A 456,553-nucleotide genomic window follows, 5' to 3' on the forward strand; every position below is an offset into this window, starting at 1 on the left:
AGCATCTGAGGGTCGACCAGCTTGGGGTGCTCGCCGGTCGCAGCGGCGCCCACCTGCTCCAGGGCGGCTACCGACTCCTCGTTCAGTGTGCTGCCCGGATGGGTGCCTGCGGAGAACGCATGCACAGCGTCTCCATAGCCGTGGCGCATCAGTGCGGCGGCCATCTGCGACTTGCCAGCATTCTTGATGCAGACGAACAGGACTGTGGGGGTATCAGTCACGGTGAGCCTTTCGGGTGAGGGCGCTGGGCCCTGGCGGACGCTCTCCATGCACGGCATCGTGACACACATCGTCGCTGAGTCGCCGAACGGTGTCGTGCCGTCGCGATGGTGGCGAAGGCCGGGGGCGACGGGCAGCGAGCGGGTCATATTGACAGATGTCTATTGGTTCGTGATGATGTTCGTATTGAAACGCGCCTATGGATCCCACTGTTCGTGAGTCGGAGTTCCGAGGTCCCAGCTCGAAAGTGCGCGAACGCTTCCCACCCCAGGAGATGCTGATGTCCGTCGGCGACCAGGCAGTCCGATCCACCCGAGCTGAGATCCCGGGACACGTGGTGCAGGGAGTGGTGGAGGATCTCGCCTACTCCCTGGGCGAGGCGTTCGCACATCAGGAGGTCGAGGCCGCTGTGCGCACCGCCTTCAGTGAGCTCACCGCCGTCTCCACAGTGAAAACCTATGTGCCGGTGCTGGCAGCCCGGCTTGCGAAGGAGCGGCTGATCGCGGGCGCGCAGGCTGATGGCCGTGTGGTCAAGACGGTGCCCGAGCTGCTCTTCGTCTGCGTCCACAACGCTGGGCGTTCACAGATGGCGGCTGCTCTTGCTGCCCACCTGGCCCCCGGAAGGGTTCATGTGCGATCGGCTGGCTCGCGTCCCACCGGTGAGCTCAATCCGCAGGTGGTGCAGGCTCTTGCCGAGCGGGGCGTCAGCCTGCCCGAGGCCTACCCCAAGCCGCTGTCCATGGATGTGGTGCGTGCTGCGGACGTGGTGATCACGATGGGGTGCGGTGATGCCTGTCCCGTGTTGCCCGGGAAGCGCTATGAGGACTGGGTGGTGGCCGACCCGGATGGCCATTCGTTGTCGGTGGTGCGCGACATCCGCGATGATGTGCAGCGGCGGGTCACTGCGCTTCTGCGTGACCTTGACCTGTGAGTAGTCCCGATCTCCGAGAGGTGCTGTCGTGAGCGCGAAGCCCACCGTCCTGTTTGTCTGCGTGCACAATGCTGGCCGCTCCCAGATGGCCGCCGGCTACCTGCAGCATCTGTCGGCCGGGCAGGTAGAGGTTCTCTCTGCCGGTTCCGAGCCGGCGGAGCAGGTGAATCCTGCGGCCGTGGCGGCCATGGCCGAGGAAGGCATCGACATCGCTGCTGCGCAACCCAAGGTGCTGACCGACGGTGCCGTCCGCGCCTCGGACGTGGTGATCACGATGGGGTGCGGGGACACCTGCCCGACCTACCCGGGCAAACGTTACGAGGACTGGGTTCTGGAGGACCCGGCCGGGCAGGGGATCGACGGTGTCCGCCCGATCCGGGACGAGATTAGGCAGCGGGTCAGCGAGCTGATCCGATCGCTCGACGTCCAGGTTGCCGCAGGCTGAGCCGGGCGACCGGTTGCCCAGGGCTCCATCGCGACGCTGCACTCAGCAGCGGTTGTCCTGACCCCTGCGTGCGGGCAGCGCCAGGAACCCGCGCACCCTCTCCAGGGCCTCGGGTAGGACCGTGTAGTGCACCCATCGACCGCGCCGGTCCCGCTCGACCAATCCTGCCTCGTGCAGTTTGCGCATGTGGAAGGACAGGGTGGGCTGGGTGACTCCCAGCGCGGCCGGAAGGTGGCAGGCGCACGCCGTCCCGGACTCCGACTCGGCGAGGTACTGCAGCAGTCGGACTCTGGTCGGGTCGGCCAGGGCCTTGAAGACGTGCGCCAGGTCTTCGGCCGGCTCCCGGGGCAACATCTCGCAGTCCGCACCGGCGCAGCACTCCTCGGCACCTGCAAGGGTCTGCGTCGTGTGCTCGGTGACCTGGGGCATCACCCCAGGTTACCCTCATATCGAGGAGCGTCCATGCGCGTTCTTCCGCCGTGGTTCTTCCGTCCGCCGGTCGGAGTGGGTGGATGGGCGCGTTGCCGTGCTGGTAAAGGCGCCTGGCCACGAATCGCGCGTCTCGACCGGCGCCGCGCAGCGTGGCCGAGCCGAAGCTGCGCTGCCACTCCAAACCCACGAAGCCGAGACCGGGGACAGTTGTGAACAGGCCCGCCCGGTGGAGCGGACTGCCGTCCTGGTCGAGGGCGCCCAGGGTCCTGAGGTAATCCACCGCCGGTCGGTAGCCGGTGGCCAGGATGAGCGTGTCGAGCTCTTCAGTGCTGCCCCCGCCCAGGTGCCGGCCCGTCCGTGGATGGCCGTGAGCAGGTCGCGACGGTCGGGCTCACGGACCTCGAAGGCTCGGCGGTAGTGTCCCGGATCGGACACGGGAGCAGTCGGTATGGCGCGTAGGGACGGGCCGGGGGGAGTCGGTCCGGGCCGGTGCGCACGAACCACCAGTGCAGATCCCGGCCGAGCAGGTTCGCTGACCCGCGAACAGGGCGGGGTGGTGTAGGTGCCGGCGTGCAGGAGGGTGCCCGTGAAGGTGTCGAGCCCGGGCAGGCGTGGCTGTAGGCGCGCCCGAAGCCTCGGGTGGCTGCGATCACGTGCTGCGCCACGATCGGCTCACGGCTAGCGGTGTGGACAGTGAAGGTGTCTTCCTCTCGGGTGAACGACTCGACCCGGTGGTCGGTGCGAATGTTGATTGACTCCAGCGTCTCGGCGTAGCGGCGTAGGTACTCGGTGACCTCGTCTCGTGGGTGGCCGAGCGTGACGGTGCTGTCGTCGGCTGGGCTGCGCTGAGTACGGCCTCTGAGCGCGAGTGCTTTGCCGGGGTGGCCGATACCACCGTGTATGTCGCAACCTCAGGGGCGCGCCGAGGGCGTCGGCAAGGCGCTCCTGTGGCGCCAGGTCAACGAGGCAGGCGGTGCCGGCCCGTGGACGCTGCAGGCCTCGATCTTCACGGAGAACCGCGCCAGCCTGGCCCTGCACCACGCCGCCCGGCTACCGAACCCAGGCGATCCGCCGCCGCATTGCGCGACTGGACGGCATCTGGCGCGACACGGTGCTGCCCGAGCGCCGCTCTGGCGTGAACTGCGGCGGTCAAGGTTCGCCCACCGACCCCTCCAATCCTTGGTTCGGTGGCTCGCTCGCGCGCCGATTCCCAGGGTATCCATAGATGGCCACCTATGGGATAGTCGTGCGTACCTTGCTCGTCACCTTCTGTTCATATAGGCAGACTTCTATGAGTCTGCTGGTGCACGACCAGCGACGGCGGGTCCTGCTCGCCGCACCCCTGATCGAAAGGAACGGCACATGTCTGTGCGACGCATGAGCATGGCACGCGCGTCCGTGGCGGCACTGGTGGCGATCACCCTTGCTGCCTGCGGCAGCGACGACGACGGTGACAACGGGACCGAGGACCAGCCTGCGGCTGCCGAGGACGATGGCCAGGCTGCCGGTGGCGAGTCCGAGGAAGGTGGATCCGAGGGTGGCGAGCTGTCTGGCGATATCGCGGTTGACGGCTCCTCGACCGTGACCCCGCTCACCGAGGCAGCGGCCGAGCTGTTCATGAACGAGAACCCAGACGTCCGTATCGCTGTGGGCACATCTGGCACCGGTGGTGGCTTCGACAAGTTCTGCAACGGCGAGACTGACGTCTCGATGGCCTCTCGAGAGGTCAAGCAGGAAGAGATTGACCTCTGTGCCGCCAACGGGGTGGAGTTCGAGGAGCTCGGCGTGGCCAACGACGGGCTGGCCATCGTCGTCAACCCAGCGAACGACTGGACGACCTGCATAACCGTTGAGGAGATCAACGCAGCGTGGAAGGACGGGTCCACCGCCACGACCTGGGCCGACATCAACTCCGACTACCCGGACGAGGCGCTCGAGCTCTACGGCCCAGGCACCGATTCCGGCACGTTCGACTACTTCACCGAGGCCATCAACGGTGAGGAGGGGAACATCACCCAGAACTACAACGACATCGGCGAGGACGACAACGCGGCCGTCATCGGTGTGTCCGGCAGTACCGGCGCGATGGCTTTCATCCCCCTGTCCTACGTCACTGCGGCCGGTGACCAGGTCAAAGCCATCGAGGTCGAGAACGAGGCCGGCGAGTGTGTCGCGCCGTCCGAGGAGACCGTGCAGGCCGGGGACTACAACCCCCTGGGGCGTCAGCTCTTCATCTACCCCTCGGCTGAGGCACTCAAGAAGCCCGAGGTCCTTGCCTTTGTCGAGTTCCACGTGGAGAACTCGGGCCCGGCAGCTGAGGCCGCCGGCTTCATCGGCCTGACCGAGGAGCAGGCCCAGGAAGCGCTCGACAAGGTGGCCAGCCTCACCGGCGGTCGCTGACCGCTGACCACAAACCCGGCATGCCAGGACCGAGGAGGCCGCCATGAGCACTGCAACGCACACCCAGTCCCCACCCGACGGAGGCCGGCAGGAGCCGGTTAGTCTGACCGCCAGCTCGCCGCGCTACGGGGAGAAGGCCGTCGTGGGGTGGCTCTTCCTGTGCGCGGCCTTCTCGGTCCTGGTCACAGCGGGGATCGTCGTGTCCCTGCTGACCCCGACCATCGAGTTCTTCAACCGGGTTGCGCCCGGCAACTTCTTCTCCGCCGAGGCATGGGCACCCTTCAACTCGAGTAACCCCGGCTATGGCGTCCTGCGACTCGTCGTCGGCACCCTGAACGTGACCCTGTGGGCTCTCCTGATCGCGATCCCCGCCGGACTCGGCGCCGCGATCTACCTCAGCGAGTACGCAAGCCGACGTGCCCGCAAAGTGCTCAAGCCGATCCTGGAGGTGCTGGAGGGCGTCCCGACGGTCGCCTACGGTGTCTTCGCACTGACTTTCGTCACCCCGCTGCTGCGGGAGTTTTGGCCCACCTTCCTGCCCGGCAAACTCGGGGAGCCGCCCGGAGTCTTCTCCGCAGCATCGGCCGGCATCGTCATGGGCGTGATGATCATCCCGACCGTCGCCTCCATTTCGCAGGACGCCATGTCCGCGGTCCCTTCAGGCCTGCGACAGGCCGCCTACGGCTTGGGGAGCACGAGAATGCAGGTCGCCACCAAGGTGGTGGTCCCGGCCGCACTGTCGGGCATCGTGGCCGGCTTCATCCTGGGCATCTCCCGCGCGATCGGAGAGACCATGATCGTCCTGCTTGCTGCGGGCGCGGCCGCAAACCTGTCGCTATGGCCGAATGACTCGGTCCTGACGATGACCACATTCATCGCGCGAACCTCAACTGGCGACATAGGCCACGGCACGACCACCTACTACACGATCTTCGCGGTCGGTGCCCTGCTCTTCGCCATGACCTTCATCATGAACATGATCAGCATCGCCCTGGTCCGTCGCTTCCGGGAGACGTACGAATGAACAGCGTGACCCGAACAGCCACGGCAAGTGCCCGCCGGACCACCGAGCTAAACCTGGAGGACGGAGCCCGCCGAGGCAAGTGGAAGGGCGAGGTCTTCCGCGCTCTGCTGATCCTCTGCCTCGTCATCGCGTTCGTGACCCTGCTCGCGGTGATCGTCCAGGCGGCGGTCAAGGGCTGGTCCCGGTTGGACTGGAACCTGATCACCCAGATGCCCTCGACGCTGGACCGTGAGACCTCGGGCATGAAGTCGGCCATCTTCGGGACGATCTACCTCATGGGGGGGTTGGTTCTCACGGTGGTCCCGATCGGTGTCTCCGCGGCGATCTTCATGGAGGAGTTCGCCGACCAGAGCAAGTGGTGGGTCCGCTTCATCGATCTCAACATCCAGAACCTCGCGGCGGTGCCCTCGATCGTCTTCGGTATCCTCGGTCTGGCGCTCATCGTGCGTGGCCCGCTGAGCCTGGGGACAGTGGCGTATGCCGGGTCCCTCACGCTGGCCATGCTCGTGCTGCCCACCATCATCCTCGCCTCCCGTGAGGCGATCCGGTCCGTGCCGGTCACCCTGCGCAACGGCTCGTTGGGGCTGGGCGCGACGAAGTGGCAGACCATCTGGCACCACGTGCTCCCGTCCGCGGTTCCCGGCATGGTCACCGGCACGATCCTGGCGCTGTCGCGGGCCATCGGTGAGACCGCACCGCTGCTGCTGGTCGGGGCGACGGTGTTCGTTACCTACACCCCGGACGGTTTCTTCGACGGCGCCTACACGGCTTTGCCGGTCCAGATCTACCAGTGGGCGAGTCGCCCTCAGGAGGAGTTCCGCATCCTGGCATCGGCGGGGGTCATCGTGCTCCTGGCCGTGCTGCTCGCGATGAACTCCGTCGCGATCTGGATCCGCAACAAGTTCACCCGTGACCTCTGATGAACAGCAACTCTCCCAAGGAGCACCCCGTGAGCAACGCCACCACCGAAACCCATAGGCCCACTGTCCGCAACCCGGGACAGGACCTTCCAAACCAGCCGTGGCCCGTCATGGAGACGCGGGCGCTCAACGTCTTCTACGGCGGTTTCCATGCCGTGCACGACGTCGACCTCGTCTTCGGCCGCAACGAGATCACTGCCCTCATCGGCCCGTCCGGTTGCGGCAAGTCAACGGTTCTGCGCTGCTTGAACCGGATGAACGACCTCGTGCCCAGTGCGCGGGTCGAGGGCACTGTGCTCTATCACGACATCGATGTCTACGGCCCCAAGGTCGACCCGATCGAGGTTCGACGACACATCGGGATGGTCTTTCAGAAGGCCAACCCATTCCCTAAGTCGATCTATGACAACGTCGCCTACGGTCCACGGGTGATCGGCATGAAGGTCGAGAGCATGGACGACCACGTGGAGCAGTGCCTGCGCTCGGCTGCACTGTGGGACGAGGTCAAGGACAAGCTCAAGGAGTCCGGGTACAGCCTCTCCGGTGGGCAGCAGCAGCGCCTGTGCATCGCCCGCGCGATCGCCACGCAACCTGATGTGATCCTGATGGACGAGCCGTGCTCCGCCCTCGACCCGATCGCCACTGGCGCGGTCGAAGACCTCATGATCACGCTCCGCGAGGACTACACGATCATTATCGTGACCCACAATATGCAGCAGGCCGCGCGGGTGTCGGATCGGACTGCGTTCTTCACTGCCCGACCGGACGAGACGACCGGCAACCGGACCGGGCTGCTCGTGGAGTTCGACAAGACCTCCAATATCTTTGGGACCCCGTCGGACAAGCGCACCGAGGACTACATCAGTGGCCGTTTCGGGTGATGGAGCTCGCGAGAGTGTCGCTGACGTCCTGGCCGCCGCGCGTCGTGGTGATCCAGTCCCCGTCGCTGCCGGCGGGCGCGATCACCGGCGATCAGGCATCCCTGTCCCTGGACTACGTCGCGGACCCGGTCACCGCGCTGCTCGAACTCGACCGCCTCGCACCCGACGCCCTGATCGTGCCCACCGATGTCGTCGGGGTGTCAGTCCCCGACCTGGTCAGCGGGGTGTGCCAGTGGTCCGAAGTGCCGGTGCTAGTCGCTCTGGGCCATGATGCCGCTGCTGCCACCGTTGCTGCTGAGGCGGTCGCCGCAGGGTGTCACGGTCTGCTGAGTGTCCCTCTGACGACAGTGGGGGTCGCGGCACGGGTCGGCGAAGTCTTGGGGCGACAGGTGCAGAGCCGTGCTCGGGGTGTGCTGGCCGTCCCCGGACTCAAGGTTGACCTCGACGGCATGCGGGTGCTCTCCCCTACGGGGCGCGAGGTCACCTTGTCCTCCTTGCAGTTTGCCTGCCTGGTGCGCCTGCTCCGGACTGCTCCGGCGTTCATGGCCACTGAGGAGTTGGCCGACGAGCTGGGCCTGCTGGGCACGAACGCAGCCGAGCGAACGCGCCAGGTCGTGCACCGGCTGCGCAGACGGCTCATCGAGGCTGGTTGCGCCACTGACCTCCTGGAGACGGTCAGGGGCCAGGGATACCGCCTGCGGGCCTAGTGACCTCCCCGAGCCCAAGCTCGACGAGCAGGTGATCCACCCTGCCCCGGATGTCTTCAGCGATCTCCCGTACCGCCTCCAGCGGCTGCCCGCCTGGGTCAGGGACGTCCCAGTCGAAGTACCTTCTACCCGGGATGACTGGACAGGCATCCCCGCATCCCATGGTCACAATCACGTCCGCAGCTCTGACCAGGTCCTGGGTGAGGACCCTGGGGTTCTGGCGAGGGATTTCCAGCCGCGCCTCCTCCAGATAGGCCAGGACGGTCGGATGAACGGCAGCTGCGGGGGTCGATCCGGCCGACTCCACCGTGATCAGATCTCCGGCGAGGTGCCGCGCCCACGCCATCGCCATCTGCGACCGGCCGGCATTGTGCACGCAGACGAACAAGATCGAGGGCACCGGCTGAAGCACGATGCCGCGTGCCGCGGCGACGCCGGCCAGACGTTCGGTGGCCAACCGGTTGGTGAGCATGGGGATGTGGCGGCTCACCTGCGAACGAGAGGACAGCTCGTCGTAGCTCTCCGCGACGTAGCGATGCACCGTGTTACGCGAGAAGGTGGTCCGGAAACGTTGCGCCAACTGATCGGCGATCCTCCTGACCACTACTGGATAGCCGGTCCAGTCAGTCTCTCGGGCCATCGGGAATCCCTGCGGAAGTCCCTCGGAGCCAGTCGACCTGGGGGCGATGATGGCGCGGAAATGCTGCCAGGAGTCCATGGTGAGGGTCACGACCTCGTCAAGCAACGCGACCAACCCGCTGTCGACCAGGACCACCAGGTGCGCCTCCAGGTCTGTAGGCGTCAGATGCAACTGGGCCGCCAGGTTTGATTTGCTGAGAGCGTGGTCCGGCTCCTGGGCCAGGAAAGAGAGCGCGAGTAGGCGCACCGGCTCAGTCAGGGCCTCGAGTTGGGTCGCGCGGTGGCGCAGCACCTCGCTGGGCCCCGGTGAACCAGTGCCCGGAGGCGTTTCCCGTGTCATCTACGTCACGAGGTCGGTGACCGTGTCGATCAGGTCAGGGTGAATCGAGTACCAAACTTCCCGACCGATGGGCTCGCGCTCCACGACCCCGGACTCGAACATCAGATGCAGGTGCTGAGAGACGGTCGGCTGCCGCAGCTCCACGGCGTCCGTCAGGGTACGCACCGTTGCCCGACCATCTGCGGTGCCCAGGATGACGCTGAGCAACTGGAGTCGGGTGGCGTTGGCCAGGACCCGAAGAGATCGGGCCACCAAAGCAGCGTGCTCCCGCTGCAGTCCCCTCGGGGCTTCGTTCGGCGCTGAGGACTCGGGCTGCCGCTGGGCATTCATAGTCATAGCCTACCGCCTATATCTGAACGGTTCTCCGGCCGAGGACCCTCCTCGACGACGACGGTCATGCGTCGCCGAGGCGCCGGTCATGGGCCGAGGATGGTGAGCCAGAGAGCCAGGGCCAGCAACGTCACGGCGAGCACGGGGATGGTCAGGACGATCCCCACCTTGAAGTAGGTGCCCCACCCAATATGCATGCCCTTGCGATCCAGTACCGACAGCCACAGCAAGGTCGCTAGGGAGCCGATCGGTGTGATCTTGGGGCCCAGGTCGGCACCGATCACTGCGGCGTAGGCCATCATCTGCCCCGTCAGCCCGGTGGTGCCCGAGGCCTCGATGCCAAGCGCGGCGATCAGCGTCGTCGGCATGTTGTTCATGACCGAGGACATCCCCGCCACGAGGAACCCGGTGCCCGTCGCGGTGGCCAGATCTCCGTGCTGGGCCAGGTTCGCGAGTAGCTGGCCCAGGTGGTCGGTCAGACCCTCGTTGCGGAGGCCGTACACGACCAGATACATGCCTAGGCTGAACACTACGATCTGCCACGGCGCAGATGTCACCACCGACCGCACGGCAATCTGAGGCTGAGCAGCAGGGATTACGGTCGTCCTGGAAGGAACTGCCTCCCCGATCAGCGGAGTGCCTCCGGTCGCCGAGGTCGCAACGAGACTCTCGCTCATGTCCGTAGCGCGCTCGACGCCGGATAGGCGGCGAAAGAGTGCCTGCGGCGGGCGCGCGGCGATGAGGGCGAGGACCAGCGCGCACAGCATGGCGACAGCGGCTACGGGCACCCCGATGGCGTCCGTCGCGAAGTAGCCGACGAGCAGGACAGCCAGAACGACCACGCCGGCGCGGAAGGTCATCGGGTCCGTCACCGCCGCCTTGGGGCGCGGCAAAGCTGACACGTCATACGAGCCCGGGATGGACTTGCGGAAGAAGAGCCGCAGCACAGCCAGACTCGCTGCCAGAGAAACCAGTGCAACGGGCACCATGACCAACGCGTAACGCGCGAAACCGATGTCGAAGAAGTCAGCGACCACGATGTTGACCAGGTTAGAAACGACGAACGGCAAGCTCGCGGTGTCGGCGATGAACCCCGTGGCGATGACAAGACCGAAGGCGACCTTCGGTTCGAACTTCAACGCCACGATCATCCCGAACACGATGGGCGTCAGGGTCAGGGCGGCGCCGTCATTGGCGAAGAGCGCGGCGATTGCGGCTCCGAGAACCACGATCAGGTTGAACAGGGCACTGCCGTTGCCTCGCGCCCACCGCGCGACGTGAAGCGCTGCCCATTCAAAGAAGCCGGCCTCGTCGAGGATGGAGCAGATGATGATGACCGCCACGAAGGTGAGAGTGGCGTTCCACACGATGTCCCACACGACGGGGATGTCTGCGAGGTGAACCACCCCGGCAAGCAGAGCGACAGTCGCGCCACCCAGGGCGCTCCATCCAATGCCCAGCCCCTTGGGCTGCCAGATCACCAGCACGAGGGTGGCAAGGAAGATGGCGACGGCGAGCAGCATCCCTCAGTCCCTCCTCGTCGCCGTGAGCATCGAGGGGTACGCAGGGCTCGTGGTGCGCAGCGAGGTGCTCGACGCCCTCCAGGATCCCGCCGTGGGGAGACAGGGTGCGCCGGTGGGACAGACACGAAGTGCCAGGGCTGTCATCAGGGAGGGCTCCAGTTCTGAAGGGTTTGAGGGCTTGGGCGCCACGACGCCCGCCAGGCATAGTGGCGGGCGAGAGTGGCTGGTGCAGCCGAGCGAGGGCGTGCCTACGCCCGCGAGTTTGCTACCGCGTAGCGGAAGCGGCGGCCATTTTGTGCGGGCGCGAGACGACCGCGGTCCTCTGTGACGCGCCGATAGCGGCATCTGAGCACGTCGCACAGGTGATCTCTCGCTCGTTGCGTAGCAGCCGTGACGGGGACCCGACTGCGTTCTGTTGGTACCGCTCCGTCTCGCGAACCGCGGCGTGCTCCAAACAGACGCCCGCGCCGCAGTGCACGCACACCGCCACAGCCCTCACCGACGTCTGGCCACCCAACTCGTGATCCCAGCAGTTCATGCAACTTCCCCTCATATCGACAGTTATCAATGCAACGTTAGCATGGCTGTATCAGGGTCGAAGTTGGACGTGCCTGCGGTAGGAGCTCGGAGGTCCTCGCAGTAGCTGGACCTTGGCGCCGGGCGCTGTCCAGTGGAGTCTCAACTACGCATGGGGGGAGCGAGCGAAACGTTGCTGTTGCAACAGTTTGTGCGCCGATGCGGGCATAACGGGTGAGTGCTTGTGGGGTGTTCTGCCGACTCGTGTCACGTCCTGAGATGCCGAGATTATGCCCAGAAATCCTGTTTCACGCGGCTGTGACCTGCGTTTCCGCAGGTCAGAGCCGGTTTCCTGATGGTCGGGGTGACAGGATTTGAACCTGCGACCTCTTCGTCCCGAACGAAGCGCGCTACCAAGCTGCGCCACACCCCGTGGCCCGTGCGGTGAAGCACGCAGCGTCGGCAATGTTAACCCAGGCCGAGCCACCGCACCGAATCGCCCTCAGACGAGGGTCAGCAAGGTGGCCTCCGGCCGGCACGCGAGGCGGAACGGGGAGTATGGCGAGGCGCCGAGTCCGGCGGACACCTCCAGCCAGCTGGCTCCGGCCGGGGCCTGGGCCGAGGGCGCGTTGTCGGCACCGGGCCACCATCGGGACAGGCCCTTGACCCGGTCCGTCCCGAGGTCGCAGTTGGTGACGAGCGCACCATAGAACGGCACGCAGACCTGGCCCCCGTGTGTGTGACCGGCCAGGACGAGCCCAGCGTCATCGGCCGTCATGGCATCCAGGACGCGCAGGTAGGGCGCGTGCGTGACGCCCACAAACAGGTCGGTCCCCGGCGAGGCCGGGCCGGCCACCTCGTCATAGCGGTCAAGACCCAGGTGCGGGTCGTCCACGCCGACGAACTCCAGCGACAGCCCGGCCACATCGAGCCGCCCACGGGCGTTGGTCAGATCCAGCCACCCGGCGGAGCGGAAGCCAGCGACCAGCTCGGCGGTCGGCAGCTCGTAGCGCACGGTCCCCGAACCGGTGCCGTGGCTGTCGCCAAAGTAGCGGAACGGGTTCTTCGGGAACGGTGCGTAGTAGTCGTTGCTCCCGAGCACGAAGACGCCCGGGATCTCGAGCAGGTCGCGGTAGGCGTCGAGGACAGCTGGCACCGCGTCCTGGTGCGCCAGGTTGTCACCAGTGGTGACGACAAGGTCCGGCTCCAGGGCCGCCAGCGAACGGACCCAGTCCGCCTTGGCGCGCTGCCCCGGCACCAGGTGCAGGTCGCTGAGGTGCAGCACCCGCAGCGGGGTGGCACCGCTTGGCAGCACCGGCACCTCGAACTCGCGCAGGGCGAAAGCCCGGGGCTCCACCACGGTGCTCCAGGCGAGCACGCCGGCCCCGAGACCGACCAGACCGGCTGCTCCACGCCATACGGTGTCCATCCCCCGATCATCGCAAACTCGAGCGACGTGGTCGCTGCCCGGTGAGAGACTGGGCCCATGACCGAGCTGAGCGACCTGAAGTCCACCCTCCGCAACGACCTGCAGGACGCGATCCGCGCCCAGGACAAGGTGCGCTCGGCGACGCTGCGCATGGTGCTGACCGCCGTCTCCAACGAGGAGGTCTCCGGCAAGGAGGCACGGGTGCTCAGCGACGAGGACGTGCTCAAGGTGGTGACCAAGGAGGCCAAGAAGCGGCGGGAGGCCGCCGAGGCCTACACCGGCGCGGGGCGCCACGAGCTGGCCGACGTCGAGCTGGCGGAGCTCGCCGTGCTCGAGGGTTATCTGCCTCGTCAGCTCGACGACGCGGCACTGGACGAGCTGGCCGCAGCAGCCGTGGCCGAGACCGGCGCGAGCAGTATGACGCAGATGGGCCAGGTCATGAAGGTGCTGCAGCCGAAGGTGGCCGGGCAGGCCGAGGGAGGCCGGGTCGCTGCCGCGGTGCGGCGGGCGCTCGGCGCCTGACTGCTAGTCCTCGTCCCCCGGCGGACCGGGGATGCCCGGGTTGCCCCTGCCGGGACCGCCCTCCTCCGGCGGGTCGGTGGGGCCCGGGTCAGCCGGTGGCTGGTCGCCCTCGTCAGGCGGGTCGGTCTCCGGCGGGTCGTCGGCCGGGGGATCGTTCGCCGGCGGCGGCGGGGCCGGCGGCGGCGGGGCCGGCGTGTTGACCGGCGGCGGCGCGACCGGGGGCGGAGGCGCCACATAGGCGGTCGAGGTGTAGACGTAGACGGTCTTGCCAGCCTTCATCATCGTGCCCGCGCCGGGTGAGGTGTAGAGCACGGTGCCCTCGGGCAGGCTCGAGCTGGTCCGCACCTCCTCGCCGATGAAGCCGGACTCGCCGAGGGTGCGGATCGCCTCTTCGAGCGTGATCCCCTTGACGTCCGGGACCGGCCGGTCCTCGCCATACAGCACCGCGTTGCTCGGCTCGTCGAACTGCTCGATCGGCTCGTCCTCCAGCGCCGTGTCCATGAGCTCCTTCCACAGCACCGCTGCGAGCTTGGAGCCGTAGAACCACCCGTCGACACGGTTGTCCCCGATCGTGAAGTCCTTGAGGTCGCCCTCGTACTTCGCTCCTGGGCTGCCGATCCAGACCGCGGTCGACAGCTTCGGGGTGAACCCGGCAAACCAGGTGTGCTTGCTCTCGTCGGCGGTCCCTGTCTTGCCGGCAGCCGGCCGGTCGCCCGCCGGGACGGCGCGGAAGCCGGAGCCCGGCAGGCTGACGACCTCCTGCATCAGCTCGGCCGTGCCGGCCGCGACGTCTGGGTCGATAACCTGCTCGCAGCCCGGCAGGTCCAGCTTGATCTCCTTGCCGGCCGAGTCGACGATCTTGGTGACCGGGACCGGGGGGCAGTAGAGGCCGCCGGCCGCGATGGTCGCAAAGGAGGTGGCGACCGTCAGCGGGCTGGCGTTGTCGGCACCCAGCACGAAGGTCGGTGCCACGCTGTAGGGGCCGGAGCCGTAGGGCTCGCCGCTGGCCGCGTGCAGCCCCATCGCGGTCATCGTGTCGCGGATGTTGCAGGTGCCGACCTGGGAGGCGAGCGTGGCGAACGCGGTGTTGACCGAGGACATCGTCGCCTTGCGCAACGTGATGACGGACTCGTGGTTGGCCCCCTCGGCGTTGCGCACCGCCCACTCTGCCTCGCCGATGCTGCAGCCCTCCTGGAAGTCCTCAGGCTCAAAGATCACCGCCGGCTGCGTGTCGCCCTCGGGGCGCGAGCCGGGCACCTCGGGGTTGGCCCAGTTGTTGTTCTCGTCGACCTGGACCGCGTCACGGATGCTCAGCGACGCCTCGATCGGGACGCCGGTGTCCAGGGCGGTCACGATCGTGAAGGCCTTGGCCACCGAGCCGATCTGGAAGCCGTTGCTGCCGCCGAATCGGTTGTCGACACTCCAGTTGACCGAGGTCTGGCTGAAGCGGTCGCGCGACTCCTGGATGTTGTATTTCGAGCTCTGGTTGAACGCCAGGACGTGACCGGTGCCGGGCTCGACCATTGCGGCGGCCGAGGCCAGCTTGTACTCGTTCTCGCGGGGGGCGAACTCCCGGGTCTTCTCCGCGATCAGCTTGGACAGGTCGGTGTCGAGCGTCGTCGTGATCGTCAGGCCCCCGGTCGTCAGGAGGGTGTCGCGCTCCTGGCGGGTGGCACCGAGGGCAGGGTTCTGCAGGAGCCACTCGGTGACGTAGTCACAGAAGTAGGGGTGTGCCGAGTTCATGCAGGAGCGCTGGCTGTCGGTCACCTCGAGGTTGATCTCGGAGTCGCGCGCCTTCTGCCACTCCGCCTCGGTGATCATGCCCTGCTCATACATCTTGTCGAGCACCACGTTGCGCCGGGCCAGGGACGCGTCGTAGTAGTTCACCGGGTCGGTGCGACCGGGGGCACGGACCACTCCCGCAAGGGTCGCCGCCTCAGCCAGGTTGAGGTCCTTGGACTTCACCCCGAAGTAGTGACGGGCTGCCGCCTCCACGCCATAGACCCGGTCGCCGTAGTAGGCGAGGTTGAGATAGCCCTCCAGGATCTGGTCCTTGGTGAGGCGCTGCTCGAGCGTCACGGCATATTTGAGCTCGCGCAGCTTGCGGACGTAGCCCTCCGTGCCGCTGCGCGCCGCCAGGGCCTTGAGCGCCTCGCTGTCCCCCTTGCGCCGGGCCTCCTCCTGAAGCATCAGCTTGACGTATTGCTGGGTCAGCGTGGAGCCACCCTGGGTCGACTCGGAGGTCGCGTTGCTCACCAGGGCCCGGGAGAGGGCGCGCAGGTCGAGGCCGCCGTGGTCATAGAAGCGCTCGTCCTCGATGGCGACCTGCGCCTGCTTCATGAAGGGGGAGATCTCGTCGAGTCCCACGATGATGCGGTTCTCCTGGGCGGGCGTGGCGATCAGGCTGCCGTTGGCGGCGACGATCCGCGACTGCTGCGCCAGCGGGTTGGACTCCAGGTCGCCGGGCAGCTCCTCGAACAGGCCGACGCCCTCGCGCGCCGCCGTGCCGCTGGCACCGACGACGGGCAGCAGGAGTCCGGCACCGATGAGGCCCATCAGCACCGAGATCGCCAGGAAAGCACCCAGCAATGAGGTGACACGGGCGAGGGAGGTGGCACGCATGGGCCTCAGAATACCTGCTAAGGCTGGGAATTAAGGGGTCGTGAGCGCCTCCGCCACGGCGCGCAGGGCAGGCAGGTCGGCGATGTCGGCGCCCGCAAGGGGCACCTGGACGGTGGCCAGTCGAGGGTTGGCGGCGGCCACGTCCCGGATCAGCCGGCGGTGCCGGGCGGCGGTCTCGGCCTGGTCGGCGTGCACCCTGAGGACGGCAGCTGTATGCCGGTCGCCGGACTCCTCGAGGGCCTCCGCGGCGTCCCTGGCCCGGTCTGCGGAGATGCGGGCGCGGCTCACGGCGACCCGGTTGAGCACCAGTCCGGCGAGGGGCATCCTGTCCCGCTCCAGGCGGTGCACGAAGAAGCCTGCCTCGCGCAGGGCGTCCCGCTCCGGGGCGGCAACCACGACGAACCTGGTGCCGGGGTCCTGCAGCAACCGGTAGGTCTCGTCGGCCCGTGCCCGGAACCCGCCGAAGACCGTGTCCATCGCAGCGACGAAGGTGCTGAGGTCGAGCAGGAACTGCTGGCCGAGCAGCTTGCCGAGGGTGGCGCCGGCGATGGACATGCCCACCCCGACCGCCCGCATCCCGAGCTTGCCCCCTGCCCGGGCCGGTGCCGTGAGGAGCCGGATGAAGCGCCCGTCGAGGAAGGAGCCGAGCCGTTGAGGGGCGTCCAGGAAGTCCAGCGCCGAACGGGACGGTGGGGTGTCCACGACGATCAGGTCCCAGGAACCTTCGGCGACCGCCTCGGTGCGCAGCTGCCCGAGCCGTTCCATCGCCATGTATTCCTGCGTGCCCGCGAACGAGGACGACACGGCCTGATAGATGGAGTTGTCGAGGATCTGCTGGGCGGTCTCCGGGTCGGCGTGCGTGAGCACGACCTCGTCGAAGGTCCGCTTCATGTCGAGCATCATCGCGTCGAGCGAGCCGCCCGCCGCAGTGTCGACCCCGACGACCGGGCGAGGGGTGTTGTCCAGCTCGGTCAGGCCGAGGGCCTGGGCGAGGCGGCGTGCCGGGTCGATGGTCAGCACCACCACGCGCCGTCCCCGCTCGGCCGCGTGGAGCGCGAGGGCGGCGGCAGTGGTCGTCTTGCCGACGCCGCCAGCGCCGGTGCACACGATCACACCGGTGGACCGGTCGTCCAGCAGGGCACCCAGGTCGAGGTCGGTCATCCTGCCCCTCCTGTGGCCTGGTCGGGCGTGACGCCCTGGGCGGCGAGCTCGGCGGCCAGGCGGCGCACCGCGTCGGACCCCACGCCCTCGGGTAGGTGGGGCAGCGTCAGGATCGGACGCCCGGACGCGACGACGGCCTCTTCGAGGGATAGCTCGAGATCGCGGCGCTCCACTGCGTCGGCGGCCGTCTGCACCAGCCCGTCGACCATCGAGGCGGACGTGCGGATGCCGACCGACTCCAGCTGACCGGCGAGGAGTTCCCGGTCGGGGTCCGTGGCGGCGACCAGGTCGACCGCCTCCCGCGCCGCGGCGTCGCGACGCTGGTTGACGACCAGCGCGCCGACCTGCAGCCCGTCGGCGCTCAGCTCGGCGACCGCGTCGAGGGTCTCCTGGACCGGCAGCTGCTCCAGGAGGGTGACCAGGTGCACCACGGTGGTCGGGGAGTGCAGCAGCGCGGAGACCGCATCGGCCTGGTTGCGGATCGGACCGACCCTGGCCAGGTCGGCCAGCTGGCCCGTGACGTCCAGGAACCGGCCGATGCGTCCGGTCGGCGGCGCGTCCACCACCACCGCGTCGTAGGCCGGGTGGTCGTCCTTGCCGCGCCGGCGCCGGGAGCCGGCGGTCTGGCCGGCGGTGCGGCGGACCGCCTCATAGATGCGGCCCCCGATCAGCACGTCGCGCACCCCCGGAGCGATCGTGGTGGCGAACTCGATGGCGCCCATCCTGTGGAGCAGGTCCCCGGCCCGCCCGAGGCGATAGAAGAGGCGCAGGTATTCCACGAGCGCGGTCCCGGCCTCGACCGACAGGCCGAGCACGTCCCCCCCGTCCAGCCCGCTGGCGACGTCGACCTCCTCGGTGCCCAGGGGTGCGACGTCGAGCACCTGACTGATGCCCTGACGTTCCTCGGTCTCGACCAGCAGCACCCGCGAGCCCTCGACGGCCAGCGCGGTCGCCAGGGCCGCGGCCACGGTCGTCTTGCCGGTGCCGCCCTTGCCCGTGACGATGTGCAGCCGCGGCTGCCCGCTCGTGCCGTGCCAGGTCACGTCGTCACCCGGGAGGTTAGGGCCGAGACCTGCTCCAGCACCGTGAGCCAGGCCTCGGAGTCGGGGTCGATGAGGTCGAAGTGGTCGGCCTCCTCCAGGACGGTCAGCTGGTCACGTCCGGCGGTGCCGCACCGGGTCAGCCACGAGGTGGACACGGCCAGCGGCACCAGCTCGTCGTGCCGCCCGTGGACCAGCCGGACCGGGACCGGAACCGGCCCGAGGTCGCACGGGTCGGCCCCGACGCTGGGTGTGTCCAGCCAGTCGGTGCCGCCCATCAGGGCGTGCGCCGCGCCGTCGTCGAGACCGAGCCGCCCCACCATCCGCAGGTCGAGGCAGCCGGCCAGGCTCACCGCGCCCAGGACCCCGCTCGCCTCCGGCCGGTGCAGCAGCCACACGGCCAGGTGTCCGCCGGCCGAGTGCCCGACCAGCAGCACGTCGCCGGGCAGGTCATCGTCCTCCCGCACCGCCGCCAGCGCGCGGGCGACGTCGTCCCCGGGGGCGGGCCAGGTCCCTCCGGGCATCCCGGTGCGGTGATACTCGGGCAGCGCCACGGCCAACCCGGCGTCGGCCAGGGCGGCGGCCATCGGGCGCAGGTGCTGGCGGTCCCACTCGGCCCGCCAGAAGCCCCCGTGGACGAGGACCACGGTGACCGTGGCTCCGGCCGGTGACCACACGTCATACGCCTGCAGCGGCGCGGGCCCGTAGCGCTGTGTGCGATCGGGCTCGCGGGCCGTTGGGCTCAGGACTGCGCGGGACACAGGGACAGTGTGACTCACGGCGCTGACCGGTTCCTGCCGGGGCGGGGGGAGTTGGTACGGTCCGTCCATGGCAACGTCGCCGCACCACGGGCATGCTCCCGAACACGTCATCATCGTCGGAGCCGGCATGGTGGGGCTGTCCACCGCCTGGTTCCTCCAGCAGCGGGGGGTGCAGGTCACCGTCCTGGAGAGATCGACGGTCGCCGCTGGCTCCTCGTGGGGCAACGCCGGGTGGATCACACCCGCGATGGCGATCCCGCTCGCCGAGCCCGCGGTGCTGCGTTATGGCCTCAAGTCGCTGCTCGATCCGTCGGCACCGCTGCATGTGCCGGTGCGGGTCGACCCTCAGCTCTGGAAGTTCCTGCTCGGCTTCACCGCGCGCTGCACGGGCGGGATGTGGCGCAAGACGATGGCCGGTCTGGTGCCGCTCAACGTGCAGGCGCTGGATGCCTACGACGAGCTCGAGTCGGACGAGGGGCTGTCCACGCGACTGGCCTCGGGACCGATCCTGGCGGCCTTCCGGGAGGACGAGCACGCCGACGGCTTGCTGCGTGAGTTTGAGCAGATCCGTGAGGCCGGCCTGGAGCTGGAGTTCAGCGACGTGGGGGCCGCGGAGATCCACGAGCTGGCCCCCGTCGTGGCGCCGAGCGTCAGCCGTGGCATCCGCATCGACGGCCAGAAGTTCATGAACCCGGGGCAGTATGTCGAGGCGCTGGCCGAGGCGGTCCGCGCCCGTGGCGGAGAGGTCCGGGAGGGCGCCGAGGTGCAGCTGCTGCGGCACGGGCAGGGAGGCATCTCGGTCGAGGTGGTCGGGTCGGCGCCGGTGCAGGGTGACGCCGTGGTGCTCTCGACCGGTGCCTGGCTGCCCGACCTAGCCAAGCCCTATGGCGTGCGCACCAGCCTGCGTGCGGGCCGGGGCTACTCCTTCTCGGTCGACCAGCCGGCCGAGGGGATGCGGGTCGCCAACCCGGTCTACTTCCCCTACGAGCGCATCGTGTGCACCCCGCTGGAGGGCACCAACCAGATCCGGATGGGCGGGACGATGGAGTTCCGGCGCGCCGACGAGCCGCTCGACGTCAAGCGCATCGAGTCGATCGCCACCAACGCGGCGCCGCTGGTGCAGGGGCTGGACCTGGCCGACCGCCATGACGAGTGGGTCGGTGGCCGACCGGTCACCGTCGATGGCTTGCCCCTGGTCGGCCCGACCGACGCACCGGGGGTGTGGGTGCACGGCGGGCACGGCATGTGGGGCATGTGCCAGGGCCCCGCGACCGCGCGGTTGCTCGCCGAGGAGATGACCACCGGCGTCGTGCCCGCGGCCCTCCGCCCATTGCGCCCCACGCGCTGAGGATTAGAGTTCGGGGCATGGCTAACTGGGAATACGCAACCGTGCCGCTCATCGTGCACGCCACCAAGCAGATCCTCGACCAGTGGGGCGAGGACGGCTGGGAGCTCGTCCAGGTCGTGCCCGGCCCCGACGGGACCAACCTGGTCGCCTATCTGAAGCGGGAGAAGTCGTGAGCGCCGTCGAGGACCGGCTGACCGCTCTCGGCCACACCGTGCCCGAGGTCGTCCCGCCGGTCGCCGCCTATGTCCCTGCCGTCCAGCAAGGTGAGCTGGTCTACACCTCCGGGCAGCTGCCCATGGTGGACGGCACGCTGCAGGCCGCTGGCAAGGTCGGTGAGGGCGAGGGTCTGGTCGACCCCGCGGAGGCCAAGCGCATGGCCGAGATCTGTGCCCTCAACGCCATCGCCGCCGTCAAGTCGGTCGTCGGTGACCTGGACCGGGTCACCCGCGTCGTCAAGGTCGTCGGCTTCGTCGCCAGCGACCCGGCCTTCACCGGTCAGCCCGGCGTCGTCAACGGCGCCAGCGAGCTGCTCGGCGCGGCCTTCGGCGATGCAGGGGTGCACGCGCGCTCAGCCGTCGGCGTGGCCACGCTGCCGCTGGACACCCCCGTCGAGGTGGAGATCACCGTCGCCGTCTCGAGCTGAGACCGGTGAGTGAGCCTCTCGTGGCGTCGTCGCACCGCGACTTCCCCATGCCGGAGCGGCTTGTGCCGCACGCGCGCGAGTGGCTCGAGGCCGCGCCCGCTCATCCCGCCCCGTCGACCGCAAAGCTGTCGGCCACCGTCATGCTGCTGCGCCCGGGAAGGGGCGGGCCTGAGGTCTTCGTGCTGCGCAGGGCCAGCACGATGGCGTTCGCCCCGGACATGCTGGCTTTCCCCGGTGGCGGGGTCGATCTGCGCGACGCCGACCCCGACGTGCCGTGGGCCGGTCCGTCACCGCAGGAGTGGGCCGACCGGCTGCGCACCACCGTCGATCGCACCCGGGAGCTGGTCATCGCTGGCGCTCGCGAGGTCTTCGAGGAGTGCGGAGTGCTGCTGGCCGGCCCCGACGCCGACTCCGTCGTGGCGGACCTGACCGCCCCCGAGTGGGACGACGAACGGGACGCGCTGCTGGCCCGGGAGCAGTCCTTCGCCGAACTGCTCATCCGACGCGGCCTGGTGCTGCGCACCGACCTGCTGGCGCTACGGGCGCACTGGATCACCCCGGAGTGCGAGCCCAAGCGCTATGACACGCGCTTCTTCGTGGCCCGCCTGCCCGAGGGCCAGGTCGCCGACGACCGCTCGTCCGAGGCCGCTCTCGTCCGGTGGGCCACGCCCGCGACGCTGATCGCTGAGCACGAGCGGGGCGAGCTGACCATGCTGCCGCCGACCCGCGTGATGTTCGAGCAGCTGTCGCGCGCCGCGGACCTGACGTCCGCGCTCACGGCCAACGGCGCGGTGTGGCCGGTCATGCCGGAGCCTGTCGAGCACTCCGGTGCGCTGTGGATGCGCAGCCCGGTCGACGAGTTCGGCAACGGGGTCCCTTCGGTGACTGAGGGGTCGCGATGACGCCCTGGCGCGGTGGGCCGATCCACGAAACCGTGACGTGTCGCCTCTGCCCCAACCCGGGCCCGATGACGCTTGAGGGGACCAACACCTGGATCATCAGCGCTCCCGGCGCCGACGAGGCCGTCGTCATCGACCCCGGCCCCCTCGACGAGGAGCACCTGCAGCGCGTCCTGGGAGACGTGGCCGCGCGCGGCGCCCGCGTCGGCCTCGTGCTGGTCACCCACGGCCACTGGGACCACGCCGAGTCCCTGGAGCGCTTCGCCGAGCTGACGGGTGCACCGGTGCGCGGCAACTGCCCCGGTGCCGAGCCGGTCGCCGACGGTGAGGCCTTCGACGTCGGTGGGGTGCGCATCACCTGCGTGCTGACCCCGGGTCACACGATGGACTCGGTCTGCTTCCTGCTGGAGCAGGACCGCATCCTGTTCACCGGCGACACGATCCTGGGCCGGGGCACCACGGTGGTGGCTCACCCCGATGGCCAGCTGGCGGCATACCTCTCGTCGTTGGAGACCCTCGCCGGGCTGGCCAGCGGGGGAGCGGTGACCACGCTGGCCCCTGGGCACGGACCGGTGCTCACCGATGCCAGCGGCACGGTCGAGGACTATGTCGCGCACCGCCGGGAGCGGCTCGTCCAGGTGCAGGAGGCCGCACGGGGCAGCGAGAACCTTCCGCGGACCGAGCTGGCCGACGCCGTCGTCGCGAGCGTGTATGCCGACGTGCCGCGTGAGGTGTGGCCCGCGGCCCGGCAGAGCGTGCTGGCCCAGCTGGACTACCTCGAGCTGGGGGTCTAGCCCCGATCCAGCCACAGCTCTGGGTCTTGGTGAGCGTCGCTCAGCGTGAGCGGCGGCGCAGGCGGTCGAGGTCGATCAAGGTCACCGACTTGGCTCCCAGGACGAGCCAGCCGCGGGTGGCGAAGTCGGCCAGGGCCTTGTTGACCGTCTCGCGGGAGGCACCGACCAGCTGGGCGAGCTCCTCCTGGGTGAGGTCGTGGGCCACCTTGATGCCGGTGTCGGTGCGCTTGCCGAAGCGGACGGACAGGTCCAGCAGTGCCTTGGCCACGCGGCCCGGCACGTCCGTGAAGACCAGGTCAGACATGTCCTCGTTGGTGCGGCGCAGGCGGCGCGCGAGACCGGCCAGCATCATCATGGCGACGGCGGGGTGCATTTCGAGGAAGGCCCGCAGGTCGGCGTTGCCCAGGCCCAGCAGCTCTGCCTCGGCGACGGCGCGAGCGCTCGTCAGCCGGGGGCCGGGGTCAAACAGGCTCAGCTCGCCGAACATCTCGCCGGGGCCGAGCACCGAAAGCAGACTCTCTCGACCGTCACCGCTGGTGCGGGCCAGCTTCATCTTGCCGTTGACGATCACATAGAGCGAGTCACCCGCATCTCCCTCCTCAAAGACCGATTCGCCGCGCGCCAGGCGAATTGGCTCCATCGAGTCGGCGAGCCGCATCGCGGTCTCGTCGTCCAGGGCCGCAAACAGCGGTGTCTTCTTCACGACTTGACGGTCCACGTGGGTCATCCTGCCACTAAGGGCTCCAGTTGTGTCGAGTGTCGGCCCGGATGTCTAAGGTTGACAGTGTGACCGAGCCTGCGCAGACGCCCACTGGTGAGACCCCGCTCGCGCTCACCCGCCGGGCCCGCAAGATGCACCGCCTGCTGGCCCAGCGCTACCCCGATGCCCGCGCCGAGCTCGACTTCACCAACCCCTTCGAGCTGCTGGTCGCCACCGTCCTGTCCGCGCAGACGACGGACGTGCGGGTCAACCTGGTCACCCCCGAGCTCTTCCGCCGCTATCCCGATGCCCAGGCCCTCGCGGGCGCTGACCGCATCGACGTGGAGACGATCGTCGCCTCCACGGGCTTCTTCCGCGCCAAGACCGACTCGCTGCTGCGCCTGGGGGCCGCTCTCGTCGAGGACCACGGCGGGCAGGTGCCGCACCGGATGGCGGACCTGGTCAAGCTCCCGGGCGTGGGGCGCAAGACGGCCAACGTCGTGCTGGGCAACGCGTTCGGCGTGCCCGGCATCACGGTGGACACCCACTTCGGCCGGTTGGTCCGCCGCTTCGGTTGGACGGCGCTGGAGGACCCGGTCAAGGTCGAGCACGCGGTCGGCGCCCTCATCCCGCGCCAGGAGTGGACGCAGCTGTCGCACGTGCTGATCTTCCACGGGCGGCGCACCTGTCATGCCAAGCGGCCCGCGTGCGGCGCGTGCCCCGTGGCCAGGCTCTGTCCCTCCTATGGCTTGGGGGAGACCGACCCTGTCAAGGCAGCGGCGCTGGTGCGGACGGAGCCACCGCGATGAGCTCTCCGCTGTGGCTGGGCCGGATGGCGGGGGAGGCCGCTGGCATCGTGATCGGTGAGGGCGACCGGCTGCGGCCCCCGGTGGGACAGCCCGGTGCCCGACGCTCGGCGGTGCTGCTGCTCCTTTCCGACGTGCAGAGCGGTGCGCAGGACGCCCCTGGCAGCGGGGCTTCGGCCGGGGTGATGTCCGGGGACGATGCCCCTGCCGCCTCCGCCATCTCGATCCTGCTCACCGAGCGGGCCCACCACCTGCGCTCGCACCCGGGGCAGGTGTCGTTCCCCGGAGGGCGCAAGGAGGCGAGCGACCCGGACCTGGTCGCAACCGCCCTGCGGGAGACGCACGAGGAGGTCGGCGTCGATCCGGACAGCGTGGAGGTCGCCGGCATGCTGCCACCGCTGCACCTGGAGGTGAGCTCGCATGACGTCTCACCGGTCCTGGGCTGGTGGCGCCACCCCGGGGCGGCGTGGGCGCGGGACCCAGGAGAGGTCGCCCGCGTGCTGCAGGTGCCGGTGGCCGACCTGGTCGACCCGACCAACAGGTTCAGCGCGAGTCACCCGAGTGGCTGGGTGGGGCCTGCCTTCCAGGCGCAGGGGCTGGTGGTGTGGGGCTTCACCGCGATCCTGCTGGACGGCGTGCTGCGGCTGGGCGGCTGGGAGCTCCCGTGGGACAGGGCTGACGTGCGTCCTGCCCCGATCACCGGGCCGCGCGCACGTTGAGTTTCTGCTGAGCTCGCGCCGCGACTACAGGTAGAGCGTTGCGAACCACGCCAGCCCAAGGGCGACGAGCGCAGTGCCCGCGATGAACACGCTCACACCACCCCGGGCAAGGAACCAGGCCAGCAGCGCGATGACGACAAGCGAGGACACGACGGCAACCTGCCCGATCGCGGTCCCAAAACCGTCATCGTCCGCCGGCTTGGTCTCCAGGAGCAGGGAGACCCCGAACCAGAGCGGGATGAGCGCGATGGCGGCGCCCACGACAGCGACCACGGTGGCCCATGGGGGAGACCACCCGCGCCGCCGATCAGGCGGTGCGGTGGTGCCGACAAGGTCCGCAGGTGGGGACATGGTGCCTATGCTCGTCGCGCGCTGCAGGCTGCGCAAGCGGCAGGAACAAGGCCGCCCCGGACCGATGGTCACGTCGGGTGTCCGGCGTGCCAGGACCGGCTGCGGTCGCTCGAGCGGCGCGTCTTAGGACTGGGGCGTCTCCGCGCCCGCCGCGGGCTTGAGGGAGGCCTTCAGGGTGTTGACGGTGGTCTGGGCGTCGTTGATCGCCTGGACCGGCTTGGGCTGGACCTGCTTGAGGGCCTTGATGCCGATCAGCGCGAGGATGGCGATGATCAACAGGAGCACGCCGGAGACGATGAGCAGGCCGGCCCACAGCGGCAGCCCGGCCGCCTCGATGCCCCACGCGGCCGCAAACAGCAGCAGGCCGAGCATATAGAGGGCGAGCACCCCGGCGACGGCGAGCATGGCCCCGCCCTTGCCGGCGCGGCTGACGCTGGTGGTGACCTCGGACTTGGCGAGTTCGATCTCGCCGCGGACGATCGAGGACAGATCGTTGGTCGCGTCGGAGACGAGTTGTCCGATGGTCCGCTCAGGGGTCTGGTTGCCGGTCGTCATAGGCAGAACACTAACGGGTGAGCTGCTGCGGCACAGGTCGGTGCGGTGGGGAACACGTCGGCGACGGGCAGGACCAGGGCGGGACTCACCAGCCCAGGCGGTGCCGGACATGGGGGTGCCCACCCGACACCCCCTGTTCGTGTCGGGTGGGCACCCATTCGACTCCGGTCCCGTGACAGCCGGTGCGCCGCGCTCCGAGGGAAGTGGACTGCGGCCGCGTGTCGATGGCTCCAGTCTGCCGGGGGAAGTCTCTTTAGCGGCCCCCAGAACGGTAAGTTCTTGGCAAAGGTTTCCGGGGTTCAGCGCATCAGCCCTCAGAACCGCCCGTGCCGGCAGGGTCCAGGCCGGTCTTGATCAGGTCCATGACCGAGCTGTCGGCCAGTGTGGTCACGTCGCCGACCTCGCGCTTTTCTGCGACATCACGCAGCAGTCGGCGCATGATCTTGCCCGACCTGGTCTTGGGCAGCTCAGCGACCACGAGGATCTGGCGCGGCTTGGCGATCGGCCCGATCTCCTTGGCCACGTGGTTGCGCAGCTCGGCCACCAGCTCGGCACCCTCGCCTTTCTCGTCGGCCTCCGAGACGGCCTCTGAGCGGAGGATGACGAAGGCGACCACGGCCTGACCGGTCATCGCGTCGGTCGCGCCGACGACGGCGGCTTCGGCGACCTTCGGGTGGCTCACCAGCGCCGACTCGATCTCGGTGGTGGAGAGCCGGTGCCCCGAGACGTTCATGACGTCGTCGACCCGGCCCAGCACCCACAGGTTGCCGTCGGTGTCCTTCTTGGCTCCGTCACCGGCGAAGTAGAGCCCCGGGAAGCGGGCCCAGTAGGTCTCCTTGTAGCGCTCCAGGTCGCCCCAGATGCCGCGCAACATGGCCGGCCACGGCTTGCGGATGACGAGGTAGCCACCGGAGCCGTCGGGCACCGACTTGCCCGTCTCGTCCACCACGTCGAGTTCGACGCCAGGGATCGCCAGCTGGGTCGAGCCCGGGCGCGCCGCGGTCACACCGGGCAGCGGGCTGGCCATGATGGCGCCGGTCTCGGTCTGCCACCAGGTGTCCACGATCGGGGTGCGGTCGCCACCGATGACGCGGCGGTACCACATCCACGCCTCAGGGTTGATCGGTTCGCCGACCGAGCCGAGCAGGCGCAACGAGGACAGGTCGTGGGCGTTGGGGAACTCCTCGCCCCACTTCATGCAGGCGCGGATGGCGGTGGGGGCGGTGTAGAAGACGCTGACCTTCTTGTCCGCGATGATCTCCCACCAACGACCCTTGTGGGGGGTGTCGGGCGTGCCCTCATACATCACCTGGGTGGCGCCCAGGGCCATCGGCCCATAGACGATGTAGCTGTGCCCGGTGACCCAGCCGATGTCGGCCGTGCACCAGTAGACGTCGGTCTCCGGGTGCACGTCATGGACCACGTGCGAGGTATAGGCGCACTGGGTCAGGTAGCCACCGGTGGTGTGCAGGATGCCCTTGGGCTTCCCGGTGGTGCCCGAGGTGTAGAGGATGAACAGCGGGTGCTCGGAGTCGAAGGACTCGGCCTCATGCGTGGGCTCGGCCGCCTCCAGCGCTTCGTGCCACCAGTGGTCGCGCCCCTCGGTCCAGTCGACCTCCGACCCGGTCCGGCGGATGACCAGAACGTGCTCGATGGTGGTCTCACCGGAGATCGCGTCGTCGACAGCGGGCTTGAGTGCGGACGGCTTGCCGCGGCGGTAGCCGCCGTCGGCGGTCACCACGACCTTGGCCTCCCCGTCGGCGATGCGACTGCGCAGCGCGTCGGCCGAGAAGCCGCCGAAGACGACCGAGTGCGGGGCCCCCAGCCGGGCACACGCGAGCATCGCGACCACGGCCTCCGGGATCATTGGCAGATAGATCGCCACCCGGTCGCCCGTCTGGACACCCAGCTCGACCAGCACGTTGGCCGCGCGCTGCACCTGGTCGTGCAGCTCGGCATACGTGATGTCACGGGTGTCTCCGGGCTCGCCGATGAAGTGCAGCGCGACCCGGTCGCCGTTGCCGGCCTCGACGTGCCGGTCCACGCAGTTGACCGCGGCGTTGAGTCTGCCGCCGATGAACCACTTGGCCACCGGCGCCTCAGACCAGTCGAGCACCTCACCGAAGTCCGTGTCCCAGGTCAGGTACTTGCGCGCCTGGTCGGCCCAGAAGGCATCGCTGTCGGCGGCCTGGTCGTAGAGCTCCTGGGTGCCGTTGGCCGCAGCAGCGAACTCGTCGGCGGGTGGGAACGTCCGGTCCTCCTGCAGCAAGTTGGACAGTGTCTCTTCGGCCACGGGTCTCTCCTTCGCAGTGTGGTGCTTTGTCCTGACAGCCAACACGCTCCCCGCCTGACAGGCAACAGGGTCCGCCACGCACGGCGGCGACCGGTAGCCATCTAGGGGCCAACGGTCGCCGCGTCGGGTGGGCAGGGCGGTCTCGTGATCGCTATCCGCCGATCTGGTTCACCACCTGTGGCCGACGTCGACCACGAGCCGGGCTCCGTCACCGGGACCGTCCAGCACAAGGACTCGGTAGGGCAGGCGGGCCCGCACCCCCAGCCCGAAGGTCGTCTGGCCCTCGAAGCTGCCGGCCATGGCCACCTGGCGGAACGTGCTCCAGCCGCTGACACCCACCAGGCGCTTGGAGTTCGACGGCGTGTAGGTCGCGTTGCCCGCGTCGTCATAGGCCGGCGCCCGCAGCACGATCTGCAGGGCGGCACCCCCGTCGAGCGCGATCTTCGCACCGGAGCCGGGCGCCCGGAGCACATCGACGTAGCGGACGTCGTAGGTCAGCGACGCGGGCACCTCGTCCACATCGATCACCATGCGGTCGAAGCAGGCGTGCCGACCGGCACGGACGTTGTCCACGGTGCCGGAGGTGCCGGCGGTGCCGTTGGTCCGGGGCAGCGAGCCCCAGTAGATCCCGCAGTAGGGAGCGCTCTGGAGCCCGACGCTGACGCCGACGCCGGCGAGCTGGGTGTGGCTGACGCTCGGACCAGAAGCGAGGGCCGGGGCGCCCAGCCCGAGGGCCAGGACTGCGGCCAGGGCTGCGCCGGTGCGCCGTGCTGCGTGTCGTGTGGTGTGCATGACGATCCTCCTTGTGGGTGTCGGGTCGTGGGCCCCTTGCGTGCTGGTCCGTGCCCGTTGTCTGCCTGTATGACGCCGGTGCGGGGGCGTCGGTTGGTGCACCTACGCTGAGTGCGTGAGTCAGAGCACGGGTGTCGCTGGTCAGGTGCAGTCACTGCTGGGGCTGCCCGGCGTCACAGAGGCGGTGGAGGAGGCTCGCGAGGCCTGCACCCAGCTGCGCTGGCACCAGGCGCTGCGCCGGCGGATCCCGGAGGCAGCTGCGGAGTCGCGGGTGCGCGGGTCGGCCGCCACCGCGCTGCTTGAGGGCTCCGAGCCGGCGGGCTCCCAGGGCACGGTGGTGCTGGTGCGCGACCTCGTCCGCGGCGCGGCGTCGTGGCCCAAGGAGCCGGACCCGGTGGAGCGAGTGTTGAAGGCCGCCGTCCAGGTGACCGCGGCGACCGAGTCGGCCGGGCCGTCGTCGCTGGCGAGCCCGGCCCAGCTGCTGGCCCGGCTGCACGTCGCTGCCTCGGCGGACCTGCTGCCACCGGCCCAGGTGGGCAGGCCACGGGGCCGCGGTGAGGCGTGCCCAGAGTTCGCCGACCTGGGGCCAGCCCCTGCTGCGGAGGAGCTGCCGGAACGGCTCGACGCGCTGTATGACCTGCTCCGGTCGGTGCAGGCAGGCACGTCTGCCCTTGCGGTCGCGGCGCTGGCGCACGCGGAACTGGTCACCGTGCGCCCGTTCGTGACGGGCAACGGCCTGGTGGCTCGGGCACTCGAGCGGGTCGTGCACCGGGTGGGCGGCCTGGACCCGACGGGTGTCGCCGTCCCCGAGCTGGGCCACAGCCAGAAGGTGGGCGCGGACTACCGAGGTGCCCTCACGGCATACTCCGAAGGTGGCCTTGAGGGAGTCAGGCTGTGGCTGCTGCACTGCGCCGAAGCCGCCGTGACCGGCGCCGGAGCCGGCACGGTCATCGCGGACGCCGTCCTCGCGGGTCGGCTGGCGCCAGGGTCTTCCCAAACCACCTGATCGGCGGGCACAATAGACCTAGCAGAGGCCTTGGGTCGCTGCCGGCGGTGACTATCCGGGCACCCACGCGCGGGCAGTCCACTGATGGACCGTTCGAGGCCCGGCTTGCCGGTCCCGACAACACGATGCACGCACTGTTCACCGGATGGCCACCGCTGCGGACGACGCCCCCATGGGGCGTCGTCCCATCTCGGGCCCTCGCCGCGCGGCGAATCGGCGAATCAAACGTTATGGCTTTGGTAAAGGGCCGGTTTAGCGAAGGTAAGTCAGTGGTGAGGCGGAAGGAATCCTGTGCCGTGGGCCAGGGGCCGCTGTAGCGCCCCTGTTCCATACGCTGGCAGGTTGCTCCTGCGGCGGCGCGTAGTGCATACTTGTCAGTACAGCGCTCCCCGCAAGGGTTGCAGCGCGGGCGTCGCTGGGTCATCCCCCCCTGACCTGCGACGTCGACGGCCCCCGCTCCCCCCGCGGGGGCCGTCCCCTTTCCCGGCAAGCGCGTTGCCGATGAATTCTGGCAAGCGCATTGCGGGGACTCGCCCCATCTGTCGGATATCTCGGCGCTTTCCACAGCCCACCGCGACACCGCCACCCAGTCCACAGCCCGAGCTCAGGTGCTGTCGCTGCCCTGGCCTGGTTGCCAGGGTGGACTGATGGGGAGAAGGCAGAGGGGACACCGGAGCGGGACACGACCTGCGGATCAGGCTGAGGGCGGTCTGGTGCTGGGCGTCCTGGGCGGTTGCGGGGGCGTGGGAGCGAGCGCTCTGGCCACAGCATGCGCGGTGCGTGCTGCGGCGGCCGGTCTGGACGTGGTCCTGGTGGATGGCAACCCGTGGGGCGGCGGTCTCGACATCATGGCAGGACTGGACGTGGAGCCGGGCCTGCGCTGGGCCGACCTGGGCGGGGTGCTCGGTGACGTCGACCCCGGGCGCTTGGTCGACGCCCTGCCGGTGGGCCCGGAGCGGGTGCGGTGCCTGTCGTGGGGAGCAGATCCCCCGGACTCCGCCTCGTCCGACCCAGAACCGGTGCTGTCCGCGCTGCGCCGTGCGGCGGGGCTGGTCGTGCTGGACCTTCCGGGTCCGGCTCCCGGCCTGGCTCATCAGCAGTGGTGGGGGTCGTGCGACGAGCTTGTCCTCGTCGTCGAGGCCTCCGTCGTGGGTATCGGTTCGGCAACGGCGATCGCCGCAGAGGCGCATCAGCTCACCGGGGTCGTCCTGCGCTCACCGTCGGTGCTTGAGGACGCCGAGCTGCAGACCGCGGTCGGGGCTGCGGTGCTGTCGAGGCTCGGTGACGACAGCACGGTCCATCGGTGCCTGGAGCGCGGCGACCCGGTCGGTGCGCAGCCGGGGCCGTTGTCCGATGCAGCTGACGAGGTGCTCGTGGCGGTCCTGCCGGGCCTGCGAGCCGCATGAGTGCTGTGGACCAGCCGCGCTCAACAGCGGCCAACGACCTGGTGTGGCAACACATCCGAGGCGGCCGACCGCCGTCAGAGGACGCCGTCACAAGCATCGCCGAGCAGGATGCTGTCCGCCTGGGCAGCGCAGGCGTGGACTCGCTGCGCCGAGAGCTGCGCGGCGAGGTGCTGGGCGCAGGTCCGCTCGAGCCGCTGCTGGCCGACCCCTCCGTCACCGACGTCCTGGTCAACGGTGTGGACGGAGTGTGGGTGGATCGCGGTGAGGGGCTGCAGCAGGAGACGGTCCGTTTCAGCGACGCCGCCAGCGTCAGGCGGCTGGCAGTGCGCCTTGCGGCGGTGGCCGGGGCCCGGCTTGACGATGCTTGCCCGTGGGTGGACGGACTGTTGCCAGGGGGAGTGCGGCTGCACGGCATCCTCCCTCCACTCGTGGCTGACGGCGCCCATCTGAGCCTGCGGATCCCGCGGCGGGTCAGCCCGGACCTGACCGCGCTCCAGGGCCTCGGCATGTTTGACGATGATCTCGCCGCGGTGCTGCGTCGTGTCGTCCAGCGACGCGTGTCGTTCGTGATCACCGGAGGCACCGGGTCGGGCAAGACCACCCTGCTCGGCGCCATGCTCCAGGCGGTGACCCCCACCGAGCGCATAGTCCTGGTCGAGGACGTGCGCGAGCTGTCGGTGGAGCACCCCCACGTGGTCCGGTTGCAGGGTCGCACGGCCAACGTGGAGGGCCGCGGCGAGGTGACCCTCACGACCCTGGTCCGTCAGTCGCTGCGGATGCGCCCCGACCGGTTGGTGGTGGGAGAAGTCCGGGGAGCAGAAGTCAGGGAGATGATGAGCGCTCTCAACACCGGGCATGAGGGCGGCGCAAGCACATTGCACGCCAACGCGATCGCTGATGTGCCGAGCCGTTTTGAGGCCCTGGGAGCCCTGGCCGGCCTGCCCGCCGAGGCCGTGCACGCGCAGTTGGCGAGCGCGATCAGCGTCGTGATCCACCTGGCCCGGCACGAGGGGCGCCGGGCCGTCCGCGAGATCGGTGTCATCAGGCGCGCACCAGCAGGCCGGTTGGCCGAGGTCGTCCCCGCGCTCGTGGCTGGTGTCCGCCTCCCCGGCTGGACCGATCTGTCCACCCTCCTTGAGCTCGAGGTCGATCCATGACGACGCTCGGCGCGTTGCTCCTGGCGCTGGCCGTGGTGGTGTGGCCGGCGCGCCCGAGCGCACGGGCGGTCCGGTCGCGACTTCGTGGGCCTGCCTTCCTTGGTGACAAGCACACTCCCCGCCTGGGAGAACGGGCGAGGCGGTTCGGCCGGCGCCTGGGCCTGCTCGGATCCCGTAGTGCAGGAGACACCGGCCAGTGGCTGAGCGTGCTTGATGAGCTCTCCGCCTCTCTGCGTGCCGGGCTGCCAGCGGGTGAGGCGCTCGCGATGTCAGTGACGACCAGCCCACCGACAGTGCGCACCGTCCTGCTTCCGGTGCTGGAGGCAGTCCAGGATGGGCGACCTGGTGCCGTCGCGTGGCTGCGGGCCGCCCGGTCCGCCACGGGCGGAGAGCTCGAGCTCGTGGCTCGGTCCTGGGCGATCAGCGAACAGCTCGGGGCGCCTTTGGCCGATGCGGTGGAGAGCGCCGCCCGCGGACTGCGCGACGAGCGGGCGCTGCGCGGACGTCTCGACGCGGCCACCGCCGGGGCCCGGACCACGGCCAACATCTTGACGCTGCTGCCGGTGGCTGGGGTGGGCATCGCGCTGCTCATGGGGATCGGGCCTGCCGAGCTCTATGGCTCGGTCCCCGCCCTGGTGAGCCTTGCTGCCGGAGGGCTGCTGATCGCCGTCGGGCGGGTCGTGGTCACCCGGATGATCCACTGGGTCACGGCGGCGCCGTGACACTTGCTGCCCCCTCCTCCCTCGCTGCCGCCGTCCTCGTCGGGCTCGCGGTCCTGGTCTGGCCGGGCCGGGGTCGCTCACGCGGTTTCGTGGCAGCAGCGCGTGGGCAGCAGAGCGCCCGACGCGCCTTGCGCACGCTGTGGTCCCGTCGCCGTGAGCATCCCGTCGAGCTGACCCTCCCGGACGTCCTGGACCTGGTGGCGCTTGCTCTCGATGCCGGGACGAGCACCGTCGGCGCCCTTCGCGCGGCGGGCGACCGGCTGCCTGGGCAAGGTGGCATGGAGCTGCGCACGGTGGCTGCCGCGCTGGAGTGGGGTCTGCCGGACGAGGCCGCGTGGGGATCCGCGCCGCCGCGGTGGGAGCCCGCCGGTCGCGCACTGCGCCTCGCAGCCCGCGCCGGGGTGCCGCCGGCGGGCCTGCTGCGCCGTGCTGCCGACGACCTCAGGCGAGAACGGCTCGGGCAGGTCGACACCGCGACGGCCCGGCTCGGCGTGCGGCTGGTCCTGCCGCTCGGTCTGGCCTTCCTGCCCGGCTTCCTTCTGACGACAGTCGTCCCGGTGGTGCTGGCCCTGGCAGGAGCACTCCTCGCGGGAGGGCCGATCCTGGCGCGCTAGTGGTGGTGCGGTCCCGACCGCCTGGGAAGGACCTGGGCTCTAGAGGATCACGCCGGGGTTGAGGAGGCCATCCGGGTCGAGGGCTGCCTTGATCGCAGCGGTCATCTGCATCACGTCGGCCCCGACCTGGTCGGGGAGCCAGCCCTTCTTGAGGCGGCCGACGCCGTGCTCGCCCGTGATGGTGCCGTCCAGCGCGATCGCCAGGTCCATGACCTGCCCGAAGGCCAACTGGGCCCGTTGAGTCTGATCGGCGTCGGCGGGATCGAAGACGATGAGTGGGTGGGTGTTCCCGTCGCCGGCATGGGCCACCACAGCGATCGTCACGCGCTGGGTGTCCGAGATGGCGGCGACGCCCTCGATCAGCGCCGGCAGGGCTGGCAGCGGGACGCCGACGTCCTCCAGGAGCAGCGACCCGAGTTTTTCTACGGCTGGAATGGCCGCCCTTCGTGCGGCGGCGAAGGCCTCTCCCTCAGCAGGGTCGTCGGTGGCGAAGACCTCGGTGGCTCCGTGGGACTCGAAGACCTGCTGCATCAGCGCCACCTCTGCCTGCCCCGCTGCGCCCGACGCATCGGACTGGCCGATCAGCAGCGCCGCCGCGTCGCGGGGCAGTCCCATGTGCAACAGGTCCTCGACCGCGTTGAGGGAGACCGCGTCCATGAACTCCAGCATGGCCGGACGGATCTGTTCGGTGACCGCCAGGACGGCGGCGCTGGCCGCAGAGACGCTAGGGAAGATGCCGACCACGGTGCAGGCGGACGGTTGAGGGGGGAGCAGTCGCAGGGTCACCTCGGTCACGACGCCCAGCACACCCTCGCTGCCGACGAACAGCCGGGTCAGGGACAGACCGGCCGAGTCCTTGATCTGCTTGCCACCGAGCCGGACCGCCCGTCCGTCGGCGAGCACCACCTCGAGGCCGAGGACGTAGTCGGCTGTGACGCCATACTTCACGCAGCACAGGCCACCGGCATTGGTCGCGACGTTGCCGCCGATCGAGCAGATCTCAAACGACGACGGATCTGGCGGATACCACAGGCCGTGCTCGGCAGCGGCCGCCTTGACTTCGGCGTTCAGCAGACCCGGCTGCACGGTGGCCGTGCGGGTCGCCGAGTCGATGCTGAGCCCACGCATCCGCTCGGTAGAGAGCACCAGCGCGCCGTCGACAGCCGTGGAGCCGCCGGACAGGCTGGTCCCGGCGCCCCGGGTGACCAGCGGCACGGCGTGGGCCGCGCACCAGCGCAGGGTCGTCTGCACCTCAGCCGTCGTGGTCGGCCGGACCAGGGCAGCCGGGGTGCCGGCGGCGGGGTCCTGGGCGCGGTCCTGACGATAGCCGGCCAGGATGTCAGCATCGGTGACGACCATGCCCGTCGGCAGCGCGGCGACGAGGTCAGGCAGCGAGGCGCTCAGGGACATGCGCCTCACCCTACTGACGTGCCGACGGGGTTCTCACCCACGAAGCCCGCCCGTGACGTGGCGACCAGCCCGCGGGGGGGCGCTCGGTCCACCGAGCCCGTCGCAGTTGGGCCGCGGTCCACAGTCTGGCGTGACCCCCTCGTCCTGGAGCTCGCTGTCGCGCAGTGTCGAACCAGACGGATCGTCAGGTCCGTGCCCGCCGGAGAGGGGCTCCGGGGGAGGAAGGAGTTCGTCATGAGGATCCAGCGGTTCAGGTCAGCGGTTCGCAGGTGGCGCCGGCTGCCGGAGGCAGGCATGACCACGGCGGAGTATGCCGTGGGGACGATTGCCGCGTGCGCGTTCGCCGCGGTGTTGCTGGCCATCGTCCAGTCTGGCGGCATCGAGTCCCTGGTGGTCAAGGTCATCAAGGCGGCGTTGTCGGTCTCCCTGTAGGCAGCCGGTGCGCACCACCCCGACCGAGTCGGCGGGACCTGAACGGGCCCCCGTCACTCGGTCTGGGTGGTGTCCGTCTGCGCGTCTGGGGCTGCCTACCCGTGAGCAGGCGGTCGATCCGGCCCAGATCCCCTCCTGACGACAGGTGCCCATGCGTAGGATCAGGGATATTCACGATAGTTGTCGTTGGAAAGAAGGCATGCCATGGACGAGGCCACCCTGACCGACGCGCTGGAGCGCGAGCACCACGAGATCGATGCTGGGCTGGAGGCGTTCGTGGTCGGCATCGAAGCGGGTCAGAACGTCACCGCAGATCTCACTCGGGCGACCAGCGCCCTGCGACGTCACATCTATCTGGAGGAGGAGTTCCTCTTCCCACCGCTGCGGTCGTCGGGACTGCTGGCGCCGGTGCTGGTGATGCTGCGCGAGCACGGCGAGATCTGGCGCACCATGGACGCCCTCGAGCAGGAAGTGGCCGACCAGGACGGCCGGGGCGCCACGGAGCGCTGCCGTGAGCTCCTGTCGCTCCTGGAGGCCCACAACGCCAAGGAGGAGCCGATCATCTATCCCGAGGGTGACGCCAGGCTCAGCGGCGAGGTCAAGGAAGAGTTGCACGCCTTCATCCAGCGCGGGACCATGCCGGACGGCTGGGTCTGCGCCATGGCCGCGCCGCGATAAGGCCCCTGGCGTCGGGGCTGAGGTGTCCCGTCTGCAGCGAGCGCGTCCTGCCTGCAGCGAGCGCGTCCCGCCTGCAGGGACCGCATCCCATTCCGATGACGTTCAGGTAGCCCACGATCTGCCGCCTGCAGCGACCGCGTGTGCAGCCGCTGGTCGTGTCGACCCATCCACAGGGTGAAGGGACAGCGCAGCGCGGTCCACAAGATCGTCCGCAGGCTGGAGGCCAAGGACTGGTGCGCGGATGGTGGGGGGACCAGGGTGCGTCGCGGAGGGCGGCGTCACTCGCGACGGGAGGGGCCGGACGATGGAGGATGATGACGCCGGGATGGTGACGGCTGAGCTGGCGATCGCCATCCCGACACTCGTGGCAGTGCTCGTCCTGTGTCTGAGCGGACTGGGACTCGCGCTGGACCAGATCCGGTGCGTGGATGCTGCGCGGATCTCGGTGCGGGCAGCGGCTCGAGGGGAGCCGGTCGAGGTCGTGACCGACCTGGCCAGGACGGTTGCCCCCGCGGGGGCGGAGGTCTCGGTCCAGCGGGACGGTGACCGGGTCACTGTCACCGTGACGGCAGCCCCGCGCACCCGCTATCTCTCGGCGCTACCTCGGGCCAGTGCCACCGTGGAGGCACTTCTCGAGCCAGCCGCCAGGATGGGGTCACCGTGAGGGGCGCGGCCGAGGCCCGGAGGGCGCTGGCACCACGAGGCCGTGCACCACGAGACCGTGGCTCGGCGACGGTGCTGGCGGTGGGCGCGGTCCTCCTGCTGGTCTCCGTGCTGGTGGCTTTCCTGCTGGTCGGTGCGGCTGCCCAGGGGAGTCTGCGCGCCCGCGCTGCGGCGGACGCGGCGGCACTGGCTGGAGCCGGAGTGCTCCTGGAGGGCGGCTCCATGGACGCCGCATGCGCTGCTGCGGTGGACCTAGCCGCAGCGAACGGTGCACGCGTGCTCAGCTGCGACGCCCGTCAGGTCGCCAGCTCAGGACCAGCGCTGCGCGTCGCGGTGGTCGTCGCAGTGCCGGCCCTGAGCGGGGCCGAGGCTCACGCCGTGGCGCACGCCGGGCTCGTGACCAAAGCCGGTGGCTGAGGGTCAGCGCCGGGTGCCGTCACCGCCCGACGTCGGCCCGTCCGGGTGGCTCCGCTGGTGGTCGCTCGGGAGCGCGATCTCGGGGTCGTGCGTCGGAGCCGCCTGGGAGTCGCTCGGGACCTGTCGCTGATGGCCCGCACCGTCGTGGTGGACCTCGCGCTCATAGGGCGCCGGGTCGTTGGCCATCGACTGGTCAGTGCGCGACTGGTCAGTGCGCGAGTGGTCCGCGCGGGTCTCGTCAACCGGTGCAGGCATGGCCTCCCTGTCGCCGGAGTGGCGTCCGTCCGTGCCACCGTCACGCACCGCCTTGCGCAGCTCCTTGACCTCGTGACGGCGACGACGCGAGGCGCGCAAACCAGCAGCGAGAGCCACGAGGCCGAGTGCCAGCACGACCAGCGTGGCGGCGCCCAGCAGATACAGGTGCAGCGGGGTCAGCTGGACCGTGAAGACGCCGAGGTCGATGTCCAGCGGCTCGAGGTCGCTGGTGCCAAAGAACATATAGCCGAACACGACGGCGGCAACGACAATCAGCAGAAGTCCGAGGATGAGCATGGGCACGCACCTCACGTGTCGATGGAGTCTTCCAGTTCGCCACGACATTAATGGCAGGCGTCGCTATCCGCCTATCGAGGGCGCCCCTGCTCCGCAAGCAGGTGCTGCAGCGCCCGGACCGCACCGACCTTGCTGAGTGGCGAGTTGCCGTTGCCACACTTTGGCGACTGCACACAGGATGGACAACCCACAGCGCACTCACAGGCCTGGACGGTCTCCACGGTCGCCGCGAGCCATCGTCGGGCCTGGCGGAAACCCTGCTCGGCGAACCCGGCTCCACCGGGATGCCCGTCATAGACCAGGACGGTCGGCAGACCGGTGTCGGCGTGCAGCGCGGTGGAGACGCCGCCGATGTCCCACCGGTCACACGTCGCCACCAGCGGCAACAGTCCGATTGACGCGTGCTCGGCAGCGTGCAGAGCGCCCGGGATCTCGGGCTCGCCGACCCCAGCCAGGGCCAGCTCGTCCTCGGGCAGGGTCCACCACACGGCCATCGTCGACAGGGTGCGCACCGGGAGGTCGAGCGGGTGCTCACCGATCACCTCGCCGGTCGGCAGCCGTCGCAGGAACGAGGTGACCTGGCTGGTCACCTCGACCGCTCCGAAGCTGAGGGTGGCCGCCCCCCACTGGTGCTGGCGGTCTGCCCGCAGGATCCGGAACTCGCTGGTCGACCGCGCCTGGGTGCTCCACCCGGGATCGCCGGCGACCACCTGCGCGGAAGCGTCGATCAGGTCGAGCTCGCTGACGACATACGGGTGCCCCTGGTGCAGATAGACCGCACCGGTGTGCACGGCCGAGTGCGCCCGCGCCTCATCGACCGTGCCCAGCACGCGGCCGGTGCGGCTCTCCACGATCCGGACCGTCTGGCCGATGCCGCGCAGTTCCACGTGGTCGCTGGGTCGGTCGGACCTGGCCCAGAACCAGCCGGCGGGCCGCCGCCGCAGCACGCCGCCGGCGACCAACGCGTCCGCGAGGCGGGCCACCGTCGGGCCGAACCACTGCGTGTCCGCCTCCGTCAGCGGCAGTTCCGCCGCCGCTGCAGCCAGGTGAGGCGTGAGGACGTGCGGATTCTCCGGGTCAAAGACGCTCGCCTCGACAGGAGCCTCGAAGATGGCCTCAGGGTGGTGCACCAGATACGTGTCCAGCGGGTCGTCGGCAGCCACGAGCAGCGCCAGGGACTCGGTGCCGGTCCTGCCGGCCCGCCCCGCCTGCTGCCACAGTGACGCCCTGGTCCCCGGCCACCCGGCGATCACCACGGCATCCAGCCCGGCAATGTCGATGCCCAGCTCAAGGGCACTGGTGGCCGCCAGGCCGAGCAGCTGCCGCTCCCGCAGAGCGCGCTCCAGCTCACGACGCTCCTCGGGCAGGTAGCCGCCGCGATAGGCCGCCACCCGGGACACCAGCGTCGGGTCGACTTCCGACAGGTCGCGCCGGGTCGAGGACGCGACCACCTCGACGCCGACCCGCGACCGGGCGAACGCCACCGTCTGCACGTCCTGCAGCACCAGGTCGGCCAGCAGCGAGGCCGACTCCGAGACGGCGCTACGACGCGTGTCGGCACTGGTCATCGGCGGCTCCCACAGTGCAAAGGTGGTGGCCTCACGCGGCGAGCCGTCGTGGGTGACCGCGACGACGTCCTGACCGATCAGGGCCCGCGCCAGCCGGGCCGGCTCCGCGACCGTCGCAGAGGCAAGGAGCACGGTCGGTCGCGAGCCATAGCGGGCAGCCACCCGCAGCAGCCGGCGCAGCACCGCAGAGGTGTGCGCACCGAAGACGCCGCGATAGACGTGGCACTCGTCGACCACGACAAACTTCAGGACTCGCAGGAACGGCGCCCAGTGCTGGTGCCCGGGCAGCAACGAGTGGTGCAGCAGGTCGGGGTTGGACAGCACATAGTGCGCGTGGTCGCGGATCCACCGCCGCTCGTCGGTCGGGGTGTCACCGTCATAGACGGCAGCACGCACGTCCGGCACCGCCATCGCCTCGAGCCGAGCCATCTGGTCAGCGGCCAGCGCCTTGGTCGGAGCCAGATAGAGGGCGGTCGCCCCGCGACCCGTGGGGGCGTGCGAGCCCTCGGCGAGCGCCGTCAGCACCGGCACCAGGAAGCCCAGCGACTTGCCCGAGGCCGTCCCCGTCGCACAGACCGTATGCCGACCGGTCCGCGCCAGGTCAGCCATCTCCCGCTGGTGCGACCACAGGTGGGTGACCCCGGCCCCCGACCACGCGGCATACACGCCAGGATCGACCCAGGTGGGCCACGGGACGAGTTCGGCCTCGCGCCGCGGCAGTTGCCGGACGTGGACCAGACGCTCGCCGCGAGTACCCCGGGCCAAGTGGTCCAGGGTTGCGCGCGGGTCGAAGGTCTGACGAGACATCAGCGCCACCGTATGCCGTGTGCGACGCCCAACGGGAAGCCGCGTGTGGGGGATGTCACAGGGGTCGCGTACCGTGACCCCCGTTACAGTGGCGCAGAACCCACCACCAGTTGAAACGGCGTGCCCGGTCGATGACGACCGGCGTCTCCCAGGAGGATAAATGCTGAACCCTTCGCACGGTCCCGAGGTGCTGTCATGAATGCAGGTGACATCGAACTCGGCTCCGGTGAGATCTCCATCGTCATCGTCGTCGCCCTCATCGCGCTGGCGGCCCTCGCGATGGGCTTCAAGTTCCGTGCCGAGGTGCTGGCCACCTCGCCGGGCACCCCCAAGATGCAGGAGATCGGCCAGGCTGTCCAGGAGGGCGCGCAGGCCTATCTGCAGCGCCAGTTCAAGACGCTCGCCATCTTTGTGGTGATCGCCTTCCTGCTGCTCTTCGCCCTGCCCGCCGACGACACCGCGGTGCGGATCGGTCGGTCCGTCTTCTTCGTCCTGGGCGCCGCCTTCTCGGCCGGCATCGGCTATCTGGGCATGAACCTGGCCACCGCAGCCAACATGCGCGTGGCCGAGGCCGCCCGCAACCTGGACCGCGACAAGGGCATGCAGATCGCGTTCCGCACCGGCGGCACCGTCGGCATGGCCACGGTCGGCCTGGGTCTGCTGGGCGCCGCGCTCGTCGTCCTCTTCTATCAGGGCGATGCCGCGAAGGTGCTAGAAGGCTTCGGTTTCGGCGCCGCGCTCCTGGCGATGTTCATGCGAGTCGGCGGCGGCATCTTCACCAAGGCCGCCGACGTCGGCGCCGACCTGGTCGGCAAGGTCGAGGCCGGCATCCCCGAGGACGACCCGCGCAACGCTGCGACCATCGCTGACAACGTCGGCGACAACGTCGGTGACTGTGCCGGCATGGCAGCCGACCTCTTTGAGTCGTATGCCGTCACGCTGGTTGCGGCCCTCATCCTGGGTTCGGCAGCACTGGGCATGGACGGGCTGATCTTCCCGCTCATCATCCCGGCCCTGGGTGCGCTCACCGCGATTGCTGGTGTCTATCTGACCAAGGCCCGGGCCGGGGAGAGCGCTCTGGTCACGATCAACCGGGGCTTCTACATCTCGGCCCTGGTCGCCGCGGGCGTCTCGGCAGTCGCCGCGCTCATCTTCCTGCCGAGCGAGCTGCCGGAGCTGGGCCTCGACCCGAGCATCCGGGTCGCCGCTGCCGTCATCATCGGCATCATCCTGGCCGCGTTCATCCTCTGGCTGACCGGCTACTTCACCGGCACCGAGTCCAAGCCCACCAACAACGTCGCCAAGACCTCACTGACCGGACCGGCCACCGTGATCCTCTCCGGCATCGGGGTCGGTTTTGAGTCTGCGGTCTACACCGCGGCGACCATCGCAGGCGCCGTCTACATCCTGTTCACCCTCGGCGGTGGCGGGCTGATCTTCGCGCTCTTCCTGGTGGCGATGGCTGGCTGCGGCCTGCTGACCACCGTCGGGATGATCGTGGCGATGGACACCTTCGGTCCCGTCTCGGACAACGCTCAGGGCATCGCTGAGATGTCGGGTGACGTGGACGGCGAGGGCGCCCAGATCCTGACCGAGCTGGACGCAGTGGGCAACACGACCAAGGCGGTCACCAAGGGCATCGCGATCGCCACGGCGGTGCTCGCGGCCACGGCGCTCTTCGGGTCCTACTACGACGCGATCCAGGTGGCCATCGGCGACCTCACCGGCGGCAGCGCCGATGACGGTGTCGACATCTTCCAGTCCCTGCTGGTCTTCGACCCGCGCGCGCTGGTCGGCATCATCCTCGGTGGTTCCGTGGTCTTCATGTTCTCCGGCCTGCTGATCGACGCGGTCACCCGCGCGGCCGGTGCCATCGTCTACGAAGTGCGCCGTCAGTTCCGGGAGAAGCCCGGCATCATGAACTACTCGGAGAAGCCCGACTACGCCCGCGTCGTCGACATCTGCACCAGGGACTCGCTGCGCGAGCTTGCGACGCCTGGCGTGTTGGCGATCCTGGCCCCGATCGCCGTCGGTTTCGGCCTGGGTGTGGGAGCCCTGGCCGGCTACCTCGCAGGTGCGATTGGCACCGGCGTGCTGATGGCTGTCTTCCTGGCCAACTCTGGTGGTTCCTGGGACAACGCCAAGAAGATCGTCGAGGACGGTCACCACGGCGGCAAGGGCTCCGAGGCGCATGCAGCAGTGGTCATCGGTGACACGGTCGGCGACCCGTTCAAGGACACGGCCGGCCCGGCCCTCAACCCGCTGATCAAGGTGATGAACCTGGTCGCGCTGCTCATCGCACCGGCCATCGTCGCGCTGTCCTATGGTGACTCCGCCAATGACCTGGCGCGCTGGGGCATCGCGGTGGTGGCCATCGCGATTATCGTCGGGTCCGTCTGGGTCACCAAGCGGCGCAGCACCGTCATCGGCGATGACGACCTCGTGGAGGCTAAGACCCTCTAGAGATCCGAGCAGCTAGAGGCACAGAGCACCTAGTAGCTGAGGCTCATGATCAACAGCGCACAGTCGTCCGGCCCGGCGGAGCAGCTCCGTCGGGCCGGACGCACTGCTGACCTGCTGCGAGCGCTGCTGACCGAGCAACCGGGCTATCGCCGCCATTGGCGCGCCCACGTGGTCCGGTCCGGTGAGTCCGAACCACACCAGGGTGCGGTGGCGCGCGTCATCGCACACCACCTCTGGGACACCGGCGAGGTCGACGAGTCCACGGAAGACCTGCCACGCAAGCTCAAGGACATCGTCGCCCGCGGACTGTCCGGGCGCGGCATCTCGCACCAGTCTCTGCAGTGGTTCATCCGGTCCTTCGAGATGACCGAGCCGCATGAGACCACGCTGTGGGGGGCCCTCCAGGAGGACCTCGCCGAACAGGCCGACTCCCCACGGCAGGTCAGTGCCGTCCCGCCGCTCCCGGCGGTCTCCCAGGCGGAGTCCGACCTGCGGGCCAACTACCGGACCCAGTCACTCATCGAGACCTACTCGGTCGGGCCGGATCGGTGCCGCCGGGAGCATCGTCTGGTGCACGTCCTCCAGGCTGTGCGCGACCTCGACCACGTCAGCTACCGGTTCGACACCAGCGAAGTGCAGGTAGTTGTGCTGCGTGGTGGCAGCGCCGGAGCGCCGGTGCCCGACCGCACACCCGGCCGCTACGTCCTGGACATCCAGCTCGTCGAACCGGTCCGTGCCGGCGGCCTGACCGCGCTCGAGACTCAGGCGACCTACCCGGCCGGCGGGCCGAGAGCCACTCACTTCGTCAGGAGCCTGCGGGCCAGTTCGGGCGGTGTCTCCCTCCGGGTGCAGTTCGACCCGGCGGCGACACCGACGTCGGTGCGCTGGCGGCACCGTGGCCGGCACGAGGTGGTGACCACGGTCGTCGAGCTCGATGACGAGCAGGCCGTCCACCATTTCCTGACACCGACCGAGGACTGTGTCGTCGGCTTTGAGTGGGACTGGTGACCTCGCGCAGTGAGCACGCTGCACCCGCGGGGACGGCGGAGCAGCTCGAAGACCTCAGAGCCGACCTGGCCCAGGCCCGCTTCACAACGGGTCACCTCGGCGAGCTGCTCGGTGCCGTGGCATCAGCGGCACTCCACCGTGACCAGCCACTTCCGGCGCTGCGGGCTCTCGAGCGCAGCGACGACCCGGCGGCGTCCCTCGTCCGGCTGCTCGTGCTTGGTCTCGTCGAGCCTGAGGCTCACCTTGAGGCCGCGCTGCCCCGCACGGGCGCCAGCGGCCTGGTCGATCTGGGGATCGCCCGGTCTGCGGCCCCGACCGCATCGGCGTCTTCGGCGCCGTCGTTGAGGGCTATCTGCGACCTGCGGCCCTATGGCGATGAGCGGCACGACTGGTGGCTCGCGTCCGACCTGTCCGAGACCGTCCTGGGGCACGCGCTGCCGACCGATCACGTCCTGGGCATTGGCGGCGCCTCGACGACGCTCGCCTCGTGGACCCCGCGTCCGCGAGTCGCCCGCGCCCTCGACCTGGGGACGGGGTGCGGGGTGCAGGCGTTGCACCTCTCTGGTCACGTCGACCGCATCGTGGCGACTGACCTGTCCTCGCGCGCCCTGGGTTATGCCCGGTTCAATGCGGGCCTGAACGGCGTCGACCTCGACCTGCGGCAGGGGTCGCTGCTGGAGCCGGTCTCAGGGGAGACGTTTGACCTGGTCGTGTCCAACCCACCGTTCGTGATCACCCCGCGGCGTCCTGACGTGCCGCTGTTCGACTATCGCGACGGAGGCGCCGCCGGTGACACCATCGTTGCCGGTCTGGTCCGAGATCTCGCGAGCGTCCTCGCGCCCGGAGGCATCGCACAGCTGCTCGGCAACTGGGAGCTGGGCTCGGGCGAGGAATGGTCCGACCGGGTCGGCGGCTGGCTCGACGGGACCGGCCTGGACGCCTGGGTGATCCAGCGGGAGACCCAGGACACCGCCGAGTATGCCGAGACCTGGGCCCGCGACGGAGGTCACCGACCCGGCACGGCTGAGTTTGACGACCTGTATGCCGCCTGGCTGGACGACTTCGCGGCTCGCGGGATCGATCGCATCGGGTTCGGCATCATCACGTTGCAGCGCCCCGTGACCGACCGTGAGCCGTTCCTGGCCCTGAAGGACTGGGCCACGCCGGTCGCCCACCCGAGCGGACCGGCCGTGCTCGCAGGCCTGGCTGCCCGGACCTGGCTTGCGGAGCACACCGACGACGAGCTCCTGGAGACACCCTGGTCGGTCCCGGACGACGTGACCGAGGAGCGGATCGGCCGCCCGGGTGACCCGGACCCCATGGTCATTCAGCTGCGACAGGGCGCCGGTTTGCGTCGCACGGTGCGACTCGACACCATTGCCGCTGGCCTCGTGGGCGCGAGCGATGGTGACCTCACCGCGCGACAGATCCTGAGCGGCATCGCGGTCCTGACCGACCAGCCCGTGGCTGACCTGACCGCTGGGGTGCTGCCGCTGCTGCGCGAGCTGGTGGCCGACGGATTCCTGCGCTGATCGAGGGGAGTTGCCTAGGGCGTGTCTCCCTATGGTCCTGACGGTGGTCCCGACGTTGCGTGTGGCGGTGTAGTGCCGTCGGATGACGGGCCATCGGGAGTAAGCAAACCCATGGTGATGTATGTCAACGCTCCCAGAGTCAGCCCGACGCCGATCCAGATCGCCCAGGATGCCCATCCGCGGCGCAGGCGTTGCCCGACAAGGCCAGCGATAAAGACTAAGGGACCGACGCACCAGCCGAAGAACCCGAAGATGGAGAGGCCGAGGCCGACAGGGATGGCGAGCACAGCTACCAGCGCTATACCAACAGTGAACTGCGAGTCACCTACACGCGGCTGAACGGTGCTGGGCCCTGTCATGCCTGACCACCTCCACGGTCTCCGGATGCTCGCGGCCCCAGTTACCTCAATGCCATCTACCGTAGCGCGCGGAGCCAGATCGTGATGGCACGGAGGACGACTCCACCCCGGTAGGTCAGGGCGAGCTTGTCGTAGCGGGTGCCAGGGCGCGCCACTGCTTGAAGATGTTGAAGGAGCGCTCGACGACGTTGCGCCGCTTGTAGGCCTCGGTGTCGTAGCTGACCGGTCGCCCGCCCTTGGACCCGCGGCGTTGACGGTTGGCGATCTGATCTGAGCGTTCGGGGATCACAGCCTGGATGCCGCGCTGGCGCAGGAACTGGCGGTTGGCCGCGAGGAGTAAGCCTTATCGCCCAGCGCCCGCACCGGCGTGATCCGCGGCCGACCAGGGCAGACGCGGGGCACGCTCAGCGACTTCATGACGTGCTCGAACATCGGGGAGTCCCCGCCCTGGCCCCAAGAGCATCACCAGCGGACGCATGTTCCCGTCGCACAGGTGATGGATCCTCGTCGAGAGCCCGCCGCGGGAGCGTCCGACAGCGTGATCAGGCGGCTCCTCGCGCAAATTCGTGTAGTTCGACAGATCCCCCTGTATCCCGGGGCAGGTTCGTAGCGTGCTGGTGAGCCCGGTTGACCGTGGAGTCGACCGAGACCTCCCAGTCGATCAACCCGGCCGCGTCGGCCTCGGCGAGCAGCAGCGTCAAGATGGCGTCCCACGTGCCGTCGCCGCTGAAACGGCGGTGGGGGTTCGATACCGTCTGCCACGGCCCGAAGCGCTCGGGCAAGTCACGCCAGGCGATCCCGGCCTGGTAGCGGTAGGGCCGACCTCTCCGCCCGTCCGAGCGCGGCACCAACGGCTCGATCAACTCCCACTGGTCGTCGCTTAGCAATGTAGTTCGTGACGCACCCGCAGCGTCCCAACCTTTGGGAGACACGCCCTAGCCGATGTAGCTCCTGAGGGCCGTGCGGACCGCCTCCGAGATCGTCTCGTCGCCGCCTAGGACGATGATCTGCGCCGGGTTCAGTCGCTCGAGCTCGGCGATGGTTGCCGTCGGCAGCGACGCCTGCCGGGTCAGCAGGATCGGACTGTCCAGCGCGGCGATGAGCGGCGCACCGGCCAGCGCGTCGGCATACTCCGCACCGGAAGCGATGAACACCGCCGCCACCCCTGGGGCATGGGCGCCCGCGATGGCTGCGGCGGTGCCGTAGCGGTCCGGTCCGGCGACCCGGGTGACCGTGCCGTCCGTGAAGTCACCGAGTGCGGTCAGCACTGTGTCGGAGACCGCGCCCGGTCCGCCGAGGACCACGATGTTGGCCGGGTTCAGGTGGGTCAGCGCTGCGGCGGTGCTTGCGGGCAGGTCCCCTGGACGGGTCAACAGCACCGGGGCGTCGAGAGCTCCGGCGCGGGAGGCACCCGCTATGGCGTCCGGGAAGTCGGTGCCCGCAGCGACAAAGGCGACCTGGACCCCGGTCGGGTAGGTCATCGCGGCGGCGGCAGCGGTGGCGTAGCGGTCGGGTCCGGCCAGCCGCGTGACCTCGTCGGCTGTGTCCGCCTGGGCGTAGCCCCTCAGTTCCTCGATCAGTGGTTCCGTCACCGCCGCCGGACCACCCAGCACCACGATCCGTTGCGGTGCCAGCCGGGTCAGCTCGGCCTTCGTCGCATCGGGCAAGCTGTCCGGTCGGGTGAGCAGCACCGGGCTGTCGTGAAGCCCGCCCAGGGCACCGGCCGGCATCGCGTCGGGGTAGGTCAGCCCGCTGGTCAGGTAGACCACGTCGACACCGGGCGCCCATGCGGCAGAGATCGCTGCAGCCGTGCCAAACCGGTCGATGCCGAAGATCCGCTCCGCCTCCTCGGCGGCGCCCTGATCGTTATCGGTGATGGTCAGTGTCGCGCTGGCTGGCGTGCCGAGGGTCGCACCGACCGGGTTGGTGAGGCTGAGGAGGACGGTCTCGTCGGGTTCGTCGTCGGTGTCGTCGGTGATCGGCACGGTGAACGACGCGCTTGTGTCACCGGCCGCGAAGGTAAGGGTGCCTGTGGCCGCGGTGTAGTCGCTGCCCGCAGTGGCCGTGCCATCGGTGGTGGCGTAGTCCACCGTCACGGCAGCTGACCCGGTGGCACTCAGGGTCGCGGTGATGGTGGCCGTGGGGCCGGCCTCGCTGACGGCGTAGGTCGCGCTGCTGAACGCGACGGCCGGAGGCGGAGGAGCCGCGGTCCAGGTGAAGGTGACGTCGTCGAGTGCCGCGCAGGGTCCGTCCGTGCTGGGGCGCACGCAGGCTCTGATCGTGTCGGTCCCCACGGTAGCCCCGGTGTAGGTGAGCGTGGCCGTCCCGTCAACGTCGGTCGTGTCAGTGGCAGTGCTGGCATTGGCGCCGGTGACGGTGAACTCCACGGGGGTCCCCACTGCGGTGGGAGCGCCTGCGGCGTCGGTCACGGTGGCCGTCACCGTGTGCTCGGCGCCGACCTGCGAGGTGCCGCTGTCGGGCGACAGGTCCAGGGCGTGGGTGACGGCCCGGGCACCCGCGGAGCAGTCCGCGGCTGGGTTTGCGACCTGAGCCAGCCGCAGGTTGTCCAGGAAGACGACCGAATCGTCGGCGACGGTGTCAAAGATGGAAAAATGGACGGTGTGCTCGCCCGCCGTGATCGGTGTCTGGACCACCAGCAAGTCCGTGGCAACACCGAAATTGGCGCTCGTGACCGACCCTCCATCGAATGCTGTTCCTGCCCCGTTCGCTGCGCTCCAGCCGAGCTCGATCCATCTTCCGGGCATGATCGGATTGCCGGCGTTGGGCAGCCCGTCGGGCGCGTCCGCGAAGTTGTTCGGGGCAGTGACCAGCGGCAGGAAGGGCGGCGTATCCATCAGAGACGTGGTCCAGGTCGAGGTGTCCAGCTCGGCGATGAACGCATCCTGGCTCCCGTACGTGATCCAGTGGTCCTCGGTGAGGAACCTGGCGTCGAATGCCAGGCAGTTGCTCCCGGTGGGGACGTCGAGGTCGACCTCGAGGATGGTCACGTCGAACTCGACTCCACGGACAGGTGGACCACCGAGGTCCGTGCCCGCATAAGTGCCCGGCAAGGGGATGTCGGCGACGTCGCCGTTGGACAGGATGGCGAACGTGCTGCCGTCGGTGGGGAAGCCGGTCAGCGCGGTGTCGCCGACGCCCGCCGTGACAGGGTCGGCCTGAGTCTGGAAGCGGGCACCGGTCACGGTGACCGAGGGGCTGGCCATCGCCGCCGCCAGCTCAGCGGCAGTGCCGGTGCTGACGGCCACCGGGGCGTAGCCGGTGGTCGGGGCATGGTCGATGGCCATCGCGCTGGAGGAGGCGATCGCCAGGCCGAGCAACGGTGCGACGCTGCCGACGGCCAGTCCGGCTCGCAGCCGGGACCTGTGGTGGGTGTTCACAACTGTTCTCCTTCGATCGAGACCGCGTCGGCCTATGGCGAAGGGCGCTCGTGTCGCGGAGTCCGAACCAGTCGGGGGGGCTGAGCCTTCGAGAAGGGGTCATTCAGAGCAGTCACGGGTGCCCAGTGCAGGCATCTCTATCGCCACTGTGTCGCAGTTGTGTCGCACATCACAGCTGCCGGAGACAGGGGGTCGGCTCAGTGCGACTGGTAACCCTCGCGAGCCAGCTGGAAGCCGCGTCCCGTCGTGAGGTCGGTGCAGTCCACCCCGGCCCGGTCGCTCAGGCAGGAGATGTCGCCCAGCCGCAGGGTGGTGCCATAGGGCAACACGGCCACGGTCTGGTCGCCGAACTCGTCGGTCGCGCCAAGACCAGGTCCGGCCCAGGCCCCTCCGGCCGTCACGTCAGCCGCCGACCGGATGTCGTAGGGCAGGCACACCCAGGTCGGGTCGGTCCCCTCCCCGACCGACATCGCGTCCGCTGTCTCCGGGGTGCACCCCTCAAAAGTCTCCGGGTTGATATCACCCTGCTTCGCGGCATACTGCTTGCCGTCGATCTGGCACACCACGCTGTCCGGTCGGATCACGCACGCCACGTTGCCCGATGGCATCAGGAACGAGGCCTGGCTGCCTTCCACCAGGACGCTCCCGTCCGCCTGCAGCTGCGCGGTGATCTCCTGCGGCCCGGCCGGCGCGGTATCGCCGGACTGGTCGGCGGCGCTCGACCCCGCAGTTCCTGACTCAGCCGTGTCCGGCTCGGCGGTCGCCAGCTCGTCGGGGGAGTCGTCCTGCGTGCTCGACTCACCGTCCGAGACACCTGGGGAGTCGGCGGTCTCGGGTGCGCTCGAGCAGGCGACGAGGACGCCGAGCAGCGTGAGACCGAGGACGGGGCGGAGTCGCTGAGTGGGCAGCATGAGGTCTCCTGGCGGGGACAGGGCAACCTCACGAGGCTAACCGGTGCGGCTTGCAGCCGAGAAACCATTTGTGAGTGAGTGCTCACTCCACCTAAGATCCTCGGCATGTCTCCTCGCGCGCCGGCGCTGCCCCCCGACCAGCGCCGCGCGGTCATTGTGACGGCGGCTCTCGGCATCCTTCGGGTCAAGGGTCCGTCGGCCACCACGCGGGAGATCGCCGACGCCGCCGGAATTGCGGAGGGCACGTTGTTCCGCGCCTTCGCCACCAAGGAGGACCTGATTGGTGCGGCGCTGGAGCAGGCGTTCGAGCCGACGCCGTTGATCGAGGCACTGGCGGCGATCGAGCCCGACCAGCTGCTGCGCGAGCGGCTGGTCGCCGCCGTGACGATCATCCAGACGCGCTATCTCGAGGTGTTCGAGCTGCTGCACGCCATGGGTCTGGTGCACCCGCCCGACCACGACAGGCGCAGCCACGACACACACAAGCACGACCGGGGCTCTGGGTGGCAGCAGCAGGTCATCGACCAGCTGGTGGCGCTCGTCGCCCCGGACGCGGAGCAGCTGCGCGTGCCCCCGGCCCAGCTCATCGAGGTCGTCCGGTTGCTCACCTTCGCCGGCAGCCACCCCATCCTGACCCGGGGGAGCGTGCTCGCCCCGGACATCATCGTCGACGTGCTGCTGGACGGCACCCGGAAGGCCCGCTGATGCTGATCAGACTCCTGCGCGCTCATCTCGCGCCCTACCGATGGCCCATCGTGGTGCTGCTGGTGCTGCAGCTGGTCAGCACGATCGCCTCGCTCTTCCTGCCCAGCCTCAACGGCCGGATCATCGACGAGGGCGTGGCGATCGGCCAGACCCGTCCGATCCTGGAGCTGGGCGCGATCATGCTCGGCGTCTCGCTGCTGCAGGTCGCCGTCACCATCGTGGCGACCTATCTCGCCTCCCGCACGGCCGCCTCCGTGGGCCGGGACGTGCGCGGCTCGATCTTTGACCGGGTCGCCTCATTCAGCGCGCAGGAGGTCGGCCACTTCGGTGCGCCCACCCTGATCTCGCGGTCCACCAACGACGTCACCCAGGTGCAGACCGTCCTGTTCATGGGCCTGACCCTGATGGTGGGCGTGCCGATCATGATGATCGGCGGCATCGTGATGGCGCTGCGCGAGGACGTCGGTCTCTCCTGGTTGATCGCGGTCGCCGTGCCGCTGCTCGCTCTCGTCGTCGGCCTGATCATCCGCCAGATGGTCCCGCAGTTCACCCTGATGCAGAAGTCGATCGACTGGGTCAACAGGGTCCTGCGCGAGCAGATTACCGGCATCCGCGTCGTCCGCGCCTTCGTGCGCGAGGACCACGAGCGGGCCCGCTTCGCCGAGGCCAACACGCAATACACCGGCACCGCGCTCGCAGTGGGCAAGCTGATGGCCTTCGTCTTCCCCATCGTGATGCTCATCTTCAACGCCTCGACGATCGCGGTGCTCTGGTTCGGCGCCTATCGCGTCGACGCCGGTCAGATGCAGATCGGCTCCCTCACCGCCTTCATGGCCTACCTGATGTTCGTGCTCATGTCGGTGATGATGGCGACCTTCATGTCGACGATGATCCCGCGAGCCGCGGTCTCCGCCGGTCGCATCGTCGAGGTGCTCGACACCACCAGCACCGTGGTCGAGACGGATGAGCCGGTCGCCATCCCCGAGGGGCCTGTCGCCGTCGAGTTCCGCGACGTGCAGTTCCACTACCCCGGTGCCGAGGTCCCGGTCCTGCGCGGGGTGACCTTCACCGCACGGCCCGGCGAGACCACCGCGATCATCGGCTCGACCGGTGCCGGCAAGTCCACCCTGCTCTCCCTCATCCCGCGACTGTATGACGTGACCGGCGGGGCGGTCCTGATCGGCGGGGTCGACGTGCGGGACTCCCGACTCGACGGCGTCTGGCGACGGATCGGACTGGTGCCGCAGAAGCCCTATCTGTTCACCGGGTCGGTGGCCGACAACCTGCGCTACGGCGACGGCGAGGCGACCGAGGAGCAGCTGTGGGAGGCGCTGCGGATCGCGCAGGGCCACGACTTCGTGCGGGCCATGCCCGAGGGCCTGGACTCGGCGGTCGCCCAGGGCGGCGGCAATGTCTCTGGTGGGCAGCGACAGCGCCTGGCGATCGCCCGGGCGCTCGTGCGCAGGCCTGACATCTATCTGTTTGACGACTCGTTCTCGGCCCTCGACCTGACGACCGACCGCAGGTTGCGCGCGGCGCTCGAGCCAGAGACCGCCCAGGCCACCGTCATCGTGGTGGCCCAGCGGATCTCCACGATCCTGGGTGCCGACCAGATCGTGGTCCTCGAGGACGGCGTGGTGGTCGGCGTGGGGACGCACGACGAGCTCCTGCTGGACTGCACGACATACCAGGAGATCGTCAGCTCCCAGGCCGTGGCGGAGGTAGCGTGATGACCGAGGGGATCAAGTCGGACGAGGAGAAGGCCGCCGAGGCCCGCCGCGGACCGCGGGGGAGCCACCACGGACCCGGGGGCGGCATCGGCGTTCCCACCGAGAAGGCCGCAAACTTCGGCACCAGCGCCAAGCGGCTCATCGGGCTGCTGCGGCCAGACCGGGTCGCCGTCACCGCGGTGGTCGTGCTGACGTCGATCGCGGTGGTGCTCAACGCGATCGGCCCCTACATCCTGGCCCGGGCGACGGACCTGATCTTTGCCGGCTTCTTCGGCAGGCAGCTGCCTGCGGGAGTCACCCAGGAGCAGGCGGTCGGGGGGCTGCGTGCCCAGGGGGAGGACACGCTGGCCGACATGGTCGCCGCGATGGACTACCTGGTGCCGGGACAGGGCGTCGACTTCGCGGCGCTCGCCCAGGTCCTGCTGCTCGTGCTCGGCATCTATCTGGTCGCCTCCGCGTTCTCCTGGATCCAGGCCCGCCTGCTGGTGGTCGTCGTCAACCGCACCATCTTCAACCTGCGCCGCGACGTCGAGGACAAGCTCAACCGGTTGCCGCTGCCCTACTTTGACAAGCAGCCGCGCGGGGAGCTGCTCAGTCGCGTCACCAACGACATCGACAACGTCTCGCAGAGTCTGCAGCAGACGCTGAGCCAGCTGTTGAACTCGCTGCTCACCGTCGTCGCGATGGTGGTGATGATGTTTGTGCTGTCGCCAACGCTGGCGCTGGTCGCGCTCATCACCATCCCCGTGTCGGTGGTCGTCACCGCAGTCATCGGCAGCCGTGCGCAAAAGCAGTTCAAGCGCCAGTGGAAGCACACCGGTGAGGTCAACTCGATCGTGGAGGAGACCTTCACCGGGCACGAGCTGATCAAGGTGTTTGGTCGCCAGGACGCGAGTCGGCGCACCTTCGACAAGTCCAACAACGACCTGTTCGAGGCCGGCTTCGGCGCCCAGTTCGTCTCCGGCATCATCATGCCGACGATGATGTTTGTCGGGAACCTGAACTATGTCGTCATCGCCGTCCTCGGCGGCCTGCGCGTCGCCTCCGGCACGATGAGCCTCGGGGAGGTGCAGGCGTTCATCCAGTACTCCCGCCAGTTCACCCAACCGCTGACCCAGGTCGCCTCGATGGCCAACCTGATGCAGTCCGGTGTCGCCTCGGCCGAGCGTGTCTTCGAGGTGCTCGATGCTCCCGAGCAGCAGCGGGAGTCAGCCCGCCCGGTCGCTCTTGACAACCCGCACGGTCAGGTCGCGTTTGAGGACGTCTCGTTCTCCTACGATCCCCAGCGGCCGTTGATCCACGACCTCGATCTCAGCGTCGAGCCCGGGCAGACGGTGGCGATCGTGGGGCCGACCGGCGCCGGCAAGACGACGCTGGTCAACCTGCTGATGCGCTTCTATGAGCTGGACGGTGGACGGATCACCCTCGACGGGCTGGACATCACCGACCTGACCCGTCGGGGCCTGCGCTCGCGGATCGGCATGGTGCTCCAGGACACCTGGCTGTTCCAGGGCACCATCCGGGAGAACATCGCCTACGGCCGCCCGGACGCGACTGAGGCCGAGATCGTGCAGGCCGCCGAAGCGACCTACGTCGACCGCTTCGTGCGCACCCTGCCCGACGGCTATGACACCGTCCTGGACGCCGAGGGCGGCAACGTCAGCGCGGGTGAGAAGCAGCTGATCACCATCGCCCGGGCCTTCCTGTCCGATCCGGCGCTGCTGATCCTGGACGAGGCGACGTCGTCGGTGGACACCAGGACCGAGCTCTTGCTGCAGCACGCGATGGCCGCGCTGCGCAGCGACCGCACCAGCTTCGTCATCGCCCACCGGCTCTCGACGATCCGGGACGCGGACCTGATCCTGGTGATGGAGGACGGCGGGATCGTGGAGCAGGGCACCCACGCGGAGCTGCTGGCCGCCGGCGGTGCCTATGCGCGGCTCTATCAGTCGCAGTTCGCCGGGTCGGTCGTGGATGTCGACGAGGAGCTGACGACCACAACCTGACGCGACACACGGCAGTGGCCCCGACCGTGCTGGTCGGGGCCACTGCTGTCGCGGACGCCGTCCCGTCTTACAGCCTGCTCCGTATCTTCGAGCCGGTTGTAGCACGCTGCCAGATACACGAGCGGCTGTAAGACGTCGGTGGGTCCGCTGTCGTGCGGCGGGGTGAGTCGACGAAACCGCTATCAAAAGGCGGGGGTGGCCGACGAAACCCCTATGAAATTGGGGGTCAGACGGTGAAGAGCGGCTCGGTGATCGTCAGGCCCAGGTCGGGCACGAGGACGAAGAGCGCGAACAGGGCGAGCGCGCCGCCGACCAGCGAGAGGGTCTTGTTGAACTGGACCTGCTCGTTGGCCTTGGCCTCACCCTCCTCGTTCCAGTAGCGGTGCATCAAGAAGGGGATCGGCGCGATGGCGACCAGGAGCAGCAGCGAGCCCAGGTCGCCCCAGACGCCCAGGAGCACCGAGAGGGCGCCGACGACCATCAGCACACCGGACACGATGGTGCTGAGCTTGGGTGCGGGCACGTTCTTGAACTGGGCATAGCCGGCCATGGCCTCGGTGGCCTTGAGGTGGCCGATGCCTGAGGCGAGGAAGATGACAACGAAAAGGACGCGGGCAATGAGGACGACTACGTCCATGGGGAACCTCCGTGATTAGTTGAACGATTAACTAACTGTTCAAGGCAAGAGGCCGGCTGGTTTCTTCCCCGGCGGTTGGTGATGCTCGCCACACAGCCGGCGAGGGCTGGGTAGCCTAGTGCGATGAGCCAGGTCCTCCGCCTCTGGGAGAAGCTCGACGGTATGCCGATGGGCAGCAGGGCGTTCTCCCTCCTGTTCGGTCTCAAGGCGCCCTACTTTGCGACCGTGCGTCCCCACTTCACGGTGCTGGCGCCCCACCGGGTCGAGCTGACGATCCGCAAGCGCTGGGGCGTGCAGAACCACATCGGGACCATGCACGTGATTGCCATCTGCAACGGGCTCGAGGCCGCGATGGGCGCGCTCGCGGAGGCGACGGTCCCGGCGGACAAGCGGTGGATCCCCAAGGGGATGGAGGTGGCCTATCCGGCGAAGGCGGACTCTGACGTCACCTGCATCGCCGAGACCGACCCCGAGCAGTGGACCGGTGACGATCCGGAGGTCCCTGTCCGGGTGCGTGCTGAGCGGGCCGACGGCACCGTCGTCGTGGAGGGTGTCATCCACCTGTGGGTCACGCCGCGTCCGGAGCGGGCCGGCCCGGCGACGGTCGCAGCCTCCTCCACGTCGTGAGCCCCCGCCCGCGCCCCGAGGTCACGATCGATCTCGACCTGGTCCGGCGCCTGCTCGCCGACCAGCATCCCGACCTGGCGCGGCGACCCCTCAGTCCGCTCGGGGAGGGCTGGGACAACGCCCTGTTCCGGCTCGGTCAGCACTTCCTGGTGCGGCTCCCGCGACGGGAGCTGGCGGCCCGCCTCGTGGCCCACGAACACCGGTGGCTCCCCGAGATCTCCCGTCTGGTCGACCTGCCGCTCCCGGTGCCGGTGCGCCACGGCCGGCCCACGGCATACTTCCCCTGGTCCTGGTCGATCGTGCGGTGGGTCGAGGGTCGGCCCGCGGCCGGCAGCGCTGTCGCCGGGCGGGGCCGCTGGGCGGGCACGCTCGCACGCTTCGCCGCCCAGCTGCACCAGCCCGCGCCACCCGGCGCTCCGCACAATCCGGTGCGCGCAGTCCCGCTCGCCGAGCGGGACGAGGTCACGCGGGAACGGTTGGCGGCCTGTGGCGACCCTCGGGCCGACCAGCTGACGGCGCTGTGGGGCCGGCTGCTGAACACCCCGGTCCACCAGGGGCCCCCTAGCTGGGTGCACGGGGACCTGCACCCGTTGAACCAGGTCGTGCACCGGGGCAACCTCGCGGCGGTGATCGACTTCGGTGACCTGAGCGCCGGTGACCCCGCCTGCGACCTCGCCACCGCCTGGCAGACCTTTGACTGGGAAGGGCGGGCTGCTTTCGTGGTGCGCTATGCCGAGCTCGCCGGACGCGACGAGGCGCTGTGGCAACGGGCCCGGGCGTGGGCGGTGTGTCACGCCGCGGTCTCGCTGGCGCTGTCGGCCGATGACCCCGTCTTCGCCGAGATCGCCGAGCACACTGTCACCCAGCTCCTCGATGCCCCCGACGCTCGCCTGCCGCACGCTTCCCAGGCTCGCTGAGCTGCCGGAGCAGGCGGCCGTGGATCGCCGGACCAGTCGTGGCCCGGTCGGGGCACTGCTTCCGGTGGTGGACGCGAAATGGGCTACCGTGACGCCCGAGTCCCCGTGTCGAGGTCGCGACGAATCCGCGGCACACGGGAACCGTGAGAAGGAGATCCCGTGGCAGGTGGACGCAAACTGGTGATCGTCGAGTCGCCAGGCAAGGTCAAGAGCATTGGTGAGTATCTCGGGCCGGACTACACGGTCGACGCGAGCATCGGGCACATCCGTGACCTGCCCAACCCCAGCGAGCTGCCCCCGGAGATGAAGAAGGGGCCGTTCGGCAAGTTCGCGATCAACGTCGAGGACGACTTCGAGCCCTACTACGTCGTCGACGCGGACAAGAAGAAGAAGGTCGCTCAGCTCAAGCGCGAGCTGAAGGAGGCCGACGAGCTCTACCTGGCCACGGACGAGGACCGCGAGGGTGAGGCCATCGCCTGGCACCTGCTGCAGGCGCTGCAGCCCAAGGTCCCGGTCAAGCGGATGGTCTTCCACGAGATCACGCGAGAGGCGATCCAGCGGGCCGTCCACAACACCCGTGACATCGACATCGACCTCGTCGACGCCCAGGAGACCCGCCGGGTCCTGGACCGTCTCTATGGCTATGAGGTCAGCCCCGTGCTGTGGCGCAAGGTCCGGCAGGGGCTGTCGGCCGGCCGCGTCCAGTCGGTCGCGACCCGCATGGTGGTCGAGCGCGAACGTGAGCGGATGGCCTTCCGGTCCGCGTCATACTGGGATGTCGAGGGGCAGTTCGCCCCGCTCAACACCGGTCAGTCGTTCCTGGCCCGGCTCACCGGCGTCGACGGCAACAAGGTGGCCACAGGGCGCGACTTTGATGACCGCGGCCAGCTCAAGAGCTCCGGCCTGGCGCACCTGGACGCCGCCCTCGCCACCAGCATTGCCGAGGGCACCCGCGAGGCAGACGTCGTCGTCACCGAGGTCTCGGAGAAGCCCTACACGCGGCGGCCGTCCGCGCCGTTCACCACCTCGACGCTGCAGCAGGAGTCGAGCCGCAAGCTGCGGATGAACGCGCAGTCGACCATGCGGACGGCCCAGCGGCTCTATGAGAACGGCTACATCACCTACATGCGCACCGACTCGACCACGCTGTCGGAGTCGGCGGTCAGCGCAGCCCGGGCGCAGGCTCGTGACCTCTATGGCTCGGACTTCGTCTCGGATGCACCGCGGCGCTATGGCAAAAAGAGCAAGAACGCCCAGGAGGCGCACGAGGCGATCCGTCCTGCCGGCGACTCGTTCCGCACGCCGGCGCAGGTGGCCGGCGAGCTGCGCGGGCAGGAGTTCGCGCTCTATGAGCTGATCTGGAAGCGCACCGTCGCCTCGCAGATGGCCGACGCCAAGGGTTCCACGGCGTCGGTGAAGCTGGTGGCGACCCTGCCCACCGGGCACGGCGCCGAAACGGCCCAGTTCAGCGCGTCCGGCACCGTCATCACCTTCCGCGGCTTCCTGGCGGCCTATGAGGAGGGGCGTGACGAGGACCGCTTCGGCGCCCCGTCGGAGGAGCAGGAGCGTCGGCTGCCCAAGCTCAGCGAGGGTGTCGGTCTGGACGTCATCAGCGCCGAGGCACAGGGTCACCAGACCTCGCCGCCCGCGCGCTACACCGAGGCGACGCTGGTCAAGGCGCTGGAGGAGAAGGGCATCGGGCGCCCGTCCACCTATGCGGCGACGGTGGGGACCATCCAGGACCGCGGCTATGTCCGCACCCGTGGCTCGGCGCTCATCCCGACCTGGCTTGCGTTCGCGGTCACCCGGTTGCTCGAGGAGCACTTCTCGCGGCTGGTGGACTATGACTTCACGGCCGCGATGGAGGAGGACCTGGACCGCATCGCGCGCGGTGACGAGCAGCGGGTGGACTGGCTCAAGCGGTTCTATTTTGGGGACGAGGCCTCGAGTGCCGAGGGTCTGCGTGACCTGGTCACCGACCTCGGCGAGATCGACGCGCGCGCGGTGTCGACGATCGAGATCGGTGACGGCATCGTGGTGCGGGTCGGCCGCTACGGGCCCTATGTCGAGGACACCGCGAGCACCGACGACCCGCCGCGACGGGCCACGATCTCCGATGAGATCGCCCCGGATGAGATGACGCCCGAGAAGGGGCGCGAGCTGCTCGAGGCCTCGGCCGACGACGGCCGCGTGCTGGGGCAGGACCCGGTCACCGGGCACGACATCGTCGCCAAGGCCGGGCGCTACGGGCCCTATGTCACCGAGGTCCTGCCCGAGGACCCCGAGCCCGGTGCTGCCACCGCTGGTGCAGACGGCCCGGACGGCGGGTCGCCGGCCCCGGCCAAGCCTGCCAAGAAGGCGGCCAAGAAGACGGCCAAGAAGGCGAAGGTCAAGCCGCGCACGGCGAGCCTGTTCAAGGACATGGAGCTGGCCAGCATCGACCTGGAGACGGCGCTCAAGCTGCTCAGCCTGCCCCGCGTGGTGGGCGCCGACGCAGAGGGCGAGGAGATCACCGCGCAGAACGGTCGCTACGGTCCCTATCTGAAGAAGGGCACGGACTCGCGCTCCCTGACCACCGAGGCCCAGCTGTTTGAGATCACGCTGGAGGAGGCCCTGGCGATCTATGCCCAGCCCAAGCAGCGGGGCCGAGCCGCAGCAGCTCCTCCGTTGAAGGAGCTGGGCGAGGACCCGGTCAGCGGCAAGCCGGTCGTGGTCAAGGAGGGGCGCTTCGGCCCCTATGTCACTGACGGCGAGACCAACGCCACCCTGCGCAAGGATGACGACCCGGCGACGGTGACCCCGGAGCGAGGCTTCGAGCTGCTCGCCGACAAGCGGGCCAAGGGCCCCACGACGCGCAAGCGCACGGCCAAGAAGGCGACCACCAGGAAGAGCACTGCCAAGAAGAGCACTGCCAAGAAGGCGACGGCCAAGAAGTCCTCAAGCTGAGCAGTTCGGTGGAGCCCGACAAGGTGACCCCAACCCGAGAAGGTGACCTCCAACCCGACAAGGTGACCCCCAACCCGACGAACTAAGTCGGGCTAGGGATCACCTTCTCGGGTCGAGCATCGCGCGCTGGCCGCGCTGGGTCGAGCATCGCGAGCCGCGTTGACTAAGCGGTGTGCTCAGCTGTGGTCGACCAGCTCGCGGAGGTGCCGACTGGAGGCGCCGTGGCTGTCCTGGCCCGCCTGGCTGCCCTGACCCGCCGGACCGTCCTGCGCCGTCGCGGCAGCGAACGCCTGGCGCAGGTCGGCGACGATGTCGGCCGGGTCCTCGAGCCCGACCGAGAGCCGCAGCACAGAGGCGGCGGGGCGGGCCTCCGGCGCGACCGGACGGTGGGTCAACGAGGCGGGGTGCTGGATCAGGCTGTCCACCCCACCCAGGGAGACCGCGTGGGTGATCAGCCGGCACGACTGGGCGACCGCCGCCGCCACGGCATACGACTCCACCGCGAAGGCCAGGACCGAGCCCGCACCACTCATCTGGGTGCCCACCAGACCTTGCGGGTCGCACCCCTCGATGCTGGGGTGGAAGACCTGGGAGACCGCGTCCTGCTTGGTGAGCCAGTGCGCCACCACCTGGGCGTTGTCCTGCTGGGCTCGCACCCGCACGGGTAGCGTCTGCAGCCCGCGGTGCACCTGATAGGCCGCCATCGGGTGGAGCAGCCCACCGGTCAGTGCGCGAATCGACCGGATGCGCCCTGCCCACTCGGCGTTGGTGGCGACCAGGCCGGCCATGATGTCGCCGTGGCCACCGAGGAACTTGGTGGCCGAGTGGAGCACGATCGTGACGCCGAGCTCAAGGGGCCGTTGCAGCACCGGGGTGGCAAAGGTGTTGTCCACCACCACGGGCACGTCGCCGGCCTGGCGCACCAGCGCGGTGAGGTCGACCAGGTCAAGGGTGGGGTTGGCCGGGGTCTCCACCACGACCAGGCCCGTGTCGGGCTCGATCGCCGCCGCGACACCATCGGCCTCGACCCAGGTCACCCGCGTGCCGAGCAGGCCCGTCGCCAGGATGTGGTCCGTGCCGCCATAGAGCGGCCGCACGGCGACGACGTGCGGCTTTCCGGCTGCGACGGCGGCGAGCAGGGTCGCGGACAGGGCGGCCATGCCGGAGCCGAAGGCCACCGCCTGCTCGGCGCCCTCGAGCCGGGCCAGAGCCTCCTCGAGGCGCCCGACCGTGGGGTTCCAGAGACGTTGGTAGACCAGTGAGTCGCCCGCCGCAGGGGTGCCTCCGGTCGCTAGGTTCTCGTATGACGCGCCGCCGGTCTCGACGTTGCCGACCGGATAGGTCGTGGACAGGTCGATCGGGGGCACGTGCGCGCCCAGTGCGGTCAGGTCCTCGCGTGCGGCGTGCACGGCGTCGGTGTCGAATGACATGGCTGCTCCTTGATCAAGCGGTGGGCCCCGTTGCCCGTGCTTCTATGATGGATGATCTGCGGTGAGAATGGCAACATGCCTCAACTCCTGCGATGAGGTCGGTGAATGACTACTGATTCTGCGACATACGCACGGTAGGATGGCGGCATGGCGAAGATGGTTCACCCCGAGTCCAACGTCCCGCTTGACCGCACCGACCGGCGCCTGGTGGAGCTGCTCCAGAAGGACGGTCGGATGCCCAACGCGACGCTCGCCCGCGAGGTGGGTGTGGCCGAGTCCACCTGCCTGGTGCGGGTGCGCTCCCTGCGTGAGCGTGGTGTGATCCGCGGCATCCACGCCGACATCGACCCCGCCATGGTGGGCCGTCCGGTGCAGGCCATGATCGCCGTCCGGTTCGGTGGTCACCGGCGCAGCCACTTCGAGCAGTTCCGTGAGGAGGTGCCCCGTCTCCCCGGTGTCCTGAGCGCCTACCACGTCAGCGGCGCGACCGACTATTTTGTGCACGTCGCCTGTGAGTCGGCGGACGCCCTGCGCGACTTCGTCCTCGACCACCTGACCAACCGGCCCGGCGTCCTGCACGCCGAGACGGCGCTGATCTTCGACATGCTCAAGGGCGAGGGCAACCTCACCGAGCCGCTGGACTGAGTCGCCTCGCACGGTGCCTGTGGGTGGCGGCGGATCCTGTCAGCCCGGTCACCTAGGCTCTGCGTGTGCCGATCACCCCGCCCCCGTCGACGCCGCAGCACGCTGGCCTCTTCGTCTCCTTCGAGGGAGGCGACGGCGCCGGCAAGTCCACCCAGCTGCGGCTGCTCGGCGCTGCGCTCGAGGAGCTGGGGCGTGAGGTGGTGCTCACCCGCGAGCCGGGCGGCACCGACCTGGGGGCGGCGATCCGCCAAGTGCTGTTGCACGGTGACCACGTCGCCCCGCGGGCAGAGGCGCTGCTCTTTGCGGCCGACCGCGCGCACCACGTCGCCACAGTGATCCAGCCGGCGCTCGACCGCGGCGCCGACGTGCTCACCGACCGCTACCTCGACTCCTCGATCGCCTATCAGGGGGTGGCCAGGGCGTTGCACCATGACGACGTGCGCGACCTGTCGCTGTGGGCGACGCAGGGGCTGCTCCCGGATCTGACCGTGCTGCTCGACGTGACGGCCGCGCAGGGGCGCGCCCGCCGTGGGGGAGTGCACGACAGGCTGGAGCGCGAGGACGACACCTTCCACGAGGCGGTGCGCCAGGGCTTCCTCCGGCTGGCCGCGCAGGACACCGACCGCTATCTCGTCCTCGATGCGGCGGCCGACCCGGCCCAGCTGCACGAGGCCGTGTGCCGTGAGCTGGGGGCCCGTCGCCCCGACCTTGCCAGGCTGGCCCTGCGATGAGTGTCTTCGACGACCTCGTCGGCCAGGAGCCCCTCGTGGAGCAGCTGCAGCACTCTGCCGCCAACCCCGCTGCGATGACCCACGCCTGGCTCTTCACCGGACCGCCAGGGTCTGGACGGTCCAAGGCCGCTCGGGCCTTCGCCGCCGCGCTGCAGTGCGAGGGCGGCGGGGTCCCGGGGTGCGGTGAGTGCCAGGCCTGTCGGACCGTGCTGGCGGGCAGCCACGCCGACCTGATCGTCGAGGCGACCTCCGAGACGTTCATCCGGGTCGGACGCGCCCGGGACCTCGCGCTGGCTGCTGGGTCCCGGCCGACGGTGGGCCGGTGGCGAGTGCTGATCATCGAGGACGCCGACCGCCTCAACGACCAGGCTGCCGACGCGTTGCTCAAGAGCCTGGAGGAGCCGCCCCCACGCACCGTCTGGATGCTGTGCGCCCCCTCGCTGGAAGACATTCTGGTGACGATCCGGTCCCGCTGCCGCCACATGCGCCTGCGCACCCCGCCGGTGGACGCTGTCGCCGAGCTCCTGGTGCGCCGGGACGGGATCGACGCCGCGATGGCGCACTATGCTGCGCGCGCTGCCCAGTCGCACATCGGCATCGCCCGACGGCTGGCTCTCGACGAAGGTGCCCGGACCAGGCGCCACCGGGTCACCTCGATCCCGCTGAGCCTGACCAGCCTGGGCGCCGCGCTCAGCGCCGCGGACGAGCTGAGCACTGCTGCCACAGAGGGCGCCACGGGCAGCGCCGCCGACGAGGCGGACGAGGCTCGCGCGGTGCTGCTCAGGCAGCTCGGGGCCGACCCGTCCGCGCGCACCCAGCCCCCCGCCATACGCACGCACCTGAAGGAGTTTGACGAGCGTCAGAAGCGGTTGAGCCGGCGCCGTCAGCACGACACGATCGACGCGGCACTGACCGACCTGAGCTCGGTCTATCGCGACGCGCTGGTGCTCGGGACCGGCGCCGGGATCGAGGCGATCAACTCCACCGAGGTCCCGGTGCTGCGCGAGCTCGCCAGGGCCTTCAGCCCCGACCAGCTGTTGCAGGCGCTCGACACCATCGGGCTCGCCCGACAGCGGCTCATCGCCAACGGTTCGCCGTTGCTGGTGCTAGAGGCGATGATGGTCGGGTTGATCCTGCCCACGGCGAGGCAGGGCGCGTGATCAGACGGGTGGGGCGCATCATCAAGGAAGAGGACCAGACCGTGCAGGTGACGATGAGTGCGCGCAGGACAGGACCGGATCGCAGGGTTGGTTGGTGGAGCAGGCTCACCGTCGGAGGGGCTCTGATCGGTCTGCTCGCCGCCGGGTGCACCGGAGCTCCGACCAGCGCGCCGCCAGAGGGTGGGACGCCCGAGGGCGGATCTTCGTCCGAGGCTCCAGGCGGGGGCGGGAACGGTGCTCCCACCGAGGGCGGGTCTGCCGGCCCTGCCGGCGAGGTCCCCGCGGGGCTCGAGACCTTCTATGAGCAAGAGCTGGCCTGGCAGGAGTGTGAGGGTGGCGAGTGCGCGACGCTGAGCGTCCCGATCGACTACGAGGAGCCGGACGGCGCGACGATCGAGCTCGCCCTGCTGCGCGTGGCTGCAGCAGGAGACCGCCAGGGTTCGCTCGTGGTCAACCCCGGTGGCCCCGGCGTGTCCGGTGTGGACTACGCGCAGCAGGCCGGACTCGTCGTTTCCGGTGAGGTGCAAGAGCAGTTCGACATCGTCGGCTTCGACCCTCGCGGCGTGGCGCGCTCGGCACCGATCGAGTGCTTCGACGACGCCCAGATGGATGACTACATCGGGTCCGACCCCAGCCCGGACGACGCTGCCGAGGAGGCCGCCAGCGAAGAGCTGGTGAAGGAGTTCGTCGCGGCGTGCGAGGCCAATGCGGGGGAGCTGCTCTGGCACGTGTCGACCGTTGAGGTCGCCCGCGACATGGACGTGCTGCGTGCGGCCCTCGACGAGGACCAGCTCGACTACCTGGGCGCTTCCTACGGCACCTTCATAGGAGCGACCTACGCCCAGCTGTTCCCGGCCAACGTCGGGCGCTTCGTCCTGGACGGCGCCGTCGACCCGACCATGTCGAGGCTGGACAGGGGGCTCGGTCAGGCGGCGGGGTTCGAGCAGGCGACCCGAGAGTATGTCCAGAGCTGCGTCGATAGCGGTGACTGTCCCTTGGGCGACGACGTCGACTCGGGCATGGCGGGCCTGCGGGCGTTCCTGGCTGACCTCGATGCCAACCCGATCCCGCTCGAGGGAGACGCAGCCGGTGAGCTGACCGAGGGATGGGGGGTGTACGGCGTCATCGTGGCGATGTATGACGAGGGCGCCTGGCCGATCTTGACCACCGCCCTGCGCAGCGCACAGGAGGGAGACGCCACCATGCTGATGTTCCTGGCCAACATCTATGTCGGCCGCACGGCGGACGGCATCTACGAGAGCAACAAGATGCAGGCCATCACCGCGGTGAACTGTCTCGACCGCGCCGCCGAGCCCGACCCCGATGAGGACGAGGTGCTGCGTCAGTTCGAGGAGGTTGCGCCGACGTTCGGCAAGTACCTCGCCGGCGAGGGCGCCTGTGCCTACTGGCCCGAGACCGCCCAGACGGTGTTGGACGACTACAGCGCCGAGGGTGCCGCCCCGATCGTGGTGATCGGGACGACGCGCGACCCGGCGACGCCCTATGCGTGGGCCGAGGCGCTGGCCGACACGCTGTCCTCAGGGGTCCTGCTCACCTACGACGGTGACGGTCACACGGCCTACGGGCGGTCGAACGACTGCATCGACGATGCCGTCGACGCCTACCTGCTCGAGGGGACGGTGCCGCAGGACGGGCTGTCCTGCTGATCCGTCGCCAGGTGCCCGGGCCAGGGGCGACGCTGACTCGCTCCGCGCGTGCCAGGTGCCGGGCACCGACGCTGATTCGCTCCGCCCGTCCTCGATCGGTTATCCTCCCTGGGCACCCTGTGAGCGGTGCGCGCCGCCTTAGCTCAGTCGGCTAGAGCGATTCACTCGTAATGAATAGGTCGCCGGTTCGATTCCGGCAGGCGGCTCCAGACTCAAAGGGCCCACCCCGAGCAACTCGGGGTGGGCCCTTTGGCGTCGCGCCTGGTTCAGGCTGCGGTGCTGCTCACTCGTCGGCCACGAAGCGCAGCGTGAAAGTGCCGTTGCCGTCGTCACCCAGCGTGGCGCTGAAGCCGACCGCGGCGAGCTGCTCGAGCGACTCGCGTGCCTGTGCGTCGGCGACCTCGGCGAGGTAGAGGTCCTCGATGGCGTTGATGTTGAGATAGAACACCGAGTCGGCGTCCTCAGCATTGGGCACTGCGTCCTGGAACGTTGTGTGGTTGCCCAGCGCGCCACCCTCAGCGACCGCGTCGACATACGGACGGCTGACACCGACCGTGAAGACCCCGTCGTCGGAGCGCCGCAGCGCGATCCGCTCGGCCTCCGGCTCACCCGTGAGCTCGAAGGCGCGCATGAGCAGGTCCTCGGCCTTCGCGGTGTCGGTCTCGGTGCGGTAGGCGATCGCCCAGTTGTCGAAGTCCTCCAGGTCGTCCTGCAGATCCAGGATGCCTGGCCCGACGGACAGCACGAGGCTGGAGCCGAGCAGGGTCTGGATGTCGTCCGGCAGGGTGAAGCCGGCCTCGGCGGCCTGCGCCTCGGCGTCGGCCATCTCGGTCGGCAGCTGCTCCTTGAACGCGGCATAGGCCCTGGCCAGGAGCTGGTCGCCGTGCTCCTGGCTGATCGCTGCGACGGTGTCCTCCGGCAGGTCGAGGACCAGGTGCCCGCTGTCGCCACCCTCGATGCCAGCGGCGTCGATCCCGCGGGTCACGCCGTGCACCTCGATGTTGCCCTCAGCGAAACGGAGCGCGGCGGCATAGCGGCCGGTGGCAGCGTCCTGGGCGAGGTCCGACTGACCGGTCAGGCTGCCGAGCAGGCCGTAGGCCGACGGCGACAGGCTCGCGGCATCGTCCATCGACTGCTGCGCCAGGGGGCTGTCGGCTAGTGCGGCCAGTGGTTCGACATCGACCCAGCCGGACAGCACGCCCTGGTCGCCGAGCGCGTCCATGTCGCTGCGGAACGTTTCCTTGTCCGCGAGCGTCCCGGCCTCCACGAGGTCCTGCATCCCACCGACGGCGGCCGTCGTGGTCAGCACGGCGTAGTCACCGTGGAAGTACCAGTCGAGACCATCCTCACCCTCACTGGCGTTGGTCGCCTCCTGCAACTTGGTCAGCCCCGCGTCAGCGCCCTCCTCGTCCTTGACCTGCAGGGCGATGCCGAAGTAGGGCTCCTCGCCGCCGTTGGGCACGATGCCCAGAGCCATCCGGTCACCGAGCCAGGGCTCGATGTCCTCCCGGTAGTCGATCGCGGCGAACGCCTCGTCCTCCTCGGCCATCCAGTCGAAGGCCTTCTCCCGGATGTCACCGTCCCGGAGGGTCTCAAGGACATCCTCGTCCAGTCCCTGGAAGAAGCGGACGGCCGCGATCTTCTCTCCGACACTGGGGTTGATGTCCAGGCTGACGTAGGCGGCCGTCTCGGCGGGCAGCGCACTCGAGGGCTGGTCGCCGCCCCCACCGAGCATGCGGGTTGCCGCCCAGGCACCTCCGCCGATCACCAGCGCGGCTAGGACGGCTAGCGCGATGAGCAGGAAGGACCTGCTCCGGGGAGGTGTCGGTTCGGCATACGCATGGCTCTGTGGCCGGTCAAAGGTTCCGGCGGGTGGTGCGGTCATAACTCCCCCTGGGGTCGTGTAGGTGGATCGGAACGGCCGCGGAGTCCGGTCCGCGGCGGTTCTGGGACGTGCCCTATGCGCCCCACGATACCGCCTGCCGGACTTCGTGATCAGATCGTTATCTGGTGATCGAAAGAACCCTGCGGCGCTCTCGTGACGTAGTGACCTGCTGAAAAACAAGCATGTGATTTCGCACAGTCGGCACAACGGGGCTCGAGTGACCACTGATAGGGCTGTGACCTGCGCAAATGTGTGGGGCTGGAGTTTCTATTGTGGCGCCTAGGGCTTAGCGTCAGGGCGGTTGCACCCCTTTGCCCCGTGCAATCACCTGACGATGGAAGTGAGTGGTTGTGGCCCGCCCCGGACGCCCGACGAGGTATGGCGCGCTCGTCACGAGTGCCTTCCTCCTGATCTCTGCAGCACCCGCGACCGCAGAGGAGCACATCCCCTCGCAGGACGAGGTGCGAGCGGCCAGGACGTTGGTCACCGACACCGAGGGCAGGGTCGGCGAGCTCGACGCGCTCATGCAGACCTACACGGCAGAGCTGCGCAGCGCTCAGCAGGTGGCCCAGATCGCCAGCGAGGAGTCGGCCGTCGCTCGCTACGAGGCGGACGAGGCTGCTGCAGAGTCCGAGCGACTGGCCGAGGAGGCACAGGCCGCCAGGCAGGAGGCCGACGATGCCACCCAGGTCCTCGGCAGACATGCGGCGGAGGCCTACAAGTCCGGTGGCCTGTCGACCCTTGAGCTCTTGTTGTCGGCCGGTCCTGAGGACCTGATGGAGCGGGCTGGCTCGCTCGAGGTGGTCAGCCGCATCCGGTCACGTGACGCCGACGATGCTGCTCTGGCCTCCGGCACGGCCCAGGCGCTGGAGCGGGAGGCGGCCCTCGCGGCGGCTCAGGCCCAGGCCGCTGCCATCCGGGCCGATGAGGCCGAGTCCGCGGCGTCGTCCGCGGTCGAGGCGGCGCAGGCCAAGAGTCATCAGCTGGGCACCGAGCGGGAGGCGACTCTGCTGGAGCTCGCGCGACTGCGACAGGTGTCGGTGGACACGGAGCGCACCCGCCAGGAAGCGCTCCAGGCGCAGGCGGACCAGCGTGCCGCTGAGGCTGAGCAGCGCCGGGTCGAGGCGCAGCTGGCCCAGGAACAGCTCGCCGCGGCCCAGCTGGCGAAGCAGGACCAAGCGGCACCGGCACCCACCGCCGATGCCGGTGGACAGCTGCCCGAGAACCCGCCGCCCAGCGTGCTGCCGCAGCCCTCGCCGGCGCCGAGCCCCGCCCCGACGCCCCCTCCGGCGCCGAGCCCGACACCGCCGGCGCCGAGCCCGACTCCTCCGCCCGCACCCAGCCCGACGCACCCTCCGGCGCCCGCTCCCAGCCCGGCGCCGACTCCTCCGCCCCCCGCGCCGACGCCGACGCCTCCGCCCCCCGCACCGGCGCCGACGCCTCCGCCCCCCGCACCGGCGCCGACACCTCCGCCCCCCGCGCCGACGCCGACACCTCCGCCGGCCCCGACTCCTCCGCCTGCCCCCGCCCCGCCGCCCCCACCGCCGGCTCCGGCTCCGGGTGCGGAGACCGCGATCGGCTGGGCCCACCAACAGCTCGGCAAGCCCTACATCTGGGGTGGTGAGGGACCGGACGGCTTCGACTGCTCAGGACTGACCAAGGTGGCCTGGGCGCAGGCCGGTGTGCAGCTGACCCACTCGAGCCGGATCCAGTATCAGCAGACGGCGAAGGTGCCCGTGAGTCAGGCCCAGCGTGGCGACCTGCTGTTCTATAGCTATGACGGCACGAGCGCCGGGATCTTCCACGTCGCCATCTATCTCGGTGACGGCCAGGTCATCCACTCGCTGCGTGACTGGTCGAGCTGGAGCGGCACCAAGGTGACCGGGATGTATTACGCCACTGGGCTGTTGCCTCAGGCTGGCCGCCCCTGACCCGTGGGTCGGGACAGACTGGGAGCACCCGCAATGCGGAGAAGGGGCCCGTTGGCGCTGTGCGTCACCGGGCCCCTTCTCGAACTTTTCGGGGTGCTTCTCGAATTCTGCGGGGCTGTGCTGGGGTCCTCCGAGCCGGAGTCAGTGCCCCTGGTTGCCTGGACCTGCCCAGCGAGCTGTGCTCAGTCCCGCATCCTTGGCCCGCTGCACGGCCTCGTGGTAGGTCTGCTCGGACTCGGCGCGACCGGCCCAGTGGGCACCCTCGACCGACTTGCCGGGCTCCAGGTCCTTGTAGACCTCGAAGAAGTGCTGGATCTCCAGGCGGGTGTGGTCACCGATGTGCTCGAGTTCGCGGATGTGTGCCTTGCGGGGGTCGTCTGCGGGCACGCAGATGATCTTGTCGTCACCACCGGCCTCGTCACGCATGTGGAACATGCCGATGGGGCGCGCCGCGACGAGGCAGCCGGGCCAGGTCGGCTCGTCCAGCAGCACCAGCGCGTCCAGCGGGTCCCCGTCCTCTCCGAGGGTGTCCTCGATGTATCCGTAGTCGGCCGGATAGCGGGTGGCCGTGAACAGCATCCGATCAAGACGGATCCGGCCGGTGGCGTGGTCCACCTCGTATTTGTTGCGGCTCCCCTGCGGGATCTCGATGGTCACATCGAAGTTCATGAGGTCAACCCTTCGTGGTCGGGGCGTCGTGTCGGTGCCAGTGGTTATTCTGTGGAGCCAGTTTCACTCACTCAGGCCGTTCGAGAAAGCAGGCGCCATGCAGGGACGTCGCCGGGCGAGCGCAGCCGTGCTGTCACTGTGTCTCGTCGTGCCAGTCACCGCAGCCTATGCCGGATCGGGCGACCTCGACGGCTCGGCCCAGGTTGCCGCTCCCTCCGCCAGCCCCGTGATCGGGGTGGCAGCGGCACAGGTTGCCGTGCGCCCGCACATCGCGCCGCAGCCGCCGCCGGTGCTTGTGCCCGTGAGCCGGGGTCGACCGGTCGACCCAGCGGTCCTGGGCTCGTTGATCCAGGACGAGCTGAGCAGCGAGTGGCTTGGGGACCCGGCCCACGTCGCCGTCACCGTGCGTGATGTGGACACCGGTGAGCACCTCTTCGACCAGAACGCCGACCGAGCACTGACCCCGGCGTCCACCACCAAGCTGCTCGCGGCCGCGGCGATCGTCACGTCCCTGCCGATGGACGAACCGTTCCGGACCACGGTGGTGACGGGGGAGGAGCCTCACAAGATCATCCTCGTCGCCGGTGGCGACATGCTGATCGCGCGTGGGGCGGGGGACCCCACTCAGGTTGAGGGCAGGGCGGGACTGGCCGATCTAGCGGACCAGACCGCGGCCGAGCTCACCTCCCGCGGGCTGGGAGCCGAGGACACGCCGGTGCGCGTCGAGCTCGACACCAGTTATGCCCAGGGACCGGACCGCGCGCCCGGGTGGACTGACTACTGGCTGACCGAGGGCTACACCGGACGGATCACCATGTTGGCCCTGGTCGAGGACCGTGCCATCCCCTTCCATCCCGCACCGGCCGACCCCGCCCAGGCCACGAGCCTTGCGTTCAAGGATGCTCTCCGCGAGCGCGGGATCGCGCTTACCGGTGGCCCCAGGACCACGGCGGCCGAGGTGGTCGCACCGGAGGGGGCCGAGCTGTTGGCAGAGGTCGAGTCGGCCCCCGCTCGTGACGTGCTCTCGGAGGCCCTCGCCAGCAGCGACAACGCCATGGTCGAGCAGCTGGCACGACAGGCGGCGGTCGCCGACGGCGTCGGAGCCGATCCGGACTCCGTGAAGGCCTGGGTGCTCGAGCAGGTCGCCGGCTACGGCGTGGATGTGGCCGGCGTCCAGCTGGCGGACGTCTCCGGGCTCTCGGACGGCACAAGCATCCCCGCCCGAGTGCTCGGGGACCTCCTGGTGGTCGGAGCCGACGGGGATGATCCCGGCCTGCAGAGCGTCTTGGGTGAGCTGCCCATCGCGGGCTTCTCGGGCACTCTGTGGGACCGGTTCCACCTGGACCGACACGCGCCAGCCGTGGGTGTGGCGCGCGCCAAGACGGGCGCCCTGCCCGGCGTCACGACACTGGCTGGTCTCGTCGTGACCCAGGACGGGCGGATGCTCGCCTTCGCCGTGCTCGCCGATGACGTCGGACGAGACGGCGCGGGGCTGGAGGCACGCTCGGTCGTCGACAGCATCGTCGCCGAGCTGGCCGTCTGCGGTTGCTGAGAGCGGCTCAGAGCGTGCTCGGCGGCAGATGCCCTGCCTCGATAGCCGTCGCCACGTCCCGGATCGCCTGACGGCTCTCGACCCAGTCCCCGGCCGACTCCTCCCAGCTGGGCTGCCATCCCCGTCGGGCCTCGATCGTCCAGTGCGCCCCAAACAGGACCCGGCCCAGGATCGCGAAGGGCAGCACCAGCAGCAGGAGCAGGAGCTCGAGGCCCGCGACGAGAACCAGCAGCAGGAACGGCAGCATCAGGATTAAGGCGATGCCCCCGATGACCAGGCTGATCGGATCGTCTCCCAGTGCGGGAGTGTCTGGCATGGCCTCCAGTGCGCCTCTCACGCGGCGACGCCACGGCACCCACCGTCGGCTCACCCGCCACGTCTGCCCCGTCGGATCCTTGACCTTCACGCAGGGAAGGGTAGTGCCGGATCCGGCCCGACGAGAATCTGTGTCCACAACCCCCCGCGGCACCCTCATGTGCAGTCCGGCCGCAACCCCGTCGGCACTCTCGTGTGCGGTCCGACCGCAGCCCCGCGGCACCCTGGCCCGCGCCTCAGGGCTGCACTCGTGCGCAGCCCTCGTCGGAGCTTCCCATTAGGTTGGGACGTATGACGGACGATCTGGTGAACGACCCGAGCCCCGCCACCGCACCGGGCGCCGACGAGCCTGCAACGGGGGAGGGCGCAGGCGCTGACTACGTGGACTGGGAGTTCGCCGCGTCGGCAGGGCGCCGCTTGGCGCCGGCCGGGCCGAGCGTGTCCCGGGACGAGATCGACCAGCTGGTCGCCGAGCTGCGGGAGGCCACCAGGACGGCGGTCGCACCGGTGGCCGACACCAGCGGGCTGCACGCACCGCAAGATGCCCCGAGTCCCCTCGTCGTCGACCGGGGCGGGTGGATCGAGGCCAACGCGGTCTCGATGAAGGGCATGCTCGCGCCGGTGCTCGACCACGTGGTCGCAGCCCGGGCCAGGGGGCGCCAGCCGGCAGAGGGGATGCGCAAGGTCGGGGGCCGGGTGACCGGTGCCGAGGTCGGGAGCATGCTCGCCTGGGTGAGCACCAAGGTGCTGGGGCAATATGACCTGGCGCCGGAGAGCACCCCGCGGCTGCTCCTGGTCGCGCCCAACATCATGACCGCCGAGCGCGACCTGGGCGTGGTCCCGAGCGACTTCCGACTCTGGGTCTGTCTGCACGAGGAGACCCACAGGGTCCAGTTCACCGCCGTGCCGTGGCTGCGTCAGCACATCCTCGACGCCGCTCGTGACATCGGCACCAAGCTGGTCCCGGAGCCGGACCAGACGAGCCAGCGACTGCAGCAGATCGTCACGGCTCTGCCGGGCGTCATCCGCGGGGACACCGACATCACCCAGGTGCTGGCCACCCCCGAGCAACGGGAGAAGCTGGCCGAGATCACCGCCGTCATGTCCCTGCTGGAGGGGCACGCCGACGTCATCATGGATGACGTCGGTCCGTCGGTCATCCCCACCGTGGCCACCATCCGGGCGAAGTTCCAGCAACGCCGCAAGGGCTCGGGCTCGGTGGACAAGATCCTGCGCAGACTGCTCGGCATGGACGCCAAGATGGCGCAGTACCGCGACGGCGCCGTCTTCGTGCGCGCCGTCACCGACCAGATCGGCCGCGAGGGCTTCAACCGGGTGTGGGAGTCACCTGAGACGCTGCCGCGACCCACTGAGATCGCCGACCCCGCCGCCTGGGTGCGCCGGGTCCACGGCTGAGCCCGGTGGCCGGTCCGCCTCCCGCCGTTGCGGCCACGAGGGTGGCGGTGCGGCGGACGCTGACGACGCTGGGCCTGCGCGGACAACCGGTCCTGGTGGCGTGCTCCGGTGGCGCTGACTCGCTGGCGCTCGCGGCAGCTGCTGCGTTCGTGGTGCCGCGGGAGGGCGGGACGCTCGGCGCGCTCGTCGTCGATCACGGACTGCAGGCCGACTCGGCCGACATCGCGCGGGCCGCTGCGGAGCAGTGCCGTGGCCTCGGCGTCACCGACGTCGAGGTCCTGCAGGTCACGGTGACCGATCGCGGGGATGGGCCGGAGTCCGCGGCCCGGGACGCGCGCCTGGCCGTCCTCACCGACGCGGCCGAGCGCGGGGCCGCGGCCGCCGTCCTGCTGGGCCACACGCGTGACGACCAGGCCGAGCAGGTGCTCCTGGGCCTGGCCCGGGGCTCGGGAGCCCGGTCGCTTGCAGGCATCCCACCCGCCCGCCTGGCGCGGCCCGGGTCGCCGGTCCTGCTGGTGCGCCCCTTCCTGTCGGTCCCGCGCAGCACGACCGAGGCCACCTGCCGAGACCTCGGTCTGTCCCCCTGGGCTGACCCGCACAACGACGACGAAGCGTTCATGAGAGTGCGCGCCCGCCGGGTCCTGCCGGTCCTGGAGCGGGAGCTGGGCCCCGGCATCGTGGCCGCCCTTGCCCGCAGCGCAGACCTACTCCGGGACGATGCCGACGCGCTCGACGAGGCCGCACGCACGGCATACCTCCGCCTTGGTGAGCCACCGTGGCCGGTCAGTGGCCTGACCGACCTGTCCGGCGCCGTGCGTCGCAGGGTATGGCGCGAGCTGGCGCTGCGGTCCGGTGCCCCGTCGGGGGCGCTCACCGCAGAACACCTGCGGACCGTGGACCAGCTGGTGACCCACTGGCGGGGGCAGGGACCCGTGGACCTTCCGGGCGGGCTGCGGGTGCATCGCCGGGGCGAGCTGATTTCGCTCGCCAACAGCGCCTAAGGTTGGAGCGCCACCCCGCCGAGCACAGGAGATGACGTGGACGCCGAGCACATGGGTGCAGACCTGGAGAAGGTCCTGCTCACCGAGGAGCAGATCCAACAGCGTCTGCAGGAGCTGGCCGAACAGATCTGGGGCGACTACCGGGACAAGGACGTGCTGCTGGTGGGGGTGCTCAGAGGCGCGGTCGTGGTCATGGCCGACCTGATGAGAGCGCTGCCCGGGACCGCCGAGATGGACTGGATGGCGGTGTCGTCCTACGGCTCGGGCACCAAGTCCTCTGGTGTGGTGCGGATCCTCAAGGACCTCGACACCGACATCACCAACCGGCACGTCCTGATCGTCGAGGACATCATCGACTCCGGCCTGACGCTGAGCTGGATCCGCTCCAACCTCGACTCCCGCAGCCCGGCATCCGTGGAGATCTGCACGCTGCTGCGCAAGCCCGAGGCGGCCAAGGTGGAGATCAACGTGCGCTATGTCGGGTTCGACATCCCCAACGACTTCGTGGTCGGCTACGGGCTGGACTACGCCGAGAAGTACCGCAACCTGAGGGTCGTCGGCACCCTCGCCCCGCACGTGTACTCGTAGGCTTCACGACGCCGCAGCGCGCATGGGAGGACGTGTGCGTCGGTGACGTCTGGAACACTAGGACGCTCTGGCACGTTGTCGGCACCAGACCAGGCTTTCTTCGGCAGGAGGACCGGGGCCCATCCGCCCCGACAGTAAATGAACAAACAGCGCACGCGTGGCCCCTGGATGTGGATCGTGATGGTCCTCGGACTGGGCATTCTGTGGTACTCCCTCATGATGCCCAGCGCCTACGAGCGCATCGACACGTCCGAGGCCCTGGACCTGATCAGGACCGACAAGGTCGCTGAGGCGGTCCTGACCCCCGACCGCATCGACCTGGTGCTCACCGACGGCGAGACCTTCAGCAACGACGAGGTCACCGACGCCGACCGGGTGCAGGCGTTCTATGTCCCGTCGCGCGGCGAGATGCTCGTCGACGAGTTTGAGGCGCACCCGCCGACGGAGGCGTTCACCGACGACCCGGCACAGCCCAACTGGTTCGCCTCGTTGCTGATGACCGTGATCCCGCTGTTGCTGATCCTGGGTCTGTTCCTCTTCCTGATGACCCGCATGCAGGGAGGCGGCCGCGGCGTCATGCAGTTCGGCAAGTCCAAGGCCAAACTGGCCTCCAAGGACATGCCGAAGGTCACCTTCGCCGACGTGGCCGGAGCGGACGAGGCCGTCGAGGAGCTGCACGAGATCAAGGAGTTCCTCGCCGAGCCCCGCAAGTTCCTCGAGGTTGGTGCCAAGATCCCCAAGGGTGTCCTGCTCTATGGCCCGCCCGGAACCGGCAAGACCCTGCTGGCTCGCGCGGTGGCCGGGGAGGCCGGAGTGCCGTTCTACACCATCTCGGGTTCGGACTTCGTCGAGATGTTCGTCGGTGTCGGTGCCTCCCGAGTGCGCGACCTGTTCAAGGAAGCCAAGGAGAACGCTCCCGCGATCATCTTTGTCGATGAGATCGACGCCGTCGGTCGACACCGCGGCGCGGGCATGGGCGGCGGTCATGACGAGCGCGAGCAGACTCTCAACCAGCTGCTGGTCGAGATGGACGGCTTCGACGCCCACGCCAACGTGATCCTCATCGCGGCCACCAACCGTCCCGACATCCTGGACCCTGCACTGCTGCGCCCGGGCCGCTTCGACCGCCAGATCGCTGTGGAGGCGCCCGACATGCTCGGCCGTCTGCACATCCTCCAGGTGCATTCCAAGGGCAAGCCGATGGGTGCCGACCTGGACCTGATGACGGTCGCGCGCCGCACCCCGGGCTTCTCCGGTGCTGACCTTGCCAACGTGCTCAACGAGGCAGCACTGCTGACCGCCCGTCGCAACGAGACCGTCATCGAGGACCACCATCTCGACGAGGCGATCGATCGCGTCATGGCTGGGCCGCAGAAGCGCAGTCGCATGATGAGCGCGAAGGAAAAAAAGATCACCGCCTATCACGAGGGCGGTCACGCGCTGGTCGCCGCCGCGATGCACAACACCGACCCCGTGAGCAAGGTGACGATCCTGCCGCGTGGCCGGGCCCTGGGTTACACGATGGTGCTGCCGGCTGATGACAAGTACTCCACCACGCGCAACGAGCTGCTCGACCAGTTGGCCTACGCACTGGGCGGTCGTGTCGCCGAGGAGATGGTCTTTCACGACCCCACGACCGGTGCCTCCAACGACATCGAGAAGGCCACCGGATTGGCCCGCAAGATGGTCACCGAGTTCGGCATGAGCGAGCGAGTGGGTGCGATCAAGCTCGGTGCGGGCAGCGGCGAGGTCTTCATGGGCCGCGACATGGGCCACGGGCGTGACTACTCCGAGGACCTGGCCGGGGTCGTCGACCAGGAGGTGCGTCGCCTGATCGAGGCCGCCCACGACGAGGCCTGGCACGCACTGAACGACAACCGCCACGTGCTGGACCGGTTGGTCCTTGAGCTCCTCGAGAAGGAGACGCTCAACGCTCCCGCCCTGGCTGAGCTCTTCGAGGACATCGTCAAGCGCTCCGAGCGTCCCGTCTGGCTCAGCAGCGACCACCGCACGGTCCACACCGCCGGCCCCGTGCTGACCGAGGCTGAGCAACGCGCGATGGCCAACGGCCACCACCCGCCCTCGGACGGTCAGGAGCACCCACCCGCCAAGATCATCGAGGTTCCGGACGGCGGCCACGTCGGCAGCGGTGAGCACTGAGATGGACCTGCCCCGGATCGAGGCAGCGGTGCGCGAGATCCTGTTCGCCGTCGGTGAGGATCCGGACCGGGAGGGACTGCGGGACACCCCCGCACGGGTAGCCCGCGCCTACACCGAGACGTTTGCCGGGTTGGCGCAGGACCCGGAGACCGCACTGTCCGCGACGTTCGACGTCGCGCACGAGGAGCTGATCCTGGTGCGTGACATCGCTCTCTACAGCACGTGCGAGCACCACCTGGTGCCGTTCCACGGGGCAGCCCACGTGGGCTACATCCCGGGACAGGACGGTCGGGTGGCCGGACTGTCCAAGTTGGCCCGTCTGGTCGAGGTGTATGCGCGCCGGCCCCAGGTCCAGGAGCGGTTGACCACGGAGATCGCCGAGGCGCTGGTGGCGCAGCTGGACCCGCGCGGCGTGATCGTGGTCATCGAGGCGGAGCACCTGTGCATGTCGATGCGAGGTGTCCACAAGCCGGGGGCCACGACCATCACCTCGGCGGTGCGGGGTCAGCTGACCGACCCAGCCACGCGCGCGGAGGCCATGAGCCTGATCCTGGCCGACCGGGGCCGGTGAGCCAGCGGTGTCATCCGCAACACCGGGTCCAGACGTCCCGAACGGTGTGACTGGTCGGCCTGGATCCGACCACGACGAACCAGCCCACCGGCCTTTCCCGCTGATCATGGGGGTGGTCAACGTGACCCCCGACTCCTTCAGCGACGGAGGCCGCTGGTTCGAGCCTGCGGCAGCGGTCGAGCACGGGCTGGCACTGCTCGGGCAGGGCGCAGACCTGCTCGACGTCGGTGGCGAGTCCACCCGCCCAGGTGCGGAGCGTCCGACCGAGCGTGAGGAGCTGGACCGGGTCATCCCCGTGGTCGCGGCCCTGGCCGCTCAGGGCGCGCGGATCTCCATCGACACGATGCGCTCCCGGGTCGCCGCGGAGTCCCTCGACGCCGGTGCCACGCTGATCAACGATGTCTCCGGTGGCCTGGCAGACCCGCAGATGGCAACCATGGCAGCACGCAGCGGGCTCCCCTTCGTGGCGATGCACTGGCGGGCCCACTCGGCACACATGCACCGCGAGGCTCGCTATGCCGATGTCGTCACCGAGGTTGTCGCAGAGCTGCTCGAGCGCGTCGAGGCACTGGTGGAGGCTGGCGTGGCCCGCGAGGCGATCATCCTCGACCCCGGCTTCGGCTTCAGCAAGGACGCCGGCCACAACTGGGAGCTCCTGGCTGGCCTCGACCAGGTCACGGCCCTGCCTCATCCCGTTCTGGTAGGCACCTCCCGCAAACGGTTCCTGGGGCGTCTCGGTGCGGCTGTGGGGTCCACCGTCGGACCCGCCCCGTCGGGTGAGCCCACCCCGTCGGGTGCCCTGTCGCCCCCGACGCCGCCCGCCGAGCGCGATGCCGCCACGGCGGCGACCAGCCTGCTCGCGGCCCAGGCCGGCGCGTGGGCCGTCCGGGTGCACGATGTGCCTGGCACCCGGGACGCGCTCGCCGTCTGGGCCCATGTGCACGCGGCAGGGGGACGCGCGTGACTGATCGGATCACGCTGTCCGGCGTGACGGCATACGGCTATCACGGGGTCCTGGCGAGCGAGAAGGCGGAAGGGCAGGAGTTCTCCGTCGACCTCGTGCTGGAGGTTGACCTGACCCGAGCGGCCGCGACCGACGACCTCCGTCACACAGTGAACTATGCCGAGGTGGCCGCCGACGTCGTCGCGATCCTCGAGGCACCCGCGCAGGACCTGATCGAGACCGTGGCGGGGCAGATCGTCGACTCCGTGCTCACCCGGCCCCTGGTCGAGGCCGTGACGGTGACGCTGCACAAGCCGCACGCGCCTGTGGGGGTGCCGTTCGGGGACGTGACTGTCGAGCTGCGCCGAGAGCGGGACGTCCCGGTCGTGATCGCACTGGGAGCCAACCTGGGCAGCGACCCCGCAGACACGATCGATCGTGCTGCCGTGCGGCTGGCCCAGGTCCCGGGACTGTCGCAGGTGGTCCTCTCACCGTTGTTCGAGACCGATCCGGTCGGCGGTCCGGAGCAGCCGACCTACACCAATGCCGTGGCGCTGGCCCGGACCTCCCTCGCGCCCGGACGGTTGCTGTCGGTCCTGCACGAGATCGAGGCCGATTTCGGGCGCACGCGGGAGATCCGTTGGGGGGCAAGGAGCCTGGACCTGGATCTCATCCAGGTCGGTCAGCCCGGTCAGCCCACCGAGTCGCAAAGTGACGACCCGGCGCTGACCCTGCCGCACCCCCGCGCGCACGAGCGAGCCTTTGTGCTGGCTCCATGGCACGCCGTGGACGAGGCTGCGCAGCTGCGCGTCGGTGACCTGGTCGTGCCGGTGGCGGAGCTGCTCGACGCCGTTGCTGACCAGGGGGTTCGCGCACGTGAGTGACATCGCCGGCGTGCGTGCCTCGGCCGTGGCGATGGTGGCCGTGGCCTCCACCGCTGGCTGTGTGCTGCTCTTGCGTGGCTGGCGGGCGCTGGGCAAAAACCTGCCGGACGTGCCGTGGATCGGCATCGGGCCTCTGCTGCTCCTGATCCTCGTCGTGCTGGTCGCGGGCTGGCAGGTGCGGCGCTATGCCCGGTATCGCACGCAGGAGGGTGCGTCGAGGCGGGCGCCCCAGCGCGTCACCCCCCAGCGCGCCCGGGGCACTCTGGTCGCGGGTCAGTCGGCCGCGCTCGGCGGTGGTGCCCTAGTCGGCTGGTATCTCGCCATCGCCCTCGTCCACCTGCCCAACGTCGACGTGGTCTCAGTGCGGCAGATGGTGGTGCGGGCCGCGATCAGCGCCCTCGTGGCGCTCGCACTGGCAGGCGCCGGGCTGCTGACTCAGCACTGGTGCCGGCTGCCGCCAGGCGAGAACGATGACGACGAGGACGAGCCGCCGCGCGGCGTCAGCTACGTCTCCTAGCGGTCGCTCGCAAAGCGCCCTACCTCGGCGTTTACGCAGGTCAGGGCTTTGTCGGTGGTGTGTGGTTGAGTGTTTGGTATGGCGATCACGGGGACTGGGGTGGGAGTCGGGGAAGCGTTCTCCGGCTCGGGTTCCCTGACGCCGGAGATGGTCGAGTTGATGTTCGCGCAGTGGGAGCGGGAGCAGGCCAGCGATGACTGGGAGGCCGCGCGGGACGCGGCTCAGTGGCGCGCGATAGATGAGGCCCTGGCCCAGGAGCAGGTGTCAGGGTGGGCGGCTGAGGAGCTGGCGGGAGGGTTGGTTGCTGCGGGGCGGGGCCTGGACCGGGCGGGGGTCGACGCGGATGAGCTGGTGCGGGTCTTTGACGCCTCGATGAGCGATGGTCTTGAGGCGGTGGGGCAGTTGCGGGCGAGGTTGGACGGGATTGCTTTCTCGTTGGCGTTCGAGGCCGCGTCGCGGGGGTTGCACACCGCGGTGGGGCTCTCGTTGGTGGACTGGTTGCGGGTGCGGTGTCCGATGCTCTCGAAGCAGGAGGCGTGCCAGGTCCAGGACGTGGTCCGCGCCGCGGGACACCATTGGGGTGCGCCGTTGGCTGAGGCGGTCCGCACGGGGACCGGGGCGGTGCACCGGGTGGCGAAAGTCGCTAGGACGATGCGCCGGCTGGCGGGTTCGTTGGATGTGGATCAGCAGCAGGACTACGCGAAGATCGCCACCGGCGCGGCGACTAACCCGGGCATCAGTGACCAGGACCTGGATGTGGTGTGCCAGAAGTTGTTGATCGACCTGTTGGATGAGAAGCCGCGTGAGGAGGCCAAGGCCACCGCCCAGGAACTGCGGCGGGTCACCTCGCGGCCGCTGGGTCGGGGGATGACCCGGTTCACCGTCGATGCCCCGGAAGGGGATGCGGGGCTCATCGACGGGGTGCTGTGCGGTCCGTTGGCCGCGCCGACACCGGCTGAGGACGGGACACCGGATGGGCGGATGCCGGGGCAGCGGAAGTATGACGCGTTCTGGTTGACGTTCAACCGTGGCACGTCCAACCCTGGTGCCCCGCCCTCGTCGGCGCGGGCGTCGGTGATCGTGACGGTCAAGGCGGACCCGGCGACCGGGCGGCCTGAGGGGGCGGCGGTCAGCAGCACCGGTGCGGTGATGGACGCGGCCCAGGCGGGACGGTTGGCGTGTGTGGGGGATGTGACCCCGATCGTCCTGGGTGAGCACGGCGAACCCCTCGCGCTGGGGCGCACGGTGCGGTTGGCGACACCGGGGCAGTTCAAGGCGCTGATGGTCCGTGACGGGCAGTGCACCTATCCGGGGTGTTCGGTGCCCGGGACGTGGTGCGATTCGCATCACCTGATCTGGTGGTGTCGTGGTGGCGGCACCGACCTCGAACTCTTGGTCTTACTCTGCCCTCGGCATCACACGTTGGTCCACGACCAAGACCTGATGGCCACCATCACCGGCTCCGTCGTGACCTGGCACGTGTGAACACCACGCCCCACAGCCCGGCCCCACGGCCGGGCCTTCAAGCATGTCCGGCCTCGGTCCAGGGCGCGCTTTCGGGCGCCGTCGTGGTCCAGGTTGGCCTTTGGCACAGTCGCGGTCCAGGCCTGGCATCCGGGCGTGGGCCGGGCAGTCGACCGCCGAGAGCTACTTGTCGATGTCGCCGACGACGAAGAACGTGGACCCGAGGATCGCCACCATGTCGCCGATCAGGGCTCCGGGCAGCAACTCGGACAGCACCTGGACGTTGTTGAAGGACGCCGACCGCAGCTTCAGCCGCCACGGCACCTTGTCGCCGCGGCTGACCAGGAAGTAGCCGTTGAGCCCGAGCGGGTTCTCCGTCGCCTGGTAGTGCTCGCCCTCCGGCACCTTGAGCACCTTGGGCAGCTTTACGTCAATCGGGCCGTCCGGCAGTCCGCGCAGCACCTCCGTGCACCGCTCCGCCAGGTCGAGACTCACCTCCACCTGCTCCAGCAGCACCTCGAGCCGGGCATAGCAGTCGCCGGCGGTGCGGGTGACCACGCGCCCGGGGCCATCTGGGCCGAAGAGCTCGGCATAGGCGAGGTAGGGCTCGTCGCGCCGCAGGTCGATGTCGAGCCCGGAGGCCCGCGCGATCGGTCCGGACACGCCATACTGCCGCGCCTGTTCGGTGGTCAGCACACCGACGCCCACGGTGCGCCCACGCAGGATCGGGTTGTCGATCAGCATTGCCGCCACGTCTGGCAGCCGCCGTCGCACTGCCGACACAGCCATGTCGACTCGGTCCAGCCAGCCCTCGGGGATGTCCTCGCGCAGCCCGCCGACCTGCGCGATCATGTAGTGCATCCGGCCGCCCGAGATCTCCTCCATCACGGCCTGCAGCTCCTCGCGCTCCCGGAACGCATAGAAGATCGGCGTGATCGCGCCCAGCTCGAGCGGGTAGGACCCCAGGAACATCAGGTGGTTCAGCGCGCGGTTGAGCTCGGCCAGCAAGGTGCGCGCCCAAGTCGCTCGTTCGGGCACCTCCATGCCCAGCATCGACTCCACGGCCAGAGCGACGCCGATCTCGTTGCTGAACGCCGACAGCCAGTCGTGCCGGTTGGCCAGCACCATGATCTGTCGATAGTCGCGCACCTCGAAAAGCTTCTCCGCCCCACGGTGCATGTAGCCCACGATCGGCTCGGCGGCCACGATCCGCTCACCGTCGGCGGTGATGCGCAGACGCAGGACGCCATGGGTTGCCGGGTGCTGTGGGCCGATGTTGAGCACCATCACGGTGGTGGTCAGCCCAGCAGTCCCCAGCCCGATGTCCAGTTCCCTGTGCGGCACCCGACCCACGCTAGCCGAGGTCGCCCGATCGGCGGAGCGTCGTGGCCCACCAGAAGGCGCCGAGTCCCGTCGGTGCGGTCAGCGTCGCCAGTGCGTTGGCACGCTGCAGCTCCAGCAGATAGGCACTCGGATCGGCCCGGGCCAGGTCCTGGTCCGGCAGCGGCCGGCGACCCAGCAGGTCGTGCAGGATGTCGCGCTGGCGGACCAGGCGGTCGGCGCCGAGCGCGTCGACCGCGACGTGTGCCGTCAGGTCGCAGGAACCGTCGGGCACCGGTGGCACGCTCACGCCGTCGCGGTATCCGATGAGCGTTCCCTCCACCGGCCGGTCATCGCGGGTGTGTCCGTAGTCCACGGCGACCACCAGTCCGCTCAGCACCCGCGAGCAGAGGTCGGCGTATGCCGTGTCCCGGGGGCGGCCGATCTCGGCCCGGCGCACGTGGTCCGGGACATGGGTGTCGAGCCAGTCCAGGTCGGCTCCCGACACCAGCTCGTCCGCTCGCTCGTCGCCCGTCGCAGGGTCGACCGTGACATAGCGCCACGGACCGTCAGGGGAGCGCAGAACCACCGGGCAGGGGACGACGTCGAGCCACTCGTGAGCGATGACCAGCACGTCGTCCAGTCCAGCGAGCTCCGCAGGGAGGCCGAGGCCACCGGGGGAGCGCAGCCAGTCGACACCGTCAGGCAGGTTGCTCGGACGGTCCACCACGTCGACGCCCCGCAGCGTCCGAGTGCGGTCAATGCTGTGCAACTCTCGCAGGAGCTCGCCGCGGCCCGCACCGATCTCCACGATGGTGCTCAGCCCATGTCGATCGGCCAGCGCCACGACTGCCTGGGCAAGGACCTGCCCGGTCCCTGGGATCCCCTGGGCAGAGGTCGAGAAGTGTCCGGCTGGTCCCTCGGCACGCCGATAGAAGCCTTCAACGCCATAGAGCGCCTCCTGCCAGGCGGCCTGCCACGAGGTCCACGTCACGACCCCTAGTCTCGCGCGTCCCCTAGTCTCGCGCGTCGGGAGAGTGACGCTGCGCTGGGCCGGGGCAGGAGGCATGGTGGACCTGTGCGCGAACACTTACAGGTGGGAGTCTCACCTGCCACCGACCCATCAGGAGACAACCGCATGAGCGCTCCAGTGACAGGTGGGAGCGCCCACAGCACGACCGAGAGCCCGATTGGCACCCTCACGCTCGTGACGGACGGGGATGCGCTGACCGGCCTCTACATGGAGAGCCACCGGCACGCGCCCGACCCGCAGTCGTGGGGGCCGTCGCGGGCCCCCGCTGAGTCGGCGCCGGTGGTCCGCGCTGCGATCAGCCAGCTGTCGGCATACTTCAGGGGCGAGCTCACGCACTTCGACCTCGCGCTGGCACCCAGCGGGACGCTATTCCAGAAGCAGGTCTGGGAGCAGCTGCTGCGGATCCCCTATGGCGAGACCGCCAGTTATGGAGAGCTGGCCGCGCTGCTCGGCAACCCGGGTGCCTCACGTGCGGTCGGGCTGGCCAACGGGCGCAACCCGATCTCGATCATCGTGCCGTGCCACCGCGTCGTCGGCGCGGCGGGTCAGCTGACGGGGTATGGCGGGGGCCTGGAGCGCAAGCAGGTCCTGTTGGCGCTGGAGCAGCGGGTCGCGGGCCACTCGCTGTGGTGAGCTCGCGGGCGTCAGTCGCGTGAGTCCCTTGAGTCGGCGGTGGCCGCGACGGCTGTCCCTGTGTCCTCCGGCGAGCCGGCTTTGGGGGATGGCGTGTGCCGCTGGGTAGTCTGGGGCAGTGACTCAGAGCCCTGCCACCGATCCCGACGCCACGCCGGCTACCGACGTCCCCGAGCAGGTCCGGGTGCGCACCGCCAAGCGGGCACAGTTGCTGGAGGCAGGGATCGAGCCCTACCCCGTGCAGGTTCCGGTCACCCACACCATCGCCGAGGTCCGCGAGCGCTGGGGGCACCTGGAGACGGGCGAGGAGACGACCGACGAGGTCGGGGTCGCCGGCCGGGTGGTCTTCGTCCGCAACACCGGCAAGCTCTGCTTCGCGAGCATCCAGTCTGGTGACGGCACCCGCCTGCAGGTCATGCTCAGCCTGGCAGTGGTCGGTGAGGAGTCCCTCGCGTCGTGGAAGTCGCTCGTCGACCTGGGCGACCACGTCTTTGTGCACGGCCGGGTCATCTCCAGCCGACGCGGTGAGCTGTCGGTGATGGCCACGTCGTGGCAGATGGCGAGCAAGTCGCTGCGACCGCTGCCGGTGCTGCACAAGGAGCTCTCCGAGGAGCAGCGGGTGCGGCGCAGGTATGTCGACCTGATCGTGCGTGACGAGGCTCGCCAGATGGTGCTGGACCGGGCCGCCGTCATCCGCGCGATCCGTCGGACTCTCGAGGACGACGGCTTCATCGAGATCGAGACGCCGGTGCTGCAGTCGGTCCACGGGGGGGCCACGGCACGCCCGTTCCACACCCACCTGAATGCCTTCGACCTGCCGGTGACAATGCGCATTGCGCTTGAGCTGCACCTCAAGAGGGCGGTCGTCGGTGGCATTGAGCGGGTCTATGAGATTGGGCGGGTCTTCCGCAACGAAGGGATTGACTCCTCCCACAGCCCGGAGTTCACGATGCTGGAGGCCTATCAGGCCTACGGTGATCAGACGACGATGGCAGATCTCACTCAGCGGATGATCTTGGCCGCTGCCGACGCTATGGGTGGTCGACAGATCGACACTCCCGAAGGTGTCGTCGATCTTGATGGTGAGTGGCGATGGTTGCCCTTCTATGAGGCCTTGTCCGCCGAGCTCGGGATGCAAATTGACATTTCAACAAAGGCCGATGAGCTGACCCGCCTTGCCGCCGAGCGAGAGGTGCCTGTTGACCCCTCGTGGGACGAGCAGAAGATTGCGCTGGAACTCTTTGGCGAACTCGTGGAGCCCCACATCATCCAGCCGACCTTCGTCTGCGACTTCCCCGCAGCCGCGCAGCCATTGGCGCGACCGCACCGGTCTGAGCCCGGCGTGATCGAGGCCTGGGACCTGATTATCGGCGGCACGGAGCGGGGCACGGCCTTTTCGGAGCTGATCGACCCCGTGATCCAGCGGGAGCGGCTCATGGAGCAGTCCCGACGTGCTGCGCAGGGCGATGACGAAGCCATGGAGCTGGACGAGGACTTCTTGCGTGCCCTAGAGCATGCGGCGCCACCCATGGGCGGTCTCGGGATCGGCATCGACCGGGTGCTCATGCTCCTGGCTGGCGTGGGAATCCGGGAAACCATCCTCTTCCCCTTTGTGAAGCCGGAGGCCTGAGATGGGCTGGTGGGACACCCTGTGGCCCATTGTCGCAGCGCTGCTGCCATCGGCGGGCCTGCTCTTCCTCTTCTATGTGATAATGCGCCGCATCATAGAGGCGGATAGACGTGAACGTGCCGCCGAACGGCGTTGGCAGGCCGAGCGGGATGCGGCGAGGAGCAACTCCGAGACCGATCGTTCCTGAACGCGTTGTGGATTAAGCCATCGACTTGTCCCATTCCTTGTGGGACAGTATCTTTAGACTTATCGTTTTAGCGATCATGACCCAATCATTCGAAGGAGACCACATGGCCCAGCGCGTGCAAGTGATTTTGGTGGACGACCTCAACGGCGGAGAAGCGACGGAAACTGTCGAGTTCGCACTGGACGGCGTCACCTACGAGCTCGACCTGTCGGACGAGAACGCGACGAAGCTCCGCGACGACTTTGCCCAGTGGATCGGCGTGGCCCGACGTTCCGGCGGGCGTCGCCAGGTCCGCCGCGGCGCAGGTGGCTCCGGCGCGTCCCGCGAAGAACTTGCCCGGATCCGCGACTGGGGTCGCGCCAACGGCTTCAAGGTCAGTGACCGCGGTCGGGTGTCGCGCGAGCTGCAGGACGCCTACGCCGCGGCCAACTGAGCCAGCGCAGCACTCAGCACGCGACAGGCCGGGGCGGACCGACATGGTCCGCCCCGGCCTGAGCTCTGTCACACGAACGCGTCGAAACGGACCTGGGTCAGCGCCGCTGTGCCGTCGGCGGCCGTCGTGATCTCGTCCCAGCTCCGCGGTGTCGCGACCTGGGGACGGTCCCGGCCCCGCATCGACCAGGGGCAGATCGTTGTCTTGGCCGCGTTGTTCTGCGACCAGTCGAGGAACACCTTGCCGGCCCGCCGGGCCTTGGTCATCTGCCACAGGACCAGGTCGGGGTGCTGCTCGGTGAGTTGTTGAGCCAGGGCCTTGGTCACGGCGCTGACCTCGTCGGAGGTCCGCTCACCGTCGAGCGCGGCATACAGCTGCATGCCCTTGCTGCCGCTGGTGACCGGCTCGCACTCCAGGCCGACGTCGGCCAGGCGGTTGCTGACGAGCACGGCCACCCGGGCGCACTCGGTCAGGCCCGCGCCCGGGCCCGGGTCCAGGTCGATGACCAGACGATCTGGCGGCTGGGGCACCCCGTCCTTGTCGACCCGCCACTGCGGCACGTGCAGCTCGAGTGATCCGAGGTTGACCAGATAGACCAGGCCAGCCAGGTCCTCCACCAAGGGATAGGTCACCGTGGTCCCACCGGAGCGCGACCCGTGCCCGGACAGGGTGACCCGGGGCAGCCAGTCCGGCACCCCGCTGGGGACGTTCTTCTCAAAGAAGCTCTCGCGCGCGACGCCGTGTGGCCACCGCACCCGCGTCACCGGACGCCCCGCCAGTCGGGGCAGTAGCCGGTCCGCGATCTGCACGTAGTAGTTGAGCACCTCGCCCTTGGTCGTCCCCGTCTCGGGATAGAGGACCTTGTCGAGGCTGCTGACCCTCAGCGTCCGCCCCGCCACGTGCACGCTCTGCGACTCTCCAGCAGCCATCAGCGATCCTCTCCGACCAGGTCATCCGGCGTCAGGTCACCGCGCCAGCTCTTGAAGGCGGGCTGGCGCAACCGACCTGCCGAGGTGGTGCCCAGCGCCGCGATGTCGACGACCAGCTCCGGGGCGAGCCACGTCGCGCCGGCCCGGTCCACCCGCGGGACCTCGTCGGCGAAGGGGCACTCACCCTCGGGCACCTTCGCGATCAGCTCAGCCAGACGACTGCCCGCCCGACCCGCCAGCCCGCTGCCGACGCGACCGCGATAGCTCAAACCTTCTGCCGTTGGCACTCCGACCAGGAGCGACCCCAACTTGGCCCGGCCGGTCTCCGGACGCCACCCGCCCACGACGAAGCTCTCGGTGCCGCGGTGCGGGAACTTCAGCCAGTCCTGACTGCGCACCCCGGGCTGATAGGTGCTGGACACCCGCTTGCTGACGATGCCCTCGAGTCCCTGCTCAGCGGTGGCACGCCACAGGCCCGTCCCATCGGCATACTGCGGTGAGACCTGCCACCGGGCGCGCTCCGGCACGATCTGCTCCAGGGCCTCCCTGCGAGCCGACCACGGGAGCGGTGCGAGATCAAGTCCGTCGACGCCGACCAGGTCAAAGATCACGTATGTCGTGGGGCGGGTGGATGCCAGCAGTCGCCCCTTGGCTGCGGAGGTGGTGTGGACCCGTTCGACCAGCTGGCTGAAGGAGGGGGCGCCGTCGACGAAGGTCACGGCCTCCCCGTCGAGGAGCAGGTCATGACCGAGGTCGGCCAGACCCTCCAGCTCAGGGAAGGCCACCGTCACATCGCGCTCGCTGCGGGTGGTCAGTCGCAGCACGCCATCTTGGACGTGGGCCAGCAGTCGGATGCCGTCCCACTTGAGCTCGTGCGCCCAGCCGTCACCCTCGGGAATCCCGGGGCCGTGCCCTGTGGGCCGGCCCGGAGTGGCGAGCATGGGTCTCATGGGTCCATCCTGTAACAGTGAGAGCGATTTGGAAGGGCGCGGTGTCGTTCGGGCTGGTCAATGTCCCGGTGCGGCTCTACTCGGCCACGGAGAACCACGACCTGAGCTTCCACCAGGTGCGCAGGTCCGACGGCAGCCGCATCCGTTACAAGCGGGTCGCGCAGACGGACGGGGAGGAAGTTCCCTACAAGGAGATCGCCAAGGCTTATCAGACCGAGGACGGCAAGTCCGTCATCCTCACCGACGAGGACTTCGAGTCCCTTCCCAACCGCTCCAGCAAGGAGATCGCGGTCGAGAAGTTCGTGCCGATCGAACAGATCGACCCGATCCTCTACGACAAGCCCTACTACATCGAGCCGGACGGCATGGGCGCCAAGGCCTACGGGCTGCTCCGGGAGGCGCTGCGCGAGAGCGAGCGCGTGGCGGTCGTCACCGTGTCGGTGCGGACCCGGATGACGATGGCTGTGCTCCGGGTCATCGATGACGTGATCGTCCTGCAGACCCTCCTGTGGCCCGATGAGGTGCGCGACTCGGGGGCGCTCAACAACCTCGACGAGGTCTCCAACCCCAAGGACTCAGAGGTCGCGATGGCCCGGATGCTCATCGACTCGATGGCTGGTGACTTTGAGCTCGAGGAGCACGAGGACGACTACCAGATCGCGGTCGAGGCGCTCGTGAAGTCCAAGATCGAGGGCGGCGACGTCACCGAGTCCCCGGACCAGGCCGACGAGGAGGAGTCCGGCGAGGTCGTCGACCTGCTCGCAGCCCTGCAGCGCAGCGTCGACCGGGCCAAGGCCTCACGCGGGGAGGACCCCGAGGAGACGACAAGCTCCGCGCCGCGCACATCGGCAGCCAAGAAGTCGACCTCCAAGAAGTCGGCGACCCAGAAGTCGACCGCGCAGAAGTCTGCAGGCACCAAGAGCGCCGCCAAGAAGAGCGCGGACACCAAGAGCGCCACCAAGAAGACCACGGCCAAGAAGACGACGGCCAAGAACACCACCGCTAAGAAGTCGTCGAGCGGGAGCAGCGACAAGAAGGCTGGGTGAGCGCAGGCGGCCTCGTTCCCGCCTACCGGTGGCGCGCTGGGTCCGCAGGATGGTCAGGCGGCAGGTTCCAGTCCACGGTCAGGCGGCGGATTCCAGTCCACGGGTCAGGGAGCGGTGGTGTCAGCCGAGTCGCCGTTCTCGTGGATCTTGCTGGGGCTGCAGCCGACGCTCTGGTCCATCTCACGCACCATGCGGGTCAGCGACTGGTCCAGCAGCGCGGTCGCGGCGCCCTCGGCGTCCAGCGGTGCGCGCACGGTGAAGACGATGGGCACCGGCGGGGAGTCCTCGGGCGCACCGGGGCCTGCCTTGCAGGGGACGACGGACACCGCGAGTGTGTCTGCGACGTAGGAGACGCCGAGGTGCTCAGGGCCCGGTTGGGCACCCTCGATCGCCTGGACCTCGGCGAGCCGCGCATCAGCCTCCCCGGGCACGTTGCGGTGCATCGCCAGGCTCATCGCGACCTCCGTGCCACCGTCGTCGGTGGGCAGCAGGACGTCGCACTGATAGATGTCCTCCTCGCTGATGGCGTCGACCTCCGTGGCCTCTGCGGAGCGGCCATCGGTCGCCGCGTCGAGGGCATCCTTGCGGATCAACCGGCAGAACCAGCGGTCGTCTGTCGCCTGGCCAGCATCGACCGTCGCAGTGGTGGGCGTCGTCTCGTCCTCCGAGTCGCCGGAGGTGCAGCCGGACAGGATGGTGCCAGCCAGCAGGGCCAGAGACAGGGCTGCGGTGGTGGTGCGACGCTTCATGTGGGGGACTCCTCGTGGACCGGTTGGCCTAGCGGCCGGTGCGGCGGTGATTATCGCCCACGTTCCTGAGCGCGGGCCGAGAGCTGTGCCGGCCGCCGCGCGTGGGGATCGTCGGCTACGCCGAGGGCGAACACAGGGGTTCTGGCCGCCAGGGTATGGAACAGTGCTCCGCACGACGGCGTTGGGCTGAGCAGACGCAAGTAGCATCAGGGTGAGGGAGTGTGTCCCGGCGGTTGCCGGCAGGCCCCGAGCCCGGATCGATTGTCAGGAGTGACGATGTTCGAACGGTTTACCGACCGCGCCCGCCGAGTGGTGGTGCTCGCGCAGGAAGAAGCGCGGATGCTCAACCACAACTACATCGGCACTGAGCACATCCTGCTCGGGCTCATCCACGAGGGCGAAGGGGTGGCAGCCAAGGCGCTGGAGACCCTTGACATCTCGTTGGACGCCGTCCGCGAGCAGGTCCAGGAGATCATCGGCCAGGGGCAGCAGTCCCCGACCGGTCACATCCCCTTCACGCCCCGTGCCAAGAAGGTCCTCGAGCTCAGCCTGCGTGAGGGGCTGCAGCTGGGCCACAACTACATCGGCACCGAGCACATCCTGCTCGGGCTGATCCGCGAGGGCGAAGGGGTCGCGGCCCAGGTGCTGATCAAGCTCGGCGCCGACCTCAACCGGGTGCGCCAGCAGGTCATCCAGCTGCTCTCCGGCTACCAGGGCAAGGAGGCCGCGACCGCAGGCGTCGGTGCCGGGGCCCAGGAGGGCACGCCGGCGGGCTCACTGGTCCTGGACCAGTTCGGCCGGAACCTGACCCAGGCCGCCCGCGAGGGCAAGCTGGACCCGGTGATCGGTCGTGAGAAGGAGATCGAGCGGGTCATGCAGGTGCTGTCCCGGCGCACCAAGAACAACCCGGTGCTGATCGGTGAGCCCGGCGTCGGCAAGACCGCCGTCGTCGAGGGCCTGGCCACCGACATCGTGCGCGGTGAGGTGCCGGAGACACTGAAGGACAAGCAGCTTTACACGCTGGATCTCGGGTCGCTGGTCGCGGGATCCCGCTATCGCGGTGACTTCGAGGAGCGCCTCAAGAAGGTGCTCAAGGAGATCCGCACCCGCGGCGACATCATCTTGTTCATCGACGAGATCCACACCCTGGTCGGTGCCGGCGCTGCCGAGGGGGCGATCGACGCCGCCAGCATCCTGAAGCCGATGCTGGCCCGCGGTGAGCTGCAGACCATCGGTGCCACGACGTTGGACGAGTACCGCAAGCACATCGAGAAGGACGCCGCCCTGGAGCGACGCTTCCAGCCGATCCAGGTCAACGAGCCGACGCTCAGCCACGCGATCGAGATCCTCAAGGGTCTGCGCGACCGCTACGAGGCGCACCACCGGGTCTCGATCACCGACGGCGCGCTCGTGGCTGCGGCCACCATGGCCGACCGCTACGTCAACGACCGCTACCTGCCGGACAAGGCGATCGACCTGATCGACGAGGCCGGGGCACGGTTGCGGATCCGCAGGATGACCGCTCCGCCGGACCTGCGTGAGTTCGACGAGAAGATCTCGCACACCAAGCGCGAGAAGGAGTCGGCCATCGACGCCCAGGACTTCGAGAAGGCGGCGCGGCTGCGGGACGAGGAGCACAAGCTCACCCAGGCCCGCGTCGAGCGCGAGAAGGAGTGGAAGTCCGGCGACATGGACGTCGTGGCGGAGGTCGACGAGGAGCTCATCGCTGAGGTCCTGGCCGCGGCCACCGGCATCCCGGTCATCAAGCTCAGCGAGGAGGAGTCCAGCCGCCTGCTCAACATGGAGGACGAGCTCCACAAGCGCATCATCGGCATGGACGACGCGATCGGTGCCCTGTCGCAGGCGATCCGGCGCACCCGCGCCGGGCTGAAGGACCCCCGTCGCCCCGGCGGCTCGTTCATCTTCGCCGGGCCCACCGGTGTCGGCAAGACCGAGCTGGCCAAGACGCTCGCCGAGTTCCTGTTCGGCGATGAGGACGCCCTCATCACGCTCGACATGTCTGAGTACTCCGAGAAGCACACCGTCTCGCGGATGTTCGGCTCGCCCCCCGGCTATGTCGGCTACGAGGAGGGTGGGCAGCTGACCGAGAAGGTGCGGCGCAAGCCGTTCTCGGTGGTCCTCTTCGACGAGGTCGAGAAGGCCCACCCAGACATCTTCAACAGCCTGTTGCAGATTCTGGAGGACGGTCGCCTGACCGATGCCCAGGGCCGGGTGGTGGACTTCAAGAACACCGTGATCATCATGACGACCAACCTGGGCACCCGCGACATCGCCAAGGGCATCTCGCTCGGCTTCTCCGGCGGCAACGACGGCAGCAGCGACTACGAGCGCATGAAGAACCGCGTCACGGACGAGCTCAAGCAGCACTTCCGCCCCGAGTTCCTCAACCGCGTGGACGACACCATCGTCTTCCCGATGCTCTCGCAGTCCGAGATCGTCCAGATCGTCGATCTCATGATCGCCAGCCTGGACGAGCGGCTCAAGGACAAGGACATGGGCATCGAGCTGACGCCCACGGCCAAGAAGCTGCTCGCGCACAAGGGCTACGACCCCGTGCTGGGCGCCCGTCCCCTGCGCCGCGCGATCCAGCGTGAGATCGAGGACGCCCTCTCCGAGAAGATCCTCTATGGCGAGCTGGTCCCGGGACAGATCGTCCTGGTCGACGCCACGGCCGAGGACCGGACCGGTGAGTTCACCTTCTCCGGTGCGGAGAAGTCGCCGACTCCTGACACGGTGCCGGTCGAGGAGGCCCAGCCGGGCGCCTGACCAGGAGCGCTCCAGCGCAACACCACTCGCGTGACACACGCAGGACATGGTCCGGATTCTCTGGGAATCCGGGCCATGTCCTACGTTGGGTGGGTGCGCCTTCACCTGAATGAGATCCACGACCCCCGCGCCTACAACGAGGTCGTGGCGGCGATGCCCCTGAGCAGTCCTCTCCAGGGCTGGGCCTACGGTGAGGGTCGCCGGGTGCTGGGTTACCACCCCATGCGCTTCCTGATCACCGACGACCGGGGCAGCACGGTCGGCGCGATGCAGCTGCTGCGCCAGCAACTGGTGCCGGGGGTCAACGTGCTGTATGCCGCACGAGGTCCGGCACTGGAGTCGCTGGACCTCCTGCCGCACCTGGCAGCGCCCCTGCGCAAGGTGGCGCGGCCCACCGACATGTATGTGAAGGTGGAGCCGCCGAACCCGATCGAGGTCGGGCGTCCCGAGGACCTGAGCACCGTGGACCTCGCGGCCGACCAGGCCACGATCCCGGCGCGGGTCGGCCCGTTCCTTCGCTCCGAGACCGAGCAGCCTGAGCACACGATCCTCGCCGACCTGAGCGCCTCCGAGGACGAGCTCTTTGCGGGCCTGCACAAGATGGCGCGGCGCAATGTGCGCACCGCCGAGCGGATGGGTGTCCAGGCCGGCCGCGACGATGACTTCGAGGCGTTCTGGGACATCTTCCAGGCGACCAATGCGCGAGCCAAGTTGGGTGCGTTCCCGCGCGCCTACTACGAGGCGATGCTGGCCAACGGCAATGACTATGGCGGCGAGGCCTACACGGTGCTGTCGCGGCACGAGGGCAAGGCGTTGGCCGGTGGGTTCTTCCTCGCCCTGGGGGACACCACGGCCTACCTGTATGGCGGCAGCATCCGGGACGAGCGGCCCCCCACCGAGGGGGACAAGCGCAAGGACGCCAAGGCGCCGGACGCGTTCTACTGGCACTCCATGCTCGATGCCAAGGAGCATGGCTACTCCACCTATGACTTCTGGGGAATCCCCCGGGTGCTCGACGAGTCCAAGCACTCCTTCGGCGTGTTCAAGATGAAGCTCAAGTTCAGCACCCACCGGGTCTGGTTCCCCGCCTACGACCTCAGGCTCTCCCCCCTGGCGCAGCCGTTGACCAAGGCGCTGCGCGTCCGCCGCAACTACCTCAACAAGCGCAGTCGCGGCACCACCGACGACATCCTCTGAGCCCGTGGTCGCGGCCGACGGTCAAGGACCGGCAAATCTTGCGCAAACGTTGCCCCAATGTCCTTGCATCGCCGGTCGCGCTGCCCCCTAATGGGAGGCGGTGGCCAACTGGGGGAGGACGTCCACGCCCGGACAGTGCTGTGACATAAGGAGTTCAGTGGTGGAGGCAGCGCAGCGCGGCGCGGCGCGAACGCCACCTTTGCGCGGGCCCAGCCCGTCTCCTCAGGGCGGACTCGTCATCATCATCGCTGGCACCCACGAGGAACGCCTGAAGCTTGCCCGGGTGCTCCCAGCGGGTGCCACGGCGCTCCTCGCCGCGGACATCCAGCAGGCAGGACGGGTGGTCGCCCAGCTCCCGCAGGCCGCGGACGACCCCGCGCGCGCGTCGGCGACGCAGTCACCCACGCAGTCACCGTCGCCAGCGCAGTCGCCGTCACCGGGTCTACCCCGGGTGCACGCCCAGTCCCAGGCGCCGGCCCTGCTTCAGCTGCAGCACCTGCGTCAACGGCAGAACCGCCCCCAGCACCCGCAGTCCCAGCCGCAGCTCCGGCTTCGTGCAGACAGGCTGTCCCTGTCGTTCGGGGCGCGCGAGGTCCCGCTCACCAAGCTCGAGCTGGACCTGCTGGCCCATCTGCTCCCGCGCGTCGGGCAGACCGCCACCTTTGAGCAGCTGTCGCACGTGGCCTGGCACACCGACTACCTCGGCAACGGGGCGCACATGCACGCGGCCGTGGGAAGACTCCGCGCCAAGCTCGCCGAGCTCGGAGCGCCGGTGACGCTGCAGGCGGTCCGGGGACTCGGATTCCGGCTCGTGAGCCACAGCGGGGAGGGCTCGCTCCGCGAGGCAGTCGGGAGCTGAGGCACCGTCGTCCGCACCGCCCGACCGGGGCGGCGCTTCCTGGCGCCCACCCGGATTCCGTTGTCCAGCAGTTGTCTACGTTGCCCACGTGTTGCCCATCTGATGTCGTTGTCCGACTCCCAGGTTCTTCCTAGGTTCGACTGGTAGCCGGGGGCAATCCTCGGTGTCACCGCCGTATGTAGGAGGATTCGTGGCCGTACACGGACACCGTGCGCGTCGATGGTTGGCTGCAGTAGCCGGCGCATCGATGGTCGCATCGGGGTTGGGGATGGCAGGCGCCAGCGCCCAGCCCCCGCTGCCCCAGGCAGAAGTCGGAGCAGGCAAGATCGACCGAGAGGTCAGTGCCCAGATCGAGGAGAAGGGCGCGACCGACTTCTGGGTGCGCTTTGAGGCGCGCCCAGACATGGGGTCGTTCAAGTCCATCAAGGACCTCGACGAGCGCCGCATCGCCCTTTATGAGGCCCTGACGAGCGCTGCGGAGAGCAGCCAGAAGCAGATGCGCGCCGACCTGGATGACAAGGACGTCGACTACCAGGCGTTCTGGGCCACCAACTCCATCCGGGTCAGCGGTGGCGACGAGTCCCTGGTGACCTCGCTCGCGGCCCAGAGCGGCGTGGAGGGCATCTATCCCACGTTTGAGGTCGAGGCGCCCGACCCCGAGGAGGGCCAGCCCGAGATGGCTCCCTCCGTGGTGGAGTGGGGGATCGCCGACATCAACGCCGACGACGTGTGGAACGACTACGGCGTCACCGGCGAAGGCATCGTCATCGCCAACATCGACACCGGCGTCCAGTACGACCACCCGGCACTGGTCAACCAGTACCGCGGCAACAACGGTGACGGCACCTTCACCCACGACTACAACTGGTTTGACGCAGCCGGCACCTCTCCGGAGGTCCCCGCGGACACCAACGGCCACGGCACCCACACGATGGGCACCATGGTGGGCGACGACGGCGGAGCCAACCAGATCGGTGTCGCACCTGGTGCGACCTGGATCGCGGCCAACGGTTGTTGCCCGACGGACCAGGCGCTGATCGACTCCGGTGAGTGGCTGCTCGCCCCCACCAAGCTGGACGGCAGCGCACCGGACGCGACCAAGGCACCGCACATCATCAACAACTCCTGGGGCACCGAGCTGCCGTCCAACGAGCCGTTTATGGAGGACGTGATCGAGGCCTGGGACGCCGCGGGCATCTTCAGCATGTGGGCCAACGGCAACAGCGGCCCGGCCTGTGAGACCTCTGGCTCCCCGGGCAGCCGGATCATCGCCTACTCGGTCGGCAACTACAACTCCAGCCACACCATCTCGGGCAGCTCGAGCAAGGGTGCTGGCCAGGACGGCGAGATCAAGCCCAACATCTCCGCTCCGGGCAGCAACGTGCGCTCGGCCGTCCCGGGCAGCGCTTATGCCAACTACTCCGGCACCTCGATGGCGTCGCCGCACGCGGCCGGCGCAGTGGCGCTGGCGTGGTCGGCCGCACCGGCTCTGGTCGGTGACATCGAGGGCACCCGTGCCCTGCTGGACAGTTCCGCGATCGACACTGAGAACCTGATGTGCGGCGGCACCGTCGAGGACAACAACGTCTTCGGTGAGGGCCGCCTGGACGCGCTCGCCCTCGTGTCGGCGGCGCCGATCGGTGACACCGGCAGCATCAACGGTGTGGTGACCGACGCAGACTCCGGCGAGACCATGAGCGGTGTCGCCATCTCGATCGAGGGCCCGATCAGCCGCAACGCGGTGACCAACGACGCAGGTGCCTACGACGTGCTCGTGAGCACTGGCGACTACACGGTGGAGGCCAGCTCGTTCGGTTACGAGACGCAGTCGCAGGACGTCACCGTCACTGCCGGTGCAGAGGTCACTGCTGACTTCGAGCTGCAGGCGGTGCCCAGTGCGACCATCTCCGGCACCGTGACCGACGGCTCTGGCCACGGCTGGCCGCTCTACGCCAAGGTGAGTGTGGCAGGCACGGACCTGCACACCTACACCGACCCGGGGACCGGTGAGTACTCGCTGGACCTGCCGACCGGCACGACCCACACCCTGGAGTTCCAGGCGCAGTACCCGGGTTACGTGACCGCCACGCAGGAGGTCACCGTCGAGGGCGCGGCCACCGTGGACGAGCAGATCGTGGTCAACGCCGAGACCTGCAACGCCCCCGGCTATGCCTTCAACAGTGCGGGCGTGGTCGAGAACTTCGACGGCACGACGCAGCCCGACGGCTGGACCGTCACCGATGAGGCTGGCAGCGGTCAGGTGTGGGTCTTCGACGACCCCCGGAACCGCGGCAACCTCACCGGCGGCACGGGCGGCTACGCCATCGTCGACAGCGACGACTACGGCAACGGCGGCGTCCAGGACACCTCCCTGGTCTCCCCGTCGGTCGACATGAGCTCGCTGGCCGAGCCGGTCGTCGGTTTCAAGCACGACTACAACGCCTTCCTGGGCGCCGATGAGTCTGGTGCCGTCGACGTGAGTGTCGATGGTGGCGAGACCTGGGAGAACCTGGCGACCTACACCGCGGACAGCAACGGCGAGGTGGTGCTGCCGATGCCCACCGCGGCGAACGCGACCGACGTCCAGGTGCGCTTCCACTACAGCGCATCCTGGGACTACTGGTGGCAGGTCGACGACGTGTTCGTCGGCAACCGCAGCTGTGACGCCTCCATCGACGGCGGTCTCGTCGTCGGCACGGTGACTGGCGCGGACAACGACGAAGGCGTCGTCGGCGCGACGGTGACCAGCGTCGACGCTCCGGAGGAGTCCGGGACCACCGTGGCCACTCCGGACGACGAGAACCTCGCGGACGGCTTCTACTGGCTGTTCTCGACGCTGACCGGTGCGCACGACTTCGAGGCCGCCGCACGCAACTTCGAGTCCCAGGTCCAGAGTGTCGACGTCGCCGCCGATGACGCGGTGCGCGCCGACTTCACCCTGGGCTCTGGCTTCGTGACGGTCGCTCCCGACTCCATCACCACAGACGTGGTGCTGGGCGATAGCGCCACCGAGGACCTCACCATCACCAACACCGGCTCGGGGACCGCAGAGGTCACCCTGAGCGAGGTCGCGGGTGACTTCGAGATCCAGCGTGCCGACGGCACCACGGCGCTCATGAGCGAGATGCACGATGCCGAGGGTGCGCCGCTGCAGACGATCGAGACCGAGGTCTCCTTCGCTCAGCACGCGAGCGACGCATCAGCGACGGCTGACCCTGCCTCACGCGGGGTTGCGGCCGACCCGTGGACCGACCTGGCGCAGCTGGGCGCGGTCAACATGGACGGCCGCGCTGTCAACCTGGACGGGACCTGGTACGTGATCGGCGGCGGCTCCGGCTCGGTGTCCTACGACACCGTGCAGCGCTACGACGAGGCCGACATGGCCTGGACCCCGGTGGCGCCACTGCCCAGCCCGCGCAACGCGGTGACGGCGGGTGTCGTCAACGGTCAGATCGTCGTCTCCGGCGGTTGGGTCGCAGCTGGCACCACGTCGGAGACACTGGTCTACGACGCGGGTGCCGACAGCTGGACGGCAGTCGCTGACAACCCGGTGGCGGTTTCGGCTGCCGGCCAGGCAGTGGTCGACGGCAAGCTCTACTCCGTGGGTGGCTGCAGCACTGCTGAGTGCACGCCGATGTCGAACGCCGTCACGGCATACGACCTGGCGAGTGACAGCTGGGAGACCCTGGCCAACTACCCCGCTGGGGTGGCGTTCGCCTCCTGCGCCGGAGTCGGCGGCGAGGTCTTCTGCACCGGTGGCAACAGCGGTGCTGCCGCCACTGCTGCCAGCTACGTCTACAGCCCGGACTCGGACACCTGGACGGCGATCGCCGACGCCCCGGTCGACACCTGGGCGAGCCAGTATGCCGGCGCGAACGGCATGCTGATCGTCAACGGTGGCGTGCAGGGTGGCGACATCACCAACGCCACGATCGCGTATGACGTGACCGCTGGTGAGTGGGTCGACCTGCCCAACTCCAACACCGCGGTCTACCGCGGTGCGGCGGCGTGCGGGTTCGGCAAGTTCGGTGGATCGACGGGCAACTTCGACGCGATCGCCGGCACCGAGTACCTGCCCGGCTTCGACGACTGTGGCGCTGCTGGCGCCGATGTCGACTGGCTGTCGCTGAGCGGCACCGAGTTCGAGATCCCTGCCGGGGAGAGCGTGACCGTCGAGGTCACGACCGACGGCGCCGTCCCCCAGCCGGGTGTCTACACGGCCGGGATCAGCGTGCGGACCAACACCCCGCAGTCCATCGACACCATCCCGGTGACGATGAATGTCAGCGCTCCGAGCTTCTGGGGCAAGCTGATGGGCACCGTCTCCGGGGAGTCGTGTGAGGCGGCTACCGCGCCGCTCGCCGGTGCCTCGGTCGACATCCGTCCGACGGAGGTCGACGCGCCGAGGTGGATCCTGTCCACCGACGCTGAGGGTGCCTACGCACGCTGGATCGACTCGAGGGTCGGAGTCGTGGACGTCACGGCGTCCAAGGACGGCTACTACCCGGAGTCGGCCGAGACCGACGTTCCTCGCGGCGAGGTCACCACGCAGGACTTCACCCTGCTGGATGCGGCCTGCGAGGTCCCCGGGCCGGTCCACCCGACCGTGGTGCGCCACGCCGGTGATGACCGGTTCGCCACAGCGGTCGAGGTCTCTGGTGCCTATGCCCCAGGGGTGTCGGTGGCCTTCGTGGCCAGCGGCCGGGACTACCCCGACGCGCTCACCGGTGCCGCACTGGCCGGGAGCCTCGAGGGTCCGGTGCTGCTGACCAACCCGGGTTCGCTGCCGGACGTGACGGCCACTGAGCTGAGCCGTCTGCAGCCGCAGCGGGTCGTCATCCTCGGTGGGCCCAACTCGGTGTCTCAGCCGGTCATGGATCTCGTCGGCACCGTCACCGGTGATGCATCGGTGGAGCGGATCGCTGGCGACGACCGTTATGAGACTGCCGCGAAGGTTGCTCAGGAGTTCACCTCGGCCGACGTGGTTTATGTCGCGACTGGGGAGAACTACCCCGACAGCCTGGCCGCCGCTGCCTTCGCCGGCAGCGCCGACGCACCGCTGCTGCTGGTCCACCACGGCAGCATCCCGGCGGCGATCGTGGGCGAGCTGGACCGGCTCGACCCGGCCCAGATCGTGCTGCTGGGTGGCACCGCGTCGGTGAGCGGGGCGGTCAGTGACCTGCTGGCCGACTGGGCGCCTGTCGAGCGCATCGCTGGTGAGAACCGCTTCGAGACGGCAGCCCTGCTGTCGGCCGGGCTGGACACCGCCGACGAGGCGTTTGTCGCGAGCGGCTACGCATGGCCGGACGCGTTGACCGGTTCGGCGCTGGCCGGTGCGCTTGACGCGCCGCAGCTGCTGACCCGGGCCACCACGATTCCCGCGGTGACGTGGGATGAGCTGGAGCGTCTGAAGCCGGGCACCATCCACCTGACCGGTGGTGTCGACACCATCAGCCAGGAGGTTGAGGACCTGCTCAACACCCTGGAGTAGCACCTCCCGGGAGGCGTGTGAGAAGCGCACCCACCAAGGAGACCCGTCTGGAGCAATCCAGGCGGGTCTCCTGTGTGTGCACTGCGGAACCGCGCGCCGCATCACATGCACGTCACGGTTGGTTCAAGGCTTCGTCAAGAACATTGCCTTACCCTTCCGGATGCGGCACGGTAGGAGACGCGGGGATCGGCGGCGAGGGAGATGACGAGTGGGGCACAGCGCGACCATCGAGGGACCAACCATCGAAGGACCGGCTGGAGAGGTGTCGCCCCCGCAGGCGACCCCCGCACCAGAGTCCGCACGCCCCGCACCAGAATCCGCACCCCCTGCACCTCAGTCGTCGTTGGTGGTGCTGGTGGCCTCCACTCCTGACGAACGGGCCCGACTGCTCACCCAGCTGGACCCGTCCGTGCCCGTCCTGGTGCTCCCGTCGGTGGCCGCCGCGCAGCAGTGGCTGTCCGCCCAAGGCGCCGGCCAGGGCCAGCAACCGGGACCGGGTGCCGTGGCCGCGCAGGAGGCGGCGCAAGGCGCTGCGCCCAGGCAGCAGCCGACCGAACCGGGGGTGCGGCTTCACCAGGACCGCCAGGCACTGGGATTCGGGTCTGTCGAGGTCACCCTGACGGCTCTGGAGTTCGCGCTGCTGCGCCTGCTCATCCGCGAACCCGGCCGGGTCTGGCGGTTCGACGAGCTGGTGCACCAGGTGTGGGGCACCGACCACGTGGGCGACACCAGCCAGGTGCACGCCCTCGTCAAGCGGCTGCGCGCCAAGCTCGCGCGCGAGCGCGCCCCCATGGCCATCGAGGCCGTCCGGGGCGTCGGCTTCCGCGCGGTGCGTCCGCGGCGCCGCCCGGCACACTGACTCAGGCTCACCCCGGCAGCTGCACACGCCCCTGCCCCACCCGCTCCGCGAGGCCGTCGGCGACCAGACCGTCCAGAGCCCGCGCGCACTGCTCCGCATCGGGCCAGAGCGCGGTCAACGCGCTGAGGTCGACCGCGTCGGGGGCCTCCCGCAACGCCGCCATGATCAGGCCGCGGCACTGCCGGTCGGTCCCGTGCCACGCCTGACCGCGTCGGGGCGGTCCGTCGTAGGCGGGATAGCCGCCTGCCCGCCACGCGCAGCTCTGCTGGATCGGGCAGCGCCCGCAGGCGGGGGAGCGGGCCGTGCACACCAGGGCACCCAGCTCCATCACCGCGACGCTCCACCGAGCCGCAGTCCCTGGGTCCACGGGCAGCAGCCGCTGCGCCAGCGCGGTCTCCGCGACCGTCAGCGAGGGTGCGGGGAGGGCCTCGCCCGTGACAGCCCGCGCCTGGACCCGCCGCACGTTGGTGTCGACGACGGTCGCCCGGATCCCGAAGGCGAAGGCCGCGACCGCAGCAGCGGTGTAGGACCCGATGCCCGGCAGGGAGCGCAGCGCACCGAGGTCAGCCGGCACCAGCCCGCCGTGCTCCTCGGTCAGCTGCACCGCGCACGCGTGCAGCCGCAGGGCGCGCCGCGGATAGCCCAACCTGCCCCACGCCCGCAGCGCCTCACCCGTCGGCTCGGCTGCAAGGTCACCCGGTTCCGGCCAGCGGGCCAGCCACTCGTGCCAGATCGGCTCCACCCGGGCGACCGGAGTCTGCTGCAGCATCACCTCGGAGACCAGGACCCCCCAGGGGGAGCAGTCCTCCTGCCGCCAGGGGAGGTCCCGGGCGTGTGCGGCATACCAGTCGAGCAGCGGGGGGAGTATGCCGGACGGGTCGGCTGACGTGGCCACCCGCCGGTCTGCAGGGGTGGTCGAGGGCCGCCGGGCTGGTCTGGTCGAGGACCGGTCGGCAGGGTTGGTCCTAGACGGGTTGGAGGAGGTGGTCACACGTAGCGTTCGAGGATGCTCGCCTCGGCCAGGCGGGACAGCCCCTCGCGCACGGCGCGGGCGCGGCCCTCACCGACGCCCTCCACCGTCATCAGCTCCTCCAGGCTCGCCGAGAGCAGCGCCTGCAGGGTGCTGAACTGCTCGACCAAGCGATCGATGACGACCGACGGCAGGCGTGGGATGCGGTGGAGCAGCCGGTAGCCGCGGGGGGAGATGCTGGCGTCCAGGCCGTCACCGACCACGCTGAAGCCCAGACAGCGGGCAGCCGAGGACATGTCGAGCAGGTCGGTGCCGCTGATCGAGGACAGGCAGTCGAGCACCTCGCCGACCGAGAGGTCGTCGTCGGTGAACTCGGCGTAGTCCCGGATGACGAGCTCGCGGTCGTTGCCGAGACCACCGGTGAGCTCCTCCAGCTGCAGGCTCATCAAGCGCCCGTCGGTGCCCAGCTCGAGGGCGTACTGCGTGATCTCGTCGCTGATGCGGCGCACCATCTCCAACCGCTGCAGCACCGCGGTCACGTCGCGGATGGTGACCAGGTCCTCGATCTCGAGGGCCGACAGGTTGCTGCTCACCTCGTCGAGGCGCGACTTGTAGCGCTCCAGCGTCTGCAGGGCCTGGTTGGCGCGGGACAGGATCGCCGTGGAGGCCTCCAGCACATGGCGCTCCTCGCCGACATAGATCGCCACGATCGCCATCGACTGGCTGACGGAGACCACGGGGTGGCCGGTCTGCTTGGCCACCCGCTCCGCCGTGCGGTGCCTGGTGCCGCTCTCGCGAGTCTCGATCGAGGGGTCTGGCACGAGCTGGGTGGCCGCCCGCACGATCCGGGTGCCGTCCCGGTCCAGGACGATGGCACCGTCCATCTTGGCCAGCTCACGCAACCGCGTGGCGGAGAACTCGACATCCAGCTCAAAACCGCCCGAACAGAGCGCCTCGATCGACTTGTCGTAGCCCAGCACGACCAGCGCCCCGGTGCGGCCGCGCAGGACCCGCTCGAGGCCGTCGCGCAGGTCCGTCCCGGGCGCGACGGCAGCCAGCGTTGACCGCAAGGTCCCGTCGTTGCTGCGCTCCACGTCCGTCCTCCCGAATCCTGGCCTGACGTGCGGAGTCTAGCCTCGGGGAAGGGTCTTTCCAGGAGGTTGCTGGCGTTCTTTACCGAAGCGAGATGAAGGCCCGGTCCAGGGTCAGGCACCCCACCCCAGAGCGAGCGTGACCGCCTCTGCGATCGACCCGACCTCACGCACCTGCATGCCGGGGGGCGGAGGGCCCTCGGTGAGCGATCCGGTGGGCACGACGGCGCGGGTGAACCCGATGCGCGCAGCCTCGTTCAGACGCCGGGGCAGTCCCGTCACCGGCCGGATGTCGCCGGCCAGCCCGACCTCGCCGATGGCCACCAGACCCTGGGGCAGTGGGGCGTTGCGGTGGGCGCCGGCGACGGCCAGTGCCAGGGCGAGGTCGGCCGACGGTTCGCCGAGCCGGACCCCGCCGACGGTGGAGGCGTAGCAGTCGTGCGAGGTCACGCCCACGCCCGCGCGGCGGGTCAGCACCGCGAGCACCATCGCCAGCCGCGAGGAGTCCAGCCCGCTCGTGGTGCGCCGCGGCGACCCGCCCGAGCTCTCCGTCACCAGCGCCTGCACCTCGGTGACCAGCGGTCGTCGACCCTCCAACGTCACCGTGACGCAGGTGCCCGCCACCGGTCGGTCCCGGCTGGTCAGGAACAGGCCGCTGGGGTCGGGCAGGCCGACGATGCCGGAGTCGCCCAGGTCGAAGCAGCCGACCTCGTCGGTGGGACCGAACCTGTTCTTCACCGCCCGCACCAGCCGCAGCCGTGAGTGCCGCTCGCCCTCGAACTGGACCACGACGTCGACCAGGTGCTCCAGGACCCGCGGCCCGGCGATCGCCCCGTCCTTGGTGACGTGCCCGATCAGGATGGCCGCGATGTTGGCGGACTTGGCCGCCTGGATCAGGGCCGAGGCCACCTCACGCACCTGGCCTACGTTGCCCGGCGCCCCGTCGATCTCGGAGCTGGCGATGGTCTGGACCGAGTCGACCACGACGAGTGAGGGCGCGGTCGCCTCCAGGTGCCCGAGCACGGTGGACAGGTCCGTCTCGGAGGCGAGGAAGAGCGTGTCGGCCAGCGCTCCGATGCGCTGCCCACGCAACCGCACCTGGGCCGCGGACTCCTCACCGGAGACATAGAGCACGCGCCGACCCCCGCGGGCGGCCCGCGCGGCCACGTCCAGGGCCAGCGTCGACTTGCCGATGCCGGGCTCGCCGGCCATCAGCACGACAGACCCGGGGACGAGCCCGCCGCCCAGCACCCGGTCGAACTCGCCGACGCCGGTGCTGCCGGTCTGCGCGAGCGTGGCGTCGACGTCAGCGATCGGGACCGCAGCCCGGGTCGGCGCTGCCGCACCTGTCCGGATCGCGGTCTGCCCGGCCTCGGTGACGGTGCCCCAGGCCTGGCACTCACCGCACCGGCCGACCCACTTGATCGTGCTCCAGCCGCACTCGGTGCACCGATAGCTCGGGGCCCGGCTCTTGGTCGCCTTGCTGTTGGTCGCCACGGCACAGGACTCTAGGCGCCGCCCCCGACACTGCCTCGCGACAGTGCCCTAATGTCCCCCGGCACGTCCCATCCCGCTGCGCAAGATGCCGGGCCTGGGGACGATCTCCCTGGTGCGGATCGACCCAGCGCAGCCTCAGGTGCCGGCGGCCAGGGTCGCCGGGTGGACCAGGAGCGGCAACAGCCGGCGACCGCCCGGGGCGTCGCGCAGACTGGCCACGGTGGCCAGGTGAGCCTCGCAGAAGGCCGCCAGCTCGGCATACGCCTGCGGCCCGAGCAGCTCGGTGAGCTCGGCCGACAGGCCCACATAGACCGGCTCGGGCGCAGTGTGTGCGGCCGGGCGACCGGAGCAGTACCAGTCGAGGTCGTGCCCCCCGGGACCCCAGCCACGCCGGTCATACTCGGCGATGGTGACCTCCAGGTATGACGACTCGTCCGGCAGCTCCACGGTCCGGTAGGTGCGGCGGATCGGCAGCTGCCAGCACACGTCCGGCTTGGCGAGGTGGGGAGGGGTCTGTCCCAGCACCGCGTGCTGGTGCAGGGCGCACCCGGCGCCGGCGGGGTGCCCGGGTCGGTTCAGGAAGATGCAGGCTCCCTCGACCCGGCGGGTGGTGATGGTTGTGCCGTCCTCGTCGACGTCCTGCCAGCCGGGGCGCTCGCCGTCCTTGGTGTGTCCGAGGTCGTGGAACTGCCACTCGTCCGGCCCCAGCTCCGCGGCGACCGCGGCGACGCGCGCCACGTCGTCGGCGTCCGTGAAGTGGGCACCGAGCGTGCAGCAGCCGTCGTCCGGACGGTCGGCATAGATGCCCGCGCAGCCGGACCCGAAGATGCAGTGCCACGAGGAGGTGAGCCAGGTCAGGTCGGCCCGGACCCGCTGCGCGGGCTCGGCCGGATCGGTGAACTCCGCCCAGACGCGGGGGGCGTCCAGCGGTGTCTCCTCGCCGGTGTCGCCCGGGGTCCGTCGTCGGCTGCTCACCCGAGCACTCTACGAGGCGCCGCGTGGCGCGGGAACGAGGAGGGACTAGCCTGACGGCATGCGACTCGGTGTGATCGACGTCGGTTCCAACACCGTCCACCTGCTTGTCGTTGATGCGCACCCTGGTGCCCACCCGCTCCCGGACTACTCGCACAAGGTCGATCTGCGACTGGCTGAACAGCTGACCCCGGACGGGACGATCTCACCGGAGGGCGCGGCCCGGCTGTCCACCTTTGTGCGGGACTGCACCGAGGTCGCCGAGAGTCGCGGGGTCTCCGAGCTGATGGGGTTTGCCACCAGCGCCATCCGCGAGGCCAACAACACCGACGAGGTGCTCGAGCAGGTCCGCAGGGACTCCGGCGTGCGACTGCAGGTGCTCAGCGGCGACAACGAGGCCCGGCTGACCTTCCTCGCGGCCCGTCGGTGGTTCGGCTGGTCCTCCGGCCGCCTCTTCCTGATCGACATCGGTGGCGGCTCGCTCGAACTCGGCGCCGGGATCGACGAGGACGCCGATGCGGTCGCCAGCCTGCCGCTGGGGGCGGGTCGCCTGACGCAGGAGCTGCAGCAGTTCGGGGACAACCCCTCCGACGCGGACCTGAAGGAGCTGCGCAAGCGGATCCGCTCCGAGATCGCGTCCGTGCACCGGCCGATCGTCAAGGTCGGCGCACCGGACCGCGTGGTCGGGACGAGCAAGACGATCCGCTCGCTCGGGCGGCTCTGTGGTGCGGCCCCGCAGGCGGACGGTCCCTATGTCCCGCGCACCCTCGCCCGGGCGGACCTGACTGAGTGGGTGCCGAAGCTGGCGGCGATGACGCCGGTGGAGCGGGCCAACCTGCCGGGCATCTCCACCTCGCGGGCTCCGCAGATGCTGGCGGGGGCGATGGTGATCGAGGCGGTCATGGAGCTGTTCGACGTCGACCAGCTCGACATCTGTCCGTGGGCCCTGCGCGAGGGCTTCATCCTGCGCCGACTCGACGGGTTGGACTACTAGATGTCAGACAGTCCCGTGCCGAGCATCCCGGTGCTCCTGTCGACCTCCTCGGTCTATCCGGAGAACTGCGCCTACGCCTTTGACCTCGCTGAGCGACTGGGCTTCGACGGCATCGAGATCATGGTCTGGACCGACCCGATGACCCAGGAGCCCGGAGCCCTGCAGGCGCTGTCCGACCTGCACGCCCTGCCGATCCGGGCGGTCCATGCACCGACCCTGCTGCTCGCCCAGCGACTCTGGGGCTGGGAGCCCTGGGGCAAGATCGACCGCTCGGTGCAGCTGGCGCAGGAGGTGGGCGCCGACGTCGTGGTGATCCACCCGCCGTTCCGCTGGCAGCGGGAGTATGCCGAGGGTTTCGTCGAGGGGATCGCCGACCGCCAGGGCGGGACCGAGGTCAAGCTCGCCGTCGAGAACATGTTCCCGTGGCGGGCCCGCAACTCCGAGATGCAGGTCTACCGGCCGCACTGGGACCCGGTGGAGCAGACCTATCAGCACGTCACGCTGGACAGCTCGCACGCCGCCACGAGCTCGTCGGACTCGGTGGACCTGCTGCACAGGTTGGGCGACCGGGTCAGCCACGTCCACCTGGGAGACGGGTCCGGGTCATTCAAGGACGAGCACCTGGTTCCCGGCCGGGGCACCCAGCCCCTGGACACACTCCTGCACACGCTGGTGGAGCGGGGCTACCAGGGGGCGGTGAGTCTGGAGGTGGGCACCCGGACCCGGTCGGTGGAACAACGGGAGGCCGACCTGGCGGAGGCACTGGACTTTGCCCGAACCCACCTGGGCCAGAGGCCGTCTGCGGTCTAGCCTGGACCTGCGGCCGGGCCGACCCGGACCGCCCTTTGCCCGGAGCAACGAGGAGATAGAGATGGACGCTGCAGACCTGGACCCCAGCGTGTGGATGAAGCAGGGGCTGCTCCTGCTGAGTCGCAACACGGCGCTGCGCGACCTCCTGGAGAAGGCCCCGGTGAGCCGCTCCGTCGTCACGCGGTTCGTGGCGGGGGACTCGACCGAGCGGGCCGTGGAGGTCGTCAGTGAGCTGGTCGCCTCGGGGCGGCTCGCCACGATCGACTTCCTGGGCGAGGACACGCTCGACCCCGCCCAGGCGACCTACACCAGGGACGCCTACCTCACCCTCCTCAGCGCCCTGTCCGACGGAGGGCTGACCCACGGTGGTCAGGTCGAGGTCAGCCTCAAGCTCAGCGCCCTCGGTCAGGCTCTCGGGGCCGACGGCGAGAAGATGGCACTGGACCACGCGCGGGAGATCTGTCAGGCAGCGGCCAACGCCGACACCACGGTGACCCTCGACATGGAGGACCACACCACCACCGACTCGACCCTCGGCATACTGCGTGAGCTGCGGCAGGACTGGCCGTGGGTGGGTGCCGTGCTGCAGTCCTACCTCTATCGCACCGAGCAGGACTGTCGCGACCTGGCCCACGAGGGCAGCCGGGTCCGGCTGTGCAAGGGCACCTACAAGGAGCCGGAGTCGGTGGCCTACCAGGACAAGGCCGAGGTCGACAAGAGCTTTGTGCGCTGTCTGAAGGTCCTGATGGCCGGGGACGGCTACCCGATGGTCGCCAGCCACGACCCACGCCTGGTCGAGATCGCCGGTGTCCTGGCCGCCGCCAACGGCCGTGCGCCGGGCAGCTACGAATACCAGATGCTGCTCGGCATCCGGCCCGACGAGCAGAAGCGGCTGGCGGCCCAGGCCGAGCGGATGCGCGTCTATGTGCCCTACGGCGACGAGTGGTACGGCTATCTCATGCGCCGGATGGCCGAGCGACCCGCCAACCTGCTCTTCTTCCTCCGCTCGCTCGCGACCAGGGGGTGATCGCCCTGAACCGCATCGCGATCCTCGGCGCCGGCGTCATGGGTGGCTCGCTGCTCTCGGCCTTGCTGCGCTCGGGACACCCACCGGCCGATCTCGTGCTGAGCGACCGGATGGTGCTGGCCACCCGCACCCTGGCGGAGGAGTATGCCGTGGGCGTGGCTCCCGCGACCGAGGCCGCCGCAGGGGCCTCGGTCGTCGTGCTGGCTGTCAAGCCCCAGGACATGTCGGGCCTGCTCGCCGAGATCCACGAGAGCATCGGGCCCGAGACACTGGTCATCTCCATCGCCGCGGGCATCAGCACGGAGTATCTGGAGAACCGTCTCCCGGCCAACACCGGCGTCGTGCGCGTGATGCCGAACACCCCGGCCCAGGTCGACGAGGCCATGTCCGTGCTGAGCGCGGGGCGGCACTGCACGGCCGAGCACCTTGCGCAGGCGGAGCGGCTGCTGAGCGCCTTCGGGCAGGTCATCATCCTCGACGAGAAGCACCAGGACGCCGCGACGGCGATCAGTGGCAGCGGCCCGGCCTACATCTTCTATGTCACCGAGGCCATGATCGAGGCGGGGGTGCTGCTGGGCCTGCCGCGCTCGACCGCCACCGAGATGGTGGTCCAGACGCTTTATGGCGCGGCCACGATGATCCGCGAGACCGGGGAGCACCCGAGCATCCTGCGCGAGCAGGTCTCGAGCCCGGGCGGCACGAGTGTCGCGGCCCTGCGCGCCCTGGAGGACCACAAGGTCAGGGCCGCTTTCCTGACCGCCATCGAGGCTGCCGCCCGGCGCTCGCACGAGCTCTCGGCGGGTGAGTAACGTGCCCCGCGCCAGCTGTTCGCCGGTGCCCCCATGGAGTGTTGACGCCGGCTTGTGCCACAGTTGTGCCCATGAGTGAGATCAGCGTGCGTCTGCTTGACGAGGAAAACTGGTCCGAGTACCGCGATGTCCGGTTGCGTGCGCTGCGGGAATCCCCGGAGGCCTTCGTCGCCTCCGCGGAGGAGGAGGACGACTACCCGGAGGAGCGGTGGCGCGACCGGATGCGTCGCTCCCGCCGCCTTGTGGCGGAGGCGGACGGCTCTGCCAAGGGTGTCGCGAGCCTGGGCAGTTATGCCGCTGACCCGGCCATGGGCGAGCTGTTCGGTCTGTGGGTCGAGCCGGCCAGTCGCGGCGCTGGCGTCGCCCGCAAGCTCTTGGAGGCCGCCGCCGCCCAGGCCCGAGCGGACGAGCGCAAGCACCTGGTCTACTGGGTCGGCACCGACAACGGACGTGCGGTCGCCTTTGCCAGCAGCTTCGGCTTCCGGCCCACGGACAGCCGCCGGCCGATGAGGATCCACGGCGTCGATGACGCGGAGGACGCCGAGGAGCTGGCCATGGTGCTCCCGCTCGGCAACACCTCCGGGTTGCCCACCTCGCTCTGAGGTGTTGCTGACGCCGCTTCGTGGTGTTGCAGGCCTGGCTCTGAGGCGTTAGGGCCGCGAGGCGAGCTGCTCGATCAGCTTGCTCGGACCGGAGACGATCATGATGTGGTGCCGTCCGACCTTGGTCTCCGGCACGGCGTGCGTGAAGTCCTCACCGGGTGCCTTCACGCCGACGACCGTCACGCCATACTTCTTGCGGATGTCGGTCTCGGCCAGCGTGAAGCCGATCATCTCCTGCGGCGGAGACATCTTGACGATGGCGTAGCCGTCCTCGAACTCGATGTAGCCCATCATCCGGTCGTTCACCAGGTGCGCCACCCGGTTGCCGGACTCGGCCTCCGGGAAGATCACGTGGTGGACGCCGATCCGCTCGAGCAGGCGGGCGTGCTCGGCGGAGACCGCCTTGGCCCAGATTGAGGGGACGCCGGCATCCACCAGGTTGCCGGCGGTCAGCAGCGAGCTCTCGATCGAGGTCCCGATGCCGACCACCGCGACGCGGAAGTCCTGCGGCTTGGCCTGTGCGAGCTGGCTCGGGTCAGCCGCGTCCGCGGCCAGCACCCGGGTCAGCCTCCGGGAGAACTTCTCGGCCTGGGCCCCGTCGCCCTCGATCGCGTGCACCCGGTAGCCGAGCCGATCCATCTCGATGGCTGCGGCTGCGCCGAACCGACCGAGGCCGATGACGAGGATGTCCTCGTCGAACAACCGGTGCCTGGCCATGCTGACCTCCGTGAAGCGTCGTGGTCTAGCGTTGCCCCATGATCGGGGCACGCGTCGTGTGGGACCAGCGTTTCATGTCCTACGACTTCGGACCGGGACATCCGATGCATCCGTCCCGCCTGGAGCTCACCCACCGCCTGTGCGACGAGCTCGGGCTGCTGGACCTGCCCGGCGTGCAGGTTGCCCCCGCCGTCGCCGCCACCGACGAGCAGATCGCCACCGTCCACACCCCAGCGCTGATCGCCGCGGTCCAGAGGGTCTCGGCCGACCCGTCCGCGCGCGTCGACGGACACGGACTGGGCGGCTCAGACACGCCGAACTTCCGGGGCATGCACTCGGCCACCGCGCTCGCCGTGGGAGCCACGGTCGAGGCCGCTCACGCGGTCTGGGACGGTCAGGTCCAGCACGCCGTCAACATCGCCGGCGGGTTGCACCACGGCATGCCCAACGAGGTGGCCGGGTTCTGCGTCTACAACGATGCCGGCGTGGCGATCCGGTCGCTGCTCGACGCCGGGGTGGCGCGGGTGGCCTATGTCGACGTCGACGTCCACCACGGCGACGGCGTCGAACGCATCTTCTGGGACGACCCGCGGGTGCTGACCGTCTCTGTGCACGAGACCGGGGCCGCGCTGTTCCCGGGGACCGGCTTCCCCGGCGACACCGGGGGCCCGCAGGCTCCGGACAGCGCGGTCAACGTCGCCCTGCCCCCGGGCACCGGCGACGCCGGGTGGTTGCGGGCCATCCACTCGGTCGTGCCCCACGTGCTGCGTGCCTTCCGTCCGCAGATCATGGTGACCCAGCAAGGGTGCGACGCGCACTTTGCCGACCCCCTCAGCCACCTGGCCGTGTCCATCGACGCCATGCACGCGGCATACTCCCTGCTGCACGACCTGTCCCATGAGCTCTGCGAAGGCAGGTGGGTGGCGCTCGGGGGCGGGGGCTATGAGCTGATCGAGGTCGTGCCGCGAGCCTGGACCCACCTGGTGGCGATCGCTGCACACCAGCCGCTGTCCCTCACCCTGGACATCCCCGAGGCCTGGCGCGAGCACGTGGCCCGCCTCTATGGACAGGTCGCACCGCGGCGCATGGGGGACCGGGGCGGGGAGCCCATCACCTATGGCACCTGGGGCGCGGGTTATGAGCCGGAGAGTCCCGTGGACACAGCGATCCTGGCGACCCGACGGGCGGTCTTCCCCGGCTGGGGACTGGACCCGTGGTTTGACTGAACGAGCTCGGCTGGACGGCCCCTTTGCCGAGACAGGGCAGCCAGAGCGATTAGGTCACATTTTGGTCACAACGGCGTGTCCACTGGACTTTATCGCTGTCGCGCCTTTCGCAACTGCCTCATGTGCCCCTATGGTTCTCCTGAGGACAGGACGCCACCGGAGACCCGTTGGCCACTGTCAGTACTGACAGATGGGATGACGTCGATGGCTGAAGAGCGCCGACTCGGTGAGATGAGCTTTATGACCGTGGCCGAGGTCGCGGCAGTCATGCGCGTGTCCAAGATGACCGTCTACCGCCTGGTGCACTCTGGGGAGCTCCCCTCGGTGCGCGTGGGTCGGTCCTTCCGGGTGCCCGAGCAGGCCGTGACCGACTATCTCCAGGACTCCTACCACGGGACTGCGTGAACGCAGCCGCTGACATCCGTCCGGGTTCGCGCGGGCGGGATGCGGCGCAGCCCGTTTGGGAGCGACCGACGACGGACGGTAGGCTGACCCGACTGCCCGGTGGCCACCGCGTGTGCGCTGCCGTCCGGTAGACCAGACAGCCAAGAGACGAAGGACACGGTTTAGCCAATGGGCTCTGTGATCAAGAAGCGCCGCAAGCGTATGGCGAAGAAGAAGCACCGCAAACTGCTGCGCAAGACGCGCCACCAGCGTCGCAACAAGAAGTGACCTGAGCGCGTCGGCGTCGGCTCCCCCGGTGAAGTTCAGCCGTGGAGTTCGGCGCCGATGCGTCATTCTGGGAGGGTGGAACCCGTGGGCGGTGCAGCGCATCCCAGGGTCGTCATGGTCACCGGTGTGGCCCGCGACCTGGCTGGTCGGGTCGTGCGGCGGCTCGCCGACGACCCGACGATCGAGCGTGTCATCGGCGTGGACCTGGTGCCGCCCCGGCACCCCATGGGGCGGGGCGAATATGTCCGCGCCGACGTGCGCAGTCCTCTGCTGGCCCGCCTGCTGACCCAGGCGCAGGTCGACACGGTCGTCCACATGGGCGTCATCGCGACGCCGCGCGATGCCGGTGGCCGCGTCGTCCAGAAGGACATCAACGTCCTGGGGACGATGCAGCTGATGGCTGCCTGCCAGAAGTCGCCCAGCGTGCAGCGGGTCATCGTCAAGTCGACCGCAGGGGTCTATGGGTCCTCCCCGCAGGATCCTGCGGTCTTCACCGAGGAGATGACGGCGCGCAAGCTGCCCCGCTCCGGCTTCCCGCACGACTCGATGGAGGCCGAGAGCTATGTGCGCGGGCTGTCCCGCCGGCGCCCTGACATCGGCATCACCATGCTGCGGATGGCCAACGTGATCGGGCCGAGCATCCGCACGGTCCTGACCGACTACTTCCGCATGCCGGTGGTCCCGGTCCCGTTCGGGCAGCAGGGTCGGTTGCAGTTCCTGCACGAGGATGACGCCGTGGCCGTCACCGTCCAGGCCGCCACCGGACCCATCGTCGGCACCGTCAACGTCGCTGGCGACGGTGTCCTGTCGCTGGGCCAGGCGATCGTGCTGAGCCGCCGCCCCTGGGCGCCGGTCGTGCCCGGCACCGGTCGGCTCGCGCTCTGGGCCAGCAGGCGGGTCGGCTGGGCCGCGCTGCCGTCGGACCACCTGGAGTTCCTGTCCTACGGTCGCGTCATCGACACCCGGCGGATGCGCAAGGAGCTGGGTTTCTCGCCCGCCTACACGACCCGGGGCGCCTTCGAGTCGTTCCTGTCCGCGCGCCGCGCCGGCGACCGTCCCGAGCAGCACGTCGAGGAGGCCCAGTGAGCGAGCAGGAGGCGCCGCCCCGTCCGCCGATCAGCGAGACCGAGCTGGAGCACGCAGTCATGCTGCTGGTCAGGGGCCTGCGGGCCGCCGGGGAGACCATCGGGCTCACTGGCGATGAGCTGGACGACGCGGTCGCGGCCACCCTGGCCTTCCTGCGTCGCCGCTTCACGGGCGACTACTCCGTCGACGAGTTCGGTTTTGACGCTGACTTCACCGAGAGCCTCGCGCTGCCGCTGCTGCGTCCTCTCTATCGCAAGTGGTTCCGGGTGGAGGTCCGCGGGGTCGAGAACATCCCCCTCGAGGGCGGTGCCCTGCTCGTGGCCAACCACTCCGGGTCCATCGCCATCGACTCGGTGATGACCCAGGTGGCGGTGCACGAGGAGACTGTTGGGCGCCGCAACCTGCGGATGCTGGGGGCAGACCTGGTGTTCGCCAGCCCCGTCGTGGGTCCGGTGGCGCGCAAGACGGGCAGCACGCTGGCCACCAGCGCGGATGCGCAGCGGCTGCTGGACGAGGGCCACCTGGTCGGAGTGTGGCCCGAGGGGTTCAAGGGCGTCGGCAAGCTCTACAAGGACCGCTACCGTCTGCAGCGCTTTGGCCGCGGCGGGTTTGTGGCTGCCGCGCTGCGAGCCGGCGTGCCGATCATCCCCTGCTCGATCGTGGGGGCCGAGGAGAGCTATCCGATGCTGGGCAACGCCACCCCCGTGGCCCGGCTGCTCGGCCTGCCCTACTTCCCCCTCACGCCGACCTTCCCGTGGTTGGGGCCGCTTGGGATGATCCCGCTGCCCAGCAAGTGGATCATCGAGTTCGGCAGCCCGATCCCCACCGATGACCGCGGCGAGGGAGCGGCCGAGGACCCGGCCGTGGTCTTTGAGATCTCCGACCGGGTGCGCGAGACGATCCAGCACACGCTCTACTCGCTGCTCCGCGACCGTCGCTCCGTCTTCTTCTAGGATGCGCTGGCTGCGGCGTGGCGCCGGGAAAACGGAACCGCGCGTCACGTTGGTGGACCGGGTCGGCTGCCACCTGTGTGACGAGGCGGCCGCCGTCCTCGACCAGGTCCGTGCCACCGAGCGTGGCGCGGACTGGGTGCGGGTGGACGTCGACTCCTCCCCGCACCTGCTTGAGGCGTATGACGACCTCGTGCCGGTCGTCCTGGTCGACGGCGAGCCGATCGCACAGTGGACGGTGACGCAGGCCCAGGTGCGCGCAGCGCTGCGGCGCCGCCGCCGTCGGCCTACGCGCCGGTAGCCACGGGCCCCCGACAGGCAACCCCCGACAGGCAACTTTGTGCAACCGTTCACAAGGTCTTAGAGTGAGGGGGTCCCTGAACATCCTTGCCGGGTTGCTGATATAAGCCTGCGTGGTCGAGAGGAGCTTGTGTCGACGTGGTGACTGCCCCCGTCCGTCGAGCTGGCGTCCCAGAGGCCACTGTCGGGCGACTTCCGCTCTATCTGCGAGCGTTGACCGCACTGCTCGACCAGGGCATCACCAGCATCTCCTCCGAGGAGCTCGCGACGCTGGCCGGGGTCCGCTCTGCCCAGGTGCGCAAGGACCTGTCACACCTCGGCTCCTATGGCGTGCGCGGTGTGGGCTATGACAGCGAGCAGCTGTCGGCCCAGATCTCCCAGGAGCTGGGCCTGACCCAGGAGTGGCCCGTCGCGATCGTCGGCATGGGCAACCTGGGCCGCGCACTGGCGGCCTATGGCGGCTTCACCGGCCGTGGCTTCCGCATCGTCGCGCTCGTCGATGACGATCCCGAGGTGGTCGGCACGGTGGTCGAGGGGCTGACGGTCACGACGTTGACCGCTTTGGGCACTTCCGGCACGGCCGTCGCGATCGGGGTGATCACCACGCCGGCGCCGGCGGCGCAGACCGTGGCTGAGCAGCTGGTGCTGCTGGGCGTGCGCTCGATCCTCAACTTCGCCCCCGGGCACCTCGTGCTGCCCGACGGGGTGGACGTGCGTGGCGTGGACCTGGCCACCGAGCTGCAGATCCTGGCCTTCCACGAGCAGCGGCGGCTGCTCGCGATCTCCACCCACGACCCCCTCGTCGCGGACGTCGACGCCGGACCGGACTGCGACCTGGGGCGAGGTGCTCTGGGATGAGTCTCCTGGTCGTCGGCATCTCGCACCGCAGCGCACCGCTCGAGCTGCTCGAGCAGGTCTCCCTCGACGGCGCGCGCTCAAGCGCCCTGGCGACCGGTGTGGCCGGCCTTGAGGATGTCAACGAGGCGCTTGTCCTGACGACCTGCAACCGCACCGAGGTGTATGCCGACGTGCTGGGCTTCCACGGCGCCGTCGCCCAGGTGGGACGCGCGATCGCCACGAGCTCCGGTGTGCCGCTCGACGTGCTGACGGATCACCTCTATGTGCACTACGAGGACCGGGCGGTCGACCACCTCTTCTCCCTGGCCTGCGGGCTGGAGTCGATGGCGCTCGGCGAGAGCGAGATCCTCGGGCAGCTGCGGGAAGCCCTGCGCACGGGCCAGGAGCACGCTCAGCTCGGGGCACAGCTCAACCCGTTGTTCCAGCAGGCGCTGCGGGTCGGCAAGCGGGCGCACACGGAGACCGGCCTGGACCAGGTGGCGCGCTCGCTGGTGGGGATGGGCCTTGATCGGGCGCGCGCACTGCTGGGTCCCCTCGAGGAGGTGCGGGCGCTGGTCATCGGGGCTGGAGCGATGTCCGGCCTTGCTGCCGCGTCCATGGTCCGCGCCGGTGTGCGGGGGGTGCATGTCCTCAACCGCACCCCCGGCCGGGCCGCGCGGCTGGCCCGGACCCACGGCGGTCAAGCCCACGACTGGAGCGCCCTGCCGGAGCAGCTGTCCCGGGCCGACCTGGTGATCACCTGCACCGGAGCGACGGACCACGTGATCACCCACGACGTCCTCGCCCGCGCGGGGCGGGCCGACGCAGGCAACCGTCCGCTCGTCGTGGTCGACCTGGCCATGCCACGCGATGTGGCCCCTGAGGTCGCCGACAGCCCGGGCGTGTCGGTGTGGAGCCTGGCCGAGCTGCACGGTGAGCAGGCTCAGGCGGACGACTCCCCGGAGACCACCACGGTGCTGGCCACCGTCCGGGAGCTGGTCACCGGCGAGGTGGCGGCCTATCTCGCGACCCGCCGGACGGCGCAGGTGGCGCCCACGCTGGCGGTCATGCGCTCGCGCGCCGCTGCCGTGGCCGACGCCGAGCTTGCTCGGCTGGACGAGAAGCTGCCCGATCTCTCCGAGGCTGAGCGTGCCCAGGTGCACCAGAGCGTCCGACGGATCGTGGGCAAGCTTTTGCACACCCCCACGGTGCGGGCCAAGGAGCGGGCGGCGCAGGACGCCGACGGCAGCTATGTCGAGATGCTGCGCGAGCTCTTCGACCTGGACCCCAGGGCCACCGCGGCCGTGGACCGCGTGCCCCGCGTGAGTCGGTTGCCATGAGTGAGCCGGTTGCCATGAACCAAACCAGTCAGCACGCGGCTGTGCTCCGCCTCGGGACCCGGGCCAGTGAGCTCGCGACCTCCCAGTCCGGGTGGGTCGCCGACCATCTGCGCTCCCTCGGTCACGAGGTCGAGCTCGTGCTCGTGCAGACCGAGGGGGACCGCAACCGCGCGCCGCTGACCCAGATCGGGGGCACCGGTGTCTTCGTCTCCGCGCTGCGTGAGGCGTTGCTGGCCGGCGAGATCGACTGTGCCGTGCACTCTCTGAAGGACATCCCGGTCGCTGCGGCCCCTGGCCTCGTCACGGCAGCCGTGCCGGAGCGCGAGGACCCCCGCGACGTGCTGGTGTCCCGGGACGGGATGAGCCTGACCGAGCTCCCGGAGGGCGCCGTGATCGGCACCGGCTCGCCGCGACGCGCCGTGCAGCTCGCGGCCGCGGCACCGCACGTCACGGTGACCCAGATCCGGGGCAACGTGGGCAGTCGGATCAACCGCGTCACCTCCGGTGAGCTCGATGCGATCGTGCTCGCCGCCGCTGGGCTGCGCCGCCTCGGCCGCCTCGGCGAGGCGAGTCAGGTGCTGGAGCTGACGACCATGCTGCCGGCCCCGGGACAGGGCGCCCTGGCCGTCGAGTGCCGCGCCGAGGACGCCGCCGTGGTGCAGGCTCTCGCACACCTGGAGCACGCGCCCACGCGGATCTGCGTGACAGCCGAGCGTGCTCTGCTGGGTGCCCTTGAGGCTGGGTGCAGCGCACCCGTCGGGGCACTGGCCCGCTGGGACGGGGAGGACGTGGTGCTGGAGGCCGTCGTGGGCCCCACCGACTCACTGGCGTCGGGAGACGCTGCTCCCACGCCCCGGGCCGCAGACAGCGGACTGCTCGTCGCCGCGCGCGGCCAGTCCCGCGCGGTGCCCGCAGACGGTGGCCTGCTGGCGGGCGCCGGCGGCCAGTCCCGCGCGGTGCCCGCAGACCATGGCCTGCTCCGGCACCGGGTGCGGGGCAGGGACCCCGTCGAACTCGGCCGCGAGATGGCCGCCTACTTCCTCGACCACCTCGTTGCCACCGGCGACCTGACCCCTCCGAAGGCCGGCAGTCACCTGGTTGCGACCGGCGACCGGTTCCCCACCGACCCCCGCAGCACGATCCCTGGAGCGTGATCACGTGAGCACCACCAGCACAGCACCCACCACACCGCCGCTGACCCCGGCACGAGTGGCGTTTGTCGGCGCCGGTCCCGGCGACCCGGGCCTGCTGACCGTGCGCGCCCGCGACTATCTCGCGGCGGCCGATGTGGTCGTGCTGGACGACCCTGAGACGGCCGAGCGTCTCGCCGGGCTCTTCCGCGCAGATGTCCAGATCGTGGAGACCGGAGCATTCGGCGGCGGTCAACGGCGCTCGCCGGCGGCGCGGGCCAAGCTGCTCGTGCGCACCACCCGTGCCCTGAAGCAGCACGACTCCCTCGTCGTGCGGGTCCTGGCCGGGGACCCTGCAGCCTTCACCACGCTGACCCCCGAGGCGCTGGCCTGTCGCGATGCGGGCATCCTCTTCGAGGTGGTCCCCGGTGTCTCGACCGCCTGGTCGGTGCCGACCTATGCCGGTGTGCCGCTCACCTCCGGAGGGAAGGGCGGCGCCGTGCACATCATCGACGCAGCGGACGCGCAGACGGACTGGGCAACCTCGATCGCGGCGGAGGTCACCGTCGTGCTGCTCGGGACCCCCGACACGCTGCGGCGGGCCCTGGGTGGCCTGCGCAGGGCCGGTCGTGACCCGCAGACCCCAGTCTCGTTGACCGAGCACGGCACGACGGTGGCGCAGCAGACGTCCGTCTCGGTGCTGGAGCACACCGAGGCGCTCCTGCAGGAGAGCACCTTCGGCGAGGGCGTGGTCGTGGTCGGCCAGTCCGTCGACCTGCGCCACGAGCTCAGCTGGTTCGAGACCAAACCGCTCTTCGGCTGGAACGTCCTGGTCCCGCGCACCAAGGACCAGGCCGGTGCCATGACCGCCCGGATCGCCATGCACGGCGCCACCTCCATGGTGGTGCCCACCATCAGTGTCGAGCCGCCGCGCACCCCGCAGCAGATGGACCGCGCCATCCGCGGTCTGGTGACCGGTCGCTATGAGTGGGTCGGCTTCACCTCCGTCAACGCCGTGCGTGCCGTGCGCGAGAAGTTCACCGAGCTGGGGTTGGACGCCCGGGCCTTCGCCGGCCTCAAGGTGGCCGCCGTCGGTGGGGTGACCGCGGACGCGCTGCGGCAGTGGGGCATCGAGCCGGACCTGATCCCCACAACCGAGCAGTCGGCCAAGGGCCTGCTGACCGACTGGCCCGACTATGACGACGTGCTCGACCCGATCAACCGGGTCCTCCTGCCGCGGGCCGACATCGCCACCGACACCCTGGTGGCCGGGTTGATCGAGATGGGCTGGGAGGTCGACGACGTCACCGCCTACCGCACCGTGCGGGCGGCGCCCCCGGCGGCGCCGGTGCGCGACGCGATCAAGGGCGGTGCCTTCGACGCGGTCTGCTTCACCTCGTCCTCGACGGTGCGCAACCTGGTCGGCATCGCCGGCAAGCCGCACCCGAACACCGTCGTGGCCTGCATCGGCCCGGCGACCGCCAGGACCGCGGAGGAGCACGGTCTGCGGGTCGACGTCGTTGCGCCCGAGCCCAACGCTGTCGTGCTGGTCGACGCGCTCGCCGAGCGTGCCGCCGAGATGGCCCTGGCGGCGCAGGCTGCCGGCGAGCCGGTCCGGCCCAGCCAGCGGCGCACGACCGGCCGACGTGGTGCGGCGCGGGCCCGCGCGTGAGCGCAGCCCAGTCCGGGAGAGCTGTCGTCACTCCGGTCGAGCGACCCCGGCGGCTGCGCACGACTCCGGCGCTGCGGCGCCTCGTCGCCCAGACCCGGGTCTGCCCGGCCGACCTGGTGCTGCCCGTCTTTGTCCGTGAGGGCATCGATGCGCCCACCCCGATCGCCTCGATGCCCGGGGTCGTGCAGCACACCCGCGACTCCCTGCGCCAGGCGGCCCACGAGGCTACCGAGGCAGGCGTGGGGGGACTGATGCTCTTTGGTGTCCCCACCCCCGAGCACAAGGATGCTGAGGGGTCGTGGGGGACCCGGGCGGACGGCATACTGAACCTCGCGCTGGAGGACCTGCGGGCAGACCTGGGTGATGCCACGGTCCTGATGTCCGACCTGTGCCTGGACGAGTTCACCGACCACGGGCACTGCGGGGTGCTCGATGACCAGGGCAGAGTCGACAACGACGCCACCCTGCAGCGGTATGCCGACATGGCCGTCGTGCAGGCCCGCGCCGGGGCCCACGTGGTCGGCCCCTCGGGGATGATGGACGGCCAGGTCGCCGTGGTGCGTGCGGCACTCGACGGGGCCGGGTTCCAGGACGTGGGGGTGCTGGCCTACACCGCAAAATACGCCTCGGCGTACTACGGACCGTTCCGGGAGGCGGTCGGCTCGAGCCTGCAGGGGGACCGCAAGACCTATCAGCAGGACCCGGCCAACGCGACCGAGTCACTGCGCGAGCTGCGCCTCGACCTGGCGGAGGGGGCCGACCTGGTGATGGTCAAGCCCGCGCTGCCCTATCTCGACGTGCTGCGCCAGGTGGCCGACCTCGCGGACGTGCCCGTGGCGGCCTACCAGGTGTCGGGGGAGTATGCCCAGATCGAGGCCGCCGCTGCCCAGGGATGGCTGGAGCGGGACCGCACCGTGCTGGAGTCGCTGACCGCGATCCGCCGGGCCGGGGCACAGGTCGTGCTGACCTACTACGCCGTGCACGCCGCACGGCTGCTCGGACGCTGAGCATGCGAGAACCCCCGCGCCGGACGGCACGGGGGTTCTGCTGAAGTCAGGGTCAGCCGTGGCTCAGGCCTGGGCGGCCTCGTCGGCCGGCACGACGAGCTCGACGTCCAGGTGCAGCTTGATCTTCTCGGAAACCAGCACGCCGCCGCCCTCGACAGCGACGTTCCAGACCAGGTCCCAGTCCTTGCGGTGGACATCGGCGTTGGCCTCGAAGCCGGCGCGGGTGCCGCCCCACGGGTCGGGGGAGACGCCGACGAACTCCAGGTCGAAGGTGACCGGGCGGGTGATGCCCTTGATGGTCAGGTCGCCGGTCATCGAGTCCTCGGTGATCTCGGTCGAGCGGAAGGTCATCGTGGGGTGGTTCTCGATGTCGAAGAAGTCGGAGGTGCGCAGGTGGTTGTCGCGGTCCTCGTTGCGCGTGTCGACCGAGTTCAGCTGGACCTCGACATTGACCGAGGAGTCGGCCAGGGTCTGCCCGACGACGACGTCAGCGGTGTATTCGGGAAAGCTGCCGCGCACCTTGGCCACCATCATGTGACGGGCGGTGAAGCCGATCTCGGTGTGCGTGGGGTCGACGGCGTAGGTGCCGGGCTGAAGGACGTTGAAGACGGTCATGAGAAACTCCTCGAAGATCGGGGACGAGCGGTGGGTGTCACCAGCATCAACTATTGAATATTCAACCATATTCCCAGTGGGTACGATCCTTGTGCACCCAGCCCCAGCCCAACACATCACGGCGCGTGCAGCCAGTTCAGGAAGGTCCCCCATGGATGAAGCCCGGTGGCTCAGCCCGGACGAGCAGGTGTCCTGGCGTGCCTACCTGCGGGGTTCGCGTCTCATCACCGTCGCCATGGACGAGGGGTTGGCCAAGCACGGGGTGCGGCTGACCGAGTACGAGATCCTCTCGATGCTGTCCGAGTCCCCGGGCGGGCGGCTCCGGATGTCGGCGCTGGCTCATCAGGTCGTTCAGTCACGCAGCCGGTTGACCCACACCGCGACCCGGTTGGAGCGGCTGGGCTGGGTGCGCCGAGACACGGTGCGAGAGGACCGGCGCGGGGTGGAGCTGACGCTCACGGACGAGGGTCGGACCGTCGTCGAGGCCCTGTCCAGGGTGCACGTCGCCGATGTCCACGAGGTCCTGCTCGACCGGCTGACCCCCGAGGAGTTCGCCGTGCTGGGATCCGTCATGACCAAGGTCGTGGACGGGATCGACCGTCCTGAAGGAGAGTGCTTGCCATGACCTATCCCGATCAGGCCCCCGCCTCGGCCGCGCTGCTGGAGCGGGCCCGTGCCGTCATCCCCTCCGGGGTCAACTCCCCGGTCCGGGCGTTCCGGTCGGTCGGCGGCACACCCCGCTTCATGCGATCGGCGAGCGGGCCGTGGCTCACCGACGTCGACGGACGTCGTTATGTCGACCTGGTCGGCAGCTGGGGTCCGATGATCCTGGGGCACGCGCACCCGCAGGTGCTGGAGGCGGTGCGGGAGGCCGCCGCCGACGGCTTCAGCTTCGGCACCCCGAGCGAGCGTGAGGTCGCGCTGGCGGAGGAGATCGTCACCCGCGTCGCCCCGGTCGAGTCGGTGCGTCTGGTCAACTCCGGCACCGAGGCGAGCATGAGTGCGATCCGGCTGGCGCGCGGCTTCACCGGGCGCAGCGTGGTGGTCAAGTTTGCCGGGTGCTACCACGGCCACGTCGACTCCCTCCTGGCGGCGGCGGGCTCGGGGCTGGCCACCTTCGCCCTGCCGGACTCGGCGGGAGTGCCGGCCAGCGCGGCCGCCGAGACGATCGTGCTGCCCTACAACGACGTCCCCGCCCTGGAGGTGGCGTTCGCCGAGCGTGGTGAGCAGATCGCCGCGGTGATCACCGAGGCGTGCCCGGGCAACATGGGCGTGGTCCCGCCGCTGCCTGGGTTCACCGACGCGCTGCGCCGGGTCACCGCCGAGCACGGCGCGCTGCTGATCTCCGACGAGGTGATGACCGGCTTCCGGTGCAGCGCGTCAGGGTGGTTCGGGCTCGAGGGACCCCCCGCTGGCGGGGCACCCGACCTGTTCACCTTCGGCAAGGTGATGGGTGGGGGGTTCCCGGCCGCCGCGTTCGGGGGCCGCGCCGACGTCATGGCCCTCCTGGCGCCCGAGGGGCCGGTCTATCAGGCAGGCACACTGTCCGGCAACCCGGTGGCCAGCGCTGCCGGGCTGGCCACGCTGCGGCTCTGCACGCCCGAGGTCTATGCGCGTCTGGACGAGGTCGCGCACACCATCGCCGATGCGGTGGCCGCCGAGCTCGACCGTGCGGGAGTGGCCCACCGGATCCAGTGGGCTGGTTCGATGTTCAGCGTCTTCCACCGCGCGGGCCAGGTGCGCGACTACGCCGATGCGCAGGACCAGGACACCGCCGCCTTCGGCCGGTTCTTCCACGGCATGCTGCGCCGTGGCGTGCACCTGCCCCCGAGCGCCTTCGAGACCTGGTTCGTGTCGGCGGCCCTGGACGACGAAGCCATCTCGAAGATCCTGGCCGCGCTGCCGGGAGCCGTGGCCGACAGCCTCTAGCGCGGCGCTGTCCCGCCTTCGGTCCGACGGTCCCAGCATGGGACAATCGGAGCCATGACTGCAGGCATCCGCACCCTTGTGCACGTGGTCCGTCACGGTGAGGTCCACAACCCGGGGCGGGTCCTGTATGGCCGCCTGCCCGGCTACGGCCTCTCCGACCTCGGCGAGCAGATGGCACAGCGGGTGGCCGACGCGCTGGGGGACCGCGACATCGTGCACCTGGTGGCCTCCCCGCTGGAGCGGGCGCAGCAGACCGCCGCCCCGCTGGGCGCCGCGCTCGGGCTCGAGGTCGGCTCTGACGAGCGGCTGCTCGAGGCCGGCAACAGCTTCGAGGGCTCGACCGTCGGCTCCGACCCGCGCCAGCTCCTGCGCTGGGAGCACCTGCGCAGGCTCGGCAACCCGACCCGGCCCTCGTGGGGTGAGGCCTATTCCGAGATCGAGGCGCGGATGCTCGCGGCCGTCCACGACGCCAGTCGCGCCGCCCGCGGCCACGAGGCGGTCCTGGTCAGTCACCAGCTGCCGATCGAGACCCTGCGCCGCTCCATCGAAGGACGGCGGCTGTGGCACAACCCGCGGCAGCGCCAGTGCACCCTGGCCTCGGTCACCACGATCACCCTCCTCGATGACGAGCCCGTGCAGCTGGAGTATGCCGAGCCGGCCCGTGACCTCCTGGCCGTCGCGGCGCCCGGGGCCGGCACGTGAGCAGGAGGACACGTCGCAGTGCGCTGACGGCGGCACTGCTTGGCCTCGCCCTGACGGTCGCCGGGTGCAGCGACGGCGGCAACACCATCAGCGACCAGGCGCGCGACGGCAACCAGGAGGGCTATGTCTCCGGCGACGGCACCGTCGAGCAGCTGGCCCCCGAGGAGCGCACCCTGACGATCGAGCTGTCGGGGCAGACCCTGGAGGGCGAGCCATGGAGCTCGTCGGACGCCCTCGGTGAGGTGCTGGTCATCAACGTGTGGGGTTCCTGGTGCCCGCCCTGCGTCGCGGAGGTGCCCGACCTCAGGGCGGCCTACGCCCACTTCGAGGAGAGCGGTGACCCCGTCCAGTTCATCGGGGTCAACGACCGTGACTCGGCCTCGGCCGCGCTGGCCTTCGAGGAGCGCTACGAGGTGCCCTACACCTCCCTGGTCGACGACGGTGGCGAGACGATCCTGCAGCTGCAGGGCATGGCCAACCCCCGACCGTCGACGCTGATCCTGGACCGCGAGGGGCGCCTGGCAGCGCGGGTCGCCGGGCAGGTCAGCGAGTCCACCCTGCGCGGGCTCGTCGAGGACGTGCTCGAGCAGTGAGTGAGCTCGTCGTGAGCGGCCCCCTCCTGGCAGCGCTGGCAGTTGCGGCGCTCGCCGGGCTGATCAGCTTTGCCTCCCCGTGCGTGCTGCCACTGGTCCCCGGGTTCCTTGGCTACCTCGGCGGCATGACGCCGGGGGTGGCCGAGCGGGGTGGTCGCGGCCGGCTGCTGACCGGGGCGGCACTGTTCGTCGCCGGCTTCAGCGCGGTCTTCATCGTCATGAGCGTGGTGATCTCCGGTCTGGCGCTGACGCTGCAGGAGCACCAGGGCCTGCTGCTGCGGATCGGCGGCGCGATCGTGATCCTGCTGGGCCTGGTGATGATCCTCAACCCCAGCACCAGCTTCGGCCCGCGCTGGCGCCCGGCGGCGGGTCTGGCTGGGGCCCCGCTGCTCGGCGTGGTCTTCGGGCTCGGCTTCACCGCGTGCACGGGGCCGGCGCTCGCGGCCATCCAGACGCTGGGGAGCTCGTTGTCCCCCGACAACGCGACGATAGCCCGGGGCACCGTGCTAGCGATCGCCTACTGCATCGGCCTGGGCCTTCCGTTCCTGCTCGTCGCTGCCGGGATGGCCTGGGTCGACCGGTTGTCCCGCTGGCTCCGGGACCGGCACCGGACCATCTCCGCTGTGGGAGGAACCCTCTTGGTGCTCCTCGGCATACTCATGGTCACCGGGGTGTGGGACGGGCTGACCGCCTGGACCCAGACCCGGCTGGTCGACGGCTTCGTGACGGTCCTGTGATGACGAGGACAACAGCGCAACCAACGTCGCCGCGGCGCACCAAGACGCCGCCGACCACCCAGCCCAGGCTCGGGCTGGTCGGGTGGCTGCGCTGGACCTGGCGTCAGCTGACCAGCATGCGCACCGCGCTCATGCTGCTCATGCTGCTCGCGGTCGCGGCCGTCCCCGGCTCGATCTGGCCGCAGCGCAGCGTGGACCCGCCACGGGTGGCTGAATACCTCCGTGAGAACCCGACGACAGGTCAGTGGCTGGACCGGTTCGGCTTCTTCGACGTCTACTCCTCACCGTGGTTCGCCGCGATCTATCTGCTGCTGATGGTCTCGCTGGTGGGCTGCATCCTGCCGCGGGCGGCGCAGCACTGGAAGGCGATGCGCTCCCAGCCCCCGCGGGCCCCGCGCAACCTGACCCGTCTCGAGGCGCACGCGCGGGCCGAGCTCGCCGCCGAGCCCGAGCAGGTGCTCGAGGCCGCGCGCACCGTCCTGCGTCGCCGGCGGCTTCGGATCCGCCCGGTCGAGGAGGGGCGCGAGCTCGAGCTCGCCAGCGAGGGCGGCTTCCTGCGTGAGACCGGCAACCTGGTCTTCCACATCTCGCTGCTGGCGGTGATCGTCTCGGTCGCCGTCGGCCACCTGTGGGGATGGCGCGCGGAGGTGATCCTGCCCGAGGGGGAGTCGTTCACCAGCCAGGCGGCACGCTATGACACGCTCCAGGCCGGCCCCTGGGTCGACGAGAACACCATCGAGCCGTTCTCCTTGCGCATCGACCGGCTGGACGTGGAGTTCGAGACCGAGGCCGGCGGCACCCAGTTCGGCGCACCACGACGCTTCGACGCGACGGTGACGACCACCGAGTCACCCGGCGCGCCCGAGCAGCAGCAGCTGCTCGGCGTCAACAACCCCCTGCACTTCGGCTCCACCTCGGTCTTCCTGCTCGGCAACGGCTATGCGACGGTCACGACCATCACGGACGGGTCCGGCAGCTCGCTCGGCACGTTCACCACCCCGTTCCTCCCGCAGGACGACAACTACGGTTCGACCGGCGCGATCAAGGTGACTGCTGCCGACCCGCAGCTCGGCTTCTATGGCGCTTTCCTGCCGACGCTGCGCTTCGACGAGGAGTTCGGTCCGGTCTCCGACTTCCCCGGACTGGTCGAGCCCGGGCTGGTGCTCGGGGTCTGGGAGGGCACGCTCTTCCCCGGCGGCGTGCCCCAGTCGGTCTACACCCTGGACACCGCGCAGATGGAGCAGGTCACGACCGCCGACGGTGACCTGTCGCGGCTCCTCGTGCGCCCGGGGGAGTCGATCGCGCTGCCCGGCGACCGCGGCACGTTCAGCTTTGACGAGGTGGTCCGCTGGGGCGGTCTCGCCGTGCGCCACGATCCGGGCCGCATTCCGGTCCTGATCAGCTCGATCGTGCTGCTCGGTGCGCTGATCACGATGCTGACCGTCCGGCGCCGCCGGATCTTCGTCCGGGTCACGCACCCGGGTGAGGATCACGCGGAGCCGGACGCGCGGCATACTAGGTTGATCGTCGCGGGCCTGGCCAAGGGCTCCGACCCCAACCTGCAGGGCTATCTCGACGACCTGCTCGAGCAGATCACTGCAGCAGCACAGACGAAGGACGACGCATGACGGATCAGTCCCTGGCCCAGGCCTCTGACATCGCGGTGTGGGTGACCATGGTGCTGCTCACCGTGGCGATGCTCGCCTTTGCGGCGCACCTGGCCATCACCGGTTCCCGCAGGGACGCGGAGGCGCGTGCGGCCAGCGAGGGTATACCGCGCGCCGGGTCGGGCGGCACCGTCGACTCGACCCTGGCCCAGGTCCGCGACGGTGCCCCCGGCGCGGGTGACCCGGGCTCGGGTGGCTCCGGCTCGGGCGTGGCCGTCCTCGACCGGGCGGAGTCGTCCCCGCCGCCGACCCGGCGCTGGGGCGTGATCGGGCTGCAGGTCACCTGGCTGGCGACCTTTGCGCTCATGGCTGCCGTGGCGCTGCGCGGCCTGGCGGTCGAGCGGGCACCGCTGGGCAATATGTATGAGTTCGCGCTGGTCGCCGCCATGTTCACACTCATCGTCTTCTCGCTGTGGAGCCTGCGGCGGGACCGGTTGTGGCTGGGCCTGTTCGTCACCCTGCCGGTGCTGCTGATCCTGGGGCTGGCGAAAATCTCGTGGTACACCGAGGCGTCCGACCTCATGCCCTCCCTGAACTCGATCTGGCTGTGGATCCACGTCAGCGTGGCGACGTTGTCGGTCGCGCTGTTCACGATCGGTGCGGTGCTGGCGCTGCTCTATCTGGCCAAGGACCGTGCGCAGGCCAAGGGCGAGGTCACCGGCTGGCTCGCGGCCCTGCCGAGCGTGCCGTCGCTGGAGCGGATCACCTATGGCATCCACATCATCGCCTTCCCACTGTGGACCTTCACCCTGATCGCCGGGGCGATCTGGGCCGAGCAGGCCTGGGGCCGCTACTGGGGGTGGGACCCCAAGGAGGTGTGGACCTTCGTGATCTGGGTGGTCTACGCCGCCTACCTGCACGCCCGGGCCACCGCGGGCTGGACGGTGCGCAAGGCGACCTGGCTGGCGGTCGCCGGCTTCGTCTGCATCATGATCAACTACGGCGTGGTCAACCTGTTCTTCGTCGGCTGGCACTCCTACTCGGGGGTCTGAGGGTCGTGTTCAAATACACCGTCTATCGGCTGGGGCTCTTCCTGGTCGCGCTTCTCGTCCTGTTGCTGGTGAACCTGCAGCCGTTGTGGGCGGTCGTGATCGCCGGACTGTTCTCCATGGTGACCTCGCTCTTCCTGCTGCGCGGTCCGCGGGAGGAGGCGGCCCGCAACATCGAGGAGCGCGTGGCCGCGTCCCGCGCCCGCCGGGCCGAGAAGGTCGCCTCGGAGCGGACGGACGAGGACGACGAGGACGCGGAGATCGACCAGCGCTGACCGGCTACAGGACCAGGCCGAGGGTCAGCAGCGCCGCGAAAGCGAGCTGGTAGAGGCCGGTGCGGCCGATCACCGGCACCAGGTCGCGGCCGAGAGCCCCACCACGGACCGGTTGCACGGCGAACGCCGCGAGGGGAGCGGCGCCGAGCGCCAGGAGCGACCAGGGGTGCACGAGCGCGGCGATGACCGTGGTGAGGAGCGGGATGGCCAGCAGCGCGGCATACAGCCACCGGGTGCGGGCGTCGCCGAGACGCACGGCCAGGGTGCGCTTGCCGGAGGTGGTGTCCCCGGGGATGTCGCGCAGGTTGTTGACCACGAGGATCGCGCAGGCGATGGCCCCCACCCCGACCGCGCCGGCCCACGACGCCAGGTCCAGGGCCTTGGCCTGTGTCCAGGTCGTGCCCAGCACGGCGACCAGCCCGAAGAAGATGAAGACCATGATCTCGCCGAGCCCGCGGTAGCCGTAGGGGTGCTCGCCCCCGGTGTAGCGCCAGGCGGCCACGATGGCGGCAGCGCCGACCAGCAGCAGGATCCAGGCGTTGGACAGCGCGACCAGGGTCAGGCCGCAGAGGGCGGCGACGCCAAACCACAGGAACGCCATGAGCTTGACGTTGGCGGGGTCGGCCAGGCGCTGCCCGACCAGGCGCACCGGACCGACGCGCACCGTGCCGCTATCCGTGCCCCGCACGCCGTCGGAGTAGTCGTTGGCGTAGTTGACGCCGATCTGCAGACTCAGGGAGACCAGCAGCGCCAGCAGGGCCAGGCCAAGGTCAGAGTGGCCCAGGGCCTGGGCCGACCCGGTGCCGACAGCCACGGGGGCGACGGCAGCAGGCAGGGTCCGGGGCCGCGCACCGGCGACCCACTGGGGAAGTGACGCCACGACCTAGATGCCGCGCAGGAAGTCGGTGTCGTCGTCTGGGCCGCGCGGACCCTGAGGGCGCGGCCGCGGACGGGGCTGGAGGATGCCTCGGGGCCGGCCGGCAATCAGCCAGCTGATCCCACCGGCCAGGGGCACCAGGAGAGTGACGACGAGCCAGATCATCTTGGGCAGCCCTCGCACCCGGTCCTCCTCCGACTGCACCACGTCGACGACGCAGTAGACGGTGAAGGCCAGCAGGGCCACAAAAAGAACCACCCGGGGCACGGATCTCCTCCCAGACTCAAGTCACTCCGCAGAACTGCGGCGACTCCCCATTGTGCCACCTCCACCAGCACACCTGTGCCGTAGCGCCGCCAGGTCGGGCTTGCCGGAGCGCAGCAGAGGCAGCCGGTCCAACCACAGCACCTGGCGTGGCAACGAGTGCGGCGAGAGCTCGGCACGCAGTGTCTCGCGCAGCTCCTGCAGGGAGACCTGCGCGCCCACGAGGACCGCGGCGACCCGCTGTCCCCACTCCGGGTCGGGGACGGCGATCACGACCGCCTCGCGCACCCCGGGCAGCCGGAGCAGAGCCTCCTCCACGGGTCGAGGCGCCACCTTGAACCCGCCGGTGTTGATGACGTCGTCGACCCGGCCGAGCAGGCGGAGCCGGCCGTCCACGAGCTCGCCCAGGTCGTCCGTGCGGAACCACCGCTGACCGGCGTCGTCCGTGGTGAACCGTGCGGCGGTCAGGTCCGGGTCGTGCAGATAGCGACTGGCCAGCACCGGCCCGCCGAGCAGCACCCGCCCCTCGTCGAGCTGGACGGTGACCTCGGTCAGGGGCGTGCCGTCATACACACACCCACCGGAGGTCTCGGTCATCCCGTAGGTCCGGTGGATCCGGACACCGGCCGCCTCGGCACGTGCCAGCAGGGATGCCGGCAGCGCTGCCCCGCCGACCAGGACGGCGTCGAAGTCGGTGAGGGCAGCCAGGCCGGAGGGGTCCTCGACGAGCCGCAGCAGCTGGGTGGGGACCAGGGAGACGAACCGCGGCCCGGTGAGGTGCGCGGCCGCTGACGTGAAGGTCTCGACGGTGAACGATCCCTCGAGCCGGACGGGCGCGGTCCCCGCCAGGGCGGAGCGCACCACCACCTGCCAGCCGGCCACATGGTCGGTCGGCAGGGTCAGGAGCCACTGGCCGTGCCCGCCGACCCGCTCGGCTGTGGCTGCCGCGGAGGACTGCAGAGCCGCCGCGGACAGCTCGACCTGTTTGGGCTCGCCGGTGGATCCCGACGTGGTCAGGACGACCCCGTCGCCGCCCAGCGCCTGCTCGGCGGTGCGCAGCAGGTCGATGACGGGGACGGGTCCGGTCGGGGGAGTCACGGGCACCGGCCCAGCCTACGGACTGGTCGTATCGGTGCCGCCGCGTCCCGGCCGGCCCGCGGCGTCAGCCGTTGAAGCTCTCCTGCATGTCGACGAACCACTCGTCGTCGACCTTCTGGAGGGTGATGACGTTGGCGCCCATGCCCTCGGCGAACAGCGGGGAGAAGTTGTCCTTGTCGACGACCGCGGTGGTGCCGTCGACGTCGGCACCGTTGATCTCCATCGACTCGATGATGCCGGCCATCTCCGCATCGAACAGCTCGGAGGCCATGTCCGGGAAGATGCCGAGGCAGATCTCGTGGTCGGCCTCCTTGTCCTTCATCGGGCCCTCGGAGGAGAGGTCCATCATGAGGTCGCAGACCTGGTCCTCGCCATTGACGAAGGCAACCAGCCATTCCTTGGTGCGCTCGGCGGCGGCCTGACCCTCGGCGCCACCGGCGTCATCCTCGTCGGAGGGACCCTCGGTGGTCGCGGCCGCGTCGTCGGTGGGCTCGTCGGTGGTGGCTGCCGCGTCGCCGGTGGTGGTGGGCGCCTCGGTCGTCGCCGCAGCGTCGTCCGTGGTGGGCTCCTCAGTGGTCTCCGCCGCGTCGTCGGTGGTGGTCTCGTCCGCGGCGGTCGGTGTCTCCACGACCTCCGGGGTGTCATCGCTGCAGGCGGAGAGCAGCAGGAGCGGCGCTGCCAGAGCAGCCGCGAGTGTGCGTCGCATCGTTGGGTTCCTCCCCTTAGACATCACAAAGTCCAACTCATCATTCTCCCATGATGCCGCTGGTTCACTAAACCGACCGCTCGACGACGATGCCCCAGCTCAGGCAGACGCTTCAGAAATACCATGGGAACGGTCCCCAGTCGGGGTCGCGCCGCTCCAGGAAGGAGTCGCGGCCCTCGACCGCCTCATCAGTCATGTAGGCCAGGCGGGTGGCCTCGCCGGCGAAGACCTGCTGGCCCATCAGCCCGTCATCGACCTGGTTGAAGGCGAACTTCAGCATCCGCTGGGCGGTGGGCGACTTGCCCATGATCTCGCCGGCGACGACGAGGGCCTCGCGCTCCAGGTCGGCGTGGTCGACGACCAGGTTGACGGCGCCCATGTCGTGCATCTGCTGCGCGTCATAGGTGCGGCCGAGGAAGAAGATCTCCCGGGCGAACTTCTGCCCCACCATGCGCGCGAGGTAGGCCGAGCCGTAGCCCGCATCGAAGCTGCCCACGTCGGCGTCGGTCTGCTTGAACCGGGCGTGCTCACGCGAGGCGATCGTCAGGTCGCAGACGACGTGCAGGGAGTGGCCCCCACCGGCGGCCCAGCCGTTGACGAGGGCCACGACCACCTTGGGCATGGTCCGGATCAGCCGCTGCACCTCCAGGATGTGCAGCCGACCCCCCGCCGCCTTGACCCGCGCCTCGTCGACGGTGTCCGCGGTCTCGCCCCCGGCATACTGGTAGCCCGAGCGGCCTCGGATCCGCTGGTCGCCGCCGGAGCAGAACGCATGGCCACCGTCCTTGGGGCTCGGTCCGTTGCCGGTGAGCAGCACCACGCCTACGTCGGGCGTCATCCGCGCGTGGTCCAGCGCGCGATAGAGCTCGTCGACGGTGTGCGGGCGGAAGGCGTTGCGCACCTCGGGGCGGTCGAACGCGATCCGCACCGCCCCTACATCACGGGCCCGGTGGTAGGTGATGTCGCTGAACTCGAAGCCGTCGACGACCTCCCACTGGGTGGGGTCGAACGCGTTGGCTGTCTGGCTGGTGTGGTCGTTCACGCCGCTCAGGGTAGCCAGGACGGGCGGCGAGGTGGTGACCTGGCTCGGAGCATCACTGACTCACGCGCTCACTGGTCCCGGCTGGACAGCACGCAGAACTCGTTGCCCTCAGGGTCAGCGAGGACCGTCCAGGTGACCTCGTCCTGGTCCTGGCCGACATCGACCCGGGAGGCGCCCATCTCGAGCAGGCGCTGGATCTCGGCGTCGCGGTCCTGGCTCGCGTAGGGCGCCAGGTCGAGGTGGAGGCGGTTCTTGACCTGCTTGCCCTCCGGGACCGGGACGAAGACCAGGCCCTGGCCGCGGCGCATCCAGGTCTCCAGGTCGGGGGCCCTGGCCGCCTGCTCGAGCGCGTGCCGTGGCACGAGGACGACCTCGTCCGGTGCCTCGTAGGCCACGGTCCAGTCCAGCACCTCGGCCCACCAACGTGCCTGCGCGTGCGCGTCAAGGCAGTCGATCACGACGGTGTACCACTTCAGAGCCATGAGACCACAGTGCCGCAAGCCACTGACAGTGTCGCGACAAGCGGGGGTCCTTGCGGTCCTACGCTGGTCGGGTGATCCCCGACCTGGCTGAGCTCCTGGCTGCCGCGACCCCGGTGGCACTGCCGATGCGGGTGCGCTTCCGCGGCGTCGAGGTGCGCGAGACAGTGCTGCTCCACGGCCCGTCGGGGTGGGGGGAGTTCGGCCCGTTCGTCGAGTATGCGGACGAGGAAGCCGCACGTTGGCTCACCGCAGGCCTCGAGGCGGCGTGGGGACGCTGGCCCGAACCCGTGCGGGACCACCTGGAGGTCAACGCCACCGTGCCGGCCGTCAGGCCCGAGCAGGTGGCCGGGGTGCTCGCCCGGTTCGACGGGTGCCGGACAGTCAAGGTCAAGGTTGCTGAGCGTGGGCAGACGCTGGACAATGACGTGGCTCGCGTGGCGGAGGTCCGCGCCCTGGTCGGTCCGACTGTGAGCGTCCGGGTCGATGCCAACGCTGCCTGGACGGTGGACCAGGCGAGGGAGGCGCTGACCCGGCTCTCGGCATACGACCTGCAGTATGCCGAGCAGCCCTGCCCGGAGGTGGCGGACCTGGCGCGACTGCGCGTGCTGCTGGCTCGCGACGGCGTGGACGTGCCGATCGCCGCAGATGAGTCGGTGCGGCGAGCCGAGGACCCTCTGCGCGTGGCGCGCGAGGGAGCGGCGGACCTGATCGTGGTCAAGGTCGCGCCGCTCGGGGGAGTGGCCGCGGCGCTGGAGATCGTGGCGGGGGCCGGGCTGCCGGCGGTGGTCTCGAGCGCCCTGGACACCTCGGTCGGGATCGCCGCGGGGGTCGCGCTCGGTGCGGCGCTGCCCGGCCTGGACCTGGCGTGCGGCTTGGGCACGGTGGGGCTGCTGGCAGCTGACGTCGCGGCACGCCCGCTCGTGCCCACGGCAGGGGTGCTGACGGTCGCCGACGCCCACGCGGTGGTGTCGGCCGCCGACCAGCCAGGCCTGGCCGGTCACGAGCTGTCCGGGTCACGGCGGGACTGGTGGTTGGAGCGCCTGGCTCGCTGCCACGAGGTGCTCTGACCCCGGACCGGGTGCGCGGTGTGGTGAGGCGTTCACACGACTGAAACGCACGACATACGCCGGCAACACGCTCGCTGCCTCCGTGAAACGCAAGCGTCGTTGACTGCCTCCATCGGTGCTGCTGTCAGCCGCACCCCGGAACAGCAGGAGGCACGTGATGGAACTGACTGCGACAGACGTCTGGGTCATGGTGTCGGCGGCCCTGGTGCTGCTGATGACGCCCGGACTGGCGTTCTTCTATGGCGGACTGGCCCGCGCCAAGGCAGCCCTCAACATGGTGATGATGAGCTTCGTGTCGATCGGACTCGTTGGTGTGGTGTGGGTGCTGTGGGGCTACGGCATGACTTCGTCGCCCGGCATCCTGGGCGGGCTCGTGGGTGACCCCACCGCCGACCTCGGCCTGTCGGAGCACGTGGGCACCGCAGACCTGATCGGGATCGGGTATGCCGCCACGTTCGCGATCATCACGGTCGCCCTGATCTCGGGCGCAGTGGCGGACCGCACCCGGTTCAGTGCCTGGTGTGTGTTCGTCCCGGTCTGGGTGACCCTGGTCTACTGCCCCCTGGCCTTCATGGTGTGGGGCGGTGGGTTGCTCTCCGCAGATGGTGCGATCGGGCGGGTCTTCGGTGAGGCGGTCGACTTCGCCGGCGGCACCGTGGTGCACATCAACGCCGGCGTCGCCGCGCTGGTGCTGGTCCTCGTGCTCGGTCGCCGGACGGGCTGGGGAAAGGGCTTCCACCGTCCGCACAACGTGCCGGTGGTGATGATTGGTGCAGCGCTGCTGTGGTTCGGCTGGTTCGGGTTCAACGGCGGGGCCGCCGGTTCGGTCGAGGAGGCCGGGCTGATCTGGGTCAACACGCTCGCGGCGCCGGCGGCAGCGATGCTGGGCTGGCTGCTCGTGGAGTCGATCCGGGACGGGCGCCCCACCTCTGTCGGGGCTGCCTCGGGTGTCGTCGCCGGGCTGGTGGCCATCACGCCGGCGTGCGCGGCGCTGAGCCCGGTGGGTTCGCTGGTGCTGGGCGCGGTGGCCGGCGTCGGTGCCGCTCTCGCGATCGGGCTGAAGTTCCGGGTCGGGTTTGACGACGCGCTCGATGTCGTCGGTGTGCACCTCGTCGCCGGGCTGATCGGCACCGTGGGCATCGGCTTCCTGATGCTGCCCGTCGACGGTGCGGGAGGCGGGTTGTTCTATGGCGGAGGGGTCGACCAGTTGGTCGCCCAGGTGGTGGCGGCGGTGTTCACGATGGTGTTCACCGGAGTGCTGACGGCGGTCATCGCCCTCGCGATCGCCAGGACGGTCGGCTTCCGGGTCTCGCCGGAGGACGAGGAGCGTGGGGTCGACCTGTCCGAGCACGCGGAGTTCGCCTATGAGTTCGGCACGTTGGGCAGCGTGGCCCCGGACCACGAGGCAGTCGTGTCGCAGGAGGTCAGCGCCTGACCGCCTCGAGCAGCGTGAGCAGGGAGGTGCGCAACTGGGCGCGGTCCGCCTCGCTGAGCTCCTCCAGGAGTGTCTCGGTCTGGGCCTTGCGGGCGGTCCGGATCTCCCTGGCCATCTCGCGGCCCTGGTCGGTCAGACCGACGAACACGGCCCGCCGGTCGTCGGGGTCGGCGGTGCGGGCCACCAGACCCTGCTCCTCGAGCGCGTCGACGACCTCGGTCGCCGAGCGCGGTGTGACTTGGAGCCAGCCGGCCAGGCCGCCCATCCGCAGCCCACGGGAGACGCCGTCCTCGGCATCGGGGCTGCGGCGTCGACCGCGGCGCCCCTCGCTGCGAGCGATGGCGCCCAGGGCGCGAGCCTGGTGGGGGGACAGGCCCCAGGGGGCCGTCTCGATGGCCGACCCGCGACGCAGGTGACGCGCCAGGTGCTGGATCAGCTCGATCTCGGAGGCCTCGCTGGGGTCGAACTCGTGGTGGTGGTCGCGGTTGTCGTTGATGGGGTGGTGATGCATGCGTGCATCCCTTCTGCGGGTCCGGTGTCGAACGCTCTGATGCTTGCGTGCGGACCGTCGCAGTGCGGACTCTAACAGATTTGTAGAGCAAACACACAATGTGGTAACCTCACTATCGTCACGAACACCCTGCCAGCACCGACGACTGGCCGCACAACCTGAGAGGAGGGGTGCCCATGGATGGCTCTTTTGCTTCCGCGCCCCGCTCCGGGGGAGGTCGCCGCGACGGCGGCGCTCGCCCCGACCCCAAGGACAAGGCCCAGCTGGCCGCCCACCCGGTGAGTGCGCCCCGCGTGCTCGCCCTGTTCCGTCCCCACACACTCACCCTGCTGGTCGTGCTCGGCATCATCGTGACCAGCTCCGCTCTCGGACTGGCCACCCCATTCCTGGCCAAGAGCCTGGTCGACGACGCGATCCCGCACCAGGACGTGCGGCTGCTGCTGATCCTGGCCGGCGCCATGGTCCTGATCGCTGCGGTCAACGCCGTGCTCGGTGTCGTCCAGACCTGGCTGTCCACCGGCGTCGGTCAGCGCATCATGCACTCGCTGCGCACCGACCTGTTCACCAGCGTGCAGCGTCAGCCGCTCGACTTCTTCACCCGCACCCGCGGAGGCGAGGTCCAGTCGCGCCTGACCCACGACATCTCCGGCCTGCAGGGAGTGGTCACCTCGACGGCGACCAGCCTGGCCGGCAACATCGCCACCGTCATCGGCACGCTCATCGCCATGGTGGCCCTGAGCTGGCAGTTGGCACTGCTCTCGCTCATCGTGATCCCGCCGGCGGTCCTGATCAGTCGTTCGGTCGCCCGGCTGCGGCGCGAGGCCACCGACCAGCGGCAGAAGGCGCTCGCCGGCATGCACGCACAGGTCGAGGAGTCGCTGTCCGTCAGCGGCGCCCGGCTGAGCAAGACCCTCGGCGCCGGCCCGGCGCTCGCCGAGCGGTTCTATGCCACCTCCGACAACCTGCTCGCCCTCGAGGTCGCGGCGCAGATCGCGGGCCGGTGGCGCACGGCCACGATGAACGTGGTCTTCGCCGTCATCCCGGCGCTGATCTATCTGACCGCCGGCCTCCCGGTCACCTCCGACGGGATCACGATCGGCACCCTGGTGGCGTTCATCGCGCTGCAGTCCGGCATCTTCCGCCCAGTGATGGGCCTGCTCACCATCGGCGTGCAGGTGACGGCCTCGATGGCGCTGTTCAGCCGGATCTTCGAATACCTCGACCTGCCTGTGGGTGTCGCCGAGCCGCAGCAGCCGGCCGACTTCAACCCAGCGTATGCCCAGGGTCGGGTGGCCCTCGAGCGCGTCACCTTCCGCCACACGGGTGGAGACCGGGACGCACTCAGCGACATCGACCTCGTGGTTCCCGCGGGGTCGCACGTGGCGATCGTCGGCCCGACGGGTTCGGGCAAGAGCACGTTGGCCGCGTTGGTCAGTCGTCTCTATGACCCGGTCGACGGCCGGGTCACCCTCGACGGCGTCGACCTGCGCGACCTCACCTCCCAGCAGCGCACCGCCGTCATCGGCGTGGTCTCGCAGGAGACCTACCTGCTGCACGACACGGTGCGTGCCAACCTCCGCTTCGCCCAACCGGACGCGACCGATGAGCAGATCGAGGCCGCATCCCGCGCGGCCCAGATCCACGACGCGATCATGACGCTGCCGCAGGGCTATGACACGGTCGTTGGAGCCCGCGGCCACCGCTTCTCCGGCGGTGAGCAGCAGCGCCTCGCCCTGGCCCGGACCCTCCTGCGCAAGCCGCTGGTGCTGGTCCTCGACGAGGCGACCAGCGCCCTGGACACCCGCACCGAACGTGCCGTCCAGCGCGCCCTCGATGAGCTGGGGGAGGGGCGGACCGTCATCACGATCGCGCATCGGCTCTCGACGGTGCGGCACGCCGACCAGATCGTCGTCCTCGACGGTGGCCGCATCCAGGAGCGCGGCAGCCACGACCAGCTCCTGGCGGCAGGTGGGGCCTATGCCGCCCTGGTGCAGGCCTCCGCGGGGATCGACCGGGTGCAGGACGACGCGCTCCTCGAGGCGCTGGCCGCCTGACCCGCACCGCCCAATCCTCACCACTCCTCACCGTGAACGATCCATGCACGTGCATGGATCGTTCACGACATTTCGCGGCGAATTCAAGGGGTCTGCGCAACGGTGAGTAGTTCGGCGAGTCTAGCGGCGGGAGTCGCGAAGCCGAGTGTTTTGCGGGGTCGGGTGTTCAGGAGGTCCTGGGCGTCACGGACTTCTTCGTCGGTGACCTTGGCGAAGTCGGTGCCTTTGGGGAAGAAGTCACGGATCAGGCCGTTGGTGTTCTCGTTGGTGCCGCGTTGCCAGGGTGAGTGCGGGTCACAGAAGTAGACCTGGCAGTCACTGGCCAGTGTGAAATCAGCGTGCTCAGCCAGCTCAGATCCTTGGTCCCAGGTGATGGTTCGGCGCAGGTCGCCCGGGAGGTCGGCGACCATCTGGATCAGGGCCTGGGTCACGGTCGGGGCGTCGTGGCGGTCCGGGAGTCGGTAGATCAGCACGTTGCGGGTGGCCCGCTCGGCCAGGGTGATCAACGCGGTGGCGCCCTTGGCACCGATGACGAGGTCTCCTTCCCAGTGGCCGGGCACGGCCCGGTCGGCCACCTCGGCAGGTCGGGCGCTGATGTGGTTGTCCTCATCGATCCAGGACCGGCTGCTGGCCTTGGGCGGCAGCTTGGAGCGGGGCTTGCGGCTCGTGCGGCCGGTGCGGGTGGCCTTGGCCACCTTCACCTCGTGACGCAGGGAGCCTTTGCCCTGGACGTACAGCGCTTGGTAGATCGTCTCGTGGGACACCCACATATCTTCCTCGTCCGGGTAGCTGAGACGCAGGTCAGCAGCGACCTGCTCGGGCGACCACCTCTTGTTCAGCCGCTCGATCACCGCGGCTCGCAACCGCGGGCAGGACAACCGGCGGGCCTGCGGACGGGCCGCCGCGGCAGTGGCAAGGTCCTGCGCGGCCCGAGCGCGGTAGCCGGCTCGGTCAGCGAACCGGGCCAGCTCCCGACCGATCGTGGAGCGGTGCACGCCCAGCACCCTGGCGATATGGGCGTTGGTCGCGGTGGTGCCAGCCAGGTGCTGGAGCACCCCGCGCCCGGCCTGGGTCAACCGGCCCCGCTCATCGCGGTAGTCCTCATCCATAGGTACAGCAGGTACCAGGCTCGCGCGAGCCGCCGCCCGCGACGCGCCGTCCAACCCCCCGATCCCACCGGGTTGCCCGGACCACCCCTGCGCGACGATCCACCGGTACAGGGTCGACTCGTTGATGCCGAGCGTGCGGGCGACCGCTGTCAGGCTCTTTCCCTCGGCAAGCATTCCGAACGCTTCGGCGCGACGCTGTGCACTGCTCGGCTGGCCCACCTGACCGGCCACCCGCACCGGAGCGATCAACTCCTCCCCGGCCGGGGTCAGCAAGCCCCGGGCATCGACATAACCGCCCTCAAGGAAGCCAGCCGGCAACAGCTCCGGTCGCAAGACGAGCTGGTCGGCGGCCACACCCGTGGCCCGCACCCAACGAAGCACCGACGACCGGTCCCGGGCCAAGACCCTGCCCACCTCCTCCAGAGCCATCCCAGCAGCCACCAAACCCAGACCATACGAACGCAGCACCATGCCTCCCGGCAGATTGGTGTTGCGCTGACCCCTGAACCCAAGCGCAATCTGGCGAGAATCTTTCATGCACGTGCACCCCTCCCCGGTCGGTTTGCGGCAGTCGCAAGGCACGCGCGCCCACTAGCGTGATGGGACACGCACTCAAAGGAGCACCATCATGGCCAAGGCCGAGGAGGGCACCACGCTCTCAGCCCAGGAGAAGGCGGCAGTCAAGGAGCGCACGCGCGAGTTGAAAGCCGCCAAGAAGGGAGCCGAGGCAGAGCAGGCCGTGCTCGATGCCATCTCCGCACTCTCTGCGGACGAGCGCCCCCTCGCAGAGCGGGTCCACGCGCTGATCAGGCAGGCGGCGCCGGAGCTGGCTCCGAGGACCTGGTACGGCATGCCCGCCTATGCCAAGGACGGCAAGGTGATCTGCTTCTTCAAGGCTGCCTCGAAGTTCGACGTGCGCTATGCCGAGCTGGGCTTCAACGAGCCCGCCAACCTCGACGACGGCAACATGTGGCCGACGGCGTATGCCATCACGAAGGTGACGGCCGCCGAGGAGAAGAAGATCCGCGACCTCGTCAAGACAGCCGCGAGCTGAGATCGAGGCGGTCGTTTGGCGCCCGAGACGTTAACCTGGGAGCCCAACACTTCCCCTGCAACATCATCAAGAGGTGCACAGTGCCCACGGGCAAGGTCAGGTTTTATGACGAGGAGAAGGGCTTCGGCTTCCTCTCCAGCGACGAGGGTGAGGACGTCTATGTCCACTCCAGCGTCCTCCCCGCCGGGGTCACCACCCTCGCGCGCGGTGCCCGGGTCGAGTTCGACATCGCCCAGGGCCGTCGCGGCGACCAGGCGCTCGGTGTCCGCCTCCTCGAACCCGCGCCGTCGGTCAGCAAGTCGATGGCGATCCGCGACCGCAAGCCGGCCGAGGAGATGGCCGTGCTGATCGAGGACCTCATCAAGTTGCTCGATGACTCGTCCAACAGCCTGCGTCGTGGCCACTACCCCGACAAGCGCCTCTCCGGTGCGCTCGCCAAGAGCCTGCGTGCGGTGGCGGACCAGTTCGAGGCGGGAGCCTGAGCATGGCCAAGCCCAAGCGGGACGCCGTCCTGGCGGCTGCCGAGGAGCTCGCGCGCGAGGCTGCCGTCGCGATCGCCGAGGCGGGCACGGTGGGAGAGCACGTCGCCTTCCTGATGGACGAGGACCGCGTGGGCACGCACTACTTCGACTGCACAGCCGCGGCCTATCCGGGGTGGCGCTGGGCCATCACGGTGACCCGTCCGCCTCGCGGCCGGGCGGCCCTGGTCAGCGAGACGCACCTGATCGCCGGGGAGGACGCCCTCCTGTCCCCGGTCTGGGTGCCGTATGCCGATCGGCTCGCGCCGGGCGATGTCGGCCCGGGCGACGTCACGCCCATGGTCGACGACGACCCCTTGCTCGAGGCAGGCTTCGAGGCGACCGGGGAGGAGGACGTCGACCAGGTCGGCTTCTTCGAGCTCGGCCTGGGCCGCCCCCGCGTCCTGTCCGCCGAGGGGCGAGACGTCGCAGCCAGCCGTTGGTATGACGGCGAGCACGGTCCGTCCTCAGAGACCGCCAAGAAGGCCCCGGCGCACTGTTCGACCTGCGGCTTCTTCGTGCCGATGGCCGGGGCGCTGCGCACCGTCTTCGGGGTGTGCGCCAACGAGTGGTCGCCCAGTGACGGCAAGGTCGTCAGCCTGGACCACGGCTGCGGCGCCCACAGCGAGGTCGACATCGACCGGCCGGCCCCCGAGGTCATCGAGCCGCCGGTGCTGGACGACAACGTGCTGGAGATCGTCGAGCGCTGACGCGCCCCGAGCTCCCGCTCGTCAGGCGTCGGCGGCGTTGCCGCGGCCGCGCGCCAGATAGACGTGTCCGACCACGCCCAGACCGATGCCGGCGACCGGGACCCAGACCCACCACGAGCGGTCCCCCTCCCGCAGCGACGGCAGCACCAGGACGAGGACCAGGGCCACCGCCCAGGCCAGGATGCCCCAGTGCACGACGCGCAGCGTGCGCAGGGTCGCCACCGGCGGCACGATCTCGGGCGGCGCGGACTCCGGCCGGTGGGGACCCTCGGTCCCGGGAGGCTGCGACATGCCTCTAATCTAGGCGCCATGTCGACCACCGCCGAACGGGCGTCCAGAGATTCCGCTGTCCACCGCTACTTCCGCATCGGCGAGCGCGGCTCGACGGTCGGCCGCGAGGTCCGGGGCGGGTTGGCCACGTTCTTCACGATGGCCTACATCGTGGTGCTCAACCCGCTGATCCTGACCAGCGTGCCCGACAGCACGGGGGAGTATCTCGCGGGCGGCGACGTCGCCATGATCGCGGCAGCCACGGCGCTGGTCGCGGGGTTGATGACCGTCCTGATGGGCGTGGTCGCCAACTATCCGCTCGGGCTGGCGGCGGGTCTCGGCCTCAACGCCATCGTCACCTTCAGCATCGCTGGTCTGCCAGGAATGACCTGGGCCGATGCCATGGGCCTGGTCGTGCTCGAGGGCCTGATCATCCTGGTCCTGGTCCTGACCGGCTTCCGCGAGGCGGTCTTCTATGCCGTGCCCGCCCAGCTCAAGATCGCGATCAGCGTCGGCATCGGTCTGTTCATCACGATCGTCGGTCTCTTCGACGCCGGCGTCGTGCGCAAGCCGGGCGGCCCCACCCCGGTCGAGCTCGGGGTGGGCGGCTTCCTGGCCGGCTGGCCGACCCTGGTCTTCGTGCTGGGGCTCGTCACGATCGTGGTGCTCTATGCCCGCCAGATCCAGGGCGCCATCCTCTATGGCATCGTCGGTGCGACGGCGCTGGCGGTCATCCTGGAGTCGGTCCTGGACCTGGGCGGCCAGACCAACGCGCAGGGTGAGGTCGTCAACCCGACCGGGTGGGGCCTAAACGTGCCGGAGCTGCCCAGCCAGCTGGCGACCACCCCGAACTTCGGGCTGCTGGGCGAGTTCAACCTGTTTGGCTCGATCGAGCGCATCGGCATCGTCACCGTGGTCCTGCTGGTCTTCAGCCTGATGCTGGCCGACTTCTTCGACACCATGGGCACGATGGTCGCGGTGGGCGCCGAGGGCGACCTGCTCGACGAGGACGGCAACCCGCCCAACACCCGCCGCATCCTGATCGTCGACTCGATCGCCGCCGCCGCCGGTGGGGCCGCGAGCGTCAGCAGCAACACGTCATACATCGAGTCGGCCGCCGGCGTGGGTGAGGGCGCTCGCACGGGGCTGGCCTCCGTCGTCACCGGAGTGCTCTTCCTGCTCGCGACGTTCCTGTCGCCGCTGGTCGCCATGGTGCCCTACGAGGCGGCCACCCCCGCGCTGGTCGTGGTGGGCTTCCTGATGATGCAGCAGGTCTCGGGCATCGACTGGAAGGACATGGAGATCGCCTTCCCGGCCTTCCTGACGATCGTGCTGATGCCGTTCACCTACTCCATCACCGCCGGGATCGGTGCCGGTTTCCTCGCCTACTGCCTGCTCAAGCTGGTCCGCGGCCGGGCCGGGGCGGTGCACCCGCTGATGTGGTTCATCGCCGGCATGTTCCTGATCTATTTCACGCTCGACCCGATCCGGGACCTGCTCGGGGTCTGATCCTTCGCGGGCCGCACCCGGGCGCTTGACGCGGCTGCGCCGGCCAGGAATACTTAGCAGACGTAATAAGTTTGGTTAAGTATTGCCCTAGCCCCTGCCTGACCTGCGACATCAAGGACCACCGTGCCCGACCCCACCCCCGTCACCCCGCCCAGCACCGACCTCCGGGGACCGGAGCCCGGCGGGGATCCCGGCCAGGGCGGCACCGGCACCGACAGTCCCCAGGAGATCGCCCGACTCGCCCACGACCTGCGCATCGCCTGCATGCGCGTGTCGCGACGCGTGCGGTTCGAGACCACAAGCACGATCGCACCGCACCAGCTGAGCGTCATCGTGCGGCTGGCCGAGTCGTCATACTCCTCCGGTGAGCTCGCCTCCATCGAGCGGGTGAGCGCTCCCAGCATGAGCCGCACCGTCACCGCGCTCGTCGAGCTCGGCATGGTGGAGCGCGCGACCGACAGCGACGACGCCCGGGTCGTGCGCCTGTCACTCACCCCCGCCGGTCGTCGTGAGCTGGACGTGCACAGGGCGCGCCGTGACGCCTGGATGACCGAGCGTCTCGACGGTCTGACGAGTGAGGAGCGTCAGCTGCTGGCCGGCGCCAGCCACCTGCTGAACAGGGTGTTTGATCAGTGAGCGCGATGTTCAGCTCACTCGCCATCCGGAACTATCGCATCTATGCCGCCGGTGGCGTCGTGTCCAACACCGGCACCTGGATGGGGCGCGTGGCCCAGGACTGGCTGGTGCTGGTCGAGCTGACCGACAACTCCGCCGAGGCACTCGGCATCGTCACCGGCCTGCAGTTCCTGCCGATGCTGCTGCTGGCCCCGATCGCGGGTGCTGTCAGCGACCGGTTCGCCAAGCGCCGCGTGATGGTGGTGACCCAGTCGCTGATGGGTCTGACGGCGCTGGCCATGGGCCTGCTCGTGGTCACCGGCGTGGTGCAGCTGTGGCATATCTTCCTGCTCGCCTTCCTGCAGGGCTGCGCCGCGGCGGTCGACGGCCCGGCCCGTCAGGCGTTCGTCTCCGAGATGGTGCCGCCCACCCAGATCACCAACGCAGTGGGTCTGAACAGTGCGTCGTTCCACAGCGGTCGGCTCATGGGGCCGGCGGTGGCCGGTCTGTTGATCGCGTGGTTCGGCACCGGCCCGACCCTGCTGATCAACGCGGCCTCGTTCGGCGCGGTCATCGTTGCCCTCATGATCATGAACGGTCGGGACCTCACGCCCGCGCCCCGCAGCCGGGGCAAGGGCAGGATCCGTGAGGGTCTGGCCTATGTGCGCCACCGCCCCGACATCATCCTGATCATGGCGCTGGTCTTCATCCACGGCACCTTCGGGATGAACTTCCAGCTGACCAACGCCCTGATGTCCACCGAGGCGTTCGGCAAGGGCGTCGAGGAGTTCGGCATCGTCGGCTCGGTCATGGCCGTCGGCTCCCTCGGGGGTGCGCTGCTGGCGGCCCGTCGCGAGAAACCGCGGCTGCGTTATCTGCTGGGTTCGATGGGCACCTTCTCGCTGTGCACGCTCTTCCTCGGGCTGGCGCCGAGCTTCACGTTCTACACCCTGATGCTGATCCCGACCGGCCTGAGCGCGCTGACCGTCATGGTGACCGCCAACTCGATGATCCAGCTCAGCGTCGCCCCCGAGGTCAGGGGCCGGGTGATGGCGCTCTATATGGCCGTGTTCATGGGCGGCACCCCGCTCGGCGCGCCGTTCATCGGCTGGATCGGCGAGACCTTCGGTCCCCGCTGGACGATCCTCATCGCGACCCTGATGTGCGGGATCGCCGTGGTTGTTGCGACGATCTATGTCATGCGCACCCACGACATCCGCATCCGCCTGCAGCGGCAGAGGGGCGACATGCTCCACGTGCAGTACGGCCCGACCGAGCCCCTGCCCGAGAAGGTCATCTGATGACGCCGCGCTCGCGCCGGGTGATCGTCCTGGTGACCTTGGCACTGTTCTTCGTGGCCGCCGTCCTGGCCAGTGTGGTGGGCTGAGCGACATGGACTTCACCACCCGTCCCACCCTCACGGGCACGTTCGGCATGGTCTCCGGCACCCACTGGATCGCCGCGCAGACCTCCATGGCGATGCTCGAGCAGGGCGGCAACGCCTTCGACGCGGCCGTGGCCGGAGGTTTCGTGCTCCACCTCGTGGAGCCGCACCTCAACGGCCCCGGCGGGGACCTGACCGCCATCGTCGCGACGGCGTCCGACCCCTCGCCCACCGTCCTGTGCGGCCAGGGTCCGGCGCCCGCCGGAGCGACACCCGAGCACTTCCGGTCGCGTGGCATGGACCGCGTGCCCGGAGCCGGGCCGTTGGCCACGGCGGTGCCGGGAGCGGTGGACGCCTGGCTGTTGATGCTGCGGGACCACGGGAGCATGACGCCCGCCCAGGTTCTCGCACCGGCGCAGCACTATGCCCGGCACGGTCACCCCCTGGTCGCCCGGGTGGGCCAGACCGTGGCCCTCGTGCAGGACCTCTTTGAGTCCGACTGGACCACGTCGGCCGACCTCTGGCTCAGGGGTGGCCGTCCGCCCGCTCCGGGCGAGCTGTTCCGCAACCTCCCGTGGGCCGACACGTTGGACCGCCTGGTGGCCTCCGCCGAGGGGGCGGGCAGCCGCGAGGCCCAGGTCGACGCGGTCCGGTCGGCCTGGTCGCACGGCTTCGTCGCCGACGCCGTCGACCGGTTCGCCCGGCGCCCGTTCCGCCACTCGGACGGCTCCGTGGCCCCGGGGGTGATCACCGGCCAGGACCTCGCCGACCTCAGCGCCACCTGGGAGCCCGCGGTGGTCCGGGAGTGGCAGGGACACACGATCGCCAAGACCGGGACCTGGGGTCAGGGCCCCGCCCTGCTGCAGATGCTGGGCATGCTCGACGCGCTGGGTGACGCACCCGACCCCGACACCGCTGAGGGCGTGCACGCCATCGTCGAGGCGTGGAAGCTGGCGATGGCCGACCGGGAGGCCTGGTTGGGGGACTCCGGTGACGAGCCGCCGCCGCTGGACGACCTGCTGGACCCGGCCTACCTGAGCCAGCGAGCCGCGCTGATCGGCGACCGGGCGAGCCTGACGGTGCGTCCGGGTGAGCCGGGCGGACGCACCCCACGGATGGCTGCGCTGGCCGGGCAGACTGAGGCGCCGGAGGGGACCGACCCGGCTCTCGGGGAGCCGACCGTCACCCGCGAGGCGCCGGTGTCGACACGCCCGATGTCGACACGCCCGGCGTCGTCCGCCCCGATGCGCGAGGTCGATCCCACGGGGGAGGCCACGGTCACTCCGGACGGCGAGACCCGCGGCGACACGTGCCACCTGGACGTCGTCGACCGCTGGGGCAACATGGTCTCGGCCACGCCCAGCGGTGGGTGGCTGCAGTCCTCGCCGGTGATCCCCGAGCTCGGCTTCCCGCTCGGCAGCCGCCTGCAGATGATGTGGCTGGAGCAGGGGCTGCCCTCGTCGCTGCGACCGGGCCGGCGTCCGCGCACGACGCTGACCCCGACCCTGGTGCTGCGCGACGGCATCCCGGTGCTGGCCTGCGGCTCACCCGGCGGGGACCAGCAGGACCAGTGGCAGTCGCTCTTCCTGATCCGGCACCTGGCGCACGGCGCCACGCTGCAGGAGGCGATCGACGCCCCCGCCTTCCACACCACGAGCTTCCCCGGGTCCTTCCACCCGCGCACGACCGAGCCCGGTGGGCTCGTCGCCGAGGACCGTCTCGACGCAGGAGTGCTGGCGCAGCTGCGCGATCGAGGACACGACGTGATCGAGCAGGGGCCATGGACGCTGGGGCGGATGTGCGCCGTCGGACGTGACCCCCAGGGCGGACTGCTGAGCGCCGCGGCCAACCCGCGCGGCATGCAGGGGTATGCCGTCGGTCGCTGAGTCGTGACAGGTCGGGTCGTCGTGGTGCCGGGCCGCCCGGCGCGTGATCCTGCCCGACGGATCAGTCGGCCGGCAGCTCAGCCAGGAAGCCCAGCAGCTCCCGGGCAAACACCGAGTTGTCGTCCCCGGCGATCATGTGGCCGGCCTTGGCCACCGCAGCCTGGCGGGAGCCGGGGATCAGGTCCAGCAACTCCGTCGCCCCCGCATCGCTGACGACGTCTGACTCCCCACCTCGCATCACGAGGGTCGGGACCCGCACGCGGCCCGCAGCCCGGGCCAGCCGCTCCTCGCCCTGGGCCCGGCTCGGCTCGTCCCCGAAGTTGAGGAACTCCGGGTCCCAGTGCCAGTGCCACCGGCCGTCCGCACGACGGCGCACGTTCTTCTTCAGTCCCTCGAGGTTGGCGGGCCTGGGGCGGTGCGGGTTGTAGGACGCCACCGCGTCGGCGACCTCCTCCAGCGAGGCGAACCCGTCCGGGTGCGACCGCATGAACGTCATGATCCGGTCGACACCCGCCTGCTCGAGGCGCGGCACCACGTCGACCAGCACCATGGCCCGTGCCTGCACGCGACCCTCACCCACCGCGATCATCGAGGCGAGACCGCCGAGCGATGCCCCGATCAGCACCGGCGTGACGCCCAGCGCGTCGACCAACGTGCTGACGTCACCCACGAACGCGTCCATCGAGTAGTCCCCGTCCGCGGCCCACGCCGAGTCCCCGTGCCCGCGTGCGTCCAGGGTGACCGACGTCCAGCCGTGGGTGCTCAGCACCCTGGCGGTGCTCCGCCAGGAGTGCCGGGTCTGCCCGCCGCCGTGCAGCAGCAGCGCGACACCCACCTCATCCTCGGCCGCGAACCGGTCGCCGCGGATCCGCACCCCGGCGCTGATGAACTCCAACGGTTCGGCAGCTGCTGCAGGCACGTGGTCCTCCTCGACGCTCGACAAAGAGAACCTGATCGGTCTCCGAGCGACAGGCTAATGAGCGCAGCGCGGGCGTGGGCCGTCGGGGCGTCATGGCAGGCTGAGCCCGTGACCGACGCCGCCCGCCGGGCAACCCACCCGGCCCGCTATGCCGTCGGCATGTTCGGCACCTCGATCCCGATCAACCTGATCAAGGGATCGATGATCCTGTTCTATGTCGACCTGCTCGGCCTGGACGTGCGGATCTACGGCATCGTGATGGTCGCCTACGCGATCATCGACGCGATCGACAACCCGCTGCTCGGCTTCCTGTCCGACCGCACCCGCACCCGCTGGGGCCGGCGCCGTCCGTGGCTGCTCGTCGGCGCCCCCGTGCTGGCCGTCGGCACGATCGCCCTGTTCGCGGTGCCGGACTCGCTCGACGGGGCCGGACTGGTGATCTGGTTCGCCACCTTCGTGATCATCTGCGAGGCCAGCGACTCGATGCTCAACGCCAACTACGGCGCGCTGTTGCCCGAGCTCTTCCCACGGGAGAAAGAGAGGTCGGTGGCCAACTCGTTGCGGCAGGGCTTCCAGCTGCTGGCCCTGGTCGTCTCGCTGGCCCTGACCCCGTGGCTGACGACATCGGTGTTTGGCACGGAGCAGACTACCGGCGGTTTCACCATCACAGCCGTCCTCTACAGCGTGCTCGCCCTGGCGGTGATCCTCTATATGACCCTCGGGATCCGCGAGGACCCGCAGGTCGAGGACGAGGCGCGGCCACCGCTCCTGGGCACCATCAAGGTCATCCTGACCAACCCGAGGTTCTGGCAGATCGGGGCGGCCAGCGCCTGCTATCTCAGCGCCATGGGCCTGGTGCTCACCGGGGTCCAGCTCTATGTCCGCTACTCCCTGGGTCTGCAGGTGGCCTATGCGATGTATCTGCAGGGCGTGGTCATCCTCGCCACGGTCGGGTTCCTCGCACTGTGGACCAGGGTGGTCCGCACCAGGGGAGCACCGTTCACCTGGCGGCTGGCCTTCGTGCTTCTGGCGCTGGGCTTCATCCCGCTCTATCTGGCTCACGACCTGCTGACCGCGATCCTCGCCGGGCTCTTCCTCGGGGTCGGCTACTCCGGGATGCTCGCCAGCAACGACCTGGTCATCGCCCGGGTGCTCGACGAGGACGCTGCCGTCAACGGCGTTCGTCGGGAGGGGATCTTCCTGGCCGCCTTCGGCTTCTTCGGACGGCTCGGCGGTGCGGTCGTGGGTGGTGCGCTGGCCTCGCTCGGTCTCTTCTTCGGCTACTACAGCGGAGACGATCCCGGCACGCAGGCAGACGCAGCCTGGCGGGTCTATGTCTGCGTCTATCCGATGGGACTGGCTGCGCTCGGGGCCGTCATCGCCTTCCTCACCCCGGTGCCGGACAATGTCCGCGAGCGGGTCAGCTCGAGTGCCCCTCGGGTGTCTCCGGCTCCTGGGCGCGACTGACCTCGCCGCGCACGACCTGGCCCTTCCCGGGGGCCACGGGCGAGCTCCCGGTGTGGGTGCCCGGGCCCGGCTCCTCGCGCGGGGACCAAGCGGTCGCCCCGCCGCTGGCCGACTGCCGGCGGCGTGGCTTCGGCACGCGGATCGTGACGGCGTGCTCGCGCGGCCGCACCCGGTTGGCCAGGTCGGCGCGGTCCAGGAGCTCGTCAAAAGACGCGGTGGTCGGTGGGTGCACAGCGATCGGGTCGTCACCGGAGAAGACCACCCAGTGCGCGGTGTTGGCATGGAAGACCTGCAGCACCGAGCCGTCGATCACCGTGGAGGCGTGGGCCAGCGCCTTCTTGCGCTGGTTGCCCCTGGCGACCTTGGACTGCACGAACTTCTCGGCCGGCTCGCGCTGGTTCTTCACCTGCTCCCAGACGACCGGGCCGAACTTCTGCGCTGCCGCAGCCGCGATCGGTCCGTACTTGATGAGCTTGCCGGCTGCGCTGCCCTTGCCTGCCATCGTGCACCTCCTGAAGGTCAGTTGCCTCTCCAGCCTAAGCGCGCGGCATACTCATGGCGTGACCAAAGGCGACCACCACGAGACCGGACGGCTCGAGTATGTCGGGGAGGGACTGAGCGAGGGTGAGCTCGCCCCCACCCCGTTCCAGCAGGTCAGCCGGTGGGTCGAGGAGGCGCGCGCCCGCCAGCGGGAGGTGGGGGACGTCCCCGAGCCGGACGCGTTGTCGGTCGCCACGGTCGACGATGACGGGCCGGACGTGCGGACCGTGCTGATGCGCTTCCTGGACCCGCGCGGTCCAGGCTTCGTGACCAACCTGACCTCGACGAAGGGGCGGCAGATCACGGCGCGCCCGCAACTCGCGGCGAGCCTGACCTGGCCCACGATGTTCCGTGCCATTAGGTTCCGCGGCACCGCCGAGCTGCTGGGCCGCGCGGAGGTGGAGGACTACTTCAGCGCCCGGCCGTGGGGGGCGCGGATCAGCGCGTGGGCCTCGCACCAGTCACAGCCGGTGGCCGGCCGGGCCCAGCTCGAGGCGGCCTACCGGGAGTATGCCGTCCGCTTCCCGGACCGAGGGCGCCCAGATGACGTCCCGGTGCCGGAGCAGTGGGGCGGGGTCCGGCTGCGCCCGCACCGGGTGGAGCTCTGGGGTGGGCGGATCAACCGGCTGCATGACCGGCTGGTCTTCACCCGCACGGGCGACGGCGACCTGGACGACGCCTCGTCGTGGTCACTCAGCCGACTGCAGCCGTGAGCTGAGCAGCCCCCGGGCCCCACGGCATACGCGTCAGTGGTCGGCGTCCTCGCCTGACTCCTCGAGGGTCTGTGCATCACGGGCGTGCAGCATGTCGGTCATCAGCGCGATCTCGGCCTCCTGGCCGTTGACCATGGCTGCGGACAGCCGTTGGACCTCATCCTCCACGCCGGCATCGAGCGCGGCCTGGGCCATGTCGATGCCAGCGATGTGGTGTGTGGTCATCAGCTGCAGATAGAGGATGTCTGCCGCCTCGCCCTCCAGCGAGCGCAGCTCCTCCATCTGGGCCGGGGTCGCCATGCCGGGCATCATGGCCCCCGTCGCGTGGTGCTCGGCCATGGAGTGGTCGTCATAGCCCTCGACGTCAGCCATCCAGGCCATGCGCTCGCCGCTCGCGGCCATCGGCAGGTCCCAGGTGCGGATCCAGCCCTCCATCTGGCCCATCTGGTTGCCCTGGGTGGACGCGATGTCCGTGGCCAGGGTGCGGATGTCCTGGTCGTCGGTGGTGTGGATCACCTGCAGCGACATCTCGACCGCCTGGGCGTGGTGCTCGGTCATGTCGCGGGCGAAGCCCGCCTCGACGCTGTCGTCCCCCGGGGTGGAGTCGGCAAAGACGAGCCACCCCAGGAGCGTGCCCACGAGCAGGGCCAGGATCGCGGTGCCCGCGATGAGCGTGACGCTGCGGGTGGCCTCACCGCTGGTGTCGCTGGGTGTGGTGTCGGTGGGGCGGCTTGTCACGTCAGCCCCCGACCAGGTCGACGCTGGTGCCGCCGGTGCAGACGGCACCCGGCTCCGGCGTCTGCGGGCCCTGCCGCCAGTCGCGGATGAACTGCACGAGCCGCGTGTCGTCACCGGACTCCACGCCCAGCTGACGGCCCCATGCCGTCGCCATGACGGGGTGCTCCTGACCTTCGTTCGGGGACAGGATCACGAAGGGCTGCGAAGCCAGGTCACGCAGCTCGGACAGGTCGCCCTCGGAGACGCCCGGCTGGTAGGTCAGCCAGATGGCACCGTGCTCCAACGAGTGGACGGCGTGGTGGTTGGGCACCGGCTCCTCATAGATGCCGCAGTTGAGCCAGGCCTTGTTGTGGTCGCCGCCGACGGGGGGATTCTGCTGGTACTCCACCCTGGTCTCGACGTGGTTGCGACCCAGGTCGTCGGATGGGTCGTCCAGCTCGTCATAGGTCACGACCGCGCCCATGCCCGGGCGGTTGTTGTTCTGGTCGATGACCGCCCAAGTGACCATGCCGACGATGAGCACGAGCACGAGGCCGAGCCCGATCCAGATCGCCGAGAGGCTGCGGCGTTCGCTCGACTTGGCCTGCTTCTGGATCTGGGCTACCCGGGCCTGCCGGTCGTTGGCGTTGCCCTTGTTGCCCTGGGCCTTCTTGCCGCGCTGGGACGTGTTCTTGGGTTTGGTCTGGTCAGGCCGGGCCATGGTTCTCCTGGGAAGTCGTCGAGTTCCCGACCCATGGTAGGTGCTGGACCCTGGGAAGACGCTGGGCGAGCCGGGATGAGGCGCCTCAGTAGGATCAGGTGAGACCTTGAGCCGCGACGGAGGCCCCCCATGAGCGATCTGATCGACACCACCGAGATGTATCTGAAGTCCATCCTCGAGCTGGAGGAGGACGGGGTGGTGGCCCTGCGGGCCCGCATCGCCGAGCGGCTGGACCACTCCGGCCCGACCGTCTCGCAGACGGTGGCCCGGATGGAGCGCGACGGGCTCGTAGTCCTGCACGACGACCGGACCCTGGAGTTCACCGCGCATGGTCGGCGCACGGCGGTGCGTGTCATGCGCAAGCACCGCCTGGCCGAGCGGCTCCTGGTGGACGTGATCGGCCTTGACCTGCCGCACGTCCATGAGGAGGCTTGCCGCTGGGAGCACGTCATGAGTGACCAGGTCGAGCAGCGCATCCTGGCGATCATCGACGACCCCCGCGTCTCGCCATACGGCAACCCGATCCCGGGCCTGGCCGAGCTGGACCCGTCGTTCGGCACCACCGGTCGAGCAGCCGGTGAGCACATGGTCGACGCCCTGGTGGGTGCCCAGGAGCTGGAGCTGGTGGTGGTCCGCATCGGGGAGCCGGCTCAGGTGGAGCCTGAGGTGCTCGCGCTGCTGGGTGAGGCGGGCGTGGCACCCGGACAGACCGTCTCGGCCCGGGTCGAGGGGGAGCGGGTCGTGGTCGTCGGGGCCGGGGAGGGTGACGCAGCGGTCTCCCTGCCTCGCGCGGTGGCCGCTCACATCTTCGTCGAGACGGTCTAGCAGCCGGGCTCGAATCCGGCCCTCCGAGTGCCTGTTGATAGACGTGCCGGGACCCGCCGAGGTTGCACAGCGACGCTTGTGAAGTCCCTCACAAGAACCCTGGGAGTCTGGCAAAGCCCGCTGGCGTTGCCGCAGGTCATCGGCGATTGGCCTCCGTCGGCCGACCGAGGTTGTCCACAGGCTCTTTACCAAATTGTGACAATTGCTAGATCCTGTGTGTACTGTTTACCTCGCTGCCTCTCCCCGGAGGCGCTCCTGCCGCAGAAGCTGAGTCCTGTCACTGCGGTTGGGATCTCAGAGAACTACCGCTGGCAGGAGCGGGGGACCCAACACTGGGGCTTCACCGCCCCTTGGGGCTAAGAGATGCTGGCTCGCCAGCGCCTCCGGGCAACTCCAGCCCGAGCCCGACAGCTCACCCCGTAGGCCATGGAGAGGTACACCGTGACCATTCGCCCCACCGGTCGCCACCGCGCGCCCAGCCGGCTCACCGCCGCCGGCACCACGATCACCCGCTCGGCCAAGACGACCGCTGTTGTTGCGACCTCTGGCGGCCTCCTGGCCGCCGCTGTGGCGCCCGCCAGCGCGGCCAGCCCGCAGGGCTTCGTCGAGGAGGTCGCTGCCGTCGTGACTGCCAAGGCTGCCAGCGAGGGACTCCTCAGCGCCGACCAGTCGCCGCTGAGCGCAGTTGACCTGCTCGCGACCGCCATGCCCGTCATGGCCGAGCCCACCGACCTTCCGGCCGTCGCGATCGCCGCACCCAAGGAGGTCGAGACCAGCTTCGGCGACCTCGGCTTCACCGGCGTGACCCCGGTCGTCGAAGAGCCCGAGCCCGTGGTTGAGGCCGCTCCGGCCGCCCCCGCTGAGGAGGCGACGCAGTCCACCTCCAGCACGACCTCGGAGCGGACCGAGTCCAGCGCCAGCCGCACCAACGAGCGCGCGGCCGCCCCGGCACCCGCTGCCGCTCCGGCGCCTGCTGCGGCTGCCGCTCCGGCGCCGGCGCCGGCCCCGGTGTCCAACAGCGGTGGCGTGCTGGGCGTCGCGGCGGCCTACACCGGCATCATGTACTCCTACGGCGGGACCAGCCCGAGCACCGGCTTCGACTGCTCTGGCTACACCTCCTTCGTCTTCGCGCAGGTCGGGATCAACCTCCCCCGCAGCGCGGCTGGCCAGCAGTCCTATGCCACCCCGGTGAGCAACCCGCAGCCCGGCGACCTGGTGTTCTGGGGCTACCCGGCCTACCACGTCGGCATCTACGCCGGCAACGGCATGGTCTATGACTCGGGCCGTCCGGGCATCCCGACCCAGCTGCGCGCCGTCTTCAGCGGTGTGAGCGGCTACGGTCGCGTCTGAGCCACACGTTCTAGCACGCATCACAAAGGCCCCCGCCTCGGCGGGGGCCTTTCGTGACCATCGGGTCCCCCCGCCACTACCGTAGGACCATGATTCGACGCCTTGCGGCTCGCGCCTTCTGGTCGCTCAGCCGCTGGAAACTGTCCACCGCGCCCGCACCGGACCGGCCCACGGTGCTCGTCGGTGCACCCCACACCTCCAACTGGGACTTCATCCTGATGCTGGGCATCACCTGGCGCCTGGACATGGACATCCGGTGGCTGGGCAAGCACACCCTCTTCACCGGCTGGCGTGGTCCGCTGATGCGAGCCCTCGGTGGCATTCCCGTCGACCGGTCGAACGCGGGGCGTGTCGTCGACGAGGTGGTCGAGCTAGTGGGCGCGGGCGAGGTCTTCGGACTCGTGGTCACTCCCGACGGAACCCGTGGGGGACACACGCGTTGGAAGTCCGGTTTCTACCGCATCGCCCGCGAGAGCGGGATGCCGGTGACGCTCGGCTATGTCGACCGCACCACGATGACGACAGGTCTGGGTCCGACCCTGGAGATGACTGGAGATGTCACGGCTGACATGGACCGCATCCGAGCGTTCTATGTCGACAAGGCAGGTTTCCGTCCGGACCTGCGCGTCGAGCCCCGGCTGCGAGAGGAGACTCGACGGGTCTGACGGACTCGCCCGGCCGGCGGGCCTGGGTCGTGCGGGCTGGCAGGCCTGCTGCCCATCTCGACGTCTGCCTCGCGTCAGCCGACAGCGGGCTGCGTGCGCTGCTCCCCGAGACGGTCCGGTTCTGCGTGCTGACCCGCGTCCGGCTCATCCGTCTCGTCATCGAACTCGCCCAGGATCTGTTCCAGCAGGTCCTCGAGCGAGATCAGCCCCACGACCTCACCATGCGAACCACTCACCAGGGCCAGCTGAGCGCGCTGCTCGCGCATCTGGTGGACCGCGTCGATGAGCGGCAGGGTGGATGGCAAAGTGGCGCAGTCCTGCAAGAGGTCCGTGACGGCATACTCCACCTCGCCCGAGGCGGTCGCGCGGACCGCATCGCGCACGTGGACCAGACCAGTGATCACCCCGGCTAAGTCGGTGACGAACAGCCGGGAACGTCCGGTCTCCCGGCAGGTTGACTCGACGTCAGCCGCCGTGCCTGTGTCGGGCACGGTGATCGCCAGCTCCAGCGGGAACATGACCTCAGCGATCGTCTCCGCCTCCAGCTTGAGGGCCCCGGTGAGCATCGCGTGCTCCTCGTCCGGCAGCACTCCGTGGTGGTGGGACTGGGCCAGGAGCAGCTGCAGCTCGCCAGGTCCGTGCTGGGCACTGACAGTGTCGACCGGCTGCACGTGGATGACGCGAAGGCCGAGGTTCGCCAGCTCGTTGAGGACCCAGAGGAGTGGTCGGCTGACCCAGGTGAAGGCACGGAAGGGGATCGCCAGCAGGACTGCCGACGTCTCCGGGTGGGAGATCGCCCAGGACTTCGGAGCCATCTCGCCGACGACCATGTGGAGGAAGACCACGAGTGAGACGGCGATGATCACGGCGACCAGGTGAGTGAACGCCTCTGGGATCCCGATCTGGTGGAACAAGGGCTCGAGCAAGCTCGCGACGGCGGGCTCGGCGAGCGCGCCCAGACCCAGGGTGCACAAGGTGATGCCGAGCTGAGCCCCTGCCAGCATCAGGGAGAGTTCCTTGGTCGCATTGACAGCGGACCGGGCAGCCTTGCTGCCGCCCTCGGCGCGCTCCTCCAGGCGATGACGCTTGGCGGCCACCACGGCGAACTCGGCGGCGACGAAGAAGGCGTTGAGCACCAGGAGGATGATGCTGATGAGCAGTGCGGTCCCGGTGCTCACGGCGCCACCTCGTCAACGGCGGCTGCCATCTCGTCGGCGAGCGACCCGGGCTGGATGGCTGGTGCATGGAGTCGGACGAGGTCGGGGACGAAGCGCTGCACCGTCACCACATCAAGCTGGATGCGGTGAACGGCCGGGTCACCCTCCTCGTCGCGGTCTTCCCAGACGACCTCGAGGCTCTCGCCGGCCTCGGCGGTGCGGCCGAGCCGATCCATGATCAGGCCGGAGACGGTGTCATAGTCCTCGTGCTCCGGCAGCCCCACGCCGGTCATCGCACGGACCTCGTCCAGGCGCAACCGTGCGGGGATCTCCCAGGTGCCGTCCGGGTGCTCCTCGATGAGCTCCTCCTCGACGTCACCCTCGTCCCAGATCTCACCGACGACCTCCTCGGCCACGTCCTCGAAGGTGATGACTCCGGCGAAGCCGCCGTATTCGTCGACCACGACGGCGATCTGGCGGTGTGACTGGCGCATCTGCTCCAGGACGCGAGGCAGGGGCAGACTCTCGGGGATGATCAGCGCCTCGCTGGCCCACTCGCGCACGCTGGCGCTAGCCCGCTCGTGGGCCGGGACCTCGAGCAGCTCGTGCAGACCGATGACGCCCACGATGTCGTCGATGTCGCGGCCGATGACCGGGAAGCGGGAGTGACCCGTCTCGAGCAGCTCCAACACCCGCCCGGTGGTCTCATCGGCCTGAACCGTCTCGACGTCGATCCGCGGCGTCATGACCTCCTCAGCCACGTGCTTGCGGAAAGCGAGACCGCGACCGAGCAGGCGGGACAGGTCCTCGTCCAGCAGACCGCCGGTGTGGGCCTCGCTGATGATGCGGTGCAGCTCCTCCGGGGTGGCTCCCTGCGGCAGCTCCTCCAGCGGTTCGATCCCGACAGCGCGAAGGAGGCGGTTGGAGGCCTTGTCGAACAGGTTGATGATGGGGCCGGCGATGGCCAGATAGATCAGGGTGGAGCGGGAGAGGCTCCGCGCCAGGCGGACCGGCTGGGCGATCGCCCAGTTCTTGGGACCGAGCTCGCCGAGCACCATCTGCACGCCCGTCGCGAAGATGAGGGTGATGGCGATCGACAGTGAGGTCGTCGCCGCGGGGGACAGGTTGGTGAATCCCATCCAGTTGGCGAGCCCCCGACCGAGCAACGGCTCGCCGGCGAAGCCGACCATGAGCGCAGTCAGCGTGATGCCGAACTGGGCGCCGGAGAGGGTGAAAGACAGTCGGGAGGTGACCTTGAGCGCGCGCTGGGCAGCGTGGTCGCCCTCGTCGGCGAGCTTCTGCAGCTGGCCACGGTCGACGGCGACGTAGGCGAACTCCTGCGCGACGAAATAGCCGGTCGCGACGGTCAGGACAAGGATGACGAGCAGGCCGCTGGCGATCAGCACGTAGCGGTCACCTGCTGGGCAGAGATGGCGGAGCGCCGGGCCTGGCCCGGCTGGGTACTACTGGGTTCCGCGGGTTCTTCGGTGGTGTCTGCCGTTTTGTGCATGCCTACCAGGATACAAGGAGTGACGCACTCAGCCCCATTTCTGTGCACAGGGCCGCGTGATCTGGCGGAGTGCGGTGGGGCAGTCAGGCATTGTCAGTGGTCTCTCATACGGTGAGGGCACCACATCGGGAGGAGGAGACATGACCCGGTTCTTGCACACCGCCGACTGGCAGATCGGCATGACCCGCCACTTCCTGCAGGGGGAGGCGCAGGCACGGTTCGCGGTCGCGCGCATCGACGCGATCATCCGCCTCGGCGCTGTGGCGCGCGAGCAGGGCTGCGAGTTCGTCGTGGTCTGTGGAGACGTCTTCGAGACAAACCAGCCGTCCCGGCAGACGGTCGGGCGCACGCTGGAGGCACTCGCCACGATCCCGGTGCCGGTCTACCTGCTGCCGGGCAACCATGACCCGCTCGGCCCCGTGACGGTCTATCGCAGCCCCCAGTTCCTTAAGGACTGCCCGGAGCACGTGCACGTCCTGTCCAGCTCGGACCCGGTGGCGGTGGCCGAGGGCGTCGAGCTGATCCCTGCCCCCTGGTCAGGCAAGCACCCGGATCATGACCTCGTGGGCGCGGCTGTCGCCGCCGCGCTCGACGGCCCTGATGCCCGTGACACCGTGCGGATTGTCGTGGGGCACGGTGCTGTCGACGCGTTGGATCCGGATCGGGCCAACCGCGCTGCCATCGCGCTCGCCCCGCTGGAGCGGGAGCTCGCAGCCGGTCGCATCCACTACGTCGCGCTGGGTGACCGGCACTCGCGCACGAGCGTCGGTGACAGCGGTGCGGTCTGGTTCAGCGGGGCCGTCGAGGTGACGGCTCACCGTGAGACGTCACCGGGTGACGTGCTCGTGGTGGACGTCGAGCAGGGGCAGGCACCGTTGGTCACGCCCCACCACGTGGGCACCTGGGCATTTCGGACCCTGCACCGCGAGCTGTCGACTGGCTCCGACGTGGCGTCCCTGGCCCGGGAGCTGGCTGCCCTTCCCGACAAGGACCGCACTGTGGTGCGGTTGGCGCTGCGTGGCCAGCTCGGGGTCGCTGACCACGCGGACCTGACCGACCTGTTTGCTGACCAGGGCGAGGTCTTCGCCAGCCTCTACCTCTGGGAGAGGCACACGACGCTGTCCTGCACCGCCGACGGGGCAGAGCTGGGAGCGCTCGGGCTCGGCGGCTTCCTCAGCGCGGCGGCGGAGGAGATGCGTTCCCTGGCCCTGGCTCCCGTCCCTGCTACCGCTCAGGCTGACTGCGGACAGGACGGCTCTGAGCAGCGAGCTGCTGAGGCCGTCGGTGGTCTTGTCAGTGCGGTTGACGCGGCGTTCGCGACCGACGATCACGCAGGCGGCGACTCAGGACTCGACGACGATGCCGAGGCAGCTGGTGACGCGACCGACCTGCTCACCTGGGAGTTCGTGCCCCAGGACCAACCAGACAGTCGCAGCGCGACCGAGGCCCTCGAGCTGCTCTACCGACTGTCTGGCGAGGTGACGCGGTGAGGCTGCACGAGCTCCGCCTGCGCGACGTCAAGGGTGTCGCCGACCGGACCGTCACGTTCCCCGACAGCGGCATCGTCGTGATCGAAGGACCCAACGAGGTCGGCAAGAGCACCCTGCTCGAGGCCTTCGACGTGCTTCTCGACCCGCGGGCCAAGGCGACGTCCCAGTCCAAGGCGGTCAAGGCACTGCAGCCCGTGGGTCGGGACGTCGGGCCACGGGTGGAGGCCGAGTTCACCCTCGGGCGCTACCGCGTGCGCTTCGCCAAGCAGTGGCTGCGCGGCGCGACGACGGAGTTGCAGATCCTTGCTCCCGTGCCCGAGCAGCTTAGTGGTGAGGCTGCCCAGCACCGGATCGACCAGCTGCTCAGCGAGGCCCTGGACCGTCCTTTGTGGGACGCTCTGCGGTTCACCCAGGCCGGGGAGCTGGGGCAGATGGCACTGACCGACAGCGCCGTGTTGACCAAGGCTCTGGACGGCGCGAGCGGAGCCGACCTGCACTCCGCCGACGGTGCGCCGCTGCTGGAGCGCGTCAGGGCTGAGTTCCTGCGCTACTACACGCCAACGGGCCGTGTTGGCGGAGAGCTCAAGAGTGCAGCCCTCGCCGCGTCCGCAGCGCGTGACGACGCGGCCCTGGCACACGGCGAGCTGCTCGAGACACAGACGCTGGTCGATGAGCACGACCGGCTGCGGAGTCAGGCTGCCGAGCTCGAGGCCGCGACCGACGGTCTCACCACGCGGCTCGAGCGGGCACTCGAGCTGGACGCGGACGTCACCGCGATCGCCGCGGCCCACGAGGAGTCCACAGCGGCGCTCGCCCGCGCCCGGGACGACTCGATGCGGGCCGGCGCGGACCTGAAGCGTCGCGAGCAGCAGCTCCAGGACCTGGTGGAGGCCCAGGAGGGGCTCAGCGCCGCAGAGCAGGCCGCGGAGGCTGACCGCGAAGCCCTGGCCGCAGCGCGGGAGGAACTCTTCGACTTGGCGCAGTCGCGTGACAGTGCCCGTGACGGCCGCGACCGCGCTCGTGAGGTGGCCGACGTGGCGACCGCAGATGCCGCACACCTAGAGTCGCTCGTGGGCGCCAGCCGGTTGACCGAGCGGCTGACTCGCCTTGCTGGTCTTCGGGTCGACGAGGCGTCGGCGGGCGAGGATTTGACGGCCGCGCCGGAGATCGGGACGCCCGCGCTCCGTGCCCTCGAAGAGGCGGAGCACACCGTGGTCCAGCTGCGCGCTCGTCAGGAGGCCCGCAGCGCGCGAGTCACCCTGGAGGCCGTCGCCGGAGCTCGTGCCGTGATCATCAACGGTGAGGCCGTGGAACTGTGCGAGGGCCAGGTTCGCGAGGTGCCGTTGCGAGGTGGGGCCGCCATCGAGCTGCCGGGCGAGCTCCGCCTGAGTGTGCTGCCCGAGGACGACGCGGCCGAGTTGGCCGCCGATCTCGCGCGGGCCGAGGAGAACCTGGCCGGGTTGCTCGAGAAGTCGGGGGTCTCAGACCTCGCCGGCGCACGAGCAGCCGCCTCGGTGCGTGCTGCGGCAGAGGCGGCGCTGCGCGCAGTCGGGGAGCGCATCCTCGACGTGCTCGCTGGGCAGACCGAGTCAGACCTTGCGGCCGAGCTGGAGTCTGTCGAGCGCCAGGCATCCGAGCACCTCGCTGCCCGCCCGGCGGACTACCCGCTGCCCGAGGACAACGGGGCCGCCCGGGCGGTGGCTCGTGCCGCTCTCGCGGCGCGCCGCGAGAGCGACCAGGATTTCGAGCAGGCCGAGCGGGCGCTGCGCGAACGTGAGCGTCGCGTCAACCAGTTGGAGGTCAGGGTCGGACAGGCTCAGGGCTCCCTGGAGACGAGGCGTCAGCAGCTTGACCAGGACGGTGCGCGTCTGCTGCAGGCGCAGGAGGCGCGATCCGACGAAACGCTGCGGCAGGCTGTGAGGGAGGCGGTTGCTGCCTATGCCAGGGTCGAGGCGCGTGCCGCAGTCACCGGGCGTGAACTGGAAGAAGCTGACGTCGACGGCGTGCGTGACCGCCTGGCCCAGGCGCAGCGAGCCAGCGTCGAGCAGGCGGCGAAGTTGCGGACGGTGCAGCAGGCTCAGGCTCAGTTGCAGGGCAAGGTGGAGCTGGTCAGCGGTGAGGGTCGTCAGGAGATGTATGACGTCGCGATGGCCAAGTTCCTCCAACTCCGGCAGGAGCTCGACACCGTGCATCGCCGGGCTCGCGCCGCGCGTCAGCTGTGGGAGACCCTCAGTCGGCACCGTGAGGCGGCCCACAGTGCTTATGTGCGCCCCTACGAGGAGGAGATCCGGCGGCTTGGTCAGGCCGTCTATGGCGCGAGCTTCGACGTCGAGGTCGACCAAGACCTCACGATCCGCAAGCGGACACTGGACGGCACCAGCGTCGCCTTCGATCAGCTGTCCGGCGGGGCGAAGGAGCAGTTGGGGATCCTCTCCCGTCTGGCCGTCGCCAGTCTGGTCTCGGCAGGTGACGGGGTGCCGGTGATCATCGATGACGCCCTCGGCTACACCGACCCGCAGCGGCTGCAGCGGATGAGCAGCATCTTTGACGCTCCGGGAGAGCGAACCCAGGTGGTCCTGCTCACGTGCACCCCGCAGCGTTACCAGCAGATCGAGGGAACCACGACGATCAGCCTGACCGCCTGACGGTTGCTCTGGGCGCTGGTTCTCACCTCACAGACGCATTCCCTGGCACACCTCGATCCGGAGACCCCGCCCTGCTGCCTGGTGCTGGACTGGCCTCGCGCCACCGCCGGCGGCGACGGTGTGGAATCAACTGATGGGTGAAGGTCCGCAGTGCAGACGGACGGGCCCTTCTTCCTACCGTCGAGGGCCTTACTCTTCAGCCGATCTCAGTGCAGAGGCCCACAACTGACTCACCACAAGACTGACCGCTTGGGGATGCGTGTGCATCACGGCGTGGGCCCCGCGGGGGATCTCGACGAGCTGAGCGACTGGGGCCGACTGGGCCAGTTGCTCGCACCAGCGGCGGCTGGCGATCGGGTCCCGGGCGCCGCGCACGATGAGAAGCGGCACCTGCAGGCGCCGGACGGACTCCTCTGTCCGGTAGGCGAGCATGAGCGGCATCGTCGCCAAGAACCACCGTGGGCCGGTGCGCACGTAATCCTGGAGCACTGCCCAGTTCGCCGAGGGCGTCTCACGCAGGAAGTCCAGTAGGAGTCGAAGTCCCTGCTGAACCGCAGTGGGTGCCCGAGGGTCGACGACGCAACCCACACCCACAACAGCGAGCACACGGTCCGGCTCCTGCAGCGCCGCCTCCACGACGACCTGCGATCCCATCGAGTGCCCGACCAGCACCGGCCGGTCCAGGCCGGCGGATCGGACATAGGCGTTCACCACGGCCGCGAGTTCCTCCACCGACAACGGGGCCGATGGCTTGGGCGCGCCCCCGAAGCCGGGGAGCTCGAGGACGTGCACACCTGCCGACTTAGCCAGGACGGTCGCCAGCCGGCGGAAGTACGTCGAGGCGACGCCGATACCGTGCACCAGGACGATCTGGGGACCGCTCGTCGTGCCCAGCCGCCGGGCCAGATAAGTCTGGCCTTCATGCTGGCCCCTCGACCACGGGTGAGGTCCTGGGATCTCTTGCTGTGGCACGCGAGCAGCGCGGCGGCGCCCGTCGGGCAAGCCGCCGGACGCATCCGCTCGTTTTGGGAGGATCAACTGGTTCCGGATCCCTGTCGCAGAGGGTCCTTGGCCTGCTGGCTCGACAACTGAACTTCGTCGTTGGCCTGCGGGCCAGAGGCCCGCTGGACTTCTTCCTTCGCCTGATCCATCAGCAACTTGACCTTCTTGTGGAGTGCCTGGGCAGCCTCACGCTCCTTGTCGGAGGCGGGAAGCAGCGACCCGACGCCGGTATCTTGCTTCCCGAGGGGGCCCCTGCGCTTGAGCGCGGGCGGCACCGACTTCGGTTCGTTCCCTGCGCGCTGGCTTGAGGCATTGCCAACTTTTGCATGGGGATCGTGCCGTGTCCTGCCAGACTGCATGGAGGCGCGCGACGCGCCCGGTCAGCGATCGCCGCGACGAGGCTGGCGGCAGCCATGCTTGTTAAGCGGGCCCTTGTTCTGGATCAGTTCCCTTGGTGTCTGAGCTGGAGGGGATCTTGCGGGTGGCGACCAGTTGGCTGGCGACGCGGTGCAGTTTGATGTTCTGGTGCGTGGAGAACCGGATGAGGACCTGGAACGCCTCGTCGGCGGACAGGTCGAAGCGCTCCATGAGGATGCCCTGCGCCTGCCCGATCACGGTCCGGCTCGCCAGCGCGACGTGGAGTCGCTGGTCGTTCTGCTCCTCGGCGACCGCGACGGCGACGTGTGCGGCGAGGGCGAGTCCGTTGTCGATGTCCTCTGTGGTGAAGGCGTGGGGGGTGCGTGAGAACAGGTTGAGTGCGCCCAACGTGTCGCTGGTGGTGAACAGTCGGTAGCTCACGACGCTGCGCACACCCAGTTCCTGGACCACCCGGGGTCCCCACCGGGGCCACCGCTGGTCGGTGCTCAGGTCGGGGCAGTAGACGGTCTCGTGATCGCGTAGCGTCTGGACGTCGGGGCCCTCTCCTAACTGGTACTGCAGTTCGTGCATCGCCAGCACGGCGTCGTCAGTGGCGGCGCGGGTGCGCACTTCGTCGCGGCGGGCGATGGAGACCCCGGCCAGGTCGCAGGCGTCGATGATGCGAGTGGCTGCCGAGACCACCAGTTCCAGCGTCCCCTGGGTGCCCTGCTCATGTTCCAAAGACCTGGCCATCTCGGCCAGCTGGTCTAAGAACCCTTGCGTTTCTGGCATGGCGAGATAATCACACGTGACGACCTCTTGGTACAACCTTTTGACCGATCCTGCCATCCGCACGACCGGTGCCCTCTGAGAGAGACCGCGCATCACCTAGGGCGTACCGTCAGTAAGAGGCCGACCTCCCGTGGGCCCAGGGCAGTCAGCTCAGGTCTGCTGAGTCCAGAACAGGGCTCAGCAGACCGCCCGCGTCCGCTCCGATCGTACGCAAAATGGGGACCTCCTTGACGTCGGACCCGTGCCTAGGCCGGCCGCAGTCAGGGTCGGCACTGGGCACGTTGGTCAAGGAAGCCCAAAGAGTGCGGTAACCTTGGTATGTGAACCGAACGTGGTTGACGTTCTAGTCCCACGAGTTCTCGAACTCCTCGGTTTTACATCTCGTCCGTCAAACAAGTGCGGGCATCTCTTTCTTTACACTTTCAGAAGGACCTCTCATGTCCAACAACACTGTCCGCAGCACTTCGACCCACGAGGGCCGTCGCATCGCTACCGAGACCAAGGCGTCCACCAAGACGACCGAGTTCTTCGTCTACATCGCCGTCGTCCTGGCCATCATCGTGACGGCTTTCGTCGTCGGTGACGGCACCGAGGGTGGCGAGGGTGACCCCTTCGGCGCCGAGCACGCGATGCGCTACATCACCTTCGTCACCATCGGCTACATGATCGCCCGCGGTCTGGCCAAGTCCGGCAGCCGCGCGCACGACGACGCTCACGAGAGCAACTGAGCTAAGTCAGCCACCGTCCCCCCCAGGACGGCCGGCACAACATGAGGGGCCGGCAGCGCACTAGCGCTGCTGGCCCCTCGTGATGTGGCGCGTTGGCAGGGAAGCCGCGTACGAAGGCTGTGACGGCCTACTGACGGCCTACGGCCCAAGGCCCACACCGGCCACAAACCTTGGGTGCCGTCGACGGCAGGGCGATGTCGATCAAGCAGCGCGCACCTTCCGTTGTACGCCGTTGCTCACCCAATGGCTACATTGGCATGGGAAGCGTTCGTCGGTTGTCCCCGCAGCGACATTGGTCGGGACGGACGCTGGAGCGGACGCTGAGGTGGGCCACATCATGCGCGGCTGTTCATCACCTAGCACTGCGCTGATGAGTAGTTGGGCACGCAGGGACGGTCCCCGTACTCTTCGGGCATGCCGGATTCTGCTCGAGTTCTTCGGTCAACTGATCCTGCGCGTGAGGAGTTGCTCGCGAAAGGCTGGTCGGTCGACTCCATCTCGTGGGGAGCCCGCTTACGACTGGATAGTGGCGCGATCGAGAAGCTGAGGAAACTCGTGGGTGCACACCGCGAGCACGGGGTGGACGTCGAGGAGCTAACCGTCGCAGACGCTCCCCAGGTGGCTGCCCTGGAGAGCGTGACCTTCAGTGACTATCCCCAGACTCAGGCCACCTACCGTGAGCCGCTCACCGAGGCTGGCGCAGCGGGGCTCTTCGCCGACGGTCGCGTCTTCGGCATACGGCGCAACGGGCAACTCATCGCCGTGACCGCGACCAGCGCACAGGGCGATCTGACCGAGACCCACTTCACCTCGGTCCACCCTGACCATCGCCGGCAGGGCTTGGCCACGGTGGTCAAGGCGGCGTCGATCCTGGCCAACGCGGATGCGGGGCATACCTGGTTCGGGACCGGCGGGGCAGGGACCAATGCGGGGAGCATTGGCATGAACGAGGCAGTCGGCTACGAGATCACGGAGACTTGGCACACCCTCGTGCCGCCGCGGAGCGACGACCGACTGCCTTCATGACGCCAGCGCCCCTCGCGGCAAAGTAGTGCGTCTCAGGTGCTCTCCTGGTCAAGTCTGTCGAGAATCCAGGTGCGTATCAGGGTGGGGACGGGGATGTGGTTGGCGTGGGCCACGCTCTGGATCTTGTCTTGCTCTGCGGCACTCAACCGCACCGGGAGCACCGTCGGGGGGTCGAGTGGGTCGGTCCGGACTTGATCGGGGGCGGCGTCATTCGTGTTCAGTTTGGTCTCAACGCGCGGCCCAGTGCGCAGCTGGGGGTCAGCCGCCTTCGTCATGGTCAAGTCCTTCTGGGGAAGCGGTTGGCTACCCAGGAGCAATCCGGTCCAGTGATCCTGGCCCAGGTCCTCCCTAGAGGTGATTCCCAGCAAGTTCTCCATCGCTGCGGCGAACAGTCCCTCGACGTCGGGCCAGTCGTCCTCCTCGGTCGCCAACGAGGGGTCGGGTGTGAGGTTGGCGTTCTCTAGGTCGATGTGGGCCAGACCTTCCTTATCTACGAAGGATCCTGGTAGGTGATGGGCCTGTTCGCTGGCTCGTTGGGTCGGCTTCAACCCCCTCCAGAAGACACGTCCGTCCCGTACCTCGCACGTGCCCAGGTCGGCGTCGTACTCCCGTGGAAGTCCGCCACCGGCGACTCCGCGCGCGCCTCCTTTGAGTACGAAGAGCTTGGTCAGGTCAACCTGTTCCGCTTCGGTGGCCAGCGTGAGCGGGGCAGGCGAGCCTTCGAACTCTCCCCCTTGGGGTTGTCGTCCATCCCAGAACGGTGCTTCCCACGCGAACGGGTCTCCGTAAATCACCCACGGCGTCTCAGCGTTGATCCGGATGATCCGTCGGGGACGTCCCCCTTCCCAGGACTCGATCCGCAGCTGGTCGATCACCTCTGCGTATTGGATGCGCACCCACCACCTCGGATGCTGTCGCGACCAGATCCACGGGATCAGGTCGAACGCGAACGGCAACGTAAGGGTGTGCGCGACCCACGAACGCCGGAACCGCTCGGTATCCCCGGACAGCACCTGATCCTCGGAATGGTCCTCATCGTCTAGGTAGTCAGCGAGGGTGATGTCGTCCTCGGACCGCAGTCGAAAGTTCGGCCAAGAGTCGCTGACGTGGTCGAGCCCCCGAGAGAAGGCGTACCCGGGCTCCTCGTAGTTCGACCAGGCCACCACATCGATCGACCGCACCGGGTTCATGACCGCACTCCTCGCTGGTCTGCGCCGCGCCGTGGGGTACCCGCTGACCTGGGCCGAATGATCATTCTCTTGACCTTCCTCACTGCGGTCGCCACATCGGTTCACACGGCCTCATCACGAGGTCTTCCCTGGAATCAGCCCTCGAAATCGTGCAGGCTGACGATGTACGTTACAGAAGCCATGCCTCAGCGCGTCACCCGTTCCACCGGCACCCGAGCGAGGCGCACCGGCCAACTCGGGCGGAGACAGCTTCCGACCCCGGGGGCTGCGTCCTTCGGACAGGCCACGCCCCGCAGCACACCCCGGCCATTGCGACAGCACAACAGCCGGTCGGCGGCAGAAGCGAGCACAGTCCGCCCCCACCCGGGATACAGTCCAGCCGTGCGCCACTCCGCCCCAAGCCGTTACGCGGCCATGACACTTCTCGCAGCCGCTGTTCTGCTTGCTGGCTGCTCGAGTGACCGGGAGGACGGTTCCACTCTCAAGGCAGATCCGGATCTTCCGTTCGCGTCATTCGAGCGGCCCGCGGATGGCAGCACCCTGAAGTATCGCGGCGAGGCGATGGCGCCGGATTGGTCTTTCCAGGGGACGGTCGCTTTTCGAGGCGGGTGCTTAGGGGTTGTTTCCACCGATGACTCGGGGGACCCCGCGTTCGTGACGCTAGGGCTACCCATGCCTGTCTCTTGGGATGCAGGATCTCAGACCGTGAGTGGGACTGGTTACGAGTTCGCTGTGGGGGATGTGCTCGATCTGTCCGGAATGCTCATTGAGGATGACACCGCGCTACCCGCGGCCTGCCAGGAGGAGACTCGCAGGATCCTTGTCAGCAATGACGCCTGGATCAGCTCGGCCAGATGAATCGAAGGCCGGCAAGCTCCTAGTCTCCGGGGCCAGCCTGGCAAGTTGTTTCAGACCCGCGACGTCATGTCCGCACATCGGCGTCTGAGTGAGCTCCCAAGTACGGCGAGTCCAAGTTCCGGTAGCAATTCCCCTGCGGATCGCGGCGCAATGACGTGCCAACGACCCGTCGCTGATCGCGCCCTCGTGGCCGATGCGGGCGTTCTGGCAGTCACCCGCCGTGGCCCCTTTGCCTGCTACGGCGCCGGGGACACGGGCGGTGACTCGGCTCGAGCCCTGGACACGATCTCCTCGACGATGGCGCTCTTGGCGTCCGCGTAATCCTGGAGGTGGTCCCACCGCTGCGCGGCCAGCTCAGCCTTTGCGGTTGCGTACAGGCCGCGATCGGCAGAGTCTGACCGCAGTCGGTCGCGGAACGCGAGCATGCGCTCGATCTCCGGGCACCTCGCGCTGAACACGTGCAGGTTGACGTCGTCCACGCCGCCCTTGAGCATGCGGTGCTCGTGCCAGTTGGGCTCGCGGACACGGAGGGCGAAACCCTGTGACTCCAGCGGCGGCACGTACCCGGGCTCGGCGGCAGAGTCGTCCACGGCCAGCACAATGTCGACGACCGGCTTGGCCACGAGGCCCGGAACCGAGGTGGAGCCGACGTGCTCGAGCAGCATGATCGCATCGCCGAGCGCCTCACGGACCAGCCACGCCTGCGCGCGGTACCGCTTGGGCCAGGCCGCGTCGTACTCGACCAGCGTCACCTGCCCGTGCTTCGAATCACGCTGATCGCCCGCCAAGCCAGTCTGGCACGACGCTACGTGGAGGCTCTCCCGCTACCGGATACTTGACCTCAAGCGCGAAATGGCGCGCGTTGGAATGTTCGCCCGGTCGACGGGAGCGCGGATGACTCAGGGCAGCAGTTCCCAGAACTGCTTTCGGGCGGGCATCGCGTGGATCACTATCTCCTCGCCGCTCTTGAACACCAGGACGACGGTCTCGAGCAGGCGCCTGAGTATCGAAGCCGAGCCGCAGCTCTCGGTGTGGCCACTCACCATCCTTGAGCGCGCTGCGGTGTACTTTCACGCGGCGTGGTCGGCCAGCGCCCGCCGGATAGCTTCGGAGCGGCTCACGTGTTCCCGCTGGGCGTAGGCATCCAGCGCGGCGATCTCCTCGGTCGTGAGTCGCACGGCGATGACCTGCATGGGCTCGGCCCCGCGCCCCGGACGGCCTCGCCCGCGACGCTTCAACTTCTCGACGTCGTAGCCAGCCTCGGCTTCGTCCGCCCACTTCTGGATCTGCTCGTCACTCACCTGCTCGTCAGTCGCCATGAACAAATCGTATAACGAAAACCTGATGGAGGGTAGGGGGACGTCGGCACGTGGACCCGCCAGCTACCCCATCTCGCCAATCGCCGCCCCCTCGCGACGCTGGGGGTGCGTCGCCCTGGTCGCGGCTATGACGCGCCTTCGGAGCTCCCTGCGCGGCGTGTGAGGGGGCTGGACTGCTGGCCTCTAGGTCGCTCACTCCCGACGGTGGAGGGAGGTGAGCCAGCGGTGAGCTGACGACGCGGCTCTTGCGTGGTCCGGGTCTAGGGTGGCGAGCCGGCCCAGGATGACATGGGTGTCGACGAGGTCGGCACGGACAAGAGCGGCAACGAAGTTGCGGTCCTTCTCGCGCAGGGCGCAGAGCTTGGCCACACACAGATCTTCCTTGTCCAGGCACCATCCCGTGAACTGCGGATCGCCCCCTGGGGCCGCGGTGTTCGCATTGGTGACGGGCACCAGGCGGTCACGCCATCCGGACGGGAGAACCGATGTCTGCAGGTAGACTCCGTCGATGCTGAATCCGTGCAGATCCTCGAAGGGTGAGAACTCTCCTGCTACGCCCTCGATGAGATCGGCCAGGCGAGCGGTCTCGTCGTTGTCTGCGGCGATGGGCAATATGTCGACCTCCATTGACATGGTCGCTGCCGCTGGGAGTTCCTCCTCCACGATTGAACCCAGGATCGCCTGCGAGCCGACGACGATGATGTCCGGGTGACCGATGATCTGACATGCGTCCGGATGGCGTGTTCGAGTTGATCCCGGCGCATCAACCCACCTGTGCTAGCACCTCGGAGCGCTCTTGCTCTGAGAGCAGTCCACGCATGGGAGAGACCTCACGCATCTCAATGGAGTCCCGATCGAGACCCGTCGACACGCGCTTGAGGCCGGGGAGGTCCCTAGTGTCGACCAGGACCTGCCAGCGATGCAGGTTCCGCTCATGCGGCTCCCCGGTTACTCCCCTGTGCAAGCGCGACAGATTGCCCTGGATAACCGGCTCCAACACCTCCAGGGTCTCGCGCGTCAGACGCGAGGAGATCCTCCGGTGCAGCAGCCACGACCGGCGCTCCGAGCGAGTTAGCTCAGGCCGGACAACGCTGCGGACAACCTCCAACCGTCGCCCCATGCAGGACAGCAGCCGATCAAGCTGCTCGTCGCTCAGATCGACACGTCCGGACAGGAACTGACTGATGCTCGGCTGATGAACCCCACTCAACCTGGACAACTCGCTCTGGCTGGTGCCCGTCTCACGCATCACCAGCTCCAACACGTTCCCGCGGTCACCCATGTCACTACTATAGCACTAGCTGCTATGGAGCAGAGTGCAACGAATGGTCAAGCGGTTCAGGACTTACGCCGTGGGTCCAGAAACGCCCGACTCCGGCAGCCCGAACTGGATGGAACTGACGTCATGGAAGGGGTTCCTAAACGCCGGCGACGTAGGCGGTGAGGAAGTGGACGCCGTGGCGGTCGAGGTTGCCCCGGGCTCGGTCGTAGTGCTCGGTGGTTCTGGGGTCGGCGTGCCGAGCGAGGATCTGCGCATCCCGCAGGGGGACGCCTGCGTCCAGGGCGTTGGTGATGGCGGCGTGCCGCAACGAGTGCGGGCTGATATGCCTGGGGATCTGGGCTGTCCGCGCGATGCGCTGTACCATCCGGTACACGTCGCGCCGGTCGATCGGCCTGCCCGAGAGCGGGCGCAGCACCAAGGGGCCGGTGGTGCGCTCACCTCGGCAGGCCTCCAGGACCCGAAGAACGGGCACCGTCAGCGGCATCGTGGCGGGCTTGTTGCCCTTGCCGACCAGGTGCAGAACCCGGTGTCCACGCAGGACGTCCGCGTAGTCTTCTATCCGCACCGCCGCGGCCTCCGAGGCCCGCAGTGCGTTGATCCCCAGTAGGAAGGCTAACGCGCCGTGGTGGACGGTGATGGTCTGAGCGACCTGGAGAAAGCGGATCAACTCCAGCCGGTCCAGGCCCTGGGTACGGGACTCGTCCCGGTGGACTTTCGGGAGCCGCGCGTACACGGCCGGATCAGCCGGGATGGTGCCGTCGATGTGCGCGAAGCGGAAGTAGCCCCGGACGGCGTGCATCGTCGTGTTGACTGAGGAGTCCATGAGGCCGGCTTCTCCGAGATCGCGGATGTAGAGCTCGACGTGTGCTCGTTGGATCCCGACCAGTGGGTCCAGGCCGTTGGTCTCGCACCACGCGAACCAGCGCCCCAGTTGTGCCCGATACAGAGCGTGGGTCGCTCCGGAGTAGCGAGCCAAGAACGAGACCGCCGCGAGCTGCGCGGTGCTCATCGAGGACGGCTGGAATGGCAGCACCTTCGTCGAACTGTTTGTCGTGGACATGATCGCCTCCTGCGGCGACCTTGGTTACCAGCCCCGGTCGATGCCCGCCGCAAGCGCGACGGGGCTCTGAAACCTACGACGCTACGCCGACTCAACACCGCGTTCGGTCGCGGCGGAAGGACGTACTCTTCGCGGCCTCAGGCGTGGAGTTGAGCCGGCGTGGAGTCGTCACCCAATTGCGAGGCTTCGGACTACGTTGCGTGCAAGGGGTTGTCGGCTCGGGCAGGGAGGGAGGTGGCGGATGTCGGTCGGTGTGCATTGCAGGCCACGGATGGCGTCGTGGTCTTTGCCGACGGACCGGTCACTTCGTCGACGGCCAGACGCAATCTCACACGACGGCGAAGTTGGTTCCGGCTCCGCATGACCTACCGTTCGTTGTGGCGCCGCTCGGCCGGGCTTCAGTGAACGGTGTGAGCGCCGTGAACTTGGTGGTTCTCGAATCCTGACTGAGTTCCCTTACGAGGAGGCGCGCGCGATGGACCTCCGCACCGTCACGACGCACTTGGTGTCCGGGCTGTTGGGTGCTGACGCGGTCTGGCCGCAGGAGGGGTTCAGTGAGAACGACGAACCTCTGCGGTCAGGCTTCTCAGTACTGGTGGCCGGATATGGATCGGCGACGGTCGGTTCGGCGGAGGTGTGGACGGCCGCCGTCGCGACGGGTGGGTTGCCGCCGGAACTGTCGGTCGACTTGGTGACTGTCTGCGGGCCGGGCATGGAGTCTGACCGCATCGACCGGAACCTGTTCGACAGTTCTGAGGAGGACCTGGACTCGGAGACGCTCAGCGACGGCCCGGCCACGTACAAGCTGTGAGGGCACTCGATGACGCAGGTGCGGCACTGCGCGGAGGAGCGCCTTCGAGGCGCTGCGGAGTCGAACCTGCTTGGCTTGTACGCCGGAGGCGTGGGCGGCTGGAGGTTGCTGGCGCAGGTGGGGTCGGACGGGCCCGTGGAGGTCGTCGGCGGACATAGACACGATGGTTATCTTGAGAAGCGGGTCCAGGCCTTCTCACGATTCAAGCGCCCACCCTTGGCGACGCTCGACCGCGAACCGGGTTAGAGGCCCGCTCGGCCGGGAATGTGTTCGGCGACCCAAGTGGCTGGGTCGTGGGTGGCGCTGTGTCCGAGCAGGTTCCATCCGAGGGTGACCTCGGTCAGATTCTTCGCGGGAGCGAGGCGCTGGGGTGTGCCTGCGATGAACAGGACGAGGTCCCCCTTCATGCGGATGTCTACTATCCGGCCCACTGAGGTGGCCGCGTCGTTGACGTACTGGGTGCCGGGGGCGCTGAGAAGGATGAGCTCGTGAGTCCTCGCTCCGGTCGTGGCCGCGATGGCGGCGACCTCGCCGCCGTAGGAGTGAGCGAACACTGACTGCATCCCATTGGGAGCGACGTCGCCTGCCCAGTCGACGAGGTCTTCTGCGGCCTGGATGCGTTGACTCTGGCTGTAGGCACCGCTCCAGCTGAACCGTGCACCACGGTTGTACAGGTTATTGCGAAGATGAGTGCCGACGTAATGGTGAAATGCGCCCTTGGGTCGCCACCAGTTGCCTTTCCAGCCGAACGTGCCGTGCACCATCGTCGAGACGACCAGGGCGCCGGGCGGCGTCGGGTAAAGGCTGCTCGTCAATGCGCGGCCATCGCCTCCAAAGTCATCTGCCTGAGCCTGGCGGACTGCCTCGACCATGGACAGGACTACTGGGTCGTTCGAGTAGGCGGCGACACGGAGTCGCACGCCTATAAGGCCGCGAAGTGCTACGACCTGGTCATCTGCCGTCTGCCGTCCGGTTCGTTCGACGAAGTCCTCGAACGCCTCCGTCCACCACTCCGTGTTGAGATCGACCCGCGGCGGGTCGGGCCACGCCGGTGTGGTGACGTCAGTTGCCAGCCATGCGATTGGGCCGTCGCGGTAGGTAACGACTCGGGCTAGCGCAGCTGCGCCGGCAACGGACTCTCGTTCGGAGTTGCTCCCGAGGAGCGCGAAAAGGAATTGAATGGCCGCCGTTGGGTCGGCGTTCTGGTTGAGCGCGGTCCATGTGCGCAACCGTTCCTCAGGGCTCGACCGGTCGATGAAGTCCGGGCCGTACCAAGCACTACCGAAGGCTTCGACCAGGCGGGTTTCGCCCGCCAAGCCCGCGATCGCGTCGCCAGAGAAGCCGAGTTCCTCGAGCGGGCCTGTGAGACCCTGCAATAGCCTTTGTGCGTCAGGGCGCAGCAGCGTTGCGAGTGCTGCGCCGCGGGTGACGTTGGTTGGCTCGGACTGGAGGCCGCCCGCGGACGAGGGAATGCCCGAGTCGGGCTCGAACCCGTACTCACTCTCTACGCCACCCTGCTCGCTCATGGTCGAACAGTAGTGAAGCCTGTGCCGGGAGTGCCGGGTCGGACGCTGAGGACCACGCTCCGTTGCCACGAGCTCTTCCCACTGCCCCACGGGCCGGTGAGCCCGAAGACGATCGAGTCCTCCCACGAGTGGCTGTCCGCAATCAGCCGGGCGGCATGGACGGCGTAGCCAGCCCGACCGAGCTCGTCCTCGCTCCTGGCCGTGATCGGCGCGTCTGTCCAGGGCGTGGGCACGTGGCAAGTCTCTACCAGAACGTCGGCTCTGGTCGACAGCACGCCGGACGAACCCTGCACACGGGCGGCGGATAGACGCACATGTCGTCAACAGATCCGTCGTTGGCATTCCGCCAACGTTCGCCACTCGGAGACGGATTCAGACGTGCGGATCAGGGTGTCTCGTCGGTCGCCGTCGCGGTCTCTTGGTGGAGGGCAGCGAGCGACTCAAGTAGCGGCACGATCTGTTCGGCGGGGAGAAGTTGCGCGATCTCGTTCGCGGCGGCTGCGGCGGCATTCTTGTACGACGTATCGGTGAGCAGGCTCCGGACGGCATTTGGGAGGGCGCGCATGGCTTCGCCATTGGGCTCCAGGCTGAGGCCCGCCCCGATGGCGACTACTCGTTCGGCGTTGAGACCCTGGTCCAAGGAGAACATGGGGAGAACTATTTGAGGCACGCCAGCTGCGAGTGAGCACATGGTGGTGCCGAAACCGCCGTGCCCGACAACGGCAGCCGCGTGGGGCATGACATCTGCTTGTGGCCACCATTGCTCGACCTTGGTGTTGGCTGGTACGGCGCCGAGGTCTGCTGGGTTTAAGCCGTGGCCTGTGGTGAGGAGCACGCGGATGGGCTGGTCGGCCAGCGCGGCGAGGATCGACCGGTAGATGTCTTTGAAGCTCGCCAACGAGCCGGCAACCGAGCCAAGGCTGACGTAGACCAACGGGTGCTTCTGATTGCCCCAAGCGAGGGGAAGATGTCCTGTCGCGTTGGCTGGTTGGTCCCGGTACCTCACTGGTGAGGGACTCGACGGCGGCCCGTCGAGCAGCTGGGGAACTGTGCTGAAGATCGGTGCCGTCCTCATCGCGATGTGGCAGCTGCCGTGAGGTATTTCCATCAGTTCGTCGAGTTCGCGCAGGGGTGCGGCGACGATGTCGGTAACAGCGTCGGTCATCGCGCGTACGCCGATGGCAACCGTGGCGTGCGCGATGCCGCGGTGGCGGGCCACGGCCAACGACGCGAACTCGCAAGGCTCGCGCAGAATGAGGTCGGGGCACCAATCCTTCGCGATGTCGCGCATTCCGGGCAGCGCTGCCTGCGCGTCGAGGCGCCCGAAAATCTCACCGATGACGACGCGGTTTGCCTCGTCTTGCGACAGTGAAGGTAGTCGACCAAATATCGACCCCATGATCTCGGTCGGCACGTCGTCGAAGGGTGCGTGCTCGAAGCCCGACGAGGTGACTGTGTAGCTGAAGGATGTCGGCGCCGCCACCCGCACTTGGTGCCCGGCGGTCACGCACGCCCACGCCAACGGTAGGAGCGGCGAGAAGTGTCCAGCCCCTGCGGTGGAACAGACCAGCACCCGCATGGGGTGCTTCCCTGACGTGCTCATGGAGCCACCCTCTCCGCATCAGATCTCAGACGGCTGCGTTCTCGACGATGCCGGCGATGTTGCCACCGAAGACGGCCACGATCACGAGGACGGCAACGACGATGCCGGCGATGCCGAACCCACGTGCAGCGCCGGTCACGGGTTGACCGCCCTTGGCGAGCCCGGCTCGGACGGCGGCGACCGTGCCGAAGGCCGCAGGGGCGCCGGAGAAGAACGCGGGCAGGGTCAGGATCGACAGGGCTCCGAGCACGATGGCGCCCCGTGGGGCCTTCTCTCCGGTGAACATGTTGCCCAGCACGAGTGCGACGGCGAGCCCGAGGATGCCTACCCCGGCGATGACGGGGAGCTGTTCGGCTCGCGAATAGCCACCCGCTCCGAAGTCTTCTTGGAGGTCCCAGACCGCGGAAGCGGCGTTGAACAGGAAGTTGGCCACCGTCGTCAGGAGGAACACGCCGCCGATGAGAAGGGCGGGTGCCACGCCGCCATTGTGGGTCGATGCCGACTCGGTGCTTGTCATGGCGTCCTCCTTGCCGCCGCGGGCTCTCCCGGGGCTCTGCCAGAAGACTTGCCGATGGTGCATCCCGGATGCAAGGCCGCGCGTTCCCGCGCGTTCCCGGGCCTTCCCGCACGTCTCCCCAACTCACGCGGTGTGCGAGACGATGATCGACGTGGCGAGCACACCGCCCGCGTCCGGCGGGATCCCCATCGCGGTCGTTGCCGCGGCAGTGGCGACGGGAGTTGGGTTCCTGCCCGGGATCAACGCCTTCGACGGCCCGGTGACTGCTGTTGAGCTCCAGTCGCTTGCCTGGCCACCGTTGGGCATGGTTGCTGCCCTGGTGCTGGATCGCGACCCCAGGTCGCGCCTCGGATGGGTGCTGACTTGCCTCGCTGTTCTGCCCTTTGTCGTAGCGCTGATTGCGTTCCTGGCCCCCCTAAGTGGCGCCTTCGTCGAGCGCGTGGAGGTCGTCTGGGAGGTCATGGGAGTAGTGCCGCTTCTGGCTGCTGTCGCAGTCATCTCTTGGGCACTGGGCCTTGCATCTGATCGGCTCTCGCGGCGTCGGATGACGTGGTTCCTCGGTTGGGCTGGCGTCGTCGTCGCTGTCGTCGTCGTCTCCACCCAGGTCGGTGACCTGCAGGCTGCGGCCGTTGCCACCATGCTGGGCCTGTGGTGGCTCGCGTCGACGCTTGCCTTGCTTGCGACAGCGAACGAGCTGCGGCCGATCGACGAACCGGTGGTGGAAGCCGCGTGTGTGGGTGCTGCACTCGTTGTCGGCGGAGCTGTCGGTGTGCTGATGCGGTGGAGTGCCCAGCAGGGCAATGTTCCTGCGCCCGAGGTGGCAGGCGCGATCGTCGCGGCGATCGTGTGTGCGCTCGTGATGCCGGTCTCGTGGTGGGCGCGCAACCGCCATCTCCAAGCTCGCTACGGCAAGGGATCCCTCTCTCGCGAAGATGTTGCCGCAATCACCGCTGACCTTCGCTCGCAGGCAGATCCCCGCGTGCTGTTGAGCAAGGCTGCCGCGATGGTCGCGGCGGCCAGCGGGCACCGTGACGCGATCGTCCTGCTCGGCGACGACGAAGGCGAACATGCTGCGCACTGGGTTGTCTACCCGTTGGTGGTGGCCGGTGAGCGGGTGGGCACCGTTGCCGTCGACCCGCTCCATCCCGAGGGTCCGGAGCCGCGACAGACGCGCATCGTGGACCAGATGGCCCCGACCCTGGCGCTCGTGGCCCGTGGGGTCGCTCTCGCCGTCCAGGCAGAGCATGCGCGCCAGGACGTGCTGCACGAACGCGACGACGAACGCAGCCGTGTGCTTGGCGACCTGCACGACGGACTCGGACCTCTTCTCGCCGGTCTCGGCATGCGTGTGCAGGCGCGTGCTCGCTCCGAGCCCTCAGACTGGCTGAGTGACCTGTCAGCAGACTTGGCCGATGTGCGCGGAGAGCTTCGTCGAGTCGTGTCGGGCCTGACACCGTCTGCACTCGACGATGGCGACCTGACGGATGCGCTCCAGCAGCTTGTCGCATCGTTCCGGGCCGGTGGAGCGGACGTGCACCTGAGTCTGGGTCTTACGATGGCGCCGCCCCACGACGCCTCGGTTGCCGTCTATCGGTTCGTCGCCGAAGGCGTCACCAACGCGATTCGTCACGCGGGAGCCGCGCAGATCACCGCGATTGTTCGGGATCGAACAGGCGCGATCGAAGCCGAAGTCATCGATGATGGCGTCGGAGGCGTGTTTCCCCTCGGGGTCGGGCTCACGTCGCTACGCCGTCGCGCCGAAGGCCTCGGAGGCGCGTTGCGGATCGAGGGCGCCGTTCCCCGAGGTACGCGACTGTGCCTCACGCTTCCGACGGGGGAGGCGCCATGACCCGCGTCCTCGTCGTCGACGACCACCCTGTCGTGCTGCGGGGACTGGCCTCGCTGATCGCGTCGGACGACGGCCTCACCCTCGTGGGCGCTGCTGGCAGCGCTGGCGAGGCTCTCGCGCTTGTCGAGGAGCCTGATGTCGCGGTCCTCGACCTCCACCTTCCCGACGGAGACGGAATCGATCTCGGGCGCATGCTGAAGTCCCGCTGGCCACGGCTGCGTGTCCTGATCCTGACGATGAATGCCGACAGCAACTCTGTCGTACGCAGTCTGGGCGCCGGCCTGGACGGGTACGTCCTCAAGGACGCCGATCCGGAGGAGCTCCTCTCGGCCATACACTCGGCAGCCACCGGATCCCTCGTGCTCGGCAGCGGCGCCAGCGAGGCAGTCGTACGGGCGACGGCATCGGCGCCGAGAACTGACCTGCTGAGTGTCTTGGATGCCCGAGAGATGGAGATCCTCGCCCTGCTCGTCGACGGGCTCTCCACCTCACAGGTTGCATCGCGCCTCTACCTGGCGCGCAAGACCATCCTCAACCGGGTCTCCGACATCGTCGGCAAGCTCGCAGTCGACAACCGAGCTGAAGCCATCGCGCTCGGCAAAGCTGCAGGCCTTCAGCCAAGTGAATGATTAGTGGCGCGCCACTCTCACAATGCTGCGCTCAGAGCTGTCGCTCAGCATCCCGCCCTGCCGGAGATGTCGGACGTACAGCCGACCGCAACTCGGCGGATGTGCGCGTCCCCGACAGGCGGCGGTTTGATGTGCGTGCGGACTAATGGGACGACGCGACGTGAGGATCGGCGGCTGGCGAGACGCTTCGTGGATTGCCAAGTTCATCTCTGGAGTGACGCTCCGTGCCCGCCCGGCCGGTGCACGGGGCACGCTTGTGGAAGCCAGACACGCAACCGCTGAGAGCTGTTCGTCGGACCCAGAGGACCCTGACTCCTTGGCTAGGGTGTTCTCTAGATCCGCCCGGCGTGGCGGTCGATCTGATGGAGGGGGTCAGACCCGATGGACTTCTTCTGGTTGGGCATGGCGTTCGTGGTCGCATTGCTGATTCGCTTGGACGCCAAGTTCACGGGGCCCTACTTTGCATTCTCGGACGCGGTCTTCGCCTTCTCGAGGGTGGCTGGCAGTTCGGGTGGCAGGAACGTGTGGCTGGCACTGGTCCGTCGAGCCGCGTACCCCTTCGTTGGCGGACTGGCGATCCGCCTGGTCTCCCATGACCTGACGAACGCCGTCGTCTCAGGTCTGCTCGCAATGGCGCTGCTCATCTGGCCAGCTGTGTTCAACGGCCTGCCTCAAGCCCTGTCGACGGCGCAGGCACTGATGCTCTACGGCGGGCTGCTGCTCCTCGGCGGGGGTCTTGCGGCGACGGGATGGTACGTCGCGGATGGATTTGGCTCACTCGAGGCCATGCTCAACTACCTGTCTGACCACATGGCGGGCATAATCTTTGGAGTGGTCGTCACGGCCTTCGGCGTCGGGGCCGTTGGCGTGGCCAAGAAAGACAGAGGCACTTCAGGATGACCATTCCGCCTGCTTGCACATCCACGTTCCTGACGCAGTATCGAGGCCGCCTTGCACGCAGCGCGCGGTCCCGCGTGTTCGTGCGCGTCCATCGCGTGGCCCTAGAGCAAGCCGCCGATGACCCCAGACTCCAGGAGTGCGTACCGTGGCTGCTGCGGGTCGCCCTTGTCGAGATGACTGAGAGGCCGGCACCGTTCCGACTGGCCGAGTGGTGCGCCCACGCGGTTGCAGGACGTTGGCGCCCGTTCACGTGCGGACCCATGCAGATGCGCTCTGCCAAGTTCAAACTAAGCGAACAGGTCGGCACTGCATTGCTGGCTCTGTCTCAGGTCCCCGGTGAAGACAGGACCACGGCTGGTGTGGCCACCCACTGGCACGGGGCAGCCGTGCGTCAGCCGGGCGCCGCATTCAGCTATCCGCAGGCACTCGACGCCGCTGGCGAGATCTTGACTCTCACGGCGGTGGGGTCCGACGCCACGGAGAGCGCCTCACGGGGGTGACGCACCTGGCCGCCATCACCGGCCCTTCAGAAGGAGCTGATCCCACCCTGGTCTGGGCGCGCCGTCGCCGGTCTGACGCCTCACCCGGATCGCGGCGCTATGACGCACCTGCGGAACGAGCGACCCGCAGCAGAAGCGCGCGTTCACACGTCAAGGGCGCATGACTGGCCCAGCCCGCAAGGCGGCGGTACGTTCACCTCATGGACCCAGTGATGATTGCCGTCGTGGCTTTCTTGTTCCCAGTGGCTGGGCTGGTCCTGGTCGTGCTTTGGTGGCGTCGTCAGGACGCTCGACGTATGGGGCCGGACACTGAGCCCACCAGCCCTGCCTCGTTGAGTGACCCCGCTCAGAACCGCCGTCGTAGGGACAGCCGCCAACGGGGACTCATGGGCTGAGCGATTCGAGTGCGGGGGCACAGCACAGTCGGGTTTCGGCAAATGAGTGCGTCGCATGCGGCCAAATGACGCAACACTCACCGCCCCGGTCTTCTGAGGCACCACCCCCGAGGCGGTTGTAGAACTCCGTCAACCCTGGCCGCGCTGGGCACCTTCCAGCACGGCTGGACCAGGCCGGGTGCGAAGGGGCCACCGAACGCAACTCGCCGGCTATTCCGAGTTGCAACGCGCCACGACCGGGTTGACGATTCGCAACCTCTTATGAGGTACTGTTTCGTCAAGCACCGCACCGTCGTAAGGGGTTCAAGCCATGACCATAGTCGCGATTGACCATGTCGCAGAGGGCCGCTTCCAGCAGCTCGGTCTCAGCGCAGACCTGCTCGTCCGGGCGTTGCTACGCGCCGATGCTGAGGCCAAGCTGACCACCGGCCTCGAGCCGCCTACGGCGGAGGGAACGACCCGGTATGGGAAGACCGTGCGCTACGTCCGCGAGGAGCTCATTCCCCTGGGCTGGAAGTCAGACAACTACAGGAACTTCTGCCGGACGATCCACCCGAGCGGCTCCTTCTCGATCGCGACCAGCTCTGGCGACGAGTTCACCGGCGTCGACGTCCCGGGGATGAAGCCGTCGACTAAGTACCCCAAGGGCGACCTGACCGCCCTGGCGGTCAAGCAGAACGCTAACCAGGGCGTGCTCGACCTCGGTGACGACTACGCGGTCGGCGCAGTCGACCTGGCAGTCCTAGCGAATATCTGGATCCTTCTCCAGCGGGTGACCGACGAGACCATCTACGCCGAGCTGTCGCTGCCCACGGGGATCGAGAACGGGGTCATAGTCGACTGGGAGGAGCGAATCCTTCTCCCGCAGATCTCGCGCCAGAACCCGCCTCCGGCCGTGGCGGTCGAGGAGCCCCCGTCGGGCGACGGCGACGCGTACAACGTCGAAGTCGCGCTGCGCTAGGCGAACAGGTGACGGAAGCCATGCTGAACCCAACGCGACTGTCGGCTGCTCGAAAGCGCCGCGGTTGGACCCTGACGAAACTGGCCAGCGAGACGGGCTTGAGCCGAGTGAGCCTTTCGGCCTACGAGAACCAGCACCAGGATCCAAGCCCGCAGACCCTGGCCACGCTGGCCGGAGCCCTTGGGGTCGAGGAGGCGTTCCTGACGGCCGACGATCTTGACGAGATCCCGGTCGAGTCAGTCAGCTTCCGAGCCCTGAGCAAGATGACGGCACGCACCCGCGATCGCGGACTGAGCTCCGGACGCATCGCCATTCTCATCAACGAGTGGATCGAGCAGAGGTTCGCGCTCCCAGACCCCGACGTGCCGACCTTGACCGGGCGCAACCCAGAACTGGCTGCGCAAGAGGTTCGGGCTCGCTGGGGGCTGGGTGAGCACCCCATCGGCAACATGGTCCACCTTCTCGAGGCCCACGGCATCCGAATCTTCTCGCTGACTGACGACACGAAGGAACTCGATGCCTATTGCCTGAACTGGCACGGCCAGCCGTTCATCCTGCTCAGTCGGGAGAAGTCGGGGGAGCGGCGTCGGTTCAACGCCGCTCACGAGTTGGGGCATCTGGTCCTTCACGGCGAAGACAAGATTCCCAACGGGCCCGATGCGGAGGCCGAGGCGAACCAGTTCGCCGCGGCGTTCCTGATGCCGAGGGCTGGTGTGCTGGCGCAGGGACTGACCAACGCCTCAGTGCACCAGGTCCTCGAAGCCAAGAAGCGTTGGAGCGTCGCCGCGATGGCTATGGCGCACCGCGCGAACGAGCTCGGGCTGATGACGGAGTGGGCATATCGCACTGTTTGCATCGACCTGTCGCGCCTCGGCTACCGCCGCGGTGAGCCGCGCGGCATTCCCCAAGAGTCGTCAATGCTGCTCACAAAGGTCATGCAGCAGCTGCGCGCAGATCAAAGCGGTTTGGCAGCGATCGCAGCTGATCTGGGTCTGAACGCTGCCGAAGTTCAGGCCTACATGATGGGCCTTACGCCGCTTGTGGTCGGCGGCCCGTCGGGAAGTCGCACCACGGGCCGCGAAGGCCACCTTCGAGTGATCGAGAACCGATGAAGAAGCTGGCCTTGACCTCGCCGAGGTAATCACGTTCCTCATTCAACAGCGCGACGACCCGTTTGAGGGACCGACTCGGCCTCGTTGGATGGTCGCCAGTGCGAAGCGGAGCGGAGCGGCATCTGCAGGCGATCTGTCGGTCAGCAAAGACAAGCGCTTCGACAATGAGCATGAGCGGCGCTGTGACGCGCTGCAGGGCACCGTCGCTGATCGCGACTCGCGGCAACTCCGGACGCTCCTCGAAGCAGGGTCCTACGTCGAAACGGGTGCCCAGTTCTCGACGGCTCGTTGTTCGGCCGCCTCGATCACCGAGCGACTGGTTCGGGCCATCAGATAGGCGCCCAGAAGCACCGGGACGCCCAGCACCAGAATGTAGGGCGTCGGAGTGAGCGAGTCCTCAACCAGGAACGACACAGCGAAGCTGACCGCCAGTCCAATGGTTGCGGTCGTCAACAGCGCCGTCCACCACGCTCGCTTACGGTCGCGACTCCCGCCGACGGTCACGGATGTGGCAAGCCCGGCAGCCAACCCGATGAGGGCGCCGGGCAGCACGCCATAGACCGCGCCCAGGAAGGGCGCTAGCACCAGTGCCATGGCCCCGGAGAAACCACCGAAGTCCTGCCCGAGGGCACCGATGACCGCAAGGACGGCGAAGATCGCCCCCGTCAGAATTCCAACTGCGATGCCCCAACCGAATCCGGCTGCCGTGTAGCGCCAGTCGAAACGCCACGTGCCCACAAGTACTCCTCACCGTGAGTGCTCCCGGAACACCCGGGGTTGCCATGCGAAGATTACCTTGACGCCGAGCCGAGCAAGCCCATCGACGGGTACGTCTGACGTTCGATACGGCCGCCCGACTCGCGGCGAAGTGACGCGCTCATGGCACCTGTGGGCGTTGCCGCCCTCTCGATCAACCAGAGGTTCCGATCGGCGTACTACATGTATCGCCCATGGTGCCAGATCCGGTTGTGCCAGTGCCGAGGTGGACGGTCGGAGTATCGCTGACGGCAGCGTCCTAGCGCGATGTGAGAGGTGGGTCGAGAACGGCGGCGTCTGGCGACCTGGCAGGCACGCGAAGAATCGATCGAACCCGACGACCAGTGGGCAGATTGAAGGGCGTCAGCGTTCGCTGCCATGCTGCAACTGATGGGGACAGCGCCCCTCCCCGAGAAAGGAAGCAACATGGACGTGATGGACAAGCACGAATCGTGGGTCAAGAACACCAGAGCGATGCTGACGGACAGGGCGACTGGCCCGGGTAGGCATGTCTGGGACCGGCTCGCGCGGCTGCTGCAATACGCGGAAGTGAAGTGGGTGGACGGCGAACTTCTTGACGCGTCTATGCGTCTGAACGGGACCCTGCTGGTTTTCACCGATCTGATCGTCGCCATCGTTGAACTCAAAGACGAAGAGCGTCGGCACGACCACGGCTTGGCGAGAGAGGAAGGGGTCACGAATGTCCAGTTAGTCCCTCGCTCAGGGCTGGAGAAGATTGATGTTCTTGCAAGCGAGACGGACCGCTACACCAATGCCAAGTGGCGTTGGCTGCGCCTGGGCGAGCACGGCACTTTGCACGACGACTGGCCAATGGTCGCGCCCATCACCTTGCGCTATCGCGGTGGCGTCACCCTCACTGTCAACGGTCCCCTGCGGGACCTTGGCGGTGCGGATATGTCCGACTTCATGGAGACATTGCTCCGCGACCTAGCAGCCTGAGGGGCGAGAGAGTCGTCCGCAAGCACGGTGGGGTGGTTCTCCGCTAGTGCCCCCAACGGGTGTATCGGCGCCGCCGCAGGTGGGGACTTCGGGGTCGCTAAGCAGGAGTAAGCAGGTACGAAGGCACACGCGCAGCAATGTCAACGTCCCATGACACTGGTGAGGCGGGTGGCCAACACGCTGGCGACTTCGGCGGCTCCGCTGGTAAACACGGCGTCCGAGACGGACTCATCAGGTGTGATCCGGATAGGCCGATCGTTGCCAAAACCGAAGGACGTCGCTGAGTTAGGGCTGACACTCACCATCATCGACCCGCCTAGCCCGACGCTGATGGCGAACCTGCCCCCAGTCAGCACGTTCAGTGAGCCAGCCAATCGCAGCTGTTCGGTAATGATGGACACGAGGATGTCACGGCTAACTTGCGCGCCGATCTGGGCTCGCGGCAGTGTCGTCCACACCGATACCTGACCGGACCTGGCGACACGCACGCCACAGAGCTGAGCTGGTGCATCGTGACGATGGGATGGCTGCGCTCGTTCCGGCACCGTTATGATGACGTGTTCGTCGGTGGCGACGGGTTCTACGCCAAGAGCCATTGGGACCGCGCCGAAAGTGCGCAGCGTCCCGATGAGCGCATCGGGAAGCTGGTGGATCTGACGGACTGTCCAGCGGTTCCCCTCCAGAGGGACGACGTGCAGCTCGACGTACGTGTGCTCTTGACCGTGTCCCCACCCCCCGGACGGGTTATCCCACTCGTCCTTCCAAATCACCACCGGTGGGGCGCTGAGCGGCTCGTATGTCAGCGGCGAGGGTGCGCTCTCAAGCCGCCGGATCGTCGATGCCACCTTGGTAAGCAGGTCGGGAACGTCAGCGTAGTCACTCCAAAAGGCGCCACGGGCGTAGTCACCCACCTGGCCGATGAAGGCGTCCTGCGCCGGCTCAGGCTCAGCGCCCTCTTTGCGAAACACGACAGTATCGATGCCTCTGCGACGGGCTTCGACCAGTTCGTCGTGGGTGGCGGACTGGCCAGTTTCCGGGAAACGGTAGCCATAGTGGGGTCCGAGTAGCAAAAGGTACAGGTCACTGTTGGCGACGCCGTCAAGGCACGCCTCGCGTGATGGGTCGAGCTGAGCGCCGAAGTCCTCGAACATGATCGGCACGTGCCCCAGCGCACGGATGAGACCGGGGAGGGCGCGTCGCTCGTCCTCGAGGCCACTCTTGACACTGCTGATGAACACGCGCATGGAGTCAGCATGCCAGCCCGGATCGTGACTGGCGGCTCGAGGGAGACCGGAGCGCCTCCGCCGGCCAGCCCGTCACATGACGTCAAGGGGCGGGGGGTCGCACGCGTCGACCAGCCGCGTAGTCGTTAGTCGCCTGTGGAACGTCGCTTCACTTCCGAGTGGTGAGATCGGCTGCACCTTCAGCAGATTCTGGCGACCGGGACGGCTGCGCCCAAGACAGGACATTGACCTAGTGCCCGTCGAAGACGAACCAGTCCTGCGCTGCCTTGGTCACCGACGAGGTGGGGAGCGTGATCAGCGTTAGGGTTAGCAGGGTGTTGGACAACGAAATAATCGATCAGAGTTGCGACCGCCATGGAACCGAGCGGCATATGTACATCCACGAGGCCGGCCATGCTGTGGCCGCCTTGGACAACGGCATCCCGTTTCGCGCGGTGATCGTCTATGCCGATGGTGACGGACCGAAGCTGAACGGAGTACTGCGAGAGGCATGGGCAGAGGTAGACACCGGACCTGACCCGAGCGTGTGGGTCGAAGTTGACCGGGTGAAGGCATTTCGTTTTGTCTGTGCAGGCGCCGCAGCCGAGACCGCCCTGCTCGAGCACGCCATTGAGGGCGGGTTCGATGAAGACTTTAAAGTGTGGCGCGTAGGTGCTGGTGCGACTCAACCAATGAACGAGGCGCAGGTCGATGAAGCAATCGGAGCCCACCATCAAGACATCGTCGACGAGACAGATGAGTGGGCAGGTCAGAACGCTGGGCGAATCATCACCCTAGCAGACCACCTCGGCGCCCTATCACCAACAGCCGAAGTTCTTTACGACGAGGTCGTCCGGCTGATGTCCTAATCAGCGTCTGCGGCTGTCACATTCGGCACGAAGGTAATGGCGAGGGGGAGGTGCGGAAGTTGGCCGGGCTCATACCGCAGCTAGGAACGCGTTCGCCCTAGTTGTATTGGGCGGTTGCGCGCGCGCGGTCACGCCCCTTCCGAACCCCACAGCGTGCCGTGCGACTCTGGACGATCGGTCGGCCGCGTCATTCTGGGCGGATCGACGCTGCCCCCAGCGAGCGGAGTGGATGATGCGCAACTCAACGGGGGGTGGCCTACGGGGTGGCTAACTAGACGCGGGGTCCTAGCTAGCTAGACGCGCGCGGCGCGCTTGGAGGGCAGAGTAGAGGCGGGGGAGCGTCGGCTCGATGATGTCGAGGTCGTCGTGGTTCAGCCGGTTGGTTTGCCGAGCCCAGTCGAGTTTGTCAAGTAGGTAGAGCCACTCTCGTGCTGACCTTGGGGCGCTCTGGTCCGGCACTCTGACAACGCGCTCTTCAACGACCGTGCGTAGGACCTCGACCGGGCGAGGCCATGGCCGAGAGCGACGGCTTGCAGTCAATCCAGCTCATGGCGTCCGGTTGCCAAGCCTCGTGGCCCAGTGGGGCGACCACGTCCTGACTGTCGACCAGGTCGAGGAGCTAGCAGCCTGCGTGCGACACCACGCCACGCTCGTCCGTGTCGCCGCCTACTGCGGGCTGCGGTGGGGAGAGGTGGCAGCGTTACAGGTCGGCGATGTCGACCTCAGTGCCAGACGGATCATGGTCGAGCGAGCACAGGTCGCGATCTCAGGCCGTGTCGAGGTCAAGGCTCCCAAGTCCAGGCACGGTCGGCGCCGTGTGCCCATTCCGGGACGTCTGGTGGAGGAGCTGCGCGAGCAGATGGGCGGACGCCCTACGACGGCGTTGCTGTTTGTCTCGTCGGAGGGGGAGAGGCTGCGGGCATCGAACTGGAAACGGTGGTCGGATGGACCGAAGCGGTGATGGCCGTGGGTGGCGGCATCCGGTTCCACGACCTGCGCCACACCCGTGCCAGTCTGCTGATCCAGGCCGGCGCCACGCCTGTGGAGGTCGCTCCTGCGAGGCAGACGCTGAGGCGGCCGAAATGCCTCTGACCAGCAACGATACGACAGTGGGCCCCGTGGGACTCGAACCCACAACCTACGGATTAAAAGTCCGCAGCTCTAACCATTGAGCTAGAGGCCCTGGGCCCGGCGGGACGTGTCGCGAGACGTCACCCGGGCCGGACGCAGTCTACGTGCTCCTTGCCGCGAACGCTGGCTCACCATCGGGTCAGTGGCTGGGTGAGAAACGGTCCGATCCGCTCCACAAAGGCGCGCGAAGCGGTCCGATCCTCCTCAGGAAATGGAGTAAAGGGAGAATTACAGAATTGTGGTTATCCAGTAACTCTTGCCACATCAGTCACTTCTGCACCATATTGGGGGAGCCCCGACTACTTCAGGAGTCCATGTGCGACCCACCCTCGCCGCCTCGCTGGCCCTGGCGTTGACCGCCACGCTGCTGCCTGCTGTCGCCTCCGCGACGACCGAGCCGACGTCTCCGCCGGCCGCCCACGACACCGAGCAGGTGGCGGAGGCGATCCCCGACGAGCACCTTGACCTCGAGTACGGCCTGGTCACCACCGACCCCGAGGACGTCGCGCTGTCCGAGCCCACCGTCGTCACCGACCTCACCCAGCTGCCGGCGGCCGAGCCGAACGCCGAGTCCTATCCGATGCCGTCGTCCGGCTACTACACGGTGACCGGCGGTGGCTGGGGGCACCGGATCGGGATGTCGCAGTATGGCGCGCACGGCGCGGGCCTCCAGGGGCTGGACCACGCACAGATCCTCGACTTCTATTATCCGGGCACCAACCTGGAGACGTGGGCCAGCGGCATGATCCGCATCGGCATCACCATCGACAACGACGGCGTCACGCGGGTCGACCACCGTCCCGGACTTGCCGTGAGCCACGGGACGAGCGGCGCCACCTACACCCTGCCGGAGCGCGAGCAGTGGCGCGTGCGGGCCAGCACCACCAGCGCGAGCAGCTGCGTGCTGGAGGGTTACAACGGATCGACCTGGTCGGCATACTGGCCGTCCGGGATGGCCACCGGCTGCCCGGTCACCTTCTCCTCGCCCACCGAGGGGACGGTCGACCTCTATCTGCCCAGCGGCTCGCGCCGGATCTATCGCGGTCAGCTGACCGCCACCCACCACGGCTCGGCAAACCTGGCCACCGTCAACCGGTTGCCGATGCAGCACTACCTGCGCTCGGTCGTCTCGATCGAGATGTCGTCGTTCTTCCACACGCAGGCGCTGCGGGCCCAGGCCGTCGCGGCGCGCACCTACGCACAACGCGGGGTCAACGGCACCGGCTACTACGACACGTGTGACACGACCTACTGCCAGGCCTACCGCGGTCGGGGTGCGCGACAGACCGCCGGCGGCATCACCAGCTACGAGTATCCCGAGAACACGGCCGCGGTGGACGCCACCGATGGGCAGGTGCTCACCTACAACTTCCCGAGCGGGAAGGCGCTGGCCACCACCATGTATGCCGCCTCGACCGGTGGGTGGACCATCCCCGGTGGGGCGGGGCACCCCTATCTGTCGGCCCAGGCCGACCCCTATGACAACACCGCGATCAACACCCGGCACCGGTGGACCGCCCAGCTGACCGCGACCTCGCTCGAGTCGCGCTACGGCATCTATGACGTGACCCGGGTGCAGGTCCTGACCCGCGACGGCCACGGGCAGTGGGGTGGGCGCATCCTGTCGGCCAAGGTCGAGGGCTACACCGCCGGCGGCGCCTACACCTACGCCAACGCCAGCGGGACAGGCCTCTACCTCGCGCGCCCCTGGCCGACCTGGAACACCGGGCTGTCCACGGACTACTTCACGTTCGGCGATCCGGGCGAGGCGCCGCCGCCGACTGCTCCGGGTGAGGTGACCCGCCTCGCGGGCGCCAACCGCTACGCGACGGCTGCCGAGGTGTCGGAAGCGTGGGCGGCAGGAGTGAGTGTCGTCTATGTCGTGTCGGGGGAGGACTATGCCGACGCCTTGGCTGCTGCCGCCCGCTCCGGCATCTATGACGCGCCCGTGCTGCTGACCAAGAAGAACAGCCTGCCGCCGGAGACCCGGAGCGCGCTGACCAGGCTCAAGCCGGGGCGGCTCGTCATCGTCGGGGGCACCGGTTCGGTCGGCGCGGGGGTCGAGGCCACGTTGCGCGGCTACACCACCGGGGGCCTGGAACGGGTCCAGGGGGCAGACCGCTATGCGACGGCGGCGGCCCTCGCGTCCTACTACGGCGCCGGCCAGTCCCGGGTCTTCCTCGCCAGCGGCGAGAACTTCCCGGACGCCCTGACCGCCGCCGCACTGGCCGGCAAGCAGCACACCCCGCTGCTGCTGACCCGCAGCGACCGGCTGGACGCGGCGACCCTGCAGCAGCTGGACCGCCTCAACCCTGGCGAGATCATCGTCCTCGGTGGGACGGCCGGCGTCTCGGCGCCGGTGGCCCAGCAGGCGGCGAGCTATGCCACCAGCGGCACCTTCCGCCGGCTCGCCGGCGCGAACCGCTATGAGACTGCCGAGCAGGTGGCGCTCGAGTATCCGAGCGCGATCAGCTCCACGATGGTCGCGTCCGGCCAGGAGTTTCCGGACGCGCTCGTCGGCGCGGCACTGGCTGGCCGCCGTGGTGTCCCCGTGCTCCTGACTATGGTCAACGGAGTCCACCCGGCCGCCGGTGACGCGCTAGAGCACCTCGCGCCCAAGGACATCTTCGTGCTGGGCGGGGAGACCATAGTGTCGAATGCCACTGTCGAGGAGCTGGCCGACTACCTGCGCTGAGCACCGCGAGGTGGGAGAATCCGCCTCATGACTGACATGCACACCGTTGTGCCCGGGACGCCGGCACCGACCCGCAGGCTCGTCGAGCTCAACGGGATCGACATCATCAAGGAGTCAGAGCGCACCGCCAAGCCGTCCGACCTCTTCTGGCCATGGTTTGCCGCGAACGTGTCGGTCTTCGGCATGAGCTATGCAGCGTTCGTGTATGGCTTCGGCGTCAGCTTCTGGCAGGGCGTGCTGGTCGCGGTGGTGGGCGTGACCATCTCGTTCCTGCTGTGCGGCATCATCGCGATCGCCGGCAAGCGCGGCTCGGTGCCGACCATGGTGCTGTCCAGGTCCGCGTTCGGGGTCACTGGGCAGCGCGTGCCCGGCATCTTCTCGTGGTTGATCTCGATCGGGTGGGAGACGTTCCTGGCGATCATGGCCACGCTGGCCACGGCGACCGTCTTCGCCGAGCTCGGCTGGAGCAGCGGCACCGCGACCAAGGTGATCGCCTGCGCCGTGATCGCGACCCTGATCGTGCTCGCCTCCGTCGCCGGTTATCACACAATCATCCGCATGCAGTCGGTGCTGACCTGGGTCACCGGCCTGGTCACGCTGGGCTACATCGCGATCACCTTCTCCGAGATCGACCTCGGTGCCGCGACTGCGCTCCCGGCGGCCTCCAACCAGGCGCTCATCGGTGCGCTGGTCATGGTGATGACCGGCTTCGGCCTGGGGTGGATCAACATCGCCGCTGACTGGTCGCGCTATCAGAAGCGGGACGCCTCGGGTGGCGCCATCGTCTTCTGGAACACATTCGGCGGCGCGATCGCCCCGGTGTTGCTGGTCTGCTACGGCTTGGCGCTAGCCGGCTCCAACCCGGAGCTGACCGATGCCATCGCCAACGACCCGATCGGCACGCTGGCCACGATCCTGCCCACCTGGTTCCTCATCCCGTTCTGGATCGCCGCAGTGCTCGCCCTGGTCAGTGGCGCCGTGCTCGGCATCTACTCCTCCGGCTTGACCCTGCTCAGCCTGGGCATCGACATCCCGCGCCCGGCGGCCGCGCTCATCGACGGGGTCATCCTGACTCTCGGCACGATCTATGTCGTGTTCTTCGCCGAGTCGTTCCTGGCGCCGTTCCAGAGCTTCCTGATCACACTCGGCGTGCCGATCGCAGCCTGGGCGGGCATCCTCATCGCCGACATCATGCTGCGCCGTCGCAACTATGACGAGGCAGCCCTGTTTGACGGTCGCGGTCGCTATGGCAACTGGAACTGGACCTCGATCGGCATCATGGCGGTCGCCTCCATCGTCGGCTGGGGGTTGGTCATCAACAACTTTGCGGACGCCGCCGCCTGGAACAACTGGCAGGGCTATCTGCTCGGCCCGCTGGGCCTGGGCGGTCGCGAGGGTGACTGGGCCTGGGCCAACCTCGGCGTGCTCTTCTCCCTGGTGATCGGATTTGTGGGGTATGCCGTGCTGCAGGCCGGTGCTGTCCGTCGCCAGGAGGCCGAGCCAGTCGCCCCGGCCCGCGACCAGTCGATGGTGGACGGTCCGGTCGCATGAGCAGCGCTAGCGTGGCCACGGAGGAGCAGGAGGGTCGGCCCAAGTCCGGCCCCGCGGAGGTCGAGGCCTCGGCCGGCGCCGACCGGTGGCTGGTCGTCGTCGACCCCCAGGTGATCTTTGCCGACCCGGAGTCGAAGTGGGCAGCGCCGCGCTTCCAAAAGATCGTGGAGCCGGTGCGCCAGCTGGCCGCGGCGTTCGGCGACCGGGTGGTCATCACCCGCTGGGTGCCGCCGGAGCAGAAGGTGGGCTCATGGGTGCCCTACTTCGAGCAGTTCGCCTTCGCCGACCAGCCACCCGACCACCATCTCTTCGACCTGGTGCCGCAGGCGGCCGACCTGGGCGCACGGCATACGGTCAGCGAGCCGACGTTCGGCAAGTGGGGCGAGCAGCTGCAGGCGATCACCGGACCCACCCCGCACCTGGTGCTGGCCGGCGTGGCGACGGACTGCTGCGTCATCTCCACCGCGCTCCCGGCGATCGACGCGGGGGCGCAGGTGACCGTGGCCTCCGATGCCTGCGCCGGTTCGGACGACGAGAACCACCAACGCGCCCTGGACGCGATGGGGCTCTATGCGCCCCAGCTCTTCGTGGTGACCACGGCAGAGGTCCTGGCGCTGGGCGAGCCACGAGAGGCCTGATGACCGAACCCGGCGGAGACCGGGCGCCGACCGCCGCTTCGGTGCGCCTGCTCTAGTCCACGGGCTCGATGGACAGACCGAGCTCGGCGAACTGCTCTGCCGGGCGGTGATAGCCGCGCACCAGGTGACGGATCCCGCCGATGCGCGAGGGGCCGTCGGCGATGGCGGCCGCGATGACCGATGAGAAGCCGGCTCGCACATCAGGGACCTCGACGTGGGCCCCGCGCAGCTTGGACACGCCCTTGACGACGGCGGAGTGGACGGCGTTCGTGTCGTGGAAGCGGCACGACTCACCACCCAGGCAGGTCGCGAACAACTCGATCTCGGCGCCCATCTGCTGCAGCGCGGGCACATAGACCAACCGGTCCTCATAGACCGTCTCGTGCAGGACCGACATGCCGTCGGCCTGGGTGAACAGGACGACGAGGGGTGTCTGCCAGTCGGTCATGAACCCCGGGTGGGTGTCGGTCTGCACGGCGGCCGGTCGCAGCCCCTCGGGAGCAGTGGCGCGGATGTATTCATCGGTGATGTCGAACTGCGCACCCATGGAGTGCAGGGTCGTGATGGCCGTGACGAGCCGGTCCTGGGCACAGCCGTGGACCCGGACCTCGCCGCCGGTGACCAGTCCGGCCACCAGATAGCTGAACGCCTCGTTGCGGTCGCCCTCGAGATGCACCTGGGCACCCCGCAGCCGGTCGACGCCGTCGATGGTCCACTTGCGGCCGGGAGACAGGACGATCCGGGCCCCCATGCGCTGCAGGAACAGCGCCAGCTCGATGACCTCCGGCTCGGTGGCGGCGTTGCGCAGCACCGTGCGGCCCTCGGCCAGGGCGGCGGTCAGCAGCACGGTCTCGGTCGCGCCGACGCTGGGATAGGGCAGCTCGAGGCGGGTGCCGCGCAGGCGGGTGGCGCGGGCGGCGATGCCGTCCTCACGGTGCTCGATCTCGGCACCGAAGGCCGTCAGCGCCTCGATGTGAAAGTCCACGGGGCGACGGCCGATGGGATCGCCACCCACCAGGGGGACGAAGGCCTCACCGGTCAGGTGCAGGAGTGGGCCGAGCAGCAGGATCGGGATGCGGTTGAGGCCGCTGAACGAGAGCGGGACGTCGGCCGTCACCTGGTCGTGGGGCTCCACGGTGATGACGCCGTGGTCCTGGTCATAGTCCACGCCCACGCCCAGGGAGCGCAGGATGTCGGTCGTGATCGCCACGTCACCGACCTGCGGCACGTTGCTGATCCTGCTCGGGCCGTCGCCCAGGATGGCCGCCACCATGTGTTTGGTGGCTGCGTTCTTGGAGCCGCGCACGTGCACGTCGCCGCGCAGGGGGCCGGCGGGTGTCACTGACCACGCTGTTGCTGCCATAGCCACAGGCTACGCAGACCCAGCCGTCAGCGCACGACTCAGCACGGCTCGCCTCGGGCGGCGGCGGCACGGAGGCCGGTGTCGGTGGGCACTGACAGGCTGGGCCGATGAACGCACCGGATCAGAAGGAGACCCTGCACCGCTATCTCAAGAACGCCCGCGAGGCGCTGTTGTGGAAGCTGGACGGGTTGGATGACTATGACGTGCGCCGGCCGATGACGCCGACCGGCACCAACCTGCTGGGCCTGGTCAAGCACGTGGCTAGCGTCGGGGTCGGCTATCTCGGTGACGTGTTTGACCGACCGTCCGGGATCGACCTGCCGTGGTTCGCCGACGACGCCGAGCCCAACGCCGACCTGTGGGTGCCGGCGCAGGAGTCGCGGGAGCAGGTTATCGACCTGCACCACCGTGCCTGGGCCCACGCCGACGCCACGGTGGAGGCGCTCGACCTGGACGCTGAGGGCGCGGTGCCCTGGTGGGGCGAGCGAGGGCAGGTGACGCTGCACCAGATCCTCGTGCACATCACGACGGAGACACACCGGCACGCCGGTCACGCCGACATCATCCGGGAGCTGATCGACGGTGCCGTCGGGGTCCGTGAGGGGATGGACAACATGTGGACCGGTGATGCCGACGACTACTGGCCGCAGCACCGCGGGCGCATCGAGGAGGCGGCCCGTGCAGCCCGTCAGCACGCGACAGGCAGCGACGGCGCAACATAACAAACGGATAACGCCACCGCTCCAGAGACGCGAACTGCCCTAGCCTGCAAGGAGGTCCGCCCCAGACGCCCCCGACGACGGAGCCCCAGATGTCCGACCAGACCTTCCAGCTCATCGCGATCGGCATCTATTTTGCCGCCATGCTCGGCATCGGTTTTTATGCCTATCGGCAGACGAGTGACCTGGACGACTACATGCTTGCGGGGCGCAACCTGCCTCCGGGTGTTGCCGCACTGTCCGCCGGAGCCTCGGACATGTCGGGCTGGCTGCTGATGGGACTACCTGGAGCGATCTATGCCACCGGCCTGGTGGAGGCCTGGATCGCGATCGGGCTCACGATCGGTGCCTACCTGAACTGGAAGTTCGTTGCACCGAGGCTGCGCTCCTACACCGAGGTGTCCAACAACTCGATCACCGTCCCCAGCTTCCTGGAGAACAGGTTCAAGGACCACAGCCACGCACTGCGGCTCACGGCCGGCATCATCATCCTGGTCTTCTTCACCTTCTACGTCTCCTCCGGCATGGTTGCCGGTGGTGTCTTCTTCGAGTCCTCCTTCAACAGCAGCTACCTCACAGGCATGTTGCTCGTGGCGGGGGTCACCCTCGTCTACACCCTCTTCGGCGGGTTCCTCGGAGCGTCGCTGACCGATGTGGCCCAGGGCCTGCTGATGCTCGCGGCGCTGGTGCTCGTGCCCATCGTCACGATCGTCTCGATGGGCGGTCTGGGCGAGGTCCTCTCCAGCATCGACGCAGCCGACGCGGCGTTCAACGCCACGGTCAGCGACCCCGCCGACGAGCTCGACCGCACCTCCCTGCTGTTTGGCGGCACGCTGCTGGGCATCATCTCGGCTGCAGCGTGGGGGCTGGGCTACTTCGGCCAACCGCACATCATCGTGCGGTTCATGGCGTTGCGCTCGGCGGCCGACGCAAAGGCCGGGCGCCGCATCGGCATCAGCTGGATGGTGCTGGTCGCAGGTGGTGCCATCGTCACCGGCCTGATCGGCGTCGGCTACTTCCACGAGGCGACCGAGGTGCTGGACAACCCCGAGACCGTCTTCCTGCGCCTGTCCCAGATCATGTTCCACCCGATCATTGCCGGCTTCGTGCTGGCGGCCGTGCTGGCCGCCATCATGTCGACCCTCTCCTCGCAGCTGATCGTCTGCTCCTCCGCGCTGGTCGAGGACATCTGGAAGATCTTCGGCAAGGAGGCCACCGCTGGCCAGCAGGTCATGCTGGGTCGGGCCGGGGTCCTCGTGGTCGCCCTCATCGCCGGTCTGCTCGCGATCGACCCGCAGTCCAACATCCTGGGCCTCGTCGGGTTTGCGTGGGCCGGCTTCGGCGCCGCGTTCGGGCCGATCATCATCCTGTCCTTGTTCTGGCGCCGGCTCACGGCGATGGGCGCTCTCAGCGGCATGATCTCCGGCGCCGTCGTGGTCGGCATCTGGGGCAATGTCGATGCCCTCAGCAGCTTCCTCTATGAGATCGTGCCCGGCTTCGTCGTCTGTCTGGTGGTCGCCTACGTCGTCTCCCTGATGGGCCCCCGCCCCACGGAGGACGAGGCCATCCAGGCCGAGTTCGACGAGATGTCCCACTGGGCCGAGAAGCTGAAGGTCTGATCGTCCGCACGTTCCCCACCCCACGTCCCACTACACGTCCCCGAACGCGGGCCACCAGCTGACTGGCGCTGGCGGCCCGCGGTGGGCGGACGGCATACGGGATGATGGAGGGGATGGCCACTTCCAGCACGCTCACTGACCTGCTCCCGCGCGAGGGCACCAACGCCGACCCTGATCAGCTCTTCGAGAGCTTCGCCGACTGGGCGCAGGAGCGCGGGACCGCGCTCTATCCGCACCAGGAGGAGGCGGTCATCGAGCTGCTCAGCGGCTCGAACGTCATCCTGGCCACGCCCACCGGCTCGGGCAAGAGCCTGGTCGCCACGGCGGCGCACTTCCAGGCGCTCGCGGAGGACCGCGTGAGCTTCTACACCGCCCCCATCAAGGCCCTGGTCAGCGAGAAGTTCTTTGCCCTGTGCCAGATCTTCGGTGCCGACAACGTGGGCATGCTCACCGGGGACGCCGCGGTCAACGCCGATGCGCCGATCATCTGCTGCACCGCCGAGATCCTGGCCAACATCGCGCTGCGTGAGGGCAGCCAGGCCGACGTCGGGCTGGTCATCATGGACGAGTTCCACTTCTATGCCGAACCAGACCGCGGCTGGGCCTGGCAGGTGCCGCTGCTGGAGCTGCCCGATGCCCAGTTCCTGCTGATGTCGGCCACGCTCGGTGACGTCACCCGCTTCGTCGGCGACATCTCGCGGCGGACCGGTCGGGCCACCGCCGTCGTCGCCGGTGCCGAGCGGCCGGTGCCGCTGAGCTTCACCTGGGCGATCACCCCGATCACCGAGACGATCACCGAGCTGCTGGAGACCCACCAGGCACCGGTCTATATCGTCCACTTCACCCAGAAGGACGCCCTCGACCGCGCCCAGTCCCTGATGTCCCTCAAGATCGCCAGCCGCGAGGACAAGGACGCCATCGCCGAGCGCATCGGTGCCTTCCGGTTCACCGCCGGCTTCGGGCGGACCCTGTCCAAGCTGGTGCGCAACGGCATCGGGGTGCACCATGCGGGGATGCTGCCGCGCTATCGCCGCCTCGTCGAGCAGCTCGCCCAGGACGGCCTGCTCAAGGTCATCTGCGGCACGGACACGCTCGGGGTCGGCATCAACGTGCCGATCCGCACGGTCCTGTTCACCGGGCTGACGAAGTATGACGGGACGCGCCAACGCGTCCTGCGTGCCCGGGAGTTCCACCAGATCGCCGGGCGGGCCGGACGCGCAGGTTATGACACCAGCGGCTATGTCGTGGTGCAGGCGCCCGAGCACCACATCGACAACCTCCGTGCGGTCGCCAAGGCCGGCGACGACCCCAAGAAGCTGCGCAAGGTCCAGCGCAAGAAGCCTCCGGAGGGCTTCGTCAGCTGGACCGAAGAGACCTACGACAAGCTGGTCGGCGGCGAGCCGGAGCCGCTGGTGTCCCGGATGCGGGTCGACCACTCGATCATCCTCAACGTCGTGGCACGGCAGGGTGACCCGTTCGTCAACCTGCGCAAGCTGCTGCGGGACAACCACGAGGACCCCCGCAACCAGGCCCGACTCTCGCGCAAGGCGATCGTGCTGGCCAGGAGCCTGCTCGACAGCGGTGTGCTGGAGCGGCTGCCCGCACCACAGGACTCGGGCCGTGCGGTGATCCTCTCTGCCGGCGTGCAGGAGAACTTCGCCCTCAACCAACCCCTGGCTCCCTTTGCCGTCGCGGCCCTGGAGGTGCTGGACAAGGAGGATCCGGCATACGCCCTGGATGTGGTCTCGGTGGTCGAGGCGGTCCTGGACGACCCCCGCCAGGTGCTCTATGCCCAGCAGTCCAAGGCCAAGGGCGAGGCGGTCGGGCAGATGAAGGCGGACGGGATCGAGTATGACCAGCGCATGGAGCTGCTCGAGGACGTCACGTGGCCGATGCCGCTGGCCGAGCTGCTCGAGGGCACGCTGGAGATCTATCGCCAGGCGCACCCGTGGGTCAGTGAGGACGCGCTGAGCCCCAAGTCTGTCGTGCGGGACATGTATGAGCGGGCGATGAGCTTCACCGAGTTCGTCGGGTTCTATCAGCTCACCCGGTCCGAGGGCATCGTGCTGCGCTACCTGACCGATGCCTACCGCACGCTGCGCAACACGGTGCCCGACAGCGCCAAGACCGAGGAGCTGGACGACCTGATCCACTGGCTCGGGGAGACCATCCGGCAGACCGACTCCTCACTCCTCGACGAGTGGGAGGCGCTGACCGACCCCAACGCCGTGGCGGCCGCCGCGGCTCGAGCGGCCGAGGGTGTTCCGCTCGCGCCGAGTCGCCCGATCACCGGCAACGAGCGGGCGTTCCGGGTGATGGTGCGCAACGCGGTCTTCCGCCGGGTCGAGCTGGCCGCTCGTGATGTCTATCGCGACCTGGCCCAGCTGGAGCAGTCGGTCGCTGAGCTGACCGACCCGCCGCGCCAGCCGCTGATGGGCGTGGACGACTGGGACGGAGCGCTGGACGGCTACTGGGCCGAGCACGACGAGATCGGGCTCGGTCCGGACGCGCGTGGTCCGTCGATGCTGGAGATCAAGGCGGTGACCGGGCCACAGCCCGGCGTGCGCGAGGTCCCGGGCGTGGCCTCGAGCGGGCCGGTCGATGTGCGGCTGTGGCTTGTGCGGCAGACCCTGGCCGACCCGGCGGGCGACAACGACTGGGTGATCGAGGCGGTGGTGGACCTGGACGCCTCCGACGAGGTGGGGGAGCCGGTGTTGCTGGCCAGCGCCATGCGGAGGTTGTGAGGAATGGATGCGGTGCTGATTGATGGGGCGACGGGGCTGGACGTCCGCAAGAACACCCCCGACCGTGGCGCTGCGGTCGCCACCTGACCCGTGCTGGCACGGCATCGCTTGGGTAGGTCGCGCATGACTTGGCCGCTCGTGACGTTGCGTGGGCTTCGGTCCCCCTGAGGACGCAAATCCCACGCAATGGCTGACCCGCGGGCGGTGATCCCGGCCCCCACCGGGCGTATGACGCGGCCCTGGTGTCTCGGCATACTCGCCTCCGGGGGCGGTGCCCAAGAGCACCGGTAACCTGACCTCCATGAGTGCCGACGCAGTCACTTCTGTCCCGCACGGTGCGGGTCGGGCTCGCCAGAACGCCATCTATCGCCCCGGCGCGCTGGGGATCGAGCCTGTGGTGCCCACGGGCACGGCCGAACTGGAGAGCCGTGCGCGGCGCGCGATGAGCCGTCGGGCGTGGGCCTACGTGGCCGGGGGCGCGGGCGACGGTGCGACGATGCGGGCCAACCGGGAGGCGTTCGACCGGTGGCGGGTAGTCCCGCGCGTGCTCCACGGCACGACCGAGCGGGACCTGCGCACCACCGTCCTCGGCACCGATCTGGCGGCCCCGCTGCTGCTGGCGCCCGTGGGCGCCGCCGGTCTGATCACTGACGACGCAGACCTGAAGATCGCCGATGGGGCGCACGCCAGCGGCATCCCCTACATCTTTTCCTGCCAGGGGTCCTCACCGATGGAGCAGACGGCCGCGGCGATGAGCGGCACGCCGTTCTGGTTCCAGCTGTACTGGTCGACCGATGAGGAGTTGGTCGACTCGATGATCGGCCGGGCTGAGGCAGCCGGGGCGCAGGCGCTGGTCGTCACGTTGGACACGACGATGCTCGGGTGGCGCACGCAGGACCTCGATCTCGGGTCGCTGCCGTTTGCCCGGGGGATCGGGATCGCGCAGTACACCTCCGACCCGAGGTTCATGGCGCTGGTGCGGGAGCGGGTGGCGGCTGCCGAGAGCGCGGCGGGCGGAGCGGGCCTGGGGATCGACCCGCGCAAACCGCTCGAGGCAGCAAGGGCGGCGCGGTCCGGCGTCGGCACTCTGCTGTCGATGGCGCGGGCCCATCCCGGCGCGACCCGTGACAACCTGCGCTCTCCCGAGCCGCGGGCGGCCGTCGAGGCCTTCCTCGACATCTACTCCAACCCAGGTCTGTCCTGGGGGCACGTCTCCACCCTGAGAGAGCGCACCTCGCTACCGGTGCTGCTCAAGGGAGTGCTGCACCCGGACGACGCTCGTCGTGCCCTTGACTCCGGGGTGGACGGTCTCATCGTGTCCAACCATGGCGGCCGTCAGGTGGACCGGTCGGTCGCCGCGCTGGACGCTCTTGTCCGGGTGCGGGAGGCCGTCGGGCCGGAGCCCACGGTCCTGATGGACAGCGGGATCCGCTCCGGGGCCGACCTCCTGGTGGCGCTGGCGCTCGGTGCCGACGCCTGCCTGCTTGGTCGTCCGCACGTCTACGGACTGGCGCTCGACGGGGCGGAAGGCGTGAGTGCCGTCATCGACAACGTCGTCGCTGAGCTCGATCTGACGATGGGGCTCGTGGGTGCCGGGTCCGTGGATGCCATCACCCGCGACCTGCTGGAGGGTGCGGCCCGTTAGGGCCCGTGCTCGGCCAGGCTGTCCAGGACAGCCGTCCAGCCGTGGGTGGGGTTGGTGGTGTCGGCCTGCGGGATGGCGAACTCGTGCACCAGCGTCACGAGGGTGCTCGCGCCTCCATCGTCCCGGTCCCTGAAGGTGACGGTCACCAGGTCCTGCGGGGCGGGCGGGCCCGGAGACTCCCACGACCACGTCATGACGAGGCGCTCGCCCTCAACCAGTTCCACGTAGGTCCCGGTCGCGCCCAGCCCGGTCTGCGCGGATCGGATCGCGAACTGTCCTCCCCGCCGCGCGTCGATCTCATAGGTCGTGTCCTGCCCCGGCCACCACCACTGCGCCAGCCGCTTCGGCTCCAGCCATGCGGCAAAGGTGTCGGCTCGTGTGGCGGGCACCACCTGGGTGAGGGTGATCGCCGGCTGCAGGTCGGCGGCGGCCGGGCGCGCGACGCCAGCAGGCGTGCCGGATGGGAGTGCCCCGTCCTGTGGCAGACGGGCCAGATTGCCGAGCACGTGCTCCCACCCCTGTCGATAGGACTCGACGCCGTCGCCGGTGGCGACATGGTGCGTGACGGTGACGAGTGTGCCTCCGTCCTGGGGGCTGAGCTCGATCCGCACGTGCTCCTTCGGCCCGGTGAGGGCACCCTCGAGCCAGATCCAGGTCAGCTCAATCAGGCTCGGCTCCTCAAGCCTGGTGAAAGTGCCCCGCACGCCGATACCGGCACCGACGGACTCGACCAGGTAGTCTCCGCCGACCCGGCCGTCCACGGCATACTGCGTGTCGCCGATGGAGACCCACCACCACCTGGACATGCCCTCAGGAGTCAGCCACGCGGCATACACCTGGTGTGGCGGGGCGGGGACGTGCTGGGTGATCACGAGGTCGCGGGTCATCGCTGCTCCTGGGCGCTCGGGTCGAAGGACTGGGCTAGGTTGCCGAGTTGGGTGGTCCAGAAGGTGCGGGTGCGGTGCAGCCAGTCCTCGGCTGCTCCGAGGCGGTCACGCTCAAGGCTGACGGTGACCGTGCGGCCCGACTTGGTGCGGGTGACCAGGCCGGCCGACTCCAGGACGGTCAGGTGCTTGAGGGTGCCCGGCAGCGAGATGGGCAGGTGGTCGGCCAACTCCGAGACGGTGCGGTCGCGCTGCGCCAGCAGGTCGACCAACAGGGCCCGCCGGGGGTCGCCGAGCGCCGCGAAGACCAGCGCCTCATCACGATGGTTAACCATAAGGTTAACGGTATGTCCCGAGGGTAGTTAGTGCAAGAGCGCACGGCGCCCTTCCGGTGGCTGCGATCACACGCGTCCCGCCTGCCCGTGTCGACCACGGGGTCCTGAGCCTGGACTAGGAGTAAGTTCTTGCGTCATGCCGAACCTCTCTGCGCTGCTCGAGGACTCCGCCGCCACCTATCCGACCCGTGATGCGCTGGTGATGGGGGACAGCCGTCTCAGGTATGCCCAGGTCAACGGGGCCGCCAACCAGGTCGCAAACCTGCTCGCCGAGCGCGGGGTCGGCCCCGGCGACAAGGTCGCGCTGACCTGCCCGAACCTGCCCTACTTCACGATCGTCTATTTCGGGATCCTCAAGACCGGTGCGACTGTGGTGCCGCTCAACGTGCTGCTGAAGGCGCGCGAGGTCGCCTATCACCTGGACGACTCCGACGCCGTGGCCTACTTCTGTTTCGAGGGCACGCCCGAGCTGCCGATGGCCCAGGAGGGTGCGGCGGCGTTCGAGCAGACCCCGGGCTGTGAGCACTTCATCGTGATCACCGGCGACCCGACGGCCGACTCACCGATCGAGGGGACGACCACTCTCGGGGCGGCCATGGCCGGGCAGGCGCCGACCTTCGAGACGCACGACGTCGCTGACGACGACACGGCCGTCATCCTCTACACCTCCGGCACGACGGGCCAGCCCAAGGGCGCCGAGCTCACGCACGCCAACATGATCTCTAACGCGGTCGTGGGCCGTGACCTCTTCGAGGGGAGCGCGGAGCGGCCGGACACCTACCTGTCCGTGCTCCCGCTGTTCCACTCCTTCGGGCAGACCGTCATCCAGAACGGCGCGTTCGCCCTCGGCGGGACCGTGGTGATGCTGCCGCGCTTTGAGGCCAAGGCTGCGTTGGGTCTCTTCCTCAAGGAGGAGATCACCTTCTTTGCGGGCGTCCCGACGATGTACTGGGCCCTGCTGGGGGCTCTTGACGAGTCGGTCGACGTCGCCAGCATCGCCGCGCACCTGCGGGTCGCCGCCTCGGGTGGCTCGGCCCTGCCGGGCGAGGTGCACAAGGGATTCAGGCAGCGCTTCGGGGTGACGATCCTGGAGGGTTATGGCCTGTCCGAGACCTCGCCGGTCGCCTCCTTCTCGGTCTTCGGGGAGGAGCCCCGAGTCGGGTCGATCGGTGTGCCGATCCCGCAGGTGGAGATGAAACTGATCGAGTCCGACTGGTCGGACGTGGACCGCTCGAGCGATCCCGACACGGTGGGTGAGATCGCAATCAAGGGGCCCAACATCATGAAGGGCTACTACGACCGGCCAGACGCCACCGCCGAGGCGATCCGCGACGGCTGGTTCCGCAGTGGGGACCTGGGGCGTCAGGACGAGGACGGCTACTTCTACATCGTGGACCGGGCCAAGGACATGATCATCCGCGGCGGCTTCAACGTCTATCCGCGGGAGATCGAGGAGGTGTTGATGACGCACCCGGCCGTCTCGCTGGCGGCCGTGATCGGCGTGCCGCACGAGGCCCACGGTGAGGAGATCAAGGCTTATGTGATCCCTGAGCCCGGCACCGAGGTCACGGCGGAGGAGCTGGTCGCCTGGAGCAGGGAGCAGTTCGCCGCCTACAAGTATCCGCGCCAGGTCGAGATCATCGGCAACCTGCCGATGACCGCGACCGGCAAGATCCTCAAGCGCGAGCTGGGCTGACGGCGCTGGATCGCACGGTGGATCGGGACCTGCGAAACCACTATCAAAATGCGGGTGCGACCGACGAAACCGCTATCAAAATGGGTTAGATGAAGGCCGCGAGGATCCAGTAGGTGACCGCGGCGACCAGGCCGGCGCCGGGGAAGGTCAGGATCCAGGCGCCGACGATGTTGCCGGCCACGCCCCACCGCACGGCGGAGAGGCGGCGGGTCGCGCCCACGCCCATGATGGCCGAGGTGATCGTGTGGGTCGTCGAGATCGGTGCGTGGAAGACCAGGCCCGCGATGTAGAGCACGGAGGCCGCCACGCTCTCGGCGGCGAAGCCCTGAGGTGGGTCGAGGTCGATGATCCTGCGGCCGAGGGTGCGCATGATCCGCCAGCCACCGGCATACGTCCCGGCAGAGATGACCAGTGCTGAGCTGACCGTCACCCACAGCGGGATGCTGTCGCCCTCGTGATAGCCGCCCACGACCAGCGCCAGGACCACGATGCCCATCGTCTTGGCGGCGTCCTGCAGGCCGTGGCCCAGGGCCATCGCGGCGGCTGACACAGTCTGGGCGTGCCGGAAGTTGCGCGAGAGCTTGCCCGGGTGCCCGTTGCGGAAGATCCACAGGATCGCGGTCATGGCGAGGAAACCCAGGAGCATGCCGACCACGGGGGAGACCAACATCGGGATGACGATCTTGAAGAGGATGCCGTCCCACAGCACCGAGGTGCCGGCCGCCAGCGAGCCACCGGCCATGCCACCGATCAGGGCGTGGGAGGAGGAGGAGGGCAGGCCGTACCACCAGGTCAGCATGTTCCAGCCGATCGCTCCGACCAGTGCTGCGGCGACGATCGCCAGTCCCGTCATGCCCTCGGGTGGGTCGATGATCCCCGAGCCCACCGTCTTGGCGACGCCGGTGCCGAGGAAGGCGCCGACCAGGTTGAAGAAGGCCGCCATGGCGAGCGCGACCCGAGGGGTGAGCGCGCGGGTCGACACCGAGGTGGCGATCGCGTTTGCTGCGTCATGGAACCCGTTGGTGTAGTTGAAGCCCATCGCCAGGATGACGACAAGGACAACGGGGAGCAGTCCCTCCACCGGCTCAGGACTCCTTGGCTGCGATGCTCTCGACCGTGTTGGCCACGGTCTCGAAGGAGTCGGCCGCGGCCTCGAGCTCGTCGAAGAGCTCCTTGAACTTGATGATGTCCACCGCGTCCCGGTCGCCGTCGAACAGCGCGGCGATCATCTGTCGGTAGTTGCGGTCAGCGTCGTTTTCCAGGCTGTTGACCGCGATCCAGAACTCGCGCAGGTTGTGCATCTTCTCGAGCCCGGGCATCGCTTCCAGGGTCAGGTCGGCCATCTGGGTCAGGACCCGGGCCTGCTCGGCCACCGCAGCGGGGAGCTCGCCCACCCGATAGAGCACCATGATCTCCACGCTGGCCTCGATGTGGTCCAGGCAGTCGTCCAGGCGCGCGGCCAGGCGATAGATGTCGTCGCGGTCGAACGGCGTGATGAACGAGCTGTTCACCGCCGACAGGATCGCGTGCGTGGCCTCGTCCCCCTGGTGTTCGAGCTCCTTGAGCCGCCGGGCCGCGCTCTCCCACTCACCGGGCGGTCCCTCCACGGTCGCCTGCAACAGGTGGGCCGCGTCTCTGATGTGGGTGGCCAGGGTGGCGAACTGGCCATAAAAGCTCGTGTTCTGGGGAGTCAGCTTGAAGCGCACGGCCCTGATGCTACGCGACACCGCGCGGTTGCCTGTCCGTCGCTCATCGTTCACCCGAGGTTCAGGATCGCTCGCTGCGCGGCATACGCCTCAGGCGATCCTTCGGGGTAGCGCACCGGGAGGTAGTCCTGCCAGGCTGGCGGTGATCCGTCCTCGAGCAGGGAGTCATCACGATGAGTGCCGCAGCCAAGTCCGCCGACCAACCCCTGAGCGCCCAGGATCTGACGTCGATCGATGCGTGGTGGCGCGCCTCGAACTACCTCGCGGTGGGGCAGATCTATCTGATGGACAACGCGTTGCTGCGTCGGCCGCTGGCTGCAGAGGACGTCAAGCCGCGCCTCCTCGGCCACTGGGGGACCTCCCCGGGGCAGAACTTCCTCTACGCCCATCTCAACCACCAGATCATCAACCGCGACCTGGACATGATCTATCTGTCCGGACCTGGGCACGGGGGCCCGTCGCTGGTGGCCGCCGGCTGGCTCGAGGGCACCTACTCACAGGTGTATTCGCACGTCGGGACGGACGAACGCGGACTGAACGTGCTGTTCCGGCAGTTCTCCTTCCCCGGAGGGATCCCCAGCCACGTGGCGCCGGAGACCCCGGGCTCGATCCATGAGGGCGGCGAGCTCGGCTACGTCCTGTCGCATGCCTATGGTGCTGCGTTCGACAACCCTGACCTCGTCGTCGCGGCGGTCATCGGTGACGGCGAGGCCGAGACCGGGCCACTGGCCACCGCCTGGCACAGCAACAAGTTTCTGAATCCCCGGCTCGATGGCACTGTGCTGCCGATCCTGCACCTCAACGGTTACAAGATCGCCAACCCCACTGTCCTGGACCGGATCCCGCGTCAGGAGCTCGAGGCGCTGATGGTCGGCTACGGTCACCGGCCCTACTTCTTCGAAGCGGGCTTCGACGACGAGGAGCCGGCCCAGTTCCACCAGCGTTTCGCCGCGCTCCTGTCGGAGGTGCTCGATGAGATCGCGAGGATCAGGACCGAGGCGACTGACGGCATACTCACCGGTCGTCCGCGGTGGCCGATGATCGTCTTCCGGACGCCGAAGGGCTGGACCGGCCCCGAGGAGGTCGACGGGTTGCCGGTCGAGGGCACGTGGCGCAGCCATCAGGTGCCGATGGCGGCGGTGCGCGGCAACGAGGACTACACGCGGCTGCTCGAGGAGTGGATGCGCAGCTATCGTCCCGAGGACCTCTTTGATGAGGACGGCCGCATCGTCGAGCAGATCGCCCGCAACAACCCTGTCGGCACCCGGCGGATGAGCGCGAACCCGCACGCCAACGGGGGCATGCTCACCCGGGACCTGGACCTGCCGGACTGGCAGGAGTATGCCGTGGACGTCCCCTCCCCCGGTGGCGCGAACGCGGAAGCCACCCGGGTGCTGGGGACGTGGGTGGCGGACGTGATCGAGCGCAACCGCGAGACGTTCCGCGTGTTCGGGCCGGACGAGACGCACTCCAACCGGCTCGGTGCCGCCGTCGAGACGGGCGGCAAGACCTGGGTGGCCGAGGTGGTCGACACGGATGTGGACCTCTCGCCCACGGGTCGCGTCATGGAGGTGCTGTCCGAGCACCAGTGCCAGGGGTGGCTGGAGGGCTATCTGCTCACCGGGCGGCACGGACTCCTCAACAGCTATGAGGCGTTCGTGCACATCGTCGACTCGATGTTCAACCAGCACGCCAAGTGGCTCGACGCGACCCGCGACATTCCGTGGCGGGTGCCGGTCCCGTCGCTGAACTACCTGTTGTCCTCGCACGTGTGGCGCCAGGACCACAACGGCTTCTCGCACCAGGACCCCGGCTTCCTGGACGTCGTGATGAACAAGACGGCAGACGTGATCAGGATCTATCTGCCGCCGGACGCCAACACCCTGCTGTCGACCTATGACCACTGCCTGCGGAGCAAGAACTATGTCAACGTGGTCGTCTCCGGCAAGCAGCCGGGTCCGCAGTGGCTCTCGGCGCAGGACGCCGCCCTGCACTGTGCCAGGGGCATCGGGATCTGGGACTGGGCCGGGTCCGAGGTGGCGGGGGAGAAGCCCGATGTGGTGCTGGGGTGTGCCGGTGACGTGCCGACGGTGGAGGCCATCGCGGCTGCGAGGTTGCTGGCCGAGCACCTGCCCGAGCTGCGGGTGCGCGTCATCAACGTCGTGGACCTGATGCGGCTCCAGGACGAGCGTGAGCACCCGCACGGGCTGAGCCACCGGGACTTCGACTCGTTCTTCACCACCGACCGTCCGGTGATCTTCGCCTTCCACGGCTATCCGTCGCTGGTGCACCGGCTGACCTACCGGCGGACCAACCACAGCAACATCCACGTGCGTGGCTTCAAGGAGCAGGGCACCACCACCACGCCGTTCGACATGTTGATGATGAATGACCTGGACCGCTATCGGCTGGTCGCCGATGTCATCGACCGGGTGCCCGGTCTCGCGGAGCGCGCGGCCGGCCTGCGTCAGGCGATGCTCGACATGCGGGTGAGGGCGCGCAACTACACGCGCGAGCACGGCGAGGACCTCCCCGAGGTGGCGCAGTGGGTGTTCAACGACGAGGACAACACGCAGGGTTCGGGGGCGCCCGGCGCCGACACGGGCGGTGACAACGACTGAGGGTGCTCACCAGAGCATGACCTCGGTCGTGTCAGGAGTGCCCCGCGCAAGTCGTGCGTCCCGGGCTCCTCGATCCCGAGTGCCGTGACGTCGTCCTCGATGCCCCCTCGACCTCAAGCTTGCCGACCAGCGTCTTGATAGCGATCTCTGCGGCACACAGGGCCAAGAGGTGTGAGCAGCTGACCGTGCAACTTGGAGCAGATCCGGTGTCTTAGAGCCGGTTGTAGCAGGCTCTAAGACACGGCAGCGGCTCTCAGACGCGCGTGCGCAGGTGGCGTGGCGCGGGCACGGGCTGAGTGGGTCCGAACCTTGCCACAAGTGCGTGTGGCGCGGGCACGGGCTGAGTGGGTCCGAACCTTGCCACAACTGCGTGTGGCGCGGTCCGAACCTTGCCACAAGCGCGTGTGGCGCGGTCCGAACCTCCCTCAAGTCTGGTAGCCCAGGTTAGGTGCCAGCCAGCGCTCGGCCTCCTCAAGGGTCCAGCCCTTGCGGGCGGCGTAGTCCTCGACCTGGTCGCGGGCGACCTTGCCGACGGCGAAGTAGACCGACTCGGGGTGGCCGAGGTAGAGGCCGGAGACCGCTGAGGTCGGCGTCATCGCGCAGTGCTCGGTCAGCTCCAGACCGATCTCCGCAGCACCGAGCAACCGGAAGAGCGTGCGCTTCTCGGTGTGGTCGGGCTGGGCGGGATAGCCAGGTGCCGGCCGGATGCCGTCGTAGTGCTCCCGGACCAGGTCGGCGACCTCGAGCCGCTCGTCGGGCGCGTAGCCCCACAGCTCGGTGCGCACCGTGCGGTGCACCCACTCGGCGCAGGCCTCGGCCAGTCGGTCGGACAGCGCCTGCGCCAGGATCGCGGAGTAGTCGTCCAGCTCCTCCTTGAACGCCATCGCCAGCTCGTGGGCGCCGTGGATCCCGACGGCGAAGCCGCCCAGGTGGTCGCCCTCAGGGGCGACGAAGTCGGCGAGGGCGGCATAGCGGTTGCTCCGCTGCTTCTGCTGACGCAGGGTGTGGAAGACCGTGGTGCTCCCGTCGGCCTCGGTGATCTCGATGTCGTCCTGACCCAGGCGGCGCGCCGGCCACAGCGCGACCACGCCCTGGGGCTTCAACAGCTCATCGTCGATGATCGTCCGCAGCAGGGCCTGCCCGTCCGCGAACAGCTCGCGCGCCTGCTGCCCCTGACGTGGGTCGTCCAGCAGCTTGGGATAGGTGCCGCGCAGCTCCCAGGCGCTGAAGAACGGGGTCCAGTCGATGACCTCGGCCAGCTCCTCCAGGCTCGGCTCGAGCAGGTGCCGCCCCAGCTGGAGCGGGGCCGACTGCCCCGGGGAGGAGACGGCCCGGGTGTCGGACCGGGCCGTGGCCAGGTCGACCAGCGTCACCTGCTTGGCGCCGTGCCGCTCGCGCAGCTCGGAGAACTGCTTCGCGACCCGCTCGGCCAGCTCGTCCTCCCGGTTGATGGCGTCCCCTGCGACCCCGACGGCCCGGCTGGCGTCGATGACATAGGCGACGGTGCCCGAGTAGGCCGGGTCGATCTTGACCGCCGTGTGGGCGGCGCTCGTCGTGGCCCCACCGATCAGCAGCGGCGTGGTCAACCCGCGCCGGCTCATCTCCGTGGCCACCCCGACCATCTCGTCCAGGCTCGGCGTGATCAGCCCGCTGACCCCGACCAGGTCCGCGCCCCACTCAGCGGCGGTGTCCAGCAACGTCTCGGCCGGCACCATGACGCCGAGGTCACGCACGTCATAACCGTTGCAGGACAGCACGACCCCGACGATGTTCTTGCCGATGTCATGCACGTCCCCCTTGACCGTCGCCAGCAGGATCCTGCCCTTGGTGTGGCCACCCGTCTGCGCCGACGCGGCCTCCAGATAGGGCGTCAGATGTGCCACCGCGCGCTTCATCACCCGGGCTGACTTCACCACCTGTGGCAGGAACATCTGACCGCTGCCGAACAGGTCACCGACGACGTCCATGCCGTCCATCAGCGGACCCTCGATGACCGACAGGGCCGAGCCCAGCTGCTGATAGGCCTCCTCGGCGTCCTCGACGGCGTAGTCCGAGATCCCGTGCACCAGGCCGTGCCGCAGGCGCTCCGCGACCGGAGCCTCACGCCAGGCGAGCTTGGCCGCGGGGCTGCTCGACCCCGTGGACTCGCCGCGATAGCGCTCGGCCAGCTCGAGCAGCCGGTCGGCCGCGTCCGGGCGGCGGGCCAGGATGACGTCCTCGACGGCCTCGCGCAGCTCCGGCTCGATCTCTTCATAGATGCCGAGCATGCCCGCGTTGACGATGCCCATGTCCAGGCCGGCGTCGATGGCGTGGAACAGGAAGACCGCGTGCATCGCCTCGCGCACCACGTTGTTGCCGCGGAAACTGAACGAGACGTTGCTGATGCCGCCGCTGACCAGCGCCCCGGGCAGATTGGCCTTGATCCAGCGCGTCGCCTCGATGAAGTCGCGGGCATAGAGGTCGTGCTCGCTCATGCCGGTGGCGACCGTGAGCACGTTGGGGTCGAAGATGATGTCGTGCGGCGCGAAGCCGGCCTGCTCGGTCAGCAGCCGGTAGGCGCGGCTGCACACCTCCTGGCGCCGCCGCAGGCTGTCGGCCTGGCCGGTCTCGTCGAAGGCCATCACCACGACAGCCGCGCCATAACGCCGCACGATCGCCGCCCGGCGCAGGAACTCCTCCTCGCCGTCCTTGAGCGAGATGCTGTTGACGACCCCGCGCCCCTGCAGGCACTGCAGTCCGGCCTCCAGCACCTCCCAGCGTGAGGAGTCGATCATCACCGGGATCCGGGAGATGTCCGGCTCTCCCGCAAGGAGATTCAGGAAGTGCGTCATGGCGGCGACACCGTCGAGCATGCCCTCGTCGAGGTTGACGTCGACCAGCTGCGCGCCGGCCTCCACCTGTTGCCGGGCGATCTGCACTCCGGCGTCCCAGTCGCCCTCTGCGACAGCCTTCTTGAAGCGGGGGGAGCCGGTGATGTTGGTCCGCTCGCCGACATTGACGAAGTTGATCTCCGGGGTGACCGTGAAGGGTTCGAGACCGGACAGACGCAGGTATGCCGCGGGCTGGGCGGGGCGACGGGGGCGCACGCCCTGCACCGCGGCAGCGATCGCCTCGATGTGCGCAGGGGTTGTGCCGCAGCACCCGCCGACGATGTTGACCATCCCCTCGCGGGCGTAGTCCGCGAGCACCTGCGCCATCTGCCCGGGCGTCTCGTCGTAGCCACCGAAGGCGTTGGGCAGCCCGGCGTTGGGGTGGACCGAGACCAGCCGGGGGCTGGAGCCGGCGACGTCTCGCAGGTGCGGGCGGAGCGCGGCCGGCCCGAGCGCGCAGTTCAGCCCGACCGAGACCAGGTCGAGGTGCTCGGTCTCCAGGTCGGTGGAGATGACGAAGGCCTCGGGGGTCTGCCCCGACAGGGTGCGGCCCGAGGCGTCGGTGATCGTGCCGGAGAGCATGACCGGGACCGCGCGCCCCAGCTCGCGACCCACCGTGTCGGCGGCGCGCAGCGCAGCCTTGGCGTTGAGGGTGTCAAAGACTGTCTCGATCAGCAGCAGGTCGGCCCCGCCCTCGAGGAGCGCCCGGGCCTGCTCGGCATACGCCTCGTGCAGCTGGGCATAGGTGACCGCACGGAACTCGGGCGCCTCGACGTCGGGGGACAGGGATGCCGTGCGGTTCGTGGGCCCCATCGCCCCGGCGACCCAACGGGGTCGACCGTCATGCGCGGTGGCCTCATCGGCCGCCTCGCGTGCCAGCCGGGCAGCGGCGCGGTTGAGCTGGCTCACCAGCGCCTCGGTGCCGTAGTCCGCCTGCGCGATCGACGTCGCGGTGAAGGTGTTGGTGGTCGTGATGTCGGCGCCGACCGCAAAGTACTGGCGGTGCACGTCCAGGACGACGTCCGGACGGGTCAGCGACAGCAGGTCGAAGTTGCCCTTGTAGCTGCGCGCGTCGTCCGCCCCGTCGAAGCGGAAGTCGTCCTCGGTGAGCTCGAGCTGCTGGAACATCGAGCCCCAGGCCCCATCGAGGACCAGGATGCGCTCGCGCGCGGTGGTGCGCAGGTCTGCGCTGCTCATCTGTCACCTCTCGTGCCACGGCTGTGGACTTGCCGACCGGAGTCGGGCCTGGGGGACGGCACAGTCGAGGATAGTGGAGTCGGCCCGGTGCACTTCTGCGCCCCTCGGCAGCGTCATGAGGGAGGTGAAGAACGCGACTGACAGACTGGGTGGGGTGCACCCTCACGACGTCACCTCGACCTATCGGCTGCAGCTGCATGCCGACTTCACCTTTGAGCACGCCCGGGCGGTGGTGCCCTATCTGCGCGACCTGGGCGTCTCTCACGTCTATCTCTCGCCGGTGCTCACCGCCGTGCCCGGGTCCGAGCACGGCTATGACGTGCTCGACCACACGCAGATCAACCCGGAGCTGGGCGGCCGGGACGGGCTCGAGCAGCTGGCTGCCGACTGCCACCAAGCCGGGCTGGGGGTCGTGGTCGACGTCGTGCCCAACCACATGGCGCTCACCGCGCCCGAGTGGGCCAGCAGCCCGGTCTGGCAGGTGCTGCACGACGGGCCCCGCTCCGCCCGCGCCCACTGGTTCGACGTGGACTGGGAGGCCCTCGACGGACGGATCGGCCTGCCGGTGCTGGGCGCGTCCCTGGCCGACGTGCTGGCGGCCGGCGAGCTGACCCTCGACACCGGCCGACCCGGCGAGGGACCTGCTGAGGGGCAGCCGGTGGTCCGCTACTACGAGCACGTGTTCCCGGTGGCGGAGGGGACAGCAGGCGGTGACGTCGCCGAGGTGCTGGCGCGGCAGCACTACCTGCTCGCGGACTGGCGCGAGGCCGAGGCCACGCTGAACTACCGCCGCTTCTTTGAGGTCGACTCGCTGATCGGCGTGCGCGTCGAGGAGGTCGACGTCTTTGAGGACACGCACCGGCTCCTGCTCGACCTCAACCACGCCGGGGTCATCGACGCGTTCCGGATCGACCACCCCGACGGACTGGCTGACCCGCAGGACTATCTGCGGCGGCTGAGCCACGGGGCGGCACCTGGCACCCCTGTCTGGGTGGAGAAGATCCTGGAGGGCGACGAGCGCCTGCCGGAGACCTGGGAGTGCTCTGGCACCACGGGGTATGACGCGAACGCAGCCCTGCAGAGCGCCCTCACCCTGAGCGCAACGGCCGGGACGGTCGATGGCGCGTGGCGCCAGGTCGGTGGCAACCCGTCGCTGGCGGAGGTGGTCACGGCGGCCAAGCGCGAGGCGGTCGACCTGCTGCTCACCCCGGAGACGGCACGGCTGCTGCGGCTGGCGCTGCGGGTCCTGCCCGACCGGGAGCCGGACGCCCTGAGCGAGGCGCTGCGCGACCTGCTCGTGGAGGTCGACGTCTATCGCGCCTATGTCCGGCCGGGTCACGACACCGACCCGGCCTCCGCGGGTCGACTCGAGGACGCGATCGGGCGGGCAGCCCGGACCTCGGCGCACCCGCACACCGTGCGCGCCGTCGGTGCAGTGCTGCTGGCGCCCGACGCCTCCCACGACCCCGTGACCGCGCGCGACCTGGCGGTCCGCTTCCAGCAGGTCACCGGCCCGGTGATGGCCAAAGGCATCGAGGACACCGCCTTCTATCGCTGGCACCGGCTGGTCGCTCTCAACGAGGTTGGCGCGGACCCGGCCGCCGACGCCGGGACGGGCCCGCTCCTGGCGTGGGCGCAGCACCAGGTCGAGCACTGGCCCCTGGGCATGACGACCCTGTCGACCCACGACACCAAGCGCAGCGAGGACGTGCGGGCGCGGCTGCTGGCGGTCGCCGCGGATGCTGGCGCCTGGCAGGCCTGCACGGACACGTTCGCCACCGCCGCCGAACAGCACGGCGTGGACGGGCCGACCGCCCACCTCATCTGGCAGACGGTCGTCGGCGCGGGTGGTGCCGACGCCAGCGGGCGGGAGCTGGACGAGGCCCGGCTCAGCACCTATCTGACCAAGGCGCTGCGCGAGGCCAAGCAACACACCACCTGGATCGCCGTGGACGAGGCCTACGAGTCGCACGTCGCCGACCTGGCGAGCGCCGCGCTCGCCGAGGGCCCGTTGCGCGAGGTGACCGACGCTGCACTCGCCGCCAACCTGGGTCGGGTGCGTGCCGTCATACTCGCCCAGAAGCTGTTGCAGCTCACGCTGCCGGGCGTGCCGGACACCTATCAGGGGTGCGAGCTGGTCGACCTGTCCCTGGTCGACCCCGACAACCGCAGGCCGGTCGACTTCGCGGACCGCGCGGCACGGCTGGCCAGGCTCGATGCCGACGCGCCGCCGCAGGACCTCTCTGACGAAAAGCTCCTGGTCACTGCCTCGGCGCTGCGACTGCGCCAGGAGCGCCCGGCCAGTTTCGCCGGCGGCCTCACCGCGCTGCCGGTGGGGGAGCAGCTGCTGGCCTATCTGCGCGGCGACGATGTGCTGGTCCTCGCGGTGCGCCAGCCCGACGCGCACGGCGCTGCCCCGGAGGCCGCGCTGGACCTGCCCGTCGGCACCTGGACCGACCGTCTCACCGGCGCGCAGCACGAGGGTTCGGTCAGCACGGTTGACCTGCTCACCCGCCTGCCCGTCGCGCTGCTCGTGCGGGCCAGCGGCTGAGTGTGGCGCCCGAGGCTCCCTCGCGGGACCATGGTGGGAGACACCAGGAGGCGGCCATGGCCGGAGCAGATGACTTCGCGGCATATCTGAAGCAGGTGCGCGCCCACCGTGCCGAGCTGCGCGATGCGGTCCGCCGGGTCGACGACGCGCTCGAGGCACCGATCGCCCGGGGAGGCGCCTGGCGCACCAGCGTCGCGGTCGCCCTCAGCGAGCTGTCCCGCGACTTCGAGGACCACATCCACCTGACGGAGCGCCCGGGGGGTCTGTATGACAGCGCCACCGCGACCAACCCGCGCCTGGCGGCCCGCGCCGAGCAGCTCGTCGGCGAGCATGTGGGGCTGAGGGCGGCGATCAAGGCCTGCGTCGTGTCCTATGCGGAGGCTCCGGACGACGCGGACCTGGCCGACCTGCGCGAGAGCGCGACGACCCTGGTCGGTGAGCTCGTGCGCCACCGACAGCGCGGTGGAGACCTGGTCTATGAGGCCTACGCCGTCGACATCGGTGGTGAGGGCTGATTCTGGCATCATCGGCGCCGGAGCCGATCGAGGAGGAGCCGATGACGTATGCCGTGTGGGCACCCGACGCGGAGACGGTGCACGTGGCCGTCGGTGCGGACGGGGCGACCCGACGCCAGATGGTCCCCGCCGAGCGATCCGGGTGGTGGACGGCGCCGGTCGAAGAGGGCGACGACGGGCGTTACGCCTTCGTGCTGGACGGCGGCGACCCCAGGCCCGACCCGCGATCCCTGTCCCAGCCCGAGGGGGTCCATGCGGCGTCCGCCCTCGTGGACCTCGCGGCATACCAGTGGGGTGACGGGCAGTGGAGCGGCACGGCTCTGGACGGAGCCGTGCTCTATGAGCTGCACATCGGCACCTTCACTCCAGAGGGCACGCTCGCCGCGGCGACCGCGCACCTGGACCACCTGGTCGACCTCGGCGTGACGATGGTCTCGCTGATGCCGGTGGCAGCCTTCCCCGGGCGCCACGGCTGGGGCTATGACGGGGTCGCGCTCTATGCGGTGCATGAGCCGTATGGTGGGGCGCGGGCGCTGCAGGAGTTTGTCGACGCCGCTCACCAGCGCGGCCTCGGCGTCTGCCTCGACGTCGTCTACAACCACCTGGGCCCCAGCGGCAACTACCTCTCGCAGTTCGGGCCCTACTTCACCGACCGGCACCACACGCCCTGGGGCGACGCGGTCAACCTGGACGGGCCGGGCAGTGACGAGGTGCGGTCCTTTGTCCTGGACAACGCCCGGCTGTGGTTCGAGCAGTTCCACCTGGACGCGCTGCGCCTGGACGCCGTGCACGCGCTGCACGACGAGCGGGCCGAGCACATCCTGGAGGCGCTGGCGAGCCTCGCGGACGGGGTCGCCGAGCGCACGGGTCGACCGCGCACCCTGATCGCCGAGTCTGACCGCAACGACCCGGCCACGGTCAGCCCGCGACGGCCCGGGGGCGCTGGCGGGCTCGGGCTGGCCGGGCAGTGGGCCGACGACATCCACCACGCCCTGCATGTGGCGCTGACGGGGGAGACGGCCGGCTACTACGCCGACTTCGCCGAGCCGGGGGCGTTGACCAAGGTGTTGACCTCGACCCCGTTCTTCCACGACGGCACGTTCTCCACCTTCCGGGAGCGCGCGCACGGCCGGCCGGTCGACCTGGTCACCACGCCACCGTGGCGGTTCGTGGCCTCGCTCCAGACGCACGACCAGATCGGCAACCGGGCCGCGGGAGACCGACTGTGCCACAACGTGACTCCAGGACAGGCCGCGATCGGTGCGGCCCTGCTGCTGACGGCCCCCTACACCCCGATGCTCTTCATGGGGGAGGAGTGGGGCGCCAGCACAACGTGGCAGTTCTTCACCGACCACTCCGAGCCCGAGCTGGTCGAGTCGATCCGCACCGGCCGGGCCCGGGAGTTCGCCGCGCACGGGTGGGCCGCGGCCGTGCCCGACCCGCAGGACGAGGGCACCGTGACGGCGTCGCGGCTGGACTGGTCCGAGCTCGAGACACCGCCGCACGCCTCGCTCCTGGAGTGGCACCGCACGCTCCTGCGCCTGCGTCGCGAGCTGCCCGACCTGCGCGCCGCGGCGCTGGACGAAGCCCGTCTGACCCGCGACGGGGACGTGCTGGAGCTCACCCGTGGCGCGGTCCGCGTCCTGGCCAACCTGGGGGAGCAGGCGCGGACCGTGACGGTGCCGGCCGAGCCGGGCGCACGGCATACGACCGAGGCGTATGGCGGGGCCCGGCTGGACGGGGACAGCGCCACCCTGCCGGGGCACTCGGTGATCGTGCTGGGTCCGCGTACGGTGGAACGGTGAGGTTCCACAAGCCGATCCCGGTCCCCCCGGAGTCGATCGAGAGCGTCGCGGGTCCCGACCAGCTGGAGCTGGCCGAGATGGCCCACCGCAGTGCTGCCGCGCTGGTGGACCGGGGGCGCAGCAACGAGGACCCGGAGGTGCGGGCCAAGCTGATCGACCTGCCGCAGACCGTCGGCCTGACCACGCTGGCCGAGGTGTGGTCGGCCCGTCCAGCGCGCACACTGCCCGGCGCCCTGTGGCGGCTCTATGTGCTGCGCGAGTGGGTGCAGCGCTCGCCCGAGCTGGTCGCCGACGCGTTCAGTGCCGGCGCGGCGCACGCCGACGTCTATCGCGTCATCTCCGGTGTCGTCGAACCGCCCCGGCCGGAGGACCTGCACGAGCTGACCCATCAGATCCTGCACGGCGTCTTCGAGGGCGACCTGGACGTCGCGCTGGAGCGGGCGGCGGCCTTCTGTCACGTCACCGCGACGGGTCTGGCGGTGCAGCACGGGGAGGGGCCCCCCAGCGGGCCTGGCGCCGACAACCCCCCGGAGGTGCCCGCGGGCGGAGAGCAGGAGGAGGCCGATCCAGCTGGCGCCGAGCGCTCCGAAGCGCTGCGGCGTGCGGCGCGGCTGCAGGACACGGCCGCCGACCTGCAGGCCTGTGCCCGGCTCTGGCTGCGCGGCGAGTTGCACTGAGACCTCAGCCGGGCTGTGCGGGCGTGTCAACTCCCTGGTCGTCCACAGGTGGGAAGAGATCTGACGCATGAGCGGTTAACCTGGTCGTGTGCCGGGCCGCGGCAGCCCCGGGCTCCAACATTCGCCGCTACGAGCGGCCACACGCCGAGAGGCGCTCCCGGTCCGGCACACCTACTTCTTCTGAGCCACACGTTCTGAGCCACACGGCCGGTGGCCCGCGCCCCTCCCGCCTGCCGTCATCCAGGATTCGCCTTCGCGCCACCCGTGCGTAACATTCAGTCTGCGACGGGTTGTCGTCGCACCGGCCCACCCAAGCGAGCAGACCAGTGCGCATCCGGATGACTCCTCGAACGGCATCGTTCGCGACCGCCTTCGCCGGACTTGCGGACCAGGTGCGGCTGGGGGCCCTCGCGGTGCAGGACTCGCTCGGCCCGGCCAGCCACACGCGGCGCACCGACCTGGACCGCCTTCAGCAGATCGAGCGGGAGGGCCAGCGGGCCCGCGACCAGATCGTCGAGCTGGCCCGTGACTCGTTCGTGACCCCTTTCGACCGGGGTGACATCCACCTCTTGGCTGTGCGGCTGACCGAGTGCCTCTCGCACATGGAGCAGGCGGTGGACGCCGGCGTCCGGCACCGCATCGACGAGTTCCCAGAGGGCACCGCCGCCCTTGTGGACGCCCTCGTGCGGATGGCCGAGCTGACCGCGCGAGCGCTGCCCACGCTCTATAGCCCCGACGGGGCAGCCGACTACCCGGGGGAGATCCGCCGGATCGCCTCCCGTGCCGAGCCCATCCGGCGCGACCTGGCGACGCAGAACCTCGCCGGCTCCGACCCGCTCGGGGCGATGCGCACCGCCGCGGCGCTCGACGGTCTGGCGCTGACACTGCGCTCCTTCGAGCAGGTCGCCACCGTCGTCGAGGGCATCGTCGTCAAGGAGTCCTGAGCGGTGGACTGGCTCCCCGTCGGCGTGGTCATTGCGCTCGCCCTCATCTTTGCCTTCACCAATGGCTTCCATGACGCGTCCAACTCCGTCGCGACCGCGATCGCGACGCGGGCCCTGAGCCCGCGCATCGCGGTGGCCATGGCGGCCGTCCTCAACCTGGCCGGGGCGTTCCTCGGGGAGGGGATTGCTCGGGTCATTGGGGAGAGCATCATCAGGCCGCCGGATGGCCGCGAAGGTCTGGTCATCCTCGGCTCGGCGCTGGTCGGTGCCATTGCCTGGAACCTGCTGACCTGGTGGCGGGGGATGCCGTCGTCGTCCTCCCACGCGCTGATCGGGGGCCTGGCCGGCGCCTCGCTCGCCGCGGGAGCCACGGTCCTGTGGGGCGGCATCTGGTGGGACGTCGCCCTCCCCATGCTGATCTCGCCGCTCGCAGGGCTCGTGGTCGCCTATCTGGTGATGCGCCTGCTGATCAGCCGTCTCGGTCACCTGTCCCGCCGTCGGGCCGACCGGGACCTGCGCTATGCCCAGGTCGCCTCCGCGGGGGCCATGGCACTGGGGCACGGGCTGCAGGATGCGGCCAAGACGATGGGAGTGGTCGTCCTCGCCCTGACCGTCAGCGGCCACAGCTCGGGCGACGACGTGCCCTGGGAGGTCATGCTGGGGGCCGCACTCGCCCTGGCTGCCGGGACGTATGCCGGGGGGTGGCGGATCATGCGGACTCTCGGACGGCGGATCATCACTCCGGCACCCGAACCGGCACAGGGCATGGTGGCAGAGGCCTCGTCGGCCGCGATCCTTTATCTAGCGGGTGCGCTGCACGCCCCGGTGTCCACCACCCACACGATCACGGCCTCGATCGTCGGCGCAGGGCTGATTGGCCGCCGGTCGGCCATCCGATGGGGCACGGTCGGTCGCATCCTGCGGGTCTGGCTCGTCACCTTCCCGGCCGCAGCAGCCGTCAGCGCGCTCCTCTGCTGGGTGGCGCTCAGCCTCTGACCCGTCCCGTGGTGAGGCACGGCACATCCGATAGTTGCAGATTCAGTCGCAGTTCACGCCGCGTTCACCCAGCGCCCCCGATCGGGTCACATCCCCTCCTTAACGTGCGGGAAGGTTGGCAACGTCGCCAGCGCGCCGGACTGCGAGAACTTCCGCAGATCACGGGCACCCTCCAACTTCAGCTTGAGAGAGGCAACATCTTGAAGCTTCACCGCTTTGGCCCCACCGTCGCGATCGCGATGGCGGCCTCCTTGGTCCTGACCGCGTGCGGCGACGACAACCCTGCTGCCGACAACGAGACCACCCCGGATAGCAACGCTGCCGAGGAGAGTGACACCGACACCGACACCGAGTCTGCGGACACAGACGCCGCCGCCGGGGGCGAGCTGTCCGGCACTCTGGCCGGCGCGGGTGCCTCGTCCCAGGACTCTGCCATGGCGGCCTGGGTCGCGGGCTACAACGCCGACGTCGAGCCGGGCGTGACCGTGAACTATGACGGCGTGGGCTCCGGTGCCGGTCGCGAGCAGTTCATCGCCGGCGCGGTGCAGTTCGCCGGCTCCGACGCTGCCCTCGACGACGAGGAGCGCGCGGCGGTCACCAGCGTGTGTGGCGACGGCGGCGCGATGAACCTGCCGGTCTACATCTCCCCGGTGGCCATCCCGTTCAACCTCGACGGTGTCACCGAGCTCAACCTGAGCCCGACCGTGCTGGCCCAGATCTTCGACCAGCAGATCACTAACTGGAACGACGAGGCCATCGCGGCCGACAACCCCGACGTCGAGCTGCCCGACCAGGCCATCACCGTCGTGAACCGCTCCGACGACTCCGGCACGACCGAGAACTTCATGGAGTACCTCTCGGCCGCGGCTCCCGACGCCTGGTCCTACGAGGCGGACAAGGCCTGGCCGGTCTCCGGTGGCGAGGCTGCCGCGCAGACCTCCGGCGTCATCCAGGTCGTCGGCGCCACCCCGGGCTCGATCGGCTACTCCGACGCCTCGGCGGTCGGCCAGCTGAGCACTGCAAAGGTCGGCGTGGGTGAGGAGTTCGTCGCGTTCTCTCCCGAGGCCGCTGCCAAGGTCGTGGACGCGTCCGAGCCGATCGACACCGGCGTCGAGGGCGACCTCGCGCTGGAGCTGGCGCGCGACACCACGGAGTCCGGTGCCTACCCCATCGTCCTGGTCTCCTACCACCTCGTGTGCAAGGACTACGCGGACGCTGCCCAGGCCGACCTGGTCAAGAGCTTCGTGGGTTACGTCATCTCCGAGGAGGGTCAGGCTGCCTCTGCCGACGCGGCCGGCTCCGCCCCGATCTCGGCCGACCTGCGCGCCATGGCTGAGGAGTCCCTGGCGTCGATCAACGCTGGCGAGTGATCTGATTCGACTAGGTCAAGCCACCGTTGCGACGGCTTCCGCCCAGGTGCGGTAGCCGTCGCAGCGGCGCGTCGAACGTGAGAACAACCCGTGACTGTTGAGGACTGAGATGAGCACAACGACCACCCGCGTCCCGCGCAAGGTCATCCGCCGACCCGGGGACCTGATCTTCGGCGGCGCCTCGGTGGGTTCTGCCCTGCTGATCCTGGTGATCCTGGCCGGTGTGGCGATCTTCCTGACCGTCGAGGCGATCCCCGCCTTCACCGCAGACCCCGCTGAGGTCACCGACGGAGAGGGCTTCCTCTCCTACGTGTGGCCGCTGGTGGCCGGCACGGTGATCGCCTCCGTCATCGCCATGGTCGTGGCAACCCCGATCGCGGTCGGCATCGCGTTGTTCATCTCGCACTACGCCGCCCGGCGGATCGGCAGCGTCCTCGGCTTCATCATCGACCTGCTCGCCGCAGTGCCCAGCGTGGTCTTCGGCATGTGGGGCATGCAGGTCTTCGCCGTGAAGCTGGCGCCGTTCTATCAGTGGCTCGAGGAGCACCTCGGTTTCATCCCGTTCTTCGCCAGCGGCTCCGCGACCGGGCGCACCCTGCTGACCGCCTCGCTCGTCCTGGCCGTGATGATCCTGCCGATCATCACCTCGGTCTCCCGCGAGGTCTTCCTGCAGACGCCGCGGCTGCATGAGGAGGCCGCCCTCGCTCTCGGCGCTACCCGCTGGGAGATGATCCGCACCGCGGTCCTCCCGTTCGGCATGCCAGGAGTCATCGGTGGGACGATGCTCGGCCTCGGTCGGGCGCTCGGTGAGACGATGGCCGTGGCGATCATCCTCTCGCCAGGGGTGTTCTCGTGGAACCTGATCGGGACCGGCAACAAGACGATCCCCTCCGAGATCGCCCTGAACTTCCCCGAGGCCGCGGGTCTGCGCCTGTCCGAGCTGATCGCCGCGGGCCTGGTCCTATTTGTGATCACCCTCGCGGTCAACCTGTTTGCGCGGTGGATCGTCGACCGCCGTTCCGAGTTCTCAGGAGCCAACTGATGAGCACCCAGACCGAGCGACCTGAGACCACATCGGCGACGAGTCACGAGCTGGACCAGCTCAGTGGTGTCGTGCCCTCGCCGGTCCGCCCCGCGTCACCGCGGCTGGCCTGGGTCGCGCTCACCGGGGGAGTCCTCGTGGGGCTGGCCCTGTGGCTGTTCCTCGACCTGCCCGTCGCCGTCGCTGCGGTCCTGGGCTACCTGGTCTATCTGGTCGCGGTCCACGTCACCTATCGCATTGTCGGTGGCGCCCGGGTCGCCACCGACCAGACGATGCGGGCCCTGGTCTACGGCGCGTTCGTGCTCGCGATCATCCCGCTGATCTCCCTGCTCTGGACGGTGGTCGAGAACGGAGCCCTGCGGGCGCTGCAGCCCGACTACCTCATGCAGTCGATGAACGGCGTGACGGGCGTGCACGACCGGGAGTATGCCGAGGGCAACGCTCCGATGATCGGTGGCGCCTACCACGCGGTCATCGGCACCCTCATCATCACCGGCATCGCCACGGTCATCTCCGTCCCGATCGGACTGTTCACCGCGATCTACCTGGTGGAGTACGGCGGCAAGAGCCGGCTCGCCAAGGTCATCAGGTTCCTGGTCGACGTGATGACCGGCATCCCCTCGATCGTGGCGGGGCTGTTTGCCTTCGCGCTGTTTGCCGTGCTCTTCGGCATCGGCACCAAGAACGGCATGGCCGGTGCGGTCGCGCTGTCGGTGCTGATGATCCCCACCGTCGTGCGCAACAGTGAGGAGATGCTGCGCATCGTTCCCCACGAGCTGCGCGAGGCGGCGCTGGCGCTCGGGGTGCCCAAGTGGCTGACCATCGCCAAGGTCGTGCTTCCCACGGCCGCGTCGGGACTGGCCTCCGGCATCACCCTGGCCATCGCCCGCGTCATCGGTGAGACCGCACCGCTGCTCGTGGCTGTCGGGTTCACCCGCGCGGTCAACGTGGACCCGACCGAGGGCCCGATGAGCAACCTGGCGCTGTTCGCCTACTACATGTTCACCCGTCCGTTGAACCCCGGCTACCGCGACCCCAGCCTCGAGCGGGCGTGGGCTGCTGCCGTCCTGCTGGTGGTCATCGTGATCGCCCTCAACCTCCTGGCCCGAGCCATCGCGAAGTTCTTCGCGCCGAAGACCCGCTGACACGCAGACCCGAAAGAGAAGCTATCCACATGTCCAAGCGCATCGACGTCAACGACCTCAACATCTTCTATGGCAACTTCCACGCCGTGAAGGATGTCAGCATGGTCATCGAACCCAAGACGGTGACCGCCTTCATCGGCCCGTCCGGCTGCGGCAAGTCGACCTTCCTGCGCACCCTGAACCGGATGCACGAGGTGATTCCCGGCGCCCGCGTCGAGGGTGAGGTCAGCATCGACGGCAAGAACCTCTATGCCCGCGGAGTCGACCCGGTCGACGTCCGCCGCGAGGTCGGGATGGTCTTCCAGCGCCCGAACCCGTTCCCGACCATGTCGATCCGGGACAACGTCCTGGCCGGGGTGAAGCTGAACAGCAAGCGGATGTCGAAGACGGCCGGTGACGAGCTCGCGGAGCGCTCACTGCGCGGTGCGAACCTCTGGAACGAGGTCAAGGACCGGCTCGACAAGCCCGGCTCGGGCCTGTCCGGTGGCCAGCAGCAGCGCCTGTGTATCGCCCGCGCGATCGCGGTCCAGCCGCAGGTCCTGCTCATGGATGAGCCGTGCTCGGCCCTCGACCCGATCTCGACGCTGGCGATCGAGGACCTGATCAACGACCTGAAGTCCGAGTTCACCGTGGTCATCGTCACGCACAACATGCAGCAGGCGGCCCGCGTCTCCGACCGCACCGGCTTCTTCAACATCGAGGCCACCGGCCAGCCGGGGCAGCTGGTCGAGTTCGACGACACGCAACAGATCTTCAACAACCCGGCACAGAAGGCCACGGAGGACTACATCTCCGGCCGCTTCGGCTGACCCCGCCACACCTGGGCACGCTTCCTCGGCTGACCCCGCCCCACACCTGGGCACGGTTCCTCGGCCGGGGGGCGGGATATACCTAGTGCACAGGCGCGACAACCGTGCCCAGGTTGGTCTGGCGACAACCGTGCCCAGGTTGGTATGGCGGCACGTGCCCGGGTCGGTATGGCGGCACGTGCGTGCCCCGGTCGGGTGCGGGGTCAGCTCGGGGGGCGGTGTCGTTCGAGGTGCAGGACGGTGGCCTTGGCTCCGGTGCCGGCCAGGTGCACGGCGAGGACCTCGCCCTTGTCCAGGTTGCTCTTGGCCAGGCGGCTCAGCATCGATGACTCCCGACCCTTCGGCGTGTGCCGGGCCAGGGCCGTCAGGATCTCGGGCAGCACCGGACCGTGGGTGCAGAGCGCTGTCCCCTCACCGCGCCCAAGCACCTTGGCCAGTCGAGCGGCCAGTTTGGTCGGTCCCTCGGCATAACCCTCCTCGGACAGCCCTCGACGGTCCACCAGCTTCCGGCCGCTGGCAGCGGCATAGGGAGCCAGGGTGTCGGCGCACCGCACGGACGGTGAGGTCACCAGGTGCGCGGGGTCATAGGCGTCGAACAGCTCGACCAGGCGATCAGCGCGACGCTGGCCGACCGGTGTCAGCGGACGCTGCGGGTCGGCACCCTTCCAGGCCTTGCGGCCGACCGCGTGGGCGTGCCGGACCACGAGGAGCGTCCAGGTGTCGAGCTGGTCGGCGGCATGGGCGTCGACCGCCGCGTCGAGCTGCTCGCGGTCGCGGCGATAGGTGAGCCGAGACCGCGCCTTCGCCGCCGGCAACCACTCGACCTGGTCGATCTCGTGCTCGAGGTCGCCGGACCCACCCGTGACGGTCCCGGCCCAGTAGCGCACCTGCTTGAGCTGCGGGCGGCCATCGCGCTCGCCCAGGCCATACCAGGACGTCGGCAACGGCAGCCCGAGACGCACGCGCAGCCCCGTCTCCTCCAGTGTCTCCCGGGCCGCCGCCACGGCCCACTCCTCGCCCCGCTCGAGCTTGCCCTTGGGCCAGGACCAGTCGTCATACCTGGGCCGGTGGACGACGGCGAACTGGAGCTTGCCGCCGCGGATCCGCCAGGGAAGCATCCCGGAGGCGCGCACGAGCAGCGCAGGTTCGGTCTGGGTCGCCACAGTCAGCTGCTCCGCGCCGTCAGCGGCGTCGGCCCGGCCGGCGGCGCGCGCCGTAGGACGCGATGAACTCGGACTGCAGGTCGGCCAACGGCTCACCCTCGGCATCCAGGTGGTGGCGCAGCCACTGGCCCTCCGCATCCAGGTGCCAGCTCGCGATCTTGTCAGACATGCCGCGGTCGATCAGGTTGACCATGGCCTTGACCTGGTCCCGGTCCGCGATCGGCACCAGCGCCTCGACGCGGCGGTCCAGGTTGCGGTGCATCATGTCGGCCGAGCCGAGATAGACGGTGGCGTTCTTGCCGTTGCCGAACGCAAAGATGCGGGAGTGCTCCAGGAAGCGACCCAGGATGGATCGCACCCGCATGGTCTCGGACAGCCCGGGGACCCCTGGACGGAGGGCACAGATGCCGCGGACGAGCACATCGACCGACGCGCCCGCCATGGACGCCCGATAGAGCGCGTCACAGACCGCCTCGTCGACGATCGAGTTGACCTTGATCCGGATCGCGCCCGCCGAACCCTTGTCAGCCTCGGCCTTGATGAGCTCGAGCAGGCCGGAGCGCACCGACCGCGGCGCGACCAGCAACCGCTTGAACTTGCTCTTGGGGGCCATCCCGGACAGCTGGTTGAACAGTCGCGTCAGGTCCTCCCCGATGGCCTCGTCGCAGGTGAGCAGCCCCAGGTCCTCATAGAGCCGCGCGGTCTTGGGGTTGTAGTTGCCGGTCCCGACGTGGCAGTAGCGGCGCAGCCCACCGGCCTCCTGGCGGACGACGAGGCAGAGCTTGGCGTGGGTCTTGAGCCCGACCATGCCATAGACGACGTGCACGCCGGCGTGCTCCAGCTTGCGGGCCCACGAGATGTTGTTCTCCTCGTCGAAGCGGGCCTTGATCTCGACCACCGCCAGCACCTGCTTGCCGGAGGCCGCCGCATCGATCAGGGCGTCGATGATGGGGCTGTCGCCGCTGGTGCGATAGAGGGTCTGCTTGATCGCCAGCACCTGGGGGTCGTTGGCCGCCTGCCCGATAAAGGCCTGCACCGAGGTGGAGAACGAGTCATAGGGGTGGTGCAGCAGGACGTCCTCGGAGCGCACCGCCGCGAGAATGTCCGCGGCGGCGGAGCGCTCCACCGGCGCCAGCGCCGGATGCGTCGTGGGCAGGAAGGTCGGATAGCTGAGCTCGGTGCGGTCCAGGTCGGCCACGATGTTGAGCGCGGTCAGGTCCAGGGGGGACGGCAGTCGGTAGACCTCGGCGGGGTGCACCCGCAGCTCACGGGTGAGCAGGTCCAGGACGTGGTCGTCCATCTCCTGCTCGACCTCCAGCCGGACGGGGGGCCCGAACCGACGGCGGGTCAGCTCCTTCTCCAGCGCGGTCAGCAGGTTCTCCGCATCGTCCTCCTCGACCTCGAGGTCCTCGTTGCGGGTGACCCGGAAGGTGAAGGTCTCGTGGACCTCCATGCCTGGGAAGAGGACGTCGAGGTGCGCGGCGATGACCTCCTCGAGCAGCACGAGACGAGTGGTGTAGAGACCGTCCTCGCTGGGCAGCTCGATGAAGCGCGGCAGCAGGGGCGGCACCTTGACGCGCGCGAAGTGCTCGCGGCCGGTCTGCGGGCTGATCAGGATGACGGCCAGGTTGAGCGAGAGTCCGCTGATGTAGGGGAAGGGGTGCGCCGGGTCGACCGCCAGCGGGGTCAGGACCGGATAGACCGTGCTGCGGAACATCTCGCCCAGCGTCGACTGCTCCTTGTCGGTGAGCTCCTCCCAGCGCACCAGCGTGATGCCCTCCCCGTCGAGGGCTGGGCCCACGACGTCGCGGAACAGGGCTGCGTGACGCTCCATGAGCCGGTGGGCGCCGAGCGAGATCTCGTCGAGCACCTCGCGAGGCTCCAGACCGGAGGCCGATCGGGTGGCGATCCCGGTGGCGATGCGCCGTTTGAGGCCCGCGACCCGGACCATGAAGAACTCGTCCAGGTTGCTGGCAAAGATGGCCAGGAACCTGGTCCGCTCCAGCAGTGGCACGGCGGGGTCAGCGGCCAGCTGCAGCACCCGCTCGTTGAACTGCAGCCACGAGATCTCGCGGTCCAGGAACCGGTCGCTCGGCAGCGCCTCGGCCGGGTCATAGACCGCGCTCGTGGCACCCGCCCGGATGAACCTGCCGTTCGCCGCCCGCGAGCGGCCCCGGATCGTCGGCAGTGGGACGACCGAGGCGGACTCGACGATGTCCGGCGTGGGCGCAGGGTGCAGCGACATGGCACCAGTCTGCCACTAGGAGTCCGGGCGGCACACCGCTTCCCGCAGGGTCCCTCAGGTCCGGGACGGCCCCTCGGCATACATCACATCGATGGCGGAGCGCTCGAACCCGAGCCGGTGGTAGGTCGCGATGGCGGGCGTGTTGTCACCGTCCACATAGAGCGTGGCACTGCCCAGGCCACGGTTGCGCAGGTGGTGCAGACCGACCAGGGTGACGGCCTTGCCCAGGCCACGTCCCTGGTATGCCGGGTCGACCCCGACGACGTAGACCTCGCCTGCGGTGGGGACGCTGTGACCCGGCTCCGCCGGCTCGACCTTGGTCCAGTGGAAGGCCGCCAGGTCGTCGCCGTGCTCGATCAGGAGGAAGCCGTGCGGGTCGAACCACGGCTCGCTCGTGCGCTCCTGCAGGTCGGCGAGGGTCATCCGCCCCTGCTCAGGGTGGTCGGCGAAGGCGCGGGCGTTGACCGCGAGCCAGGACTCCTCGTCCCGGCCGAGCTCGAAGGAGCGCATGGTGAAGCCCTCCGGCAGTGTCACGTCCGGCAGCTCGGACCACTCGCCCCGCAGCGGCCGGGTCATCTGCCACAGGTCGCGCACCGCTGTCAGGCCCAGGCTGCCGAACAGGGCCTTCGCCGCCGGGAGGTCCCCGTGCGCCCAGAACCTGGTGTCCGGCCACCGCTCCAGCACGGTGGTGGCCAGCGTGCGCCCGTGACCCGCGTGCCGGTGCTCAGGGTCGACCACGATCTCGGCCGACGGCGGCTCGGTCCGTTCGACGTGGGCATAGGCGATGACTCCGGGGCGGGGAGCGTCCGGGTCCTGCTCGATGACCAGGTGGGTGGTCGCGCTCTCATCGGCAGGGGCCCCCGGCAGGCGCCGCACGTCGATCACGGTCTGCTCGGACAGCGGTCGCACGCCGTCGTGGGTCGTGGCCCGCACGGCCAGCGCCAGGACGTCGGCAGACATGGCCGGCTCCAGGTTTGTGTCAGTCGCGGTCGGCTGCATCCCGCTATTTCACCATGTCACCGGAGCTGCCCGGCCGGGACGTCACCGAAGTCGTCCGGTCGGGACGGTCCCGCGAAGCGGTAGCCGACGTTGCGGATGGTGCTGATCAGCGACTCCCGCTCGGGCCCGAGCTTGGCGCGGAGCCGGCGGATGTGGACATCGACCGTCCTGGTGCCGCCGTAGTAGTCGGTGCCCCACACCTCGTGCAGCAGCCGGTCCCTGGTCAGCACCCTGCCCGGGTTGCTGACCAGGAACTTGAGCAGCTCGAACTCCTTGAAGGTCAGGTCGAGCGGTGATCCACCGGCCCGGACCGTCCAGCTCGCCTCGTCGACCACGACGTCCGCGACCCGGATCGGGGTGGCGTCGCCGGTCTCTGTCGAGGGTGCGCCGGCGACTCTCGTGCTCATCGAGCGTCGCAGGCGCGCCGCGACCTCGGCCGGACCCGACGTGGACAGCAGGAAGTCGGTGATCGGCCACTGGTCGTCGAGAGCCGCCAGGCCGCCCTCGGTGAAGACCGCGACGACGGGAGCCTCGAGCTGCATGGCCGCCAGCGTGCGGGCCAGGGTGCGGGCCTGCCCGAGAGCCGTGGTGGCATCGACGAGGACGAGGTGGGGCAGAGGGCTGCTGAGCAGGGGTGAGGGGTCCAACCCCAGCACATGGACCCGGTGCGGCAGCAGCTCCAGCGCGGGCAGCACGAGCAGTGGCGCGTCCGGGGCGCCACCAGGGGTGAGCAGTGCCAACTCGGCCACCGGGCAAGGATAGTCGAGCAGGTCAGACATCACGACGGACCGCGGGTTGCTGGTCCGGTTGCGCGCGCGGATGGCACGATTGCGGTGTGTCCGCTGCCCGCAGAGCCCTGGTCCCGCCCTCGGTCGAGGTCGCGGCTCTGGTGTCGTGCGCAGCACTGGTGGTGGCCCTCACCGCCCTGGCCCGGCCCACCGTGCTCGCCGTGGCCCTGTGGATCGGCGCCCTGGTCGTGGCCTGGGGTTGGGCCGGCATGCTCGCGCTGCCGAGCCCCCGCGGCACCGCGGTGGTCCTGGTCACCGGGTCGCTGGCGCTGGTCCTGAGCGCGGCGCTGGACCGACAGGCACCGTGGCTGGACTGGGTGCCCGGGGCCCTGGCGCTCTCGGTGATCGCTGCCTTCCTGCACCAGCTTCTCCGGGTGGACGGACGGCCCCGGATCGTGGAGTCGGTGAGTGCCGTCATCCTGGCCCTGGGCCTGGTGACCTGCGGCGTGCTGATGGTGCCGCTGACGCACAGCGACCAGGGCGCTGCCCTGGTGGCAGCCACCCTCGCCGGTGCGGCGGCCAGCTCGGTGAGCGACACGCTGGGCCGGTGGCCCGCGATCCGGGCGTGGCTGGTGCCAGCGGCCCTGGTCACGGGTGGCGCGGCGAGCGCGCTGGTGGCGGTCCTGCTCGACCAGCCTTGGAGCATCTTCCTGCTCTCCGGTGTGCTCGCCGGCGCGGTCAGCCACGCGGTGCGCAGCGTCCTGCGTGACCTGCCGACCATGGCGCACGCCCGGCCACGCCTGGTCATGGCGGTCTCGTCCGTGCTGGTGACCGGACCGGTGGCGTATGCCGTGGCGCTGGCCCTGCTGCCCGAAGTGGTGCTGCGGTGAGTCCCGACAGGAGGGACCGGCCGGTCCGCGAGGCGCGCACCACGAGCGGCCGCGCCGTCAATCCGTCTGGGCTGACCCCGGGCTACTTCGCCGGGGTCATGGCCACCGGCATCGTCTCCGTGGGCGCAGAGCTGAAGGGGTTCACCCAGCTGGCCCAGGGGCTGTTCTGGCTGAGCGTGGCTTTCTATGTCGTGCTCGTCGTGCTCAACGTGTGGCGCTTCATCGCCTATCGCCACCACCTGGAGGACGACTTCCGGGACCCGGCCCGCGCCTTCGGCTTCTTCACCTTCATCGCCGCGACCAACGTGCTGGGCGCAGCGCTGGTCGGCACCGGCTACTACGGCATCGCCTCGGTCCTGCTGACCGTCTCGGTGATCACCTGGCTGGTCCTGGGCTACATCATCCCGTGGACCGCCGTGCTGGGGAGCGAGCGTCGCCCGATGCTGGACACGGCCAACGGCACCTGGTTCATCTGGGTGGTCGCCAGCCAGTCGATCGCCGTCGTGGCGGCCGGCCTCGAGCCGGTCTATGAGAGCCTGCGCCAACAGCTGGCGATCCTGGCGGTCTTCGCCTGGTCGGTGGGGGTGATCCTGTATGCCGCGTGCGCGGTCTTCGTGGCGCTGCGGGTGATGCTCTATCCACTCGAGCCCAAGCACCTCGACCCGCCCTACTGGGTGGCCATGGGAGCGGTGGCGATCACGGTGGTGGCCGGGGCGCGCATCGTGGAGATGAAGGATGCCCCGATGATCGACGTGACCCGCGACCTGGTCGCTGGCATGTCGGTCGTCTTCTGGGCCTTCGCGACCTGGCTGATCCCGGTACTCGTCGCTGCAGGGATCTGGCGCCACTGGCTGCGGCGGATCCCGCTCGTCTATCAGCCGACCCTGTGGAGCATGGTCTTCCCGCTGGGGATGTACTCCGTCGCCGGCATCTATCTCGGTGCGGCCAACCGGCTGCCGCTCGTGGAGACGGTCGGGGCCACCTGGTTCTGGGTCGCGCTGCTCGCCTGGGCGCTGGTGGGCCTCGGCATGGTGCGCGACCTGGCCCGCAAGCTCGGCCGCAGCACCGCCGGCTGACGCACCCCCACCCGGGTCCGACCCCGAGCCGCCCCGACTCGCCGGCCCACGCCATACGATGGGCTGTGTGGCCTTTGAACTTGACCCGAACCTGCCCACCGAGCTCGCGCCCCTGGCGTGGTTGATCGGCCGTTGGGAGGGCGCCGGCGTGGTCGGCTACCCGACCATCGACTCGCACAACTTCGGGCAGGAGGTCGTCGTCAGTCATGACGGCCGTCCGTTCCTGCGCTGGGAGTCGCAGTCCTGGATCCTGGACGAGGACGGCAACAAGGTGCGTCCCGGAGCGACCGAGCTCGGCTTCTGGCGGCCGCTGCCGAACGGCGAGGTGGAGTTCCTGCTCACCCACCCGACCGGCATCGTGGAGATGTATTTCGGCAGCACCAGCCCGGCCAAGATCGAGGTGCGCACCGACAGCGTCGTGCGCAGCCCGCACGCCAAGGAGTACACCGCCGCGCACCGGCTCTATGGCCTGGTCAACTCCAACCTGATGTGGGTGATGGACATGGCCGCCATGGGCCAGCCGCTGACCAGCCACATCTCGGCTGAGCTCAAGCGCGTCGGCTGAGCAGGCTCAGCCCCCGAAGCCGCTGCGCGGGGAGACCTCGTCGCTGTAGTCCTCCATCGTGTCCGACTGGAGGTGCTCACGCAGGGTGTCCAGCTGAGCGTTGTGCGGGATGACGATCGACCCGGCCAGGTCGTCGCTGCCGATGCCGCTCCACGGCGCGGTCACGAAGTGGATGTCGTCCCCGCGCAGGTTGCGCAGGGCCCAGCCCAGGTCTCGCATGTCGCTGACCTTGAGGGCGTCGTCGACGGTGAGGTTGGCGGTGGCCGCATCGACCACGTTGGCCAGCCGGGCCGGGTTGGTGAAGGTCTCCCGGGTCAGCACGTTGAGCATGACGGCCTTGATGAACTCCTGCTGACGCTGGCCACGTGAGATGTCTCCCTGGCTCAGGTTGTAACGCTCACGGACGAAGCGCAGTCCGGTCTCGCCGTCCATGTGGGTCATGCCGACCTCGAAGCCCGGGCTGGCCTCGCGGACGTTGACGTCCACGCCGCCGACCGAGTCGGTCAACGCCTGGAAGCTCTCGAAGTCGGTGACCGCCACGTGGTCGACCGGCACCCCGATCAGTGGCTGCAGAGTCTCCACCAGCAGGGGAGCCCCGCCGAAGGCGTAGGAGGCGTTGAGCTTGTTCTTGCGCTCCGAGCCGGGAATCTGCACGAAGTAGTCGCGCGGGAAGTGGATCAGGTCGACCCTGTCGCGCTCGTCGGAGATGTGCATCAGCACCATCACGTCGGAGCGGCCCCGGTCGCTGGAGGTGTCCCGGCTGTCGCTGCCGATGACCAGGATGTTCATGGCGTCGCCGGCCGACACGGGGCGCTCAGGCGCGCTAGGAGTCACCTCGCTGTCCTCGCCGCGGATCGGCGAGTCCGGCAGCAGCTGGGCGTGGGTGACGTTGTTGCTGACCTTCCAGTTGAGGAAAGCCACATAGCCGGCCACGACACCGACCCCCAGGAGAGCCACGGTGACCAGGGACACGATCGCGATGCGCAGCCCACGCCGCTTGCGGCGAGCCGGAGGGGTCACCTCCTCCTCGGCATACCCATCATCAGCACCGGCGCCACCGAAGAAGTCGTCGTCCTCGGTCGACCCCGGCGGCTCTCCCTCATAGCGCCCTGGCATGGGGCGATAGTACGTGCTCAGGCTGGGGGGATACCGTGCCAAGGGTGACTCACGTGACCAGCACACCCGACAGCAGCACACCGGACCGCCCGGCCCGGGTGCCCAGCCCGCTCCTAGGGCGCCCCGGAGCCGTCGAGGGCTCTGGCGCCGACGCCGGCGTGGCCGCACACTACGGCGACCCGCACCGCGAGCAGCGTCTCCTGGCTGAGGGGCTGGCGGTCGTGGACCTCTCGCACCTGGCAGTGCTGACCGTCACCGGCCCGGACCGGCTCAGCTGGCTGCACTCCCTGACCAGCCAGGCCCTGACCAACCTGGCTCCTCGCACCTCCACGGAGTCCTTGATCCTCTCGCCGAAGGGCCATATCGAGCACGCCCTCGAGGTGGTCGACGACGGTGCCACGACCTGGTTGGTGACCGAGCGCGACACTGCTCCCGCTGCGCAGGCCTGGCTCGAGTCGATGCGCTTCATGCTGCGGGTCGAGGTCGCGGACCGCACCGACGACTTCGCCGTCGTGGGCGAGTCGGTCGCCAGGGAGGGCGCCGAGGGTGAGCCGATCGCCTGGGTCGACCACTGGCCGGGACCGATCGGCGACACCGCGCTCTATGGCCCGGCAGAGGGCCACCCGGGCGCCAACCGTCCGTGGCGCCACGTCCTGGTCCCTCGCGAGGAGCTGGTGGACTATGTGGGGGAGCAGTCCCTGTCAGGCACCTGGGCGGCCGAGGCGCTGCGGGTCGCGGCCTGGCGCCCCAGGGTCGGTGCCGAGACCGACCACCGCACGATCGCGCACGAGCTGGACCTGCTGCGCACCGGGGTGCACCTGCACAAGGGCTGCTATCGGGGGCAGGAGACCATCGCCCGCGTGCACAACCTCGGCCGACCCCCACGGCGCCTGGTCTTCCTGCACCTCGACGGCTCGGGGCACGTCCTGCCCGAGCCCGGTGACGAGCTGCGCCTGGGCGACAAGGTCGTGGGCCGGCTGACCACGGTGGCCCGGCACTACGAGGACGGCCCGATCGCGCTCGCGGTGGTCAAACGCAACACCGACCCCGCGGCCGTGCTCACCTCCGGCCCGACCAGCGCGGCACAGACGGTGGTCGTCGCTCCCTGACGGTTCTCGACCACGGCCTCCCGGGGCAGGTGGGGCCGTGGTCACCTGAAAGGATGCGGGCATGGCCGCAACGACGCTGATCACGGTCGCGCCCACCGGTGCCGAGACCGCCAAGTCCGACTTCCCGCAGCTGCCGACCACGCTCGAGGAGCTCGTCGAGACCGCTCTGGCGTGTCAGGAGGTCGGGGCCGGGCTGATCCACGTGCACGTGCGCGGCGCCGACCACAGGCCGACGCTCGACGCGGTCCGCCTCAGGGACACCGTCCAGGCGCTGCGGGAACAGACCGACCTGGTCGTCCAGCTCTCCACCGGTGGGTCGGTGCACGATCCGCTGGAGCAACGGCTGACGGTCCTCGAGGCGGAGCCCGACTCCTGCAGCCTGACCTGCGGCACGACCAACTTCGGTGACGACGTCTTCCTCAACCCCTATCCCTTCATGAGCCAGCTCTACACCCAGGCGCAGGAGCGCGAGGTCGTCCCGGAGTTCGAGCTGTTCGACCTGGGGCACGTGCACGCGCTGCGGCGGCTGATCGATGAGCACGGGCTGCCCTACGGCGGCAAGGTCCACGTCGACTTCGTCACCAACGTGCCCGGCGGCATGCCCGGCACGGTCGCGGCGCTGACCGCGGGGTTGCAGGCGCTGCCGGAGGAGGTCACCAGCTGGTCGGCCACCGGCATCGGGCGGGCCCACCTGCCGATCGCCGCAGCAGCGCTGGCCGCGGGAGGCCACCTGCGCGTCGGCATGGAGGACAACCTGATGATGGCCCGCGGCCAGCAGGTCCAGCACAACCGCGAGCTGGTCGCGCGCGTCGCTGAGCTGGCCACCCTGATGCAGCGGCCACCGATGTCCACCGACGACGCCCGAGCCCTGCTCGGCGTGAAGGAGCGACGCCGACGCTGACGAGCAGGCACTGCCCGGGCGGGCCGCACCGGTGCGCCAAGTGCTGGTGTGACGAAGGACTCACCGCTAAGCGCTAGCTCAGTTTGCATTCTGCTTGCAATTGCAAGCACAATAGAGGCATGAGTCGCCTACCCGTCCCTGACCTGGGGTCCTACCTGCGTGAGCAGCGTGAGGCCGCCCAGATGTCAGTGCGTCAGGTGGCCAAGGCGGCAGGCATCAGCAACCCCTACCTCAGCCAGATCGAGCGGGGTCTGCGCAAGCCGAGCGCAGAGATCCTGCAGCAGCTCGCCAAGGGCCTGCGGATCTCGGCGGAGCAGCTCTATGTCCGCGCCGGGATCCTGGACGATCGCGCAGCGGGCGAGCGGGCCCAGGTGCCCCAGGACGTGACTGTCGCGATCCTGGCTGACGCGCGGCTCAACGACCGTCAGCGTCGGGTGCTGCTCGATGTCTATCGCTCGTTCGTCGGCGACGCTGCCGACGAGTCCGACGATCAGCCGGCGCCGCTGGCAGCTAACTGATCACGCCTATGACTACCGGCGCCGACCGCGACCGGAACTGACCACAACACACGAGGAGTTCACATGAACGCCATCCAGAAGATCCAGAGGGACGCCGTCAAGGCCGCCGGCTCCGTGACCGGCGAGGCCGCCAAGCGCGTCGACGAGGTGACCGTCGAGGTCTCCAAGCAGTCCGCGGCTGCCCGCGCAGAGGCCACCCGCGTCGTCACCGACGCGACCCCGCTCTATGCCGCCGTCGGCCTGACCGACACGGTCGTCGAGCGCGCTCGCGAGACCGTCAACGAGACCGTCGCCAGGGCTGGCAAGGTCGGCAAGGCGCTGACCCCCAAGGCGATCAGCAAGGCCGTCACCAAGCGGGCCAACGAGGTCACCAAGAAGGCCGAGGCGCTCCCGGGCGATGCCCGCAGCAACGTCACCGATGGCCTGGGCAAGGTCCAGGACGGCTATCAGGAGCTGGCCGAGCGTGGCCACGACCTGGTCGAGCGCGTCAAGGGCCAGAAGGCCACCAAGGACCTGACCAAGCAGGTCACCACCGTTGTCGAGCAGGGCCGTCAGTTCCTGGGCACCGCGTCCAAGGGCGTCACCAACACCCGCAGCACAGCCAAGGCCACCGTAACCCAGAGCCGTCGTCAGGCGGCCGGTGTCGTGGCCGACGTCGTGGCCGGTGAGGACGTCACCGTCGCCAAGAAGCCGGCGGCTCGCAAGGCCGTCACCAAGCCCGCAGCGAAGAAGTCCGTGAGCAAGGCTGCCGCGACCACGGGCGCCACCACCAAGAGCGCCAAGGCTGCCAGCAAGAGCAAGGCCACCAAGTCCGCCCCGAAGGCGACGGCCACCAAGGCTGCTCCGAAGGCGACGGCCACGAAGGCCAAGAGCACCACCAAGGCTGCTCCCAAGTCGACCTCCAGCACCAAGAGCACCACCACGGCTGCTCCCAAGTCGACGTCCAGCACCAAGAGCACCACCACGGCTGCTCCGAAGTCGACCTCCAGCACCAAGAGCACCACCACGGCTGCTCCGAAGTCGACCTCCAGCACCAAGAGCACCACCACGGCTGCTCCGAAGTCGACCTCCAGCACCAAGAGCACCACCGCGGCTGCTCCGAAGTCGACCTCCAGCACCAAGAGCACCACCGCGGCTGCTCCGAAGTCGACCTCCAGCACCAAGAGCACCACCGCGGCTGCTCCGAAGTCGACCTCCAGCACCAAGAGCACCACCACGGCTGCTCCGAAGTCGACGTCCAGCACCACCGACCCCGTGGCCCCGGCTGCCAAGCGCACGGTCACGACCGCACGCAACGCGACGGCCAACACCGTCGACGCGGCCCAGGACGTCGTCACCGAGACCGCCAAGGCGGCCGACAAGGCCGTCGACGCGGCCCAGGCGACCGCCAACAAGGTCGGCGACTGACCAACAGCACCACCTGAGGCCGGGCTACACCGGCCTGGCGACCACTGCGGTGGGGGAACTAGGCTGCACGCCGTGACCCCACCGCAGTTGTCGTCTGAGCACCCCCTCCACGCTGCTCCCGTTGTGGCGCACCTGGAACGATCCGGCTTCGTCGAGTCCGTCCATCACGGGGTCGTCGCGGCCACCGGCACCGAGGGCGAGCTGGAGGTGTCGCTGGGACCGGTCGGTGTCCCGATCTTCCCGCGCTCGTCCAACAAGCCGGTGCAGACGGCCGCCATGGTCCGCCAGGGGCTCGACCTGCCCGGCCCGCTTCTCGCGCTGGTGAGCGCGAGCCACAACGGGGAGAGCTTCCATCGTGACGGCGTCCGCGAGATACTCGCCTCGGCCGGGTTGACCGAGGCCGCGCTGCAGAACACGCCGGACCGGCCGATCTATCAGCCCGAGCGGGAGCGCTGGATCGCCGAGGGCCTGGCCCCCACCCCCATCGGTCAGAACTGCTCCGGCAAGCATGCTGGGATGCTGGCGACCTGCGTGATCAACGGCTGGGACACCGACAGCTACCGCGACCCCTCGCACCCACTCCAGGTCGCGATCGCCGAGACGTTGGCAGAACTGTCCGGCGAGAGCATCGCGGCGACCGGGGTCGACGGCTGCGGAGCCCCCGTGATGGCCATCAGCACCGTCGGTCTCGCCCGGGCCTTCGGCCGGCTCGCCTCGTCGCCCGGCGACAGCCCGGAGGGGCGGGTCGCCGCCAGCATCCGGGAGCACCCCGAATACCTCGGTGGGACCGATCGGGACGTCACCGCACTGATCGAGGGGGTGCCTGGCCTGGTCGCCAAGGACGGCGCCGAGGCGGTGTATGCCGTGGGGCTGGCTGACGGCCGCGGCGTCGCCGTCAAGATCACCGACGGCAACCAACGGGCCCGCACCGTAGTCACCCGCGCCGCCCTCGTGGCCCTCGGCGTCACCGCGGACCTGTCGATGTTGGACGCGGACCCCGTCCTCGGGCACGGCGACCCAGTCGGCTCGGTCACGGCCGTCGGCTTCGACGCCTGACCCGTGCGTGCCGTCCTGCAGCGCGTCGCCCGGGCCAGCGTCTCGGTGGACGGACGCGTCATCGGTGCCATCGAGCGACCTGGCCTCCTGGCGTTAGTGGCCGCCACCCACGACGACGGTCCCGAGGACGTCGAGCGGATGGCCCGCAAGATCGCCGAGCTGCGGATCCTCCCGGACGAGTCGTCGGTGGTCGACAGCCAGGCCGCCGTCCTGGTTGTCAGCCAGTTCACGCTCTACGGCGACACGCGCAAGGGCCGACGCCCGGGCTGGTCGCAGGCGGCCCCCGGCCCGGTGGCCGAGCCGCTCGTCGAGGCGGTCGTCCAGGCCCTGCGCACACGGGGGCTCGAGGTCGCCACGGGGCAGTTCGGTGCCTACATGCAGGTCGAGCTGGTCAACGACGGCCCGTTCACCGTCCTGGTCGACACCTAAGTGGCGGGCCCTGGCGATTACGCTGGGACCATGCCGACCTTCCTCGACGTCCAGCAGTGGGTCGGCCTGGCGCTCGGCGCCCTCGCCCTCGGCATCCAGGTCTGGGCGCTGGTCGATGCGCTGCTGACCCGGGCCGATGCCTTCGTCGCTGCCAGCAAGCGGACCAAAGGCTTCTGGGTGGCGGTCACCGGTGTCGCCAGCGCCATCGGCTTCTTCCACCTCCAGCAGCCGTTCGGGCTGTTCAACCTGATCGCGATCGTCGCGGCGGGGGTCTATCTGACCGACGTGCGCCCCGCCGTCGCGCAGCTGCGTCGCGGTGGGGGACGCAGCAGCTCCTCACGCGGGCCCTACGGTCCTTGGTGACCCCTCCGCATACCGCCCTGGTGGGTGGCGCTCGCCGAGGTCCTTCCCGGGGCAGTTCTGCAGGTGCTGCCCCGGGTGGCATTATGTGGGAGCATCGAGCCCACGTCCGTGACCTGGTGGGCCACTTCCTGACACACGCGCACCCGTGATCGATCGAGCGCACCGGCCCACCTCGGGGGAGACCTGATGAGCGAGCAGCACACGACCCACCACGTCGACACCCCTGAGCAGCTGGCCAAGGCAGCCAGCGCACAGGTGACCGAGCCCTCACCGCAGGCCTATCGCGACCGCACCCAGGACGTCTTCGTCATCGAGCGGCCCTGGGGCGAGTTCCAGCAGTTCGCCACCAACGAGACCGTGACCGTCAAGACGGTGACCATCAGGCCGGGACAGCGCCTGTCGCTGCAGCATCACGCCGAGCGCAACGAGATGTGGCAGGTCCTGGACCACCCGATCGACGTCACCCTGGGGGAGCGGACCTGGGCGGCGCAACCGGGCGAGCTGATCTGGGTGCCGGTCGGCACGCTGCACCGGATGGGCAACTCCGGCGACCAGCCCGCGCGCATCCTCGAGCTCGCCTTCGGCGACTTTGACGAGGGCGACATCACCAGGGTCGAGGACGACTACCGGCGCGACTAGTCCCTGGGGGCGACCGCGTCCCAGGCGATCTCGAGCTCTCCCAGCCGCCAGCGGTGCCGCGTGCCGAGCACCGGCCAGCCGAGGGTTCGCAGGTCTGCGACCGCAGCCAGGAAGCGCTGCCGGGCACCGTATGCCGCGTGGCCGGCCGCCCTGGCCCACGCACCGTCCAGGTCGGTCATGAGGGTGTGGACCCGCTCGCCGGGGACGTTGCGGTGGATCAGCACCTTGGGCAGGCGCTCAGCCACCACCGACGGCTCGGCCACGTCTCGCAGCCGCCAGGACAGCGTCAGGGACCGTGGCTGCGGGCCGCCGTCCGGTCCGCGACGCACATCGACCCACGCGCCGAGACGGCCCAGCTCGTTGCACGTGCCCTCCATGAGTGCCCCGTGTGGTGCCAGCCGGTCGACCATCCTGGACCAGGCCGGCAGGACCTGCTCCTCGTCATACTGCCGCAGGACGTTGAACGCCCGGACGAGCAGCGGTGACCGCCCACCGGGCAGCGGCACCTCGAAGCCGCCGAGGGCAAAGCTGAGCCCGGGCGGGTCCGCGTGCGGAGCAGCCGCCCGGACCCGTTCCTGGTCGATCTCCAACCCCAGGACCTGCACGTCCCGACGCACGACTGCCACCCGGGCCGCCAGCTCCACGGTTGTCACGGGGTGCGCGCCATAACCGAGGTCGACCACGACGGGCGAGGGCGGGGCCGCCCGCAGCAGCGGACCATAGGTGTGCACCAGCCAGCGGTCAGCGCGCCGCAACCGGTTGGGGTTGGTCGTGCCGCGCGTCAGGGTCCCGACGGGGCGGCTCGGCCTGGGTGCACCTCTCACGGCACCAACCTAGACGTCGTGCAAGACTCGACAGGCAATGACCGCGCAGTCCAGGAGGGCAGTTCGTGAGTGAGAGCGACCGGATCGGTCGGGTGGCCATGCTGAGCGTGCACACCTCGCCGCTCGACCCCCCGGGCACGGGTGATGCCGGCGGCCTGAACGTCTATGTCGTCGAGACCGCGCGCCGGCTGGCGGCGCGCGGCACCGAGGTCGAGATCTTCACGCGGGCGACCGACGGCTCACTGCCCGAGACGGTGCGGCTGGGTCCCGGGATCCTGGTGCACCACGTGATGGCCGGGCCCTACGAGGGGCTCGCCAAGGACGACCTGCCCGGGCAGCTCTGCGCCTTCGCCGCAGGGGTCATGCGGACCGCGGCGGGCCGACCCGAGCGCTGGTATGACGTGGTCCACTCGCACTACTGGCTCTCCGGCCAGGTGGGTTGGCTGGCGGCCGACCGGTGGAACGTGCCGCTGGTGCACACGATGCACACGATGGCCCGGGTCAAGAACGCCCTGCTCGCCGACGGCGACCGGGCCGAGCCCCCCGGGCGGGAGATCGGTGAGGCACAGGTCGTCGAGGCGGCCAGTGTGCTGGTGGCCAACACCGCCCAGGAGGCGGGCGATCTGGTGAGTCTGTATGACGCGGACCCGGCCAAGGTGCAGGTCGTCCCGCCCGGGGTCGACCTGGACCTCTTCCGTCCCGGTGACCAGGCCAGCTCGCGCCGGGCCGTGGGGCTGCCCGAGGGCGCGCTGGTCGTGGTCTTCGTGGGTCGCATCCAGCCGCTGAAGGCGCCCGACGTCCTGATCCGGGCGGCGTCCGAGATGATCCGGCGCGACCCGACGCTGCGGGAGCGGTTGGTGATCGGGGTGCTCGGCGGACCCTCCGGCTCCGGGCTGGAACGGCCCAGGGCGTTGCAGGAGCTGACCGCCGAGCTCGGGCTGACCGACGTGGTGCGCTTCGTGCCGCCGGTGGCCCGCACCGAGCTCGCCGACTGGTATCGCGCTGCCGATGTCGTGGCCGTGCCGAGCTACAACGAGTCGTTCGGGCTCGTCGCGGTGGAGGCGCTGGCCAGCGGCACCCCGGTGGTGGCTGCCGCGGTCGGTGGCCTGCCGGTGGCGGTCGGCGACGGCGGGGTCCTGGTCGACGGCCACGACCCGGAGCGCTGGGCCGACGAGATTGGCGCACTGCTCGCCGATGACGACCGGCGCCACGCCCTGGGCCGGGCGGCCGTGCAGCACGCGTCCGGATTCGGCTGGGACCGCACGGTCGACCTGCTCGAGCAGGTCTATCGCCAGGCTCGCGCCGACCAGGTGCGCGCCGGGCTGGACGGCCTGCAGGTGGTGCCGGGAGGCTCGCCCGTGCTGGTGTCGCCATGACCGCCGACGAGACGGGGTTGGCCCGGCTTCGGTCGGCGCTGGACGAGCTGGGCGTGGAGCATGCCGAGGGCACCCGGGAGGGCGAGCTCGTCGTGACCCTGCCGGGGGAGCGCAAGCTGCGAACCGTCTGCTCGCTCGTGGTGGGTGCCGAGGCCGTGTCGGTGCAGGCGTTCGTCATCCGCAACCCGGACGAGAACCACGAGCGGTTTTATCGCTTCCTGCTGCGGCGCAACCTGCGGATGCCCGGGATGGCCTATGCGATCGACGGCACGGGGGACGTCTATCTCGGCGGCCGGTTGCCGGTCGGGGCCATCAGCGTCGAGAGCGTCGACCAGTTGCTGGGCACGGTGCTCACCGCCTGCGACGAACCGTTCAACGACCTGCTCGTGCTCGGCTTCCTGACCTCCATGAAGGCTGAGTGGCGCTGGCGGATCTCGCGCGGCGAGTCGACCCGGAACCTCGAGGCGTTCCGCCACCTGCTGGAGGGATCGGAGGAGGTGCCTGAGACGTCAGACCACCCGCCCGCGACTGACCACGACCATGCCCATGGCGGGTCCCACGATGCGGCGAGCTACTTCGACGAGCAGGCGGCGACCTGGGACGACGACCCGACCAAGGTGGAGCGTGCCGGGGTGGTCGCCGACCTGATCTGTGAGGTCGTCGAGCCCGGCCCGAGCTCGCGAGTGCTGGACTACGGGGCGGGCACCGGGCTGCTGGCGCAGGCCCTGGCCCCGCACGTCGGCCCGCTCACGGTCGCTGACCCGTCGGCCGGGATGCGGGAGGTCCTGACGCAGAAGGTCGGTTCGGGGGCCCTGCCTCGGGGCAGCCGCGTCTGGGAGCTCGACCTCGCCGTCGAGGAACCGCCTGAGGAGAGCTTCGACCTGATCGTGAGCCTCCTCGTGCTGCACCACGTCCCGGACGTCGCGGCAGCCCTGCGCGGGTTCGCCGCCATGCTGGCGCCGGGCGGGCGGGTCGCGGTGTGCGACCTGGAGACCGAGGACGGGTCGTTCCATGACTCATCACGGCTCGACGTGCACCACGGTTTCGACGCCGATGCCCTGTCGAGGCTGCTGACCGACGCCGGGTTCGGCGACGTGGAGGTCAGGCCGGCGCACACGCTGACCAAGGAGGGGCGCGACTACCCGCTGTTCCTGGCGACCGCCACGAGGCTGGGCCGGTAGTTCTCCGGCACCGGCAGATCAAGCAGCGTCAGCAGGGTCGCTGCCAGGTTGCTCAGGCCCGCTGCGTCGACGCCGTCCACTGCCGCCCACTCCTGGTCCGAGTAGTCGACGATGTAGAGCGGCACCGGGTTGGTCGAGTGAGCCGTCTTCCACAACGGCTGCCCACCCTCGGAGGCCCGGGGCTGCCCCTGCTTGTCCCGCTCGACCATGTCCTCGGCGTTGCCGTGGTCGGCGGTCACGACCAGACAGCCTCCGGCGGCCTCCACCGCCGCCGCGATCGCTCCGACGGCGGCGTCGACCGCCTCGACGGCCAGAACCGTGGAGTCGAAGTTGCCGGTGTGCCCGACCATGTCCCCGCCGGCCAGGTTGGAGCGCAGGAAGTCGTAGCCGCCCTCCTGCAGCGCCCTGACGATGTAGTCGGCTGTCTCTGCGGCCTTCATCTGCGGCGCTTTGTCGAACTCGATCTGGTCGGAGGGTATGTCGATGTAGGTCTCGGTCTGCGCGTTGAACGGGTCGGACCGGTTGCCGTTCCAGAAGTAGGTCATGTGGCCGAACTTCTGCGTCTCTGACGCGGCCAGCTGGCGCAGCCCGGCCCGGGCGATGAGCTCACTGACCGTGTCGGTGATCGTGGGCGGCTGCACGAGCCGCACCGGTGGCATGTTCGTGTCACCGTCATAGAGCGTCATGCCGGCGAAGAACACGTCCGGCACCGTGCCCCGGTCGAAGCCAGTGAAGCCGGAACCCTCCACGAACGCGCGGGTCAGCTCGATCGCCCGGTCGCCGCGGAAGTTGAAGATCACCACCGCGTCACCGTCGTGCACCCGCCCGACCGGTGCACCCTCCTGGTCGACGATGGTGAACGCCTCGAGCAGCTGGTCACTGATGCCAGGGGTCTCCTCGCGGAGCACGCGGATCGCCTCGCCGACCGAGGTGAACGGTCGGGCCGTGCCCTGCACATGAGCACGCCAACCTGCCTCCACGACACTCCAGTTGGCCTCGTAGCGGTCCATCGTGGTGACCATGCGGCCACCGCCGGAAGCGATCGCCCAGTCCAGACCGGTGCCCTCGGTGCGGGTGGCCAACGCATCCTCGAGGCGCTCGGCATACTGGTCGGCCGTCCGGTCCTCGACGTCGCGGCCGTCAAAGAGGGTGTGCAGCCGGACCCGCTGCACACCGTCAGCCTTGACATGGTCCAGCAACAGCAGCAGGTGCTCCCACGAGGAGTGCACGTTGCCGTCGCTGAGCAGCCCGATCAGGTGCAGCGTCCCGTCCCCGGTCGTGGCCCGGGTGACGACGTCACGCCAGGCGCCCTCCCAGATCTCGCCGCCCAGGACCGCGTCGTCCACCCGCTTGGCGCCCTGCGCGATGATCCGCCCGGCCCCCATCGTGTTGTGCCCGACCTCGGAGTTGCCCATGTCGCTGTCGCTGGAGAGACCGACATGGGTGCCGGACGCAAAGATCTCCTGATAGACGCCTGCACCGCGAAGCCGGTCGAAGGTGGGGGTGTCGGCGGTGGCGACGGCGTCGTAGCGGTCGCCGGGACCGACACCGACCCCGTCCATCACCACTAGGACGAGCGGACGGGTGTTCACGGCGTCTCGAACTTGTAGCCGAGGCCGCGCACCGTCACGATGTGGCGCGGGCTCCCGGGATCGGGCTCGATCTTGGCGCGAAGCCGCTTGACGTGCACGTCCAGCGTCTTGGTGTCACCGATGTAGTCGCTGCCCCAGATGCGGTCGATGAGCTGACCCCTGGTGAGCACCCGCCCGGCGTTGCGCAGCAGCATCTCCAACAGCTCAAACTCCTTGAGGGGCATGGTGACCGGCTCGCCACGCACGGTCACGGTGTGGCGTTCGACGTCCAGCCGCACCGGGCCGGACTCGACGGTGGCGGGCACCAGTTCCTCCGGCTCGGACTGGCGACGCAGGACGGCCTTGATCCGTGCCAGCAGCTCCCGGCCGGAGTAGGGCTTGGTGACGTAGTCGTCGGCGCCGATCTCCAGTCCTACGACCTTGTCCACCTCGCTGTCCTTGGCGGTCAGCATGATCACCGGGACGGAGGACTTGGCCCGCAGCGACCGGCAGACATCCACGCCCGAGAGACCAGGGAGCATCAGGTCCAGCAGCACGAGGTCGGCGCCGTTGCGGTCGAACTCGGTCAGTGCCTCAGGGCCGGTCTCGGCCACGGCCACGTCATACCCCTCCTTCTCCAACATGTAGGAGAGCGGGTCGGAGAACGATGCCTCGTCCTCCACCACCAGGATCCGGGTCATGAGCTTCACTCCTCCTGCGGCGTGCCGCGACGATCAGGTGCTGTCTGGGCAGGGATGACAGGCGCTGTGCCTGAGGCTACCTCTGGGTCAGGTCCGGCGGCCGACAGGGCAGCCGCATCGGTGGACTGCTCGGTGCGGGGCAGGTCGATCGCCGGGAGCCTGATGGTGAAGGTCGCCCCCTGGCCGACCTCGCTCCACACGATCACGTCTCCACCCAGGTTCTCGCAGATGTGCTTGACGATGGACAGGCCGAGACCCGTGCCTCCGGTGGCCCGGGAGCGTGCTGCGTCGACACGGTAGAACCGCTCAAAGATGCGTTCCTGGTCCTCGGGGGAGATGCCCTGGCCCTGGTCGGTGACCGAGACCTCCACGAGGTCGTCGCGGCGACGGGTCACCACAGCGATGTGACTGCCGCGACCGGAGTAGTTGATGGCGTTGGTGACCAGGTTGCGGATCGCCGTCGCGATGAGCTCGGGATCGCCGGCGACCATGACCCGCTCGGCCGGCGCGGTCGCCGAGACGGTGATGCGGTGCTCGCCGGCCACCACCAGGGTGTGCTCGACAGCCTCCTCCGCGCACGTGGCGACATTCACCGGCATCAGCGGGTCGGACAGGTCGGCCGTCTGCAGCCTGGACAGGTCGACGATCTCGGTGACCAGGCGGGTCAGCCGCGTCGACTCGGTCTTCATCCGCTTCGCAAAGCGCTGGACGGCGACCGGGTCGTCGGCGGCGTGCTCGACAGCCTCTGCGAGCAGGGCGAGGCCACCCACCGGGGTCTTCAGCTCATGGCTCACGTTGACCACGAAGTCGCGGCGCACCTCCTCGACGCGCCTGGCCTTGGTGCGGTCGTCCACCAGCGCCAGGACCAGGTCACGTCCGATCGGGGCGATGCGCACGCCGACCAGCATCCGGCTCTGGCCCAGCGGCCCGCGCGCCAGCTCGAGCTCGACCTCCCGGATGGTCCCGTGCTGGTGCACCTCCAGCGCCAGCGAGCGCAGCTCCTGGTGGGACAGGGTGTTGCCGCGCACGAGACCGTAGGCCACTGCTGTGGCACTGGTCTTGACGACCCTTCCGCTGACGTCGATGACGATCGCCCCATCCCGCAGGACGGCGAGGACGTCGACGACACCGTCCGGCACCTGCGACGCGGGCGGGGTCTCGGGGTCGGTGGGGCGCTCGCCACGCTCGCTGAGCCGCACCAGCACCAGGGCGATGACGGCCAGGGCGAGCCCGACCAGCACCCCCAGTGTCCCGGCGGTCAACGTGTCCACGCGCCCTAGCCTAGGTGGCGCACCGGCATTTCCGGACCCGCTGGCTCTGCCGTGGCACAGGTCTGTCAGCGTCGACGGCTAGGGTCACCTACCTGGTCTTATGTCGTTCACCTCCAGTCAGGAATGCGTTCATCTGGGCCTGAGAAGGTCCCACAGAAACTGATGAGGGCACCGAGAAGGAAAGAGAGGCGGCCCTATATGCGAAGGGCATTCACCGAGGAGCTGCAGTTCATCTCCGACCAGCTGGTCGAGATGACGAGGCTGACCTCGACGGCGCTGGACCGCGCCACCACGGCGCTGCTGACGGCTGATCTGGAGCTGGCCGAGGCCGTGATCTCGGCCGACGACACGATCGACCTGGTGCGGCGCGACCTCGACAGCCGGGCCGTGGACGTGCTGGCGCGCCAGCAACCGGTTGCGACCGACCTGCGCCAGCTCGTGATGGCGATGCGGATGAGCTCTGACCTGGAGCGCATGGGTGACCTCGCTCGGCACGTGGCCAAACTGACCCGCCTGCGCTATCCCCACAAGGTCCTGCGCGGCCCGCTGGAGCCGATGTTCACCCGGATGGCCGAGGTGGCCGAGGACCTGGTCGCGGAAGCCGGGCGCATCATCGCGAACAACGACGTCGAGGCGGTGCCGCAGTTGCTGGTCACCGACGACGAGATGGACGAGCTGCACCGCGAGGTCTTCCGCACCCTGCTCGCCGACGACTGGGGTCACGGTGTCGAGGCGGCGATCGACGCCACACTGCTCAGTCGCTACTACGAGCGCTTCGGCGACCACGCCGTCTCGATCGCCCAGCGGGTGGTCTACCTCGTGACGGGCGAGTGGCCCGAGGAGGACCTCCACATCGAGGAGCGGATGGACGTGTCGCGGGTCGAGCCGCTGGGCTGAACGCGCAGCTCATCTCGTGGGCGACAGCCCTCTCGTCTCGCCCGGCAACACGTCTCGCCCGACAACACGTCTCGCCCGACAACACGTCTCGCCCGACAACACGTCTCGCCCGACAACACGGGGCAGCCCACACCGCAGGGGGTGTGGGCCGCTCTGGGCGTTGGTGGCGCCTGGTGAGGGGAGCGCGCTCAGCTGCTGACGTCAGCGGTGCTGGAGACCAGGTCGCTGTAGTAGCCCTCCGGGAGCAGGACCGGAGTCAGTGCGCTGTCGGCCTGACCGTCACTGGTCTGGACCAGGATCTCCACGTTGCCGCCGGGAGCTGCCGCGACGGCGGGGATGCTCACGGCCTCGGTCGGGCTGTCGGCCTGCTGGCCATCCAGGCGCACGCTCTGGCCAGCTGGGACGGACACGGTCGGGGAGAGCGGGGTGGCCTGGCCGTCCGCACTGATCACGAGAGTGACCTCGGCCGGCTCTGCGGAGTTGTTCACGACGAGACCGCTGACGACACCGGGGGCCCCGTCCCCCTCACTGACGATGAGCAGGTCACGCACGGCGACGTCGCCGACGTCCACCGAGACACCGTCGGCAGGGTCATAGATCATGTCGGTGGTGACCGGCGAGGTCATCTGGCACGCGCCGAGGCCCAGCGCGGCCGTCAGCGCGAACCCGGCGAGCGCCAGGCGGCGGGAACGAGGGGCGGTGTGCGGTGCAGCGGTCCGGAAGATCACGACGACACTCTAGCGGCCCCGCGACTCCGGCGGTGGAGGCCTGCCCCACCAGCGGATCTCGTGTCGGCGGCGAGGTCGTCAGCAGACCCATGAAACGGCCTCCTGAGACTCTGACCAGCACAAATATCACGATTGTCATTACGTGATCTGCGCCACGCATGTTATCCTTGAAGTCCGCGAAAGGGGCTAACTGAAGATGACGTTCAAGGTCGGCGAGACAGTCGTGTACCCGCACCACGGGGCCGCACTGATCGAAGAAATGAAGAAGCGCACCATCAAGGGCGAGGAGAAGCTCTACCTCAAGCTCAAGGTCGCACAAGGCGATCTGACCATCGAGGTTCCCGCAGAAAACTGTGATCTGGTCGGTGTTCGCGACGTCGTCGGCAAGGAGGGTCTGGACAAGGTCTTCGAGGTGCTCCGCGCGGAGCACACGGAAGAGCCGACCAACTGGTCCCGCCGTTACAAGGCCAACCTCGAGAAGCTCGCCTCCGGTGACGTGATCCGCGTGGCTGAGGTCGTGCGCGACCTGTGGCGTCGCGATAAGGACCGCGGCCTGTCCACGGGTGAGAAGCGCCTGCTCAACAAGGCCCGCCAGATCCTGGTCTCCGAGCTCGCGCTCGCGGAGAAGACCAACGAGGACACGGCCGGTGCCACCCTGGACGAGGTCCTGGCCTCCTGACCGAACAGCACCGGGTCGGGGTCATCCTCGTGGCCGCCGGCCGCGGCACCCGACTCGGAGCAGATCTGCCGAAGGCCCTGGTGCCACTCGGTGCAGTCCCGATCGTGACGCACGCCCTCCGGGGCGTGTTGTCATGTCCGGGCCTGACCGATGTCGTCGTGGTGGCCCCGCCAGATCGTATGCCGGAGCTCACCGAGGCCGTGCGGCTCGCGCCACCAGCGGCACCAGTTGAGGTCCAGGTGGTGGCGGGGGGCGCTGAGCGCACCGACTCGGTCGCCGCAGGGCTTGCGGCCATGCCCGGTGGGGTCGGCATCGTGTTGGTGCACGACGCAGCCCGGGCACTCACGCCGGCGAACGTCTTCGAGCGGGTCGTGGCCGCTGTCCGGCACGGGCACCCGGCGGTGACGCCGGCGCTGCCCGTCACCGACACGATCAAGATCGTTGACGCCCGGGGGCATGTTGTCTCCACCCCCGACCGCGCGGCGCTCCGTGCCGTGCAGACACCTCAGGGTTTCCTGCGCGAGACGCTGGAGCTGGCGCACCGGGAGGCCCGCGGCGCGGTCACCGACGACGCTGGCCTGGTGGAGACACTGGGCCGGGCTGTCTTTGTGGTGGAGGGTGACCCGCGGGCGCTGAAGGTCACCGGCCCCCAGGATCTGGCCATCGCAGACGGGTGGGTCGCTGACGTGACGCGGCACGACGGTCAGCCGCCGGTGCCGCCCGTGCTGCTGGTGCTCGGGGGCCGGCCCGGGACCGGCAAGACCACGCTCGCCCGCGCGTGGGCGGCAGCCCGCGGAGCCGCGCATGCACGCGTGGACACCATCGAGCAGGCACTGCTTCGGGCCGGTGACGCACCGGATCGGTCACCCGGTCCGGAGGGCTACGCAGCGGCCTACGCCGTGGCCGCCGACCAGCTGACGCTCGGACTCGACGTGGTGGCCGACTCGGTGAACCCGCTGGCGGTGACCCGGCAGGCCTGGCAGGAGGTCGCCCGCCGGGCAGGGGCACGAGTGCTCCAGGTCGAGCTGACTTGTGCCGGGGCAGAGCACCGTCGACGGGTCGACACCCGCACGGCAGATATCCCCGGCCACCTGGTGCCCCGGTGGGAAGAGGTGCTGACCAGCGGCTACGAGCCCTGGCCCGAGGCCGATCTCTCGCTGGACACCACCGGTCAACCGGTGGTGGAGCTGGTCGCAGCGGTCGAGACGGCGCTGGTCAAGGCAGCGGTGGTCGACGCGGCCGCCCCATCGCGTGGGAATTAGCCCCCCGGGGGGAACAAACCACACGCAAGCCCCCGGCCGACAGGATCACGCGACCTGAGGCATGACGTCCGCGGCGATCAGCTCGAGGTGACTCACGACGTCGTCGGACAGGTCCAGCACCTGCAGATAGGCCCGGTCGATGCCGGTCTGCTCGGCCCACGTGCCGATGCGGTCGACGACCTCGCCCGGCGTCCCCGCGAGGCCGTGGGCGCGCAGCTCCTCCGGCTCCCGGCCGATCGCCTCGGCCCGCTGCCGGAACTCTGCCTCGTCCCGGCCGACCACGGCGACCAGGGCGGCCGAGCGCAGCAGGCTGTCCGGCTGCCGACCGGCCTCACCGCAGGCGACGGCGACCCGCTCGAACTGCACCTGCGCGTCCGCCAGTGACGCGAACGCCACGTTGAACTCGGCGGCATAGCGAGCCGCCAGGGCCGGGGTGCGGCGCCTGCCCATGCCGCCGACGATCACCGGCGGCCCGCCGGAGACCGGGTCGTGCTGCACCGGTGTGGGCAGAGCAGGTGAGTCGGTGACGGTCACGGTGGGTCCGGCATACGAGAAGGACTCTCCCTCCGCCGTGCCCCACAGCCCGGTGATCACGGCGAGTGAGTCCTCCAGGACGTCGAAGCGCCGCCCGACCGACGGGAACGGGATGCCGTAGGCCGTGTGCTCGGTCTCGAACCACCCGGCACCGAGGCCGAACTCCACCCGGCCGCAGCTCATCGCGTCGACCTGCGCGACCGTGATGGCCGTCGGTCCGGGCAGTCGGAAGGTCGCGGAGCTGACCAGGGTGCCGAGCCGGATCGTCGAGGTCTCCCGGGCCAGCGCTGCCAGCGTGACCCAGGCGTCGGTCGGCCCCGGCAACCCGTCGCCTCCCATCGCGAGGTAGTGGTCGGAGCGGAAGAAGGCGCCATAGCCGCAGGCCTCGGCGGTCCGGGCGACCTGCAGCTGGTCGTCATAGCTGGCGCCCTGCTGGGGCTCGGTGAAGATGCGAAGTTCCACGCTCCTCAGTGTGGTCGATGCGCGCCGCGCTGTCGCGACCGCCCTAGTGTGGGCGTATGACGACCGGTCCCGCCCAGCCCTCCGTCCGCGTCGGCACTGGCATCGACGTCCACCGGTATGCCGAGGACGACCGGCCTCTGCGCCTCGCCTGCCTGGAGTGGCCGGGAGAGCGCGGGATCGAGGGGCACTCCGACGGGGACGTCGCCGCCCACGCAGCCTGTGACGCCCTGCTGAGCGCGGCCGGGCTCGGAGACCTCGGTCTGGTCTTCGGCACCGACCGCCCGGAGCTGGCCGGTGCCTCCGGTGCGGCGATGCTCGGCGAGGTGCTCAGGTTGCTGACCCAGCAAGGCTGGGGCGTGGGCAACGTCTCCGTCCAGGTGATCGGCAACAGTCCCAAGGTCGGGCCACGGCGCGCGGAGGCGGCCGCGGCGATGTCGGCGGCACTGGGCGGGGCGCCGGTGTCGGTGTCAGCGACCACGACCGACGGGCTCGGGCTGACCGGTCGGGGGGAGGGGACCGCGGCCATCGCCACCGCCCTGATCCACCCGCAGGGGTGACGGTGGCGGGCGGACCGCCTAGATTGGTCCGGACCATCAGCAGCCGAGTCAAAGGGGTCACTCAATGCCCAGCACCGTCAAGGGAGTCATCGCCCGGAGCAAGGGAGCCGACGTCGAGGTGGTCGATGTGCTCGTCCCCGACCCCGGGCCCGGTGAGGTGGTGGTCACCGTCGAGGCCTGCGGCGTGTGCCACACCGACCTGCACTACCGCCAGGGTGGCATCAACGACGAGTTCCCATTCCTGCTGGGCCATGAGGCGGCCGGCACCGTCGAGGCGGTGGGCGAGGGTGTGACCGAGGTCGCGCCGGGCGACTTCGTGATCCTCAACTGGCGGGCCGTCTGCGGTCAGTGCCGCGCGTGCGCCAAGGGTGAGCCCTGGTATTGCTTCAACACCGCCAACGCCACGCAGAAGATGACCCTGACCGACGGCACCGAGCTCTCACCGGCGCTCGGCATCGGCGCCTTCATCGAGAAGACCCTGGTCGCCGCCGGTCAGTGCACCAAGGTCGACCGGGAGGCCTCGGCCGCAGCCGCCGGCCTCCTGGGCTGCGGCATCATGGCCGGCTTCGGCGCCGCGGTCAACACCGGCGGGGTGCGCCGTGGTGACTCCGTGGCGGTGATCGGCTGCGGTGGCGTCGGCTGTGCCGCCATCGCGGGTGCCGCGCTCGCCGGAGCGACGACGATCATCGCGGTCGACCTGGATGAGCGGAAGCTGGAGTCCGCCAAGGGCTTCGGGGCCACGCACACCGTCAACAGCTCCGGGCGGGACCCGATCGTGGCCATCCAGGAGTTGACGGGAGGGTTCGGCGCCGACCTGGTGGTCGACGCCGTGGGCCGTCCGGAGACCTATGAGCAGGCGTTCTATGCCCGCGACCTGGCCGGCACGGTCGTCCTGGTGGGCGTCCCCACGCCGGACATGAAGATCGAGCTGCCGCTCCTGGACGTCTTTGGCCGCGGCGGTTCGCTGAAGTCCAGCTGGTATGGCGACTGCCTGCCCTCCCGTGACTTCCCGATGCTGATCGATCTGTATCGACAGGGGCGCTTCGACCTTGACGGGTTCGTCAGCGAGACGATCGCCCTGGACGAGATCGAGGGGGCGTTCAGCAAGATGGAACGCGGCGAGGTGCTGCGCTCGGTGGTGGTCCTGTGAACGCCGTGAGCTCTCCCCGCATCGACCGGGCGGTCACCTCTGGCACGTTCAGCCTCGACGGCGGGACGTGGGAGGTCGACAACAACGTGTGGGTCCTCGGTGACGACCGCGAGTGCGTGGTCATCGATGCACCGCACGACGTCGACGCGATCCTGGAGGTCGTGGCCGGCCGGACCGTCACCGCGATCCTGCTGACGCACGCCCACGACGACCACATCGACGCCGCGCTCGCGCTGGCCGAGGCCACCGGGGCACCGACCCACCTGCATGCCGAGGACCGCATGCTGTGGGACCGGGTGCACGCCGAGCCGCCGACCGACGAGCTCGAGGACGGCGACACGGTCGAGGTGGCCGGCACCGTCCTGCAGGTGCTGCACACCCCTGGCCACTCACCGGGAGCGTGCTGCTTCCACGCCCCGGCCCTCGGTGTCGTCTTCAGCGGCGACACCCTGTTCCAGGGCGGCCCTGGCGCGACCGGACGGTCCTTCAGCGACTTCGACACCATCATCGACTCGATCACCCGCAAGCTGCTCACCCTGCCGCTGGACACGGTCGTCCACACCGGCCACGGCGACTCCACGAGCATCGGTGCCGAGGCGCCCCACCGTCAGGAGTGGATCGACCGCGGTCACTGAGGCATCGAGCTGACGGTGCCTGCCCGTATCCTTGGGGCCATGCACCCGACCGACCGCCGCCGCTCCCTGCTCGGGATGCTGCTGAGCGCGGTCCTGGTCGGGGCCCTGGCGATGACGACCGCCGACACCGCCACCCTGGCAGTGGGGCTAGGCGTGCTGCTCCTGGTCAGCCTGACGGTGACCACCAACGCCGTCACGCTGGTGGTGGCCACGACCGGGACTGTCATCCCGGGGGCCGACCGGCTGCGCCGCCAGTGGGGTCGGGCCCCGATGCCACTGCTCGCGCCGGACCTGCCCGGCAACCCGCAACCGAGGGCCCCGGGGCGCGTCGCCGCGGAGGTCCTCCTGCGGCCCGCCGGCTGAGCCAACCGCTCCAGCGGCGCCGACTGCCGCGGGCACCTCCGAGACGACCCCTCGTCCCAACCTTCCTCGGAGGAACCGTGTTGTCCTGGATCGACCCCTTCCTGCTCCCCCTGCACCACCTGATCGACGCCACCGCCGCGTGGCTGCCGATGTCCGTCGTCATCGTCCTGCTCACCGTCCTGGTCCGGCTGCTGATGCACCCACTCAACCGGGCGACATACCGTGCCACCCTGCACCGACAGCGCATCGCACCGATGGTCGCGCAGGTGCGCACCCAGCACGGCAAGAACCCCGAACGGCTGCAGCGCGAGCTGCTCGAGCTGCACCAGCGAGAGGGAGTCTCCCCGGTCGCCGGTTGCCTGCCGGCGCTGGTGCAGCTGCCGGTCTTCGGCATCGTCTATCGGCTCTTCGCCGCCCCGCAGATCGCCGGCACCGCCAACGCCCTGCTCCACCACACGCTGATGGGCGTCCCCATGACCGCACACGCCGCGAGCGCCGGTGCGGGACTGCCAGTCTTCCTCGCACTGATCGCGGTCTCCCTCCTCGTGGCCTACCTGACCATGCGCCAGACGAGGGCCCACCTGATCGCTCCGGCGGAGGGAGTCGAGCCGCGCCAGGTCGAGATCGTCCAGACGATGAACAAGGTCGTGCCGTGGATGTCGTTCGGCTCGGTGTTCGCCGTCGTGGTGATGCCTTTGGGCACCGGGCTCTATCTGGTCACCAGTGCCCTGTGGACCCTGCTGGAGCGGTATGCCGTGCGCCGCACCGTGACAGTGTGACTCGCTCTCTAGCGGTGGGGCCCGACTGGGAGCAGACTTGACCTGACCCGACCGGAAGGAGTGTGCCGATGGCCGAGACAGGGCGCCGCCGCGAGCGGGACACCGGGCCGATCGTGGCAACCCACCAGGTCGACGTCGACCCGGTGCACGCCTTTGAGGTGTTCACCGAGCGCCTCGGCGACTGGTGGGACCCGCGCCTGACCCCTGACCCACGGACCTATGAGGGGGCAGACATCGAGGAGGTGGAAGGTGGTGTGGTGGCCCTGCACCACGACGGTGAGGACTACCCGATCGGGCAGGTGCTGGAGTGGGAGATCGGTGAGCGGTTCGTGATGACCTTCCACCTGGCGCTGCCCCGGGACCATCCCACCGAGCTGACCGTCGACTTCAGCCCGGTCGACGGCGGCACCCTTGTCACCCTCACGCACAGTGGTTGGGAGGCGGACAACCTCGCCAGCCGCGCGAAGTTCACCGAGTGGCCGCACCTGCTCGAGCGGTTTGCGGCCACGGCTCTCAGCGACTGACCGCGCGCGCCGGGCTCGTGGGTCCGCCCGGCCGCCGTGCGTCAGACCCAGCCGTGATCCTCGGCGAGGGCGTGCGCCTCGAACCGGTTGCGCGCGCCGGTCTTGCCGATGGCTGAGGAGAGATAGTTGCGCACGGTCTGTTCCGACAGGAACAGGCGTCTGGCGATGTCAGCCACCGGCGTGCCGTCCCGTGACGCCTGCAAGACCTCCTGCTCGCGGTCGGTGAGTGGGTTGCTAGGTGCCCGGAGGGCGGCCAGAGCCAGGTCAGGTTGCACCACGACCTCCCCGGCCAGCACCTGCCGGATCGAGGCGGCAAGCAGGGCCACGGGGTCGTCCTTGACCAGGAATCCCCGGGCGCCGGCGGCCATCGCCCGACGCAGGTAACCCGCGCGGGCAAAGGTGGTCACGATGATGACCGCGCACTCGGGGTGTGCGGCGGTCAGTTCCGGCAGCACGTCAAGACCGCTGCCGCCGGGAAGGTCGATGTCGACCAGGGCCACGTCTGGGTGGTGCTCCGCGACCGCGGGCACGATCTCGTCACCGCGCCCGACCTGCGCCACGACGTGCAGGTCGGGCTCGATGTTCAGCAGTGAGGCCATGGCAGAGCGGAGCATGCCCTGGTCCTCGGCGAGCAGGACGCGGGTCGTCAACGGTGCTCCTGCAGTGCTGGCACGGCTGCGTCAGCGCTGGCGGCCGGAACCTCAGCCGTGAGCATGAAGCCCTCGGCTGAGTGCTCCACGGTCAGGTTGCCGCCGCGTTGCGCCAGCCGCTCCCGCAGACCGACGAGGCCGGTGCCACCCGAGGTGCTGCCAGGGCCCCCGTGCCCGTCGTCGCCGACGGTCAGCCGGATCCACCCGCCGTTGCGGGTCACCCGGACCTGACATGTGCTGGCGGTGGAGTGTCGCAAGACGTTGGTGGTGGCCTCCCGGACCACCCAGGCCAACTGTTGCTCGGCACCCGGGTCGAGGCCGGGCGGGATGTGTCCGATGTCCGGTTCGACCCCACCGGCCCGCATCGCTGCGGCGGCACGCGAGGTCTCCTCCTCCAGGCTGCCCTCCCGGTAGTTCGCGACGGCCTGCCGCACCTCGGTGAGCGCGGACCGCCCCAGGGTCTCGATCTCGGCGCCGTGTCGGGCCGACGCGGCCGGGTCAGCCGCGGCCAGCCGGTGCACCGCCTCGGCCTTGACGACGATCACGGACAGCGTGTGCCCGAGCAGGTCGTGCAGGTCGCGCGAGAAGCGCATCCGCTCAGCGCTCACCGCGGCCTCAGCCAGTTGCTGCCGGGTCTGGTGCAGCTCCGCGTTGGTGGCTGCGAGGCGGTGCACGACATGGGTGCCGATGCCGCTGAGTGCCGTGACGATGCTCAGCCAGCTCGCGACGCCCCATCCCCATCCAGCGATGAGCGCACCCACCCCGCTCGCCAGGCCGATCAGGATGACCACGCCGGGCACGACCCGGGGAGGGAGCACCACGGCTGCCGCGATGGCCAGCAAGGAGATCGTCATGAACGACAGCTCTGACGTCTCGGCGATCCGCACGGTGACCAGTGTGATGCCGACGAGGGCTGACAGCAGGATGAGTGAGAGCCAGGCCGGCACGGTGCGGCCGAGTGCCGAGCTCGGACGGTGGAAGGTGATGACGGTCACCAGGAAGACTGCGCCGGTCACCAGCAGCAGCACCCCGTCGCGCCACTGCTGGTCCTGGACGGCCGCGATGACATAGGCGCCCAGCAGCAGTGGCGCCCAGATCAGGACGAGCCACCTGCCGTGCCGGGTCAGCGAGCCATGCGACACGGGCATCACCGGAGCCGAGCGTGTGCCGGGCCGCTCTTGTTGTTCGCTCATCGAGGGCCTCCGGTCAACACTACGCCCGGTCCGCGAGGCACGGCATGGTCAGGCACACCCAGACCGGGCGATCACCTGGTTGCTCCGGCCCTGCGGGTGCCCGGGAGAGCCAGGATGAGCACGCTGGCAACCGCCACGTGGAGCAGGGTGAGGACCACGGTCGCGCCCGTGTTCTGGGCGAGCGAGAGCGGCGCGAGCAGCGAGACGAGCGCTACGGCCGCGGTGACCCAGCGCCATACGGTCACTCCCTGCGTGGCCTTCCGCTCCAGGACGGCCAGCAGGGCCCAGCTCAGCAGGCCCGCGATGATGGCTGAGGAGACGATGGATCCGGCGGAGACCAGCCTCGTGGTGGTCCCGCCGGGAGCCTCCAGCACCTTGAGGTCGATGCTCAGGACGGGGTCGGCCACGAGCCAGGTCAGCATCGCGGCGACAGCAGCAGCCGCGACGACGAGAGATCGTCGCTCCGTCGAGCCGGTGCGCGGTGCGGCCGCCCCGGGCCGGCCGGTGTTGGCGAGGGTCGTCGTGGTGTCTTCAGGGATCTGGTTTCTCATGCGTCTCACGCTAGAGACGACGTCTGGCACAGGGTAGGCACCGATGTCACGGGTGCCGAAGTACATCTGTCCTGTGCCGGGCCGCAGCGCAGGTAGCCTTGCGCAGGTGAGTCTGCACCTGTTCGACACCGCCACCCGTGAGCTGCGGGCCTTCGAGCCCCTCGAGCCCGGCCGGGTGGGCATCTACATCTGCGGTCTCACCACCCAGGGGACCCCCCACATCGGCCACGTCCGCTTCGCGGTGGCCTTCGACATACTGCGTCGTTGGCTGGTCCGCGGCCACGGGTTCGACGTGACCCTGGTGCGCAACGTGACGGACATCGACGACAAGATCCTCCACAAGTCCGCCGAGCACGACCGCCCGTGGTGGGCGTGGAGCTATCTCCACGAGCGGGAGACGACGCGCGCCCTGGAGACCCTCGGGGTGCTGGCGCCGACCTATGAGCCGCGGGCCACCGGTCACATCACCGAGATGATCGAGCTGATCGACGCACTGGTGGAGCGCGGCCACGCCTACCCCGCGGCCGACGACAGTGGCGACGTCTATTTCGACGTGCGCTCCTGGCCGGCCTACGGCGAGCTGACCCACCAGAAGATCGAGGACATGGAGCCCGCCGCCGACGCCGACCCGCGCGGCAAACGGGACCCGCGCGACTTCGCGCTGTGGAAGGGGGCCAAGGAGCACGAGCCGGCCACGGCGAGCTGGCCCACGGCATACGGTCGCGGTCGTCCGGGGTGGCACCTGGAGTGCTCCGCGATGGCGCGCAAATACCTCGGCGACACCTTCGACATCCACGGCGGCGGCGTCGACCTGCGCTTCCCGCACCACGAGAACGAGCAGGCGCAGTCGCGCGCGGCCGGCCTCGGCTTCGCCCGCTACTGGCTGCACAACGCCTGGCTGACGCTCAGCGGCGAAAAGATGAGCAAGTCACTGGGCAACACCCTGACGGTCAGTGAGCTGACCAAACAGGTGCGTCCGCTGGTGCTGCGCTACTACATCGGCTCCGCGCACTACCGCTCCACCATCGAGTATGGCGAGCGCTCCCTGGAGGAGGCACAGGCTGCGGTCGAGCGGATCGAGGGTTATCTCCAGCGGGCCCTCGAAGCACTCGGCGAGCCGGCGGACGGGCTGGCCGCCGAGGCGGCGACGTTGGCGGTGCCGCGGGAGTTCGCGGCTGCGCTGGATGACGACCTCAACGTCCCCGAGGCGCTCGCCGTGCTCTTTGGCGCGGTGCGTGAGGGCAACCGCGCCCTCGACCAGGCGGACGGCACGGACCGTGCTGCTGTCCGGACGAACCTGCTCGAGCTCGTCGCGATGACCGACGTGCTCGGGATCAACCCCCTCGACCCGGTCTGGGGTGCCTCTGGCGCCTCCGGGACGGCCGACTCCGTGCTCGACGACCTGGTGCAGCAGCAGCTGGCGGCGCGGGCGGCGGCGCGGGCCGAGCGCGACTTCGCCACGGCCGACGCGATCCGCGACCAGCTCGCTGCGGTCGGCGTGGTCATCGAGGACACCCCAGCCGGCGCCCGTTGGGCGCTGGCTCGCGAGACAAGGACTGAGGCAGATCACGATGGCGGGTAACTCCCAGCGCAAGGGCGCGGTCCGCAAGACCGCCAAGAAGGGCCCGCAGGTCGGCAGCGGCGGGCAGCGACGTCGCGGTCTGGACGGGAAGGGCCCCACCCCCAAGGCCGTCGAGCGCACCGGTCACCCTGCGGCGCGGCGCTCCAACCGCGCCCCGACGGGTTCGAGCGGCCGACCGCAGCGTGGGGGATCGCAGCGGGGCGGTCCGAAGGCGTCCACCGAGATGGTCGCGGGACGCAACTCCGTCCTTGAGGCGCTGCGCACCTATGTGCCGGCGAACACCCTGTTTGTCGCGTCCCGGATCGACTCCGACGACCGGGTGCGGGAGGCGATCAAGCTCGCCACCGAGCAGGAGGTCGCGATCCTCGAGGCGCCGCGCACGGAGCTCGACCGGCTCACCGACGGCTCCGTGCACCAGGGGCTGGCGCTGCAGGTCCCGCCCTATGACTACGCGCACCCCGACGACCTGCTCTCGGTCGAGCTGCCCGGCACGCCGTTGATCGTAGCCCTCGACGGGATCACCGACCCGCGCAACCTCGGCGCCATCATCCGGTCCGTCGGGGCGTTCGGCGGACACGGCGTCGTGGTGCCGGCCCGGCGCTCGGCCGGGGTGACCGCGGCGGCCTGGAAGACGTCTGCCGGCGCCGCGTCACGCGTGCGGGTGGCCCAGGCGACGAACCTGACGCGGGCGTTGGAGGCCTATCGCAAGGCCGGCTTCTTCGTGATCGGCCTGGACTCCGACGGCGACGTCGAGCTGCCCGGCCTCGAGCTGGCGGACCAACCGCTGGTGATCGTCGTCGGCTCCGAGGGCAAGGGGCTGTCGAGATTGGTGCGCGAGACCTGCGACCAGATCGTCTCGATCCCGATGGCCGGCATCACCGAGTCCCTCAACGCCGGCATCGCCACGGCTGTCACGCTCTATGAGATCGCACGGCAGCGCTCCCGTTGACGTGACGCCCTGACAGGAGCTTTCAGATGTCCACTGTCCGTGCCGCCACCCGAGGTCTCGTCGTCGCTGACGACCAGCTGCTCGTGACGGTGCTGCACGGCCGGACGGGTGAGTACTGGCTGACGCCCGGTGGCGGCCAGCACTTCGGGGAGTCGAAGGTGGAGAACGCGGCCCGGGAGGTCCTGGAGGAGACGGGCTATCACGTCCGGGTGGGGGACCTGGCCTGCGGTCGTGACTACATCGGGGCCCGGCACTTTCCGGAGTGGGACACCAGGTTCCAGCAGACCGAGCTCTTCTTCTGGTGCCACCTGCTCGACCGGGAGCGGGACCTGTCGGTCCTCGACCCGGACAGCAGCCAGGTCGGGGTGCGCTGGGTGCCCCTCGCGGAGCTGATCGGCTCACCGCTGTTTCCGCGGCGGCTGGCGCACTGGCTCCACGAGGACCCCTCAACCCGGCCCGTCTGGCTCGGCGACATCAACTAGGCGCTGCTGACCCGGGGAGGCTGCTGTCCGGAGATGGAGTGAGCGCCGGCCGCGTCCGTGAGGCTTGATCGTCTCAGGCGCGATCGTGTGGTCATTCGCGATCGTGTCAGGCGCGATCGTGTTAGGCGATGGCGAGGGCTGTGTGGTCGATGGGTTTGGTGATGAACTCTTCGCCGTAGGGGCTGGTCCAGATGACGGTGCCGTCGGCGTGCAGGACTGGTCGCCATCGGGTGCTGTGCTTGAGGCGGTGGTGGTGCTTGCACAGGCAGAGCAGGTTGGTCACGACGGTCGGCCCGGCGGGCCAGGGGGTGATGTGGTCGATCTCGCAGCGTTCGGCCCGGCGGGCGCAGTTGGGGAAGCGGCAGGTGCCGTCGCGCAGACGCACGTGTCTGGCGATCGCGGCGGTGGGCCGGTAGGTGGGGGCTGAGGTCTCGATCGTGGTGCCGGTCCTGGCGTCGACCAGCATCCGGGTGACCGGGCACCGAGGGTGCCGGCCAGGGCCAGGGCCAGTGGGGCGGGGATGACTCCGATGCCGGGGATCTCGACACCGGTGCCGGTCGGGGTGTGCGGGGACAGGACCGCCCAGAGCTGCTCGAGCGTGCCCGGCTCCAGCTCACCAGTGGCCTCAGCCTCACCACTGGGCTCAGTCTCACCAGTGGGCTCAGCCTCGTCGCGCCCGTCTTCCTGGTCGCAGCCGTCTTCCTGGTCGTCGCTGTCTCCGTGGTCGGTGATGCCGAACGCGGCGCCCGTCCCGCTGGCTCCAGGCACGTCGCCTGCTCCAGCCGTGTCGGTCGTGTCGGCGGAGGGGGTCTGGGGGGTGATGGGGATGGCGATGGTGACGTGGGCTTCGATGGTCGCGTTGCCCAGGATCAGGTCGGTCAGGGCGTCGGCGCGGTGCTGGTCCAGGGTCTTGGTCGGGTCGTCGTTGAGCTTTTGGTGGGCCAGCGTATCGATCGCGGCCCAGGCCTTGGCGGAGTCCTCGGCCGGGAGCTGGGCATACCACTGGGTCAGCCCGGGCAGGTGCGAGGCGCGGGTGGACACGAACCGGTCCAGCTTGGCCCGGGCCGCCCGCTCACGCACCAGGTCGGGGTCGATCTTGGCCAGGGCGGTCCGGACCCGGTTGCGGGCTTTCATCGGGGTGTCACCGGTGATCTGGGGGTGGACCAGCTGTTCCACGAGCGCACACACGTCGTGGTCGGCGTCGGCCAGCTCCTCAGCGATGCACTGGGCCCGGAACAGGTCCAGCTCTCCGGTCGCGAGCGCGGCCAGGGTCAGGGGCAGGTCCGCTGCCAGCTTCGCGGCCCGCACGACCTTGGTGCTGGCGGCGCCGTGGGACATGCCCAGCAGCGGGGCCAGGGTGTCGGAGGCGAACTCGTCGACGAACCCGACACCGCGATCGACCTGCTCACAGCCGGTGGTGTCGTTCTCGACCAGGGTCAGCGCGGCGAACCGGGCGATCCACGCGGTCTGTGCCGCGTGCAGCGCGCCGAGGGCCTCCTGGGCGGCCTTGACCAGGTCGACCTGGTCCTGCGCACTGGCCCAGGGCCCGCCCGGGGCCAGTGCACTGTCGACCATCGCCTGACCCACCTGCGCGATCCCCGCCAACAGCTCGAGCGCCTCGCCCGGCGCCCCGGCCTGGGCGACACCGACGAGGTCGAGAACCTCATGCTCCAACTCCATGGAACAAACGTACTAGACACCACCGACAGTGCCCCACCTTGTCCACAACCCCCGCCCACCACCAGCCCGCGAGCACCCGCCATATCTACGCCGAGCCAGAGTAGGGCCAGCTCCTCAGATAGAGGGGTTAGCCCTTGGTCCGGATCGGGATCGCCTGGGTGTCCACGCCGAGGATCGCCACCTCGTCCGGCTTGGTGGGCAGCACGGTGGCCACATAGTCGCGCACCGCCTCCTCGAGGGGCACGTCGTAGTCGGCGCGCTCGGACAGATACCACCGGTGCTCGAGGAGCTCGTGGAAGAGCTCGGCGGGCTCGAGCTTGCTGCGCAGCTCCAGCGGGACGGTGCGGGTCACGGGCTCGTAGATGCTCGACAGCCAGTCGTGGGCGACCATCTCCTCGTCGTCGTTCTGACGGTCCTGCGAGGCGCGGAAGGCGTCGAGGTCGTTGAGGAGGCGGCGGGCCTGGTTCTCCTCGACATCCAGGCCGGTGAGCCGCAGGAGGCGTCGGCTGTGGTGCCCGGCGTCGACGACCTTGGGCTCGATCTGGATCTGCGTGCCGTCCAGGTCGGTGCTCATCGCGAGCTCGCCGACATCGAAGCCCAGGTTGTTGAGGCGCCGGATGCGCTCGTCCACCCGCCAGCGGTCACCCTGCTCGAACCGCTCGGACGCGGTGAGCTCGCGCCACAGCAGCTCATAGCGGTGCATCAGCCGGTCGGCGATCTCCAGGGCGTCGGCGTCCTCGTCGAGCAGCTCACCGGCCGCCAGGTCCATCAGCTCACCGGCGATGTTGCCGTGGGCGATGAAGAGGTCATGTCGTCGCTGCCCGTCGCTGAGCGTGTTGTGCACCTCGGCCGTCTCCGCATCGACGAGGTATGCCGCGAACTCGCCGGCGTCCCGTCGGAACAGGGTGTTGGACAAGGAGACATCGCCCCAGTAGACCCCGCCCAGGTGCAGCCGCACCAGGAGCACCGCCAGGGCGTCGAGCACCCGGCGGGCCGTGTCCGGACGCAGCCGTTGGCTGAAGATCGCGCGATAGGGCAGCGAGAACTTTAGGTGCCGGGTGACCAGACAGGCGTCCAGCTCCTGGCCCTCGGCGTCGGTGCGTCCCGCGATGACGGCCAGCGGCTCGACCGCCGGCTGGTCGAGCCGGCGCAGGAGCTGGAGGGTGCGGTACTCGCGTTGCGCCAGCTCCGCCTTGATCTCCTTGACCGCGATGACACCGCCCGACAGTCGCACGAAGCGCACGACGTGCCGGGAGATGCCGCGGGGGAGGACCGCCAGGTGGTGCTCCGGCCACTCCTCGAGCGGGACCTGCCAGGGCAGGTCGAGGATGGCCGGGTCGGGCCTGGCGGCGGTGATCTGCAGAGGCATAGGTCTCCTCAGTCGCCGAGGCGCTCCCCGGTCTCGGCGTGGAAGACGTGGAGGTGGTCGGACTTGGGGACCAGGTGAACCGTCTCGCCCTTGGCCGGGGGCGTGCGACCGTCCACCCGAGCGATGAACGGCCTGATCTCGCCGTCGACGGGTTCCTGACCGGGCACGCGACCATAGATGTAGGCGTCGGCGCCCAGCTCCTCCACGACGTCGACCTCGACGGCCAGCCCGGCGCCGTCCGTGGACATCGTCAGGTCCTCGGGGCGGACCCCGACGACCACCTGGGGGCCGGCAGCAGCCAGCGCCTCGCGGGCGATCGGCAGGTCGCTGTCGCCGAACCGCACCCCGCCGTCGGTCACCGGGGCGTGCATCAGGTTCATCGCGGGGGAGCCGATGAAGCCGGCGACGAAGACATTGTCGGGGTGGTCATACATCCGGCGCGGTGCGTCGCACTGCTGCAGGATGCCGTCCTTGAGGACCGCCACGCGGTCGCCCATCGTCATGGCCTCGACCTGGTCGTGGGTCACATAGACGGTGGTGACGCCGAGGCGGCGCTGCAGGGAGGCGATCTGGGTGCGGGTCTGCACACGCAGCTTGGCGTCCAGGTTGGACAGCGGCTCATCCATCAGGAACACCTGCGGCTGCCGCACGATGGCGCGGCCCATGGCCACCCGCTGGCGCTGACCACCGGAGAGGGCCTTGGGCTTGCGGTCCAGGTAGGGCTCCAGGTCGAGAATCTTGGCAGCCTCCTCGACGCGCTGGCGGATCTCGGCCTTGGGCTTGCCGGCGATGCGCAGTGCGAAGCCCATGTTGTCGGCCACCGACATGTGCGGATAGAGCGCATAGTTCTGGAAGACCATCGCCACGTCGCGGTCCTTGGGCGGCAGGTCGGTGACGTCGCGGTCCCCGATCAGGATGCGGCCGTTGTCCACCTCCTCGAGCCCGGCGAGCATGCGCAGGCTCGTGGACTTGCCGCAGCCGGACGGTCCGACCAGGACGAGGAACTCACCGTCGGCGATCTCGATGTCTAGGGCATCGACGGCCGGCGTCTCCGAACCGGGATAGACGCGGGTGGCCTGGTCGAATGTCACTGTTGCCATGCTGGGACTTCTCCTCCACCGGCAGGAACGTGCCGGACGATCCGTTGTAAAGGACGTGCCCACCGACGGGTGCCGGCAGGAGCTCCTCAGGAGCGGACGCCCTGGAAGTCCCCGACGCACAGGCGTGTCGGTCACCGGCGGCGCTGCCCGTGAAGATGTTGTTACCGTACTGCAATCTGCAAAATCTTGCAGAACTTGTAAGGTATGAGCCATGCTAGCGGACGTCCCGGTTGGGACCATCCCTGGCCCGGCCAGGCCGCGCGGAGTCGCGGACCACCGTTCAAAGGAGAACTCATGAAGCGCACGACCGGCGCGATCGCGATGGTGGGCATCACGGCCCTCCTGCTGACCGCCTGCGGTGGAGACACCGAGTCCGACGACCCCACGACCCCCGACGCCCCCGCGGCTGAGGCCCCGGCCGACGACGAGACCGCCAGCGAGGACGCCGGCGAGGAGACCGAGGCGCCTCCGGCCGAGGAGGACGCCGAGTCCACCGAGCCGCCCGTGCGCGACCAGAACGCTGAGCTGGTGATCTGGTCGGACGACGTGCGCGCTCCGATCCTGACCGAGTTCGCCGACCAGTTCGGCGAGGAGTTCGGCATCACGGTCCAGGTGCAGGTCTCCACGGATGTGCGCCAGCAGTTCAAGGACGCCACCAACGTCGACCAGGGACCGGACATCATCGTCGGGGCCCACGACTGGCTCGGCGAGCTCGTCCAGAACGGCACCGTCGCCCCGATCCAGATGTCTGAGGACGTCCAGGCGCAGTTTGTGCCCGAGGCCCTCGAGGCGACCAAGTTCGACGGCCAGATCTATGGCGTCCCCTACGCCACCGAGTCCCTCGGCCTGATCCGCAACACCGCACTCGCTCCCGAGGTCCCGGCCTCGATGGAGGAGCTCGTGGCCAACGGGTCGTCGATGATCGAGGCCGGCGACGCCGACCAGGTCATGGTCCAGGCCATGGGCCAGCAGGGCGACGCCTACAACGCCTTCCCGTGGCTGTCCGCCTACGGCGGCGGCATCTTCGGCGTGAACTCCGACGGTGGTTGGGACGCGCAGAACGTCATCATCGACTCGCCCGAGAGCATCAAGGGCGGCGAGAAGATCGCCTGGCTGGGCGAGGAGGGTGCGCTGAACGTCAACGTCGGCGGCACCGAGATGGAGGCCCTGTTCGCCGAGGGCAAGACCCCCTACATGGTCTCCGGTCCGTGGGCCATCGCCAACGTCAAGGGCGCCGGCATCGACTACGCGATCGACCCGATCCCCGCCTTCGAGGACGGCGGCGAGCCGACCCCGTTCCTGGGTGTCCAGATGTTCTATGTCTCGGCCAAGGCCAAGAACGGGGCCATCGCCCAGGAGTTCGTCAACCAGTACGTCCCCAGCCTCGATCTGCAGCTCGCGCTGTTCGAGGCCGGCGACCGCCCGCCGGCACTGCAGGAGGCGCTGGACCAGGTCGCAGCGGACAACGAGGACATCGCCGCGTGGTCGGCAGCAGGGCAGGGCGCCCCGCCGATGCCGAACATCCCCGCGATGAACGCCGTCTGGGGCCCGCTCGGCCAGGCCGCTGCTGACATCGTCAGCGGTGACGACCCGGCTGACCGCCTCACGGCAGCTCAGGAAGAGGTCGTCGCAGCCATCGGCTGACGCCTCACCCGTGAGACCGGTCCCGGCTGGACCTCGCCTACGCAGGTCCAGCCGGGACCACCCCACCGTTCCGGCTCGGGGCGCCCCCAGCGTGAGCGGGTGGTGACCCAGACTTCCTCGCACACAGACTTCCTCGCACACAGACTTCCTCGGCAGCACGGAGACATCGATGTCCCAGCAGGTCAGCAGTCCCGGCGACGCGCCCACCGTCCTCGACGGCACGCCGGAGCACCTCGACTACGCGACGAAGCCACCTTTGTGGCTGACGGTCGTGAAGTGGGTGCTGATCGCCCTTGCCGTCGCGGTCCTGCTGTATGCCGCCCAGCAGCTGGTCGAGGCCGGCCAGATGCTGATGGTCATCCTGGTCGCGTTCGTCGCCATGTGCATTCTGGCGGTCTACTCCACCCGTCGGGCCATCCCGCTGAAATACCTGCTGCCCGGTCTGCTGCTCACCCTCGCGCTGCAGATCTGGCCCCTGATCTACACGGTCAGCCTCTCCTTCACCAACTACGGCGACGGCCACCTGGTCTCCAAGGAGGAGGCGGTTTCGGCGATCGAGGCCAGCTCGGTGCGCCAGGTCGAGGGGTCCGAACGCTACTCGCTCAACATCGCGGTGCCGGACGGCCAGGACGCCGCCACCGGCGACCTGCTCTATCTGCTGACTGACCCGGAGGGCAACTACCTGGTCGGCAGCGCAGAGGGCGTCGAGCCGCTGGACCCGGAGACCGTGGAGGCGGGCCCGACCGGGCGCATCATCAGCGCCGAGGGGTTCATCACCCTGTCTGCGACCGAGGTCAACGCTCGCTCGGCCGACCTGGCCGAGTTCGCGGTGCCGACCGAGACCGGTGGCATCAAGCAGATCGGCCTGTCCGAGGCGTTCATCGGCGAGCCCACCAAGGTCTATGACGAGGCCAACGACACCATCACCGACACCCTGAGCGGCAAGATCTATGTCCCGGAGGAGGCCAACTTCGTCCCGCAGGACGGGGTGGGGCCCGCGCTGCCACAGGGCTGGCTGGAGAACGTCGGGCTGAGCAACTACACCGAGGCCCTGACGAACCCGCAGCTGCGCAGCGGGTTCGTCAAGGTCCTGGTCTGGAACTTCGCCTTCGCCGCGATCACCGTGATCTCGACGTTCCTGCTGGGCATGGCCCTCGCGCTGCTCTTCAACGACGACCGGCTCAAGTTCCGCGGGATCTATCGGTCGCTGCTCATCCTGCCCTACGCCCTGCCGATCTATGTCACGGCGCTGGTGTGGTCCTCGATGTTCAACCAGGACTTCGGGTTGATCAACAGTCTCACCGGCCTGGACATCAACTGGCTGGGTGATCCATGGGCGGCGCGAGGTGCGCTGCTCTTCACCAACCTGTGGCTCGGGTTCCCCTACATGTTCATCGTGTGCACCGGTGCCCTGCAGTCGATCCCGGGCGAGGTGAGGGAGGCGGCCGCCATCGACGGCGCCGGCCCGTTCCGCACCGTGCGCTCGGTGATCATGCCGCTGCTGCTGGTCGCAGTCGGTCCGCTGCTGATCGCCTCGTTCGCGTTCAACTTCAACAACTTCGGTCTGGTCTTCCTCTTCAACGAGGGCGGACCGTTCACCGGCGGGCAGAGCCAGATCGGCTCGACCGACCTGCTGATCTCGTGGGCCTACCGGCTCGCCCTCGGTGGCACCCAGCCGAACTTCGGTCTGGCCTCGGCCATCGCGGTCTTCATCTTCTTCATCGTGGCGATCATCAGCTATCAGGGCTTCCGCTCCACCAAGGCACTTGAGGACGTGAACTGACATGACTGCAGGCACTCCCGCCGACGGCGACCTGGCCGCCATCAGCACGGACACCTCGCAGGTGCGCCAGGCCACCACCCCGGTCACCCGCAACAAGAAGGGGCGCAGCAACTGGTGGCGGCATGCCCTTGCGCTGCTGGCCCTGGCCTTCGCGATCCTGCCCATCCTGTTCATCGTGTCCTCGGCGTTCAACAACGCCGGCACGTTGTCCACGTCTGGTCTGCTGCCGACCCAGTTCGGGATCGACAACTTCAAGGACCTGTTCAGCGACCCGGCCCGTCCCTACTGGACCTGGTTCAAGAACTCGATGATCATCTCGGTGGTCGCCACCGTCGCCACGCTCTTCCTCGGCGCGAGCGCTGCCTTTGCGTTCTCCCGTCTGCGCTGGACCGGCCGACGTCCGGGCCTGCTGATCATCCTGCTGCTGCAGATGTTCCCCGCCGTGCTGGCCTTCGGCGCGCTCTACATCACCTTCGCCAACATCGGCGAGATCATGCCGGCGATCGGTCTGAACACTCTCGCCGGGCTGATCCTGGTCTATCTCGGCGGCGCCATGGGCTCGAACATCTGGCTGCTCAAGGGCTACTTCGACACCGTGCCCAAGGAGCTGGACGAGGCCGCCTACATCGACGGGGCCTCGCACGCCCGGATCTTCTTCACCGTCACGCTGCGCCTGGTCACCCCGATCCTGGCGACGGTCGCCATGCTGGCCTTCGTCGGGTTGTGGGGCGAGTTCCTGCTGGCCTCGATCTTCCTGACCGACGTCAACGAGCAGACCCTGGCGGTCGGCCTGTGGCAGACCCGCAACGCCGACGTCAACCGCTACTTCGGCCAGTTCGTCGCCGGCGCGGTCATCGCCTCGATCCCGGTGGTCCTGGTGTATCTGTCCCTGCAGAAGCAGCTGATCGGCGGACTGACGCAGGGCTCGGTCAAGTAGCCCGATGCTGACCCCCCATCACGACGGCTCACCGCTCTACGTCTCGCAGGCTGCCCCCAGTGCAGGCGACACCGTGTCGGTGCGGGTCCGCATCCCGCACGGCTCTCGGGTCGGCGCGGTCCACGTGCGCACGGCACCCGACGGTGAGCAGGAGTTCGTCACGGCCACCCGCACGCACCGCGACGACGTCGAGTCCTGGTGGCAGGCCGAGCTGGTCCTGCACAACCCGGTGACGCACTACCGCTTCCTGCTGGAGGGTGGCCCGGACGGGGCGCAGACTTATCGTTGGCTCAACGGCACCGGGCTGCACCCGCGGGACGTCCCCGACGCCGCGGACTTCCGGATCGTCACCTATCCGGGCCCGCCGACCTGGGCCACGGGTGCCGTGGTCTACCAGGTCTTTCCCGACCGCTTTGCCAGGGACTCCTCCGTGGAGCCCGTCGGCGACCCGGGCGGGCCGCGCACGGATCTGCCGGACTGGGCCACGCCGGCACGGTGGGACGACCCGGTCGAGGAGACGATGGCCGGCTCACAACAGGTCTTCGGTGGCACCCTGGACGGCATCGGCGAACACCTGGACCACCTGGTCGACCTCGGCGTCACGGTCCTGTATCTGACCCCGTTCTTCCCGGCCCGCTCCAACCACCGCTACGACGCCGCCACCTTTGACGCCATCGACCCGATCCTCGGCGACCCGGAGTCGCTGGCCCGTCTCCAGGAGGCGGCCCACGCACGCGGGCTGAAGGTGATGGGCGACATCACCACCAACCACACCGGTGACGCGCACGAGTGGTTCACGGCGGCGCTGGCCGACCCGAGCGGCCCGTATGCCGACTGGTATGTCCGCAACCCTGGTGCGGTCCCCGGGGCGACCCGGGAGTGGATCACCTGGCTGGGCGTGGACAGCCTGCCCAAGCTGGACCACACCAACCCCGCCGTCCGCGACGCCCTGGTGAGCGGTCCGACGTCGGTGATCCAGCGCTGGCTCCAGCCGGGTGCCGGCCTGGACGCCTGGCGGGTGGACGTGGCCAACATGACCGGCCGCTACGCGGGCACCGATGTCAACCACGAGGTCGCCCGGTCGGTGCGGGACGCGGTGGACGCCGTCGCCGCCGAGCACGGGACCGAGCCGCTCCTGGTGGCCGAGCACGTGCACGACCACAGTGCCGACGCGACGGGGGCCGGCTGGCACGGCGTGATGAACTACTCGGGCTTCACCAAGCCGCTGTGGACCTGGCTGCGGCACGAGGGGTTCGCGCCGAAGTTCCTCGGGTCACCGGTGCGCGTCCCACGGCTGGGCGGCGAGCTGGTCGCCGAGACGATGCAGGAGTTCTCCGCCATCGTGCCGTGGCGCTCGCTGAGCCACTCCTTCACGCTGACCGGGTCGCACGACACCACCAGGGTCGCCACCCTCGTGGGGGGCGAACGGGAGCAGATCGTGGTCGCGGCGGGACTGCTGCTGACGGCGCCCGGCATCCCGATGATCTGTTATGGCGACGAGATCGGGATGCCCGGCAACTTCGGCGAGGCAGGGCGCCGGCCGATGCCCTGGGCGGCCGCGCCTGCGGCTCCCGGCGGGGAGCCGGTCGACCCGAACCTGTGGGACGAGGAGCTGCGCACGGCCTATCGCGACCTGGTCCACGCCCGGCGCAACCATCCCGCCCTGGCGGCCGGAGGGATGCGCTGGCTGCACGCCGAGGGCGATGCGCTGATCTTCCTGCGAGAGCACCCTGAGGAGACCGCACTGGTGCACCTCGCGCGCGCCGCCCACCCACCGATCACCCTGCCCGCGGCCGACCTGCCAGGGGCGAGCGCCGGCGCCTCGGCATACGGCCCGGTGGTGCGGACCGACGACGAAGGCGACCTCGCCCTCGCGGCCGACCGGCCTCAGGTGCGGATCTGGACCTGGCGGACCACCGCCCCGACGTGGGAGATGATCGCGTGAGCCGTCTGGCCGACCTGGCTCAGCACGCCGGTGTGAGTGAGGCCACCGTGAGCCGGGTCCTCAACGACCGACCGGGGGTCGCCGCCGGCACGCGGCAGGCGGTGCTCACGGCGCTGGACGTGCTGGGCTATGAGCGTCCGAGCAAGCTGCGCCGCAGCAGCGCCGGACTGGTGGGGCTGGTCGTCCCGGAGCTGACCAACCCGATCTTCCCGGCCTTCGCGCAGGCGGTGGAGACCCACCTGGCAGCCGCCAACTACACCCCGGTGCTGTGCACGCAGGTGCCCGGCGGCATCCACGAGGACGACTACGTCCCGATGCTGCTCGACCGCGGCGTGGCCAGCATCATCTTCATCAGCGGGCTGCACGCGGACAGCAAGGCAGGCGTGGAGCGTTACACGACGCTGCGTGAGCGGGGGCTGCCGATCACCATGATCAACGGTTACCGCGAGGGCGTTGAGGCGACGTTCATCTCCAGCGACGACGTGGCCGGCATGCATCTGGCCGTCCGCCACCTGCGCGAGCTGGGACACACCCGGATCGGACTCGCCACCGGCCCCTCGCGCTATGTCCCGGTGCAGCGCAAGATCGCGGGTTACGCCGAGGCGATGGATGAGCTCCTGCCAGGGCGGGAGCACTTCACGGAGACGACACTCTTCACCGTCGAGGGCGGGGTCGCCGCCGGCCGCAAGCTGCTGGAGCAGGGCGTGACGGCTGTCGTGTGCGGCTCGGACCTGATGGCCCTCGGGGTCATCCGGGCGGTGCGCATGGCGGGCCTGCGCGTGCCGGAGGACGTCTCGGTCATCGGCTCGGACGACTCGCAGCTGGTCGGCTTCACCGACCCTCCGCTGACGACGGTGCGGCAGGACGTCGAGTCGATGAGCGAGGCCGCGGTGACGGCCATCCTGGAGGAGATCCACGGCGAGGAGGTCGTGCACCGGGAGTATCTGTTTGCCCCCGAGCTCATCCTGCGTCGTTCGACCGGTGCCGCGCCCGGTCGTCGCTGACGGCACGATCGGCACCAGCGGCGCGCCGCAGCTCGAGCAGCTCGCGCAGCAGGACCAGCACCTGGCTCTCGTCGTGCAGCCGGTGCTGGGCGAGCGTGGCACCCTCGCCGACCTTGACGCTCACGTCGTGGGGTCCCAGCACCTCGAAGGCGTGCTCGTCGGTGACGTCGTCACCGAGATAGATGGTGGCGTCCACGCCGTGGGCCGCGGCCAGCTCCCGCAGCGCGCTGCCCTTGCCCACGTGCTGGGTCGCCAGCTCCAGGACGCCCTTGCCGGGGGTGACCACCAGGGCAGGATGCCCGGCGGCGACCGCGTGGCCCGCACGCAGCGCCGCCGCCTCGTCAGCCGGTGGCATCCCCCGGGTGTGCAGCACCAGAGAGTGCGGTTTGCGCTCGATCCGAGCGCCGGGGTGCTGCTCGAGCAGAGAGATGAGGTCTGTGTCGAGGGCGCGATAGGTGCTGCGCTCCTCCTCATCCATCACGGGTCCGACCTCGGCATAGGACGTCTCCACCCCGTGACTGCCGATGAGCAGCAGCGGCTGGGCCGCCCCGGAAAGGGTGGTCAGCGTCCCCAGCGCGCGGCCGGACACGATCGCCACAAGGGTGCCGGGGAGGGCGGCGAGCTCACCCAGCGCCTCGATGCTTCCGGGCAGTGGTCGCGCGGCCAGCGGCTCGTCGACCAGAGGCGAGAGGGTCCCGTCGAAATCGACCGCGACCAACAGCGACGGGAGCGCGGCCAGGCGTCGCAGGGCAGCAGACAGGGCGGGCTCTGACGTGGCTGCCCCCGCGCCGCTCATGACGCCCCCGGCTTCGCGGGGGCGGCCTCGAGCGCCGCGAGATATTTGCGTGCCCAGGCGAAGACGTCGTTGGAGCGGACCCGGCGTCGCAGGGCCAACATCCGCTTGCGCTTGGCTGCAGGGTGCTCGTGCATGGCCTCCAGGATGGTCCGCTTGAGCCCGGCGATGTCGTGCGGGTTGCACAGGAACGCCGAGCTGAGCTCGTGGGCCGCCCCGGTGAACTCGCTGAGGACCAGGGCACCGCCACCGTCCCAGCGGCTGGCGACATACTCCTTGGCCACCAGGTTCATCCCGTCCCGCAGCGGAGTGACCAGCAGCACGTCCGCGGCCAGGAAGAGCGCGGCCATCTCCTCCTTGGGGTAGGAGTGGTGCAGGTATTCGACCGCGGCCGCGCCGATCACCGAGTGGTCGCCGTTGATCCGACCCACCTGGGCGTCGATCTGGGCCCGGAGCTCGCGATAGGCGCTGACCCGCTCCCGGCTCGGCGTGGCGATCTGCAGCAGGGTCGCCTGGGTGGGGGTGACGTCGCCGTCGGCGAGCAGCTCGGAGTAGGCGCGCAGCCGGTGCCGGATCCCCTTGGTGTAGTCGAGCCGGTCGATGCCGAGCAGCACCGTCTCGGGGTTGCCCAGCGAGGCGCGGATCTCGCGGGCACGCTCCCGGACCGCGGAGGTGCGGGCGAGCTGGTCGAGGCTGGTGAAGTCGATCGAGATGGGCACGGCGGCGACCCGCACCCGTCGGGGCACGCCGGACCGGTCGTCGTCGGCACCGTCCCACGAGACCACGTCACCGGTGCGGGTCGCCCCCAGGAGCTGGTGGCAGGCCCGGGCAAAGTTGCCGGCATCGGTGGCCCGCTGGAAGCCGAGGAAGTCGGCACCGAGCAGGCCGCGCAGGACCGACGCGCGCCACGGCAGCTGGCCGAAGAGCTCGACGGAGGGGAACGGGATGTGGTTGAACCACCCGATGCGCAGGTCGGGACGCAGGTCACGCAGGAGGGCGGGGACCAGCTGGAGCTGGTAGTCGTGGACCCAGACGGTGGCACCGTGCGCGGCCACCTCCACGATCGCCTCGGCAAAGCGCTGGTTGATCCGCCGGTAGGCCGCCCACCAGCTGCGCCGGTAGTGCGGCTGGACGATCACGTCGTGGTAGAGCGGCCACAGGGTGCCGTTGCAGAACCCCTCGTAGTAGTCGCGAATCTCGTCGGCGGACAGGGCGAGCGGCTGCAGTCGCACACCGTCCCGGGCGAACGGTTCGATGCTCTCCCCGGGGTCGCCGGCCCACCCCACCCAAGCGGCCTCCCGGCCCTCCATCACCGAGTCCATCGCGGTGACCAGGCCACCGGGACTGGTCTGCCAGGTGGACGTGCCGTCGTCGTCGACCACGCGGTCGACAGGCAGCCGGTTGGCCGCTACAACGAGGTCGAACGTGCTCCGGTCGTCAACGGTGCTCTGCGGGGAAACCAAAACCACTCCTGTGCCGTCACAGGCTCGCGAGATGACCGCCCAGGACCGGTTGTCGGGCACGTCGTGGAAACCATCTCGGCAGCCTGATCGTTGCCGTCCTGAGCCTAGTCCGCGGCGAAGTGGGTCGCGATCCGGCAGCGCGGCCGTCGCCTGTGCGGGCGAGCCAAGTCCGAGCCGAAGTCGTCGAGTTGCACGGTTGTCACGAAGGGAACGCAATACGGTGGTAGCCATGAGTGCCGAGTCCACGTCAGTCGAGGGAGCCTCGCCGGCCCCGCGGCGGTTGGGGCGCTACACCCTCGGCACCCGTGTCGGCGAGGGCGGCATGGGCGTGGTCTATCGCGCGCGTCCCGACGGCGCACCGAGCGACGGCAGCGGGGATGTCGCGATGAAGGTGCTGCGACCGCACATCGCGCACGACCCGGACGCGCGCCTGCGGCTGGCCCGGGAGGTGACCACGCTGTCCCGGGTGAGCAGCCCGCGGATCGCGGCCGTCCTCGACGCGGACACGGAGGGGCCGGCCCCCTACATCGTCACCGAGTTCGTCCCCGGCCCACCGCTGGACCAGGTCGTCGCAGACCGTGGCCCCGTCTCCGGTGAGGCGCTGGTGCGGCTGGGACGTGGTCTGTCCGAGGCGCTCAACGCGATCCACCGCGCCGGGATCGTGCACCGTGACCTCAAGCCGGGCAACGTGCTGATGGTCGGCTCCGACCCGGTCGTGATCGACTTCGGCATCGCCCAGGTCGCCGACGACGTGCGCCTGACGATGACCGGCCTGGTGATGGGCACGCCCGGCTATCTCTCGCCCGAGGTGGTCGAGGGCGGGGCAGTCACCGAGGCGACCGACTGGTGGGGCTGGGCGGCCACGCTCGCGTTCGCGGCCAGCGGGCAGCCGCCCTTCGGCCGCGGGCCCATGGCCGTGGTGCTCGACCGGGTGATCCGCGGGCGCACCCAGCTGGAGGAGGTCGACCCGGCGCTGCGGCCCCTGCTCGCGGCGGCACTGGACCCCGAGCCGGACCGGCGGCCGCACAGTGATGAGGTGATGCGTGCCCTGGAGCTGTATGCCGCGCACCGGCCCGTCACCGAGGCGCTGACCATGCACGCGCCCCGGCCCAGAACCGAGCAGGCCGCTCCCCAGACGAGCCTCACCCCGCAGGCGCAGCAGACCAGGGTGCAGCCCGTGCCGCCCACACCACAGACTCGCGTGGCCCCCCAGCAGGTTCCGCTCACGGCTCCTGCCCTGTCTCCTGATGCCGCATCCGGGCCGGCGCCCTACGGCGCCCCGCAGGCTCCCTACGGCGGCCCGGGACAGGATCCATACGCCAACCCGTCGCCATACGACACCCCGGACCGCTTCGGTCAGCCGATGCGCCGGCCGGACCCTCGCATCGGCCGTCCGATGCGCAGCGGCACGCTCGCCACGGCACTGGTCGCGGTCGTGGGTCTCGCGGCTTTGGTGCCTCTGCTGGCGTGGGGCCTGCTGGCGATCTGGTCGGTGCTGGCGCGCACCGTCGACCACTCGGTGACGTCCCTGGTGCTGCGCCGGCACGAGGCGGGGCGCCGGCGCTCCGACGTGCCGCTGGCGGTGATCGCCAGCCCGTGGCACCTCTTCGTGGCGGTGCTGTCGACCGGCCTGGCGATGCTGCTCCCGATCGCCTTCGCGCTCGCCGCGACGGTCATCACCGCCGGCGGACTCACGGCCATGGGAGTGGCCTCGCTCGGGGTCGAGCACCCGGTGCCGGTCGCGGTCGGCACGGCGCTGGGCACCCTGATGGCGTGGTGGGGGCCCGGCGGACTGGCGCTTCGTCGCGGCTCGCGCACGCTGGTGCGCGCCGTGCTGCCCTCTCAGATCGCCTCGCAGATCGTGGCGACGTTGCTGCTCGTCGGTGGTGTCGCGCTGCTGGCGTGGATGGTGCTCGACGGCGGCGAGGTCTCCTGGTGGCCGACCACCTGGACCGACGCGCCCTTCAGCGATCTCATCCCGCAGACGCTGCGCCCCTGACGCTGCGCCCCTGACGCTGCGCCCCTGACGCTGCGCCCCTGACGTGCGACGACGGGGTCTGTCCACAGCAGGCCTAGCCACGATCTGCCGATCTCGGTAGCCTGTCACCCGGTCCACCCGGACCCACAAGTGCATGCCAGCAGCACGCGACGCGTGTGTCCCCCTCAGTGCCTCACCTCGTCACCAGGGGACCCTCTCCGGACGGTCCGGGCGCGTGACGAGGGCGGGGAACCCAGATCGACGTCCCCCGACGTCTTGGGGTGAAGCCGCCACGGCGGCCGGGCACCTGACAGCCCGAACCCGACAGCTAACCCCGCAGGCACACGTCAGGAAGGTAGATCTGTCCATGGCACCTGCCAAGCACCGCAAGCCGCGCACGCCCCTCGCGTGCGCCCCGATCGCGCGCCGCGCGGGCGGCTTCACGGTGGCCGCTGCTGCGGCCGCCGCAGGCATCGGCCTGACCGCGCCTGCCGCGAGCGCCGACTCGGTCTGGGACCGGGTCGCGATGTGCGAGTCCAGCGGCAACTGGTCCATCAACACCGGCAACGGCTTCTATGGCGGGCTGCAGTTCTATCACCCCACCTGGGTCGGTTTCGGCGGCCAGCAGTACGCCAGCTATGCCCACCAGGCGTCCAAGGCCCAGCAGATCGCCGTCGCGCAGAAGGTGCTGGCAGTGCAGGGCCCCGGCGCGTGGCCGGTCTGCTCTGTGCGCGCCGGGCTGACCCGCGACAACGGTGGCGCCAGCACCACCGCCCCGGCCCCGCCGCGTGAGACCACCGCTCCCTCGCGCAGCGCCAGCGCGCAGGTGATGGCACCGCTGGTGCGCGACGGGATCCGCGGCCCGCTGACCACCAAGGCGATCCAGCGCTGGGTCGGCACCACCCAGGACGGCATCTTCGGGCCGATCACGACCAGGGCGCTGCAGACCAAGGTCGGCACTTATCCCGACGGCATCTGGGGCCCGAACTCGCAGGCGGCGCTGCAGGACTACCTCGGCATCTCCCGCGACGGTTCGACCTTCATGAACTACCGCACGGTCCTCGCCCTGCAGAAGCACCTGAACGCCAACGTCATCGGCTGAGTCGCCGGGCAGCTCCAGCTCCAGCCAAGGCGGTGGGTATGCCGACAGGCAGGTAGCATCGTCGTCGTTGCCGGCCGCGGTGGTCGGCTCCTGCGTCGCTGCTCTGCAGCGGCACGCCCCTGTAGCTCAGTTGGTAGAGCATCCGCCTTGTAAGCGGACGGTCGCGGGTTCGACTCCTGTCGGGGGCTCCACGGGCCAGTCTCGAGGAGAGAGATGACGGACACGTCCACCTATGCGGTGATCGGCGCGGGCCCCTCCGGGCTGGCCGCGGCCCGCAACCTGCAGCGGTTCGGCCTGCCGTGGACCGGCTACGAGCTGGCCGACGGTGTCGGCGGGCTGTGGGACATCGAGGCCCCTCGCAGCACGGTGTATGCCTCTGCCCATCTCATCTCGAGCCGGACGACGACCGAGTTCACCGAGCACCCCATGCCGGCGGGCACGCCCGACTACCCCTCGCACCGGCACCTGCTGGACTACTTCGCCTCCTTCGCCGACCGGTTCGACCTGCGCGCGGGCTACCGCTTCGGGACCGAGGTCGCCGAGGTCGTGCCCGACGGCGATCGGTGGGTGGTCCGCAGCACCGGGCCTGGCGGCATACCCCAGGAGCAGACCCACGCCGGGGTGATCATCGCCAACGGCACGCTGTCCGAGCCGAACGTGCCCGACCTGCCCGGCCACTTCGACGGCGAGCTGTTCCACACCGCGGCCTACAAGCACGGCGAGGTCTTCGCCGGCAAGCGGGTCCTCGTCGTCGGTGGCGGCAACTCGGGGTGCGACATCGCCGTCGACGCGGTCCACCACGCCGCCAGCGTCGACATCAGCATGCGCCGCGGCTATCACTTCGTCCCCAAATACGTCTTCGGTCGCCCCGCCGACACGCTCAACGGGGGCCGTCCGCTGCCGGCGCGGATCAAGCAGGCCGTCGACACCCGGCTGCTGCGGATGTTCACCGGCGACCCGACCCGCTTCGGCTTCCCCGAGCCCGACCACAAGCTCTATGAGTCGCACCCGGTTGTCAACAGCCTGATCCTGCACCACGCGGGACACGGGGACGTCACGGTCCGCCCCGACCTGGAGCGTCTCGACGGTGACGGCGTCGTCTTCCGCGACGGGTCCCGGCAGGCCTATGACGTGGTGGTCCTCGCCACCGGCTACCGCCTGCACTACCCGTTCGTGGAGCGCTCGCTGCTCTCCTGGCCGGAGGGCTCCGGGGCACCCTCGCTCTATCTGCAGGTCGCCAGCCCGGCGGTGGACAACCTCTTCGTGGTCGGCATGGTGGAGGCCGCGGGCATCGGCTGGCAGGGCCGTTACGAGCAGGCCGAGCTGGTCGCCGCCTATCTGGCGGCACAACGCAGCGCCCCGGAGCGGGCCGCCACGATGCGGGCCCGGGCGTCGGACCGCTCGAGCTGGCCAGACCTGACCGGAGGCTACGACTACCTGGGTGTGGAGCGGATGGCCTACTACGTCAACAAGGATGCCTACCGCCGCGCGGTCCGCGCGCAGACCGCCGAGCTGGGAGTGACGCCGTGACCGATGTTGACGCGATCCGGATCGCCTTCGACGAGGGGTCGATCACCACCCTGCGGATCGTGCTGGCGCTCATCCTGCTCGGCGTGGCACTGGACACCCGGGTCTCCGACTTCGCCCGGGCGGTGCGCCACCCGTGGGCCATCATCGTGGTCGTCGTCGCCCAGTTCCTCCTGCTGCCGGCCATCACCTTTGCGCTGACGCTCGCGCTGGACCTGCGCGGCTCCATCGCCCTGGGCCTGATCCTCGTGGCGTGCTGCCCACCGGGCAATGTCTCCAACATCCTGACCCACCGGGCGGGCGGCGACGTGGCCCTGTCGGTGTCGATGACGGCCGTCGGCAATGTGCTGTCGATCTTCCTGATGCCGGTGAACCTGGCCTTCTGGGGGTCGCTGCACCCCTCCGGCCGTGACCTGTTGCGCGACATCTCGCTCAACCCGTTCGACATGCTCCTGGAGATCCTGCTCGTCATCGGCCTGCCGTTCGTCGTCGGCATCTTCATCGCCCACCGGTTCCCAGGGTTTGCGGCACGGGCCCGCAGGGTGGTCGGTCCGGTCGCCTTCCTCGGGCTGGCCGGGATCATCGGTGTCGGCATCGCCTCGAACTGGGCGATCTTCACGGCCTACATCGGGCTGGTCGTCGTGGCGGTCTTCGCCCACGACGCCCTGGCGCTCGCGCTCGGATATGTCATCGGCCGGGGCGCGCGGCTGTCGCAGGCGTCGGTCAAGGCCTCCACCTTCGAGGTCGGCATCCGCAACGCGGGGCTGGGTCTGCTGCTGGTCTTCAGCTTCTTCGACGGGCTGGGTGGCATGGCCCTGGTCGCCGCCTGGTGGGGCATCTGGGACATCATCGCGGGCCTGGCCGTGGCGGCCGTATGGCGGGCGCGCACCGGCGTCAGCCCATCGGCCGACGAGCCGGTGGTCGCCGTGGAGAGTGCCCGGTGAAGGTCCTGGTCACCGGGGCGTCGGGCTTCCTGGGCTCCTCCGTGGTGCCGGGCCTGGTCGCCGACGGTCACGCGGTCATCGCCACCGATGTCCGCGACCCCGCGGACCCGACCCCGGGGGTGGTGCACGAGCGGCTCGACGTGCGCGACCGGCATACGGTCTCTGAGGTGGTGGGTCGTCACCGACCCGAGGTCATCGTCCACCTGGCCAGCATCGTGACTCCCGGCAAGGACTCGGACCGGGCCCGCGAGCGGGAGGTCGACGTCGACGGGACCCGCCACGTGCTGGACGCCTGCCGGGAGCACGGCGTGCGGCGCATCGTGGTCTCCTCCAGCGGCGCGGCCTATGGCTACCACGCCGACAACCCGGTGCCGCTGACCGAGACGCACCGGCTGCGCGGCAACGAGGAGTTCGCCTACTCGCACCACAAACGTCTCGTCGAGGAGATGCTGGCGGCCGAGCGGGAGCGCACCCCGGCGCTGGAGCAGGTCATCCTGCGGATCGGGACGATCCTGGGGGAGGCGGTCGACAACCAGATCACCCGGTTGTGGCAGGGGCGGGCGATCCTGGCGATCCGGGGGGCGGACTCGCCGTTCGTGCTGGTGTGGGACCAGGACGTGGTCTCGGTCGTGCGCGCCGCCGTGAGCTCCCCGGCGACGGGCGCGTTCAACGTCGCTGGGGAGGGCTCGGTCACCGTGGCGGAGATCGCCGCGACCCTGGGCAAGCGCACGATCACCGTGCCCGAACCCCTCCTGCGTGGCGTGCTCGCCGTCGGCAAGCGGCTGGGTCTGACTCCGTATGGCCCGGAACAGACGATCTTCCTGGCCCACCGGCCGGTGCTCGACGCGAGCCGGCTGTCGGCGCTGGGGGTGCAGGTGACGCCGACGCGCCAGGTGCTCCGGAGGTACGCCGAGCAGCGGCGCCCCCGCTGACCAGTCAGCCTCGCCGCCACCGCTGTCGAGCCTGCACACCCCACCGGAGCTCCCACTGTCTCGAGAAGGATCCGCCATGGAACGCAAGACCATCGTCATTACCGGAGCCAGCGACGGCATCGGCGCGGCCGCGGCTCGCAAGCTCAAGGCCGACGGGGCGGACGTGGTGCTCGTGGGGCGCAGTCACGACAAGACCCGTGCGGTGGCCGCGGAGCTCGACGCACCCTTTTATCTGGCCGACTACGCCCACCTGGACCAGGTCCGTGCCCTGGCCGCACGCCTCACCGCGGAGCACCCCCGCATCGACGTCCTGGCCAACAATGCTGGCGGCATCATGGGCGAGCGCACGGTGACGCCCGATGGGTTTGAGACGACCTTCCAGGTGAACCACCTCGCAGGCTTCCTCCTGACGCACCTGTTGATGCCCACGCTCATGGCCAGCAACGCCACCGTCATCCAGACTGCGTCGCAGGCCGCCAAGGTGTTTGCCTCGTTTGACATCGACGACCTGCAGAACGAGAAGAACTATGGGGCGCACCGCGCCTATGGCAACGGCAAGTTGGCCAACATCCTGTTCACCCGCGAGCTCCACCGACGGTTTGCCGACCAGGGTCTCTCGGCCGCAGCGTTCCACCCAGGCATCGTGGCCAGCAACTTCGCCCGCGACACCACTCATGTCCTGCGACTCATTTATCACACCCCTGTCATCAGCCGGATCTTCACCAGCTCGCCAAAAAGGGGTGCAGGCACGCTGGTGTGGCTGGCCCAAGGTGTCCCAGGCGAGGACTGGGCAAGCGGGGAGTACTACGAGAAGAAGAAGCCCGCTCGGTCCCGTCCTGAGGCACACCATGACGACCTGGCGCGCCGACTGTGGGAGGCATCCGAGCGCCTGCTCAAGATCCGCGGGTAACCCCGGAGCGCGGCCTGTGCGCTGTCAACCCAGCTGTGGCCGGCGTCCGACTAGGGCACGCACAGTGCGGATCTCCTGGTGGTCCGGGATGTCCTGGAGCGCCAGACGTGCGGCCAGCTCGCGGGCCGGCTCGACGGCGGCGACCACCCGCTCCAGCGGCTCGTCGGCGGGGGTCTGGGCAGCGGTGGCGATCACGGTGAAGCCGAGCCAGGCGGTGGCCTCGCGCACCGGCACCAGGTCCTCGACGCGGTGCGGCTCGTCGCGGATCGCCCGACCTGCGACAGCCGACAGCTCCTGCAGGTCCAGGGAGAGCTCGCGCTGGGCGACCAGCCCCGGACGGTCACCGTGCCGGCCGACGGCCAGCAGCGCGATGGCGTCCGCGCTGGAGCTCAGCACCCGCGACAGGTGCTTCGCGAGCATCTTGCGCCCGGCCCGCCAACCCACGAACCACGGCACGGCCACGCCGCACAGCACGCCGATCGCCGTGTCCACGAGGCGCTCCTGGGCGATCTCCAGAGCCGGCAGCCCCGAGCCGGCGGTGCCGATCGTCAGCGCCAGCGGCGTCATGAACACGACAGCCAGGGTGTAGTTGCGCACCACCAGGAGCTCGACCAGCCCCTGCAGCAGCACGACGGTCGCGACCACCGTCCACGGGCCGCTGCCCGAGAAGCCGCCCAGCAGGAACAGGAGTATGCCGAGGGCCGTGCCCGCGAGCCGTTCCACGGAGCGCACGGCGGTGGACCGTCGGTCCAGGCCGGTGTGCAGGACCAGTGCGGCTGCGGCCATCGCCCAATACATGTGGCTGGTGTCCAGCAGCACCCCGGAGACGATGCCGGCAGCCGCGATGCCAGTGGCGACTCGCAGCGCTGCCTGCAGCGCGGTCGTCGGCCACCGCGTTGCGCGACGGATCAGGTGACGCAGTGAGGGACGCCCGAGCGAGGCGGTCATCGACTCCCTGGCCAGGTCCGGGTTGCCCTGCACCTGGGGCAGCAGCCGTTCGGAGTAGCGCTGCTGGACCACCAGCAGCTCGGTGACCAGCTCCTCCAGGTCGTCCACGGCCTCGTCGTCGGCTAGCGCGCCAAGGTCGCCACGGCCGTCCAGGTGGTCCTCCCTGACCGGGTCCCCTCCGTCCCACAGCGTCGTCCACGCGTCGTGGATCGCGTTGGTGGCCGCGGTGCTCTTGTCCTCCGCGTCCGCGTCACCCGGTGAGGTGTTGATGAACGCCTGGACCGCCCGACCCGCGGCCGCGACGGCCGCGCGCTCCGGCCCGCGCCGGTCGAGCAGCAGGTCGAACAGGGCGATTGGCACCGCGATGGACGCGCCCAGCGCCGTCGCCCCGACCATCGACCACGGGTCGAGGCCGCGCGAGGGCAGATAGCCGCCGATCCCGACGAGCAGCACAAAGAAGAAGGCGCCCGGTGGCCCGAGGCGCAGGGCGTGCGCCAGGAAGGTCGCCACAGCGCCCACGAGCGCGGTGACCAGGACGGACAACAGTGCGTTGCCCGAGGCGAGCGTGCCCAGCGCCATGCACCCGATCAGACCGACGGCGACCAGCAGCAGGACCCGCGCCCGACTGCGCAACGGGCGCCCCGCGCCATACAGCACCGTGAACACTCCCGTGCCGCACAGCAGACCCCATGTGTGGTGCCCGGTCAGGGTGGTGATCGTCAGCGGGATCGCCACGGCCAACGAGGCCCGGGCGGCGATCGGCCAGCGTGTCGGCGGCCGCACCTCCCAGCGCAACCCGCGGAAGGGGGTGGTGGCGGCCACGGCGAGGTGCTCGGCGCCCCGGACCGCGCGTCGGCGGGCTCCGCGCACCGCGCGGCGGGAGAAGCTCATGCCCGCCCCTCACGGGCGGGGCCGGACCCGGGCGCCATCAGGACGTCAGCGCGGAGGCATCCGAAGGGCGCCGTCGAGGCGGATGACCTCACCGTTGAGCAGCGGGTTGTCGACGATGTGAGTGACCAGCGCGGCATACTCCTCCGGCTTGCCCAGGCGGGCCGGGTGCGGCACCAGGGCCTCGAGGGAGGCGCGCACCTCGTCACCCAGGCCGGCCATCATCGGGGTCTCGAAGATGCCCGGCGCGATGGTCATCACGCGGATCCCCTTGTCTGCCAGGTCGCGCGCGGCGGTGATGGTCAACCCCACGATGCCGCCCTTGGAGGAGGCATAGGCAGCCTGCCCGATCTGCCCGTCATAGGCAGCCACGGAGGCAGTCATGAGCACCACGCCGCGGTCGCCGTCGACGGGCTCGTTGGCCGCCATCGCCTCGGCGGCCAGGCGCAGCACGTTGAAGGTGCCGATCAGGTTGATCTCGATGACGGCGCGGTAGGTCTCCAGGTCAAGCGTCCCCTTGCGGGACAGGATGCGGCCCGGTGTGGCGATGCCGGCGCAGTTGACGACGATCCGCAGGGTGCCCAGCTCGGCGGCGGTCGCCACGGCCGCCCGGACGGCGTCCTCGTCCCGCACGTCGGCAGGGGCGAAGCGCACCCGCTCGCCGAGCTCGGCCGCGAGGCCCTCACCCCGCCCGCCTGGCAGGTCGACGAGGACCACGCTCGCGCCCTCCTCCAGCAGCCGGCGGGCGGTGGCCTCGCCGAGACCGCTGGCCCCTCCGGTGATCAGTGCGACGGTGTCCTGGGTGATCTGCATGGCGACCTCTCGTGGTGGGGAACTGCGGGGAGTATGCCGTGGGCTGGCTCAGCGCAGCAGCTGGCGGGAGATCACCAGCCGCTGGATCTGGTTGGTGCCCTCGAAGATCTGGGTGACCTTGGCCTCGCGCATGAACCGCTCGACCGGGAAGTCCTTGGTGTAGCCGTAGCCGCCCAGCACCTGGACGGCGTCGGTGGTGACCTTCATGGCGGCGTCGGTGGCGACCAGCTTGGCGACCGAGGCCTCCTGCGTGTGCGGCAGGTCGGCGTCCTTGAGCCGCGCGGCGTGCAGATAGCAGGCGCGGGCGGCGCCGACGGCTGCCGCCATGTCGGCCAGCAGGAACGCCAGGCCCTGGTTGTCGGCGATCGGCCGGCCGAACTGCTCGCGCTCCTTGGCATAGGCCACCGCCTCGTCGAGAGCGCGCTGGGCCAGGCCGGTCGCGGCGGCAGCGATGCCGAGCCGGCCGGAGTCGAGCGCGGCCAGGGCGATGCCCATGCCCTGCCCGGGCCGGCCGACCAGCCGGTCGTCCTCGACGAAGACCTTGTCGAGCAGGACCTCGCGCACGGTGTCGCAGTCCAGTCCCATCTTGCGCTCAGGCTCGGCGAACGTCAGGCCCTCGGCCCCGGCCGGGACCAGGAAGCAGCTGAGACCGCGCCCGCCGTCGTCGGAGGTGCGGGCAAAGGTGGTGTAGAAGTCGGCGTGCCCGGCGTGGCTGATCCAGGCCTTGCCGCCGGTGAGCTCCCAGCCGCCGTCGACCTTGACCGCGCGGGTGCGGATCGCGGCCACGTCGGAGCCGGCCTGTGGCTCGGACAGGCAGTACGCGCCCAGTTGGTCGCCGGAGAGCATGCCGGTGAGGAACTTCTCCTGCTGCTCGGCCGTGCCGAAGTGGGCCAGCGGCGCGCAGGTCAGGCTGTGCACCGAGACGCCGACCGCGACCGACATCCAGGCGTGGGCGATCTCCTCGACAGCCTGCAGATAGACCTCGTAGGGTTGGCCGCCACCACCCAGCTCCTCGGCATACGGCAAGGAGAGCAGGCCTGCCTGGCCGAGGGTGGCAAACACCTCGCGGGGGAAGCGGGCCGCGGCCTCCGCCTCGTCGACGTGCGGGAGCAGGGCCTCCTTGGCGATGTCGCGGACGAGATCGATCAGGTCGGCGGACTCCTCGGTCGGCATGACGCGCTGCACAGGCATGGCGCGCACTTTACCGCTCAGCAAGGACGGCGTTGATTGCGCCGCAGATGCGGCGATATCATGACGGGTATGCCGCAACTCAGGATCAGTGAGGCCGCCGCTCTGCTCGGGGTCAGTGACGACACGGTGCGCCGCTGGGCCGACCAGGGGCGGCTGCAGGTGGAGCGTTCGGAGACAGGTCGGATGCAGGTGGAGGGCCGCGACCTGGCGGCGCTGGCCCAGGAGCTGGCTGCGGACCAGGGGTCCGGGCTGCACACCTCGGCGCGCAACCAGCTGCGAGGCATCGTCACCAAGGTCACCCGGGACGTCGTGATGGCCCAGGTCGAGCTGCAGTGCGGGCCGTTCCGGGTGGTGTCGCTGATGAGTGCCGAGGCGGTCGACGAGCTCGGTCTCGAGCCGGGTGTGGTCGCCATCGCGTCCATCAAGGCGACCCAGGTGGTCGTCGCCATCCCGGCCGAGAGCTGAGGCCTTGGCCCATGTCGTCCCACAGCCGACCGTCCCCCCGCGGCCTGCCCGCGGTCGCGGGTCTGGTCATCCTCGCCGGTGCTCTGGGTGGCTGCGGGGGTGCCGAGGGCGTCGAAGGTGCCGACGTCCGGGTGTTCGCGGCCGCGTCGCTGACCGACGTCTTCACCGAGTTGGGGCAGCAGTTCGAGTCGGAGCGCGGGACGACGGTGGAGTTCAACTTCGCGGGCAGCTCGGGGCTGGCCCAGCAGATCGTCGAGGGCGCGCCGGCGGATGTGCTCGCGGCAGCGTCGCCCGCGGCGATGGCGCAGGTGACCGACGAGGGCAGGGGCAGTGGCGCGCCGACGACCTTCGCCCGCAACCGGCTGATGATCGCCGTGCCGGCCGGCAACCCGGCCGGGGTGAGCGGGCTGGAGGACCTCACCGATGAGGACCTCACGATCGCGTTGTGTGCCCAGGAGGTGCCCTGCGGTGCGGCCTCGGCCAGGGTCTTCGAGGCGGCCGGGCTGGTGCCCGCGCCGGACACCTTTGAGCGGGATGTGCGCGCGGCGCTGACCAAGGTCGAGCTCGGCGAGGTCGACGCCGCGCTGGTCTATCACACCGACGTCCTGGCAGCGGGGGACGTGGTGGAGGGCATAGGCCTCCCCGAGCCGTCGGAGGGCGTGAACGACTACCCGATCGTGCTGCTGGCCGGCGCCTTCAACCCCGGCGGTGCCCAGGAGTTCATCGACTTCGTCCTCAGCGACACCGGGCGAGCGACCCTGGCGGAGGCCGGCTTTGACCTCCCCTGAGGCGGCTGTGACCCGCACCAGCCGGGGCAGCGGCATCCCGCCCGTGCTGCTGGTCCCGGCCGCAGTCGGGCTGCTCTTCCTGCTGCTGCCCCTCGTCGGTCTCCTGGCCCGCGCGCCCTGGGCCGACCTGGGCGAGCACCTGTCCGACCCCGCTGTGCTCGAGGCGCTGCGGCTGTCCCTGTTCTCGGCCTTCCTGGCCACCCTCGTGTGTCTGGTGCTGGGCGTGCCCCTCGCCTGGGTGCTGGCCCGCGCGGAGTTCCGGGGCCTGCGGCTGGTCCGTGCGCTGATCACCCTGCCCCTAGTGCTGCCACCCGTCGTCGGGGGCGTCGCCCTTCTTCTGCTCCTGGGGCGCCGGGGCCTGATCGGACAGCACCTCTATGACTGGTTCGGCATCAGCCTGCCGTTCACGACGGCGGCGGTCGTGATCGCTGAAGCGTTCGTGGCGATGCCGTTCCTCGTGATCGCCGTGGAAGGGGCCCTGCGCGGTGCCGACCGGCGCTATGAGGACGCGGCCGCCACGCTCGGGGCGGGACGCTGGCTGATCTTCCGCCGGGTCACTCTGCCGCTGGTGGCCCCCGGCATCTCAGCCGGAGCGGTGCTCTGCTTCGCCCGGGCGCTGGGCGAATTCGGCGCCACCATCACCTTCGCCGGCAACTTCCCGGGCGTCACGCGCACCATGCCGCTGGCCGTCTATCTGAGCATGGAGACCAACCCCGAGGCAGCGATCGTGCTCGCGCTGGTCCTGCTGTTCGTCTCGGTCGTGGTCCTGGTCAGCCTGCGCGGCCGGTGGATCTCGGGAGCGTCCTCGTGACCACCCGACGCGGCGGCGAGGCGACTGAGGGCAACCGAGAGGCAACGGCGGCCGGCGGCCTCGCGGCATACCTCGCGGTCCGCCGTGGCACCTTCGAGCTGGACGTGGGGCTGGTGGTCCCGCGAGGCCAGGTCGTGGCCCTGCTCGGCCCCAACGGAGCGGGCAAGACCACGGTGCTGCACGCGCTCGCCGGGCTGCTGCGACTGACCGACGGGTCCGTCACGCTCCGTGGCCGCGTGCTCGACGACCCCGGGCGCGGGACGTTCGTGCCGCCTGAGGGCCGCGATCTGGGGATGGTCTTCCAGGACTACCTGCTCTTCCCGCACCTGTCCGCCCTTGACAACGTGGCCTTCGGGTTGCGCGCCCGCGGGGTCGGTCGCGGTGCTGCGCGGCAGACCGCGCAGGTGTGGCTGGAGCGAGTCGGGGTGCTCGAGCACGCCGGGTCGCGGCCGGGGCAGCTCTCGGGCGGGCAGGCGCAGCGGGTGGCGCTGGCTCGCGCCCTGGCGACGGACCCGGGTCTGGTCCTGCTCGACGAGCCACTCGCGGCGCTGGACGCCTCGACCCGGCTGGAGGTGCGCGGTGAGCTCGGGCGGCACCTGCGCGAGTTCGGCGGCAGCGCGCTGATGGTCACCCATGACCCGCTCGACGCGATGGTCGTGGCGGACCGCCTCGTGGTCCTCGAGGGTGGCGAGGTGGTGCAGGACGGCTCTCCGACGGAGGTCGCTCGGGCACCCCGGACGGAGTATGTCGCGCGCCTGGTCGGCCTCAACCTGCACCGCGGGCGGGGCAAGGGGAGCGTCGTGCGGCTCGAGGCGGGCGGACAGCTGCACGTCGCAGATACCCTCGAGGGGGAGGTGCTGGTGGCCTATCCGCCGACGTCCGTGACGCTGCACCGCCAGCACCCGGAGGGGTCCGCCCGCAACGTGTGGCAGGGCAGGGTGGCCGGCCTCGAGCAGCACGCCCACACCGTGCGGGCGCAGGTGAGCGCGCCCGACCGCCCGCACGTGCTGGCCGACGTCACGCCCGCCGCTGTCGCCGAGCTGGACCTGCGTCTCGGGGCTGCGGTGTGGCTGTCGTTCAAGGCGACGGACACGCACGTCTATCCAGGCTGACACCATTATGGTGTTGACACGACACCATAGTGGTGTCATAGTCGACGTCATGGAACTCACCACATACGTCGAGCGGTTGCGCAGCGAGGTTGCGGCCGCGACCGAGCTGGGTGGCCCGGAAATCACGGCCGCGGCACAGCGCGTGCTGCTGGCCGTGGACCCGGCGATCCGTCTGGTCCTGCTGGAGGCACTCACCGATGCCGCCGCGGAGATCACCACCGAGCTGCCCTCCGGGAGCGTCGAGACCCGCCTGCGCGGCCGGTCGCTCGAGTTCGTCCTGGACGGCGTCGGTTCTCATGAGGGTCCCGCAGAGGCCCACCCGCAGGACCCCGAGGTCGAGCCGATCGACGAGAGCGGCGATCAGATTCGCATCACGCTGCGCCTGCCCGAGGGGCTGAAACAGCGCGCGGAGGAGCTCGCCGTCGAGGTCGGCCAGTCGTTGAACAGCTGGCTGGTCGACGCGGTCCGGGACGCCGCGTCAGGTGGCCTGCGGATCAACCTGCGCGGACACGGCGTCCGGTTCGACTACCCGTCCGCACCCGGCGCCCCGAAGCCGCCGCGTGCTCCAGGCAGCCGGATGTCCGGCTGGTCCTGATCAGCACCCACCAGCGACGACTACGAGCAAGGACACACCATGGACTACACATTTGAGACTCCCCACCCCCCAGAGCTGACCGTCGAGATCGGCAGCGGACGGGTCGAGATCACGGCCGGCGAGACGAACGGCCGCACCCTGGTCACCGTCACCGGCAAGGGTTCGCAGGAGGCCACGGTCGAGCAGCGGGGCAGCACCGTCGCCGTCATCGGACCGCGTTCTCGGGACGGCTGGTTCAGCTTCGGCGGCAGTGCCCACCTGGACGTGCGGATCAGCGCCCCTCGCGGGAGTGCCGTCACCACCAAGCTCGGCTCGGCCGACCTCATCGCCTCCGGCGTGCTGGGAGCCTGCTCGCTGCGGTCCGGATCGGGCGACAACCAGCTCAAGGACGTCGGCAGCCTGGACGCCACCTCAGGCTCTGGGAATCTCGATGTCACCGTCGTCAACGGGGAGGCGGTGGTGCGCAGCGGTTCGGGCGACATCCGGATCGGCACCGTCACCGGCGATGTCCAGTCCGTCACCGGCAGCGGTGACCTCATCCTGGGCTCCGCGCACGGTGCGGTGACGGCCAAGAGTGGCTCCGGCGACGTGCGCATCGACGACTCCGGACGCGGGGCCGGAGTCACCACTGCCAGCGGTGATGTCACGGTCGGTCGCCTGGCCGGCGGCGGCGTCGAGGCCCGCACCGCGTCCGGCGACGTCAGCGTGCAGGTCAGGGCCGGCCTGCCGGTCTGGACCGACATCCACAGTCTCTCCGGAGACGTGCGTTCCGGGCTCCAGTCCCTGGGCCAGCCCGCCGAGGGCGACCCCTATGTCGAGCTGCGCCTGCGCACCGTCAGCGGTGACATCGCCGTCGCCCACCTGGTCGAGGCGCCTGAGCACGACCCCGCCAGCCAGCACCAGAGCAGCTGAGAGGAGGAATCATCATGTGCTATCCGATGGACGTCGACCTGGCCATGGATGCCCACCGCGAGCGCGAACACAGCCTCGAGGTCGCCAACCGACTCGCACTGAGCGACAGCAACCGACCCTCTGCCTTGCTGCAGATCCGTCACCGCTGACCGCTCCGCGGTCCCCACGCACCCCGTCCACACCAGAGGCGGGCGAGACCGATCCGGTCCCGCCCGCCTCAGCGTGTCTGGTGTGTCGTTCCAAGTGTGTCGTCCCAGGTGGAGTGGTGCTCTCAGAGCTCCATGCCGAGCCGACGTGCCGAGCGCGACTTCTGCCGCTGGGCGCGCATCCGACGCAGGCGCTTGACCAGCATCGGGTCGTGCTCGAGCGCCGCCTGGGAGTCGATCAGCTGGTTCAACAGCTGGTAGTAGCGCGTGGAGCTCATGTCGAACAGGTCCTTGATCGCCTGCTCCTTCGCGCCGGCATACTTCCACCACTGGCGCTCAAAGTCGATGATCTGGCGGTCGCGCTCGCTCAGCCCGGCAGCAGACTCGTCGCCAACGATCCTCGGTGCGGCTCCCATGCTGTCCCTTCCGTGCTCGTCCGCCGGGCGCCCCACCCGGCTCTGGCCCACACTCTACGACGCAAATGACAGGCTTGTCATTATGACGGGCCGCTGCATCGTCGAACTGTCAACCCCATTGATCCCGTCAGCATCACCAGCGCCGTGAGCACCACGGGCACAGTCGCACCGCGCTGCCACCCAGGCATACTGTGACGTCGTGAGCAGTCCGCCCACCGCCCCGCTGGCAGAGCTCGTGCACCCGTCCTGGGCTCGTGCGCTGGCCCCGGCGACCGACACGGTCCGCGAGCTCGGAGCCTTCCTGCGTGCCGAGGTCGAGGCCGGTCGCGGCTACCTGCCCCCCGGCGAGCACGTCCTGCGGGTCTTCTCGCAGCCACTGGACCAGGTGCGCGTGCTGATCGTCGGCCAGGACCCCTATCCCACCCCCGGTCACGCGGTGGGGCTGTCCTTCTCGGTCGCACCCGACGTGCGTCCGGTGCCCCGCAGCCTGCAGAACATCTATGCCGAGCTGGGCACCGACCTCGGGCTGCCGCTCCCGAGCACGGGTGACCTGTCACCGTGGGCCGAGCGCGGTGTGCTGCTGCTCAACCGGGTGCTCACCGTGCGTCCCGGAGCGCCCGCCAGCCACCGCAGCAAGGGCTGGGAGCAGGTGACGGACCTGGCGATCTCCGCGCTCGTCGGACGCGGCGGGCCGCTCGTCGCGATCCTGTGGGGTCGCGACGCACGCTCCCTGGCGGGGGACCTGGGCGATGTCCCCACGATCCAGAGCGCCCACCCCTCACCGCTGTCGGCGCGGGGCGGGTTCTTTGGGTCCCGGCCGTTCAGTCGGGCCAACGACCTGCTCACCGCACAGGGCGGAGAACCAGTGGACTGGTCCCTGCCCTGACACTCCCTGCTGGGCTGTCGTGACGGGCGATCCGGCACCATAGGAGCATGGCAGGCAGTGCAGACACCGGCAGCATCCGGCCGCGACCTCATGAGTGGAACCGCTATGTCGCGCTCGGCGACTCGATGACCGAGGGGCTGGGTGACCCCGGCCCGGACGGCGGGCTGATCGGCTGGGCGGACCGGCTGGCCGCGCTGCTGTCGGCCCACTCGCCGGACTTCACCTATGCCAACCTGGCGGTGCGGGGCCGGAAGCTGGCGGACATCGCCGGTCCGCAGATCGAGGCCGGGCTCGAGCTGCAGCCGGACCTGGTCAGCATCATCGGCGGCGGCAACGACATCCTCCGGCCCGGCGCTGATCCGGACGCGCTGGCTGCTGAGCTCGAGGAGGCGATCGCCACGATCCGGGCCTCCGGCGCCGACGTGCTGATGGCCACCCCCGCGGACCCGGCCGGTGCCCCCATCGTGGAGCGCACGCGCGGTCGCGCCGCGATCTATCTCGGGCACCTGTGGTCGATCGCCGAGCGGCAGGGCGCCTACCTGATGAACCAGTGGTCCTTCAGCTTCCTGCGCGACTGGCGGATGTGGGAGCCGGACCGGATCCACATGAGTGCCGAGGGGCACCGGCGGGTCGCCCTGGCGGCCTACGAGACCCTCGGTCACACCGCGGAGGAGGCAGACTGGCGGGTGCCCCTGCCACCTCAGCCCGCGCCGGGTCGGCTGGAGGCGCTGCGCGAGAACGCCGTGTGGGCCAAGGAGTATGCCGCCCCCTGGGTGAGCAGGCGCCTGCAGGGGAAGTCCTCGGGCGACACCATCGTGCCGAAGCGTCCGGAGCTCGGACCGCCGAGCACCCCCGACCGCCTCTGACGTCGTTCGCCTTCGTGTCGCGGCCCGCTCGGGTTCCTGGGCACCGTTGCGCGGCGTGCGGGAGTGAAATTTCACTATCGCAGCGTCATCAACCGTGCCCAGGTGAGACGGGGCGGATGCGCCCGACGTATGTGCCATGTCACACAACCACTTGGGACAGGTGCCCGCCCTCGCCTACGGTGAGCCCATGTCTGTGGCGACGATGCACGAGCTCGCGCCCGGGATCTTTGTGCGTCGGCACTCCGAGCTGGACCTCAACTGTGGTCTGGTGATCGGCTCCAAGCGGGTCCTGGTCATCGACACCCGCAGCACGGCAGACCGGGGGACCCAGCTGGCGGCGGCGGTGCGCGAGCTCACTCCGCTCGAGCAGGTGGTCGTCAACACGCACGCCCACTACGACCACTGTTTCGGCAACGTCGCCTTCCGTGACTCGCAGATCTATGGGCACGTCCTGGCGGCTGAGAGCCTGCAGCGGACGGCCGAGCACCAGCGCAGCCAGGTCGTCGAGCACCTGACCCGCACCGACCGCCCCGAGCTGGCGCAGACCTACCTGGACACCGAGGTGGTGCTGCCCTTCTATCTCGTCGAGGAGGACACCCCGATCGACCTCGGTGACCGCACGGCATACCTGCTGTTCGGAGGCAGGGCACACACCGACCACGACCTGGTCGTCGCGGTCCCGGATGCCGGTGTCGTCTTCTGGGGTGACCTGATCGAGCAGGGGGCGGACCCGGCGATGGAGGACTCCTTCCCGTTCGAGTGGGGTTCGACGGTTGCAACCCTGAGCGAGCACCCGCTGGTCAGGGACGCCTCGGTGCACGTGCCGGGCCACGGCGAGGCGGTCGACGCCGCCTTCGTGCAGCAGCAGCAGCAGGCCCTCTCAGCCCTCGCGACCGAGCTCGAGGCGGCTCTGGCCACCGGGGTGCAGGGCGTGGACGGCCTCATCGGCAAGACCCGCGGGCTCGGGTTCCAGGACGAGACGCTGCGAGAGGCTGCCGTGCGTGCGCTAGAAACCCGCCCTGGCGCGACCGGGAGCCAGCCAGCAATATAGGGCCATGAGCCAGGACGCCGGGACCGACAGCGGGAGTGACGACACGACCGGGGCCGCGGGTGACTACCGGGCGCTGGTCCGCAGCAGCCTCGATGATCCGGAGGGGTTCTGGGGCGCTGCAGCGCAGGAGCTGACCTGGATCCACCCGCCGAAGACGGTGCTCAAGGACCGAGCGCCGTTCTACGACTGGTTCCCGGACGGCGTGCTCAACGTCTGTTACAACGCGCTTGACCGTCATGTCATCGACGGCCGCGCCGACCAGCTGGCGCTGATCTATGACAGCCCGGTCACCGGCACGCAGCGCAGCTACACCTATGCCGAGCTGCTCGACGAGGTCGCCAGGTTCGCCGGCGTGCTGCGCGACCTCGGGGTCAGCAAGGGCGACCGCGTTGTGGTCTATCTGCCGATGATCCCCGAGGCCGTCATCACCATGCTCGCGTGTGCGCGCATCGGTGCGGTCCACTCGGTCGTCTTCGGTGGTTTCGCGCCGGCCGAGCTGGCCGCCCGCATCGAGGACGCCGAGCCCGTGGTCGTCGTCTCGGCCTCCTGCGGTGTCGAACCGACCCGGGTGGTGGAGTACAAGCCGATGCTCGACGAGGCGCTGCGCCGCTCGAGCCACCAGCCACAGCACTGCGTCATCGTCCAGCGCGAGCAGGCGCTGGCCGAGCTGGGGGAGACGGACCTGGAGTGGAGCCAGCTCATGCGCCCCGGCGCCATCGCGCCGGCCGAGTGCGTCAAAATCCTCGCGACCGACCCGCTCTATGTCCTCTACACCTCCGGCACGACCGGCAAGCCCAAGGGGATCGTGCGGGACAGTGGCGGTTATGCCGTGGCCCTGCGCTGGTCGATGAGCAACCTGTATGACGTGCAGCCGGGGGAGACCTGGTTCTGCGGCTCCGACGTCGGCTGGGTGGTGGGCCACTCCTACATCGTCTATGCCCCGCTGCTCACCGGCGCGACCACGATCCTCTATGAGGGCAAGCCGGTGGGGACGCCGGATGCGGGTGCCTACTGGCGGCTGATCCAGGACTACGGCGCCGTCGCCGCGTTCACCGCCCCGACCGCGATCCGCGCGATCAAGAAGGTCGACCCGGACGCGGCGCTGCTGGCCGGCTATGACACCTCCTCACTGCGGACCCTCTTCCTGGCCGGGGAGCGCCTGGACCCGGACACCTGGGAGTGGGCCACGCAGGCGCTGGGTGTCCCGGTGGTCGACAACTGGTGGCAGACCGAGACCGGCTGGCCGATCACGATCAACCCGGTCGGCATCACCCTGCTGCCGATCAAGCCTGGGTCGTCCGGGCCGGCGACCGTCGGCTACGACGTGCAGGTGCTCGATCCGTCGGGTCAGCCGACGGAGCCGGGGGTCGAGGGCGCGATCTGCATCCGGCAGCCGCTGCCACCGGGGACGCTGCCGACGCTGTGGCGCGACGACGAGCGCTATGTCAGCTCCTACCTGTCCGCCTTCCCGGGTTACTACCTCACCGGGGACGGGGGGTATGTCGATGAGGACGGCTATGTCTTCGTCATGGGGCGCACCGACGACGTGCTCAACGTCGCCGGGCACCGGTTGTCGACCGGTTCGCTGGAGGAGGCCCTGGCCGGGCACCCGTCGGTGGCCGAGTGCGCGGTGATCGGCATCCGGGACGCGCTCAAGGGCCAGGTGCCGCGGGCCCTGGTCGTGCTCAAAGCCGGGATCCAGCTCGACGAGGCCGGGACCGCCGCGCTGCAGGCCGAGCTGGTGGACCGGGTCCGCGCCGAGGTCGGCGCCGTGGCGGCGCTGCGCCAGGTCGACGTCGTCGACGGGCTGCCCAAGACCCGCTCCGGCAAGATCCTGCGCAAGACGATGCGCCAGATCGCCGACGGCGACGAGGCGGTCGTGCCGTCCACGATCGAGGACGTCTCGGTCCTGGACGGCCTGCGCGGGGTGCTGTCAGGCCCCGATCGCTCGAGCTGACCACGCTGAACCCTCGCTGCAGGGACGGTCCGGGAGGCTCGCGTGACGGCATACGGCTGGCTGTTTCGTGCGTGGAACACCCCTGGCATTTGCACTCGGACCCCCCGAGTGCTAATCATGGACTTAGCACTCTGACCATGAGAGTGACAGAAATGACCGACTGAGTGAGGGTCGGCCAAGCCGGTGCGACGTGAGCCTGGTGCGGCTGGTCCGTCCGTCGCGGGCACGAGGTCGGTCGCCAACCCCGTTCAGCGTGTGGGAGGAACCACCCGAATGGCCAAGACCATTGCTTTTGACGAGGAGGCCCGTCGCGGGCTCGAAAAGGGCATGAACACCCTTGCCGACGCCGTGAAGGTCACCCTGGGCCCCAAGGGACGCAACGTCGTCCTGGAGAAGAAGTGGGGCGCGCCCACCATCACCAACGATGGTGTGAGCATCGCCAAGGAGATTGAGCTCGAGGACCCCTACGAGAAGATCGGCGCCGAGCTGGTCAAGGAGGTCGCCAAGAAGACCGACGACGTCGCCGGTGACGGCACGACGACGGCGACCGTCCTGGCTCAGGCCATGGTCCGTGAGGGCCTGCGCAACGTCGCGGCCGGCGCGAACCCGATGGCCCTCAAGCGCGGCATCGAGAAGGCCGTCGACGCCGTCTCGACCGAGCTGCTCTCGATGGCCAAGGATGTCGAGACCAAGGAGCAGATCGCGCAGTCCGCGTCCATCTCCGCGGCCGACGACGAGATCGGCAACATGATTGCCGAGGCCATGGACAAGGTCGGCAACGAGGGCGTCATCACCGTCGAGGAGTCCAACACCTTCGGCCTGGAGCTCGAGCTCACCGAGGGCATGCGCTTCGACAAGGGCTACATCAGCCCCTACTTCGTCACCGACACCGAGCGCATGGAGACGGTCCTGGAGGACCCCTACATCCTCGTGCTCAACTCCAAGATCAGCGCGATCAAGGACATGCTGCCCGTCCTGGAGAAGGTCATGCAGTCCGGCAAGCCGCTGGCGATCATCGCCGAGGACGTCGAGGGCGAGGCCCTGGCGACCCTGGTGGTCAACAAGATCCGTGGCAACTTCAAGTCCGTGGCCGTCAAGGCTCCGGGCTTCGGTGACCGCCGCAAGGCCATGCTGGCTGACATCGCCATCCTCACCGGTGGCCAGGTCATCTCCGAGGAGGTCGGCCTGAAGCTGGAGACGGCCGAGCTCGACCTGCTGGGCCACGCCCGCAAGGTCGTCGTCTCCAAGGACGAGACCACGATCGTCGAGGGTGCCGGCGACGCCGACGCCATCGCCGGTCGGGTCAAGCAGATCCGTGCCGAGATCGAGAACTCGGACAGCGACTACGACCGCGAGAAGCTGCAGGAGCGCCTGGCCAAGCTGGCCGGCGGTGTTGCGGTGATCAAGGCCGGCGCTGCCACCGAGGTCGAGCTCAAGGAGCGCAAGCACCGCATCGAGGACGCCGTCCGCAACGCGAAGGCTGCCGTCGAGGAGGGCATCGTCGCCGGCGGTGGCGTGGCGCTCATCCAGGCCGCGACCGCCTTCGACAACCTCTCCCTGGAGGGCGACGAGGCCACTGGCGCCAACATCGTCCGGGTCGCCATCGAGGCCCCGCTCAAGCAGATCGCCATCAACGGCGGTCTTGAGGGTGGCGTCGTGGCGGAGAAGGTGCGCAACCTGCCCGCGGGTCACGGCCTCAACGCCGCGACCGGGGAGTATGGCGACATGCTGGGCTTCGGTGTCGCCGACCCGGTGAAGGTGACCCGTTCTGCCCTGCAGAACGCCGCCTCCATCGCAGCCCTGTTCCTGACCACCGAGGTCGTCATCGCGGACAAGCCGGAGCCGGCCGCCGCGATGCCCGCCGGTGACGGTGGCATGGGCGACATGGGCGGCATGGGTTTCTGACCCACGCCGACTGAAGTTCCCGCGTTCCTCGCGGTCAACCAGCAACGGGGCGGTCTCCTCACGGAGGCCGCCCCGTTGTTTTGTTGACAAACGGACGGGATTCACCGACCATACTGTGATGACCGACGATACGACACTTCCCGACCGGGACGCCTCGGATGGACCGGAGCCGGGTGCGGCGGTCCCGGACTACGAGCTGCTCGATGCCCTGACGCTGGAGGACCCGGCGCAGTACCGCGCGCTGTTCGAGGAGACTCGCCAGGCGATCGTCGCCCTGCTGCGCGAGCGGGCCGCGACCATCTCGGAGCTGGCCGCCGTCCTCGACAAGCCCAAGGGAACGCTCGGTCACCACATGCAGGTGCTCGCCGACGCGGGCCTGGTGCACGTGGTCCGCACCAAGAAGGTGCGCGCGTTGGAGGCGAAGTACTGGGGCCGGACCGCGCGGATCTTCTTCTATGAGCACCTGGACACCGGACATGGGCAGCGGGTGCTGGCACGGGCTGCCGCTGAGGTGGGCCAGGCCGAGGCGGAGGCCGAAGCAGCGGGCCTGGACGTGGCCAGGGTGCTGGACGTGAACCGACGTGATGTCCGGATCCGGGCCGAGCGGACCCGTGAGTTCCGGCACCGATTGGGAGAGCTGCTGACCGACTTTGCCGACGAGCCCCGCTCCGGGGATCAGACCTATGCCCTCGTCTATGGGATCTTCCCGAGCGCGACGCCGTCGTTGCCCACCGCTGAGGACGAGGCGTGAGCACCCGCGTCGCCTCGCGACCCGGCCTGGGCCGCAACTACTGGAAGCTGTTCAGCGCCTCGGTGATGACCAACCTGGGGGACGGTCTGATGTCCGTCGCGCTGGTGTGGCTGGCCTCGGCGATCACCCGCGACGCGCTGCTGATCGCGCTGGTCGGCCTCGCCTCGAGGCTGCCGTGGCTGATCTTCTCGCTGCCGGCCGGAGTGATCACCGACCGCTTCGACCGACGACACCTGGTCGCCTGGATGGACGTCGCCCGGGTGGCCGTGATCGCCGGCTTCGCGGTGGTGGTCCTGCTCCACCAAGACGGGCTGCCGACTCCTGAGCAGCTGGCCTCCGGGGAGGTGCCGGCCTCGGACAGCTCAGGTCTCCTGCTGGCCATCCTCTGCCTGGTCTCGCTGCTCCTCGGCTGCGCCGAGGTGGTGCGCGACAACGCGGCCCAGACCCTGATGGCCTCGGTCGTCGACAAGTCTCAGCTGGAGCGGGCCAACGGTCGGTTGTGGGGCGCCGAGACGGCGATGAACAACTTCGTCGGGCCACCGCTGGGTGGGCTGATCGTCGCCGTGGCCCTCGCCCTGCCGTTCTTCTTCAACGCCGGGCTGCTGGCGGTCGGGGCCGCCCTCATCTTTGCCCTCAGCGGCTCCTTCATGCCCAAGGGACAGACCACCACGGGCAAGATCCAGTGGCGCGCCGAGATGGGCGAGGGGTTTCGGTGGCTGTGGAACAACAAGGTGCTGCGCACGCTGGCGATCCTGCTCGGCGGGATGAACATGCTCTCGGCTCTGTCCTTCGTGATCCTGGTGCTCTTTGTCCAGGAGGTCCTGGGCCTGTTTGAGGGGTGGCAGTTCGGGGTCGTGATCACCGGCATGGCGGTCGGGGCGGTGCTCGGATCGCTGGTCGCTGAGCGGATCAGTGCGCGGCTGACCCAGGGCACCAGCCTGTTCCTGGCGATCATCGGGTCTGGGCTGTCCTTTATCGTGATCGGTCTGACCTCCTCAGCCGTGGTGGTGTGGTTGGTCGGCGTCGGCAGCGGCGTATTCATCGTGCTGTGGAACGTCATCACCGTCTCGCTGCGGCAGCGGATCATCCCCGATCACCTGCTGGGGCGGGTCAACTCGGTCTATCGGTTCTTCGGCTGGGGGACCATCTCGCTGGGCACCCTGCTCGGCGGGCTCATCGTCACCGGCGGAGAGCCGATCCTCGGACGGGAGTGGGCGCTGCGCACGCCCTTCCTGATCGCCGGCGGCGCGCACCTGCTGCTGCTGATCATCGCCCTGCCGCGGATCAACACCGCCAAGATCGAGCAGGCCCAGGCCGCCGCGGAGGCCGACGTTGCCGCGGAGGTCGAACCCGTCCGCGACCCCGACGGACTGGACCGGGCCGACACCTGAGCCAGCAGCCACCAGCGCAACGAGGTGGCCTCCCCAGGAGGCCACCTCGCTGTTCTCCCCCCTCCCCCTAGCCGCTCGAGGCGCTGCCTCGTGGGCGGCCTACCCCCTGGCGGAGCCGTGGGGGGCCAGCCCGGAGCGCCTCACTGGGCGGTGAAGCGCGTCCGGTTGGCCTGCTCCACCAGGTCGTAGTCCTCGCCCGCCGACTTCAGCGCGAGCGAGATCTGCTGTAACGAGCCCCGCACCTGCTCCTGCGTGGCGCTCCACTGCTGGGTGATGTTGGTGAAGTTGCCCGCCGCAGCACCGCGCCAGCAGTCCTGCAGTCCGTTGAGGCGTGCCATCATGGCGCGCACGTCACTCTCGATCTGGGCCGAGATCCGCTGGATGTCGCCCGAGGCGGCGGCGATCCGGGCGGTGTCGACGGCAAACGTCGTGCTCATGGTCCCTCTCCTTCTCACGGTTGGCCGGACCCCTGCGGCCAAGCCTGTGCGGACGAAGGTAGGCCGGTTGGCGGGCTCTCCGCAGAAGTTGTCCACAGGGGCTACGCTCGGCCGGATGACCGTCACCCGTTCGTTGCTGCTCTTTGCCCTCGCTGCCGTCCTGGAGATCGGCGGCGCGTGGCTGGTGTGGCAGGGGATCCGCGAGCACCGCGGTTGGGTCTGGATCGGGCTGGGCGTGATCAGCCTCGGTCTCTACGGGATCGTGGCCACCCTCCAACCAGACGCGAACTTCGGACGCATCCTGGCGGCATACGGCGGCGTCTTCGTGGCCGGTTCGCTGCTCTGGGGCATGGTCGTCGACGGGTTCCGGCCGGATCGCTATGACGTCAGCGGCGCGCTGGTCTGCCTGGTCGGCGTGGCCATCATCATGTATGCCCCTCGTGGGGTGGTCTGACGCATGCGACGGCTGGTGTGATGGGTGCGTCTCGACTGAGCGGGAGGCGCCGGTGATCCTGATCGACCCGCCGACCTGGCCCGCGCACGGCCGTCTCTGGTCGCACGTGATCAGCGACAGCTCTGCGGAGGAGCTCCACGCCTTCGCGCGTCAGGTGGGCCTGCCGCAGCGGTCCTTCGAGGGGGATCACTACGACGTGCCGGGGGAGCGCCACGCCGAGCTGGTCCGGGCAGGGGCGGTGCCGGTCGGCAACCGTGAGCTGGCCCGCCGCCTGAGCGTCAGCGGGTTGCGCTTCCGCAAGCGCAAGGGGGAGCGGCCCCTGGCCAGGATCGTCGACGGGTTGGCCACGGTCGGTGGACCCCACGTCCTGGACGTCGTCGGCTCGCCGCACGAGCCGGTGGTCGGCGCGGGTGCCTCGGTCGTGCTGATCGCCGGGCCCGCGGACGCGCTGGTCCTGGTCCAGAGCGTGGCGCGGGTCGGTTGGGCGCCGCCCGGGGGCAAGCGTGAGGCGGGGGAGACCGTGCGCGGCGCTGCGGTGCGAGAGGTCGCCGAGGAGACCAGCCTGCGCCTCGATCCCGTCCACCTGTTGCCGGTCGGCTACGAGCGCATCACGATCGCGGAGGGCCAGCAGCGGTCGCCGTGGACCGCCGGCGACAACCACATTGCGGTCTTCGGCACGTGGCTGTCCGAGCGGCCACCTGTCGCGCCGCGCAGTGACGACGTCACGACCGCGGAGTGGGTCGGGCACGACACCGCGGCTCAGCGGTGTGCGGACCAACCCTGGTGGCCACTGGTGGAACGGTTCAGGGGGATGCGCTAGCGGGCGTTGTCAGGCGCGCAGCCGGTCCAGCTCGGCCGCCACGTTCTCGCGGGCCCGCGACTCCCACTGCCGTTGGGCGAGGTCCGTGCGATAGAGCACCGGCCGGGTCAGGAAGTCCGCCAGGATCGCGGTGCGGCCCTGGCGAAAGAGGGTGGGCGGCACGTGGGCATACTCCTGCCGCACCTGCTCGGCATACTCCCGGTAGCGGTCGGTCGGGGACGACAGGATCCACAGGTCGGCGTCGTGGAAGACCGCTGCCGTATGCCGCCAGCTGGCCAGGTGGGCGGGCCCACCGTCGATGTCGTGGTTGATGGTCATGGTGACGAGCGACTCGACGACGTCCACGCTGCCGCGGGTGACCCCGAGGGCGTTGAGGTGGTCCCGGGCCATGGTCGCGCTGCGGTGCTCGTTGCTGCCCGGCGCGGCCTGCGGGTCGTAGGCGACGTCGTGATACCACCCCGCCACACGGGCCAGCCGGGTGCTGACCGCGTCGCACGCCCGCGCCGCGGCCAGCTCGTCGATCGCGGTCAGGACCTCCGTCAGGTGCTGGACGCTGTGATAGCGGCGGTGCGGCTGCGACCACTGCGCCAGCAGGAAGTCGACCTCGGCCACCTTCAGGTGCTGGGGTGCCTCCGGCGCTAGGAACTCCAGGTCTGCGAGCCACGAGCGGCGCAGACTCTCCAGGTGGGCGGCGGGTGCCGGTGAGTTGGTCGTCACCTAGCCAGTCTGCCTGCTGCGGGAGGAGGCGGTGCGACGGCCAGTGCTGCGGGCAGGGGCTGGTCGTGCACGACCGTCAGCCCCGAGACAGCGCGGGTGAGGACGACATAGAGCCTGCGCAGCCCGGTCCGCTCGTCGGGTTCGGCCCCTGCGATCGCCGCCGGCTCGACAACGACCACCTGGTCGAACTCCAGGCCCTTGGCCAGCGTGGCCGGGATGAGCTGGACCCGCGGCTCGGCCCCGAGCCCGGCGCTCGCCAGCGCCTCGGCGAGGGCATCGAGGTCGGCATCGGCGACGATCACGCCCACGGTGCCGGGCGCGCCGGCCAGGGCGGAGCCGACCGCCGCCGAGGCGACGGTCAGCAGCTGGCCCTTGGCCGGGAGCAGCTCCAGCCGGCCCCGGTTGGACCGGACCGACTCGGGCAGCCCCAGATCGGGAGCGATCTGGGGCAGCAGCCGAGCGGCATACTCCAGCACCGCAGCGGGGACTCGGAACCCGCGGGTGAGCTCCTCCACGTGCGCGTCGGCCTTGCCGAGGTGCTCGAGCGACTCGCGCCAGGAGCGGGTGGCCCACGAGGTGGTGCCCTGGGCGAGGTCTCCGAGCACTGTCAGCGAGCCGGTCGACGCCCTTCGCCCGACGGCCCGCAGCTGCATGGGCGACAGGTCCTGTGCCTCGTCCAGGATGATGTGGCCCAGGCTGGCGGTGCGCTCCAGCAGGTCCGCGATCTCGTCGAGCAGGACCGTGTCGGCAGCGGTCCAGCGAGCTGCTCCTTTGCTGCGCGGCGCCTTGTCCCACAGCAGGGTCCGCTGTTCCTCAGCGGTCAGGATGCCGTCAGCGGCCTCCGCGAGGAGCGTTGCGTCGGACCACAGGCCGAAGAGCACGGCGGCCGGGTCCAGGGCGGGCCACAGAGCCTTGGAATAGCCCTTGACCGGCGTGCTGCGGGCCACCGCGTCCTGCACCCGGTCGTCAGGGGTGTCCCCGGTGCGCTCCATCCGCACGAGCACCGCGTGCGCGAGCCTGCGCGGGAGCATCTCTTTGGCCGCGCTATAGCGGACCCCTCGGGAGGTGAGCTCGTCGAGGATCTCCTGCACGTCATACTCCGGCACGCGCCAGCGGCGTGACCCGCGCGGGACCACCAGCGCCTCGGTCGCCCTGCGCACGCTGGACCAGACCGCACGGTGCAGGACCTGGGCCAGCCGGGCGTCGCCCTTGAGTCCCGCGCTCGCCACGGGCTCGGTGGCTCGGGGTGCACCGGTCAGCTCCTCGACCGTCGTGTGCCCGACCTCGATCTCGCCGAGCGCCGGCAGGACGGCGCTGACGTGATCGAGGAAGGCCCGGTTGGGTCCGATGACCAGCACGCCGGTGCGGGCGAGCCGGTCGCGGAAGGCATAGAGCAGCCACGCGGCGCGGTGCAGACCCACCGCCGTCTTGCCGGTGCCGGGCGCTCCCTGGACGCAGATCGTGGCGGTCACGTCGGCGCGCACGATCGCGTCCTGCTCCGGCTGGATGGTGGCGACGATGTCGCGCATCGGCCCCGAGCGTGGGCGCTCGATCTCCTGGGCCAGGATCTGGCTGTGTCCGTGGTCGGCCACGTCCTGGGCCCGCGGTGAGACGAGGTGCTCGTCCTCGTATGCCGTGAGCTGGCCGCCGTCGACCCCGAAGCGGCGACGCAGGGTCACGCCCATCGGCTCCTGTGGCGAGGCGCGATAGAACGGCGTGGAGACGTCGGCGCGCCAGTCCACGACGACCGGCTCGCCGTCGGCGTCGGAGATGTGGCGCCGACCGATGTAGTGGCGCTCACCCTTGTGTTCGGGCAGGTCAGCGGTGTCGATGCGGCCGAAGAAGAGGGCGCTGCCAGGGTCGTTGACCAGCGACTGGGCGCGGCGCCAGAGGGTGCCCGCGAGCTGCTCGCCGGCGATCTTGTCGCCGGCCTGGGCCTGGAGGCCGAGCGTGTGCTCGCGCATCCGGGCCATCTCGGCGCGCGCGGTGAGCAGGCGCTGCTGCTCGCGGGCGAGCTCGGGGTCGGTGGTGGACTGGGGTGAGGTGGGAGGCTGGGGTGAGGTGCGAGGCTGGGGTGAGGCGGCGGTCACCGCCGTGGGATCTGGAGGGTGGGCGTGCTTGGACACAGGTGGGCCACCTCGGGTCGGGAGGGGACGGGGGGAAGAGCGACCCTAGCCGATCCGAGGCCGCTAGCACCATGGGCAGACGGTGTCTTCGCCCCACGCGGGGAGCAACCTGGGGCCGCTCCGGCGGAACTCAGCCGTCCGCGCGCGCGTCCAGCGTGACCGTCACCGTGGCCTCCTGACCGTCGCGCAGATAGGTCAGCTCGACCTGGTCACCAGTCGTGCGCTGCCGCACCTGGGCGACCAGAGCCAGGGAGTCGTTGACACGCTCGCCGTCGATCTGGGTGATGACGTCACCCTCCTGCAGGCCGGCGCGGTCCGCGGGGGAGTCGGGCTCGACCTGGCTGACGCCCGCGGCATACAGCGTGGCGCCATCGACCTCGGCACTGGCGTCCGCCACCCCGATCCCGAGGAAGGCGTGCTCCGCGGTGCCGTCCTCGATGAGCTGCCCGACGATCGAGGAGACCTCGCCGACCGGGATGGCAAAGCCGATGCCGATGCTGCCGGGCTGACCGCCCATCCCGCCGGAGAGGCTGGCGATCGAGGAGTTGATCCCGACCAGGGTCCCGGCCGAGTCGACCAGTGCGCCACCGGAGTTGCCGGGGTTGATCGCCGCGCTCGTCTGGATGGCGTTGGTGACGACCGGTGCGGCCTGCTGGCCACCGGGCTGGGCCCCGCCGCCGGCGGCCTGCGTGGTGACCGGGCGGTCCAGCGCACTGACGATGCCGGTCGTGACGGTGCCGCTGAGGCCGAGCGGGTTGCCGATCGCCATGACCGGGTCCCCCACGGTGAGAGCCTCGTCGTCACCCACGGTGATGGGGTGCAGGTCGCTGGGCGGGTCACTCAGGGTCAGCACCGCCAGGTCGGTGGCGGGGTCGGACCCGGCGACCTCGGCGTCATACGACCGGCCGTCGGCCAGCGTGACCTGCACCTGCTCGCCGCCCTCCACGACGTGGGCGTTGGTGACGATGTGACCATCGGTGTCCCAGACCACGCCGGAACCCGCCCCGCTCCCGGCGCGGGACTGCACACCGATGGAGACCACGCTGGGCGACACGTTCGCGGCGACGGCAGCCCAGTCGGAGGACGGAGAGTATGCCGCGGGGCTGGCGCTGGTGCTCGAAGCGTCTGCGGTCGTGGCGGAGAGCACGACGGGCTGCTCGTCCTGGCCGGCCTGCACCACGGCATACGTGCCGCCGGAGGCGAGGATGGCCGACAGGAGGCCGACCGCGGACAACTGGGCGATGGTGGGGTTGGTCTTGGGAGACATGCTCCTAGCGTGCGCCATCGACCTCGGAGGAGCCTGGGGCCGAACTGGGGGTTTCCTGAGAGCTCCCGTGCGTCCCCAGGTTGCGAGTGGTGTCGATTCGGGGGCAGGTCGTCCGTCATGGGGGTGAGGTCGCGACCGCGGCCCGGAGCCGAGAGGATCGAGTCATGAGCGAATACGTGGTGTTGATCGTGGGGGACGCCGACCGGTGGTGGTCCACGATGAGTCTCCAGGAGCGCGAGGACGGCTATGCCGAGTACACCCGCTTCGGCGAGGAACTCGCACAGAGGGGACACAGGGTCACCGGCGGAGCCGAACTGCACTCCACGGCCGTTGCGCGCAGAGTCCTGCCGGGCGGGCAGACCGTCGCGGACGGACCGTTTGCGGAGTCTGCCGAGCAGGTCGGCGGCTTCTATCTGGTCGAGACCGACGACCTGGATGATCTGACCGAGTGCGCCAAGATCATCGCGGCACTGGGGGACACCGTCGAGATCCGGCGAACCGTGTCCTCCGAGGACCGGGCCGGGTCCATGGAGGAGGTGTCGTGAAGTTCGTGGTCTTCCTCATGTCCGAGGGCGAGATGCCGCCCTGGGACGAACAGACCGAGGAGCAGCAGAGCGTCGCGATGCAGCGGCACGACGACTTCGGGGCTGCGTGCCAAGCGGCTGCAGGAGTGACCATCCTGGCTGGCGAGGCCCTCGACGGGATGCCCACCACGGTCCGCACACGGGGCGGCGAGCGGAGCGTGACCGACGGCCCGTACGCCGAGGTGGTCGAGCAGCTGGGCGGCTTCTATCTCATTGAGGCACCCGGCCTCGCAACGCTGTTGGAGTTGACCACGCTCCTCCCGGCCTACGACCTCCAGATCAGTCCGGTCGGCGAGGAGGAGGCGTCATGAAGTTCGTGGTCCTGCTGATGGCAGACGGTGACGAGAAGGCCTGGGACCAGCAGACGCCCGAGGAGCAGGCCGCCGTGATGCAGCGGTTCGGGGCCTTTGACGAGGCGTGTGCGGCGCGAGAGGGCGTGAGCATCCTGGCCGGTGAGGCGCTTCAGGACGGGGACGCCGCGGCAACTGTGCGCACTCGCGACGGGCAACTCTCCGTCACCGACGGCCCGTTCGCGGAGGCGGTCGAGCAGCTGGGTGGGTTCTATCTTATTGAGGTGCCCGACCGGAACGTCCTGGTCGAGCTGCTCACCGAGCTCCCGGCCTATGACATGCAGATCAGTCCCGTCGTCGAGGGCATGTGAGATGAAGCGCTATCTGATCCTGATCGCCTATGAGCCGGGGGGCTGGGACAGAGCGAGCGAGGAGGCGCGGGCCACGTTCTTCGAGCAACACGCTGCCTTCTCGGCGTTCGTCGCCGAGCACGGGAGGGAGTCGGCCAGTGCGGCCCTGGACGACACAGACACGGCCACCACGGTCCGGCACGTCGATGGCAAAGTCGTGGTCACGGACGGTCCCTTCGCCGAGACGGCAGAGATGATCGGCGGCTACTACGAGGTCGAGCTGCCCGATCTGGACTCCGCCATCGCGGCGGCCGCACTGCTGCCGCCGTCCTACACCCTCGAGATCCGCCCGGTCATCGACGTCACGTGAGGGCCAGGCAATGAGCGACGACGCGCTCTCCCGGGTCGTGCGCGAGGAGTGGGGAAGGTTGGTGGCCCTGCTCCTCGCGCGCTACCGCCGGCTAGACCTTGTCGAGGAGGGTCTCGGTGACGCGGTCGAGGCCGCGGCACGCACCTGGCCAACTCACGGCGTGCCCGACAATCCCGCGGGCTGGCTGAACACCGCCGCCAGCCGCCGGGTGCTGGATCGGCTGCGGGCCGAGGCGATGCGACAGCGGAAGGTCCCGCTCCTGGTGACCGAGGCTGAGCGCGGACAGGAGAGGGCGGGACCGATGGCCGACACGGGCGACCTGGTCGAGGACGACTTGCTGCGGCTGGTGCTCATGTGCACCCACCCGGCGCTGGCCTCCGAGGCGGCCAGCGCCCTGTCTCTCAGGCTTGTCCTGGGCGTCAGCACCTATGACGTGGCACGCCTCTTCCTCGTCCCTGAGCCGACCATGGCGGCCCGGATCACCCGGGCAAAGAAGAAGATCGTGGCGGCCGGCATCCCGTTCTCCATGCCCACCTCCGCCGCCCTCCCGGACCGGTTGGACTCGGTCGCGCAGACCGCCTACCTCGCCTTCACCGCCGGCTATGCGCCTGGCAGCGGTGCTGACCTGTTGCGTGCCGATCTGGCGGGCGAGGGTGTCCGGTTGGTGCGGGTGGTGCTAGCGCAGCGGCCCACCGCGCCGGTGCTGGTCGCGCTCCTGGCGCTGATGCTGCTGCAGCACTCCCGTCGAGACGCCAGGGTCGGGGCCGAGGGAGAGCTCGTGCTGCTCGCGGACCAGGACCGTTCCCGGTGGCACCCAGAGGAGATCAGCGAGGCGCTCGGGTTGCTCCGATCTCTGGGTCACATCAGGGAGATGTCGGCGCCAGCACTCGCCTACCTGCTGCAGGCCAGGATCGCCGCGGAACACGCGACTGCGGCCACTGCTGACGACACCCGCTGGGACCGGATCGTCGGGCACTACGACACCCTGCTCCAGGTCATGCCCTCGCCGGCGGCGCAGGTGGCGCGCGCCGTGGCGGTGGCCGAGGACACGGGTCCCCAGGCCGGGCTGAGTGCTCTCGAGGGCGTGCAGATGCCCGGCAGCCACCGACCGGCGAGCGTCCGGGCTGAACTCCTGGTCAGGTCGGGTCGGGTCGCGGAGGCAGAGGCGGCCTATGTGGACGCAATCAGCCAGTGCCGCAACGAGACCGAGCTCGCGCACCTGCGTGGCCGTCTGGCCGCTCTCGCGCCCGGCCTGCGCCCCGCCGAGCCCACAGCTCGGGGAGCTCTCGCCGCGTCCGGTGACGGGGGACAGTGACCCGGCCCCGGCGCACTCAGTGGACGCGTGCGGGAGTGGCCACGGCGGCACGACGGGGCAGCTCCACCCGGAACGTCGCGCCGCCACCAGAGGTCTCCCGGTGCCGGACGCTGCCGCCGTGCCGGGCCACGATCGAGGCCACGATCGACAGGCCGAGACCCGTGCCTCCGCCCTTGCCGGGGCTGCGCGTTCTCGAGGGGTCGGCCCGATAGAACCGCTCGAAGACCCGGGATGCGGCCTCGGGAGGGATGCCCGGGCCGTGGTCCTGCACCTCGATGACCGCACGGTCCTCGGTCTGGCCGATGAGCACGTCCACGGAAGCATCGTCCGGTGTGTGGGCGACCGCGTTGGCGACGAGATTGGTCAGCACCTGACGCAGCGCAAAGTCGTCGCCCGGCACGACGACCGGGCCGTTCAACGGGCCGTAGCGGCTGAGCGAGATGGTCCGCTCCGGCGCACGCACACGGGCGTCCTGCACCACGTCGTTGGCGACAACGGTCAGGTCGACGTCGTCGACCGGGCGGTGCAGGGTGGTGTCCAGCCGGGTCAGCAGCAGCAGGTCCTCGACGAGCCGTGCCATGCGGGAGGACTCGTCCTCGATGCGTCGCATGGCGCCCGCGACGTCCTCTGGTCTGGTCACGCCGCCGACGCGATAGAGCTCGGCATAGCCCTTGACCGTGGCCAGTGGCGTCCGCAGTTCGTGGGAGGCGTCTGCGACGAACTGGCGCATCCGCGCCTCGGAGGCCTCGCGCACGGCAAAGGACTGCTCGATCTGGGCGAGCATCGCGTTCAGCGAGTCGGACAGCGAGGCCACCTCGTCGTTGGCCCTGCGTTCGGGGATGCGGCGGGCGAGGTCGCCGGCGGCGATGGCCGCCGCCGTGTCCTCGATGCGGGTGAGTGGCCGGAAGGCGCGGCGGACGGCGAACCAGCTGATCAGGGCCACTGCCAGGAGTGTGGACAGGCCGACAATGGTGGTCAGTGCGAGCAGCTTCTGGACCGTGTTGGAGACCGGTGACAGTGGCAGGGCGACAGCCACCGTCCCTTCTCCCTGCTGGCTGGAGTAGCCGGCCAGCAGGACCCGCCACTGGGTGTCGCCGTCCTGGGAGTCGACCGTGAAGGGTTCCTCACCGATCCGAGGGTCGTCGATCGGGACCTCACCGATGTCGGGGACCTGCTCGTTGCCGAAGGCGCGGTTGGCGTAGGCCACGCCAGAGGGACTGGTGATCCGCAGGTAGTAGGGGTTCGGCACGACGACGTCAGTGGGCTGTTGGCCACCCAGCCGGGAGTAGGCCTGTTTGGCCAGCGGCGTGATGTAGGCCTTGAGGTCGGCGTCGGTCCGATCAGTCAGGTAGTCCCGCAGCAGGGTGGCGGTCAGAGCGGTCGTGATGACGTATGCCGTGAGCACCAGCATGACCACGACAGTCACCAGCCGTGCCGTCAGGGACAGGTTGTGCAGCCGCGTGACGGCGGATCGGCGGGAGGTCCCGAGCCAGCCCACGACGGTCAGGAGCCCTCGGGGCCGCGCGGCTCACGAAGGACGTAGCCGACGCCACGCTTGGTGTGGATCAGCGGCTCGCCCTCGGTGTCGATCTTGCGCCGCAGGTAGGAGATGTAGGACTCGACGATCCCCATCTCACCGCGGAAGTCGTAGTCCCAGACGTGGTCCAGGATCTGGGCCTTGGACAGCACGCGGTTGGCGTTGAGCATCAGATAACGCAGAAGCTTGAACTCGGTGGGGGAGACCTCGATGACCCGGCCCGCTCTGACCACCTCGTGGCGGTCCTCGTCGAGCTCGAGGTCGGCGACCCGCAGCGTGGTCTCGACGTCCTCGGGCTCGGCGTTCTGGGTGCGCCGCAGCACGGCGCGGATCCGGGCGACGACCTCCTCCAGACTGAACGGTTTGGTGACGTAGTCGTCACCGCCGACGGTCAGGCCCTTGACCTTGTCATCGAGGCTGTCCCGGGCCGTGAGGAAGAGCACCGGCAGGTCGCGGCCGTGGTCGCGCAGCTTGCGGGTCACCGTGAACCCGTCCATGTCCGGCAGCATGACGTCCATCACCGCCAGGTCGATGTCGTGCTCCTCGGCCAGGCGCAGGGCGGTGTTGCCGTCTGCGGCGGCATGCACGTCAAAGCCCGCGAAACGCAGACTCGTGGTCAGCAGCTCGCGGATGTTCGTCTCATCCTCGACGACAAGAAGGGTGGCCTCAGGGCCACGGGTTGCGTCAGTCCCACTCATAGGCCCAGTGTGGGGCCGATCTCTGGGAGTTGCCTGGGAGAGCACTGAGTTGGTCGACCTTGGCCGCCAGGCCCGCCCGGGGCGGTCAGCTCGTGACCACATCCAGTGCGCCGAGGTCGTCGGAGTCCACGATCCTGTAGGCGTAGCCCTGCTCGGCCAGGAAACGCTGCCGGTGCGCGGCGAACTCGGCGTCCACCGTGTCGCGCGCCACGATCGTGTAGAAGTGCGCGGTCCGACCGTCACCCTTGGGACGCAGCACCCGGCCGAGACGCTGGGCCTCCTCCTGGCGCGAGCCGAAGGTCCCGGAGACCTGGATCGCGACCGAGGCCTCGGGCAGGTCGATGGAGAAGTTGGCCACCTTGCTCACCACGAGCAGCTTGATCTCACCGGTGCGGAAGGCGGCAAACAGCTTCTGCCGCTCGGCGACCGTGGTCTCGCCGGTGATCAGCGGCGCGTCGAGCCGCTCAGAGAGGGTGTGGAGCTGGTCGAGATACTGACCGATGACCAGGGTCTGCTGGCCCCGGTGCCGCTCGACCAGCTGGTCCACGACCTTCTCCTTGGCCGGCGCGCACGACGCAAAACGGTAGCGCTCCTCCGGCTCCGCCACGGCATACGCCATCCGCATCGCGTCAGAGAGGGTGACCCGGACCTCGACGCAGTCAGCCGGGGCGATGTAACCCTGAGCCTCGATGTCCTTCCATGGCGCGTCGTAACGCTTGGGGCCGATGAGGGTGAACACCTCGGACTCGCGGCCGTCCTCGCGCACGAGGGTCGCGGTCAGCCCGAGCCGGCGCCGGGCCTGCAGGTCGGCGGTCATCCGGAAGATCGGGGCCGGCAGGAGGTGCACCTCGTCATAGACGATCAGCCCCCAGTCGCGGGCGTCCAGCAGGTCGAGGTGCCGGTAGACGCCGCCGCGCTTGGTGGTCAGCACCTGGTAGGTAGCGATCGTCACCGGGCGGATCTCCTTGCGGGAGCCGCTGTACTCACCGATCTCGTCCTCGGTCAGGCTCGTGCGGGCCAGCAGCTCGTCTCGCCACTGACGGGCGGAGACGGTGTTGGTCACCAGGATCAGGGTCGTGGTGCCCGAGCGAGCCATGGCACCCGCGCCGACGAGGGTCTTGCCGGCGCCGCACGGGAGCACCACCACGCCCGAACCACCGTCCCAGAAGCCATCGACGGCCTGCTGCTGATAGGGCCGCAGGGACCAGTCGTCCAGGGCCAGGTCGATCGGGTGCTTCTCGCCGTCGACGTAGCCCGCGAGGTCCTCGGCGGGCCAGCCGACCTTGATCAGCTCCTGCTTGAGGTGGCCGCGCTCGGAGGAGTGCACGACGACGCTGTCGGCGTCGAGGCGCTCGCCGGTCAGCGGCTTGATCTTCTTGTGGCGCAGGACCTCCTCGAGCACGGCGCGATCGGTGCTGTGGAGCACGAGTCGGGCCGGTTCGGTGGAGGTGTCGCGGTCGAGGGTGAGCCGGCCGTAGCGGCCCATCGTGTCGGCGATGTCCAGCAGCAGAGCGTTGGGCACGGGATAGCGGCTGTGCCGGATCAGCGCGTCCACGACCTGCTCGGCATCATGGCCCGCGGCACGGGCGTTCCACAGGCCGAGCGGCGTGATCCGGTAGGTGTGCACATGCTCCGGGGCGCGCTCGAGCTCGGCGAACGGCGCGATCTCGCGCCGTGCCTCCTGGGAATCGGGGTGGTCGACCTCGAGGAGCAGGGTCTTGTCGGACTGGACGATCAGTGGGCCATTCATCGTGGGGTCAACGGTATGCCGACGGGCTGGCATTCCCCACTTCGGCCAGGGTGCGTGACGCGGCGAAGGGGTTTGGCGGAAGGGGCGCGGTGACGAGGCGCATCGGCAAGGCCTTCGTCGGCGGTCGCGTGCCTGAGAGGATGGGCACATGACGACCAGGACGTTGCCGATGACCGAGCCGGCCCCCGGCTTCCCGGACCGGGTCACGATCTATGAGGTCGGCCCACGGGACGGTCTGCAGAACGAGAAGTCGGTCGTCCCGGTCGAGGTCAAGGCTGAGTTCATCCGTCGACTCGTGTTGGCCGGCCTGCAGACGGTCGAGCTCACGTCGTTCGTGCCGGCCACGTGGGTGCCGCAGCTGGGTGATGCTGAGGAGCTGATGGACCTGCTGGGTCCTCTCGCCGTCGGTCTGCAACGGCCTGTGCTGGTGCCCAACGAGCGCGGCCTGGACCGAGCGCTGGACAAGGGTGTCAAGGCGGTCGCCGTGTTCGGCAGCGCCACCGAGACGTTCGCCCGCAAGAACCTCAACCGCTCCGTGGCGGAGTCCCTGGACATGTTTGCTCCGGTCGTGCGCCGGGCGCTGGACTCAGGGGCCTGGGTCCGGGGCTATGTCTCGATGTGCTTCGGCGACCCGTGGGAGGGACCGGTGCCCGTCCGTCAGGTGGTGGACGTGTGCTCGCGGCTGATGGACATGGGGTGCGACCAGCTGTCCATCGGAGACACGATCGGGGTCGGCACGGCCGGTCATGTCGCACGCTTGCTTGACGCGCTCGACGCGGCAGGGATCGGTGTAGACCAGATCGGCGTGCACTTCCACGACACCTATGGTCAGGCTCTCGCGAACACCCTGACGGCGCTGTCCCACGGGGTCACGGTCGTCGACGCCAGCACCGGCGGCCTCGGCGGGTGTCCCTATGCGAAGTCGGCGACGGGCAACCTCGCGACGGAGGACCTGGTCTGGTCGCTGGACGGCCTGGGCATTGAGCACGGAGCGGACCTGGACGCACTAGTGGCGACGAGCGTCTGGATGGCCGGTCAGCTGGGACGCCCCTCGCCCTCGCGAGTGGTCAAGGCGCTCGCCGGGGGCTGAGAGCCCTCGCAACCTCGCGCGCGGGAATGCGACGACGGACAGCCGCGGGAATGCGACGACGGACAGCAGGGTCCCCACGTCAGGACGGCGCAGCCGATCGGGCTGTGAGGGACGCAACCTTGAGGGTGTGCGGGTGACGGGGCGCCCGGCCTCAGGAGGCCGGGCTGAGTTGTCGATGGTCAGCCGGGTGGGTGACCCACTGGTCGCCGTAGGGGTCGGTCCAGATGACGACACCGTCGGCCCGAAGCTCGGGCTCCCACCGGGTGTTGTGCTTGAGCCGGTGGTGGTGCTTGCACAGGCAGAGCAGGTTGGCCACGGCGGTCGGTCCGGCCGGCCAGGGGATCAGATGGTCCAGCTCGCAGCGCTCGGCACGGCGGGAGCAGTTGGGGAAGCGGCAGGTCCCGTCCCGCAGTCGCACGAAGGTCGTGATGGCTTGCGGCGGGCGATAGCTCGTGGCTCGCGTCTCGATGGTCGTGCCGGTCTCCGGGTTGATCAGCATCCGGGTGATCGAGACACCTAGGTCGCCGGCCATCGACAGCGCCAGTGCTGCGGGGATCACGCCGATCCCGGGAAGCTCGATCCCCTCGGCAGCGGGGTCCTGGGGCGAGAGCTTGGTCCAGATCGCGTCCCACTCCGCGCCCCGCGGCCGGGCGGAAGTCCCGTCGCACGCTGGGCTCCCGCACGCTGGGCCCCCGCACGCTGGGCTCTCGCATGCTGGGCTCCCGGCTGCTGGACAGTCGGGCGCAGGGCCGCCAAAGGCCTCCGGCGCCGTGCCCGCTGTGGAGTCCGCGCCGGGACACGTGCTCGCAGGGTCCGCTGCCGTGGCATTGACCGGGATCGCGAGCGCCAGGCTGGCGTGGATCGTGGCGTTGCCCAGGATCAGGTCTGCCAACGCGTCGGCCCGGCACTGGTCGAGGGAGAGGGTCGGGTCCTCATGGAGATACTTGTGCGCCAGCGCGTCGATCGCGGCCCACGCCTGAGCTGACTCGGCGACCGGCAGCTGCGCAAACCACTGCGTCATACCCGGCAGGTGGCTCGCCCGCGTGGACACGAAGCGCTCCAGCTTCGCGCGGGCCGCGCGCTCGCGCACCGAGTCCGGGTCGATCTGCGCCAACGCCTTGCGCACCCGGTTGCGGGCCTTGCCCGGCGTGTCCCCGCACACCCTCGGGTGGATCATGCCCTCCACGACTGCACACGTGTCATGGTCCGCCTCGCGCAGCTCATCGGCGATCGCGTGCGCCCGAAAGAGGTCCAGGTCCCCGGCGGCCAGGGCCGCCAGCGTGACCGGGAGGTCAGCAGCGAGCTTCGCGGCGGTGAACACACGGGTCGCGGCCGGGCCGTGCGACATCCCCAACATCGGCGCCAAGGTGTCCGAGGCGAACTCATCCACAAACCCGAGGCCCTTGTCCACCGGGAAGTGTCCGGTGTCTCCGTCCTCGATCGTGCGGGCCGCGAACTGTGCGATCCGCACCGTCTGAGCCGCGGTGAGTGCGCCGATGGCCTCCTGCAGGCCGCGCACCTGCCCCACCAGGTCGCCGTCCTCGAGCCAGCCCCCGCCGTCACGAGCGATCTCGAAGACCTCACCAGCAGACCTGGTCAGCTCCTCGATCGTCCGCGTCGTGCGCGCTTCCTCATCCATGCGAACAAGTGTATGACTCACCACCGACAGTGCCCGCGCGCTGCACGAGAAGACTCACGACAGACAGTGCCCACGCTGCGCGAGAGGCCGCGCCGTCAGGACTCGAGGTCCAGCGGTTCCTCCGGCGAAGAGTTGACGTCGAGGTCGTCAACGGCCGAACTGTCCGCGGCCTCGTCGACCCACGCCTGCGTGTCGTCATCCGTCCCGATCACGATCGAACCCGAGTCGTCGGCGTCCACGTCGTCGAAGCCAGGGATCGAGGTCGTCAGGTCGACCGCCGGGGTGTCTCCGTCGGTGCCCCCGCCGTCCGAGGTCGACTTGGTGTCGCCCACGTTCTCCTGCTTGTTGTTGGAGTTGAACAATCCGCCTGCGATGCTCACGGGTCGCCTCTCAGTCCAGGTCTGGCGTCACCAGCTCGTGCCGGCGCTGTCGCCTTGACCGTACCCGCCTGCGGCGGCACCGGCCAGCGTTCCAGCCGGGCAAGCAGTCCGGACCGGACGGCCGGCCACTCGTCCACCAGGATCGAGTGCACGGCCGAGTCACGCCAGGTGCCGTCGGCGCGCCTGATGTCCCGGCGCGTGATCCCCTCAAAGGTCGCGCCCAGACGCTGGATCGCTGCACGCGAGCGAGTGTTGATGACATCGGTCTGGATCTTGACCCGCCCGAAGCCACAGTCGTCGAAGGCGTGGGTGAGCAACAGCAGCTTGGCCTCCGGGTTGACGGCCGTGCCCCACCACGTCGAGCCATAGACCGTCCACCCCAGGTGCGCGTGCTCGCGGACCAGGTCGATGTCGCCCAGCGAGGTCGTGCCCACGACCGTGCCGGCGGCACCGAGGCTGCCGTCCGACGCCAGACGGATCGTGTATGCCGTGCGTCCGGTCCCGTCCTCGGCCCGGGCAGCGACTGCCGTCTCCAGGAGACGCTCGGTCTCGGCAGGGGTCACGTGCGGTCGACCCATGGCATAACCCTGCGCATAGACGCCAGGATCGCTGAAGACGGCGAACAGATCGTGGGCATCCGCCAGCTGGACGGGGTCGAGCCGGATGGTGCGTCCGCTCAGCGGCGCTCCGCTGGGCGGCACACAGGGCATGCACGGATCCTACGGTCCCGCCCGATGGCAGACTCAGCGCTCACGTCCCGATGCACGACTGCGGGTGCCACGACATACGGTTGGCTCAGTCACCGACCCAAAGGAGCACGCCTGATGAAGTCCGGAGTCCGCCGCGAGTTCATGGACCCACAGGTTCGTCCGCAGGACGACCTGTTTGAGCATGTCAACGGCGGCTGGTTGGCCACGACCGAGATCCCGCAGGACAAGGGGCGCTACGGAGCCTTCGACATGCTGCGCGAGGCGGCCGAGGCCGATGTGCATGCGCTGATCGAGGAGAGCGCCGCAGCCGGGGCCGACGCCGAGCCCGGCAGCGCCGAGCGCCAGATCGGTGACCTCTATGCCTCGTTCATGGACACCGAGCGCATCGCAGAGCAGGGCACCGGCCCGCTCGTCGACGACCTGCGGGCGATCGCGGCGGTGACTGACCCCTCCACGCTGGTGCGGGAGTCCGCGCGGCTGCAGCGCGGCGGCGTGGACCCGTTGGTGCACCTGTTCGTCACCGCCGACGCCGGCAACCCAGAGGAATACATCGCCTACCTGCACCAGGGCGGGCTCGGGCTGCCGGACGAGGCCTACTACTCGGACGAGGAGCACGCGGAGGCACGCACCGCCTACGTGACCTACCTCGAGAAGCTGCTCGCACTCGCGGCACCGGCGCTGGAGGCAGCCGGGCTGGACCTGGGCCCGGACGCGGCGCAGCGTGCCTTCGACCTGGAGACCCGCATCGCGGCGGCGCACTGGGACCGCGTCGCTGCCCGGGACGCGGTGAAGTCCTACACCAAGTGGTCGTGGGCCGAGCTGACCGAGGCCACGCCCGGTTGGGACTGGATGGCGTGGACCGAGGGGCTCGGGCTGCCCGAAGGCGCGCTGCAGCATGTCATCGCTCGCCAGCCCGACGTGTTCGCTGCGATGGCAGAGGCACTGCGGGAGGTGCCGGTGGCTGACTGGAAGGCGTGGCTCACGCTGCGCCTGCTGGACAGCTGCGCGCCCTATCTGACCGACGACTTCGTCGAGGCCTCGTTCGACTTCCACGGCCGGACCCTGACCGGCACCCCGGAGCTTCGGGAGCGCTGGAAGCGTGGTGTCGGCCTGGTCGAGGGGCTGATCGGTGAGGAGGTCGGCCAGCTGTATGTCGCCAGGCACTACCCGCCAGAGGCGGGGGAGCGGATGGCCGAGCTGGTCGACAACCTGCTCGCCGCCTTCCGCGCCCGCATCTCCGCGCTGGAGTGGATGGGCGAGGACACCAAGGCCAAGGCCCTGGAGAAGCTGGCTGCGTTCCGGCCCAAGATCGGCCACCCGACGACGTGGCGCGACTACTCGTCATACGTTGTCGATGCGGGTGACCTGCTCGGCAATGTGCGTCGAGGCAACGCGGCGGAGATGGACTACCAGGTCGGCAAGATCGGTGGGCCGATCGACCGCGAGGAGTGGCAGATGACGCCGCAGACGGTCAACGCCTACTACCACCCGATGCTCAACGAGATCGTCTTCCCGGCCGCCATCCTGCAGCCACCGTTCTTTGACGTCGAGGCCGACGACGCCGTCAACTATGGCGGGATCGGCGCGGTGATCGCCCACGAGGTCGGGCACGGGTTCGACGACCAGGGCTCGCGCTTCGCGGGTGACGGCAGTCTGACCGACTGGTGGACCGAGGATGACCGCGCCGCGTTCGACGAGCGGGCGCAGCGACTCATCGCGCAGTTCGATGCGCTGGAGCCTCGAGATGCCCCGGGGTCGAAGGTGAACGGCGGGCTGACGGTCGGCGAGAACATCGGCGACCTGTGCGGGCTGGCCGTGTCGCTGGTCGCCTATCGCCTGGCGACCGGCGGTGAGGCTCCCGAGCTCGACGGCTGGACCGGCGAGCAGCGCTTCTTCATCGGCTTCGGGCAGGTGTGGCAGGGCAAGGCCCGGCCGGAGGAGGCCAAGCGTCTGCTGTCGATCGACCCGCACGCGCCGCAGGACCTCAGGGCCAACCTGGTGCGCAACATCGACGCGTTCCACGAAGCGTTCGACGTCCAGGAGGGCGACGGGATGTGGCTGGCCCCGCAGGACCGCGTCCGGATCTTCTGAGGACGTCGTGAACGGTTCGACCGCGCTGGCCGCCGTCCTGGTCGATGAGCTGGTCCGGTGCGGGGTCCGCGAGGTCGTGCTCGCCCCAGGCTCCCGCTCGGCACCGCTGGCGTATGCCGTGCAGGCTGCGGAACGCGCCGGCCGACTGCGCCTGCACGTCCGGGTGGACGAGCGGTCCGCGGGGTTCCTGGCGCTGGGTCTGGCCAAGATCAGTCGGCGGCCTGCGGTCGTGATCACGACGTCTGGGACGGCCGTGGCCAACCTGCACCCGGCTGTGCTCGAGGCGCACCACGCGTCGGTGCCGCTGATTGTGCTCAGCGCCGACCGGCCCGACGAGCTGCGGGGCACCGGCGCCAACCAGACGACCGTGCAGCCGGGGATCTTTGCCGGCGCGGTCCGTTGGGAGCACGACCTCACCCATTCTTGGGGTGGTTCTGAATGCGCAGGACCCATTCTTGGGGTGGTTCGGGCCGCGCACCCCGCATGGCGGACCACGGTCGATCGTGCCTGGGCTGCCGCGACCGGCGTCCTGGGCCAGGAACCGGGTCCGGTCCATCTCAACGTCGCCTTCCGGGACCCTCTCGCTCCGCAGCTGCCGGTGCCCAGCGACCTGCCTGAGGACCTGGTGGGGCGCCTCAACGGTGCGTCCTGGACGGTGCTGCCCACGCCACCGTCCGGCCCGAACGACCTGGCAGCTTCGCCCGGGCAGGATGCTGCCGCCTCGTCAGGAGCTGACGGTGCCCACCGGGTCGCAGGTCCCGCCACCCTGATGGTGCTCGGCGACCTGCCCGACCCCGTCCTGGCAGAGCAGGCACTGGCGGTCGCCGTCGCGCAGGCCTGGCCCGTGGTGGCCGAGCCGTTCGGTGCGGGCGACCGGAGCACGGTGCTGCCGCACGGGTCGCTGGTGCTGACCGCGAGCGACTGGCTCGACGCCCACGCCCCGGAGCGGGTGCTCGTCGTCGGTCGCTGCACCCTCAACCGGGAGACCGGTGCCCTACTGCGCCGCCCCGGGATCCGGGTCGAGGCGGTCACCCCGAACGGGACCTGGCCGGACCCCTCACACAGCGTTGAGCAGGTCCACGGATGGTCAGCCCTCGACGCGGACACGGACGGTCTCGTCGGGCAGGACCCTGCGTGGGCGCAGGCCTGGCGGGATGCCGCGCACAGGATGGACGCGGCGGTGGCTGCCGTCCTCTCGGACTCCTGGCCGTCCGGCCCCGCGGTGGCACAGGCACTGCTCGGGGCGCTGACCGAGGACGACCTCCTCGTGCTCGGCTCGTCCAACGCCGCCCGCGACATCGACCGGGCTGGCGTGGCGGGGCGCTCCCTGATGGTCACCGGCAGCCGCGGCCTCGCAGGCATCGACGGCACCAACGCCACCGCCGTGGGGATCGCCCTCGCGTCCCCCGGGCGCCCCGTCACGGCCCTGGTCGGTGACCTGACCTTCCTGCACGACATCAACGGGCTGCTGATCGGGCCGGACGAACCGCGTCCGGACCTGACGATCGTGGTCGTCAACGACGATGGCGGAGGCATCTTCAGCACGCTGGAGTATGGCGAGCCGGACCGGGCCGACGACTTCGAGCGGGTCTTCGGCACCCCCACCGGGGCTGACCTGCGGGCGCTTGCGTCGGCATACTCAGTGGGTTTCGAGCGGATCGAGACCCCTGGCGACCTGCACGAGGCCCTCGCGACCCGCCCCTCCGGGATCCGGGTGCTCGAGGTGGTGGTGCCCCGCGCTGAGCACCGCGACCTGCGCGAGACGCTCACCCGCACCGTCGCTGAGTCCCTGGCCGAGCTCGACTGATCAGCCCGTGCTCCGCCCTCCAGCAGTGCGTCAGTCCGCGGCGGCCACCCCGGAGATCCGGTGGAGCAGGAAGGAGCGCGGGGTGTCCTGGTCGGCCACCGTCCCGCGCACCCGACCCTGCTCGACGGCGGTGGGTCGCAGCAGCAGTCGCTGGATGCCGCCGACCTCATCGGCATAGCCGATCCAGACCGGCAGGCGCTCGGCCGCCGCCTCGCGCAGCAGCGACGAGGTGACGACAGGGTCGGTCGGTGCGGGGAGACCGTTGCCCCCGGCCGGGCGGCTGGACTCGCCACTGACCATCGTCGCCACGATGCGGGCGGCGGTCTCGGCGTCAACGGTCCTCACCCGGGTCGGTGCGACCGGTCTCCGCGTGGCGCGGTGGTCCTGCAGCGAGACCATCGTCAGCCCGCCGTCCTCGCCCTCGGGGACCGGGCCGTACTGCCTCTCCCGGAGCACGTCGAGCACGGTGCCTGCCGGGACCGGGCTCACCAGGACCGTCGGGGCGATCCGACGCAGCTGCAGCATGCCGAGGGTCCGGTCGGCCAGCACGCGGTCCAGGAGCGCGGGGTCATCCGAGCGCACATAGGACCCGACCGACCCGACGCGGGCGACGCCGTGGCGTCGGGCGACGTCGCGGACCAGGTAGTCCAGCGGCTGGGGCACCCCGGTCCGGCTCACCGCAGACACCTCGCTGAGCACCCGGTCCGCGGACCAACCCAGGTCGAGGGCACGCCTGATGCCGCTCTCGGTGATGCGGTGCACCGTGGCACCACCACGAGACTCGACCTGCCCGAGCAGGCGCATGACGGACCGTGCGGGCCCGTCGAGGCGGCCGGGGGCGACCGCTGTGAGGTCTGCCTGGACGAGGACGTGCTCGACCGCCTCGGGGATGTGCGAGTCCATCCGCTGGCCGGCAGCGACGACGTCGCCGGTGAGTATGCCGTGCGCTGCGGTGGCGAGGGCACCTCGCCCGGTGAGGCCGGCCCAGTCTGCCTCGCGCAGCACGACGTCGATGCCGGGGTCGATGGAGCGGCTCATCCGGATCGGGTGGCGCCACCGCAGCAGGTCGACCAGGAAGTCGGTCGTGGGAGACGAACCCGCGGGCAGGGTGGCGAGTGCGGCCAGGACATCATGGCGACGCTGCCGCCCGAACGGCCAGGAGGTCTGGGTGCTGAGGGCGTTGACCTTGCCCGTGCCATCAGGGGTGCCGACGACAGAGGGGCCGGCGGCCATGCCGTGCCAGGCGGTCGCCAGGGCGGCCCACCGCTCTCCGGCGGTCAGCTCGGCCCAGTCGTCGGACTCACCGGTCGGCATCCAGGACGGGTCGGCGGACTCGTCGGCGGCGATCAACCCCGCGGCATGCAGCACCTCGACGAGCCAGGCGGCCTCGGCGGTGGTCGCCTCCAGGAGCGTGGCAGCCCGCGCCAGGTCACGCACCGCGAGACCGCCGGTCCGCAGCACGCGGGGAGGTCGGGTGCCCCACTCGTCGAGCAGCTCGGCGGCCTGCTCGAGCAGCTGGGCCGCGCGCCCACCGGCCGTGGCGTCGACGAGGTCGGCATCGAGCGTGGGGTCGGTCCAGGCCGGCGGCGCCAGCTCGGCCTGCCGGTGCACCCGGCCGCCACGCAGACGCAGGGCGACCTGGCGGGGGAGCAGGACATGGCTCTCGTCGGTGCGCCGCAGCAGCCGTTGACCCAGCAGGTGCTCGCCCGCCTCGCGCATCGCGGCGTCCCCGCTGCCGCCTGAAGGGAGCACGCCGACCGGGGGTCCCCACGTCAGGGCGTCCAGGATGGCTCGCTGCCGGCGGTCCAGGCCGTCCAGGGCCTCGGTCAGCTCCTGGCCCGTGGGGGCGTCCTCGGTCTCCGGACCGAGCCCGGCGGGAGCACCCACCACCTCCTGCACGGTGCGGGCCGCGCGGAAGCCTTCCGGGCTGCGCCAGCACAGCGCGAGGGCGCAGAGACGCTCGACCAGCTCGGCGACCAGAGGGGAGCGCTTCGGCTCCCCGAGCGCCGTGGCGATCTCGCCCACCGGTGCCGCACCCAGGACGCAGATGACCTCGAGGGTCTGCAGGTGGGCCAGGTCGAGCCCGTCGAGAGCGCGCTGCACGCTGGCGCGGGTCGTCGCCCGCGCAGCGAGCGTCGTCAGGTCCGCCGGGGTCGGGCGAGCCAGGTCCGGACGCTCCACGAGCAGGGCGACGAGATCCTCCTGGGAGCGTCCGCGCAGGTCGTCAGCGAGACTCCGGGCACGGATGGGCACCTGACTACGTTAACCGCGCGGCGCCTCAGAAGCGGGACGAGCTGCCAGCGCCGCTGAAGCTACCTCCGCTGCTGTATCCCGACGTGGACCCGTTCGACGACCTCGACTGCTGGACCTGCGACGTGCCGGACGAGTAGCCGTTGTTGAACGAGCTGATGGTGATCCAGGTCCACGTGTGGTCGGAGGCGCTGAGGATCGTGGGCTCGGAGCTGACCCGCCCGTCGCGCATCGCCTCCTTCATCGTCCTCTGTTCGGACTCCTCCTCGCTGTAGGCCCGTGCCACCGATCCCGCCAGCGTGTCCAGGTGTCCGCTCAGCCCGTCCCGCAGGTTGCGCAGCGCGTCGAGCGCGTCGTCAGGCGTGATCGCCCTGGCCTCAAGATCACCGTGCAGCTGGTCGAGCTCGGCCAGTGACTGGGAGGCGAACTCGCGCAGGGGCTGGGCCTCGTCCAAGCCGCGCACCTCCTCATCGAGCGTCGTGGACAGCATCGGGTCCACACCCTCGAGGTCCTCGCGCAGCGAGGCGAGCTGACGCTCCCAGGACTGCGGCCAGGCCCGGTCGAGGTTGAGCAGTGCGGCTGTGTCGGCGATGACGTCGTCCAGGTTGTCCAGGCCTTCGGCGGTCTCCTGATAGCTGGTCAGCGTCGAGAGAGTCTGGGTGGTGTCATAGCTGCTCTCCGGGATGGCCCGTGCCTGGTTGCCCAGCTCGGTCAGCTCGCGGAAGGTCTGCGTGTAGTCCTCATAACGACGGAGCATCGCGCCGCCATAGCGGGACGTCTCGGGGATCAGGTTGGCGTGCACCTGGGTCACGTCATAGTCGCGGACCACGTTGGCCATCGCCCTGTCGCCGGCGGCACGGGCTGTCCTGCTCCTGCTGCGTCGCCTGGTCCCCACCAGCAGGTAGGTGCCCGACCCTGCCAGGGTGGCCAGCGAGATCCCGGCGCCCACGGCGATGCCCCCGCCCGAGCGCGCGAAAGGTTGGTTCATCTGCCCGGCAGCGGCCTCGATGCCGGCGATCGAGCCCTCGGTCCACTGGCCCCTGCGGAAGTCGTCCTTGGTGGCCTCCTGGATGTCGGCCTGGGCGTCCTGCGAGACCTTGCGGTTCTCCCCAAAATAGGTGCCGACCAGCCGCCCCTCAGGGTCCACGCCCAGGATGAACAGGTCGTCGGCCCACTTCTGCTCGTTGTCGCTGAGCCAGTCGGGCCTGGTGGTCTGGGCATACTCCAGGGTCGCGTCGTTCAGGGCGTGGTCGTTCATGAGCGCCTCGGACCCGCCCCGGTGAGTGAAGACCGCCACGGTCGTCGGCTCATAGAAGCTGATCTCCTCGACGGCAGCCTCCAGGTCCGGGGCATAGAGGATGCCGGCGGTGTCCTCGATCTGGAGCTCGGTGCCGCCGTGTTCGGGAACCTGACTGAGGAAGCCCCACACGGCGGTGCCCACGACGCCAAGACTGGCGACACCCCCGACCAGCGCGCGCTGACGGATCGACATGACAAGCTCTCCTCCCTCGCCGGCCCCCTGTGGACGACGACTTCCCGGCGACCACCAACCTAACGCTCGCCTGGACAGAGCATCCTGCGGGTCGGGTCAGAAACCGATCGCAGCGATCGGTTCGATGTCGCCACGCATCGCGCGGGAGAGCTCGGCCACGGCGCCGGGTCTGCGTTCGGTCACCGTGCCGGCAGCGGCCTGGGCGGCGAGGGGTCGTGAGCCGAGGTATGCCGCGCCCAGGGCTGCGACGGGCAGGTGCACGTCGGCGTCGGCATCGGTGGGCAGGCAGGCGCCCACACCGTCCTCACCAGCGGTGAGGCGCCAGCGCCGTTCGTTCCACGGGCACACCGGGTCGACCACGTCCAGGACCACGTCCACGGCACCGGCATAGCCGCGTGCGGTCAGCGCCTTGTCGACGTCCACCAGTCGCAGCCACAGCGAGTCCCCGGCCCGCAGGCCGGCGGAACGTGGCCCACCTGCCCACCACAGCAGCGGGTCGTCCATGCTGCGCCCGTCCACCGTGACCGACGAGGTCAGGTCGAAGTCGACGAGCCGTCGTCCCAGGGCCAGGAGCGAGGCGGGATCGGAGGCGGCCAGTTCGCGCACCTGCACCTCACCAGCGGGCACGCCGTGCTCCCACTTCGGGGTCCGCCGGAACAGCGCATAGCCGCTGAGCTCACGGTCCCGGGTGGCAAACATCGCCTGCAGAGGTTCGCGGCCGCCGCGGGCCACCGGGTGGTCCCGGAACCAGGTGGCGGCCATCGCGTCGGTCCTGGTGACCGCGCCGAGGGTGCTCTCAGCGGCACCCAGGTGGGCGCGCTGGATGACCTCCATCGCCTCCGGTGTGCCGGCAGGGACGATGTGCGTGCCGACCTCGCCCGCAGCCTGGTCCAGGTCTGCGCCAGCATCCAGCTGGGTGCCCCTGCCGAGGGTGAGGGTGACGTCGAGCGAGGCCGCGCCATACCCAAAACGTCCATAGATGCCGGGTTCGGCGGCCTGGAGTCCGGCGATCGCCTCGCCGTCGTCGTGGGCGGAGTGCAGGTGCTCGACCATCATCTGGCGCAGGATGCCGCGCCGTCGCAGGTCGGGGTGGACTCCCACCCAGGTGAGTCCGTTCATCGGCAGGCGGACCAGCCCGCCGTCGGCGCCGGGGGCGGTCACCGCCATGGCCCACGAGGCATACATGCCGGCCAGCGGTGGCCCAGCCTGGGGCCTGACGCCGAGTCGTGGTGTGGGAGAAGCCAGCTCGGCTCCTCGCGTGCGACTGAAGTCCAGCTCGGCCAGGCTGTCCTGGGCGCTGACCCCCGGCGCGATCTCGAACCAGACCAGGTGCTCCAGCGCCATGATGCGCTCGGCATCGGCGAGGGACAGGTCGACCAGGGTCGTGACGGGGGCGGGAGGGTGGTCAACGTCGGGTGTGGTCGTCTCGGGACTCTCGTGGTTCACTCAGCCAGTCTCCCGCCCGACTGCCGTGCGGGGCCACCGGTTTCTTGGAGGGTCGGTGCATCGAGGACGAGACCGGTTGCTTTGCCGGGCACCAAGGGCCAGAGGAACACGGTGATGCACCGCGCCGTCGAGCCTGCCTGATCTCAAGCTATAGAAGAAGTGCCTCTCTTCCTGCTCAGTCTGGTCGGCGGGGACGCGCATTCTGCCACTCGACTGTCGTCTCGATGGCTTCGCCGCCGTGGTGGGTGGCCATCAGGTAGGAGCCGCGGTTGGTCGCGTCGGTTTCGGCCGTGATGTGGGCGACGCCCCTGGCGTGCAACGTCGTGGCGACCTCCTGGACGAGGGCAAGGGCCAGCCGGGTGCGGCGCCACGGACGAGTGACCCCGAGGCACCCCAGCCTCGGCTCGGGGGAGCGGTTCCAGACGCGGATGAGTCCGTCGAGACTTCTCCTCGTCGAGTGCTGAGCCACCAGGTAGAGGGCTGGATCGAACTGCGGGTCGTCCAGCGACGCGGTGAGCTGCTCACCAGTGCCCACCCATCCACGTGTTCCGGGAATGTCGCGCCGGATGCTGTTGTCCAACTCCGCGACTGCGTCGGCACCCCACGAGGTCACGGAGACGATTCGGTGCACCGTGCGCACGGACGGCCGTGCGAGGAGTCCCGCCACCGGCAGCCTCCACACCGTCTCCGACCTCACGGGCGAAAATCCGGCCCGGCGCAACTCCGAGCTGACCTCAACGCAGTCTTCGCTCGACCGGGACACCAGCATCGCACCGCTGATGTCCGACCTCGCCATGGAGAGCAGAGCCGCCCACGCCGCGACATTGTCGTCAGGCAACCGGATCGACCAGGCCCCGTCAGGCCGCTGCAGGGCTCTCATGGCCGCTCCGTCTTCCGTGGACCAGCTCCTCTCCCCGTCGACGTCGTTCATGCCAGCATCCTTGTGGACTTGCCCTCGGCACACCACGGCTTTTCGGGGGACCGGCACAGCCGCCCTGCAACGCGCGTTCCGCACCGTCCTGGATGCTGCGGATACTCGGTAGCGTCGGTCAATGCGCCTGGCTACGCTCCGGACATGCCCGGTCCCGTCGGTTTCGGCTTCGTCGTGCGAGGTGAGCAGGTGGTGATCTCTCACCACGGTCGCACCGCCACCACGCTGCGCGGGCGGCGCGCCCAGGAGTTCCTCGAAGACGTCGAGTCCCACGACCCCCAAGAGCTGATGGCCAGGCTGACCGGCAACTACCGGCGAGGAAACGAGCGCAACGCCCGGCTTCACCCACGCAACCGGCAGCGCTGAGGCGACCCACCTCGCTCGTGCTGTGTCGGCGGCGCGTGAAAATTGAGCAGGTTCGACCGGGCTCTGTCTCAGGGCTGGTGCCCGGGACCTTCAGGCCAGGTCGATCCAGTAGCGACGGGTGAGCCTGCCGTCCTCGCGCCTGCGCCTGTCCTCCAGCTGCCCGCCGCAGCGCTCGATGGTGGCGATCGAGCCGGGGTTGTCGTCATCGCAGGTGACCAGCGCCCGCGCGATGCCCAGGTGCTGCGCGACAACCAGTCCCTGACGCAGCATCTGCGTTGCATAGCCGCGACGACGGAAGCCAGGACGGACGCCATAGCCGATGTGCCCACCCTCCTCGAGCAGGGCGGCGGTGAGCTCGTGGCGCAGGTGGACCCGTCCCACGACGTCGTCGCCGACCAGGGCCAGCAGCATCGTCGCGGGCACCCGCCCCGGGGCCAGGTCGATGCCGGACCGATCACGGGCGACCTTGTCGAGGAACTGCTCCCACACCTGGTCCCGGTACCCCGGGTCCTGGTGCCTCGGGTCCTCGTGCCCCGGCCCGAAGTCGAACAGCGCGAAGTTGAAGTCGTCGGCGGCGAGCTCGGCCTGGGCGGCGAGCACCTGCGCCCGATCCGTCGGGAGCGGGTCACGCAGCACGACGTGACTGCGGGGTGAGGGCATGCTTACGACCCCAGGCCGAGGGCGTGCCGCATCGCTGCGAGCTTCACCTCGGTCTCTGCGAGCTCGGACTCCGGGTCGGACGCAGCGACGATGCCACCGCCGGCGAACAGCCGCATCGACCGCGCGTCGGCGGACAGCTGCCCGCAGCGCAGCGCGATGCCCCAGTCCCCGTCACCGGAGGCGTCCAGCCACCCGACGGGACCGGCATAACGACCCCGGTCCATGCCCTCGAGCTCGGCGATCACCCGGGCGGCAGCCTCTGAGGGCGTGCCACAGACCGCGGCGGAGGGGTGGAGGGCGGCGGCCAGGTCGAGGGAGGTCGCGTCGTCGGAGGCCTCGCCGCTGATGTCTGTGGCCAGGTGGTAGACGTCGGGCAGCTCCAGCACGAACGGCTCCTCGGGCACCTCCAGGGCTGCGCAGTGCGGCGCGAGAGCCTCGGCCACCGACCGCACCGCGAACTGGTGCTCCTCCAGCTCCTTGGCGTCGGAGACGAAGCGCAGCCGGGGGTCGGGGGTGTGTGCGTCCTCCAGCTCCGGGTGCGCCTCGGTCACCGAGGGCGCCGGGGTGCGGTCGCGCCGCACCGTGCCGGCCAGGACCCGTGAGCGGACCCGCCCATGCTGCAGCCGCACCAGCATCTCCGGGGTTGCGCCGACCAGACCGTCGACGGCAAAGGTCCAGGTCGCGCCGTAGCGGTCCGCCAACCGGCGCAGCACGTCCACGGTCTCGATCGGCGCGTCGGCGGCAGCCACGACGTCGCGGGCCAGCACGACCTTGTCGACCTCGCCGGCCGCGATCCGTGCGATCCCGGCCCGGATCACCCGTGGCCAGTCCGGCGGCGCCACCGCACCAGGAAGCAGTCGTATGCCGCGAGCTGGCTCACTCTGAGCTTCGCCGGGGGCGGGGAGAAGGTCTGGTGCGGCAGGGGCGCCCTCGGCCGGGTCGGTCGGGGCGGGGTCGCTGACCCCGGGCTCGGTGTCCGCAGCCGTGGAGAGATCGAGATCCTCGATGCTGGTGACCCACGCCTTGCCGTCGTGCTGCCCGGCGATGACGCGCGGGACGACGAGTCCGCCACCGTCGGGGGAGCCGGGGGCAAAGGCAAAGGAGCCGAAGGCGACCAGCCCCGTCCCCGGCAGGTCGACCTCGTCGACGACCTCCGCCCCCGCCACGACATCACGCCACCACTGGGCGGCGGTGGCAAAACGGTCCGGGCCGCCTCGTCCACCGTCGGCTGTCCTGCTGCTGGCAGCCCGTCCCCATCCGATCAACCCGCTTCCCTCGCGCACCCAGCTGACCACCGAGGCGGCGTCCACATCGGGAGGCAGCAGGTCAAACAGGTCGGGAACGGGCGGGGCCGCAAGGGTGCGGACCCGCAGACGGGGCAGGACGGGGACGGTCACGGCAGGTCAGCCTATGCCGTGCCGGGATGGGAAGATGACCCGCATGAGTCGTGCGAGCCTGGACAAGGCGCCCCAAGAGGTGGCCGAGATGTTTGACGAGGTGGCTGGTCGCTATGACCTGACCAACGATGTGCTGTCCCTGGGGCAGGACCGTCTGTGGCGCCGTGCCGTGGTCCGGGCGATCGACGCACGACCGGGTGAGCGCGTCCTCGACATCGCCGCCGGGACCGGCACGAGCAGCGAGCCCTTCGCCGATGCCGACATCGACGTCGTGCCGGCCGACTTCTCCCTGGGGATGCTCCGGCAGGGCAACCGTCGTCGTCCCGACCTGGCGTTCACCGCCGCTGACGCGCTCGCCCTGCCGTTTGCCGACAACTCCTTCGACGTGGTGACCATGTCCTTCGGGTTGCGCAACGTCAGTGACACCGGCCGGGCCCTCGAGGAGTTCCACCGGGTCACCAAGCCGGGCGGGCGACTGTTGATCTGTGAGTTCAGCACCCCGACGTTCGCACCGTTCCGGACGGTCTATCAGGAATACCTCATGCGGGCGCTGCCGGCCGTCGCCCGCCGCGTGAGCAGCAACCCGGACTCCTACGTCTATCTCGCCGAGTCGATCCAGGTGTGGCCGGACCAGGAGGGGCTGGCGCGGCTGGTCCGCGCCGCCGGGTGGAGCGGCGTGCGCTGGCGCAACCTGTCCAGCGGCATCGTCGCGCTGCACCACGCGGTGCGCTGACGGGTCGGACGCGGCATGGACGCTCAGGTCACCGAGGTCGCTGACTTCCTGGCTGCCCATGCGCCGTTCCGTGAGCTGCCGCGTCCCCTGCTCTCGGCGCTGGTCTCGTCGGCGTCCATCCGTTATGCCCGCCGTGGCACGAGGATCCTGTCCGTCGGTGAGTCGAGCCGGGTGATGTTCGTGCTGCGCTCGGGCGCCGTCGACATCACCGACAGTGAGGGTGTTTTGGTGGAGCGGAGTGACGTGGGGACCTCGTTCGGGATGTCCACCCTGGTGGAGCGGGCACCGTCGCGCTACGACTTCACCGCCATCGAGGACAGCCTGCTGCTCGTCGTCCCGGAGCCCTCCTTCCGGGACCTGTGCCAGAGCGACCCCGGCTTCGAGTCGTTCTACACCTCCGCCCACGCCGCCCGGCTGCGGCGCGCGGTCGGGCAGCTGCACCTGGCCGACCGCGGTGGGGCCGTCTTGCGCACCACCCTCGGCGACCTCCTGAGGCGGCCACCCGTCGGGGCCGCCCCGACCACCTCGATCCGCGAGGCGGCTCAGGTGATGGCCCGCGAGCACGTCTCGGCGATCCTGGTCCTCGAGGACGGGCACCTGGTCGGCGTCGTGACCGACCGGGACCTGCGCAGCAGGGTGCTGGCGGCCGGGCGGGACCCGGCTGAGCCGCTGGCGACCGTGATGACGCCCGACCCGGAGACCGCCCGCAGCGACGCGCTGGCCTTCGAGGCGTTGATGGCGATGGTCGACCGCAACATCCACCACCTGCCGGTCCTGGACGTCGCGGGCCAGGTGCTGGGCCTGGTGAGCAGCACCGACCTGATGCGCCTGGAGCACAACAACCCGGTCTATCTCGTCGCGGACATCGCCGGCGCCCAGGACGTGGGCGTGCTCGTCGAGCTCGCCAGCCGGATCCCGGTCATCGTCGAGCAGCTCGTGGCCGAGGATGCCAGTGCCCGCGACATCGGCCGGGTGGTCACCTCGCTGGGCGACGCGATCGAACGTCGTCTCCTCACCCTGGCCGAGACCGAGCTCGGTCCGCCGCCGGTGGCCTACTGCTGGGTGGTGCTGGGGTCGCAGGCCCGTCACGAGCAGGGCCTGGCCAGCGACCAGGACAACGCGCTGGTGCTCTCCGACGAGGTGACCTCGGAGCAGGACCACTACTTCGCCCAGCTCGCGGAGCGCGTGTCGTCCGGGCTCGAGGCGTGCGGCTACCCGCGCTGCCCCGGCGAGGTCATGGCGACCAACCCACGCTGGCGGGTGAGCGTGTCGACCTGGCGCAGCCACTTCGCGCACTGGCTCGAGACGCCCGAGCCGGAGGCGGTGCTGAACGGCTCGATCTTCTTTGACATGCGCCCGCTGCGCGGCGACCACCGACTCGTCGAGGAGCTGCGCGCCCCGGTGCTCGCGGCGACCGGGCAGGCCGACCTGTTCCTGGCCTACCTGGCCCGGCACGCCGTCTCTCGCCGCCCTCCGCTCGGGTTCTTCCGGGGGCTGGTGCTGGAGAAGGAGGGGGAGCACCGGGACAGCCTGGACCTGAAGTCCGGCGGCGTCGCGGCCATCGTCGAGCTGGCCCGGGTGCACGCGCTGCTGCACGGCCTGCCCGAGGTCGGCTCCCAGGCGCGCATCGCGGCGGCCACCCACGCCGGCTCCCTGTCACCAGGGTTGGGCGCCGAGCTCGCGGACGCCCTCGAGTTCGTGTCCTATCTGCGGCTGCGCCACCAGGGCCGCCAGGTCAGGATGGGTCAGGAGCCGGACAACTTCGTCGACCCGGGGCAGCTGACTGACTTTGAGCGCCGCCACCTGCGCGACGCCTTCCGGATCGTGCGCAGCGCGCAGCAGGCGCTGGGGCAGCGGCTGCCGCTGGACACGCTGTCATGAGGTGGCGACGGGGCAGCGCCGACAGAGACCGGCCCGTCACCGAGCTGGACCTGCTGGCGGTCGACCTCGAGACGACCGGCCTCGACCCATCCAGGCACGAGGTTCTCAGCGTGGGGATGGTCCCTGTCCACGGGCTCAGCATTGCGCTCGGCGGGGCACGGGGGTATGCCGTGCGTCCGGCGGGTCCTGGCGGCGTGGGGGAGAGCGCAGCCGTCCACGGCATCACCGACGACACGGCCGCGGGTGCCAGGTCTCTGAGCGAGGTGCTCCCTGTGGTGCTGGCGGCGCTGGAGGGTCGGGTGCTCCTGGCCCACCACGCCCGCATCGAGACCGGCTTCCTTGACGCGGCCTGCAGGGGGCACGGCGTCGCGCTGCCCGACCTGGTGGTCGTCGACACGGTCCGACTGCAGCGCCGGGTGCTGCGCCGCGGCCGGTCGCACGCCCAGGTCGCGGACCAGGAGCTGGGGCTGGCTGCGGCACGGCGCCACCTGGGTCTGCCGCGCTATCGCTCACACGACGCCCTCACTGATGCGCTCGCCTGCGCCGAGCTCTATCTGGCGCAGGTCGCCGCGCTCGCCGGTGACGGCACGATGACCCTGCGGCAGCTGCAGTGAGGCAGGCCTAAGTTCGGGCGCCGTCAGCGGAGACCTAGACTGACGCCCGAAGTTCGTGAATCCCTTCACAAGCGAGGCGGCAAAGGTGTCCCAGGACTCCGAGTGGTTGGCCCGCCGCGGCGGACGACCGGTGAACCAGTATGGTCTGCGGCGCAAGACAGTGATGAAGTCCCTGCCAAGGACGGCCAATCCGGAAGTGGCCAACAGTGGCTGGGTCAACGATCGACCGATCGCCGCGCTCGCCAGAGTGGCACCTGCGGCATGATGGCCACTGTGACCCCTAGGATTGGGCTGCCGACCAGCCAGCGCCGAAAGGAGCGTGGGTGATGGACTACCACCCGTACCTACCGCTGTTGTTCTTCTTTGCACTCGGCCTGCTGTTCGCCGGGGGCTCGATGGGCGCGGGGGCGGTCATCGGCCAGAAGAGCTACAACCGGGCCAAGTCGGAGGCCTATGAGTGCGGGATCCAGCCGACGCCGCAGGCCGCCGAGGGCGGGCGCATCCCCATCAAGTTCTATCTGACGGCCATGCTCTTCATCATCTTTGACGTCGAGGTGCTCTTCCTCTATCCGTTCGCGGTCGCGTTCGACCAGGTGGGGCTCTTCTCGCTGCTGGCGATGCTGCTGTTCCTGTTTGTGGTCTCCGTCCCCTTCGTCTATGAGTGGAGCCGGGGTGGGCTTGAGTGGGACTGACCTGCTGCTGGACCGCGTCGCGTCACGCGGCGTGCGGGACCGAGAAGTGTTGGACGCGTAGGACTTTGTGGAGGACGGTGTGAGACATGGGACTTGAGGACAAGCTGCCTTCAGGCATCCTGCTGACCTCGGTCGAGGGTCTGGTCGGCCAGATGCAGGCACGATCGGTGTGGCCCGCGACCTTCGGTCTGGCCTGTTGTGCCATCGAGATGATGGCCGTCGGCACCCCGGACTACGACATCGCGCGGTTCGGCATGGAGCGGTTCGCGGCCACGCCGCGGCAGGCTGACCTGATGATCGTCGCCGGTCGGGTGAGCCAGAAGATGGCGCCCGTCGTCCGCCAGATCTATGACCAGATGCCCAACCCGAAGTGGGTCCTGGCGATGGGTGTGTGCGCCAGCTCGGGCGGGATGTTCAACAACTACGCGATCGTGCAGGGTGTGGACCACATCGTGCCGGTCGACATCTATCTGCCCGGCTGCCCGCCGCGGCCCCAGATGCTGCTCAACGCCCTGCTCTCGCTGCACGACACGATCCGCGAGACGAAGTTCGGCGTCGACCGTGTCGAGGCGGCCCGCAAGGCCGAGGCCGCTGCTCTTGCGGCAACGCCCACGCACGAGATGAAGGGGTTGTTGGCGTGATGACAGCGACGCGAGGACACGAACGCAGTGAGGCCCGGAGCGAGCGCGGAGTCACGGCGGAGGTAGTGGCGTGAGCGACAAGAACGACAACCCCACCGAGGACCTGCCGGTCGAGCAGACCGACGACGTGGCCCGGGCCGCTGGTGAGCCCGTGGTAGCTGCCCGCCGCACGGGCATGTTCGGCGCCAGCGCCGGCGGTGACACCTCCGGTTATGGCGGTCTGCAGCGCGACATCCTCTTCCCGGGTGAGGCTGCCCGTCCCTATGGCGGCTACTTCGACGAGGTGGCCGATGCCCTCGAGGCGGCGACCGGCCCGATCTATGCCGAGGCCGTCGAGGTCGTCATCGACCGCGGTGAGATGACTCTCCACGTCGCTCGCGAGCACCTCCTGACGATCGTCAACGCGCTGCGGGACGACCCCGCCCTGCGCTTTGAGCTGTGCCTGGGCTCCACGGGCGTGCACTACCCCCAGATGACCGGTGCCGAGCTGCACTCGGTCAGCAACTTCATGTCCATCACCCACGGCGGGCGCCGCGTCCGGGTCGAGGTGTCCGCTCCGGAGGAGGACCCGCACGTCCCATCGATCGTCGGGACCTATCCGGCCAACGACTGGCACGAGCGCGAGACGTGGGACATGTTCGGCATCATCTTTGACGGACACCCCGCGCTCACGCGGATCCTGATGCCAGACGACTGGCCGGGCCACCCGCAGCGCAAGGACTATCCACTGGGTGGCATCCCGGTGGAATACAAGGGCGCCACGATCCCGGCACCAGACACGCGCAGGAGCTACAGCTGATGTCCACGCAGACCCACGAAGACCTCTACGCCGACGGCGAGGACCTCGGCGCTCCCGTGTTCACGGCGACCGGCGGTGACTGGGAGCAGATCGCTCACGATGCGGCCACGCTCGGCGAGGAACGCATCGTGGTCAACATGGGGCCGCAGCACCCCTCGACCCACGGCGTGCTCCGTCTCGTGCTGGAGCTTGATGGTGAGACGGTGCGCGAGTGCCGGGCTGGCATCGGCTACCTCCACACCGGCATCGAGAAGAACATGGAGTTCCGCACCTGGACCATGGGCACCACGTTCTGCACGCGCATGGACTATCTGACGCCGATCTTCAACGAGGCTGCCTACTGCCTCGCGATCGAGAAGCTGCTCGGCATCACCGACCGGATCCCGCAGCGCGCCAACGACATCCGTATCCTGATGATGGAGCTGAACCGGATCGGTTCGCACCTGATCTGTCTGGGCACCGGTGGCATGGAGTTGGGCGCGACGACCGTGATGACGATCGGCTTCCGGGAGCGCGAGCGGATCCTGCGCTTCTTCGAGGCCGTCACCGGGCTGCGCATGAACCACGCCTACGTCCGCCCCGGCGGCGTCATCCAGGACGTGCCGGGCGAGGCGCTGGACGCCCTTGAGGCCGAGCTGCCCGACCTGCGTCTCGGCATCCGCGACCTGGAGAACCTCCTGCTCGAGAACCCGATCTACAAGGGCCGCACGGTCGACGTCGGTCACCTGGATCTCACCGGGTGCATGGCGCTGGGTGTCACCGGGCCGATCCTGCGCTCCGCCGGACTGCCGCTGGACCTGCGCAAGCTGAGCCCCTACTGCGGCTACGAGACCTACGACTTCGAGGTCATCACCCGCGACGGTGCCGATGCCTATGACCGCACCTGCATCCGCATCGACGAGATGTGGCAGTCGTTGAAGATCGCTGAGCAGGCCATCGAGCGGCTGCGGGCGAGCGAGGGTGAGCCGGTCATGATCGCGGACAAGAAGATCGCCTGGCCGGCGCAGCTCTCGGTCGGCTCTGACGGGCAGGGCAACTCCCTGGACCACATCCGCAACATCATGGGTGAGTCGATGGAGTCACTCATCCACCACTTCAAGCTGGTCACCGAGGGCTTCCGGGTGCCGCCCGGTCAGGCCTACGTCGGCATCGAGTCGCCCAAGGGTGAGCTCGGCGTCCACCTGGTCTCCGACGGCGGGACCCGCCCCTACCGGGCGCACTTCCGTGATCCGTCGTTCCACAACCTGCAGGCGGCGTCCGTGCTGGCGGAGGGTGGCCTCGTCGCCGACGTCATCGTCGCGGTTGCCTCGATCGACCCCGTGATGGGAGGCGTGGACCGATGACCGAAAGGATCCGCGAGGACACGAGCTTGCGAGGCCCGGAGCGGTCCGCGGAGTTCGTCGAGGAGGCACGATGAGCACCGAGACCGGGCCCGGACCCGCAGACATGAGCCGGCCCGACGTGACGATGTTCGGCGAGCCGCCGATGCACTACCTCACGCCGCTGCAGGCCAGCGAGGAGCCGTACTCCGCCGAGCAGCTGGCGAGTCTGCGGGCGGACGCCGAGGCGATCATCGCGCGCTATCCGCAGAAGCGGTCGGCGCTGCTGCCGATGCTGCACCTGGTGCAGTCGGTGGACAGTTTTGTGTCCGGCCGCGGCGTGGACCTGTGCGCCGAGATGCTGGACCTCACCCGCGCGGAGGTGTCCGGTGTGGCGACCTTCTACACGCAGTACAAGCGCCACCCCAACGGCGAATACACCGTGGGCGTCTGCACCAACACGCTCTGCGCGGTGATGGGTGGCGACCAGATCTTCGCGGAGGTCAGCGAGCACCTCGGCATCGGTCACGACGAGACGACGCCAGACGGCAAGATCACCCTCGAGTCGGTCGAGTGCAACGCCGCGTGCGACTTCGCCCCCGTGGTCATGGCCAACTGGGAGTTCTTCGACAACCAGACCCCCGAGAGCACCAAGGCGATGGTCGATGACCTGCGCGCCGGCAAGCCGGTGGCGCCCACGCGCGGCGCCTCCCGGGTCTGCTCCTTCAAGCAGGTCTCGCGCATGCTGGCGGGATTCCCCGACGGTCTGGCCCACGAGGGCGTCGGCGCCGGTCCGGCCTCTCTCGAGGGCCTGAAGCTGGCCAAGGAACGTGGCTGGGAGGCGCCACCGTCCGCGCGCGAGGACGACAGTGACGCGGACACCATCCAGGACACCGACACGGACGCCCAGGACACCACGAGCGACGCAGAGCCGGAGACCGGCGAGGAGCACAGTTCGGCGCAGCAGCCGGGCGCAGACAAGGAGAAGGACGCGTGAGCACTCAGCTGACCCCGATCCTGACCAAGTTCTGGGATCACCCCACGAGCTGGACCCTGGAGACCTACGAGGCCAACGGCGGTTATGCCGGCCTGCGCAAGGCGCTCAAGGCTGACCAGGCCGACCTGGTCGACATGGCCAAGGCCTCCGGGCTGCGCGGTCGTGGTGGCGCCGGCTTCCCCACCGGCCTGAAGTGGAGCTTCCTGCCCAAGCCGGACGGTGGCCCCCGCTACCTCGTGATCAACGCCGATGAAGCCGAGCCCGGCACGTGCAAGGACATCCCGCTGCTCCTGGCCGCCCCACAGATCCTGCTCGAGGGCATGGTCATCACCTCCTTCGCGATCGGCTGCAACCACGCCTTTATCTATCTGCGCGGCGAGGTGGCCCACGTCCACCGGCGGGTGCAGCTGGCGATCCAGGAGGCCTACGACGCGGGCTACCTGGGCAAGGACATCCTGGGCACCGGGTTCGACCTGGACATCACACTGCACTCCGGAGCCGGCGCCTACATCTGCGGCGAGGAGACAGCCCTGCTGGACTCCCTGGAGGGCCGTCGTGGTCAGCCTCGGCTGAAGCCGCCGTTCCCCGCTGTCGAGGGTCTGTATGCCCGGCCCACGGTCGTCAACAACGTGGAGTCGATCGCCTCGATCGCCCCGATCGCGGCCAACGGCGCGGAGTGGTTCGCCGACATGGGCACGGAGAAGTCCCAAGGTTTCGGCATCTTCAGCCTCTCCGGACACGTCACCCGACCGGGTCAGTACGAAGCACCGCTGGGCATCACGCTGCGCGAGCTGCTGGACATGGCCGGCGGCATCCGCACCGGTCACACACTGAAGTTCTGGACCCCGGGCGGCTCGTCCACGCCGATCTTCACCGACGCGCACCTGGACGTGCCGCTGGACTTCGAGTCCGTCGCCGCCGCCGGTTCCATGCTCGGCACCCGGGCGCTGCAGATCTTCGACGAGACCACCTCGGTGGTCCGCGCCGTCTCGCGCTGGACCGACTTCTATGCCCACGAGTCCTGTGGCAAGTGCACCCCGTGCCGTGAGGGCACCTACTGGCTGAAGCAGATCATGCAGCGGCTGGAGCACGGCAAGGGCAGCCAGGACGACATCGACAAGCTCGTCGACATCTGCGACAACATCCTGGGCCGCGCCTTCTGCGCCCTGGGTGACGGCGCCACCAGCCCGATCACGTCTGCGGTGCAGTATTTCCGCGAGGAGTTCGAGCAGGGTATGCACACACCCGCCTCCGAGCTGTTCCCCCCGGAGCGTTCGACGCTGTTCGCGAAGGAGACCCAGCCAGCATGACTGTCAACACCTCTCCCGCTGCCGGGGGCAACCCCGTGTTCGACGAGGGCGCCGACCTCCCGGCCGAGCCGGACGTGAAGATGGTCGACCTGACCATCGACGGGGTCGACGTCAGCGTCCCCGAGGGGACCCTGGTCATCCGGGCCGCCGAGCAGATCGGCGTCGAGATCCCGCGGTTCTGCGAGCACCCGCTCCTGGACCCGATCGCCTCCTGCCGTCAGTGCCTGGTCGAGGTCGCCACCCCCGACCGTGAGGGCAACGTCAAGGCGATGCCCAAGCCGCAGCCGTCGTGCGCGGTGGCGGTCTCGCCGGGCATGCAGGTCAAGACGCAGCACACCTCGCCGGTCGCCGACAAGGCGCAGCACGGCCAGATGGAGTTCCTGCTGATCAACCACCCGCTGGACTGCCCCGTCTGCGACAAGGGCGGCGAGTGCCCCCTGCAGAACCAGGCGATGTCCAACGGCCGGCCGACCTCGCGCTTCGAGGACATCAAGCGGACCTATCCCAAGCCAATCAACATCTCCTCGCAGGTGCTGCTGGACCGCGAGCGCTGCATCCTCTGCGCCCGCTGCACCCGCTTCTCCGACCAGATCGCCGGTGACCCGTTCATCGCGCTGATCGAGCGCGGCTCGTTGCAGCAGGTCGGCATCTATGAGGAGAAGCCGTTCGAGTCCTACTTCTCCGGCAACACCGTCCAGATCTGCCCGGTCGGCGCGCTGACCGGCGCGGCCTACCGCTTCCGCTCCCGTCCCTTCGACCTGGTCTCCACGTCCAGTGTCTGTGAGCACTGTGCGTCCGGTTGCTCGATCCGCACGGACCACCGGCGCGGCTCGGTGCTGCGCCGCATGGCGCTGACCGACGACCAGGTCAACGAGGAGTGGAACTGCGACAAGGGCCGTTGGGCATTCACCTACGCGACCCAGCCCGACCGGCTGCGCGACCCCGTCGTCCGTGGCGCGGACGGCGCCTACCACGTCGCCACCTGGGACGAGGCGTTCGCTGCCGCGGCCAGAGGTCTGGCCGCCGCCCACGCCGCGCAGGGAGTCGGGGTGCTGGTCGGAGGGCGCAGCTCGGTCGAGGACGCCTACGCCTACAGCAAGTTCGCCCGCACCGTCCTGGGCACCAACGACATCGACTTCCGGGCTCGGCCGCACTCGGCCGAGGAGACCAACTTCCTGGCCTCGCACGTCGTGCGGCGCACGGACGTGACGTATGCCGACGTCGAGGCTGCCTCCTCCGTGCTGCTGGTGGGTCTGGAGCCGGAGGACGAGAGCCCGATCCTGTTCCTGCGGATGCGCAAGGGGTTCCTGAAGAACAGGACGGCCGTCTTCTCCCTCGCGCCGTTCGCGACCCGTGGTCTGGGCAAGATGGGCGGGACGTTGATCCCGACGGCTCCGCGCACGGAGACCGAGATCCTGCAGGCGATCGCGGCGGACCGCTCAGGTCAGGCCGGTGACGGCTCTGACCCGGTCACCAGCGCTGCCGCGTCGCTGACCCACGACTCGATCATCCTCGTGGGCGAGCGCCTGGCGCTGGTCCCGGGCGGCCTGTCCGGAGCCGCCGCGCTCGCCGAGGCCACCGGTGCCCGCCTGGCGTGGGTCCCGCGTCGTGCGGGCGAGCGTGGAGCACTCGAGGTCGGCGCGCTGCCGAACCTCCTGCCGGGCGGACGCCCGGTCGCTGACGAGGCGGCCCGCGACGCCGTGGCACACGCGTGGGGGACCGGTCTGCCGGACACGGCGGGCCGAGACACCCAGGGCATCCTCGAGGCTGCGGCCGCGGGAGAGCTCAGCGCGCTAGTGGTGGGCGGCGTCGACCCCGACGACCTGCCGGACCCGGCCCTGGCCCGTCAGGCACTGGACCGCACGTTCGTCGTGTCGCTGGAGTTCCGCGAGTCCGTGGTCCACGAGTTTGCCGACGTGATCCTTCCGGTGGCTCCCCAGCAGGAGAAGGCTGGTGCCTACGCGGACTGGGAGGGCCGCCTGCGCACGTTCGATCAGGCGCTGGCCTCCAATGCGCTCAGTGACCATGCCGTGCTCGACCTGGTGGCTGCGGAGATGGGCACCCAGCTGGGAGCACGCGACCTGACCGCGCTGCGGCACGAGATGACGGCGCTCGGGCCCTGGGAGGGCACCACCGACCTGCACCGGGTCTCGGCCGCCCAGCTCGCTGGCCCCGCTCAGGGCGAGGCTGTCCTGGCCACCTGGCACCACCTGCTCGACAGCGGCTCCATGCAGGACGGTGAACCGTTCCTCGCCGGCACGGCACCGCGCTCCGTGGCCCGGATCTCCGCCGGGACCGCAGAGTCCGTCGGACTCACCGAGGGCGCGCACCTGGCGGTCAGCACCGAGCGCGGCACCATCAGCCTGCCCGTCGAGCTCACCGAGATGCCGGACCACGTGGTCTGGGTCCCGACCAACTCGCCCGGGTCCGCTGTGCGTGCCACCCTGGGCGCCGAGGCTGGCTCTATCGTGGCCATCGCGGCCAGCCAACCGGCTGACGCGACGACGGCGAGCCACACCGCCACAGGAGGTCACGCATGAGTGCGCTGGGCGTCGTCACCGAGCTGGCGGCATACTCTCCGACCGCTCTCGCGGCAGTCCCCGTCCCGCTCTCTGACCTGCCGGTCGCCGACTTCAGCGACACCCCCTGGTGGCTGTCGCTGATCAAGGCCGTCGGGATCTTCGTCTATCTGCTCCTCTCGGTCCTGGTCGTCATCTGGTTCGAGCGCCGCCTCATCGGCCGCATGCAGCAGCGGCCCGGCCCCAACCGGTTCGGCCCGATCGGCATCCTGCAGACGCTGGCTGACGGCCTGAAGCTGATCATGAAGGAGGACGTCACCCCCACCAACGCGGACAAGGTCATGTTCGTCCTGGCCCCGCTGATGGTCGGTTCGCTGGCGTTCGTCTCCTTCGGGATCATCCCGATGGGTGGCGAGGTCTCGATGTTCGGGCACACCACCCCGCTGCAGCTGACCGACACCCCGGTCGCAACCCTGCTGGTGCTGGCCGTGGCCGGTGTCGCCGCCTACGGCTTCGTGCTCGCCGGATGGTCCTCGGGATCGACCTACCCGCTGCTGGGTGGACTGCGCTCGACTGCTCAGGTGATCTCCTACGAGATCGCGATGGGCCTGTCCCTGGTCGCGGTCTTCCTCTACGCCGGCTCCATGTCGACCAGCCAGATCGTGGCCGCGCAGGACCGCTGGTGGTTCGCCTTCCCGCTCTTCTTCTCCTTCGTGGTCTACGTGATCACCATGGTCGGCGAGACCAACCGGTTGCCGTTCGACCTGGCGGAGGGCGAGGGCGAGCTCGGCGGTGGCTTCCACACCGAGTACTCCTCGATGAAGTTCGGCATGTTCTTCCTCGGTGAGTACATCAACATGTTCACCGTCGCGGGACTGGCCACCACGCTCTTCCTGGGCGGCTACCACGCCCCCTGGCCGATCGGTGCGATCAACGACGGCATGTTCAGCGAGGGCTGGTGGGGCATCCTCTGGTTCACCCTCAAGATGTGGAGCTTCATCTTCTTCTATGTCTGGTTGCGAGGTTCGCTCCCGCGCGTGCGCTACGACCAGTTCATGAAGCTCGGCTGGAAGGTGCTCATCCCGCTGTCACTGGTGTGGGTCGTGGCCGTGATCCTGATGCGCGCCGCCGACCCCTCGATCGGCTACTTCGGGTCTGGCCGCTGGCCGGTCATCATCACCACCGCACTGGTCATCATCAGTGTCGTGGGCGGCATCATGCTCCTGATGAGCTATCTGGAGAAGAAGGAGGCCGCCACCCTCGAGGCCCGACGCCCACCGGTCGAGGTCGACCCGTTCGCTGGTGGCTTCCCGGTGCCGCCGCTGCCGGGCCAGACCTTGGTGGAGCCCTCGCGCCGTGGCCCGGCCGTGGCCCAGGCCGCACCGGTTGCCGGCACCGCCGGCAGCGGCAGGGACAGGGCCAGCACCGCTGTCCTCGACGACACGAGCGCCGACGACGACAGAACCGACGACGACAGAACCGGCAACGGCAGAACCGGCAACGGCAGAACCGACAACGGCAATGGGGAGGACTCCCGTGGCTGACCAAGGACATCAGGCCAAGCACTCGGAATCAGCGTCCGGGCGCAGCAAGGGCGCGGAGGTCGCCAAGGTCCCACCGGCGGACACCCCGCCTGCGACGGTGACCCGCCCCGACGGGACCGAGGAACAACCCGGCTTCCTCGAGGAGCTGTTCGCCCCCGTCGCGGGTTTCGGCGTCTCGTTCGGGACCATGTTCCGCAAGATCTACACCGAGGAGTACCCCGAGAAGCCGCGCCCCACTGCGGCCCGGTTCCACGGACGGCACCAGCTCAACAGATACCCCGACGGCCTCGAGAAGTGCATCGGGTGCGAGCTGTGCGCGTGGGCCTGCCCCGCGGACGCCATCTATGTCGAGGGCGCGGACAACATCGAGGGCGCCCGCTTCTCTCCCGGTGAGCGCTACGGCCGCGTCTATCAGATCAACTACCTGCGCTGCATCTTCTGTGGGATGTGCATCGAGGCGTGCCCGACGCGAGCCCTGACGATGACCAACGAGTACGAGCTGGCGGACAAGGGCCGCGCTCCGCTCATCTATGAGAAGCACCAGCTGCTCGCCCCGGTGCGCGAGGGGCAGCTGCCCCCGCCGTTCCCGATGGCTGAGGGCACCGTCGAGCGCGACTACTACCGCGGCAAGGTCACTGCCCCGACCAGGGAGCAGCGTGACTTCGTCTTCGCCCGGGACAAGGCAGCCCAGCGGGCCGCCGAGGTCAAGGCCGCCGGGGACGACAAACCCGACCACGAGGAGGTGTCCCGGTGAGCGGTGGTGAGGCCCTGCTCTTCTGGGTGCTGGGTCCCGTCATGGTGCTCGGCGCCCTCGGGCTCCTGTTTGTGCACAAGGCGGTCCACGCGGCGATGTCCATGGCGATGGTGATGGTCGCCCTCGGCATCCTCTACATCGCCCAGTACGCCGAGTTCGTCGGGATCATCCAGATCTTCGTCTACTCCGGCGCGGTCATGATGCTGTTCCTGTTCGTCGTCATGACGGTGGGTGTCGACGCCTCCGACGCCCGGATCGAGACCATCCCGGGCCAGCGTGCCTGGGGATGGATCCTGGCGCTGGTCTTCGTCGCGCTCGGCAGCTACGCCATCAGCAGGGTCACCTTCCCGGAGCCCGTCGGGCTGGAAGCCGCTCAGAGCGAGGGCGCCGTCACGGCCCTGGCCCGGGAGATCTTCACCAACCAGGTGTTCAGCTTCGAGGTCCTGGGCTCACTCCTGGTGATCGCCGTCATGGGTGCCATGGTGCTGGCGCACCACGAGCGCCTCACCCCGCGTCGCACCCAGCGCGAGTACGCCGCCGACCGGGTGCGCTCCAACCAGTGGGTGGCCGGCAAGCCGGCCCCCGGCGTCTATGCCCGGCACAACGCCTCCGACACCCCGGCGCTGCTGCCCGATGGCACCCCTGTCGAGGTGTCCGTGCCCCGTGTGCTGGTCGCGCGCGGCCAGGTGCACGAGCCCTACCGGGGGGTCGACCCGGCCGGTGACCCACCGGACAGCGAGACCGCTGACCTGCCGGGCCCGACCGATGACCCGACGGGAGAGCGCTGATGGACCTCTCGGCATACATCTATCTGTCCACCGTGCTGTTCACCATCGGCGCGCTGGTGGTGCTGCTGCGACGCAACACGATCATCGTGTTCATGGGCGTGGAGCTGATGCTCAACGCGTGCAACCTGTCCCTGATCACGTTCGCGCGGATGCACGGCAACCTCGACGGTCAGGTCTATGCCCTGTTCGTCATGGTCGTCGCGGCCGCCGAGGTTGTCGTGGGACTGGCCATCATCATGTCCATCTATCGGGCGCGTCGCTCGGCCTCGGTCGACGACGCCAACCTGCTGAAGCTGTAAGGAGCGAGCTGCGTGTCTGTCTTTGAGACATCGGTCGGCCTCGCGCTCGCCGATCCCAGTGCGGTCCGGGCCGCAGAGGCCACGGGCACCTCGGCCCTGGCGTGGCTGCTGATCGCACTGCCACTGCTCGGTGCCGGGCTGCTGCTGCTCGGCGGCCGGGCCACCGACAAGTTCGGTCCACTCCTGGCCACCCTCCTGTCGTGGGGCAGCTTCGTCGTGGGTGCCCTGATCGTCCTGCAGCTGACCGGTCTGGGCGCCGATGAGCGCTCGCTGTCCGTGCCCCTGTGGGACTGGGTCAGTGCGGGCAACCTGACGCTGCACGCCGGGCTGCTGATCGACCCGCTGTCGATGGCGTTCGTGCTGCTGATCACCTTCGTGGGCTCGCTGATCCACGTCTACTCCCTGGGCTACATGGAGCACGACCCGGACAAGCGCCGCTTCTTCGCCTACCTCAACCTCTTCGTCGCCGCCATGCTGATCCTGGTGCTGGCCGACTCCTACCTGCTTCTCTTCGTCGGCTGGGAGGGCGTCGGTCTGGCGTCATACCTGCTGATCGGGTTCTGGAACTACAACCCGGCCTACGCCAGCGCGGCCAACAAGGCCTTCATCGTCAACCGCATTGGTGACTTCGCGCTGATCATCGCGATGGCCTACATGCTCGCCACCTTCGGCGGGCTGGACTACGCGACCGTCCACGGCAGCGCCGGGTCGGCGACCACGACCGTCCTGACCATCATCGGCCTGCTCCTGCTGCTCGGTGCCTGCGGCAAGTCGGCGCAGTTCCCGCTCCAGAGCTGGCTCGGGGACGCGATGGCCGGACCGACCCCCGTGTCGGCCCTGATCCACGCGGCAACCATGGTCACCGCCGGTGTCTATCTGATCGTGCGCAGCCAGGCGATCTTCGACCTGACGCCGGACGCCCGGGTCGCCGTCGCCATCGTCGGTGGCATCACCCTGCTCTACGGAGCGATCGTGGGTTGCGCCAAGGACGACATCAAGAAGACCCTCGCGGCCTCCACCATGAGCCAGATCGGCTACATGATGCTGGCGGCCGGACTCGGCCCGATCGGCTATGTCTTCGCGATCTTCCACCTGATCACCCACGGTTTCTTCAAGGCCGGGATGTTCCTGGGGGCCGGCTCGGTCATGCACGCCATGAAGGACCGGGTCGACATGCGACGGTTCGGTGCGCTGAGCTCGAAGGTCAAGATCACCTGGGTCACGTTCGCGGCCGGCTGGCTGGCCATCATCGGCTTCCCCTTCACGGCAGGCTGGTACTCCAAGGACCACATCATCGAGTCCGCCTTCTCCGCCCCGGGCTGGCAGGGGTGGGTCTTCGGGATCGTCACGCTGGTCGGGGCTGGGATCACCGCGTTCTACATGTCCCGACTGTTCTTCATGACCTTCCACGGCAAGGCACGCTGGGAGGACGACATCGACCCGCACGAGTCGCCGCTGACGATGACCATCCCGATGATGGTCCTGGCCGTCGGCTCGCTGGCGCTCGGCGCCGCCCTCTATCCCACAGGCATCCTCACCGGCTGGCTGGAGCCGGTCTTCGGCGACCCCGGTTCGCACGAGTCGCTGATCCCGCTGTTCGCCATCCAGGCGAGCGTGTTCGTCCTGATGGTTCTCGGTGTCGGCCTAGCCTGGCTGCGCTTCGGCCGTGACGAGGTGCCGGTCGTGGCCCCGGTGGGCTCCTTCGCGACGCGAGCGGCCCGCAAGGACCTGTTCCAGGACGAGTTCAACGAGAACTTCCTGCGGCGTCCTGGTGCCAGCCTGGTGGCGGGTCTGGAGGTCGCTGACGATGACGTGATCGACGGCGGTCTGGTCGGCGGCACGAGCCGTGGCCTGGCCGGCGTGGCCAACGTCGTGCGGCAGGCCCAGAACGGGTTCGTCCGCACCTATGCCATGACGATGCTGGCCGGCATCGTTGCCATCCTCGGTGCTGTGTGGGTGATTCAGTGATGACCGACGTGCCCTGGTTGACAATCCTGCTGGCGGTGCCGGCGCTGGGCGCTCTCGCGCTCGTGCTGATGCCGCGCGGCTTCGCCAAGGCCCGCGAGTTCGCCCTCGGCGTCTCGCTGGTCACCCTGGTGCTGGCCGTGGTCGCCGCGCTGCAGTTCAGCGTCGGCGGGGGCGAGCTGCAGCTGGTCGAGGAGTACTCCTGGATCCCGCAGTTCGGGGTCACCTTCGCGCTGGGCATCGACGGCATCGCGCTGTCGATGATCCTGCTGAGCGTGATCCTGGTGCCGATCTGCCTGATCGCGGCCTGGGACGACGTCCCGGCTGACGGCACCCGGCGGCTGCAGGGCTATGTGGCCTGGATGCTGCTGCTCGAGGCGATGATGATCGGTGTCTTCGCGGCCACCGACGTCTTCCTCTTCTATGTCTTCTTCGAGGCCATGCTGGTGCCGGTCTACTTCCTGATCGGCCAGTACGGCGGCCCGGACCGGGCTCGCGCAGCCACCAAGTTCCTGCTCTACTCGCTGCTCGGTGGCCTGATCATGCTGGTCGCGGTCATCGGCCTCTACACGGTCGGGCCGGGCGGGACCGACGGCTTCCTGCTGTCGAACCTGACCGGGCTGGAGATCGGTGGCGTCACCGAGAAGCTGCTGTTCCTCGGTTTCTTCATCGCCTTCGCGATCAAGGCCCCGATGTTCCCCGTCCACACCTGGCTGCCGCACGCGGCCACCGAGGCACGACCGGCCACCGCGGTGCTGCTCGTCGGCGTCCTCGACAAGGTCGGCACCTTCGGGATGCTGCGGTTCTGTCTGCAGATGTTCCCCGAGGCGAGCCAGTGGGCGACCCCCGTGGTCATCGTGCTGGCCGTGACCTCGATCATCTATGGCGCCCTGCTCGCGATCGGGCAGACGGACATGATGAGGCTGATCGCGTTCACCTCGATCAGTCACTTCGGCTTCATCGTGCTCGGCATCTTCGCGATGACCACGGTGAGCCAGACCGGATCGACGCTCTACATGGTCAACCACGGCTTCACCACGGCAGCGCTGTTCCTGATCGCCGGCATGCTGATCGCCAGGCGTGGGTCGCGCACCATCGCCGACTACGGCGGGTGGCAGCGGGTCACCCCGCTGATCGTGGGCACCCTGCTGATCTCCGGGCTGTCCGCCCTCGCGCTGCCCGGGTTGAACGCCTTCGTCTCGGAGTTCCTGGTGATCGTGGGCACCTTCCAGCGTTACCCGGCGGCAGCCATCATCGGCGCCACCGGCGTGATCCTGGCCGCGCTCTACATCCTGCTGTGGTGGCAGAAGATCGCCACCGGCCCCAAGCCGGAGGAGATCGCGCGGACCACTCGGGACATGACCACGCGCGAGAAGTTCGTGGTGGCACCGCTCATCGCCGCCTTCCTCTTCCTCGGCTTCTATCCCAAGCCCGTCATCGACCTGTTGGAGCCCGCGGTGACCACCACCTTGCAGCACGTCGGCGTCACTGACCCGGCACCAGCCGTCAGCGCAGAGGGGAGTGAGGGCTGATGTTCCAGGCTCCACAGATCGACTACCTGGCGATCCTGCCGCTCATCATCGTCTTCGGCGGTGGCCTGATCGGCTGTCTGCTCGAGGGGTTCCTGCGGCGTGAGCAGCGGGTCAGCACCCAGCTGTGGCTGTCGGTCGCCACCCTGGTGGCCGCGCTCGTGGCGCTGGTGTGGGTGGCGCGGGACAACATGGGCATCACGGCCGCCGGCTCGGTGACCATCGACGGTCCTACCCTGATGATCCAGGGCCTGATCCTGTCGCTGTCGATCATCGGCCTGCTGGCGATGAGCGAGCGCCTGGGCGGCTCGACCCCTGACGCCTTCACCCAGGCCGGCGTCTCCGTGCCGGGCTCCTTCGAGGAGCGGGAGGCAGTCCGTCTCGGGGGCACCACCACCGAGGTCTATCCGCTCACCCTGCTCGCGGTCGGCGGCATGATGCTCTTCCCGGCAGCCAACGACCTGCTGCTGATGTTCATCGCGCTGGAGATCCTGTCGCTGCCGCTCTATGTCCTGTCGGGTCTGGCTCGCCGTCGCCGGCTGCTCTCGCAGGAGGCGTCGCTGAAGTACTTCCTGCTCGGCGCCTTCTCGTCGGCGTTCTTCCTGTTCGGTGCGGTGCTGCTCTACGGCTACGCCGGGTCGATGCGCCTGGACGTCATCGCCGACGCGATCGGCACCGAGACCGGCATGGACGGGCTGCTGATCCCCGGCATGCTGCTGCTGGCCACGGGTCTGCTGTTCAAGGTCGGTGCCGTGCCGTTCCACAACTGGACCCCTGACGTCTATCAGGGCGCACCGACCCCGGTGACCGGCTTCATGGCCGCCTGCACCAAGGTCGCCGCGTTCGGGGCGATGCTGCGCCTGTTCTATGTCGGGCTGGAGGCTGCTCGTCTCGACTGGCAGCCGGTGCTGGCGGTAGTCGCCGCGGCCTCCATGATCGTGGGTGCCGTGCTCACGATCGTGCAGACCGACCTCAAGCGGATCCTGGCCTACTCCTCGATCGCCCACGCCGGCTTCATCCTGACCGGTCTGGTCGCCCTGGAGCAGGTGGGTGCTTCGAGCACCATGTTCTATCTGGCGGCCTACGGGTTCATGACCATCCCCGCCTTCGCCCTCATCGCCCTGGTGCGCTCCGCCGGCAGCGAGGCCACGCACATCAGCCAGTGGTCCGGGCTTGGCAGGCGCGCGCCCTGGTTGGCCGCGGCCTTCTCGTTCCTGCTGCTGGCCTTCGCGGGGATCCCGCTGACCTCGGGCTTCACCGGCAAGTTCGCGGTGTTTGCCGCCGCGGTCGCCAACGACTACGCGTGGCTGGCGGTCATCGGCGTCCTGGCGAGCGCGGTCACGGCCTACATCTACTTCAAGGTGATCGTGACGTTCTACTTCGGTGACACCAGCAACGACACCGTCGTCGTGACACCGTCTGCGCTGACCACGTTTGCGGTCGTCACCGGCGTGCTGGTGACCCTCGGACTGGGGATCGTCCCGGCCCCGGTGCTCGACCTCGCCGCGAGCGCCGCGCAGTTCCTGCGGTGACCGGGCAGGACGTGGGCACGCAGCTGGTGCCGGGGATCGACCCCGACCTCAACCACCGTCTGCTGACCGGCCTCGAGGCGGTCCAGCGGCGGCTCAACGAGGTGGTCGACCATGACGACGCCTTCATCGCCGGAGCGGCCCGACACCTCAGCGACGCCGGTGGCAAACGGTTCCGACCGCTGCTGACCCTGCTCGCGGCCGAGGTCGGGGCGAGCATGCCCGAGCCGGCCGGCGCGACGCAGGACGAGGTCGCGGCACGTGTCGTGGACGCTGCGGTGAGTGTCGAGCTGACGCACCTGGCCTCGCTCTATCACGACGACGTCATGGACGAGGCGGACCTGCGCCGAGGGGTGCCGAGCGCCAATGTCGCCTATGACAACTCCACGGCGATCCTGGTCGGTGACCTGCTCTTCGGCACGGCCTCCCAGGTCGTCTCGCGCCTGGGCGCCGAGGCGGTGCGCATCCAGGCGGACACCTTCGTGCGCCTGTGCGCCGGTCAGATCCGGGACGACCGACCAGTCCCGCCCCATGCGGACCCGGTCGAGCACTACCTCGGTGTGCTGGCGGACAAGACCGGGGCGCTGATCGCGACCGCCGCCCGCTACGGGGCGATGTTCTCCGGGTGCGACGTCGAGACGACCCGCCTGCTGACCCAGTTTGGCGAGAAGCTGGGTGTGGTCTTCCAGCTCGCGGACGACCTGCTCGACGTCGCCTCCGACCATGAGGAGTCCGGCAAGACCCCGGGCACCGACCTGCGGGAGGGCAAGGCGACGCTGCCGGTCCTGCTGGTCAGAGGGTCCACCGACCCCGGGGACGACCGTCTCAAGGAGCTGGTCGCCGGACCCATCGAGGACGACGCGGACCTGCGGGAGGCGCTCACTCTGCTGCGGGGCCACCCCGCGATGGATGCTGCCCGGGCGCAGACGCTCCGGGTCGCCGACGAGGCGCGGGCCCTGCTGGCGCCGCTGCCGGAGGGGCCCGCGGTGCAGGCGCTGCAGATTCTGGTCGACGGCGTCGCCCTCCGCTCCTCCTGACCGGTCTGGGTGAGCGGCTGGCCACCTGGCGGGGTGTTGTGACCGCTGGTTTGTTCGCCATGGCCGTCATCCGGGCGGTCGAAATCCGGAGTCCTGAGGAGTCGCTGCGCCACCACCCCATGCGGAGGGAGCCAACGGGTGACTGCGGGACCGAGGGTCGTCTGGCAGAGGTATGCCGTGCGGCAGTTAGCCTGTCCCGGTGACTTCCTCCCGCTCCAACCGGCTGATCGCCAGCACCCTGGGCATCCTCCCGTTCGCCGTGCTGCTGATCGGGGTCAACGTGTGGCCCCAGCCGACGCACGTGCCGATGCACTGGTCCTCGGACCTGCCGGACCGGATCGGCACGGGAGCCGGGCTCTTTGCGGTGACATTGTCCGTCGCCGGGGCCTGCGCCGTCCTCGTCGCGCTCCTGGCCGTCCTGTCGGCCGTGATGCCCGCCCTCTGGGCCCGGTGGCTGACCACGCTGCTGGCCGGCATGGGCGCGACGGCTGCCGCCACCTATGGTGCAGCTGCCCTGGGTGCCCGCGTCTCCGGCGGCGCTGAGCGCGTGCACGTGATCTGGGCGATCGTGCCCTTCGTGATCGGTCTCGCCCTCGCCGTCGTGGTCTATGTCGCCTATGGGCGCGAACGGATCGACCGCGCGCAGATCATCGAGAGCGTGCCGGAGCGGTCCCGCGTCGTCCCCGTCTCGAGCGGGACGCCCCTGGTTCCGTGGGCCACGGCCTTGCGCTCCGGGACCATGACGGGCACCGCGATCTTCGTCGCCGTGGTGCTGACCGTCACCACGGTGGTGTCGTGGATGAGCAGCATCTGGATGGGTCTGTTGATCGGCCTGATCTCGGTGGCGGCCGTGGGGCTGACGCTCGCCTGGTCGCGGGTCGAGGTGCGGGTCGACGAGGAGGGGCTGGTGATCCGTTCGCTGCTGGCTCCAATCACCTTGCTGCGGGTGGCCGCGACCGATGTCGTGGGGGCGCAGGTGCTTGACATCGATCCGATGAAGTGGGGCGGGATCGGCCTGCGTTGGTTGCCGGACCGCACGGCATACGTCATCCGCGGAGGACCAGGGATCGTCGTGCACCGGGTGACCGGGCGTCGCTTCGCGGTGGAGATCACCGAGGGCGAGGAGGTGGCTGCGGCCGGTGTCCGTGCGCTGCTGCATTCGGCGGGACACGCGCTCACGACCGCACGCTCCTCCTGACGGCCGCCGGGCGCGACGTGCCCTAGATCGCCGCGCCCGCTGCGGCCCGTGCGAGGCGACGGGAGCGCCCGGCCGAGACGATCGAGTCCACGGACAGGATGATCAGGGCCACCCAGACCAGGCCGAAACCGACCCAGCGGGAGGCGGGGAGCACCTCGCCGAGGAGCAGCACGCCGGCCATCAGTTGGAGCACCGGGGTGATGAACTGGAGGAGCCCGATCGTCACGAGCGGCACCCGCCGGGCGGCTGCGGCAAAGAGCAGCAGCGGCAGGGTGGTGGCCAGGCCCGTGCTCAGCAGCAGGAGGCTGTGGCCGGCGCCGTGGCCGGTGAAGGTCTGCTGACCGGTCAGCGTGAGCCAGGCGAGCAGACCGACCACGAACGGCGCCATCACGACCGTCTCACCGGTCAGCGACTCGATCGCCGAGAGCGACCCGCCGATCCGCTTCTTGATCAGCCCGTAGGCCGCGAAGCTGAAGGCGAGCGTCAGCGAGATCCAGGGCGGAGAGCCGTAGTCGATGGACAGATAGACCCCCGCAGCCAGGCCGACCAGGACCGCCGCCCACTGGCCGGGCCGGAGCCGCTCACCCAGCACCACGACGCCGAGCCCGACGGTGACCAGCGGGTTGAGGAAGTAGCCCAGCGCCGCCTCCGTCACGTGCCCGGTCATGACCGCGATCAGATAGACCGTCCAGTTCGTGGCGATGAACGCGCCGGCCGCGATGAGCAGCAGCAGGCGGCGTCCGTCGCGGAACATGTCGACCAGCCAGCGCGTCTGCCCCACGGCGACCAGGATCAGCACGCACAGCACGAGCGACCAGAGCACGCGGTGGGCCAGCACCTCGAGGGGAGGAGCGGGCTTCAGTGCCGCGAAATAGACCGGGAAGGCACCCCAGAGCAGATAGGCCAGGAAGCCGTATGCCGTGCCGCGGCGGACCGACTCGGCCTCGGCTGACCTCGGTGCCGGTGTGCCTCCACCCTGGCTGGTCGCCCGGGTGGCGCGGCTCAACTCACCTGCCAGGTGTCGCTGCCGTGCAGCAGCGTCTGCAGGTCGTCATCGGCGGCGGGCCCACCGGCGCTCGATCGGGCGCCGTCAACCTGGGCCCGGACGAGGTCGTCATAGGTGGGGCGGTTGACCGCGCGGAAGATGCCCATCGGGATGTGCGTCATCGACCCGTCGTCGAGGCGGGACAGGGCGAAGGCCTCGGACGGGTCGTCCGCGCCAGCGTCGTGAACCAGGACCGAGTCGGGCGCGGCGCCGTCCTCGGGCACGACGGCCAGGCGGCCGTCGTCCTGGCGGGCGACCACGTGCTCGGCGCCGGAGCGCACCGGCTCCCCGTCGACCAGGTTGAGGATCCGCGCCTCCTTCTCGTCGCGGTCCTTGAGCAGCTGGAACGCGCCGTCGTTGAAGATGGGGCAGTTCTGGTAGATCTCGACCAGGGCGGTGCCCCGGTGCTCGGCGGCGGCGCGCAGCACCGTGGTCAGATGGTTGCGGTCGGAGTCCATGGTGCGGGCGACGAAGGTGGCCTCGGCGCCGAGGGCCAGCGAGACCGGGTTGAACGGCTGGTCGACCGAACCGACTGGGGTCGACTTGGTCACCGAGCCGATCGGGGAGGTGGGGGAGTACTGACCCTTGGTCAGGCCATAGATCTTGTTGTTGAACAGCAGGATCGTCAGGTTGACGTTGCGGCGCATCGCATGGATCAGGTGGTTGCCGCCGATGCTCAGGGCGTCGCCGTCACCGGTGATGACCCAGACCGAGAGGTCCTCACGGCTCGTGGCCAGGCCGGTCGCGATCGCGGGGGCCCGCCCGTGGATCGAGTGCATCCCGTAGGTGTCGAGGTAGTAGGGGAAGCGCGAGGAGCAGCCGATGCCGGAGATGAAGACGATGTTCTCTCGGCGCAGCCCCAGCTCGGGCAGGAAGCCCTGCACGGCGGCGAGCACGGCGTAGTCACCACAGCCCGGGCACCAGCGCACCTCCTGGTCGGAGGTGAAGTCCTTCTTGGTCTGCGCGGGGGCCTCCGGGTCCACGCGCGGGACGCCACGGGTGCCCTGCAGCTCCAACTCGGTCTTCGTCGACATGCTCACTGCACTCCTTCCAACGTCTGCGCGACGGCCTTGTGCAACACCTCGGCCAGGTCGGTGGCCGGGAACGGCAGGCCGCGGACCGCAGTGTGGGACTGCACATCGACCAGGAACTTCCCGCGCAGCAACAGGGCCAGCTGGCCCAGGTTCATCTCGGGGACCACGACGCGGTCATAGCTACGGAGCAGCTCGCCGAGGTTCTTGGGGAACGGGTTGAGGTGGCGCAGGTGGGCGCGCGCCACCTGGATGCCGGTGGCCCGGACCAGGCGGGTGGCCGCCGCGATCGGACCGTAGGTCGATCCCCAGCCCAGCACCAGCACCCGTGCCTCACCGGAGGGGTCGTCGACCTCCAGGTCGGGGATGGTGTCGGCGATCCCGTCGATCTTGCCCTGCCGCAGCCGCACCATCTTGTCGTGGTTGTCGGGGTCGTAGGAGATGTGACCGGTCACGTCGGCCTTCTCGATGCCACCGATGCGGTGCTCCAGACCCGCCGTCCCCGGCACTGCCCACGGGCGCGCGAGCGTCTCAGGGTCGCGCAGGAACGGGTGGAAGACCGGCTCGCCCTTGGCGTCGGTGTCGTTGGGACCGGTGGCGAACTCGACCTCCAGGTCGGGCAGGTCGGTCAGCGTCGGGACCAGCCACGGCTCGGAACCGTTGGCCAGATAGCCGTCGGAGAGCACGATCACAGGGGTGCGGTAGGTGGTGGCCAGCCGCACCGCCTCGAGCGCGATGTCGAAGCAGTCGGAGGGCGACTGGGGGGCGATCACCGCGACCGGTGACTCGCCGTTGCGGCCGTGGATGGCCTGCAGCAGGTCGGACTGCTCGGTCTTGGTCGGCAGGCCGGTGCTCGGTCCACCACGCTGGATGTCGAGTATGACGAGGGGCAGCTCGGTGGAGACCCCCAGTCCGATGGTCTCGGCCTTCAGAGCCAGGCCGGGGCCGGAGGTGGAGGTGACGCCGAGCGCCCCGCCGAAGCTGGCCCCGAGCGCCATGCCGACGGCCGCGATCTCGTCCTCGGCCTGCAAGGTGGTCACCCCGAAGCGCTTCATGCCGGACAGCGTGTGCAGGATGTCGGACGCCGGTGTGATCGGATAGCTGCCGAGCAGCAGCGGCAACCCGGCGCGGTGCGCGGCGGTGACCAGCCCGAGCGCCATCGCGGCGTTGCCGGTGATCGTGCGATAGGTGCCCGGTGGCATCGTGGCCGGCGCCACCTCGAAGCGGACCGCGAAGTCCTCGGTGGTCTCGCCGTAGTTGAAGCCGGCCCGCAGCGCGGTCAGGTTGGCCTCGAGGATCTCCGGGGCCTTGGCGAACTTGGCGCGCAGGAACGCCTCGGTGCCGTCGAGGGGGCGGGAGTACATCCACGACAGCAGGCCGAGGGCCAGCATGTTCTTGGCCCGCTCCTTCTCCTTGCGGGTCAGTCCGAAGTCGGCCAGCGCCTCGACCGTGATCGAGGTCAGCGCGATCTCATGGACGTGCCAGGACTCCAGGGCCCCGTCCTCGATCGGGTTGGTGGCATAGCCGACCTTGCCCAGGTTGCGCTTGCTGAACTCGTCGGTGTTGACGATGATCGTGCCGCCGCGCGGCAGGTCGGCCAGGTTGGCCTTCAGCGCCGCCGGGTTCATCGCCACGAGCACATCCGGGTGGTCGCCCGGGGTGAGCACGTCGTGGTCGGCGAAGTGCAGCTGGAAGCTGGAGACCCCGGGCAGTGTGCCGGCAGGGGCGCGGATCTCGGCTGGGAAGTTGGGCAGCGTCGACAGGTCGTTGCCCAACGAGGCCGTCTCGGAGGTGAACCGGTCGCCGGTCAGCTGCATCCCGTCGCCCGAGTCCCCGGCGAACCGGATCACGACACGGTCCAACCGCTGCATGGGCTTGCTACTCATTCGGGGAGGGTCACCAGATCTCGTCTCGCGGGCAGGTCCTTCCATGGTATGCCGTGATGGCAGGCGACGGGGTGTCGGTGCGCCGGAGTGAGCCTATTGTCACAACTATTGTTGGATATTTGGTCGTTGTAGGCTTCCGGCCTGTGAGGGAGGCGCGGTGAGTGATGGGTTGCGACAGCCGACCGGGGATCGGTGGGGCGATCGTCGGTGGGGCTCGGTCACGCTGACCGGGCTCGCCCTGGTGCTGGTGACGGGCTGCAGCACAGGTGCGCCGGGGCAGGTCACCGAGACGCCAACAGCCGACCGCACCTCAGAGACGACGAGCGTCACCGCGCCGGACGGACCGCAGGACGACGCCGCGCTCTCCGGCCCGGCGCAGGCCACCGACCTCGGGCAGCTCGAGGGCGCGCTGCGCGAACAGAGTCAGTGGGTGCTGGACCACCTGGCGCCCGACGCCACGGGGCCCACGGCAGAGGAGGCCGGGCAGCGGTTCAGCGCAGAGTTCCTGGCTCAGGTGCCGGCCGACCAGATCGCAGCGGTGCTGGCGCAGTTCCGCGCTGGCCCACCCCTGACGCTGACCACGGTCGGCGACGTCGAGGAGCAGCCGGACGGAGCCCTGACCACCCAGCTCACCCTCTCCGGGGACGAGCCGCTGCGCCTGTCGATCACCGTGGACGCGGACGGCCGGATCGCCGGGCTGTTCCTGCAGCCCGGCCCACCGGCCGACCTCCCGGAGGTGGGCAGCTGGGAGGAGCTCGACGAGGAGTTCGCGGACCTCGGCGGCACGACACGGGTGTATGTCGGAGAGGTCGACTCCGGCCGCTGCCTCCCGGTCCATGCGTCGGAGCAGGCTGGCGAGCCGGCGCCATCGGGCTCGGTCTTCAAGCTGATCGTCCTGTCGGCCCTGGTCGACGCCATCACCGAGGGCGACCTGTCCTGGGAGGAAGAGCTCACCCTCACGCCGGAGGTCAAGAGCCTGCCGAGCGGGGAGCTCCAGGACCGGCCCGACGGGTCGGTCCTGACGGTGCAGGAGGCCGCGGAGCTGATGATCTCGATCAGTGACAACACCGCCACCGACCTGCTGATGGACGCCGTGGGACCAGGCCGGCTGACCGCGGCGCTGGCGCGGGTCAGCGACGACCCCGAGCGGCTCACCCCGCTGCTGAGCACGAGCCAGTTCTTCGAGTTGGGCTGGGCCGCTCCGCAGCTGCGCGAGCAGTGGGCCGACGCCGACCCGGCACGACGTGCCGAGCTGGTGGACGAGCTGTCCGGGGACCTGAGCGGGCTGCGGGCCAACCCGTTTGCCGTGAGCGAGCCGGTCTGGACCTCCGGGGTCGGCTGGTTCCTGACGGGGGAGGAGATCTGCACCGCCCATGCCGTCCTGCAGGAGCAGGCCGACACGGCAGAGGGCGAGCCTCTGCGCGCGATCCTCAGCGTCAACCCGGGCCTGTTCGCGCCACCGGAGGCGACCTACCAGGCGTTCAAGGGAGGCTCTGCACCCGGCGTGCTGGCGTTCAGCTTCTATGTCGAGACGGGCGCCGAGTTGCCCGGACGGGTGCTGAGCGTGCAGGTCTCCCACGACGGGGCGATCCTGCCGGGCTCCTACACCGACCTCACCCAGGCCGGCCTCGGACTGCTGACGGCGCCCTGAGCGTCAGACCGTCGTGACAGGCTGCCCGTCATGATCCGCACGATCGCGATCCAGGGCTACCGCTCGATCCGGGACCTGGCGCTGGAGCTGAGCGGCCTGGACGTCGTCACCGGCGCCAACGGTTCCGGCAAGTCCAACCTCTATCGCGCGTTGCGCCTGCTGGCGGGCTGCGCCGACGGTTCGGTCGTGGGGGCCATCGCCCGTGACGGCGGCCTGGGATCAATCCTGTGGGCCGGCCCGGAGCGACCCGCCAAGGAGGTGGTGACGGGGCACGCCCCGGCGCAGGGCACCGTGCGCAGGGGGCCGGTCGGGCTGCGCCTCGGCTACTCCGGCGACGACCTGGGCTACCTCGTCGACCTGGGCATCCCACCGCCGGGGCACAGCCCCTTCGTCAACGATCCGGAGATCAAGCGGGAGCAGGTCTTCCACGGAGCGGTGGCCCGGGCGGGCAGCCTGCTGGTCGACCGGCACGGCCCCGTCGTGAAGGTCCGCGAGGGCGCCTGGCGCACCCTGGACTGGCAGGTCGCCCCTTCGGAGTCGCTGCTGGCAGAGGCGGTCGGGCTCGAGGATGCTCCGGAGATCGCCGCGGTCCGTGGGGCCATCCGCGGCTGGCGCTTCTATGACCACTTCCGCACCGACGTGGACGCTCCGGCCCGGCAGCCGTGCATCGGCACGGTCTCGCCCGTGCTGGCCGCCGACGGGGGCAACCTGGCCGCGGTGCTGACCACGATCAGCTTCCAGGGCGACCAGGACGGGGTCCAGTCCGCCGTGGACGCAGCGTTCCCCGGGTCCTCCCTCGGGCTGAGCCAGCTCGACGACGGCCGGGTGCAGGCCAGTCTGCGCCAGCCGGGCCTGCTGCGGCCGCTTCGCCCCACCGAGCTGTCGGACGGCACCTTGCGCTACCTGCTGCTGGTGGCGGCCCTGAAGACCACGCGCCCACCTGGTCTGATGGTGCTCAACGAGCCGGAGACGAGCCTGCACCGTGACCTCCTGCCCGCACTGGCCACCCTCATCGCGGACGCCGCGCCGTCGACCCAGGTGGTCGTGGTCACCCACTCGCCGGAGCTGATCGAGTCCCTGGTCGAGCACGGTGCGCGGCGCCACGAGCTCACCAAGGACGCCGCAGGCACGCGGTCGGCCCAGGACGGGGGACTGCTGTCGGGTCCGCGCTGGGAGTGGCCGAGGCGCTGATCGACTCCGGTGTCCAGTTCTGGTGCCCAGCACGTCGACTCGCAGAATCCCCCCGTGGCCCGCGCAAGGGGGTTAGGCTCGCTGATGATGACCGACTACCTCGTGGTGCTGGCGGTGACCATGACCGGGATCCTCCTGGTCGTGGCCGCAGCGGGTGCCCGCCGGGTGATGGCCCCTCACGACCCCCAGCCTCGCAAGCTGACGACCTATGAGTCGGGCGTCGACCCGATCGGTTCGGGCTGGAGCCAGGGTGCGGTGCGCTACTTCGTCTATGCCCTGCTCTATGTCGTCTTCGCCGTCGACGTCGTCTATCTCTTCCCCTGGGCCCTGGTGCTGCGCACCGACCTCGGGCCCGTCTCCCTGGTGGAGATGGGCATCTTCCTCGGGGTCCTGCTGGTCGGCCTGGGCCACGTCTGGCGCCGCGGACTGCTGAGGTGGGTGTGATGACCGTCGACCTGCCGACCCCACGCGTCGGGCGTGCTGCCGAGGCCGCCCCGGATGCTGTCCGGGTGGTCCTCAACTGGGGCCGCAAATACTCCCTGTGGGTCTTCAACTTCGGCCTGGCCTGCTGCGCCATCGAGTTCATCGCCGCCTCGATGGCCCGGCACGACTTCATCCGCCTCGGCGTGATCCCGTTCGCCCCCGGCCCGCGCCAGTCCGACCTGATGGTCGTCTCCGGCACGGTCACCGACAAGATGGCCCCGGCGATCCGGCGGCTCTATGACCAGATGCCCGAGCCCAAGTACGTCATCTCCTACGGCGCCTGCTCCAACTCCGGCGGGCCCTACTGGGACTCCTACTCCGTCACCAAGGGCGTCGACCAGATCATCCCCGTCGACGTCTATGTGCCCGGCTGCCCGCCCCGGCCGGAGGCGCTGCTCCACGGAATCCTCACCCTGCAGCAGCAGATCGCCGCCGAGACACCCGGGCGGGCCCGGGCCGGCTCCAGGCCGCGTCCGTATGCCGATCAGCCACCGTCCGCAGGCGAGGTCACCCGGGGTCTGCTTACTCCGCCGAGTGGTGCCACGACGCCACCGGACTCAGCCGATGGCGGTGACCGGTCATGATCACCCGTGAGGTGTCGGTCACCGACTGGGCCACCGAGATCGGGGCGGCCCGTGACGAGGGGTATGACTTCTTCGACTGGCTCTCCGCGGTCGACCAGACCGACGCGGAGGAGGAGCCCGGCTTCGACGTGGCCTGTCACCTGATCCGCACCCACCCGTGGGAGCACGTCCTGCTGCGCGCGCGGGTGCCGGACGGCACGGCGCTCCCCAGCGTGACCGGCGTCTTCCGTGGCGCGGCCTGGCACGAGCGCGAGACGCACGAGATGTTTGGCATCGACTTCGCCGGCTTCGACGACGGCACCGGCGAGGGGCTGCGTCCGCTGCTGCTGCCCAACGGGTTTGAGGGCACGCCGCTGCGCAAGTCGTTCCACCTCACGGCCCGGGCCTCCAAGCCGTGGCCGGGGGCCAAGGAGCCGGGTGAGGGCGGTGAGCCGCAGGCCAAGGGCGACAAGGACGGTGCCACGCCACGTCGGCGTCCACGTCGCCGACTGCTGCCACCCGGTGTGCCCGACGAGTCCTGGGGGCCGCGATGAGCGACAGGACCCGCGAGGACACGAGCTTGCGAGGCCCGGAGCGGTCCGCGGAGCTCATCGGGGAAGGTGCGATGAGCGACAGGACCCGCGAGGACACGAGCTTGCGAGGCCCGGAGCGGTCCGCGGAGCTCATCGGGGAGATGCGATGAGCGACCTACCGCTGACCGTCGAGATCATCCTCAAGGCCATCGTCGTGCTGGCGGCCTTCCTCACGCTGCCTCTGGCGATCGGGCAGACCGAGCACAAGGTGATGGCCCACATGCAGGGCCGCCTGGGCCCGATGGAGGCCGGGCCGCACGGGATCGCGCAGCTGGTCGCCGACGGCATCAAGTTCGTGCAGAAGGAGGACATCACCCCGGCCGCCGCCGACAAGTGGGTCTTCCGCCTGGCGCCGGCCGTCGCGCTGATCCCCTATCTCGTCGTGCTCGCCGCGATCCCGTGGTCGGCCGCCTGGGTGGCCGCGGACGTCCCGGCCAGCCTGCTGTTCGTCCTGGCGGTCTCCTCCATCGGCGTCTTCGGCACCCTGATGGCCGGGTGGGGCAGCGGCAACAAGTACTCCCTGGTCGGCGGGATGCGCGCAGGGGCCCAGCTGGTCAGCTATGAGCTGCCGATGGTCCTGGCGGCAGCCTCGGTGGCGATGGCGGCCGGCACCCTGTCGCTGACCGGCATCGCGACCGCCTGGTCGTGGTGGTGGCTGCTGTGGCAGCTGCCCGGCGCACTGGTCTTCCTCATCGCCGCGGTCGCCGAGCTGCAGCGCGTGCCGTTTGACTCCCCGATCGCCGACTCCGAGGTCGTCTTCGGTCCCTACACCGAGTACTCCGGCCTGGGGTTCGCCTTCTTCCTCCTCGCGGAGTATGCCGGGATCGTGGTGATGTCGTTGCTGTTCACCGTGCTCTTCCTCGGGGGCTGGTCCGGGCCGTGGTCCGACACGCTCGGGCCGCTGTGGACCCTGCTCAAGGCGACGATGGTCGCCATACTCATCCTGTGGTTGAGAGTCGCTTGGCCCCGGGTGCGGGAGGACCAGCTGCAGCGCCTGGCCTGGATGGTCCTGGTGCCGCTGGCGCTGGCGCAGCTGGCGCTGACCGGCGTCGGGGTGGTGATCTGGGGATGACCACCTCACGTGAACCCGGCGCGCTGGACCTGCTGCGCGGCCTCGGCAAGGGGTTGGCCACCACGGCCAAGACCCTGGCCCGCCCGGCCCACACCCGGCAGTACCCTCACCAGGAGCCGGACCTGCCGGAGCGCTCGCACGGGGTCGTGGCCCTGCTCGAGGAGAACTGCACCTCCTGCATGCTGTGCGCGCGCGAGTGCCCCTCGTGGTGCATCTATATCGACTCGCACAAGGAGACGATCGAGCCCGGGCCCGAGGGTGGACGCGCCCGCCAGCACAACGTCCTGGACCGCTTCGACATCGACTTCTCGCTGTGCATGTACTGCGGCATCTGCATCGAGGTGTGCCCGTTCGACGCGCTCTTCTGGGCCCCGGACTTTGCGTATGCCGAGGGAGACATCCGCAATTTGCTGCACGGCAAGGCCAAGCTGGGGACCTGGATGGAGCGGGTGCCCGACTCCGCGCTGCCGGGGGGCTATGTGCGGCCCGGACCGGCCGTCGCGCCGCAGGCTGACACACCGGACACCGGCTCGCAGGTGGTCGACGAGTGACCAGTCGCGACGTCCTGTTCGCGGCAGTGGGTCTGATCACCGCTGCCGCCGGTGTGCTGGCGGTGACCAGCGCTCGCGTGCTGCACGCGGGGCTGTGGTTGGTGGTCTCGCTCGGTGGGCTGGCGGGGTGCTATCTCGTGCTGGGGGCGGAGCTGGTCGCCCTGGTCCAGCTGCTCGTCTATGTCGGCGCGGTCGTCGTGCTGATCCTCTTTGCCCTGATGCTCACGCGTGCGGGGGCGGGTGAGGTCGACACCTCGGTCGGTCACCGCTGGCTGGCCGCCGCTGTGGGCGCCGGGGTGACCGTGCTGCTCGGTGGCACCCTGATCGCGGCCTACGGGTGGGGGACCCGGGAGGTCGCCGGCCCGTCCAACCAGGAGATCGGTGAGCAGATCTTCGGCACCTGGGTGTGGCCGTTCGAGCTGCTGTCCCTGCTCCTCCTCGCCGCGCTGGTGGCCGCGGTGGCCGTGGCGACCACGAGCCGGGGCCAGGTGGACGAGCCGTGAGCCCGGCCCTGCCCCTGCTGCTCGCGGCGCTCCTGGCCGGGATCGGGACCTATGGCGTGCTGGCCCGCAGGCACGCCGTGCTGATGCTGATTGGCGTCGAGCTGCTGCTCGCCGCAGCGGGGCTGGTGCTCGTCACCGTGGGCCAGCTAGGCCCGGACGTGCTCGCCTCGGGCTCGGTGCTCACCCTGTTTGTCATCACCATCGCCGCCGCCGAGATCGTCGTGGCTCTGGCGGTCGTCATGGCCATGCACCGCACCCGCGGCGACGTCGACCTGACCGGTGAGGCGCGATGATCCCCACCGTCGACTGGCCGTGGCCCGACTGGGAGTTGGCGCGACTGCCGCTGCCGGCGCTGCCCGACCTGCCGGTGCCCGACCTGCCCGGGTCCCCCGCCCAGTGGGCGATCCTGCTCTCGGCGGCGGCCGGACTGTTCGGGCTGGCCCTCTCGCGGCGCTCCTCCCGCCCCGCGGCCTGGGTGGCGATCGGGTGCTCCGGGTTGGTGTTCGCGGCCATGGTCTGGCAGCTCTATGCCGTGGCCGGCACGAGCGAGCCGCGGATCTCCAGCACGATCGGCGCGCTCTCTTTCGGCGAGCTGACGGTGCCGCTGGAGCTGTCGGCCAGCCGGTTGAGCGCCCTGGTGGCCGCTGTCGTGTCGATGGTCGCCTTCTTCGTGCAGATCTTTGCGCGGTGGTATCTCTGGTTCGACCCGCGCTATCGGCAGTTCTCGGCCTCGGTGTCGATCTTCACCGCAGCCATGCTGCTGGTGGTCCTCTCCTCCGACGTGGTGCTCACCCTGATCGGCTGGGAGGTGATGGGCTGGTGCTCGTTCCTGCTGATCGGCCACCTCTCGGCCAAGGACAGCGCCAACCGCGCGGCGGGCAAGGCGCTCCTGGTCACCCGCCTGGCCGACGTGGGCTTCGTGCTGGGACTGATCGCGCTGGCGGCCGGTGCCGGCACCACCTCCATCCCGGCGATCGTCGAGCACTGGAGCTCAGCGGGTCCCTCCGCCGGACTGTCCCTGGCCATGGTGGGAGTCGTCCTCGGGGTGCTCGGCAAATCCGCCCAGCTGCCCTTCCAGGACTGGCTGCCGGACGCTATGGAGGGTCCGACGCCCGCGTCCGCGCTGATCCACGCCGCCACGATGGTCGCCGCCGGCACCGTCGTGCTGGCCCAGCTGCTGCCGCTGCTCCAGGCCAGTGGGCCGGCCCGGGTGCTGCTCGCGCTGCTCGTGGCAGCGACCATCGTGCTTGCCGCTCTGCTCGCCTTTGCCCAGCCCGACATCAAGCGGCTGCTGGCCTGGTCGACCGTCAGCCAGGTCGGCCTGATGCTCGCGGCGCTGACCGTGGTGCCCGCCGGCGACGGTCCCGACGCCGCGATCCTGCACCTGGTCTCCCACGCCTGGTTCAAGGCGCTGCTCTTCCTCACCGTCGGGTGGATGGGCGTGCTCACCGGTGGCACGGTCGTGCGCTTCGTCGTCTCGTCCACCAAGCGCTATCGCTCGCTGCGGCGGCCGATGGGCATCGGGCTGCTCGCGCTCGCCGGCGTGCCCCCCATGGTCGGCTTCGTCTCCAAGGAGCTCGTCCTGGCCCAGGCCGAGCACGGGGTGCAGGCAGGCATGGGGACGGCCGCGACGATCGTCCTGGCCGCGGTCGGCGCCAGCGTGCCCCTGACCGCCGCCTACTGCATGCGCGCCTGGCTGATCCTGGACCGCGGGCCCCGGCGCCGGCACGTGCCTGCCCCCCGGCCCACCGCCGACCGCCAGATCATCGATGACTTCTTCAGCGAGCCGGACGTGGTCGAGGAGGCCATCGGCATCGAGGAGGCCGACTCGGCCATCTCCTCGTCCGCACGCTCGGTTGTGGCGCTGCTCGGCTTCTTCTCGGTCGTGGGCGGCGTCCTGGCCTTCACCCCGCAGCTCGACCTGGCCCTGACGGTCAACCTGCAGCTGCTCGCCGCCGCGCTGCTGCTGATGGCGCTGGCCGCCCTGGCCGTCTGGGTCGCCTCCCGCGGTGTCGGTTCGCGGGACGCGGCCGCCAGGCTGCCCGCCAACCTGAGCCTTGCCACCGAGCGCGGTCTGGGTTTCGACCGGCTCTATCACGCGGCAGTCGTGCGTCCGGTCCTGGCCCTGGCCCACGCGGTGCAGTGGGCCGACCGTGAGGTGCTGGACGCCTATGTCCGGGCCGCCGTGCCCACCGCGCGACTGCTGGGCAGCGCGCTGGAGACGACCCACCCCAGACGCCCCGCGCCCGCCCTGGTCCTCGTCCTCGGCGGCGTCGTCGTGCTGGCCATCATCGGGGTGGTGCTCTCGTGAGCGCTCTCGACGGTCTCGCCATCCCGGTCCTGGTGCTGGCCCCGCTGCTCGGCGCGGGGTGGCTCCTCGTCGCCGACCGCGTCGGGACCCCGCCGAGTCCCCGCGTCAGCCGCGGCCTCGCCGTGACGGCCGCCGTGCTGGCGGCGCTGGCCGCCGGCTGGACCGTCTGGCGCCGCCCCGAGCTGGACCTCGCCTGGATCGAGAGCCTGGGGGTGCGCCTCGACCTGGCTGTCGACGGGATCAGCGCCCCGTTCGTGCTGCTCACGGGCCTGATGGCCGTCGTGGCGACCCTGGTGCCCTATCACAGCCCGCTGTCCGACGCCCGCCTCGGCGAGCCCGGTCGGCGCCAGCCCACCGAACCGCTGCCGGTCGGCACCGTCGTGCCCGGGCCACGCTCCCTGGCGACCTACTACGCCTGCCTCCTGGTCGTCGTCGGTGGCTCGCTGCTGACCTTCCTGACCCGCGACGCCCTCATCTTCTTCGTCGCGTTCGAGCTCGTGCTCATCCCGATGTGGGTGCTGATCGCCCGCCACGGCGACGCCACCACCCGCGCCGACCGGGATGGCGCCGCGTGGCGGTTCCTGCTCTTCACCGCCACCGGTTCGATGTTGATGCTGATCGGCATCCTGGCCCTGTGGAGCGCCACCGGGACCACCAACCTCGTGCGCTGGGCCGAGCTCGCGGGCTCATCCATGGGGCACGGCACCCAGGTGATCGTGGCCGTCATACTCCTGATCGGTCTGGGCATCAAGGTGCCGGTCTGGCCCCTGCACACCTGGTTGCCGTGGGTGCATGCGACGGCACCCACGGCCGGGTCGGTCCTGCTGGCCGCCGTGCTGCTCAAGATGGGTGCCTACGGCATGATCCGCCTGGTCGCCGCGCCGCTGCCGGACGGGCTGACCACGGTCGCCCCCGCACTCGCCGGGTTTGCGGTGACCGGCATCCTCTGGGCCGGGCTGGCCTGCCTGGTCGAGCAGGACCTCAAACGGCTGATCGCGTGGGCCTCGATCGGGCACCTCGGGTTCGTCGTCCTGGGCATCGCCGCCGGGACCGAGACCGGTCTGCAGGCCGCGATCTTCGGCAACATGGCCCACGGCCTGATCGCGGGGCTCCTCTTTGTGCTGGTCGGCTCGCTGAAGCACCAGTGGGGCGGGGCCGACCTGGCCACCTCCCGGGCCGCGCTGCGCGAGATCACGCCACGGCTGGGCTTTGCCCTGATCCTGGGCATGGCCGCCGCGATGGGCCTGCCCGGCCTGGCCGGCTTCTGGGGGGAGTGGGGCGCGCTGTTCGCCGCCTGGGACCCCGGCCCCGGCCGGACCGTCGGCTGGTTCCGCGTGTTTGCCCTCGCCGGCGCGCTCGGTGCCGTCCTGGCCGCGGCCTATGCCGTGCGCGTCCTGCGGGAGGTCTGGGCCGGTGACCGGCGCAGCCCTGCCATCCGCGATGCGCGTGGCGTCGAGCTCGGGATCCTGACGGTCCTGGGCGTCGGCATCGTCGCCCTCGGCGTCTATCCCGTCGCACTGCTCGACCTGACCGCACCCGCCGTCGAGGGCGTCATCGCCACGCTGGGGGCGGGCCGGTGACCTTCGAGCTCAACGTCTCGGCCCTCTGGCCGGTGCTGGCTCCGGCCCTGGCGGCCGTCGTCGTGCTCGTCCTCGACGTCGCCTGGCCCAGGGCGCGCAGCGCCCACCTGTGGGTGGCAGCCGCCGGCCTGGCCGGAGGTGCTGTCGGCACCATCCCAGCCATCCTGCAGTCATCTGCCGACTCCACCGGCGCGTTCTGCCTGCCCTCCGGGCCCTGCCTGTATGCCGCGAGCTCGCTGACCGGTGGCCTGCAGCTGCTCGCTCTGGGCAGTGCCGCCGTCGTGCTGGTGCTCACCTGGGGTGAGTGGGGTCGGGCCGGTCGTGGTGGCCCGACCGTGGCGCCGACCGTCGTGCTGGTCGCGCTGTTCCTCGCCGCCACTGCCGGGGTGGCTGCCGTGCCCGCGGCCCGGGACCTCGGCACCCTGCTGGTCGGCCTGGAGCTGGCCACCCTGCCGGTCGTCGGCCTGGTCGCGCTGGAGCGCCGCGCGCAGCGGCACGCCGAAGCCATCGCCGGCGCGGTCGCCCTGCTGACGACCTCACTGGTCTCGTTCGCGCTCCTTGCGCTGGGCGCCGCCCTGTGGGTGGCGGCCACCGGCACGGCCCTGCTGTCGCCCGAGGCCGCAGCCACGGCGGCCGCCGTGCCCGAGCGGTCGGCCCTCCTGCTCCTGTCGGCCGTCTTCGTGCTGGCCGGCCTCGGCTTCAAACTCTCGGCCGTGCCGTTCCACGCCTGGACGCCACTGACCTACTCGACCGCGCCGCTGCCGGTCACCACCTTCCTGGCCGGCACCTCCAAGGTCGCCGCGCTCGGCGGCATGATCGTGCTGGTGCAGGCCCTCGCCGGCAGCTCCGGCTTCGCGCTGGTCGCCGTGGCCGTGATCGCTGCCGTCACGATGACGCTCGGCAACGCCATGGCGCTGCGGCAGGACGACCTGGTGCACCTGCTCGCCTGGTCGGCCGTCGCCCAGGCCGGCTGGCTGATGCTGCCCCTGGCCTCGCTGTCGTCGCGGGCGGTGCACGCCGCCGGCGGCTACCTGGCCGTCTATGTGGTGGCCACCGTCCTGGCGTTCGTGGTGGTGATCACCGTGGCGCACCGTCCCGGGGGCGGGGCGGCGATCGAGGACCACCGGTCGCTGGCGCGTCGCCAGCCCCTGAGCGCGGCCGCGCTCGGGTTCGCGCTGCTGACCCTGGCGGGCCTGCCCCCGGCGATCATCGGCCTGGTGGCCAAGGTCGTGGTGCTGCGGCCCGTCGCGGCCGACGGCACCTGGTGGTTGCTGGTCGTGGCCACGCTCAACATCGCCCTCGGCATCGCGGTCTATGTCCGTTGGCTCGCGGCCCTGATCGAGCGTGAGTCGCCCGAGGAGCTGGTGGCCGCTGACGTCGCGCCCGAGCCCCCGGCATACGCCATGCCCTGGACCCACCGCGTGCTGATCGGGGTCCTGACCACGCTCCTCCTGCTCGGCAGCATCGCGCCGGTGGGCATCTTCTAACGCGGAACACCCGAGCTGGACGGAGCGTTTCCACAGCATGCACAACCACTACAACGGGCTCAAGACGGCCCTCCTCTTCGGCGGCATCTGGGCCCTGCTCCTCGGCGTGGGCGCCCTCATCGGCGGCGGCCGCTACATCTGGCTGTTCGCGCTGATCGGTGTCGCCACGACGGCCTACGGCTACTGGAACTCGGACAAGATCGCGATCAAGGCGATGAAGGCCTACCCGGTGGGCCCGGAGCAGCAGCCGCAGATGTATCGCATCGTCCACGAGCTCTCCACGCGCGCCGGCAAGCCGATGCCGCGCCTCTATGTCAGCCCGACCGCCGCGCCCAACGCGTTCGCGACCGGCCGCAACCCGGAGAACGCCGCGGTGTGCTGCACCGAGGGGATCCTGCAGCTGCTCGACGAGCGTGAGCTGCGGGGGGTGCTCGGCCACGAGCTGATGCACGTCTACAACCGCGACATCCTGACCGGCTCGGTCGCTGCGGCGCTCGCGGGCATCATCACCTCGGTCGCTCAGATGATGCTCTTCTTCGGTGGAGGTGGCGGCGAGAACCGGCCCAACCCGCTGGCGCTGATCGCCATGGCACTGCTGGCCCCGCTGGCCGCCTCGCTCATCCAGCTGGCCATCACCCGGACGCGGGAGTATGACGCGGACGAGGACGGTGCAGCCCTCACCGGCGACCCGCTCGCCCTGGCCAGCGCCCTGCGCAAGATCTCTGCCGGGACCAAGGCCGCGCCGCTGGCCCCGGAACCGCAGCTGGTCAACGCCAGCCACATGATGATCGCCAACCCGTTCCGCGCCGGCGACGTCAAGTCGCTGTTTGCCACCCACCCGCCGATGGAGGACCGGGTCGCCCGGCTCGAGGCGATGGCGGGCCGTCAGCTGCCGTGAGGCACTGACCGCTGCCAGCCCGGCTGGCTCGTGGTCGTCCTCAGGCCTGCAGCAGGACCGGGACGGTCTCGAAGCCGCGGGAGGGGAAGGCCTCGCGCACGGGCGTGCGGTCGGGGTCGAGCGTGATCGAGGTCGTGGCCCGCAGCAGCGCGGCCAACGCGCCCCGGATCTGCAGCGTCGAGAGCACCCGGCCCGGGCAGATATGGGGTCCCGCGCCATAGACGATGTTGGCCGCGCGGTTCTGCGCCGGCCGGTAGGCGTCCGGGTCGCCGAACACCCGCTCGTCACGGTTGGCAGCCGTCCAGTTGATGACGAGCGGGGTCTGCGTCGGCAGGCTGTAACCGGCCAGCTGGGTGCGCCGGACCGTCACCCGCTTGTTGAAGGGGAACGGGTTGTCGATCCGCAGCATCTCGTCGACCGCGGCATCGAGCTCCTCGAGATGGTCGGCCTCGCGGTGCGACAGGATGCGCAGATGCTCCTGCAGCTGCGGGTCGGCCGCGACATGGTGGACGACGACACCGATCGAGGAGGCGATCGAGCCGAGGTCGCCGGCGGTCCAGTTGCGCAGCGTCGAGACCAGCTCTGGGTGGGTCAGCAGGCGGCTGCCGCCGGGTGCCTCCGGATCCTCGACGTGCTGGTCCAGCAGCGCCGTGGTGGGGTCGTCCGGCAGCGCCTGACCAGCCGCCCGCCGCGCGCGGCGCTCACTCAGGATGCCGTGCACGATCCGGTCGAAGTGCTCGGCCACCGCGGCGTTGCGGCTGGGGTCGCCGGAGCGGGTGGCCGCGAAGTTGTCGTCGATCCAGCCCAGCAGCTCGTCCTCGAGGTCGGCCGACCAGCCGAGCCACCGGCTCTGGACGCGCACCGCGACCAGTCGGCCGAACTCGTGCAGGATGTCGGCCGCTCGGGTCCGCGCCACCAGCTCGGCCACCGCGTGCTCGGCGACCTGCGTGATCATCGGGGCCAGCGGCAGGATGCGGGAGTCGTCCAGGTGCTCGTCGATGACGGCCCGGAACCGGCGGTGCTCAGCACCGTCCATCCCGTTGGGGACGTGCAGGTGAGACCGGGCGGCGCTGGAGAAGATCTCGGGCGTCTGCGCGACGTGCCGGACGTCGGCGTGACCACGCACGGCCCAGGTCCCGTCGGGCAGCCGCACCACGGGGCACTCACCAGGCGTCGACTCGACCGCCGCGTCGGGGGGCGTCGCAGGCCCGGTCAGCGGGTGGGCGTCCTCGCTCAGCGGGTGGGTGTCCTCGGACTGGGTCATGCGCCTCCTGTCGGTTCACCCCGGACGGCCCGTGCCGGCGGGCGGTCGCCCCGGATGGTGGCGACCATGTCCACGACCCTACGGGTGGCCCGCACGTCATGCGCACGGAAGACGGTGGCGCCCAGCCACGCCGCGATCGCCGTGGCGGCAAGGGTCCCCTCCAGCCGGTCGTCGGCCGGCAGGTCGAGGGTCTCGCCGACGAAGTCCTTGCGCGAGAGGGCCTGCAGGATCGGATAGCCCAGCCCCGCCAGGTCGTCGGTGTGCGCCAGCACGGTGAGGCTGTGCCGGGTGGTCTTGCCGAAGTCCAGCGTGGGGTCGATCAGCACCCGCTCGGGCGGCACGCCCGCCGTGACCGCTGCCGCCGCGCCCGAGCTCAGCACCCGCAGCACGTCCCGGACGACCGCGAGCTCATCGCCGCCCTGCTCGTCGGCATACGTCATGGCGACGGGGTCCGTGCGAGGAGGCAAGCCACCGGTGTGCGAGACCACGACCCCGGCCCCGATCTCGGCCGCGACGTGGACCAGGTCCGGGTCGGCACCGGCCCAGGTGTCGTTGACGAGGTCCAGCCCGACGGCGCCAGCCTCAGCGGCCACCTCGCTGCGCCAGGTGTCCAGGCTCAGCACCAGGTCCGGGTGCGCCGCACGGGCCGCCTCCAGGAAGGGCATGACCCTGCGGAGCTCCTCGGCCGCCTCGACGACCCCGCCCTCCTGCCCGGCACGGACACCACCGACGTCCACGATGTCCGCTCCCGCCTCCACTGCGTCGTCGAGCGCCGCGAGCGCGGAGTCGAGCCCGACGTGCCGGTTGCCCGACCAGAACGAGTCCGGGGTCCGGTTGATGATGGCCATCACGGCCGCGTGGCCGGCGTCGAAGGTGCGACCCCGCAGGACCAGCGGGGGAGTATGCCGCAGCTCGAGCGAGCGCACCGGCTGCGGACCGGTGGATGGTGGGGGTGACGAGGGGCTCACGCCGTCATCGTGCCACTGCGCCCCGGCGGGCGCCGACAGGGTCAGCTCTGCGGCGCGGGTGCGCTGCGGGGGCACCGCCGTGGCAGGCTTGGAGGATGCCTTCTCTCACCCGGGCCGACGCGGAGCGGCGCGCCCAGACTCTCGCCGTGACGGCATACGCCATCGACCTTGACCTGACCGGCGGCGACGATCCCGAGCACCCGACCTTCGGCTCCCGCAGCACGGCGACCTTCACCGCGCAGCCAGGTGCCTCGAGCTTCCTGGACATCAAGGCCGTCGACGTCGCCAGCATCACGCTCAACGGTGCCGCGGTCGACCCGGGCACCGTGGCTGACGGCCGGGTCGAGCTGACCGGGCTCGCGGCCGACAACACGGTCGTGGTCGAGGCCACGATGGGCTACAGCAACGACGGGCAGGGTCTGCACCGGGCGATCGACCCGGCCGACGGCCTGGCCTATGTCTATGGCCACCTCTTCCTCGACGCGGCGCCCAGGGTCTTTGCCTGCTTCGACCAGCCCGACCTCAAGGCGCCCTACACGCTCACCATCACCGCACCGCAGGCGTGGACCGTGCTGGGCAACGGGGCGGCCACCGCGACCGGCCCGGGCCGTTGGGAGCTGGCCACCACCCAGCCCCTGGCGACCTACTTCGTCACGATCTGCGCCGGGCCCTACGCGTCGGTGACCGACGAGCACGACGGGATCCCGCTGGGGGTCCACGCGCGCGCCTCGCTGGCCGAGTCCCTGCGCGCGCAGGCGCCCGCGATGCTGCAGGTGACCAAGGACGCCTTCGACTACTACCACCAGCTGTTCGGCATCCGCTACCCGTTCGGCTCCTACCACCAGGTGTTCGTCCCAGAGTTCAACGCCGGCGCGATGGAGAACCCGGGGTGTGTCACCTTCCGCGACACCTACCTCTTCCGCGGGGCCGCGACCGATGACGAGCTGCTCACCCGTGCCAACACGATCTGCCACGAGATGGCGCACATGTGGTTCGGCGACCTGGTCACCATGCAGTGGTGGGACGACCTGTGGCTCAACGAGTCGTTCGCCGAATACATGGCCCACCGGACGCTGACCGCGATCAGCGGCTCGGACGACGCCTGGGTCGACTCGACGATGTCCCGCAAGGCGTGGGGGTATGCCGCGGAGCGGGCCCCCTCGACCCACCCGGTGGCGGGGTCGCCGGCTCCCGACGCCGACGCTGCCCTGCAGAACTTCGACGGCATCTCCTACGCCAAGGGCGCTGCGGTGCTGCGCCAGCTGATCTGCCACCTGGGTGACGAGGCCTTCGTGGCCGGCATCACGGCATACCTGACCGAGCACGCCTACGGCAACGCCGCGCTCGCTGACTTCCTCGGCGCGATGGAGGCCGCGTCAGGCACGGACCTGACCGAGTGGTCGAAGGTCTGGCTGACGACGGCGGGCGTGGACACCCTCGCTGCCGCGATGGGCGGTGATGGCCTGCGGGTCACCCGCCGTGCGCCCGAGGCGGTGCCCGCCCAGCGTCCGCACACGCTCGACGTGGCCGGGTGGAGCGGGGGCACCCAGGTGCTGGCTGCCGACGTGGTGCTGGACCAGGACGAGGTTCTGGTCAGGGCCGACGTGGCGGGATCAGTCGGGCTGCTGATCCCGAACGCTGGTGACCTCACCTGGGCGCAGGTCGAGCTCGACGCCGCGAGCCTGACGGCCCTGCCGGTTGAGCTGCCCCGGGTGAGCCAGGCCCAGCACCGGGCGGTGGTCTGGGTCGCGCTGACCGACGGTCTGGCGACCGCACGGGTGGACCCGCGGTTGGTCGTCGACATCTTCGTGGCCGCGTGGCCGCTCGAGGAGAACTCCTCGATCCTGAGCCGATCGGGCGCACTGCTGACGTCCCGGGTGCTGGCGGACTACCTGGCTGACGCGGAGGTGCCGTCCGCGCGGGACGCCGTCGCAGGGGCCGCGCGAGCGCGCCTGGAGAGCGCACCGGCGGGGTCGAGCCAGGCACTGGCCGCGGCGCGGATCCTCGCGGCAGCCACCCGCGACGTCGAGCAGCTGCAGCGCTGGTCCGGCAGTGTCGACCTCCCCGCCGGGCTCGATGGCGACCCGGACTTCCGCTGGTTGGTCCTGCGCTCGCTCGCGGGTGCCGGGGCGGTGTCCGCCGCTGATCTGGAGGCGGCGCGAGAGGCGGACCATTCGATGCAGGGCAACCTCGGGGCGCTGGCCGCACTGGCCGCGCTGCCGACTGCCGCAGACAAGGCCTGGGCCTGGGACCAGCTGGTCGGCGACCACGGCCGGTCCAACCACGAACGCAACGCACTGGCCAGCGGCTTCTGGACCGGGCGGCACACCGACCTGGTGCGGGAGTATGTCGCTGCCTTCCACCGCGACATCCCTGCGCTGGAGGGGCGGGTCGGCCAGGATGCGCTCGCGCGGGTGGCGGCGCTGGCCTACCCGCGCAGCGTCGTGGACGAGGCGACGATCACCGCCACCGACGACCGGCTCGCGGTGGGCGACCTGTCCCCGGCGGTGCACCGCTCCCTGGTCGACCAGCAGTCGGTGCTGCGCGAGGTGCTGGCCTCGCGCCGGGCCTTCGGCTGAGACCGGACCAGGCCAACGGGCTTGCCCCGGGTCGCACCACCAGCGGGTGCCGCACGGGATCACTCCCGTGCGGCACCCGCGGCGACCCGGCGTGCCCCGACCGGATCAGGGGGTGAAGTCCAGGGCCTCCTCGGCCAGCCCCATGACCTGCCAGTGGTTGCCCTGGCCGTCCGAGAGGTCATAGACGGGGACGATGAACTCGGTGCCGTCCCACAGGCTGACGATGCCGGTGTGCAGCTCCGCCGCCGTCACTGCGGACTCGGTCAGCGGATAGGGGATCGGCTCTCCCGGGGCGATCGGCGGCAGGGGCTCGGGCTCGACCCACTCCTCGTAGTAGCCCGGCTCGTCGTAGTAGTCCAGGGTGGGGATGTAGGCGCCCAGCTGCTGGAACCTGACGTCATTGACGCGCTCGACGGCCTCTGCCGGGGAGATCACGGGGTAGTCCCCGAGCTCGACGTAGTCGCCGAACTGGATGCTGGCGTAGGACACGCCCTCGCTGGTGACGCTGAGGTGCCAGTCCTGGAAGCCGGCGAGCGGTCCGTCGGTGGTCGAGACGACGACCTCGGTGGACGTGCTCTCGGGGTCGTAGAGCTGCGACTCACCAGGTGCGGACGTTGCGTAGGCTGCGTCGCCCCCGCCCATCTCGTCCATCTCCGGGCTGTAGGGAGGCTGGATCTGGACGGTGTAGCCGGTGTAGTCGAGCTCGAGCTGTGACAAGAACTTCTCGGCCATCGCGATGGCGGTCGCCTCATCCGGGGTGGGTCCGAGCTCGGTGCAGGTGATGTCCGAGGGGCCCTCGGAGCCGTAGCCGAACCAGCCGTAGTCGCCGTCCGAGTTCTCCATCTCTGCCCGCATGTCCTCGCACCACGGGTCAAGCGTCGGGTTGTTGTAGTCGAGCGAGCTGTTGGTGCCGTAGGAGTAGACGGCCAGGTTGCGGCCGTCGATGGAGTCGACCACGTGTGCGAAGTCCCCGCCCTCGTCCTGGACGGTCCCCTCGATGCCGAGCCGGTCGGCATACCCCTGCAACAGGTCCTTGGCCTCCCCCTCCGACCACATGCTGTCGGTCGACGCACCATAGACCGTGCCGGTCGTGCGCTCCGTGGACAGGGCCTCGCCGGCGACGGGGATGACCGGCCCTGCGTAGCCACCACCCATGGACTCCTCCGACATGGCGTCGTCGCCCGACATGTCCTCCGCAGCATTCCCGTCCGCCGCGGGTGAGAGGCCGTGGTCCAGGGCGGGCCCGGCGTCGTGAGTGACTGCCGAACTGGAGTCGTCGGACGAGGAGTCGTTGGCTGCCACCGTGGGGATGTTGTCGTCCCCGGCGGTGGTGCCCAGCGCGTAGCCACCGCCGCCGAGCGCCAGGGCCGCCACCGCGGCGGCCACGAGGATGCCCCCGCGACCGGTGCGGACATCTGGGTCGTGCACCCGGACGGCGGTGTCGCTCGTGTCAGAGAAGGCGAAGCCCCCCGAGGCCCCCACCGGGGTGCGCCCGTCCAGACGTTCGGAGATCTTGCGAAGGTCGGGGTGTGCGCCGGAGGCCGGGTCCGCGGCGCGCAGCCGGGCCAGTGCCTCGTCCTCGTCGAAGTGGTTCATGATGTGTCCTCCCTGCCGGTGCCACCGATGTGGTGGCGTCCTACCTGGTCTGTGTGTCGAACTGTCCGCATGTTGCGATGTGCGTGGTCTGGCAGATCAGGCGGGTCAGGTGACCCAGGCCTCCCGCAGCCGGGCGCGGGCCCGGGACAGGGCGGCAGCGGCACCGCCGCGGGTGATGCCCAGGGCCTTGGCCAGACCCTCGCCGTCCAGGCCCTCCCAGGCGTGGAGCATCAGGACCTGTCGGTCGCGGGTGCTGAGCCTGTCCAGCGCGGCCCGCACCTCGGCGTCCTCGACCACGAGGTCGGCCGGATCGACGCTGATGCTGCGATCGGGGGACTCGCTGCCGTAGTCGGCCAGCAGGGTCAGCGTCGGCTTGCGCCGATGGTTGCTCAGCACGTAGGAGGCGGTCTTGTAGAGCCACGGGAGCACGAACTCCTCGGGGATGCTGTCGCGTCGGCGCCACGCCACGGCGAAGACCTCGGCCGCGAGGTCCTCCGCCTCCTGGCGGGGGGCGCGGCGCACGAAGTAGCGGTGCACCGCCACCGCGTGCTCGGCGAACAACCGGTCGAACCAGGCTGCGTCGCGGGGCGTTGCCCGCATGCCGTTCCCCTGTGCCGTCCCGAGCACCATGGCGCCTCCATCGTGAGGTCGCTCCAGCCCATGCTGGAGCGTCTATCAGGCAACTGTCAGGGAGGCTACCCTTGTTGCACCGCTCGGGGGACTTCGTCCCCCGAGTGCCCCTTGGTCCGTCTCCAGTCGACTCCTACCGGCGGTTGGTGAACTGGACCGCGAAGTCGAGGTCAGCGCCCTTGACCATGCGCTGCACCTCCTGCAGGTCGTCGCGCGACTTGGAGGTGACGCGCAGCTCGTCGCCCTGGATCTGGGCCTTGACGGACTTGGGCCCCTGCTCGCGGATCAGCTTGGAGACCTTCTTGGCATTCTCGCTGCTGATGCCCTCGGTCAGGACGGCGTCCAGCCGGTATTCCTTGCCGGAGGGGCGCGGCACCCCGTCGTCGGAGTAGTCGAGGGACTTCAGCGAGACGCCGCGCTTGACCAGCTTGGTCTGCAGGACGTCCAGCACCGCGAGGCAGCGCTCCTCGCTGTTGGCCCTCATGGTGATCGACTCACCCGAGAGCTCGACGGAGGCGCCGATGTTGCGGAAGTCGTAGCGCGTGCTGATCTCCTTGGCGGCCTGGTTGACGGCGTTGGCGACCTCCTGCTTGTCGACCTTGCTGACGATGTCGAACGATGAGTCGGCCATGATGCTGCTCCTCTTGGTGTGGTCCGGGTCTGGTTCGGATCTGGTGTGTCGTCCCTGTTATCCTTTCATCCGCGCTCATGGCAGGTTGTCCGAGCGGCCAATGGAAGCGGACTGTAAATCCGCCGGCGTACGCCTACGCAGGTTCGAATCCTGCACCTGCCACCACGTGAAGGGCCCCGACCACACGGTCGGGGCCCATTGTGTCGCCCCCCTCTTTTTGCAGGGGTTTCGTAGGTCGACCCCGCCTTTTTGCAGGGGTTTCGTAGGTCGACCGGGGTCGCTGTCGGCGGGTGTCTCTAGAGTGGAAGACACCCCACCACGGAGGAGACGATCATGAGCGTCGACTGGCACGGTTTGGCGATCGAGCAGCTGACGTGGCACTGGGAGCAGCAGGCCCGACCGCGGCTCGACGGGCTCACCGATGCGGAATACCTCTGGGAGCCAGCGGTCGGCGCGTGGAGCGTGCGGCCACGCGGCGCCGCAGCGACCCCCCAGGCCGTCGGAGGCGGCGAGTGGGAGATTGACTTCGCGGTCCCCGAGCCCCAGCCCGCGCCGGTGACCACCATCGCCTGGCGTCTGGGGCACCTCATCGTCGGCGTCTTTGGCGGGCGAGCGGCATCCCACTTCGGCTTCCGGCAGTGCGACTACTTCACCTGGGACTACGCCGGCACCGCCGCAGGCGCGCTGGCCCAGCTGGACGAGACGTATGCCGCGTGGCTGGCGGGGGTGCGAGGGCTCGATGCCGCGGCGCTCGCGAGACCGGTGGGGGAGGCCGAGGGGCCGTTCGCGGCGCACCCGATGGCCGAGCTGGTGCTGCACATCAATCGCGAGGCGATCCATCACCTGGCCGAGATCGCGTTGTTGCGAGATCTCTGGGCCCACCGGTGAGGTGCGCTGGCCGCTCCACCCGGCGCACGGCATACGTCCCGCTCCGGGCTGTCTTCCACGATGCGCACGCGTGGTCCTAGTCTTGGCCCATGACCGACACCCAGCTCCCGCAGACCAACGCAGCGTTCATCGAGCTCGAGGACCGCGTCGCGGCACACAACTACTCCCCGCTCCCGGTCGTCGTGGCCGAGGCAGAGGGAGTGTGGGTGACCGACGTGGAGGGCAACCGCTACCTGGACGCGCTCGCGGGCTACTCCGCCCTCAACTTCGGCCACCGCCATCCTGACCTGGTCGCGGCGGCCAAGGCGCAGCTCGACCGGTCGACGCTGACCAGCCGCGCCTTCCACAACGACCAGCTGGGTCCGTTCTGCCGCGACCTTGCCACGCTCGTCGGCAAGGACCAGATCCTGCCGATGAACACCGGGGCCGAGGCTGTCGAGACGGCCATCAAGATCGCCCGCAAGTGGGGTTACCGCGTCAAGGGGGTCGAGCAGGGCAAGGCCGACATCATCGTGATGGACGGCAACTTCCACGGCCGCACCACCACGATCATCAGCTTCTCCGACGACCCGGAGGCCCACGACGACTACGGGCCCTACACACCCGGCTTCACCGCGGTGCCCTACGGCGACCTCGCCGCGATCGAGGCCGCGATCACCGACGACACGGTCGCGGTGCTGTTCGAGCCGATCCAGGGTGAGCAGGGCGTGCAGATCCCCAAGGAGGGCTTCCTGCCCGGGCTGCGCGAGCTCTGCACGAGCAAGAATGTGCTGATGATCGCCGACGAGATCCAGTCCGGTCTCGGCCGCACCGGCACCACCCTGGCGTGCGGCTACGAAGGCGTCGAGGCCGACATCTACACCCTCGGCAAGGCCCTGGGTGGTGGCATCGTGCCGGTCTCGGCCGTGGCCGCCGACGAGGACGTCATGGGCGTCATCACCCCAGGCACGCACGGCTCGACCTTCGGCGGCAACCCGTTGGCCGCAGCCGTGGGCCACGCGGTCGTGAAGATGCTGGAGACCGGGGAGCCCCAGCGGCACGCCGCAGACCTCGAGGGCCCCTTCCGCGAGGGACTGGAGGCCCTGATCGGCAAGGGTGTCGACAGTGTGCGGGTGCGCGGGCTGTGGGCGGGCATCGACATCAACACGGACCTGATGACGGGCAAGGAGGCCTGCAAGGGCCTGGCCAAGAAGGGCGTCCTGGCCAAGGACACCCACGGCTCGACCATCCGCCTTGCGCCGCCGTTGACGATCAGCGACGACGAGCTGCGGCAGGTCATCGACGCGCTCGGTGAGGTGCTGGCGGCGGCCTCCGGGAGCTGAAAGCCACAGCAGTGCGCCCCGCGACCGTCCGACGGTTGCGGGGCGCTTGCATGCTGTGGCGCTGAGACGTGGGAGAGTTCTGCCGTGTCATCCGGAATCCTGCTCGCCGTCCTGGTCGGGGTCGTCGTCGGCGCAGTGATGGGCTCCCTCGGGGGCGGTGGAGGGATCGTCGCGGTGCCGGCCCTGGTCTATCTGCTGGACCAGGCTCCGCTGGAGGCGACCACGACCTCGCTGGTCGTCGTGGGGGTCACGGCGGTGTTCGGCGCCGTGCAGTATGGCCTGGCCGGCATGGTCAACCTCACCGACGGGCTCGCCTTCGGGGTGTTCAGCATCGCCGGTGCCGTGGTCGGGGCGCGGATGGCGCTGGCGGTCGACGGCGACGTGCTGATGGCGTTGTTCGCCCTCCTCCTGGTCGCCGTCGCCTGGCTGATGTGGCACCGTGCCAGCCACCAGCCGGAGGCCGACCTGTCCTATCGCTGGCTGCAGCTGCGACCGTTCCACCTTGATGGCCGTCGGGCCGCGCTGGTCTTCGTGGTGGCGACCGGCATCGGTTGGCTCACCGGGTTCTTCGGCGTGGGCGGCGGCTTTGCGATCGTGCCCGCCCTGACCCTGCTGCTGAAGCTGCCGATGCGCCGGGCGGTGGGCACCTCCCTGCTGGTGCTGGCGATGACCAGCCTGGTGGGGCTGGTCACCCGCGTCAGCGGCACGGTGGACCTGGACTGGGAACTGATCATCGGCTTCACCACCGCGGCGGTCCTGACGAGTATGGCGGCGGGCCGGCTGAGCAGACGCGTGCACCCCAAGGCCCTGAGCCAGGTGTTCGCGGTGTTCCTGATCCTCGTGGCGACCTATACGGCCGTCAACAGCCTCCAGTCGCTCCTGGCCTGAGCCTGCGCCCTAGTCCTGCAGCATCGCCGAGCCGAGCAGCGACTCCGGCACGCCAAGGCCCTCGACGAGCTCGAGCGCGATCGGCCGCAGCGACTGGCACAGCTGGTTGATCGCAGGGACGATCGCCTTGGCGCGGTTGGCGGACATCCTGTTGTGCTCCTGGAACCAGCCACGGTCGGCGGCCAGACTGCTCAGCGCATAGAGGTCGCACAGCCTGCCCAGCACCTCCGCGGTCCCCTCGTCCTCGCAGCGGTCGATGCCCGCGATGAAGGACTCGAGGATCACCCGGTCGGTGTGCGTGCGCGCGGCCATGAGCAGGTGGTCCTGGGTGGCGTTGAAGGCCTCGAACGCCTTGCTCTCGTCCTGCCCGGCCGTCCGCATCCGCTGCGCCAGGCTGTCCAGCACGTGCCGTTCCCGCTCCTCGAACATCGCGATGTGCCAGCTGCGCTCGAGCACCGACTCGCTCTCGCTGCGCCCCTGGGCGGTCGCCATGATCCGCTCGACCACCGGTCGCGCGGCGGCGCGCTCGATGACGGTGCCGCCGAAGGTCCGCACGGCAGCCTGGACCATGCCGAACATGTCAAGGTCGCCCCACATCTCCTTGTAGTTCGTGAGCAGCCCCTTGGCGACCAGCTGGAACAGCACCGTGTTGTCGCCCTCGAAGGTGGCGAACACGTCCGCGTCGCGACGCAGCTCCGTCAGTCCGTTCTCGGCCATGTAGCCAGCGCCGCCGCACGCCTCGCGCGCGGTCTGGATCGCGTCGTTGGCGAAGGCGGTGCTGACCGCCTTCATCCCGGCAGCCCGGGTCTCCAGCTCACGCTGCGCCCGCTGGTCGCGCTCGCCGGCAGGCTTGGACTGCACCGCCTCGAGGTCCTGGAGCAGCCCGTCCTGGGCGAACGCCAGGGCATAGGAGGTGGCGATGGCCGGCAGCAGCTTGCGCTGGTGTGCCAGGTAGTCGAGCAGCACGACCTCGTGGTCCCGGCCAGGCGCGGTGAACTGGGTCCGCTGCATCCCGTAGCGCGTGGCGATCGACAACGCCTTGCGGGCAGCCTGGGCGGCACCGCCAGCCACCGAGATCCGGCCGCGGACCAGGGTGCCCAGCATGGTGAAGAAGCGCCGGTTCTGGTTGTCGATGGGGGAGTGGTAGCTCCCGTCCTCGGCCACGCCGCCGTAGCGGCTCAGCAGCATCGTGCGGGGCACGCGCACCTGCTCGAAGCGGAAGGTGCCGTTGTCGACGCCGTCCAGTCCGCCCTTGGCACCGTTGTCTCCGGTCGTCACGCCGGGGGCGGGGTTGCCCGAGGAGTCGCGCACCGGCACCAGGACGGCGTGGATGCCGTGGTCCGCACCGGCCACGCGCAGCTGCCCGAAGACGACCGCCATCCGCGCGTCCTCGGCGGCGTTGCCGATGTAGGTCTTGGTCGAGGTCGGCGTGGGGGAGTGCACCACCAGCTCATCGGTGTCCGGCTCATAGGTGATCGTGGTCTCCAGCGACTGCACGTCGCTGCCGTGACCCACCTCGGTCATGGCGAAGGCACCGGGCAGCTCGAGGCTGATCACCCTGGGCGCGAACTCCTGCACCTGCTCGTCGGTGCCGAGGCTGACGATCGCGCCACCGAACAGGCCAAAGTGGACGCCGACCTTGACGGTCAGCGACAGGTCGGTCAGGGCCAGCGACTCGAAGTCGGCCACGGCGGCCGCCACGTGTCCGTCACCGCCGACGGAAGTGGGGAAGCCCGCTCCACCGCGACCGCGGTCGACGAGCGCCTGGATCGCCCCGCGGGTCCAGTCGCGGGCCTCGGCAACCGACATCGAGGGGTCGCGCAGGAACGTGCCGTCCGCGCTCAGCAGCTCACGCAGGTGCGCGCGCTGCTCGGCGTAGTGGCCGTCCACCGCCAGGCGGAGGGAGGCGCCGAGGGCCGTCAACCTCTCGGAACCGACACTGACCTGCTGGGTCCCGCCCGTGTCGGCCTGTTCGTGCGTGTTCATCTCAGTCTGTTCGTGCGTGCTCATCTGGGTGACCTCACGGTGCGAATCGCTGGTGCGGGTGCTCATCTCTTCAGTCCTCGTCGTTGTTACGGGTGGGGGTGTATGCCGTGCCGCCCATGCCGGTGAAGGCGGGGGCGAACAGGGTGGTCACGTCGGCGACGACAGCACTCCGGGGGCGCGGCCGGTCGCTGGTGAGCCAGTGGTCGGCGGCGGCACGCACGAAGCCGACGAGGCCATGGCCCCACGTCTCCGCACTCGACGCGTCCTGACCGTGCCGGATCAGGTAGGACTCCATAGCCTGAGTGACCTGGATGCCGATCCGGTCGGTGATGCGGGCCACGGGGTCGCTGTCGACCGTGCCGTCGACGAGGGGGCGGGTGACCACGAAGCGATAGATCTCAGGGTCCTTCTCGACCAGGACCAGGTAGGCGTCCACCATTGCGGCGACCAGGGCCGTCGCATCGTCGGGGTCCGCGCCGACCAGGGCTGCGCCGAGGCTGTCCAGGATCCGTTGGTCCACGGACTCGACGACCGCGGCATACAGCCCGGTGCGGTCCCCGAAGTGCCGATAGACGACGGTCTTGCTGGTGCCGGCCTCGGCCGAGATGTCCTCCATCCCGACACTCGGTCCGTGCGCTCGGATGGCGCGCAGCGCGGCCTCCACCAGCTCGCGGCGCCGTTGGGCACGATGCTGCACCCAACGCCTGTCGCGTCCATCGCCATGTGCGGTCATACCGACACAGTACCTAGTACGAGCCGTACCTGCTACTGTCGGTATCGGATAGTTACCCAGACCATAGTTAACCCAGACCCTCGCACCGCAGGAGCTCCTGATGGCCCCAGTCCGCAACGCTGTCATCGTCGGTGGCAACAGAATCCCGTTCGGCAAGTCCGGCGGCGCCTATGCCTCCGTGTCCAACCAGGACATGCTCACCGCCGCCCTCGACGGGCTGGTCGCCCGCTTCGGGCTGGCCGGCGAGCGGGTCGGGGAGGTCGCCGCCGGCGCCGTGCTCAAGCACAGCCGCGACTTCAACCTCACCCGCGAGACGGTCCTGGGCTCCGCGCTCGACCCGACCACCCCGGCATACGACCTCCAGCAGGCCTGCGGGACCGGCCTGGAGACTGTGATCCAGGTCGCCAACAAGATCGCCCTCGGTCAGCTCGACAACGCGATCGCCGGAGGTGTCGACAGTGCGAGCGACGCGCCGATCGCGGTCGGTGAGGGGCTGCGTCGGGCGCTGCTGAAGGCCAACCACGCGAAGTCTGCAGTGGCGCGCGCCAAGGCCTTTGCCTCGATCCGTCCGGCTGACCTCGCCCCGGAGACCCCGCGCAACAGCGAGCCCCGCACCGGGCTATCCATGGGCGAGCACCAGGCCCGCACGACCAAGGAGTGGGGCATCACCCGCGAGGCGCAGGACGAGCTGGCCGCCGCCAGCCACCACAACCTGGCGCGCGCGTGGGACGAGGGCTTCTTCGACGACCTGGTGACCCCGTTCCGCAGGCAGACCCGGGACCAGGGTCTGCGCCCCGACACCTCGGTCGAGAAGCTGGCCAAGCTGTCGCCGGTCTTCGGCAAGGGTGAGGGTGCCACGATGACGGCCGGCAACTCGACGCCGCTGTCCGACGGTGCCGCGCTCGTGTTCGTCGCCGAGGAGGAGTGGGCTCGCAGCCGCAACCTGCCGGTGCTGGCCCGCTTCGTCGACGCTGAGGTCGCGGCCGTGGACTACGTCGACGGCGGTGAGGGTCTGCTGATGGCGCCGGCGTATGCCGTGCCCCACCTGCTCGCCCGTCAGGGCTTGACCCTGCAGGACTTTGACCTCTATGAGCTCCACGAGGCGTTCGCCTCGACGGTGCTCAGCACGCTCGCAGCGTGGGAGTCGCCGGAGTTTGCCACCGAGCGGCTCGGGCTCGAGGCCCCCCTCGGCTCCATCGACCGCAGCCGGCTGAACGTCAACGGGTCCTCCCTCGCGGCCGGGCACCCGTTCGCCGCGACCGGTGGACGCATCGTCGCGTCGCTGGCAAAGATGTTGTCCGAGAAGGGGTCTGGCTCGCGGGGGCTGATCTCGATCTGTGCTGCCGGCGGCCAGGGCGTCGTCGCGATCCTGGAGGCTGTGTGATGACGAAGGTGCTCAACGTGCTGACCGGCAACCCGGTGACCAAGGCCATGGGCAAGCAGCTGGGCCTGCCCCAGCCCGTGGAGCTGCGTCGGGGTCGCACGCTGCCGACCGGCGACGTGGCGCTCGCGGTGCTCGACGGGTCCGGCACCGCCTCCGCCGCGACGCGTGAGGCACTCAAGGAGCTCAAGGTCGCCACCGCGACCGCAGTCCGCGACGACCCCGCGGCGCGCACCACGGACGATGAGGGACGCGCCGTTCCCCCGGCCTACGAGGCTCGGATCGGCGCGATCGTCGTCGACGCGACGGCTCTGGCGGCGGTGACCGAGCTGGAGGGCGTGCGCGCTGTCCTGCGCCCCGCGCTGAAGGCGATGAGTGCCTCCGGTCGCGTCATCGTGGTGGGCACCGCCCCCGAGCTGACCGCGACACCCGAGGCGGCGGCGACCCAGCAGGCGCTCGAGGGCATCATGCGCAGCGTCGGCAAGGAGCTGCGCAAGGGCGCGACGGCCAACCTGGTCTGGGTCTCCGGTGAGACGACCGGGTCAGGGCTGGCCTCCACGATCTCCTTCCTGCTCGACGGCCGCTCGGCCTATGTCTCCGGTCAGCCGTGGCGGGTGCTGGGTGCCGAGCCCGGCCAGGTCCCGACCGACCGTGCGAGGCCATATGCCGGCAGCATCGTGGTCGTCACCGGTGCCGCCCGCGGGATCGGCGCAGGCATCGCCGAGGTGTTTGCCCGGGACGGGGCCCAGCTCGTGGTCGTCGACATGCCGGCCTCCGGCGAGGCACTCACCCAGGTGGCCAACCGCTTCGGCGGGACCGCGCTGCAGCTGGACATCACCTCCCCGGACGCCGGTCAGAAGATCGCGGCCCATGTCGTCGCGCGCCACGGCAAGGACGCCCGGATCCACGCCATCGTGCACAACGCGGGCATCACCCGCGACAAGCTGCTCGTCAACACCGACGAGGACCGCTGGGGCAGCGTCATCGACGTCAACCTCGCCGCCGAGCTGCGGATCAACGAGGTGCTGCTGGACCAGGAGGTCGACGGCGGTCTGGCGCAGGGCGGCCGCATCATCGGCGTGGCCTCGACGTCGGGCGTCGCGGGCAACCGTGGGCAGAGCAACTACGCCGCCAGCAAGGCTGGTGTGATCGGTCTGGTCCGAGCCCAGGCTCCGCTGCTGGCTGATCGCGGCATCACTGCCAACGCGGTGGCTCCGGGGTTCATCGAGACCGAGATGACCGACCGCATCCCGTTTGCGACGCGTGAGTTCGGTCGCCGCTTCAACAGTCTGAGCCAGGGCGGCAAACCGGTCGACGTCGCCGAGACGATCGCCTATCTCGCGGCGCCGGACAGCGGCGCGGTCACCGGTCAGGTGATCCGCGTCTGCGGCCAGTCCCAGATCGGGGCCTGAGCATGGCGCAGGACCAGCTGGACGTCGACGTCGAGCTGCTCGACGGCCTGCCGAGCGTCGGTGTCGGGATCGCCCGGGCACTGGTGCCGGCCAAGCGCGGCGGGCCCAACGGCCACCTGCCGGAGCGCCGGGTGATGGTCGCCGCACTGGAGCAGGACGCGGAGCGCTTCGCGGCATACTCCCGCGTCTGTGGGTTCACGGTGCGCGACCACGTGCCGGCCACCTGGCTGCACGTGCTCACCTTCCCGCTGCAGGTGCACCTGATGGCGGCCCAGGACTTCCCGCTGGGGCTGGCCGGGCTGGTGCATGTCGCCAACTCGATGACGCTGCACCGACCGGTCGGCATCGACGAGGAGGTGACGCTGTCCAGCAGCGCCGCCGACCTGCGGGGCCACCGTTCCGGCACGCAGGTCGACCTGCTCGGCGAGGCTCGCGTCGGGGACGAGGTCGTTTGGACCGGGCGCAGCACCTATCTCGCCCGGGGCAAGCGCCCCTCCGGCAGCCCGGAGCCCACGTCCGACGAAGCGGTCGGCGGCCAGCAGAACCACTCTCAAAATGCGCGGGAGACCGACGAAACCCCTACGAAAATGGGTGTGGATCCGACCGCGCTGTGGCGGCTGCCGGCCGGGCTGGGGCGCGACTATGCCGCGGTCTCCGGCGACGTCAACCCGATCCATCTGAGCTCCCTCACGGCCAAGGCGTTCGGCTTCCCCCGGGCCATCGCGCACGGCATGTGGACGCATGCACGCGCCCTGGCGGCGCTGGAGGGTCGGCTGCCACCGGCCTACGAGGTCGAGGTTGACTTCCGCAAGCCGGTCCTGCTGCCGTCGACCGTCGGGTTCGCGTCCTCGCACGCTGAGGGTCAGACGGACTTCCAGGTCGCTTCCAAGGACGGCTCGCGGGTGCACCTGACCGGTTCGCTCAGGCCCCTGCGCGCCTCGGGAACGCAGCACCACAGCACCTGATCGACCCGCAGCAGCCGTCACGGACCCTCGATTTCGTCCGCGCCGGGTCGGCCGTGTAAAGTCTGCGGAGCGCTGTGCGCCCAGGGTGCGTCCCGGGCGGCGGAGCAAGCCCCCCTAGCTCAGTCGGTAGAGCGTCTCCATGGTAAGGAGAAGGTCAACGGTTCGATTCCGTTGGGGGGCTCAGGGAAGCCACCTGGCCGTCGAGGCCGATGGCACCGCCCAAGGCGGGATAGCTCAGCTGGTTAGAGCGCACGACTCATAATCGTGAGGTCGCGGGATCGAGCCCCGCTCCCGCTACTCGCGCGAATTCGGTCCACAGCCGATGATCGCGTATCCTTGAGTGCTGCTGTCCGCCTGCGTCTACGCGCGGCGGACCTTAAGTTCGCACCACACATCATCGTTTCGAGAGCAGGTTGCCCCGTGGCTACTAAGAGCGCCGACGTCCGCCCGAAGATCACTCTGGCGTGCACGGAGTGCAAGGAGCGCAACTACATCACCAAGAAGAACCGGCGCAACAACCCTGACCGGGTCGAGCTGGCGAAGTTCTGCCCGCGCTGCGGCAAGCACACCGCGCACCGCGAGACCCGCTGACGCACTCCCGCTGACCCCGGTCAGCAGCCGAAGGCCGTCGCCCCACTGGGGCGGCGGCCTTCGTCGTGCCCGAGGAGTATGCCGGGGTGCTGATCTGCGCAGGGCACTCGCGCACATCCCGCTGGAGAGGCGGCAGATAGTCTGGTCGGCATGTCTGTCAACCCCGACTACGCCGGCCGGGAGTATCCGCCGGCCGGCCCCTTCCCCGTCACCCGCGAGGAGATCGCCGCCTTTGCCGAGGCGATCGGCTCGACGAGCCCGGCACACCGCGACCCGGTCGCGGCCCAGGCGCTCGGTCACGCCGACGTGGTGGCGCCGCCAACCTTCGCGGTGCGGCTGGCCCAGCAGTGCGAGGCCCAGGTGGTCCAGGACCCGGAGGCCGGCATCGACTTCTCCCGGGTGGTGCACGGCGAGGAGTCCTTCACCCACCACCGACCGATCATCGCCGGCGATGTGCTGACCGGGGTCCTGCACATCGACCGCATCCGGGAGGCGGGCGGTCACGGCATGGTCAGCACCCGCGTGGAGCTGACCGATGCCGACCAGGCGCCGGTGACCACGGTGAAGTCCACCATCGTCGTGAGGGGACAGGGCTGATGACCGAGCTGACCACCGATCCGGGCGCCCTGACCCGCATCGTGACCGTCGACCGCGCCCGCCTCGTCGACTATGCCAACGCCTCCGGCGACCAGAACCCGATCCACCAGGACGAGGAGTTCGCCAGGTCGGTCGGGCTGCAGGACGTCATCGCGCACGGCATGTGGACCATGGGCGCGGCGCTCGACGTGGTCACCGCCTATGTGGGTGGCGACCCCGGCCGCATCCTGTCGTGCGCGACGAGGTTCACCGGCATGGTTGTCGTGCCGGCGGGCCAGACCGTCGAGGTGCTCGTCGAGGGCGTGGTCACCAGGAGTGACGAGGAGGCCGGCACCCAGACCCTGGAGCTCACCGCCACCTGCGCCGGGGAGAAGGTCCTGGGTCGCTGCCAGGCGCTCGTGCGCGCATGACGCAGGCCGACCGGCCACCCTCCACCCTGGCTGAGCTGACCACGATGCGGGTGGGCGGTCCGGCCGCCCGGTTCGTCACCGCCACCACCGAGGCCGAGCTGATCGACGCCGTCCGCGAGACCGACGAGGCGGGAGAGCCGCTGCTGGTGCTCGCCGGCGGCTCCAACCTGCTCATCAGTGACGACGGCTTCCCCGGCACGGTCGTCATCGTGCGCACGTCCGGCATCGAGGTGCCGGACGCCTCGGCCTGCGGCGGAGTCACCGTGACCGTCGCCGCCGGTGAGGTCTGGGACGACGTCGTGGCCCATGCCTGCGAGCAGGGCTGGTCCGGCACCGAGGCGCTCTCCGGCATCCCCGGGTCGACGGGGGCGACGCCGGTGCAGAACGTCGGGGCCTATGGCCAGGAGGTGGCCCAGACGATCGCCCAGGTGCGGGTCTGGGACCGCGAGGAGCAGCGGGTGCGCACGCTCTTCGCGGACGACCTCCACTTCACCTATCGGCACTCGGTGCTCAAGGACTCGATGGTCGGTCCCGCAGCGCGTGCCGGTGCGGTGACCCCGCGCCACGTCGTGCTGTCGGTGACCTTCTCGCTGCGCCCCACCGAGCTGTCCCAGCCGGTGGCGTATGCCGCGCTGGCCGACGGTCTGGGCGTCGAGCTGGGGTCACGGGTGCCACTGCAGGAGGCCCGGGAGGCGGTGCTGGCGCAGCGCCGCAACCGCGGCATGGTGCTGGACCCGGCCGACCACGACACCTGGTCGTGCGGCTCGTTCTTCACCAACCCGATCCTGTCGGCCGGTGACTTCGAGACGCTGCGGGCACGGGCCGTGGAGCGGTGGGGCCCAGACGGGCCGGTGCCCCCACAGTTCACCGCACCCGACGCGATGGTCAAGACCTCGGCAGCGTGGTTGATCGACAGGGCGGGCTTCAGCAAGGGGCACGGCCTGCCAGGTCCAGCGGCGCTGTCCACCAAGCACACGCTCGCGCTGACCAACCGTGGCGACGCCAGCGCGGCAGACCTCGTGGCTCTGGCCCAAGAGGTCCGCGCCGGTGTCGCGGACGCCTTCGGGGTCAGCCTCGTCAACGAACCGGTGCTCGTCGGCCTGTCACTCTGAGCCGCCCCTCACGACCAGCACCGCGACCCAGCTGCGCTGCAGCCACACACCGCGTCAGGTCGCAGGGTCACCTCGAGGCCGAGCAACAAGGTCACTCCCCGCCACACCCACGCCAGGAAGATCCCGACGCTCAGGAGGCGATCCAGTCCTCGATCTCCGCGAGCACCGCGGCCTTGGTGGACTCCGGTGCCCGGCTGCCCCTGATCGAGCCGCGGGCCAGCTCGGCCAGCTGCTCGTCGCTCAGCCCGTGGTCGTGACGGGCCGACTCGTACTGCGCGAGCAGTCGCGAGCCGAACAGCAGTGGGTCGTCGGCGCCCAGCGCGATGCCGACACCGGACTCCACGAGCTGACGCAGCGGGACATCGGCCAGGTCGTCATAGACCCCCAGCGCCACGTTGCTGCTCGGGCACACCTCGAGGGTGACGCCACGCTGCACCAGGGTGCGCAGCAGGGCCGGCTCCTCGGCGGCCCGCACCCCGTGCCCCAGCCGGTCGGGCTCAAGGTGGGTCAGCGCGTCACGCACGTGCTCGGGACCCAACAGCTCACCGGCGTGCGGCACGGAGGCCAGCCCCGCCCTGGCCGCGATCTGGAAGGCCCTTTCGAAGTCGGCGGTGTCGCCGCGGCGCTCGTCGTTGGACAGACCGAAGCCGACGACCGTGCCCGCCTGGTCGCCGGCATACTGACCCGCGAGGCGGGCCAGGGTCCGGGCGTCCAGCGGGTGCCGGGTGCGGCTTGCCGCGACGATCACCGCCACCTGGGTGCCGGTCTCGCGCGTCGCGGAGCGCGCCTCGTCCAGGACGATCTCGATCGCCGGGGTGATCCCGCCGACGAACGGGGCGTATGACGTGGGGTCGACCTGGATCTCCAGCCACCGGGAGCCCTCGATGGCGTCATCCTCGGCCGCCTCCCGCACGATGCGTCGCATGTCGGACTCGTCGCGCACACACGCCCGCGCGGTGTCATAGAGCCGCTGGAAGCGGAACCACCCGCGCTCGTCCGTGGCGCGCAGGCGCGGTGGCCAGTCAGCCAGCAGGGCGGCGGGCAGCCGCAGACCGTGCTTGTCCGCGAGCTCGCGCAGCGTGGTGATGCGCATCGACCCGGTGAAGTGCAGGTGCAGGTGCGCCTTGGGGAGCGCCTGGACGGATCGGGGCATGAGTCCTTGTCTACCGCACGCCGGCGACGGTCGGTCGCAGGCCCGGGCCGGTGCTGGGACAGACTAGGGGCATGTTCGAGTCGATGAGCGTGGGACGACGACGATCCCGGGACGACGAGCCCGCGCAGAGGGAGGCGCCCGACGCGAACCCGGACGAGCGCCACCGGCCGGTGATCGGACTCGCGCTCGGGGGCGGCGGCGCCCGGGGCCTGTGCCACATCGGGGTGATGCGCGTGCTTGAGGAGGAGGGCATCGGGGTCGATGTCGTGTCCGGGACCAGCATGGGCGGACTGATCGGGGCCTTTATCGCGGCGGGTTACACCTCGGCGCAGATGACCGAGATCGCCACTGACCTGCGGTGGACCAAGCTCATCGACTGGAGCCCGCTGTCGGGGCGGCTGATCAACACCAAGGGCTTCGAGCGCTGGCTCTCCGACGTGCTGCCCGCGACGTTCGAGGAGCTGGAGATGCCGTTGGTGCTCACGGCCACGGACATCACGGACGGTCGGATCCACTACAGCCAGAGCGGTGACCTGATCACGGCGTTGCGGGCCACGACCGCCTATCCCGGTGCCATCGAGCCCATCGCGGTCGGTGCCGCTCGGCTGGTGGACGGCGGTCTGCTCAACCAGATCCCGGTGGACGGAGCGCTGTTCCTCGGGGCGCACCGGGTGCTGGCGGTCAACGCCACGCCGCTGGCCAGGGTCGATCACCGCCGCGAGGACGCCGGCTCGCCCCGGCTGAAGCTGCGCGTCGGCACCATCAAGGAGCTGATGCGCGCCGTCGACGTGATGCAGGCCCAGCTGACCATGGCCAGGCTGTCGTTCTACAAGCCCGACGTGCTGCTGGACCCGGTCATCGCGGGCGTCGAGATCACCGACTTCCACAAGGCCGACCAGGCGATCGAGGCGGGCGAGCACGTCGCGCGCGAACACCGGGACACCCTCCGCTCCCTGGTCGGCCCCTAGGGCCCGGGCGGTCGGCTCACCCCGGCGTCGGCCGCTGGCCGCAGCGCTCGGCGCAGGTAGTCGTCGCGCACCCGGGTCATCTGCTGGCTCACCTCGGCGTCCGGGGCGGTGATCTCGGAGCCGTGGTAGGCACCGGCCCAGAGGTGGAGGTCCACGCTCACCCCGGCCTGGCTCAACCGCAGGGCGTGCTCGACCGCCTCGTCGCGGAAGGCGTCGCAGTCGCCGACGTCGATGTAGGTGCGCGGCAGCCTGGTGAGGTCAGTTGCTCGGGCTGGCACGGCATACGGCGACACGGCGGTCCCTCCCCGCCGTTCGCCGAGCAGCGCGGTCCACCCGAAGAGGTTGTCGTGGCGGTCCCACGTGCCCTCCCCGTCCAGCATCTGGCTGCTGTGCGACTCCATGCGGTCATCCAGCATCGGATAGAAGAGCACCTGGTGGGTCAGGTGGGGGAAGCCGCGGTCGCGGGCGAGCAGGGCCGTGCCCGCAGCCAGACCGCCACCGGCACTGCCACCGATGATCATGATGCGGCCGGGGTCGATGTCCAGCTCGGCCGCGTGCTCGGCGGTCCACACCAGTCCGGCATAGCAGTCCTCCACCGGGGCGGGGTCGGGGTGCTCGGGTGCCAGCCGGTAGTCGACGGACACGAGGACGGCTCCTGCCGCGACGTGCGGCAGGAAGGGCTCGATCTGGGACCTGCTGTTGCCCATGACCATGCCGCCGCCGTGCGTGTGGAACATCGCCGGCCACGGGCCGTGGCCGACAGCAGGGGACAGGATCAGCACCGAGATGTCCACGCCGGGATCGGAGCTGGGCACGGTGCGCTCCGTGAGGCAGATCGCGCCGCCCATGGTCAGGTCCGCGGGCTCCACCCCGAGGGGTCCCTGCGCTGTCAGGTGACGGATCTGGGCCAGGGTCTGCGTCGAGAGTTTCGGCAGCAGCCCGGTCCGGGCCGCCAGGACCGGGACCAGCTCGGCGTCGAAGGCCGGCCGTGCCGGGGCGTCGGGGCCCATCAACCGCGCTCGCCGGCGGAGACGACGCCGGGGTCAGCGAGGGGGGCCGCGTCTCGGGCCGCGGCGACCGCGAGCTCAATGCTGCGCTGGAGGGGGGCGTAGTGCTGGATCACGGCTTCTTGGTAGGCCAAGCTGTCGCCCTCCTCGAGGGCGGACAGCATGTGCTCATGGGCCTCGACCGTGTCGTCGATGGCCGCCGAGGTGGGGATGGCCAGCATCGGCACGACGCAGGTGTGCACCTCCCAGAAGGCACCCACCAGCTGGCGGACGATCGTGTTGTCGAGCGGGCTCAGCAACCGCCGGTGGAACTCGCCGTCCTGGTCGGTGAAGAACTCACCGGCGTGGCTGCGCCGACGCATCTCGTCCACCAGCTCGCGCAGCTCGTCGTTGGTCGTGCCGCGGTAGACCTGGCTCAGCTCGTCGGCCACGCCGAGGTCGAGCGCGATCCGCACCTGCAGCACCTCACGGAGCGTGCGGAAGCTGCCGTCCTGGTTGAGCGAGCCGCGGAAGATCAGCCCCGAGACCAGCGGAGCGAGGGACAGGCCCCCCACATAGGTGCCGTAGCCGTGTCGCACCTTGACGATGTCGAGCGACTCCAGGGTGCGGATCGCCTCGCGCACTGAGGAGCGGGACACGCCCAGTGCGTCGCCGAGCTCGGCCTCCGTGGGGAGCGGGTCGCCGGGGGTCAGCCCCTCGTCCCGGATGAACCCCTTGATCTCCTCGGCGGTCGACCAACCTGTCTGTCGCCGCCGCCGCGGCAGTGGGGGACGGGCCTCCTGAGAGATAGACACGCAGACCTCCTTGACGTCATGCCTTCGAGGCTTTAGTGTTCCACAACACCAGACATCAGACGTCCTATGTCATGTCACCCGAAAGGCTAGCGATCAATGACGAACGCTCTCAACCACTCGGCCTCGCGCCGTGGCTTCCTGCGGCTCGCCGGCTCGGTGTCCCTGGCCGCAGGCTTCACTGCCGCGCTGGCCGGTTGCGCCCCCGACGACACCAACACCCCCAGCACCTCTGACGACGCTACGGGCAGCGCGCCCGGCGCACCTGCTGAGAACGGCACCATCACCGGCGCGATCTCCTACGAGCTCGGCACCAACGGCTACGACCCGATGACCACCACTGCTGCACTGACTGTCGCGGTCAACTGGCACACGATGGAGGGCCTGACCGAGATCGACCCGGCCACCCGTGAGGTCTATGCGGCCCTGGCGACGGAGCTGCCCGCCGTGGCCGAGGGTGGCACCTCCGTGGACGTTACCCTGCGTGACGGTGCGGTCTTCCACGACGGGAGCCCGGTCACCGCCGAGGACGTCGTCTACTCCTTCGAGCGCGTGCTCGACCCGGAGAACGCCTCCCTCTATGCCAGCTTCATCCCCTTCATCGCCGGCGTGAAGGCCAAGGACGACACGACCGTCACCATCGACCTCAAGTTCCCGGTCGGCGTCCTTGCCGAGCGTCTCGCGGTCGTCAAGATTGTCCCGAAGGCTGCGGCCAGCGGAGACCGCGAGGCCTTCGACGCCAACCCGGTGGGCACCGGTGCCTGGAAGATGACGGACAACGGTGCCGTGAGCAAGATCGTCAGCTTCGAGCGCAACGACGACTACACCGGCCCGCGCCCCGCGCGCGCAGCCAAGATGGCCTGGCAGATCATCCCCGACCCGGCCACGCGCACCAACGCGCTGCAGTCCAAGAGCGTCCAGGCGATCGACTCCGTGCCCTACCTGTCGATCGACCAGCTCAAGTCCTCGGCGTCCGTGGAGTCCGTGCAGGGCTTCGGTCTGCTCTTCGCGATGTTCAATGGCACGGAGGGCAACCCGTTCGCCGACGTGCGCAACCGGCAGGCCTTCCTGTATGCCCTCGACATGGACAAGATCATCGACACCGGTCTGACCGGTCAGGCGGAGGCCGCGTCCTGCTTCGTGCAGAAGGACCACCCCGCCTACCAGGAGGCCGCGGTCGTCTACAGCCTCGACCTGGAAAAGGCGAAGTCGCTCTTCTCCGAGACCGGGTTGACCAGCTTCCGGGTGCTGGCGACCAACCACGACTGGGTCAAGCAGTGCACGCCGATCCTCCTGGAGAGCCTCAAGGCCGCCGGAGTGGAGGTGCAGTTCGAGGAGAAGCAGTCGGCCGACGCCTACACCACGATCGACGGCAACCCGGACGCCTACGACGTCTTCGTCGCCCCGGGGGACCCGTCCGTGTTCGGCAACGACGCCGACCTGCTGCTGCGCTGGTGGTACGGCGGCGACATCTGGACTGACTCCCGCATGCACTGGAAGGGCAGCGAGACCTACGACACGGTCCAGGGTCTGTTCGAGACGGGTCTGCAGGCCACCGAGGAGCAGGCTCAGCTGGACGCCTGGCACGAGATCTTCGACGTGATCTCCGAGGACGTGCCGCTCTATCCGTTGTTCCACCGCAAGGCTCCTACCGCCTGGGACGACGCGTCGCTGGTGGACTTCCAGCCGATCTCGCTGACCGGTCTGAGCTTCGGCGGCGTCGCCTCCACGAAGTAGCCACCAGCCGGCGGGCGGGGGCACACCCCCGCCCGCCGGTCCCGAGCCCACCACGCCGCGTCGAAGGAGATGCCGTGTCCAACCTGCTCAGACTGATCGGGAGGCGCCTGATCGCGCTGCCGATCATGATCCTGGGGGTCACCCTGCTGGTCTTCCTGGTGATGTCTCTGTCACCGGCCGACCCGGCGCGGTTGGCACTGGGCGAGTCGGCCTCGGAGGACGCCCTCGAGGCCTACCGCGAGCGCAACGGGCTCAACGAACCTCTGGTGACCCGCTATCTCAGCTTCCTCGCGGGTCTGGTGCGTGGCGACCTGGGCACGACCAGCGGCAACGCCGAGGTCACCGAGGTCGTGGCCCAGGCCTTCCCGATCACGTTGCAGCTCACCTTCATCGGGCTGGCCATCGCGATCGTGCTCTCGCTGGTGCTGGGAGTGCTGGCCGCGCTCTATCGCGACCGGCTCGTCGACCAAATCATCCGGGTGCTGTCGATCGCGGCCCTGGCCACGCCGTCGTTCTGGCTGGCCATCCTGCTTATCCAGTGGCTCGGGACGATCCCGGGCGCGTGGGGTCTCTTCCCCGCGCTGATCCTGCAGTGGGTGCCGTTCCTGGAGGACCCGGGGACCTACACCAACAACATCTTCCTCCCGGCGGTCGCGCTCGCGGTGCCCGTGGCCGGCTCGCTGATCCGCGTCGTGCGCACCGCGATGGTCGAGGAGCTCGATCGCGACTATGTGCGCACCGCGATCGGGTCTGGGATCCCGCGCGGTGAGGTCGTCGCCCGCAACGTGCTGCGCAACGCGCTGATCACCCCGCTGACCGTCCTCGGGCTGCGCGTCGGCTACCTGATGGGTGGGGCGGTCATCATCGAGATCATCTTCAACATCCGCGCCATGGGCCAGCTCATCCTCGACGGGGTGACCCGCAACGACGTCTTCCTCGTGCAGGGCGTCACCCTCGTCGTCGCCATCGCCTTTATCGTCGTCAACATCGTGGTCGACCTGCTCTATGTGATGGTCAACCCGAGGATCCGGAACATCTGATGCGCCGTCGACTCACGGACCGTCTCGTCGCCGCTCCGGGTGCCCGCCTGGGCGCGCTGCGCGACCTGCCCCTGCCGTCCAAGGTGGCGCTGAGCCTGCTCACGGTGCTCGGGCTGGTCGCCCTCTTCGCCCCTCTTCTCGTCCCGGCCGGGCCCTATGCCATCGGTCCGGCGGTCCAGCCCCCCGGCGCCGAGCACTGGTTCGGCACCGACGGCAGCGGGCGTGACATCCTTGCGCGCGTCGTCTATGGAGCCCGCTCCTCCCTGCTCATCGGCCTGTGCGCCACCGGGGGCGCGCTCCTGGTGGCAGCCGTGCTCGGCTCGATCGCCGCCACGAGCGGGCGTGTGGTCTCCGAGATCCTCATGCGGATCCTCGACATCGTGATGAGCTTCCCGGGGATCGCGCTGGCCGCGGTCTTCGTGGCGGTCTGGGGCACCAGCCTGCCGGTGATCATCTTTGCCATCGGTTTCCTCTATGTGCCGCAACTGGCCCGCGTGATCCGGGCCAACGTGCTGGCGCAGTTCGGCGAGGACTATGTCGCCGCCTCCCGCGTCATGGGGGCCAGCACGACGAGGATCCTGATCAAGCACGTGGCCCGCAACACGCTGGCACCGATCATGGTGTTTGCCACGGTTCTGGTCGCGGACGCCATCGTGCTCGAGGCCTCGCTCTCCTTCATCAACGCCGGTGTGCGACCCCCGGACCCCTCCTGGGGCAACATCCTGGCCGAGGGCAAGCAGCTGCTCCTGTCGGGCTACTGGTGGCCCACCTTCTTCCCCGGTCTGATGATCCTGCTCACGGTGCTCTCCCTCAACGTGCTGGCTGAGGGCCTGACCGACGCGCTGGCGAGTCCGCGGATCCGGCGCTCGGTCGACGTCGAGGCCGACGAGGAGGCCCAGACCGGTGCCCCCAGCACCGAGCCCACCGTGGCCGACGAGCTGCCCAGCCAGGGCATGACCGTCGGGGTGACCGGCAACGTGATGGACCTGGCCGCCGAGGAACCGGCAGAGTTCGACACCGAGGAGCACAACCCCGGCGCCACCCCCGGTGAGGGTGCCGCCACCGACGGAGTCGCGGATCTTGGTGGCCCCGCCGTCGGTGCCGGCGACGGCCGTCCCGTCCTGGGCCGGACCGACGCCCAGCAGGCGCGTGCGCTGCTGGCTGCCAGCCTGGAGACCCTGCGCGTCGCGGAGCAGGGGCGCACCGACCGACTCGTCTATGACGACCCGTCGGCCGAACCACTGCTGGAGGTGCGCAACCTCTCGATCGCCTTCCCTGAGGCGCACGGTGACGTGGACATCGTTGATGACGTGTCCTTCAGCGTGCGCCCCGGCGAGACGATGGGTCTGGTCGGGGAGTCGGGCTGCGGCAAGTCGATCACCGCCATGTCGATCATGGGACTGCTGCCGCCGACCGCGCGGATCAGTGGTGAGATCCGGTTCGAGGGGCAGGACGTGCTGACGCTGACCGCCACGCAGCGCAACGCCCTGCGCGGCCACGCCATGGCGATGGTCTATCAGGACGCCCTGTCCAGCCTCAACCCCTCGATGCTCGTGAGCTCGCAGCTGCAGCAGCTCATCCGTCGGGGTGGGAAGCGGACGGCGGCCGAGCTCATGGAGCTGGTCGACCTCGACCCGAAGCGGACGCTGAAGTCCTATCCGCACGAGCTGTCCGGCGGCCAGCGTCAGCGGGTGCTGATCGCGATGGCGCTGACCCGCAACCCTCGCCTGCTCATCGCCGACGAGCCGACCACAGCCCTCGACGTGACCGTGCAGCAGCAGGTCGTCGACCTGCTCAACGAACTGCGCCGCGAGCTCGGGTTCGCCATGGTCTTCGTCAGCCACGACCTGGCGCTGGTGGCCCAGCTGGCACACCGGATCACGGTGATGTATGCCGGACAGGTCGTCGAGCAGGGAGCCACCTCCGAGCTGCTCCTCGACCCACGTCACGAATACACCAGGGGACTGCTGGGGTCAGTGCTGTCCATCGAGTCCGGCGCGGCGCGGCTGCACCAGGTGCCCGGCACCGTCCCGTCTCCACGTGACTTCGTGGCCGGCGACCGCTTCGCCCTGCGATCGGCATACGCCGGGATCGGGGTCGACACGCGACCGGACCTGCGTCTGGTCCCCGGGACCACCCACAGCTATGCCTCCACCGATGCGCTGGAGTCCGTGAAGGCACAGGAGGCCCACCGATGATGACTCGACTCGAGCGTGGCACCACCCCTGGTGGCGCCACGGACATCCCCGTCATCGAGCTGCGTGACGTGCACGTGGTGCACAAGGCGCGCACCGGGAGCCTGTTCCGCCCCGACCGGGTGCACGCGGTCGCCGGCGTCGACTTCCAGGTCAGCCGCGGCGAGACCGTCGGCATCGTCGGCGAGTCCGGGTCGGGCAAGTCCACGCTGGCCCGGGTCATGGTCGGCCTGCAGCGACCCACGCAGGGGCAGGTGCTCTTCCGCGGCGAGGCACTGCGCCACGGCTCCCGCGACCGTCGCACCCTGGGCCGTGCCGTGTCCGTAGTCTTCCAGGACCCAGCGACCGCGCTGAACCCGCGGATGGTGGTGCGCGAGCAGCTCATCGACCCGTTGCGGGTGCACGGCATCGGCGATGAGCGCTCCCGGTTGGCGCGGGTGCGCGACCTCATCCAGCTGGTCGGACTGCCGCTGTCCGCGCTGGAGGTGCTCCCGCGACAGATCTCGGGCGGCCAGCGGCAGCGCGTCGCCATCGCCCGTGCCCTCACCCTCGAGCCCGACGTCGTCGTCGCCGACGAACCCACCTCGGCCCTCGACGTCTCGGTGCGCGCGCAGGTCCTCAACCTGCTCACCGACTTAAAGGACGAGCTGGGTCTCGGGCTGGTCTTCATCAGCCACGACATCAGCACCGTGCGTTATGTCTCCGACCGGGTGGCCGTGATGAACGGCGGCCTGATCGTCGAGACCGGCCCCACGTGCGAGGTCCTGACCAACCCCACCGACCCCTACACCCGCACCCTGCTCGCCGCGACGCCGTCGCTGCTCTGAGCGTCAGCCACCCCGAGAGGATCGCTATGACCGGCCACCGCATCACCGGTGTCGTCCCGCCCGTGCTCACCCCGTTCACCGCCGACGGAGAGATCGACCTGCCCTCGCTCGAGCGGCTGGTGACCCGGATGATCGAGGCCGGCGTCGACGGTCTGTTCGCCCTCGGGTCCAGCAGCGAGACCGCCTATCTGGACGACAGCCGCCGGGTGGCGGTCCTCGAGGCGGTCATGGGCATCGCGGCGGGGCGGGTCCCCGTCCTCGCCGGAGTGATCGAGACCCAGCTCGAGCGGGTGCTGACCCAGGTGCGGGTGGCCGAGCGGCTGGGTGCCGCGGGAGTGGTGGCGACAGCCCCGTTCTATGCGATCACCGGACCCGACGAGACCGAGGCGCACTTCCGGGGGATCGCGGCGGCCACCGACCTGCCGGTGTGGGCCTATGACATCCCCGTCTGCACGCACCTCAAGCTCGGCGCGGACCTGCTCGTCCGGCTGGGCGCGGAGGGCGTGCTCACCGGAGTCAAGGACTCCTCCGGGGACGACGTGGGGTTCCGGCGGCTCGCGATGAAGAACCGCGCTGCGGGAGAGCCGCTCAGCCTCCTGACGGGCCACGAGGTCGTCGTGGACGGGGCCTATCTGGCCGGTGCCCACGGCTCGGTGCCGGGACTCGGCAACGTCGACCCGGCCGGCTACGTCCGGATGCACCGGGCGGCCCGCGACGAAGACTGGGTGACGGTGCGCGCGGAGCAGGACCGGCTCGCCGCGCTCTTCGAGATCGTCTTCGTCCCTGGTGACAAGGTGGGAACCACCGCCGGCATCGGTGCCTTCAAGACGGCCCTGCGCCACCTCGGTGTCATCGAGACCAACGTGATGTCCCCTCCGATGGTGGTGCTCAACGACGACCACGCGCGCCGGATCGGCGCGATCTGTGACGCGGTCGCCGTGGGCGCCGTCGCCAGTGCCTAGGGCGCTCGCGGTCGACATCGGCGGCACGAAGCTCGCCGCCGGGATCGTCGAGCTGCCCGGACCGGTCGTCACGCACCGTCGCACGGTCGCGACGCCGGCCCAGGAGGGCGGGGGCGCCGTCCTGGCGGCGGTCACCCAGCTCGGGCGCGCGGTGCTGCAGGACGCCGCCGACGACGGCCTCGGTGTGGATGTCATCGGTGTGGCCAGTGCTGGCACGGTCAGTCCTGCCGACGGACGGATCACCCACGCCACCGACACGCTGCCCGCCTGGGCCGGCACCCCGCTCGGCGAGCACCTGGCCAGCGTGCTGGACCGACGCACGACGGTCCTCAACGATGTCCACGCCCACGGGGTCGGGGAGGCGGTGTATGGCGAGGGCGCCGGGCACCGCAGCGTCCTGGTCGTGGCCGTGGGCACCGGTGTGGGTGGCGCCCTGGTCGTCGGTGGTGAGCCGATGGTCGGCGCGCACGGCGTGGCCGGCCACGCCGGTCATCTCCCCGTGCCGGAGGCTGCTGGTCTGCGGTGCACCTGTGGCCGGGTCGGACACCTGGAGGGCCTTGCCTCCGGCGCCGGACTCCGGGCAGACTTCCTGCGCCGCACCGGTCAGGACCTGCCAGCCCGCGAGATCGCGGCGCTGCTGACGGGTCCCGACGGCGCCGGTCCGGACCGGGACAACGACCACGCGGACAGTGACCTGGTCGCGGCCGCCCACGCGGTGCTCGAGGCCTCCGGCCGGGCGACCGGCCGAACGATCGGGTCCCTGCTCAACGTCCTGGACCCGGACATCGTGGTGGTCGGCGGTGGCCTGGCCCAGGCGCCGCACCCCTGGCGCGACTCGTTGACCGAGGGGGTTGCCCTGGAGGCGATGGATCCCGTCGCGGACACCAGGGTCGTCATCTCCTCAGCCGGCCCGGACGCGGCCCTGTGGGGAGCAGCACACGTCGCCCTCCGGCGCGCTGGCTCCGGCCTGCTCTAGAGTCCGTCCCAAGTTCGCCACGACCCGAGGATCTTGATGACCCAAAGCGCTGACGACCTGCTCACGCGGACCGCCGGGCAGCTGATCGTCTCCTGCCAGGCCTATCCGGGTGAGCCGATGCGCACGCCCGACACGATGGCCCGCGTCGCGGCCGCCGCGGTTCAGGGCGGTGCGGCGGCGGTGCGGGTGCAGGGTCTGGACGACGTGCGGGCCACGGTCGCGACAGTCGACGTCCCCGTGATCGGGCTGTGGAAGGACGGGGACACCGGGGTCTTCATCACCCCGACGCTCCGGCACGCGCGTGCGGTTGGCGAGGCGGGGGCCACAGTGGTGGCGGTCGACGCCACGAAGCGGCCCCGAGCGGACGGCAGCACGGTCCGCGACCTGGTGCGACTGCTGCACGACGAGTGCGGTGTGCTCGTGATGGCTGACTGCGACGACCTGACCTCGGCGGTGGAGGCGGCCGAGGCTGGAGCGGACCTGCTGGGGACGACCCTCGCGGGCTACACCGATGCCCGGCCGGCCACGCAGGGACCTGACCTCGACCTGTTGCGCACCGTGGCCCGGGAGCTGCCCGGTCACCCGGTCGTCGCGGAGGGGCGGGTCCACACCCACGAGCACGCCCGCGCCGCTCTCGACGCCGGCGCCCACGCGGTCTGTGTCGGCACGGCGATTACCCACCCCACCTCGCTGACGCGATGGTTCGTGGAGGCGATGCACTGATGGAGATCGTGATCATCGACGAGCCGGAGGACGTCGGCCCGCTCGGCGCGGACGCCATCGCCCAGCATGTGGTCGCCAACCCCGAGGCGGTCCTCGGTCTGGCCACCGGGTCGAGCCCGCTGCGGGTCTATCAGGAGCTGGGTGCCCGGGTGGCCAGGGGCGAGCTGAGCCTGTCTCGGTGCCAGGCCTTCCTTCTGGATGAGTATGTCGGGCTGCCGGCCGGTCATCCCGAGGCCTACCGGACCGTGATCGACCGGGAGTTCTGCGACCTGGTCGACCTCGACCCGGCGAACGTGCACGGGCTGGACGGGACCGCCGAGGACCTGCTGGGTGAGTGCACCCGCTATGAGTCGGCGATCGCGGCAGCGGGCGGCATCGACGTGCAGCTGCTCGGCATCGGCCGGGACGGGCACATCGCCTTCAACGAGCCCGGCTCCTCCCTCGGCTCCCGCACCCGTGTCAAGACCCTGACCACGCAGACGCGCCTCGACAACGCACGCTTCTTCGGGGACGACTTCCACGCGGTGCCGCTGCACTGCCTGACCCAGGGGATCGGCACGATCTCGTCGGCACGCCACCTGGTGCTCATCGCGCTCGGGGAGCCCAAGGCCGAGGCGGTCCACCAGCTGGTGGAGGGCCCGATCAGTGCGCTCTGGCCGGCGACGGCCCTGCAGCTGCACCCGCACGTGACGGTCCTGCTCGATCCGGCGGCCGCCTCGCGGTTGCAGTTCGGGGCCTACTACCGGGAGGCCTATCGCGGCAAACCGTCCTGGCAGGGGTTCTGAGTGGAGCCGGTGCAGCTCCTTCGCGCCGCGCGGGTCATCACCCCTGACCGCGAGCTTGCGGACGGCTGGGTCGCGGTGCGCGGTGACCGGATCGTGGAGGTGGGGCAGGGCTCCGCGCCCCAGGACGCGGACGTGACGTATGCCGTGCTGGTGCCGGGACTCGTGGACATCCACAACCACGGGGGTGGCGGCGCCGCCTTCACCGACGGCTCCGAGGCGGCCCTGCGCGCGCGTGACGCGCACCTGGGACGGGGGACGACGACGCTCGTCGCCAGCCTGGTGACCGACAGCGTCGAGGTGCTGCTCGAGCAGGTGCGGGCCCTGACCCCTCTGGTGCACTCAGGTGACCTGGCCGGCATACACCTTGAAGGCCCATGGCTGGCGCCCCGGTGGCGGGGCGCACACCCCTCGGGACTCCTGGCCGACCCGGACGCTGCGGACGTCGCGGCCCTGGCCGACGCGGCCGGTGACGCACTGGTGATGGTGACCCTGGCCCCGGAGCGCCCCGGCGCGCTGGAGGCGATCGGGCTGCTCACCGGACGCGGGGTGCGAGTCGCGGTTGGGCACACCGACGCGACCTATGACCAGACCCGGGCGGCCATCGGGGCGGGGGCGAGCATGGCGACGCACCTCTACAACGCCGCCCGCCCACACCACCACCGCGAGCCGGGCCCGTCGGTGGCACTGCTGGAGGACCCGCGGGTGTTCATCGAGTCCATCGTGGACGGTGTCCACCTGCACCCGGCGGTCGTGCGGGCGACCGCCGAGGCCGCGGGCCGGCGGTGGGTCCTGGTGACCGACGCGATGGCGGCTGCGCTGATGGGCGACGGCTCCTATGAGCTGGGCACCGTCGGGGTAGAGGTCGTCCAGGGCGTCGCCCGGCTCAGCGAGGACGGCGCGCTCGCCGGGAGCACCCTCAGCCTGGACCGGGCCGTGCGCACCGCAGTGGGGTGCGGCGTGCCCCTGCTCGAGGCGGTCCACGCGGCGACGGCCGCCCCGGCCGCGGCGATGGGCTGGGGGGACGTCGGCCGGCTGGAGCCCGGGTGTCGCGCAGACCTCGTGGCGCTGGATGATGACCTGGGCGTGCGGGCCGTGGTGCGCCACGGTCGGTGGGTGATCCGCTAGGCGCGGCACGTCGGTGCTCGTGATGCTCGTCCCCAGGCGCTAGATTTGTCCCCCGTGGGGATCATCGACACTCAAGGGCTCACCAAGCGCTACGGCCAGGTGACCGCCCTGGAGGGCCTCGACCTGACCATCGGGGAGGGCGTGACCGGGCTGGTCGGTGCCAACGGGGCCGGCAAGTCCACGCTGATCAAGATCCTCCTCGGGCTGATCGACGCCACCGAGGGCAGCGCCCAGGTGCTCGGCCATGACATCCGGGCCGAGGGCGACCAGATCCGGACCGTGGTCGGCTACATGCCTGAGCACGACTGCCTGCCTCCCGACGTGCGGGCGATCGACTTCGTGGTGCACATGGGCCGCATGTCGGGGCTGCCGCCGACGGCCGCCCGGGAGCGTGCCGCCGACGTGCTGCGCCACGTCGGGTTGGCCGAGGAGCGCTACCGCCTGATGGGCGGCTACTCCACCGGCATGAAGCAGCGCGCTAAGCTGGCGCAGGCGCTGGTGCACGATCCTCGCCTGGTCTTCCTGGACGAGCCGACCAACGGCCTCGACCCGGCGGCGCGCGACGACATGCTGTCGCTGGTGAGCAAGATCGGGCGGGAGTTCGGCATCTCGGTCCTGGTGACCTCACACCTGCTCGGCGAGCTGGAGCGGGTCAGCGACCACGTCGTCGTCCTCGACGGGGGGCACCTGCTGCGTTCACAGGCCACCACCGAGTTCACCTCAGACACCGGGCTGTTGCTCGTCGAGGTGATGGGGACGGGCGACGCGCAGACCGACATGGGGGAGCGGCTGGCCGCCCTGGGCATCCCGTGCCGACCCCGCGGCAAGCTCATCGAGATCAACGCACCGGGTCGCAGCGACCTCCACGACCTGATCCGTGACACGGCGGTCGACGCGGGCGTGGGTCTGGTCCGGCTGGCGGCCGACCACCGACACATCGAGGACGTCTTCCGGGAGGAGGCAGGCCATGGCGCTCCCAACTGAGGGACCGGGACCCGGTGGGGTCATCCACGACATCGGCTACCGGCCCTACACCGGGCCGCGGCTCGGGACGGCGTCGGCTGCGCGCTCGCTCTTTGCGACCGGACTGCTCAATGCCTATGGCATCGGACGCTCCGGTCGCGCCAAGATCCTGCCGATGGTGCTGCTGGCCTTCATGCTCGTCCCAGCGGCGATCATGGTGGCGATCATGGTCACGCTCGGCCTGACCGAGGGATTCATCAACTACGGCAGCTACCCCGTGCAGCTGATGCTGCTCATCGTGATCTTCGTCGCAGCCCAGGCGCCGGTCCTGTTCTCGCGGGACCTGCGGTCCGGGGCGATCTCGCTCTATCTCGCGCGGCCCCTCGGCGCGTCGGCCTTTGCCCTGATCCGCTGGTCATCCCTGTTCGTGGCGGTCCTGGTCTTCGTCGGGGTGCCGATCATCGTGCTGTATGTCGGAGCGCTGTCGGCCGAGGCCGACTTCGCCGAGCATACGGGCGAGTTCGCTGCCGCGATGGTGGGCGTGATCCTGCTGGCCGCAGTGCTCGCGACGCTGTCCGCGCTGGTGGCGGCGCACACCCGTCGGCGCGGCCTGGCGGTCGGGGTCACCATCATCGCGCTCCTGATCAGCACCGGGGTCGTGACCGCCGTCCAGGCCATCACCTCGGAGATGGGCAACGAGGTGGGGGCGCGCATCGCCGGGCTGCTCTCGCCGTTCTCTCTCGTCGACGGGGTGCAGGCGGAGCTGTTGGGGGGCGTCGGCTCCTTCCAGGTGTCGCCGGGCACCACCGCGTGGGGGCTGCTCTATCTGGCGGTGGCGCTGGCCGTGATCGCCGGCGGGCTGTGGGTGCTGGTCCGCTACTACCGGAAGCAGGCGGGACGATGAGCGTTGTCGAGCTGACCAACTCCTCGCGCTGGTATGGCAACGTCGTGGCGGTCAACGACGTGTCGATGAAGATCGGGCCAGGGGTGACGGGACTGCTCGGGCCCAACGGGGCCGGCAAGACGACGCTGATCGCGATGATGGCTGGCTTCCTGGCGCCCTCGGCCGGCGAGGTCACCCTCGACGGTGCGCCGGTGTGGGGCAACGTCTCGGTCTATCGCACGATCGGGTTGGTGCCCGAGCGGGAGGCGAGCTTCGGCTATCTGACCGGCCGGCAGTTCGTGCGGGCCAACGCCGAGCTCCACCAGCTTCCGGCGCCCGGTGAGGCGACCGAGCGGGCGCTGGACATCGTCGACCTGGTGGAGGCTGCGGGGCGCAACATCAGCACCTACTCCAAGGGCATGAGGCAGCGCATCAAGCTGGCGGCGGCCCTGGTGCACGACCCAGGGGTGATGCTGCTGGACGAGCCGTTCAACGGCGTCGACCCACGCCAGCGGCTGCACCTGATGGAGCTGCTCACCCGGTTGGGCGCCGAGGGGCGCACCGTGCTCTTCAGCTCCCACATCCTGGAGGAGGTCGAGCAGATCGCGCGCCACATCGAGGTCGTCGTCTCGGGCCGGCACGCGGCCTCCGGAGACTTCGGTGCCATCCGCCGGCTGATGACCGACCGGCCGGACAAATACCTGCTGCGCAGCAGCGACGACCGCTTGCTGGCCACGGCACTGATGGCCACGCCGAGCGTGGCGGGCGTCCAGCTCGATGCCCGGGGCGGGGTCCTGGTGCAGGTGACCGACTTCGGCTCGTTTGCCGTGTCGCTGCCCCGGGTGGCTCGGGAGCGCTCGATCACGCTCCTGGAGGTCACGCCCACCGACGAGTCGCTGGAGTCCGTCTTCTCCTATCTGGTGTCCGCATGAATGCCACGATCTCGAGGTTGGCGCTGCAGTCCCTGTTTGGTCAGAAGCGGTGGTGGGCGCTGCTGTCCCTGCCGCTCCTGCTCATCGGGCTGGCCCTGCTCGTCCGGCTGCTGACACGGGGCGAGGCAGGCGGGGCGTTCGAGGTCATCGTCGTGGGGGTCGGGATCACTGCGGCGACTCTCGTGGCGCTCCTGGCCACGACGGGTGTCCTCGGTCCCGAGATCGACGACGGGTCCATCATCTATCTGCTCGCCAAACCGATCTCGCGCTACTCCGTCGTGCTGAGCAAGCTGCTGGTCGCGGTGGGCGTCACGGTGGTGCTCGGGGCGGGTTCGCTGCTGGTCTCGGGCCTGATCCTGGAACCGTCGGACCTGCAGCAGGCGCTGGCGGTGACGGCCGGCATGGCGGTCGCAGGTGCGGCCTACTGCAGCATCTTCATGGTCTTCTCCGCAGTCAACCGGCACGCGATGGTGACCGGGCTGATCTATGTCCTGGTCTTTGAGGGACTGCTGGCCAGCTGGCTGAGCGGGCTGCGTTATCTCAGCGTCTCGGCCTGGGGCAGACGGATCGCCGAGGGCATCGACGACTCGCTGAACCTGGCCGCCGGCAACCTGCCCCTGGCCTATGCCTGGGTGGCAAGTGCTGTCGTGGTGGTGGCCGGCTGCGTCCTCGCCGGTCGGCGCCTGTCGCGGTTCCAGCTCCGCGGCGAGGAGTAGCCTCCCCGGCTGACTCGGCCTCCGCGCCCAGCCGGGCACGGAGGGGACCGAGAGGTCAGCGGGCGGTGTAGCCGCCGTCGACGACAAACTCTGAGCCGGTGCAGAACCCTGCGTCGTCGCTGGCCAGGAAGACGATCAGCGAGGCGACCTCATCGGGTGTGCCAAGACGGCCCATCGGCGTGGCTCCGGCGAGCATCGCGCGGTCGGTCTCGCCCAGGATGGGTGTCTCGATGAATCCAGGGTGCACCGAGTTCACCCGCACCCCCTCCGTGGCCCAGCCCAGCGCCGCGCTCTTGGACAGCAGTCGCACGGCACCCTTGGCCGAGTGGTAGGCCGGTCCGGTGCCGAAGCCGCCGACGATGCCAAACATCGAGGAGACGTTGATCACCGAGCCGTGGCCGGACGCCTTGAGGGCCTCGGCGGCAGCTCGCATGCCGAGGAAGACGCTGGTCTGGGTGACCGCCACCACCTTGTCCCAGGTCTGCGTCGTGGTCTCCTCGATCGGCTGCTCGTCGCCGATCCCGGCATTGTTCACCAGGATGTCGAGCCGGCCGTGCTCGGTGAGGGTGTGCTCGATCGCGGCCGTCCAGCTGTCCTCGTCCGCGACGTCCAGGTGGACATAGCTCGCCGCCCCGTCGGACGCGGTGACCTCGTCGACGATCTCGGCACCCAGGGTGTCCTGAATGTCGGCCACGACGACGGCGCAGCCCTCCCGGGCCAGCTGCAGCACCGTGGCGCGGCCGATCCCGCTGGAGCCTCCCGTGACGATCGCGACCCTGCCCTCGAACCGTGCCATGACTGCCTCCTGTCGGTGCGTCGGGTCAGGTGCCCGCGCCTGCCTCCAGTATCTACTACAAACCGTAGTAAAGCCAAAGGGCTACGCAGAGACCCGTCAAGGAGACCGCGCTGACCCGTCAAGGAGACCGCACTGACGCCGTCAAGGAGGCCGCGCACTGACCCGGAGCCCACCTGCCGTCGATCGGCGTGCCCGGGAGACGCCGTCAGCGGGCCTCGCGCAGCAGGTCCTGGATCCGGCCGACACCCTCGGCCAGGTCGTTGTCGCCCAGGGCGTAGGACAGGCGCAGATAGCCCGAGGGTCCGAACGCCTCGCCGGGCACCACGGCCACCTCGACCTCGTCGAGGATCAGGCTGGCGAGCTCGGCCGACGTCTGCGGCGTGCGGCCCCGGATCGTGCGACCCAGCACCCCGGCCACGCTCGGGTAGGCATAGAACGCACCCTGCGGTGTCGGGCAGCTGACGCCCTCGATCTCGTTGAGCATGCCGACCATGGTCTGGCGACGACGGTCGAACGCCGTGCGCATCTCAACCACCGCCTCCAGTGACCCCTGCAGCGCCGCGATGGCGGCGCGCTGCGAGACGTTGGCGACGTTGGACGTCGCGTGGGACTGCAGGTTGGTCGCTGCCTTGATCACGTCCTTGGGTCCGATCATCCAGCCGACCCGCCAGCCGGTCATCGCATAGGTCTTGGCGACACCGTTGAGGACGACGCAGGTCTCGGCGAGCTCGGGGACGAGCACCGGCATGGAGGGTGCGGTGGCGCCGTCATAGAGCAGGTGCTCATAGATCTCGTCGGTGAGCACCCAGATGCCGTGCTCCAGCGCCCAGCGGCCGATCGTCTCCACCTGCTCGGGCGGATAGACCGCGCCCGTCGGGTTGGACGGCGAGCAGAAGAGCAGCGCCTTGGTCCGCTCGGTGCGCGCGGCCTCGAGCTGGTCCACCGTCACGAGGTAGCCCTGGTCCTCGCCGGCGAAGACGTCCACCGGCGTGCCACCGGCCAGCCGGATGGCCTCGGGGTAGGTCGTCCAGTAGGGGGTGGGCAGGATCACCTCGTCACCGGGGTTCAGCAGCGTGGCGAAGGTGTTGTAGACCGCCTGCTTGCCGCCGTTGGTGACCAGCACGTTGGCCGGCTCCACGGCATACGCACTGTCCCGCTGCGTCTTGGCGACGATCGCGGCCTTGAGGTCGGGCAGCCCACCGGCGGGAGAGTAGCGGTGGTTCACCGGATCCTGAGCCGCGGCCACGGCGGCGGCCACCACATAGTCAGGCGTCGGGAAGTCCGGCTCGCCCGCGCCGAAGCCGATCACCGGACGGCCCTGGGCCTTCAGCGCCTTGGCCTTGGCGTCCACGGCGAGCGTGGCAGACTCGGCGATGGCACCGATGCGGGTGGAGATGCGGGGCTGCTGGCTGCTCTCAGTCACCTGGCCATTCAACCATCGGTGGTCTGTTTCGCAGTGACCGGCGGGATCGCGTAGACTGCCTCCTCGGGTGTTGACGCATCCCATGCTGGAGCCTGCCCACCGAGGTCCAGCAGCACAGAGGGCACTAGCTCAATTGGTAGAGCACTGGTCTCCAAAACCAGCGGTTGGGGGTTCGAGTCCCTCGTGCCCTGCGCGACGCGACCGCACCGGTCGCTGCCGACAACGAAGGATGAGGAAGGTAGTCCGTGTCTGACACAAGCGCCCGTGACACCAAGGGTGTCGACCGTGGCCAAGCGCAGGCCGCAGGACCCACCCGTCCCACGACCTTCGTGGCTCAGGTTATGGCCGAGCTGCGCAAGGTGCACCGCCCGACGCAGCGCGAGCTGATCACCTACACGATCGTCGTCCTGGTGTTCGTGCTCGTGATCATGGGCTTCGTGGTGGGGCTGGACCAGATCTTCACCCGAGTCGTCGACTTCACCTTCGGCGGCTGACCAGTCGCGTGCAGCCCGGTCGCCAGCGACCATCCCGTGCCGCAGTGACGGCCACCCCGGTCAAGTAGTAGTGAGGAAGTAGCCATGTCCGAGCAGTGGACGAACAACGCCGACGAGGCGACCGATGTCGTTGACGCGACCGCTGAGGCGACCGTCGCGGAGCCTGCAGAGGTGGCCACCGACGCCGAGACCACCGACGCCGAGACCACCGTCGAGGAGTCTGCCGACGCCGAGGCCGAGCCCACCGAGGACGTCGAGTCCGACGCTGCGGACGAGGGCGAGCCCGCGGGCGACCCCATGGAGGAGTTCCGGGCGACGTTGCAGGCGCAGTATGGCGACTGGTTCGTGATCCACTCCTACGCCGGCTACGAGAACCGCGTCAAGCACAACCTCGAGACCCGCTCCACGAGCCTGAACATGGAGGACTACATCTTCCAGGTCGAGGTGCCGATGGAGGAGGTCACCGAGATCAAGTCCGGTGTCCGCAAGCAGGTCCGCCGCGTGCGGATGCCCGGCTATGTCCTGGTCCGCATGGAGCTGACCGACGAGTCGTGGGGCGCGGTCCGGCACACCCCGGGCGTCACCGGCTTCGTCGGCAACGCGCACCAGCCGGTGCCACTGAGCATCGACGAGGTCATCACCATGCTCGCCCCGGTCTTTGACACCCCGGAGCAGGGCGACTCTCCCGCTGCTGGCGGCCAGGGCGCCACCGGCGCCACCAAGGGCGCGGCCCCCGAGGTCGAGTTCGAGGTCGGCGAGTCCGTCACCGTCATGGAGGGTCCGTTCGAGACCCTGCCTGCCACGATCTCGGAGATCATCCCCGAGAGCCAGAAGCTCAAGGTGCTGGTCTCCATCTTCGGCCGGGAGACCCCGGTCGAGCTCTCGTTCAACCAGGTCGCCAAGCTCTAATCGCTCGGGGGACTCCCTCCCCCGAGTTCCCCTGACCGAGGCTTGGTCAGGAGCGGACGTTGGTCCGCACAACTCCATAAGTTTCCGAGGACTCCGTCCTCGGATCCACAAAGACTCCGTCTTTGCGGATGCAACCGGGTCATCGCCCAAGGCGTCGGCCCACAACAAAGAGGACACAGATATGCCCCCCAAGAAGAAGGTCTCCGGCTTCATCAAGCTGCAGATCCAGGCCGGTGCGGCCACCCCGGCCCCGCCCGTCGGTCCGGCCCTCGGTCAGCACGGCGTCAACATCATGGAGTTCGTCAAGGCCTACAACGCCGCGACGGAGTCCCAGCGTGGCAACGTCATCCCGGTCGAGATCACGGTCTATGAGGACCGCTCGTTCACCTTCATCACCAAGACCCCGCCGGCTGCCGAGCTGATCAAGAAGGCTGCCGGTGTCGCCAAGGGTTCCGGCGAGCCGCACAAGACCAAGGTCGGCAAGCTGACCAAGGACCAGGTGCGCGAGATCGCCGAGTCCAAGATGGCTGACCTCAACGCCAACGATGTCGAGCAGGCCTCGAAGATCATCGCCGGCACCGCCCGCTCGATGGGCATCACCGTCCAGGGCTGAGCCCTGACGACCCGGTGCGTCGCTCACTCAGGTGAGCGAGCGGCATACCGGATCCCCGTGGCAGGACCAGCGCTGGTCCGCAGACCACAACTCCACCACTGCACAAGGAGCAGCAATGAAGCGCAGCAAGGCTTACACCGCCGCCGCCGAGAAGATCGTCGACGGCAAGTTCTACGCCCCGGTCGAGGCCATCAGCCTCGCCAGGGAGACCTCCACCACGAAGTATGACGCGACCGTCGAGGTTGCCCTGCGGCTCGGTGTCGACCCCCGCAAGGCAGACCAGCTGGTCCGCGGCACCGTCAACCTGCCGAACGGCACCGGCAAGACCGCCCGCGTGCTGGTCTTCGCCAACGGTGACAAGGCCGAGGCCGCCCGTGAGGCCGGCGCTGACCACGTCGGCTCCGACGAGCTGCTGGAGAAGGTCGCCGGCGGTTGGCTGGACTTCGACGCGGTCGTCGCCACGCCGGACCTGATGGGCAAGGTCGGTCGTCTGGGCAAGGTGCTGGGCCCCCGTGGTCTCATGCCGAACCCCAAGACCGGCACCGTCACGATGGACACCGCCAAGGCTGTCACCGACATCAAGGGCGGCAAGATCGAGTTCCGCGTCGACAAGCACTCGAACCTGCACTTCATCATCGGCAAGACCTCCTTCGACGAGGCCAAGCTGGTGGAGAACTACCGTGCCGCGATCGACGAGGTCATGCGTCTGAAGCCGGCGTCCTCCAAGGGCCGCTATGTCACCAAGGCCACGGTCAGCACGACGATGGGCCCCGGCATCCCGCTGGACCCGGCCCGGGTCGGGAGCGTGACGGTCGACTCTGCCGCGGAGTGACCTGACACAGTTCTGACACAGGGGCCGGGTGAGCACACGCTCACCCGGCCCCTGTGTGTCCGCTCTGGGCGCACGGTGACCAGACCACGAACGGCACGAGGGTCTGCGGACGGCTGGGCGGCGCACAATCCGGCAGGATGAGGGGATGACTCAGACACCGCGGGAGATCGACCGGGTCCGTGAGGCAGTGCAGGAATACCTCGCGCGCCAGCCCGAGCTGGTCCGCGCCACCGACCGGTTCGTGGCGCTGCTGACCTCGATCCTGGACGACGCGGGCATCAACTACCTGACCGTGACCGGGCGCACCAAGAGCGTCGAGAGCTTCGCAGGCAAGGCGGCCCGGATGGCCGACGGAGAGCTGCTCTACACCGACCCGGGGGAGCAGATCACCGACCAGATCGGCCTGCGGGTCATCACCTACGTGCGTGACGACGTCGACGCCGTGGTCGAGCTGCTGGCCCAGGAGCTCACGGTCCTGGCGGACCGAGACATGGGGCGGGAGACGGCCGAGGAGGGTCGGTGGGGCTACTCCAGCAGGCACCTGGTGGTCGCGGTCGACGCGAGCCGCACGCTGACCCCCGAGCGGGAGGCGCTGCGCACCGTCACGGTCTCGGTGCAGGTCCGCTCCGTGCTCCAGCACGCCTGGGCGGAGTTCGAGCACGACATCCGCTACAAGGGCACGGTGCCGGAGGAGCACGCCCCCGACCTGAACCGCCGGTTCACCCTGGCCGCCGGGCTGCTCGAGCTGGCGGACCATGAGTTCTCGGCGATCCGGGACCGGTTGCAGGCGACGATGCCGGAGCAGCACGCACAGGCTCCGGACGAGGCCGATCCGCGGCTCAGCGCCCAGGAGCTGGCCAAGTTCCTCGCGGGGCAGTATCCCGATGCGGGGTGGTCACGCACCGAGCACTACTCGTGGATCTCCGGGTTGCTGCTGGAGCTGGGCATCACCTCCCTCGACGAGTTGCGCAACGCGCTCGCCGCGGTCGATGCGGAGGTGATCAATGACCGGATGGGCTATCGCTACCCACCTGCTGCGGTCCGCCGGCTGGACGACGCGCTGCTCTCGGTCTTCGGCGAGGACTACGTCACGCTGCACGGCAACGCCCACCGGGTGGACCAGCTGCACGAACGGCTGGCCAAGCTGGACTGAGCCGACAATTTGGGCGCCGCGCGGGTTGTGCCCTACTCTTGGCGACATACCCATTGACCGCCGGTTGTCGGCGTGCCCGCGAGGGCGCCTCGACCGAAGGTTCCGCACGATGCGGGCGACCTGCGCAGGTGAACTGAGCTGCACCGCATACATCTGCGGTTGTCTGAGCCCCGTGCGCCTGCGCCGGGGCTCTTGTCGTCTGGGCCCGGAGGGTGCCGGCACCACGACAAAGGAGGCCCCATGGCGACTGCTGCGAAAGCCGCTGCCATTGCCGAGTTGACGGAGCAGTTCCGCAACTCGGGCGCGGCCGTGCTCACCGAGTACCGCGGGTTGACCGTGGCGCAGCTGACCGAGCTGCGTGGCTCGATCCGCGAGCACGCGACCTATTCCGTGGTGAAGAACACGCTCACCAAGCTTGCGGCGAACGAGGCCGGCGTGACCGACCTCGACGAGCAGCTCCAGGGCCCCACCGCGATCGCCTTCGTCACCGGTGACCCGGTCGAGGCTGCCAAGGGCCTGCGTGACTTTGCCAAGGCAAACCCTGCCCTGGTGATCAAGGGCGGTGTGCTCGACGGCAAGCCGTTGACGACCGCGGAGATCACCAAGCTCGCCGACCTCGAGTCGCGCGAGACCCTGCTGGCCAAGCTGGCCGGGGCGATGAACGCCTCGCTCACCAACGCCGTCTACCTGTTCGCCGCACCGCTGTCGCAGACCGCGCGTGTCGTCGAGGCGCTGCGCGCCAAGGTGGAGCAGGAGGGTCCCCAGGCAGGTGCAGCGGCAGATGCCGCTGCGGCCGAGACCGCGGAGGCCGACCCGGCCGCTGCGGACGAGGCACCGGCCGAGACCGTGGAGGCTGCGGCCGCTGCGGACGAGGCCACCACCGACGTCGCCGAGGGTGGCGACGACAGCTGAGATGAGCCTTCGGGCGCATCGAGGCAAGACCACACACCGCCACTCACGGCACCACTAGGAAGGAACGCCACCATGGCGAAGCTGAGCACCGAGGAGCTCCTGGAGAGCTTCAAGGAGATGACCCTGATCGAGCTCTCTGAGTTCGTGTCGCAGTTCGAGGAGACCTTCAACGTCACCGCCGCGGCACCCGTTGCCGTTGCCGGTGCTGCTCCGGCCGCTGGCGGCGGCGACGCCGCTGCCGAGGAGGAGCAGAGCGAGTTCGACGTCGTTCTCGAGTCCGCTGGCGACAAGAAGATTGCCGTCATCAAGGAGGTCCGCACGCTGACCTCCCTGGGCCTGAAGGAGGCCAAGGACCTCGTCGACAGCGCTCCGAAGGCCATCCTGGAGAAGGTCGACAAGGATGCGGCTGACAAGGCCAAGGAGGCGCTCGAGGGCGCCGGGGCCACCGTCACCGTCAAGTGACACCCGCCGGGTTCGCCCGGCAAGCCTGACAGAGCGGGCGGGACTGACCACGGGTCGGTCCCGCCCGTTTGTCGTTGGTGTGAGGGATGGGCGCAGCTGGACGCATCGTTCTCGCCAGGTGCGGGGTGTGGTGTGAGGAATGGGTGCAGCTGGACGCATCGTTCTCGCCGGGTGCGGGGTGTGGTGTGAGGAACGGGGTGCAGCTGGACGCATCGTTCTCGCCAGGTGCGGGGTGTGGTGTGAACAATGGGTGCAGCTGGACGCCTGCTGGGATGCCACCAAGGGGTGTCGACAGGCGGGGCAACTGCTGTGGGACGCGGTCCGAATCACCCCAAAATGGGGGGACACGCCGAGGCCGGGCTTGACGGGAGGCCAGCGATGGGGGCATTCTGTGGCGGCGGGATGGGCACTGCGCCGGGGGGCGGTTGGTTCAGGCTGGGGCTTCGTGTATGCTATCTCTTTGCGCTGCCCTTGTCCCGTGTCGCACCCACCAACCGAGGTTCAGACCGCACTGCTGCGGCTGGCCCCTCCTTGGTGTGGCCCGGGCCCGGTCACGCTGACCCGCTGCTCATTGTAAGGCCTGTGGAAGGACCCATCCTTGGCTGCCTCGCGCACTGCGAAGACGACTGTGTCCACCGCTCGGACGGCATCTGGCCGTTTGAGCTTCGCCAAGATCCGGGAGCCGCTGGAGGTCCCTGACCTCCTGGCGCTCCAGACGGAGAGTTTTGACTGGTTGCTCGGCAACGAGCACTGGCAGGCTCGCGTCGCCGCCGCGAACGCCGGCGGCAAGGACGACGTTCCCGATCGTTCCGGACTCGAGGAGATCTTCGAGGAGATCTCACCCATCGAGGACTTCTCCGGCTCCATGTCCCTGTCGTTCAGGGACCACCGCTTCGAGGAGCAGAAGTACTCCATCGAGGAGTGCAAGGAGCGGGATATGACCTACTCCGCCCCGCTCTTCGTCACCGCTGAGTTCATCAACAACACCACCGGTGAGATCAAGTCCCAGACGGTGTTCATGGGCGACTTCCCGCTGATGACCGACCGCGGCACCTTCATCATCAACGGCACCGAGCGTGTCGTCGTGTCCCAGCTCGTCCGCAGCCCGGGCGTCTACTTCGAGCGCACGCTCGACAAGACGGCCGACAAGGACATCTACTCGACCAAGATCATCCCGAGCCGGGGTGCGTGGCTGGAGTTCGAGATCGACAAGCGCGACATGGTCGGTGTCCGCATCGACCGCAAGCGCAAGCAGTCGGTCACGGTGCTGCTCAAGGCGCTCGGCTGGACCGAGGCCCAGATCCTGGAGGAGTTCGGCGACTACGAGTCGATCCGCGCCACCCTCGAGAAGGACTCGACGGCCGACCAGGACGAGGCGCTGCTGGACATCTATCGCAAGCTGCGCCCGGGCGAGCCGCCGACCAGGGAGGCCGCGCAGAACCTGCTCGACAACCTCTACTTCAACCCCAAGCGCTACGACCTGGCCAAGGTGGGTCGTTACAAGATCAACAAGAAGCTGGGTGTCGAGGCTCCGCTGAGCGACTCCGTCCTGCGGGTCGAAGACATCGTCGCGACGATCCGTTATCTCGTCGCGCTGCACGCCGGCGAGGACACCCTCGAGGTCGTGCGCCACGGTGAGACCGAGCAGCTGCGGGTCGAGGTCGACGACATCGACCACTTCGGCAACCGCCGTCTGCGCTCGGTCGGCGAGCTGATCCAGAACCAGGTCCGCACCGGCCTCTCGCGCATGGAGCGCGTCGTCCGGGAGCGGATGACCACCCAGGACGTCGAGGCCATCACGCCGCAGACCCTGATCAACATCCGGCCCGTCGTCGCCTCCATCAAGGAGTTCTTCGGCACCAGCCAGCTGTCGCAGTTCATGGACCAGAACAACCCGCTGTCGGGCCTGACCCACAAGCGGCGCCTGTCGGCGCTGGGCCCGGGCGGTCTGTCCCGTGACCGCGCCGGCATGGAGGTCCGTGACGTCCACCCGTCGCACTACGGCCGCATGTGCCCGATCGAGACTCCTGAGGGTCCCAACATCGGTCTGATCGGTTCGCTGGCCTCCTACGGGCGGATCAACCCGTTCGGCTTCGTGGAGACGCCCTACCGCAAGGTCATCAACGGTCGCGTGACCGACGACATCGACTACCTGTCCGCGGATGAGGAGGACCACTTCGTCATCGCGCAGGCCAACGCCGCGCTCAACGAGGACGGCACCTTCGCCGAGGAGCGGATCCTGGTCCGCGCCAAGGGTGGCGGCGGCGAGGCTGTCGACGTCCCGGCGGCTGACGTGGACTACATGGACGTGTCCGCACGCCAGATGGTGTCCGCGGCCACCGCGATGATCCCGTTCCTCGAGCACGACGACGCCAACCGTGCGCTCATGGGCGCCAACATGCAGCGCCAGGCCGTGCCGCTCGTGCAGGCTGAGGCGCCGCTCGTCGGCACCGGCATGGAGCACCGCGCGGCGCTCGACTCCGGTGACGTGGTGCGTGCCGAGAACGCCGGCGTGGTCCAGGAGGTCTCGGCCGACCTCGTCAAGGTCGCGGCCGACGACGGCACCTACCACTCCTACAAGATCGCCAAGTTCACCCGCTCCAACCAGGGCAACTGCTACAACCAGCAGGTCAAGGTCAACGAGGGTGACCGGGTCGAGGTCGGACAGCTGATCGCTGACGGTCCCGCGACCGACGGTGGCGAGATGGCGCTCGGGCGCAACCTGCTCGTGGCGTTCATGCCGTGGGAGGGTCACAACTACGAGGACGCGATCATCCTGTCCCAGCGCCTGGTCCAGGACGACGTCCTCTCCTCGATCCACATCGAGGAGCACGAGATCGACGCCCGCGACACGAAGCTGGGCCCGGAGGAGATCACGCGGGACATCCCGAACGTCTCCGACGAGGTGCTGGCCGACCTGGACGAGCGCGGCATCATCCGCATCGGTGCCGAGGTCCGCGACGGCGACCTGCTGGTCGGCAAGGTCACGCCCAAGGGTGAGACCGAGCTGACCCCGGAGGAGCGCCTGCTGCGCGCCATCTTCGGTGAGAAGGCACGCGAGGTCCGCGACACCTCGATGAAGGTCCCGCACGGCGAGACCGGCACGATCATCGGCGTGAAGGTCTTCGACCGCGAGGAGGGCGACGAGCTCCCCCCGGGCGTCAACCAGCTGGTGCGCGTCTATGTCGCCAACAAGCGCAAGATCACCGACGGTGACAAGCTGGCCGGCCGCCACGGCAACAAGGGCGTGATCTCCAAGATCCTGCCCGTCGAGGACATGCCGTTCATGGAGGACGGCACGCCGGTCGACATCGTGCTCAACCCGCTGGGTGTGCCCGGCCGGATGAACGTCGGCCAGATCCTGGAGCTGCACCTCGGCTGGGCCGCGGCGCAGGGCTGGGAGATCGCCGAGGGCGCCGAGTGGGCCGCGGGCATCCCGCAGGACGCCCACGTGGCCGAGCCGCGCACCCGCGTGGCCAGCCCGGTGTTCGACGGTGCGAGCGAGGCGGAGATCGCCGGTCTCCTCGAGTCGACCTATCCGTCGGCCTCCGGCGAGCGGCTGATCGGCGAGTCCGGCAAGGCCCGTCTCTTCGACGGTCGTTCCGGTGAGCCCTACCCGCAGCCAGTCTCGGTGGGTTATATGTACATCCTGAAGCTGCACCACCTCGTGGATGACAAGATCCATGCGCGCAGCACCGGGCCGTACTCGATGATCACCCAGCAGCCGCTGGGCGGCAAGGCGCAGTTCGGTGGTCAGCGCTTCGGTGAGATGGAGGTCTGGGCCCTGGAGGCGTACGGCGCTGCCTACGCCCTGCAGGAGCTGCTCACCATCAAGTCCGATGACGTGACCGGCCGCGTGAAGGTCTATGAGTCGATCGTCAAGGGTGAGAACGTCCCGGAGCCCGGCATCCCGGAGTCGTTCAAGGTGCTCATCAAGGAGATGCAGTCCCTGTGCCTGAACGTCGAGGTGCTCTCCAGCGACGGCACGCAGATCGACCTGCGCGAGTCCGACACCGAGGTCTTCCGCGCCGCGGAGGAGCTGGGCATCGACCTGAGCCGCAGGGAGCCGAGCAGCGTCGAGGAAGTATGACGGATGGCCGGCTCCGCGCTCACCCTCACCGGTGCGCGGGGTCGGCCCCGGCCTACGGCCTGCGACGCGAGGCAGAACGTTACGAGTCGGCCACACCGGCTCCACGGCATACGCCACTAAGAACTGTTGTAAGACCTAACTGAGACGAGCTTCGTCTCACGAGAGGATCCACGTGCTCGACGTCAACTTCTTCGACGAGTTGCGGATTGGCCTGGCCACGGCGGAGGACATCCGTCGCTGGAGCCACGGCGAAGTGAAAAAGCCTGAGACCATCAACTACCGCACCCTGAAGCCGGAAAAGGACGGGCTCTTCTGCGAGAAGATCTTCGGTCCGACCCGGGACTGGGAGTGCTACTGCGGCAAATACAAGCGGGTCCGCTTCAAGGGCATCATCTGTGAGCGCTGTGGCGTCGAGGTGACCCGCGCCGGCGTGCGCCGAGAGCGGATGGGTCACATCGAGCTCGCTGCTCCCGTGACGCACATCTGGTACTTCAAGGGTGTTCCGAGCCGACTGGGCTACCTGCTCGACCTGGCGCCGAAGGACCTGGAGAAGGTCATCTACTTCGCGGCCTACATGATCACCTCCGTCGACGTGGACGCCCGGCACAAGGACCTGCCCTCGCTCGAGGCTGAGATCGACACCGAGCGCAAGGCCCTGGAGAACCGCCGGGACGCCGACGTCGAGACGCGTCACAAGAAGCTCGAGGCCGACATCGCCGAGCTCGAGGCCGAGGGTGCCAAGAGCGACGCCAAGCGCAAGGTGCGCGACGGTGCCGAGCGCGAGATGAACCAGATCCGTCGTCGGGCCGACCAGCAGGTCGAGCGTCTCGACCAGGTCTGGGACCGCTTCAAGAACCTCAAGGTCCAGGACCTGGAGGGTGACGAGATCCTCTACCGCGAGATGCGCGACCGGTTCGGTCAGTACTTCGAGGGCGGCATGGGGGCGGCGGCGCTGCAGAAGCGTCTGCAGACCTTCGACCTCGAGGCCGAGGTCGTGCTGCTGCGCGAGATCATCGCGACCGGCAAGGGCCAGAAGAAGACCCGCGCCATCAAGCGGCTCAAGGTCGTTACCTCCTTCCTGACCACTGTCAACAACCCCGACGGCATGGTCCTGGACTGCGTCCCGGTCATCCCGCCGGACCTGCGTCCGATGGTGCAGCTGGACGGTGGCCGCTTTGCGACCTCCGACCTCAACGACCTCTATCGCCGCGTGATCAACCGGAACAACCGGCTCAAGCGTCTGCTCGACCTGGGCGCTCCGGAGATCATCGTCAACAACGAGAAGCGGATGCTGCAGGAGGCCGTCGACAGCCTGTTCGACAACGGCCGTCGTGGTCGCGCCGTCACCGGCCCGGGCAACCGGCCGCTGAAGTCGCTGTCCGACATGCTCAAGGGCAAGCAGGGTCGGTTCCGTCAGAACCTGCTCGGCAAGCGCGTCGACTACTCCGGCCGTTCGGTCATCGTCGTCGGCCCGCAGCTGAAGCTGCACCAGTGTGGTCTGCCCAAGCAGATGGCGCTGGAGCTGTTCAAGCCGTTCGTGATGAAGCGTCTGGTCGACCTGGACCACGCACAGAACATCAAGTCCGCCAAGCGGATGGTCGAGCGCGGCCGCTCCGTGGTGTGGGACGTGCTCGAGGAGGTCATCACCGACCACCCCGTGCTGCTGAACCGTGCGCCCACGCTGCACCGCCTCGGCATCCAGGCGTTCGAGCCGCAGCTGGTCGAGGGCAAGGCCATCCAGATCCACCCGCTCGTCTGCACCGCCTTCAACGCGGACTTCGACGGTGACCAGATGGCCGTGCACCTGCCGCTCTCGGCAGAGGCCCAGGCCGAGGCCCGGATCCTGATGCTCTCGAGCAACAACATCCTTAAGCCGGCCGACGGTCGCCCCGTGACCATGCCGACCCAGGACATGGTCATCGGGCTGTTCCACCTGACGTCCGAGGCGTTCTCGGACAACGGTGAGCAGGCCGAGACCGACGAGGAGACCCCGGTCAGCCGGTCGTTCGCCTCGATTGCTGAGGCGCAGATGGCCTTCGACGCCGGTCAGATCGAGGTCGGCACGCCGATCCGGCTGCGGGTCACCCAGACCGCGGCACCGCTGGGGCACGAGCTGCCCGAGGGCGCCGAGGTCACCGAGGACGGCATCGTCTCCGAGTTCCTGGTCGACACCACGCTGGGCCGGGCGATCTTCAACATCTCCCTGCCGCCGAACTACCCGTTCGTCAACGACGTGGTCGACAAGAAGAGGCTGTCCGCGATCGTCAACGACCTCGCCGAGCGCTACACCAAGGTGCAGGTCGCGGCGTCACTGGACTCGCTGAAGGACACCGGCTTCTACTGGGCGACCCGCTCGGGCACGACCGTGGCCATCTCCGATGTGATGACCCCGGTGCGCAAGGGCGAGATCCTGGACATCTATGACGCCAAGGCGGCCAAGGTCCAGACGCAGTATGAGCGTGGTCTGATCACCGACGACGAGCGCCGTCAGGAGCTCATCGAGATCTGGACCCAGGCGACCAACGAGGTGGCCAAGGAGCTCGAGACCACGATGCCCAAGGACAACACCATCTATCGGATGGTGACCTCGGGTGCTCGAGGCAACTGGTTCCAGCTGCGTCAGATCGCCGGCATGCGTGGCCTGATGGCCAACCCCAAGGGTGAGATCATCCCGCGTCCGATCAAGTCCAACTTCCGTGAGGGCCTGTCGGTGCTGGAGTTCTTCATCTCCACGCACGGTGCCCGCAAGGGACTGGCCGACACCGCGCTGCGCACCGCCGACTCGGGCTACCTGACCCGTCGTCTGGTGGACGTCAGCCAGGACGTGATCATCCGTGAGGACGACTGTGGCACCGACCGCGGCTTCCTCATGCCGATCGGCGTGGAGACCCCGAGCGGGGACCTGCGTGAGCACGATGACGTGGAGACCTCGGTCTATGCCCGCACGCTCGCACAGAACGTCGAGCACGACGGTCAGGTCCTGGCTGAGGCCGGCATCGACCTCGGTGACGTGGTCATCGACGCGCTGGTCGCGGCTGGTGTCAAGGACGTCAAGGTCCGCTCGGTGCTCACGTGTGAGTCGCTGGTCGGCACCTGTGCCAAGTGCTACGGCCGCTCGTTGGCCACCGGCAAGCTGGTCGACATCGGTGAGGCCGTCGGCATCATCGCGGCCCAGTCGATCGGTGAGCCGGGCACCCAGCTGACGATGCGCACCTTCCACACCGGTGGTGTGGCCGGTGACGACATCACGCAGGGTCTGCCGCGAGTCGTCGAGCTGTTCGAGGCCCGCACGCCCAAGGCGGTCGCCCCGATCGCCGAGGCCTCCGGTCGCGTCCAGATCGAGGACACTGACAAGTCCCGTCGGATCCTGCTGGTCCCGGACGACGGCTCCGAGGAGCACGCCTACCCGGTCACCAAGCGGGCCCGCCTGCTGATCGCCGACGGCGAGCACGTCGAGGTCGGACGCCAGCTGGTCCAGGGTGCGATCGACCCCAAGCAGGTGCTGCGCATCCTCGGCCCGCGTGCTGCTCAGCAGCACCTGGTCGACGAGGTGCAGGCGGTCTATCGCCAGCAGGGTGTGTCGATCCACGACAAGCACATCGAGGTCATCGTGCGGCAGATGCTGCGTCGGATCACGGTCATCGAGGCCGGCGACGCCCGTCTGCTGCCGGGTGAGCTGGTCGAGCGCGGCCGGTTCGAGACCGAGAACCGTCGCGTCGTGTCCGAGTCCGGCAAGCCGGCCTCGGGTCGTCCGGAGCTGATGGGCATCACGAAGGCCTCGCTGGCCACCGACTCGTGGCTGTCCGCCGCCTCCTTCCAGGAGACCACCCGGGTGCTGACGGAGGCGGCCATGCAGGCCAAGTCCGACCCGCTGCTGGGGCTGAAGGAGAACGTCATCCTCGGCAAGCTGATCCCGGCCGGCACCGGCCTGCCGCGCTACCGCAACCTCACCGTGGAGCCCACGGAGGAGGCCAAGGCAGCCGCCTACGCCGTCCCGGACTACGACCAGTTCGAGTACCCGGCCTTCGGTCCGGGTTCGGGCGAGGCCGTCCGCCTGGACGACCTGTCCGTGGGTGACGAGCGCTACTGAGCCGCTCCTCGTCATACGCAACACCCCGAAGGGGGCGCACCCAGCCGGTGCGCCCCCTTCGGCGTCCCCACCACCTCTGGCGTGTGGCCGCTGATTGGTGACGGCGCGATTGTGACCGTTGGAATGTTGGCCGCGGCGGGCATCTGGGAGGTCGAACCCTGGCGTGTGGCCGCTGATTGGTGACGGCGCGATTGTGACCGTTAAAATGTTGGCCGCGGCGGACATCTGGGAGGTCGAACCAAGGCGCTCACGGGTGCGCCTCAGGTCGCCGCGGACGAGCGTGCTGATCGGGGGGTCGCCGCCGGGGCGGGCCCCGCCGTGCCAGACTCGGGGAAGTGGAAGCGCAGGCAGAGGTGGTCCGCGCGGCAGCGGCACTGACCGGCGAGCTCCCGGTGCCGACCGAGCGTTGTCTGCTCCGGGCGGTGCGCGAGGGCGATGTCGCCGACCTGCAGGACTACCTCGGTATGCCGGCAGTCACCCAGTTCCTCGGCCACCCGGCGCTGGATCTCGAGCAGACCGCTGACCTGCTCGCCCAGTGGTTGCGAGACCGGGAGGCCGTGACCGTCGTGGTCGAGCAGGACGGGCACGTCGTCGGTGACGTGCGCCTTCGTCTGCGCCGCCGCTCCGCGATGGGGCCGGCGAGCACCTCAGAGGTCGAGGCGGCACTGGGTTATGCGTTCCACCCCCGGGTGCAGGGTCAGGGTCTGGCCGCCGAGTGTGTCGGGGCGGTCCTCGAGCGGGCCTTCCGGGTGGCAGGGGTCCGGCGCATCACGGCGCGGGTCTTCGCGCCGGCAGTCCGCTCCTCGAGGCTGCTGGCCCGGCTCGGATTCATCCGTGACGGGATCGACCGGTCCGCCGTGCTGGCACCTGACGGGTCCGCGTGGTGGGACGACGAGCTCTGGAGCCTGCTGCCCGGCGAGCGTGTCCGGTGAGCTGCCAGCGGCGGTGCGATGACGTGCTGATCCGTTGATTTGGCTCCTAGCATGCCCGGGCGGTATTCTTGCGGCTTGTGTGCGCAGACCTATCTGCGCGCGTGTTGTCGGGCTAGGTCCCGGTGACAGCAACCTCTCGCCGGGCAGCCCGCGTGGGTCCACCAACCGTCAGCAGTCTGGCAGTGCCGTGGCCTCGGGCAGGAAGTGCAGGGGAGAGCACCGGCGCGACACACCCGACCTCGGGTGCAGCGTCGGCAGACCAAGGAGCGTGATCCGGCAGCGTTGTCGGGGAGCGCAGAACACATCAACTGACGGAGAATCAGTGCCCACAATCAACCAGCTCGTCCGCAAGGGGCGCCAGGACAAGGCGAAAAAGTCCGACAGTCCCGCCCTGAAGGGCAACCCGCAGCGGCGCGGTGTCTGCACCCGCGTCTACACCACCACCCCCAAGAAGCCGAACTCGGCCCTGCGCAAGGTCGCTCGCGTGAAGCTGACCAGCGGCATCGAGGTCACGGCCTACATCCCGGGTGTTGGTCACAACCTGCAGGAGCACTCCATCGTGCTCGTCCGCGGTGGTCGTGTGAAGGACCTCCCCGGCGTGCGCTACAAGATCGTCCGCGGCTCGCTCGACACCCAGGGTGTCAAGGGCCGCAACCAGGCGCGTTCCCGTTACGGCGCGAAGAAGGAGAAGAAGTAATGCCTCGCAAGGGCCCCGCTCCCAAGCGTCCGCTGATCTCCGACCCGGTCTATGGGTCGACGCTGGTCACCCAGCTGGTCAACAAGATCCTGGTGGACGGCAAGAAGTCCGTCGCCGAGACCATCGTCTACGGCGCCCTTGAGGGCGTCCGCGACAAGACGGGCACCGACCCCGTGGCCACGCTGAAGCGCGGTCTGGACAACGTCCGCCCCGCGCTGGAGGTCAAGAGCCGCCGTGTCGGCGGTGCGACCTACCAGGTGCCGATCGAGGTCAAGCCGGGTCGCTCCACCACGCTGGCGCTGCGCTGGCTGGTCGGCTACTCCCGTCAGCGTCGTGAGAAGACGATGACCGAGCGCCTCATGAACGAGATCCTGGACGCCAGCAACGGTCTGGGTGCCGCGGTGAAGCGCCGCGAGGACACCCACAAGATGGCCGAGGCCAACAAGGCCTTCGCGCACTACCGCTGGTGACGCTGGTCTTCCGACCGCGACCAGACGACATACGCATTCGAGCTAGAGAAGAGACACAGTGGCACAGGACGTCCTGACGGACCTGACGATGGTCCGCAACATCGGCATCATGGCTCACATCGATGCCGGCAAGACCACGACCACCGAGCGCATCCTGTTCTACACCGGTGTGAAGCACAAGATGGGCGAGACCCACGACGGTGCCTCGACCACCGACTGGATGGAGCAGGAGAAGGAGCGGGGGATCACCATCACCTCCGCGGCCGTCACCAGCTATTGGAAGGGCCACCAGATCAACCTGATCGACACGCCCGGCCACGTCGACTTCACCGTCGAGGTCGAGCGCAACCTGCGCGTCCTGGACGGTGCAGTGGCGGTCTTCGACGGCAAGGAAGGTGTGGAGCCGCAGTCCGAGACTGTCTGGCGCCAGGCCGACAAGTATGGCGTGCCGCGCATGTGCTTCATCAACAAGATGGACAAGATGGGCGCGGACTTCTACTACTCGGTGCAGACCATGGTGGACCGCCTCGGCGCGACCCCGCTGGTGATGCAGCTTCCGATCGGTGCCGAGGCTGACTTCGTCGGCGTCATCGACCTGGTCCGCATGAAGGCCCTGACCTGGCACGGCGAGACCGCGCTGGGCGAGGACTACGACATCGAGGAGATCCCGGCGGAGCTGCAGGCCAAGGCCGAGGAGTACCGCAACCTGCTCGTCGAGAAGGTGGCTGAGGCTGACGACGAGCTCCTGGAGAAGTTCCTCGGTGGCGAGGAGCTGACCGAGGACGAGATCAAGGCCGGCGTGCGCAAGCTGACGCTGGACAGCGAGGTCAACCCGGTCTTCTGTGGGACCGCGTTCAAGAACAAGGGCGTCCAGCCCCTGCTCGACGCGGTCATCGCCTACCTGCCCAGCCCGATGGACGTCCGTCCGACCGAGGGCCACGAGCCCGGCGACGAGGAGACGGTGATCTACCGCAAGGCAGACACCACGGAGCCGTTCGCGGCCCTGGCCTTCAAGATCGCCACGCACCCGTTCTTCGGCACGCTGACCTACATCCGGGTCTACTCCGGTGAGATCAGCGGTGGTCAGCCGGTCATGAACGCGACCAAGGGCAAGAAGGAGCGTCTGGGCAAGCTGTTCCAGATGCACGCCAACAAGGAGAACCCGGTCGACAAGGCCTCCGCAGGTCACATCTACGCCGTGATCGGGCTGAAGGACACCACCACCGGCGACACTCTCTGCGACATCGGCAACCAGATCATCCTGGAGTCGATGACCTTCCCGGAGCCGGTCATCCACGTGGCCATCGAGCCCAAGACCAAGGGTGACCAGGAGAAGCTCGGCACCGCGATCCAGAAGCTGGCGCAGGAGGACCCGACCTTCACGGTCCGCCTCGACGACGAGACCGGCCAGACCATCATCGGTGGCATGGGCGAGCTCCACCTCGACATCCTGGTCGACCGCATGAAGCGGGAGTTCAAGGTCGAGGCCAACGTCGGTGCGCCGCAGGTGGCCTACCGCGAGACCATCCGTCGCCCCGTGGTGAAGTACGACTACACCCACAAGAAGCAGACGGGTGGCTCCGGCCAGTTCGCGAAGGTGCAGATGACCTTCGAGCCGATGGACACCACCGAGGGCGAGCTCTACACGTTCGAGAACGCCGTCACCGGTGGACGCATCCCGCGCGAGTACATCCCCAGTGTCGACCAGGGCATCCAGGAGGCCATGCAGCTCGGTGTCCTCGCGGGCTACCCGCTGGTGGGCATCAAGGCGACCCTGCTCGACGGTGCCTACCACGACGTCGACTCCTCGGAGATGGCGTTCAAGATTGCCGGTTCCATGGTGCTCAAGGAGGCGGTCCGCAAGGCGGACCCGGTCCTGCTCGAGCCCGTGATGGCCGTCGAGGTTCGCACGCCCGAGGAGTACATGGGTGATGTGATCGGTGACCTGAACTCCCGCCGTGGCCAGATCCAGGCCATGGAGGACATCAGCGGCGCCAAGATCGTCCGTGCAGTGGTCCCGCTGTCGGAGATGTTCGGGTACGTTGGTGACCTTCGGTCCAAGACCCAGGGTCGCGCCAACTACACGATGCAGTTCGACTCCTACGCCGAGGTTCCCCGGAACGTCGCGGAGGAGATCATCAAGAAAATCCGTGGTGAGTGAGCAGTAGACTCCCCACCGGAGTTTCGACCACCACACTTGCAAGATATCGCCACCTCGACAAGGAAGCAGTGGCGATGACAACACCGAGTCCTGAGGAGGACCCCAGTGGCTAAGGCCAAGTTCGAGCGGAGCAAGCCGCACGTCAATATCGGCACCATCGGTCACATCGACCACGGCAAGACGACGCTGACGGCAGCCATCTCCAAGGTCCTGCACGACAAGTTCCCGACCCTCAACGAGGCGTCCGCGTTCGACACGATCGACAAGGCGCCCGAAGAGAAGCAGCGCGGCATCACGATCTCGATCTCGCACATCGAGTACCAGACCGAGAAGCGTCACTACGCGCACGTGGACTGCCCGGGTCACGCTGACTACGTCAAGAACATGATCACCGGTGCTGCCCAGATGGACGGTGCGATCCTGGTCGTGGCGGCCACCGACGGCCCGATGCCGCAGACCAAGGAGCACGTCCTCCTGGCCCGCCAGGTCGGCGTTCCCTACATCGTCGTGGCGCTGAACAAGTCCGACATGGTCGACGACGAGGAGATCATGGAGCTCGTCGAGATGGAGGTCCGCGAACTGCTGTCCTCCTACGACTTCCCGGGCGACGACCTGCCGGTCGTCCAGGTCTCGGCGCTGAAGGCGCTCGAGGGCGACGCCGAGTGGGGCGACAAGCTCATGGACCTGATGAACGCTATCGACGAGTCGATCCCCGAGCCGGAGCGCGACACCGAGAAGCCGTTCCTGATGCCTGTTGAGGACGTCTTCACGATCACCGGTCGTGGCACCGTCGTCACCGGTCGCATCGAGCGCGGCATCCTGAACGTCAACGAGGAGGTCGAGATCGTCGGCATCCACACGGGTCCCCCCGCCAAGACGATCGTGACCGGCATCGAGATGTTCCGCAAGCTCCTCGACGAGGGTCGTGCGGGCGAGAACGTCGGTCTGCTCCTGCGTGGCACCAAGCGCGAGGACGTCGAGCGCGGCCAGGTCGTCTGCAAGCCGGGTTCGATCACGCCGCACACCGACTTCGAGGCCAACGTCTACATCCTGTCCAAGGACGAGGGTGGCCGTCACACGCCGTTCTATGACAACTACCGTCCGCAGTTCTACTTCCGGACCACGGACGTCACCGGTGTCGTGCACCTGCCCGAGGGCACCGAGATGGTCATGCCCGGTGACAACACCGAGATGACGGTCGAGCTGATCCAGCCGATCGCCATGGAGGACGGCCTGAAGTTCGCCATCCGTGAGGGTGGTCGCACCGTCGGCGCCGGCCGGGTCACCAAGATCATCAAGTGACCTGACGCACTGAACTCAACTGCTGGGCCCGGCCCAGCGAGAAGTCGAAGGGCCCGCAACCTGCACAGGTTGCGGGCCCTTTGCTGTGCCCGGCTCCGGCAGCCCCGGTCACCCCAGGTCGGGGTCGGCTCCACCGGGGTTGCACCGGGCGGCCAGGAGCTGCGGACCGTCGACGACGGGGCGCCACGGCTCGAGGTGCCACACGTCCTTGGTCGGCGCAAAGAGCACGTGGCAGGTGAACTGCTCCCGCATCCCGTCGGTGTCCGCGTCGGGGATGAGCTCCAGCACCTCGGGCCAGGCCTTCTCGGACGCGCCGTGCAGCCCGCACTGGCGCAGGACCTCGGTGGGCCGCACCTCCAGGGAGGAGCGGCCATCCAGCTCGATCCACTCGGCCGCCTCGATGAGAGCCTCGCTCTCGCACGGGCTGGGAGCAGCGCCGGTCCGGCTCGCCTCCTCCGGTGCCGGGTGCGTTGACGGGTGCGTTGACGAAGTGGGGGGAGAGGGTCTCTGCGTCGTGGCACTGCCTGCCACCTCGCTCGGGGATGAGGCGCCCGGCTCCGGGGTCGGCTCGGTCGTGAGCCCGGTCGTGAGCCCTGTCGGCTCGGCCGTGGGCGAGGTCGGCGGGCCGGCGCAGGCGCCCGTGAGTGCCGACATACCGACGATCAGGAGAGCCGCTGACAGGCGGTGCCCGACAGATCGCGACACTCGTCCTCACCTTCCTGTCGGCGTGGCCAGTTGGGCACGAGGGGCCCCTCAGGGTAGCGTCGGCTCGGTGCCCTGAGTGCCAGGGACGCTAGACGTCGCGCGAACCCGAGGAGTGCCATGTCGGAACTTGATTCTTCGATGGGCGGCCAGTGGCGATTCGACCCTGAGCACACCCGGGTCGGGTTCTCGGCCAAGCACGCGATGATCACCACGGTCCGCGGTGCGTTCAACGACGTCGAGGGCATCATCGACCTCGACGTGGACAACCTCGACCAGTCGACCGTGGTGGTCCGTCTCCAGGCAGCCAGTGTCGACACGCGCAACGACAAGCGCGACGGGCACCTGCGCAGCCCTGACTTCTTCGATGTCGAGAACTACCCCGAGATCGTCTTCGTCAGCTCCACGATCGATGAGGTCGAAGAGGGCAACTTCATGGTGGTGGGCGACCTGACGATCCGGGACACGACCAAGCAGGTGGCGATCCCGATCGCGCTGCTCGGTGTCAGCCGGGACCCGATGGGCAACCTGCGGGCCGGCTTCGAAGCCACCCGCCGGCTCAACCGACGCGACTACGGTCTGGAGTGGAACCTCCCGCTCGACACCGGCGGTGTGCTGGTCTCGGAGAAGGTCACCCTCGAGTTCGAGATCTCCGCGATCAAGGTCGAGGACGAGCCCCAGGGCTGAGCGGTCCGCGGGGCCCGCAGACCCTTGGTATGCCGACCGCACCGGCGTCCTTCACGGGACCCCGCCGGGTGACTCCGGGGTGTCACCGGCGTGGGTGCGGCGCCTCCGCGCCTCGATTTGGGCCAGGGCCAGAAGTCGTGGCACACTAGACAGGTTGCTTGACGCGCGGCGCTGACTGACGTTGGTGTCTCAGCCACCCAGCACGCTCTGAAGTGCCATCCGGCACCGGGGGCGGGCAGGGGGAGCGCAAGCCCCGGCCAGGCCGGGCTCCGAACACCACCACCAGATGAGAGTGTGTCGTCTGGTGCCCGGCAGTAGGGCGACACGCCCGACCTCGGGGGTCGGAGACCACCTGGACGGCCATAAGTTCCTAGTACGACGAGAGAGAGTCAGACAAGCGATGGCGGGACAAAAGATCCGCATCCGGCTGAAGTCCTATGACCACGAGGTCATCGACAGCTCGGCGCGCAAGATTGTCGACACGGTGACCCGTGCCGGCGCGACCGTGGTCGGCCCGGTGCCGCTGCCGACGGAGAAGAACGTGTTCTGCGTCATCCGGTCGCCCCACAAGTACAAGGACAGCCGCGAGCACTTCGAGATGCGCACGCACAAGCGTCTGATCGACATTGTCGACCCGACGCCGAAGGCGGTCGATTCGCTGATGCGTCTCGACCTGCCGGCTGATGTCAACATCGAGATCAAGCTGTAAGGGCTCCACCATGACTGCTACTACCGAACGCAGCGTCAAGGGCGTCCTCGGCGAGAAGCTCGGCATGACCCAGGTCTGGGATGCCGACAACCGCCTGGTGCCCGTGACCGTGATCAAGGCTGGCCCCTGTGTCGTGACACAGGTGCGCGACGCCGACACTGACGGCTACAACGCCATCCAAATTGCTTTTGGCGCGATCGACCCGCGCAAGGTCAACCAGCCCACCAAGGGTCACTTCGAGAAGGCCGGGGTCACCCCGCGTCGCTATGTCGCCGAGCTGCGCACCAGCGATGCGGCTGACTACCAGGTCGGCCAGGAGTTCACCGTCGAGACGTTTGAGAGCGGCCAGACCGTCGACGTCACCGGCAAGACCAAGGGCAAGGGCTTTGCCGGAGTCATGAAGCGTCACGGCTTCCACGGCGTGGGCGCCTCCCACGGTGCGCACCGCAACCACCGCAAGCCCGGTTCCATCGGCGGAGCGTCGACCCCGGGTCGCGTCTTCAAGGGCCAGCGCATGGCCGGCCGCATGGGTGGCGAGCGCCAGACCACGCAGAACCTCACCATCCACGCCGTGGACGCAGACAAGGGCCTGCTGCTGATCAAGGGTGCCGTTCCGGGCCCGCGCGGCAGCGTCGTCCTCGTCCGCACCGCAGTCAAGGGGGCCTGACGCGATGACGAGCATCACTATCACCAAGCCGACCGGCGGAGACGCCGGGACCGTTGAGCTGCCCGCCGAGATCTTCGACGTGCAGACCAACGTGCCCCTGATCCACCAGGTCGTCGTGGCCCAGCTGGCCGCGGCACGCCAGGGCACGCACTCCACCAAGACGCGGGCCGAGGTCCGCGGTGGTGGCCGCAAGCCCTACCGCCAGAAGGGCACCGGCCGCGCCCGTCAGGGTTCGATCCGTGCGCCGCAGTTCGCCGGCGGTGGCATCGTCCACGGCCCGCAGCCGCGGGACTACAGCCAGCGGACACCCAAGAAGATGAAGGCCGCCGCCCTGCGCGGTGCCCTGTCCGACCGGGCCCGTCACGGACGCATCCACTGCTTGAGCGCACTGGTCGAGGGGCAGACCCCCTCCACCCAGACGGCGTTCGCGGCGCTGAGCGGCCTCACTGAGCGGGCGAACCTCCTGGTCGTGATCGACCGGGCCGACGAAATCGGTCTGAAGAGCCTGCGCAACCTGGCCGACGTCCACGTGCTGTTCGTCGACCAGCTCAACACGTATGACGTGCTGTGCGCCGACGACATCGTCTTCACCCAGGTGGCGCTCACCTCGTTCATCGAGGGCCGCCGGGTCGATGCAGCTGCCACTCCGGTCGCGGAGACTGAGGCGGCGCCTGCCGCCGAGGCCGAGACCGAGACCGTGGTCGAGGCGTCCGAGCCGGCCACGCTGGTCGACGGTGGCTTCGGCGCCGACTCGGCCGCAGCGACCGAGGACGGCTCCGCCCCCGAGGGCTTCTCCGTCAAGGGCAACAAGGACTCGATGAAGTACCACGTCGAGGGCTCCCGCTGGTATGACCAGACGGTCGCCGAGGTGTGGTTCCGTTCAGCTGAGGCCGCCGAGGCTGCTGGCTTCGCGCCGGCAGGTGGCGCGGCCGCCCAGTCCGCGGACGCGGGCCTGGACGTCGGCACCGATGAGGAGGGCACCAAGTGAGCACCGCAGTCGAGGCCAGCAAGGACCCGCGCGAGATCCTGATCTCCCCGGTCGTCTCCGAGAAGGCCTACACGCTTCTGGACCAGGGCAAGTACACCTTTGTGGTGGACCCCCGGGCCAACAAGTCCGAGATCAAGCGGGCCGTGGAGTCGGTCTTCGGCGTCAAGGTCGAGTCGGTCCACACGCTGAACCGCGTCGGCAAGACCCGTCGCACCCGGTTCGGCCTGGGCAAGCGCAAGGACACCAAGCGGGCGATCGTCACGCTTCGCGAAGGCACCATCGACATCTTCGGCACGCTCTGAGCCGGCTGTCGAGACGAGACGAGGACTTCTTAAATCATGGCTATTCGTAAGTACAAGCCGACAACGCCGGGCCGTCGTGGCTCCAGCGTCGCCGACTTCGTCGAGGTGACCCGCTCCACTCCGGAGAAGTCGCTGGTCCGTCCGCTGACCAAGTCGGGTGGACGCAACAACTCTGGTCGCATCACGACCCGTCACATCGGTGGTGGCCACAAGCGCGCCTACCGCGTCATCGACTTCCGTCGCCATGACAAGGACGGCGTGCCCGCCAAGGTGGCCCACATCGAGTACGACCCCAACCGCACGGCGCGCATCGCGCTGCTGCACTACGCGGACGGCGAGAAGCGCTACATCATCGCGCCGAACAAGCTGCGTCAGGGTGACTCGATCGAGCAGGGTCCCTCGGCCGACATCAAGCCGGGCAACAACCTGCCGATGCGCAACATCCCGGTCGGTACGGTCATCCACGCCATCGAGCTCAAGCCCGGTGGCGGCGCGAAGATCGCCCGCTCGGCCGGCACCCGTGTGCAGCTCGTCGCCAAGGACGGCCCCTACGCCCAGGTGCGTATGCCGTCCGGTGAGATCCGCAACGTGGACGCCCGCTGCCGCGCCACCATCGGCGAGGTCGGCAACGCCGAGCAGAGCAACATCAACTGGGGCAAGGCCGGCCGGATGCGGTGGAAGGGCAAGCGCCCGACCGTCCGTGGTGTCGTGATGAACCCGGTCGACCACCCGCACGGTGGTGGAGAGGGCAAGACCTCCGGTGGTCGTCACCCGGTCAGCCCGTGGGGTCAGCCTGAGGGCCGCACCCGTCGTCCGAACAAGCCCAGCGACAAGCTCATCGTTCGTCGCCGCCGCACTGGCAAGAAGAAGCGCTGAGTAGGGAGCAAGCGAACACATGCCTCGTAGTCTGAAGAAGGGTCCCTTCGTTGACGATCACCTCGTCAAGAAGGTCGAGACCCAGAACGAAGCCGGCACCAAGAACGTCATCAAGACCTGGTCCCGTCGTTCGATGATCACTCCCGACATGCTCGGCCACACGCTGGCCGTGCACGACGGTCGCAAGCACGTCCCGGTCTTCGTGACCGAGTCGATGGTCGGTCACAAGCTCGGTGAGTTTGCTCCGACCCGCACCTTCAAGGGTCACGACAAGGACGACAAGAAGGGTCGCCGTCGATGACAACTCACGCGACCAACAACACCACTGAGGAAACCACCATGGAAGCCAGGGCACAGGCGCGGTTCGTCCGCGTCACCCCGCAGAAGGCTCGCCGTGTCGTGGACATGATCCGCGGCAAGTCGGCCGATGAGGCGATCGCGATCCTGCGGTTCTCACCGCAGGGTGCCAGCGAGCCGGTGCTGAAGGTGCTCAACAGCGCCATCGCCAACGCTCGCTACGCCGCCGACCAGACGGCGCAGCCGTTCGACGAGCACCAGCTCGTCGTCACCTCGGCCTTCGTCGACGAGGGTCCGACCATGAAGCGGTTCCGTCCGCGTGCCCAGGGGCGCGCCAGCCGCATCCTCAAGCGCACCAGCCACATCACTCTGCTGGTGGGCGAGAAGCAGGGAGGTGCCCGCTAATGGGGCAGAAGATCAACCCGAACGGCTATCGCCTGGGGATCACCACGGACCACCGCAGCCGCTGGTTCGCCGACTCGACCAAGCCGGGTCAGCGCTACCGCGACTACGTCAAGGAAGACGTGGCGATCCGCAACCTGATGTCGACCGGCATGGACCGCGCCGGCATCAGCAAGGTCGAGATCGAGCGCACCCGTGACCGGGTGCGGGTGGACATCCACACCGCACGCCCCGGGATCGTCATCGGTCGTCGAGGCGCCGAGGCCGACCGCATCCGCGGTGAGCTCGAGAAGCTCACCGGCAAGCAGGTGCAGCTCAACATCCTCGAGGTCAAGAACCCCGAGACGGACGCCCAGCTCGTGGCCCAGGGCATCGCCGAGCAGCTCGCTGCCCGCGTGACGTTCCGCCGCGCGATGCGCAAGGGGATGCAGTCCTCGCTGCGCGCGGGTGCCAAGGGCATCCGGATCCAGTGCTCGGGTCGACTCGGCGGCGCCGAGATGTCCCGGTCCGAGTTCTACCGCGAGGGCCGCGTCCCGCTGCACACGCTGCGCGCGAACATCGACTACGGCTTCTACGAGGCCCGCACGACGTTCGGTCGCATCGGTGTGAAGGTCTGGATCTACAAGGGTGACCTGACGGCCAAGGAGCTTGCTCGCGAGCAGGCTGCCGCCCCGCCGTCGCGTGGCCCGCGTCGTGATGACCGTGGCCCCCGCCGTGACGACCGTGGCCCGCGTCGCGATGACCGCGCCGGTCGTGGTCCCCGTCGTGACGCCGGCACCGCCACCGAGGCCCCGGCCACGGAGGCCGCCGCCGGTGCGCCCGTCGAGGCTCCGGCCACCGACACCCCGGCACGTCCTGAGGGAGAGCAGTCCTGATGTTGATCCCACGTCGAGTCAAGCACCGCAAGCAGCACCACCCTGGTCGCAGCGGCGCCGCCAAGGGCGGCACCGCAATCGCCTTCGGTGACTACGGCATCCAGGCTCTCGAGCCCGCCTACGTCACCAACCGCCAGATCGAGTCCGCTCGAATCGCGATGACCCGCTTCATCAAGCGTGGCGGCAAGGTCTGGATCAACATCTATCCGGACCGCCCGCTCACCAAGAAGCCTGCCGAGACCCGCATGGGTTCGGGCAAGGGCTCGCCCGAGTGGTGGGTCGCAAACGTCAAGCCGGGCCGCGTCATGTTTGAGCTGTCTGGTGTCTCGGAGGACGTCGCCCGTGAGGCGATGCGCCTGGCAATGCACAAGCTGCCGATGAAGTGTCGCTTCATCGCGCGTGAGGGTGGTGACATCTGATGGCGGTCGGAAGCAAGGACCTGACGCCCGAGCAGCTGCGTGGCCTGGAGGCCAGCGCACTCGCGGACGCACTGGCGACAGCCAAGAAGGAGCTCTTCAACCTGCGGTTCCAGTCGGCCACCGGCCAGCTGGAGAGCCACGGTCGGCTGCGCGCGGTCCGCAAGGACATCGCCCGCATCTACACCGAGATGAACGAGCGCAAGCTCGGCATTGGCCGCGAGGCCACCGCCGATGAGACCACGACCGAGAAGGTGGGCTGACGATGACTGAGAACATCGAGACCCAGGCTCCCGCAGACGGAGCCGCAGCCGCCACGGAGTCCGGGCGCAACGACCGCAAGACCCGCCAGGGCCTCGTGGTCAGCGACAAGATGGACAAGACCGTGGTGGTCACCGTGGAGGACCGCGTCAAGCACGCCCTCTACGGCAAGGTCCTGCGCCGCAACAGCAAGGTGAAGGCGCACGACGAGGAGAACGCTGCCGGCATCGGCGACCGCGTGCTCATCATGGAGACCCGTCCGCTGTCCGCGACCAAGCGGTGGCGCGTCGTGGAGATCCTCGAGAAGGCCAAGTAAACACACGCACGGGGGGTCCGCCCCCCGTGTACCCCCCAAGACAAGCGTGGGGGAGCGTAAGACCATTCATCCACAACGTTCGGCAAGGCTCATCCGGCAGGTTCGGGAGAGAACCGGCTCGACGACAGGAGTTCGACAGTGATCCAGCAGGAGTCGCGACTGCGCGTCGCGGACAACACCGGTGCGAAGGAGATCCTCTGCATCCGTGTGCTCGGTGGCTCCGGCCGCCGGTACGCGGGCGTGGGTGACACCATCGTCGCCGCAGTCAAGGACGCCATCCCCGGTGGAAACGTGAAGAAGGGTGACGTCGTCAAGGCGGTCATCGTTCGCACCAAGAAGGAGCGTCGTCGTCCGGACGGCTCCTACATCAAGTTCGACGAGAACGCGGCCGTGATCCTGAAGGCGGACGGTGACCCCCGTGGCACCCGCATCTTCGGCCCGGTCGGCCGTGAGCTGCGCGACAAGAAGTTCATGAAGATCGTGTCACTGGCACCGGAGGTGATCTGAGATGGCGAAGCTTCGCATCAAGAAGAACGACCTGGTGCAGGTCATCAGCGGCCGCAAGCAGGACGAGGGCGGCGACCTGGGCAAGCAGGGTCGGGTCATCGTCGTCTACCCGGAGACCAACCGGGTGCTCGTCGAGGGCATCAACCGCGTCACCAAGCACACCAAGGCTGGTGACAACCAGGGTGTGAACACCGGCGGCATCCAGGTCGTCGAGGCCCCGATCCACGTGAGCAACGTGGCCATCGTGGACCCCGAGACCAAGAAGCCGACCCGCGTCCGCACCCGCGTCGAGAGCGTCGAGCGCGACGGCCGGACCAAGCAGCAGCGCACCCGCGTGTCCGTGCGCTCGGGTAAGGACCTGTGATGACGACCGAGACCACCACCACCAGCGAGACCGCCACCGAGACGGAGCGCCAGGTGCCCCGCCTCAAGACGCGGTATGCCGACGAGGTCAAGTCGACCCTGTTCAAGGAGTTCGGCTACGTCAACCACATGCAGGTTCCGGGGGTCGTCAAGATCACCGTGAACATGGGTGTCGGCGAGGCCGCCCGCGACAGCAAGCTGATCGAGGGCGCGATCAAGGACCTGGCCACGATCACCGGTCAGAAGCCGGCCGTGACCAAGGCCCGCAAGTCAATTGCGCAGTTCAAGCTGCGTGAGGGCATGCCGATCGGCGCGCACGTCACGCTGCGCGGCGACCGCATGTGGGAGTTCCTGGACCGTCTGCTGTCCCTGGCGCTGCCTCGCATCCGCGACTTCCGTGGCCTGTCCCCGAAGCAGTTCGATGGTCGGGGCAACTACACCTTCGGTCTGACCGAGCAGTCGATGTTCCACGAGATCGACCAGGACCGGATCGACCGCGTGCGTGGCATGGACATCACCGTGGTGACCACCGCCACCAACGACGACGAGGGGCGCGCCCTGCTGCGGGCCCTCGGCTTCCCGTTCAAGGAGAACTGACCCGTGGCGAAGACTGCACTTGTCAACAAGGCCAACCGTAAGCCGAAGTTCAAGGTCCGGGGCTACACCCGGTGCCAGCGCTGCGGCCGGCCCCACTCGGTTTACCGCAAGTTCGGCCTGTGCCGGATCTGCCTGCGCGAGATGGCGCACGCGGGCGAGCTGCCCGGCGTCACCAAGTCCAGCTGGTAATCCCGCACCTCCCATTCATCCACGAACTGCTACATCGCAGGTCGGCCACCCGCATCGGGCTGGCTGAAACCGCGGTGAGGAAGGGCACGAAGCCCAATGACAATGACCGACCCGATCGCGGACATGCTGACCCGCATCCGGAACGCCAACTCGGCGCACAAGGACCAGGTAAGCATGCCGTTTTCCAAGCTCAAGTCGCACATTGCGGAGATCTTGCAGGCTGAGGGCTACATCGGCGGCTGGTCCGTTGAGGACGCCGAGGTGGGCAAGACCCTGATGATCGACCTCAAGTACGGCCCGAACCGTGAGCGTTCGATCGCCGGTGTGCGCCGGGTCTCCAAGCCCGGTCTGCGCGTGTACGCCAAGTCCACCGCCATGCCGCGCGTGCTCGGCGGTCTCGGTGTGGCCATCATTTCCACCTCCTCCGGCCTGTTGACCGACCGGCAGGCGGCCCAGAAGGGTGTAGGTGGGGAAGTCCTCGCCTACGTCTGGTGAGAACGGAGGATTAAGACATGTCTCGTATTGGACGACTTCCGGTCACCGTGCCCTCTGGCGTGGACGTGACCATCGACGGCAGCAGCGTCACCGTCAAGGGCCCCAAGGGTCAGCTCGCGCACCAGGTTGCCGAGCCGATCACCGTGGGCCCGGGCGAGGACGGTGCGCTGCAGGTGGCCCGCCCGAACGACGAGCGTGAGTCCCGTGCCCTGCACGGACTGACCCGTTCGCTCATCGCCAACATGGTGGAGGGCGTGACCAACGGTTACACCAAGAAGCTGGAGATCCACGGCACGGGTTATCGCGTCGTGGCCAAGGGCTCGGACCTCGAGTTCGCCCTGGGCTACTCGCACCCGATCCTGGTCAAGGCCCCTGAGGGCATCTCCTTCCAGGTCGAGAACCCGACGCGCTTTGCCGTGTCCGGGATCGACAAGCAGCTCGTCGGTGAGACGGCTGCGAATATTCGCAAGCTCCGCAAGCCCGACCCGTACAAGGGCAAGGGTGTGCGCTACGAGGGTGAGCACATCCGTCGCAAGGTCGGAAAGGCTGGTAAGTAAGCCATGGCAATGATCGTCAAGCGTCCCAAGGGCAAGAATGCCTCGCGCATCCGCCGGCACGCCCGTCTGCGCAAGAAGATCGAGGGCACGACCGCGCGTCCGCGCCTGGTTGTGAACCGCTCCTCGCGTCACGTCTTCGTCCAGCTGGTCGACGACAGTGCGAGCCGCACCATCGCCTCTGCCTCCACCATGGAGGCCGACCTGCGCGAACTCGACGGTGACAAGACCGCCAAGGCCAAGCGCGTCGGCGAGCTGCTCGCCGAGCGGGCCAAGGCTGCTGGGGTCGAGGCCGTCGTGTTCGACCGCGGTGGCAACCGCTACGCGGGTCGCGTCGCCGCGATCGCCGACGGTGCACGAGAGGGCGGTCTGTCCCTGTGACCGCGATCAACAGCAACGAGAAGAGGACCGTCTGATGGCTGACAACCAGCGCCGTGGGACCGGTGCCACCAGCGGCACCGACAGCAACTCGGACCGCCGCGGTGGACGCGGCGATCGCCGGGACAACCGCGACAACCGTCGCGGCGGTCGTGAGGAAGAGCGCAACCAGTACATGGAGCGCGTCGTCACGATCAACCGCGTGGCCAAGGTCGTCAAGGGTGGTCGCCGCTTCAGCTTCACCGCGCTCGTCGTGGTGGGCGATGGCGACGGCACCGTGGGCGTGGGCTACGGCAAGGCCAAGGAGGTGCCCGCGGCCATCGCCAAGGGCGTCGAGGAGGCCAAGAAGAACTTCTTCCGCGTCCCCCGCATCGCCGGCACCATCCCGCACCCGGTGCAGGGTGAGAAGGCAGCCGGTGTCGTGATGCTGCGTCCGGCCAGCCCGGGTACAGGTGTCATCGCCGGTGGTCCGGTGCGCGCCGTGCTGGAGTGCGCCGGCATCCACGACGTGCTCAGCAAGTCGCTGGGTTCGGACAACTCCATCAACGTGGTGCACGCCACGGTGCAGGCTCTGAAGGACCTGGAGCCGCCGGAGGCCGTCGCCGCTCGCCGCGGCATGCCGCTGGAGCACGTCGCTCCGGCAGCGATGCTCAAGGCCCGTGCAGAGGCAGGTGCCTGATGGCTCAGCTGAAGGTGACCCAGATCAAGTCCGAGATCGGTGGCAAGCACATGCACCGCGAGTCCCTGCGTTCGCTGGGCCTCAAGCGCATCGGTCACACGGTTATCAAGGAGGACCGCCCGGAGTTCCGTGGCATGGTCCGTGCGGTCGCCCACCTGGTGACCGTCGAGGAGGTTGACTGACGATGGCTGACACCGTCGACACCGGTGCCAAGGGCACCAGCGCACTGAAGGTGCACCACCTGCGTCCCGCCCCGGGAGCCAAGACCGCCAAGACCCGCGTGGGTCGTGGCGAGGCGTCCAAGGGCAAGACCGCCGGTCGGGGCACCAAGGGCACCAAGGCTCGTTACCAGGTGCCCGAGGCCTTCGAGGGTGGGCAGACCCCGCTGCACATGCGGCTGCCCAAGCTCCGCGGTTTCAAGAACCGGTTCAAGACGACCTACCAGGTCGTCAACCTCGACAAGCTGTCCGAGCTCTACCCCCAGGGTGGCGCCGTGACGGTCGAGGACCTGGTCGCCAAGGGCGCGGTCCGCAAGGACCAGCCGGTCAAGGTCCTGGGCACCGGTGAGATCACCGCTGCCATCCAGGTGACCGGCGTGCGCTTCTCGGCCAGCGCCAAGGACAAGATCGAGTCCGCCGGCGGAACGATCGCCGAGGCCTGAGATGCGTCTGGGGCCCGTCGACCTTGGTCGCCGTGCCCTGATCCACGCAGCATGACGAAGCCCCGGAGTGCCTCAGGCACCCGGGGCTTCGTCTGTCACCACCCACGGGTGTTATCGTCACCCGATACTGCTTGACCCCGCCTGTGCGGGATCCTTGGGAGGAAAATCCTCGTGCTTTCCGCGTTCGTGCGGGCGTTCAAGACGCCTGATCTTCGCAAGAAGATCCTCTTCACGCTCGGCATCCTGGCGGTCTTCCGCCTCGGCAGCCACATCCCTGCCCCCGGGATTGACTACAGCCTGGTGCAGCGCTGCCAGGACCTGGCCAGCGGCACCAACGCCGCGCTCGGCATGGTCAACCTCTTCAGCGGCGGGGCCCTGCTCCAGCTGTCGATCTTCGCCCTGGGCGTGATGCCCTACATCACCGCGGCGATCATCGTGCAGCTGCTCACCGTGGTCATCCCGCGGTTCGAGGAGCTGAAGAAGGAGGGCCAGTCGGGCCAGACGAAGATGACGCAGTACACCCGCTACCTGACCATCGGTCTGGCGGTGCTGCAGTCCTCCACGCTGATCACCTTCGCCCGCAACCCCTCCTCCCTGTTCGGCACCTCCTGCGCGACGGTGATGCCCGACGAGTCCGTCGGCGTCCTGGTCCTGATGGTGCTGACGATGACCGCCGGCACCGGCCTGATCATGTGGCTCGGCGAGCAGATCACCGAGCGCGGCGTCGGCAACGGCATGTCGCTGCTGATCTTCGTGGCGATCGCCGCCGGCTTCCCGACCTCGCTCGCGGTCATCCAGCAGCGCTCCCTGGCCACCCTGATCCTGGTCCTGGCCCTCGGGCTGGTGATCATGACCCTGGTCGTCTTCGTCGAGCAGTGCCAGCGCCGCATCCCGGTGCAGTACGCCAAGCGGATGATCGGGCGGCGTCAGTACGGCGGCACGTCCACCTACATCCCGCTGAAGCTGAACATGGCCAACGTCATCCCGATCATCTTCGCCAGCTCGATCCTGATGCTGCCGACGATGATCGGTCAGTTCAACACCCCCAGCGACGGGTCCGCCCCGCCGTCGTGGGTCACCTGGGTCAACCGCTACCTCGGCATGGGCGTCAGCGGTCAGGACACCCACTGGCTCTACATGCTCATCTACACCGTGATGATCATCTTCTTCACGTTCTTCTACACGTCGGTCACGTTCAACCCCACCGACGTCGCCGACAACATGAAGAAGTACGGCGGCTTCATCCCCGGCATCCGTGCGGGCCGTCCGACGGCTGAGTACCTCGAGTACGTCGTCAACCGCATCACCACCCCCGGCGCGATCTATCTGGCGATCCTGTCGCTGATCCCGTTGATCGCGTTCAACGTGCTCGGCACGAGCCAGGACTTCCCGTTCGGTGGCGCATCCATCATCATTATCGTGGGAGTGGGTCTCCAGACGGTCAAGCAGATCGAGTCCCAGCTCCAGCAGCACGACTATGAAGGGTTCCTCCGCTGATGCGCATGATCATCCTCGGCCCCCCGGGAGCGGGCAAGGGCACCCAGGCCACGCGGATCGCGGAGCACCGGGGGATCCCGGCGATCTCGACCGGGGACATCTTCCGGACCAACATCAAGAACGAGACCGACCTCGGCAAGCAGGTCAAGGCGATCCTCGCCACCGGCGGCTACGTCACCGACGAGATCACCAACGACATCGTGCGGGACCGCCTGACCAAGTCGGACGCCGCTGCTGGCTTCCTGCTGGACGGTTACCCGCGGACCCTGGGTCAGGTGGACGCCCTCGACGAGATGCTGACCGACCAGGGTGCGCGGTTGGACCTGGTCCTCGAGCTCGTGGTGCAGACCGATGAGGTCGTGGAGCGACTGCTGGTCCGGGCTCAGGAGCAGGGGCGCGCCGACGACACCGAGGACGTGATCCGGGCCCGCATGAGCAAGTATGCCGAGGAGACGGCGCCCCTGGCGCAGGTCTACTCCGAGCGGGGACTGCTGCGACAGGTCGACGGCATGGGAAGCGTTGACGAGGTCGCGGCCCGGGTCCAGGAGGCGCTCGACACCCGGACCAACGGCTCCAATGGTGCTAACGGGGTCAACGGCTCCGCTCGTTGAGCGGAACCTGACCCCCGGCATACACCGATGTCCTTCCTGCGCCGTCCCAAGATCGAGGCCAAGACCACCGAGCAGATCCTGCTGATGCGCGAGGCCGGCCTGGTCGTCGGCCGGACCCTGCAGCTGGTCCGTGAGCGTGCGGTGGCCGGCACCACGACGGGCCAGCTCGACGCCCTCGCCGAGGAGTTCATCCGCAGCAGCGACAGCATCCCGTCCTTCAAGGGCTACCACGGCTTCCCGGGCTCGCTCTGCGTGAGCGTCAACGAGGAGGTCGTGCACGGCATACCGGGGGAGCGGGTCCTGCGCGACGGTGACCTGGTCTCCATCGACTGCGGCGCGATCTTCCAGGGGTGGCACGGTGACGCGGCCATCTCTTTGATCGTCAGTGGCCCCGAGGCAGGCCGTCCCGAGGACGTCGCGCTCGTGGAGGACACCGAGGCCTCGATGTGGGCCGGGATCGCCGCGCTGCGCGCCGGTGGCCGGCTGTTCGCCGTCGGTGACGCGGTGGAGGAGAGCGCGGATGCCGCCTTGGAGCGCCGTCGTGCCGCCGGGCAGGACCTGGTCTACGGGATCCTCGAGGACTATGTGGGGCACGGCATCGGCACGGAGATGCACATGGACCCGCACGTGCCCAACTACGCCGTCACCTCCAAGGGGCCGACCGTGCCCGCCGGGGCGACGCTGGCGATCGAGCCCATGATCACCCTTGGCACCATTGAGACGACCACGCTGGAGGACGACTGGACCGTCGTCACCAACGACTCCTCCCGGGCCGCGCACTGGGAGAACACCGTCGCCGTCACCGAGAGCGGACTCTGGGTGCTGACCGCGCTTGACGGCGGACAGGCCAAGTTGGCCGAAGCGCAGGCGCTGTTCCATGCCCTTGCGTAGGTCGACGGACAGATGATGACGATTGGTGCCTTGGCGGTCATGTGACGTAGACTTGACCCTCGGTCCACGTCTGGGCTCCTTCAGGGATGTCCAGGGACGGGACCAGCAGTGCAATCAACCCTGTGATCGCCACGGACCCAGGCCAGCCCTGGCCCGGAGCGGTCACTCAGAAATGTGGAGGACATGGCGAAGAAGGACGGCGTCATTGAGATCGAGGGCACCATTGTGGAGGCCCTCCCGAACGCGATGTTCCGCGTGGAGCTGACCAACGGTCACGTTGTGCTGGCTCACATCTCGGGCAAGATGCGTCAGCACTACATCCGGATCCTCCCCGAGGACCGTGTTGTCGTGGAGCTCAGCCCGTACGACCTGACCCGCGGACGCATCGTCTTCCGTTACCGCTGACCCGGAGCGGGCCCAGGCCCGAGCCAGCCAGCATCCACCCACCAGATCCGAAAGACGGCACCAGAACATGAAGGTTCAGCCGAGCGTCAAGAAGATCTGCGACAAGTGCAAGGTGATCCGCCGCAACGGGCGGGTCATGGTGATCTGCGAGAACCTGCGCCACAAGCAGCGTCAGGGCTGATCACGCCGACCGGCACCAGCCGGTCAGCACAGGTCGCGGCTTCGACCACGACGACACAACTGAAAGCAGTACGCAGCACCCGACCCCCGACTTGCGGGACGTCACCCCCGGCGTGGAGGCCGGGGACCGCGGGCGAGAGCCCACCACAGAGGATGCGGACCGGTGCTGCCCCACGACCTCCACACGAAACCAGGAGAACAGCCACATGGCACGTCTCATCGGTGTCGACCTGCCGCGCGAGAAGCGCGTCGAGGTCGCTCTCACCTACATCTTCGGCGTGGGCCGCACCCGCGCCGACAAGACGTTGGAGGCCACGGGCGTCGACCCCGCCACCCGCGTCAAGGACCTGACGGACGAGCAGCTGGTCCTGCTGCGCGACCACCTCGAGAACAGCTACCGCCTCGAGGGTGACCTGCGCCGTGAGGTTGCCGCTGACATCCGCCGCAAGGTGGAGATCGGCAGCTACCAGGGCCTGCGGCACCGCCGCGGCCTGCCGGTGCACGGTCAGCGCACCAAGACCAACGCCCGCACTCGCAAGGGTCCCAAGCGGACCGTCGCCGGCAAGAAGAAGGCCGTCAGGTAGTTCTCGGTCGGGGGCTCCGCCCCCAACTTCCCCCGAACTGCCGTTGGACTGTCACTTGCTTATTCGTCAGGAGAACTGAATGCCCCCCAAGAGCCGTAGTACGGCCGGCGCCCGCAAGGTGCGCCGCAAGGAGAAGAAGAACGTTGCCTTCGGGCAGGCTCACATCAAGAGCACGTTCAGCAACACCATCATCTCGATCACTGACCCGACCGGTGCCGTGATCGCGTGGGCCTCATCCGGCCAGGTCGGATTCAAGGGCTCGCGCAAGTCCACCCCGTATGCCGCCCAGATGGCCGCCGAGGCCGCGGCACGCCGCGCGATGGACCACGGCATGCGCAAGGTCGACGTCTTCGTCAAGGGCCCGGGTTCCGGTCGTGAGACCGCCATCCGCTCGCTCACCGCTGCCGGCCTCGAGGTCGGTGCCATCTCTGATGTCACCCCCCAGGCCCACAACGGTGTCCGTCCGCCCAAGAAGCGTCGAGTCTGAGAACCGGAAGGGAAGGTAAGGAAAGAACATGGCCCGTTACACCGGACCCATCACCAAGAAGTCCCGCCGGCTCAAGGTCGACCTCGTCGGTGGAGACAAGAACTTCGACCTGCGTCCGTTCCCCCCGGGGCAGCACGGTCGTCGCCGCAGCCAGGAGAAGGAGTACCTGACCCAGCTGCAGGAGAAGCAGAAGGCCCGCTTCACCTATGGCGTCATGGAGAAGCAGTTCCGCCGCTACTACGCCGAGGCCGCTCGTCGCCCCGGTCGCACCGGCTCCAACCTGCTGACCATCCTCGAGTCCCGCCTGGACAACGTGGTCTACCGCGCCGGTCTGGCCCGCACCCGTCGTGCCGCCCGCCAGCTGGTGACCCACGGTCACTTCGAGGTCAACGGCCACCGCGTGGACGTCCCGTCCTACCGCGTGGAGCAGTTCGACATCATCACGGTGCGCAAGCAGTCCGTGGAGAAGTTCCCGCTCGAGCTGGCTCGCCAGACCTTCGGTGACCGCCCCATCCCGGCGTGGATGAAGGTCGTCCCGGGCTCGCTGCAGATCCTGATCCACCAGCTGCCGACGCGTGAGCAGATCGACACGATCCTCACCGAGCAGCTGATCGTCGAGCTCTACTCGAAGAACTAATCCGCTGGGGGCTTCGCCCCCCGCACCCCCCGACGGCCAGGAGCTCGCAAGCTCGCGAGTTCCTGGCTGTTCCGGGGAAACCAGGGCTCGCAAGCTCGCCGGTTTCCCCGGGCCTCACGGCATACAGACAGAGATGTGCCGTGCCATCACTGGGCGTCATATAGCGGTCGCCCATGGAAAGGAAAAAACCGTGCTTATCGCACAGCGTCCCACCCTGTCCGAGGAGGTCATCTCCGACGCCAGGTCGCGGTTCTCCATCGAGCCGCTCGAGCCGGGCTTCGGCTACACCCTCGGCAACTCCCTGCGCCGGACCCTGCTGTCCAGCATCCCCGGTGCAGCCATCACCAGCATCCGCGTCGACGGGGTGCTCCACGAGTTCTCCACCATCCCGGGGGTGAAGGAGGACCTCACCGAGATCATCCTGAACCTGAAGACCCTGGTCGTCTCCAGCGAGCACGACGAGCCGGTCATCATGTATCTGCGCAAGCAGGGCTCCGGTCCCGTCACCGCTGCGGACATCGCGCCTCCGGCCGGTGTCGAGGTGCACAACCCCGACCTGCACATCGCCACGCTCAACGACAGCGGCAAGGTCGAGATGGAGCTGACGGTCGAGCGTGGCCGTGGCTATGTCTCGGCGCAGCAGAACAAGTCCGGCGACCAGGAGATCGGCCGCATCCCGGTCGACTCCATCTACTCCCCGGTGCTCGCCGTGACCTACAAGGTCGAGGCGACCCGTGTCGAGCAGCGCACCGACTTCGACCGTCTCGTGCTGGACGTCGAGACCAAGAACTCGATGGCTCCGCGCGACGCGATGGCGTCCGCCGGCAAGACCCTGGTCGAGCTGTTCGGTCTGGCCCGTGAGCTCAACGTCGAGGCCGAGGGCATCGAGATCGGCCCGTCGCCGACTGACGCCGCGCTGGCCTCCGACCTGGCTCTGCCGATCGAGGACCTGGACCTGACCGTCCGGTCCTACAACTGTCTCAAGCGCGAGGGCGTCCACACCGTGGGCGAGCTCGTCAGCCGCAGCGAGGCCGACCTGCTGGACATCCGCAACTTCGGTGCGAAGTCCATCGACGAGGTCAAGGAGAAGCTGGCCGAGATGAACCTGGCCCTCAAGGACAGCCCCCCCGGGTTCGACCCGGCCCAGGCTGACCTCTCGGAGGACCTGGATGACGAGGGCGACGCCAGTTTCGCCGAGGACGAGCAGTACTGATTCCGTTTAGGAGACCTGAGTTATGCCTACCCCCAAGAAGGGCCCGCGCCTCGGCGGCGGTCCGGCGCACGAGCGCCTGATCCTGTCCAACCTCGCCACCGCCCTGTTCGAGCACGACCGCATCACCACCACCGAGGCCAAGGCCAAGCGCCTGCGCCCGTTGGCCGAGCGCCTGGTGACCTTCGCCAAGCGTGGTGACCTGCACAACCGTCGCCGCGTGCTGGCCACGGTCCGCGACAAGGGTGTTGTCCACCGCCTCTTCACCGAGATCGCACCGGACATGGCCGAGCGCCAGGGTGGCTACACCCGCATCACCAAGATCGCGGCGCGCAAGGGCGACAACGCCCCCATGGCCGTGATCGAGCTGGTCCGCGAGCCGGTCGCCAAGAAGGCCGTCGTCACGCAGGCCGAGGGCGCCACCAAGCGAGCGGCCAAGGACAAGAAGGCTGCTGAGGCTGCCGCCGCGACCGAGGCCGACAGCGCCGAGGCCACCGAGGTCGCCACCCTGGTGGCCCCGGCCGAGACGGTCGAGGTCAACGAGGTCGTCACCGAGGACACCACCGAGGCTGCCAACACCAAGGCCGAGGACGGCGTGGACGGTGGCTTCGGCCCCGACTCCGCCGCCGCGACCGAGGACGGCGCCGCCCCCGACGGCTTCACCGTCAAGGGCAACAAGGACTCGATGAAATACCACGTTGAGGGTTCGCAGTGGTACGACGCCACCGAGGCCGAGGTCTGGTTCCGCACCGCCGAGGCTGCCGAGGCCGCTGGTTTCGAGCCGGCTGGTGGCGCTGCCAAGCAGTCCGCCGACGCCGGCGCCGACATCGGCACCGACAAGGACGACGCCTGAGCATCACCCGTCCCGTGACACCCTGAGAGGGGCTCCCGTGACACGCAAGCGCCCGTCTCCCCATGTGGGAAGCGGGCGCTCGCCTTTGTCGTCAGGGGTGAATAGTGGCCCACCTACCGCTCACCCATCCTTGGACAGGTTTCGCGTCCGCCCAGGGGGCACTAGTGAGGGTCCTGGGCGCGCCAGGAAGGTACATTCGTGCAATGCGCATCCGGATCGACCTGGCCTACGACGGCACCGACTTCAAGGGCGTGCATCCAGTCTCCATGCCCCGTGCGTGCATCCAGTCTCCATGCCCCGTGTGATTCGAGAAACAGCAACATGGGCGATGGTCTTGGGCGTGGGCATACTGCTCGGTGGCTGCTCCTCTAGTGCGAACGAGCCCGACGACAACACGACGGCTGTGACGTCGGAAGCACCCGGTGCACGTGCCACGGGGTCTCCTGTTCCGGAGGTCGAGTTCGACTACCAGGAGTACCTCGCCGTCCTTCAGCGGGCCAGCAACGTTGCAGATCCACCCACAACAGATCTCGTGCGGGTGATCGCACCCAGGGATCAATCTCAGGTGTGGTTGGACTGCATGCAGGAAGCTGGCTGGGACGTGTCGATCACGGCCGATGGCGGGATGAGCCCTCCGCCAAACCTGCCGGAGGATCAGTGGCCCGCCTTCGACGTGTCCGACTACGTCTGCCATGCCCAATACCCCGTGGATCAGTCTCTGGTCGATGCCTACGGGATCGAGCAGGTCGACCTCCTCTATGGCTACTACGTCGAGGACCTGGCCCAATGCCTGGAGGAGCGAGACCACGAGGTCCCCGATCCGCCAAGCCTGGAGACCTTCCGTGCCTCTTGGAAGGCGGACGGCACGGGAGCGTTGCACGCGAGTGAGACCACGTGGTATCCGTACCTCGGCGTTGACGCGGCAGGCCTGAGTGTCGACGAGTGGGAGCAACTCAATGAGTCCTGCCCCCAGAGCCCGCCTCGCGACGTGCTCTATCCATCCGGCCGCTGACCACAGCTGGGGTGACGGAGCAGGATGGCTCTCCGGTAGCGTGACGTCCCCATGACCACGCCCTGCCCTCTCCCCGCCGATCAGCCTCGGGTGCGCATCCGGATGGATCTGGCCTATGACGGCACCGACTTCTCGGGGTGGGCGGCCCAGCCGGGTCTGCGCACCGTTGAGGGTGAGGTTTCCGCCGCGCTGGGCACCATCCTGCGGTCCGACCCTGTCCGACTGACCGTGGGTGGGCGGACCGACGCCGGGGTGCACGCCCGCGGTTCTGTGGCACACGTCGACGTCAACCGGGCCGCCTGGGCGGGACTTCCCGGGCGTTCCGACAGGCCTCCGCAGGAGGCCGCAGTCACCCGGCTGGCAGGTGTGCTGCCCGCCGACATCGTGGTGCGAGCGGTCACGCCGGTGTCGGACGACTTCGATGCCCGGTTCTCTGCGCTGCAGCGGCGCTACACCTATCGGATCTGCGACCGCCCTGCCACGCTCGACCCGCTCCGACGCCGCGACACCGTGCTGCACAAAAAGCCTTTGGACGCCGAGGCGATGGACGAGGCGGCCCGGAAGCTGACCGGACTGCACGACTTTGCGGCGTTCTGCAAGAAGCGGGACGGCGCGACCACGGTGCGCACGCTCCTGGACTACTCCTGGGAGAGGGGGGAGGACGGCATACTCACCGGGACCGTGGTGGCGGATGCGTTCTGCCACAGCATGGTCCGCGCACTCGTGGGCTCGGTGGTCCCGGTCGGGGAGGGAGAGTATGCCGTGGGCTGGCCCCGCGAGATCCTCACCACCGGAGTGCGGGACCCGCGCGTGACAGTGATGCCTGCAAAGGGACTCTGCCTGGAGGAAATCACCTACCCGCCCGACGAGGCACTCGCCGACCGGGCAGAGCAAGCCCGCGCCACGCGCAGACTGCCCTGACGTCGGGGAGGGGGCTCACTTGGGGTGCAGGCGCGACTCCCAGTCGTCCGGCACCCTGCCGGCCGGTCCCGGCTTGGGCTGGTCCTCAGGGTGACTGTTGGGTGGAGCCAGGTCCGGGCCGTTCGGGTCCTTCCGCTCCTCCGGGTAGGAGTAGAACCACTCCTCTCCCGGCTCGAAGCTCTGCATCATCGGGTGACCGGTCTCCTTGAAGTGCGCTGTGGCGTGCTGTGACGGCGAGCTGTCGCAACAGCCGACGTGACCGCACTGCGCGCACCTGCGCAAGTTGAACCACCACCCGTCCTCGGTGGCCAGACACTCGACACAGCCGGTGCCGCTCGGCGGGACAGTGACATCGATGCCGTTGGCGTCTGCCATTGGACTCTCCTTGCCTAGGGGAGTCCACCATGGCAGGAATCGCCAGGCCGTGGGGTAGCAGTGGTGGCAGGTGGAGCAATGGGGCAGGGGGTGGCAGAGTGAGGCGATGGGACAGGAGAGGATCGCCGCGGAGCTGCAGGCCAAGGAGGCAGACCTGCTGGAACAGATGGCGCGCCTGACCCGCCCCGAGCAGGACCAGGGCGCGATCAGCTTCGGCAAACGGGTGGGCGACGGCACCGCCATGGCGGTCGACCGGCTCACGGCGGTGGGGGCGCACAGCAACCTGCAGGACATCCTCGCCCAGGTGCGCCGCGCGCTAGCCAAGATCGAGGAGAGCTCCTATGGGGCGTGCGACGAGTGCGGCACCCAGATCGCGGAGGGTCGCCTCGAGGTCCGGCCGTGGTCGACCCACTGCGTCGAGCACAGCTGAGCGCACCTTCACCTCCCACTCACGTCTGCCCAGGAGGAACAATGGACTCGGAGGTCCGCACCTATCGGACCGGGGGCGAGGAGGTCGTCCTCGACCTCACCCGCGACGCCGACCGGTTCGTCGAGAGCCGCGGGGACGGGCTGCTGCACGTCTTCGTGCCCCACGCTACGGCGGGTCTGGCCATCATCGAGACCGGCGCCGGCTCTGACGACGACCTGCTCGCCGTGCTCGCGGACCTGCTGCCGGCCGACGACCGCTGGCAGCACCGGCACGGCTCGCGCGGCCACGGCCGGTCCCATGTCATGCCAGCCCTCGTGGCGTCATACTGCAGCGTGCCCGTGCTGGACGGCCGGCTCGCGCTAGGCACCTGGCAGAGCATCTGCCTGGTCGACCTCAACGTCGACAACGCCGAGCGGACGGTCCGGTTCAGCTTCCTGAGCGGGTGATCCACGCGAGGAGGGAGTATGCCGCGTGCTCACGGCATACCCCCTCGTCGGTGTGCTGCGGGGCGCAGCCGGCGCTCACTCCTCGTTGGGGTCCTTCTCGGCGTCCTTGTGCTCGGGGTGGACGGTGCCCGGCTCGTGGTCAGCGGGGCCGTAGAGGACATAGACCTTCAGGGGCTCGTCACCGGTGTTGGTGACGTTGTGCCAGGTGCCGGCCGGCACCAGGACGATGTCGTCATCCCCGACGTCCTTGGTGAACGACAGGTCGTTCTTGGTCGGCCCCATCTCGGTGCGGCCCTTGCCCTTCTCCACCCGCAGGAACTGGTCGTTCTTGGGGTGCACCTCAAGGCCGATGTCATCGCCGACGTCGATGCTCATCACGGTGAGCTGCAGGTGCGCGCCCGTCCACAGCGTCTTGCGGAAGTTCTTGTTGTCGACCGTCATCTTCTCGATGTTGACGACGTAGGGCTCCTTGCCGTGGTCCTTGCCGGTCGTGAAGGTCTCCTTGTCCGCCATGGGTGTTGCTCCTTCTCAGTCGATGCAGGGGACTTGCCTGTTCGCTCTCGACCTTAGCGACGAGGTCTGACGACGGCGAGCCGGGAGGCGCAGTGCGACAAGGCAGAGAAACCCGGTTGAGGTGGTGACCTCCTCACCGAGACAATGAGCCTGTGGGTCATCTCGAGGTCAACGGTGTCAGTTATGCCCTGCCGGACGGTCGGGCGCTGCTCGACAGCGTCTCGCTGCGCGTCGGGGAGGGCGCCAAGGTCGCCCTGGTCGGGCCCAACGGCACGGGGAAGACGACCCTGTTGCGGCTCATCGCAGGCGACCTTGTGGCGCAGGCGGGGTCGTTGGCGCGCAGCGGTGGGCTGGGGGTGATGCGTCAGTTCATCGGGACGATGGGGCGCGACGACACGAGCGAGCCGCCGACCGTGCGGGACCTGCTGGTCTCGGTCGCCCCACCGGACCTGCGCAGGGTCGCCAGGGAGGTGGAGGAGGCGGAGTATGCCGTGATGACCGTCGACGACGAGCCGGCCCAGATGGCCTATGCCCAGGCGTTGTCGGACTGGGCGGACGTCGGCGGTTACGACTACGAGACGTTGTGGGACGTGTGCACGGTCAGCGCGCTCGGCATCCCGTTCGAGCAGGCCCAGTGGCGCACGACCGACACGCTGTCCGGCGGTGAGCAGAAGCGGCTCGCGCTGGAGGCCCTGCTGCGCGGACCGGACGAGGTGCTGCTGCTCGACGAGCCGGACAACTACCTCGACGTCCCTGCCAAGCAGTGGCTCGAGGGACAGCTGCGTGAGTCGCCCAAGACCGTGCTGTTCGTCAGCCACGACCGCGAGCTGCTGTCCAACGTCGCGACCCGCGTCGCCACGCTCGAGCCGGGAGCTGCCGGCGCCGCGATGTGGGTGCACCCCGGCAGCTTCGCCACCTGGCACGAGGCACGGGTGGCTCGCAACGAGCGTCTGGAGGAGGCGCGCCGCCGCTGGGACGAGGAGCACGCCAAGCTGCGCGAGCTGATGCTGATGTATAAGCAGAAGGCGTCCTACAACGCCGACATGGCCAGCCAGTACCACGCTGCCCAGACGCGGCTGCGCCGCTTTGAGGAGGCTGGTCCACCGGAGGCCGTGGCGATCCCGCAGCAGGTCACGATGCGGTTGCAGGGCGGTCGCACCGCCAAGAGGGCGGTGGTCTGCGAGGCGCTCGAGCTCACCGATCTGATGCTCCCCTTCGACCTAGAGGTCTGGTTCGGCGAGCGGGTCGCCGTGCTCGGCAGCAACGGCTCTGGCAAGTCACACTTCCTGCGGCTTCTGGCAGCGGGTGGGTCCGACCCCGACATCGAGCACCGTCCCGTCGGTGATGTGGTGCCGGCTCCGGTGTCGCACACCGGGGTCGCGCGCCTCGGGTCGCGGGTCCGTCCCGGCTGGTTCGCCCAGACGCACGACCACCCGGCGCTGGTCGGGCGGACCCTGCTGGAGATCCTGCACCGCGGTGACGAGCACCGCCTGGGCCGACCGCAGGACGAGGCGGCGCGCGTGCTGGACCGTTATGAGCTGGCGCGCTCCGGCGAGCAGACCTTCGACTCGCTCTCGGGCGGGCAGCAGGCGCGCTTCCAGATCCTGCTTCTCGAGCTGTCCGGGGCCACCCTGCTCCTGCTGGACGAGCCCACTGACAACCTCGACCTGCACTCGGCCGAGGCGCTCGAGACCGGACTGGCGGCCTTCGAGGGCACGGTGCTCGCGGTCACCCACGATCGGTGGTTCACCCGCGGGTTCGACCGGTTCCTCGTCTTCGGTGCCGACGGGCGGGTCCGCGAGACGACCGAGCCGGTCTGGGACGAGGGCCGCGTCCTGCGTGCACGATGACGGGTGGACGCTGTCATGACTGCGTCATGATAACGTCATGACATGGCCACGCTGCAAGTCAAGAACGTCCCGGAGGATCTCTACGCCGCCGTCAAAGCGCGTGCTGCGCAGGAGCGCCTGACGATCAGTGACCTGGTGCTGCGCAACCTTCGGCGAGAGGTCGAGAGGGAGTCGATGGCTGCCTGGATCGAGCGGGTGACAGCCAGGCGGGCGGGTGAGCCGCCGCGCGCGATCGACACGCAGGCCGTGATGGACGAGGTGCGGGTCGAGTTCGAGTGATCGTCGTGGACGCCAGCGCCATCGTCGACCTCGTCATCGACGCGCCGGCAGGCAGGGCGGTCGCACGGCAGCTGAGGGACGGGGGCGAGGCCTGGGCGCCGGAGCTGTTGCAGGTCGAGGTCGCCTCAGCACTGTGGCGACTCAACCGGGCGGGCGCGCTCGCCGACGATGAGGCGACTCAGGCGATGTCCGACGCCCTCGCAGTCCCTCTGGAGCTCGTCTCCCACCTGCTGTTGGGGCAGCGCGCCTGGGGTCTGCGGCAGGGGCTGCGGATCAGTGGCGCCTACTACGTCGCCCTGGCCGAGCACCTCGGGGCGCCGCTCCTCACCACCGACCAGCGCCTGGCGCGGGCCGCGCGGGGCATCTCGGTCACCGCCGTGACCTGACCGGTAGTGGCGTCAGAGTCGGGATGTGTGTTGCCACATCACGGTGCGCTGTGCCACGGTCTGTGGCTACAGGAAAGGGGTGCATCGTGATCATTGACGCTATCGTCCTCGACCCGGCGTCCTCGGAGCCGCCGTTTGCCCAGCTCCGCGTGCAGATCACGGACCAGGTCGCCCGCGGTGTGCTGGTCCCGGGCGACAGGTTGCCCACGGTGCGCCAGCTCGCCGGCGACCTGGGCATCGCGCCCAACACTGTGGCTCGCGCCTACCGCGAGCTCGAGGGCGACGGCGTGCTGGAGGGGCGTGGTCGTGCCGGGACGTTCGTGCGAGCCGCGGTTGCGGACGGCAGGGCAACGTCCGCTGGTGCCTCCGCCCGGGCCGCTGCCCAGCGGTATGCCGAGCTGACCCGCTCCCTGGGGCTGCCTCCCGACGAGGCGCTCGCCGTGGTGCGGCAGGCGTTGGGGACCTGAGTGCCGGTGTCGAGGTCGAGCCGCCGACGAGCCAGGTGGACCTCACCATCGGAACCAGGGGACCGAGGGAACTGTCGAGGCGCTAGTCTCCGGTCAGGCGCGAGCACCGGGTCTCGCCCACGAGAAGGGGATCAGCATGAAGATAGGGCGAGGAATGACCACGACCGCGCTGGCGGCCGCGGTCCTGCTTGGCGGCGCGTTCGCGAGCTCGGGCACCGTCGGCGACGACGCCGTCACCCCTTTGACCAACGCTGGCGGTGAGGTCAAGGACCTGACTGGCGAGCGAGAGCGGCCGGCCCGGATGGCACCCCAGGATGTCGTGTCTGAGGACGGCGTGACCCGGGTCTTCGGCAAGAACCGCTTTGCGACGGCTGCTGCGATCGCCGAGTTCTATGGTTGGGACTTCACAAACACGGTGGTGGTCTACATCGCCACCGGTCAGGAGTACCCGGACGCCCTAGCTCTTGGGCCGAGCACCTTCGATCTCGGCCCACTCCTGCTGGTCGGAGCGGGCTCCATCCCCGCCGAGACCAGGGCAGTGCTGACCGATCTGGAACCGTGCTTCATCGACGTCGTCGGTGGCCCCAACTCGATCACCGACGCCGTATTCGACGACCTGAAGCAGTACGCCCACCCGGAGTACTGCGAGGGCTGAGCACAGGAGACGGGCCAGGGCCGGCGAGGCTAACCCCCGCCGGCCCTGGCCCGTATGTCGCGGGTCAGGCTGTCGCCCGGTTGCAGGTCACATCAGCATCATCAAGATGAGGAACAGCAGGAAACCGCCTGCGGCCATCGCGATGGTGCCGGTGCTCTCCTTGACCTCGTAGGCCTCGACCAGGAGTTCGGCTACTGCGGTGAACAGCAGCGCAGCGGCCCCGAAGCCCAGGGCAGCGATCAGCACCGGAGCAGAGACCCCGGCAAAGACCAGCGCGCCGAGGACGGCACCGATCGGCATCATGATCGAGACAAAGGTGCCGACCCCGATCGCCGTGCTGAGTGAGCCACCGCTGGCCCGGGTGGAACCCGCGGTCGACGCGGCAACGAAGAGCAGTTCGATTGAGAGGGCAATCGCGATCAGGAGCGCGGCGGCCCCACCTGCGGACAGGGCGACGCCGATGATGGCGCCGTCGATCACGACGACGACCGCCAGGGCGACCGCCAGGCGCAGGTTCACGCCCGCCAGCAGGGAGGTCGTGGTGCTGACCTGCGTCTGGGTGGCCACGGCACCGTGCCCGGCATGGTGACCGTCCACGGGGCCCTCATCGTCGTGGCCGGGACCGTGGCCGTGGCCGGAGCGGGTGAGGATCGCGCGCAGCGTCAGCATGAACGCTGTGCCGATCACGAAACCGATGATCAGGGGCCAGCCTCCACCGAGGTGCAGTGCCTCAGGGAGCAGGTCCAGCGTGGCCGCGGCGATGATCAGTCCGGCGGCGAAGTGCTGGACATAACTGGTGAGGGTGGCGGTGGAGCTGCGAGTGGCCAGGGCGGCGATGACGGCTCCGACGACACCCGCGATGAGGCCGATGGTGCCTAGCCCAAGAGCCTGACCGAAGAGTTCCATGATTGATGTCTTCCTTTCTCGAAGTCTCGTGCCGAGCAGCCCCCGTGTCACTGGCTCGACACCTTCGAACTTACGGAAGTTCTGCGCAGCGATCCATGACGTGGATCAAGTCGCGTCGGATCGGCAACGAAGGGCGGGTCAGGTCATGAACCCGACGATGAGCAGCATCGCGGGCATCGCCAGCAGCGTCGTCGCAAAGACGCTGTCCCGGGCGAGGTCCTCGCCCCGCCGGTAGGCCGCCGCGAGAATGAAGACGTTCTGGGCCGTCGGGAGCGAAGCCATCACCACCGCCGCCATGACCTCGGCGTCGGACAGCCCCAGGATCGGGCCCGCGACAAGCCAGGTCACGGCGGGCATGACCGCCAGCTTGAGCAACACCATCCCGCCCAGCTCAGCGATGTTGGCGCGCCCCCGCGGGACGGGGGACAGCCGCATCGAGATGCCGAACGCCAGCAGCATTCCGGGGATAGCGAGGCCGGCGATGAGGTCGATGGGCGCCCGCACCATGCCGGGGAGCTCGATGCCCGCGACCGCCACGACGAGCCCGAGCAGACTGCCGATCGTCAGCGGGTTGGTGATCGGCGACATGATCAGCCGCCGCAGGGACAGTCGCCCTCGGCCGCTTGCATCGAGGCCCGCCAGCCACATGGGCTGCAGCACGAGCAACTGCAGCAGCAGGATGGGAGCAGCCCACGACGCGTCACCGAGCACATAGATGGCGATCGGCACCCCGAGGTTGTTGGAGTTGACATAGGTGACGCTCATCCCGCCCATCAGGGCGTGCGTGGCCGAGCGGTGCAGCACGAACCTGGCGAGCAGCAGGTAGGCGATGGCCGTCACCACGACACCGGCGATCGTGGCGACCAGGAAACCGGAGAAGAGCACCCCGACGTCTGCGTCGGCGACCACGAGGAAGAGCAGGGCAGGAGAGCCCACCCAGAACGTCAGCTTGGCCAGGACCTGCTGCTCGTTGCGGCCAAAGAGCGTGGTGTGCGCGAGGAACCACCCGACCGCGATGACCGCCGCGATCAGCCAGAACCCTTGCAGGACAGCCACCACGCTGAGTCATTATCCGTGCTGCGTGGTAGTCCTGCCTCCCGGGCACGGGCAGAGACCACGGTGCTGGGCCAAGGGCCCCCCGGATGTGGGCTGCTCGGGGAGACGTTACGGTGCAAGAGACGGGCCCGCTGACTGCGGAGCCCCCTCGACACAAGGAGCGTCCCATGCCCAACCCAGTTGTCAGCAAGGCCAGCACCGTCTGGAACGGCGACCTGTTCACCGGCAACGGCACCACCTCCCTGGACAGCTCCGGGGCGGCGAGCTTCCCGGTGGAGTGGAACGCCCGCGCCGAGGGCTCAGACACCACGACCACGCCGGAGGAGCTCATCGCTGCGGCCCACGCCACCTGCTACTCCATGGCGTTCTCCAACGAGCTGAAGAAGAACGACACCCCGCCCACCGAGGTGCGCACCAGCGCCGAGGTCACCTTCGTCGCCGGCACCGGCATCACCGGCATCGCGCTGACGATGACCGCCACCGTGGAGGGCATCGACGAGGCCACGTTCCAGAAGATCGCCGAGGGTGCCAAGGAGGGTTGCCCGGTCAGCCAGGCGCTCAAGGCCGTCGACATCACGCTGAGCGCCACGCTCAACTAACCGCCACGCTCAACTGATGGTCCGCCCGACCTAGCCACCCTGCCACCGGTGCGGAAAACCGGTTGCTGCCCCTCGACATACTGAGCAGGTGAAGCAGTCCGACGTTGTCATCACCGCGGTGCCCAGCGCGCCCGGGCAGGAACAGGCGCGGCTGGCCGAGGGGATCGCCGAGGTCGGTCGTCGGGCAAACACCGCGAAGTATGGCGACGCGAGCCTGGCCGACCCCGGCTCCACCTGGGCAGCATCCCTGGGTGAGACGCCCTATCGCCGACGGGTCGCACTCGTTGCTCAGGGTCCCGATGGGCAGGTGGTCGCCTACGTGTCGGCGGGCTTGCCGCTGTCCGACAACACTGCACTGGCCGAGCTGGAGCTGGAGTTCGACCCAGCGGTGGACGTGGGCAGCGTCGGCCGCGCGCTGTGGGAGCGGCTCGCTCCGATGCTGCGGGCTGAGGGGCGGGCGACCGCGCAGCTCTGGTCATCTCACGGCGAGGCCTCCGGCAGTGGACCGCGGGTCAGTCCGGTCACCGGGGTGGGGACCATCGCCTCGGATGCGACGACGGATCTGCTGATAGATCTCGGCTTCGTCCTCGAACAGGTCGAGCGCTACAGCGTGCTGGACGTCGCGGCTGTGGCCGATCGCGCCATAGAACTGCTCAGGAGGGCCGCAGCCCAGGCCGGGCCGGACTACCGGCTGCACAGCTGGGTCGGCATCACACCGGTGGAGCTGCGCGAGCAGCTGGCGGTGCTGCGCGCTCGGATGAGTGTCGACGTCCCCCTGGCGGAGCTCGACGTGGAGCAGGAGGTCTGGGACGCCGAGCGGGTGCTGCACGCCGACCAGCGGGTCGAGCAGGTCGGGCGGCTGCAGCTCATCAGCGCCGCGGAGCACGTCCCCACCGGTGCGCTGGTCGCCTACACGCTGCTGACTCAGCGGCTGGACCTGCCGGAGATCGCCTATCAGGACGACACCCTGGTGCACGGTGACCACCGTGGCCATCGGCTCGGGATGCTCGTCAAGGCAGCCAACGTCGGCGCGCTCGAGCGCCTCGCCCCGCAGGTCGCTCGGATCCACACCTGGAACGCCGACGAGAACGCTCACATGCTCGCGATCAACGTCGAGCTCGGCTTCGCGACCAAGGGTGCGGAGGGTGGCTGGCAGCTGCGGTTGGCGAACTGACGTCAACACCGGCCGTGCCGTGAGCTGGGCCGAACGTAGGCTGAAGGTCAAGGGATTGCAAAATCTTGCAAGAAATGTGGAGAAGGGCGGCGCCGCGGGTCTAGTCTTTGCAGGTCGTCCCGCGCGCTCGATCAACGGAGATCCCCATGCCTCGCCTCCTGCCCGCTGCCCTCGCCACTGCGGCGGTCGTCGCGACGGCTGCTCTCTCGCCCGCAAACGCCGCCACGGAGCCGGCTGTCGCCGCGGAGCCGGCGGTCAGCCGCTCCGTCACCCTCGTGGGTTCGCTCCAGGACGAACTGGGCTGCGCCGCCGACTGGGCGCCCGACTGCACCGCAACCCAGCTGGACCTGATCGAAGCGGGTGGCTCGGCATACTCCGGCGTCTTCGCGGTGCCCGCCGGTGCCTATGAGTTCAAGTTCGCCATCAACGGCAGCTGGGACGAGAGCCATCCCGCCGACAACGTGCCGCTCGTGCTCGAGGGGCCGGCCACGATCGAGTTCGGCTATGACGACGAGACCAACGCCTACTCGGTGACCCCGACCGACCTCGCCGGGGGAGTCAGCGACGAGGACCGCGCCCTCGCCGGCGATAGTCTGCGCAAGCCGGTGACCTCCGAGCAGTTCTACTTCGTGATGGCCGACCGCTTCGCCAACGGCGATGAGACCAATGACCGCGGCGGGATCGAGGGGGATCGGCTCGACCACGGCTTCGACCCGACCGACAAGGGCTTCTATCACGGTGGCGACCTGGCAGGCATCCGCGAGCAGCTCGACTACATCGAGGGGCTGGGCACGACCGCACTCTGGTTGACGCCGTCCTTCAAGAACCGGCCGGTGCAGGGCAGCGGGGCGGACGCGAGCGCGGGCTACCACGGCTACTGGATCACCGACTTCACGCAGATCGACCCGCACCTGGGCAGCAACGAGGAGATGCGGGCGCTGATCGACGATGCCCACGCGCGCGGGATCAAGGTCTATTTCGACATCATCACCAACCA

Annotated in this window: 437 protein-coding genes, 8 tRNA genes, 1 pseudogene and 2 riboswitches (2 of these 448 running past the window's edge); of the genes and pseudogenes, 310 read left to right on the top strand and 136 right to left on the bottom strand. The window is 69.4% G+C overall.

Going from position 1 to position 456,553, the window contains the following annotated elements:
* A protein-coding gene (locus NF557_RS01595) for an arsenate-mycothiol transferase ArsC (protein WP_252621357.1) crosses the window boundary here: on the bottom strand, positions 1-221 show its 5' portion. The gene continues 199 nt to the left of window position 1, outside the view; the window shows 221 of its 420 coding nt (coding positions 1-221); it begins with the start codon at positions 219-221; the stop codon falls past the left edge of the window.
* A 278-nt stretch (positions 222-499) separates the two neighbouring features.
* Between NF557_RS01595 and NF557_RS01600 the strand changes: the two genes are divergently transcribed.
* Both NF557_RS01600 and NF557_RS01605 read left to right on the top strand, forming a co-directional pair.
* The gene (locus tag NF557_RS01600) at positions 500-1,150 is read left to right on the top strand and encodes an arsenate-mycothiol transferase ArsC (RefSeq protein WP_370584429.1); all 651 of its coding nucleotides are present in this window, start codon (positions 500-502) and stop codon (positions 1,148-1,150) included.
* Positions 1,151-1,178: 28 nt separating this feature from the next.
* Positions 1,179-1,595 (top strand): arsenate reductase ArsC, encoded by a 417-nt coding sequence (locus NF557_RS01605; protein WP_252621359.1) that lies wholly within the window; start codon positions 1,179-1,181, stop codon positions 1,593-1,595.
* Between the two features lie 42 nt (positions 1,596-1,637).
* Here NF557_RS01605 and NF557_RS01610 read toward each other — a convergent pair whose 3' ends face one another.
* Complete coding sequence (locus NF557_RS01610) at positions 1,638-2,024, bottom strand: ArsR/SmtB family transcription factor (RefSeq protein WP_252621360.1); 387 nt, start codon at positions 2,022-2,024, stop codon at positions 1,638-1,640.
* A 326-nt stretch (positions 2,025-2,350) separates the two neighbouring features.
* Entirely contained in the window at positions 2,351-2,929 is a 579-nt protein-coding gene (locus tag NF557_RS17755; protein WP_370584431.1) for an NAD(P)-binding domain-containing protein, read from the bottom strand.
* Between the two features lie 460 nt (positions 2,930-3,389).
* Here NF557_RS17755 and NF557_RS01615 point away from each other — a divergent pair, with 460 nt between their 5' ends.
* From NF557_RS01615 to NF557_RS01635, 5 genes are all read left to right on the top strand, one after another.
* The gene (locus NF557_RS01615) at positions 3,390-4,427 is read left to right on the top strand and encodes a PstS family phosphate ABC transporter substrate-binding protein (protein ID WP_252621361.1); all 1,038 of its coding nucleotides are present in this window, start codon (positions 3,390-3,392) and stop codon (positions 4,425-4,427) included.
* A gap of 43 nt (positions 4,428-4,470) precedes the next feature.
* Positions 4,471-5,451, top strand: coding sequence for a phosphate ABC transporter permease subunit PstC (gene pstC / locus NF557_RS01620; RefSeq protein ID WP_252621362.1), 981 nt, complete (start codon positions 4,471-4,473; stop codon positions 5,449-5,451).
* Between the two features lie 5 nt (positions 5,452-5,456).
* Positions 5,457-6,371: a phosphate ABC transporter permease PstA gene (gene pstA, locus NF557_RS01625; RefSeq protein ID WP_252621363.1), complete on the top strand. Its 915-nt coding sequence runs from the start codon at positions 5,457-5,459 to the stop codon at positions 6,369-6,371.
* Positions 6,372-6,481: 110 nt separating this feature from the next.
* On the top strand, positions 6,482-7,252 hold the full coding sequence (gene pstB, locus NF557_RS01630) for a phosphate ABC transporter ATP-binding protein PstB (protein ID WP_252624302.1): 771 nt from the start codon (positions 6,482-6,484) through the stop codon (positions 7,250-7,252).
* Positions 7,252-7,959, top strand: coding sequence for a winged helix-turn-helix domain-containing protein (locus NF557_RS01635; protein WP_252621364.1), 708 nt, complete (start codon positions 7,252-7,254; stop codon positions 7,957-7,959). Before pstB (NF557_RS01630) ends, NF557_RS01635 begins: the two co-directional genes overlap by 1 nt.
* Here NF557_RS01635 and NF557_RS01640 read toward each other — a convergent pair.
* The 6 genes from NF557_RS01640 to NF557_RS01660 form a co-directional block, all read right to left on the bottom strand.
* Positions 7,928-8,734, bottom strand: coding sequence for an arsenate-mycothiol transferase ArsC (locus NF557_RS01640; RefSeq protein ID WP_252621365.1), 807 nt, complete (start codon positions 8,732-8,734; stop codon positions 7,928-7,930). The two genes, NF557_RS01635 and NF557_RS01640, sit on opposite strands and share 32 nt — an antisense overlap.
* A gap of 204 nt (positions 8,735-8,938) precedes the next feature.
* A complete protein-coding gene (locus NF557_RS01645) occupies positions 8,939-9,190 on the bottom strand; it encodes an ArsR/SmtB family transcription factor (RefSeq protein ID WP_252621366.1) in 252 nt (83 codons plus the stop codon).
* 164 nt (positions 9,191-9,354) lie between these two features.
* A complete protein-coding gene (locus NF557_RS01650) occupies positions 9,355-10,791 on the bottom strand; it encodes an arsenic transporter (RefSeq protein WP_252621367.1) in 1,437 nt (478 codons plus the stop codon).
* Between the two features lie 265 nt (positions 10,792-11,056).
* Positions 11,057-11,344, bottom strand: coding sequence for a DUF2180 family protein (locus NF557_RS17760; protein WP_370584432.1), 288 nt, complete (start codon positions 11,342-11,344; stop codon positions 11,057-11,059).
* A gap of 319 nt (positions 11,345-11,663) precedes the next feature.
* A tRNA-Pro gene (locus tag NF557_RS01655) sits at positions 11,664-11,740 on the bottom strand.
* Between the two features lie 69 nt (positions 11,741-11,809).
* On the bottom strand, positions 11,810-12,736 hold the full coding sequence (locus NF557_RS01660) for a metallophosphoesterase (protein WP_252621368.1): 927 nt from the start codon (positions 12,734-12,736) through the stop codon (positions 11,810-11,812).
* A 57-nt stretch (positions 12,737-12,793) separates the two neighbouring features.
* Here NF557_RS01660 and NF557_RS01665 point away from each other — a divergent pair, with 57 nt between their 5' ends.
* Positions 12,794-13,258, top strand: coding sequence for a GatB/YqeY domain-containing protein (locus tag NF557_RS01665; RefSeq protein WP_252621369.1), 465 nt, complete (start codon positions 12,794-12,796; stop codon positions 13,256-13,258).
* A gap of 3 nt (positions 13,259-13,261) precedes the next feature.
* On the opposite strand, the gene NF557_RS01670 is transcribed toward NF557_RS01665, so the two are convergent.
* The 4 genes from NF557_RS01670 to NF557_RS01685 are packed head-to-tail and all read right to left on the bottom strand — an operon-like array spanning position 13,262 to position 18,842.
* On the bottom strand, positions 13,262-15,880 hold the full coding sequence (locus tag NF557_RS01670) for a transglycosylase domain-containing protein (RefSeq protein WP_252621370.1): 2,619 nt from the start codon (positions 15,878-15,880) through the stop codon (positions 13,262-13,264).
* Positions 15,881-15,910: 30 nt separating this feature from the next.
* The gene (gene bagB, locus NF557_RS01675; protein WP_252621371.1) at positions 15,911-17,041 is read right to left on the bottom strand and encodes an ArsA family ATPase; all 1,131 of its coding nucleotides are present in this window, start codon (positions 17,039-17,041) and stop codon (positions 15,911-15,913) included.
* On the bottom strand, positions 17,038-18,084 hold the full coding sequence (locus NF557_RS01680) for an ArsA-related P-loop ATPase (RefSeq protein ID WP_252621372.1): 1,047 nt from the start codon (positions 18,082-18,084) through the stop codon (positions 17,038-17,040). The genes bagB and NF557_RS01680 overlap by 4 nt, the downstream gene beginning before the upstream one ends.
* Positions 18,081-18,842: an alpha/beta hydrolase gene (locus NF557_RS01685; protein ID WP_252621373.1), complete on the bottom strand. Its 762-nt coding sequence runs from the start codon at positions 18,840-18,842 to the stop codon at positions 18,081-18,083. The genes NF557_RS01680 and NF557_RS01685 overlap by 4 nt, the downstream gene beginning before the upstream one ends.
* Positions 18,843-18,909: 67 nt before the next feature.
* On the opposite strand from NF557_RS01685, the gene NF557_RS01690 reads away from it, so the two are divergent.
* The 5 genes from NF557_RS01690 to NF557_RS01710 all read left to right on the top strand — a co-directional run bounded on the left by NF557_RS01690 (position 18,910) and on the right by NF557_RS01710 (position 22,526).
* Positions 18,910-20,190, top strand: a complete 1,281-nt coding sequence (locus NF557_RS01690) for an NAD(P)/FAD-dependent oxidoreductase (RefSeq protein WP_252621374.1) — start codon at positions 18,910-18,912, stop codon at positions 20,188-20,190.
* A 17-nt stretch (positions 20,191-20,207) separates the two neighbouring features.
* Positions 20,208-20,363 carry a Sp36 family protein gene (gene sp36 / locus NF557_RS01695; RefSeq protein ID WP_252621375.1) on the top strand — a complete coding sequence of 52 codons (156 nt, stop codon included), beginning with the start codon at positions 20,208-20,210 and terminating at the stop codon, positions 20,361-20,363.
* Complete coding sequence (locus NF557_RS01700) at positions 20,360-20,833, top strand: RidA family protein (protein ID WP_252621376.1); 474 nt, start codon at positions 20,360-20,362, stop codon at positions 20,831-20,833. Before sp36 ends, NF557_RS01700 begins: the two co-directional genes overlap by 4 nt.
* Before the next feature lie 5 nt (positions 20,834-20,838).
* Positions 20,839-21,735 carry an NUDIX hydrolase gene (locus NF557_RS01705; protein ID WP_252621377.1) on the top strand — a complete coding sequence of 299 codons (897 nt, stop codon included), beginning with the start codon at positions 20,839-20,841 and terminating at the stop codon, positions 21,733-21,735.
* Positions 21,736-21,800: 65 nt separating this feature from the next.
* Positions 21,801-22,526: an MBL fold metallo-hydrolase gene (locus tag NF557_RS01710; RefSeq protein WP_252621378.1), complete on the top strand. Its 726-nt coding sequence runs from the start codon at positions 21,801-21,803 to the stop codon at positions 22,524-22,526.
* A 40-nt stretch (positions 22,527-22,566) separates the two neighbouring features.
* On the opposite strand, the gene NF557_RS01715 is transcribed toward NF557_RS01710, so the two are convergent.
* Complete coding sequence (locus NF557_RS01715) at positions 22,567-23,244, bottom strand: Crp/Fnr family transcriptional regulator (RefSeq protein WP_252621379.1); 678 nt, start codon at positions 23,242-23,244, stop codon at positions 22,567-22,569.
* Positions 23,245-23,294: 50 nt separating this feature from the next.
* Between NF557_RS01715 and nth the strand changes: the two genes are divergently transcribed.
* Complete coding sequence (gene nth, locus NF557_RS01720; protein WP_252621380.1) at positions 23,295-24,035, top strand: endonuclease III; 741 nt, start codon at positions 23,295-23,297, stop codon at positions 24,033-24,035.
* Positions 24,032-24,751 carry an NUDIX hydrolase gene (locus NF557_RS01725; protein ID WP_252621381.1) on the top strand — a complete coding sequence of 240 codons (720 nt, stop codon included), beginning with the start codon at positions 24,032-24,034 and terminating at the stop codon, positions 24,749-24,751. The genes nth and NF557_RS01725 overlap by 4 nt, the downstream gene beginning before the upstream one ends.
* A gap of 24 nt (positions 24,752-24,775) precedes the next feature.
* Here the strand turns inward: NF557_RS01725 and NF557_RS01730 are convergent, their stop codons facing one another.
* The 4 genes from NF557_RS01730 to NF557_RS01745 all read right to left on the bottom strand — a co-directional run bounded on the left by NF557_RS01730 (position 24,776) and on the right by NF557_RS01745 (position 28,742).
* Positions 24,776-25,102, bottom strand: coding sequence for a hypothetical protein (locus NF557_RS01730; protein ID WP_252621382.1), 327 nt, complete (start codon positions 25,100-25,102; stop codon positions 24,776-24,778).
* Positions 25,103-25,225: 123 nt separating this feature from the next.
* Positions 25,226-25,657 (bottom strand): phage holin family protein, encoded by a 432-nt coding sequence (locus tag NF557_RS01735; RefSeq protein ID WP_252621383.1) that lies wholly within the window; start codon positions 25,655-25,657, stop codon positions 25,226-25,228.
* Between the two features lie 307 nt (positions 25,658-25,964).
* Complete coding sequence (gene acs, locus NF557_RS01740) at positions 25,965-27,950, bottom strand: acetate--CoA ligase (RefSeq protein WP_252621384.1); 1,986 nt, start codon at positions 27,948-27,950, stop codon at positions 25,965-25,967.
* 168 nt (positions 27,951-28,118) lie between these two features.
* Positions 28,119-28,742, bottom strand: coding sequence for an AMIN-like domain-containing (lipo)protein (locus NF557_RS01745; RefSeq protein WP_252621385.1), 624 nt, complete (start codon positions 28,740-28,742; stop codon positions 28,119-28,121).
* 115 nt (positions 28,743-28,857) lie between these two features.
* Here NF557_RS01745 and NF557_RS01750 point away from each other — a divergent pair, with 115 nt between their 5' ends.
* The 5 genes from NF557_RS01750 (at position 28,858) to NF557_RS01770 (ending at position 33,647) form a co-directional block, all read left to right on the top strand.
* Positions 28,858-29,748 (top strand): Fic family protein, encoded by an 891-nt coding sequence (locus NF557_RS01750; RefSeq protein WP_252621386.1) that lies wholly within the window; start codon positions 28,858-28,860, stop codon positions 29,746-29,748.
* Between the two features lie 776 nt (positions 29,749-30,524).
* Positions 30,525-31,154, top strand: a complete 630-nt coding sequence (locus NF557_RS01755) for a CpaE-like family protein (protein ID WP_252621387.1) — start codon at positions 30,525-30,527, stop codon at positions 31,152-31,154.
* Complete coding sequence (locus NF557_RS01760; protein WP_252621388.1) at positions 31,151-32,311, top strand: TadA family conjugal transfer-associated ATPase; 1,161 nt, start codon at positions 31,151-31,153, stop codon at positions 32,309-32,311. Before NF557_RS01755 ends, NF557_RS01760 begins: the two co-directional genes overlap by 4 nt.
* The gene (locus NF557_RS01765; protein WP_252621389.1) at positions 32,308-33,033 is read left to right on the top strand and encodes a type II secretion system F family protein; all 726 of its coding nucleotides are present in this window, start codon (positions 32,308-32,310) and stop codon (positions 33,031-33,033) included. Before NF557_RS01760 ends, NF557_RS01765 begins: the two co-directional genes overlap by 4 nt.
* Entirely contained in the window at positions 33,030-33,647 is a 618-nt protein-coding gene (locus NF557_RS01770) for a type II secretion system F family protein (RefSeq protein ID WP_252621390.1), read from the top strand. The genes NF557_RS01765 and NF557_RS01770 overlap by 4 nt, the downstream gene beginning before the upstream one ends.
* 39 nt (positions 33,648-33,686) lie before the next feature.
* Here NF557_RS01770 and NF557_RS01775 read toward each other — a convergent pair whose 3' ends face one another.
* On the bottom strand, positions 33,687-35,057 hold the full coding sequence (locus tag NF557_RS01775) for an FAD-binding oxidoreductase (RefSeq protein ID WP_252621391.1): 1,371 nt from the start codon (positions 35,055-35,057) through the stop codon (positions 33,687-33,689).
* Positions 35,058-35,291: 234 nt separating this feature from the next.
* Here NF557_RS01775 and NF557_RS01780 point away from each other — a divergent pair, with 234 nt between their 5' ends.
* From NF557_RS01780 to NF557_RS01795, 4 genes are all read left to right on the top strand, one after another.
* Positions 35,292-35,489 carry a DUF4244 domain-containing protein gene (locus NF557_RS01780; protein WP_252621392.1) on the top strand — a complete coding sequence of 66 codons (198 nt, stop codon included), beginning with the start codon at positions 35,292-35,294 and terminating at the stop codon, positions 35,487-35,489.
* Between the two features lie 204 nt (positions 35,490-35,693).
* Positions 35,694-36,167: a hemerythrin domain-containing protein gene (locus NF557_RS01785; protein WP_252621393.1), complete on the top strand. Its 474-nt coding sequence runs from the start codon at positions 35,694-35,696 to the stop codon at positions 36,165-36,167.
* 304 nt (positions 36,168-36,471) lie between these two features.
* On the top strand, positions 36,472-36,831 hold the full coding sequence (locus NF557_RS01790; RefSeq protein ID WP_252621394.1) for a TadE family type IV pilus minor pilin: 360 nt from the start codon (positions 36,472-36,474) through the stop codon (positions 36,829-36,831).
* Positions 36,828-37,247: an Rv3654c family TadE-like protein gene (locus NF557_RS01795; protein ID WP_252621395.1), complete on the top strand. Its 420-nt coding sequence runs from the start codon at positions 36,828-36,830 to the stop codon at positions 37,245-37,247. Before NF557_RS01790 ends, NF557_RS01795 begins: the two co-directional genes overlap by 4 nt.
* Positions 37,248-37,250: 3 nt before the next feature.
* Here NF557_RS01795 and NF557_RS01800 read toward each other — a convergent pair whose 3' ends face one another.
* On the bottom strand, positions 37,251-37,805 hold the full coding sequence (locus tag NF557_RS01800) for a hypothetical protein (RefSeq protein WP_252621396.1): 555 nt from the start codon (positions 37,803-37,805) through the stop codon (positions 37,251-37,253).
* A gap of 65 nt (positions 37,806-37,870) precedes the next feature.
* A complete protein-coding gene (locus tag NF557_RS01805; RefSeq protein WP_252621397.1) occupies positions 37,871-40,174 on the bottom strand; it encodes a DEAD/DEAH box helicase in 2,304 nt (767 codons plus the stop codon).
* A 195-nt stretch (positions 40,175-40,369) separates the two neighbouring features.
* Between NF557_RS01805 and NF557_RS01810 the strand changes: the two genes are divergently transcribed.
* The 3 genes from NF557_RS01810 to NF557_RS01820 are packed head-to-tail and all read left to right on the top strand — an operon-like array spanning position 40,370 to position 45,177.
* Positions 40,370-42,637, top strand: coding sequence for a sodium-translocating pyrophosphatase (locus tag NF557_RS01810; protein ID WP_252621398.1), 2,268 nt, complete (start codon positions 40,370-40,372; stop codon positions 42,635-42,637).
* Between the two features lie 45 nt (positions 42,638-42,682).
* Entirely contained in the window at positions 42,683-43,645 is a 963-nt protein-coding gene (locus NF557_RS01815) for a hypothetical protein (protein ID WP_252621399.1), read from the top strand.
* A complete protein-coding gene (locus NF557_RS01820; RefSeq protein WP_252621400.1) occupies positions 43,642-45,177 on the top strand; it encodes a DUF7059 domain-containing protein in 1,536 nt (511 codons plus the stop codon). Before NF557_RS01815 ends, NF557_RS01820 begins: the two co-directional genes overlap by 4 nt.
* A 415-nt stretch (positions 45,178-45,592) precedes the next feature.
* On the opposite strand, the pseudogene NF557_RS01825 reads toward NF557_RS01820, so the two are convergent.
* The 3 genes and pseudogenes from NF557_RS01825 to NF557_RS01835 all read right to left on the bottom strand — a co-directional run bounded on the left by NF557_RS01825 (position 45,593) and on the right by NF557_RS01835 (position 49,845).
* A pseudogene (locus NF557_RS01825) lies at positions 45,593-46,468 on the bottom strand (IS5 family transposase).
* Between the two features lie 3 nt (positions 46,469-46,471).
* Entirely contained in the window at positions 46,472-48,934 is a 2,463-nt protein-coding gene (locus tag NF557_RS01830) for a cell wall-binding repeat-containing protein (RefSeq protein WP_252621401.1), read from the bottom strand.
* A gap of 197 nt (positions 48,935-49,131) precedes the next feature.
* Positions 49,132-49,845 (bottom strand): hypothetical protein, encoded by a 714-nt coding sequence (locus NF557_RS01835; protein WP_252621402.1) that lies wholly within the window; start codon positions 49,843-49,845, stop codon positions 49,132-49,134.
* Positions 49,846-49,950: 105 nt separating this feature from the next.
* Between NF557_RS01835 and NF557_RS01840 the strand changes: the two genes are divergently transcribed.
* Genes NF557_RS01840 through NF557_RS01850 form a run of 3 tightly spaced genes read left to right on the top strand, consistent with a single transcriptional unit; the run spans position 49,951 to position 54,286 of the window.
* Positions 49,951-50,550 (top strand): TetR/AcrR family transcriptional regulator, encoded by a 600-nt coding sequence (locus NF557_RS01840; protein ID WP_252621403.1) that lies wholly within the window; start codon positions 49,951-49,953, stop codon positions 50,548-50,550.
* Positions 50,550-52,280: an ABC transporter ATP-binding protein gene (locus NF557_RS01845; RefSeq protein ID WP_252621404.1), complete on the top strand. Its 1,731-nt coding sequence runs from the start codon at positions 50,550-50,552 to the stop codon at positions 52,278-52,280. The genes NF557_RS01840 and NF557_RS01845 overlap by 1 nt, the downstream gene beginning before the upstream one ends.
* Positions 52,280-54,286 carry an ABC transporter ATP-binding protein gene (locus NF557_RS01850; RefSeq protein WP_252621405.1) on the top strand — a complete coding sequence of 669 codons (2,007 nt, stop codon included), beginning with the start codon at positions 52,280-52,282 and terminating at the stop codon, positions 54,284-54,286. The genes NF557_RS01845 and NF557_RS01850 overlap by 1 nt, the downstream gene beginning before the upstream one ends.
* 226 nt (positions 54,287-54,512) lie before the next feature.
* Here NF557_RS01850 and NF557_RS01855 read toward each other — a convergent pair whose 3' ends face one another.
* A complete protein-coding gene (locus NF557_RS01855) occupies positions 54,513-54,923 on the bottom strand; it encodes a DoxX family protein (protein ID WP_252621406.1) in 411 nt (136 codons plus the stop codon).
* Positions 54,924-55,046: 123 nt separating this feature from the next.
* Between NF557_RS01855 and NF557_RS01860 the strand changes: the two genes are divergently transcribed.
* The 3 genes from NF557_RS01860 to topA all read left to right on the top strand — a co-directional run bounded on the left by NF557_RS01860 (position 55,047) and on the right by topA (position 59,413).
* Positions 55,047-55,550, top strand: a complete 504-nt coding sequence (locus NF557_RS01860; protein ID WP_252621407.1) for a hotdog fold domain-containing protein — start codon at positions 55,047-55,049, stop codon at positions 55,548-55,550.
* Positions 55,547-56,467 (top strand): aminoglycoside phosphotransferase family protein, encoded by a 921-nt coding sequence (locus NF557_RS01865; protein WP_252621408.1) that lies wholly within the window; start codon positions 55,547-55,549, stop codon positions 56,465-56,467. The genes NF557_RS01860 and NF557_RS01865 overlap by 4 nt, the downstream gene beginning before the upstream one ends.
* A 159-nt stretch (positions 56,468-56,626) precedes the next feature.
* Positions 56,627-59,413 (top strand): type I DNA topoisomerase, encoded by a 2,787-nt coding sequence (gene topA / locus NF557_RS01870; RefSeq protein ID WP_252621409.1) that lies wholly within the window; start codon positions 56,627-56,629, stop codon positions 59,411-59,413.
* Between the two features lie 176 nt (positions 59,414-59,589).
* Here topA and NF557_RS01875 read toward each other — a convergent pair whose 3' ends face one another.
* Positions 59,590-60,843 (bottom strand): trans-sulfuration enzyme family protein, encoded by a 1,254-nt coding sequence (locus NF557_RS01875; RefSeq protein ID WP_252621410.1) that lies wholly within the window; start codon positions 60,841-60,843, stop codon positions 59,590-59,592.
* Positions 60,844-60,990: 147 nt separating this feature from the next.
* Here NF557_RS01875 and NF557_RS01880 point away from each other — a divergent pair, with 147 nt between their 5' ends.
* The 5 genes from NF557_RS01880 to NF557_RS01900 all read left to right on the top strand — a co-directional run bounded on the left by NF557_RS01880 (position 60,991) and on the right by NF557_RS01900 (position 65,255).
* Positions 60,991-61,488: an Lrp/AsnC family transcriptional regulator gene (locus tag NF557_RS01880; RefSeq protein WP_252621411.1), complete on the top strand. Its 498-nt coding sequence runs from the start codon at positions 60,991-60,993 to the stop codon at positions 61,486-61,488.
* A gap of 65 nt (positions 61,489-61,553) precedes the next feature.
* The gene (gene tmk, locus NF557_RS01885) at positions 61,554-62,219 is read left to right on the top strand and encodes a dTMP kinase (protein WP_252621412.1); all 666 of its coding nucleotides are present in this window, start codon (positions 61,554-61,556) and stop codon (positions 62,217-62,219) included.
* Positions 62,216-63,379, top strand: coding sequence for a DNA polymerase III subunit delta' (locus tag NF557_RS01890; protein ID WP_252621413.1), 1,164 nt, complete (start codon positions 62,216-62,218; stop codon positions 63,377-63,379). The genes tmk and NF557_RS01890 overlap by 4 nt, the downstream gene beginning before the upstream one ends.
* On the top strand, positions 63,376-65,046 hold the full coding sequence (locus tag NF557_RS01895) for an alpha/beta hydrolase (RefSeq protein WP_252621414.1): 1,671 nt from the start codon (positions 63,376-63,378) through the stop codon (positions 65,044-65,046). Before NF557_RS01890 ends, NF557_RS01895 begins: the two co-directional genes overlap by 4 nt.
* 132 nt (positions 65,047-65,178) lie before the next feature.
* Positions 65,179-65,255, top strand: a tRNA-Thr gene (locus tag NF557_RS01900).
* 74 nt (positions 65,256-65,329) lie between these two features.
* On the opposite strand, the gene NF557_RS01905 is transcribed toward NF557_RS01900, so the two are convergent.
* The gene (locus tag NF557_RS01905) at positions 65,330-66,931 is read right to left on the bottom strand and encodes a DUF3352 domain-containing protein (protein ID WP_252621415.1); all 1,602 of its coding nucleotides are present in this window, start codon (positions 66,929-66,931) and stop codon (positions 65,330-65,332) included.
* Between the two features lie 344 nt (positions 66,932-67,275).
* Between NF557_RS01905 and NF557_RS01910 the strand changes: the two genes are divergently transcribed.
* Positions 67,276-68,862, top strand: a complete 1,587-nt coding sequence (locus NF557_RS01910) for a C40 family peptidase (protein ID WP_252621416.1) — start codon at positions 67,276-67,278, stop codon at positions 68,860-68,862.
* A gap of 141 nt (positions 68,863-69,003) precedes the next feature.
* On the opposite strand, the gene NF557_RS01915 is transcribed toward NF557_RS01910, so the two are convergent.
* On the bottom strand, positions 69,004-69,531 hold the full coding sequence (locus NF557_RS01915; protein WP_252621417.1) for an inorganic diphosphatase: 528 nt from the start codon (positions 69,529-69,531) through the stop codon (positions 69,004-69,006).
* Between the two features lie 148 nt (positions 69,532-69,679).
* Here NF557_RS01915 and NF557_RS01920 point away from each other — a divergent pair, with 148 nt between their 5' ends.
* Entirely contained in the window at positions 69,680-71,083 is a 1,404-nt protein-coding gene (locus tag NF557_RS01920; protein ID WP_252621418.1) for a D-alanyl-D-alanine carboxypeptidase/D-alanyl-D-alanine-endopeptidase, read from the top strand.
* A gap of 7 nt (positions 71,084-71,090) precedes the next feature.
* On the opposite strand, the gene NF557_RS01925 is transcribed toward NF557_RS01920, so the two are convergent.
* Positions 71,091-71,399 (bottom strand): hypothetical protein, encoded by a 309-nt coding sequence (locus NF557_RS01925; protein ID WP_252621419.1) that lies wholly within the window; start codon positions 71,397-71,399, stop codon positions 71,091-71,093.
* 290 nt (positions 71,400-71,689) lie between these two features.
* Here NF557_RS01925 and NF557_RS01930 point away from each other — a divergent pair, with 290 nt between their 5' ends.
* The 9 genes from NF557_RS01930 to NF557_RS01970 all read left to right on the top strand — a co-directional run bounded on the left by NF557_RS01930 (position 71,690) and on the right by NF557_RS01970 (position 80,963).
* Positions 71,690-72,814: a zinc-dependent metalloprotease gene (locus tag NF557_RS01930; protein ID WP_252621420.1), complete on the top strand. Its 1,125-nt coding sequence runs from the start codon at positions 71,690-71,692 to the stop codon at positions 72,812-72,814.
* A gap of 47 nt (positions 72,815-72,861) precedes the next feature.
* Positions 72,862-73,815: a tRNA lysidine(34) synthetase TilS gene (gene tilS / locus NF557_RS01935; protein ID WP_252621421.1), complete on the top strand. Its 954-nt coding sequence runs from the start codon at positions 72,862-72,864 to the stop codon at positions 73,813-73,815.
* A 36-nt stretch (positions 73,816-73,851) separates the two neighbouring features.
* A complete protein-coding gene (gene hpt, locus NF557_RS01940) occupies positions 73,852-74,403 on the top strand; it encodes a hypoxanthine phosphoribosyltransferase (RefSeq protein ID WP_252621422.1) in 552 nt (183 codons plus the stop codon).
* A gap of 138 nt (positions 74,404-74,541) precedes the next feature.
* Positions 74,542-76,563 (top strand): ATP-dependent zinc metalloprotease FtsH, encoded by a 2,022-nt coding sequence (gene ftsH / locus NF557_RS01945; protein ID WP_252621423.1) that lies wholly within the window; start codon positions 74,542-74,544, stop codon positions 76,561-76,563.
* Between the two features lies 1 nt (position 76,564).
* The gene (gene folE, locus NF557_RS01950) at positions 76,565-77,134 is read left to right on the top strand and encodes a GTP cyclohydrolase I FolE (protein WP_252624304.1); all 570 of its coding nucleotides are present in this window, start codon (positions 76,565-76,567) and stop codon (positions 77,132-77,134) included.
* A 106-nt stretch (positions 77,135-77,240) separates the two neighbouring features.
* The gene (gene folP, locus NF557_RS01955; RefSeq protein ID WP_252621424.1) at positions 77,241-78,098 is read left to right on the top strand and encodes a dihydropteroate synthase; all 858 of its coding nucleotides are present in this window, start codon (positions 77,241-77,243) and stop codon (positions 78,096-78,098) included.
* Positions 78,095-78,961 (top strand): 2-amino-4-hydroxy-6-hydroxymethyldihydropteridine diphosphokinase, encoded by an 867-nt coding sequence (gene folK / locus NF557_RS01960; protein ID WP_252621425.1) that lies wholly within the window; start codon positions 78,095-78,097, stop codon positions 78,959-78,961. The genes folP (NF557_RS01955) and folK overlap by 4 nt, the downstream gene beginning before the upstream one ends.
* Positions 78,954-79,478, top strand: a complete 525-nt coding sequence (locus NF557_RS01965) for a DUF3180 family protein (protein WP_252621426.1) — start codon at positions 78,954-78,956, stop codon at positions 79,476-79,478. The genes folK and NF557_RS01965 overlap by 8 nt, the downstream gene beginning before the upstream one ends.
* Before the next feature lie 78 nt (positions 79,479-79,556).
* Positions 79,557-80,963, top strand: coding sequence for an HNH endonuclease signature motif containing protein (locus NF557_RS01970; protein ID WP_252621427.1), 1,407 nt, complete (start codon positions 79,557-79,559; stop codon positions 80,961-80,963).
* A 162-nt stretch (positions 80,964-81,125) separates the two neighbouring features.
* Here NF557_RS01970 and NF557_RS01975 read toward each other — a convergent pair whose 3' ends face one another.
* Positions 81,126-82,229 carry an NADH-quinone oxidoreductase subunit D gene (locus tag NF557_RS01975; protein WP_252624306.1) on the bottom strand — a complete coding sequence of 368 codons (1,104 nt, stop codon included), beginning with the start codon at positions 82,227-82,229 and terminating at the stop codon, positions 81,126-81,128.
* A 67-nt stretch (positions 82,230-82,296) separates the two neighbouring features.
* Positions 82,297-83,256: an SAM-dependent methyltransferase gene (locus tag NF557_RS01980; protein ID WP_252621428.1), complete on the bottom strand. Its 960-nt coding sequence runs from the start codon at positions 83,254-83,256 to the stop codon at positions 82,297-82,299.
* A 144-nt stretch (positions 83,257-83,400) separates the two neighbouring features.
* Between NF557_RS01980 and NF557_RS01985 the strand changes: the two genes are divergently transcribed.
* From NF557_RS01985 to NF557_RS01995, 3 genes are all read left to right on the top strand, one after another.
* Positions 83,401-83,928, top strand: coding sequence for a methylated-DNA--[protein]-cysteine S-methyltransferase (locus NF557_RS01985; protein ID WP_252621429.1), 528 nt, complete (start codon positions 83,401-83,403; stop codon positions 83,926-83,928).
* Between the two features lie 118 nt (positions 83,929-84,046).
* Positions 84,047-85,558, top strand: a complete 1,512-nt coding sequence (gene lysS, locus NF557_RS01990; RefSeq protein WP_252621430.1) for a lysine--tRNA ligase — start codon at positions 84,047-84,049, stop codon at positions 85,556-85,558.
* A 290-nt stretch (positions 85,559-85,848) separates the two neighbouring features.
* A complete protein-coding gene (locus NF557_RS01995; RefSeq protein WP_252621431.1) occupies positions 85,849-86,178 on the top strand; it encodes a histone-like nucleoid-structuring protein Lsr2 in 330 nt (109 codons plus the stop codon).
* A gap of 68 nt (positions 86,179-86,246) precedes the next feature.
* Here NF557_RS01995 and ligD (NF557_RS02000) read toward each other — a convergent pair whose 3' ends face one another.
* Together ligD (NF557_RS02000) and ligD (NF557_RS02005) are read right to left on the bottom strand one after the other, a co-directional pair.
* A complete protein-coding gene (gene ligD, locus NF557_RS02000; RefSeq protein ID WP_252621432.1) occupies positions 86,247-87,107 on the bottom strand; it encodes a non-homologous end-joining DNA ligase in 861 nt (286 codons plus the stop codon).
* Entirely contained in the window at positions 87,107-88,057 is a 951-nt protein-coding gene (ligD, locus tag NF557_RS02005) for a non-homologous end-joining DNA ligase (RefSeq protein ID WP_252621433.1), read from the bottom strand. The genes ligD (NF557_RS02000) and ligD (NF557_RS02005) overlap by 1 nt, the downstream gene beginning before the upstream one ends.
* Positions 88,058-88,074: 17 nt before the next feature.
* Here ligD (NF557_RS02005) and ku point away from each other — a divergent pair, with 17 nt between their 5' ends.
* Positions 88,075-89,103: a non-homologous end joining protein Ku gene (gene ku, locus NF557_RS02010; RefSeq protein ID WP_252621434.1), complete on the top strand. Its 1,029-nt coding sequence runs from the start codon at positions 88,075-88,077 to the stop codon at positions 89,101-89,103.
* A gap of 104 nt (positions 89,104-89,207) precedes the next feature.
* Here ku and NF557_RS02015 read toward each other — a convergent pair whose 3' ends face one another.
* Positions 89,208-89,852 carry a hypothetical protein gene (locus tag NF557_RS02015; protein ID WP_252621435.1) on the bottom strand — a complete coding sequence of 215 codons (645 nt, stop codon included), beginning with the start codon at positions 89,850-89,852 and terminating at the stop codon, positions 89,208-89,210.
* Between the two features lie 276 nt (positions 89,853-90,128).
* Between NF557_RS02015 and NF557_RS02020 the strand changes: the two genes are divergently transcribed.
* From NF557_RS02020 to NF557_RS02040, 5 genes are all read left to right on the top strand, one after another.
* On the top strand, positions 90,129-92,639 hold the full coding sequence (locus NF557_RS02020; RefSeq protein ID WP_252621436.1) for an ATP-dependent Clp protease ATP-binding subunit: 2,511 nt from the start codon (positions 90,129-90,131) through the stop codon (positions 92,637-92,639).
* A 93-nt stretch (positions 92,640-92,732) separates the two neighbouring features.
* Positions 92,733-93,836: a lipid II:glycine glycyltransferase FemX gene (locus NF557_RS02025; RefSeq protein WP_252621437.1), complete on the top strand. Its 1,104-nt coding sequence runs from the start codon at positions 92,733-92,735 to the stop codon at positions 93,834-93,836.
* 160 nt (positions 93,837-93,996) lie between these two features.
* On the top strand, positions 93,997-94,695 hold the full coding sequence (locus tag NF557_RS02030) for a helix-turn-helix domain-containing protein (protein WP_252621438.1): 699 nt from the start codon (positions 93,997-93,999) through the stop codon (positions 94,693-94,695).
* Between the two features lie 268 nt (positions 94,696-94,963).
* Complete coding sequence (locus tag NF557_RS02035) at positions 94,964-100,186, top strand: cell wall-binding repeat-containing protein (RefSeq protein WP_252621439.1); 5,223 nt, start codon at positions 94,964-94,966, stop codon at positions 100,184-100,186.
* A 355-nt stretch (positions 100,187-100,541) separates the two neighbouring features.
* Positions 100,542-101,045: a helix-turn-helix domain-containing protein gene (locus tag NF557_RS02040; protein ID WP_252621440.1), complete on the top strand. Its 504-nt coding sequence runs from the start codon at positions 100,542-100,544 to the stop codon at positions 101,043-101,045.
* 7 nt (positions 101,046-101,052) lie between these two features.
* On the opposite strand, the gene NF557_RS02045 is transcribed toward NF557_RS02040, so the two are convergent.
* The 4 genes from NF557_RS02045 to NF557_RS02060 all read right to left on the bottom strand — a co-directional run bounded on the left by NF557_RS02045 (position 101,053) and on the right by NF557_RS02060 (position 105,578).
* A complete protein-coding gene (locus NF557_RS02045) occupies positions 101,053-101,940 on the bottom strand; it encodes an HhH-GPD family protein (RefSeq protein WP_280923976.1) in 888 nt (295 codons plus the stop codon).
* A 92-nt stretch (positions 101,941-102,032) separates the two neighbouring features.
* Positions 102,033-103,109, bottom strand: coding sequence for a DNA integrity scanning diadenylate cyclase DisA (disA, locus tag NF557_RS02050; RefSeq protein WP_252621441.1), 1,077 nt, complete (start codon positions 103,107-103,109; stop codon positions 102,033-102,035).
* A 111-nt stretch (positions 103,110-103,220) separates the two neighbouring features.
* On the bottom strand, positions 103,221-104,603 hold the full coding sequence (radA, locus tag NF557_RS02055) for a DNA repair protein RadA (protein WP_252621442.1): 1,383 nt from the start codon (positions 104,601-104,603) through the stop codon (positions 103,221-103,223).
* Between the two features lie 135 nt (positions 104,604-104,738).
* On the bottom strand, positions 104,739-105,578 hold the full coding sequence (locus NF557_RS02060; RefSeq protein ID WP_252621443.1) for a DUF3109 family protein: 840 nt from the start codon (positions 105,576-105,578) through the stop codon (positions 104,739-104,741).
* Between the two features lie 58 nt (positions 105,579-105,636).
* On the opposite strand from NF557_RS02060, the gene NF557_RS02065 reads away from it, so the two are divergent.
* The 5 genes from NF557_RS02065 to NF557_RS02085 all read left to right on the top strand — a co-directional run bounded on the left by NF557_RS02065 (position 105,637) and on the right by NF557_RS02085 (position 109,817).
* Positions 105,637-106,569: a Ppx/GppA family phosphatase gene (locus NF557_RS02065; protein ID WP_252621444.1), complete on the top strand. Its 933-nt coding sequence runs from the start codon at positions 105,637-105,639 to the stop codon at positions 106,567-106,569.
* Entirely contained in the window at positions 106,570-107,379 is an 810-nt protein-coding gene (locus NF557_RS02070; protein ID WP_252621445.1) for a sugar phosphate isomerase/epimerase family protein, read from the top strand.
* 61 nt (positions 107,380-107,440) lie between these two features.
* Positions 107,441-108,406, top strand: coding sequence for a proline dehydrogenase family protein (locus NF557_RS02075; protein ID WP_252621446.1), 966 nt, complete (start codon positions 107,441-107,443; stop codon positions 108,404-108,406).
* A gap of 5 nt (positions 108,407-108,411) precedes the next feature.
* Positions 108,412-109,215 (top strand): pyrroline-5-carboxylate reductase, encoded by an 804-nt coding sequence (gene proC / locus NF557_RS02080; protein WP_252624310.1) that lies wholly within the window; start codon positions 108,412-108,414, stop codon positions 109,213-109,215.
* Positions 109,216-109,286: 71 nt separating this feature from the next.
* On the top strand, positions 109,287-109,817 hold the full coding sequence (locus NF557_RS02085) for a GNAT family N-acetyltransferase (protein ID WP_252621447.1): 531 nt from the start codon (positions 109,287-109,289) through the stop codon (positions 109,815-109,817).
* Positions 109,818-109,865: 48 nt separating this feature from the next.
* Here the strand turns inward: NF557_RS02085 and NF557_RS02090 are convergent, their stop codons facing one another.
* Entirely contained in the window at positions 109,866-110,534 is a 669-nt protein-coding gene (locus NF557_RS02090; RefSeq protein WP_252621448.1) for a potassium channel family protein, read from the bottom strand.
* Positions 110,535-110,572: 38 nt separating this feature from the next.
* Here NF557_RS02090 and NF557_RS02095 point away from each other — a divergent pair, with 38 nt between their 5' ends.
* The 11 genes from NF557_RS02095 to hemB all read left to right on the top strand — a co-directional run bounded on the left by NF557_RS02095 (position 110,573) and on the right by hemB (position 120,754).
* Positions 110,573-111,760, top strand: coding sequence for an acetoin utilization protein AcuC (locus NF557_RS02095; protein ID WP_252621449.1), 1,188 nt, complete (start codon positions 110,573-110,575; stop codon positions 111,758-111,760).
* 204 nt (positions 111,761-111,964) lie between these two features.
* Positions 111,965-112,165, top strand: coding sequence for a helix-turn-helix domain-containing protein (locus NF557_RS02100; RefSeq protein ID WP_252621450.1), 201 nt, complete (start codon positions 111,965-111,967; stop codon positions 112,163-112,165).
* 168 nt (positions 112,166-112,333) lie between these two features.
* Entirely contained in the window at positions 112,334-112,432 is a 99-nt protein-coding gene (locus NF557_RS02105) for a 30S ribosomal protein bS22 (RefSeq protein ID WP_003792170.1), read from the top strand.
* 84 nt (positions 112,433-112,516) lie between these two features.
* Positions 112,517-113,518, top strand: a complete 1,002-nt coding sequence (locus tag NF557_RS02110) for an NAD-dependent epimerase/dehydratase family protein (RefSeq protein ID WP_252621451.1) — start codon at positions 112,517-112,519, stop codon at positions 113,516-113,518.
* On the top strand, positions 113,515-114,471 hold the full coding sequence (locus NF557_RS02115) for a lysophospholipid acyltransferase family protein (protein WP_252621452.1): 957 nt from the start codon (positions 113,515-113,517) through the stop codon (positions 114,469-114,471). Before NF557_RS02110 ends, NF557_RS02115 begins: the two co-directional genes overlap by 4 nt.
* Before the next feature lies 1 nt (position 114,472).
* Positions 114,473-114,769, top strand: coding sequence for a glutaredoxin family protein (locus NF557_RS02120; protein ID WP_252621453.1), 297 nt, complete (start codon positions 114,473-114,475; stop codon positions 114,767-114,769).
* A 137-nt stretch (positions 114,770-114,906) separates the two neighbouring features.
* Positions 114,907-115,626: a redox-sensing transcriptional repressor Rex gene (locus NF557_RS02125; protein WP_370584430.1), complete on the top strand. Its 720-nt coding sequence runs from the start codon at positions 114,907-114,909 to the stop codon at positions 115,624-115,626.
* Entirely contained in the window at positions 115,623-116,945 is a 1,323-nt protein-coding gene (locus NF557_RS02130) for a glutamyl-tRNA reductase (RefSeq protein WP_252621454.1), read from the top strand. Before NF557_RS02125 ends, NF557_RS02130 begins: the two co-directional genes overlap by 4 nt.
* 14 nt (positions 116,946-116,959) lie before the next feature.
* Entirely contained in the window at positions 116,960-118,099 is a 1,140-nt protein-coding gene (hemC, locus tag NF557_RS02135) for a hydroxymethylbilane synthase (RefSeq protein ID WP_252621455.1), read from the top strand.
* Between the two features lie 4 nt (positions 118,100-118,103).
* Positions 118,104-119,747 carry a bifunctional uroporphyrinogen-III C-methyltransferase/uroporphyrinogen-III synthase gene (locus NF557_RS02140; protein WP_252621456.1) on the top strand — a complete coding sequence of 548 codons (1,644 nt, stop codon included), beginning with the start codon at positions 118,104-118,106 and terminating at the stop codon, positions 119,745-119,747.
* Positions 119,744-120,754, top strand: coding sequence for a porphobilinogen synthase (gene hemB / locus NF557_RS02145; protein ID WP_252621457.1), 1,011 nt, complete (start codon positions 119,744-119,746; stop codon positions 120,752-120,754). The genes NF557_RS02140 and hemB overlap by 4 nt, the downstream gene beginning before the upstream one ends.
* A 63-nt stretch (positions 120,755-120,817) precedes the next feature.
* Here the strand turns inward: hemB and NF557_RS02150 are convergent, their stop codons facing one another.
* Positions 120,818-121,369: a YceI family protein gene (locus NF557_RS02150; RefSeq protein WP_252621458.1), complete on the bottom strand. Its 552-nt coding sequence runs from the start codon at positions 121,367-121,369 to the stop codon at positions 120,818-120,820.
* A 151-nt stretch (positions 121,370-121,520) separates the two neighbouring features.
* Here NF557_RS02150 and NF557_RS02155 point away from each other — a divergent pair, with 151 nt between their 5' ends.
* From NF557_RS02155 to NF557_RS02190, 8 genes are read left to right on the top strand one after another with little or no spacing between them, the layout of a single operon-like run.
* On the top strand, positions 121,521-121,994 hold the full coding sequence (locus tag NF557_RS02155; RefSeq protein WP_252621459.1) for a MarR family winged helix-turn-helix transcriptional regulator: 474 nt from the start codon (positions 121,521-121,523) through the stop codon (positions 121,992-121,994).
* Positions 121,991-123,298, top strand: a complete 1,308-nt coding sequence (hemL, locus tag NF557_RS02160; protein WP_252621460.1) for a glutamate-1-semialdehyde 2,1-aminomutase — start codon at positions 121,991-121,993, stop codon at positions 123,296-123,298. Before NF557_RS02155 ends, hemL begins: the two co-directional genes overlap by 4 nt.
* Before the next feature lie 54 nt (positions 123,299-123,352).
* The gene (locus NF557_RS02165; RefSeq protein WP_252621461.1) at positions 123,353-124,000 is read left to right on the top strand and encodes a histidine phosphatase family protein; all 648 of its coding nucleotides are present in this window, start codon (positions 123,353-123,355) and stop codon (positions 123,998-124,000) included.
* Entirely contained in the window at positions 123,997-124,593 is a 597-nt protein-coding gene (locus NF557_RS02170; RefSeq protein WP_252621462.1) for a TlpA family protein disulfide reductase, read from the top strand. Before NF557_RS02165 ends, NF557_RS02170 begins: the two co-directional genes overlap by 4 nt.
* Positions 124,590-125,330 carry a cytochrome c biogenesis CcdA family protein gene (locus NF557_RS02175; protein ID WP_252621463.1) on the top strand — a complete coding sequence of 247 codons (741 nt, stop codon included), beginning with the start codon at positions 124,590-124,592 and terminating at the stop codon, positions 125,328-125,330. The genes NF557_RS02170 and NF557_RS02175 overlap by 4 nt, the downstream gene beginning before the upstream one ends.
* Positions 125,330-126,958 carry a cytochrome c biogenesis protein ResB gene (resB, locus tag NF557_RS02180; protein ID WP_252621464.1) on the top strand — a complete coding sequence of 543 codons (1,629 nt, stop codon included), beginning with the start codon at positions 125,330-125,332 and terminating at the stop codon, positions 126,956-126,958. Before NF557_RS02175 ends, resB begins: the two co-directional genes overlap by 1 nt.
* Positions 126,955-127,989 (top strand): c-type cytochrome biogenesis protein CcsB, encoded by a 1,035-nt coding sequence (gene ccsB / locus NF557_RS02185; protein ID WP_252621465.1) that lies wholly within the window; start codon positions 126,955-126,957, stop codon positions 127,987-127,989. The genes resB and ccsB overlap by 4 nt, the downstream gene beginning before the upstream one ends.
* Positions 127,990-127,994: 5 nt before the next feature.
* Positions 127,995-128,261, top strand: a complete 267-nt coding sequence (locus NF557_RS02190) for a DUF4229 domain-containing protein (RefSeq protein WP_252621466.1) — start codon at positions 127,995-127,997, stop codon at positions 128,259-128,261.
* Positions 128,262-128,265: 4 nt separating this feature from the next.
* Here NF557_RS02190 and NF557_RS02195 read toward each other — a convergent pair whose 3' ends face one another.
* The 6 genes from NF557_RS02195 to NF557_RS02220 all read right to left on the bottom strand — a co-directional run bounded on the left by NF557_RS02195 (position 128,266) and on the right by NF557_RS02220 (position 132,730).
* Entirely contained in the window at positions 128,266-129,141 is an 876-nt protein-coding gene (locus tag NF557_RS02195; protein ID WP_252621467.1) for a 1,4-dihydroxy-2-naphthoate polyprenyltransferase, read from the bottom strand.
* 3 nt (positions 129,142-129,144) lie between these two features.
* Positions 129,145-129,405 carry a PLD nuclease N-terminal domain-containing protein gene (locus NF557_RS02200; RefSeq protein ID WP_252621468.1) on the bottom strand — a complete coding sequence of 87 codons (261 nt, stop codon included), beginning with the start codon at positions 129,403-129,405 and terminating at the stop codon, positions 129,145-129,147.
* Positions 129,406-129,426: 21 nt separating this feature from the next.
* Entirely contained in the window at positions 129,427-130,506 is a 1,080-nt protein-coding gene (gene menE / locus NF557_RS02205; protein WP_252621469.1) for an o-succinylbenzoate--CoA ligase, read from the bottom strand.
* Between the two features lie 58 nt (positions 130,507-130,564).
* On the bottom strand, positions 130,565-131,206 hold the full coding sequence (locus NF557_RS02210; RefSeq protein ID WP_252621470.1) for a hypothetical protein: 642 nt from the start codon (positions 131,204-131,206) through the stop codon (positions 130,565-130,567).
* A 112-nt stretch (positions 131,207-131,318) separates the two neighbouring features.
* Entirely contained in the window at positions 131,319-132,248 is a 930-nt protein-coding gene (locus tag NF557_RS02215) for a 1,4-dihydroxy-2-naphthoyl-CoA synthase (RefSeq protein WP_252621471.1), read from the bottom strand.
* 68 nt (positions 132,249-132,316) lie between these two features.
* Positions 132,317-132,730, bottom strand: a complete 414-nt coding sequence (locus tag NF557_RS02220; RefSeq protein ID WP_252621472.1) for a VOC family protein — start codon at positions 132,728-132,730, stop codon at positions 132,317-132,319.
* 125 nt (positions 132,731-132,855) lie between these two features.
* On the opposite strand from NF557_RS02220, the gene NF557_RS02225 reads away from it, so the two are divergent.
* Both NF557_RS02225 and NF557_RS02230 read left to right on the top strand, forming a co-directional pair.
* Positions 132,856-133,797, top strand: coding sequence for an o-succinylbenzoate synthase (locus NF557_RS02225; protein WP_252624315.1), 942 nt, complete (start codon positions 132,856-132,858; stop codon positions 133,795-133,797).
* Between the two features lie 157 nt (positions 133,798-133,954).
* Positions 133,955-135,232 carry an ammonium transporter gene (locus tag NF557_RS02230; protein WP_252621473.1) on the top strand — a complete coding sequence of 426 codons (1,278 nt, stop codon included), beginning with the start codon at positions 133,955-133,957 and terminating at the stop codon, positions 135,230-135,232.
* Here NF557_RS02230 and NF557_RS02235 read toward each other — a convergent pair.
* The gene (locus NF557_RS02235) at positions 135,222-135,743 is read right to left on the bottom strand and encodes a MarR family winged helix-turn-helix transcriptional regulator (RefSeq protein WP_252621474.1); all 522 of its coding nucleotides are present in this window, start codon (positions 135,741-135,743) and stop codon (positions 135,222-135,224) included. The two genes, NF557_RS02230 and NF557_RS02235, sit on opposite strands and share 11 nt — an antisense overlap.
* A 176-nt stretch (positions 135,744-135,919) precedes the next feature.
* Here NF557_RS02235 and NF557_RS02240 point away from each other — a divergent pair, with 176 nt between their 5' ends.
* On the top strand, positions 135,920-137,797 hold the full coding sequence (locus NF557_RS02240; protein WP_252621475.1) for an ABC transporter ATP-binding protein: 1,878 nt from the start codon (positions 135,920-135,922) through the stop codon (positions 137,795-137,797).
* 83 nt (positions 137,798-137,880) lie between these two features.
* Here NF557_RS02240 and NF557_RS17765 read toward each other — a convergent pair whose 3' ends face one another.
* Positions 137,881-139,443 (bottom strand): IS30 family transposase, encoded by a 1,563-nt coding sequence (locus NF557_RS17765; protein WP_425342951.1) that lies wholly within the window; start codon positions 139,441-139,443, stop codon positions 137,881-137,883.
* A gap of 91 nt (positions 139,444-139,534) precedes the next feature.
* Between NF557_RS17765 and NF557_RS02250 the strand changes: the two genes are divergently transcribed.
* The 3 genes from NF557_RS02250 (at position 139,535) to NF557_RS02260 (ending at position 141,188) form a co-directional block, all read left to right on the top strand.
* Positions 139,535-139,960: an iron chaperone gene (locus tag NF557_RS02250; RefSeq protein WP_252621476.1), complete on the top strand. Its 426-nt coding sequence runs from the start codon at positions 139,535-139,537 to the stop codon at positions 139,958-139,960.
* 80 nt (positions 139,961-140,040) lie between these two features.
* Positions 140,041-140,442 carry a cold-shock protein gene (locus NF557_RS02255; protein ID WP_252621477.1) on the top strand — a complete coding sequence of 134 codons (402 nt, stop codon included), beginning with the start codon at positions 140,041-140,043 and terminating at the stop codon, positions 140,440-140,442.
* Between the two features lie 2 nt (positions 140,443-140,444).
* Positions 140,445-141,188, top strand: a complete 744-nt coding sequence (locus tag NF557_RS02260) for a DUF3027 domain-containing protein (RefSeq protein WP_252621478.1) — start codon at positions 140,445-140,447, stop codon at positions 141,186-141,188.
* Between the two features lie 21 nt (positions 141,189-141,209).
* Here the strand turns inward: NF557_RS02260 and NF557_RS02265 are convergent, their stop codons facing one another.
* Positions 141,210-141,479: a DUF2530 domain-containing protein gene (locus NF557_RS02265; protein WP_252621479.1), complete on the bottom strand. Its 270-nt coding sequence runs from the start codon at positions 141,477-141,479 to the stop codon at positions 141,210-141,212.
* A gap of 18 nt (positions 141,480-141,497) precedes the next feature.
* Between NF557_RS02265 and NF557_RS02270 the strand changes: the two genes are divergently transcribed.
* From NF557_RS02270 to NF557_RS02285, 4 genes are all read left to right on the top strand, one after another.
* On the top strand, positions 141,498-142,967 hold the full coding sequence (locus NF557_RS02270; protein ID WP_252621480.1) for an NCS2 family permease: 1,470 nt from the start codon (positions 141,498-141,500) through the stop codon (positions 142,965-142,967).
* 123 nt (positions 142,968-143,090) lie between these two features.
* Positions 143,091-143,603: a MarR family winged helix-turn-helix transcriptional regulator gene (locus tag NF557_RS02275; protein ID WP_252621481.1), complete on the top strand. Its 513-nt coding sequence runs from the start codon at positions 143,091-143,093 to the stop codon at positions 143,601-143,603.
* 5 nt (positions 143,604-143,608) lie between these two features.
* Complete coding sequence (locus NF557_RS02280) at positions 143,609-144,883, top strand: MFS transporter (RefSeq protein WP_252624329.1); 1,275 nt, start codon at positions 143,609-143,611, stop codon at positions 144,881-144,883.
* A 91-nt stretch (positions 144,884-144,974) separates the two neighbouring features.
* Entirely contained in the window at positions 144,975-146,852 is a 1,878-nt protein-coding gene (locus NF557_RS02285) for a gamma-glutamyltransferase family protein (protein WP_252621482.1), read from the top strand.
* A 61-nt stretch (positions 146,853-146,913) separates the two neighbouring features.
* Here the strand turns inward: NF557_RS02285 and NF557_RS02290 are convergent, their stop codons facing one another.
* A complete protein-coding gene (locus NF557_RS02290; protein ID WP_252621483.1) occupies positions 146,914-147,771 on the bottom strand; it encodes an alpha/beta fold hydrolase in 858 nt (285 codons plus the stop codon).
* Positions 147,772-147,879: 108 nt separating this feature from the next.
* Here NF557_RS02290 and NF557_RS02295 point away from each other — a divergent pair, with 108 nt between their 5' ends.
* Positions 147,880-149,238, top strand: coding sequence for an MFS transporter (locus NF557_RS02295; protein WP_252621484.1), 1,359 nt, complete (start codon positions 147,880-147,882; stop codon positions 149,236-149,238).
* On the opposite strand, the gene NF557_RS02300 is transcribed toward NF557_RS02295, so the two are convergent.
* A complete protein-coding gene (locus tag NF557_RS02300) occupies positions 149,192-149,740 on the bottom strand; it encodes a hypothetical protein (protein WP_252621485.1) in 549 nt (182 codons plus the stop codon). The genes NF557_RS02295 and NF557_RS02300 overlap by 47 nt on opposite strands.
* A 58-nt stretch (positions 149,741-149,798) precedes the next feature.
* Between NF557_RS02300 and pdxH the strand changes: the two genes are divergently transcribed.
* On the top strand, positions 149,799-150,491 hold the full coding sequence (gene pdxH / locus NF557_RS02305) for a pyridoxamine 5'-phosphate oxidase (protein WP_252621486.1): 693 nt from the start codon (positions 149,799-149,801) through the stop codon (positions 150,489-150,491).
* 33 nt (positions 150,492-150,524) lie between these two features.
* On the opposite strand, the gene NF557_RS02310 is transcribed toward pdxH, so the two are convergent.
* Together NF557_RS02310 and NF557_RS02315 are read right to left on the bottom strand one after the other, a co-directional pair.
* Positions 150,525-151,229, bottom strand: a complete 705-nt coding sequence (locus NF557_RS02310) for a DUF305 domain-containing protein (protein WP_252621487.1) — start codon at positions 151,227-151,229, stop codon at positions 150,525-150,527.
* 1 nt (position 151,230) lies between these two features.
* Positions 151,231-151,929 (bottom strand): thioredoxin-like domain-containing protein, encoded by a 699-nt coding sequence (locus NF557_RS02315; RefSeq protein WP_252621488.1) that lies wholly within the window; start codon positions 151,927-151,929, stop codon positions 151,231-151,233.
* A gap of 129 nt (positions 151,930-152,058) precedes the next feature.
* Between NF557_RS02315 and NF557_RS02320 the strand changes: the two genes are divergently transcribed.
* The 3 genes from NF557_RS02320 to NF557_RS02330 all read left to right on the top strand — a co-directional run bounded on the left by NF557_RS02320 (position 152,059) and on the right by NF557_RS02330 (position 154,769).
* Positions 152,059-152,754 carry a metal-dependent transcriptional regulator gene (locus NF557_RS02320; protein WP_252621489.1) on the top strand — a complete coding sequence of 232 codons (696 nt, stop codon included), beginning with the start codon at positions 152,059-152,061 and terminating at the stop codon, positions 152,752-152,754.
* Between the two features lie 292 nt (positions 152,755-153,046).
* A riboswitch (cyclic di-AMP (ydaO/yuaA leader) is annotated at positions 153,047-153,193 on the top strand.
* 2 nt (positions 153,194-153,195) lie between these two features.
* Complete coding sequence (locus NF557_RS02325) at positions 153,196-154,104, top strand: C40 family peptidase (protein WP_252621490.1); 909 nt, start codon at positions 153,196-153,198, stop codon at positions 154,102-154,104.
* Between the two features lie 89 nt (positions 154,105-154,193).
* A complete protein-coding gene (locus tag NF557_RS02330) occupies positions 154,194-154,769 on the top strand; it encodes a 1-acyl-sn-glycerol-3-phosphate acyltransferase (protein ID WP_252621491.1) in 576 nt (191 codons plus the stop codon).
* Between the two features lie 74 nt (positions 154,770-154,843).
* Here NF557_RS02330 and NF557_RS02335 read toward each other — a convergent pair whose 3' ends face one another.
* Complete coding sequence (locus NF557_RS02335) at positions 154,844-155,947, bottom strand: hemolysin family protein (RefSeq protein WP_252621492.1); 1,104 nt, start codon at positions 155,945-155,947, stop codon at positions 154,844-154,846.
* A complete protein-coding gene (locus tag NF557_RS02340; protein ID WP_252621493.1) occupies positions 155,944-157,332 on the bottom strand; it encodes a hemolysin family protein in 1,389 nt (462 codons plus the stop codon). Before NF557_RS02340 ends, NF557_RS02335 begins: the two co-directional genes overlap by 4 nt.
* 244 nt (positions 157,333-157,576) lie before the next feature.
* Between NF557_RS02340 and NF557_RS02345 the strand changes: the two genes are divergently transcribed.
* The gene (locus NF557_RS02345; protein WP_252621494.1) at positions 157,577-158,926 is read left to right on the top strand and encodes a metallophosphoesterase family protein; all 1,350 of its coding nucleotides are present in this window, start codon (positions 157,577-157,579) and stop codon (positions 158,924-158,926) included.
* Entirely contained in the window at positions 158,923-161,571 is a 2,649-nt protein-coding gene (locus tag NF557_RS02350) for an AAA family ATPase (RefSeq protein ID WP_252621495.1), read from the top strand. The genes NF557_RS02345 and NF557_RS02350 overlap by 4 nt, the downstream gene beginning before the upstream one ends.
* Before the next feature lie 189 nt (positions 161,572-161,760).
* Here the strand turns inward: NF557_RS02350 and NF557_RS02355 are convergent, their stop codons facing one another.
* Complete coding sequence (locus tag NF557_RS02355) at positions 161,761-162,543, bottom strand: alpha/beta fold hydrolase (protein ID WP_252621496.1); 783 nt, start codon at positions 162,541-162,543, stop codon at positions 161,761-161,763.
* Positions 162,544-162,993: 450 nt separating this feature from the next.
* Positions 162,994-163,722, bottom strand: a complete 729-nt coding sequence (locus tag NF557_RS02360) for a GAF and ANTAR domain-containing protein (protein WP_252621497.1) — start codon at positions 163,720-163,722, stop codon at positions 162,994-162,996.
* Positions 163,723-164,159: 437 nt separating this feature from the next.
* Between NF557_RS02360 and NF557_RS02365 the strand changes: the two genes are divergently transcribed.
* On the top strand, positions 164,160-164,450 hold the full coding sequence (locus NF557_RS02365; protein WP_252621498.1) for a hypothetical protein: 291 nt from the start codon (positions 164,160-164,162) through the stop codon (positions 164,448-164,450).
* Between the two features lie 555 nt (positions 164,451-165,005).
* The gene (locus tag NF557_RS02370) at positions 165,006-165,476 is read left to right on the top strand and encodes a GNAT family N-acetyltransferase (protein ID WP_252621499.1); all 471 of its coding nucleotides are present in this window, start codon (positions 165,006-165,008) and stop codon (positions 165,474-165,476) included.
* Positions 165,477-165,508: 32 nt separating this feature from the next.
* Here NF557_RS02370 and NF557_RS02375 read toward each other — a convergent pair whose 3' ends face one another.
* The 6 genes from NF557_RS02375 to NF557_RS02405 all read right to left on the bottom strand — a co-directional run bounded on the left by NF557_RS02375 (position 165,509) and on the right by NF557_RS02405 (position 171,185).
* Positions 165,509-166,666: a hypothetical protein gene (locus tag NF557_RS02375; RefSeq protein ID WP_252621500.1), complete on the bottom strand. Its 1,158-nt coding sequence runs from the start codon at positions 166,664-166,666 to the stop codon at positions 165,509-165,511.
* 1,094 nt (positions 166,667-167,760) lie between these two features.
* Positions 167,761-168,312: a GrpB family protein gene (locus NF557_RS02380; protein WP_252621501.1), complete on the bottom strand. Its 552-nt coding sequence runs from the start codon at positions 168,310-168,312 to the stop codon at positions 167,761-167,763.
* A 282-nt stretch (positions 168,313-168,594) separates the two neighbouring features.
* Complete coding sequence (locus NF557_RS02390; RefSeq protein WP_252621502.1) at positions 168,595-168,843, bottom strand: DUF6290 family protein; 249 nt, start codon at positions 168,841-168,843, stop codon at positions 168,595-168,597.
* Positions 168,844-169,035: 192 nt separating this feature from the next.
* Complete coding sequence (locus NF557_RS02395; protein ID WP_342454498.1) at positions 169,036-169,506, bottom strand: DUF6036 family nucleotidyltransferase; 471 nt, start codon at positions 169,504-169,506, stop codon at positions 169,036-169,038.
* 100 nt (positions 169,507-169,606) lie between these two features.
* Positions 169,607-170,125, bottom strand: coding sequence for a helix-turn-helix domain-containing protein (locus tag NF557_RS02400; protein WP_252621504.1), 519 nt, complete (start codon positions 170,123-170,125; stop codon positions 169,607-169,609).
* A 136-nt stretch (positions 170,126-170,261) separates the two neighbouring features.
* Positions 170,262-171,185 carry a tyrosine-type recombinase/integrase gene (locus NF557_RS02405; protein WP_252621505.1) on the bottom strand — a complete coding sequence of 308 codons (924 nt, stop codon included), beginning with the start codon at positions 171,183-171,185 and terminating at the stop codon, positions 170,262-170,264.
* 475 nt (positions 171,186-171,660) lie between these two features.
* On the opposite strand from NF557_RS02405, the gene NF557_RS02410 reads away from it, so the two are divergent.
* Positions 171,661-171,996, top strand: a complete 336-nt coding sequence (locus NF557_RS02410; protein ID WP_252621506.1) for a hypothetical protein — start codon at positions 171,661-171,663, stop codon at positions 171,994-171,996.
* Positions 171,997-172,238: 242 nt separating this feature from the next.
* On the opposite strand, the gene NF557_RS02415 is transcribed toward NF557_RS02410, so the two are convergent.
* From NF557_RS02415 to NF557_RS02430, 4 genes are all read right to left on the bottom strand, one after another.
* Positions 172,239-173,522, bottom strand: coding sequence for an alpha/beta hydrolase (locus tag NF557_RS02415; protein ID WP_252621507.1), 1,284 nt, complete (start codon positions 173,520-173,522; stop codon positions 172,239-172,241).
* A complete protein-coding gene (locus NF557_RS02420; RefSeq protein ID WP_252621508.1) occupies positions 173,519-173,755 on the bottom strand; it encodes a P-loop NTPase fold protein in 237 nt (78 codons plus the stop codon). The genes NF557_RS02415 and NF557_RS02420 overlap by 4 nt, the downstream gene beginning before the upstream one ends.
* Positions 173,756-173,907: 152 nt before the next feature.
* Positions 173,908-175,125, bottom strand: a complete 1,218-nt coding sequence (locus NF557_RS02425) for a glycosyltransferase (protein WP_342454499.1) — start codon at positions 175,123-175,125, stop codon at positions 173,908-173,910.
* Positions 175,126-175,150: 25 nt separating this feature from the next.
* Entirely contained in the window at positions 175,151-175,642 is a 492-nt protein-coding gene (locus NF557_RS02430; protein WP_252621510.1) for a hypothetical protein, read from the bottom strand.
* A gap of 151 nt (positions 175,643-175,793) precedes the next feature.
* Between NF557_RS02430 and NF557_RS02435 the strand changes: the two genes are divergently transcribed.
* From NF557_RS02435 to NF557_RS02455, 5 genes are all read left to right on the top strand, one after another.
* A complete protein-coding gene (locus NF557_RS02435) occupies positions 175,794-177,491 on the top strand; it encodes a sensor histidine kinase (RefSeq protein WP_252621511.1) in 1,698 nt (565 codons plus the stop codon).
* Positions 177,488-178,120: a response regulator gene (locus NF557_RS02440; protein ID WP_252621512.1), complete on the top strand. Its 633-nt coding sequence runs from the start codon at positions 177,488-177,490 to the stop codon at positions 178,118-178,120. The genes NF557_RS02435 and NF557_RS02440 overlap by 4 nt, the downstream gene beginning before the upstream one ends.
* A 381-nt stretch (positions 178,121-178,501) precedes the next feature.
* Positions 178,502-179,020, top strand: a complete 519-nt coding sequence (locus NF557_RS02445; RefSeq protein WP_252621513.1) for a hypothetical protein — start codon at positions 178,502-178,504, stop codon at positions 179,018-179,020.
* Between the two features lie 1,205 nt (positions 179,021-180,225).
* Entirely contained in the window at positions 180,226-180,876 is a 651-nt protein-coding gene (locus NF557_RS02450) for a hypothetical protein (RefSeq protein ID WP_252621514.1), read from the top strand.
* A gap of 8 nt (positions 180,877-180,884) precedes the next feature.
* Positions 180,885-181,988: a helix-turn-helix domain-containing protein gene (locus NF557_RS02455; RefSeq protein WP_252621515.1), complete on the top strand. Its 1,104-nt coding sequence runs from the start codon at positions 180,885-180,887 to the stop codon at positions 181,986-181,988.
* Between the two features lie 252 nt (positions 181,989-182,240).
* Here NF557_RS02455 and NF557_RS02460 read toward each other — a convergent pair whose 3' ends face one another.
* On the bottom strand, positions 182,241-182,726 hold the full coding sequence (locus NF557_RS02460; RefSeq protein ID WP_252621516.1) for a spermidine synthase family protein: 486 nt from the start codon (positions 182,724-182,726) through the stop codon (positions 182,241-182,243).
* A 444-nt stretch (positions 182,727-183,170) separates the two neighbouring features.
* Here NF557_RS02460 and NF557_RS02465 point away from each other — a divergent pair, with 444 nt between their 5' ends.
* The gene (locus tag NF557_RS02465) at positions 183,171-183,704 is read left to right on the top strand and encodes a hypothetical protein (RefSeq protein WP_252621517.1); all 534 of its coding nucleotides are present in this window, start codon (positions 183,171-183,173) and stop codon (positions 183,702-183,704) included.
* 140 nt (positions 183,705-183,844) lie between these two features.
* Here the strand turns inward: NF557_RS02465 and NF557_RS02470 are convergent, their stop codons facing one another.
* Positions 183,845-184,948, bottom strand: a complete 1,104-nt coding sequence (locus NF557_RS02470; RefSeq protein WP_252621518.1) for a DUF4062 domain-containing protein — start codon at positions 184,946-184,948, stop codon at positions 183,845-183,847.
* Positions 184,949-185,262: 314 nt separating this feature from the next.
* Between NF557_RS02470 and NF557_RS02475 the strand changes: the two genes are divergently transcribed.
* Complete coding sequence (locus NF557_RS02475; protein WP_252621519.1) at positions 185,263-185,796, top strand: hypothetical protein; 534 nt, start codon at positions 185,263-185,265, stop codon at positions 185,794-185,796.
* A gap of 571 nt (positions 185,797-186,367) precedes the next feature.
* Positions 186,368-186,757 carry a tyrosine-type recombinase/integrase gene (locus NF557_RS02480; protein ID WP_252621520.1) on the top strand — a complete coding sequence of 130 codons (390 nt, stop codon included), beginning with the start codon at positions 186,368-186,370 and terminating at the stop codon, positions 186,755-186,757.
* Between the two features lie 149 nt (positions 186,758-186,906).
* Here the strand turns inward: NF557_RS02480 and NF557_RS02485 are convergent.
* Positions 186,907-186,979: transfer RNA gene (locus NF557_RS02485), tRNA-Lys, on the bottom strand.
* 264 nt (positions 186,980-187,243) lie between these two features.
* Here NF557_RS02485 and NF557_RS02490 point away from each other — a divergent pair.
* The 3 genes from NF557_RS02490 to NF557_RS02500 are packed head-to-tail and all read left to right on the top strand — an operon-like array spanning position 187,244 to position 191,811.
* On the top strand, positions 187,244-189,622 hold the full coding sequence (locus NF557_RS02490) for a cell wall-binding repeat-containing protein (protein ID WP_252621521.1): 2,379 nt from the start codon (positions 187,244-187,246) through the stop codon (positions 189,620-189,622).
* Positions 189,623-189,649: 27 nt separating this feature from the next.
* Complete coding sequence (locus tag NF557_RS02495; RefSeq protein WP_370584453.1) at positions 189,650-191,173, top strand: purine-cytosine permease family protein; 1,524 nt, start codon at positions 189,650-189,652, stop codon at positions 191,171-191,173.
* On the top strand, positions 191,170-191,811 hold the full coding sequence (locus NF557_RS02500; RefSeq protein WP_252621522.1) for a cysteine hydrolase family protein: 642 nt from the start codon (positions 191,170-191,172) through the stop codon (positions 191,809-191,811). The genes NF557_RS02495 and NF557_RS02500 overlap by 4 nt, the downstream gene beginning before the upstream one ends.
* A gap of 52 nt (positions 191,812-191,863) precedes the next feature.
* Here NF557_RS02500 and murA read toward each other — a convergent pair whose 3' ends face one another.
* Entirely contained in the window at positions 191,864-193,174 is a 1,311-nt protein-coding gene (gene murA, locus NF557_RS02505) for a UDP-N-acetylglucosamine 1-carboxyvinyltransferase (protein ID WP_252621523.1), read from the bottom strand.
* A gap of 107 nt (positions 193,175-193,281) precedes the next feature.
* Between murA and NF557_RS02510 the strand changes: the two genes are divergently transcribed.
* The 4 genes from NF557_RS02510 (at position 193,282) to NF557_RS02525 (ending at position 199,901) form a co-directional block, all read left to right on the top strand.
* Positions 193,282-193,896: a DinB family protein gene (locus tag NF557_RS02510; protein WP_252621524.1), complete on the top strand. Its 615-nt coding sequence runs from the start codon at positions 193,282-193,284 to the stop codon at positions 193,894-193,896.
* Between the two features lie 89 nt (positions 193,897-193,985).
* Positions 193,986-195,512, top strand: a complete 1,527-nt coding sequence (gene putP / locus NF557_RS02515) for a sodium/proline symporter PutP (RefSeq protein ID WP_252621525.1) — start codon at positions 193,986-193,988, stop codon at positions 195,510-195,512.
* A 113-nt stretch (positions 195,513-195,625) separates the two neighbouring features.
* Positions 195,626-198,256 (top strand): DEAD/DEAH box helicase, encoded by a 2,631-nt coding sequence (locus NF557_RS02520; RefSeq protein WP_252621526.1) that lies wholly within the window; start codon positions 195,626-195,628, stop codon positions 198,254-198,256.
* A gap of 301 nt (positions 198,257-198,557) precedes the next feature.
* Positions 198,558-199,901 carry an alpha-hydroxy-acid oxidizing protein gene (locus NF557_RS02525; protein WP_252621527.1) on the top strand — a complete coding sequence of 448 codons (1,344 nt, stop codon included), beginning with the start codon at positions 198,558-198,560 and terminating at the stop codon, positions 199,899-199,901.
* Here NF557_RS02525 and NF557_RS02530 read toward each other — a convergent pair.
* Positions 199,898-200,788 (bottom strand): SRPBCC family protein, encoded by an 891-nt coding sequence (locus NF557_RS02530; RefSeq protein ID WP_252621528.1) that lies wholly within the window; start codon positions 200,786-200,788, stop codon positions 199,898-199,900. The two genes, NF557_RS02525 and NF557_RS02530, sit on opposite strands and share 4 nt — an antisense overlap.
* Complete coding sequence (locus NF557_RS02535; RefSeq protein WP_252621529.1) at positions 200,785-201,120, bottom strand: ArsR/SmtB family transcription factor; 336 nt, start codon at positions 201,118-201,120, stop codon at positions 200,785-200,787. Before NF557_RS02535 ends, NF557_RS02530 begins: the two co-directional genes overlap by 4 nt.
* A gap of 136 nt (positions 201,121-201,256) precedes the next feature.
* Between NF557_RS02535 and NF557_RS02540 the strand changes: the two genes are divergently transcribed.
* Positions 201,257-202,816, top strand: coding sequence for a long-chain-fatty-acid--CoA ligase (locus NF557_RS02540; RefSeq protein ID WP_252621530.1), 1,560 nt, complete (start codon positions 201,257-201,259; stop codon positions 202,814-202,816).
* 85 nt (positions 202,817-202,901) lie between these two features.
* On the opposite strand, the gene NF557_RS02545 is transcribed toward NF557_RS02540, so the two are convergent.
* Positions 202,902-203,897 (bottom strand): inorganic phosphate transporter, encoded by a 996-nt coding sequence (locus tag NF557_RS02545; RefSeq protein ID WP_269762045.1) that lies wholly within the window; start codon positions 203,895-203,897, stop codon positions 202,902-202,904.
* A gap of 4 nt (positions 203,898-203,901) precedes the next feature.
* On the bottom strand, positions 203,902-204,522 hold the full coding sequence (locus NF557_RS02550) for a DUF47 domain-containing protein (RefSeq protein WP_252621531.1): 621 nt from the start codon (positions 204,520-204,522) through the stop codon (positions 203,902-203,904).
* Between the two features lie 173 nt (positions 204,523-204,695).
* Between NF557_RS02550 and NF557_RS02555 the strand changes: the two genes are divergently transcribed.
* A complete protein-coding gene (locus NF557_RS02555; protein ID WP_252621532.1) occupies positions 204,696-207,143 on the top strand; it encodes a phosphoketolase family protein in 2,448 nt (815 codons plus the stop codon).
* A 425-nt stretch (positions 207,144-207,568) separates the two neighbouring features.
* Here NF557_RS02555 and metH read toward each other — a convergent pair whose 3' ends face one another.
* Positions 207,569-211,210: a methionine synthase gene (gene metH / locus NF557_RS02560; RefSeq protein WP_252621533.1), complete on the bottom strand. Its 3,642-nt coding sequence runs from the start codon at positions 211,208-211,210 to the stop codon at positions 207,569-207,571.
* A 154-nt stretch (positions 211,211-211,364) separates the two neighbouring features.
* On the opposite strand from metH, the gene treY reads away from it, so the two are divergent.
* From treY to pstB (NF557_RS02610), 10 genes are all read left to right on the top strand, one after another.
* Positions 211,365-213,761, top strand: coding sequence for a malto-oligosyltrehalose synthase (gene treY / locus NF557_RS02565; RefSeq protein WP_252621534.1), 2,397 nt, complete (start codon positions 211,365-211,367; stop codon positions 213,759-213,761).
* Between the two features lie 56 nt (positions 213,762-213,817).
* Complete coding sequence (locus NF557_RS02570) at positions 213,818-214,276, top strand: hemerythrin domain-containing protein (RefSeq protein WP_252621535.1); 459 nt, start codon at positions 213,818-213,820, stop codon at positions 214,274-214,276.
* Between the two features lie 41 nt (positions 214,277-214,317).
* On the top strand, positions 214,318-216,081 hold the full coding sequence (gene treZ / locus NF557_RS02575; protein ID WP_252621536.1) for a malto-oligosyltrehalose trehalohydrolase: 1,764 nt from the start codon (positions 214,318-214,320) through the stop codon (positions 216,079-216,081).
* Positions 216,078-216,758, top strand: coding sequence for a hypothetical protein (locus NF557_RS02580; RefSeq protein WP_252621537.1), 681 nt, complete (start codon positions 216,078-216,080; stop codon positions 216,756-216,758). The genes treZ and NF557_RS02580 overlap by 4 nt, the downstream gene beginning before the upstream one ends.
* A gap of 338 nt (positions 216,759-217,096) precedes the next feature.
* A complete protein-coding gene (locus NF557_RS02585; protein ID WP_252621538.1) occupies positions 217,097-217,702 on the top strand; it encodes a DUF47 domain-containing protein in 606 nt (201 codons plus the stop codon).
* Between the two features lie 3 nt (positions 217,703-217,705).
* Entirely contained in the window at positions 217,706-218,698 is a 993-nt protein-coding gene (locus tag NF557_RS02590; protein WP_252621539.1) for an inorganic phosphate transporter, read from the top strand.
* 200 nt (positions 218,699-218,898) lie between these two features.
* Positions 218,899-220,068, top strand: a complete 1,170-nt coding sequence (gene pstS, locus NF557_RS02595; RefSeq protein ID WP_252621540.1) for a phosphate ABC transporter substrate-binding protein PstS — start codon at positions 218,899-218,901, stop codon at positions 220,066-220,068.
* A gap of 109 nt (positions 220,069-220,177) precedes the next feature.
* Positions 220,178-221,110, top strand: coding sequence for a phosphate ABC transporter permease subunit PstC (gene pstC / locus NF557_RS02600; protein ID WP_252621541.1), 933 nt, complete (start codon positions 220,178-220,180; stop codon positions 221,108-221,110).
* A complete protein-coding gene (gene pstA, locus NF557_RS02605) occupies positions 221,110-222,255 on the top strand; it encodes a phosphate ABC transporter permease PstA (RefSeq protein WP_252621542.1) in 1,146 nt (381 codons plus the stop codon). The genes pstC (NF557_RS02600) and pstA (NF557_RS02605) overlap by 1 nt, the downstream gene beginning before the upstream one ends.
* Positions 222,256-222,284: 29 nt before the next feature.
* Positions 222,285-223,064, top strand: coding sequence for a phosphate ABC transporter ATP-binding protein PstB (pstB, locus tag NF557_RS02610; RefSeq protein WP_252621543.1), 780 nt, complete (start codon positions 222,285-222,287; stop codon positions 223,062-223,064).
* Positions 223,065-223,267: 203 nt separating this feature from the next.
* On the opposite strand, the gene NF557_RS02615 is transcribed toward pstB (NF557_RS02610), so the two are convergent.
* Genes NF557_RS02615 through NF557_RS02630 form a run of 4 tightly spaced genes read right to left on the bottom strand, consistent with a single transcriptional unit; the run spans position 223,268 to position 228,220 of the window.
* Positions 223,268-224,227, bottom strand: a complete 960-nt coding sequence (locus NF557_RS02615) for an NUDIX hydrolase (protein ID WP_252621544.1) — start codon at positions 224,225-224,227, stop codon at positions 223,268-223,270.
* Positions 224,228-224,246: 19 nt separating this feature from the next.
* Positions 224,247-226,472, bottom strand: coding sequence for an RNA degradosome polyphosphate kinase (locus NF557_RS02620; protein WP_252621545.1), 2,226 nt, complete (start codon positions 226,470-226,472; stop codon positions 224,247-224,249).
* Positions 226,473-226,526: 54 nt separating this feature from the next.
* Positions 226,527-227,471 carry a mycothiol synthase gene (mshD, locus tag NF557_RS02625; protein WP_256855778.1) on the bottom strand — a complete coding sequence of 315 codons (945 nt, stop codon included), beginning with the start codon at positions 227,469-227,471 and terminating at the stop codon, positions 226,527-226,529.
* Positions 227,472-227,488: 17 nt separating this feature from the next.
* Positions 227,489-228,220 carry a winged helix-turn-helix transcriptional regulator gene (locus NF557_RS02630; protein WP_252621547.1) on the bottom strand — a complete coding sequence of 244 codons (732 nt, stop codon included), beginning with the start codon at positions 228,218-228,220 and terminating at the stop codon, positions 227,489-227,491.
* An 86-nt stretch (positions 228,221-228,306) separates the two neighbouring features.
* Between NF557_RS02630 and NF557_RS02635 the strand changes: the two genes are divergently transcribed.
* The 3 genes from NF557_RS02635 to NF557_RS02645 all read left to right on the top strand — a co-directional run bounded on the left by NF557_RS02635 (position 228,307) and on the right by NF557_RS02645 (position 230,730).
* Complete coding sequence (locus tag NF557_RS02635; RefSeq protein ID WP_252621548.1) at positions 228,307-229,089, top strand: hypothetical protein; 783 nt, start codon at positions 228,307-228,309, stop codon at positions 229,087-229,089.
* Positions 229,086-230,165 carry a tellurite resistance/C4-dicarboxylate transporter family protein gene (locus tag NF557_RS02640; protein ID WP_252621549.1) on the top strand — a complete coding sequence of 360 codons (1,080 nt, stop codon included), beginning with the start codon at positions 229,086-229,088 and terminating at the stop codon, positions 230,163-230,165. The genes NF557_RS02635 and NF557_RS02640 overlap by 4 nt, the downstream gene beginning before the upstream one ends.
* A 67-nt stretch (positions 230,166-230,232) precedes the next feature.
* Positions 230,233-230,730: a heme-binding beta-barrel domain-containing protein gene (locus tag NF557_RS02645; protein ID WP_252621550.1), complete on the top strand. Its 498-nt coding sequence runs from the start codon at positions 230,233-230,235 to the stop codon at positions 230,728-230,730.
* Between the two features lie 6 nt (positions 230,731-230,736).
* On the opposite strand, the gene NF557_RS02650 is transcribed toward NF557_RS02645, so the two are convergent.
* The gene (locus NF557_RS02650; RefSeq protein WP_252621551.1) at positions 230,737-231,846 is read right to left on the bottom strand and encodes an LCP family protein; all 1,110 of its coding nucleotides are present in this window, start codon (positions 231,844-231,846) and stop codon (positions 230,737-230,739) included.
* Positions 231,847-231,899: 53 nt separating this feature from the next.
* On the opposite strand from NF557_RS02650, the gene ygfZ reads away from it, so the two are divergent.
* From ygfZ to NF557_RS02690, 8 genes are all read left to right on the top strand, one after another.
* A complete protein-coding gene (ygfZ, locus tag NF557_RS02655) occupies positions 231,900-232,955 on the top strand; it encodes a CAF17-like 4Fe-4S cluster assembly/insertion protein YgfZ (RefSeq protein WP_252621552.1) in 1,056 nt (351 codons plus the stop codon).
* A gap of 61 nt (positions 232,956-233,016) precedes the next feature.
* Entirely contained in the window at positions 233,017-233,856 is an 840-nt protein-coding gene (locus NF557_RS02660; RefSeq protein ID WP_252621553.1) for a beta-keto acid cleavage family enzyme, read from the top strand.
* 119 nt (positions 233,857-233,975) lie between these two features.
* Positions 233,976-234,374: a helix-turn-helix domain-containing protein gene (locus NF557_RS02665; RefSeq protein WP_252621554.1), complete on the top strand. Its 399-nt coding sequence runs from the start codon at positions 233,976-233,978 to the stop codon at positions 234,372-234,374.
* Positions 234,375-234,437: 63 nt separating this feature from the next.
* Entirely contained in the window at positions 234,438-235,781 is a 1,344-nt protein-coding gene (locus NF557_RS02670; protein ID WP_252621555.1) for a hypothetical protein, read from the top strand.
* Positions 235,782-235,853: 72 nt separating this feature from the next.
* Positions 235,854-236,837: an asparaginase gene (locus tag NF557_RS02675; RefSeq protein WP_252621556.1), complete on the top strand. Its 984-nt coding sequence runs from the start codon at positions 235,854-235,856 to the stop codon at positions 236,835-236,837.
* A gap of 3 nt (positions 236,838-236,840) precedes the next feature.
* On the top strand, positions 236,841-237,266 hold the full coding sequence (gene dtd / locus NF557_RS02680; RefSeq protein ID WP_252621557.1) for a D-aminoacyl-tRNA deacylase: 426 nt from the start codon (positions 236,841-236,843) through the stop codon (positions 237,264-237,266).
* Positions 237,267-237,296: 30 nt separating this feature from the next.
* Positions 237,297-237,629 carry a DUF2516 family protein gene (locus NF557_RS02685; protein WP_252621558.1) on the top strand — a complete coding sequence of 111 codons (333 nt, stop codon included), beginning with the start codon at positions 237,297-237,299 and terminating at the stop codon, positions 237,627-237,629.
* Positions 237,630-237,815: 186 nt separating this feature from the next.
* Positions 237,816-238,268 (top strand): phosphomannose isomerase type II C-terminal cupin domain, encoded by a 453-nt coding sequence (locus NF557_RS02690; protein ID WP_252621559.1) that lies wholly within the window; start codon positions 237,816-237,818, stop codon positions 238,266-238,268.
* Here NF557_RS02690 and NF557_RS02695 read toward each other — a convergent pair.
* Positions 238,265-239,092, bottom strand: a complete 828-nt coding sequence (locus NF557_RS02695) for a class I SAM-dependent methyltransferase (protein ID WP_252621560.1) — start codon at positions 239,090-239,092, stop codon at positions 238,265-238,267. The two genes, NF557_RS02690 and NF557_RS02695, sit on opposite strands and share 4 nt — an antisense overlap.
* 98 nt (positions 239,093-239,190) lie before the next feature.
* On the opposite strand from NF557_RS02695, the gene mshA reads away from it, so the two are divergent.
* Both mshA and NF557_RS17675 read left to right on the top strand, forming a co-directional pair.
* Positions 239,191-240,468: a D-inositol-3-phosphate glycosyltransferase gene (gene mshA, locus NF557_RS02700; protein WP_252623860.1), complete on the top strand. Its 1,278-nt coding sequence runs from the start codon at positions 239,191-239,193 to the stop codon at positions 240,466-240,468.
* A complete protein-coding gene (locus NF557_RS17675; RefSeq protein WP_306255114.1) occupies positions 240,465-241,649 on the top strand; it encodes a methyltransferase domain-containing protein in 1,185 nt (394 codons plus the stop codon). Before mshA ends, NF557_RS17675 begins: the two co-directional genes overlap by 4 nt.
* Here NF557_RS17675 and gpmI read toward each other — a convergent pair.
* From gpmI to NF557_RS02725, 3 genes are read right to left on the bottom strand one after another with little or no spacing between them, the layout of a single operon-like run.
* The gene (gpmI, locus tag NF557_RS02715; RefSeq protein ID WP_252621561.1) at positions 241,607-243,241 is read right to left on the bottom strand and encodes a 2,3-bisphosphoglycerate-independent phosphoglycerate mutase; all 1,635 of its coding nucleotides are present in this window, start codon (positions 243,239-243,241) and stop codon (positions 241,607-241,609) included. The two genes, NF557_RS17675 and gpmI, sit on opposite strands and share 43 nt — an antisense overlap.
* Positions 243,238-243,921, bottom strand: coding sequence for a response regulator transcription factor (locus NF557_RS02720; RefSeq protein ID WP_252621562.1), 684 nt, complete (start codon positions 243,919-243,921; stop codon positions 243,238-243,240). Before NF557_RS02720 ends, gpmI begins: the two co-directional genes overlap by 4 nt.
* A gap of 5 nt (positions 243,922-243,926) precedes the next feature.
* A complete protein-coding gene (locus tag NF557_RS02725) occupies positions 243,927-245,192 on the bottom strand; it encodes a sensor histidine kinase (RefSeq protein ID WP_252621563.1) in 1,266 nt (421 codons plus the stop codon).
* 198 nt (positions 245,193-245,390) lie between these two features.
* Between NF557_RS02725 and phoU the strand changes: the two genes are divergently transcribed.
* Positions 245,391-246,089: a phosphate signaling complex protein PhoU gene (gene phoU, locus NF557_RS02730; RefSeq protein WP_252621564.1), complete on the top strand. Its 699-nt coding sequence runs from the start codon at positions 245,391-245,393 to the stop codon at positions 246,087-246,089.
* Between the two features lie 188 nt (positions 246,090-246,277).
* Here phoU and NF557_RS02735 read toward each other — a convergent pair whose 3' ends face one another.
* Positions 246,278-246,817: a hypothetical protein gene (locus NF557_RS02735; protein ID WP_252621565.1), complete on the bottom strand. Its 540-nt coding sequence runs from the start codon at positions 246,815-246,817 to the stop codon at positions 246,278-246,280.
* Between the two features lie 196 nt (positions 246,818-247,013).
* Here NF557_RS02735 and NF557_RS02740 point away from each other — a divergent pair, with 196 nt between their 5' ends.
* Both NF557_RS02740 and ispD read left to right on the top strand, forming a co-directional pair.
* The gene (locus NF557_RS02740; protein ID WP_252621566.1) at positions 247,014-247,496 is read left to right on the top strand and encodes a CarD family transcriptional regulator; all 483 of its coding nucleotides are present in this window, start codon (positions 247,014-247,016) and stop codon (positions 247,494-247,496) included.
* 29 nt (positions 247,497-247,525) lie between these two features.
* The gene (gene ispD / locus NF557_RS17680; RefSeq protein WP_342454500.1) at positions 247,526-248,758 is read left to right on the top strand and encodes a 2-C-methyl-D-erythritol 4-phosphate cytidylyltransferase; all 1,233 of its coding nucleotides are present in this window, start codon (positions 247,526-247,528) and stop codon (positions 248,756-248,758) included.
* A gap of 45 nt (positions 248,759-248,803) precedes the next feature.
* On the opposite strand, the gene NF557_RS02755 is transcribed toward ispD, so the two are convergent.
* Positions 248,804-249,754, bottom strand: coding sequence for an LLM class F420-dependent oxidoreductase (locus NF557_RS02755; RefSeq protein WP_252621567.1), 951 nt, complete (start codon positions 249,752-249,754; stop codon positions 248,804-248,806).
* Positions 249,755-249,810: 56 nt separating this feature from the next.
* On the opposite strand from NF557_RS02755, the gene ispF reads away from it, so the two are divergent.
* The 6 genes from ispF to NF557_RS02785 all read left to right on the top strand — a co-directional run bounded on the left by ispF (position 249,811) and on the right by NF557_RS02785 (position 253,762).
* Positions 249,811-250,311, top strand: coding sequence for a 2-C-methyl-D-erythritol 2,4-cyclodiphosphate synthase (ispF, locus tag NF557_RS02760; protein WP_252621568.1), 501 nt, complete (start codon positions 249,811-249,813; stop codon positions 250,309-250,311).
* 64 nt (positions 250,312-250,375) lie between these two features.
* Positions 250,376-251,461: an S-(hydroxymethyl)mycothiol dehydrogenase gene (locus NF557_RS02765; protein WP_252621569.1), complete on the top strand. Its 1,086-nt coding sequence runs from the start codon at positions 250,376-250,378 to the stop codon at positions 251,459-251,461.
* A 5-nt stretch (positions 251,462-251,466) separates the two neighbouring features.
* A complete protein-coding gene (locus NF557_RS02770; RefSeq protein WP_252621570.1) occupies positions 251,467-252,096 on the top strand; it encodes an MBL fold metallo-hydrolase in 630 nt (209 codons plus the stop codon).
* 39 nt (positions 252,097-252,135) lie between these two features.
* The gene (locus NF557_RS02775) at positions 252,136-252,459 is read left to right on the top strand and encodes a hypothetical protein (RefSeq protein ID WP_252621571.1); all 324 of its coding nucleotides are present in this window, start codon (positions 252,136-252,138) and stop codon (positions 252,457-252,459) included.
* Between the two features lie 77 nt (positions 252,460-252,536).
* A complete protein-coding gene (locus tag NF557_RS02780; protein ID WP_252621572.1) occupies positions 252,537-253,238 on the top strand; it encodes a YidC/Oxa1 family membrane protein insertase in 702 nt (233 codons plus the stop codon).
* A gap of 68 nt (positions 253,239-253,306) precedes the next feature.
* Entirely contained in the window at positions 253,307-253,762 is a 456-nt protein-coding gene (locus NF557_RS02785; RefSeq protein WP_252621573.1) for an SRPBCC domain-containing protein, read from the top strand.
* Between the two features lie 41 nt (positions 253,763-253,803).
* On the opposite strand, the gene NF557_RS02790 is transcribed toward NF557_RS02785, so the two are convergent.
* The 3 genes from NF557_RS02790 to NF557_RS02800 all read right to left on the bottom strand — a co-directional run bounded on the left by NF557_RS02790 (position 253,804) and on the right by NF557_RS02800 (position 256,156).
* Entirely contained in the window at positions 253,804-254,412 is a 609-nt protein-coding gene (locus NF557_RS02790; protein ID WP_256842855.1) for a response regulator transcription factor, read from the bottom strand.
* Positions 254,409-255,560, bottom strand: coding sequence for a sensor histidine kinase (locus NF557_RS02795; protein ID WP_252621574.1), 1,152 nt, complete (start codon positions 255,558-255,560; stop codon positions 254,409-254,411). Before NF557_RS02795 ends, NF557_RS02790 begins: the two co-directional genes overlap by 4 nt.
* Positions 255,561-255,676: 116 nt before the next feature.
* Positions 255,677-256,156: a DUF6069 family protein gene (locus NF557_RS02800; RefSeq protein WP_252621575.1), complete on the bottom strand. Its 480-nt coding sequence runs from the start codon at positions 256,154-256,156 to the stop codon at positions 255,677-255,679.
* A 106-nt stretch (positions 256,157-256,262) separates the two neighbouring features.
* On the opposite strand from NF557_RS02800, the gene cysS reads away from it, so the two are divergent.
* The 3 genes from cysS to NF557_RS02815 are packed head-to-tail and all read left to right on the top strand — an operon-like array spanning position 256,263 to position 259,169.
* Positions 256,263-257,738 (top strand): cysteine--tRNA ligase, encoded by a 1,476-nt coding sequence (gene cysS, locus NF557_RS02805; protein ID WP_252621576.1) that lies wholly within the window; start codon positions 256,263-256,265, stop codon positions 257,736-257,738.
* Positions 257,728-258,687 (top strand): 23S rRNA (guanosine(2251)-2'-O)-methyltransferase RlmB, encoded by a 960-nt coding sequence (gene rlmB, locus NF557_RS02810; protein WP_252621577.1) that lies wholly within the window; start codon positions 257,728-257,730, stop codon positions 258,685-258,687. Before cysS ends, rlmB begins: the two co-directional genes overlap by 11 nt.
* A gap of 26 nt (positions 258,688-258,713) precedes the next feature.
* Complete coding sequence (locus NF557_RS02815; protein WP_252621578.1) at positions 258,714-259,169, top strand: NUDIX domain-containing protein; 456 nt, start codon at positions 258,714-258,716, stop codon at positions 259,167-259,169.
* Between the two features lie 121 nt (positions 259,170-259,290).
* On the opposite strand, the gene NF557_RS02820 is transcribed toward NF557_RS02815, so the two are convergent.
* From NF557_RS02820 to NF557_RS02835, 4 genes are all read right to left on the bottom strand, one after another.
* The gene (locus tag NF557_RS02820) at positions 259,291-259,452 is read right to left on the bottom strand and encodes a hypothetical protein (RefSeq protein ID WP_252621579.1); all 162 of its coding nucleotides are present in this window, start codon (positions 259,450-259,452) and stop codon (positions 259,291-259,293) included.
* On the bottom strand, positions 259,449-260,849 hold the full coding sequence (locus NF557_RS02825) for a DUF222 domain-containing protein (RefSeq protein ID WP_252621580.1): 1,401 nt from the start codon (positions 260,847-260,849) through the stop codon (positions 259,449-259,451). Before NF557_RS02825 ends, NF557_RS02820 begins: the two co-directional genes overlap by 4 nt.
* Positions 260,850-260,976: 127 nt before the next feature.
* On the bottom strand, positions 260,977-262,218 hold the full coding sequence (locus NF557_RS02830) for a DUF4032 domain-containing protein (protein WP_252621581.1): 1,242 nt from the start codon (positions 262,216-262,218) through the stop codon (positions 260,977-260,979).
* A gap of 8 nt (positions 262,219-262,226) precedes the next feature.
* Positions 262,227-263,318, bottom strand: a complete 1,092-nt coding sequence (locus NF557_RS02835) for an ABC transporter ATP-binding protein (protein WP_252621582.1) — start codon at positions 263,316-263,318, stop codon at positions 262,227-262,229.
* A 294-nt stretch (positions 263,319-263,612) separates the two neighbouring features.
* On the opposite strand from NF557_RS02835, the gene NF557_RS02840 reads away from it, so the two are divergent.
* From NF557_RS02840 to NF557_RS02860, 5 genes are all read left to right on the top strand, one after another.
* A complete protein-coding gene (locus NF557_RS02840) occupies positions 263,613-264,962 on the top strand; it encodes a sugar ABC transporter substrate-binding protein (RefSeq protein ID WP_252621583.1) in 1,350 nt (449 codons plus the stop codon).
* A gap of 169 nt (positions 264,963-265,131) precedes the next feature.
* Positions 265,132-266,745, top strand: a complete 1,614-nt coding sequence (locus NF557_RS02845) for an ABC transporter permease subunit (protein ID WP_252621584.1) — start codon at positions 265,132-265,134, stop codon at positions 266,743-266,745.
* Position 266,746: 1 nt separating this feature from the next.
* Positions 266,747-267,682, top strand: coding sequence for a sugar ABC transporter permease (locus NF557_RS02850; protein ID WP_252621585.1), 936 nt, complete (start codon positions 266,747-266,749; stop codon positions 267,680-267,682).
* Positions 267,683-267,686: 4 nt separating this feature from the next.
* Positions 267,687-269,627, top strand: a complete 1,941-nt coding sequence (locus NF557_RS02855; protein WP_252621586.1) for a glycoside hydrolase family 13 protein — start codon at positions 267,687-267,689, stop codon at positions 269,625-269,627.
* Positions 269,624-270,631, top strand: a complete 1,008-nt coding sequence (locus tag NF557_RS02860; protein ID WP_252621587.1) for a LacI family DNA-binding transcriptional regulator — start codon at positions 269,624-269,626, stop codon at positions 270,629-270,631. Before NF557_RS02855 ends, NF557_RS02860 begins: the two co-directional genes overlap by 4 nt.
* Here the strand turns inward: NF557_RS02860 and otsB are convergent.
* Both otsB and NF557_RS02870 read right to left on the bottom strand, forming a co-directional pair.
* A complete protein-coding gene (otsB, locus tag NF557_RS02865) occupies positions 270,588-271,427 on the bottom strand; it encodes a trehalose-phosphatase (protein ID WP_252621588.1) in 840 nt (279 codons plus the stop codon). The two genes, NF557_RS02860 and otsB, sit on opposite strands and share 44 nt — an antisense overlap.
* The gene (locus tag NF557_RS02870) at positions 271,424-272,887 is read right to left on the bottom strand and encodes an alpha,alpha-trehalose-phosphate synthase (UDP-forming) (RefSeq protein WP_252621589.1); all 1,464 of its coding nucleotides are present in this window, start codon (positions 272,885-272,887) and stop codon (positions 271,424-271,426) included. Before NF557_RS02870 ends, otsB begins: the two co-directional genes overlap by 4 nt.
* 229 nt (positions 272,888-273,116) lie before the next feature.
* Here NF557_RS02870 and NF557_RS02875 point away from each other — a divergent pair, with 229 nt between their 5' ends.
* The 7 genes from NF557_RS02875 (at position 273,117) to NF557_RS02905 (ending at position 280,280) form a co-directional block, all read left to right on the top strand.
* Positions 273,117-274,886 (top strand): serine/threonine protein kinase, encoded by a 1,770-nt coding sequence (locus NF557_RS02875; RefSeq protein WP_252621590.1) that lies wholly within the window; start codon positions 273,117-273,119, stop codon positions 274,884-274,886.
* Positions 274,887-275,080: 194 nt separating this feature from the next.
* Positions 275,081-275,225: riboswitch (cyclic di-AMP (ydaO/yuaA leader) on the top strand.
* Positions 275,226-275,232: 7 nt separating this feature from the next.
* Positions 275,233-275,967, top strand: coding sequence for a transglycosylase family protein (locus NF557_RS17510; protein WP_269762008.1), 735 nt, complete (start codon positions 275,233-275,235; stop codon positions 275,965-275,967).
* A 115-nt stretch (positions 275,968-276,082) separates the two neighbouring features.
* Positions 276,083-276,158, top strand: a tRNA-Thr gene (locus tag NF557_RS02885).
* 22 nt (positions 276,159-276,180) lie between these two features.
* Positions 276,181-277,497: a flavin-containing monooxygenase gene (locus NF557_RS02890; protein WP_252621591.1), complete on the top strand. Its 1,317-nt coding sequence runs from the start codon at positions 276,181-276,183 to the stop codon at positions 277,495-277,497.
* Positions 277,494-278,438, top strand: coding sequence for a bile acid:sodium symporter family protein (locus NF557_RS02895; protein ID WP_252621592.1), 945 nt, complete (start codon positions 277,494-277,496; stop codon positions 278,436-278,438). The genes NF557_RS02890 and NF557_RS02895 overlap by 4 nt, the downstream gene beginning before the upstream one ends.
* Positions 278,435-279,370 carry an NAD-dependent epimerase/dehydratase family protein gene (locus tag NF557_RS02900; RefSeq protein WP_252621593.1) on the top strand — a complete coding sequence of 312 codons (936 nt, stop codon included), beginning with the start codon at positions 278,435-278,437 and terminating at the stop codon, positions 279,368-279,370. Before NF557_RS02895 ends, NF557_RS02900 begins: the two co-directional genes overlap by 4 nt.
* Positions 279,371-279,446: 76 nt before the next feature.
* Positions 279,447-280,280: an SDR family NAD(P)-dependent oxidoreductase gene (locus NF557_RS02905; RefSeq protein ID WP_252621594.1), complete on the top strand. Its 834-nt coding sequence runs from the start codon at positions 279,447-279,449 to the stop codon at positions 280,278-280,280.
* A gap of 24 nt (positions 280,281-280,304) precedes the next feature.
* Here the strand turns inward: NF557_RS02905 and NF557_RS02910 are convergent, their stop codons facing one another.
* Genes NF557_RS02910 through NF557_RS02920 form a run of 3 tightly spaced genes read right to left on the bottom strand, consistent with a single transcriptional unit; the run spans position 280,305 to position 284,120 of the window.
* Complete coding sequence (locus tag NF557_RS02910; RefSeq protein ID WP_252621595.1) at positions 280,305-282,119, bottom strand: FUSC family protein; 1,815 nt, start codon at positions 282,117-282,119, stop codon at positions 280,305-280,307.
* A 45-nt stretch (positions 282,120-282,164) separates the two neighbouring features.
* Positions 282,165-282,929 carry an SDR family NAD(P)-dependent oxidoreductase gene (locus NF557_RS02915; RefSeq protein ID WP_252621596.1) on the bottom strand — a complete coding sequence of 255 codons (765 nt, stop codon included), beginning with the start codon at positions 282,927-282,929 and terminating at the stop codon, positions 282,165-282,167.
* A gap of 48 nt (positions 282,930-282,977) precedes the next feature.
* Positions 282,978-284,120 (bottom strand): acyl-CoA dehydrogenase family protein, encoded by a 1,143-nt coding sequence (locus tag NF557_RS02920; RefSeq protein WP_252621597.1) that lies wholly within the window; start codon positions 284,118-284,120, stop codon positions 282,978-282,980.
* Between the two features lie 69 nt (positions 284,121-284,189).
* Between NF557_RS02920 and NF557_RS02925 the strand changes: the two genes are divergently transcribed.
* From NF557_RS02925 to NF557_RS17515, 7 genes are read left to right on the top strand one after another with little or no spacing between them, the layout of a single operon-like run.
* Positions 284,190-284,585, top strand: a complete 396-nt coding sequence (locus tag NF557_RS02925) for a TOBE domain-containing protein (protein ID WP_252621598.1) — start codon at positions 284,190-284,192, stop codon at positions 284,583-284,585.
* 11 nt (positions 284,586-284,596) lie between these two features.
* Complete coding sequence (modA, locus tag NF557_RS02930) at positions 284,597-285,373, top strand: molybdate ABC transporter substrate-binding protein (RefSeq protein ID WP_252621599.1); 777 nt, start codon at positions 284,597-284,599, stop codon at positions 285,371-285,373.
* Positions 285,374-285,380: 7 nt separating this feature from the next.
* On the top strand, positions 285,381-286,184 hold the full coding sequence (locus NF557_RS02935) for an ABC transporter permease (protein ID WP_252621600.1): 804 nt from the start codon (positions 285,381-285,383) through the stop codon (positions 286,182-286,184).
* The gene (locus tag NF557_RS02940) at positions 286,181-287,296 is read left to right on the top strand and encodes an ABC transporter ATP-binding protein (protein ID WP_252621601.1); all 1,116 of its coding nucleotides are present in this window, start codon (positions 286,181-286,183) and stop codon (positions 287,294-287,296) included. Before NF557_RS02935 ends, NF557_RS02940 begins: the two co-directional genes overlap by 4 nt.
* A gap of 49 nt (positions 287,297-287,345) precedes the next feature.
* Positions 287,346-287,891 carry a histidine kinase gene (locus tag NF557_RS02945; protein WP_252621602.1) on the top strand — a complete coding sequence of 182 codons (546 nt, stop codon included), beginning with the start codon at positions 287,346-287,348 and terminating at the stop codon, positions 287,889-287,891.
* 39 nt (positions 287,892-287,930) lie between these two features.
* Positions 287,931-288,803: a DUF4097 family beta strand repeat-containing protein gene (locus NF557_RS02950; RefSeq protein ID WP_252621603.1), complete on the top strand. Its 873-nt coding sequence runs from the start codon at positions 287,931-287,933 to the stop codon at positions 288,801-288,803.
* A 14-nt stretch (positions 288,804-288,817) separates the two neighbouring features.
* A complete protein-coding gene (locus tag NF557_RS17515; RefSeq protein ID WP_256841112.1) occupies positions 288,818-288,952 on the top strand; it encodes a hypothetical protein in 135 nt (44 codons plus the stop codon).
* 122 nt (positions 288,953-289,074) lie between these two features.
* Here the strand turns inward: NF557_RS17515 and NF557_RS02955 are convergent, their stop codons facing one another.
* On the bottom strand, positions 289,075-289,365 hold the full coding sequence (locus NF557_RS02955) for a DUF3263 domain-containing protein (RefSeq protein WP_252621604.1): 291 nt from the start codon (positions 289,363-289,365) through the stop codon (positions 289,075-289,077).
* Between the two features lie 199 nt (positions 289,366-289,564).
* Here NF557_RS02955 and NF557_RS02960 point away from each other — a divergent pair, with 199 nt between their 5' ends.
* The 7 genes from NF557_RS02960 (at position 289,565) to NF557_RS02990 (ending at position 298,172) form a co-directional block, all read left to right on the top strand.
* Positions 289,565-290,251: a uracil-DNA glycosylase gene (locus tag NF557_RS02960; RefSeq protein WP_252621605.1), complete on the top strand. Its 687-nt coding sequence runs from the start codon at positions 289,565-289,567 to the stop codon at positions 290,249-290,251.
* Between the two features lie 47 nt (positions 290,252-290,298).
* Complete coding sequence (locus NF557_RS02965; RefSeq protein WP_252621606.1) at positions 290,299-291,117, top strand: SGNH/GDSL hydrolase family protein; 819 nt, start codon at positions 290,299-290,301, stop codon at positions 291,115-291,117.
* A 187-nt stretch (positions 291,118-291,304) separates the two neighbouring features.
* Positions 291,305-292,168 carry an MBL fold metallo-hydrolase gene (locus NF557_RS02970; protein ID WP_252621607.1) on the top strand — a complete coding sequence of 288 codons (864 nt, stop codon included), beginning with the start codon at positions 291,305-291,307 and terminating at the stop codon, positions 292,166-292,168.
* A 4-nt stretch (positions 292,169-292,172) separates the two neighbouring features.
* A complete protein-coding gene (locus NF557_RS02975) occupies positions 292,173-294,125 on the top strand; it encodes a propionyl-CoA synthetase (RefSeq protein WP_252621608.1) in 1,953 nt (650 codons plus the stop codon).
* Positions 294,126-294,398: 273 nt separating this feature from the next.
* On the top strand, positions 294,399-296,030 hold the full coding sequence (gene groL, locus NF557_RS02980; RefSeq protein WP_252621609.1) for a chaperonin GroEL: 1,632 nt from the start codon (positions 294,399-294,401) through the stop codon (positions 296,028-296,030).
* A gap of 118 nt (positions 296,031-296,148) precedes the next feature.
* Entirely contained in the window at positions 296,149-296,781 is a 633-nt protein-coding gene (locus NF557_RS02985) for an ArsR/SmtB family transcription factor (RefSeq protein WP_252621610.1), read from the top strand.
* A complete protein-coding gene (locus NF557_RS02990; RefSeq protein ID WP_252621611.1) occupies positions 296,778-298,172 on the top strand; it encodes an MFS transporter in 1,395 nt (464 codons plus the stop codon). The genes NF557_RS02985 and NF557_RS02990 overlap by 4 nt, the downstream gene beginning before the upstream one ends.
* Before the next feature lie 140 nt (positions 298,173-298,312).
* Here the strand turns inward: NF557_RS02990 and NF557_RS02995 are convergent, their stop codons facing one another.
* Positions 298,313-298,609 (bottom strand): WXG100 family type VII secretion target, encoded by a 297-nt coding sequence (locus NF557_RS02995; RefSeq protein WP_252621612.1) that lies wholly within the window; start codon positions 298,607-298,609, stop codon positions 298,313-298,315.
* A gap of 115 nt (positions 298,610-298,724) precedes the next feature.
* Here NF557_RS02995 and NF557_RS03000 point away from each other — a divergent pair, with 115 nt between their 5' ends.
* Entirely contained in the window at positions 298,725-299,063 is a 339-nt protein-coding gene (locus tag NF557_RS03000) for a YnfA family protein (RefSeq protein ID WP_252621613.1), read from the top strand.
* A gap of 52 nt (positions 299,064-299,115) precedes the next feature.
* Positions 299,116-299,883, top strand: a complete 768-nt coding sequence (locus NF557_RS03005) for a DUF4031 domain-containing protein (protein ID WP_252621614.1) — start codon at positions 299,116-299,118, stop codon at positions 299,881-299,883.
* A 9-nt stretch (positions 299,884-299,892) separates the two neighbouring features.
* On the opposite strand, the gene NF557_RS03010 is transcribed toward NF557_RS03005, so the two are convergent.
* The 3 genes from NF557_RS03010 to NF557_RS03020 all read right to left on the bottom strand — a co-directional run bounded on the left by NF557_RS03010 (position 299,893) and on the right by NF557_RS03020 (position 303,993).
* Complete coding sequence (locus NF557_RS03010; protein ID WP_252621615.1) at positions 299,893-300,600, bottom strand: HD domain-containing protein; 708 nt, start codon at positions 300,598-300,600, stop codon at positions 299,893-299,895.
* Positions 300,597-302,726, bottom strand: a complete 2,130-nt coding sequence (locus tag NF557_RS03015; protein ID WP_342454501.1) for a HelD family protein — start codon at positions 302,724-302,726, stop codon at positions 300,597-300,599. Before NF557_RS03015 ends, NF557_RS03010 begins: the two co-directional genes overlap by 4 nt.
* 130 nt (positions 302,727-302,856) lie before the next feature.
* Entirely contained in the window at positions 302,857-303,993 is a 1,137-nt protein-coding gene (locus NF557_RS03020; protein ID WP_252621616.1) for a S1C family serine protease, read from the bottom strand.
* A gap of 164 nt (positions 303,994-304,157) precedes the next feature.
* Here NF557_RS03020 and NF557_RS03025 point away from each other — a divergent pair, with 164 nt between their 5' ends.
* The 5 genes from NF557_RS03025 to NF557_RS03045 are packed head-to-tail and all read left to right on the top strand — an operon-like array spanning position 304,158 to position 306,902.
* Positions 304,158-304,538 carry a YciI family protein gene (locus NF557_RS03025; RefSeq protein ID WP_252621617.1) on the top strand — a complete coding sequence of 127 codons (381 nt, stop codon included), beginning with the start codon at positions 304,158-304,160 and terminating at the stop codon, positions 304,536-304,538.
* The gene (locus NF557_RS03030; protein ID WP_252621618.1) at positions 304,535-304,888 is read left to right on the top strand and encodes a YciI family protein; all 354 of its coding nucleotides are present in this window, start codon (positions 304,535-304,537) and stop codon (positions 304,886-304,888) included. The genes NF557_RS03025 and NF557_RS03030 overlap by 4 nt, the downstream gene beginning before the upstream one ends.
* Positions 304,885-305,238 (top strand): YciI family protein, encoded by a 354-nt coding sequence (locus NF557_RS03035; RefSeq protein WP_252621619.1) that lies wholly within the window; start codon positions 304,885-304,887, stop codon positions 305,236-305,238. The genes NF557_RS03030 and NF557_RS03035 overlap by 4 nt, the downstream gene beginning before the upstream one ends.
* Position 305,239: 1 nt before the next feature.
* A complete protein-coding gene (locus NF557_RS03040) occupies positions 305,240-305,587 on the top strand; it encodes a YciI family protein (protein ID WP_252621620.1) in 348 nt (115 codons plus the stop codon).
* 10 nt (positions 305,588-305,597) lie between these two features.
* On the top strand, positions 305,598-306,902 hold the full coding sequence (locus NF557_RS03045; RefSeq protein ID WP_252621621.1) for an RNA polymerase sigma factor: 1,305 nt from the start codon (positions 305,598-305,600) through the stop codon (positions 306,900-306,902).
* Between the two features lie 16 nt (positions 306,903-306,918).
* Here the strand turns inward: NF557_RS03045 and NF557_RS03050 are convergent, their stop codons facing one another.
* The 3 genes from NF557_RS03050 to NF557_RS03060 all read right to left on the bottom strand — a co-directional run bounded on the left by NF557_RS03050 (position 306,919) and on the right by NF557_RS03060 (position 310,887).
* A complete protein-coding gene (locus NF557_RS03050) occupies positions 306,919-308,400 on the bottom strand; it encodes a sensor histidine kinase (RefSeq protein WP_252621622.1) in 1,482 nt (493 codons plus the stop codon).
* A gap of 5 nt (positions 308,401-308,405) precedes the next feature.
* Complete coding sequence (locus NF557_RS03055; protein ID WP_252621623.1) at positions 308,406-309,137, bottom strand: response regulator transcription factor; 732 nt, start codon at positions 309,135-309,137, stop codon at positions 308,406-308,408.
* A gap of 85 nt (positions 309,138-309,222) precedes the next feature.
* On the bottom strand, positions 309,223-310,887 hold the full coding sequence (locus NF557_RS03060) for a DNA repair helicase XPB (protein ID WP_252621624.1): 1,665 nt from the start codon (positions 310,885-310,887) through the stop codon (positions 309,223-309,225).
* Positions 310,888-311,035: 148 nt separating this feature from the next.
* On the opposite strand from NF557_RS03060, the gene NF557_RS03065 reads away from it, so the two are divergent.
* Positions 311,036-311,977 (top strand): hydroxymethylglutaryl-CoA lyase, encoded by a 942-nt coding sequence (locus NF557_RS03065; protein ID WP_252621625.1) that lies wholly within the window; start codon positions 311,036-311,038, stop codon positions 311,975-311,977.
* 151 nt (positions 311,978-312,128) lie between these two features.
* On the opposite strand, the gene NF557_RS03070 is transcribed toward NF557_RS03065, so the two are convergent.
* The 3 genes from NF557_RS03070 to NF557_RS03080 all read right to left on the bottom strand — a co-directional run bounded on the left by NF557_RS03070 (position 312,129) and on the right by NF557_RS03080 (position 314,706).
* A complete protein-coding gene (locus NF557_RS03070; RefSeq protein ID WP_252621626.1) occupies positions 312,129-313,616 on the bottom strand; it encodes a DUF222 domain-containing protein in 1,488 nt (495 codons plus the stop codon).
* A 95-nt stretch (positions 313,617-313,711) separates the two neighbouring features.
* On the bottom strand, positions 313,712-313,996 hold the full coding sequence (locus NF557_RS03075) for a hypothetical protein (RefSeq protein WP_252621627.1): 285 nt from the start codon (positions 313,994-313,996) through the stop codon (positions 313,712-313,714).
* The gene (locus NF557_RS03080; RefSeq protein ID WP_252621628.1) at positions 313,993-314,706 is read right to left on the bottom strand and encodes a GNAT family N-acetyltransferase; all 714 of its coding nucleotides are present in this window, start codon (positions 314,704-314,706) and stop codon (positions 313,993-313,995) included. Before NF557_RS03080 ends, NF557_RS03075 begins: the two co-directional genes overlap by 4 nt.
* 114 nt (positions 314,707-314,820) lie before the next feature.
* On the opposite strand from NF557_RS03080, the gene NF557_RS03085 reads away from it, so the two are divergent.
* Positions 314,821-316,797, top strand: coding sequence for a M13 family metallopeptidase (locus tag NF557_RS03085; protein WP_252621629.1), 1,977 nt, complete (start codon positions 314,821-314,823; stop codon positions 316,795-316,797).
* A 7-nt stretch (positions 316,798-316,804) separates the two neighbouring features.
* A complete protein-coding gene (gene menD / locus NF557_RS03090) occupies positions 316,805-318,604 on the top strand; it encodes a 2-succinyl-5-enolpyruvyl-6-hydroxy-3-cyclohexene-1-carboxylic-acid synthase (RefSeq protein WP_252621630.1) in 1,800 nt (599 codons plus the stop codon).
* A gap of 30 nt (positions 318,605-318,634) precedes the next feature.
* Here the strand turns inward: menD and NF557_RS03095 are convergent, their stop codons facing one another.
* The 4 genes from NF557_RS03095 to NF557_RS03110 form a co-directional block, all read right to left on the bottom strand.
* The gene (locus NF557_RS03095; RefSeq protein ID WP_252621631.1) at positions 318,635-320,857 is read right to left on the bottom strand and encodes a helicase-associated domain-containing protein; all 2,223 of its coding nucleotides are present in this window, start codon (positions 320,855-320,857) and stop codon (positions 318,635-318,637) included.
* Between the two features lie 25 nt (positions 320,858-320,882).
* Positions 320,883-322,346 carry a DUF5129 domain-containing protein gene (locus NF557_RS03100; protein WP_252621632.1) on the bottom strand — a complete coding sequence of 488 codons (1,464 nt, stop codon included), beginning with the start codon at positions 322,344-322,346 and terminating at the stop codon, positions 320,883-320,885.
* A 96-nt stretch (positions 322,347-322,442) separates the two neighbouring features.
* Positions 322,443-323,792 carry a GNAT family N-acetyltransferase gene (locus NF557_RS03105; RefSeq protein ID WP_252621633.1) on the bottom strand — a complete coding sequence of 450 codons (1,350 nt, stop codon included), beginning with the start codon at positions 323,790-323,792 and terminating at the stop codon, positions 322,443-322,445.
* Positions 323,793-323,967: 175 nt separating this feature from the next.
* The gene (locus NF557_RS03110) at positions 323,968-324,723 is read right to left on the bottom strand and encodes an N-acetyltransferase (RefSeq protein ID WP_252621634.1); all 756 of its coding nucleotides are present in this window, start codon (positions 324,721-324,723) and stop codon (positions 323,968-323,970) included.
* 144 nt (positions 324,724-324,867) lie between these two features.
* Here NF557_RS03110 and NF557_RS03115 point away from each other — a divergent pair, with 144 nt between their 5' ends.
* Positions 324,868-325,089: a hypothetical protein gene (locus tag NF557_RS03115; protein WP_252621635.1), complete on the top strand. Its 222-nt coding sequence runs from the start codon at positions 324,868-324,870 to the stop codon at positions 325,087-325,089.
* A gap of 90 nt (positions 325,090-325,179) precedes the next feature.
* Here the strand turns inward: NF557_RS03115 and NF557_RS03120 are convergent, their stop codons facing one another.
* Both NF557_RS03120 and NF557_RS03125 read right to left on the bottom strand, forming a co-directional pair.
* Positions 325,180-325,749: a GNAT family N-acetyltransferase gene (locus NF557_RS03120; protein WP_252621636.1), complete on the bottom strand. Its 570-nt coding sequence runs from the start codon at positions 325,747-325,749 to the stop codon at positions 325,180-325,182.
* Between the two features lie 2 nt (positions 325,750-325,751).
* On the bottom strand, positions 325,752-327,146 hold the full coding sequence (locus NF557_RS03125) for an isochorismate synthase (protein WP_252621637.1): 1,395 nt from the start codon (positions 327,144-327,146) through the stop codon (positions 325,752-325,754).
* A 43-nt stretch (positions 327,147-327,189) separates the two neighbouring features.
* Here NF557_RS03125 and NF557_RS03130 point away from each other — a divergent pair, with 43 nt between their 5' ends.
* The 19 genes from NF557_RS03130 to NF557_RS03220 all read left to right on the top strand — a co-directional run bounded on the left by NF557_RS03130 (position 327,190) and on the right by NF557_RS03220 (position 349,294).
* Complete coding sequence (locus NF557_RS03130) at positions 327,190-327,879, top strand: demethylmenaquinone methyltransferase (protein ID WP_252623876.1); 690 nt, start codon at positions 327,190-327,192, stop codon at positions 327,877-327,879.
* 15 nt (positions 327,880-327,894) lie between these two features.
* Positions 327,895-329,760, top strand: a complete 1,866-nt coding sequence (locus NF557_RS03135; RefSeq protein ID WP_252621638.1) for a DUF294 nucleotidyltransferase-like domain-containing protein — start codon at positions 327,895-327,897, stop codon at positions 329,758-329,760.
* Positions 329,757-330,374, top strand: a complete 618-nt coding sequence (locus NF557_RS03140) for an exonuclease domain-containing protein (protein ID WP_252621639.1) — start codon at positions 329,757-329,759, stop codon at positions 330,372-330,374. The genes NF557_RS03135 and NF557_RS03140 overlap by 4 nt, the downstream gene beginning before the upstream one ends.
* 326 nt (positions 330,375-330,700) lie before the next feature.
* Positions 330,701-331,066: an NADH-quinone oxidoreductase subunit A gene (locus tag NF557_RS03145; RefSeq protein ID WP_252621640.1), complete on the top strand. Its 366-nt coding sequence runs from the start codon at positions 330,701-330,703 to the stop codon at positions 331,064-331,066.
* Positions 331,067-331,152: 86 nt separating this feature from the next.
* On the top strand, positions 331,153-331,707 hold the full coding sequence (locus NF557_RS03150) for a NuoB/complex I 20 kDa subunit family protein (protein WP_252621641.1): 555 nt from the start codon (positions 331,153-331,155) through the stop codon (positions 331,705-331,707).
* Positions 331,708-331,777: 70 nt separating this feature from the next.
* Entirely contained in the window at positions 331,778-332,506 is a 729-nt protein-coding gene (locus NF557_RS03155; RefSeq protein WP_370584118.1) for an NADH-quinone oxidoreductase subunit C, read from the top strand.
* A complete protein-coding gene (locus tag NF557_RS03160; RefSeq protein ID WP_252621642.1) occupies positions 332,506-333,849 on the top strand; it encodes an NADH-quinone oxidoreductase subunit D in 1,344 nt (447 codons plus the stop codon). Before NF557_RS03155 ends, NF557_RS03160 begins: the two co-directional genes overlap by 1 nt.
* A 142-nt stretch (positions 333,850-333,991) precedes the next feature.
* Positions 333,992-334,822: an NADH-quinone oxidoreductase subunit NuoE gene (nuoE, locus tag NF557_RS03165; RefSeq protein WP_252623879.1), complete on the top strand. Its 831-nt coding sequence runs from the start codon at positions 333,992-333,994 to the stop codon at positions 334,820-334,822.
* Positions 334,819-336,132: an NADH-quinone oxidoreductase subunit NuoF gene (gene nuoF / locus NF557_RS03170; protein ID WP_252621643.1), complete on the top strand. Its 1,314-nt coding sequence runs from the start codon at positions 334,819-334,821 to the stop codon at positions 336,130-336,132. Before nuoE ends, nuoF begins: the two co-directional genes overlap by 4 nt.
* Positions 336,129-338,672 carry an NADH-quinone oxidoreductase subunit G gene (locus tag NF557_RS03175; protein WP_252621644.1) on the top strand — a complete coding sequence of 848 codons (2,544 nt, stop codon included), beginning with the start codon at positions 336,129-336,131 and terminating at the stop codon, positions 338,670-338,672. Before nuoF ends, NF557_RS03175 begins: the two co-directional genes overlap by 4 nt.
* On the top strand, positions 338,669-340,195 hold the full coding sequence (nuoH, locus tag NF557_RS03180) for an NADH-quinone oxidoreductase subunit NuoH (protein WP_252621645.1): 1,527 nt from the start codon (positions 338,669-338,671) through the stop codon (positions 340,193-340,195). The genes NF557_RS03175 and nuoH (NF557_RS03180) overlap by 4 nt, the downstream gene beginning before the upstream one ends.
* A complete protein-coding gene (gene nuoI / locus NF557_RS03185; RefSeq protein WP_370584418.1) occupies positions 340,188-340,949 on the top strand; it encodes an NADH-quinone oxidoreductase subunit NuoI in 762 nt (253 codons plus the stop codon). The genes nuoH (NF557_RS03180) and nuoI overlap by 8 nt, the downstream gene beginning before the upstream one ends.
* A complete protein-coding gene (locus tag NF557_RS03190) occupies positions 340,946-341,737 on the top strand; it encodes an NADH-quinone oxidoreductase subunit J (protein ID WP_252621646.1) in 792 nt (263 codons plus the stop codon). The genes nuoI and NF557_RS03190 overlap by 4 nt, the downstream gene beginning before the upstream one ends.
* The gene (gene nuoK / locus NF557_RS03195) at positions 341,737-342,036 is read left to right on the top strand and encodes an NADH-quinone oxidoreductase subunit NuoK (RefSeq protein ID WP_252621647.1); all 300 of its coding nucleotides are present in this window, start codon (positions 341,737-341,739) and stop codon (positions 342,034-342,036) included. The genes NF557_RS03190 and nuoK (NF557_RS03195) overlap by 1 nt, the downstream gene beginning before the upstream one ends.
* 12 nt (positions 342,037-342,048) lie before the next feature.
* Positions 342,049-344,004: an NADH-quinone oxidoreductase subunit L gene (nuoL, locus tag NF557_RS03200; protein ID WP_370584117.1), complete on the top strand. Its 1,956-nt coding sequence runs from the start codon at positions 342,049-342,051 to the stop codon at positions 344,002-344,004.
* Positions 344,004-345,533 (top strand): NADH-quinone oxidoreductase subunit M, encoded by a 1,530-nt coding sequence (locus NF557_RS03205; protein ID WP_252623886.1) that lies wholly within the window; start codon positions 344,004-344,006, stop codon positions 345,531-345,533. The genes nuoL and NF557_RS03205 overlap by 1 nt, the downstream gene beginning before the upstream one ends.
* Positions 345,533-347,062, top strand: a complete 1,530-nt coding sequence (gene nuoN, locus NF557_RS03210; RefSeq protein WP_252621648.1) for an NADH-quinone oxidoreductase subunit NuoN — start codon at positions 345,533-345,535, stop codon at positions 347,060-347,062. The genes NF557_RS03205 and nuoN overlap by 1 nt, the downstream gene beginning before the upstream one ends.
* Positions 347,059-348,096: a polyprenyl synthetase family protein gene (locus tag NF557_RS03215; protein ID WP_252621649.1), complete on the top strand. Its 1,038-nt coding sequence runs from the start codon at positions 347,059-347,061 to the stop codon at positions 348,094-348,096. Before nuoN ends, NF557_RS03215 begins: the two co-directional genes overlap by 4 nt.
* A gap of 199 nt (positions 348,097-348,295) precedes the next feature.
* Positions 348,296-349,294 carry a hypothetical protein gene (locus NF557_RS03220; protein ID WP_252621650.1) on the top strand — a complete coding sequence of 333 codons (999 nt, stop codon included), beginning with the start codon at positions 348,296-348,298 and terminating at the stop codon, positions 349,292-349,294.
* A gap of 22 nt (positions 349,295-349,316) precedes the next feature.
* On the opposite strand, the gene rarD is transcribed toward NF557_RS03220, so the two are convergent.
* The 3 genes from rarD to NF557_RS03235 are packed head-to-tail and all read right to left on the bottom strand — an operon-like array spanning position 349,317 to position 353,256.
* Positions 349,317-350,300 carry an EamA family transporter RarD gene (rarD, locus tag NF557_RS03225; protein ID WP_252621651.1) on the bottom strand — a complete coding sequence of 328 codons (984 nt, stop codon included), beginning with the start codon at positions 350,298-350,300 and terminating at the stop codon, positions 349,317-349,319.
* Positions 350,297-351,373 (bottom strand): 2-oxoacid:ferredoxin oxidoreductase subunit beta, encoded by a 1,077-nt coding sequence (locus NF557_RS03230; RefSeq protein WP_252621652.1) that lies wholly within the window; start codon positions 351,371-351,373, stop codon positions 350,297-350,299. Before NF557_RS03230 ends, rarD begins: the two co-directional genes overlap by 4 nt.
* 2 nt (positions 351,374-351,375) lie before the next feature.
* The gene (locus NF557_RS03235; RefSeq protein WP_252621653.1) at positions 351,376-353,256 is read right to left on the bottom strand and encodes a 2-oxoacid:acceptor oxidoreductase subunit alpha; all 1,881 of its coding nucleotides are present in this window, start codon (positions 353,254-353,256) and stop codon (positions 351,376-351,378) included.
* A 157-nt stretch (positions 353,257-353,413) separates the two neighbouring features.
* Between NF557_RS03235 and NF557_RS03240 the strand changes: the two genes are divergently transcribed.
* From NF557_RS03240 to htpX, 13 genes are all read left to right on the top strand, one after another.
* On the top strand, positions 353,414-354,907 hold the full coding sequence (locus NF557_RS03240) for a serine hydrolase (RefSeq protein ID WP_252621654.1): 1,494 nt from the start codon (positions 353,414-353,416) through the stop codon (positions 354,905-354,907).
* Between the two features lie 30 nt (positions 354,908-354,937).
* On the top strand, positions 354,938-356,098 hold the full coding sequence (locus NF557_RS03245) for an AAA family ATPase (protein ID WP_252621655.1): 1,161 nt from the start codon (positions 354,938-354,940) through the stop codon (positions 356,096-356,098).
* 54 nt (positions 356,099-356,152) lie between these two features.
* Positions 356,153-356,542, top strand: coding sequence for an NADH-quinone oxidoreductase subunit A (locus NF557_RS03250; protein ID WP_425342953.1), 390 nt, complete (start codon positions 356,153-356,155; stop codon positions 356,540-356,542).
* Entirely contained in the window at positions 356,542-357,165 is a 624-nt protein-coding gene (locus NF557_RS03255; RefSeq protein ID WP_252621656.1) for an NADH-quinone oxidoreductase subunit B, read from the top strand. The genes NF557_RS03250 and NF557_RS03255 overlap by 1 nt, the downstream gene beginning before the upstream one ends.
* On the top strand, positions 357,162-357,698 hold the full coding sequence (locus tag NF557_RS03260; protein ID WP_252621657.1) for an NADH-quinone oxidoreductase subunit C: 537 nt from the start codon (positions 357,162-357,164) through the stop codon (positions 357,696-357,698). The genes NF557_RS03255 and NF557_RS03260 overlap by 4 nt, the downstream gene beginning before the upstream one ends.
* A gap of 145 nt (positions 357,699-357,843) precedes the next feature.
* A complete protein-coding gene (gene nuoH, locus NF557_RS03265; protein WP_252621658.1) occupies positions 357,844-358,809 on the top strand; it encodes an NADH-quinone oxidoreductase subunit NuoH in 966 nt (321 codons plus the stop codon).
* Positions 358,806-359,360 carry a NuoI/complex I 23 kDa subunit family protein gene (locus NF557_RS03270; RefSeq protein WP_252621659.1) on the top strand — a complete coding sequence of 185 codons (555 nt, stop codon included), beginning with the start codon at positions 358,806-358,808 and terminating at the stop codon, positions 359,358-359,360. The genes nuoH (NF557_RS03265) and NF557_RS03270 overlap by 4 nt, the downstream gene beginning before the upstream one ends.
* Positions 359,357-359,863 (top strand): NADH-quinone oxidoreductase subunit J family protein, encoded by a 507-nt coding sequence (locus NF557_RS03275; RefSeq protein ID WP_252621660.1) that lies wholly within the window; start codon positions 359,357-359,359, stop codon positions 359,861-359,863. The genes NF557_RS03270 and NF557_RS03275 overlap by 4 nt, the downstream gene beginning before the upstream one ends.
* The gene (gene nuoK, locus NF557_RS03280; protein WP_252621661.1) at positions 359,860-360,156 is read left to right on the top strand and encodes an NADH-quinone oxidoreductase subunit NuoK; all 297 of its coding nucleotides are present in this window, start codon (positions 359,860-359,862) and stop codon (positions 360,154-360,156) included. The genes NF557_RS03275 and nuoK (NF557_RS03280) overlap by 4 nt, the downstream gene beginning before the upstream one ends.
* Positions 360,153-362,174 carry an NADH-quinone oxidoreductase subunit 5 family protein gene (locus NF557_RS03285; RefSeq protein ID WP_252621662.1) on the top strand — a complete coding sequence of 674 codons (2,022 nt, stop codon included), beginning with the start codon at positions 360,153-360,155 and terminating at the stop codon, positions 362,172-362,174. The genes nuoK (NF557_RS03280) and NF557_RS03285 overlap by 4 nt, the downstream gene beginning before the upstream one ends.
* Positions 362,171-363,754, top strand: coding sequence for a complex I subunit 4 family protein (locus tag NF557_RS03290; protein ID WP_252621663.1), 1,584 nt, complete (start codon positions 362,171-362,173; stop codon positions 363,752-363,754). The genes NF557_RS03285 and NF557_RS03290 overlap by 4 nt, the downstream gene beginning before the upstream one ends.
* On the top strand, positions 363,751-365,241 hold the full coding sequence (locus tag NF557_RS03295; protein ID WP_252621664.1) for an NADH-quinone oxidoreductase subunit N: 1,491 nt from the start codon (positions 363,751-363,753) through the stop codon (positions 365,239-365,241). Before NF557_RS03290 ends, NF557_RS03295 begins: the two co-directional genes overlap by 4 nt.
* 37 nt (positions 365,242-365,278) lie before the next feature.
* Positions 365,279-366,139, top strand: coding sequence for a zinc metalloprotease HtpX (gene htpX / locus NF557_RS03300; protein WP_252621665.1), 861 nt, complete (start codon positions 365,279-365,281; stop codon positions 366,137-366,139).
* Positions 366,140-366,179: 40 nt separating this feature from the next.
* Here htpX and NF557_RS03305 read toward each other — a convergent pair whose 3' ends face one another.
* On the bottom strand, positions 366,180-367,403 hold the full coding sequence (locus NF557_RS03305; protein ID WP_252621666.1) for a cytochrome P450: 1,224 nt from the start codon (positions 367,401-367,403) through the stop codon (positions 366,180-366,182).
* Complete coding sequence (folP, locus tag NF557_RS03310) at positions 367,400-368,329, bottom strand: dihydropteroate synthase (RefSeq protein WP_370584421.1); 930 nt, start codon at positions 368,327-368,329, stop codon at positions 367,400-367,402. Before folP (NF557_RS03310) ends, NF557_RS03305 begins: the two co-directional genes overlap by 4 nt.
* A gap of 137 nt (positions 368,330-368,466) precedes the next feature.
* On the opposite strand from folP (NF557_RS03310), the gene pepN reads away from it, so the two are divergent.
* Positions 368,467-370,950, top strand: coding sequence for an aminopeptidase N (pepN, locus tag NF557_RS03315; protein WP_252621667.1), 2,484 nt, complete (start codon positions 368,467-368,469; stop codon positions 370,948-370,950).
* A 105-nt stretch (positions 370,951-371,055) separates the two neighbouring features.
* On the opposite strand, the gene NF557_RS03320 is transcribed toward pepN, so the two are convergent.
* From NF557_RS03320 to NF557_RS03330, 3 genes are all read right to left on the bottom strand, one after another.
* Positions 371,056-372,546, bottom strand: a complete 1,491-nt coding sequence (locus NF557_RS03320) for a hypothetical protein (protein WP_252621668.1) — start codon at positions 372,544-372,546, stop codon at positions 371,056-371,058.
* A 105-nt stretch (positions 372,547-372,651) separates the two neighbouring features.
* Positions 372,652-373,146, bottom strand: a complete 495-nt coding sequence (locus tag NF557_RS03325; RefSeq protein ID WP_252621669.1) for an RNA polymerase sigma factor — start codon at positions 373,144-373,146, stop codon at positions 372,652-372,654.
* 163 nt (positions 373,147-373,309) lie between these two features.
* Positions 373,310-373,807: a YajQ family cyclic di-GMP-binding protein gene (locus tag NF557_RS03330; protein ID WP_252621670.1), complete on the bottom strand. Its 498-nt coding sequence runs from the start codon at positions 373,805-373,807 to the stop codon at positions 373,310-373,312.
* Positions 373,808-373,886: 79 nt separating this feature from the next.
* On the opposite strand from NF557_RS03330, the gene NF557_RS03335 reads away from it, so the two are divergent.
* From NF557_RS03335 to NF557_RS03350, 4 genes are all read left to right on the top strand, one after another.
* A tRNA-Tyr gene (locus tag NF557_RS03335) sits at positions 373,887-373,972 on the top strand.
* A 168-nt stretch (positions 373,973-374,140) separates the two neighbouring features.
* On the top strand, positions 374,141-374,695 hold the full coding sequence (locus NF557_RS03340; protein WP_252621671.1) for a DinB family protein: 555 nt from the start codon (positions 374,141-374,143) through the stop codon (positions 374,693-374,695).
* Between the two features lie 89 nt (positions 374,696-374,784).
* Positions 374,785-376,017, top strand: a complete 1,233-nt coding sequence (gene rocD / locus NF557_RS03345; protein WP_252621672.1) for an ornithine--oxo-acid transaminase — start codon at positions 374,785-374,787, stop codon at positions 376,015-376,017.
* Between the two features lie 84 nt (positions 376,018-376,101).
* A complete protein-coding gene (locus NF557_RS03350; RefSeq protein ID WP_252621673.1) occupies positions 376,102-376,905 on the top strand; it encodes a sulfite exporter TauE/SafE family protein in 804 nt (267 codons plus the stop codon).
* Between the two features lie 9 nt (positions 376,906-376,914).
* Here NF557_RS03350 and NF557_RS03355 read toward each other — a convergent pair whose 3' ends face one another.
* Positions 376,915-378,957 carry an acyl-CoA dehydrogenase family protein gene (locus tag NF557_RS03355; protein ID WP_252621674.1) on the bottom strand — a complete coding sequence of 681 codons (2,043 nt, stop codon included), beginning with the start codon at positions 378,955-378,957 and terminating at the stop codon, positions 376,915-376,917.
* 4 nt (positions 378,958-378,961) lie between these two features.
* Positions 378,962-379,624 (bottom strand): TetR/AcrR family transcriptional regulator, encoded by a 663-nt coding sequence (locus NF557_RS03360; RefSeq protein ID WP_252621675.1) that lies wholly within the window; start codon positions 379,622-379,624, stop codon positions 378,962-378,964.
* Positions 379,625-379,724: 100 nt separating this feature from the next.
* Here NF557_RS03360 and NF557_RS03365 point away from each other — a divergent pair, with 100 nt between their 5' ends.
* The 9 genes from NF557_RS03365 (at position 379,725) to NF557_RS03405 (ending at position 386,092) form a co-directional block, all read left to right on the top strand.
* Positions 379,725-381,008, top strand: a complete 1,284-nt coding sequence (locus tag NF557_RS03365; RefSeq protein ID WP_252621676.1) for an acetyl-CoA C-acetyltransferase — start codon at positions 379,725-379,727, stop codon at positions 381,006-381,008.
* Positions 381,008-382,417, top strand: coding sequence for a 3-oxoacyl-ACP reductase (locus NF557_RS03370; protein WP_252621677.1), 1,410 nt, complete (start codon positions 381,008-381,010; stop codon positions 382,415-382,417). Before NF557_RS03365 ends, NF557_RS03370 begins: the two co-directional genes overlap by 1 nt.
* A gap of 2 nt (positions 382,418-382,419) precedes the next feature.
* Positions 382,420-383,382, top strand: a complete 963-nt coding sequence (locus tag NF557_RS03375; protein WP_252621678.1) for a MaoC family dehydratase — start codon at positions 382,420-382,422, stop codon at positions 383,380-383,382.
* Positions 383,383-383,490: 108 nt separating this feature from the next.
* Positions 383,491-383,563 (top strand) — tRNA-Thr (locus NF557_RS03380).
* A 42-nt stretch (positions 383,564-383,605) separates the two neighbouring features.
* Positions 383,606-383,679 (top strand) — tRNA-Met (locus NF557_RS03385).
* A 123-nt stretch (positions 383,680-383,802) separates the two neighbouring features.
* A complete protein-coding gene (rpmG, locus tag NF557_RS03390) occupies positions 383,803-383,973 on the top strand; it encodes a 50S ribosomal protein L33 (protein ID WP_146314699.1) in 171 nt (56 codons plus the stop codon).
* Between the two features lie 150 nt (positions 383,974-384,123).
* Positions 384,124-384,570, top strand: a complete 447-nt coding sequence (locus tag NF557_RS03395) for an FAS1-like dehydratase domain-containing protein (protein ID WP_252621679.1) — start codon at positions 384,124-384,126, stop codon at positions 384,568-384,570.
* Positions 384,570-384,980: a MaoC/PaaZ C-terminal domain-containing protein gene (locus tag NF557_RS03400; RefSeq protein WP_252621680.1), complete on the top strand. Its 411-nt coding sequence runs from the start codon at positions 384,570-384,572 to the stop codon at positions 384,978-384,980. Before NF557_RS03395 ends, NF557_RS03400 begins: the two co-directional genes overlap by 1 nt.
* Entirely contained in the window at positions 384,977-386,092 is a 1,116-nt protein-coding gene (locus NF557_RS03405) for a UDP-N-acetylmuramate dehydrogenase (protein ID WP_252621681.1), read from the top strand. The genes NF557_RS03400 and NF557_RS03405 overlap by 4 nt, the downstream gene beginning before the upstream one ends.
* Positions 386,093-386,222: 130 nt before the next feature.
* Here NF557_RS03405 and NF557_RS03410 read toward each other — a convergent pair whose 3' ends face one another.
* The gene (locus NF557_RS03410) at positions 386,223-387,245 is read right to left on the bottom strand and encodes an adenosine deaminase (protein WP_252621682.1); all 1,023 of its coding nucleotides are present in this window, start codon (positions 387,243-387,245) and stop codon (positions 386,223-386,225) included.
* Between the two features lie 71 nt (positions 387,246-387,316).
* Here NF557_RS03410 and NF557_RS03415 point away from each other — a divergent pair, with 71 nt between their 5' ends.
* Positions 387,317-388,213, top strand: a complete 897-nt coding sequence (locus tag NF557_RS03415) for a patatin-like phospholipase family protein (RefSeq protein ID WP_252621683.1) — start codon at positions 387,317-387,319, stop codon at positions 388,211-388,213.
* Here NF557_RS03415 and NF557_RS03420 read toward each other — a convergent pair.
* Positions 388,210-389,223, bottom strand: coding sequence for an alpha/beta hydrolase fold domain-containing protein (locus NF557_RS03420; protein WP_252621684.1), 1,014 nt, complete (start codon positions 389,221-389,223; stop codon positions 388,210-388,212). The genes NF557_RS03415 and NF557_RS03420 overlap by 4 nt on opposite strands.
* Complete coding sequence (locus NF557_RS03425; protein ID WP_252621685.1) at positions 389,223-390,014, bottom strand: FadR/GntR family transcriptional regulator; 792 nt, start codon at positions 390,012-390,014, stop codon at positions 389,223-389,225. Before NF557_RS03425 ends, NF557_RS03420 begins: the two co-directional genes overlap by 1 nt.
* A gap of 96 nt (positions 390,015-390,110) precedes the next feature.
* On the opposite strand from NF557_RS03425, the gene NF557_RS03430 reads away from it, so the two are divergent.
* From NF557_RS03430 to NF557_RS03490, 13 genes are all read left to right on the top strand, one after another.
* Entirely contained in the window at positions 390,111-391,748 is a 1,638-nt protein-coding gene (locus tag NF557_RS03430; RefSeq protein ID WP_252621686.1) for an ABC transporter substrate-binding protein, read from the top strand.
* A 74-nt stretch (positions 391,749-391,822) separates the two neighbouring features.
* Positions 391,823-392,788 (top strand): ABC transporter permease, encoded by a 966-nt coding sequence (locus NF557_RS03435; RefSeq protein WP_252621687.1) that lies wholly within the window; start codon positions 391,823-391,825, stop codon positions 392,786-392,788.
* Complete coding sequence (locus NF557_RS03440; RefSeq protein ID WP_252621688.1) at positions 392,788-394,986, top strand: dipeptide/oligopeptide/nickel ABC transporter permease/ATP-binding protein; 2,199 nt, start codon at positions 392,788-392,790, stop codon at positions 394,984-394,986. The genes NF557_RS03435 and NF557_RS03440 overlap by 1 nt, the downstream gene beginning before the upstream one ends.
* On the top strand, positions 394,983-395,810 hold the full coding sequence (locus NF557_RS03445) for an ABC transporter ATP-binding protein (RefSeq protein WP_252621689.1): 828 nt from the start codon (positions 394,983-394,985) through the stop codon (positions 395,808-395,810). The genes NF557_RS03440 and NF557_RS03445 overlap by 4 nt, the downstream gene beginning before the upstream one ends.
* A 26-nt stretch (positions 395,811-395,836) precedes the next feature.
* Positions 395,837-396,772, top strand: a complete 936-nt coding sequence (locus NF557_RS03450) for a dihydrodipicolinate synthase family protein (RefSeq protein WP_252621690.1) — start codon at positions 395,837-395,839, stop codon at positions 396,770-396,772.
* The gene (locus NF557_RS03455; protein WP_252621691.1) at positions 396,765-397,748 is read left to right on the top strand and encodes an ROK family protein; all 984 of its coding nucleotides are present in this window, start codon (positions 396,765-396,767) and stop codon (positions 397,746-397,748) included. Before NF557_RS03450 ends, NF557_RS03455 begins: the two co-directional genes overlap by 8 nt.
* A gap of 36 nt (positions 397,749-397,784) precedes the next feature.
* Positions 397,785-398,471: an N-acetylmannosamine-6-phosphate 2-epimerase gene (locus NF557_RS03460; RefSeq protein WP_252621692.1), complete on the top strand. Its 687-nt coding sequence runs from the start codon at positions 397,785-397,787 to the stop codon at positions 398,469-398,471.
* Complete coding sequence (gene nagB, locus NF557_RS03465) at positions 398,471-399,256, top strand: glucosamine-6-phosphate deaminase (protein ID WP_252621693.1); 786 nt, start codon at positions 398,471-398,473, stop codon at positions 399,254-399,256. Before NF557_RS03460 ends, nagB begins: the two co-directional genes overlap by 1 nt.
* Positions 399,257-400,381 carry an N-acetylglucosamine-6-phosphate deacetylase gene (gene nagA, locus NF557_RS03470; protein WP_252621694.1) on the top strand — a complete coding sequence of 375 codons (1,125 nt, stop codon included), beginning with the start codon at positions 399,257-399,259 and terminating at the stop codon, positions 400,379-400,381. It begins immediately after the preceding gene.
* A gap of 54 nt (positions 400,382-400,435) precedes the next feature.
* Positions 400,436-401,365, top strand: coding sequence for an ABC transporter ATP-binding protein (locus NF557_RS03475; protein WP_252621695.1), 930 nt, complete (start codon positions 400,436-400,438; stop codon positions 401,363-401,365).
* The gene (locus tag NF557_RS03480) at positions 401,349-402,248 is read left to right on the top strand and encodes a hypothetical protein (RefSeq protein ID WP_252621696.1); all 900 of its coding nucleotides are present in this window, start codon (positions 401,349-401,351) and stop codon (positions 402,246-402,248) included. The genes NF557_RS03475 and NF557_RS03480 overlap by 17 nt, the downstream gene beginning before the upstream one ends.
* A complete protein-coding gene (locus NF557_RS03485) occupies positions 402,245-403,159 on the top strand; it encodes an ABC transporter ATP-binding protein (RefSeq protein WP_252621697.1) in 915 nt (304 codons plus the stop codon). The genes NF557_RS03480 and NF557_RS03485 overlap by 4 nt, the downstream gene beginning before the upstream one ends.
* The gene (locus NF557_RS03490) at positions 403,156-403,875 is read left to right on the top strand and encodes an ABC transporter permease (RefSeq protein ID WP_252621698.1); all 720 of its coding nucleotides are present in this window, start codon (positions 403,156-403,158) and stop codon (positions 403,873-403,875) included. Before NF557_RS03485 ends, NF557_RS03490 begins: the two co-directional genes overlap by 4 nt.
* Before the next feature lie 55 nt (positions 403,876-403,930).
* On the opposite strand, the gene NF557_RS03495 is transcribed toward NF557_RS03490, so the two are convergent.
* Positions 403,931-404,671 (bottom strand): SDR family NAD(P)-dependent oxidoreductase, encoded by a 741-nt coding sequence (locus NF557_RS03495; protein ID WP_252621699.1) that lies wholly within the window; start codon positions 404,669-404,671, stop codon positions 403,931-403,933.
* 205 nt (positions 404,672-404,876) lie between these two features.
* Positions 404,877-406,094 carry a pyridoxal phosphate-dependent aminotransferase gene (locus tag NF557_RS03500; RefSeq protein WP_252621700.1) on the bottom strand — a complete coding sequence of 406 codons (1,218 nt, stop codon included), beginning with the start codon at positions 406,092-406,094 and terminating at the stop codon, positions 404,877-404,879.
* A gap of 118 nt (positions 406,095-406,212) precedes the next feature.
* Between NF557_RS03500 and NF557_RS03505 the strand changes: the two genes are divergently transcribed.
* From NF557_RS03505 to tuf, 15 genes are all read left to right on the top strand, one after another.
* Positions 406,213-406,285 (top strand) — tRNA-Trp (locus NF557_RS03505).
* A gap of 54 nt (positions 406,286-406,339) precedes the next feature.
* The gene (gene secE, locus NF557_RS03510) at positions 406,340-406,588 is read left to right on the top strand and encodes a preprotein translocase subunit SecE (protein ID WP_252621701.1); all 249 of its coding nucleotides are present in this window, start codon (positions 406,340-406,342) and stop codon (positions 406,586-406,588) included.
* Between the two features lie 84 nt (positions 406,589-406,672).
* Complete coding sequence (gene nusG / locus NF557_RS03515) at positions 406,673-407,497, top strand: transcription termination/antitermination protein NusG (RefSeq protein ID WP_252621702.1); 825 nt, start codon at positions 406,673-406,675, stop codon at positions 407,495-407,497.
* Positions 407,498-407,678: 181 nt separating this feature from the next.
* Positions 407,679-408,110 (top strand): 50S ribosomal protein L11, encoded by a 432-nt coding sequence (gene rplK, locus NF557_RS03520; protein ID WP_252621703.1) that lies wholly within the window; start codon positions 407,679-407,681, stop codon positions 408,108-408,110.
* Between the two features lie 115 nt (positions 408,111-408,225).
* The gene (rplA, locus tag NF557_RS03525; RefSeq protein WP_252621704.1) at positions 408,226-408,942 is read left to right on the top strand and encodes a 50S ribosomal protein L1; all 717 of its coding nucleotides are present in this window, start codon (positions 408,226-408,228) and stop codon (positions 408,940-408,942) included.
* A 145-nt stretch (positions 408,943-409,087) separates the two neighbouring features.
* Positions 409,088-410,095 carry a GTP pyrophosphokinase gene (locus NF557_RS03530; RefSeq protein WP_280923977.1) on the top strand — a complete coding sequence of 336 codons (1,008 nt, stop codon included), beginning with the start codon at positions 409,088-409,090 and terminating at the stop codon, positions 410,093-410,095.
* A 240-nt stretch (positions 410,096-410,335) separates the two neighbouring features.
* Positions 410,336-411,007 carry a 50S ribosomal protein L10 gene (gene rplJ, locus NF557_RS03535; RefSeq protein ID WP_252621705.1) on the top strand — a complete coding sequence of 224 codons (672 nt, stop codon included), beginning with the start codon at positions 410,336-410,338 and terminating at the stop codon, positions 411,005-411,007.
* A 72-nt stretch (positions 411,008-411,079) separates the two neighbouring features.
* Positions 411,080-411,469 carry a 50S ribosomal protein L7/L12 gene (rplL, locus tag NF557_RS03540; RefSeq protein WP_252621706.1) on the top strand — a complete coding sequence of 130 codons (390 nt, stop codon included), beginning with the start codon at positions 411,080-411,082 and terminating at the stop codon, positions 411,467-411,469.
* Between the two features lie 598 nt (positions 411,470-412,067).
* Positions 412,068-415,559, top strand: coding sequence for a DNA-directed RNA polymerase subunit beta (gene rpoB / locus NF557_RS03545; protein WP_252621707.1), 3,492 nt, complete (start codon positions 412,068-412,070; stop codon positions 415,557-415,559).
* Positions 415,560-415,731: 172 nt separating this feature from the next.
* Positions 415,732-419,649, top strand: coding sequence for a DNA-directed RNA polymerase subunit beta' (locus NF557_RS03550; protein WP_252621708.1), 3,918 nt, complete (start codon positions 415,732-415,734; stop codon positions 419,647-419,649).
* A gap of 335 nt (positions 419,650-419,984) precedes the next feature.
* Positions 419,985-420,581: a GNAT family N-acetyltransferase gene (locus NF557_RS03555; RefSeq protein ID WP_252621709.1), complete on the top strand. Its 597-nt coding sequence runs from the start codon at positions 419,985-419,987 to the stop codon at positions 420,579-420,581.
* A 322-nt stretch (positions 420,582-420,903) separates the two neighbouring features.
* Positions 420,904-421,278, top strand: a complete 375-nt coding sequence (rpsL, locus tag NF557_RS03560; RefSeq protein WP_252621710.1) for a 30S ribosomal protein S12 — start codon at positions 420,904-420,906, stop codon at positions 421,276-421,278.
* Positions 421,278-421,748 (top strand): 30S ribosomal protein S7, encoded by a 471-nt coding sequence (gene rpsG, locus NF557_RS03565; protein ID WP_252621711.1) that lies wholly within the window; start codon positions 421,278-421,280, stop codon positions 421,746-421,748. The genes rpsL and rpsG overlap by 1 nt, the downstream gene beginning before the upstream one ends.
* Before the next feature lie 58 nt (positions 421,749-421,806).
* Positions 421,807-423,909: an elongation factor G gene (fusA, locus tag NF557_RS03570; protein WP_252621712.1), complete on the top strand. Its 2,103-nt coding sequence runs from the start codon at positions 421,807-421,809 to the stop codon at positions 423,907-423,909.
* Positions 423,910-424,014: 105 nt separating this feature from the next.
* On the top strand, positions 424,015-425,211 hold the full coding sequence (tuf, locus tag NF557_RS03575) for an elongation factor Tu (RefSeq protein WP_252621713.1): 1,197 nt from the start codon (positions 424,015-424,017) through the stop codon (positions 425,209-425,211).
* A gap of 108 nt (positions 425,212-425,319) precedes the next feature.
* Here the strand turns inward: tuf and NF557_RS03580 are convergent, their stop codons facing one another.
* Positions 425,320-425,916: a DUF2599 domain-containing protein gene (locus NF557_RS03580; protein WP_252621714.1), complete on the bottom strand. Its 597-nt coding sequence runs from the start codon at positions 425,914-425,916 to the stop codon at positions 425,320-425,322.
* 117 nt (positions 425,917-426,033) lie between these two features.
* Between NF557_RS03580 and NF557_RS03585 the strand changes: the two genes are divergently transcribed.
* The 34 genes from NF557_RS03585 (at position 426,034) to truA (ending at position 446,420) form a co-directional block, all read left to right on the top strand.
* Positions 426,034-426,600: a YceI family protein gene (locus tag NF557_RS03585; RefSeq protein WP_252621715.1), complete on the top strand. Its 567-nt coding sequence runs from the start codon at positions 426,034-426,036 to the stop codon at positions 426,598-426,600.
* Between the two features lie 400 nt (positions 426,601-427,000).
* A complete protein-coding gene (gene rpsJ, locus NF557_RS03590; protein ID WP_006946210.1) occupies positions 427,001-427,309 on the top strand; it encodes a 30S ribosomal protein S10 in 309 nt (102 codons plus the stop codon).
* A 10-nt stretch (positions 427,310-427,319) separates the two neighbouring features.
* On the top strand, positions 427,320-427,976 hold the full coding sequence (gene rplC, locus NF557_RS03595) for a 50S ribosomal protein L3 (protein WP_252621716.1): 657 nt from the start codon (positions 427,320-427,322) through the stop codon (positions 427,974-427,976).
* Positions 427,977-427,980: 4 nt separating this feature from the next.
* Positions 427,981-428,964 (top strand): 50S ribosomal protein L4, sunset domain variant, encoded by a 984-nt coding sequence (gene rplD, locus NF557_RS03600; protein ID WP_252621717.1) that lies wholly within the window; start codon positions 427,981-427,983, stop codon positions 428,962-428,964.
* Positions 428,961-429,266, top strand: coding sequence for a 50S ribosomal protein L23 (rplW, locus tag NF557_RS03605; RefSeq protein ID WP_252621718.1), 306 nt, complete (start codon positions 428,961-428,963; stop codon positions 429,264-429,266). Before rplD ends, rplW begins: the two co-directional genes overlap by 4 nt.
* Positions 429,267-429,302: 36 nt before the next feature.
* A complete protein-coding gene (rplB, locus tag NF557_RS03610; RefSeq protein ID WP_252621719.1) occupies positions 429,303-430,142 on the top strand; it encodes a 50S ribosomal protein L2 in 840 nt (279 codons plus the stop codon).
* Between the two features lie 19 nt (positions 430,143-430,161).
* Complete coding sequence (gene rpsS, locus NF557_RS03615; RefSeq protein ID WP_252621720.1) at positions 430,162-430,443, top strand: 30S ribosomal protein S19; 282 nt, start codon at positions 430,162-430,164, stop codon at positions 430,441-430,443.
* Positions 430,444-430,481: 38 nt separating this feature from the next.
* Positions 430,482-430,844 (top strand): 50S ribosomal protein L22, encoded by a 363-nt coding sequence (rplV, locus tag NF557_RS03620; RefSeq protein ID WP_252621721.1) that lies wholly within the window; start codon positions 430,482-430,484, stop codon positions 430,842-430,844.
* Positions 430,844-431,716: a 30S ribosomal protein S3 gene (gene rpsC / locus NF557_RS03625; protein WP_252621722.1), complete on the top strand. Its 873-nt coding sequence runs from the start codon at positions 430,844-430,846 to the stop codon at positions 431,714-431,716. The genes rplV and rpsC overlap by 1 nt, the downstream gene beginning before the upstream one ends.
* The gene (gene rplP, locus NF557_RS03630; protein WP_252621723.1) at positions 431,716-432,135 is read left to right on the top strand and encodes a 50S ribosomal protein L16; all 420 of its coding nucleotides are present in this window, start codon (positions 431,716-431,718) and stop codon (positions 432,133-432,135) included. The genes rpsC and rplP overlap by 1 nt, the downstream gene beginning before the upstream one ends.
* On the top strand, positions 432,135-432,395 hold the full coding sequence (gene rpmC, locus NF557_RS03635; RefSeq protein WP_252621724.1) for a 50S ribosomal protein L29: 261 nt from the start codon (positions 432,135-432,137) through the stop codon (positions 432,393-432,395). Before rplP ends, rpmC begins: the two co-directional genes overlap by 1 nt.
* Positions 432,396-432,397: 2 nt before the next feature.
* The gene (gene rpsQ, locus NF557_RS03640) at positions 432,398-432,709 is read left to right on the top strand and encodes a 30S ribosomal protein S17 (RefSeq protein ID WP_252621725.1); all 312 of its coding nucleotides are present in this window, start codon (positions 432,398-432,400) and stop codon (positions 432,707-432,709) included.
* Positions 432,710-432,847: 138 nt separating this feature from the next.
* On the top strand, positions 432,848-433,216 hold the full coding sequence (rplN, locus tag NF557_RS03645; RefSeq protein WP_109473935.1) for a 50S ribosomal protein L14: 369 nt from the start codon (positions 432,848-432,850) through the stop codon (positions 433,214-433,216).
* A gap of 1 nt (position 433,217) precedes the next feature.
* Positions 433,218-433,580: a 50S ribosomal protein L24 gene (rplX, locus tag NF557_RS03650; RefSeq protein ID WP_252621726.1), complete on the top strand. Its 363-nt coding sequence runs from the start codon at positions 433,218-433,220 to the stop codon at positions 433,578-433,580.
* Positions 433,580-434,176, top strand: a complete 597-nt coding sequence (gene rplE, locus NF557_RS03655) for a 50S ribosomal protein L5 (protein ID WP_280923978.1) — start codon at positions 433,580-433,582, stop codon at positions 434,174-434,176. Before rplX ends, rplE begins: the two co-directional genes overlap by 1 nt.
* Positions 434,177-434,179: 3 nt before the next feature.
* Positions 434,180-434,365, top strand: coding sequence for a type Z 30S ribosomal protein S14 (locus NF557_RS03660; RefSeq protein ID WP_143782484.1), 186 nt, complete (start codon positions 434,180-434,182; stop codon positions 434,363-434,365).
* Between the two features lie 96 nt (positions 434,366-434,461).
* The gene (gene rpsH, locus NF557_RS03665; protein ID WP_252621727.1) at positions 434,462-434,860 is read left to right on the top strand and encodes a 30S ribosomal protein S8; all 399 of its coding nucleotides are present in this window, start codon (positions 434,462-434,464) and stop codon (positions 434,858-434,860) included.
* Between the two features lie 17 nt (positions 434,861-434,877).
* Entirely contained in the window at positions 434,878-435,417 is a 540-nt protein-coding gene (gene rplF, locus NF557_RS03670; protein ID WP_252621728.1) for a 50S ribosomal protein L6, read from the top strand.
* 3 nt (positions 435,418-435,420) lie between these two features.
* Complete coding sequence (rplR, locus tag NF557_RS03675) at positions 435,421-435,795, top strand: 50S ribosomal protein L18 (protein ID WP_280923979.1); 375 nt, start codon at positions 435,421-435,423, stop codon at positions 435,793-435,795.
* 34 nt (positions 435,796-435,829) lie between these two features.
* Positions 435,830-436,471: a 30S ribosomal protein S5 gene (gene rpsE, locus NF557_RS03680; protein WP_269762004.1), complete on the top strand. Its 642-nt coding sequence runs from the start codon at positions 435,830-435,832 to the stop codon at positions 436,469-436,471.
* Complete coding sequence (gene rpmD / locus NF557_RS03685; protein ID WP_252621729.1) at positions 436,471-436,653, top strand: 50S ribosomal protein L30; 183 nt, start codon at positions 436,471-436,473, stop codon at positions 436,651-436,653. The genes rpsE and rpmD overlap by 1 nt, the downstream gene beginning before the upstream one ends.
* 2 nt (positions 436,654-436,655) lie before the next feature.
* Positions 436,656-437,132 carry a 50S ribosomal protein L15 gene (gene rplO, locus NF557_RS03690; RefSeq protein ID WP_252621730.1) on the top strand — a complete coding sequence of 159 codons (477 nt, stop codon included), beginning with the start codon at positions 436,656-436,658 and terminating at the stop codon, positions 437,130-437,132.
* Positions 437,133-437,303: 171 nt separating this feature from the next.
* On the top strand, positions 437,304-438,629 hold the full coding sequence (secY, locus tag NF557_RS03695; protein WP_252621731.1) for a preprotein translocase subunit SecY: 1,326 nt from the start codon (positions 437,304-437,306) through the stop codon (positions 438,627-438,629).
* Positions 438,629-439,240 (top strand): adenylate kinase, encoded by a 612-nt coding sequence (locus NF557_RS03700; RefSeq protein ID WP_252621732.1) that lies wholly within the window; start codon positions 438,629-438,631, stop codon positions 439,238-439,240. Before secY ends, NF557_RS03700 begins: the two co-directional genes overlap by 1 nt.
* Positions 439,241-439,267: 27 nt before the next feature.
* Complete coding sequence (map, locus tag NF557_RS03705; protein WP_252621733.1) at positions 439,268-440,131, top strand: type I methionyl aminopeptidase; 864 nt, start codon at positions 439,268-439,270, stop codon at positions 440,129-440,131.
* Positions 440,132-440,314: 183 nt separating this feature from the next.
* The gene (gene infA / locus NF557_RS03710; protein ID WP_252621734.1) at positions 440,315-440,536 is read left to right on the top strand and encodes a translation initiation factor IF-1; all 222 of its coding nucleotides are present in this window, start codon (positions 440,315-440,317) and stop codon (positions 440,534-440,536) included.
* A gap of 67 nt (positions 440,537-440,603) precedes the next feature.
* A complete protein-coding gene (rpmJ, locus tag NF557_RS03715) occupies positions 440,604-440,717 on the top strand; it encodes a 50S ribosomal protein L36 (RefSeq protein ID WP_006592630.1) in 114 nt (37 codons plus the stop codon).
* 205 nt (positions 440,718-440,922) lie between these two features.
* On the top strand, positions 440,923-441,300 hold the full coding sequence (rpsM, locus tag NF557_RS03720) for a 30S ribosomal protein S13 (protein WP_252621735.1): 378 nt from the start codon (positions 440,923-440,925) through the stop codon (positions 441,298-441,300).
* A gap of 79 nt (positions 441,301-441,379) precedes the next feature.
* Entirely contained in the window at positions 441,380-441,787 is a 408-nt protein-coding gene (gene rpsK / locus NF557_RS03725) for a 30S ribosomal protein S11 (protein WP_252621736.1), read from the top strand.
* 28 nt (positions 441,788-441,815) lie between these two features.
* Entirely contained in the window at positions 441,816-442,424 is a 609-nt protein-coding gene (rpsD, locus tag NF557_RS03730) for a 30S ribosomal protein S4 (RefSeq protein WP_252621737.1), read from the top strand.
* Positions 442,425-442,614: 190 nt separating this feature from the next.
* Entirely contained in the window at positions 442,615-443,637 is a 1,023-nt protein-coding gene (locus tag NF557_RS03735; protein ID WP_252621738.1) for a DNA-directed RNA polymerase subunit alpha, read from the top strand.
* A gap of 22 nt (positions 443,638-443,659) precedes the next feature.
* Positions 443,660-444,487, top strand: coding sequence for a 50S ribosomal protein L17, sunset domain variant (rplQ, locus tag NF557_RS03740; RefSeq protein WP_252621739.1), 828 nt, complete (start codon positions 443,660-443,662; stop codon positions 444,485-444,487).
* 292 nt (positions 444,488-444,779) lie between these two features.
* On the top strand, positions 444,780-445,499 hold the full coding sequence (locus tag NF557_RS03745) for a hypothetical protein (protein ID WP_252621740.1): 720 nt from the start codon (positions 444,780-444,782) through the stop codon (positions 445,497-445,499).
* A 51-nt stretch (positions 445,500-445,550) separates the two neighbouring features.
* Positions 445,551-446,420 carry a tRNA pseudouridine(38-40) synthase TruA gene (truA, locus tag NF557_RS03750; RefSeq protein WP_252621741.1) on the top strand — a complete coding sequence of 290 codons (870 nt, stop codon included), beginning with the start codon at positions 445,551-445,553 and terminating at the stop codon, positions 446,418-446,420.
* A 15-nt stretch (positions 446,421-446,435) separates the two neighbouring features.
* Here the strand turns inward: truA and NF557_RS03755 are convergent, their stop codons facing one another.
* Positions 446,436-446,795, bottom strand: a complete 360-nt coding sequence (locus tag NF557_RS03755; RefSeq protein ID WP_252621742.1) for a UBP-type zinc finger domain-containing protein — start codon at positions 446,793-446,795, stop codon at positions 446,436-446,438.
* A 106-nt stretch (positions 446,796-446,901) separates the two neighbouring features.
* Between NF557_RS03755 and NF557_RS03760 the strand changes: the two genes are divergently transcribed.
* Positions 446,902-447,225, top strand: a complete 324-nt coding sequence (locus NF557_RS03760; protein ID WP_252621743.1) for a TraR/DksA family transcriptional regulator — start codon at positions 446,902-446,904, stop codon at positions 447,223-447,225.
* A 41-nt stretch (positions 447,226-447,266) separates the two neighbouring features.
* Positions 447,267-447,671: a secondary thiamine-phosphate synthase enzyme YjbQ gene (locus NF557_RS03765; RefSeq protein WP_252621744.1), complete on the top strand. Its 405-nt coding sequence runs from the start codon at positions 447,267-447,269 to the stop codon at positions 447,669-447,671.
* Between the two features lie 75 nt (positions 447,672-447,746).
* Here NF557_RS03765 and NF557_RS03770 read toward each other — a convergent pair whose 3' ends face one another.
* Positions 447,747-448,184, bottom strand: a complete 438-nt coding sequence (locus NF557_RS03770) for a cupin domain-containing protein (protein ID WP_252621745.1) — start codon at positions 448,182-448,184, stop codon at positions 447,747-447,749.
* A gap of 152 nt (positions 448,185-448,336) precedes the next feature.
* On the opposite strand from NF557_RS03770, the gene NF557_RS03775 reads away from it, so the two are divergent.
* From NF557_RS03775 to NF557_RS03795, 5 genes are all read left to right on the top strand, one after another.
* On the top strand, positions 448,337-450,034 hold the full coding sequence (locus NF557_RS03775; protein ID WP_252621746.1) for an ABC-F family ATP-binding cassette domain-containing protein: 1,698 nt from the start codon (positions 448,337-448,339) through the stop codon (positions 450,032-450,034).
* 42 nt (positions 450,035-450,076) lie between these two features.
* Positions 450,077-450,313, top strand: a complete 237-nt coding sequence (locus tag NF557_RS03780; protein ID WP_252621747.1) for a hypothetical protein — start codon at positions 450,077-450,079, stop codon at positions 450,311-450,313.
* A gap of 5 nt (positions 450,314-450,318) precedes the next feature.
* Positions 450,319-450,699: a type II toxin-antitoxin system VapC family toxin gene (locus tag NF557_RS03785; RefSeq protein ID WP_252621748.1), complete on the top strand. Its 381-nt coding sequence runs from the start codon at positions 450,319-450,321 to the stop codon at positions 450,697-450,699.
* 86 nt (positions 450,700-450,785) lie between these two features.
* Positions 450,786-451,166, top strand: coding sequence for a GntR family transcriptional regulator (locus NF557_RS03790; RefSeq protein ID WP_342454502.1), 381 nt, complete (start codon positions 450,786-450,788; stop codon positions 451,164-451,166).
* Between the two features lie 154 nt (positions 451,167-451,320).
* Positions 451,321-451,821, top strand: coding sequence for a cell wall-binding repeat-containing protein (locus NF557_RS03795; RefSeq protein WP_252621749.1), 501 nt, complete (start codon positions 451,321-451,323; stop codon positions 451,819-451,821).
* Positions 451,822-451,908: 87 nt separating this feature from the next.
* Here NF557_RS03795 and NF557_RS03800 read toward each other — a convergent pair whose 3' ends face one another.
* Together NF557_RS03800 and NF557_RS03805 are read right to left on the bottom strand one after the other, a co-directional pair.
* Positions 451,909-452,727 carry a ZIP family metal transporter gene (locus tag NF557_RS03800; protein ID WP_252621750.1) on the bottom strand — a complete coding sequence of 273 codons (819 nt, stop codon included), beginning with the start codon at positions 452,725-452,727 and terminating at the stop codon, positions 451,909-451,911.
* Between the two features lie 138 nt (positions 452,728-452,865).
* Complete coding sequence (locus NF557_RS03805; protein WP_252621751.1) at positions 452,866-453,786, bottom strand: AEC family transporter; 921 nt, start codon at positions 453,784-453,786, stop codon at positions 452,866-452,868.
* A gap of 164 nt (positions 453,787-453,950) precedes the next feature.
* On the opposite strand from NF557_RS03805, the gene NF557_RS03810 reads away from it, so the two are divergent.
* The 3 genes from NF557_RS03810 to pulA form a co-directional block, all read left to right on the top strand.
* Positions 453,951-454,382: an OsmC family peroxiredoxin gene (locus tag NF557_RS03810; RefSeq protein ID WP_252621753.1), complete on the top strand. Its 432-nt coding sequence runs from the start codon at positions 453,951-453,953 to the stop codon at positions 454,380-454,382.
* Between the two features lie 88 nt (positions 454,383-454,470).
* Positions 454,471-455,556 carry a GNAT family N-acetyltransferase gene (locus NF557_RS03815; RefSeq protein WP_252621755.1) on the top strand — a complete coding sequence of 362 codons (1,086 nt, stop codon included), beginning with the start codon at positions 454,471-454,473 and terminating at the stop codon, positions 455,554-455,556.
* 146 nt (positions 455,557-455,702) lie between these two features.
* Positions 455,703-456,553, top strand: the start of a protein-coding gene (gene pulA / locus NF557_RS03820) for a pullulanase-type alpha-1,6-glucosidase (RefSeq protein WP_252621757.1). Its footprint extends 4,918 nt past the window's final position; the window shows 851 of its 5,769 coding nt (coding positions 1-851); the start codon lies at positions 455,703-455,705; the stop codon falls past the right edge of the window.

The sequence above is a fragment of the Ornithinimicrobium cryptoxanthini genome (assembly GCF_023923205.1).
Classification (GTDB): Bacteria; Actinomycetota; Actinomycetes; order Actinomycetales; family Dermatophilaceae; genus Ornithinicoccus; species Ornithinicoccus cryptoxanthini.

What these genes read in the sequence shown, in the direction of transcription:
- ispF (WP_252621568.1), top strand. Translation starts at nt 249,811, where the DNA reads ATGACGACCGGTCCCGCCCAGCCCTCCGTCCGCGTCGGCACTGGCATC.
- NF557_RS03765 (WP_252621744.1), top strand. Translation starts at nt 447,267, where the DNA reads ATGGACTCGGAGGTCCGCACCTATCGGACCGGGGGCGAGGAGGTCGTC.
- NF557_RS02165 (WP_252621461.1), top strand. Translation starts at nt 123,353, where the DNA reads ATGACTGCAGGCATCCGCACCCTTGTGCACGTGGTCCGTCACGGTGAG.
- folP (WP_252621424.1), top strand. Translation starts at nt 77,241, where the DNA reads ATGGGGGTGGTCAACGTGACCCCCGACTCCTTCAGCGACGGAGGCCGC.
- NF557_RS03085 (WP_252621629.1), top strand. Translation starts at nt 314,821, where the DNA reads ATGAAGTCCGGAGTCCGCCGCGAGTTCATGGACCCACAGGTTCGTCCG.
- NF557_RS01855 (WP_252621406.1), bottom strand. Translation starts at nt 54,923, where the DNA reads ATGGACGTAGTCGTCCTCATTGCCCGCGTCCTTTTCGTTGTCATCTTC.
- NF557_RS02430 (WP_252621510.1), bottom strand. Translation starts at nt 175,642, where the DNA reads ATGACAAGCACCGAGTCGGCATCGACCCACAATGGCGGCGTGGCACCC.
- NF557_RS03070 (WP_252621626.1), bottom strand. Translation starts at nt 313,616, where the DNA reads ATGGATGAGGAAGCGCGCACGACGCGGACGATCGAGGAGCTGACCAGG.
- NF557_RS01690 (WP_252621374.1), top strand. Translation starts at nt 18,910, where the DNA reads ATGGCAACGTCGCCGCACCACGGGCATGCTCCCGAACACGTCATCATC.
- NF557_RS02985 (WP_252621610.1), top strand. Translation starts at nt 296,149, where the DNA reads ATGACCGACGATACGACACTTCCCGACCGGGACGCCTCGGATGGACCG.
- NF557_RS02360 (WP_252621497.1), bottom strand. Translation starts at nt 163,722, where the DNA reads ATGCCAGAAACGCAAGGGTTCTTAGACCAGCTGGCCGAGATGGCCAGG.
- rpsS (WP_252621720.1), top strand. Translation starts at nt 430,162, where the DNA reads ATGCCTCGTAGTCTGAAGAAGGGTCCCTTCGTTGACGATCACCTCGTC.
- NF557_RS02915 (WP_252621596.1), bottom strand. Translation starts at nt 282,929, where the DNA reads ATGCAGATCACCCAGGACACCGTCGCACTGATCACCGGAGGGGCCAGC.
- NF557_RS02850 (WP_252621585.1), top strand. Translation starts at nt 266,747, where the DNA reads ATGACTGCAGGCACTCCCGCCGACGGCGACCTGGCCGCCATCAGCACG.
- NF557_RS03485 (WP_252621697.1), top strand. Translation starts at nt 402,245, where the DNA reads ATGAGCGTTGTCGAGCTGACCAACTCCTCGCGCTGGTATGGCAACGTC.
- NF557_RS01650 (WP_252621367.1), bottom strand. Translation starts at nt 10,791, where the DNA reads ATGCTGCTCGCCGTCGCCATCTTCCTTGCCACCCTCGTGCTGGTGATC.
- NF557_RS03150 (WP_252621641.1), top strand. Translation starts at nt 331,153, where the DNA reads ATGGGACTTGAGGACAAGCTGCCTTCAGGCATCCTGCTGACCTCGGTC.
- rplL (WP_252621706.1), top strand. Translation starts at nt 411,080, where the DNA reads ATGGCGAAGCTGAGCACCGAGGAGCTCCTGGAGAGCTTCAAGGAGATG.
- NF557_RS02105 (WP_003792170.1), top strand. Translation starts at nt 112,334, where the DNA reads ATGGGCTCTGTGATCAAGAAGCGCCGCAAGCGTATGGCGAAGAAGAAG.
- NF557_RS01735 (WP_252621383.1), bottom strand. Translation starts at nt 25,657, where the DNA reads ATGACGACCGGCAACCAGACCCCTGAGCGGACCATCGGACAACTCGTC.
- NF557_RS01860 (WP_252621407.1), top strand. Translation starts at nt 55,047, where the DNA reads ATGAGCCAGGTCCTCCGCCTCTGGGAGAAGCTCGACGGTATGCCGATG.
- NF557_RS02650 (WP_252621551.1), bottom strand. Translation starts at nt 231,846, where the DNA reads ATGCCAGGGCGCTATGAGGGAGAGCCGCCGGGGTCGACCGAGGACGAC.
- rplJ (WP_252621705.1), top strand. Translation starts at nt 410,336, where the DNA reads ATGGCGACTGCTGCGAAAGCCGCTGCCATTGCCGAGTTGACGGAGCAG.
- NF557_RS03430 (WP_252621686.1), top strand. Translation starts at nt 390,111, where the DNA reads ATGACGAACGCTCTCAACCACTCGGCCTCGCGCCGTGGCTTCCTGCGG.
- NF557_RS02785 (WP_252621573.1), top strand. Translation starts at nt 253,307, where the DNA reads ATGGCCGAGACAGGGCGCCGCCGCGAGCGGGACACCGGGCCGATCGTG.
- NF557_RS03405 (WP_252621681.1), top strand. Translation starts at nt 384,977, where the DNA reads ATGACGCAGGCCGACCGGCCACCCTCCACCCTGGCTGAGCTGACCACG.
- NF557_RS03000 (WP_252621613.1), top strand. Translation starts at nt 298,725, where the DNA reads ATGACCGTCACCCGTTCGTTGCTGCTCTTTGCCCTCGCTGCCGTCCTG.
- NF557_RS03045 (WP_252621621.1), top strand. Translation starts at nt 305,598, where the DNA reads ATGAGCGACGACGCGCTCTCCCGGGTCGTGCGCGAGGAGTGGGGAAGG.
- NF557_RS03055 (WP_252621623.1), bottom strand. Translation starts at nt 309,137, where the DNA reads ATGAGTGGGACTGACGCAACCCGTGGCCCTGAGGCCACCCTTCTTGTC.
- NF557_RS01710 (WP_252621378.1), top strand. Translation starts at nt 21,801, where the DNA reads ATGACGCTTGAGGGGACCAACACCTGGATCATCAGCGCTCCCGGCGCC.
- NF557_RS03375 (WP_252621678.1), top strand. Translation starts at nt 382,420, where the DNA reads ATGGCGCAGGACCAGCTGGACGTCGACGTCGAGCTGCTCGACGGCCTG.
- NF557_RS03115 (WP_252621635.1), top strand. Translation starts at nt 324,868, where the DNA reads ATGCCCGGTCCCGTCGGTTTCGGCTTCGTCGTGCGAGGTGAGCAGGTG.
- NF557_RS03245 (WP_252621655.1), top strand. Translation starts at nt 354,938, where the DNA reads ATGATCCGCACGATCGCGATCCAGGGCTACCGCTCGATCCGGGACCTG.
- truA (WP_252621741.1), top strand. Translation starts at nt 445,551, where the DNA reads ATGACCACGCCCTGCCCTCTCCCCGCCGATCAGCCTCGGGTGCGCATC.
- murA (WP_252621523.1), bottom strand. Translation starts at nt 193,174, where the DNA reads ATGGCAGCAACAGCGTGGTCAGTGACACCCGCCGGCCCCCTGCGCGGC.
- rplP (WP_252621723.1), top strand. Translation starts at nt 431,716, where the DNA reads ATGTTGATCCCACGTCGAGTCAAGCACCGCAAGCAGCACCACCCTGGT.
- NF557_RS02400 (WP_252621504.1), bottom strand. Translation starts at nt 170,125, where the DNA reads ATGGGTGACCGCGGGAACGTGTTGGAGCTGGTGATGCGTGAGACGGGC.
- NF557_RS03230 (WP_252621652.1), bottom strand. Translation starts at nt 351,373, where the DNA reads ATGTCGACGAAGACCGAGTTGGAGCTGCAGGGCACCCGTGGCGTCCCG.
- rplV (WP_252621721.1), top strand. Translation starts at nt 430,482, where the DNA reads ATGGAAGCCAGGGCACAGGCGCGGTTCGTCCGCGTCACCCCGCAGAAG.
- NF557_RS02495 (WP_370584453.1), top strand. Translation starts at nt 189,650, where the DNA reads ATGACTGACATGCACACCGTTGTGCCCGGGACGCCGGCACCGACCCGC.
- NF557_RS03065 (WP_252621625.1), top strand. Translation starts at nt 311,036, where the DNA reads ATGACGACCAGGACGTTGCCGATGACCGAGCCGGCCCCCGGCTTCCCG.
- NF557_RS01665 (WP_252621369.1), top strand. Translation starts at nt 12,794, where the DNA reads ATGACCGAGCTGAGCGACCTGAAGTCCACCCTCCGCAACGACCTGCAG.
- NF557_RS03415 (WP_252621683.1), top strand. Translation starts at nt 387,317, where the DNA reads ATGTTCGAGTCGATGAGCGTGGGACGACGACGATCCCGGGACGACGAG.
- NF557_RS01635 (WP_252621364.1), top strand. Translation starts at nt 7,252, where the DNA reads ATGGAGCTCGCGAGAGTGTCGCTGACGTCCTGGCCGCCGCGCGTCGTG.
- NF557_RS03020 (WP_252621616.1), bottom strand. Translation starts at nt 303,993, where the DNA reads ATGTCTCCCAAGACCAACCCCACCATCGCCCAGTTGTCCGCGGTCGGC.
- NF557_RS01835 (WP_252621402.1), bottom strand. Translation starts at nt 49,845, where the DNA reads ATGCTGCCCACTCAGCGACTCCGCCCCGTCCTCGGTCTCACGCTGCTC.
- NF557_RS03340 (WP_252621671.1), top strand. Translation starts at nt 374,141, where the DNA reads ATGAGCGTCGACTGGCACGGTTTGGCGATCGAGCAGCTGACGTGGCAC.
- nuoH (WP_252621645.1), top strand. Translation starts at nt 338,669, where the DNA reads ATGAGTGCGCTGGGCGTCGTCACCGAGCTGGCGGCATACTCTCCGACC.
- rlmB (WP_252621577.1), top strand. Translation starts at nt 257,728, where the DNA reads ATGGCGGGTAACTCCCAGCGCAAGGGCGCGGTCCGCAAGACCGCCAAG.
- NF557_RS03145 (WP_252621640.1), top strand. Translation starts at nt 330,701, where the DNA reads ATGGACTACCACCCGTACCTACCGCTGTTGTTCTTCTTTGCACTCGGC.
- NF557_RS01780 (WP_252621392.1), top strand. Translation starts at nt 35,292, where the DNA reads ATGAGGATCCAGCGGTTCAGGTCAGCGGTTCGCAGGTGGCGCCGGCTG.
- rpsM (WP_252621735.1), top strand. Translation starts at nt 440,923, where the DNA reads ATGGCACGTCTCATCGGTGTCGACCTGCCGCGCGAGAAGCGCGTCGAG.
- NF557_RS01810 (WP_252621398.1), top strand. Translation starts at nt 40,370, where the DNA reads ATGAATGCAGGTGACATCGAACTCGGCTCCGGTGAGATCTCCATCGTC.
- NF557_RS02365 (WP_252621498.1), top strand. Translation starts at nt 164,160, where the DNA reads ATGTCCAACAACACTGTCCGCAGCACTTCGACCCACGAGGGCCGTCGC.
- NF557_RS02130 (WP_252621454.1), top strand. Translation starts at nt 115,623, where the DNA reads ATGAGTCTCCTGGTCGTCGGCATCTCGCACCGCAGCGCACCGCTCGAG.
- NF557_RS03330 (WP_252621670.1), bottom strand. Translation starts at nt 373,807, where the DNA reads ATGGCCGACTCATCGTTCGACATCGTCAGCAAGGTCGACAAGCAGGAG.
- NF557_RS02955 (WP_252621604.1), bottom strand. Translation starts at nt 289,365, where the DNA reads ATGGGAGCCGCACCGAGGATCGTTGGCGACGAGTCTGCTGCCGGGCTG.
- NF557_RS02570 (WP_252621535.1), top strand. Translation starts at nt 213,818, where the DNA reads ATGGCCGGAGCAGATGACTTCGCGGCATATCTGAAGCAGGTGCGCGCC.
- NF557_RS02520 (WP_252621526.1), top strand. Translation starts at nt 195,626, where the DNA reads ATGGCCACTTCCAGCACGCTCACTGACCTGCTCCCGCGCGAGGGCACC.
- NF557_RS03305 (WP_252621666.1), bottom strand. Translation starts at nt 367,403, where the DNA reads ATGACCCAGTCCGAGGACACCCACCCGCTGAGCGAGGACGCCCACCCG.
- NF557_RS02415 (WP_252621507.1), bottom strand. Translation starts at nt 173,522, where the DNA reads ATGAGCGAGCAGGGTGGCGTAGAGAGTGAGTACGGGTTCGAGCCCGAC.
- NF557_RS03100 (WP_252621632.1), bottom strand. Translation starts at nt 322,346, where the DNA reads ATGTCGATCCGTCAGCGCGCGCTGGTCGGGGGTGTCGCCAGTCTTGGC.
- NF557_RS02240 (WP_252621475.1), top strand. Translation starts at nt 135,920, where the DNA reads ATGGATGGCTCTTTTGCTTCCGCGCCCCGCTCCGGGGGAGGTCGCCGC.
- NF557_RS03360 (WP_252621675.1), bottom strand. Translation starts at nt 379,624, where the DNA reads ATGACCGCACATGGCGATGGACGCGACAGGCGTTGGGTGCAGCATCGT.
- ftsH (WP_252621423.1), top strand. Translation starts at nt 74,542, where the DNA reads ATGAACAAACAGCGCACGCGTGGCCCCTGGATGTGGATCGTGATGGTC.
- NF557_RS01845 (WP_252621404.1), top strand. Translation starts at nt 50,550, where the DNA reads ATGCTGATCAGACTCCTGCGCGCTCATCTCGCGCCCTACCGATGGCCC.
- NF557_RS01890 (WP_252621413.1), top strand. Translation starts at nt 62,216, where the DNA reads ATGAGTGTCTTCGACGACCTCGTCGGCCAGGAGCCCCTCGTGGAGCAG.
- treZ (WP_252621536.1), top strand. Translation starts at nt 214,318, where the DNA reads ATGACGTATGCCGTGTGGGCACCCGACGCGGAGACGGTGCACGTGGCC.
- map (WP_252621733.1), top strand. Translation starts at nt 439,268, where the DNA reads ATGTCCTTCCTGCGCCGTCCCAAGATCGAGGCCAAGACCACCGAGCAG.
- NF557_RS01670 (WP_252621370.1), bottom strand. Translation starts at nt 15,880, where the DNA reads ATGCGTGCCACCTCCCTCGCCCGTGTCACCTCATTGCTGGGTGCTTTC.
- resB (WP_252621464.1), top strand. Translation starts at nt 125,330, where the DNA reads ATGACGAGGACAACAGCGCAACCAACGTCGCCGCGGCGCACCAAGACG.
- rpsG (WP_252621711.1), top strand. Translation starts at nt 421,278, where the DNA reads ATGCCTCGCAAGGGCCCCGCTCCCAAGCGTCCGCTGATCTCCGACCCG.
- NF557_RS03445 (WP_252621689.1), top strand. Translation starts at nt 394,983, where the DNA reads ATGATGACTCGACTCGAGCGTGGCACCACCCCTGGTGGCGCCACGGAC.
- NF557_RS02970 (WP_252621607.1), top strand. Translation starts at nt 291,305, where the DNA reads ATGTCTGTGGCGACGATGCACGAGCTCGCGCCCGGGATCTTTGTGCGT.
- NF557_RS02995 (WP_252621612.1), bottom strand. Translation starts at nt 298,609, where the DNA reads ATGAGCACGACGTTTGCCGTCGACACCGCCCGGATCGCCGCCGCCTCG.
- NF557_RS02150 (WP_252621458.1), bottom strand. Translation starts at nt 121,369, where the DNA reads ATGACCGTCTTCAACGTCCTTCAGCCCGGCACCTACGCCGTCGACCCC.
- NF557_RS02465 (WP_252621517.1), top strand. Translation starts at nt 183,171, where the DNA reads ATGGACGTGATGGACAAGCACGAATCGTGGGTCAAGAACACCAGAGCG.
- NF557_RS01600 (WP_370584429.1), top strand. Translation starts at nt 500, where the DNA reads ATGTCCGTCGGCGACCAGGCAGTCCGATCCACCCGAGCTGAGATCCCG.
- NF557_RS02720 (WP_252621562.1), bottom strand. Translation starts at nt 243,921, where the DNA reads ATGACCCGGATCCTGGTGGTGGAGGACGAGGCATCGTTCTCCGACCCG.
- NF557_RS01790 (WP_252621394.1), top strand. Translation starts at nt 36,472, where the DNA reads ATGGAGGATGATGACGCCGGGATGGTGACGGCTGAGCTGGCGATCGCC.
- pstB (WP_252624302.1), top strand. Translation starts at nt 6,482, where the DNA reads ATGGAGACGCGGGCGCTCAACGTCTTCTACGGCGGTTTCCATGCCGTG.
- NF557_RS03260 (WP_252621657.1), top strand. Translation starts at nt 357,162, where the DNA reads ATGATCACCCGTGAGGTGTCGGTCACCGACTGGGCCACCGAGATCGGG.
- NF557_RS02070 (WP_252621445.1), top strand. Translation starts at nt 106,570, where the DNA reads ATGTCAGACAGTCCCGTGCCGAGCATCCCGGTGCTCCTGTCGACCTCC.
- NF557_RS17675 (WP_306255114.1), top strand. Translation starts at nt 240,465, where the DNA reads ATGACCGCCGACGAGACGGGGTTGGCCCGGCTTCGGTCGGCGCTGGAC.
- NF557_RS03420 (WP_252621684.1), bottom strand. Translation starts at nt 389,223, where the DNA reads ATGGGCCCCGACGCCCCGGCACGGCCGGCCTTCGACGCCGAGCTGGTC.
- NF557_RS03255 (WP_252621656.1), top strand. Translation starts at nt 356,542, where the DNA reads ATGACCGTCGACCTGCCGACCCCACGCGTCGGGCGTGCTGCCGAGGCC.
- NF557_RS02945 (WP_252621602.1), top strand. Translation starts at nt 287,346, where the DNA reads ATGGAACTCACCACATACGTCGAGCGGTTGCGCAGCGAGGTTGCGGCC.
- htpX (WP_252621665.1), top strand. Translation starts at nt 365,279, where the DNA reads ATGCACAACCACTACAACGGGCTCAAGACGGCCCTCCTCTTCGGCGGC.
- NF557_RS03700 (WP_252621732.1), top strand. Translation starts at nt 438,629, where the DNA reads ATGCGCATGATCATCCTCGGCCCCCCGGGAGCGGGCAAGGGCACCCAG.
- rpsK (WP_252621736.1), top strand. Translation starts at nt 441,380, where the DNA reads ATGCCCCCCAAGAGCCGTAGTACGGCCGGCGCCCGCAAGGTGCGCCGC.
- rpsE (WP_269762004.1), top strand. Translation starts at nt 435,830, where the DNA reads ATGGCTGACAACCAGCGCCGTGGGACCGGTGCCACCAGCGGCACCGAC.
- NF557_RS17515 (WP_256841112.1), top strand. Translation starts at nt 288,818, where the DNA reads ATGTGCTATCCGATGGACGTCGACCTGGCCATGGATGCCCACCGCGAG.
- rocD (WP_252621672.1), top strand. Translation starts at nt 374,785, where the DNA reads ATGACCGACACCCAGCTCCCGCAGACCAACGCAGCGTTCATCGAGCTC.
- NF557_RS02855 (WP_252621586.1), top strand. Translation starts at nt 267,687, where the DNA reads ATGCTGACCCCCCATCACGACGGCTCACCGCTCTACGTCTCGCAGGCT.
- NF557_RS01745 (WP_252621385.1), bottom strand. Translation starts at nt 28,742, where the DNA reads ATGCACACCACACGACACGCAGCACGGCGCACCGGCGCAGCCCTGGCC.
- NF557_RS02740 (WP_252621566.1), top strand. Translation starts at nt 247,014, where the DNA reads ATGACGTTCAAGGTCGGCGAGACAGTCGTGTACCCGCACCACGGGGCC.
- hemL (WP_252621460.1), top strand. Translation starts at nt 121,991, where the DNA reads ATGACCTATCCCGATCAGGCCCCCGCCTCGGCCGCGCTGCTGGAGCGG.
- NF557_RS01840 (WP_252621403.1), top strand. Translation starts at nt 49,951, where the DNA reads ATGTCTCCTCGCGCGCCGGCGCTGCCCCCCGACCAGCGCCGCGCGGTC.
- mshA (WP_252623860.1), top strand. Translation starts at nt 239,191, where the DNA reads ATGCTGAGCGTGCACACCTCGCCGCTCGACCCCCCGGGCACGGGTGAT.
- folE (WP_252624304.1), top strand. Translation starts at nt 76,565, where the DNA reads ATGGACCTGCCCCGGATCGAGGCAGCGGTGCGCGAGATCCTGTTCGCC.
- rpsC (WP_252621722.1), top strand. Translation starts at nt 430,844, where the DNA reads ATGGGGCAGAAGATCAACCCGAACGGCTATCGCCTGGGGATCACCACG.
- NF557_RS01925 (WP_252621419.1), bottom strand. Translation starts at nt 71,399, where the DNA reads ATGCCAGACACTCCCGCACTGGGAGACGATCCGATCAGCCTGGTCATC.
- rplD (WP_252621717.1), top strand. Translation starts at nt 427,981, where the DNA reads ATGACGAGCATCACTATCACCAAGCCGACCGGCGGAGACGCCGGGACC.
- NF557_RS01985 (WP_252621429.1), top strand. Translation starts at nt 83,401, where the DNA reads ATGAGCGCTCCAGTGACAGGTGGGAGCGCCCACAGCACGACCGAGAGC.
- ligD (WP_252621433.1), bottom strand. Translation starts at nt 88,057, where the DNA reads ATGAGACCCATGCTCGCCACTCCGGGCCGGCCCACAGGGCACGGCCCC.
- NF557_RS02020 (WP_252621436.1), top strand. Translation starts at nt 90,129, where the DNA reads ATGTTCGAACGGTTTACCGACCGCGCCCGCCGAGTGGTGGTGCTCGCG.
- pstC (WP_252621541.1), top strand. Translation starts at nt 220,178, where the DNA reads ATGAGCACAACGACCACCCGCGTCCCGCGCAAGGTCATCCGCCGACCC.
- NF557_RS01775 (WP_252621391.1), bottom strand. Translation starts at nt 35,057, where the DNA reads ATGTCCCTGAGCGCCTCGCTGCCTGACCTCGTCGCCGCGCTGCCGACG.
- nuoN (WP_252621648.1), top strand. Translation starts at nt 345,533, where the DNA reads ATGTTCCAGGCTCCACAGATCGACTACCTGGCGATCCTGCCGCTCATC.
- NF557_RS01730 (WP_252621382.1), bottom strand. Translation starts at nt 25,102, where the DNA reads ATGTCCCCACCTGCGGACCTTGTCGGCACCACCGCACCGCCTGATCGG.
- rplE (WP_280923978.1), top strand. Translation starts at nt 433,580, where the DNA reads ATGACGACCGAGACCACCACCACCAGCGAGACCGCCACCGAGACGGAG.
- NF557_RS01880 (WP_252621411.1), top strand. Translation starts at nt 60,991, where the DNA reads ATGGCGAAGATGGTTCACCCCGAGTCCAACGTCCCGCTTGACCGCACC.
- NF557_RS03320 (WP_252621668.1), bottom strand. Translation starts at nt 372,546, where the DNA reads ATGAACCACTTCGACGAGGACGAGGCACTGGCCCGGCTGCGCGCCGCG.
- NF557_RS03810 (WP_252621753.1), top strand. Translation starts at nt 453,951, where the DNA reads ATGCCCAACCCAGTTGTCAGCAAGGCCAGCACCGTCTGGAACGGCGAC.
- NF557_RS02910 (WP_252621595.1), bottom strand. Translation starts at nt 282,119, where the DNA reads ATGAGCTTCTCCCGCCGCGCGGTGCGCGGAGCCCGCCGACGCGCGGTC.
- NF557_RS02535 (WP_252621529.1), bottom strand. Translation starts at nt 201,120, where the DNA reads ATGGTTAACCATCGTGATGAGGCGCTGGTCTTCGCGGCGCTCGGCGAC.
- NF557_RS02035 (WP_252621439.1), top strand. Translation starts at nt 94,964, where the DNA reads ATGGCAGGCGCCAGCGCCCAGCCCCCGCTGCCCCAGGCAGAAGTCGGA.
- NF557_RS02660 (WP_252621553.1), top strand. Translation starts at nt 233,017, where the DNA reads ATGGCCGCAACGACGCTGATCACGGTCGCGCCCACCGGTGCCGAGACC.
- NF557_RS02795 (WP_252621574.1), bottom strand. Translation starts at nt 255,560, where the DNA reads ATGCCCGTGTCGCATGGCTCGCTGACCCGGCACGGCAGGTGGCTCGTC.
- NF557_RS02690 (WP_252621559.1), top strand. Translation starts at nt 237,816, where the DNA reads ATGAGCGAGCAGCACACGACCCACCACGTCGACACCCCTGAGCAGCTG.
- NF557_RS03450 (WP_252621690.1), top strand. Translation starts at nt 395,837, where the DNA reads ATGACCGGCCACCGCATCACCGGTGTCGTCCCGCCCGTGCTCACCCCG.
- NF557_RS02825 (WP_252621580.1), bottom strand. Translation starts at nt 260,849, where the DNA reads ATGGAGTTGGAGCATGAGGTTCTCGACCTCGTCGGTGTCGCCCAGGCC.
- NF557_RS02345 (WP_252621494.1), top strand. Translation starts at nt 157,577, where the DNA reads ATGACCCGGTTCTTGCACACCGCCGACTGGCAGATCGGCATGACCCGC.
- NF557_RS02950 (WP_252621603.1), top strand. Translation starts at nt 287,931, where the DNA reads ATGGACTACACATTTGAGACTCCCCACCCCCCAGAGCTGACCGTCGAG.
- NF557_RS02925 (WP_252621598.1), top strand. Translation starts at nt 284,190, where the DNA reads ATGCCGCAACTCAGGATCAGTGAGGCCGCCGCTCTGCTCGGGGTCAGT.
- NF557_RS02390 (WP_252621502.1), bottom strand. Translation starts at nt 168,843, where the DNA reads ATGGCGACTGACGAGCAGGTGAGTGACGAGCAGATCCAGAAGTGGGCG.
- NF557_RS02670 (WP_252621555.1), top strand. Translation starts at nt 234,438, where the DNA reads ATGAACGCCATCCAGAAGATCCAGAGGGACGCCGTCAAGGCCGCCGGC.
- rplQ (WP_252621739.1), top strand. Translation starts at nt 443,660, where the DNA reads ATGCCTACCCCCAAGAAGGGCCCGCGCCTCGGCGGCGGTCCGGCGCAC.
- pstB (WP_252621543.1), top strand. Translation starts at nt 222,285, where the DNA reads ATGTCCAAGCGCATCGACGTCAACGACCTCAACATCTTCTATGGCAAC.
- rplF (WP_252621728.1), top strand. Translation starts at nt 434,878, where the DNA reads ATGTCTCGTATTGGACGACTTCCGGTCACCGTGCCCTCTGGCGTGGAC.
- NF557_RS02620 (WP_252621545.1), bottom strand. Translation starts at nt 226,472, where the DNA reads ATGTCGCTGCACCCTGCGCCCACGCCGGACATCGTCGAGTCCGCCTCG.
- NF557_RS03035 (WP_252621619.1), top strand. Translation starts at nt 304,885, where the DNA reads ATGAAGTTCGTGGTCCTGCTGATGGCAGACGGTGACGAGAAGGCCTGG.
- rpsJ (WP_006946210.1), top strand. Translation starts at nt 427,001, where the DNA reads ATGGCGGGACAAAAGATCCGCATCCGGCTGAAGTCCTATGACCACGAG.
- rplA (WP_252621704.1), top strand. Translation starts at nt 408,226, where the DNA reads ATGAAGCGCAGCAAGGCTTACACCGCCGCCGCCGAGAAGATCGTCGAC.
- NF557_RS02470 (WP_252621518.1), bottom strand. Translation starts at nt 184,948, where the DNA reads ATGCGCGTGTTCATCAGCAGTGTCAAGAGTGGCCTCGAGGACGAGCGA.
- NF557_RS03355 (WP_252621674.1), bottom strand. Translation starts at nt 378,957, where the DNA reads ATGAGCACCCGCACCAGCGATTCGCACCGTGAGGTCACCCAGATGAGC.
- sp36 (WP_252621375.1), top strand. Translation starts at nt 20,208, where the DNA reads ATGGCTAACTGGGAATACGCAACCGTGCCGCTCATCGTGCACGCCACC.
- NF557_RS01785 (WP_252621393.1), top strand. Translation starts at nt 35,694, where the DNA reads ATGGACGAGGCCACCCTGACCGACGCGCTGGAGCGCGAGCACCACGAG.
- NF557_RS03585 (WP_252621715.1), top strand. Translation starts at nt 426,034, where the DNA reads ATGTCGGAACTTGATTCTTCGATGGGCGGCCAGTGGCGATTCGACCCT.
- rpmJ (WP_006592630.1), top strand. Translation starts at nt 440,604, where the DNA reads ATGAAGGTTCAGCCGAGCGTCAAGAAGATCTGCGACAAGTGCAAGGTG.
- NF557_RS02510 (WP_252621524.1), top strand. Translation starts at nt 193,282, where the DNA reads ATGAACGCACCGGATCAGAAGGAGACCCTGCACCGCTATCTCAAGAAC.
- NF557_RS03780 (WP_252621747.1), top strand. Translation starts at nt 450,077, where the DNA reads ATGGCCACGCTGCAAGTCAAGAACGTCCCGGAGGATCTCTACGCCGCC.
- NF557_RS03755 (WP_252621742.1), bottom strand. Translation starts at nt 446,795, where the DNA reads ATGGCAGACGCCAACGGCATCGATGTCACTGTCCCGCCGAGCGGCACC.
- rplO (WP_252621730.1), top strand. Translation starts at nt 436,656, where the DNA reads ATGGCTGACACCGTCGACACCGGTGCCAAGGGCACCAGCGCACTGAAG.
- bagB (WP_252621371.1), bottom strand. Translation starts at nt 17,041, where the DNA reads ATGACCGACCTCGACCTGGGTGCCCTGCTGGACGACCGGTCCACCGGT.
- modA (WP_252621599.1), top strand. Translation starts at nt 284,597, where the DNA reads ATGTCGTCCCACAGCCGACCGTCCCCCCGCGGCCTGCCCGCGGTCGCG.
- NF557_RS03135 (WP_252621638.1), top strand. Translation starts at nt 327,895, where the DNA reads ATGGACGCTCAGGTCACCGAGGTCGCTGACTTCCTGGCTGCCCATGCG.
- NF557_RS02585 (WP_252621538.1), top strand. Translation starts at nt 217,097, where the DNA reads ATGACTCCTCGAACGGCATCGTTCGCGACCGCCTTCGCCGGACTTGCG.
- nusG (WP_252621702.1), top strand. Translation starts at nt 406,673, where the DNA reads ATGTCCGAGCAGTGGACGAACAACGCCGACGAGGCGACCGATGTCGTT.
- NF557_RS02280 (WP_252624329.1), top strand. Translation starts at nt 143,609, where the DNA reads ATGTTCAGCTCACTCGCCATCCGGAACTATCGCATCTATGCCGCCGGT.
- NF557_RS02210 (WP_252621470.1), bottom strand. Translation starts at nt 131,206, where the DNA reads ATGCGACGCACACTCGCGGCTGCTCTGGCAGCGCCGCTCCTGCTGCTC.
- NF557_RS02120 (WP_252621453.1), top strand. Translation starts at nt 114,473, where the DNA reads ATGCGCTGGCTGCGGCGTGGCGCCGGGAAAACGGAACCGCGCGTCACG.
- NF557_RS17765 (WP_425342951.1), bottom strand. Translation starts at nt 139,443, where the DNA reads ATGAAAGATTCTCGCCAGATTGCGCTTGGGTTCAGGGGTCAGCGCAAC.
- NF557_RS02555 (WP_252621532.1), top strand. Translation starts at nt 204,696, where the DNA reads ATGAGTGCCGCAGCCAAGTCCGCCGACCAACCCCTGAGCGCCCAGGAT.
- NF557_RS02530 (WP_252621528.1), bottom strand. Translation starts at nt 200,788, where the DNA reads ATGACCCGCGACCTCGTGATCACCCAGCACGTCCCCGCCCCGCCACAC.
- NF557_RS02445 (WP_252621513.1), top strand. Translation starts at nt 178,502, where the DNA reads ATGGACTTCTTCTGGTTGGGCATGGCGTTCGTGGTCGCATTGCTGATT.
- NF557_RS03235 (WP_252621653.1), bottom strand. Translation starts at nt 353,256, where the DNA reads ATGAGTAGCAAGCCCATGCAGCGGTTGGACCGTGTCGTGATCCGGTTC.
- NF557_RS02800 (WP_252621575.1), bottom strand. Translation starts at nt 256,156, where the DNA reads ATGAGAAACCAGATCCCTGAAGACACCACGACGACCCTCGCCAACACC.
- NF557_RS03205 (WP_252623886.1), top strand. Translation starts at nt 344,004, where the DNA reads ATGACCGACGTGCCCTGGTTGACAATCCTGCTGGCGGTGCCGGCGCTG.
- NF557_RS01760 (WP_252621388.1), top strand. Translation starts at nt 31,151, where the DNA reads ATGAGTGCTGTGGACCAGCCGCGCTCAACAGCGGCCAACGACCTGGTG.
- NF557_RS01905 (WP_252621415.1), bottom strand. Translation starts at nt 66,931, where the DNA reads ATGACCGCACCACCCGCCGGAACCTTTGACCGGCCACAGAGCCATGCG.
- NF557_RS02375 (WP_252621500.1), bottom strand. Translation starts at nt 166,666, where the DNA reads ATGAACCCGGTGCGGTCGATCGATGTGGTGGCCTGGTCGAACTACGAG.
- NF557_RS03285 (WP_252621662.1), top strand. Translation starts at nt 360,153, where the DNA reads ATGATCCCCACCGTCGACTGGCCGTGGCCCGACTGGGAGTTGGCGCGA.
- NF557_RS03760 (WP_252621743.1), top strand. Translation starts at nt 446,902, where the DNA reads ATGGGACAGGAGAGGATCGCCGCGGAGCTGCAGGCCAAGGAGGCAGAC.
- NF557_RS03395 (WP_252621679.1), top strand. Translation starts at nt 384,124, where the DNA reads ATGTCTGTCAACCCCGACTACGCCGGCCGGGAGTATCCGCCGGCCGGC.
- NF557_RS01610 (WP_252621360.1), bottom strand. Translation starts at nt 2,024, where the DNA reads ATGCCCCAGGTCACCGAGCACACGACGCAGACCCTTGCAGGTGCCGAG.
- phoU (WP_252621564.1), top strand. Translation starts at nt 245,391, where the DNA reads ATGCGAAGGGCATTCACCGAGGAGCTGCAGTTCATCTCCGACCAGCTG.
- NF557_RS02665 (WP_252621554.1), top strand. Translation starts at nt 233,976, where the DNA reads ATGAGTCGCCTACCCGTCCCTGACCTGGGGTCCTACCTGCGTGAGCAG.
- ligD (WP_252621432.1), bottom strand. Translation starts at nt 87,107, where the DNA reads ATGGCTGCTGGAGAGTCGCAGAGCGTGCACGTGGCGGGGCGGACGCTG.
- NF557_RS01815 (WP_252621399.1), top strand. Translation starts at nt 42,683, where the DNA reads ATGATCAACAGCGCACAGTCGTCCGGCCCGGCGGAGCAGCTCCGTCGG.
- NF557_RS02525 (WP_252621527.1), top strand. Translation starts at nt 198,558, where the DNA reads ATGAGTGCCGACGCAGTCACTTCTGTCCCGCACGGTGCGGGTCGGGCT.
- rplX (WP_252621726.1), top strand. Translation starts at nt 433,218, where the DNA reads ATGGCGAAGCTTCGCATCAAGAAGAACGACCTGGTGCAGGTCATCAGC.
- NF557_RS02100 (WP_252621450.1), top strand. Translation starts at nt 111,965, where the DNA reads ATGGCTGAAGAGCGCCGACTCGGTGAGATGAGCTTTATGACCGTGGCC.
- NF557_RS02315 (WP_252621488.1), bottom strand. Translation starts at nt 151,929, where the DNA reads ATGGCCCGGCCTGACCAGACCAAACCCAAGAACACGTCCCAGCGCGGC.
- NF557_RS03325 (WP_252621669.1), bottom strand. Translation starts at nt 373,146, where the DNA reads ATGCGGGCAACGCCCCGCGACGCAGCCTGGTTCGACCGGTTGTTCGCC.
- rpsH (WP_252621727.1), top strand. Translation starts at nt 434,462, where the DNA reads ATGACAATGACCGACCCGATCGCGGACATGCTGACCCGCATCCGGAAC.
- NF557_RS03795 (WP_252621749.1), top strand. Translation starts at nt 451,321, where the DNA reads ATGACCACGACCGCGCTGGCGGCCGCGGTCCTGCTTGGCGGCGCGTTC.
- NF557_RS03490 (WP_252621698.1), top strand. Translation starts at nt 403,156, where the DNA reads ATGAATGCCACGATCTCGAGGTTGGCGCTGCAGTCCCTGTTTGGTCAG.
- nagB (WP_252621693.1), top strand. Translation starts at nt 398,471, where the DNA reads ATGGAGATCGTGATCATCGACGAGCCGGAGGACGTCGGCCCGCTCGGC.
- NF557_RS03440 (WP_252621688.1), top strand. Translation starts at nt 392,788, where the DNA reads ATGCGCCGTCGACTCACGGACCGTCTCGTCGCCGCTCCGGGTGCCCGC.
- NF557_RS02410 (WP_252621506.1), top strand. Translation starts at nt 171,661, where the DNA reads ATGGACCTCCGCACCGTCACGACGCACTTGGTGTCCGGGCTGTTGGGT.
- NF557_RS03130 (WP_252623876.1), top strand. Translation starts at nt 327,190, where the DNA reads ATGAGTCGTGCGAGCCTGGACAAGGCGCCCCAAGAGGTGGCCGAGATG.
- NF557_RS02220 (WP_252621472.1), bottom strand. Translation starts at nt 132,730, where the DNA reads ATGGCTCTGAAGTGGTACACCGTCGTGATCGACTGCCTTGACGCGCAC.
- NF557_RS02815 (WP_252621578.1), top strand. Translation starts at nt 258,714, where the DNA reads ATGTCCACTGTCCGTGCCGCCACCCGAGGTCTCGTCGTCGCTGACGAC.
- NF557_RS02235 (WP_252621474.1), bottom strand. Translation starts at nt 135,743, where the DNA reads ATGCATCACCACCCCATCAACGACAACCGCGACCACCACCACGAGTTC.
- NF557_RS03365 (WP_252621676.1), top strand. Translation starts at nt 379,725, where the DNA reads ATGGCCCCAGTCCGCAACGCTGTCATCGTCGGTGGCAACAGAATCCCG.
- NF557_RS03040 (WP_252621620.1), top strand. Translation starts at nt 305,240, where the DNA reads ATGAAGCGCTATCTGATCCTGATCGCCTATGAGCCGGGGGGCTGGGAC.
- NF557_RS02270 (WP_252621480.1), top strand. Translation starts at nt 141,498, where the DNA reads ATGTCGACCACCGCCGAACGGGCGTCCAGAGATTCCGCTGTCCACCGC.
- NF557_RS03060 (WP_252621624.1), bottom strand. Translation starts at nt 310,887, where the DNA reads ATGAATGGCCCACTGATCGTCCAGTCCGACAAGACCCTGCTCCTCGAG.
- NF557_RS02250 (WP_252621476.1), top strand. Translation starts at nt 139,535, where the DNA reads ATGGCCAAGGCCGAGGAGGGCACCACGCTCTCAGCCCAGGAGAAGGCG.
- NF557_RS01975 (WP_252624306.1), bottom strand. Translation starts at nt 82,229, where the DNA reads ATGGTGCTCAACATCGGCCCACAGCACCCGGCAACCCATGGCGTCCTG.
- nth (WP_252621380.1), top strand. Translation starts at nt 23,295, where the DNA reads ATGTCTAAGGTTGACAGTGTGACCGAGCCTGCGCAGACGCCCACTGGT.
- metH (WP_252621533.1), bottom strand. Translation starts at nt 211,210, where the DNA reads ATGAGCAGCGCAGACCTGCGCACCACCGCGCGCGAGCGCATCCTGGTC.
- NF557_RS03410 (WP_252621682.1), bottom strand. Translation starts at nt 387,245, where the DNA reads ATGCCCCGATCCGTCCAGGCGCTCCCCAAGGCGCACCTGCACCTGCAC.
- NF557_RS02840 (WP_252621583.1), top strand. Translation starts at nt 263,613, where the DNA reads ATGAAGCGCACGACCGGCGCGATCGCGATGGTGGGCATCACGGCCCTC.
- pepN (WP_252621667.1), top strand. Translation starts at nt 368,467, where the DNA reads ATGCCTTCTCTCACCCGGGCCGACGCGGAGCGGCGCGCCCAGACTCTC.
- NF557_RS03370 (WP_252621677.1), top strand. Translation starts at nt 381,008, where the DNA reads ATGACGAAGGTGCTCAACGTGCTGACCGGCAACCCGGTGACCAAGGCC.
- NF557_RS01660 (WP_252621368.1), bottom strand. Translation starts at nt 12,736, where the DNA reads ATGGACACCGTATGGCGTGGAGCAGCCGGTCTGGTCGGTCTCGGGGCC.
- NF557_RS17760 (WP_370584432.1), bottom strand. Translation starts at nt 11,344, where the DNA reads ATGAGGGGAAGTTGCATGAACTGCTGGGATCACGAGTTGGGTGGCCAG.
- NF557_RS02015 (WP_252621435.1), bottom strand. Translation starts at nt 89,852, where the DNA reads ATGAAGCGTCGCACCACCACCGCAGCCCTGTCTCTGGCCCTGCTGGCT.
- NF557_RS02440 (WP_252621512.1), top strand. Translation starts at nt 177,488, where the DNA reads ATGACCCGCGTCCTCGTCGTCGACGACCACCCTGTCGTGCTGCGGGGA.
- NF557_RS01915 (WP_252621417.1), bottom strand. Translation starts at nt 69,531, where the DNA reads ATGAACTTCGATGTGACCATCGAGATCCCGCAGGGGAGCCGCAACAAA.
- groL (WP_252621609.1), top strand. Translation starts at nt 294,399, where the DNA reads ATGGCCAAGACCATTGCTTTTGACGAGGAGGCCCGTCGCGGGCTCGAA.
- NF557_RS01850 (WP_252621405.1), top strand. Translation starts at nt 52,280, where the DNA reads ATGACCGAGGGGATCAAGTCGGACGAGGAGAAGGCCGCCGAGGCCCGC.
- NF557_RS03800 (WP_252621750.1), bottom strand. Translation starts at nt 452,727, where the DNA reads ATGGAACTCTTCGGTCAGGCTCTTGGGCTAGGCACCATCGGCCTCATC.
- mshD (WP_256855778.1), bottom strand. Translation starts at nt 227,471, where the DNA reads ATGCAGCCGACCGCGACTGACACAAACCTGGAGCCGGCCATGTCTGCC.
- rplK (WP_252621703.1), top strand. Translation starts at nt 407,679, where the DNA reads ATGCCCCCCAAGAAGAAGGTCTCCGGCTTCATCAAGCTGCAGATCCAG.
- NF557_RS02540 (WP_252621530.1), top strand. Translation starts at nt 201,257, where the DNA reads ATGCCGAACCTCTCTGCGCTGCTCGAGGACTCCGCCGCCACCTATCCG.
- NF557_RS02450 (WP_252621514.1), top strand. Translation starts at nt 180,226, where the DNA reads ATGACCATAGTCGCGATTGACCATGTCGCAGAGGGCCGCTTCCAGCAG.
- NF557_RS03460 (WP_252621692.1), top strand. Translation starts at nt 397,785, where the DNA reads ATGACCCAAAGCGCTGACGACCTGCTCACGCGGACCGCCGGGCAGCTG.
- NF557_RS02225 (WP_252624315.1), top strand. Translation starts at nt 132,856, where the DNA reads ATGCGGGTGCGCTTCCGCGGCGTCGAGGTGCGCGAGACAGTGCTGCTC.
- rplC (WP_252621716.1), top strand. Translation starts at nt 427,320, where the DNA reads ATGACTGCTACTACCGAACGCAGCGTCAAGGGCGTCCTCGGCGAGAAG.
- pstA (WP_252621542.1), top strand. Translation starts at nt 221,110, where the DNA reads ATGAGCACCCAGACCGAGCGACCTGAGACCACATCGGCGACGAGTCAC.
- NF557_RS02685 (WP_252621558.1), top strand. Translation starts at nt 237,297, where the DNA reads ATGCCGACCTTCCTCGACGTCCAGCAGTGGGTCGGCCTGGCGCTCGGC.
- NF557_RS03110 (WP_252621634.1), bottom strand. Translation starts at nt 324,723, where the DNA reads ATGAACGACGTCGACGGGGAGAGGAGCTGGTCCACGGAAGACGGAGCG.
- NF557_RS02260 (WP_252621478.1), top strand. Translation starts at nt 140,445, where the DNA reads ATGGCCAAGCCCAAGCGGGACGCCGTCCTGGCGGCTGCCGAGGAGCTC.
- NF557_RS02905 (WP_252621594.1), top strand. Translation starts at nt 279,447, where the DNA reads ATGGAACGCAAGACCATCGTCATTACCGGAGCCAGCGACGGCATCGGC.
- pstC (WP_252621362.1), top strand. Translation starts at nt 4,471, where the DNA reads ATGAGCACTGCAACGCACACCCAGTCCCCACCCGACGGAGGCCGGCAG.
- NF557_RS02965 (WP_252621606.1), top strand. Translation starts at nt 290,299, where the DNA reads ATGGCAGGCAGTGCAGACACCGGCAGCATCCGGCCGCGACCTCATGAG.
- nuoH (WP_252621658.1), top strand. Translation starts at nt 357,844, where the DNA reads ATGAGCGACCTACCGCTGACCGTCGAGATCATCCTCAAGGCCATCGTC.
- NF557_RS02320 (WP_252621489.1), top strand. Translation starts at nt 152,059, where the DNA reads ATGAGCGATCTGATCGACACCACCGAGATGTATCTGAAGTCCATCCTC.
- NF557_RS03530 (WP_280923977.1), top strand. Translation starts at nt 409,088, where the DNA reads ATGACTCAGACACCGCGGGAGATCGACCGGGTCCGTGAGGCAGTGCAG.
- NF557_RS02765 (WP_252621569.1), top strand. Translation starts at nt 250,376, where the DNA reads ATGCCCAGCACCGTCAAGGGAGTCATCGCCCGGAGCAAGGGAGCCGAC.
- NF557_RS01930 (WP_252621420.1), top strand. Translation starts at nt 71,690, where the DNA reads ATGACGGACGATCTGGTGAACGACCCGAGCCCCGCCACCGCACCGGGC.
- NF557_RS02405 (WP_252621505.1), bottom strand. Translation starts at nt 171,185, where the DNA reads ATGTCCACGACAAACAGTTCGACGAAGGTGCTGCCATTCCAGCCGTCC.
- NF557_RS02845 (WP_252621584.1), top strand. Translation starts at nt 265,132, where the DNA reads ATGTCCCAGCAGGTCAGCAGTCCCGGCGACGCGCCCACCGTCCTCGAC.
- NF557_RS02775 (WP_252621571.1), top strand. Translation starts at nt 252,136, where the DNA reads ATGCACCCGACCGACCGCCGCCGCTCCCTGCTCGGGATGCTGCTGAGC.
- NF557_RS01970 (WP_252621427.1), top strand. Translation starts at nt 79,557, where the DNA reads ATGGCGATCACGGGGACTGGGGTGGGAGTCGGGGAAGCGTTCTCCGGC.
- NF557_RS02085 (WP_252621447.1), top strand. Translation starts at nt 109,287, where the DNA reads ATGAGTGAGATCAGCGTGCGTCTGCTTGACGAGGAAAACTGGTCCGAG.
- NF557_RS02975 (WP_252621608.1), top strand. Translation starts at nt 292,173, where the DNA reads ATGAGCCAGGACGCCGGGACCGACAGCGGGAGTGACGACACGACCGGG.
- rplB (WP_252621719.1), top strand. Translation starts at nt 429,303, where the DNA reads ATGGCTATTCGTAAGTACAAGCCGACAACGCCGGGCCGTCGTGGCTCC.
- hemC (WP_252621455.1), top strand. Translation starts at nt 116,960, where the DNA reads ATGAACCAAACCAGTCAGCACGCGGCTGTGCTCCGCCTCGGGACCCGG.
- NF557_RS02890 (WP_252621591.1), top strand. Translation starts at nt 276,181, where the DNA reads ATGACGGACACGTCCACCTATGCGGTGATCGGCGCGGGCCCCTCCGGG.
- rpsQ (WP_252621725.1), top strand. Translation starts at nt 432,398, where the DNA reads ATGACTGAGAACATCGAGACCCAGGCTCCCGCAGACGGAGCCGCAGCC.
- NF557_RS02920 (WP_252621597.1), bottom strand. Translation starts at nt 284,120, where the DNA reads ATGCCTGTGCAGCGCGTCATGCCGACCGAGGAGTCCGCCGACCTGATC.
- rplR (WP_280923979.1), top strand. Translation starts at nt 435,421, where the DNA reads ATGGCAATGATCGTCAAGCGTCCCAAGGGCAAGAATGCCTCGCGCATC.
- NF557_RS03495 (WP_252621699.1), bottom strand. Translation starts at nt 404,671, where the DNA reads ATGGCACGGTTCGAGGGCAGGGTCGCGATCGTCACGGGAGGCTCCAGC.
- NF557_RS02090 (WP_252621448.1), bottom strand. Translation starts at nt 110,534, where the DNA reads ATGGCCAGGCACCGGTTGTTCGACGAGGACATCCTCGTCATCGGCCTC.
- NF557_RS02285 (WP_252621482.1), top strand. Translation starts at nt 144,975, where the DNA reads ATGGACTTCACCACCCGTCCCACCCTCACGGGCACGTTCGGCATGGTC.
- NF557_RS02265 (WP_252621479.1), bottom strand. Translation starts at nt 141,479, where the DNA reads ATGTCGCAGCCTCCCGGGACCGAGGGTCCCCACCGGCCGGAGTCCGCG.
- NF557_RS02230 (WP_252621473.1), top strand. Translation starts at nt 133,955, where the DNA reads ATGGAACTGACTGCGACAGACGTCTGGGTCATGGTGTCGGCGGCCCTG.
- NF557_RS03270 (WP_252621659.1), top strand. Translation starts at nt 358,806, where the DNA reads ATGACCACCTCACGTGAACCCGGCGCGCTGGACCTGCTGCGCGGCCTC.
- NF557_RS03080 (WP_252621628.1), bottom strand. Translation starts at nt 314,706, where the DNA reads ATGCCCTGTGTGCCGCCCAGCGGAGCGCCGCTGAGCGGACGCACCATC.
- NF557_RS01765 (WP_252621389.1), top strand. Translation starts at nt 32,308, where the DNA reads ATGACGACGCTCGGCGCGTTGCTCCTGGCGCTGGCCGTGGTGGTGTGG.
- NF557_RS01805 (WP_252621397.1), bottom strand. Translation starts at nt 40,174, where the DNA reads ATGTCTCGTCAGACCTTCGACCCGCGCGCAACCCTGGACCACTTGGCC.
- nuoE (WP_252623879.1), top strand. Translation starts at nt 333,992, where the DNA reads ATGCACTACCTCACGCCGCTGCAGGCCAGCGAGGAGCCGTACTCCGCC.
- NF557_RS02300 (WP_252621485.1), bottom strand. Translation starts at nt 149,740, where the DNA reads ATGGCAGGCAAGGGCAGCGCAGCCGGCAAGCTCATCAAGTACGGACCG.
- putP (WP_252621525.1), top strand. Translation starts at nt 193,986, where the DNA reads ATGTCCGACCAGACCTTCCAGCTCATCGCGATCGGCATCTATTTTGCC.
- NF557_RS02875 (WP_252621590.1), top strand. Translation starts at nt 273,117, where the DNA reads ATGAGTGCCGAGTCCACGTCAGTCGAGGGAGCCTCGCCGGCCCCGCGG.
- NF557_RS03770 (WP_252621745.1), bottom strand. Translation starts at nt 448,184, where the DNA reads ATGGCGGACAAGGAGACCTTCACGACCGGCAAGGACCACGGCAAGGAG.
- NF557_RS02330 (WP_252621491.1), top strand. Translation starts at nt 154,194, where the DNA reads ATGATTCGACGCCTTGCGGCTCGCGCCTTCTGGTCGCTCAGCCGCTGG.
- NF557_RS03175 (WP_252621644.1), top strand. Translation starts at nt 336,129, where the DNA reads ATGACTGTCAACACCTCTCCCGCTGCCGGGGGCAACCCCGTGTTCGAC.
- NF557_RS02075 (WP_252621446.1), top strand. Translation starts at nt 107,441, where the DNA reads ATGGACGCTGCAGACCTGGACCCCAGCGTGTGGATGAAGCAGGGGCTG.
- nuoK (WP_252621647.1), top strand. Translation starts at nt 341,737, where the DNA reads ATGGACCTCTCGGCATACATCTATCTGTCCACCGTGCTGTTCACCATC.
- NF557_RS03400 (WP_252621680.1), top strand. Translation starts at nt 384,570, where the DNA reads ATGACCGAGCTGACCACCGATCCGGGCGCCCTGACCCGCATCGTGACC.
- NF557_RS02065 (WP_252621444.1), top strand. Translation starts at nt 105,637, where the DNA reads ATGCGACTCGGTGTGATCGACGTCGGTTCCAACACCGTCCACCTGCTT.
- NF557_RS02095 (WP_252621449.1), top strand. Translation starts at nt 110,573, where the DNA reads ATGATCGGGGCACGCGTCGTGTGGGACCAGCGTTTCATGTCCTACGAC.
- NF557_RS02835 (WP_252621582.1), bottom strand. Translation starts at nt 263,318, where the DNA reads ATGGCAACAGTGACATTCGACCAGGCCACCCGCGTCTATCCCGGTTCG.
- NF557_RS17510 (WP_269762008.1), top strand. Translation starts at nt 275,233, where the DNA reads ATGGCACCTGCCAAGCACCGCAAGCCGCGCACGCCCCTCGCGTGCGCC.
- NF557_RS03120 (WP_252621636.1), bottom strand. Translation starts at nt 325,749, where the DNA reads ATGCCCTCACCCCGCAGTCACGTCGTGCTGCGTGACCCGCTCCCGACG.
- rpmC (WP_252621724.1), top strand. Translation starts at nt 432,135, where the DNA reads ATGGCGGTCGGAAGCAAGGACCTGACGCCCGAGCAGCTGCGTGGCCTG.
- NF557_RS01615 (WP_252621361.1), top strand. Translation starts at nt 3,390, where the DNA reads ATGTCTGTGCGACGCATGAGCATGGCACGCGCGTCCGTGGCGGCACTG.
- NF557_RS03025 (WP_252621617.1), top strand. Translation starts at nt 304,158, where the DNA reads ATGAGCGAATACGTGGTGTTGATCGTGGGGGACGCCGACCGGTGGTGG.
- NF557_RS03160 (WP_252621642.1), top strand. Translation starts at nt 332,506, where the DNA reads ATGTCCACGCAGACCCACGAAGACCTCTACGCCGACGGCGAGGACCTC.
- NF557_RS01995 (WP_252621431.1), top strand. Translation starts at nt 85,849, where the DNA reads ATGGCCCAGCGCGTGCAAGTGATTTTGGTGGACGACCTCAACGGCGGA.
- NF557_RS02425 (WP_342454499.1), bottom strand. Translation starts at nt 175,125, where the DNA reads ATGAGCACGTCAGGGAAGCACCCCATGCGGGTGCTGGTCTGTTCCACC.
- NF557_RS01875 (WP_252621410.1), bottom strand. Translation starts at nt 60,843, where the DNA reads ATGTCATTCGACACCGACGCCGTGCACGCCGCACGCGAGGACCTGACC.
- rpmD (WP_252621729.1), top strand. Translation starts at nt 436,471, where the DNA reads ATGGCTCAGCTGAAGGTGACCCAGATCAAGTCCGAGATCGGTGGCAAG.
- otsB (WP_252621588.1), bottom strand. Translation starts at nt 271,427, where the DNA reads ATGAGCGGCGCGGGGGCAGCCACGTCAGAGCCCGCCCTGTCTGCTGCC.
- NF557_RS02155 (WP_252621459.1), top strand. Translation starts at nt 121,521, where the DNA reads ATGGATGAAGCCCGGTGGCTCAGCCCGGACGAGCAGGTGTCCTGGCGT.
- NF557_RS03745 (WP_252621740.1), top strand. Translation starts at nt 444,780, where the DNA reads ATGCCCCGTGTGATTCGAGAAACAGCAACATGGGCGATGGTCTTGGGC.
- NF557_RS02830 (WP_252621581.1), bottom strand. Translation starts at nt 262,218, where the DNA reads ATGCCTCTGCAGATCACCGCCGCCAGGCCCGACCCGGCCATCCTCGAC.
- NF557_RS02500 (WP_252621522.1), top strand. Translation starts at nt 191,170, where the DNA reads ATGAGCAGCGCTAGCGTGGCCACGGAGGAGCAGGAGGGTCGGCCCAAG.
- rpsD (WP_252621737.1), top strand. Translation starts at nt 441,816, where the DNA reads ATGGCCCGTTACACCGGACCCATCACCAAGAAGTCCCGCCGGCTCAAG.
- NF557_RS03480 (WP_252621696.1), top strand. Translation starts at nt 401,349, where the DNA reads ATGGCGCTCCCAACTGAGGGACCGGGACCCGGTGGGGTCATCCACGAC.
- ccsB (WP_252621465.1), top strand. Translation starts at nt 126,955, where the DNA reads ATGACGGATCAGTCCCTGGCCCAGGCCTCTGACATCGCGGTGTGGGTG.
- infA (WP_252621734.1), top strand. Translation starts at nt 440,315, where the DNA reads ATGGCGAAGAAGGACGGCGTCATTGAGATCGAGGGCACCATTGTGGAG.
- NF557_RS01725 (WP_252621381.1), top strand. Translation starts at nt 24,032, where the DNA reads ATGAGCTCTCCGCTGTGGCTGGGCCGGATGGCGGGGGAGGCCGCTGGC.
- NF557_RS03140 (WP_252621639.1), top strand. Translation starts at nt 329,757, where the DNA reads ATGAGGTGGCGACGGGGCAGCGCCGACAGAGACCGGCCCGTCACCGAG.